Genomic DNA, 456,692 nt, shown 5'->3' with positions numbered 1-456,692 from the left:
AATCTACGGCTATGCGGTCCGCTCCAGTCTCAAGCGGCTGCGCGAAGCCAATGAAATGCGCCGCGTCGTCGAGACGGGAATTGCCCGGCTCGCCGCCGAACGTCGCGATCCGGAAGGTCTGGAGATCATGCGGCAGGGCTTGGCAGGCATGCTGGCTTCCGTGAAGGAGCCTTCCGGCTTTACCGCCGCCGACATCCTGTTTCATCTTGGCCTTGCCGTGACGACGGGTAATTACATGATCCGCGTGCACATGGAGAGCATGCGTTCCGTGCAGCGCGAGGTGTCGGAATTGTTTTCACGTCGCGCCAACCGCAGCGACGCTGACTGGCGGGCAACGATTGACCGGCACCAGGCGATCTACGACGCAATTGCAGTTGGTGACGCCGATCTCGCCGAGCAAAAAATCAGGCAGCATTTCGAAGCTGCCGACATTGCCTCGCTCGAGGTGGCCGACAAGTTGAAAGATGCCGAGCGATGAGCGCCGCGCGCTTCTCATTGAAAGGTCGGCGCGCGCTGGTAACCGGTGCCAGTTCCGGCATCGGTCGGGCTGTTGCGCTTGGCCTTGCGGAGCATGGAGCGGAACTGATCCTGCATCACTTCGGTAATGAGACGGGCGCGCGTGAGGTGGCCCGGGCGACCGGAGGCACAGCGCCGGTACTGGAAGCAGACTTCACCGACGGGCGTGCGACGCAGGCTTTTGCCGATGAAGTGCTCGGGACATGCGGCCCGATCGATATCCTCATTGCCAATGCCGCCATCGAACATCGACGGCCCTGGCAGGAATTGGATGAGGCGCATGTCAACGCCCATGTGGCATCGAATTTTTCGGCGCTGCTGACGCTGACGGCAAAGCTGGTTCCGCCGATGGCCGAGCGGGGCTGGGGTAGGGTCGTCGCCACAGGCAGTATCATGGCGGTGCGACCGCGGGCGGAAACGGTTGTTTATGCGTCGCTCAAGGCGGCGCAGTTGACTGCGATCAGGTCGATTGCGCGCGAAACCGGCCATCGCGGCGTCACGCTGAATGTGGTTTCGCCGGGTGCGATCGAGATCGAGGCCAATGCCGCGCGCTACGGCGACCCGGCGTTCCGCAAAGCGGTAGCCGCCAAGATCCCTGTGGGCAGGCCGGGCCAGCCGCAGGACCTGGTGGGGGCGTTTGTTTTTTTGTGCAGCGATGCTGCCAGCTACATTACGGGTGCAAATATCCCAGTCGACGGAGGATGGTCGATCGGAGATGCGCCCGGGAGCCTTCCGCACGCTGCCGGGTGAGCGGCCTGCGGCAAGGTTTTCGAGATCATGCGGCGGAACCGTCCGCCGCAGCTTGCCGCCAAATTCCAGGCGAATGCCGTTTGCATTCAGTCGGCGAAGGCTGATTTGCCGACGATCAAAAAGGGAGGAAACCATGAAGGCCGCATTAGCAGGTATCGCAGCATCCGCGTTGACATTGTGCATATCGACGTCTGCCGTCTTCGCGACGGATCTCCGCATGACGGTCTGGACCGGGAGCGAGGCTCATCTGAAGATGCTGAATGGCATTGCGGAGAGCTTCAAAGCCACACATCCCGACGTCAACGTGAAGTTCGAGACCGTGCCGGTCAACGACTACACCCAGAAACTGACCTTCCAGATCGCCGGCGGCAATGCTCCCGACATAGCCTGGATGATGGAGGATGCCGCTCCGGCTTTCGAAAACGCCAATCTTCTGAAGGATCTCGGCCCGACGCTCAAGGCGGCGGAAGGCTATGATTTCGACGATTTCTCGAAGCCGGCCATGGGCCTCTGGCAGAAGGACGAAACGGTCTACGGCATTCCGTTCTCCACCTCTCCTTTCATGATCTACTACAACAAGGACATGTTCGACAAAGCCGGGCTCGAAGACCCGCTGACGCTCGCCGCCAAGGGCGAATGGAACATGGAGAAGTTCCAGGAAGTCTCCAAAAAGCTCGCGGAAACCAATCCCGGCAAATGGGGCTTCGAGTTCAAGGATGGCGAAGGCTATGCCTCTCGCATGACCCATGCCCTTCTGCCGCCAATCCGCGCCTATGGTGGCGATATCTGGTCGAACAAGGAATGCGGCTTCGACAAGCCCGAAGCCGTCAAGGCGGTCAAGCAGTTGCATGACATGGTCTTCAAGGACAAGTCCATCGTTCCGCCGGGCGAACAGGGCGATTACTTCTCCGGCAGTTCGGCGATGACGGTCAACCAGATTTCCCGTGCTTCGAAGATGGCGGAAGCCGGCTTCAAGTGGGGCATCGCACCGTTGCCCACCGGCCCAGGTGGTGAGTCACCCGTTATCGGCCAGGCCGGTCTTGTTGTGTTCGCCCAAGGCAAGAATACGGAAATCGCCGCGGAATTCGTAGCGCATATGACCAACAAGGAAAATGTCGCCACCATGGCGCAGTTCTTCCCGCCGGCCCGCAAGAGCGTTCTGCAGGCCGATGCATTCATCAACGGCAACAAGCTCGTGCCGCCCGAGATGATGAAGAATGTGGCTGCCGCTATAGAAAAGGGCCGGGTGGTTTCGGCCAACGAAAAAGCGCCCCAGATCCTTGCCGCTATGGCGCCTCGTGTCGATGCCCTGTGGAAGCCGGATGCCGATGTCGATGCCGCCATCAAGGGCATCTGTGCGGCAATCCAGCCGCTGCTTTGATCAGAACGAAGATGGCCGATACCGTTCATAACTCCATTCGAACCGGCCAAAAGACCTGGCTGACGTTGAAGATGAGAGAGATGATGGAGGCGTGGCTGTTCGTCAGTCCCACCTTCATCGGCTTCCTCATCTTCTTCCTCGGTCCGCTCTGTGCAGTGGTCTATTATTCAATGACCGAATGGAACCTGCTCAGCCAGCAGGCCACCTTCGTAGGCCTTGCAAATTTTCAGAATGCGTTGCTCGAAAACCCTGACTTTTGGCTTGTGGTACGCAATTCGGTTGTTTTCGCGATCGGTCTCGTGCCGCTCAATATGGCGCTCGCGCTCGCCTTGGCACTCGCCCTTTCCCGGCCGTTCTTCGGGGTCGTGTTCTTTCGCACGGTGTTTTTCGCTCCCGTCATCACCTCGGCCATCGCCTGGGCGATCGTCTGGAAGTTTCTGCTGCAGGGAGAAGGCGGTTTCATCAACCAGGTACTGGCGCTGGTCGGGATCACCGGTCCAAACTGGCTGCGTGAACCGAACTGGGCCATGGCGGCGGTCATCGTCACCCGCGTCTTCAAGATGGTCGGCCTCAACATGATCCTCTACATTGCGGCGCTGCAGGCGATCCCGCGGGACTATGAAGAGGCGGCGCGCCTGGAGGGCGCCTCACGCCGGCAGATCTTCAGCATGATTACTTGGCCGTTGCTGGCGCCGACCACGCTCGTCATCATGGTCATCACGACGATCGGCTCTTTCAAGGTCTTCGATCACATATACCAGATGACCGGTGGCGGCCCGGAAAACGGCACACTGGTGCTTGCCTTCTACATCTACCAGCAGGGCTTCAAGTTCTTCAACGTCGGCTATGCCTCGGCGCTCGCGATGATCATGTTCGTGATGATCATGGCGCTGACACTGGTGCAGGTGATGCTGCGGAGAAAGGGATCGGAGTGACCCAGCGCCAAATCCAGATCCTCTACCGCACCTGCTGGACGATCGCACTGCTGATCGCCGCCATTCCTTTTGTTTTCCCATTCGTTTGGATGGTGTCTGCCGGCTTCAAGAGCGTGACCGAGATATTCGGCGCGCCGACGCTTATTCCGCGCGTCTGGCGCTGGCAGAATTTCGTTGAAGTGTTCACATATCAGCCGTTCGCGCGGCAGTATTTCAACTCGCTTTACATCGCGATCGTGGTGACGGCGCTCACCCTCGCCATCTCGTCCCTGGCCGGCTATGCGCTGGCGCGCATGCGGTTTGCCGGTGCCGGGCTGCTGATGCTTTTTCTGATCTCGGCGCTCATGGTGCCGGAGGAAGTGACGATCATTCCGAACTTCTTCCTGATGCGTTGGTTTGGTTTGGTGGATACTCACTGGCCGCTGATCCTGCTGCCCACCTTCGGCCCTCATGGGGTGATGGCAACGTTCCTGATGCGCCAGTACTTCCTGGCCCTGCCCAAGGAACTGGAAGAAGCCGGCAAGATGGACGGCCTCTCACGCTTCGGCGTTTGGTGGAAGATAGCGCTGCCGATGGCGCGTCCGGCCCTGGCTGCGGTTTCCATCATCACCTTTCTGTTCTCGTGGAACCTGTTCCTGGAGCCGCTGATCTTTCTGAGCTCGCTCGACATGTTCACGCTGCCTTTGGCCTTGTCGAACTTCAACGACAGCTACGGCTTACCGTTGTGGAACCTGCAGCTTGCCGCTACCAGCCTTGCCGTGGTGCCGATCCTGATCGTCTATCTGATCGCCCAGCGGCAGATCATCGAAAGTTTTGCGCTATCAGGCGTGAAGGGATGAGGAATTTTCGTTCATGAGCAGTGTATCGCTTAAAGGCATCGAAAAACGCTTCGGCGCCGTCGAGGTCATCCGCGGCGTCGATCTCAGGATCGATCCGGGTGAGTTCGTCGTATTCGTTGGTCCGTCAGGCTGCGGCAAGTCCACCTTGTTGCGGCTGATTTCGGGGCTGGAATATCTCAGCGGCGGTGAACTTGCGATTGGCGGCCGGGTGGTCAACGAAGTGCCGGCTTCGAAACGCGGCGTTGCCATGGTCTTCCAATCCTATGCCCTCTATCCGCATCTGACCGTCCGGGACAATATGGGTTTCGGGCTCAAGGTCCGCAAAGTTCCGGCGCAGGAGCGTCAGAAGCGCGTCGACGAAGCGAGCGCCACGTTGAAGATCGAAGCATTGCTCGATCGCTACCCCGCGAGCTTTCCGGCGGCCAGCGGCAGCGCGTCGCGATCGGCCGGGCCATCGTCGGACATCCCGATGTCTTCCTGTTCGACGAACCGCTGTCGAACCTCGATGCGGAGTTGCGCGTGCACATGCGCTCTGAAATCGCCGCACTGCACAAGCGGCTCTCCACGACGATGATCTATGTAACGCACGATCAGGTCGAAGCGATGACGCTCGCCGACAAGATCGTGGTTCTGCGCGACGGCCGCGTCGAGCAGGTCGGTTCCCCCAGAGAACTATACGAGCGGCCGTCAAATATATTCGTGGCGCAATTCATCGGCAGCCCAAAAATGAATCTGCTCCCGGCAGATATCGCGCCTTTGCTGACAGGCGCAACGGCAGCGGATACCGCCGCCGAGACCATCGGGATAAGGCCGGAGCATCTAAGCGTCGTGGAGCCTCGAGAGGGGACGCTGCGCGGAACCGTCGGGCTTTGCGAATATACCGGGGCGGTAACGCTGCTCCACGTCAAGCTGCCGGCTGGGCATGATTGCCTCGTCCTCCACGACGGTGGCGACATGAAGGCGGGAAACCAAATAGGGCTCACCGCCGATGTCTCGAAGGTGCACTTTTTCAATGGCAACGGGCACTCAACAAAGCGGACTGAACAAGGCCGGACTGCTTGAGCGTACGGCCGCTCCTGGCGCGGGCGCGAGCCGCAGAAATCTCTTAAGAGCCGGGTTCGTCTACTCGCCCTGGCGCAAGTTGCGAAGCCGGTCGAAAAGGACGGCGAGCACGATTGCCCCGCCGATAAAGCACCCTTGCCAGAATGCGTTGATGCCGAGCAGGCCAAGACTGTTGCGGATGATTTCGATGAGTGCGGCGCCGACCAAGGCTCCAAAGGCGGTGCCAACGCCGCCGGCCAGATTGGCGCCGCCGATAACCGCGGCGGCAATGACCTGAAGTTCCATTCCGGCGCCGATGTTTGTGGTGACAGCGCCGAGCCAGCCGGTTTGAATGATGCCGGCGACCCCCGCCGACAGGGCGGAAATCATATAGACGATGACCTTGATCCTCGGCACGGGAACGCCCGTCAGTGTCGCGGCGTGCTCATTGCCGCCAATGGCAAAGACATAGCGGCCGAACTTGGTCCAGCGCAGCACGAAACCGGTAATGAGTGCCAGCACGACCATGTAAAGCACTGGATTGGCGATGCCAAAAACCCAGGCGCCGCCACCCAGAGCCAGTAGTTTGTCGTGATCAGGTCCGAACTCAAAAACCACAGTGTTGTTGGATGCAACCATCGCAAGGCTGCGCGCAATCGACAACATGCCGAGCGTGACGACGAAAGGGGGGAAGCCAAGATAAGCAATCAAGACGCCGTTGAAAGCTCCGACCAATAGAGCCGTACCGATCGAGGCGGCGATGCCGACTTCAATACTGTATCCCGCATGCATGACGACCGCCAGCACCATGCTGCACAGGCAAAGTACGGAGCCAACGGACAAATCGATGCCGCCGGTGATGATGACCAGCGTCATGCCCAGCGCGATAATGGCGACGAAGGTGACGTTGCGGGTGATGTTGTAGATGTTCTTCGCCGTCGCAAAGGAGTCCGTTGCCATCGACAGAAAAATGCAGGCGAGAATGACTGCAATCAGCACCCAGAATGTCTGGCCGCTCATGATCGTTGCAAGCCAGCTCCGTTGCTTCTGTCCGATCGTTTGGTCAAGTGTAATCGCCATCGTCAACCTTCTTCCTTCCTGTTGCAACGGATAGCATCGATCACACTTGTTCGATGGCGCCGGTGATCAGTCCCGTTACTTCCTCCGGCGAACTTGCCGCAATCTGCTTGTCGGCTACTTTTCTGCCTCGCCGCATCACGATCACGCGGTCGGCGACCGAAAAGACGTCGGGCATGCGGTGGCTGATCAGGACAACGATAATGCCCTGGTCCCGCAATTGGCGGATCAGATTCAGAACCTCAGCCACCTGGCGCACGGAAATGGCTGCGGTCGGCTCGTCCATCAATACGATTTTCGCTTCCGACAGCATCGTGCGGCCGATCGCGACCGCTTGGCGCTGACCACCTGACATTTGCTTGACGAGATCGCGCGCCCGCGTCTCGGATTTGAGCTCGCGAAATATCTCGCCGGCGCGCTTGTACATGGCCTTGTGGTCGAGGATGCGAAGAGGCCATACGCCACGGCGCAATTCTCGTCCGAGGAAGACGTTCGCTGCCGCCGTCAGATTGTTGCAGAGCGCCAAATCCTGGTGAACGATCTCAATGCCATGCTGGCGTGCTTCCTTCGGCCGATGAAGCACGAGATCGGCGCCGTCGAGCCGCATGGTTCCATGGCTCGGCCGGAAGTTGCCGGCAATCATCTTCACCAGTGTGGATTTGCCAGCCCCGTTGTCGCCCATGAGGCCGACAACCTGCCCCGCCTCGAGCGATAACGAAACATCGTTGACTGCCTGGATGGCACCGAAATGTTTGGAAACATTGCTGAGCTCAAGAACCGCCACCAGCCTCCTCGCCTCCCAAAACCTGCGGGCTATCCATCGCACCGAACCCTGCTTGTCTTCGAGGCAAGGCTCCGGCGAGTGCGCTTTTCCAGTATCCTCCCAGGAAAAGCGATCGGGAGCATTTACGCAAAACCCTGCGACAGCGTCAACTCATTGTCCCGGCAATTGACCTTATTGTCGCAAAAATCTGTTTTGTCAGACAAATATCATTTGACGAGAGTGGCGCGCAGATATTAGCTATTAATGGGGGAGAAACGGCATGCTGATCCTTGTGACCGGAGCGACGGGCAAGGTCGGGCGGCGCTTCATTGCTGGGCTGCTTGACGATCCGAGATTTTCCAAAGCCCGTATTCGTGCGCTTTGTCATAATCGTTTGTACGAGGCGACCGACCGTGTCGATGTCTTCCAAGGCTCAATCGCCGATCGCGATGTCGTGGCAGCGGCGCTGGTTGACGTTACCCATGTCGTGCATCTCGCCACATGCAAGGAAACGCCTGAAGACATCATGGATGTCACGGTCAAAGGTCTCTTTTGGCTGCTCGAGGAGTTCCGTACGAGCGTGACGGCACGCCAGTTCATCCTGATCGGTGGTGATGCGGGTGTGGGACATTTCCACTATCGCCACGACGGCCCGATCACCGAGAACGCCCGCCATTGTGCCTATCCGGGAAGCTATGCGCTCTCCAAAGTCCTGGAAGAGGTCATGCTGGAGCAGTTTGGCATTCAGTATGGCCTCAATGGCTGTTGTCTGCGCGCGCCCTGGATCATGGAAAAGGACGATTTCAAGTATTCGCTGTCTTTTGGAGACGACGTCTTTGGCGGCCCCGACTGGAAGACGCTCGTTCCGGAAGACGCGGCACGGCGCTATGCGGCGATGGGTACGGTGCCGCTGCTCTTGGATGCCGACGGACGTGCACTGAAGCGCAATTTCGTCCATGTCGACGACCTTGTATCGGCAATATTGGCAGCGATCGACAATCCGCGGGCGGAGCGGCAGCTCTTCAATATCTGCATGGATCGCCCCGTCGACTATGCTGAAGTCGCCGCTTATCTCTTGCGCACGCGCAATCTCGGCTCTGTCGACATACCGAGCCGCTTCCATTCCAATTGGATGGACAACAGCAAGGCGAAATACCTGCTGGATTGGCAGCCAAATTACGATCTCGAAATGCTTATCGACTCGGCCTGGCAATACGAGCGTTCAAAGGAGGAGCCTCGCATCGTCTGGTATCCGGGTTGATTTCGTGTGGCGGGCACGCGGTGTCCGTCTGGTTCAAGGGAGGAAACTATGAGGAAGGCACTACTACTTACAGCCGCAGTTTTAGCACTGACCGCCGGGCAGGCCCTGGCCAAGAAGCAACTCGTCATCGTCGTCAAGGGCCTCGACAATCCGTTCTTCGAAGCAATCAATCAAGGTTGTCAGAAATGGAACAAGGAGAACCCCACTTCGGAATACGAATGCTTCTACACCGGTCCGGCATCGACATCCGATGAAGCCGGCGAAGCGCAGATCGTTCAGGATATGTTGGGCAAGGCGGACACGGCTGCAATCGCAATATCGCCGTCAAATGCAAAGCTCATTGCCCAGACCCTGAAGACGGCCAATCCGACGGTTCCGGTGATGACGCTCGATGCCGATCTTGCCGCCGAGGATGCAGCGTTGCGCAAGACCTATCTCGGCACCGACAACTACCTGATGGGCGCCCGCATCGGCGAATACATCAAGAAGGGCAAGCCGAAGGGCGGCAAGATCTGCACGATCGAAGGCAATCCGGGAGCGGACAATATTCTACGCCGCGCACAAGGGATGCGCGACACGCTTACTGGCCAGAAAGGCTTGACCGAGCTGAAAGGCGAGGGTGGCTGGACCGAGGTCGCCGGCTGCCCGGTGTTCACCAATGACGACGGTGCCAAAGGCGTCCAGGCAATGACCGATATCCTCGCGGCCAATCCCGACTTGGACGCATTCGGTATTATGGGTGGCTGGCCATTGTTCGGCGCGCCGCAACCTTATCGCGACCTGTTCAAGCCGATGGCCGACAAGATCGCCAGCAACGATTTCGTCATTGGTGCCGCCGACACGATCGGCGACGAGGTCGCCATTGCGAAGGAAGGACTGGTCACGGCGCTCGTCGGCCAACGACCGTTCGAGATGGGCTACAAGGCACCGGCGGTGATGATGGATCTGATTGCCGGCAAGCCGGTTGAAGATCCGGTCTTCACCGGGCTCGATGAGTGCACGAAGGATACAGTCGACACCTGCATTCAAAAGTAGCTTCACGGTTTGGCGCACCCGGTTCACGGGTGCGCCGACTGTCCTCACGAGACGGATCGAGAGATCCGCTGGGCTTGACGCGCCCTGAATTCCGCGCTTTGTGCCAGCGTCAATCGCAGGCGACTTCCTCGTTATTACGATTGTTGTGATCATACGTGCAGACAGTCGAAAGAATGCTGAGGCAGTAGAAATAAATGCCTGACAAAAAATCGGGAAAGCCAACGGCTGCGCTCGAGGTGGTGATGGTTGACCGCTCGGCCACCACAAGGCGCCCAAATTCTCCCCGCATGACTGGGGCGAGTGTTCATGTGTCTTTGGCAGGCGAGATCGGTCTGCGAATCGTGCGCGGCGACTATCCGCCGGGCACGATCCTGCCAAATGAAGCAAAATGGTCGGAAGTCTTTGAGGTCAGCCGATCGGCGGTGCGCGAAGCGATCAAGATGTTGATGGCCAAGGGCCTGCTTTCTTCCCGCCCGAAAATCGGCAGCTGGGTCGAACCCAAGGAACGTTGGAACCTGCTGGATCGAGATGTCTTGGGCTGGTATGCGGCATCTCCTGATCGCGAATCCTTTCTGAGGGCCGTGCAAGAACTCAGGCATATGATCGAGCCGGAAGCGACCGCGCTTGCTGCGGAACGCCGAACTGACGAGCAAATGAACGCGATCAACCAGGCCCTGCATGACATGGATCAGGCGACATCGCTCCAGCAGCGAACAGAAGCCGATGCGCGATTTCATATCGCGATCTTACGCGCCTCGGGAAATGATCTGCTGGTGCCGCTCGGCGTATTGATCGAATCGGCGCTGAACCACCTCTTCGCCCATGTGACGCGGGAGGAAGACAATTTGCGATATGCGCTCAAACTTCATGAAAATATTGAGAAAAACATCCGATTGCAGCGACCGAACATGGCGCGCAACGCAGTCCGCAAGGCGCTGGCAAATACCGACGAAATCATCGCACGGTGGTCACGATAGACGTTTGTAGCCTGTCCGACTGGCGCGTTGCCGATAGCTTGATGCAGGGGAATTCAACCTCCTACAGTCCTCGATGCCTACCCAAAACCCGCGGCTTGTGCTACTTTCCTTGGCAACCTTCGGGGGCTGAGCCATGCGTGGGCTGCTTGCATCGGTGGCGTTGATTTTCACAGCGACGGTGGCCGCTGCGGGGAGCCCTTTGTTCGATGCCGTTGCCACTGGAAACACCGCCGTCGTCGAGCAGGTTCTGGCTACCGGTGCCGATGTCGACAGCCGGGCACGCGATCAGGCAACGCCTCTTATCAACGCTGCGCTCGGAGCCCAGCTTGCCATAGCCGAATTGCTGATCGGCAAAGGGGCCGACGTCATGGCTCGGAACTCGGGCGGCTTTACGCCGCTTCATGCCGGAGCCTTTTCCGGCAGCGTGCCGATCAGCAAACTGCTTCTCCACCATGGCGCGACGCTCGACGATGCGGCCAATAAAGCAGGTGTGACACCGCTGATGGTCGCCGGTGAGGAAAACCACGTCGCTCTCGCCACGTTTCTTCTCGCTGAGGGGGCTGACGTCGGTCATGCGGAGGTTCACGGCTACACGCCAATCACGCGAGCAATCTGGAAGGGCAACTCGGACATCGTGCGGCTTTTCAAGCGGCATGGTGCGCCTTGCCCTCCGGCCAGCCGCATCGGCGAAAAAGAATACGCGAAGTGCATGGAAATCCATGATTGAATAGGAGGCACAGATGTATGCGGGGACCAGAAGCGGTGTGCGAGGAATTGCTATGGCGGTGTTCCTTCTGGCTTTGGCAGCTGTCGGTGGATCGCGGGCTTTCGCCGACGACTCGGTAAACACGGGCTACTTCGGCGGCGTGGCGATCATGGGATACGACCCCGTCGCCTATTTCACCGAAGGCAAAGCGGTGAAGGGCTCCGAGGAATTCTCCCACGAATGGCTGGGGACGCCGTGGCTTTTTGCCAATGCCAAACACCGTGAAATGTTCATCAGCGAGCCGATCAAATATGCGCCTCAATATGGCGGCTACTGCGCGGGCGAGGTGGCTCTCGGATCGGTGACGATCAACGTCGATCCGGAAGCATTCAAGATCATCGACGGCAAGCTTTACCTGATCTACGACAAGGGATCGGCAGAAGGGTTCGCCGCTCATGTGGCCGAAGCAGCGCCGAAAGCCGATAGAAACTGGCCGAAGGTCGCAGCCGATCTCGAACGGGATCAGTATCACTGACCGGTGGAGCGCGGCTATTTGACTGGCGAAAAATAGAAGACCTTCGTGGAGTTCACGTAAGCATAGCTGGTTTCAGCGGGCGAGTTTGCAGGTCTGTAGATCGGGCCGCAATCGGCTCGTCCAAATGCGTTTTCACTCTGCTCGCAAAGCATGTCGCCATTGACGAAAACCGTTCCGGTGACCATCTGCGTCGTCGAGCGGAAGGCCGCCTTGCCGTCGCGTTCGATTTGCATGAGTGCAGGGCTTCCTGAGGGCTCGGTCTTGCCCCAGAGGAGTTTGCCCATGACGATACTTGCGATTTCTTCACCGTGCAGGCGTTCGTGCTCGTTGCCCTTGAAACCGAACGGCCACTCCGGCAGGCCGGCCTCGCGCAGAGCATCGAGGATAAACGCCAAATCCTGCTCGTTGCGGAAATGGGCATTGCTGAGACGCCAGTCCGCCAGAGAATCGCGCCCAGCCAGTAAGCGAAGTCCCTCGGCGACAGTCGCACGGGCGTCGTCGAGGCGACCGGCACGGACATAGGCCATAGCGAGTGGGGTAACGAAATCGCCATTTCCCGGAGAACCATCGCGCGCGCGTTCGAAGCTGTCGATGGCCTTCGTGTAGTCGCGCTGCAAATAAAATACCAGGCCAGCAGTATATCGGTTGATGGCGGAGAGGTTCGGATCGTGCCTGAGCGCCGTGTCCACGGCCGCGCCGGCCTCGGCATGATTGCCGGAGAACAATTGAACGTATGCCAACGCCATATGAGCTTCGGCATCGGCAGACCCGAGCGAAACTGCCTGCTGCGCCGAGGTGACCGCCTGCTCGTAGCGGCGGTCCACGACTTGCATGACGGCAAGAACGGCGTATGGCGATGAAAGAGCCGAGTCGAGCGCCAGCGCGCGACTTGCCTTCTCGTAGGCCCTTTTTCGCGCCGGCGCGCTCTGGAGAACGTCGTCGTAAGCGCTTCGCCAGACATAGGCGGTCGCGTGCGCGTCGGCCGCGAAGGCCTCTGCAAAACCGGGGTCGAGCGCCTCCGCCTTGTCAAAGAGCGCCAGTGCCTCGAGCAGCCGGGAACGGCGGCCGGTACGCGTCGCCTGCTCGGCACGAAGGTAGTAGTCGTATGCCTCGAGATTGGCGGTCGGCGGATGGGTAATCCGTTCCGTCTCAGATTGAGTGAGTTTCAGGCCGAGCGCTTCGGCGATCTGCCGACTGAGCTCATCCTGCACAGCCATGACATCCGCCGCGGCGCGGTTAAATCGGTTGGCCCACAAGTGGTCGCCGCTTGCGGCATCGCTCAGTTGCGCATTGACACGGATTTGATCGCCTATCCGTTGCACGCTGCCCTCAACGATAAAGCGCACGCCGAGATCGCGTCCGATATCGGCCAAAACGAGAGGCTTGCCTTTGTATGCAAACACCGAATTATGGCCGATGACGTCAAGATCCGAAAGCATGGTCAGATCGGCAATCAGGCTGTCGGTAATGCCATCCGTGAAATAATCCTGGCCGGCGTCGCCACTCAAATTGGCGAAGGGAAGCACCGCTACCGATGGACGTTGGGGCACAAACGGCCATAGCCAGGCAAAGACAATCGCGGCGGCCGCAATCAACAGCGCCGCAAGTGTGGCCAGGTTGATCGCCCGGCGGTGCGGCCGACGGGAGGCGACGACCTTGCCTGCCTCGGAGGGATCTAACAGAACACGATAGACGCGAACCGGATCGGCTATGTTCTTCAGTTGCTGCTCACCGAGAGAGGAGAAACCGACCTCAGCCTTGTGTACCGTGTGATCGAATGCGGTACCGGATATGCAAATCCCGCCGGGCTGGGCAAGGCTCTCCAGCCGCGCCGCTATGTTGACGCCGTCTCCATGAATGTCCTCTCCTTCGACGATGACATCGCCGAGATTGACGCCGATGCGAAAAAGCATCCGCTGCTCAGGCCGCAGGGCCGCATTGCGTTCCGCCTTCTGTTGCTGGATTTTGACGGCGCAGCGCAAGGCATCCACCACGCTATGGAACTCAACCAGGATCCCGTCGCCCATCGTCTTGATCAGGCGGCCGTGGTGCGTGGCGATCTTCGGTTCGAAGAGTTCGTGGAGGTCGGTGTGGAAGCGGATACGCGTTCCCTCTTCGTCGATCTCGCTCATGCGGCTGTAACCGACCACATCCGCAATCAGGACTGCTGCAAGGCGGCGCTCCATACCAGCTCTTTCCGGGTGTCCGATCACTTACCGTTATCTTACAGCAGGTGGCGTGCCGTTGCTATCAGAGTTGCCCGAACTGGCATCACGTTCGCTGGCCACATGCTCTCGTGGAGAGGGCGTAATCTGAGAGGCTGCTCGCGCGTCCATCCATAGAATGAGCAGCCCGCGATATTGGTTCGACAGCAGTTTCCTTCAGCATTGGCCAAGATTCGGAGCTGTAAGTCCTGCCTTACGGAGTCCTTCTACGCGGCGGTTAAAGTCCTCGGGGTTTCGGAATGGAAGGACGCGGCGGCGGCGTTCTACAGAGAAATTGGGATTGATCTGGAGTGCCTTCTCCCAGGCCTGCCGGCTCTCCTCCGACCGACCGAGGTGGCCGTAACATGAGGCAAGCAGGGCGTAGGCGGTCTCCGATTGGGAGTTTTGTTGGAGCCGCTGCTCGATGGCTGCAATCGCTTGTTCATACTCGCCGAGAGAAAAGTGCGCATCGGCGCGAAACTGGAAGAGAATTTCCGGATGGTGCGGGTCGAGCCGCATCGATGCATCGAGTGTTTCCAGGGCGCCGGCGGGATCGCCGGAGAATATCTGGATATGGGCTAGCAGTAGCAGAAGCTCGGCGGAGTTGGGCTGCAGCGCGAGGCCCTGCTGCACCTCTGCCCGCGCCCGGTCCAGTTCCCGGTTCCACATGCAAGCCATGCCCAATGCAAAGTGGCCGTTGGGCTGTTCCTCGGCAATCTCCACGGCCTGCTGCGCGAGATCCATCCCGATCCGCAGCGAGCCTTCCGGATCGTTGCTCCAGGCGTTGACGTAGTCGAGCACGTGGGTGAAGGAGATGAGTGCCTGGGCGGCCGCATATTGCGGATCGATGGCGAGGGCGTCGGCCGCCAGGCTGCGGGCCGCTCTGTTTCCGGTTCGGGTATGAGCCGACGCCTGCTCGCGGCCACGCAATAACAACTCGTAAGCGTCGACATTGAGTGCGCGCCCTTGGGCTAATCGATCTTGGTCGCCATGCGTGAGGTTCAGCCTGAGCGCGGCCACGATCTCCTGGGTGAGCTCATCCTGAACCGCGAAAATGTCGGTGAGGTCGCGATCAAACCGGCTGGCCCAGATATGTCCGCCATTGCTGGCGTCGATCAATTGGGCGGTGACACGCACGCGGTTGCCGGCCTTGCGCACGCTGCCCTCGAGGACATAGCGGACGCCGAGCGCTTTGGCCATCTCAGGCACGGAGGCTGTTACATTCTTGTAGACGAAGGATGAGTTGCGGGCGATCACGTGCAGCTCGGACAGCTTCGAGAGGTCGGTGATGATGTCCTCGCTGATACCGTCGGAGAAATACTCCTGTTCGGCGTCGCCGCTCATGTTGTTGAACGCCAGTACGGCGATGGACGGCTTGTCGGGAACGGCCGGAACTGACGGCATTTCGATTGCGGGCCGCACCTGTCGTGCCGGGGTCGGCTGCGGAGTTCCGATCTGAAGCGAATAGACCTGCATCGGTTCAGCAATATTCTTGAGTTCAATTTTGCCGAGATCGGTCACGGCAAGATCGAGCCGCGCTTTCACTTGGCGGTAGGCATCTTCGGAAAGACAAATGGCGCCGGGCTTGGCAATTCCTTCCAACCGCGCGGCGATATTGACGCCGTCGCCCATCAAGTCGCCGTCGTTCTCCTCGACCACATCTCCCAGATGGATCCCGACCCGAAACTCGATGCGATGTTCAGGCGACACGCCGATATTGCGCTCAACCATGGCAGTCTGCACTTCGATCGCGCAGCGCACGGCGTCCACGACGCTGCGAAACTCGATGAGGCTTCCGTCACCGGTACGCTTGACGACCCGGCCATTGTGCACGGCAATGGTCGGATCGACCAAGTCGCTGCGCAACGTTCTCAGCCGCGCCAGGATGCGATCCTCGTCCGCACCGGCGAGGCGGCTGTAGCCGACCACATCTGCGACCAGGATCGCCGCCAGTTTTCGCGTCACGCTCGTAAGTCCCAATTCCTCGTCGGATCAAAATAACACAGTGTGACCGGCAACGCCGCCAAATCCGATTGCCTTCGCTAAGAAGCGGCCCGTGGCGGGTTGCTTGGACTTGAAGATGGTCGGTGAAGCCTAATCGATATCCGCGGCTAAGCTCCGTCTTTCAGAGAGAAGGCAAGGACGTAGTCGCCGACATCTTTCGAATAGGGCGCGCCGCCAACCGATATCAGGACATATTGCTTGCCTGTTTTCGGTGAGACGTAGGTCATGGGCGTCGCGCTCGAGCCGACCGGCAGAGGATATTTCCAGAGCTCGGCACCGTTCTCGGCGTCATAGGCACGGATATAATAGTCCTGGAAGCCGGCGAAGAAGACGACGCCACCGGCGGTCGCAGAAGTGCCGGCGTAGCTCGGCAGTCCCATCGGCATAGGCAGCTTGGTTTTGATCTTGAACGGCCCGAGTTCTTCGGCCGTGCCGGCCGGAACCTGCCATGCAATCTTGCGCGTCTTCAGATCGACTGCAGTGACGGTGCCGAAGGGCGGTTGGGTGCAGGGAACGCGGAGCCTCGATGTCCACATCTCGGTGGCCATGGCGTAAGGTGTACCGCGCTGCGGGGCGGAGGGGCCGTGGGCGGTCGTGGTGAGGGCAAAGTCGACGTATTCGGCGCGCGGAATGAGTGCGAAGAGACTGGGGACGCGGATATCATTCATGAAGACCCTGTTGTTGGACAGATCGACCGATACGCTTCCCCAATTGAGGCCACCCAAATTTCCCGGCTGCTGGATTGCATATTGCGTGGCGATCGGGGTGAAATCGCCGTCATAGCGCATCTTGCGGAAGGCGATGCGGCATGCCAGCTGATCGAACATCGTCAGGCCCCAGGCCGTCTGCTCCGTCACGCGCTCCGCACCGATTGTCGGCATGCCGACGGAATAGGGCTGCGTCGGGGAGAGTTTCTCTTCCGGCACGCCGCCTTGCTGCGGCACCGGCTTCTCCTGAACTTCGGCAAGCGGTGTGCCGGTTCGGCGGTCGAGGAGAAAAAGCTGCCCGCGTTTGGTGGTCTGCAGCAGAGCAGGCACGGTGGCGCCATTGCCGTCAGGCAGATCGACCAGGAGCGGTTGAGCCGGCAGATCATAGTCCCAGATATCGTGATGGACGGTCTGGAATTTCCATTTCTCCCGACCCGTCGTCACATCGAGTGCCACCAATGTCGCATTGTATTGATCGGCGAAGGCAGGGCGATTGACGCCGTAATAATCCGGCGTGGTATTGCCGAGCGGTGCATAGATGAGGCCGAGCTTGTCGTCGAATGCGGCCGTCGTCCACATGTTGGGCGTGGCCCGCGTATAAATCTGGCCCTCCGGCGGAAGTTTGGTGATCTCCGGGTTGCCGAGATCCCATGCCCATTCGAGCTCGCCGGTGACGACGTTGAACGCACGGATGACGCCAGAGGGTTCGCCGACCTCCTGATTGTCCGTGACCCAGCCTCCGACGACGATCAGGTTGCGGGCAATCAGCGGCGCCGATGTCTGGAAATAATAGCCCGTCTTGACTTCGCCCATGCCCTGGGAAAGCTGCACAGTGCCATTGTCTCCGAAGTCCTTGCAGGGCGCGCCGGTCTTGCTGTCGATCGCCAGGAGACGGGCATCGATCGTCGTCTGCACCAGGCGCTCATCGCAAAGACCATCGGCAGACTGGGCTTCCGTCGGCATCTTGTAGTAACCGAGGCCGCGGCAGCGTTGCCAATAAGGCGCCGTCGCCTTAGGATCGAAAGTCCAGCGGGGTTTGCCGGTATCTGCATCGAGCGCTGCGATCACATCTGTCGGCGTGCAGGTGTAAACGGTATCGCCGATCTGCAGAGGCGTGTTCTGATCGGCGCCATCGCCTTTTCCGGTGCGATATGTCCAGGCGAGATCGAGCTTGGAAACATTGCCGCGGTTGATCTGATCGAATGGGGAATAACGATCTCCTGCCGTGGTGCGGCCATAGGATGTCCAGTCGGAGGGAGAGTTGTCGCCCTTGACGACCTTATAGGCGGTGATGTCGGCGGAGGGCTGGATGATCCCATGCGGCACGAAGCTGAGACCGAAACCCGCGACAAAGATGAGAGCGGTCACCAAGGCGCCGCCATAAAAGAGCTTCCGGTTGGCGGTCGGGGAAAGCGACGGTGCAAAGAGAAGGGCAAAGCCCGCCAGCGCGATGGGGGACATCAAGCGGGCAAACAGCGCCCAGAAATTGAGACCCGACTCCCATAGCGCCCAGGGAAGGGTGAAAACGGCGACAAGCAGGACGATGAGCCCGCCTGGCGTCTTCCGGCGCCACAGCAGAAGCGCGGCAACCACATAGGCAAGCCCGACGATGGCGTAATAGGGCGAGCCGCCGAGGCGCAGCAACCAGGCGCCGCCTCCGATCAACCCCAATCCGATAAGGGCGAGAACAATACAGAACAGGGTGGCCAGAAATTTCATAGTCTCCTCATCCAATCCGCCGCCCGATCACCTGGATTCCAACTCCGACCGTCGCATGGCCCTCGGGAAGCACAGGGCCATGGGTTGATGGTCAGAGACGCGTCTTCGGGAGAGGGCTGCTCTCTCGTTCAATTTTTACCTGATGTACCTGTGGTCACTGACACGCGGCCCCGACCCGGCAATGATGCCGCTGCCGCTCTGCGGCAACGGCTTGCCATTCCAAATCGAGTCAATACTTCTGAAAGGGGCACAGATGGTTCTCGGCGAAAAGCTTGATCGAGCGAACGGGCGACCGACAGGATTCGACTATATGCGATTACTGTTAGCCTTTTCAGTGCTTTGGATACACACGGCCCGTGTCACCTATGGCGACGACCTGTTTCTTTGGGAGTCGCCCTTCCGCCCTGTCATCAAGTCAGTTCTGCCCATGTTCTTTGTCCTGAGCGGGTTTCTGGTGGCTGGCAGTCTCGAACGATCGAAGACATTGGTCTCTTTTCTCGGCAATCGATTTATCCGGATCTATCCCGCTCTCGCGGTAGAGGTGTTGCTGGCTGCCTTTATACTCGGAGCGATCTATACAGAGTATGACCTGCGTGACTATTTCACCGATCCTCAGTTCTTTACATATCTGATGAATGTCACAGGGCACATTCACTTCAATCTACCCGGGGTATTCCTGGATAATCCTGACGCCGCAATGGTGAACGGGCAGCTCTGGACGGTGCCCTTCGAGCTTGAGTGCTATGCCGTGATCGCCGCACTCTTCCTGCTCGGCGTGGTCAGGCGGCGGGTGATTGCCCTTATCGCCACGCCGGCGTTGATCATAGCCTTCGGTATTGCAAGATATTGGAAACATGGAAGCGATTGGGCAACTATGCCGACGACCGCGTCCGGCAATCTGCTCATTTGTGCTTTTCTTGTGGGGGTGACCTTCTATCTCTACAAGGACAAGGTTCTTTGGGACATCCGAATTTTCCTTGCCTCTGTGGTAATGATTTTGTGGGCCTACTGGTTCACCTCCTTTGGGGACTTCATTGCCATTCCGGCCATGGGATATGTCACGGTCTTCCTTGGTCTCACCTCGCCCCGCAAGCTCGGCGTCCTGCGTGGGGCCGACTACTCCTACGGCGTCTTCCTCTATGGCTATCCGATCCAACAGGCGTTCGTAGCGCTCGGCCCCTGGGCGCATAACTGGTGGTTGAACGGCATCGTCTGCAGCATTGTTGCCGCTTGCTTTGCCGCCTTCTCGTGGAGATTCATCGAAAAGCCGGCGTTGAAATTGAGGAAACAAGTCACCTGGCTGGAAAACCTCAGTCTCCAACGCGGCGTAAAACGGCAACTCGCCGGTGCGGTCTCGAAATAGGTTTGTCGATATCGGCCTCGAGGCTGGCAATTCCATCGCAGGTGCTCAACCGGCAAGAACATCAGCAGGGCTCGCCATAGCGGCGGCCCTGTTTCGTTGGTGCGCCAGGCATGGCGCGTGGTGCGTGAGCACCGTTTGGCCGGGGTGGTATCCGGCCGATGACTTGGAGGTGAGAGTCCTCTGCGGGCCCTGGTGATGGGAACCGCTAGCCGAACAGCAAGGGCGTTGTCGCGAGGCGAGGTCTGAAGGAAGCTGCAGGCAAAGTGCCGGCCTGACGAACAGGAAGCGCATATGAGGCGTCCGCATCCGGGCGAGGGGGCCAACGCACCCGAAGCCCGATATCACCCGGAGGGTGCGGGCGCAGATGTGACAGGTATATGGCACGAAGGTCACGCGTCTTACCCTGGGAGGTCTGCCGACCTGCCTCTGGAAACAGATGTGCTACCGGCGTCGCAAGGCGTCGGGATGGGGCGGCAGAAGTCAGCAGACGCCGTAGTAGCCAGACCAACCGGTGAAGGGCTGAACATGTCGACGGAGGCCGGACCGCTTTTCCGACCGCCTTGAGCAGATGCCTCGCAAGAGGGCCTAGCCGGAGGTAGCGGGCGGAACCCGCGAGACAAGGCTGGGCGCTTGTAGGGCGGCGGGCACTGGGGACCATGAACCGAGCGCGACATGAACCGCCGTGTACGGAACCGTACGCACGGTGGTGTGGGAGGAGGGACGCCGCAAGGCTCCCTCCTACCCGATTTGCCTGACCGATCGCCTCAGATAAATATCCGGGTCCATCGTAGGGGCCGAGTTTTCCGTAGGCTGTTGCGCAACCTTGATGCGCTCGAGTCACGCTTGCCGGACGAGCATAAGCCTGTTCGTTGCCAGGGCGCATATGCGCTCGAGCGTAAGCCTATGGCCAAATTCATCTTTTCAGGGATATCAAATGAGCGTTCAGTTCGGCGAGAGAACGCCGCAGCTGCATTATCGGCTCCTGTATAAGCCTCAGATACCTAAATCTTTCTGACCGCAATATCCAAGGATTTCTTGGGTTTAATCGGTAGAACGGCCCCGCTGGATGAATAGTCGAATATTCTCCGGCGTTGCTCCGTCGATTTGCTGGACTGCTATTAGCAATATTTTAACCACAATAGGTAAAATACTTTGATCGGACTTCGTTTCGACTTTGGGTTTTGTCATGTCATCGAGGGCTGACGGTGGCTTGAAGGAGGTGTGAAGAGAGGATCAGAATAATGCTGAAGAGCACGCTCGTCGTGGTTGCCGTCTCTATCGCCGCCGGAGCGACCATTCGCGCCTCGGCCTTTGCAATCTTTGCATTTCTGGTGGTCACGTCCTTGGGCGGCGTGATTCTGCTGAAAGGTTCCTCCTTGGCGGAGGCTGTCGTTTCTTGCGTCGAAGTGCTTGTTTTGATGGAGATATGCTATCTGGCGGGTCTATTTGCTTTCTCCTTGTGGCATATTCAAAAGCGCCGGAAAAAGAACTCCATTACTGAGCGCTCCCATGTTACGGGCAAGGGTCCTCACGGGTAATGACATGACCGAGCCGGCAGAATGCTCGGCTACGTCAGGGTGCCAAAACGCGGCGTGATCTTTAGATTCGCTTGCCGCGCTTTAGTCTCTGGTTTTGCGCATGTCTCTATCACAGAACCGCACCACAGTTTTGCCCGACATGCTTAGGAATCCACTTTGGGCAACAACGCGTGCCGGAAAAGCAGCGCCGACAGCGTTTTTGCCATGATCGCGAAATCCAGCGTGAGCGTCCATTTGGACAAATATTCGACGTCAAGGGAAATTCCATTCGGATAGCTGACGTCGTTGTGCCCGCTGGTTTGCCAATGGCCAGTCAGGCCGGGACGGACGGCCATGTAGGCATAGGCATGTTCACCGTAACGCGGCAGCTCTTCCTTGGTAATGGCGCGAGGCCCGACGAGGCTCATTTGACCCAGCAACACGTTGATCAATTGCGGAAGCTTGTCGAGGCTCGATCGCCTCAAAATATCGCCGACGACCGTGACGTGCGCGTCGGTCGTTGCGTCGGCTCCTGTCGTCCGAAACTTGAGGCAACCAAACTCCTTTCCCTTATAACCGATCCTGCGATGAGAATTGAAAACAGGGCCCCAATCACTTAGCGTGACGATGACTGCCGCCGACAGAAGGAGCGGCGACAGAAAGAATAAGAAACTTGCCGCAATGATGATGTCCAATGCGCGCTTCAGAATTCTGCTGATCAGACGGGGTCGTGACGAATTGAATGGACGCCTTTCCTGTCGAGCCCTGGCGAAATCCCGCCAAGGTCCGGTTGGGTTGATGCCCTGATTTTTCCCGCCACCCGCGTCTCCGTTAGACGAATTCCAGAAATCACAGCCAAAGCTTTGTTTTAATGCAAGTTTGATGTCTGTGACCGAGGTCATAGTCATGAATAAATTCCTTATAATCTAAAGAAATTCTTACGAATATTAAAAATATTACCTTTGATTTTGACTATATAGCAGAAATGTTATTTAGTTTTATTTTAAAGTTCGTTGTTGTTGTTGTGCTGACTAAATGTATTCTGCAGGTAGGCAATTGTCATAAATTGTATAAAAATCGTCATGCAGCCCCAAAGACTTGTATGCGATAGAATTCAATATGAATTTTATTATATATAAAGATGAGGATTATTCATAATTATGTATAGTTTAAACACGAATTTTTTATTTTATTATTGTTTGACTTTCTAATTTAACCTATTACGAATGTCGCTCAAGACAAATAAGGCAATTATTCTGTGTGGAGTTGTGCGTATGGACGGGGCGATCAGCACTAGAGACAACAGACCTAGAGGAAACGCAGCGCGAATAAGCGAAGCGGTTACTTGCGGGTCTGCAGGTATTGTTTACGACGGCCGGGCGGATTTGGATCACGAGTTCCCGTTTTGCCGCTCGAGTGTTCGAAAGTTTCGCCGCGGTGAGATTATTGCCGGTGCCGGCGTCGTCCTCGACGTGTTCGCCCGCGTACAGCGCGGAATGGTAAGCGCAAGCACCCCGCTTGCCGATGGACGAGAGTTCATCGTGGAAATTGTTCCGAAAGGCGGCTTGATCGGCGAATTGGAGGTGCTCCGCAAGCAGTCTCTCAGCCTGGAATATCGGGCCTCGTCGGATTGCGAACTGCATTACTTCGACGGTCGGTTGCTGCGGGACCTGTGTGCTAACGATCCGCAATTTCAGGTGAAGATCCTGTCGAAGGCGCTGGCGCGTGTTTCCGAACTCGAACTGCGGATCATTTCCAATGCCGGATCGAGTCTAAGGCAGAGACTTGCCCGAACGCTGCTGCGTCTTTCTGCCCTCTACAGAATGGATGCGCAAAATAGCGGCGACGAACTGATCATCTCCCAGCACGAGCTGGCCGCGACACTGCCGGCGTCGCGTGAAAAGGTCAACCAATGCCTGCGGCGCTTGCGCGAGAGCAAAGTGGTCGACGGGACACAGGGCAAAATCCGCATTCTCAATCGGAAGGCGCTGGAGGCTTATGCCGAGGGGGCGGGTCTCGCCTGAGACGTTCCGCGATAAAAAACGGAACGGCAGAAAGCCTCGACAGAACCTGCCGTCGGCGGGTTTTGTGTTTGATGACAGTGCGAGTTGATAGTCAGACGAAGCAGGCTGAAAGATCAGGTTGGCGTGTTAGCACTTGTCTTCATGCACGTCGTCCCAAAATCGCTGCGTATTTGGCGCGGCATACTTAGACTTCGCTCTCGGAAGCATTCCTCCAGTATTTCCAGCCTTCACCCTGTATGAGCCCGTGATCGGACAGGTCCTTCCAGCTTTTGTAGGTGCCCGTATCGTCGTAGACGAAGTCATCCATGTCCTTGCCTGAGGAGTATACGGTATATTCTTCCGTATGTTGGGACCGGTGTGCCGCATCGGCGACCTTGTGCACGAAGGTCGACAGGAACTTGAAATGCAGAAGGGCGCCGGATACGCCGAGAGCTCCGCGCATGTCGCCCAAATTCAGGGAGAGCGGCCAGACCTGGTGCGATGATTTGAGAAACAGACGTTCACCCGCCACATAGACGAGGGGTATCTTGTTGAGCGCTGGGCCGTCCCAGAGCCGGTCGTGGAAATAGACACGCCCGCGAACGCCGCCCTTGATCCATATCGTCCAGTTGCGTTTGTCGAAATGCGCCACATAGCCGGAGCGGTCGAAGAGATTGCAGACCTCGAGCGGGTTGCGACCGGGTTCGCATATGTTTTCGAGAACGGGATGCGGGCTGTACATGTCGATCATGACCGAGCGGAGGGAATGGCCGCCCATGGAAGCGATATAGGAAGTCAATTGATCGATCGGCCGTGTGTCGCAATGCGGATAGACCAGGAACTCGTCTGCATCGACATACAGGACCCACTTCTCCCGGCAGTGGCGGTTGATGACTTCGTTGATCCAGTCGTTTCCGAACCTCGCCGCCTTGTAGGAACCATGAGCCGAAAGAAGGGAGACATCGTCGAAGCCGGACAGCAACTCGGCCGTGCCGTCGGTCGAGCCGTTGTCGATACAGACGAAGTGCTCGAAGCCGAGATCGCGATAATACTGAAGGAAGAAGGCCAGCCGGTGCCCCTCGTCACGGATGACGCAGATGACGACGTGGCGCGCCTGCTTGAGCCCGTTGCGCAGCAGGTCATATCGAACCTGCCGAGCCTTGAGCGAACGGCGCAGGCGGGCTTTCACGTAATGCGAGATACTGGCGGCGGAAGCCCTATAACTCATATTCTGTCCTGAAGATTATCCATTCCTGGAATGAATGGATGAATACTCTGCGCTTCCGTCTGCAAATTCACGGCTCGACCGGCGACACTGAGTTCAGTCCCGCGGACATTCAAGTCGGACCAATAATACATCATCATACGGCGTAGTCGCCAACCAGCAGGCTCTGGACCCTAGGATTGGGTCCTTCTTTTTCAATTGCGTTCTCGATGCGCGCCCGGATAGACCGGTATTTATACAGCATCTTCCGATCGAAGGTTATCCCGCGATACAGCGAATTGTAAATCGGATGTGCTTTGCGCAGGTCGACGTATACCTGGCTTTCTTTATCGGTCCACGGAAAGAAAGTTCCATGCCATGGCTTCGGATGCGCCATGTAGTGGACGATCGACAAGGAGGACATATTCACCAGATGAAGGAATTGTTTGGGAAAGTTCCAGCGGTTCGATACCAGGATGAGCGATGAACCGCAGACATAATTCAATGCACCCTGATCATGTTTGCCCTCGCAGGCCTCGGGATTTCTAGCAAAAAGCTCGAGCGCCTCCTGCCCGATCCAGCCGTTTCGATGGAATTTCAGGACGCCTGCGTTGAAATAGTGGCTGTCCTTTCCGGTATCGAGGAAGTCATGGATCGCCGTGTAGTCGCGCGCCGCGAAAAACTTGCCCTCTGGCACAGTGGCACTTTCGAACGCACCGAGATCGCTGACGATCTGGGTATCGCCATCGAGGTAGATGATCTGGGTATAGTTAGTGGGCAGGATCTCGCAAAGGACCAGCTTGGCCATTGTGCTGACGCTGATGCGTCCCTGGAAATGCGAACTGTCGAGTTTGCCGAGCGAGTCCTGCAGCGCTTCGGTCGCATCGGTCAATATGACCCCACTCCTTGCGAGCAGGGCTTTCAGCTCTTCGAAATTGTCGAGATGTTCCGACATCAGAACGCAGACGTCGGTCGCAGGGCTTGCGAATTTGCGAGCCTGAAGTGCCGAGAGAATGGTCGGAAATGAATACTCGACATCCGTGACGTAGACGACGCACTGGTTGTTCATGTCATCACCTTTCCGATTGTGCGCAATACAAGTGAATCGGTATTGTCTTTGCGAGGCGAGGGACCAGTTGTGAATTGAGCCAACGGGTCTGTCATATGAAGGCCCTGTTCGGTATATATAGGCCAGCATCCAGTGCGCTGGTGCTGAATCGGTGTCTGGCTGTCGGCGGCTTTTGTATGTTTCATTGTTGAGATATTCACCATGAAGAGTGCCTTGCCTGTCATAAGGCTATGTTTCGACATGTTGTTTCGCGGTACGGCGATTGGTGCCGGGACCCTTGTCGGAATGCGGAGGGAAGGGGGATTGTCATGTTGATCACCACACTCGGGGCAGCCGTGATTTCGATCGCTGCCGGGGCTTCCATCCGCGCCTGGGCTTTCGCGATTTTTGCAATCCTGGTGGCAATCGGCTTCGGCGGCGTGGCTTTTGCCGGTGGGTCTTCCGTGATCGCGGCCATGCTCTCCGGTATCGCCATCCTCGCGCTCATGGAAATCGGCTATCTGGCAGGCGTGTTCCTGTCGGGGCTTTTGCGGCGCAGTGCCAAGCTGCGCGAAAACAATTCCGTTGCAGATAGCGTCGCGACCACCAGCGAGCGCCCGCAAGGCTGATGTCGACATAAAACCTACAGCATAACCTTCCGCGACTGACCTCCGACGGCGTTTGTTCGATGGACCGCTTTTACAGGCGATCCTGGAAAGATGCAGTGCGGCCGGCCGGCTTCGGCCCAATGCGGGCACGCCGATGGCTCGACGAGATTGCCATCCCGCGCCCTGGCGGAGTTCCAAAGCGGGCGTCATCGTGTTGAAAACATCGGCGCTCTCATCAGAGATGTCGATGTCTCCAGCGGGGTTCGATTAGCGAGCGATCGGGTCGCGCGCCGGGGAGAGGTATTGGTTGCCAGGCAGCCGGCCGCCAGACCTGCCGTGGTGCTGAACAGCAAGCCGAGATCCGTGCCGCTCCCCGATATCGCCGCGGAGGCGACCTGCGCGATGGATGCCATAACCGCAGCGTTTCCGATCGCGTGCGTCTCCCGATCGCCTGACATGTGCCGGCCGGAGGCCCTTGCAAGGCTGTACAGGAAGGCGGCGAAAAGAAGAGTGCCGGTCAATCCGACATTGGAGAGCAACGCAGCGATAAAACTCGAGGCCCGAACCGTGCCCAGCCCGGCGCCGAAGGTGGCGGTATCGACGAATGCGATCAATGCAAGTGTATTCCAGGCGGTGCGCTCTTCACCGGATTGCGATTGGAGCTTGTCCGACAAGGTGGTGCTCATCAGGCCGGCGATGGAATTCCACGCATCGGGGACAAGGCTGAGTGCGACGATGGCGCAGGGAATCAAAAACAGCGTGATCACCAGGAAAGTCACATGCGGGGTCTTGGCAGGGCCGCTAATCAGTCGTTTCAGGCAAAACAGAACGAACATGCAGACAACGAAAATGCCGGCAATATAGGCGGTTGTCGATGTGCAGAGGACGATCGTCGGGCCGATGAAAAGCGTTGCAAGTCCTGCCATACGGCTTTGGACGCGCTCCAGCCAGAGCAGAAGCGTGAAGGAAAAATAGGCTAATGCGACTGCGCCATAAGTGCTTGCTTCGGGGAACGGGCCGACGATGCGTTTGAAGCCGCTGATCGTCTCGGCCGTATGCATCGTATAGTTCGCGTTTCTGATGACATCGAGCAGGTAGGACTGGTCGGTCAGGAATGTTCCGATATCAATCAATGCCAGGGTAAAACATGCGATCGAGGCGACGATTAACTGCAGTGCGATGAAACGGGCATAGCCGAGCCTGGCAAGCCCCGAGACGACGGCAAAGCAGGCGAGGTCGCCGAGCAGATAGACAGACTGGCTGAGATTGGACGAACCCGGCGACAGGGGAGCGGCCACCGTCGACATCATGCCCGTGGTGTCTCGTGCAGAAGAGTAGACGAGGGTCGCGCCTGCAAAGATGCGCGGCAAAAAGAAAGATGATGCCACGGAAAACAGGATGTAGGCGGCAAACCAGAAACCGGGACCCGGATAGGCCATGCTGGCGAGCGTCGCCTGTGTTTGAGCCGGGCGCAGCAGGGCGGCTACCACGAGAAAAAGCACGAGAAGATGGCTTGGCTGGATGCTGCTGCCGCCGAGCGCGGGCAATTGCAGAGCCGCGGCCGCTCCGAGCAGCGTCGACAGGCAAAGGGTCGTGATCGCAAAACGCGCCCCGTTGACCATGCTGAGCAGGCCAAGCAGCAGAACGATGAAGCCAATCGGTTCTATCGACATGCTTCAGATCCCGATCCGGACGGAGAACGGCGGAGGCATCGGGTTTGCCGAAAAGCGGCATCCGCCTTCCGACGCAATGCCCGAGGCGAAAGCCGCCAGCTGTCGTTCATGGTCACGACCGCCCCCTAATTCGATCCCGTCTGGGATATCCAGCCGGGAGCCGTCTGATTGTCGCCTGCTACATCAGACAGCGGGACTGCCGAGCTTTGCTGCTGCGGCGCGGGCTGCAGCTGCAGCGGCGGCGTCTGGAGATCCGTGTCGATACCGATTTCGACGACATCATGCGGCCGCAAGCTGGTCGTCTCGTCCGCCTCGATGTTGCGATAGGTGCCATCGTCGTTGCGGCGCACGATCCTGTAGTTCTTTTGCGCTCTGCCAAGACCCGGCATGTCCGTATTCATCTGGGCGAGTTGCGCGCTGTAGCCAGCCTGTTCGCCCAGAAGCTGGGCCACCTGGATGTCGATCGCAGCCCTGCCGATCGCGAGATTGACCTGGTTGAGCAGCTCCTGGTTTTCGCTGTTCTGCCGGTTGACGATATTAATCTTCGAGCGATCGGCTTCGCTGAGCCCCTGGCGAGCCGTGGTCAGGGCGACCTCGAGATCGATCAGGGTGCCTTGTGCATCCGCAACGCCGCGGTCGACCGTGACCTGCCGGGAATTGCTGACCAGACCCTTGCTCACCAGGCTGTTGACATTATCCAGTTCCTTTTGCGCAAGGTCGATCTGCCGCTTTTGCGAATTGATCTTGGCCTCGAGCGACTGGACCTGCTGACCGTAGAGACGGGCGAGGTCGCTCGCCGCGTCGATCTGGCTTTCGATATCGACGCGTCGCAGCCGCATCAGGTTCAATTCCTGCGCCTTCAGCTTGTCCACATCGGGTGTTCCGGCGAGTTCTGCAGGGATATCGAAACTCTGTTCGCCGGCGATCTCGGCGCGCAACCGCGCCTGGCGCATCAGAAGATCGCGCCGGTTGAGAATGGCCGTTCGGTAGGCGCCGGCAGCCTGGATCCGGTCGCGCTCGAAGACGGTATTCTCTTCGCGCTCCCGGAGGAAGCCGCCGGCGATGCTGACGGCCTTCATGACCGTCATATCGGCCTCAAAAGCATAGCGCCCGGGGGTCTGCACCGTCCCGGTCACGAAGATCGGCGCATGCTGGGCAATTTCCACGGCGATGAACGGCTTTCCCGGCAGTTCGGCCTTTTCGGAGAGCGCGGTGGCGATCGCATCGGAAACCTGCTCCGTCGTCTTGCCGATCGCCTGCACCTGGCCGGCGATCGGAATCGCCAGATTACCGGCATCGTCGACTGTATATGTTCCGCCGAGGGCTTCCCAGCTGGCATAGCGGGAATCCGACGATCGCCATTCGACGACACGCAGTCTCACCTGATCTTCCGGCACGAGGGTATAGTTTTCCGCATGGGCGACGCTCCAGCCGGTCACGCCGGAAAATACCAGCAAGGCAAGGGCGACGGAGATGAGGCGACCGGACAAGGATGTGCGCTGCATTGTCTGCTATCTCCGTTTCGTTGCGATCGACGGCGAAGGCATTTCGCGCGGCGCGGGATTGCCGAATTCCAGGATGCGGGACGGAGAGGCGCGGCCGACAAGAAGATCGGATAGCGCCAGCAAATTGCCGTTCAATCGTCCCCATCGGTCGATCAGGCGGTCATTGAATAATAGACCCCGCGTATTCGCCAGGATGTTGCGGCCGATCTGTGCGACAGCACGGCCTTTCAACATCGTGCCCTTCCGGACTAGGTAGACAGGATTGGCAACCTGCGAATAGCCGAGTCTTTGGCCGGGCTGGCGCCCGGATCTGACGCCGAGATGCACGCCGCGAGCACCTTCGACACGCACAGACCTGCCGTAGCGGGCGATGGACCGGCTGAAGTCGACATCTTCGAGCCAGCCGTAGAGCGGTAGCTGTTCATCGAAGGCCAGCGCGTGCTGGAGAACGGGTGAAAGACGAACCGCCATGTTGCATCCGTAGGCGTTATAGACCTCCGTCACCTGCTCGGCCCCTTCACCGGCTGTTTCAAGAACCTGCAGGGCCTTTGACATGTTGAGGCCGCCATCGAGGATGCCGTCGGCCAGGACTTCGCCAGTGGCGATCGCCACGTCGGGGTTTGCTGCAAAGACCGACGCCATCCGCGACAGGAAGGTCGCGGCGGGAATGAAGTCGTCATCCAGGAAGATCAGAATATCCGTGTCGGCGGCGGCAGCCTGGATGATCCTGTTGCGTTGGGAAGTCAGACCACGGCTGCCGACGATGACTTCCACATCGAGGCGGTCGGCGAGGCCGGCGGCGTCGTCGATCACGGGCACGCAGACGATCAGCCGCTCGGCCTGGTCCGGCAGGGCGGTGAGATAATCGACGGTCTCCTTGAGTATCGACGGGCGGCCTGCCGAAGCAATCCCCACAGCCAGTCGCAATGGGCGGCGCGCGCGGCCCGCCATGGCCTTAGCGCCGCAAGGAACAGGCACCGGTCCGATCGGGCTGTCCTGCCGGGTTGCTTCTGCCGAAGGTGAGGTCATGACTCTATTCTTTTCGGTGCATGGTTGATGATCGCGCCGAGGATCTCCGCGCCGACATTCCGCAGGGTCTCGATGACGTGCATGGTATCGTCGATCGAAGTGTGCCCGTGCGAGGTGACCACGAGGACACCGTCCAGTTCCGGCGCGATCGCATTGGCATCCGGCGAAGCAGAGAACGCGGAAATGTCGACGAATATGGCGTCGAACTCCTTCTTCAGTTCGGCGAAGCTCAACTGCGTGCGGCGGGAACTGAGGCGAATGGCCGGCGACACCGCTGCGACTTTGCCGAGGGGTAGGAATTTCAGCGTCGGGGTGAGGGGCAGTGCCGCCGTCCGGATCAGTTCGCCATTGTCGAGAACATCGACGAGGCCTGTGGAACTATGGGGCGCGATCGATTTGCTGAGCGATGATTTCTGTGCAGCCGCATCGATCAGCAGCGTCTGCGCTCCTGATATCGACGAGAGCACCGCAAGTTCGCATGCGATGGTCGATGCCCCGCTGCCGGGATTGACAGCGACGATTCCGATGACGACCCGGCGTTTGCGCCGAAGACCAACGACCGTCGCGCTCAGCTCCGCCATGCCTGGGATAACAGGATAGGCGGCTGCGGTGCTGCTGCCGGTACCGGCAGCGAGGAAACGCGCCGAGTGACCATTGCTGGTCCTCGATGTCGCCAGCAAAGTGACAAAGGGCAGCCCACCGGCATCCGCGATCTGATTGGGCCGGACGATCCGGCGATCGCCGGCGTGCCTTATCAGGGCGAGTGCGAAGCCGACGCCAAGACCAACCGCCGCCGCAAAGGCGATGATGAGCGTGCTGCGTGGTCTGGCTTTCGAAAGAGGCAGGGTGGCCCGAGAGACGATCGTGGCATCCGACACCGGGTAGGTGATGCGCTGCTTGGCTTCCGTCAGCTGGTTCAAGGTATTTTCATAAAGGGTGCGGCGGGCGTCAGTCGCGCTCTGCAGCTCCGCAAGCTTGAACTGATCGCGCGGATTGCTCGTGAAGCTGGCCAGGGCACTGGCAGCTTCGGCCAGTCCGCGCTGCTGCTCGCTTACGAATCTGGTCAGCCATTCGCTGTATTGCCGGGACGCGTTGGCCTTCATCGCGATATTCTTCTGAATATACTGCCTGGCCAGTGTGTCGGCGATGTCGACGGCCTTTTGCGGGGTCGATGCTGCAGCCGATATCTCGATGATCGTCGAACTCCCGATTCGGCGTACTCCCATCATGTTCAGCAGCGTGGCGATCGCCCGGTCACGGATCCGCCCGTCCTCGATCTGCTGTTGCGGCGGTGTGTTACGCGGTCCTGCGCCCGCCGCTTCCTGCGATGCCGTATCCGGTTCGGAAGAAGCGCCCATCAACCAGTTCTTTGCCCGATCCTGCAGCGAAGGCGTCTGATCGACAAAGTCAGGATCGGTATCGAGACCAAGTGCCGTTACCGTTCCACCGACGACATCGCTGGATTTGGCGATCTCCAACTGTCCCTCGATGAACGCGTCTTCCGCGAAAGCCCTCTGTGCTTCGGAGCCGCTGACCTGGGGGACGATCACAAGTTGCGTGTTGGCAACGAACGTCGGTTCGGCGGTCAGCACGTAGCTCCCTGCCAATACGAGGAAAGCGAAAGTCGTCGCCGCAATCCACAGCCAGCGCATTCTGATAAAGAAGAGCATATCCCGCAAGGTGAGCGGCGAATTCCCGCCAGTGGCTGCGGCAGGCAGAGATATCGGAGAAACACCGCTGAAGATCGTGCTTGAGGTCATGTCGTCCTAATCCAGAATGGCGAGCTCACGGAGTAACCAGGTAAATGGCAGCTTGGAGGGACGGGGAAATAGCGTGTCTTCCGATTCCAGGCATGATCGGCGGCTCTCCCCATGAATGCTCAATACGAGCCGCGCTGCGAAAACAGAGCGGGAATGGTCTTGGCAATGATGATGAAGTCCCGGCCGAGCGACCAGTTGCTGAGATAGTGAACGTCGAGGGAAACCCGGTACTCGTAACTGACGTCATTGCGCCCGCTGGTCTGCCAGTGACCGGTCAGGCCCGGGCGGACGGCCATGTAGGCCCATATATGCTCGCCGTAGCGCGGCAATTCCTCGGCCGTGATCGGCCGGGGGCCGACGAGGCTCATGTCGCCACGCACGATATTGATCAGTTGGGGAAGCTCGTCGATGCTCGACCGCCTGAGGATATCACCGACGGCCGTGATCCTCGGATCGTCCTTCAGCTTGCGTGTCTCTTCCCATTCGCTTCGCGCAGCCGGGTTGTTTTGCAGCAATTCGGCAAGCTGAGCACTCGCATCGGTCTTCATCGTGCGAAACTTGAGGCATCCGAACGGCGCTCCGCCGGCGCCGATGCGCGTATGGGAATAGAAGACCGGGCCGCGGTCGCTCATCTTCACGATCATTGCGACGATCAACAGAAGCGGGGAAAGCAGGATCAGCGCCGTGACTGCGATGACAAGGTCTAGCGCGCGCTTCGACGATCTGCCTGCCGCACGAGGCCGGGACGAATGGAGATCGCCGCCTTTCGCGGACCGTCCGACACGCGACCAAGCCTCGAAACTATGTGCTTCCCATGTCATCGGTGGTCTCCAAAACATTCCGATTAAGAACCGTTCAAAGTTTGCTGCGCCGCACTCTGGTTGTCTGTTACCAAGGTCATAATCCTTAACAAATTCTTTATGCTACTAACGGGCAATCGAGAATTCGGATTACATCTTTGATGGCCTTCCTTTCATTTAAACAACAATCTAATCTAATTCGTGGTGATTATCCGCTGGCGCTTATTTATCAGTTTTGATGTAATCACTTTGATTGTTGCCGTTTTTTATTCAGTAAGCCATTTTAATAGGCAGTGATCTTCGATCGATTGGCGGTTTTTTGGCTTAGTTGAGATTTTTTGTCCTTTTTGCGGTGTATATTTTGTTTCGAAGTTAAATATATACTTTATCTTTACGTCATACCTCCGTGATGTTATTTGACTCTCATATTAAGGCAATATAAATGATGCAGTGCAGCATTGCCTATGGTTATCGAGTGGAGTTATGCGCATGGATGGGGCGACACACGCATCAGATCGCAGGGCCGGCATCGGCAAGGCGGCGATATCGGCTAACAGCGGCATTCATCTGAACAGCCGCATCGTCATCGACGACGAATTCCTTTCCTGCCGGTCGAGCGTACGGCGTTTCCGGCGCGGCGAGATCATCGCCGGGGCCGGCGTCCTCGTCGATACGTTCGCGCGCGTCCATTCAGGGGTGGTCAGCGCCAGCACGATGCTGCCCGACGGCCGGGAATTCATCGTCGAAATCATTCCGAAATCCGGCCTCATCGGCGAGCTCGAGGTTCTGCGCAGGCAGACGTTGAGCCTCGAATACCGCGCCGGTTCCGCCTGCGAACTGCATTTCTTCGAAGGCCGGCTGCTGCGCGACATGTACGCCAGCGATCCCTGCTTTCGCGAAAAGGTCTTCTCCAGGGCGCTGGCGCGTATTTCAGAGCTCGAACTCCGGATCATTGCGAATGCGGCGTCGAGCCTGCAATCGAGGCTGGCCAGCACGCTGCTGCGGCTCTCCACTGTTTATGGAAAAGATGCGGCAAACAGCGGCGACGAACTGATCATCTCGCAAAATGATCTGGCCGCGACGCTGCCGGCGTCCCGCGAGAAGGTCAATCAATGCCTGCGGCGCCTGCGGGAAGGCAAGATCATCGACGGGGGCCAGGGCAAGATCCGCATCCTCAACCGCAAGGCGCTGGAGGCCTGTGCCAACGGCGCAGTTTCGGTGAAGTGATGCGCCCGTCGCTTCCCGAGGTCCTCCGATCCGCCGCAAACGTCGGCCGGTTTCCCGGCCCCGGCACGACGAAGATCGATCGCGTGGTCATCATCGACGATTATTCGGTGGCCAGAGGCGGTGCGACGGCGCTGGCGGTGCTGTCCGCCAAGCTTTTTCGGGGCCTCGACATCCCTGTGACCTATATTTGCGGGGATGACGCCGCCAATGCGGAGCTCCTCGCACTTGGGGTCTCGATGGTCGGGCTGAACAGCCGCGATCTGCTCAGTGCCGAGCGTGCGAAGGCTTTCGTGACCGGCATTCACAATGGCGCCGCCGTCCGCATGGTCGCGAACTGGATTGCCGCAAACGACACCGCCAACACCGTCTACCATGTGCATGGCTGGCACCAGATCCTGTCTCCGGCGATTTTCAGGGCATTGATGCCGGTCGCCAGACGATGTGTGGTGCACGCGCATGATTTCTTCACGGCCTGCCCCAACGGCGCCTTCTTCGACTATCAGGCGCAGGAAGTCTGCCTTCGACGCCCGCTCGGCGGAAGCTGCATTGCGACGGCCTGCGACAAGAGAAGTTATTCGCACAAATTGTGGCGGGTTGCCCGCGGCTCCAATATCCTCCGGCGGCTGAAGGATCAGGCCGATTTCGGCCGGATCATCCTGCTGCACGAGAAGATGGCAAGCTTCCTCGTCGGCGCCGGATATCGGCCCGAACGACTGACGACAATCCGCAATCCCGTCGCTCCGCTCTCCATCAAACGCATCGAGGCGGAGGCCAATGACGAGTTCGTCTTTATCGGGCGGCTCGATGAGGAGAAGGGCATAGAGGATGCCTTGGCCGCCACCCGCAAAGCGGGCGTCAGGCTCTGCGTGATCGGGGACGGGCCGCTGATGTCGATGGTTGCGGCTTCGGGGGATCACGTCAGGGCCGTCGGCTGGCAGTCGCATGCGGAGATCGGCCCGACCATCCGCAAGGCGCGTGCACTGTTGATGCCGTCTCGCTATCCCGAGCCATTCGGCCTCGTCGCTATCGAAGCGGCCAGGAGCGGTCTGCCGGTCATCATGTCGCGCAGCGCCTTTCTTGCCGAAGAAATGCAAAGAGCCGGCATGGCGATCGCCTGCGATACGGCTGACGAAAGCGCCTTTGCCGATACTTTGACGCGATTTAGCCAAATGCCGAGGCACGAGGTCCGCGCCATGAGCGAGCGGGCTTTCCGGCTGTCGCCGGATCTTGCGTCGACACACGAGGAATGGCGCGACGCGCTTCTTTCCGAATACCACAGCCTGATTTCGACGAATGCGGTTCCCGAGCTGACAGACGGTGTGGCGATACAAGGAGTATTGAGTTGACCCTTAAGGCAACAACCTCTCTTCCCGACGCGAGGGCATTTCTCGGCGATGCGCCTGTCATGGCGAAAAGACGTGTCACTGAGGCCGGAAGCGCGAGCGATACCAAGCAGCTTCGTGTCGCCATCGTCCATTATTGGCTCGTTTCGATGCGTGGTGGCGAGAAGGTCGTCGAAGAGCTGTGCCGCATGTTTCCGCAGGCCGACATCTTCACCCTCGTCTGCAACCGGGATCGCATCAGCGATTTTCTGAAGACGCGGAACATCCGCACATCCTTCCTGCAGAAGATCCCCGGTGCAAAGCGGCATTATACCAAGATGTTGCCGCTGATGCCCTTCGCGCTCGAGCAGTTCGATCTACAGGATTACGATCTCGTGCTGTCGAGCGAATCCGGACCCGCCAAGGGCATCATCACGCGCGCCGATGCCCTGCATGTCTGCTACTGCCATTCGCCGATGCGCTACATCTGGGATCAGTTCCATGTCTACCGCCATGGCCTGCCCTGGGTGGGTCGCGCAATGATGTCGATCACCGCACCCATGCTGCGCGCCTGGGACGTGACGACCTCCTCGCGGGTCGACGTGTTCGTTGCCAATTCCGATTATGTCGCGAGCCGCATCCGCCGCTTCTACGACCGGGAATCGATCGTCATCCATCCGCCGGTTGCGACCGACGATTTTGCAGTGGGGAAGGGGAAGGGCGAGTTCTATCTCTATGCGGGACAGCTGACCACCTACAAGCGGCCGGATATCGCCGTTCGCGCCTGCACCGAGGCCGGCCGAAAGCTGGTCGTGATCGGCGAGGGAGAACAACTGGCCTATCTGAAGTCGATTGCCGGACCGACCGTTGAGTTTCTCGGCCATCAGCCCTTCAACGTTCTGCGCGACCATCTGTCGCGATGCCGCGCCCTCTTGTTTCCGGGCACGGAGGATTTCGGCATCCTGCCGGTGGAAGCCATGGCATCAGGGCGGCCGGTCCTGGCTTTCGACGCCGGCGGCGCCAGGGAAACCGTTTGCTCGCCGCAGGTCGGATTTCGCTTCGCTGAGCAGACCACGGAAGCTCTGTTGGAAACGATGGCGGCGTTCGAAGAGGTGGAGGACGATATCGATCCGCATGCCATCCGCGCGCACTCGCTGAAATTCTCTTCCGCCGTGTTCCGCGACCGTCTGTCCAGCCTGATCGAGCAGAAACTGACCGACCATGGCGACCGATCCGCCGAGGTCTTCAGAAGACGGGTAAGCTGAGAACAGGGAAAGGAACTGCCTGTCTTGCTGCTGCGGCCGAAACCGTCTCAATCCGGCGACGAGGAATAAAAACAGATCATGTCAAGCGTATCTCAGAGGACGGCGACGGCGAGTATCTGGACCATCAGCGGGAAGTTCTTGGCGCGATTGCTCGATTTCGTCAGCCTCCTCATCCTCGCAAGGCTTTTGAGCCCGGAGGATTTCGGCCTTGTCGCCATCGCGACCTCTGTTCTGGTCATCGTCGAGACAATCCTGGACCTGCCGCTGACGCAGGCCCTGATGCGCCAGCCGTCACCTTCGGACGATATGTTTGCCACCGCCCTTACCCTCAGCCTGCTTCGAGGTGTGGCCATCAGCATGCTGATGATGGTCATCTCCTGGCCGATGGCTCTGATTTATGACGATCCCCGGCTTTTCTCTCTTGTCGCCGTGCTCTCGATTGCGCCTGCCATGCGCAGCGTGATCAGCCCGCGCATGGTCCTCTTCATGCAGCGGTTCGATTTCAAACGCGAATTCGCACTCGATCTCATTACCAAGGGGTCGACACTGCTGTTTGGTGTCGGGGTGGCGGTCGCGACCGGCAGCTATTGGGGACTGGCGATCGGCGCGGTTGCAGGCCCGACCGCTGCGGCGATCACCTCCTATGTCTTTGCGCCGATGCGACCGAGGTTCAGCCTTTCCGAGTGGAAGCACTTTCAGGACATGATCAGCTGGAACACCGTCTCGCAGGTGCTGAGTTCGATCAACTGGCAACTGGACCGGCTGCTTTTGCCGCGATTCACGGGCTTGTCGACTTTCGGCGCCTTCAGCGTCGCCGACAATATCGCCGCTATTCCATACCAGACCTTCGTCGGGCCATTGTTGCGTCCGCTGATGGCGGCATTCTCGACCGTCGATGACCGTCGTAATCTGATCGCTGCCTATCTGAAGGCGACGAATGCGATCACCTTCGTGGCAGCGCCCATCCTCATCGCGCTCGCCTTGCTTGCCGAGCCGGCCGTGCGGATCATCGTCGGCGAGAAATGGGCATCCGCCGCGCCGATTCTGCAGTGGTTGTGCATCGGCAGTCTGCTCGGTCTTCCGACGAACATGATGCCGCCATTGGCTATGGTGCTCAACAAAACCCGTTATCTCGCTCTCCGGATGTTTGCCGAGTTCGCCGTCAGAGTTCCGGTCACCATCCTGGGCATTGTCTACTTTCAGGTGGCAGGAGCACTGGGCGCGCGGATCGTGGCGGTGCTTGTCGCCTATGCCGCATCGCTGATCATTACGCGGCGGCTGATCGGTGCGACGCTCGCCGCCCAGTTGCACGCCTTTTTAAGGCCTTTGGCCGCGAGCGTGCCGATGATCGCTTTCCTGCTGTGGATGGAGCCGATGCTCGCCGCCATGCCTGTCGGCCTCAACCTGGTCGTCAGCCTGGCGCTTAGCGGCGGGGCGGCAGTGGCGATCTTCTGGGCCTTCGCGCTACTCGTGTGGCAGGTTGTCGGAAGGCCCGACGGCATCGAGACCATCGTCGTCCACAGGCTCATGCCGCGACGAAACAGGGTTCTCACTTCATGATCGAGACAAGTGCAGTCCAACGATGTTTGGCGTTTTCGGAGGAACAGAATGCGTTACGGAATATCTTCTAAGGCTCTGGGTCTGCTTATCGTTCTTGGTCTGGGCGCGTTGCCCGGCCAACCCAGCGTGGCTCAGGAACCACTTAATATCGATGCGTACCAGCTGACGTTCGAAGAGAGTTTCGACAGTCTCGACGTCTCGGCCTGGGGAGAGAAAACCTCCCGCTGGATCGCCCACACACCCTGGAACGGCGATTTCGGTGACGCCCGTTTCACAGATCCGGCCCCCGGCTTTCCGTTTACCACCGATCAGGGAATTCTGAAGATCGAAGCGCGCAAGGAGGCCGATGGAACCTGGCGCTCAGGCCTGCTGTCGTCGGTGAACCCGAAAGGCGAAGGGTTCTCGCAGCAGTTCGGCTATTTCGAAGCAAGGATGAAGCTGCCGCCTGGCAAGGGCGTTTGGCCGGCATTCTGGCTGATCGGGCTCGACCGGTCGAAATACACCGCCGAGATCGACGTCCTGGAATATTATGGACGCGCGCCCTACGAATTCAGCATGGGCTTTCATATCTGGCGTCAGAGCCAGGGCGGTCAGAACAGCACCGGCGGCTATTGGCAAAAGGTCCAGGACGGAATTTTGAACAGCGACTATCACACCTACGGCGTCGATATCCAAGCTGACAAGACGAGCTTCTACTTCGACCGTAAGTTCATCTGGAGCTTCGATACGCCGAAGGAATTCCACATGCCGTTCTATCCGCTGGTGAACCTGGCACTCGGCTCGGGTTGGCCGATCGATGAAACGCCGAATCCTTCCATTCTGCTCGTCGACTATATTCACGTCTACCAGCGCAAGCCCACCGACGCGGCAAATTGAATAACTGACTGGGATAGCCGTTCCATCGCTAAAGCGCGTCGCGATCTTTCAGATTCGCTCCTCGCGCTTTAGGTCCTTGTTTTTACGCATGTCGTTGTCGCAAAACCCCTGCACAGTTTTCCCGCGACATGCTCTAGAGCATGATGCCGAAAAGTGTGAGCGGTTTTCGGACGACATCATGCTCTAACTATATAATGTAGAACAGGATTCAGATTTTAGGCCGATCCGGCCTAAAATCATCCTGTTCTAGCGGCCGCAGCTGAGACCGGTTTCCGGGTCGAAGAGATGCATTGCTTCCTCGTCGAAAAAGAGGGTGAGCTTTTCGTTGTCGCGGATCGGTGTGCGTGGCGGCAGGCAGGCCATCAGGCGCTGATTTTCGGCAAGGGCGGTGACGACGAGTTCCGGGCCGGTCAGCTCTGCGACCTCAAGGCATGCCTCGATCGACGGGCCGGCACCGTCCGTGCGAAGCGCCTCGGGACGGATCCCGAGGATAAGGTCGCGGCCATCGCCGGCCGTCTGGCGGAAGCGAGCGGGCAGGGGCAGGATCGCATTGGAGCCGGAAAGCGCTAGGCCACCGCCGCGCACCGTCGCCTTCAGCAGGTTCATCGGCGGCGCGCCGACGAAGGTCGCGACATAGAGCGTTGCCGGATGGTTGTAGATCTCCTCCGGCGTGCCCAGCTGCTCGATGCGGCCGTCGCGCATGACGGCGATGCGGCTCGCCAGCGTCATCGCCTCGATCTGGTCATGGGTGACGTAGACGACCGTGGTCTTCAGCATCTGATGCAGCCGCTTGATCTCGGTGCGCATCTCCATGCGCAGCTTGGCGTCAAGGTTGGAGAGCGGTTCGTCGAAGAGGAACACCTCAGGCTTACGCACCAGCGCTCGGCCGATCGCGACCCGCTGGCGCTGACCGCCGGAAAGCTGGCTCGGCTTGCGGTCGAGGAGGTTTTCGATCTGCAGGAGCTTGGCGGCATCGCGCACGGCCTTCTCGCGCTCGGGTGCTGCCACCTTGCGCATTTCCAGGCCGAAGCCGATGTTCCGGTGCACCGTCAGATTGGGATAGAGCGCATAGGATTGAAAGACCATGGCAATGTCGCGGTCCTTCGGATGCACGCCGAGCACCGAGCGGCCGCCGATCCTGACATCGCCGCTCGTCGCCTCGGCAAGGCCGGCGATGATGTTCAGCAGCGTGGACTTGCCGCAGCCGGAGGAGCCGAGCAGCACCAGGAACTCCCCGCTTTCCAACGAGACGTCGATGCCTTTCAGCGTCTCGACGTCGCCATAGGTCTTGCGGATGTTCTGAATTTCGAGCGCGCTCATCGCAAGGGCTCCTGAAGAGATGTCGGGCCGCCATAGTTGCGGGGAAGAGTGGAGATGGCGCGCGAGGCAACCTCGGTTCCCGCCATCAGGCAGGAAACCAGCGGCTCACTGCTTGCGAGCGCGGCGAGAAAGGCGGCGTTGAAGACATCGCCGGCGCCGATCGTATCGACGACTTCGACAACGGGTGCCGCCACCGAAACCAAGCTGCCGCCCGGCCCGATCGCGAGAGCGCCGTCCGGGCCGCGTTTGACGACGACGATCGCACCCGCCGGCATATGCGATTTGATGTGACGCGCGGCCTCGATCGGATCGGCGATGCCGGCAAGCGTCGTTGATTCGACCTCGTTCAGCAGCGCGACACCGCTGCGGGAGAGCCAGGCGCGTGTCGCTGCGCAATTCTCGTCCGTCCAGCCGTCGAGCGGCCAGCCGGTGTCGAGCGCAACGGTGATGCCATGGCTGTCGGCCCAGTCGAAGAACTTGCCGTATTCTCCTGTCAGATCGTCGGTCAGGAACGAGCCGCAGAGAAGCGCGCAGCCGCCCTGCAGTCTTGCGCCCTCGATGACGGTGAAGACGTCTGTCAGGCTGAAACGCGGCAGGTGGCCCTTGGTCGTGAAGAAGGTGCGCTCGCCGTCCGGATGGGTGATGCCGACGGAGAGCGTCGTTTTCTCAGGACGTACGGGCCACTTGTCGGAACGGTGGCCGAAGGCTTCGCTCAGCCAGCGGCCGAACTGATCACTGCCGATATTGGCGGCGATCTCGAATTCGACGCCGAGCGCTTGCCAGGCGAGGGCGCTGTTGCCGGCGGCTCCGCCGACGCGCAACTCGTCATGGTCAACGATGATCTCCGTCCCGGCCTTCGGCCAGGGGGCGGCCGGGCCAAGGATCAGGTCGACATTGACGTTGCCGATCACTGCAAGCGGCCGCATTCATTCGCTCCGGGTGATTTTGGTGGATCGAACCGGCGTTCCGGCATTCTCCACGCGGGCATCGGCAAAGGCGATCATCAGCCGCTGGGCGACCGGCAGCATGGCGAAAATCGCGGCAAGACCGGTGGCCGGGGCAAAGCGGATCGTCACCGCGCCGGCGACGGGCGCTTGCCCGGATGCGTCGAACAGGATGACCGGAGCGCCGGTCTCGACGGCGGATGTCGCCATCGCCGTCACCAGGCCAGCCGTCTCGTCCAAGCCGCGGAACAGCACGACGCCGACCTCCGGCCCCAGCATCTCCATCGGTCCGTGGCGCAGCTGGCCGCCTTCGAGTGAGAAGCAGGGACGGCGCGATAGCTCGGTCAATCCAAGCGCAAGCGCCTCGGCGATGCCCTGCAGCCGGCGGCCCGACGTGACAATGGTCGCGACGTTTTCGAGCGCCGAGAGGGCTGCGGCGATGTCATGATCTTCCGGCGCCCTGAGGGCGGCAAGGGCGGCGTTGGGATCTTCGCCGAGGGCGGATAGGATTGCCAGATGCAGGGCGAAAGTCAACGTTAGGCTGCGGGTTGCGGCGAAGGCGAGCTCGGTGCCGCCGCTGCCCACCAGCGATGGGGCGGTTCTTGCGAGGAAGGAATTGCTTTCGAGTGTCAGGCCGAAAGTCTCCTCCGTGCCGCCGGTCTCGTTGAACCAGCGCACGACTTCGGCGCTTTCGCCGGATTGCGAGGTGACGAAGGTCGTCCTGCCGGCGATCGGCAGCGGCTGGCCGAGCTGTTCGGACAGCGGCAAGGCGACGGCATCGACGCCGAGGCTCCGATAGAGCGGCTCGACGGCGCGGTTGACGGCATGCGAGCCTCCCATCCCGATGAGCAGCAGCCTGCCGGTCTTCTTCAGCGAGGCGGCGGCCCTGACGGCCATCAGCTTGGCCGCTTCATAGGAGGCGATCGCATCGGCATGCTGGCGCGCCATTTCGCGATCGATCGCGGCAAGTCCGGCCGGCCGGGGTCTTTCTGATGTCATGTTCATCCCTTGACGCCGCCGCTGGTGAGCCCCGAAATCAGGGCGCGTTGCATGAGAAGACCGATCAGCACCGGGGGCAGGGCGGCGAGCACGCCTGCCGTGGCGATCAGTCCGTAATCGGAAACGCGGCCGCCGGCGAGATCGGCAATGGCGACGGTCAGCGTCTTTGCGCGCTGGTCCGAGGTGAAGAGCAGCGCATAGAAGAATTCATCCCAGGCAAGCAGGAAGGCAAAGAGGCTTGACGTCGCGACGACGGGGGCGGCCAGCGGCAGCGTGATGATCCTGAGCGTTTGGAACAGGCCGGCGCCGTCGATCATCGCGGCGGATTCGATCTCGCGCGGGATGGAATCAAAACCCGACTTCATCAGCCAGGTGGTGAAGGGCGCAAGGATGGTGAGATAGACGAGGGCGAGGCCGAAGACATTGTTCAGCATGCCGAGATGGGAAAGGCCCATGTAAAGCGGCACGGCGAGCGCCACCGGCGGCAGCATGTAGGTGGCGATCACCATCGACAGCGACCAGCCGACGGACGGCGTGCGCGACACTGCCCAGCCGGCCGGAATGGCGAGCGCAATGGCGGCGATCGTCGCCATGCCCGCCACCTCTATGCTGTTGCGCAGAGACGATGTGAAGGCGGCGCCTGCGCTGTTTTCGAGCGTCGAGAGCAGCACGCCGTAGCGTGAGAAATCCGCCGCCTGCGGCCACCAGCGCAGCGGCTTTGCCGCAAGGTCGGCGGCCGGCGAGATGCTCATGATGAATAGCCAGAGGATCGGCGCCAGGATGACGGCGGCAAGCAGCAGCGCGCAGAGGTGAATGAAGGCGGAAAAAAGTGGGCTCTGGCGTTCCATCAGGCTGCACTCCCCGCGGTCTTGCGCACCAGGGCGGCGTAGCCGGCAGCAAGCAGCGTCACCAGCAGCGTGACGATCAACGCCAGGGAGGCGCCGGAGCCTGCCCGTTGGAAAGAGAAGGCTTCCTGATAGACGAGGATCGACAGCGTGCGGGTGCTGTTGGCCGGGCCGCCGCGGGTCATGACCCAGATGATGTCGAAGACCTTGAAGGCTTCGATCGTGCGCAACACCAGGGCCACCATCAGCGGGCCGGCGAGATAAGGCAGGATGACGAAACGGAAGCGGGCGAAAGCGCCGGCGCCGTCGACCAGCGAGGCGGCGGTGATGTCGCGCGGCACGGCCTGGAGTGCAGCCAGCGCGATCAGCGCCACCAGCGGGAAATTCTTCCAGCAGTCGGCGACGATCAGGGCCGCCAGCGCCGTGCCCGGTTCGCCGAGCCAGGAGCGGTAGGCTTCTAACAGGCCGAGCTGCGTCAAGGCGGCATTCAGCGCGCCATATTCCGGATTGTAGATTAGCCGCCAGAGCGTGGCGTTGACGACGGTCGGCAGCGCCCAGGGCAGGATCATCAGGGCACGAAGCGCGGTCCGGCCGCGGAATTGCTGGTTCAGCAGCAGGGCGGCAAGCACGCCGATTACCATTTCGGCGGCGACCGAGACGATTGCGAACCATGCGGTGGTGACGAGCGTGCGCTGGAAATTCGAACCGGAGATCATCTTCACGTAGTTGTCGATGCCGACGAAGCTGCCTTCCGTGCCGACCAGCTTGGCGTCGGTGAAGGAGAGGCCGACGGTATCGATCAGAGGCCAGCCGATGACTGAAATCATGACCACGAGAAGCGGCAGCATCAAAAGCCACGCGCGCGTTGTCACCCAAGTGCTCGACATCGAGGCGACCCTTTATTCTTCATAGGTTCTGAAGACCGGGCGACGGCAGGCGCCGCCCGGGGTTTCATGCGTCGCTCAGAGGCCGCTATTGTCGGCTGCCGACTTCAGCGCGTCCTCTGGCGAGGACTGGCCAAGCAGCGCTTCCTGGATCGCCTGCTGCAGCGCGGTCGAAAGCTCCTGATATTTCGGCGTCGTCGGGCGCGGATACATGGCGGCAAGGCCGACCTTGGCAGCCGAGATCAGCTCTTCCTGGCCCTTGGTGACCGCTGGGTCCTCATAGGAGGACGCCCAGATCGGCAGGCTGAGCTTGGCATAGGCGTTCTGCGTCGCCTGCGAGGTCATGAAGGTGATGTATTTCCAGGCCTCATCGGGATGCTGGCTGGCCGAGGTGATGCCGAGACCCATCGAGCCGTTGACGGCAGAAACTTCGCTCTTGCCGGCAATACCCGGCGCCGGCACGACGCCGACCTTGCCCGCGACCTTGCTGTCCTTCGGATTGTTGGCCATGTTGTACATGTAGGTCCAGTTCAGCGCGAAGGCGGCATCGCCGTTTTCGAAGACCTTGCGGACGTCCTCTTCGAGGAATTCCTTGGAGTTCGGATTGGTGAGGCCCGAGGAATAGCTGGAAACCATGTATTTCAGCGCATCGAGGCCGCCGCCGGTCTGGAAGGCCGGCTTGCCGTCTTTGAGGAAATCGCCGCCATAGGCGCTGACGAGCGTGGTGTAGTCGCAGATCGCGGCTTCGGCCTGCGACCAGCTCCAGGCGATCGGCGTGGCGAGCAGGCCCTTGTCCTTGATCGTCTTTGCCTGCTCGGTCAGTTCGTCCCAGGTTTTCGGCGGCGCCTTGATGCCGGCCTTTTCGAGGATTTCCTTGTTGTAGAACAGGTATTTGGTGTCGAGGATCCAAGGCATGCCGAAATATTTGCCGTCATATTGCACGGTGGTCCAGGCACCCGGCAGCACGCCCTTCTTCATCTCGTCGGTGAGGCGCGAGGAGACGTCGACCAGCACTTTGTTGGTGGCGTATTCGGCCGGCCAGATGACGTCGAAGAGGACGACGTCATAACCGCCGCCGGAACCCTGCGCCAGCACCGTCTTGTCGTGCAGGCCTTCATAGGGAACGAATTCGAGATTGACCTTGATATCGGGGTTCGCCTTGGCGAAGGCGTCGGTCATGGCGCGCACATCGGCCTCGCTATAGGCGGCCTGCGCCATGAAAAGCGCGTTCAGCGTCGTTTCGGCGAAAGCGTGCGGCGCAAGGGATGCGCCGATCAAGGCCGCACCCAGAAGCGTCTTGTTAAAGGATTTCAGCATTGCAGCCTCCAGTTTTTGACATTTACGCATTGCCGAGGGCGGCCTTCCGCCATCGGTGTTCGAGAAGGCACGCGCGAAAACGTGCCGGTTCGTCATCTCGGAGCGTCGTCGGAGCCTTTGCTAGGCCCCTGCGTTCCCTGGAACTCTCCGGTTCCTTATTAAGTCAAGTGTCTTGACTTATTACTTCTTCAACATTCTATTAGAGTCAAGAGGGAATTGCACATGAATGACAGCCGCCCGATCCGGGCCAAGAGCGGCACCAATCACGAAGGCACCAGCGCGCATAACCGGCGCGTGATGATCGATGCCCTGAGGATCAACGGTGCGCTTTCACGCGCCGATCTGGCACGGGCGACGCGGCTGACCAAACAGACGGTGTCCAATATCATCGAGGAACTCGAGCGCGACGGTCTCGTCAGTTCGCAAGAGGCGGTGAGGAGGGGCAGGGGGCAGCCGTCGACACCCTATCGTCTCGTGCCCGAAGGCGCCTTTGCAATCGGCCTGCAGATCGACCGGCATGTGACGCGGGCGGTCGCCGTCGATCTCGTCGGCAGCGTTCTCGTGCGTGATGAGGCCGGCCTCCCGCCCGGAGGTCCGTCGAACGGGACGAAGGTCATCCTCGACCTCGTCGCCGGCATACGCTCAAAGCTTGCCGGGATCGTCCGGCAGTCGGAAAAGCGGCTGGTCGGCCTCGGGGCCGCCATGCCCGGGCCTTTCGGCGTCGCCGGCAGCGGCGATGATCCTTGGATGATGGAGGCCTGGCAGAAATTTCCGTTGTTGGAAACGCTGACCGCCGGCACCGGGCTCGATGTCGGCCTGCAGAACGATGCGGCGGCGGCAGCGACCGCCGAGCGTATGGTGGGAGCCGCCCACGGCATCGACCATGCCGTCTGCCTCTTCGTCGGTTATGGCATCGGCGCCGGCCTCATTCTGAATGGCGAGCTCTACCGTGGCACCAACGGCAATGCCGGCGAGATCGGCATGGCGCTGCTGTTTGCCGACGGCAAATCGACGCCGCTCGAACATCGCGCCTCGCTCGCCTCGCTCTATCAGCATCTGTCGGTCGATCCCGCCGATCCCGGCCTTTATGCACGGATCAACGACCTTGCCTTGAGGGGCGATCAAAGCATCGGCGCCTGGGTCGAAGCAGCGGCAGTGGACCTGCGCTGGAGCATCCATCTCCTTGAGACGCTGTTCGATCCGCAGACGGTGATCCTCTGCGGCAGCGCGCCGGAGGCGCTGGTGAACAGGTTGATTGCGGCAATCGGCCCGTTGCTGCCCTCGATCGCCGAACGGCGTGGCCGGACGCTACCGCGCCTGCAGCCCGGCATGTCCGATCCCTGGTCGGTGGCGCTCGGGGCTGCCGCCGGACCGATCAGCCGTGCATTCGATCCGCGTTTTGCGGCGATCCTGAAGGATTCCCTTCAATCCTGAGGCCTAAATCCTCAGGTTGCACACCAGTGCAACAGCAAAAATGTCAGTGGTTTTGCAAGTTTCGTTGCAGCGGTGCAGGCGAATAACAGCACTCCGTCGTAATATAAACAAATATTAAATATCCCATAAGAATCCATTGTTTCGAATATAGGTGTAATCTATTGGCGGCATGCTGAAGCAATCGTCGAAGTTTCTATAAATATTTCCCCGAGATTGGCGAATAACAACTGTATGAAGGTTTTATGACAACTGGGTTTCGATCATTTCATGCCATGTAAACTTCATTGGTAGACGCAATTTGAACCAGCTAATAGGGCGTGCGCTGAAAGTGCGCGTCCCTTTTACGTTCGAGGTTCTCATGCAAGCCAAGCTTCTCGGCGCCGTTGGCGCCCTTCTCGCTACAGCGTTTCTTGCTGGTCCCGCTGCCGCCGCCGATAAGACCAAGATTGACTTTTGGTTCGGCAATTCCGGTGACATCGCCAAGCGTGTCCAGGAGCAGTGCGATCGCTTCAACCAGTCGCAGGCCGACTACGAAGTGGTCTGCACCAGCCAGGGCAGCTACGACGCGTCCCTGCAGAACACCATCGCTGCCTTCCGCGCCGGCAAGCAGCCGACCATCGCCCAGGTCTCCGACGCCGGCACGCTCGATATCATGCTCTCCGGCGCCTACTACCCGGCCAACAAGCTGATGAGCGACATGGGCTACACCGTCGACTGGAAGGACTACTTCTCCGGTATCTCCGGCTACTACGCGACATCGAAGGGCGAGATGTACTCCTTCCCCTTCAACTCCTCGACCGCTCTTCTCTATTGGAACAAGGACGCCTTCGCCAAGATCGGCAAGGATCATGCTCCGGCGACCTGGAAGGAAGCAGGCGAGGACCTCAAGGCTCTGAAGGATGCAGGCTATGCTTGCCCGCTCGGCTTTGACATCTCCAACAACGAAGTCTGGCAGTACATCGAGCAGTTCGAAGCCGTAAACGGCGAAGCCATCGCCACGAAGAAGAACGGTTTTGAAGGTCTCGACGCCGAGCTGGTGTTCAACAAGAACCCGCTTCTCGTCAGCTACGTCAAGGACCTCAAGTCCTGGTACGACAACAAGCTTGCCGTCATCAAGAACAAGGCTGTCGGCCAGACCTTCGTCGAAGCCTTTGCCGCTGGCGATTGCCAGGTCATCCTGACCTCGGTCGGCGACCACGGCAACGTCGGCCGCACCGCCAAGCAAGGCATGAACTGGGACGTTGCCATGCTCCCGACCTACGGCGACGCAACCCGGCACAGCTCTTATGTCGGCGGCGCTTCGCTCTGGGTTCTGAAGGGTCATTCCGACGCTGAATACAAGGCTGCCGCTGCCTTCTTCAACTTCATCGCAAAGCCGGAAGAAGCTCTCACCTGGTCGACCGTTACCGGCTACATCCCGGTTCGTAACTCCGGCTTCGAATATCTGAAGAAGCAGGGCTTCTACGACAAGGCTCCTTATGCCGGCCGCGAACTCGCCATTCAGAGCCTGACCGCATCGGCTGCTGACGATGCGGCTCCGCACGGCATCCGCCTCGGTGGCCTGCTGCAGGTCCGCACCGAAATCGCCAATGGTCTCCAGGCAATCTTCGTCAACAATGCCGATGTCCAAGCTTCGCTCGACAGCGCTGCCGAACGCGGCAATACGCTGCTGCGTCGCTTCCAGCAGACCTACAAGAACGTTCAGCTCCCCTGATCGCTTGATATGAGCCGCACCCGGCCGGCATTTCGCGCGCCGGGTGCGTCTTTATCGTTCTTCAGTCGGTCGCGGATGCGAACTCGCCGCCCGCGCCTAACCAAACCAGGCCAAAAACGACCACCCATGGAAAAGCGCGTCACATTCTCCTCAACGACGATCGGGCTGCTCTTCGCATTTCCGATGCTGTTGCTGATCTTCGTCTTCTTCTATTGGCCGAGCGCGCAGGCGCTCTATTGGGCGTTCACGCTCGAGCAGCCATGGGGCGGCGGTAATGCCTGGGTCGGTTTCGACAATTTCAGACAGCTGCTCACCGATCCGATCTATTGGGACTCGATCACCCGCAGCATGATCTTCGGCTTCAGCTCGACTGCCATTGCCATGGGGCTGGCGCTGATCCTGGCGCTTCTGACGGATCGTGAACTGCGCGGCCACAAAGTCTACCGGTCAGTCTTCATCTGGCCCTACGCGATTGCTGCTCCCGCTCTCGGCCTCGCCTTCCGCTTCATCCTGGCGCCGGAGGCCGGCCTTCTGTCGGTCATCAACCACGTCTGGCCCGGCCTCTGGAACCCCGCACTCGACGGCAAGGACGCGATGATCGCGGTCATCGTCGCCTTCTCCTGGAAATATATCGGCTACAACTTCATCTTCTTCCTCTCGGCGCTGCAAGGCATTCCGCGCTCGCTGATCGAGGCCGCCGCGATGGATGGTTCGGGGCCGATGCGCCGGATCTGGGATATCCAGCTGCCCCTGCTGACGCCGACGCTGTTCTTCCTGCTCGTCATCAACATCACCGAGAGTTTCCAGGATTCCTTCGGTATCGTCGACGTCATGACGCAGGGCGGCCCGGCGCGCGCCACCGAGCTCATGGTCTACAAGATATACTTCGACGGCTTCAGAGGTCTCGACTATTCGGGCGCCGCAGCGCAGTCCATCATCCTGATGGTGCTCGTCGTCCTGCTCACCATCTTCCAGTTCCGCTTCATCGAGCGGCGCGTGCACTACAAGTGAGGTCGCGGACATGATCGAACGCACGCCGATATTTAACTTCATCTGTTATAGCCTTCTCGCGCTCGGCATGGTGATCGCGCTTCTGCCTTTCGCCATCGTCATCATCGCCTCGACGCTTGATCTGGAGACGGTCAATCGCGTGCCGCTGCCGCTGGTTCCAGGCTCGCATTTCTGGGAAAACGCGCAGACCGCCTGGGTTCGCGCCGATCTCGGCAACAAGCTGTTCCACAGCATCATCTTCGCCGCAACCGTCGGCGCCGGCAAGGTCATGCTGTCTTCCATGGCAGCCTTCTCGATCGTCTACTTCCGCTTCCGCGGCCGGTATGTGATTTTCTGGATCATCTTCATCACGTTGATGCTGCCGCTGGAAGTCCGCATCGTGCCGACCTATTCGATCGCGGCCAACGCGCTGCAGCCTTTCCAGACGATCCTCGACGTCACCGGCATAAGCTGGCTCGTCGCGCAGATCACCGGCGTCCAGATCAAGCTCGAATGGGGCCTGCTGAATTCCTACCCCGGTCTCGTTCTGCCGCTGGTCGCAACCGCGACCGGCACGTTCCTATACCGACAGTTCTACCTGACGGTTCCCGACGAGCTTGCCGAGGCGTCGAAGATGGACGGATCGGGCCCGGTCCGGTTCTTCTGGGATATTCTGCTGCCGCTCTCGCGGCCAAATATGATCGCGCTCTTCACCATCATGTTCGTCTGGGCCTGGAACCAGTATCTCTGGCCGCTGCTGATCACCACCGATCCGAATTTCGGCATCGCCGTGACGCAGCTCAAGACCCTCATCCCGTCCGAATTCGGCCTGCCCGACTGGAACGTCGCCATGGCCGGAACCCTGATCATCATGTCGCCGCCATTGATCCTCGTCATTTTGATGCAGCGCTGGTTCGTACGCGGCCTTATCTCCACCGAGAAGTGAAGGAGTACTCCCTTGGCACCGATCTCCATTCGTGGCGTGAAGAAAAACTACGGCAAGACCCCCGTCGTTCACGGCGTCGATCTCGACATCCAGTCGGGCGAGTTCATCGTCATCCTCGGCCCATCCGGATGCGGCAAGTCCACGCTGCTGCGCATGATCGCCGGCCTCGAGGAAATCACCGGCGGTGAAATCGCTATTGACGGCCGCGTCGTCAACCAGTTGGAGCCGCGCGAGCGCGGCTGTGCCATGGTCTTCCAGAACTATGCGCTTTATCCGCATATGAGTGTTGCCGAGAATATCGGCTATGCATTGAAGGTGGCCGGCGTTTCGAAGGCGGAGCGTCAGCGGCGCATCGGCGAGGTCGCCAAGGCGCTCAGCCTCGAACCCTTCCTCGAACGCCGGCCCGCCGCTCTTTCCGGCGGTCAGCGCCAGCGCGTCGCCATGGGCCGTGCGATGATCCGCGAACCGAAGGTGTTTCTTTTCGACGAGCCGCTGTCGAACCTCGACGCCAAGCTGCGCATCGCCATGCGCGCCGAAATCCGCCGCCTGCACCGCCGCCTCGGCGCCACTTCGATCTTCGTCACGCATGACCAGACCGAGGCGATGACGCTGGCCGACCGGCTGGTGGTGATGAACGGCGGCAGAGTGGAGCAGGTCGGCACGCCGGAAGAGGTCTATCATCATCCGGTCTCGCGCTTCGTCGCCGGCTTCGTCGGCACGCCGGCGATGAACCTGCTCGAGGGCACGATCAATGACGAGGGCGTCTTCGTCTACGATCAAAGCCGGAAGGTCGCGCTGCCGCGCGAGCGCGCTGCACCGCTCAAAGGCAAACGCGTCGTGCTCGGCATGCGCGCCGAAGCGGCCCGGCTGGTGGTCCCGGATGCGCCCGGCGCCCTCACCGCAACGGCCGATTTCATCGAAGAGCTCGGCGCAAGCCGCATCGTCCACGCCGATTTCGATGGGCTGCCCTTTGCCGTGGCGCTGACTGAGACCGTGAAGGTGAAGTCGGGCGATCCGATCGGCATCGCTATCGATTACGACCAGATCCACCTCTATGCCGCCGATACCGGCCGGATCATCGAGAACTCCGCGATGAGCGGTGCCGGCGCCGTCCACGCCTAAAGCGGTCTGCGACGATCCTTTGCGATGATCTTGGCAGAGCTTTCGGCGGCTGAGGGTGTCAACCGCTTGCTCGAAGGCGAATTGCTCTAACGATGGATCGGGTCGATCCACGCGACGTCTTCCGGCTTTTCGACCGGCTCGATGTCGAGATTGACGACGACCGGTTCCTGGCCTGAGCGGACGAGAACGCATTCCAGCGTCTCGTCCCGGCTGGCGTTGATCTCCTGATGCGGCACATAGGGCGGAACATAGATGAAGTCGCCTGGGCCGGCCTCGGCGGTATATTCCAGATGCTCGCCCCAGCGCATGCGGGCCTTGCCCTTGACCACGTAGATGATGCTTTCGAGGTCGCCGTGATGATGGGCGCCGGTCTTGGCGTTGGCACGGATCGTCACCGTGCCGGCCCAGATCTTTTCGGCGCCGGCGCGCGCATTGTTGATCGCGGTCGCGCGATTCATGCCCGGCGTCTGTGCGGTGTTCGGATCGAGCGCATTGCCGGGAATGACCTTGACGCCATGTTCCCGCCAGTCGACATGATGATGCTCGTGATCGTCGCTCATGCCTTGCCTCCAGCTTCGATTTGGTCAGTCTAGGCGTGAGGCCGGCAGTGGCCAAGCAGATTTGCCGCTGCGCAGCCACAATATCTCGGCGCCCCGACAGCTTCTGCGCAGCAACGAAAGAACGAACCCGATGAGCCACCTCCCGCAGATCGACTACGACACCGCTTCGGAAGAGGTTCGGGCGGCGCATGACGAGGAAGTCAGGCTGCGCGGGCGGATGACCAACATGAAGCGCACGCTGCTGCACTCGCCGGCCGCCCATCGCATCTATGCCGAGTGGTTCACGCTGCGCGCCGAACTCGATCCTGCGATCAACGAGCGGGCGATCTGGATTTTCTCGCATGCGATCTCGAAGGCAGCCAGATCGAAGATTGCCGTCACCTTCTTCCGCAGAGCGCTGATCAACAAGGGTTTCAATCCCGATACGCTGGAGCTTTCCGACGAGGAAGCGCTGCTCGACGCCTTCGGCAAGGCGATGGTCGCCGATTCCAACGCTGTTCCCGCCGAACTCTGGGCGAAGCTGAAACAGCGCTACGAGACCAAGGTGCTCGTCGATCTCGTCGCCTTCGCCGGCATCATGCTGGCCACCGCCGTCTTCAACAATGTCGTCGAGGTCGACTTCGACCCCGAGCTTGAAGCCTTTGCCGAAGGCGCCAGTTCATCCTAGCCGCCAAGCGAAGCAATCGCGGCCTTGACTGCGTCCGCGCCGGGCTTGGTCGGCCGGTATTCCAGACCGACGGCGCCGTCGTAACCGTTGGCGAAGACCCAGCCGAGGCGTCGGGCAAGGTCGATATCGCCGGAGCCCGGTTCGTTGCGGCCGGGGTGATCGGCGACATGGACGTGGATGATACGGTCGAGACGGTCGTTCAGCACCTCCTCGGTGCGCTCGTCCATCACGGCGGAATGGTAGATGTCGTAAACGATGCCGATCTCGGGGCGAGCGACGTCATCGATGATGTCGAGACCTTCGCGGGTCGAATCGAGGAAATAGCCGACATGGTCGATGCGGATGTTGAGCGGCTCGACGCCGAGGCGGACACCGCTGCCTTTGAGGATATCGGCGCCGGCTCTCAGCGTTTCGGTAAGCGCCCGGCGCTGTTCTTGGCGGGTCAAGCCCGGGAGATCGTCGCCCGCCTGGGCAATCAGCACCGGCGCGCCGAGACGCTTGGCGACAGCGACGGATTCGGCAAGGCCTTTCAGCCAGGCCTGCCGGTTGGCGGCGTCGGTCAGCGCGATCATCGGTTCGGCGACGAGACTGGTGACCGCAAGGCCGGTTTCCTTCAGCGCTGCCTCGATCGCATCCAGATCCTTGCCGGTCCAGCGCCAGAATTCGATCGCCGTCAGGCCGGCCGCATGGGCGCAGCGGATGCGATCGGGAAAGCTATCGCCCTCTTCGGCAAACAGCCACTCTATACAGGCTGAATAACGTCGCATGAAAACTCCTCCCATCTGTTGAGGCAGGCATGCGACAGATCGGTGCCTGCCGCAAGAGGTGTTCGGGCGCTTGACGCCCGGGGCTCATTGGCGGAACACTCAGCACATCAGGCCGGGATCTCCGGCCGTTTGGGAGGAAGACATGGATCTCGGATTGAAGGGAAGGACTGCGGTCATAACAGGTGCGTCGGTCGGCATCGGACTGGCGATCGCCGAGGGGCTGGCGGCTGAGGGCGCCGACCTCGTGCTGGCGGCACGCGGCGGCGAACGGCTCGAGGCGGAAGCCGTCCGTATCGCCGAGAAGTACGGCGTCAGCGCCGCCGCTGTCGCGGCCGATGTGGCGACAGTTGCGGGAACCGAGGCGATCATCGCGGCGGCGGCCGAAAAAGGTGGCGCCGATATCCTCATCAACAACGCCGGCACCGGATCGAACGAGACGGTGATGGAGGCGCCCGACGAGAAGTGGCAAGACTATTGGGACCTGCATGTGATGGCCGCCGTGCGGCTGGCGCGCGGCATCGCGCCGCAAATGAAGCAACGCGGCGGCGGGGTGATCCTGCACAATGCCTCGATCTGCGCCGTCCAGCCACTCTGGTACGAGCCGATCTACAATGTCAGCAAGTCGGCGCTGATGATGTTTTCGAAGACGCTTTCGACCGAGCTCATCAAGGACAATATCCGCGTCAACTGCGTCAATGCCGGCCTGATCCTGACGCCCGACTGGATCAAGACCGCCAAGCAATTGACGGCGGAAACCGGCGGCAACTGGGAAGGCTACCTGCAGAGCGTCGCCAACGAGCACGCCGCCTCCAAACGCTTCGGCACGCCGGAGGAGCTGGCAAACGTCTTCGTTTTCCTGAGTTCGGAGCGCGCGAGCTATTGCATCGGCTCGACCTATTTCGTCGATGGCGGCATGCTGAAGACGATCTGACCGAGACTGCAGGCAGAGCGCGCGGCGGCTGGTCTTTCTCGAGGCTGCCGGGCGTTTCTGTGGACGTTGCCGATACAAGCTATAAATAATAGCTATTTTGTTGTATGTTCACGCTTTTGACGCTATTTGCCTGCTATTGACAGGATAAATACTGCGATTTCTACAAGGCGACGACGATGCTGACGAAAAAGGGAAAATACGGGCTGAAGGCGCTGGTCGACCTGGCGCGGCTGGCGCCGGGTGAGACCGCCTTCATCAACGACATCGCGGCCCGCAACAATATCCCGAAGAAGTTTCTCGATACGATCCTGCTCGAACTGCGCAATGTCGGCATCCTGCGCTCGAAGAAGGGACCGGGCGGCGGCTATTCCCTGTCGCGGCCGGCAACCGAAATCCGCATCGGCCATGTCATCCGCACGCTCGACGGGCCCCTAGCGCCGATCCGCTGCGCCAGCCGTACGGCTTACGAGGCTTGCGACGACTGTGCCGATCCGGAAACCTGTCAGGTGCGGCGCTCGATGACCGATGTTCGGGACGCGATCGCCGCCATTCTCGACAATATGACCCTCGAGCAATTCGTCGCCGATGGCGGCCGTATCGACGGCGCCAAGGAAGAATTCCCGATCTCCGCCGCCAGCTGAATTAGGCTCTCCCGGGCTCCGACCTATATTCGCCTGCAGTATGCATCAGCTTATCCCGCGCCAGCGATAGCGCGTGAATGCGGGCATTGCGCCAATGGCGATCGAGATTGAGCCCGATGCCCGCCGATGTTTCCCCTGCAAGTTCGAACAGCGCGTTTGCGGTGTCGAGCGCCGTTTCCCCGGCAAGGATCGCGGCCGCCGAGCAGGAGAAATGCGCGTCCGCCATCGCGGCCTCAACTGGATTGACCTGGGCAATGTCGAGTTTGCGGCCAGCCCGTTCCAAGGCTGCCGCCGTTGCTTCGATGCGAATGGCTCGTTCGCCGATCTGGGGAAGGACGGTCGTGCTGTGATCGCCAATTGCGGTCATCAGGTCGCTCCATGCGGCCCGAGCGATGCCCAGGCTGACGCCCGCCTTGAGCAGCAGGCCGAGCGAGATGCCGGTCGAATGTCCGGCGGAGGGAGCAGGCGCAATCGCATCGGCATTGACATGAAGCGTTCCGACGATCGCCGTCGCCGATCCATTGGTGCGCTGGCCGAAGCCGTCCCAATCATCGACCACCTGCACACCTTCTTCACCGCGTGTGAGGTAGAGTGTCACCGGGCGGCTGGGAGGAGCGGTGGCGACAGCGGCGATCCAGTCGGCGAATAGAATACCGGGCGCCTGCCGCGTGCGCCCGCTCAGACGGTAGCCCGGGCCTTCGGCGGTCAGTTCGGTCCCGTCGGTGAAGGCGGCGCCCGCGAAGCGGTCGCCGAGCAGCACACGGGCAAACAGCGATGCCTTCAAATCCTCGGCAGCCTGAATGCGGAGCGTTTCCAGCGCAGAAAAATGACTTTCCAGCGCCTCGCCGATCGATGCATCGCCCTCAGCGATGATTGCAACGATTTCGGCGAGCAGGGCGTTCGACACGTCGAGCCCTTCATGGTCTGGCGGAACAGTGATTGCCGTCAAGCCCGATACAGACAGCGCATCAAGCTCGGCAAAGGGCAGGATGCGGTTGATATCACGTTCGCTCGCCTGATGCCGGAATGCGGCGGCGAGGTCGCGGGCCGTGGATATTGCCTCCTCTTCGCTTTCGACGCGATGCGCGGGAGGCCTCAGGCTCTCATGAAATTGCGATACCGTTCCCATCGGCCACTCTTTTCTCGACGGATACAGGAGTGAGGGATTGCGCCTCAAATGATAAGGCCGGTTTTTCTACAAAACCCGTGCGCTTTGGATTTTCTTACCAGCTTGATTGCCTTGTCCTTTACTCTACTTAGGGTGAAGTGGGGCTTCCTTGATCGAGAAATATGATGAGCGACTCTCGTGCTCGCAACAGCGAGGTTTCGAAAATGGCACGCCAGCCGAGACCGCGCCTGACGCTGGATATTGCCGCTATCCCAACTTATGCGATCGGCGATATTCACGGTCGGTACGATCTGCTTGTGAAAGCCGAGGAGGCGATCCTGCGTGATGGCGCGCGGCTGCCCGGGCGAAAGCTGATCGTCACGCTCGGCGACTATATCGACCGCGGCCCTGAATCGGCACAGGTCATCACCCATCTGATGGAGCCTCCGCCTGATGGATTCGACCGCATCTGCCTTGCCGGCAATCACGAAATCGCCATGCTCGACTATATCGATGGCTGGATCTCCTATGACGATTGGATGCAGATGGGGTCGGCGGAGTCGCTCAAATCCTATGGCCTCGATCCGGAGCATCTACCGCTGGTCTTTCCCTCCGGCGCGAAGCTCGATGCCTTCATCCGCCAGTCGCTGCCGCATACGCATATCGATTTCATGCGGGCGATGCCTGTCTTGCTGGAGACCCCGAGCGTGATTTTCGTGCATGCCGGCATCAATCCGAAGCTGCGGCTCAGTGAGCAGACGGACGAGGATCTGGTCCTCATTCGCCAACGGTTTCTCGAAAGCCGGGTGCCGTTGCCGAAACTCGTCGTTCACGGTCATACGCCGAACGATGAACCCGACATACGGCCGAGGCGGCTCAATATCGATACGCGCGCCTATCGCAGCGGCAACCTCACCGTCGCCCGCTTGTGGCAGGGCCGAGTGCATCTGTTTTCGACCTGACTTCCGTTTCCTCAGCCGGTGGGATCGTCTCAGACGACCCCTTCCTCGACCGGCTCAGTCTTCGCTGGTTCTACAGTGGCCGGCCGGTTGCGGCGCCAGCCGCGCAGCACGACGTAGAAGACCGGCGTCAGGAACAGACCGAAGATTGTCACGCCGAGCATGCCCGAGAAGACGGCGGTGCCGAGCGACTGGCGCATTTCGGCGCCGGGCCCGGTGGCGATGGCAAGCGGCAGAACACCGAAGATGAAGGCGAATGCCGTCATCAGGATCGGGCGCAGGCGAAGATGGCTGGCCTCGATGGCCGCCTCCACCGGCGACTTGCCCTCATCTTCCGCCTGCCTGGCGAACTCGACGATCAGAATGGCGTTCTTGGCCGCAAGACCGATCAGGACGATCAGGCCGATCTGGGTCAGGACGTTGTTGTCCATTCCCCGCAGCGAGACCCCGATCAGGGCCGCGAGCACCGCAAGCGGGACGATGAGAATGATCGCTAGAGGCAAAATCCAGCTTTCATATTGTGCCGCCAGCGCCAGAAAAACGAAGATGACAGACAGGGCGAAGATGTAGATGGCCGTGTTGCCGGTATGGGTTTCCTGATAGGCGAGTTCGGTCCATTCGAAGGTTGTCCCTTGCGGCAGGATCTTGGTCGCCAGCGCCTCCATCTTGGCGATAGCGTCGCCAGTCGACGTGCCTGGCGTCGGATTGCCCTGAAGCGGCACCGAGACGTACATGTTGTAGCGCTGGACAAGCGCCGGGCCGCTGGCATCCTGGATGTCCATCAAGGTTCCAAGCGGAACCAGAGCGCCGGTCGCCGAGCGGACCTTCAGGGCGAGGATGTCTTCCCTGTCCATGCGGTATTGCCGGTCGGCCTGGGCGCGAACCTGGTAGACGCGGCCGAACGCATTGAAATCGTTGACGTAGGCGACGCCGAGATTGATGGACAGCGCGTTGAAGATGTTGGGAATTGGCACATTCAGGAAGCGCGCCTTGTCGCGGTCGATCGCCAGGAAGTATTGCGGGCTTGCATCCGAAAATGTCGTAAAGACGCCGGTCAGCCCCTCGGTCGTTGCCGCCGCACCCATCATCTGCCGGGCGAGGCCGAGGACGCGCGTCATATCGGCGTTTTCGAGATCGGAAATCTGCATCTTGAAGCCGCCGGAATTGCCGACGCCCCGCACGGATGGTGGCGGGATGGCGATGATGAAGGCTTCCTGGATGCTTTGTAGCTTGCCAAAAAGCTCGCCGATGATCTTGTTGGCGTTCTCGCCGCCTTCTTCACGTTCGGCAAAGGATTTGAAAGGGACGAAGACGACGCCGGCATTCGAGGCATTGGTGAACGTTGCCCCGCTGAAGCCGGCAAATTGCACGGCGTTGCCGACGCCGGGCACCGTGCGGGCGATATCGCCCACCTGCTTGACAACGGCATCGGTACGCGCAAGCGAGGCTCCATCAGGAAGCTGTATGACGATGATCGCGTAACCCTGGTCCATGGTCGGGATAAAGCCCGCGGGAACTTTCGTGCCCATATACCAGGTCGCTCCGAGCAGGCAGACGAAGGTGACCATCGCGGCGGTCAAGCCCACCCAACTGCTGACCAGATGCCGAACGGTCCATGAATAGCCGGAACTCAGCCGATCGAATCCATGATTGAAGCCGTCCGCAAGCCCTCTTCCCAGACGGGATGCGACATTCATGCGTTTGGTTTCGTGGTCATGGGCTTTCAGCAATATGCCTGCGAGCGCGGGCGACAGTGTGAGCGAATTCAATGCGGAAATTGCAGTGGTGACGGAGATCGTGACCGCGAACTGCCTGTAGAATTGGCCAGAGATGCCTGGAATGAAGGCTGTCGGCACGAACACGGCGATCAACACCAGGGAGATGGCGACGACGGCGGTTCCGACTTCGTCCATCGTGACATGGGACGCCTGCTTCGGCGTCATCCCGCGTGCCAGATTGCGCTCGACGTTTTCCACCACCACGATCGCGTCATCGACGACGATACCGATTGCCAGCACGAGACCGAACAGGGTGAGCATGTTGAGCGAGAAGCCGAAGGCCAGCAGGACCGCGAAGGTGCCGATCAGCGATACCGGGATGGCAATGATCGGAATGATCGCGGTTCGCCAGGATTGCAGGAAAACCAGAACGACAATCGCGACCAGGATGGCCGCTTCGGCGATGGTTCGATAGACCTCCGTGATTGAATCCGAAATGAATTCGGTCGTATCGTAGACGATGCGATATTCCAGCCCTTGCGGAAAATTCTGCGAGAGGTCCTTCATGATCGTCTGGACCTGATGAGCGGTGTCCAGGGCGTTGGTCCCCGGCCGGGCGAAGATGCCGAGAGCAACCGCGGGATCGTTGTTGAGATAGCTGTTGGTGACGTAATCCTGCGCGCCGAGTTCGATACGGGCGACGTCCTGCAACTGCACGAGCCGGCCGCTGCCCGTCGATTTCACGATGACATATCGGAACTCGCGCACGTCGGAGAAGCGCCCGTCCGTTCGCACTGTATATTCGAACGCATTCTTGCCCGTAACGGGTGGGGCGCCGATCTTGCCGCCCGACACCTGGACGTTCTGGTCTCTGAGCGCGGCGACGACGTCGTCGGATGTCATCCCGTAGGCGGAGAGCTTTTCCGGATCCAGCCAGATTCGCATCGAATATTGGCGCTCTCCGAAGAGTTGCACGTCGCCGACGCCGTCAAGGCGGACGAGAACGTCGCGGATGCGGTTGCGAGCGTAGTTCGAGACGTAAAGCTGGTCATAGCGGTGCGACGGCGACAGCAGGTGCACCACCATCATCAGATCGGGCGAGCTTTTGTCGGTGGTGACGCCAAGCCTCTGAACTTCCTCGGGAAGACGGGGAAGGGCGATGGAAACGCGGTTCTGGACAAGCACCTGGACCTTGTCGAGATCGGTGCCGAGCTTGAAGGTGATCGTCAGCGACATGGCGCCATCGGCGCTGGAGTAGGACGACATGTAAAGCATGTCTTCGACGCCGTTGATCTGTTGTTCAAGCGGCGTCGAAACGGTATCGGCGATCGTCTGCGGGTCGGCACCCGGATAAGAGGTGCGCACGACGATGGTCGGCGGCGCGATCTCCGGATACTGCGATACCGGCAATTGCGTATAGGCAATGCTGCCGACGACGAGAAAAAGGATCGAGATGACCGCCGCAAAGATCGGCCGGTCTACGAAAAAATGTGCAAATCTCATTGTCCGTTCTCCGCGCTGGCGGTTTCAGGCGCAGTGTCCTGCCGCTCCGGCGGCAGTTCGGTCATCTGAGGCGTGATCTTTGCACCCGGCCGGGCGCGTATCAGGCCGTTGACGATGATCGTCTCTGTGCCGTCGAGGCCCTCGCGTATGACGCGGTAGCCGTAGAGACGCGGTCCGGGTCTTACGGGCTTGGTCGACACCGTGCCGTCTTCGGCGACGACATAGACGACGCGCTCATTCTGGTCCGAGCCGATTGCCTCGTCGGGGACGAGAATGGCCTGGTAGGTGTTGGAGGCTTCGACCTGTATGCGACCGAAGAGGCCGGGCTGAAGGACGAGATCGGGGTTGGGGAAGCGGGCACGCAGACGAATGGTGCCGCTCTCATTGTCGACCCGGTTCTCGGCGAAATCGAGCTTTCCCTTGAATGCTTTGGCAGTGGGATCAGAGATCGTGACGGATACATCCAATCCGCCACCGCCCTGCTGGAGATCCTTGCCCAGTTTGCGCGCCGTGTCGGCGAAATTCAGCAGGCGGCGTTCGTCGACGTCGAAGTAGAAATCGATCGGGTCGAGCGAAACGATCGTCGTCAGCACTGTCTGGTCGGTCTGCACGAGATTACCGGCTGAGATCAGCCGGCGGTCGATGCGGCCACTGAGCGGCGCCTTGATCTCGGTATACTCCATGTCGAGAGACGCGCGATCGGCTGCGGCCTGTGCGCCGCGGACATTGGCTTCGGCCGAATCGAATTCGCGGCGGCGGTCATCCAGCGTCTGCGCCGACTGGCTGCCGCTCGAGGCAAGCGATTGCGTGCGCTTATACTGCGCATCGGCAAAGACCAGGGTGGATTGCGCCGATTCGAGTGTTGCCTTTGCCTGATTGAGCGCGGTTACGAACGGCCGCTGATCGATGACGAAGAGCAGGTCGCCCTGCTTGACCAATGCGCCGTCCTGAAAATGGATTTCCTGCAGGTAACCACCGACGCGGGAACGAACGGAGACTTCGTCGACCGGCTCGAACCGGCCGATGAACTCGTCGCTGTCGACGACATCGCGAACGACCGGCTTGGCGACGGTGACGGGTGGGGGTGGCGGGGCGCTCTGGGCCAGCGCGGGGAGGGGCATGAATGCGGCGATACAGCCAAACACCACCATCTGTCGACGCGCGTAAGTCATACCGGTCCTCCAATCTCGACGGCCGATTCACTGCCGCCAACCTCAAGATGAAGTGATGCTGTTCATGTCTTGCTGCTTTGACCGAGGGTCTCTGCCCCCGTGATTTCCCCGGCGTTCAATCCCTTGGAAAAGGAAGGCCGGCACGCAATGCACATCGGAAAAATCGTAACCCTATGGAATTGGACTATAAACGGCAGCGGCGAAAAATTGCAAATACCAATTGGTAACGATTCCGGAATCCATCAAAACGTCACAGAGGGCATCAGCTCTCGACGATCTCGTCTCTGCCGGGCGGCAGGGCGGCGAGTTCGGCCCAGTCGAGCTCCTGTTCCAGCATGTGAAAGACATCATCGTCGATCTCGTCAGCGCGGCGCATCGCTGCCAATCTGCGGCGTTTCGCGACGATGACGTTGCGGCGCTGCTTGTCGAGCCTGCTGACCTCGCGCGGGTGTTTTCCGTCAGCGGCGATTTCGCGCTCGGAGGTGTAGACGTCGCGCAGGATGCGGGTGGATTTGTCCTCGCCGCCAGCGAGTTCGGCAAGGGCCGCATCGATCAACGTGACTCGGGCTCTGGCGAGGTCGCGGTCCAGGGAGGTGTCCGGGTCGAATTTCAGGTAACGGATCAGCGGCCCGAGCGTCAGGCCCTGGACGATGAGCGTGCCGAGAACGACGGCGAGCGCGCTGAGCAGGATGATATCGCGATCGGGAAAGTCGATCGGCAAAGCGAGCGCAGTTGCCAGCGTGACGAGGCCGCGCATGCCGCACCAGCCGGCAAGCAGGCTGGTGGCGAAGGTCGGAACGGCTTGTGTCGTGCGTCCGCGCGCGGCGAGAAAGTTGATGACGCGATTATAGAAGAGCACCCAGGCCAGGCGGACGACGATGACGGTGACGAAGACCATGGCGGCGAAGGTGATCGCGAAATTCAGGCGGCCGGGATCGAGGTCGAGGACGATCTGGCGGGCCTGCAGGCCCATCAGCAGGAAAGCGAGCACGTTGAGCAGAAAGACCGCGGCTTCCCAGACCGAATAGGAATGAATGCGGTGGCGGGCCGTCTGCCGCTCGGGCATGTAGCGGGCGATCACCATCGCATAGACGACGATCGCCAGAATTGCCGAAAGGTGCAGCCGCTCGGCGATGATCCACGTGCCGAAAGTGGCGACGAATTCGAGTAAGGTGCCGCCAAGCGTGCCGGCGAGCCTCAGACCGACGACCATGTAGAGACGGCCCAGGAGATAACCGAGGATGAGGCCGCCAGGCACGGCGAGCGCCAGCTCCGCCAGGGCGCCGGCGAAGAAGGTGGGGCTTGCGGCGGCTGCCACCGCGGCGCTGAAGATCAGCAGCGCGACGGCGTCGTTCAGGAGGCTTTCACCCTTCAGGATCACATAGGTCTGGCGCGGCAGGGTGAAGCGGTCGAGCATGGCGGTGGCGGCGGCTGCATCCGGCGGCGCGACGATGGCGCCGAGTGCGACGGCTGCGGCAACCGGCAGGCCGGCTATCGTCACGCTGACGGTGGCGACGGCTGCGGCCGTCACGATCACGGCGATGGCGGCGAGCGAGAACAGCGGCAGCCAGTTGCGTCTCAATGTTCGCGGCGGCAGATCATAGGCGGCGTCGAAGAGCACGGGCGCGATCAGCAGCGCCAGCGCAAGCTCGGGATCGATTGAAACCTCGGGCGCCCAGGGCACGGCCGCGACAATGACGCCGGCGATCGCCAGCATTGTCGGATAGGGAATCCGGAATTTCCTGGAGAATTGCAGAAAGACGATCGCCACCAGCAGCAGCGTCAGCATGCTTTCGAAGAACGCCATCGAGCTCCCCAATGCGCGCCTCCGGGCGGAGGCTGTTCCTGTCGCAAAATTAGGGCGGAGCTGTGCTGCGGCTACCGGCTGGCGCTTGCAAACGGCGAAAGGAGAAACTGCAGGATATGCTTGACCCGGTCTGCGGCATTTTAGCCGCCATTGCTGAATCTGCCGTCCATGCGCTTGTGCAGTGCACATGCTCAATATATCTACCGATATTATAAGGATGCTTATAAATAACGGTCACAGGTTTTCATGAACGCCACTCCGACCCTCGGTTTCCTTCTCCACGACGTCGCACGGCTGCTGCGCAAGCGGTTCGAGCAGCGCGCGAAGTGCCTTGGGCTGACACGGTCGCAATGGCAGACGCTTGCCTATCTCTCGAATAACGAAGGTATCCATCAGGGCGGCCTTGCCGAAATCCTCGAAGTCGAGCCGATTACGCTGGTGCGCATTCTCGACAAGCTCGCCGAACGCGGGCTGATCGAGCGCCGCCAGCACCCGACCGACCGGCGTATCTGGTTGCTTTATATGCGCGAGGAGGCGCACCCGCTGCTTGCCGAAATGCGCGAGCTCGGCGACACCACCCGCGCGGAAGCGCTGCAAAGTGTTTCGGCCGAGCAGCGCGAGCAGCTTTTCCACATCCTATCCGTAATGAAGACGAACCTGATTCAGGCATGCCGCAGCCCGGTTGACGAGAATGAGACGAACGATGGCTGATCAATCCCCCTCCGCGTCGTTGCCGACGCCAATGCCAAGACCGAGACTCCTGTCGAAGAAAACGAAGCGAAACAGCAGGAAACGGTAGCCGAAGCGCCTTCATCCAATTCAGCGCCGGCTGCCGCCGTGGCTGCGCCTGGCGGTAACAAGGTCCGCCGCCGGCGCAGTCTCACGCGGCCGATCCTGTTTGCCCTGCTGCCGATGGCACTCATTGTCGGCGGTTATTATTACGTCAATGGCGGCCAGGTGATGTCGACCGACAACGCCTATATCCAGGCCGACATGGTCGGGCTTACCACCGATGTCTCGGGTATCGTCGACCAGATCGATGTGCATGAGAACGAGGCGGTCAGGGCGGGACAGGTGCTCTTCAGCCTGCGGTCGGATTCTTTCAGGATCGCGCTTGATGGCGCCAAGGCGCAGCTCGGCGCGCAGCGCAACCAGATCATGAATCTCAAGGCCAGCTATCAGCAGTCGCTTGCCGAGATCACGCAGGCGCAAGCCGATCTGCCCTATTATCAGGATCAGTTTGACCGGCAGCAGAACCTCGTCAACAACGGCAGCGCGACGCAGTCGGCCTATGACGAAGCCAAGCACAATCTGGAAGCCGCGCAGCAGAAGGTTGCCGTCGCCAAGGCGGAAGCCGCAACGACGCTCGCCCAGCTCGGCGGCAATGCCGACCAGCCGATCGAGGAAAACCCGCTCTACCTGCAGGCCAAGTCGCAGGTCGACAATGCCCAGCGCGAACTCGACCACAGCGTCGTCAAGGCGCCGTTCGACGGCATCGTCACCAATGTCAACGCGCTGCAGGTCGGCTCCTACCTGCAGGCTTCGCAGCAGGCCTTCTCGCTTGTTGCCACCAACCGTCTCTGGATCGCCGCCAGCCCGAAGGAAACCGAGCTAACTTATGTCAAGCCCGGCCAGACGGCCGAGATCTATGTCGACACCTATCCCGGCGTGACATGGAAGGGCAAGGTCGAGAGCATCAGCCCGGCCTCCGGCTCCAGCTTCTCGCTGCTGCCGGCGCAGAACACCACGGGCAACTGGGTGAAGGTCGTGCAGCGCATTCCGATGCGCGTCAGCATCGAGGACGCCGACGGCAAGCCGCCGCTGCGCGTCGGCATGAGCACGGTGGTTGATGTCGAGACCGGTCATGCCCGCGGCCTGCCTGATTTCGTCAACAAGCTTCTGGGCCGGCCTCAGGGCGAGGATCATGAGTAACGCTTCCGCTTCTCCGGCGACGCCGATTGCCAATCGCGGTGCGATCACGGCCTGCGTCATTCTCGCCGTCATCATGCAGGCGCTGGACACGACGATCGCCAACGTGGCGCTGCCCTATATCCAGGGCAGCGTGTCGGCCTCCGCCGACCAGATCAACTGGGTGCTGACCTCCTATATCGTCGCGGCGGCAATCATGACGCCGCCGTCGGGCTTCCTTGCCGCCAAGTTCGGCCGCAAACGCGTGCTGCTCGTCGCCATTGCCGGCTTCGTGGCGGCCTCCGTTCTTTGCGGCCTGGCGCAATCGCTGAACCAGATCGTCGCGTTCCGGCTGCTGCAGGGCCTGTTCGGCGCATCGCTCGTGCCGCTTTCCCAGGGCATCCTGCTGGATATCTATACGGTCGAGGAGCGCGGTTCGGCGATGGCCCTATTCGGCGTCTCGGTCATGGTAGGGCCGGTGCTTGGGCCTGTCATCGGCGGCTGGCTGACCGACAATATCAGCTGGCGCTGGGTGTTTTATATCAACGTGCCGATCGGCGCGCTGGCTTTCATGGGCATCGTCGTCTTCGTCACCGAGACCAAGAGGGATCTGCTGGCCAAACTGGACTGGTTCGGCTTCGGGATGATGAGCCTCGGCATCGCCGCGCTTCAGCTCTTCCTCGACCGCGGCGAGCAGCTCGACTGGTTCTCTTCCGGTGAGATCATGCTCGAGGCGTTGATCTGCGCCTCGGCCTTCTATCTGCTGATCGTGCATACGCTGACGGCGGAGAAATCCTTCGTCAATCCGAAGCTGTTCCTCGACCAGAACTTCTCGATCAGCATGATCTTCATCTTCGTGGTCGGCATCACCTATCTCGCCTCGCTGGCGCTGATGACGCCCTATCTGCAGACGCTGATGGGCTACCCCGTGATCACCGCCGGCATCGTCATGGGGCCGCGCGGGCTCGGCACCATGCTCTGCATGTTCATCGTCGGGCGGCTGGTCGGCAAGGTCGATACGCGCGCGTTGCTGGCGCTCGGCTTGGGGCTCACCGCATGGGCGATGTACGACATGACCGGCTGGACGCCCGACGTCTCGCAATGGACGATCGTCTCCGTCGGCTTCATCCAGGGCGCCGGCCTCGGCTTTCTGTTCGTGCCGCTGACGACGATCGCCTTTTCCACGCTGCCCGCCCATATGCGCGGCGACGGCACCGGTCTCTATAACCTGTCGCGAAACATCGGCTCGGCGGTCGGCATCTCCATCGTCTCGGCACTGATCGTCGAGAACACGCAGAGCAATCATGAATCGATCGCGGCTTATGTGACGCCGTTCAACCACGCCTTCAATGCGGTGGCGGCGCAGGGGCTCAGCCCGGTGACGGCGGCCGGCCGCGCTTCGCTCAACGAGATCATCACGCTGCAAGCGACAATCATCGCCTATATGGACGATTTCAAGCTGCTGATGCTGATGTCGCTTGCGGTCATTCCGCTGGTGCTCTTGCTGCGCAAGCCGAAGGCAGCACCCGCCGTCGACCACAGCGCCGTCATGGAATGAACTCGAGATTCGCGCAATTCCGGACGAAAAACCGCTTCGCACTTTTCCTGGAATTGCTTTAGCGAAACGGCTTGCTGAGAAAACGCGATCCCTGAACGCCGAAGCGCCATGGTGCTTCAGCATTTTTCGTAATGCCGATGCGTTTTCCCGAGACGATCGGCACAGGTGCTGACGGAGCGATCGCATAGGGCGCGCGATCAAGCAGCCTGTCATTGATCGCGATGTCGATGCCGAGCGCCTGGCAGAGCTTGCCGGGACCGCTGCAGAGCGACGTCAGCGTATCGGTGCCGCGCCGCTCCATCATCTGAGGGATTCCCGTTTCCGGCTCCAGGGCGCGGATGAGTGCAGCCGAGCCCGGATGGCAGACAAAATTCAGGCACCAGTACATGCCGTAGATGCGGTAGATATAGACGTTGCCCGGCTTGCCATACATGGCGCCGTTGCGCTTGGTCGGGCCGCGGAAGCTGTGCGAGGCCTCGTCGTCGGGGAAATAGGCTTCGGTCTCGGTGATGCGTCCGCCGACGCCGTTCACGGTCAGATGGCAGCCGAGCAGGTCGCGAGAGACAGCGATCGCATCGCGTTCGAAAAACTTCCTGAGGCTTTCGCCAGTGAGCGTGCCGGTGCCGATCGCACCTGATATCGTTCCACCATCGGTCATGGCCGACGCAGATAACATTCAGCGCGCTCGCCGTCATCCCGAAACCGCGTCATGTTTTTCGGCCACAGACATCAGCGGCCGGCATTCGGATCGCGCATCGGGATCGAGGATGATGTGACCGAAACCGGGTCGCTCGCCGGGAAGGAATCTTCCAGGCCCTCTTCCAGCTCTTCTTCGAGCAAAGCGGGATCCTTGCTGCGCGCGCCGTCGCCATGGGCAGGTTCGATTGCTGCGGCAAGCAGGGCCTTGGCCCGCAAGACGGCATTTTCCGACGTCAGCTCAGGCGTGCTGCGCAGCGTCACGGCAATGCTGTCTTCGCCTTCGCCGCCGAATTCGACGACGAAGCCGTCTTCCGTCTGGTAGACGGTGATATCGTTGAGTGCCATGGCCGTTCTCCGAGGGCGCTCACATTAGCAATATGCATTTTAGTGAGATGCATTTTAGTGAAGCGCGTTTTCGGAATTTTGTCGAGCAAAGACCTTCACCAGCCAGTCGATGAAGACGCGCACGCGTGGCGAAAGCTGGCGGTTGCGGGGGTAGAGCAGGGAAACCGGTGTCGGGGTCAGCGGAAAATCCTGCAGTATCTGGACCAGCGTTCCCGCGGCAAGGTCTTCTTCGGCGTGATAGCGCGGGATCTGGATCATGCCGAGACCCATCCTCGCCGCTGAAATATAGCTTTCGGCGGCGTTGACCGCGACGGTGGCGGGAATGGTGATGTCACGCACCGTGCCGTCGACGATGAATTCGAGCGGCAGCGGGCTGCCGGTGCCGCTGGAGTGGAAGCCGACCATGCGATGGCCGGCAAGCCGGTCGGGATGTTGCGGCAGGCCGTGGCGGGCGATGTAGGCAGGAGAGGCGAGCGTCACCTCATCGAGCAGGGCGACGCGCCGGGCGACCATGTCGCCATCTCCAGGCGTGCCGACGCGCAGCACGCAATCAATGCCCTCACGCACGAGATCGACCAGCCGATCGCCCTCGCTCATGTAGAATTCGATCTCCGGATAGGTCTCCAGGAAGGACGGCAGGCTCGGCAGCACGAAATGGCGGGCGAGCGTGCCGTGCACGTCGACACGCAGCATGCCCTTCGGCTTGGCGCCGGCGAAGGCGCCTTCGGCTTCCTCGATATCGGCAAGGATCGACAGGCAGCGTTGGTAATGGGCCTCGCCATCAAGCGTCGGACTGACGTGGCGCGTCGTGCGCTGGAGCAGGCGCACGCCGAGACGGGCTTCCAGCCCCTTGACCGCATCGGTGACGGTCGAGCGCGGCAGACCGGTGTCCTCGGCGGCAAGCGTGAAGCTGCAGCGTTCCACGACACGGCAAAACACGCGCATGGCGTCAAATCTGTCCATCTGTTTGTTCGTCATTCCCGGATAGCGATGCGGAATAATGCGCGATTATCCGCAAAAGGAAAAGACGCATCCTCTCCTCATCGAAAACGCGCTGCGGCGCAGAATGAAGGAGAAGGACAATGGCTTCCAAAGAAAACGGTAAGGTCGCACTGGTGACCGGCGCTTCCCGCGGCATCGGCGCGGCGGTCGCCGAGCGCCTCGCCAAGGACGGTTTCACCGTCGTCATCAATTATTCTGGCAATGCCGCTCCGGCCGAGGAATTGGCCCAGGAGATCGAGCAGGCCGGCGGCAAGGCGCTGACGGCGAAAGCCGATGTCAGCGATGCCGAAGCCGTCCGCCGCATGTTCGATGCCGCGGAAACCGCTTTCGGCGGCGTCGATGTGCTCGTCAACAATGCCGGCATCATGATGCTCTCTGCGCTTGCCGAGGCCGATGACGCCAATTTCGACCGCCAGATCGACGTCAATCTGAAGGGCACCTTCAATACGTTGCGCGAGGCAGCCAAGCGGCTGCGCGACGGCGGCCGGGTCGTCAACTTCTCGACATCGGTCGTCGGCCTGAAGCTCGAAACCTATGGCGTCTATGCCGCCACCAAGGCTGCCGTGGAAACGCTGACGGCGATCATGGCCAAGGAAATGCGCGGACGCAACATCACGGTCAACGCCATCGCGCCCGGCCCTGTCGCCACCGAGCTTTTTCTCAACGGCAAGTCGGACGAACTCATCGCCCGCATGGCGAAGATGAACCCGCTGGAGCGCCTCGGCACACCGGAAGACATCGCTTCTGCGGTTGCCTTCCTCGCCGGCCCGGACGGCGGCTGGATCAACGGCCAGACGCTACGCGCCAATGGCGGCGTGATCTGACGAAGCCGGCAGCTTTATGGCCGCCGCTCGTTCAGAGCTCTCCATTTGCCAACCAACCCCGATCGGAAGGAATACGATCATGAGCAAGCAAGTCATCGTCATCACAGGCGCTTCCAGCGGTTTCGGCGCTCTTACCGCCCGCGCCCTCGCAAAGGCCGGCCATACCGTCTATGCCGGCATGCGCGCCACCGAACGCCGCAACGCTCCGGCCGTCGCCGATGCTGCTGAATTCGCCAGGGAAAACAACGTCGATCTGCGTTCGGTCGAACTCGACGTCGCTTCCGACGCTTCAGTGGAGGCCGGCGTCGCCCGGATCATCGTCGATGCGGGCCGCCTTGATGTCATCGTGCACAATGCCGGCCATATGTCCTTCGGTCCGGCCGAAGCCTTCACGCCGGAACGGTTCGCCGAACTCTTCGACATCAACGTGCTCTCCACCCAGCGCGTGAACCGAGCAGCACTTCCGCATCTGCGCAGGCAGGGCAGGGGCTTGGTGGTCTGGGTATCGTCGTCGAGCAGCCGCGGCGGCGCGCCTCCCTATCTCTCGCCCTACTTTGCCGCCAAGGCGGCGATGGATTCACTTGCCGTCTCCTATGCCGGCGAGCTTACCCGCTGGGGCATCGAGACCTCGATCATTGTGCCCGGCGCCTTCACCAAGGGCACCAACCATTTCGCTCATTCCGGCTCGCCTGCTGATGCCGCACGCGCCGCCGAATACAATGAAGGACCCTACAAGGGCGTGCCGGAACAGGCGCTGCAAGGCCTGGCAGCGCTCGAACCTGCGGACGCCGATGCCAGCGCGGTTGCCGCGGCCATCGTCAATGTCGTCGGCAAGCCGTTTGGCACCCGGCCATTCCGCGTCCATATTGATCCGTCCGAGGACGGCGCGGAGATCGTCAACGGCGTCGCCGACCGTGTCCGGGCGGAATTGTTCCGCCGCATCGGCCTCGAGGACTCACTGAAGCCGGTCGTTGCGGATTGAAACCCGGTCCGCCACCGCGCGCGGTAACATGGGAGCCAAGCCGTCATCGCAAATATGTGAACGCGATTGCGGTATTTTCCCTTATAATCCTGCAGGGAGTGCGTATATCTGCTCCATCGCGAGAGAGCGGAATTCCCTGCCGTTCTCTTTGCGAACCTCCAGAGCCTGCCGCCCCTGCTACGGTGCGACAGGCTTGATGTTCAAAGTTGCAGATTGCGGCCCGTCGAAGGTTTCCCCCGCCTTCCGGGCCGTATTTGCCTTGGCGCTCAGACGTCGTTCAGTCTCGCCTCGACCAGAAGTTTCACCAGCCAGTCGACGAAGACGCGCACCTTGTTGCTGAGGTGGCGGTTCGGCGGATAGACGACGTAAAGCGGCAGCGGATCGCGGCGCCAATCCGGCAGCACGCGAATGAGTTCGCCCCTTGCCATCGGCTCGCGCGCCATGAAGATCGGCACCTGCGCGATGCCGAGGCCCGTCAGCGCCGCCGTCAGATAGGTGCGGCTATCGTTGACCGAGGCGATGTAACGCGGACTGGTCTCGATCACCTCGTTGTGCCGGCGGAATTCGAAAGGCAGCGTCCGGTTGTTCTGGGCGCGAAAATAGTTGACCGTGTAATGATCCGCCTCCAGATCCTCGGGCCGCTCGGGCATGCCGAATTTCTGGATGTAGTCCGGAGAGGCGCAGGTGATCATCTCGACTTCGGAGACGCGCCGCGCAATCAGCGACTGGTCGGTCGGCGTGCCGGCGCGTAGCGCGCAATCGACATTTTCTGCAAGATAATCGACCGTGCGGTCGCCGACACCGAGGTCGATGCGGATGTCCGGATAACGCTGATAGAAATCGCAAAGTGCCGGAACGACGATCCAATCGGCGAAAGCGCCGGCCATCTCGACACGCAGCCGTCCGCTCGGCAAGCTCTGCGAATTGGAGAGGCTGCCATCAAGCTCCTCCAGTTCCGAAATGATCTGGGCGGCGCGTTCGTAATAAAGCGCGCCGTCCGTGGTCACCATGACCCGGCGCGTGGTCCGATTCAAAAGCTTGGTGCGCAGATGCGCTTCCAGGCCCTGGATGAGATTGGTCACCGTCGCCTTGGGCATGGCGAGCATGTCGGCGGCGCGGGTGAAATTGCCCGTCTCCACGACACGAATGAAGACGCGCATTGCCGAGAGCTGATCCATCGGTTTCAAATCCGCAGTTTGCGTTGCACCATTGTTCGAGATCTGGAACAGTGTTATCGCGTTATAGCTTCTTATTCCTTGGTTGGAATAACAATATCTTTTTTGTGTGAAATGCAAGCGGCGGCCGTTGTCTGCTTGTCGCTGACATAAAGAGACCGGAAGCATGACGGTGGAATGGAAAGATATGATGCTGGATAAGGTGGCCATCGGCCCCGTTTCCGCACGCATCTACCAGGGCGCCGATTACGGCAAGGGTCCGCCGATCGTGCTTTACCTGCATGGCGGCGCCTTTCTGGATAGCGACAAACACGTCGACCGGCCGGTGGCGATGAGCCTTGCCAAGGCCGGTGCCATCGTCGTTGCCGCCGATTACAGCAGCCTTTCCGGCAATCTGTTTCCAAAGGCGCTGGAAGTCTCTTTCTCCGTTTTCACCTATCTCGCCAACAAACGCGCCGGTCTCGGCGACCGCAAGTCGCTGCTCTTCGTCGCCGGCGAGGAGGCGGGCGGCAATGTTGCCGCCGGCGTGGCGCTGAAGGCGCGCGACCAGATGCCGGACGCGCTCGACGGCCAGGTTTTGATTTCGCCGCTGCTCGATCCCTTCATGGGCACGTCCTCGATCCGCAAGGCTGAAGCCATCGGCATGCGCCAGCGCTGGACGGAAGGTTGGAGCCACTATCTGAGCGGCGGCGGTTGCCACCCTTATGCGGCGCCTTGCCTCTGTTCGCGTATTTCAGGCGTCGCGCCGGCGCTGATATTTACCGCCGAGGATGATCCTCTGCACGACGAAACGATTGGTTACGGTGTCCGCCTGAAACAGGCCGGCGTCGGTGTGCGCCAGCATGTCCTTCCCGCCGGGACGGGCTGGCCCTCGATTTATGGTGGGAAATCCGAGGGAGTGCCGGACTGGCAGGAAAACGTCAGCCGCCATTTCGGAAGCTTCCTTCGGGAGGTAAGCGTCCAACCGCAATTGCATTGAAGAAGACCTGATATTTCGGCGGCTTAGAGCCGCAAGGAGAGTACTAATGACGTCCAGAAGTAAGCGCTGGGCCCTGATGGGCGCCGGCATAGCCCTTATTGCGTCCATTTCCGGCGCTGCATTGTTTTTCGAATTGCCGATGAGCACGACCGCTACGGCTGCTTCCGCCCCCGCGCAGGCTCCCGCTGTGCCGGTGACGGTTGCCGTCGTCGCGGCGCGCGACGTGACGGCCTGGGAAAGTTTCTCCGGCCGTCTCGAAGCGGTCGACCGGGTGCAGGTGCGTTCCCGTGTCGCCGGCGCCATCCTTTCGGTGGCGTTCCGCGAAGGGGCGCTGGTCAAGCAGGGCGACCTGCTCTTCACCATCGACCCGGCTCCCTACCAGGCGAGCGTGGCGCAGGCGCAAGGCCAGGTCGCTTCGGCCGAAGCCAAAGTCAGCCTGGCGCAGACCGAACTCGATCGCGGCCGCAGGCTTTCCGACAACCGCACCATCTCCCAGAGCGATCTCGATCAGCGCCAGAGTTCGCTGGCCGAGGCTCAGGCGGGGCTGCGTTCGGCGCAGGCCGCACTGCAGTCTGCCCAGCTCGATCTCGATTACACTCAAGTGCGGGCTCCGGTTTCCGGCCGCATCGGCAAGATCGAGGTGACCGCCGGTAACCTTGTTGCGGCCGGGTCGGCCTCGCCGGCGCTGACGACGCTCGTTTCGGTCGATCCGATCTATGCGAGCTTCAATGCCAGCGAAGAGATGGTGACGCGGGCGCTCGCCCAGCTTCCGCAGACGGACAGCGCCCTGCCTCCCGTCGAGCAGATCCCGGTCGAAGTCGGTACGCTGACCGACAGCGGCACGCCGATCAAGGGCAAGCTGCAACTGATCGACAACGAGGTCGATGCATCAAGCGGCACGATCGGCGTTCGCGCCGTCTTCGATAATCCGGGCGGGCGTCTCATCCCCGGCCAGTTCGTGCGGGTGCGCATGGGCCAGCCGAAGGCCGAGAACAAGATCGTCATCAGTGACCGCGCCGTCGGCACGGACCAGGACAAGAAGTTCGTCTTCGTCGTCGATGGCGAGAACAAGGTCGCCTATCGGCAGGTCCAGCTCGGCACAGTGGCTGACGGTCAGCGGGTGGTCGATGGCGGCCTGAACGTCGGCGAGAAGATCGTCGTCAACGGTCTGCAGCGCATCCGTCCAGGCGCAGTCGTCGTGCCTCAGATGGAAGAGAAGGTCGCGACCGCGCAGTAAAGACTTTCGCCTTCCCCTGAGGGGGAGGGCCAATACTCGAAATGATACGACCCGCCGGCGGCTCCCAAACCGCCGGAGAGGGACTTTGCATCCATGTTCACCCCGGAGAGGGCTTTGATATGAACATCTCCAGATTCTTTGTCGACCGCCCGGTCTTTGCCGGCGTTCTTTCGGTCCTCATCCTGGTTGCCGGCCTGATCGGCCTGCGCGCGCTGCCGATTTCCGAATATCCGGAGGTCGTGCCGCCGTCGATCGTCGTGCGCGCTACCTATCCCGGCGCCAACCCAAGCGTCATCGCCGAAACGGTGGCGACGCCGCTCGAAGAGCAGATCAACGGCGTCGAAGGCATGCTCTATATGGCCAGCCAGGCGACATCGGACGGCGTGCTCAACGTCACCGTTACCTTCAAGCTCGGCACCGACCCCGACAAAGCGCAGCAGCTCGTGCAGAACCGCGTTTCACAGGCCGAGCCCCGCCTGCCGGCGGAAGTCCGTTCGCTCGGCATCACGACAGTCAAGAGCTCACCCAACTTCATCATGGTCGTCAACCTCGTCTCCGACGGGAACAATCACGACATCACCTATCTTCGCAATTACGCGACCCTGAACGTCAAGGATCGACTCGCCCGCATTGCAGGCGTCGGTCAGGTGCAGGTCTTCGGCGCCGGCGACTATTCCATGCGTGTCTGGATCGACCCACAGAAGGCCGCCGAGCACAATCTTGCCGCCAGCGACATCAGCAGCGCGATCAGTTCCCAGAACATCCAGGCCGCCGCCGGTATCATCGGCGCATCGCCGAGCCAGCCCGGTGTGGACCTGCAGCTTAACGTCAACGCCCAGGGCCGCCTGCGCACGCCCGAGGAGTTCGGCAACATCATCGTCAAGACGGGCGCCAATGGCGAGATCACCCGCCTTCGCGATGTCGCCCGCATCGAGCTCGGTGCTGCGGACTACACGCTGCGTTCGCTGCTCGACGGCAAGCCGGCCGTCGCCGTCGCCGTTCTTCAGGCGCCCGGTTCGAACGCGATCGAGATTGCGGACAATGTGAACGCGACCATGGATCAGCTGCAGCTCGCCATGCCTGAGGGCGTCAAATACGAGATCGTCTACGATACGACGAAATTCGTGCGGGCCTCGATCGAGAAGGTCATCGACACGCTGCTCGAAGCCATCGCGCTCGTCGTCCTCGTCGTCATCCTGTTCCTGCAGACGTGGCGCGCCTCGATCATCCCGTTGATCGCCGTTCCTGTCTCGATCATCGGCACTTTCGCGGTCATGTATGTCTTCGGCTTCTCGATCAACGCGCTCAGTCTGTTCGGACTGGTGCTTGCGATCGGTATCGTCGTCGACGACGCGATCGTGGTGGTCGAAAACGTCGAGCGCAATATCGAGGAAGGCCTGTCGCCGCGGGCTGCCACCTACAAGGCGATGAGGGAAGTCTCCGGTCCGATCATCGCGATCGCGCTGGTGCTCGTCGCCGTCTTCGTGCCACTTGCTTTCATCTCCGGTCTGTCGGGTCAGTTCTACCGCCAGTTCGCGCTGACGATCGCGATCTCCACCGTCATCTCGGCCTTCAACTCGCTCACCCTGTCTCCGGCGCTGGCAGCCCTTCTCCTGAAGAGCCATGATCAGCCGAAGGATTGGCTGACGCGGTTCATGGACGCTATCTTCGGCTGGTTTTTCCGGGGCTTCAACCGTGTCTTCGGCGCGGGCTCAAATGCCTACGGCAAGGGCGTTGGCGGGCTGTTGTCGCGCAAGAGCATCGTTATGGTGATCTATCTGGCGCTGGTCGGTGCGACCTACAGCCTGTTCAGCACGGTCCCGGGCGGCTTCGTGCCGTCGCAGGACAAGCAGTATTTGATCGGCTTTGCCCAGTTGCCGGATGCCGCAAGCCTCGACCGCACGGAAGACGTCATCAAGCGCATGACCGACATCGCGCTGGCGCAGCCGGGCGTTGCCAATGCGATTGCCTTCCCGGGTCTGTCGATCAACGGCTTCACCAACTCCTCGAATGCCGGCATCGTCTTCGTGACGCTGAAGGACTTCGAAGAGCGCAAGACGCCTGATCTCTCGGGCGGCGCAATCGCCATGGCGCTGAACCAGAAGTTCGGCGTCATCCAGGATGCCTTCATAGCCATGTTCCCGCCGCCGCCGGTCAATGGTCTCGGCACGACGGGCGGTTTCAAGCTGCAGATCGAGGATCGTGCCGGCCTCGGCAACCAGGCGCTCGACGAAGCGACCAAGGCCGTGCTTGCAAAAGCCTACCAGGCGCCTGAGCTCGCCGGGCTGTTCTCCAGCTTCCAGATCAACGTGCCGCAGCTCTATGCCGATCTCGACCGTGCCAAGGCCGAGCAGCTCGGGGTTTCCGTCACCGACGTCTTCCAGACGCTGCAGATCTATCTCGGTTCGCTCTATGTGAACGACTTCAACGCCTTCGGCCGCACCTACAGCGTCCGCGTGCAGGCCGATGCGAAATTCCGCGCCCAGCCGGAAGATATCGGCCAGTTGAAGGTCCGGTCGGCATCGGGTGAGATGATCCCGCTTTCGGCCCTCTTGAAGGTGGAACCGAGCACCGGTCCGGAACGCGCGAACCGCTACAACGGCTTCCTTGCAGCCGATATCAATGGCGGTCCGGCACCGGGCTTCTCGTCGGGTCAGGCGCAGGCGGCAATCGAGAAGATCCTTCACGAGACCCTGCCTGCGGGCATCGACTTCGAATGGACGGATCTGACCTATCAGCAGATCCTGGCCGGCAATTCGAGCATCGTCGTCTTCCCCCTGGCACTGTTGCTCGTCTTCCTGGTGCTGGCCGCCCAGTATGAAAGCCTGACGCTGCCGCTTGCGATCATCATGATCGTGCCGATGGGCGTGCTGGCGGCGCTGACCGGCGTCTGGCTCACCGGTGGAGACAACAACATCTTCACCCAGATCGGTCTTGTGGTGCTTGTCGGTCTATCGGCGAAGAACGCGATCCTGATCGTGGAATTCGCCCGCGAACTGGAATTCGAGGGAAGGACACCGCGGGAGGCCGCGATCGAGGCCAGCCGCCTTCGCCTTCGCCCGATCCTCATGACCTCGCTCGCCTTCATCATGGGTGTCGTGCCGCTCGTCGTCTCCACAGGCGCCGGCGCGGAAATGCGTGCGGCCATGGGTGTCGCGGTCTTCTCGGGCATGATCGGCGTGACCTTCTTCGGCATCTTCATGACGCCGGTGTTCTATGTGCTGCTGCGGCGGCTGACGGGCAACCGTCCGCTCATCCAGCACAAGCCGGACGAACACAAGGAAGAAGAGGCGGAGGTCATCCGGCTCGCAGCGGAATAAACGGAATTCAACCTTCCTTTGTCGAGTAAATCGGGCGGGAACTTCGGTTCTCGCCCGTATCGTTTTCAGGGAGTGCGCGCGGCCTTCCGACAACGCCCTCCAGGGCATGTGAAAAGTGCGTTACGTCCGTCAAAACGGTTTGCAACGATGGGCGAGGGGACTATCAAAGACGGACAACAGTTGGGAGGACTGAATGACGAGTTCGAGAGAAGGTCATGACGGCAGGCGGATCGCCTTTCTCGGCACCGGCCTGATGGGCGCGCCGATGGCTCGCCGGCTGCTTGGCGCGGGCTTTGCCGTCACCGTCTGGAATCGCGATCCCGGCAAGGCCGAGCTGCTTGCGGGAGACGGCGCGATCTGCGCGAAAACACCGGCGGATGCCGTCTCGGGCGCCGACGTCGTCATCACCATGCTGACCAACGCCGAGGCGGTGAAGGACGTGTTGTTCGACCGCGGAGCGGTCGATGCGATGACGCCTGGCACAACCGTCATCGACATGAGTTCGATCGCCCCGCATTTCGCCCGCGACCATTCGGCGAGGCTTGCCGACCGCGACATCCATCATGTCGATTCGCCGGTATCTGGCGGCGTCGTCGGCGCGGAAGCGGGTACGCTCGCGATCATGGCGGGCGGCGACAAGGACGTGATTGACGGGCTTGCAGATGTCTTTGCGCCCATGGGGCGCGTGACCCGCGTCGGTCCAAGCGGGGCGGGCCAGCTTGCCAAGCTTGCCAACCAGCAGATCGTCGCGGTGACGATCGGCGCCGTCGCCGAAGCGATGATGCTGATCGAAGCGGGCGGCGGCTCGCAGGCGGCCTTTCGGGACGCCATTCGCGGCGGCTTTGCCGAGAGCCGTATCCTTGAGCTGCACGGCAAGCGCATGGTCGAGCGGCAGTTTACGCCAGGCGGTTCGTCCAGCAACCAGCTCAAGGATCTGAACGCCGCCATGGAGACGGCCAAGACCCTGTCGTTGACGCTGCCGCTGACTGCGGCGGTGCATGCCGAATTCAGCGAATTCGTCGCCAATGGCAATGGCGAAAAGGATCACAGCGGCCTTCTCCTCCATCTCGAAGAGAAGAATGCCCGGCCGGGAGGAAAACAGTGACGGACAGCCATTCGCCGAAGCGGCGCCTACGTTCGCAGGACTGGTTCGACAATCCCGATCATATCGACATGGCAGCGCTCTATCTCGAGCGCTTCATGAATTACGGCATCACGCCGGAAGAGCTGCGCTCCGGCAAGCCGATCATTGGGATTGCCCAGAGCGGCAGTGATCTTACGCCCTGCAACAGGGTGCATGTCGAGCTTGCCAAGCGCGTGCGCGACGGCATTCGCGATGCCGGCGGCATTCCGATCGAGTTTCCGACGCATCCGATCTTCGAGAACTGCAAGCGCCCGACGGCCGCACTCGACCGCAATCTCGCCTATCTCGGCCTCGTCGAAATCCTCTACGGCTATCCGCTCGACGGCGTCGTGCTGACCACCGGGTGCGACAAGACCACGCCTTCGGCGATCATGGCGGCTTCGACGGTCGATATTCCGGCGATCGTGCTCTCCGGCGGCCCGATGCTCGACGGCTGGCACGAAGGGGAGCTGGCAGGCTCCGGCACGGTGATCTGGCGGATGCGGCGGAAATATGCCGCAGGCGAGATCGATCGGGAGGAGTTCCTGCAGGCGGCGCTCGATTCTGCGCCTTCCGTCGGCCACTGCAATACGATGGGCACCGCTTCGACGATGAATGCGCTGGCCGAGGCGCTCGGCCTTTCGCTGACCGGCTGTGGCGCCATTCCGGCCGCTTACCGCGAGCGCGGCCAGATGGCTTATCGCACCGGGCGGCGCGCCGTCGAAATCGTGTTCGAGGATCTGAAGCCGTCGGACATCCTGACGCGGGAGGCTTTCCTGAATGCGATCCGCACCAATTCGGCGATCGGCGGCTCGACCAACGCGCAGCCGCATCTGGCCGCGATGGCGAAGCACGCCGGTGTCGAACTCTATCCCGACGACTGGCAGGTGCATGGCTTCGATATCCCGCTGCTGGCCAATGTCCAGCCGGCGGGCGCCTATCTCGGCGAGCGCTTTCATCGCGCTGGCGGTACGCCGGCGATCATGTGGGAACTGCTCCAAGCCGGAAAGCTCGACGGCAACTGTCGCACGGTGACGGGCAGGACGATGGCCGAGAACCTGGAGGGCAAGGAAGCGCGCGACCGCGAGGTCATCACGCCGTTCGCTGAGCCGCTGAAGGAGCGGGCGGGCTTCCTCGTTCTCAAGGGTAATCTCTTCGATTTCGCGATCATGAAGATGAGCGTTGTCTCGGAGGATTTCCGCCGGCGCTATCTTGAGGAGCCCGGGCGCGAAGGCGTGTTCGAGGGCAAGGCGGTGGTCTTCGACGGTTCCGAGGACTATCACAAGCGCATCAACGATCCCGAACTCGGCATCGATGAAAATACCATCCTCGTCATCCGCGGCGCCGGGCCGATCGGCTGGCCGGGTTCGGCTGAGGTCGTCAACATGCAGCCGCCGGATCATCTGCTGAAGCGCGGCATCCGCAGCCTGCCGACGATCGGCGACGGCCGCCAATCGGGCACCGCGGATAGTCCATCGATCCTCAACGCCTCTCCGGAAAGCGCCGCCGGCGGCGGCCTTGCCTGGCTTCGTACCGGCGATATCATCCGCATCGACTTCAATCACGGGCGCTGCGACATGTTGGTCGAGGACGCCGAGATCGAACGGCGCAAGGGCGATGGCATCCCGCCGGTGCCGGCGGATGCGACGCCGTGGCAGCAGATCTACCGCCGCTCGGTTACGCAATTGTCGGACGGCGCGGTGCTGGAGGGAGCGACGGAATTCCGTCAGATTGCGAAAAACCCGCCGCGGCACAACCACTGACCCGAAGGTGCCGCAGACTGCAAGTCCTTTGATCCAAAAGGGGAAGTCGTAACGAACAGTTCACCTAGTCACTAGTTCGGTCATCAGGACAAGGCTTCATTAATGCCGGCTTGAGACCATATTGCCGTTATGCAAGCTTCTAAGGCTGGGTCCGCGTTGCCAGAGAACAAAGCCACACGATCCGAACACGAGTTTCAGGATCTTTTGCGTCGACTCGAACTCGCTCTCGATGCATCCCGGATCGGTGTCTGGGAGCATAGCATCGAGCAGGGCGGGATCTTGTGGGATGCGCAGATGCATCGTCTCTACGAGACCGGTGAGACCTGCCGGCTGGTGCCGGCATCGCTTTGGTCGAATGCCATCCACCCCGATGATCGCGAGCGGGCCGAACGCGACTTCGAGCAGGCGATCGCGATGCGCGGCGCCTATGACTCACAATTCCGGATCGTATTGCCCAGCGGCGAAATCCGCCATCTGCGTTCGCGCGCGCATTTCTATGTCGATGCGGAAGGTCTTCCCTCCTTCATCGGCGCCGAATGGGATGTGACGGCCGACGTCCTGCTCAACGCGGAACTCGCGCGGCAGAAGGTCGTGGCCGAAGCGAGGGCGCTGGCGCTGGAAGAAAGCAATGCGCGCATCGAGCATGTCGCCGATCACGATTATCTCACCGGCTTGCCGAACCGGCGGCTTCTCGACAAACGGCTGGCGGAGCTGCCGGCCGACAAAAGCATCACGACGCTTGGCGTGCTGCATCTCGACCTCGACCAGTTCAAGCAGATCAACGACAGCCACGGTCATGCGGCAGGCGATGCCGTGCTCAGGGCCGCGGCCCTTCGCATCACTGCCGCCATTCCTGCGAGTGGCATGGTCGCCCGTGTCGGCGGCGATGAATTCGTCATCGTGCTGGTCAATTTCACCGATCTCACTGAGCTGAAGCAGATCACCGAGGATGTCCAGCGCCGGCTGCGGAAGAAGATCCGCTTCGGCCAGGAGATGCTGCAATCCGGCGCCTCGATCGGCGTTTCCTGGAGCGGCGATCGGCGGGCGCGCAATCTGCTTGCAGAATCCGACCTGGCGCTCTATCAGGCCAAGAAGCTCGGGCGCAACCGCGTCGAATTCTTCACACGGCAATTGCAGGAGGATCTGCGCTCCAAGCGTCGCCTCGCCGAAGAGCTGAAGCTCGGACTGGAGCGCGGCGAGATCCTTCCCTATTATCAGGTGCAGCTCGACGCCCGGACGCGGGAGGTCATCGGCTTCGAGGCGCTGGCGCGCTGGAAACATCCCGAGAAGGGCGTGCTCGCCCCCGGCATATTCCTGAAGATCGCCGACGAGCACGGACTTGCGGCGGAGATCGACGCGGCGATCCTCAAAAGCGTTCTCGAAGACCGGCTGTTCTGGCTGTTGCGCGGCCTTGCGGTTCCGCGCATCGCCGTCAATATCTCGGCGTCGCGCCTCGCCGATCCGGCGTTGCTCGACAAGCTGAGGAAACTCGATATCCCGCCCGGCGTGATCGTCTTCGAACTGGTCGAGACGATTTTCCTCGACGACAGCGACGAAAAACTGCTCGCTCATATCGGCGATATCAAACAGATGGGCATCGACATCGAGATCGACGACTTCGGATCGGGCCATGCCTCGCTGATCGGTCTCGTCAAGCTGCGGCCGAAGCGGCTGAAGATCGACCGGCAGCTCGTCACCGAGGTCGTCAGCTCCGCCGAGCAGCGGCGCGTAGTGGGTTCGATCGTGGAAATTGCCAAGGCACTCGATGTCGAGGTGATCGCCGAGGGCATCGAGACAGAGGCGCATGCCGTGGTGCTGGCGCAGCTCGGCTGCGACGGCCTGCAGGGTTATGCCTTCGGTTATCCCGCACCGGCGGCCGAGACAGACCGTCTTTTCTCATCGATGATGAGCCGAATCGAAAAGCAGAAGGCCGCGATGGGCAGTTGAACGGCTGGTGATCCTTCCGCGGGCGACTGTCGACGCTCCCGGTTTTTTGCCGCGTCGCGGAAGTGATTTCGGACGAATGCTTCTCTCGTCTTTCAAATTGGCAGGGCCGCATCTTTTCGGTGCGGCTTTTTATTCGCATCGGCTGGAAGATAATTGAGGCCCAAGTAATTTTCTTGAGCTTGCAACGGCATTGTTTCATGGTAATGCGGAAACGAAGCTTTCTGTATTGCATCGAAAAATGATTATACGCGTCGTCAAGTCCATGAGCGCGGCTCTCCATCGTTCGCAGGTGCAATCGGGAGCTGGGGCCTGACAATTGCTTTGCCGTTGCCGGGATGGACTTGCGGGACATTCAATCTGGGAAAGTTGCATGAATTCGGAATTTGCCGTTCGTTCGATGCGGCCCGGCGAACTGGAACTCGTGCTCGAATGGGCGCGTCAGGAAGGCTGGAACCCTGGTCTCGACGATTCGCTTGCATTCAACGAGGCTGATCCGTCGGGATTTTTCGTCGGCTCCATCGGTGAAGTCCCCGTCGGCTCGATCTCGGTCGTCAAATATGGCGATATTTTCGCCTTCCTGGGCCTCTACATCGTCCATCCCGATTTTCGCGGCAAGGGTTACGGCAAGGCGATCTGGGCGGCGGGCATTGCCAGCGCGGGAGATCGCACGATCGGTCTCGACGGCGTCGCCGCACAGCAGGACAACTACCGCAAGGCCGGCTTCGAACCCGCCTATTCCACCATTCGTTACGGCGGTGCCGCTACTTCCTTGCCGGTCTCGACGCTTGTCGCGCAGCCGGTGCTGGATTCACGCCTCGAAGGCCTGCAGCGATATGATGCGGCGATCTTTCCGCAGCCGCGGGATGCCTTTCTCGCTGCCTGGTGTACCGCCCGCAAGGGCCGTCGTTCGGCGGTGGTGCGCAAGAGCCACAAGATCCGCGGTTACGGCACGATCCGCCGCTGCTACGAGGGCTACAAGATCGGCCCGCTCTTTGCCAACGATGCCGACAGCGCCGCGGCGCTGCTTGCCGAATTGATCCCCGAGGCGAAGGGAGCCGCGGTCTTCATCGACATTCCCGCAGGGAACCACGAGGCGGTCGCGCTTGCCGAAGGCATCGGCCTTCAACCGGTATTCGAGTCGACACGCATGTATCGCGGACCGGCGCCGGCCATCCCGCTGAAGCACGTCTTCGGCGTGACGACGCTGGAGCTTGGTTAAAGCCTTTCCTGACCAGGAAAAGGTTTTAATCCACGGGTGAGGCGGGCACGGTCGTCGACGAAGCTTTCGGACGGCCCTTTTCGGCGATCGCGATGCCGCCCAAGGTCAGCACCAGTGCGATCACATGGAAGGACTGCAGCTGCTCGCCGATCAGGGCGACGGAGAGCAGCGTTCCGAACACCGGCACGAGATTGATGAAGAGGCCGGCCCGGTTGGCGCCGATTGCCACAACGCCCTTGATGTAGAGGATTTGCGCCACCAGCGACGGGAAGATCGCCGTGTAGAGAGTGATGACCCAGCCGGCCTGGTCCGGCCACTGCGCGGCCCCCCGGCCTGCTTCCCAGAGGAGCAGTGGCAGCGAGGTCAGCATGGCGCCGAGCGCCGGGACCGCCATCAGCGTGCGCCAGTCGAGCGGCGGCTTCCAGCGCAGGAAGATCGTGTAGACCGAATAGGCGGCAATGGCGATCAGCATCAGGCCGTCGCCACGGTTGAGGCTGAGTTGCAGCAGCGTTGCGAGGTCGCCATGGGCGGCGGTCAGAGCGACGCCGATCAGCGTCATGCCGAAGCCGAGACATTGCGCCAGCGAGATGCCGGTACGGAAGAACATGAAATTCAGCAGGAAGATCAGCATCGGGATGCCGGCCTGCTCGATGGCGACGTTGATCGCCGTCGTATATTGCACGGCCGAATAAAGCATAGCGTTGAAAAGGGTGTAGCCGATGACGCCGTAGAAGAGGAGCAGCGGCAGGTTCTTCCTCACCACCGGCCAGTCCTTCCGAAGTTGCGGTACTGAAATCACGGCGATCATCGCCACGGCGAGGAACCAGCGCAGGAAGGTCAGCATCATCGGGCTGATATGCCCGAGCGCGAGTTTGCCGGCGACGGAGTTGCCGCCCCAGCAGAGGGTGGCGATAACGAGACAGATATAGGCCGTGGCTTGCAAGAGCGTTCTTCCCGTCTTTCCGCGATCGCCGAGCGGCGTTTTGTGACGGGAAATAGCCTGTCGGCTGCTGATTTGTCACGTAAAAAGCCCAATCTACTGTGACAACAGGGTCGCTTTCCAAAAAACAAAGCTTTATAGATGCGCGGGTTTGAGCAGGTGCGCGGTTTCGCGCCGGTAACAGGAAGAGTTGGATGACGAACGTAGTCGTGGTCGGTTCGCAATGGGGTGACGAAGGCAAGGGCAAGATTGTCGACTGGCTTTCGGAGCGCGCGGATATCGTTGTGCGCTATCAGGGCGGACACAATGCCGGCCATACGCTCGTCATCGACGGCACGAGCTATAAGCTCTCGCTGCTGCCGTCCGGCGTCGTGCGCCCGGGCAAGATGGCCGTCATCGGCAACGGTGTCGTCGTCGATCCGCATGCGCTGATCGCCGAGATTGGCCGGCTGGAGGCGCAGGGCGTGACGGTCACGCCTGACAATCTGCGCATTGCAGACAATGCGACGCTCATTCTTTCGCTGCATCGCGAGCTCGACGCGATGCGCGAGGATGCGGCGTCGAACAGCGGCACCAAGATCGGCACGACGCGCCGCGGAATCGGCCCGGCCTATGAAGACAAGGTCGGCCGCCGCGCCATCCGCGTCATGGATCTCGCCGATCTCGATAGTCTTTCCGGCAAGGTTGACCGTATTCTGACGCATCACAATGCGCTTCGCCGCGGCCTCGGCGTTGCCGAAGTCAGCCACCAGGCGATCATGGACGAACTGACCTCGGTCGCCGATCGGGTGCTGCCCTTCCGTGATACGGTCTGGCTCTTCCTCGACAAGGAGCGTCGCAAGGGCTCCCGCATCCTGTTCGAAGGCGCGCAAGGCACTCTGCTCGACATCGATCACGGCACCTATCCTTTCGTGACCTCGTCGAACACGGTGGCCGGTCAGGCCGCTGCCGGTTCAGGCATGGGACCTGGCTCGCTCGGCTATATCCTCGGCATCACCAAGGCCTATACGACGCGCGTCGGCGAAGGCCCGTTCCCGACCGAGCTGAAGGACGCGATCGGTGAGTTCCTTGGCGAAAAAGGTCATGAGTTCGGCGTGGTGACCGGACGCAAGCGGCGCTGCGGCTGGTTCGACGCCGCACTCGTGCGCCAATCGATCGCTACCAATGGCATTACGGGCATCGCGCTCACCAAGCTCGACGTGCTCGACGGCCTTGAGGAATTGAAGATCTGCGTCGGTTATATGCTCGACGGCGAACAGATTGATCATCTTCCCGCAAGCCAGGGAGCGCAAGCTAGAGTCGAACCGATCTACATCACCCTGGAGGGATGGAAGGAATCGACCGTCGGCGCCCGCAGTTGGGCGGATCTGCCGGCGCAGGCGATCAAATATGTTCGCCAGGTCGAAGAGCTGATCGGGGCACCCGTCGCGCTCCTTTCCACCAGCCCGGAGCGGGATGATACGATACTTGTGACCGATCCGTTTGAGGATTAAGCTCACGGGTCACTGTGGAGGATGGTTCGGTAGGGTACCGGACTTCTTGAGAAAGTACTGATGGCGGATTTTATTGCAGTCATTCGGCGGGCCGTTGACGGCTTGGCTGAAAATACCCCCGAGATGCGGGTGAAAGTCTACGAACGTGCCCGCGGCGCAGTGCAGCGGCAGCTCGAGAACATGAAGCCGCGTCCGCCGGAAGCCATGCTGCAACGCCAGCTCGAAAAGCTCGAGGCTGCCATCCGCGAAGTGGAAGGCGAACACTCCGAGGCGATGCCGCTCGATGAGCCGATTGCGGCCGTCGCCGCGGCGGAATCCTTCGAAGAACAAGCGTCTCCCGACGAAAGCGAACCGGCGTCGGCGCCGGAGACGGCTGTCGAGGAACCGGTCTACGAAGCCTATGCGGAACCGCAGGCGGCCGAGGCCGCCGACGAGCCCGATCACGTGGAAACCGCCGCGCCGGAGGAGGCTGAGGAAGAGGTCGCTTCCGAGGAGCCTCTTTCCCAGGAAACACTCGTTTCCCCTGAAACATCCGTTTCCTCGGAAACCCCTGTTTCCGCCGAGACACCGGTTTCCCCTGAAACATCCGGTCCGGCCGAGACATACTGGCATCCCTCTCAGGAGGAGGAAGCGCCGGCCGAGGAATGGCATGCCAGCGAGGCGCGCGACGTCGCTGCCGAAGACGTGCCGGCCGAACATGATGGCTGGGAAGCGCCAGCCTCCGAGCATCGCGACGAGCAAGCCGACGAACTGCATGCCGACGAGCAGCATCCCCTGGAAGCAGACGAGATTGCGGACGAACCTGCGGCGGTGGAAAGCGAGGAGCCGGAGGCCGAGGAGGCTTACGAGCCCGTCGAGCCGTTGCAGCCGATCACCCGCGGCATAGACCACGCATCCAACCGCCTGGTGGAGCCGGTCGCCGATTTCGATCGTCCGCAGGAATTCGTCGAGCACAGCCGCGAGGAGCCGTTGCAGGCCGAAGCTGCGGCGCATTTCGACCCCGTCTGGACCGAGCCCGTTGCCGAAACCCCGGCTCCGGCGCCCAAGGATGCGGAGACCGAATGGGCGGAAGAGGAACTCCGGCAATATTCGGAGACGGCGCCGGCGCCGATTACCGCCGATGCCTCGGCGCGCGCCTTCGAGGAGGTGATATCGAGCCTCGAAAAAGTGGCGCCCGCCGCCGTCATGCCGGCCGCCAAGGAAAGTTTTTCCTGGGAGACGGCCGCCTTCGACGATCTGCCGCCGATCGAGGCCAGTAACAATAAGAAGACGCCAGTTGCCTCTCATTTCGATGATGTCGATATCTTCGCGGAAGTGCACAACGGCAAGCCAGCGCCTGCTAGCGGCGCGCCGAGCGAGGACTGGCGAGAGGCGAAGGCGCTGCGCGGCTACGACCGCCGCGGCTCTGTCGCCGCTGATGACGATGACGCCAATCCGTCGATGGATATCGATCAGATTGTCGCCTCCAAGCTGCAGGGCAAGAGCTTCCGTATGGAGCCGAAGCGCCGCCGCTTCGGCATCGGCACCGTGATCACGCTCATCTTCGCACTCATCCTGATCGGTGGCGGTGCCTATGCCGGCTGGACGAACAGGGAGGCGCTGGTGGCGATGGTCGACGGGCTCGTCAGCTCGGCACCGTCGCAGGCGACCAGGAACGAGGCGGCAACCCCACCGGACGGCTCGACGACGACGCCTGCCCAGCCGAGCGCGGTGACGCCAGCCCAGCCAACCACACCAGGAGCGCAGAATACTCCAGCGGCGCCGGCGCAGCCGAATTCGAACCCGCAAGTAGCGTCAATGAACAATGACGGCGCTGCGGCCAATTCGAAATTCACCCAGCGGCTGCTGACCGATGGAACCGAAGTCGACAGCGGGCCGGCGACCGTGCCGGGAACGCCGACCGCGGAAGGAAAATCGGTCGCCGAACAGAATGTCGCGGCAGCCGATACGCCGCCTGCCAGCGCGCAGGGCGATGCGGCACCCGCCGACACGCGGACGCCGAACGGCCCGGTGGCATCGCCGCCGCAGGCCGCGCCCGTCGGTTCGTCGCAAAAGATGTTCCTCTATGAGGAGCGCATCGGCCAGAGCTCGCCGACGGCGATCGAGGGATCGGTCGTCTGGAGCGTGCAGCACGAGGCCGGCCAGGATGGCCGGCAGGAGGCGACGGTACAGGGCAATGTCACGGTTCCCGAGCGCAATCTCTCGGCTCTCGTGACCTTCAAGCGCAATTCCGATCCGTCGCTGCCAGCAAGCCATCTCGTCGAGATCGTCTTCTCGGTGCCGCCGAATTTTGAAGGCGGCAGCATCGACAGCGTCCAGCGGATCTCGATGAAGCGCACGGAGCAGGACCGCGGTGACGCGCTGATCGCGGTTCCGGCCAAGATCACCGACGATTTCCACATGATCGCGCTCAACGACTACCCTGATGCGCGCAAGGCCAATCTCGACCTGATGTCGACCCGCAGCTGGATCGATATTCCGATCACCTATCGCAACGGCCGCCGCGCGCTGCTGACGATGGAAAAGGGCGGTACGGGAACGGACGCCTTCAATACCGCGATCAAGGAATGGACTGCGCTCGGAGATGTGTCGACGAGCCAGTGACCGGTTCCGCGGCGCCAGCGTTCCCGGATCTTGGCGCGGTGCCGAGGCTGCGGAGAAAGATGAATGAAAAAGAAAAGGCGGGCCGCACGGACCCGCCTTCTTCAATTGTATCACGCGACAAGTTTATGCCGTGGCTTCGACGACCCGGACGGCCTTGGCGCGTTCCAGGGCTTCCTTGCGGACAGCGTCCTGCACCTTTTCGAAGGCGCGGACCTCGATCTGGCGAACGCGTTCGCGGCTGATGTCGAATTCAGTCGAAAGGTCTTCCAGGGTCACTGGATCCTCGGCGAGACGGCGAGCTTCGAAGATGCGGCGTTCGCGCTCGTTCAGCACACTCATCGCTTTCGCCAGCATGCGCCGGCGGGTGTCGAGTTCATCCTGTTCGATCAGCACGTCTTCCTGGCTGTCATGGTCATCCACCAGCCAATCCTGCCATTGGCCGCCGTCACCTTCGGCTGCCTTGATCGGCGCGTTCAGCGAGGCGTCGCCGGAAAGGCGGCGGTTCATCGAAATGACCTCCTCCTCCGAGACGTTCAGCTTGGTGGCGATCTCCGAGACGTGCTCCGGCTTCAGGTCGCCGTCATCGATTGCCTGGATGCGGCCTTTCAGCCGGCGCAGGTTAAAGAACAGGCGCTTCTGGTTGGCGGTCGTGCCCATCTTCACCAGCGACCACGAACGCAGGATATATTCCTGGATCGAGGCCTTGATCCACCACATGGCATAGGTGGCGAGGCGGAAGCCGCGCTCGGCATCGAACTTCTTGACGGCCTGCATCAGGCCGACATTGCCTTCGGAGACGACTTCGCCGATCGGCAGGCCGTAACCGCGATAACCCATCGCGATCTTCGCAACGAGGCGAAGGTGGCTGGTGACGAGCTTGTGGGCGGCATCGCGGTCGCCATGCTCGGCATAACGCTTGGCGAGCATGTATTCCTGCTGCGGCTCCAGCATCGGGAACTTGCGGATTTCGTCGAGGTAACGATTGAGACCGGCTTCACCGGCGGTAATGGACGGCAAGGTATTTCGGGCCATAGTGCACCCTCCTAAAGTGAATTCCGGTTCCCGTTGGAAACGCATCCTCGCGTTAAAAAGGCAAACCGGGACGTGCGGCTCTACTGCGAGCCCGCACTAAGTCAATATACAGATAAGTGTGGCGAAACGGCGGTTCAAGGTGTGCCGCTCACGCAGGTGTGAGTTGGGGCAGGCGCATTCGGGAGCCCGCTTTATCGCCGCAGCGCTTCGACGAGTTCGACCATATCATCCGGTAGCGGCACCTCGAAATGCATGATTTCGCCGGTGCGGGGATGCTCGAACTGCAGCATGAAGGCATGCAGCGCCTGGCGGCCGAAACCATTGACGATCTTGCGGATCTCTTCGGGCAGGAGATTGGCCTTGGTCTTGAAGCCGGCGCCGTAAACCGTGTCACCGAGCAGCGGATGGCCGATATGGGCCATGTGGACGCGGATCTGGTGGGTGCGGCCAGTTTCGAGGCGGCACTCGACCAGCGAGGCGAACGCGGTTGCGTCCGGCTTCTCATGGAAACGCTCGATCACCTGGTAATGCGTGATCGCCTCGTCGGCGTCCTGACTGTCGGGGCGCTTGACGGCGCGGCGCGTGCGGTCGCCGGTGGCGCGGCCAAGCGGGGCGTCGACCATGCCCGACAGTGAGCGGGGCCGGCCCCAGACGACTGCCTGATAGGCCCGCTCCAGCGGCATGGTGCGGCCATGGTCGGCAAATTGCAGCGACAGGTGGCGATGGGCAATGTCGTTCTTAGCGACGACCATGACGCCTGTCGTATCCTTGTCGAGACGATGGACGATGCCGGGGCGGCGGACGCCGCCGATGCCGGAGAGCGTATCGCTGCAATGGTGGATCAGCGCGTTGACCAGCGTCCCGGTCCAGTTGCCGGCGCCGGGATGGACGACGAGACCGGAAGGCTTGGAGATGACGATGACGTCGTCGTCCTCATGGAGGATATCGAGTGGGATGTCCTCGCCCTGCGGCGTCGGGTCTTCCGGCTCGGGCAGCGTGAGTTCGAAACTGTCGCCGGTGCGCACCTTGCGCTGCGGGTCGGTGACGGGTTCGCCGCGCAGAAAAACCTGACCGTCCTTGATCAGCGCCTTGATGCGGCTGCGCGAAAATTCCTCGCCGACCTGCGCCGTCAGCCAGGCGTCCAACCGGCCTTCGGCAGTTTCATCGGCGGTCAGGACTTTTCTATTGCCGGCTGCTTGTTTAAAGGGGTCGCTCAAGACGCTTCTTCTCCGACGTATTTTTTAGAACGGGACGCACAGATGACAGCAATCGAGCCAGACGACCAGGAAGAGAAGCCCCTTGATCCGGCGATGGAAAGTGTCCGGCGCAAGATGGTCCGCCTGCAGATCGTTTCCGGCGCCATCATGTTCGTGAGCCTTATGGCGGTCTTCGGCGCGGTTGTCTACAAGGTGATGCACAGCGAGCCGAAGGAGACGGCGTCCGCTGTTCCCGCCTCCGGCGTGCCCTCGGATGCGCCGCTTGCGGCAACCGTTTCCCTGCCGCTCGGCTTCAAGGTGCAGTCCACTTCGTTTTCGGCAGGGCAGCTTCTGTTCTACGGCGAAACGGTCGAGGGCAGGAACAAGGCGCTGGTCTACGACCTCAGGACCGGCCGCACCGTCGCCGACGTCACTGTTACGGGCAATTGAGGCCGGCATGGCCGCCGTCCCGATCGACATCGACAACGCCGACGATCCGCGCGTCGCTGAATTCCGCGAGATCCGCGAGCGCGACCTGACAGGTCGAGAGAACCGCTTCATCGCCGAAGGTACCGTCGTGCTGCGCATGCTCGCCGAGGCGCATGCGGCGGGCCGCGGATTTTTCGCCGAGAAGATCCTGTTGCTGCGCAACCGCGTCGAGGGCGTGCTGCCCATCCTGGAGCGGTTTCCGGCCGATGTGCCGGTCTATGTCGCCGGGGCGGACGTGCTCGATGGCGTCGTCGGTTTCCATCTGCATCGCGGCGTTCTCGCGCTCGGCCGGCGACAGGACCGCGGGGAGGCGGCACTTCTCGACGCGCTGCCGGAACGGGCGCTGGTGCTCGTCGGCTGCGGTATTTCCAATCACGACAATGCCGGCTCGATGTTCCGCAATGCGACCGCCTTCCGAGCGGATGCGGTGCTGCTCGACGAAACCTCCTGTGATCCACTCTACCGCAAGGCGTTGCGTGTCTCGGTTGGTTCGGTGTTGAGCGTTCCACACCGCCGCGGCGGCAAGGCACTCGATGTGCTCGTGGCGCTTGCCGAACGGGGCTTTGCCATCTGGACGCTTTCACCGCACGGCAAGACCGATATCCGCGCCATTCCGGCCTCGACGCGCATGGCGCTCGTCGTCGGCACCGAGGGCGAGGGGTTGCCGGAGGCGCTGCTTGCGCGGTTCCGGAGCGCGCGCATTCCACAGTCGGAGGAACTCGACAGTCTCAATGCCGCGACGGCGACGGGGATCGCGCTGTTTTCCATGGCCTCGGCGATGGGCCGGGTCTAACGCAGATCCCTCTCAAATCGGATTGACTTTCAGGGTTCTGCGTCAATTCAAACATGATGGTCAAACATGATGGCGCGCCGCGCGTCCTATAGGACGCTCGGGGGATCGGCGAGGATCGCGGCTGCCCTGTCGGCAAGGTTGACGCGATCGTTCTGCTTCTTTTCAGCAGCTTCGACGAGCAGCGTCCGGATCGGTGAGGAGGGACCCTCGTTCAGTGCGGTCAGCGCCACCATATTGGCGGCGATCGAGGCGATCTCCTCGCGGATCGCACCATCGCGTCCGGCTACGGCCTTTGCCTTTTGCAGGCGCTCGGCCAGGGCGGCGCTGCGTTTGCGGACATCTTCGCCGATCTCAGCCGTGACGACAGCGGTGTCGAGCGCGGACGCGGTCGTGTCTTCAGCCGTCATTTCCGCCGGCAGCTCCGCGACCATCCCGGCAAGGCCGGCGTCGCGCAGCACCCGGTTGACCTTGCGGATCTCGGCGTTGGCGGCCTTCAACTGCTCCTTCAACCTGGCGATCTCCTGCTGGCGGCGAGCGACCAGGGTTTCCTTTTCGATGGCGGAAGCGCTCTCGCGCGCGGCCTTGTCCTCCAGGCGGATCACCATATGCTGTTGCTGCGTCAGTTTCTGTTCGGCATCCTTGGCGCGCTTCTGCAGCAGGCTGACGTCCTGGCGCAGCGTGTCGCGTTCGTCGCGCAGCGCGTTGACGCGGAATTTCAGGCTCTCCGCCTCGGTCTCGCGCGCGGCAAGGTCTATTCTCAGCCCATCGGCCTGTTCACCGAGCTTGCTCAGCCGTGTCCGCATCGTCGCCAGTTCGCTCTCCTTGTTGGCAGCGGACTGCTCGGCAATATGCAGATTGGTCTTCAACTGGCTGATATAGTTCTCGTCCTTGCGCAGATGCGAGCGCTGGTCGGCCGCCTCGACATGCATCTCGCCGATCTGGGCCTGCAATTCGCCGATCTCGGCGGCAAGCCTGCCGGCATCGACGGCGAGGGCGTCGTGGCGAAGCTGGAACGACAGGGATTTCTCGCGCTCACGCAGAAGGTCCTGGGTGGTGCGGGCGTTTTCGGCGGCATAGAGCGCGCGCACCATGTCTTTCTGGGCGCGAACCTCCTGCGGGCTCAGCGGCATCGTCGCTTTCAGCCGGTTCTCGGTATACCAGACGATGCGGCGGTGAACGGCGGGCGAGACCAGAAAGACGAGGAAGGCCGCGGTCAGGAAGCCCAATCCGAACAAGAGAGCATATTCGATCACGGCGCGGCCATCGGTAAGAAGGTTGATACGAGGTCAGCCGCGATGATTAAGCACGCGTGACGCGCATGGCAAGGCCGCCGGTGGGGACGGCGGCAGATTCCAGCGGCTTTGCGGCCTCAGAAGGGGTTCCAGGTCGGCGCCTGGGTGATCTTGAGATAGCCGACATTGACGCCGAGGCGAGCACCGACGCCGGTGCGGATCGGCACGACCAGCACGTCGTTGTTCTTGAGCAGCGTCATACCGAAGCCGGCGATCACATAGGCCGAGCCGCTGACGCCACCGAAGCGGGCATAGATGCCGTTGACGGAGGGCAGGTCGTAGACCAGCATCATCACGCGTGAGCCCTGGCCGCCGTAATCGAGGCCGAGCGAGGGGCCTTGCCAGTAGAGATTATGTTCGCCGGCGTTCTTGGTGTTCAGCTGGCCTTCGCCATAGGTAAGGCCGGCGATGAAGGCGCCGCCGCCTTCCTGTCCGAGGATATAGCCGTTCGGCAGGCCGTATTTCTGGAAGGCACTCTCGACCACTTTGGCAAGTCCGCCGCTGGCGGAGCCGAAGAAGGAGTGGCCGGCGTCGACGATTTCCTGCATCGTGTACTGGCCGTTGTCCTGGGCGGCAGCCGGCCCGGCAACCATCAGCGAGGAGAAGATGAGGGCCGAAAGTAACCTGCAGAAGCCGATGAATCGGTGCGGAAATTGAGGGCGCATGGTGTCATCCGTTCGTCGTTTGGCTAAGAGCGGGCAACCGCTCGCGGCGATTGGTGCATTTTGCGCCGATGATCTTAACAATCGGTTTACCAAATATGGTGTCATTATGGCACCGAGTACGATCGCAAACTTCGCGCAATTTTGATGAAGCATATTCCGGGCGCAATGAAATTGCCGCCCATCAGGAGACAATGATGTCCAAGAACCCCAATCTCACCCTGTCCGGCCCGGATCTGGCCGCGCTTCTTTGCAGCCGCGTTTGCCACGATGTCATCTCGCCGGTCGGCGCGATCAATAACGGGCTGGAGCTCCTAGATGAAGGCGGCGCCGATGCCGATGCGATGGACCTGATCCGCACCAGCGCGCTCAACGCTTCCGTCCGCCTGAAATTCGCACGTCTCGCCTTCGGCGCGTCGGGTTCCGTCGGCGCCTCGATCGACACCGGCGAGGCCGAGCGTGCAGCCAAGGATTTCGCCGTCGCCGAGAAGAAGACCGAGGTGATCTGGAACGGACCGCGCGCCATCGTCGCCAAGAACCGTGTCAAGCTGCTGCTCAACCTCTTCCTCGTTGCCTATTCCGCCATTCCGCGCGGCGGCGTGCTCGAGGTAACGCTCGAAAATCCCGAGTTCGATGCGAAGTTCAAGCTCACGTCCAAAGGCAAACTGATGCGCCTGCCGCCGAAGTTCGTCGAGATATCGACCGGCACTATCGAGGAAGCGATCGATGCCCATTCGATCCAGCCCTATTACACCGTGCTTCTGGCGCAGGAGTGCGGAATGACGCTTGATCACAGCGCCAGCGCCGACGAACTGGTGTTCACGGCAGTGGCTGCGGCCGCCTGATTTCGGAGCGCGGACGTGTGTCTGCGTCCCGTCCGGTAACGATTCGTTAGCCTGATGGACCTATTCTCCAGGGTTGTAAGAGGCCTCTTGCTGCGACGAATGCGGGGGCAAAGGAGCGGCCATGCAAAGGTTCATGATCACCGATAATTCGGACATCGTCCGCAAGGTCGGCAAGCGCATTCTCTCCGAACTCGACTTTCTCGTCAGCGAGGCCTCCAACGCCGGCGAGGCGCTGCAGCGCTGCCAGGCGGAGCTGCCGGAATATCTGATCGTCGATTCCGGCATGGAAGGCGCCCTCGACCTCATCGCTGCCATCCGTGCCATGGAGGGCGGCAAAGAGGTCAAGATCTATTACTGCGTCGTCGAGGCGGATCTGAAGAAACTGATGGCGGGCAAACGGGCCGGTGCCACCGACTTCCTGCTGAAGCCGTTCGATCGCAAGATCCTGACTGCCGTTTTCGGAAACCGCGCGATCGCCGCCTGACGGGCAGATCTCTTTCCGCCGATATCGGCACCACCGGAGCATGATGCCGCGTGCAAGCGGTTTCGGCCGCCCCACGCTATTTCCTAGATCGAAAGAACAGGGGATTTCGGGCCGATCCGGCCTGAGGTGAGGGCGGATTCTTATTGCGCAGGCAGAAACGAAAAATCCCGCCGAAAAGGCGGGATCTTCGTTTATCCGATAAGGGGGATCGGAAAAAATATCAGGCGGTTTCGGCGTATTCGGCACCATCCGGCTCGCGAAGAACGTAACCACGGCCCCAGACGGTCTCGATGTAGTTGGCGCCGCCGGCAGCGTTGGCGAGCTTCTTGCGGAGCTTGCAGATGAAGACGTCGATGATCTTCAGTTCCGGCTCGTCCATGCCGCCGTAGAGGTGGTTCAGGAACATTTCCTTGGTGAGGGTGGTGCCCTTGCGGAGCGAAAGCAGCTCCAGCATCTGATATTCCTTGCCCGTCAGGTGGACGCGCTGGCCGCCGACTTCGACAGTCTTGGCATCGAGGTTGACGATCAACTCGCCGGTCATGATGACCGACTGGGCGTGGCCCTTGGAGCGGCGGACGATGGCGTGGATGCGGGCGACGAGCTCGTCCTTGTGGAACGGCTTGGTCATGTAGTCGTCAGCGCCGAAACCGAGGCCGCGAACCTTGTCTTCGATGCCGGCCATGCCCGACAGAATAAGGATGGGCGTCTTGACCTTGGACAGTCGGAGAGTGCGAAGCACTTCATATCCGGACATGTCGGGCAGGTTCAGATCGAGAAGGATGATATCATAATCATACAGCTTGCCCAGATCGACGCCTTCTTCACCGAGATCGGTGGTATAAACATTAAAACTCTCTGATTTAAGCATCAACTCGATGCTCTGCGCCGTCGCGCTGTCATCCTCGATTAGAAGTACCCGCATAATTATCCCCTTTACCGCCGCCGAAAGGTGGTCTGGCCCCCTACACGATACCGAACACGCTACGTGATTTGAAAGCTGCCACGAAATGGTTAACAAATTCTAATTCACTCTGGCAAGGAGTATCGAATTTATTAAACAATTTTTCCATTTCTCTGTTTTCCAATAGGAATCTCAAAAAGGTGCTCCTCAACTTTAACATTAGGAAACAGCGCTAAGTGATTCATCCGACTCGCCAATGAAAAGGTTCGAACTTCATGCCTCGGCATTTACCGACCCTTAAATCATCGGGCCTATCATTAACGATGCCCGTAAACGAAAGGTTACCAGCGGTAGGTATTTGTTAATATCGCGGGAAATTTTTTAGCAAACCGTGTCAAAGCGGCGCGCAGGGCGGTTTCAAGTTGAGCCGGGGTCTCGCATCACGGGAGTAATGCGTATGAAGTCGCGAGAAAGTCTCGTTCGCCTGAAGGAATTTCAGGTGAACGAAAAACGACGTCAGTTGCAGCAGTTGCAGATGATGATGTCCGAATTCGAACGGATGACGAAGGATCTGGAGAGCCAGATCGTCGTCGAGGAAAAGAAGTCCGGTATTTCCGATCCGAATCACTTTGCTTATCCGACCTTCGCCAAGGCCGCGCGTCAGCGGGCCGACAACCTGCAGGTTTCGATCAAGGAACTGAAGATGCAGGAAGAGACGCTGGAAATGGCGCTCGAGGAGATGCAAGCGGAATATGCAAGGGCCACAGCGCTGGAAGAGCGTGACGGCGGCGCCAGAGCAAGGGCGTAACAGAAACGGCTGGGTGCCGGCTTCGGCGCCCTGGGATCGCCACTGAGAAGCCATGTATGATGGGCGCGCTGTCCGTTATACATGGCTTTTGGTGTTTGCCTTACGGCGTCGCTCCCACCGGAAACGAGATTCGTCCCCCGCAGGGACGATTTATTTTATGCGTGTCCTTGTCCCAAGCCCGCTGTGCGCTTTTCGGCGACATGCATTAATTCACGACATCCTTCCATTCCGGATGGCGTTGTGCCTGCGCCTTGAAGAATGGGCAGAGCGGGATGATCTTCCAGCCGCCGGTCCGGGCTGCCTCCACGGCGTGGAGCGCCAGCGCCTGGCCGACACCTTTACCGCGCAGCGAATCGGGAACGGCCGTGTGATCGATGATGACCAGCTTAGGCGATGTGCGTGAATAGGTCATCTCCGCCTCGTGCCCTTCGACCTCGGCCGCATAGCGGCCGCCGGAGACGCCTTCCTCACTTCGAATGTCCATTGTCTTTCCTCATAACCGATATTGTCGTAGCGGACCGTGACATGGCGGCGCGGTCGTGCCAAGCCGTGGAGGCAATACGGGCAGGACAGAGTGTTGATGCAAAATGTCGGATCGATGAGAGGTTCAGGGCAATGAGTGCGCTTTCGATGGCTCGCCCCGTGCTTCTCGTGGCTGCGCCGTTCTTCCTGGCGCTCGGCCTCGTCTTGCCGCTGGTCCGTTTCGAGACGCTGTATTTCTTCGACGACACGCCGTCGCTCATCGAAATCATCGTCTCGCTTTGGCAAGGCGGGGACGGGCTGCTGGCGGCAATCGTCGCCCTGGTTTCGATCCTGCTCCCGTTTCTGAAGATGATCGGCATCACCGTGGAGGCGATGGGGATCACCGCAGAAGCGACGGCCGCCGGGGGTGGGGCCGGCAGCCTGTTCTATCGTCGCGTCGTACCGCATCTGTCCAAGTGGTCGATGATGGATGTGCTGCTCGTCGCGATCGTCATTGCGGCGGCGAAGACGACGGGGCTGGCGGATGCCTTCACGCAGCCCGGCCTCTGGTGCTACGCGGCCTCGTCAATGATTTCGGGCCTTCTTCATTCCCTCATGGGAGATGCGTCCGGCCCGAAATAAATGTCGTCGATGCTGGGGTGTGATCAGTGACGATATTGCTGAATGCGCGTGGTGCGCAGGCCGGCAAGACCGTGGCTGTTGATCGACGACTGCCAGGACAGGAATTCTTCGACCGTGAGCGTGTAACGCTCGCAGGCCTCTTCCAAGCTCAACAAGCCACCGCGGACAGCCGCGACAACCTCTGCCTTCCGGCGAATCACCCAGCGCCGCGTATTGGGCGGCGGAAGATCCGCGATCGTCAGGGGGCTGCCATCGGGGCCGATGACATATTTTACTCGGGGACGTATCATTTCGGTCATTGGACTCTCTACACAACGCAAGACCACGAGCCCCACTCTAGCCTGCCACATTTAAAAATTGCCTAAACCCATCGTAAGACTTTGATAACAAATTTAGACGCCCGCCCTGGCCGATGATGGGGGCCGCTGCCTGCCGCCACGTCAATTTGTAGCGCCCTGCATGGGAGCCATGCGGAATAAATATCAGCTGATTTCCCGGGACGATCTTGTAAGGGCGGCAACATAAGAATGAGCGCAAGACTTCGTCTCCGTTCTTCCCGCTGTATCAGTCCAGTTCGTGTTCTTGATGCTTCGTATCCTCGGGATGCGGGCTGATGCCCCGGCGCGAAGTTTTCGCCGCCGGCAGCAAGGCCGAGCCGAAGCTGGCCATTCGAGGATATGAAGTTGAAAAGACGTGAACGCGCAGTCGGCGACTGCGCTGAGGATGCTGCATTTTCGCCTTCGCAGGCCGATCGCGCCGGGGTTTCGGCCGACGACGGCAAGGAACGGCTCGACGCGATGGCGAAGGTTGCGGGCTTCGATTTCTATCTGGTCTCGGCTTTCCCGCGGGGCGAGCTTGCACCGAAAACCGGTTGATCAGCAATTGGCCGCAAAGCCTTGTCGGTTTTTACGAGGCTGCCGATCTCTTCTATTGCAGCAGACTGGTGACCGCGATGAAGCGGACAATTGTGCCGATCTTCTGCGAGGAGGGGTCGTTTGCGGGCAGCGCCGCCAATCAGGAAAACCGCAAACTCAATGTGCTCTTTCAGATGCATGGGCTGAAGAATAGCTTCGCCTTCACGCTGCACGACGCTGACCTGAAACAATACATCTTCGCCTTCTCAGGCGGCTGTCCTATGCCCACGCGAGAGCAGGCGATGGCGCTGCTCTACCGCTCCATGGAGCTTCTGGACAAGGTTTCGCGTAGCAGCAGCGTGGAGGATGGTCCGTTGGAAATCGAATGCCTGCGACGCTGCCTGATTCCTTAAATCGGAATCGATTTAAGGAATCAGGCAGCAATTCAAAGTGCTACAGCGTCCTTTGCGCGTCTAAAAAGACGCGCGGCGCTGTAGTCGGCGGCCGGCAAGAGCAGCGACGAGATCGCGATCATTCTCAATCTCTCGTCGCATACGGTGGTGGGTTCTCTGAAGAGCGCGATGCGCAAGCTCGATTCGGTCAGCCGCATGCGGCGGTCGCCACAGCATTCCGGTACCGGCTGCTCTGAGGCAGCCGGCCCTTTCTCACAAAGCTAAAGCTGGGAAGCATGTCGCGCAAAGTGGGCATCGCTTTTTGTGCGACATGCGCAAAAACAAAGACTAAAGCGCGAGGAGCGAATCTGAAAGATCGCGACGCGCTTTAGAAGCCTTTTCCGCGGGTCAACTCCGACACGACGGTTCCGAAAATGATGCGCATGTCCATCAAGATCGAAAAATTCCCGACGTAGTAGAGATCGCTGGCGATGCGGGCGCGCGCCTTGGCCGGACGATCGGTCGGACCGCGCAGGCCGCGCATCTGGGCAAGACCCGTCATGCCGGGGCGCATCGCATGGCGCTGATGATATTCCGGTACGAGCTCTTCGTAGAGCACGCCGCCGGCGCGCATGCCGATCGCATGGCAGCGCGGACCGACGACCGACATGTGGCCCAGCAGTACGTTCAGCAGCTGCGGCAACTCATCGACATTCGTGCGGCGCAGAATGGCACCGACGCGAGTGACGCGCGGATCGTTCATCACCGTCTGGGCAACGCCGGAGACGTCGCAGAGGTCGGTGCGCATGGAACGGAACTTGTAGACCTTGATGGCCTTACAGTTCTTGCCCCAGCGGGTCTGCTTGAAGAGCACCGGCCCTGGGCTGTCGATCTTGATCAGCAGGGCGACGAACAGAAGGAAAGGGGCGAGGACGAGGAGGGCGCTCAACGACGATACGATGTCGAACGCCCGCTTCAGGACCAGATCCATCAACGGCGCCTGCGGCGCATCGCTATGGATAACAGGGGTCTGGATCTTCAGGCTCGGCTGCTGACGGCGGCTCGGCCGGAAGGACTCTGTTGAAATGCTGTTGTTTAATTCCGTGATGCTCAAGGATCGTACTCTGTTGTCTTCGAGGGGGCGCGGCGGCAAAAGGCGATCAATGGTTTGCCCTGTTGCCAGGGCAGCACTCAGGTCTTGGTAACCCTACTAAAACGGAAAAATGCGACAATTGTGTAATGGTGTCCAGAGAAATATCGCATCGCAGCAAATCTTTCGCATTTGCGTTAAGTTGAGGCAAGCTCATGATATTTCGTTAATAATTGGAATTTCGTCAAGGTTTTTAGGACTTTGGCGAGGGTTCGCAGGGGCTGGCGACGCGCCGTTTCGGCACGTGACCCAAGTCTCTTAAGCGTATTTCTTAACGGAAGACGAGGCGAAATTTTTCTGATGAAGATATCGATCATTCTGGAAGCCGTGTCAAAATGTGACAGAATCAAGGCAGGATTGGTGGAGGGACAGCATCTTGAAAAGATGCAGACGACGAGTTCACGGCCAGAATCACTTGGTGAGACCCGATCGCGCGAATCACCCCACAGCTTGAAATGGGGTCGTGGACGCGCTTCCAGACACGCAGGGGGAGGATATTTGGCAGGTAGAGGGACGGCCCGCCCAGATGGGGCGCTTATCGGAGATCGCGGATTGTCGCGGCAGGCCTGAACGCGTGGCGGCGAGGCAAAGGATTGCGCCGCCTGCCGGTATTTAGCGATTCCCGCGGGTGATCACGCCGGTTCGAGGACGCGTTTCCTGCCGCCCCAGGAGATGAAGTTCGGGTTGGCGAAGTCGAAATCGGCCGCCGTTCCCGTCTTGCCGTAGGTCAGCGGCGTTCCGTCCAGCGTCACCGTCGAACCGCCAGCGGCGCGCAGCACCGCATCGCCAGCCGCGGTGTCCCATTCCATCGTGCGGGTGAAACGCGGGTAGACGTCGGCCTTGCCTTCGGCGAGCAGGCAGAACTTCAGAGAGGAACCGATATTGGTGCATTTGAAGATCGCGTGGTCGGCGAGGAAGCTCCCGGTCTCCGGGCTGTTGTGGCGAAGGCTTGCAAGCGCCAGCCTGTCGTCCGGCTGTTCGCGCACCGTGATTGCGCTGCGTGCGCCAACCGTGAAATCGTCCATGACGACGAGCCTTTCGGCGTGGCCGCGTTCTCCCGAGAAGGCAAGCCCCAGCGCCGGCGCATAGACGATGCCGGCCACCGGGGCGCCGTTCTCGATATAGGCGATGTTGACGGTGAATTCCTGTCGTCCGTCGACGAATTCACGGGTGCCGTCGAGAGGGTCGACCAGGAAGAAGCCTCGGCCGGCAATGTCGGGCACCTTGCCGGCGGCGACCGATTCTTCCGCCACGACGGGTATTTCAGGATAATCTCTGGCGAGATGAGCGAGGATGATGCGTTCGGCCTCCTCGTCGGCGACCGTGACCGGACTTGCATCCGCCTTCATGGCGACTGGGAAGCCTTCGCGCAAGACCGTGATGATGGCCTTGCCGGCTTCGAGCGCCGCCTTTTCAAATGTCCTCAGCATTGTCCTTTTGCCGTTCGCCACGCGGCGAGCACCCCGCTGTCGCTCGTCCGCAAACCATCCCTGTCACAAACCAGATACGCAAGCTTATATGGTGTTCCCCGTCGTGCTCCGCATCCCTCAATACGCAGCCTGATGATGCTACCATAAGTTTTCAGCCTTGTCAGACGAAGATGCGGCATCGCTGGTGAAATGGCATTCGTCAAAGGGGCTGCCTTCGGGTCGGAATTTGCTCCATCTTCCAATTCTGTGGAATAGCTTACGCAACAAGCAGTGCAGGAAATCGACGGCGATATCTCCGGATGGTTAACCCAGTGGCGGTTTCTGGCTAAAAATAGGCCCCGCTCTGCCGTTTTTCTGTGGATTTTGGTTCAAAATGCGCCAGTTAACCCTGTTTCCGCAAGAATCTGTCGGAGTAACCCCTTTTTGTCTTCACATTTTCGACGAAACCGCTATGCATTCGGCCTATGAGGTTCCCTGAAACGGGGAACCGAAGAACCAAAAAGAGATGCAGCATGTTTCGCTCGCATCCAGGGGAAAACGACATATGGAGTATTTCGTCCAGCAGCTCTTAAACGGGCTGACGCTCGGATCTATCTATGGCCTTGTGGCTATTGGCTATACGATGGTTTACGGCATTATCGGCATGATCAATTTCGCCCATGGCGACATCTTCATGCTCGGTGGTTTCGCCGCTCTTATCGTCTTCCTCGTCCTCACATCCATCTTCGCAGGTCTCCCGGTGGCCGTTCTGCTGCTGGTGATGCTTGTCGTTGCGATGCTGATGACGAGTTTGTGGAATTGGACGATCGAGCGCGTGGCATACCGGCCCCTGCGCGGGTCCTTCCGCCTGGCGCCGCTGATTACTGCGATCGGCATGTCGATCACGCTGTCCAACTTCATCCAGGTGACGCAGGGTCCACGCAACAAGCCGATCCCGCCGATGGTGAGCTCGGTCTACCAGTTCGGCAACATCTCGGTGTCGCTGAAGCAGATCATCATCATCGTGATCACGGCAGTGCTGCTGACGATCTTCTGGTACATCGTCAATCGTACGGCACTCGGCCGTGCCCAGCGCGCCACTGAGCAGGATCGCAAGATGGCCGCGCTGCTCGGCGTCAACGTCGACCAGACGATCTCCATCACTTTCGTTATGGGTGCGGCGCTCGCGGCCGTGGCCGGCACGATGTACCTGATGTATTATGGCGTTGCCTCATTCAACGACGGCTTCACGCCTGGCGTGAAGGCCTTCACGGCAGCCGTTCTCGGCGGTATCGGTTCGTTGCCCGGCGCCGTCTTCGGCGGCCTCCTTATCGGCCTTATCGAGTCGCTGTGGTCGGCATACTTCACCATCGCCTACAAGGACGTCGCGACCTTTGCGATCCTGGCTTTCGTGTTGATCTTCAAGCCGACCGGCATCCTCGGGCGGCCGGAAGTCGAGAAGGTATAACGTCATGGCAAACACCGAAAATTCTGCAGGCAAGCCCGATGCCGGACTTGTCCGCAAAGGCCTTACCGAAGCTCTTTTCGCCGCCGTCCTGTCGTTCGGCATGTTCGTTCTCTATGTCGGCCTCAAGACCGACCAGAACATCAGCAATGAGTTGATCATCGTCCAGCGCTGGGGCCTGCTTGCGATCTTCGTCGCGGTCGCTGCCATCGGCCGCTTCGCCATGGTTGTTTTCATCAGGCCGAATATCGACCGCCGCAAGCTCAGCAAGGCGCGCGAGGGCGAACTCGATATCTCGACAGAGAAGAGCTTCTTCCACCGGCATTTCCTGAAGATCGCGCTGATCGCGCTGCTGCTTTATCCCATGGTGGTGGTGGCGATCAAAGGCCCTCAGGGCTCGCTGACATATGTCGACAATTTCGGCATTCAGATCCTGATCTATGTGATGCTCGCCTGGGGGCTGAACATCGTCGTCGGCCTTGCCGGCCTGCTCGACCTTGGCTATGTCGCCTTCTATGCCGTCGGCGCCTATTCCTACGCACTGCTTTCGAGCTATTTCGGCCTGTCCTTCTGGGTGCTGCTGCCGCTTTCGGGCATCTTCGCCGCACTCTGGGGCGTCATTCTCGGCTTCCCGGTGCTGCGCCTGCGCGGCGATTACCTTGCCATCGTGACGCTCGCCTTCGGTGAAATCATTCGTCTCGTCCTCATCAACTGGACTGAAGTGACGAAGGGCACCTTCGGTATCTCGAGCATCCCGAAGGCAACACTCTTCGGTATTCCCTTCGATGCGACGGCCGGCGGCTTTGCCAAGCTCTTTAACCTGCCGATCTCCTCGGCCTATTATAAGATCTTCCTGTTCTATTTGATCCTGGCGCTCTGCATGCTGACGGCCTATGTCACCATCCGGCTGCGGCGCATGCCGATCGGACGCGCCTGGGAAGCTTTGCGCGAAGATGAGATCGCTTGCCGTTCGCTCGGCATCAACACGGTGACGACCAAGCTCACCGCCTTTGCGACGGGCGCGATGTTTGCCGGTTTCGCCGGCTCGTTCTTCGCCGCCCGCCAGGGCTTCGTCTCGCCGGAATCCTTCGTCTTCCTGGAATCGGCCGTCATTCTCGCCATTGTTGTCCTTGGCGGCATGGGGTCGTTGACCGGCATCGCGATCGCCGCCATCGTCATGGTCGGCGGCACCGAGTTGCTGCGCGAAATGAGCTTCCTAAAACTCATCTTCGGACCCGATTTTACGCCGGAACTATACCGCATGTTGATCTTCGGCCTCGCCATGGTCGTCGTCATGCTGTTCAAGCCGCGCGGCTTCGTCGGCTCGCGTGAGCCGACAGCCTTCCTCAGGGAGCGCAAGGCGATATCCGGAAGCTTCATCAAGGAGGGCCATGGTTGATGAGCCCCGTAACGACGAATACGATGTCTGACGACACTCTTCTCAAGGTCGAACACCTGTCGATGAAGTTCGGCGGCCTGATGGCCATCAACGACTTCTCCTTCGAAGCCAAGCGTGGCGATATCACCGCGCTGATCGGGCCGAACGGCGCCGGCAAGACCACCGTCTTCAACTGCATCACCGGCTTCTACAAGCCGACGATGGGCATGATCACGCTCAACCAGAAGAGCGGCAAGCAATACCTGCTGGAGCGCCTGCCGGACTTTCGCATCACCAGGGAAGCCAAGGTCGCGCGTACCTTCCAGAACATCCGGCTGTTCTCCGGCCTGACCGTTCTCGAAAACCTGCTGGTTGCCCAGCACAACAAGCTGATGAAGGCATCGGGTTATACGATCCTCGGCCTTATCGGTGTCGGCCCCTATAGGCGGGAAGCGGCCGAGGCGATCGAGATTGCCCGTTTCTGGCTTGAGAAGGCCGACCTGATCGACCGCGCCGACGACCCCGCCGGCGATCTGCCCTACGGCGCCCAGCGGCGTCTCGAAATCGCCCGCGCCATGTGCACCGGCCCGGAGCTGCTTTGCCTGGATGAACCGGCTGCCGGCCTCAACCCACGGGAATCGGCAACGCTCAACGCGCTGCTGAAGAGCATTCGCGCCGAAACCGGGACGTCGATCCTGCTGATCGAGCACGACATGTCTGTGGTCATGGAAATCTCCGACCACGTCGTCGTCCTCGAATATGGTCAGAAGATTTCCGATGGCACACCGGATCACGTGAAGAACGATCCGCGGGTCATCGCGGCTTATCTCGGTGTCGAGGATGAAGAAGTGGAAGAGGTGATCGCAGCCGTCGAGCAGCTCGAAGGAGGCGCAAACTGATGGGCGATGAAGTAATGACGGGTCAACCGCTCCTTCAGGTGAATGGCGTCGAAACCTATTACGGCAATATCCGGGCGCTGGCCGGCGTCGATGTCCACGTCAACAAGGGCGAGATCGTCAGCCTGATCGGCGCAAACGGCGCCGGCAAGTCGACATTGATGATGACGATCTGCGGCAGCCCGCAGGCCCGCACCGGTTCGGTGGTCTTTGAGGGCCGCGACATCACCCGCATGCCGACGCATGAAATCGCCCGTCTGCGCATTGCACAGTCGCCGGAAGGCCGCCGCATCTTCCCGCGCATGACGGTTCTGGAAAATCTTCAGATGGGCGCTGGCCTCGACAATCTGAAACACTTCGCCGAAGACGTCGAGAAGATCTTCACGCTCTTCCCGCGTCTCAAGGAACGTCACGCCCAACGGGGTGGAACACTTTCGGGTGGCGAGCAGCAGATGCTGTCGATCGGCCGCGCGCTGATGGCGCGCCCGAAGTTGCTGCTTCTCGACGAACCCTCGCTCGGTCTTGCGCCGCTGATCGTCAAGGGCATCTTCGAAGCGATCAGGAAGCTCAACGAGGCGGAGGGGCTGACCGTTTTCCTCGTCGAGCAGAACGCGTTCGCCGCCCTCAGGCTTTCTCACCGCGCCTACGTGATGGTGAACGGCAAGGTGACGATGAGCGGCTCCGGCAAGGAGCTTCTTGCCAATCCCGAGGTCCGCGCCGCCTATCTCGAAGGCGGAAGACACTAGGTCGAAAGGAGAGTTTGACATGCAGGGACTTTTCTTCGAAGCAGATGCCGGCCCCCTTGTGGCGATCCGTGTCATCGTCTTGCTCTTAGGCTTCTGGACGGCCTGGCGCGCCGGCAGAGCGGTTGCCGAGGGCTGGAGCGACTATCCGCTGGTCGTCGTCTATACATTTCTGCTCGCCTGGGCGATGCAGTTCCTGCATCATGCCCTGTTCAATGGGCCGATGCTCAACGCCTTCTACTATATCCTCGACTTCGTGACGCTGCTGGTGTTCTCGACGGCCGGCTTCCGCTACCGCCGCACCAATCAGATGGTTAACAACTATTACTGGCTGTACGAAAAAACTTCCGCGTTTTCGTGGAAGGACAAACATTGACAGTCCGTTGAAACTAGGCATGAATTGCCTTCCGAGTGGAACAGCTTTCCTGGCGCAGTCAATGGTGGGTAGTGCGCTGGGCCTTGGACCGGAACCCGCCCAAAAATTGGGAGTAATAATATGAAGAAGTCTCTTCTGTCGGCAGTGGCTCTGACGGCGATGGTCGCCTTCAGCGGCAACGCGTGGGCCGACGTTCTCATCGCTGTCGCTGGTCCGCTGACTGGCCCGAACGCCGCGTTCGGCGCTCAGCTCCAGAAGGGTGCCGAACAGGCAGCCGCCGACATCAACGCGGCTGGCGGCATCAACGGCGAGCAGATCAAGATCGAGCTCGGCGACGACGTCTCCGACCCGAAGCAGGGCATTTCGGTCGCCAACAAGTTCGCTGCTGACGGCGTCAAGTTTGTCATCGGCCACTTCAACTCGGGCGTTTCGATCCCGGCTTCGGAAGTCTATGCCGAAAACGGCATCCTCGAAATCACCCCGGCCGCGACGAACCCGACCTTCACGGAGCGGGGCCTCTGGAACACGTTCCGCACCTGCGGCCGTGACGACCAGCAGGGTGCCATCGCCGGCAAATATCTTGCCGATCACTTCAAGGACGCCAAGATCGCTGTCGTTCACGACAAGACCCCTTACGGTCAGGGCCTTGCCGACGAAACCAAGAAGGCTATGAATGCCGCCGGCGTCACGGAAGTCATATACGAAGGCATCAACGTCGGCGACAAGGACTTCTCGGCCCTCATCGCCAAGATGAAGGAAGCCGGCGTCTCGATCATCTATTGGGGTGGTCTGCACACCGAAGCCGGTCTCATCATCCGCCAGGCGGCCGACCAGGGCCTGAAGGCGACGCTGGTTTCGGGCGACGGTATCGTTTCGAACGAACTGGCCTCGATCGCTGGCGACGCCGTCGCCGGTACGCTGAACACCTTCGGCCCCGATCCGACGGCGAACCCTGCGAACAAGGAACTCGTCGAAAAGTTCAAGGCCGCTGGTTTCAATCCGGAAGCCTACACGCTGTATTCCTACGCTGCGATGCAGACGATCGCCGAGGCCGCCAAGGCTGCCGGTTCGCTGGATCCTGAGGCCGTTGCCAAGGCCATGAAGGAAAAGGGGCCGTTCCCGACCGTTCTCGGCGACATCTCGTTCGACGAAAAGGGCGACCCGAAGATTCCTGGCTACATCATGTACGAATGGAAGAAGGGTCCGGACGGCAAGTACAGCTACTTCCCGCAGAGCATGTAAGCCTCGCTTCCCTTTATGGGACATGATTATCGAAGCCCGGTTCCGACCGGGCTTCTTTCTTTTTGCGGGAGTTCCAATTCCGGCCTGGCTACCGTGCCGCAATCGCTCATCGATCGATCCCACGAAGACGCGCGTTACGGCGCCCGGCAGCTCGCTTCGGTGAAGGGGTTGCTGACGGCGAAAAACAGCATGATCCGTGGGGCGGGGCTTGGCGTCTGCGAGGCGGAACCTGATGTGCCGGAGGCGCTGGGGCGGATGGAGACCGTCATGGTGACGCCGCATCTCGGCAGCGCCACGGAACCAGCCTCCATCACCCTCTTACATCTCGTACAGCACGTGCGTGGCTTTCACGGCGGCCGAGGCGCGGTTCTCGACGCCGAGCTTAACGTAAATCTGTTCGAGGTGTTTGTTCACCGTCCGCGCCGACAGTCCCAATATTTCGCCGATGTCGCGGTTGGCCTTGCCCTTGGCGATCCAGAGCAGCACTTCGGATTCGCGCTGGGTGAGCGAGAAGCGCTGGCGCAACACCTCGTCGTCGCTGCGCTGACTGGCGGCGGTGAGGCGGAAGAGATATTCGTCAGGGCCGATTGCGCCGAGGAAGGCGAGCTGCAGCGCTGCCTGGCCGGCATGGGCGATCGAGATGATGCCGTCGCGCACTGCGGCGACGCGGTCGCGCATCCAGCCGGCGATATGGCGGACGACGATTTCCATGCCGTCGTCGCTGCCCATGGCGGCATTGACCAGCCGTGTCGCTTGCGGCGTTGACCAGTGGATGGCGCCGTCGCCCTTGACTGCCAGCAGATGGCGGCCGGCTGCGTCCAGGGCGATGCGGGCGCTTTGGGCCGAGCGAGCGTTGCGCAGATGGACGCGGATGCGGGCGCGCAGTTCATCGATGTTGATCGGTTTGCTGAGATAATCGACGCCGCCGGATTCCAGCGCGTGCACGACATGCTCGGTCTCGGTCAGGCCGGTCATGAAGACGACAGGCACCTGCGCTACCGCGGCATTCGCCTTCAGCCGGCGGCAGGTCTCGAAGCCATCCATACCCGGCATCACCGCGTCGAGCAGGATAAGATCGGGCGTGATGCGCTCGACGATACCAAGTGCCGCCGTGCCCGATGTGGCGATCAGCACGGAGAAGCCGGATTGTTCGAGCGCGTCGGTCATGAAGCCGAGGGCTTCGGCGGAGTCGTCGACGAGCAGAACGATGTCGCGGGGGAGGGCCGGCTCAGCCAATGGATTCCACCTTTTCGTCGAAGTCGTGCAGGAAGGTCATGAAGCCGGCGAGATCGAAGGCGGCGACATAGGCGCGAAGTTCCTCCGTGAATGGCTGATTTGCCTCCACCTTGGCAAGGTCCGAAAGCTTGGCTTCAATGCCTCTGATATAGCCGATCTCGCCGAGCCGCAGCAATTCCTGCACATGGGCAGCACCTGGGCTCAGCATCGGAGCTTCGATCTTGACAGGAACGGCTGGCGTGGCATCGGCATAGATCCATGTCAGGCCGAGATGCAGGGCGAGCTTGTCGCGCAGCTGGCGGATGTCGACCGGCTTGCCGATCGCATCATTGTGGCTGTCGTCACTGTCGCTGAGAACGGCCGCATCACCGATATTGGCCGACAGCATCAGCACCGGCGCCATCTGGCCGGCCTCGCGCAGACGCGAGACGAGCTGCCAGCCGTTCATGCCGGGCATCAGAATATCGACGAGGAAAAGGTCCGGCATGATGCCCTCGATCAGCGTCAGGCATTCGCCGCCGCCTGCCGCCGTCAGCACGATGAAATCGAGCGGCGCCAGGATCTCGCGCATCATCTCGCGGTGGTCCTCGTTATCGTCAACGACGACGACCGTGCGGCGCGGGCCGTTATAACCGACAATGCGCTTCTCCTGCGGCGCGGCGGCCACGGCACGCATGACGGCGGACAGCATCAGCCGGACGCGGAAGGTCGAGCCTTCGTCCTTTACGCTTGCAACCGAGATCTCGCCGCCGAGCGTATTGGTCAAAAGCCGGGTGATGGTGAGGCCGAGGCCGAGTCCCGGCATCGGCCGCACGCTTTCGGCCTCACCGCGCTGGAAGGGTTCGTAGATACGGGGCAGGTCTTTCTCCGTGATGCCTCGGCCGGTATCGGCAACGGTGAAGGTCGCGACCTGGCTGCGATAGCCGACGTCGAAGGTGACGCTGCCCTCATCAGTGAACTTGATGGCATTGGAGAGCAGGTTGACCAGGATCTGGCGCAGGCGCTTTTCGTCGGTGCGGACGAATTGCGGCAAGGCCGGCGCGCGCTCATGGATGAAGGCAAGCCCCTTTGCCTGCGCCTGCGGGCGGAACATATCGACGATCTGGTCGAGGAAATCCTGGATGTTGATCTCGTTGGAATAGACCTGCAGGCGGCCGGCTTCGATCTTGGAAATATCGAGCAGGCCGTCGATCAGCCCGGAGAGGTGTTCGGCGCTGCGGCGGATGACCTTGATCGAGGATTGGCGAGGCGCCGGGATGGTCTCGTCGCGTTCGAGGATCTGGGCGTAGCCGAGCACGGCGTTCAGCGGCGTGCGTAATTCATGGCTGAGCCCGACGACATAGCGGCTCTTGGCGCGGTTGGCGGCCTCGGCGGTTTCCTTGGCGTTCTGCAAGGCGGCGTCGGTCTTCTTGTGGGCGGCGATTTCCTTGAGCAGCAGCGTGTTCTGGCGTGAGGATTCCTCCTCGGCAACGACGCGGCTGTCATGGGCGAGCACATAGAACCAGCAGACGACGCCTGAGATCACCGAGAAGACGAAGAAGACGATGAGGATGGTGCGATTGACGACCTCGCCCGTCTCGGGCGAGGCGGAGGCGACCTGATGGGCAATCATCGCCAGGATTGCGCCGATGGCGGTCAATGCCAGCACGACGGCGATGCCGTAGCGGCCAAGGCGCGTCGTCAGCTTCCCCAGAATGGCTTCCGGTAGCAGCGCCTTGGCGACGGTGCCGACCTGTGCGTTGAAACGGGCGGCCGGCTTGCACATGTCGTGGCAGCGGCTGTCGAGCGAGCAACAAAGCGAGCAGATCGGCGCGGCATAGGCCGGGCACCAGGCCATGTCCTCTGGCTCGAAGGGATGCTCGCAGACCGAGCAGGTGATGTTCGTCAGGTCTTTCCAGCTCTGGCGCGGCTTGCGGACGAGATAGAACTTGCCTTTCGTTGCCCAGGCGATGACAGGCGAGGCGACCAGCGCGATGACGAGGGTAATATAGGGCGCGAGCGAGGCGGCGATCTCGCCAAAGGCGCCGAAATGGGCAATCAGCGACACCGTCGCCGACAGCGTCATGGCGCCGAGGCCGACCGGGTTGATGTCGTAGAGGTGGGCACGCTTGAACTCGATGCCGGGAGGAGCCAGCCCCAGCGGCTTGTTGATGAAGAGATCGGCGGAGATCGTGCAGAGCCAGGCCATGGCGATGATCGAGAAAATGCCGAGCGTCTCCTCCAGCAGCCGGTAGATGCCGAGTTCCATCAAAAGCAGGGCGATTGCGACGTTGAAGACCAGCCAGATGACGCGGCCGGGATGGCTGTGGGTCAGCCGCGAGAAGAAGTTCGACCAGGCGAGCGAACCGGCATAGGCGTTCATCACATTGATCTTCAGCTGCGAGACGACGACGAAGGCGGCCATCAACAGCAGCGCGCCATTGTGCCAGGGGACCATGTAGCCGAAGGCGGTCAGATACATCTGCGCCGGGTCGGCGGCGCGATCGAGGGGGATGCCCGAGGTGAAGGTCAGCACGACCAGAAATGAACCAGCAAGCAACTTCGGCGCGCCGATGATGACCCAGCCGGGCCCGGCGAGAAAGATCGCCAGGCGGTGGCGCCACTTGCGCTGCGGGTCCGGCGGCAGGAAGCGCAGGAAGTCGGCCTGTTCGCCGATCTGCGACATCAGCGCCAGGATGACGGCGGAGGCCGCGCCGAACTCCACCAGATCGAATTCGGCGATGGTGCCGGGCGGGCCGGAGGCATGGCGGATGCCGGCAAAGGCGCGCCAGAGATCGAATTTTTCCCAGTCCAACAAGGCGATGAAGATGAAGGGCAGGATATTCAGCACGATCCAGAAGGGCTGGGTCATCAGCTGGAACTTGCTGATCAGCCGTACGCCATGCGTCACCAGCGGGATCACCATGACGGCGCTGATGATGTAGCCGATCCAGAGCGGGATGCCGAGGGTGAGCTCCAACGCCCCGGACATGATCGAAGCCTCGATCGCAAACAGCATGAAGGTGAAGCTCGCATAGATCAGCGAGGTGATCGTCGAGCCGATATAGCCGAAGCCCGCGCCGCGCGTCAGCAGATCAATGTCGACGCCGTGGCGGATGGCGTAGCGGCTGATCGGCAGGCCGATCGCCAGCATGGCGATCGAGGCAACGATGATGGCGTAAAAGGCGTTGGTGGTGCCGTAGGAGAGGGTGATTGCGCCGCCGATTGCCTCCAGCGCCAGGAAGGAGATTGCGCCGATCGCCGTCTGCGAAATGCGCTGCGAAGAGAAATGGCGGGCGCTCTTTGCGGTGAAGCGCAGAGCGTAATCCTCCAGCGTCTGGTTGGCGACCCAGCGATTATATTCGCGTCTCACCGGAATGATGCGTTGGCGCGCTGCCATGTCTTCCTTTCCGGCATCCCGGTTGGGCTTATCGTCTCTCCGGCAGTTTTGGCGGGATGGATTGGAAAGGCAAGAGGCGGTCACCTGCTGGTTCACAGAATGGCAATATTTTTGCAATTGATCTGTCACATAAGGGCTCTAACTCTCCCGGCGTTCGTCAACCATTTCGGGTATCACCCATGTCTGTTTTAAGCCTTTGCCGCCTGAGCACCGCCCTCGTCTGCCTCCTTTCGATCGTGCCATCGCTTGCCAGCGCCGAGCAGTCCACGGCAGCGAAAGCGCCTTATGCGGAGGCCGGAAACACCAACAAGCGCGGTGACGCCTGCTTCTCGACGGCGGACACCAACGCCGCCGTTCATCTTCTCTCCGGCTTCCTGGAAATCTGGACCCCGCGCACGCCTTTCGTCGATGCGGGCGTCGAAGCCCCGGCCAAGGACAATTGCCCGGCGGTCGCCAAGACGGATTGGGATGGTATTCCCGCGAGCAAGACCGACGGCCATATCGTCAACCAGGCCGTCCATGACGCCAACATCGCCTATGTCGTCAATGCGACGCGGGCGCGGACGGCCGATCAGGCCGTCGCCGCCTATCTCGACGATCGGCGCGGCAAGAATGCCAGCATCGTCGATGGCCTCGGTCCGCTGACGGATGCCTGGAAGGCCGGCTCGAAGCAGACCACCACGATCACCGAGGTGGCGGCCGATGCGACAACGGTCAAATATGACGACAAGGGCAACAATCGCGGCGCCGGCAGCAAGCCGGACACGGAAAACAAGACCGATGCCAACCCCGACATGGGCCTTGCAATCGACTTCATCATTGCCGCAAGCGGTGACGGCTCGACGGAGCCTGCCAAGCGCTATTTCAAATATGGCCGTCCCTACCGCTGGAGCCAGGACGTATCGGTCGTCCCGACGCTGGAGCCCGCCAAGAGCGGCAAGCCGGTCGAAGACGGCGGTTTCCCCAGCGGGCATACGGCGGAAGCCTGGCGGGATGCACTCGCCATGGCCTATCTCGTGCCGCAACGCTTTCAGGAAATGGTCACGCGCGCCAGCGAACTGGGCGAAGACCGCATCCTCGCCGGCATGCATTCTCCTCTCGACGTGATGGGCGGCCGGATGCTCGGCACCGCCACGGTCGTCTATAATCTGAACAAGGCCGACAATGCGGCGCTGAAGAGCGATGCTTACGCCCAAGCGCAGGCATGGCTCGTCGCCAAATCAGGCGTTGCGGATGCGGGCGCGCTCGAGGTTGCCGCCCATGCGGCACCGCTGGCCGCAGACCGTTTTGCCGATCATGACGCCAATCGCGCTTACGTGCTGCAGCGCCTGAGCTATGGCCTGCCGACGATCCATGCGACCGATCAGCCGGCGCGCGTGCCGCAGGGCGCCGAAGCGCTTCTCGAAACGCGTCTGCCCTATCTGGACGGCGAGCAGCGCCGCGACGTGCTGAAGACGACGGAGATCGCCTCCGGCTATCCGCTGCTCGACGATGCGGAAGGTTACGGCCGTCTCAACCTTTTTGCCGCCGCCGACGGTTACGGCGCGTTCGAACAGGACGTGACCGTGACGATGGCCGCGGCAAAGGGCGGTTTCAATGCGATCGATACCTGGCGGAACGACATCACCGGCAAGGGCAGGCTGGTGAAGCGCGGCGAAGGCATCCTCGGGCTTTCGGGCGCCAACAGCTATGCCGGCGGCGCAGTGATCGAGGAGGGCGCACTGGTGGCCCTATCGCCCTCGGCCTTTGGTACCGGTGACCTGACGGTTGGCCGCGGTTCGCTCGTTCTGGCGGTGGACAAGCCCGTGACCGTCGGCGGCGACTATCAGCAGCTTGCCACGGCCGTGATGAAGCAGAGGCTCGGCGCGAACGGCGAGGGTACGCTGATCGTCCATGGCAAGGCGATGCTGGCCGGCGATCTCGATGTGACGCTTGCCGACGGTTTTGTCCCGACGCCTGGAACGAAGATCGAGATCCTGAAGGCGAGTGCCGTGACCGGCACCTTCGGCAAGTTCACCGTCTCCGGCCACAAGGCGAGCCTTTCCTACGGCCCGACATCAGTCACCTTGACGATTGACGGATAATTCCTCCGAGAGAATCGACAGGGCATCTCCCGCCGTGGGGGATGCCACCTCTCTCCCGGCCTACTGCCTGTTTGCCCCCCGCGCATACGTCAATCGACGTATGTGTTTTCGCGCTGCAGCATCCGATAGTTCTTTAAGCAACAGTTAATCTCCGTTTCCGGTCTGTTGCGGAACAAGAAGAGGGGAGTTCAACCAGATGAATCTCAAATCCACTATTACGGGCGCAGCGCTCGGCGCCGTCATGGCGGCGTCGGCCGCCTTTAGCGGTGCAGTTGCCGCCGATGACACGATCAAGGTCGGCATTCTGCACTCGCTCTCCGGCACCATGGCCATCTCCGAGACCACGCTCAAGGACGCTATGCTGATGCTCATCGACGAGCAGAACAAGAAGGGCGGCCTTCTCGGTAAGAAGCTCGAGGCCGTCGTCGTCGACCCGGCTTCCGACTGGCCGTTGTTTGCCGAAAAGGCACGTGAGCTGATCCAGAAGGACAAGGTTGCCGCCGTCTTCGGTTGCTGGACGTCCTCGTCGCGCAAGTCCGTTCTGCCGGTTTTCGAAGAGACCAACTCGATCCTCTTCTACCCGGTCCAGTATGAAGGCGAAGAGTCCTCGCGCAACATCTTCTACACCGGTGCTGCTCCGAACCAGCAGGCCATTCCTGCTGTCGACTACCTGATGGAAAAAGAAGGCGTCAAGCGCTTCGTTCTCGAAGGTACGGACTACGTTTATCCGCGCACGACCAACAAGATTCTCGAGGCATACCTGATTTCGAAGGGTATTCCGAAAGAAGACATCATGACCAACTACACGCCGTTCGGCTTCTCCGACTGGCAGACCGAAGTTTCCAAGATCAAGGAATTCGGTTCGGCTGGCAAGAAGACCGCCGTCGTCTCGACGATCAACGGCGATGCCAATGTTCCGTTCTACAAGGAACTGGGCAACAAGGGCATCAAGGCAACCGACATCCCCGTCGTCGCCTTCTCGGTTGGCGAAGAAGAGCTTGCCGGCCTCGACACCAAGCCGCTCGTCGGCCATCTCGCTGCCTGGAACTACTTCGAATCGGTCGAAAGCTCGGCCAACAAGAAGTTCATCAAGGACTGGCATGCGTTTACCAAGAACGACAAGCGCGTGACGAACGACCCGATGGAAGCCGCTTACATCGGCTTCAACGCATGGGTTAAGGCCGTCCAGGCTGCCGGCACGACCGATACCGACAAGGTTCTCGACACCATCATCGGCGTCAGCGTTCCGAACCTCTCCGGCGGTTATGCGACCGTCATGCCGAACCACCACATCACCAAGCCGGTGCTGATCGGTGAAATCCAGGCCGACGGCCAGTTCGAAATCGTCCAGCAGACACCTGCCGTCGTCGGCGACGAATGGTCAGATTTCCTGCCTGACTCCAAGGATCTGATCTCCGATTGGCGCAAGCCGATGTCCTGCGGCAACTTCAACGTCGCTACGGGCAAGTGCGGTGGCAAGGGCTCCTGAATACGACCCGATCCGATGATTGCCTGAAGGCTTCCGTCCGGGTTTGATCCCGGGCGGAAGCTCCGTCCCAGCGATTGCGCCGCGAGGCCAACACTATCAAGGGCGAGAAAGCCGATGTATCGCGCCATAAAGATTTTCCTCATCACGGTTTGCCTGGCATTTTCGGGCCTGACACTTTCGGGCGTGATAATCTCGAGCGAAGTCCAGGCCCAGGACGATATCCACGTACTCATCGACGCGCTCGGCGTCGGCGATTTCCCGGAACGCGAAGCGGCCATCAAGGCGCTGGTCGCTTCCAAGGATCCAGATGTCAGCCAGATCCTGCAGCAGTTGAGCGACGGTCTTCTCTACGTCAATTCCGATGGCGGCCCGGTTCTCCTCCAGGGCGGTACCGATGACGAACCGACCTATTCCGATCCGATCACCGGCGAAGCCGCTGCCGATGTCGATCCGGACCTGATGACGAAGGTCAAGATCAACAACGCGCTTCGCGGCGTTATCGGCGCCGCCACGAGCCAGCTGACGCTGATGAGCCCGGATCGTTCCGCGCGGCTTGCCGCGGCGCAGGGCCTGCTGAAAGATGCCGATCCCGCCAATCTCGACCTGCTGAACACGGCGCTTGCGGCCGAAAAGGACGCTGAGATCAAGAATACGATGGAAGCGGCGCGCGCAGTGCTGCTGCTCAAGACGGATGCGAGCGTGGAAGACAAGAAGGCTGCGATCGATACGATCGCGGCGCGTGGCAATCGTGATGCTCTGACCATCCTCACCACCACACTCGAAACCGCGCCTGACGACCTGAAGCCGGCGATCCAGGCGGATATCAGCTCCATCAATCGCAGCCTGGCGCTGTGGGATATCGTCCAGAACATCTGGTACGGATTGTCTCTCGGCTCGGTACTGCTGCTTGCCGCGATCGGCCTTGCCATCACCTTCGGCGTCATGGGCGTCATCAACATGGCGCATGGCGAAATGGTGATGATCGGCGCCTATACCACCTATGTGGTGCAGGAGTACATCACCTCCGCCTTTCCTGAACTTGCCGATTATTCGCTGGCCTTTGCCGTGCCTGCGGCCTTCGTCTTTACCGGCTTCGTCGGTCTGGTGATCGAGCGCGCCGTCATCCGCTATCTCTACGGCCGGCCGCTCGAAACGCTGCTCGCCACCTGGGGCGTGTCGCTTATCCTGCAGCAGGCAGTGCGCAGCATCTTCGGCCCGACCAACCGCGAGGTCCGCAATCCGACCTGGATGTCCGGCGTCTTCGATCTCGGCGGGCTCTCCATCACCTGGAACCGACTGTGGATCATCGTCTTTTCGATGGTGGTCTTTGTAGCGCTGCTCCTGCTGCTCAAGCGGTCCGCCTTCGGCCTGCAGATGCGTGCCGTTACGCAGAACCGGCGCATGGCGTCATCGATGGGCATCCGCACCGGTTGGGTCGATGCCTTCACCTTCGCGCTCGGCTCGGGCATTGCCGGCATCGCCGGCGTGGCGCTCAGCCAGATCGACAATGTCTCGCCGAACCTCGGTCAATCCTACATCATCGACAGCTTCATGGTCGTCGTCTTCGGCGGTGTCGGCAATCTCTGGGGTACGCTGGTCGGCGCTCTGTCGCTCGGTGTCGTCAACAAGTTCCTCGAGCCCTTCGCCGGCGCCGTGCTCGGCAAGATCCTGGTGCTCGTCCTCATCATTCTCTTCATCCAGAAGCGTCCCCGTGGGCTCTTCGCACTCAAAGGAAGGGCGGTGGAAGCATGATTACGGCCTTCCTTCTCCGATCACTCGATCGCAAGATCGTCGTTGCCATCGCCCTCCTACTTCTGGTCGCGGTCCTCGTGCCGGTCCTGAACCTGATGACGGGGCCGAGCAATCCGCTGCACGTGCCGACTTATATCATGTCGCTGTTCGGCAAGTATCTGACCTATGCGCTGCTGGCGCTGGCGCTTGATCTCGTCTGGGGCTTTTGCGGCATCCTCTCCCTCGGCCACGGTGCCTTCTTTGCGCTCGGCGGCTATGCCATGGGCATGTATCTGATGCGCCAGATCGGCACGCGTGGCAGCTACGGAGACCCTGTTCTGCCCGACTTCATGGTGTTCCTGAACTGGAAGGATCTGCCCTGGTTCTGGTACGGCTTCAACCATTTCTGGTTTGCGGCGCTGATGGTGCTCATCGTGCCCGGCCTGCTCGCCTTCGTCTTCGGCTGGTTTGCCTTCCGCTCACGCGTCAACGGCGTCTATCTTTCGATCATCACCCAGGCGATGACCTACGCGCTGCTGCTGGCCTTCTTCCGCAACGACATGGGCTTCGGCGGCAATAACGGCCTTACCGATTTCAAGGACATTATCGGTTTCAACGTCCAGGCTGACGGCACGCGTGCAGTCCTCTTTGCGGCAACTGCGTTCTTCCTGGCGCTGTCGCTGCTGCTCGCCTCGGCGATCGTGCGCTCGAAGTTCGGCAAGGTGCTGGTCGGCGTGCGCGATGCCGAAAGCCGCACGCGCTTCCTCGGTTACCGCGTCGAGCACTTCAAGCTCTTCACCTTCGTCGTCTCGGCGATGATGGCTGGTATTGCCGGTGCGCTCTACGTGCCGCAGGTCGGCATTATCAATCCGGGCGAATTCGCCCCTGCCAATTCGATCGAAGTCGTCATCTGGACCGCGGTCGGCGGACGGGCGACGCTGATCGGCCCGATCATCGGCGCGATCCTCGTCAACGGCGGCAAGACGATCTTTACCGGCCTCTTCCCGGAGTTCTGGCTGTTTGCGCTCGGCGGCCTCTTCGTTGCCGTCACGCTGTTCCTGCCCAAGGGTGTCGTTGGCACGATCGCGCAATATCTCGGCAAGCGGAAGGTCGTCTCCAAGGCGGCACCACCGGCGGCTGAGGAAGACGGTATCGAGCCGAAAATCCAGGCAGCGGAGTGAGCGCCATGATCCCCGACGTCAAACCCACCAGCGTGCTTTATCTGAACGGCGTCTCGGTTTCCTTCGATGGCTTCAAGGCGCTGAATTCGCTGTCGATCGTCATCGAACCCGGCGAGCTTCGCGCCATCATCGGCCCGAACGGCGCCGGCAAGACGACGATGATGGATATCATCACCGGCAAGACCAGGCCCGATGAGGGTGAGGTGTTCTTCAACGGCACGATCGATCTTACCAAGAAGGACGAGGCCGATATCGCGCAGCTCGGCATCGGCCGCAAGTTCCAGAAGCCGACAGTCTTCGAAAGCCATACGGTGTGGGACAATCTGGAGCTGGCGCTGAACCGCCGTCGCGGTGTGTTCTCGACGCTGTTCTACCGGCTTTCGGGCGAGGACAAGACGCGCATAGAGGAGATCCTCGAAACCGTGCGGCTGACGCATCGCCGCGACGAATTCGCCGCCAATCTCTCGCACGGGCAGAAGCAATGGCTGGAGATTGGCATGCTGCTGGCGCAGGAGCCGAAGCTCCTGCTGGTCGACGAACCGGTGGCCGGAATGACCGATGCGGAGACGGCGGAAACCGCGATCCTGCTCAAGGATATCGCCAAAACCCGGTCGGTCGTCGTCGTCGAACATGACATGGGCTTCATCCGAGACCTCGGCGTCAAGGTGACCTGCCTTGCTGAGGGATCGGTGCTGGCAGAGGGATCGATCGATTTTGTGAGTTCGGATCCGAAGGTCATCGAGAACTATTTGGGGCGGTGATGAATGCGGTCGATGTTTCTGGATTGGTCTGAAAGGGGAGCGACATATTCCCTCTTCTCCCCAACGGGGAGAAGGTGGCCCGAAGGGTCGGATGAGCATCTGTGTTTGGTGTCAAGGTGGATTTGGTGTCCAGATGCGGTTTTTAGTAATGAGGGTATTTGCGAGCACGATGAGCTTTCGCATGACGGCGACGAGGACGACCTTATTGGGTTTTCCGGCCTTCTTCAGTCTTTCGGCGAAGTGTGCGAGGTCCGGGTTGTGACGGGAGGCGGACAGGGCGGCCATGTAGATGGCGTTCCTGGGTGCGGGGCGTCCGCCCCTGATGGCGCGATGTCCGGCCCGCTCGCCGCTTTCGCAGGCGAGCGGCGCAAGGCCGGTCAGCATGGCGGCCTGCTTGCCGGAGCAGGCGCCAAGTTCGCAAAGGCCGGCGATCAGGCTTGCGGCGGTGACGGCTCCGATGCCGGGAATGGAGATGAGGATGTCGAGGCGGCGGCGCATCTCGGGCTCGGCGCCGATGCTCCGCTGGATTTCGGCATCCAGTCTTGCGATATGGGTGTCGAGCGCGGCAAGCCGGCGCGTCAGTTCCTTGCGCAGGAAGGCGGTCACGGCCGTCTTCATCCGGTTGGACAGGGCGGTGCGTTCACCGTTGGCCGCAGATCGGGCATTGACCAGTTCCTGCAGGGCTTCCAGGGCTTGGTCCTGCGGTGGGGTCTGTGCGGGCTTGAGGGCTTCTCCCATGATGGCCAAAAGCCGCGCATCGAGCCGATCGGTCTTGGCGAGAAAGCCGCAAGCTTTGGCAAACAACCGGGCGCGCAGCGGATCGACGACCGACACGTAAAAGCCATCGGCATGCAGCGAGCGCTGGACGGCGCGATGCCACTTGCCGGTCGCCTCCATGACAATATGCAGCGCCGAGCGCGGCATCTGACCAAGCGCATCGAGCTCCCGCTTGAGGCGGCGCAGGCCGGCCGTGTCGTTGGCCACCCGAAAACTGCGGCCGAGAGGATGCAGATGAATGTCCAGCCACTCTTTACAGACATCGATACCGACATAAACTGTCGCTATCGCGGTGCGTTCGGACGATACCTTGCCTTGCATACGGGACCTGCTCCCCACTATCTGTTCAGGACAAACGCGAAGGACGGGCGGACCAGGCTCATCCCCGGTTCAAGCCAAGGGGGTTACGGTCCCGCCCGTCCGACCTCTGGGGGATGGCCATCCCCCAGAGGTCGCACCCATCATCAATGGATGCAGTTTGAACATGCAAGGGGGCCGCACTGCCCACCGCTGATAACCTTTCGCCTTCGCTCAAGGGGCTCGTCGCTGTTGCTCCTCACCCCCCTCATCGCCTCGCTGCGCTCGGCACCTCTCCCCGCGGGGGAGAAGAGGGTGCTTGCATCGCCGGAACGGCAAACAAGGATGTCGCATCATGCTGACAGTCGAAAACGCAAACCTCCACTACGGCGCCGCTCAGGCGCTGCGCGGCATCTCGATCAAAGCGGAGATGGGCAAGATCACCTGCGTGCTGGGGCGTAACGGCGTGGGGAAGAGTTCTCTTCTGCGCGCCGTTACCGGCCAGCATCCGCTGTCGGCGGGCACCGTCACCTTCAACAATACCAAGCTCAACGGCTTGCCGCCCTTTGCCCGCGCCAAGCAGGGCATCGGCTATGTGCCGCAGGGGCGCGAAATCTTCCCGCTGCTGACAGTCAAGGAAAATCTCGAAACCGGCTTTGCTCCGCTTGGCCGCCGCGACCGCAACATCCCCGATGACATCTTCAGTCTCTTCCCGGTGCTGAAGTCGATGTTGTCACGTCGCGGCGGCGATCTTTCCGGCGGACAGCAGCAGCAATTGGCGATCGGGCGCGCCATGGTGACGCGGCCGAGGATTCTCGTGCTCGACGAGCCGACCGAGGGCATTCAGCCATCGATTATCAAGGATATCGGCCGGGCGATCCGCTACCTGCGCGATTCTACAGGCATGGCGATCCTGCTCGTCGAGCAATATCTCGATTTCTGCCGCGAGCTTGCCGACTATGTCTACATCATGGACCGCGGCGAAATCGTCCATGAAGGGCTTGCCGAGACGCTGGATACGCCGGAGGCCCGCCGCCACCTGACTGTCTGACCGGCAGATGCCGCATTTTGCAGCAGAGCGCGCGGTGCCTGGAAAACCGTCCGCCGCCGCTGTCGGTCTACTCGGGACGGCATAGGAATTGCTTGATTTCCGCTATCCGTGCGCTTGAATGAAAATCAGGGGCGCGACCGAAAGGGACGATATGACGATTGCGGCGGCAGGCACGAGACCGCAAAGAGCGGAAGGGCGTGGGCATCTGGCGGCAAAGCTGTTCGATGGCCGCACGCGCATCCGTGAACTCTATCAGGAGGGGGCAGCGAAGATCCGCCTGCCCGATACCTTCGATGCCTCCATGGAAGCCGTCATCATCAATACTGCTGGCGGTTTGACAGGCGGCGATCGGATGGATTGGAGCGTGGATGCCGGCGCCGGCACACGCATCGACGTCACCACTCAAGCTTGCGAGAAGATCTACAAGGCATCGGCCGGCATCGCCGAGGTGGCAACCAGCGTTAAGGTCGGAGTCCAAGCCCGCGTCGACTGGCTGCCGCAGGAAACGATCCTCTTCGACCGGGCCGCACTTTTCCGCCGGCTGGATGTCGATCTTGACGAGAGCGCCGAATTTCTGGCTGTCGAAGCCGTGCTGCTCGGCCGCAAGGCGATGGGTGAGGCGGTGGTATCAGGGCTCTTCCGTGATCGCTGGCGCATCCGCCGCTCGGGTCAACTTATCCATGCCGAGGAACTCAGACTTTCCGAAGGTGTGGCGGCACTGGCGGCGCGGCAGGCTGTGCTCGGCGGACAGGTGGCCTTTGCGACGTTGCTTTATGCCGGGCCGCTTTCGGAAGCCTATCTCGGCAAGGTCCGGCCGCTCGTCGAAGGATCGATGGGCGGTGCGAGCGCTTGGAATGGCAAGCTCGTCGTTCGCCTTGCCGCAGCCGACGGCTTCTCACTCAGAAAAATCCTGATCCCGGTCATTTCCGCCTTGCGCAATGGTGCGCCTGTGCCGAAAGTCTGGAATCTATGAACGTAAGCATTCGGTCAAGCAGATGGACAAGCGATGAACCTCACTCCGAGAGAAAAAGACAAGCTGTTGATTTCGATGGCGGCGATGGTGGCGCGGCGGCGGCTGGAGCGCGGCGTCAAGCTGAATTACCCCGAAGCGATCGCGCTGATCAGCGACTTCGTCGTCGAAGGCGCCCGCGATGGCCGCCCGGTTGCCGAGCTGATGGAAGCCGGCGCCCATGTGATCGGCCGCGACCAGGTGATGGAGGGGATTGCCGAGATGATCCACGACGTGCAGGTGGAGGCGACGTTCCCGGATGGGACCAAGCTCGTCACCGTGCACGAGCCGATCCGGTGAGGAGATAGGTATGCTCGAGCTCAGGCCCAATTGCGAATGCTGCGACAAGGATCTGCCGCCGGATAGCACTCAGGCACGGATCTGCACCTATGAATGCACCTTCTGCGCCGATTGCGTGGACGGCGTGCTGAAGGGTGTCTGCCCGAACTGCGGCGGCAATCTCGTCGAGAGGCCTATTCGGCCGGCGGCGATGCTTGCCAAAAATCCGGCGTCGACGAAGCGTGTGATGAAAGCCGAGGGCTGCGCGCCCAAGGCGGCTTAAGGAGGACGAGATGATTCCAGGCGAAATCATTGCCGCAAGCGGCGACATCGAACTGAATGCCGGCGCGCCGACGGTGACGCTGGAGGTTTCCAATACTGGCGATCGGCCGGTGCAGGTCGGCAGCCACTATCATTTCGCCGAGACCAATGCCGGGCTTTCCTTCGATCGCGCGGTAGCACACGGCAAGCGGCTCGATATCCCGGCGGGAACGGCCGTGCGCTTCGAGCCGGGACAGACGCGCTCGGTTACGCTGATCCCGCTTTCCGGCAAGCGCGAGGTTTACGGCTTCCGCCAGCTGGTGATGGGCAAGCTTTAAGAACAATGGGCTGGAGGAATGCATGCGCTTGAATATCTGCCTCGTCGGGGCGGCGATGCTGCTGACGACAGGTGCTCCCTCTGCTGAGGGTATCGATTGCAACAGTCCCAAGACACAATCGGACATGACGTCTTGCGAGGCGGCGCGTCATGAGGCCGCCGACAAGGCTTTGAATGCGCAATACAAGAAGACCCGCGCCGTCCTGGCAGCGATCGACAAGGATCTGGATGGCGACATGAAGGGCGCGGAGCAGGCGCTGGTCAAGGCGCAGCGCGCCTGGATCGATTATCGCGATGCCGAATGCGACGCCTTCGGCTTTCAGGCCCGTGGCGGCACGATGGAGCCGATGCTGGTCGCGGGATGTCTCGCCAACATCACGGACAAACGCACGAAAGAGCTGAAAGAGCTCGAAGATACGATGAGCAACTAGGGTGATCAGGAAGATCATGATCGTCGGCAATGGCGAAGTGGGAGAAGGGATAGCAGGCATCATCGATGCCGCCGATTTCGTCATCCGTTTCAATGATTGCCGCTCCTATGGGGCCGGCGGCAGCCGCACGGATGCCGTTGCGGTCTGCAACACCGGCAGGCCGGCAAAGGCGATGCTTGGTTCGCGTGAGTGGCGCGCCCATCCGGGCGTGGTGTCGGCCGGCGAAATCTGGAGCGTGCGCGACCCGGAAAAATTCGCCGCGATGCGGGCGCCGCTTGCCGTCTCGCATCCGGAACTTGATGATTTCTGCGACGACTATACCGCTGAGTTCAGCGCCTTCTGCGCAGACACCGGCAAAACGCACGTCATCATCAGCAAATCGGTTCACGAGGCCGTGGATGCGTCGCTTTCGGCGGTTTCTCCAGCGCCCTATGTCGTGCCGAGCAGCGGGATGATCGTCATTGCCGAGGTGCTGAACACATATGCCGAGGCCGAGGCGACACTTGCCGGCTTTGGCCACGTCGGCTGGGAATGGCACCCGTTTTCGGCCGAACGACAGCTTGTCGATAGCTATATTGCCGCTGGCCGCCTCAAGCGGCTCGGCGGGGAAACACTCGTCTCTTCCTCCCAAGGAGCCTGATAGATGCCCTACAAGATCTCGCGCGCCGCCTATGCCGGCATGTTCGGACCGACCACCGGCGACAAGGTGCGCCTTGCCGATACGGAGCTCTTCATCGAGATCGAGAAGGATTTCACCATCTATGGCGAGGAGGTGAAGTTCGGTGGCGGCAAGGTGATCCGTGACGGTATGGGCCAGAGCCAGGTGACGCGGGCGGATGGCGCGGTCGATACTGTTATCACCAATGCGGTGATCGTTGATCATTCTGGCATCTACAAGGCCGATATCGGCCTCAAGGACGGACGTATCGTCGCGATCGGTAAGGCCGGTAATCCCGACATGCAACCGGGTGTCAACATCATCGTCGGCCCGGGCACGGAGGCGATCGCCGCCGAAGGCAAGATCGTCACCGCTGGCGGTATGGACAGCCATATCCATTTCATTGCGCCGCAGCAGATCGAGGAAGCGCTGATGAGCGGCATGACCTGCATGCTCGGCGGCGGCACAGGACCGGCGCACGGCACGCTCGCCACCACCTGCACACCCGGTCCCTGGCATCTGGCGCGCATGATCGAAGCGGCCGACGCCTTTCCGATGAACCTCGCCTTTGCCGGCAAGGGCAATGCCTCGCTGCCGGGGGCGCTGACCGAAATGGTGCTGGCCGGCGCCACCTCGCTGAAGCTGCACGAGGATTGGGGCACGACGCCAGGCGCCATCGACTGCTGCCTGTCGGTTGCCGACGAATACGACGTGCAGGTGATGATCCACACCGATACGCTGAACGAAAGCGGCTTCGTCGAGGATACGATTGGCGCCATCAAGGGCCGCACCATCCATGCCTTCCACACGGAAGGGGCGGGCGGCGGGCATGCGCCTGATATCATCAAGATCTGCGGCCAGCCGAATGTCATTCCGTCGTCGACCAATCCGACGCGTCCCTATACGGTCAATACCATTGCCGAGCATCTCGACATGCTGATGGTCTGCCATCATCTGTCGCCGTCGATCCCCGAAGATATCGCCTTTGCCGAAAGCCGGATCCGCAAGGAGACAATCGCCGCCGAAGACATCCTGCACGATATCGGCGCCTTCTCGATCATCTCGTCCGACAGCCAGGCCATGGGCCGCGTCGGCGAGGTGGCGATCCGCACCTGGCAGACGGCCGACAAGATGAAGCGTCAGCGCGGCCGGCTGAAGGAGGAAAAGGGCGACAACGACAATTTCCGCGTCCGCCGCTATATCGCCAAATATACGATCAACCCGGCGATCGCCCATGGTCTCAGCCGTGAGATCGGCTCGGTCGAAGTCGGCAAACGTGCCGACCTCGTGCTTTGGAACCCGGCCTTCTTCGGGGTGAAGCCCGATATGGTGCTGCTCGGTGGCTCGATTGCGGCCGCCCCGATGGGCGATCCGAACGCCTCGATCCCGACGCCGCAGCCGGTACACTACCGGCCGATGTTTGCCTCCTATGGCAAGAGCCTCACCAATTCCTCCGTCACCTTCGTCAGCCAGGCCTCGCTCGATGCCGGCCTGAAGGGCCGGCTGGGCGTCGCCAAGGAGCTGGTCGCGGTGAAAAACACGCGCGGCGGCATCTCCAAGGCATCGATGATCCACAACGACCTGACACCCGAGATCGAGGTCGATCCGGAGACCTACGAGGTCAGGGCGAACGGTGAGCTGCTGACTTGCGAGCCGGCGACGGTGCTGCCGATGGCGCAGCGCTATTTCCTGTTCTAGGCCCAGGTCGGATGTGTGATGGACGGCTCCGATGAGGACAGGCATCCGCTGGTTGTTGCGGATCGTATTCCTGCTCGTGTTTTCGGCGGCCTGCGGAATCTTCATTCCCCGGCCGCTGATTGCGCCGGTCAAGGCGTCGTCTACCGCAGTGACGCATCGGATTCTGCTGCTGTCGGGCCCGATCCATACCGATATTGCCATTCCGCTCGACGCGGAAACGCGGGCTGCCTTTTCATTCCTTGACGATACCGGTTTTCCGCTCGGCCATCCGAATGCGGAGTGGCTCATTATCGGCTGGGGCGGTCGTGCCTTCTATCTGGAAACTCCCACATGGGCGGAACTGAAGCCGCTGCCGGTGTTGCGCGCGCTGACGATCGACCGTTCAGTGCTGCATGTAGACCTTGCCGGCCCTATCACCGAGCCGCAGCCCACCGTTACGGCATTCGATGTCAGTGAGGATCAATTAGCGCAGCTGCGCGCTTTTATCTCGGACAGCTTCGTCCGTGACGCGGGCGCGGTGGTGCCGATTGCGGATGCGGGTTACGGTGAGATCGACCGGTTCTTCGAGGCCAGGGGATACTTCAACGCCCTCTTCGGCTGCAACACCTGGACTGCCGCTGCCTTGCGCTCGGCGGGGCTTCGAACCGGCATATGGAACCCGCTTCCACAAGCATTGCGATTGTCTGTTTCTGTCTACAATTGAAGCAGCCGTCGGGCCAGTCCGCTCTTAAAGTGAATTGTGAATAGCGCTCTCCATTTGGTTGTATAAATCAGTGGAAAAACCGGCATTTTCTCCAGCTAAGCCATTCTGGAAAAGCCGCGTCTACAAGGTCATTAAATCCCTTTTATATCAATTGTTTAACTGTCTCTCTGCGTTGTTCGATTCAGGGATTGGAAAGCTGCATCCCCTGCTAGAAAAATTCTGTCCGCCGAAAGGTCCGAAACCGTTCGAATTTTAACGAGTCAATTAAGACACCCGCAGCAATTGGGCTCTTATCAATGCCTGGAAACGCCGAGCAGGAAGGTTGATTCTCATGAGAAACTGGATTTCGCTGCAGGCCGATTTTGGCGATCTTCAATACCGCAGGAACGTCTACGTCTTCGCCCTGAAGATGGCTTTTCTTGCCGTTATTCTCTCAGGAGTCATTATCGCATTGACGATGCCGTCGCTCGATCTTCTTGGGCTTCTACCGGTGACGCTCGCCCATGCAATCGGCTTCGGCGCGATCTTTTCCTGGCTGATCGGCGGTACGGTTTCCGGCATGTTGTCGCTGTTTGCCGGCTTTGCCATGCGCGATCTCGCGCTCTCCCGGGCGGAATTCGAAAAGCTCAGCCGCACGGATACGCTTTCCGGACTGCTGAACCGGCGCGCTTTTACCGAGGCGCTGGAGAATACCGATGGCAACGCCTCCCTGGTGATTTTTGATGTCGACCGTTTCAAGGCGATCAACGACCGCTTCGGCCATGGCTGCGGCGATGCCGTCATCATCGCTGTTTCGGCCATGCTCACATCCGCCTTCGATGAGATGTCCGTCGTCGCACGGCTGGGTGGGGAGGAGTTCGGCGTCATCGTCTCCGGGGAGCCGCTGGAGGCGCGGATGGAGCGCATCGAAAGCGTCCGAGCCCGGATCGCTGGCGGCGCCATCAGGGCCGAGGGGCACGATATCCGCATCACCGTTTCCGGCGGCGTTGCCGATCTCGTCGCCGAGCGCAACAAGCAGGCGGTCTATGCCTCCGCCGACCGGGCGCTTTATCTCGCCAAGGCGCTCGGGCGCAATCGCGTCGTACACGAACGGGAAGGTCTTCATCACGCCTGGCACGGGCTCGTCGAGAACGGTGTTCATGGCGAGAGCAGAGGCCTGGAGAGCGACAACGTGATGCAGGCTTACGGAATATAAAAGCCAGGTCTGGAGCATGATGCCGAAAAGTATTTGCGGTTTTCGGACGACATCATGCTCTATTTTTTGATTTAGATGAAAGGCCATTGGTGCTTGCATCGGGAAGAGCTATTTTGCATGGTCGTCCTCTCAGCAAAACGGACATATCATGCAGCGCGTCACCTCCTATCTTCCCGCCGGAACCCCTTCCTCCCATCCGATCGCCCAGGTCAAGCTGCCGCATGATCTGCGCCATCTGCGCCGCAAGCTGCTGCATCTGGAAAATGGTGAAATGGTCATGCTGGATCTCAAGGATCCGGTGCTTTTCGCCAATGGCGACCTCTTGGTGCGCGACGACGGCGAACTGATCGAGATCCTCGCCGCCGACGAGAAGCTCTTCGAGGTTCGCGGACGCGACCGCACCCATCTGGTCGAGCTCGCCTGGCATCTCGGCAACCGGCATCTTGCCGCCCAGATCGAGGAAGACCGCATCGTCATCCTGCGCGATCACGTCATCCGCACCATGCTGCAGGGCCTCGGCGCCGTTGTCCTCGAGATCGACGAGCCGTTCCAGCCGGCGCGCGGCGCCTACCATTCCCAAGGCGGGCATTCGCATGGGCATGATCACGATCACAATCATGACCACGGGCATGATCATGATCACGAACATGGCTACGAGCATGAGCATGAGCATCGCCACGATCGCGGTCATGATCACGACCACAAGCACGACTGAGCCTTGATGACCAGGGATCGCGAGCTGCAGGCACTGCTGCGCCTGACGGCCTGGCTCTCACCGGCCTTTCCGATCGGCAGCTTTGCCTATTCGGGCGGGCTGGAGCGGGCGGTTGCCGACGGGCTCGTCACAGATGCTACCTCGCTTGCCACCTGGACAGGCACGCTGATCGGCAAAGGTTCGGTCTGGAACGATGCGGTGCTCCTGGCTGAAAGCCACAGGCACCAAGCGGAAGCTGTGCGCCTTGCCGAGATCGCCGCGCTCGCCGCAGCACTTGCCGGATCACGCGAGCGCCATCAGGAAACGATGCTGCTCGGCGAGGCTTTCCTCGCAGCGGCGCGGGCCTGGCCGGACGGGGTGTTCGAGCGGCTGCCCGACAAGGTCGCTTACCCGATTGCGGTCGGGGCGGTAACGGGCGCCCATGGCATAAAGCCCGAGAAGGCACTCGCCGCCTTCCTGCATGCCTATGTCTCACAAGCGGTTTCATCAGGCATCCGCCTCGGCGTCGCCGGACAGAGGGATGGCGTTGCCGTGCTTGCCGGTCTCGAAGATCATATCGCGGAGGTCGCCGGGAGGGCGGCGGCCTCGACGCTCGACGATCTGGGTTCGGCGACGGTGCAGGCCGATATTGCCAGCCTGCGCCACGAGACCCAGGCGACGCGGCTGTTCCGCTCGTGATTGTCCGAAATTATCGCTGCGGCGAGGGCAATTCCAGCAAAAGTGCGCAGCGGTTTTGCGTCCGGAATTGCGTGAAAACAAAGAGATAGAGCGCTTCCGTGATTCGAAGAAAAACAAGCGCTCTAAGTCATTTGACGGTGGCGCGGGCGGGCGGCTTCGCTATCATCGGGGTTCGATTGGAGTAAGGCACATGAAATCAAGAAACGGACCTTTGCGTGTCGGCATTGGCGGGCCGGTCGGCTCGGGCAAGACGGCGCTGACCGAAAAGCTCTGCAAGGCGATGCGCGACGATTATTCCGTCGCCGTCGTCACCAACGACATCTACACGACCGAGGATGCCGAGGCGCTGGTGCGGATGCAGGCATTGACTTCGGACCGCATCGTTGGCGTCGAGACGGGCGGCTGCCCGCATACCGCCATCCGCGAGGATGCGACGATCAATTTGCAGGCGATCGCCGGCCTCAACCAGCGGATCCCCGATCTGGACGTCGTCTTCATCGAATCCGGCGGCGACAATCTGGCGGCGACCTTTTCGCCCGATCTTGCCGATATCACCATCTATGTCATTTCCGTCTGCCAGGGCGAGGAAATCCCGCGCAAGGGAGGGCCCGGCATCACCCGGTCGGACCTGCTCGTCATCAATAAGAAGGATCTGGCGCCCTATGTCGGCGCCGATCTCGAGGTCATGGACCGGGATGCGACGCGCATGCGTGCGAGCCGCCCCTTCGTCTTCTCCGACATGAAGCGCGGTGACGGCGTCAGCTCGATCGTCAGCTTTCTCAGGGAGCAGGGCGGGCTCTAAAGCGCGTCACGAAACCGCTGCACAGTTTTGAGCGACAGAGCCTTTCGGCATCATGCTCTGACGGTCAGATCTGCCGCAGCACGTTGATGTCGCTGATGGCGATCGCCCGGCCGCGGACCGTGACACCTCTCGTCTTCAGCGTCGAGAAGGCGCGCGAAAGCGCCTCCGGCGCGAGACCGAGCTTGCGGGCAAGCAGGTTTTTCGGAAAGGGCAGCCGCAGCGACGCGGCCGCACCGTCCTCGACGCAATGGGTCAGCAGATAGTTTGCCACGCGCTGCGGCGCCGTCTGCATGCGGTCGCTTGCCAGGCATTCCATTGTCGAGATCAGATGCAGCGACAGGCTGCGCATGATCGCCTTGCCGATCCGTGGCCGCTCGTCCAGCAACCGCCGGACCTTGGCGATATGAAAGCACGCCAGTACGGCATGATCCATCGCCTGCGCGCCGGTGCTATAGGTTTCGTCGGCGTGGATCAGGCATTCGGCGAAGCTGTCGCTGGGCTCGCAGATGCGGATATCGGCCTGCCTGCCGTCGCCGTTATGACGATAGAGCCTGATATAACCGCTGAGCACGCAATAGAAATAGGCCGCCTTGTCGCCCTCCTCGAAGAGAACGTCGTGCGGGTCGCAGAGGAGAACGGTGGCGCAGGCGCGCAGGCCTTCGGCCTCGTCGTGGTCGAGCCCGGCCATGAAGGCGGCCTTGGCAAGTACAGCGGCCTCATGGCCGTTGAGTGTCAGCGTTCTGTTCATCTCCCGGTCTCCTGATATGGCCGGTCTTTTCAATTCCTTATGCTGCCGGACAAAATACGGGAAGGAGACGGCGACGGAATTGATTTTGGTCAACCGTCAGAGATGAATGAAAAAAACGAAACGGGCCGGGAGATCGCTCCCGGCCCGTTCAATTCCTCGGCTTTGCTTATTCCGCCGCGAAGGGCGGTAGTCGCAGCACGTTGGTGTCGTTGCCGTTGGCGGTCTTGCGTTTGCTTTCCGGCTTTTCGATCGCGGTCAGGCGCTCCTCCAGCGAGTCGATGTCGTCGCGGTTCTCCCGGGTGACGCGGGTGAGATCCTCGCGCGATAGCGGCAGCTCCTCGTTGTCCTTCCTGCCGACCAGGCGGCCGAAAGCCCAGCCGAGCAGGCGGGAGAGGTCGTCCATGATCAGGAAGAAGGAGGGCACGACGACGAGCGAGAGCACGGTCGAGACGATGATGCCGCCGATCACCGCGATCGCCATCGGCGCGCGGAACGAGCCACCTTCGCCGACGCCGAGCGCAGAAGGCAGCATGCCCGCCGACATGGCGATCGAGGTCATGATGATCGGACGGGCGCGCTTGCGGCCGGCTTCGACCATGGCCTCGACGCGAGGCATGCCCTGGTGGCGCATCTCGATCGCGAAATCGACGAGCAGGATTGCGTTCTTGGTGACGACACCCATCAGCATCAGGATGCCGATCATGACAGGCATCGACAGCGGATTATTGGTGACGAGCAGGCCGGCCGCGACGCCGCCAATGGCGAGCGGCAGCGAGAACAGGATGGTGAAGGGCTGGATCACGTCCTTGAAGAGCAGGATCAGCACCGTCAGCACCAGCAGCAGGCCCATCAGCATGGCGTTGACGAAGCTCTGCTGCATCTCCGTCTGCACCTTGGTGTCGCCGCTTTCGGCAAGGTGCACCGTGGCCGGGATGTTGGCCTCATTGACGATCTCGCGGAAGCGGGCCGAAGCCGTGTCGAGCGCCACGCCCTGCGGCAGGTCGGAGCCGATCGAGACGACGCGGTTGCGGTTGTTGCGCTTGATCGAGCTTACGCCTTCCGAATAGTCGATATTGGCGACGCTTGCGAGCGGAACGGTGCCGCCGCTGGCCGTCTGGACCTTCAGCGCCCGGATGGCCGCGAGATCGCGGCGCATGTCGAGTGAAGTCTGGACACGGATCGGGATCTGGCGATCGTCGAGCGAGATCTTGGCAAGGGCTGCATCGACATCGCCGATGGTGGCGACGCGGATCGTCTCGGAGATCTGCTGCGGCGTGATGCCGAGGCGGGCAGCCTCATCCTTGCGCGGATGAACCTGCAGTTCGGGACGGGGCAGGGCGCCGTCGGCGCTGACATTGGCAAGCAGCGGATCGGCGCGGAGCTTGGATTCCAGAATGCCGACGGCGTCGTTCAGGTCCTTCTCGTTCTTGGAGAGGAAGTTGAAGGAGAGGTCGCGTTCGCCGCGGTCGTTAAGCTTCAGGATATGGACGTCGGGAATGTCGCGCAGCTTGGCGAAGACTTCCTTTTCGATATTCCATTGCGGACGTTCGCGCCCGTGGACTTCCACCTTCGGCAGCATCGGGCCAACGCCCGGGATATGGCCGAGCACGTCGTTGACCATCTTCTTGATCAGCGATTGGTCGAGCTTGTCGAGGGCGAGCGTGATGGTCGCGCGGCGCAGTTCGAGTTCGCCCTTCGGTGATGCGCCGCCGAGAACGAAGACGCTATCGACACCGTTGATGTCCTTGACCCTGTCGTAGATCGCATCCGTCGTCTGCTCGGTGTCGTCAAGCCGTGCATTGGGCGGCAGTTCGACGGAGAGAACGATGCGTGAAGCGTCTTCCGGCGGCAGGAAGCTGCCGGGAACCTGCATCAGCAACATAACAGAGCCGACCAGGAAGCCGAACGCGACAATCAGCGTCGCATAACGCGTGTACCAGCGTCCGGTCGTGCCACGTATGAGACGGGTATAGCCCTTCATCAGCAGGCCGTCATTGTCGTGATGGTCTTCCATCGCGTCTTCGGGGCGCATCAGATAGGCGGCCATCATCGGTGTGATGAGGCGCGCCACCATCAGCGAGAAGAAGACGGAGAAGGCGACGGTCAAGCCGAACTGGATGAAGTATTGGCCCGGAATGCCCGGCATGAAGGAAACCGGCACGAAGACGGCGATGATCGTGAAGGTAGTGGCGATGACAGCGAGGCCGATTTCATCAGCCGCCTCGATCGCCGCTCGATAGGGGGTCTTGCCCATCTTGATGTGGCGGGCGATGTTTTCGATTTCGACGATCGCATCGTCGACGAGGATGCCGGTCGCGAGCGTCAAAGCGAGGAAGCTGACGAGGTTCAGCGAGAAGCCCATCAAGTCCATGATCCAGAAGGTCGGGATCGCGGACAGCGGAAGGGCGATCGCGGAAATCAGCGTCGCGCGCCAGTTCCTCAGGAACAGGAAGACGACGATGACGGCGAGCAGCGCGCCTTCGAGCAGCGTATGAATGGCGGCTTCGTAGTTGCCGTAGGTGAAATAAACCGAATCGTCGATCAGTTCGATCTTCACATTCGGGTTTTCGGTCCGAACCTTGTCGAGGTTCTGCGCCACGGTTTCGGCGACACTGACCTCGCTGGCGCCCTTGGAGCGGAAGACGCCAAAGGTAACGACTGGGGTATCGTTGAAGCGCGAGAAGGATTTCGGCTCCTCATAGGTGTCCTTGATGACGCCGAGATCGGATAGTTTGACGAAGCGGCCGTTCGGCAGGCCGATCGTCGTGTTGGCGAGGTCGGCGACGTTGCGGGCGTCACCGAGAACACGGATCGCCTGTTCGCTGCCGGCCACCTGGCCGCGGCCGGAGCCGAGGTCGATGTTGGTGCCGCGCAGCTGCTCGTTCACGCTTGCGGCGGTGATGCCATAGGCGTTGAGCTTGTCGGGCGTGAGTTCGATGCGCACTTCGCGCTCGGCGCCGCCGTAACGGTCGACACGGCCGATGCCGGCTTGGCCCTGCAGCGAACGCTTGATCGTGTCGTCAACGAACCAGGAAAGTTCCTCCAGCGACATGGCGGGCGAGGAAACGGCGAAGGTCTGGATCGCCTGGCCTTCGACATCGACCTTGGAGACAATAGGTTCTTCGACGTTTGCCGGCAGATCGCTGCGGATGCGGTCGATCGCGTCCTTGGTGTCCTGCACGGCCTGTTCGGTCGGCACTTCCATGCGGAACATGACGTTGGTCTGCGAACTGCCGTCGGTCACGGTCGACTGGATTTCGTCGATGCCGGTGATCGAGGCGACTGCGTCTTCGATCTCCTTCGTCACCTGCATTTCGAGTTCGGCAGGCGAAGCGCCGCTCTGCGTCACGCTGATCGAAACCAGCGGTACGTCGATGTTGGGAAAACGGGTGATCGGCAGCGAGTTGAAGGACTGCATGCCGATGAACACCAGCAGGCAGAAGGCCAGCAGCGGTGCGATGGGGTTTCGAATGGACCAGGCTGAAAAATTCATCGGATGGTCTCTTTAGTTGGAAGCCGGGAGCTGTTCACGCACCGGAGTGATGCGGTCACCGTCGCGGACATAGGCGCCCGCCTTGGCCACGACCTCGTCGCCGGTCTCCAATCCATTGACGATCTCGACATAGGCACCGTCCTGGATGCCGGTCTCGACCTTGGCGTATTTCACCACGCCATCCTCGACCCTGCGAGCAGAGGAGCCCTCGTTGCTGGTCAGCACGGCGGTCAGGGGAAGCGAGACGCCCTCAGTCTCGCGCACGATGATCTCGGCGCTGCCATACATGCCGGAGCGCGCCTTGCTGTCGTCGTCGATGGAGATATGGACGAGACCGAGGCGGGTGACCGGATCGACGGTGGGCGAGACCAGGCGCACGGCGCCGGACAGTTTCTCGCGGCTGCCGGAGAGCGAAATCGCAGCCTTCTGACCGGCCACGACTCTCACGATATCGCTTTCGGCGACTTCGGCGACGAGTTCGATATCGCCGTTACGAATGATGGTGAAGAGCGGGTCGCCGTTGCCGGCGGCGATGGCGCCGACCTTGGCGTTCTTTGCCGAGATCGTGCCGGCGACCGGCGTCTTCACATCGGTGCGCGCCAGCTTCAAATCCGCATCTGCGATCTGGCTGTCGAAGACCTTGAGATCGGCTACGGAAACTTCGATCGCCTGTTCGGCGGAAGATACGCGGGCATTGGCTGCGGCGGCCGTCGCATCGGCCTGTTCGACCTGTGCGGTGGAGACCGTACCCTTCTTGCCCATTTCCTGGGCGCGGGCCTGCTGCTGCCTTGCCTGTTCGGCGTTGGCCTGCGCCTCGATGAGCTGAGCGCGCAACTGGGCAAGGCTTGCCTCACCCTTGGCTCTCGTCGCCAGCATCTGGCTCTTCTCCAGGATCAGCGCGTCCTCGTTCAGCGTGGCGAGCGTGCTTTCCGCCTGCACCTTGTCGCCGACATCTGCTTTTAGCGTGCGGATCGAGAGGCCTTCGACCTGCGGCTGGATATAGACTTCTTCGACGGGTTTGACCGTACCCGTGCCGATTACGCGGTCGACGAGGGTTCGGTTCGTCGCCTGGGTGACAACGATCGCCGGCAGGTTCTGCTGCGGTTTTGCGACCGGCGTCTCCTGCGAAAAAGCGGCGGATGCGGCGAGAGCCGCCGCAAAAAGGGTGGAGGCGCCTAGAATTCCAATCGGCTTGTGTGCCATGCGTCTTCGTCCAATCTTATGATAAGGTTGGCCGAACTCGAGCGTCTGCCACTCAGCGCGCGATCAGGCCACTGCCCTTCCTGCATTCTCAGAGGTATCCGCCGATCCTTTGCCGTCTTCATCCCTCGCCGGCAAATTCGGCTTGTAGGTGGTATCGATTTGCTCGATCTACAAGTCCGGCAGAAAACAATTCCCCATTAGGCGATAATAATTACCATTCCGACGTCAATCAATCACCGCAAGGTTATGTCAACATTACGAAGATTGATCACGCTCATCCCTAAGACGTTTGACGCCCGATAAATGCGACAGTTGCAAGGCATTTTTTCGGTTGCTGGATGCAGATGATTTAAGGCCGACTGACCGGAAATCTGAATCAGCGTCTAAATCAAATAGATAGAGAATGTCGTCCGAATACCGCGGACACTTTTTGGCATCATGCTCTAGAAAAAGACGAAACGCGCGGGAAATCTCCCGCGCGTTTCGCTTAGCATCTTGCCGAAACTACTTGGAAGCAGCGTCGGTAATGTCGTGCGTCCAGGCGCCCGACGGCTCCTTGCTGATGATCTTCTGATCGAGCAGCGCCTTTGCCGTGCGGGCATAGAGCGCCTCGTCCAGCTTGCCGGAGCTGTCGCCGACCAGCTTGGCGACTTCGCCCATCATGCGCTTCTGATGGTTGTCGTCCTGGCCGCCATTGTCCATGACGATCTCGGCGGCTTCGTCGGGATTCTCGGTGGCATATTTCCAGCCCTTCATCGAAGCGCGGACGAACTTGACCATCTTCTCCTTGAAGGCCGGGTCTTTCAGCTTGTCTTCCATCGCATAGAGGCCGTCTTCGAGAAGGTCGTTGCCCATTTCAGTGTAGTTGAAGACCGTCAGTTCTTCCGGCTTGAAGCCGGCATCGATCGCCTGCCAGTATTCGTTATAGGTCATGACGGAGATGCAGTCGGCCTGCTTCTGGACGAGCGGCTGCACGTCGAAGCTCTGCTTCAGCACGGTGACGCCGTTCGGACCGCCTTCGGTGGACAGGCCGAGCTTGTTCATCCAGGCGAAGAAGGGATACTCGTTGCCGAAGAACCAGACGCCGAGCGTGTGGCCCTTGAAGTCGGCTTCGGTCTTGACCGGGCCGTCCTTGCGGCAGATCATTTCCAGGCCCGACTTCTGATAGGGCTGGGCGATGTTGACGAGTGGAACGCCCTTTTCGCGGGCAACCAGGGCACCGCCCATCCAGTCGACGATGACATCGGCGCCGCCGCCGGCAATCACCTGCTCGGGGGCGATATCAGGGCCACCCGGCTTGATCTCGACGTCGAGGCCTTCTTCCTTGTAGAAGCCCTTGTCCTTAGCGACGTAATAACCGCCGAACTGGCTCTGCGTGACCCATTTCAGCTGCAGCACCACCTTGTCGGCGGCCATGGCATGGGCCGATGCAAGCGACATCGCGCTCGCCATCATTGCAACCATCAACTTTCTCATTTTCTTATCCTTACCCTCTGAAGTTATGCCCGGACCCGTTTCTGGAGCCCGCGCGCGCCTAGCCACCACGGATAGACGGATGCCAGAACGTCACCGCCCGTTCGGTCAGGGCGATGATGCCATAGAAGATCGAGCCGGCCAGCGCCGCGACGGCGATTTCCGCCCAGACCATGTCGACATTCATGCGGCCGATCTCGGTGGAGATGCGGAAGCCCATGCCGACGATCGGCGTCCCGAAGAATTCCGCAACGATGGCACCAATCAGCGCCAGCGTCGAGTTGATCTTCAGTGCGTTGAAAATAAAGGGCATTGCCGCCGGAAGCCTGAGCTTCAGCAGCGTCTGCCAATAGCCGGAGGCATAGGTGCGCATCAGGTCGCGCTCCATGCTGCCGGAGGCGGCAAGGCCGGCGACGGTATTCACCAGCATCGGGAAGAAGGTCATGATGATGACGACGGCGGCCTTCGACGGCCAGTCGAAGCCGAACCACATGACCATGACAGGGGCGACGCCGATGATCGGCAGGGCCGAAACCATGTTGCCGATCGGCAGAAGGCCGCGGCGCAGGAAGGCGATGCGGTCGGCGAGCACCGCGACGACGAAGCCACTGAGGCAGCCGACGATATAACCGATCAGCACCGCCTTGAAGATCGTCTGCCTGACGTCCGCGCCGAGGATCGGCAGCGACGCCATGAACCGCGCGCCGATGGCGCTCGGCGGCGGCAGCAGGATGAAAGGGACGCCAGCGCCACGCGTCACCGCTTCCCAGAGAATGAGGATCCAGGCGCCGAAGATTGCCGGGATCAGGAGCTGGAGCGCCGACTTGCCGAAAGTGGTGACGGGCTGCAGTTTCGACAGTTCGCTGACGCATCGCCAGGCAAGCAGCCAGCAGGCGAAGAGCAGCAGGAAGAAAGCCCGCGCCGCCGTGCCCTCGTTGCCGGAAAGAGCCGAAAGCAGCATCCAGGCGGCGCCATGCGCGCCGATAAACAGCACGGTGGCCCGATAGGCCGGCGGCTGTGGTGCGAATGACAGCAGGGCAGCCGCGATGACGATGGTGAAAATGAGGCTTGCCGTGCCGTCGGTGAGGGGGCGCGCCGCGCCCTCGGCCAGGAGCGGCAGGGCCGTCAGCGCCCCGACGCAGAGGAGGAGGGCGACCATGCCTTGCCAGGAGAAGGTCAGATGTCTCATGCCGGTCTCCCGCCCATGGCGCGGTCGACGATCTTCGCCGCAACGCCGACAATCGCAACCAGGATGCCCGCTAGCAGCGATCCGGCGACGAGGGCGGCCCAGATATCGATGGTCTGGCTGTAATAGGAGCCGGCCAGCAGCTTCGAACCGATGCCGGCGACGGCACCCGTGGGCAGCTCGCCGACGATGGCGCCGACGAGGCTGGCGGCGATCGCGACCTTCATCGAGGTGAAGAGGAAAGGGATCGAGGCTGGAACGCGTAGCTTCCAGAAAGTCTGCATCGGGCTGGCATAATAGGTGCGCATCAGGTCGAGATGCATGATCTCAGGCGAACGCAATCCCTTCACCATGCCGACGGCGACCGGAAAGAACGAGAGGTAGGTGGAGATCAGCGCTTTCGAGACGAGGCGGGAGGCGTCGGAATCGAGGTTCAACAGATGCGCAATGGCATTGTCGCCGGTCAGTACGTTGTAGGAGATGATAACGATCATCGGCGCGATGGCGAGGATCGGTATGGTCTGGCTCGCCACCAGCCAGGGCATCAGCGAGCGGTCCATGGCGCGGTTGTGGACGATCAGCACGGCGAGAAGGATGCCGAGCAGCATGCCGAAGCCGAAGCCGAGCAGGGTGGAGGAGAGCGTTACCCAGCTGTGATAGACGAGGCTGCGGTTGCTCGAAAGGCTGCGCAGAAAGGTGTTCTCGTAGACGTTCTGCGCCACCTGATGCGGCGCCGGCAGGATAGGCTTTGGCTGCGCCAGCGTCTTGCCGATGAATTCGAGGGTCGTTGGTGTGGCGCCGGCGCGGCCGTCCATGTCGCGCTGGAACGGCGCGTTCATCAGGATGGCGGCGATATACCAGATGACGACGAGGGCCAGCAGGATTGTGGTGACGGGGATGATCTTGTCCTTGAAGGTGTCGGGTTTCAAAAGATGCGCCCCCATCTATTGGTATGGAGTGTGCCGCCACCCCCCTCTGTCCTGCCGGGCATCTCCCCCACAAGGGGGGAGATCGGCAGGAGGGTAGCGCCTCGCTCCGTGTTAGCTCTGCAGCGAACGGAACGGCGATCCTTCCTTGGGGAAGCCGGTGCGGCATATCGATCTCCCCCCTTGTGGGGGAGATGCCCGGCAGGGCAGAGGGGGGTGCCCCCAGGGTGCAATCGCCTGCTCCTCATGCGTGCCCCGTCCTCAGCCCGCCGCGGACGCGATGGGCGATTTCCAGGAACTCGGGGGTGTCGCGGATGTCGAGCGGGCGTTCGGCCGGCAGGGTCGAGTCGATCACATCGGTCACGCGGCCCGGGCGCGGAGACATGACCACGATCTTGGTCGAGAGGTAGACTGCCTCGGGGATGGAATGGGTGACGAAGCAGATCGTCTTATTGGTGCGGGTCCAGAGTTTCAGCAGCTCTTCGTTCAGATGGTCGCGGACGATCTCGTCCAGGGCGCCGAAGGGCTCATCCATCAGCAGCAGGTCGGCGTCGAAGGCGAGCGCACGGGCGATCGAGGCGCGCTGCTGCATGCCGCCGGAAAGCTGCCAGGGGAATTTCTTCTCGAAGCCCGAAAGACTGACCAGATCGAGCGCTTCGGCGATGCGCCGCGTCCGGTCGGCGCCGGAATAGCCCATGATCTCCAAGGGCAGGGCGATGTTGTTTTCGATGGTGCGCCAGGGATAGAGCGCCGGCGCCTGGAAGACATAGCCGTAGGCGCGGGCCTTGCGAGCCTCTTCCGGTGTCATGCCGTTGATCGAGATCTCGCCCGACGTGCTCTTCTCGAGATCGGCGATGACACGCAGGAACGTGGTCTTGCCGCAGCCCGAGGGACCGATGAAAGAGACGAAATCGCCCTTGCGGACATCGAGATTGACATTGCTCAGTGCGCTCACCGGGCCGTCATTCGCCTGGTAGGTGAGACAGAGATCCTTGGCGGATACGACGGAGGGTGTTTGCATCAATGCGACCAGTCTTGTTTTTGCCGCGGGAGCGCGGTTTGCGTGCTATCATTACCGCCGGTTTTATCGACGACACACTCCATGGAGGATGAGGATGGACGTGACATCAAAGCCCACCTGCCACATCGTTCGCCCCAATCATGCCTATGACGGCAAGCAGGGGCTCAGCTATTTCCAAGGAGTCGCAGCCGAGACGGTCGGCGCCAAGGGCATCTGCATGCACCTCCTGACGATCCCGCCGGGCGTACGCGCCAAGGCGCATCTGCACGAGGCGCACGAGACGGCGATCTACATGCTCTCCGGCGAGGCCCATACCTGGTACGGCGATCGGCTTGAGCATCACGTCATCGTCCATGCCGGCGAACTTTTCTATATCCCGGCAGGCGTGCCGCATCTGCCGGCAAACCTCAGCAGCACGCCGTGCACGGCGATCATCGCCCGCACCGATCCGAACGAGCAGGAAAGCGTCGTGCTTCTGCCGGAGTTGGACGCTTTGGTACCGGCGTGAGGTCATTGGCATAGAGGCAGCGGTCCCCCGTTGATGGCCGTATCGTCATGCGCCATCGTCATACGCCGCTTGCCGGAATGCCGCTACGCGTCACCTTGCGCGGCGCGGTGATGTCCTTCCACTGGGAAAGCGCCTTGCTGACAGCCGTGACCGGCTCGCGCCTGACAAATTCGCCGTGGCCCTCGCGCGTCTTGATCGTGTTTTCCTCGATCGCGACAACGCCGCGCGTCAGCGTATAGCGCGGCAGGCCGGTCACTTCCTTGCCTTCGAAGACGTTGTAGTCGATCGCCGACTGCTGGGCCTTGGACGAGATGGTCTTGGAACGTTGCGGGTCCCAGACGACGATGTCGGCATCGGCGCCGACAAGGATCGCGCCCTTCTTCGGATAGATGTTGAGGATCTTGGCGATGTTGGTCGAGGTGACGGCGACGAATTCGTTCATCGTCAGCCGCCCGGTGTTGACGCCATGGGTCCAAAGCATCGGCATGCGGTCTTCGAGGCCGCCGGTGCCGTTCGGGATCTTGGTGAAATCATTGAGCCCGAAGCGCTTCTGCGCCGTGGTGAAGGCGCAATGGTCGGTGGCAACGACCTGCAGCGAGCCGGAGGCAAGCCCCGCCCAGAGCGAGTCCTGATGCTGCTTGTTGCGGAAGGGCGGCGACATCACCCGGCGGGCGGCATGATCCCAGTCGGGATTGGAATATTCGCTCTCGTCGAGCGTCAGGTGCTGGATCAGCGGTTCGCCATAGACGCGCATGCCCTTGGCGCGGGCGCGGCGGATCGCCTCGTGTGCCTGTTCGCAGGAGGTGTGGACGATATAGACCGGGCAGCCGGCCATGTCGGCGATCATGATGGCGCGGTTGGTGGCTTCTCCTTCCACTTCGGCGGGCCGGGAATAGGCGTGCGCCTCGGGGCCGTTATTGCCCTCGGCCAGCAGCTTTGCCGACATCGAGGCGACGACGTCGCCGTTTTCGGCGTGCACCAGCGGCAGGGCGCCGAGCTCGGCGCAGCGCTGGAAGGAGGCGAACATCTCGTCATCGTCGACCATCAGCGCGCCCTTGTAAGCCATGAAGTGCTTGAAGGTGTTGATGCCCTTGTCGCGGACGATGGTCTCCATCTCCTTGAAGACCTGCTCGCTCCACCAGGTGACCGCCATATGAAAGGAATAATCGCAGTTGGCGCGGGTCGATTTGTTGTCCCACATGGTCAGCGCCTCGAGCAGCGACTGGCCGGGGGCGGGCAGGGCGAAATCGACCACCATGGTCGTGCCGCCGGAAAGGGCGGCGCGCGTGCCGCTCTCGAAATCGTCGGAAGAATAGGTGCCCATGAAGGGCATTTCGAGGTGGGTGTGCGGATCGATGCCGCCCGGCATGACATAACAGCCGGTGGCATCCAGCGTTTCGTCGCCCGAGAGGTTCGGACCAATCTCGATAATCTTGCCGCCGTCGATTTTCACGTCAGCCTTATAGGTCAGGTCGGCGGTGACGATGGTGCCGTTCTTGATGACTGTGGTCATGATCATTCCCCGTTCTTGTCTGCAGATTGGGCCGGCGAATAGAAGCCGAGCAGGTCTGAGCTGACCTCGATCCGGCCCTGCAAGGCGGCTAGAATCGTTTCGAGCACTGAGCGGCGTTCGCGCGAGATTTCCTGATTCCAGAAGCGCAGCACGGAATAGCCATTCACATTGAGCCATTCAGTTCGGCGCTGATCGGAAGCGCTATCGGAATGTTGGAAGCCGTCGACTTCGACGATCAGTCGTTTTTCACGACAGAGGAAATCGACGATGAATGGGCCAAGGGGAACTTGCCTTGCAAACTTATAGCCGTTCAAGCGGCGGGCGCGGAGGTCGCTCCAGAGGTGGTATTCCTCTTCAGTTTCGTTGCGGCGAAGCGTTCTCGCCTGGTCGGTCTTGTTGGTGCGATGTTTGCGGATGTCCTGCTTGGTAATTTTCGTCGCGCCTGGAGCCCCCTCATCCGCCCTTCGGGCACCTTCTCCCCGAGGGGAGAAGGGGGAGACCGCGACGTCCACCGTTCCCTTCTCCCCAGCGGGGAGAAGGTGGCCCGAAGGGTCGGATGAGGGGGCTCCGGGCGCGAAATAAGCCATCACACGACAATCTCCGCCGTTTCGACCACCGCATGGAAGAGCACGTCGGCTCCCGCCATCGCCCATTCCTTGGAGATTTCTTCCGCCTCGTTGTGCGAGAGCCCGCCAACGCAGGGGCACATGACCATCGTTGCGGGCGCGACCTTGGCGGCCCAGCAGGCGTCGTGGCCGGCGCCGGAGATGATGTTCATGTGGCTGTAGCCGAGTCTCTCGGCGGCTTCGCGCACCGACGTGACCAGTTTCGGATCGAAGGTGATCGGCTCGAAGTGGCCGATCGCCTCGATGGAACAGCCGACGCCGAGTGCGTCGGTGATCTCAGGCGCCTTCGCCTCGATCTTTGCCCGCATGCGGTCGAGCTTCTCCTTGTCGGGCGAGCGGATGTCGACGGTGAAGACGACCTTGCCCGGCAGCACGTTGCGGGAGTTTGGCGAGAAGAACACCTGGCCGACGCCGCCGACGGCGCCTGGCTGTTCGCCCATCGCCACGTCCTGGACCATCTCCAGGATGCGGGCCATGGCGAGGCCGGCATTGACGCGCAGGTTCATCGGCGTCGATCCGGTGTGGGCTTCCTTGCCGGTCAGCGTGAATTCCAGCCACCAGAGGCCCTGGCAATGGGTGACGACGCCGATCTGCTTTTCCTCGGCTTCGAGGATCGGTCCCTGCTCGATGTGATATTCGAAATAGGCGTGCATCTTGCGGGCGCCGACTTCTTCGTCGCCGACCCAACCGATGCGCTTCAGTTCGTCGCCGAACAGATTGCCCTCGGGGTCCCTGCGGTTATAGGCAAAGTCCAGGCTGTGCACGCCGGCGAAGACGCCTGACGCCAGCATGGCAGGGGCAAAACGCGCCCCTTCCTCGTTGGTCCAGTTGGTAACGACGATCGGATGTTTGGTCTTGATGCCGAGATCGTTCATCGTGCGCACGACTTCGAGAGCCGCAAGCACGCCGAGCACGCCGTCATATTTGCCGCCGGTCGGTTGGGTGTCGAGATGCGAGCCGACATAGACGGGCAGAGCATCGGGATCGGTGCCGGGGCGGGTGGCGAACATCGTGCCCATGCGGTCGACACCCATGGTCAATCCGGCATCGTCACACCATTTTTTGAAAAGGCTGCGGCCCTGCGCATCGGCATCCGTCAGCGTCTGGCGATTGTTGCCGCCCGCGATGCCGGGGCCGATCTTCGCCATCTCCATGAGACTGTCCCAGAGACGGTCGCCATTGACGCGCATGTTCTCGCCTGGTGCTGCCACCATTTCGTATGCCCTCACCTGTTTGCGGCAGTCATGCAAAGGGCATGCCCGCCTGTTCCCGTGGTCCTTTCCTGCGCCCCCTTATTGGTTTTGTCGAGCGCCGGAAAATCGCCAGTTGCCTTTGTTTTGCATCTGACGGATAATTTGACCGATTGGTAAACATTACAACTTCCACCGCCGGGCTCAAGACGAAAATCACGAAAATTGCCGATAAATATACGGGCAGTTGCTCAAGAAGGCGGCGGGGGATCGCTTTCAGAAAAACTTGAGCGAAGAAGTTGAATTTCAAGGGGAAATAACAGCCTGTGACCATACCGAGAGCAGCGAAAACCCTGAGGCGGACGCGAATCCAGGAGGAGAAGGAAGAGCAGATCCTGGAAGCGGCCCTCGACGTGTTTTCGGCAAGCGGCTTCCGCGGCTCGACCATCGACCAGATTGCCGAAGTGGCCGGCATGTCGAAACCCAACCTGCTCTATTATTTCCGCACCAAGGAAGCCATGCACCGGGCGCTGATCGACCGGGTGCTCTACACCTGGCTGGAGCCGCTGCGGGCCTTTAACGCCGAAGGCAATCCGGAGGCGGAAATCCGCAGCTACATCCGCCGCAAGCTGGAGATGGCCCGCGATTTTCCCCGCGAGAGCCGGCTTTTCGCCAACGAGGTGCTGCAGGGCGCGCCGCATATCGAGGACGAGCTGAAGGGACCGCTGAAGGAATTGGTCGACGAGAAGGCGGAGGTCATCCGCGCCTGGGCGAAATCAGGCAAGATCGTCAAATGCGATCCCTATCACCTGATCTTCTCCATCTGGTCGACAACGCAGCATTACGCGGATTTCGACGTTCAGGTGCGTGCCGTGCTGGGGCAGGAACATTCGGGCGAAGGGCGCTTCGAGGATGCGGCGCGGTTTCTGGAACAGCTCTTCATCGGCGGCCTGCGACCGGATCCCCTGGAGGCGTGAGGGTTTACCCTCTTCTTGGAAGCGGCACCCGGGCAAGAATATCCGTCATGCCTTCCATCGTATAAGGCTTCTGTAGCACGGGCGCGTCCGAGTGGCTGTTCGCCTGGGCGATGCCCTCCCCATAGCCCGTGGCAAAAACGAAGGGTACGCCTTCGGCCGCCAGCCGGTCGGCAATTCCGAAACTCGTCTCATCGCCAAGATTGACATCGAGAAGCGCCAGATCGAAGGACTGCCCTGCCAGAATTTCCATAGCCGCAGTGACACTTGGCGCCGTAGCCACGTCGGCGCCCAGGCGGCGCAGGATGTCCTCGCCATCCATGGCGATGATCAGATTGTTTTCCACCAGCAGCACGTTCAAGCCGGAGAGCGGCTGTTCATCAGAAGTGGTCTTCGGTTCGGTCGTTCCGAGCGGAGCCGGATTTGATCGTTCGCTCGTCGGGCCGACGACATGTCGCGCCGGAATGGAGAAATCCGCCTCGAGCCCATCCTTGACGTAGCGGACCTCGGCCTTGCCGCCGAGGTCATAGGGGATCGAGCGGCGGATGATCGTCGAACCGAAGCCATGGCGTTTGGGTTCGACGACGGGCGGGCCATCCTTTTCGCGCCAGCCAATACGCAGATTGCCCTCGTCGTCGCGATGCCAGCCGAGTTGGACCGTGCCGCTGCTGGTGCCGGAAAGGCTGCCGTATTTGGCGCTGTTGGTCATCAGCTCATGGAAAACAAGGGCGGCGGTGGAAAAGGCCTGCGGTTCCAGCAGCACGTCCTCGCCGCTCATCTGGATGCGTTGCGCATTTTTCCCGAGATAGGCGCCGGTCTCTGCCAGCAGCAATTGCCGAAGCGAAGCGGGCGCCCAGTGATCGCGGGTGATCTGGTCATGGGCACGGGCGAGCGACTGGATGCGGCCCTCGAGCTGGCGGATGTAGTCGCCAAGGCCGACCGACGTTGCCTGCGACTGCCGGATGATGCCGGTGATGAGGCTCAATATGTTGCGGACGCGGTGGTTCAGCTCGGCAATCAGCAGTTCCTGGCGCTCGTTTGCCGTCTGGCGCGCCATGCTGACCTCGTCGGTGAGGCGCAATACCACCTCGATCAGCGTGACGCGGATGGTTTCGGCGACGCGGCGCTCGGCCTCCGTGAAGGGGAGGGAGCGGCCACGCACCAGTTCCGACCAGGCCTCGAAACTCTTGCGCGGCGTCAGCCTCGGGCCATTCGGCCCGTATTCCACCGGCTTGTGCGGGTCGCCGCCCCAGCGGGCGGTGCGCACCAATTCCTGGCGGAAAAGCACGACATAATCGCGCGGCGAACGCGAGATCGGGATGGCAAGCGTGCCTGCCACCGCATCATCGACCTCAAGATCCGGATAGGCTTCCGCGAGCCTGTCCACGGCATAGATGCGGCCGGCGGCGTTGCGGTTGAGGTGGCGGACGAGGGCTGCGAAGCCTCTCTCATCCGGCCCGATGCCGGCAAGGGCCAGGCGGCCGTTGATCCAGACGCCGATCCCATCGGCAGGAATGGCGTCGGCAAGCGCCTCGATCAGCCAGGCCGGATCGTCGAGCAGGCTCGCATTGTCTGCGACGGAGGTGAGAAGCCGGTCTGCAATGCGGCGCGCCTTGGTCTCGTAGTCGAGAGCCAGTCGCCGTTCGCGGCTTTCAAGTCGCGACGCAAACATCTGGCCGAAGAGTTCGGCAGTGGAGCGGCTTTGGGCCGAAGGCAGACGCGGGCCGTAGTGATGGCAGGCAAACAGGCCCCAGAGCCTACCGTCCACGACGATCGATATGGAGAGCGAAGCGCCGACGCCCATGTTTTTCAGATATTCGATGTGGATCGGCGAAACAGAACGCAATACCGACATGGAGAGGTCGAGCGGCTGGCCGTGCTCGTCGCGTTGCGGCAGGATCGGGACCGGGACGGCGTCGACATCGGCAATGATGCGGAACAGGTTGCGCAGATAAAGCGCGCGCGCCTGTACTGGAATGTCGGAAGCCGGATAGTGCAGCCCGAGAAACGAGCCGATGCCGGCCCGGGCGGCTTCCGCCACTACTTCGCCGGAACCGCCTTCGTCGAAACGATAGACCATGACCCGATCGAAGCCGGTCAAGGCGCGCGCCTGTCTTGCACCTTCGCGGAAGAACGCCTCCAGTGTTTCCGTGTGGTCGAGCCGGGACATCATGCTGCGCATGGAGAGCGAAGCGACGTCGCGCCGGTTATCCTGGCAGCGCTCGCCTTCGATGATGACCTCACCTCCGTTCAGGTGCAGGGCAATGTCGAACCTGTTTTGATCGGGCATCAGGGCAATGCCGAAAATGCGCTCGACGACGTCGGGACCGCGCAGCGTGGTAAGCTTGTTGCGGATGGCGTGGAGTGCTTCGGGTGTGATCAGAGAGACAACGGGACGGCCAATCGCGTCGGCCTGCGCAACACCGAGGAACTCTACCAGATTTGCAGAGGCGCGGGTGACAATCCAGTCTGAGGATATCGCCAGGAGAAAGCCGAAAGGTTGAACCGATCCAAGCTGGTGGATCGGTTCACGGTCGCAATTGGTGAGATCGACAGGTTCGTGCGTGCCGCTCATGGCACGGTTTCCAGCGTGAGTTGCCCCGCTTTTAGGAAGAGATCGAAGACATTGCGAGCGGCCGTGACGGCAGCGCCGGGATCGTTCACCTTGCTTGCGTCAAGACGATCCACGAAGAGCCGCATGGCGCCCTTCGGGCCTTGGGGGGTCAGGTAGCTGCTGGGCAAATGATCAGGCACGGCCTTGGCGAGCAGCGCGCCGCCGAGCTTGGAGCCTTCCAGGACATAGGCAGCACCCCAGACCGCTGCTTCGCAATGCAAGGCAGGTTGAGGAAGAGGCGCGGGCAATCGATCGCCGAGCTCCCTTATGTCGGCAGCGAGCCGGTGCACGCGCCTTCGTTCCGGCCAGTCGGGCAGCAGGCGAGCGATCCCGGCTTCCTCAAGCGCATGTTCGACTGATGGTACGACCCGGGCATGCGCTAGCAGGAATGCCTTGTAATCCTGGGTGCGTGAGAGATTGAAACTGCCGAAGAGAGCGTCGACCGCGGCGTGGCAATCTGCAGTTTGTGCGCGGAGGGCGCTGCGAAGTGACATGCTGACCGTGTTCCGAGTGATATGGCGGTCGTCCACAACGGACGGTGAACTATCGGATATACTGCTGCATCGGGTGATTTCCAGGGAAACGTATAGGAATTACATGGGTTTCTCGTCGCTCGCAGACGCGTGGCGAGCGCTTCAGCCCATCATTGCCGGCAGTCCGGCGGCGAGCGTATCGATCGCGAGCCTTACCTTCGGCAGCATGACCGGAGAGCGCAGCCAAACGGCATGGGCATCGAAGACATTGGCCGGTTCCTGCTTCAACACCTGAATGAGCCGGCCTGCCAGCACCTCCTCGCGGACCAGCCAGCAGGGGAGCCAGGCAAGTCCGCGCCCGGCGACGGCCGCATCGGAAATCGAAGCAAGGTCGTCGAGCCGCAGCCGCGCCTTTGGCGGCATCCGCCGCCCGGGATCGGCTGCAGTCGGAAAGATCCAACCCTTGTCATCATCGCCCCGCCTGTAGACGATGCCCTCATGCCGGGGAATATCGAAGACGGTCTGCGGCGAACCATGTTTTTCCAGATAGGCGGGCGATGCGCAGACGGTCATGCGCTGGCGGGCGATCGCCCGGGCCATCAGATCCGGATTGTCCTTCAGCGGCCCGTTGCGGATGACAAGATCGAAGCCGTCTTCGAGCAGGTCGACGATACGGTCGTTGAAGGAAAGGTCGAGTTCGAGGTTCGGATGTTCATCGAGCAGGCGTGCCAGGATCGGCGCGATGCAATGGCGGCCGAAAAGCACCGGCATCGAGATGCGCAATCGGCCGCGCACATCACGCCGGCCGGATTCCAGCATGGCTTCCCCGAGGCGGATTTCCTCGACCGCCCGCAGGCAGCGCTCGTAGAAGAAGCGGCCTTCCTCGGTGAGGCTCTGCATGCGTGTCGTACGGTTGAAAAGCCGCACGCCGAGACGCTGTTCCAGACGTGCGATCGTCTTGCCGACCGCCGAACGCGTGAGGTGAAGCCGCTCGGCGGCGGCCGAAAAGCCACCTGCCTCGACGGCTTCGACAAAGATCGAGATACCCTTCAGCTGTTCCATTTGTTTCCTCTTTGGAACCATTCTGGAGAATTAATATCGCAACTGGTGCGAAATATTCAACGATATGTTTTGCGCTCCCTGCAATGGACAAGGAGCAAGACAATGCAGACAACACGGCAATGGCAGATCGACGCGGTAGGGCCGGAGCGCCAGCTGACGATCGGGGAGCGGAGGCTTGAACCGGTTTCGGGAAACAGGGTTCTGGTCCGGACGGAAGCCGTCTCGCTCAATTTCCGCGATCGGTTGCTGATGGAGAGCGGCATGGGGTTGCCGCTGCAATTTCCCTTCGTGCCAGCTTCCGACATGGCAGGGGTCGTCGAGGCAGTCGGACCCGATGTCAGCCGTTTCAAGCCGGGCGATCGGGTCATCTCGACGTTTTCGCCCGACTGGGTCGACGGACGCGGGTTGGGCGATGCGCGCACGCCACCTTACAAGACGCGCGGCGGCTTCTATCCCGGCGTCCTCTCGCAATACACCGTGCTGTCGGAGGAATGGTATTCACGCGCGCCTGATACGCTCGATGCGGCGCAGGCGAGCACCTTGCCTTGCGCCGGACTGACCGCCTGGTTCGCCCTGATCGAACGCGGCGGCCTGAAGGCTGGCGACAAGGTTCTGGTGCAGGGCACCGGCGGTGTGGCGCTCTTCGGTCTGCAGATCGCCAAGGCGCATGGTGCGGAGATCTTCATCACATCAGGCAGCGCCGAGAAACTCGGCCGCGCCGTTGCCCTTGGCGCCGATCACGCGATCAATCGCCATGAGGGCGACTGGGTTGAGCAACTCTATAAGTTGACCGGCGGCTATGGCGCCGATCACGTGCTTGAGATCGTCGGCGGCCCACATCTCGGCCAGGCGCTGAAGGCAGTGGCGATCAATGGCCGCATTTCCGTCATCGGCGTGTTCGAGGGGGTCGAGGTTTCCGGCCCGGCCGGCCCGTTCCTGCTCAAGGCGCCTGTTGTACAGGGCATTTCCGTCGGCCATCGCCGTGCGCTTGAAGATCTGGTGCGGGCAATCGACCAGACCGGGCTGAAGCCTGTGATCGACAAGCGTTATGCCTTCGACGAATTCCCTGAGGCGCTCGATCACCTCTATCGCGGGCCTTTCGGCAAGGTGGTCGTTGAGTTCTGACGGCCGCGATTTTCCCTTCTCCCCGCTGCAATAATCGTAGGGGGAGACGGGAGGCCATCATGCGGCAGCAGGGACGCCCTGTTCGAAGGCGAAGCCTTCATCGGCCCAGCCGGTCATGCCGCCGATCATCAGCTTGGTCTGAAGGCCGAGATTGGCGAGGCGGAAGGCAGCTTTGTCGGCGCCGTTGCAGTGCGGGCCGGCGCAATAGACGACGAACAGCGTATCGCTTGTCCATGTCGACATGCGATGCGCCGTCATCTTGCCGTGCGGCAGGTTGATGGCTCCGGGAATGTGGGACTCTGCGAAGAGCTGCGGCGAGCGCACGTCGAGGAGAACGAAATCGACTTTGCCGGCCGCAAAGGCGGCATGCACGTCGAAGCAATCGGTTTCGAAGGCAAGCTTGGCGGCAAAGTGAGCGACAGCAGCATCCGGAGCTGCAGCAGGTATCTGGGAAACGGAGCTTGGCATCAGTCTTTCCTTTCTTCTGAAGTTGCCGCCCGGTATCGCCGATGCTAAAGCTTTGCGAAATTGGCCATCATGACTGACAGCGTAAAGATCATGCCAAACTTATCACCACTGCAGACCAAAGGACCGCTGGTCGCCGCGCTTGCCTATGACGGGCTCTGCACCTTCGAATTCGGCATCGCCTACGAAGTCTTCGGCCTGCCACGCCCGGAAATGGGCGAAGGCTGGTATCGTTTCTCGGTCTGCGGCATCGAACCAGGTCCGCTTCGCGCTGCGGGAGGGCTGACGGTCGCAGTCGACAAGGGACTGGAAGTGCTTGACCAAGCGGACTTGATCGTCGTGCCGGGTTGGCGGTCGATCGATGCCGCCGTTCCCGAGCCGCTGGCTTCAGCGCTCAAGGCCGCGCATGAACGCGGCGCAAGGATCATGTCGCTTTGCTCGGGTGTTGCCGTTCTTGCCGGGTCGGGTCTGCTTGCCAACCGCAGGGCGACGACGCATTGGCGCTATGTCGCCTCGATCGCCGCGCGTTATCCCGATATCGCACTCGATGCCGACGTTCTCTACATGGACGAGGGCAGCCTGCTGACGGCGGCAGGCAGTGCAGCCGGCATCGACCTCTGCCTGCATGTGGTGCGCGGCGATTTCGGTTCGGAGGCCGCAAACAGCGTTGCAAGACGCCTCGTCGTGCCGCCGCACCGCGAAGGCGGACAGGCGCAGTTCATTCACGCGCCGGTTCCTGAGGAACGCGAGGGCATCCGCCTCGGGCCGCTGATCGAATGGATGCGCGAAAGCCTTTGCGAGGACCAGCCGATCAGCCTGCTTGCGAAAAGAGCGGGCATGAGCATGCGCACCTTCCAGCGGCGCTTCGAAGCGACGACGGGCCTCAGCGTCGGCGAATGGCTGCTGAAGGAGCGGCTGCGGCATGCCCGCGATCTGCTGGAGAAGGAACTTGCTGTTTCGCTCGACGATATCGCCGCCGCCAGCGGCTTTGGAACACTGGCGACGATGCGGCATCATTTCCGCAGGCGGCTCGGGACGAGCCCGAGTGCCTATCGGAAGTCATTCGGTGATTAGGTTGACTTGGCGCTTCGAACGTTGCCGCCAGAATGCAACGCCGCGGATCAATCTTCTCCGCGGCGTCGCGAATTTTTATTCTGCCGCCTGGCGGGCCATCGGGTTGTTCGGGTGTGTGGTCCAATTGGCATAGTTCGGGTCGACGACTCGGCCGGTGCGTTTGTCGAGAGTGCCGGCGGGAAGCTGCTCCATGGTGATGCAGTTCTCGACCGGACAGACGCTGACGCAGAGATTGCAGCCGACGCATTCCTCGTCCATCACCTCGAAATGACGAGCGCCGTCGACGAAGTTGGTGATCGCCTGGTGCGAGGTGTCCTCGCAGGCGATGAAGCAGCGGCCGCATTTGATGCAGGCGTCCTGGTCGATCTTCGCCTTGGCGATATAGTTGAGGTTCAGATATTGCCAGTCGGTGACGTTGGGCACGGCGCGGCCGGTGATATCTTCGAGGCTGCGATGGCCCTTTTCGTCCATCCAGTCGGAGAGGCCAGTGATCATCTCCTGGACGATCTTGAAGCCGTAGGTCATCGCCGCTGTGCAGACCTGGACGTTGCCGGCGCCGAGAACGAGGAATTCGGCCGCGTCGCGCCAGGTGGTGATGCCGCCGATGCCCGAGATCGGCAGGCCGTAGGTTTCGGGATCGCGGGCGATCTCGGCCACCATGTTGAGTGCGATCGGCTTCACCGCCGGGCCGCAATAACCGCCATGGCTACCCTTGCCGCCGACCGTCGGGTTGGGGGCGAAGTTATCGAGATCGACGGAGACGATCGAATTGATCGTGTTGATCAGCGACACGGCATCGGTGCCGCCGGCCTTGGCGGCGCGGGCCGGGCGGCGGATATCGCTAATGTTGGGCGTCAGCTTGGTGATGACGGGCATGCGGGTGTACTGCTTGCACCAGCGCACGACCATCTCGATATACTCAGGCACCTGGCCGACCGCCGAACCCATGCCGCGCTCGGACATGCCGTGCGGACAGCCGAAGTTGAGCTCGATGCCGTCGGCGCCGGTCTCTTCAACCAAGGGCAGGATCGCCTTCCAGGCCTCTTCCTCGCAGGGAACCATGATCGAGGCGATCAGTGCCCGGTCCGGCCAGTTCATCTTCACCTGCTTCATTTCCCGCAGGTTGGTGTAAAGGTCGCGGTCGGTGATGAGCTCGATATTGTTCAGACCGAGCAGGCGGCGGTCGGCGCCCCAGATCGCGCCGTAGCGCGGGCCGTTGACGTTGACGACGGGCGGGCCTTCCTCGCCCAGCGTCTTCCAGACCACGCCGCCCCAGCCGGCCTTGAAGGCGCGCTCGACATTGTAGGCCTTGTCGGTCGGCGGCGCAGACGCCAGCCAGAACGGGTTCGGGGATTTGATGCCGACGAAATTATTACGGAGATCAGCCATTGTTCATTCTCCCCTTCAAGCGACGGCGACAGCCGGAGCGGCTGCTGCGGTGAGGGCACGATGGATGGATTCAGCCGCGTCGCGACCGTGGGCGACGGCCGAAACCGTGAGATCGTCACCGCCGAAGACGCAGTCGCCGCCTGCCCAGACGCCGTCGAGCGAGGTATGGCCTTCGCCATCGACAGCGATGCGGCCGGATTCCAGGCGCAGCGAACCGAGACCAGAGGCGTCAAAGCTCTGGCCGATCGCCTTGAAGATCTGGTCGGCGGCAATCACACCGGTTTCGCCGGTGCCGACGAGGCGGCCATCGAGGATTTTGGTATATTCCACTTCGATCGCGGCGACTTTGCCGTCCTGCGACAGGATCGATTTCGGCGCCAGCCAGTGGCGGATGATGACGCCCTTGGAGCTTGCCAGATCCTGTTCGAATTCGGAGGCGTTCATGTGCTCCTTGCCACGGCGGTAGCAGATCGTCACCTCCTCGGCGCCGAGCAGCTTTGCCTGCACGGCAGCGTCGATCGCCGTCATGCCACCGCCAAGGACGACGACGCGGCGGCCGATGGCGATGTCGCTTTTGTCTTCGGCCTGGCGGAGTGCGGCGATGAAATCGACGGCGTCGTCGACGCCTGCAAGGTTTTCGCCCTCGATGCGCAGCGCGTTGACGCCGGCAAGGCCGATACCGAGGAAGACGCCGTCATATTGCGCCTGCAGATCGGAAAGCGAGAAATCGCGGCCGAGACGCTGCCCATGCCGAACCTCGATGCCGCCGATCGAAAGGACGTAATCGACTTCCTTCTGGGCGAAGTCGTCGACGGTCTTGTAAGTGGCGATCCCGTATTCGTTGAGACCGCCGGATTTTTCCCTGGCATCATAGATGACGACGGAATGGCCGTTCACTGCCAGGCGATGGGCGGCGGCAAGGCCGGCCGGGCCTGCGCCGACGACGGCGATCGTCTTTCCGCTCGGTTCGGCCCTGGCATAGAACCGCCGGCCCGCCTGCATGGCGGCATCGGTCGCATAACGCTGAAGGCGGCCGATCTCGACCGGCCGCTCTTCAGCCGTGTTGCGCACACAGGCCTGTTCACAGAGTTCTTCGGTGGGACAGACGCGGGCGCACATGCCGCCGAGGATGTTCTGGTCGAAGATCGTCTTTGCCGAGCCGATTGGATTGCCGGTCGAAATCTGACGGATGAACAGCGGAATGTCGATCGAGGTGGGACAGGCCGTCATGCATGGCGCGTCATAACAGAAATAACAGCGGTCAGCGGCGACCAGCGCCTCATGATTATTGAGGCGCGGATGAAGATCGGAAAAATTAGCCTCATACTCGGCGGGCGAAAGCCGGCCGGCATGAATCCCGGTTTCCAGTCGTTCCATTGAAGTTCCCTCATTATTGGTAAACGGCCTGTGAGGGAAAGCGTAACTCAGGTTTAAAAATTTATCAAACGGTAAAATTTTGACGATTTTTGCGTGTAATCCCGCAAGCAATCCACTGTTTTACTGGAAGAATTTAATCGGTCTGCATCGGTGAAATGGCTGAGCGCGCGACGAGGGAAAGGCATCCGAAAAAAGATTCAAAAAAGCCCAATTTTTTTTGGATGGCAGGGAACCAAAGTTTGATGTCGCCGTTATTGCGATATCCGGATGGTGATCGCATCGACCCAACATGCGCGCCCCCAACCCACTATCCGGACGTACTCACGGTCCCCTCCCGGTGAGTGAAGACAGCCGGTGCGCCGCCCTCGCACCGGCTGTTTTTCCGTTTAAGGCTGTAGGGAGGGCTTTCACACTCGCTTGAAGATCTCGAATTCGGTTTCCGGAATGGTCAGACGGTACTCGATGCGGCCGGGAACGAGGTTCAACTCCGCCTTGCCGTTGACCGACGAAGGCACGACACGCTCCAGCACTGTGCGGCCGAAGCTGTTGTCGCTGAATTCGTGGACTTCTGCCTGATCATGCAGAACTTCCGCCCAGGCGACTTCGATCGCCTTCCGGTCGTTGATCATGGCTTCGCGGCAATTCAGCGTGATGGAGGCGGCGCCGCCTGATATCGCGCCAAAAGAGGCGGAGTTGACGATGAGTTCGTGGAGGGCAAGCCCGAGATGCACGGCGGCGTTCGGTGTCAGATGAGCGTTGATGCCATAGATCGGCATGGAGCCGGCCGTCTCCGGCCAATAGGGAGCAAACTGCTTTTCGGCGAGTTCAAAGAGATAGGCGCCGCGCCAGCTCGAATCCGTAATCAGGTCCTGCGAGTTGGAAAGCGATTGCAGCCGTCCACGGAATTTGAGGAGGAAGCTGTCGAGGGAGAGCGTGTTGCGGGCCGTCTGGGTGGCAATGCCCTGGATTATGGCGAGAAGGTTCTTCGAGCGGTGTGAGAGTTCGCGGAGCAGCGATTTCAGAACTTTTTCGCGATGCCGACTTTCGGTGACTTCAGCCATGACGGAAAGAAGTCCATGTTCGCCGCGTCCGCCGGTGCGCTGGATCTTCAGTTCATAAGTGCGCCGTTCGCCGTCGACGTCGATCTCGACCTCGGCATTGTTGGGGATGCCGGTTTCCAGCACCTTGTGCTTCAGGGCCGTCAGATATCGGCCGTGCGCATCGCCAAAGAGGACAGCATCGCTGCTGCCGGGCGCAAAGACTGCTGCAAAATGCGGAGGCAGATTTTCGGCGTAGAAAATCGACAGTCGGGCGTCCTGGCAGAGGATCGAAATCCCGGCGCTGCCGAGCGCGCGTTCCATCATTGCGGCTTTGCCTTCGAAGGTAAAAGGCATGCCGGACAATGGTTCAGTCGTATTCACTCGGCCGCCTTTCCTTGTGACATCTTGAACGTCGCTGAAGGGAGCGCCCTTCCAGACACCGCCTGCCAACTCTAGAACAAAGCGCTGCAAAAACCGTTAAAGCCACCGGTGCGTCCCGGTAGCACCGGAACGCCTGCTTTGGCGATTTGGTTCCGAAGGCCGGAAAATTGCGTCTCAGGCGGCTACTCTGGTCGATTCATTGAAAAAAAGAGCTTGGCTGATCAATGCCTTGACCATGTCGGGATTGAACGGCTTGGTGACAAGGAAAGTCGGTTCCGGGCGCTCACCGGTCAGAAGCCGTTCCGGGAAGGCAGTGATGAAGATCACCGGTACGCTCGACGTCTTGAGGATGTCGTTGACTGCGTCGATACCGGAGCTGCCGTCGGCAAGCTGGATGTCGGCCAGCACCATGCTCGGCTTGGTTTTATTGTAGAGCGCCACGGCCTCGGCATGCGTACGGGCAATGCCGGTGACGCGATGGCCGAGGCTCTCGACCATCTGCTCGATATCCATGGCGATCAGCGGTTCGTCCTCGATGATCATGATATCGGTTGCGACCTGACGGGAAATCTCCTGCGACGCCACGTCGAGCAGCTTCATGACATCCTGTTCTTCAGTTTCCAGGATTTCGGCGATTTCTGCGACACGGAAATTCTCCACGGAGGCGAGCAGGAAGGCCTGCCGGGCGCGCGGCGAAACCTTGGAAAGGTTCAGCGTGGCGCGTTGCTCCCAGGCATAGGGCGAGGTCGGCTCTGGAATCTGGACGGCGGTGGAACCAAACAGTTGCGTGAACAGTTTGTAAAGTGCGACCCGGTCATTCGCCGTATCCGGGAAAATCGACAGATCGGCGATAATGGCTTCGAGAACGGCGGCGACGTAAGCGTCGCCCGAAGTCTGAGTGCCGGTAAGGGCGCGGGAATAGCGACGCAGATAAGGAAGGTGCGGCGCAATCCGAGTAGAAAGTGTCATTAATGGGCTCCTGCATACAGGCCGGCATTGGCTTCAATGAGCGGTTAACGCCGCCTTGATAAAAAAGTTCCGGAACGGCAGGAACTTTTTTCGTTGCGCCGCATTATTCCAGCCGACGAAGAAAGGGCGTAGCGTTTTGACCCATGCAACGGCAAATGCCAACGACATCGACAATCGAACGTTCGATGTCGATGGTTGAAATCGTTTTTGATCCCATCCACGCCCCTCGACACGCCCCTCGAACAGACAACCGGCGAGAAGACGAATTGATGACTACACGCAAGAAAGAAGCAGCCGATCAGCGAAAGCTGGAGCTGCGGGCAAGCGACATCCTGGACCCGAACAACCAGATCGGCGTCAGGCTGCGGTCGCTCTATTCGGCCGCACAGGATGAGGCGATTCCCGATCGTTTTCTCGACCTTCTCGAAAAGCTCGACCATGCTGAAATGATGGCTTCTGCCAAGATGGCCGAATAGGATCGCCGCATGGAAGACAAATCGCAACCCAGCTTCAAGCGGGAACTGCTGGCGGCACTCCCAAGTCTTCGCGCATTCGCGATCTCGCTCATCGGGCGGCACGACCGTGCCGACGATCTCGTCCAGGACACCATCATGAAAGCCTGGGCCAAACAGGATCATTTCGAGATGGGCACCAATATGAAGGCCTGGCTCTTTACGATCCTGCGCAACGAACTCTACAGCCAGATGCGCAAGAGCGGCCGCGAAGTGCAGGACAGCGACGGGCTATTCACTGAATCCATGGCGATGCACCCCTCGCAATATGGCGCGCTCGATTTGCAGGACTTCAAGAAAGCGCTTGACCAGCTGCCGCCTGATCAACGCGAGGCGATCATCCTCGTCGGCGCCTCGGGTTTTTCCTACGAGGAGGCGGCCGAAATTTGCGGCTGCGCCGTGGGCACCATCAAAAGCCGCGTCAACCGGGCCCGCCAGCGGCTGCAGGAGTTGCTGCAGATCTCAGGCGAGGCTGATTTCGGCCCCGACGCCACCTCGGCGCCGCTGACATCGAAGGCTTTCGCGTTCTGACAAGAGTTATATTTGGGAGGAAAGCCGGCCGCCCCTCGGGGCGCCGGCTTTTTTGCGTTGTAAGGGCGGGAGAAGGACGTTTACCCAAAGTAGTGGATAGTTCAATCCGCACCTACTTCTCCTCCCTCATTCCTGTGACGAGCACAGGAATGAGGGAGGGTGAGGTGGGCGTCCTGCCTAATCTTCCGCTGGTAATGTGAGGGGGGAAGTACTTCCCCCCTCCATTCTCATGACGATTACGTGATTGGAGCCGGTGGGTTGCTCAATCAATCCTCGCGCTTCGAGCCCACCAGATTGGCCGCGACGATTGCTGCCAGAACGCCGGCGGTCAGGAGCGGCTGGGCGCGGATAAGACCGAGCCCGACCGTTGCCAGCGATTCGAGCGCCGCACGGCGTTCGCGGGTGCGGCGTGCTTCCCGGGCGTTGATGATCGACATCGCCACCAGGGCGATGATGGCGATTAGCAGCGCGCAGGCGGCCAGGAAGAGGGCAGCGCCGACCGGGCCGTAGATGCCGGCGAGCCAGATGGCGCCGGCGGTGACAGCCAGCGCGTAGGCGGTGAGAAGGAAGAGCACGGCAAGCGCAATGAAGATGCCGTTGCGCTTGGCGCGCGCAACGGTCCGGTGCACGCTTGCGCCCGTCAGCAGGCTGAGGATCGGTAAGAGCATCGCGCTTCCTCAGCGCCGGGCGAGGAAGGCGATGGCAAGGCCGAAAGCGGCCGCGGCGCCGATGGTCGCTAAGGGATGCTTGCGCACGGTCTCGCGCATCTCCGTCGCTCCACGCTCGTAGCCGTGCTGCAATTCGCGCAGCAGATCCTCGCTGCGGCCAAGCAGCTCCTCATAGCCGGCACCGGCCTGGCTGCGGATTTTTTCGCCCTGATGGCGTGAGCTCTTGCCGACGAGGCGCGTCAGTTCCCCGAGCTCGTCGCGCAACGCTACGATCTGCTCCTCGATGCCGGATTCCAAGTTGTGGAAGGTGCCGTTGCGGCGACTGCGGCCGGACTGGAAGATAGAATAGCTCATGGCTGTCTCCATTGGCTGGGGCGCGCGCAAGCCCGCCTAATTCGCACGAGGGTCACCACCGTCCGTCGCATGAATGATATCGCCCGGCATTGACCCAGATCACTGCCGACAACGTGCCGGGCGATCAAAAGTTCCGTTGGCACTGTGCTCAGCGGCGGGAAATGGCGCTGTGGGCGAGCACAAAGGGCGTGCCGTCTGATGGTACCTGGTTGATGCGCAGCGCGCAGCCGAACACCGAGAGCATCGTTTCGTTCGTCAGCACTTCGCCGATGCTGCCGGCGGCGGCGAGGTGGCCGGATTTCATCAGCACGATGCGGTCGGCAAAGAGCGCCGTCAGGTTGAGATCGTGCATGACGGCGATGACACCGCCGCCGCGTTCGCAGAAATTGCGCGCGAGCGTCATGATGGTCAGCTGGTGGCTGATGTCGAGGCTCGAGACCGGCTCGTCGAGCAGCAGCCAGCAGGGCTTGCCGTCAACGACAGGCTCGGCGATCTGGCAGAGCACTCGGGCAAGCTGCACACGCTGCTGCTCGCCTCCGGAGAGTTCCTGATAGAAACGGCCTTCGAAGCCGGTCAAGTCGACGGAGGCAAGCGCTGCCGCCGCCGTCTGCTCTGCCTTGTCGGGATGCAGGTTGAGACCTGATGTCAGACCCATGCGGACGATCTCGCGCACGGTAAAGGGAAAGGAGATGGTGCTTGCCTGCGGCAGCACGCCACGAATGGCGGCAAGCTGCCAGGGTTTCAGCCCCTTCACCTCGCCGCCGCCGATGCGCACCGAGCCGCCATAGGCAAGTTCGCCGGAGATGGCTTTCATCGTCGTCGTCTTGCCGGAGCCGTTCGGCCCGGCAATCGCCGTCAGTTCGCCGGCTCTTGCCGTAAAAGTGACGTCGCTGATGATGGTTTTGCCGGAAAGGCGCACGGAGACGCCGGAAACTTCGATCATCTCAATGTCGCTCACAGGGGTCACTCACAGGGCAAGGCGCGAACGCTGTCTCAGCAGGATCCACAGGAAGAACGGTCCGCCGACCGCCGCGGTGATGATGCCGATCGGCAGCTCGGCCGGGGCCACCAGGGTGCGGGCCAGGACATCCGCAAAGATCAGCAGAGAGCCGCCGAGAAGAGCTGCGGCCGGCAGCAGGAAACGATGGTCGGGGCCGATCGCCATGCGCAGGATATGCGGCACGACGATCCCGACGAAACCGATGCCGCCGCTGACGGCGACGGACGCGCCGGTCGCCGCAGCGACACCGACGATCGCGACATTCTTCAGCCGCTGCACCGGTACGCCCATATGAAAGGCGGCCGCCTCCCCGAGCGTGATGGCATTGAGGCCGCGCGCAATGAATGGCAGAGCGGTGAAGGACAACAGGATGATCGGGCTGGCGCCGGCGATCTTCGTCCATGTGGCGCCGGCAAGCGAGCCCATGCTCCAGAAGGTCAGGTCGCGCAACTGCTGGTCGTTGGCCATGTAGATCAGCAGTCCCGTGATGGCGAGGGCGAGTGCGCCAAGCGCGATGCCGGCAAGCAGCATCGTCGCCACCGAGGTCTGTCCGTGACGGGTGGCGATCCTGTAGAGCAGCAGCGTCGTGACGAGGCCGCCGCCGAAGGCCGCCGTCGGCAGAGCGTAGATACCGAGAAGCGCCTCGAGCGGAGCTGCGAGGCCGCCACCGAGCACGATCATCGCGACCGCACCGAGGCTTGCGCCGGAGGAGACGCCGACGAGGCCGGGATCGGCCAGCGGATTGCGGAACAGGCCCTGCATCACCGTGCCGGAGACGGCCAGCGAGGCGCCGATCAGGAAACCGAGGATCGCCCTGGGCAGGCGGATATCGAAGATGATGATCCGGTTACGCGTGCTGAGCGCCGTCTCGGAGCCGGCCATGTTGCTGATGACGTCGAGGATCGAGGCATCCGAGGCGCCGGTCGTTGCCGAAAACAGCATCGAAAAGACCGAGCCGACGACGAGCAGCGCGATCGCCAGCAAGGCGAGCCGCGTCCTGTCACCCGCCTGCCTGATTTCGCGGATGTCGGCCATCGGGAATCGTCGCCTTCGTTCCATCATGGCTTGCGGCAGGGCCATGATCAGCCCCCGTAGATCGCCGTGTTGAGCTCACGCGCGGCGGCTGCGGTGCGCGGTCCGAAGCCGAGCAGGTAGACGCCATCCATTCGGATGATCGCTTTTTTCTCGCCTGCCGGCGTCAGCGCGATCGCCGGCTGAGCCAGCAGGTCCTCGTTCTTGGTACCGGCGCCGTCGCCGCGATTCATCATCAAGATGATGTCGGGCTTGGCTTCGATGATCGCCTCGTCCGTCAACGGCTTATAGCCCGGGAATGCGCCGACGGCGTTGATGGCGCCGGCGAGCTTGACGATGCCATCGGCGGCCGTGCCGGTGCCCGATGCCATGATCCGGCCGTTCTGGGCGCTGAGGATGAAGAGAACGCGCTTGCGCTCGACCTCCGGGCGCTTTTCGGCATCGGCGATCGCCGCGTCGAGGTCGGCCGCGACCTTTTCTTCAAGCGCCTTCGCCTTGTCGGGCACGCCCAGCAGCGTGCCGACACGGTCGATCTTGGCGATGATGCCGTCGCGGGTAAAGGCGCTCGGCACGGTCTCGAAGGGTACGCTGGCATTCTTCAGCACAGCCAGCGCTTCCTGCGGGCCCGAACCCTCGACGGCGATGATCGCCGTCGGGTTCATGGCGAGGATGCCTTCCGGCGAGAGCGCGCGCATGTAACCGACGTTCGGCAGCTTCAGCGCCGCCTCCGGATACATGCTCGTCGTGTCCCGGGCGATCAGCCGGCTTTCCTCGCCGAGCGCATAGACGATCTCGGTGATGTCGCCGCCGACCGAAACCAGGCGCGACGTGTCGAGCTTCTTTTCCTCGGCGTGGGCGGCGCGGATGAAGGCGAAGCCTTCGACCGTCGGCGCCGTGGGGATCAGCGGTAGCGCCATGATGGCCGCCGTCAGGGCCAGTTCCCAAGGGCGGATCCGGCGCAGATTGTTACGCATCGTCATTGTTGCGATCCTTATGCGGCCACGCTTGCTGCCCGCGGCAGGTTTTCCATGATCTCGCGCCACTCGGCGCGTTCGTCGGAACCTTCCTTCCGCTTGCCGAAGAACTGGATGATCATCTCGCCTTCGGCATTGTAAGCCTCGAGCGAGGTGACGTGGCCGTCCGTGGTCGGCTTGCGTACGGCCCAGGTCTCAGTGATGTGATCCTGGCGCAGATGCAGGTGAAAGGTCGGGTCCATGATATTGATCCACGGACCCATCGGCTGCACGTTGAAGATCGGGCCGGAATGGATCTGGACGATGCCGTTATTGGCGACGAAGCACATGATCGGCAGGCCGGATTTCACCGAGGCATGCATCATGTCTGCCGTCGCGCTGTTGTCGAGCTTCCAGGCATAGTCGTCGCCGACGGTGCGCACGGCCGCCTGGCGGCCGATCTTCAGGCGCTTCAGCATGCCGAAGAACTCATGCGTATCGGTGAGCTTGCTCCAGTTGTCGCGCAGTTCGTCGCGGTTGACGTCGGCGGTCTCATCGACGGCATTTAGGGTCTCAGCCTCGATAAATTCCTGCGACTGGTCTTCCAGCTTCAACTCGGCGACGATCGCGTGATAAGCCTCGACATTCGAGCTCGGGCGCAGGTGCACCTTGTGCACCGCGTTGCCCGCCTTGTCGAAATATTGCAGGCTGAGACGCTCCTGGTCACCATCCTTCTTGGATACGGCGAAACCATGCTCCCAGCGGCTCGGGAAGATGCGCAGATCGATATTCTCGCCGAGAACGATCGCGGCCTGCGCGCCGCTCTTGATGCTTTCGAAGACGCCGATCTTCTCGTGAACGGCACTTTCGTTGCGCGACAGCGCCATTACTTCGCCGAGGCCGGCCACGTGCTCGAGAAGCTTCAGCGCACTGCCATCGATTCGGGTCACGCTGATGCCGGTTTCGGCGGCGACGAGGGCTGCCTCGGAAATCTTCAGCTGGGCGGCGATATCACGCTCGCGCATCTTCGGATTCTCGGCGCGAAACGCACGGATTTCGGCTGGCGCCGGTCTTGTCTGTTCGGTCATGTCCTACCCTACTTATTGAGAATGAGCTTGCCCTGACGGGTGATCTTCAGGCGATAGACCAAGCCGTCATGTCTTATCATGATCTCGTTCGTGCCGCGGAAAAGATCCGCGCTTTCGACGATCCGGTGCTGCGCCGCAGGCTCGCTCTGCAGCGACACGTGCTTAAAGTTATCTGGCTTTTCAACCATCATTTCGGTTGGCAATTCCATGAGGCCGGTGATCAGGGGTCCCCGGTTGTGATGACAATTATCTTGACTTTCATACTCATAGTTTTTTAAAGACGCAATAGAAGACTATTGCAGTCAAGTTTTTGAGATTGCTGATATGAGGCCGCCTGGCGGCGGTTCGCGACAATGGCGGAGAAGATGATGACGGTTAGGTTTGCGGCTGTTGCAGCTGGCATGGTGATGGCGGTTTCAAGCATATGCCAGGCGCAGGACGCGGCAACCGTCAAGCTGGATGTCGAACTCAACGCTCTGGCGCCATCGCAAAAGGGCTGCATGATGACTTTCGTCGCCGAGAACAATCTTCAGACCCCAATCAACAAGATTTCCTTCGAGCTCGCCTTTTTCAACGACAAGAATGCGGTCGACCGCATCACCGTGCTCGACTTCCGCGATCTGCCGCAGGGCAAGAAGCGCGTGCGCCAGTTCGATATGCCGAATGTGAAGTGCGAGACGGTCACCCGCATCATCATCAACGACACGCCGGTCTGCGACGGTCCGGCGGCGGGCGAATGCATGAAGGGTCTCGTCACCTGCTCGCAGATTTCGGTTCCCTTCGAGGGCTAAGAATACGCCGGGAATGAATCCCGGCGGGCATGTCCAGACTGTCCGAGGCATAAGATGGCAATTTCAGCGAAGACCAGATCGAGACAGGTGCTCATCGGGGAGCCGGACGCTGACGGCGGTCTGAACGACAACAACATGCATCCCGGCCACGAGCTTTCCGACCTGCGCAATGTGCAGCGGCAGCCGGCCGGCGAGGCGGTGGTCCACTATGCGCGTTTCGCGCAGATACCCTCCTTTCCCGATCATCCGGAAGCCGCGTCGGATGTTGTCGCCGCCGCGCCGCCGATGGATGCGGCGGTGGAAAAGCAGGAAGACGAGAAGGCACCGGTGCGGCGACGGGTGGCGCTGACTTGTGTCGGGTCTCTTTTTTTTCATACTGCACTAGCCGTCACGCTGCTCCTGGTCATACCTAAGCCTTCAGAAGAAACGCTGATGGAGGCGGGCGAAGCGATCAGCGTCGTTATGCTCGGCAGTTCTGACGCCGATCAGAGCGCCGCTGGCGAGACCGAGGTGACCATCCAGCAAGAAATTGTTCCGGAAGCTGTCGAGCCCGACACGGTCAAGCCAGTAGAAACAGCGGAAATGCAGCCGGAGACCGTCCAACCGGAAACTGTCCAGCCTACTGATGCAGAGCCGGTCGAGGCCGTCCAGCCCACGCAGGAGGTGACGCGCCAGTCAGCGGAGACGGTGACGACTGCGGAACCAGAGGTGCTCGTATCGGAAACTCCTGCGGAAACTTCAGTTGCGCAGCCAATGTCGACAGTGGTGCCGGAGCAATCCCCGGAAATGCCGATAACATCCACCGAACCACCCATCGCAACCGCGATGCAATCCGAACCGGAAGAGATCAAGCCTGTCGAGACGGCCGCGATTTCTCCCGAGCCGGAACCGCCGACAGAGATCGTCACGCCACAGCCGAAACCGAAGTTGGAAAAGCCGGTAGAAAAGAAGCCGATCGAAAGAAAGCAGCCCCCGAAGAAGGCACAAGGTTCAGAGGGAGAGGCCAAACAGGAGTCACGCAGAGGCGCCGCGGACGGGCAGGCAGACGCCAACTCCGACAATACTTCACGCACGTCGGGCGGAAGGAGTGGCTCGGGCGGTGCATCCGAAGCCAATTACAAGGGCAAGATCGTCTCTCGACTGTTCCGTTGCGTTGACCGGATTGAATCGCGATATCGTCGCGATTCTGCATCCTTGAATGTTCGCATCACGATCAACCGAAACGGAGACATTACCGCGTCGGGTCTTGTCCGAGGTTCCGGTTTGGCCGAGGTGGATGGCGCTGTTTTGTCCCGGATCGCTTCCTGTAATCTTCCCGCTATGCCGGATGACTGGGCCGGATCCTCGCGCTCCTACAGTTTTCCTGTCCAAGTCACGGCTCGATAAAATATGATAAAAATAATCAACTTTATACTTTACTCTAAAAATCAAGTTTAATAAGGTCCGCTTGCACACGCAGGAATCGTGTGACGATCAACGAGCGAACGGGTGGTATATGGCTCGCAAGGGCAAGAAGGGTTCGAACCGGGAGGTCCGCGATAGCGCGGGCGAGGACGCCGGTCAGGCATCCTCCGGGCGATCCAAACTGGATGGCCGCAGTTTCCTCTATGTCGGTGGCCGTGACTGCCAGGTGGCGCATCTTCGCCAGATCTGCAGCAATTTCGGCGCCGAGCTCATCCACCATGATGGCGGTCTGCGCGAAGCGGTTTCCCGCATCGATACTCTGCTTCCCTCGGTCGACTGCGTCTTCTGCCCGATCGACTGTATCAGCCACGATGCCTGCCTGCGTGTGAAGACCGGCTGCAAGAAGTTTAGCAAGACCTTCATCCCGCTTCGCAACGGCAGCAAGTCCAGCCTGGAGCGTGCGCTGCAGACGATGAACGAACGAGACAATTCCCGATGAACGACCAGCGCCCCGACGGCTTCACCATGATCGGCCTGCATAAGCTCGCCGCGCAGACAGGCGAGGGCCTCGTGCCCGAGCTCTACGAACTTTTCCAGCAGCATGCCGAACGCCAGCAGATCTACCAGAATGTGACACTGTTTCCGACCTGGGAAGCGCGCATGCCCGGGGAAGCGACAACAAGACCGCTTGGCCCGGCGGCGGCAAACGGCGATAATGTTCTCGCCTTTCCCTTGCTTTCTGCAAGGGCGGGCAAGAGGAAAGCGTAGGGAGATTCCATGTATATTGCAATGAACCGCTTCAAGGTTGCAACCGGGAGCGAAGGCGATTTCGAGACGGTCTGGCGTAATCGCGATTCCAGCCTGCCCGAGGTGCCCGGTTTCGTCGAATTCCGCCTGCTGCGCGGCAAGGTCAATGAGGAGGAGGGCTATACGCTCTATTCCTCGCACACGGTCTGGAAAAGCGAAGCGGATTTTCAGAACTGGACGAAGTCCGAGAGTCTGACTCGAAAAGGTTTCAACGATATCCGTACCTTGCCAAGCGTCGCGTCAGGACCCGGATGTGGGCGATAGTGATCCAGGCCTCGGCTGAGGCGACGGACTTTTCCCAATCCTTCGCCAATCGTCGGCATCTGCCAAGCCATGCGAAGGTGCGCTCCACTACCCAGCGACGCGGCAGAACCTCGAAGCCCTTGGCCTTGTCGGTCCGCTTGACGATCTGGAGAGTGAACGCAGCGATCTTTTGCAGTGCGCCCTTCAGCTTCGGTCCGGCATAACCACCATCGGCGAAGATATGTCTCAGCCACGGCCAGCGCTTGAGAATGGTTTTGAGAACGGCAGATGCACCATCGCGATCCTGAATATCGGCGCTGTGAACCATGAGGCCGACCATCAGTCCGAGCGTGTCGACGACGATATGACGCTTGCGTCCCTTTATCTTCTTGCCCGCGTCATAGCCCGAAATTCCGCCGCTTTCCGTGGTTTTCACGCTTTGACTGTCGATCACGCCCGCAGACGGCGAGGCTTCCCGACCTTCCAAGTCACGCGCCTCCATCACAAGATGATGGTTGATCCGACCCCATAACCCTGTCGCTCGCCATTCATAGAAATAGGACTGCACAGTTGTAAAAGGTGGAAAATCTCTGGGCATCATCCGCCACTGGCACCCCGTCGTGGCGATGTAAAGCAACGCATTCACGACCTCGCGAAGATCGGTACTGCGCGGCCTGCCCAACCGCCTCGGTCCAGGCAGGCAAGACGAGATCAATCCCCACTCCCGGTCCGTCAGATCGCTTGCATACCGCACTGTGCGTCGGGCATATTGCCGACGGGTGAAATCTGTCCAGCCCATTGTGGTCTCCGTTCGTCCTAAGCAAACAAACAGAATCACAACTGGCTGATTTCACTCAACTCTTTTTCGGTCAGGCTCCGAGAGCTTTCGCGCGGCGCACCGCAATGCCGGCGATCACAAGGCGATCTACAAGGGGCCGCCGGTCTTCGAGGGCTTCAACGTGGTTGATGGGATTTGAGTTCTGTTGATGCGTTTTTTGCCCTTCTGTTTGGTGTGAAGGACAGTGAGGCTTGCTCCCTCTTCTCCCCAGCGGGGAGAAGGTGGCCCGAAGGGTCGGATGAGGGGGGCCACACGGCACAACATTCATGTTGCCCTTCGCTTGCGCTCAGTGCATTCGCGGCTTTGCCGCTCACCCCCTCATCGCCTCGCTAACGCCCCGGCACTTCTCCCCGCTGGGTAGAAGAGGTATGCGGCATCGCCTTGGTCTCCTTCTCTTCAGCCGGACAAGTGAGATCGTACGAAATTGCTGTTTGCTCACTGTGACAGACAAAGGAGTGAGGAAGAGAGGTAGGTCTCTCTCAAGGCCGGACGCGGAAAACAGCCCCAGCCGCAACGGTCAGCCAGCCGAACATCATGGCGAAGCCGCCGGTCGGGGCTGCCATCGGGAACAAGCCGGAACCGGCAAAACGCAGAGAGACGAGATCGGCTGAAAAGAGTAGCGTGCCGATGCCGATCAGCAAACCGGCCAGCCAGGCGGTTTTGATCTTGTCAACGCCGAACGCCAATGCCAGTAGGGCAGGCGCATGGGCAAGGCACATGGCCGATGCCGAGGCGAGCAGGTGGGCATCGCCGCCGCCATGCGCGGCGGCGGCCGCGAGCGCCACGCCGGCAAACCCGAACAGGCCTGACAACAGATAAAACAGCGGCACGAAACGGTCGTTGAGGCGCATCGGCTATTCCTTGTTCTGCATGTGATAGGCGAGCCGTTCCACCGGAGCCCAGATGAGATCGCGCAGCGCTTGGCTCGATACCGTCTCGTCCAGGGCGCGGCGAAAGCAGAGCAGCCACTCGTCGCGCTCGACAGGGCCGATCTCGGCAACGAAATGGCGGCTGCGCAGACGCGGATGGCCGCGCTTGTCGGTATAGAGCGGCGGGCCGCCGAGATAACCGGTCATATATTCGTAAAATTTCTCTTCGCTGCCCACAAGGCTCGACGGGTGTACGGCGCGCACGTTTCTCGCCTCCGGCAAGCTGTCCATCAGTTCGTAGAAACGGTGCGTCAGCGCCCGCACGACAGGATCGCCGCCGATCGCCTGATATAAGGTGGTGACCTTCTCCGTCACGAAACCATCCCAATTGCCTCAACCATTCCCCGGCCTCTTCATGCACCGGGCGGAAAATGATCGCAACTGTCATCAAGGTGCCGCGGCATTTCGCCATAATGCCGGGACGGCAGGGTGGCGGCCGATTCTCCTTGACAAAACCGTCCGGACGGTATCTTTTATCTCTATGTCGAACGCTCATCATCGCAAGAAGCAGCCCGTGCTCGTGCGCCAGCAGTTGCTGGAGGTCGCCGCGCGCCTTGCTGCCAGCGACGGCATGGCGGCAGTCACGCTCGATGCGGTTTCGGCCGCGTCCAGCGTCAGCAAGGGCGGGCTGCTGCATCACTTCCCGACGAAAAATGCGCTGCTCGATGCCCTGTTCGAGAGCCTGCTCGAAAAGTTCGACGCCGATATAGAGGAACTGATGCGCGGCGATCCGCTGCCGCAGGGCCGCTTCACCCGCGCCTATCTCAGGGCGGTATCCGGTCTCAAGGAGCGTCCCGACGATTCCAGGAGTTGGACGCAGGTGACGATCGCGCTTCTTGCCGAACCCCGACTGCGTCTTCGCTGGCGCCAATGGGTACAGGCGCGGGCCGAGGAATATATCGGCACCGACTCCTCCCTCGATGCGCAAGTCGTGCGTTTCGCCGCCGACGGTCTTTGGTTCGCAGATACGTTGGAAAGCCATGATATCAACGGCGTTCTGAGGCGGGATCTTATCGATCGCCTTGTCGAACTGACCGGCAAGTAATTCGAAAAGGAATTCGCCATGAGCCAGGCCGCCGTCTACGGGCTGCTGTTTGCAGCCATCGTGCTCGAGGTCATCGGCACGACCGCGCTGCAGCTGTCGCAGCAATTCACCCGCATCGGGCCGACGGCACTCGTCGTCGCCTGTTATGCGGCCGCCTTCTATTGCCTGTCGTTGACTCTGAAAAGCATCCCGGTCGGTATCGCCTATGCGATTTGGAGCGCTTTGGGAATCGTGCTGATTTCCTCGGTCGGCCTGGTGTTCTTCAAGCAGCGCCTCGACCTGCCGGCAATCGTCGGCCTTGGGCTGATCATATCGGGCGTTATGGTCGTCAATCTGTTCTCGAAATCCGTTTCGCATTGATATTGCTATGATATTGGCAGGTGGTTTCTCCGCCTTCGGCCGATAAATTTTCCCCTTTGTCAAAATACTGACAAAGGTCTATGTGTTCCTTGGACGTGGAGGAGACGAGGCGCAGCCAGCGCCGTTTTCCAAAGCGCTTTGAATCCGGCCTTCCCGCCTATCGATATTTCCAGGTTCTACAGGAGCACATCATGGCCATTCGCACCGTCGTCTGGGGAGAGAATATCCACGAGACTACCAATGAGATCGTCCGGGGCATCTATCCCGAGGGCATGCACACGACGATCGCCAATGCGCTGAACACCGATCCAAGTATCTCGGCGACGACAGCGACGCTGCAGGAGCCGGAACACGGCCTCAGCGAAGCCCGCCTTGCTGAGACCGACGTGCTGACCTGGTGGGGCCACAAGGATCACGGCGCGGTCTCCGATGTCGTTGTCGAGCGTGTCGCCAAGCGCGTCTGGGAAGGCATGGGCCTGCTGGTGCTGCATTCCGGCCATTTCTCCAAGATCTTCAAGCGGCTGATGGGCACGCCCTGTGCGCTGAAATGGCGCGAGGCGGGTGAGCGCGAGCGTCTGTGGACGATCAACCAGCGCCATCCGATCGCTGCCGGCATCGGCGAGCATTTCGAGCTTGAGAACGAGGAAATGTACGGCGAGCAGTTTTCGGTGCCGGAACCGCTCGAAACGGTGTTCATCTCCTGGTTCCAGGGCGGCGAAGTGTTCCGCTCGGGCCTGACCTGGCGCCGCGGCGCCGGCAACATCTTCTATTTCCGCCCCGGCCATGAGACCTATCCGACCTATCACGACGTCAATGTCCAGAAGGTGCTGATCAACGGCGTGAAGTGGGCCTATAACCCTGAGGGGGCGTTGACTGGTATAGCCGACGCTCCAAATGTGCCGGTAGAAAAGGCATTGGAGCCGATCGTCGAACGCGGCCCGAAACTGCACCAGGCCGGCGAAGCCGGTTACCGCTGAGGAGCATCCATGCGACTACTCGTTCTTGGCACGGGGGTGATGGCGAAAAACCAGCTCGCCCGCTTCCCCCTCATCGACGGCGTGACGGTGGTCGGCGCCGTCGACACCGATCCCGAGCGGCTTTCGGCCTTCGCCGACAAGTTCAATATCGAAAAGCGGTTTCTTTCGCTGGAGGAGGCGATCGCCTGGGGTGAATTCGATGCGGCGACGAATGTCACGCCCGACCGCATCCATCACCCGACGACGATGGCGCTGATTGCTGCGGGCAAGCACGTCTTCTGCGAAAAGCCGCTGGCGGAGAACTATGCGAAGGCGCTGGAGATGACGGAGGCCGCCGAAAAGGCCGGCGTCATCAACATGGTCAATCTCACCTATCGCAATGTCGCGCCGCTGCAGCGCGCCCGCGAGATGGTGCTCGCCGGCGAGCTCGGCACGATCAGACACGTGGAAGCCTCCTATCTCCAGAGCTGGCTGGTGTCGCGTGCCTGGGGCGACTGGCGCACGGAATCGACCTGGCTGTGGCGGCTTTCCACCGGCCACGGTTCGAACGGCGTGCTCGGCGACGTCGGCATCCATATTCTCGATTTCGCCGCCTATGGCGCGGCGACCGACATCGACCACGTCTTCGCCCGGCTGAAGACCTTCAACAAGGCGCCGGGCGGCCAGATCGGCGAATATCTGCTCGATGCCAATGACAGCTTCACCATGTCTGTCGATTTCGCCAACGGCGCGCTCGGCGTCATCCATGCCAGCCGCTGGGCGACAGGGCATCTGAACGAGTTGAAGCTGCGCATTTATGGCGAGAGGGGCAGCCTCGAGGTCATCCATCGTCCCAGTGGTTCCGAGCTGCATGGCTGCCTCGGCGAGGATGTGGAAACCGCTACCTGGACGAAGATCGAGGTTGAACCGGTGGCGACCAACTACCAGCGTTTTGCCGAAGCCGTGGCAAGCGGCATCCAGCCGGACCCGAACTTCCGCCACGCCGCCAACCTGCAGAAGGTGCTCGACCTTGCAATGGTGACCGAACGCGAGCGGCGCGAGCTGAAGGTTTGATCCGCCCGATCAAGCATCACGACCGCCGTCCTTTCGGGGCGGCGGTTTTCGCTAGAAGAAAGGGTCCGTGGGAGCCGTACCCTTTCTTACTGTTTATTCAATCACCTGCACCACGCGGTGGGTGCGGGGTTCGACGATCACACGGCGATCGTTGATGACCGTATAGGCATATTTCGGATTGTCAGGGACCGGCGTCACGACGACGTCTGCCGGAAGCGGCTTACCGACGACGATCGGTTCCTGGACCACCACAGAAGCGGTCGGGGCCGGCTGCTGCTGGACATAGGTGACGACCTCGCGCGGCGGCGGATCGATCACTGCGCCGGCGACACCGCCGGCCACGCCGCCAACGGCAGCACCCACAGGGCCGCCGACAATTGCGCCGGTGATGGCGCCGCCGGCTGCACCGGTGACGGCTCCGTCAGCGAGCGCATTGGTGGCCAGCGACGACAGCGCAAGGGCGCTGGAGACAACTAGGATCTTGTACATTTTGCTTCTCCTTTGCTGGGGTTGCGCTTGGGTAACGACCGCGCCAATCCGAGGTTCCGGCAGGAGAGAGTCACGCTTTGGAAGCCCGGTTCACATTATGTGAGGCGGCTGAAGGATGGATCGGGAGCGTCATTCCAACCGCCTGCGGAAGAGCCAGGCGGCAGCGCTGAGGGTGACAGTGGCGATCAGCACCAGCGGGATGGTCTGGTTCACCACTTCGCTCAAGGGAATGTCCTTGAGGAAAACGCCTTTGACGATCACCAGGAAATAACGCAGCGGGTTGATCAAGGTCACCGGCTGCAGCCATCCTGGCATGTTTTCGATCGGCGTCGCGAAGCCGGAGAGCAGCATGGCCGGGACCATGAACAGGAAGGCTCCGAGGATCGCCTGCTGCTGTGTCATCGACAGCGCCGAAATGAACAGGCCGAGGCCGGCGACCGAACCGAGATAGAAGATCGCGCTGCCGTACAGCAGGAAGAGCGAGCCGCGCAGCGGCACCTCGAAGAGGAAGACGGCGGCCAGAATATAGACGGTGATATGGAAGAGGCCGATCATCATCGGCGGGATCAGTTTGCCGATCAGGATTTCATGGATGCGTAGCGGCGAGACCATCAGCTGGTCGAAGGTGCCGAGCTCGCGCTCGCGGGCGATCGATAGCGCCGTGACGATCAGGCCGATCAGCAGCGCGATGCTGGCGATCAGGTTCGGCACCATGAACCATTGATAGGTCAGGTTCGGGTTGAACCAGTTGCGCGGCACTGTCGAGACGATATCGGCGCCGGCGCGTTTGCCAGCCGGCGTCTCGGCGGCGAGGGCGGCACCGATCTGCGAGAGATAGCCCGCGACGATCTGCGAGGCGTTGGAGCGGCGGCCGTCGAGCACCACCTGCAGGTCGGCCGGCGCTCCCGCCTCGATATTGCGCGAAAAGTCCGGGCCGATCTGAACAACGGCAATGGCCGTCTGGTTGTCGATCGCCATCCTGACGTCTGCTTGGCTTCCTGCAATCTCGATTTTCCGGAAGGTCGGCGAGCCATCGATGCGCTCGATCAGTTCCTGGCCCCAGTGGCCGCTGTCGCGGTTGAGGATCATCACGTCGACATTGCGGACTTCGAGCGTCGCCGCATAGGAGAAGACGAGAAGCTGGACGATCGGCGGGCCGATCAGGATGGCGCGGCCCTTGGGATCGCGCAGCACGGCGAGAAGTTCCTTGACGATCAGGGCGTAGAGCCTTGTCCACATCTCAACCGATCCTCTTTCTGGTGCTGCGCGCCGCCAGCACGAACATGACGGCGCCGATCGTCAGCATCACCCCGATCGCCTGCAGAAACATCGGCCAGATGTCGCCGGCCAGAAACACCGTCTGCAGGCTGGGGATCAGGTAGCGCGCCGGCACGATGAAGGTGATCCACTGGATCACGGTCGGCATGGAATTGATCTCGAAGAGGAAGCCAGACAGCAGGAAAGCAGGGAGGAAGGCCGAGATCAGCGCCAGCTGCGAGGCGAGGAACTGGTTCTTCGTGGCCGTCGAGATCAACAGGCCCTGGCCAAGCGCCGGGATCAGGAAAGCGGCCGACAGCGCGTAAAGAGCAGCGACAGAGCCGCGGAACGGCACGCCGAAGAGAAAGACCGCAAGCAGCACGCAGAGCGTCATCGAGGTGAGGCCGAGCAGGAAATAGGGCAGGATTTTGCCAGCGAGCAGTTCGACTGCCGTCACCGGCGTCGCCATCATCGCCTCCATCGTGCCCCGCTCCCATTCGCGGGCGACGACGAGCGAGGTCAGAAGCGTGCCGACCAGCGTCATGACGATGGCGATCGAGCCGGGCACGAGGAAATTGCGGCTGGTCAGTTCAGGATTGAACCAGAAGCGCTGCTCGACCGAAATGGCGGGACTGTGGGAGGCGACGTCCGCCTGCCTCTGCCGCTCCCAGTTGGCAACAGTGCCTTGGGCATAATTCTGCACGAAATTCGCCGTGTTCGGTTCGGAGCCATCGACGATCACCTGGATATCCGGCCGGTTGCCGGCGGTGTAGCGCGTGGTGAAATCGGCGGGGATGACGACGATGCCGCGCAGCTTGCCGAACACGAGATCTTCCTCGAACAGACGCCGGTCGCGGCTGATGGCCACATCGAAATAGCGCGAGGCCTGGAAACTGGCCGACAGATCCTGCGTCAGCGGCGTCATCTCCTCGGTCACGAGGCCGATGCGGGTGCGGGTGGTATCGAGCGAGACGCCGTAGCCGAAAAGAAAAAGCAGAATCAGCGGCAGCACGAAAGCGATGAGGATGCTGCTCGGATCGCGGATCGCCTGAAAGCTTTCCTTGCGCACGAGGGCCAAGAGACGCCGCATCCGGCCGGAAGAGGTGCTCATGCTGCATCCTCCTTCTCGGATTGCTGTACCAGGGCGATGAAGGCATCCTCCATTGTCGGGTCGGGCAGCTCCTTGGTCGCGACGCGGGCCTTCAATTCATCGGGCGAGCCGAGCGCGATCGAGCGGCCGCGATAGATCAGCGAGATGCGGTCGCAATATTCGGCCTCGTCCATGAAATGGGTGGTGACGAGCACCGTGACGCCCTTTTCGACCAGGGCGTTGATATGCGTCCAGAATTCGCGCCGGGTGATCGGATCGACGCCGGAGGTCGGTTCGTCGAGGAAGAGGGCGCGCGGCTCGTGCATGACGGCGCAGGCGAGCGCCAGACGCTGCTTCAGGCCAAGCGGCAGGTCCTTGGCCGGCTGGCTGACATGGCGGCCGAAATCGAAGATGCCGGCCATCAGATCGATGCGCTCGCGCCGGTGTCTTCCTCGAAGGCCGTAGACGCCGGAGAAGAATTCGAGGTTCTGCATGACGGTCAGATCGCCGTAGAGCGAGAATTTCTGCGCCATATAGCCAAGCTGGTTGCGGGCCTCGGCGGCATCGCGGCGAAGGTCGAAACCGGCAACGCGGCCTTCTCCGCCGGTCGGCTTCAACAGGCCGCAGAGCATCTTAAAGGTGGTGGATTTGCCGGCGCCGTTCGGGCCGAGCAGGCCGAAGATTTCGCCGCGGCGGATATCGAAGCTGATATTGTCGGCAGCGGTGAAATCGCCGAAGCGCTTGGTCAGCCCCTTGGCCTCGATCACCGGCCGGTCGTCATCGCCCTTCGTCGGCTCTTGCGCCTCGGCCAGCCTCGAACGGCCGCCAGGACCACCGCCCAGCATGTCGATGAAGGCATCCTCGAAGCGCGGCGGGGCAGGGGTGAGCGTTGCGCCATCGCCGGCCGAGCCGATATCCGGTTTCTTGTCCCTGGCGGCAACGAGGCGGATCGCTTCGCCCTGGATCACGCCGTCGATGACGCCATCGGCCTGCAGAAGCCCGGCGAGCACCTGCCGGCGGCGCCCAGTCATGCCCGAGACGCGGAAAACCCGGTCGTTGACGCGACCGGTCATGTCATCAGGTTTTCCCGAAAAGAGCAGCTTTCCCTGGTTCAAGAGCAGCACATGGTCGCAGGCTTCAGCTTCGTCGAGATAGGCGGTCGACCAAAGGACGCCGATGCCTTCCTTCGTCAGGTTTTCGACCATCTTCCAGAGATCGCGGCGCGAGATCGGATCGACGCCGACGCCCGGTTCGTCGAGCAGCAGCAGGCGCGGCTTCTTCAGAAGCGCGCAGGCAAGGCCGAGCTTCTGCTTCATGCCGCCGGAGAGCTTTCCGGCGAGCCTACCGGTGAAACGCTTGAGGTCGGTAAAAGTGAGCAGCTCGTCGAAGGCGCTTGCGCGTTCGCTCTTCGGCAGGCCCCGCAGATCGGCATAGAGATCGAGGTTTTCCTGCACCGAAAGGTCCTCATAGAGACCGAAGCGCTGCGGCATGTAGCCGATCGCCGCCTGGATGCCGGCGGGGTTCTTACGCGTGTCGAAGCCGAGAACCTCCATCGTTCCCGTGTCGGGCAGCATCAGGCCGGTCATCAGGCGGATCAGCGTCGTTTTGCCGGCGCCGTCAGGGCCGACGAGACCGGTGATTGCGCCGCCGCCGATCATGCCGGAGACGGCGTCAAGGGCGGCTGGCGCATCGCCGAAGCGCTTGGTGACACCGTCGATCCGGACGAGCGGCTTGTCGCCCCGGCCGGTCTCGGCGGCGGTCATTGTCCGCCCGCCGTCGGCGTGGGAAAACGCACGGTAACCGGCATGCCTTGGCGCAGATCCGGGCCGGGCTTGTCGATGACAACACGCAGGCGATAGACGAGGTCGGTCCTCAGTTCCGGCGTTTCCACCGATTTCGGAGTGAATTCGGCAACCGGCGAGATGAAGCCGATCGTGCCTTCATAGGGTTTGTCGGGCGCCGTATCGGAGGTGACCGCAACCTTCATGCCCGGATGGATGCGGCCGAGATCGGGCTCGGCGACATAGGTGCGCACCCAGACGGGTTCTGTCAGCGACAACACGAAGACGGTGTCGGCGGGCGAAACAATCGCGCCATTTTCCCGGACGCGGGAGAGCATGACGCCGTCGTTCGGCGCGCGCAGCTCGGTATCATCTAGCGAAGTGCGGGCGGAAGCGAGTGTAGCCTGTGCCGCCTTCAATTGGGCGTCGGCGGCGGCGATATCCTCGACACGGGAGCCTTCCAGCAGCAGTTTCAACGCCTCGTTGGCGGAGTCGGAGCGTGCGGCGGCCATGGCCCTTGCAGCGGTCGCCTGATCAAGGCTTGCTTCGGAGATCGTGCCCTGCGGGCGCAACTGGCGGGCGCGGTCATAGGCGAGGTTGGCATTGCGGAGATCGGCGATACTTTCGTCATAGGCGGCGCGCGCCTGGGCAATCTCTGTCGGCCGCGGACCGGCCTTCAGCTTGTCGAGCGTCGCCTGGAGGGCTGCGACATTGGCTTCGCCCGAGCGGACCGCGAATTCATAGGGTGCTGCATCGAGCTTTGCCAGAACCGTTCCCGTTTTGATGACGTCGCCTTCGTCGGCGTGGAGTTCGGAGAGACGGCCGCTGACACGGAAACCGAGCGAGACCTGACGGATATCGACATTGCCGTAAAGGACGAATTCGCGGCTGGTCTCAGGCAACCAGCCGAGCTTTTGGGGCAGGGCGTACCACCAGGCGGCGGCACCCGCCGCAACGAGAAGAAGGATGGCGATGGGAAGGATGCGTTTCATGCTGCGCCTCCATTCAGCGGTCCGATAGCATCGACCAGCTCTGCAGCCAGGCCGCGCACGGTTTCCACCTGTTCCGGGCCGACGCCGTCCCACTCCATCTGGGCGAGCACGGCTGCATGGGCGACGCGAAAGACGAGGATGCTGCCGAGAAGTGTGAAGGTGCGTAGGCGCACATGTTCCGAGGCGGGATCCTCATGAAGGATGGCGCCGATCAGCCGCCGGCTCATCTCGATCATCGGCCGCATGAGGCCCTGATAGACCCGCGTGAAGGCTTCTGTCGGCTCCATCTGCTCGCGGATCAGGAAGCGCGCCCAGGATTCGGACTCCTTGCCGACGAACAGCGTCACCATGGTCTGCAAAATCTCGGTCAGGAAATGGCGAGCCTCCGCTTCACCAAGCGGTTTGCCGGCAGCGTCGAGCGCCAACAGATGCGCGCCGACGCGCGCCCTCATGTCACCGACATGCGTATTGATCCGCATCATCAGATATTCGGCGGTGGCGATGTAGAGACCTTCCTTGCTGCCGAAATAATAGGGGATTGCCTGCAGGTTGACGCCGGCCGCTTCCGTGAGCTGGCGCGTCGAAGCGCCGTCGAAACCATAACGGCCGAAGACGTCGAGGGCGGCGGATAGCATCTTCTGACGCGCAATCTCGGCACGGGCGGAGGCCGGTGACTGGTTGTCGTGTTCTTGGGTCATGACAGTTTATAACACCGATGGAGAAGTAAGTCAATCGATTGATATATTTTGAAAGCAGACATTATCGGCCGATGCCTTTGCTGAGGCAAAGGCAAGAACGTGGCATCATTCATGGCTGGACGCGTGGTCTGATTGGGGGTCGAGACGTGCCGTTCAGCGGTTCAGCCAATTCGGATCAGGGCGATCTCTGCTGTTCTGGAAAACGTTCGGAAACAAGACAAAGAGACCCGTGGGGACGGGTCTCTCAGGGTTCTCGGGGGTGGGAAGAGGAACCAAGCCTCGGGTCGGCTGCCAACAGGTAGCGATACAATATCGCTAATTTTCACGACACTAATATGTCTGGTCTCGACCGGCCGCAAAACAAAAAAAGCCGCCACTTTTTCGTGATCCCTGCGGCACTGTTTTGACACAAAACTGCCTTGCTCTTTCCGTATCGCCGGTTCGATGCGTATTCAGATTTATATTATCGCGCTGCTGCTCAGCGTCATCATGTGGTCGATCTCGTTCGATGCGGCGCGAGAATCCTATCATGCCGCGCAAAGCGCGGGATTGATGCCGAACCTGCACATCAACAAGAAGCTGGATCGCATTCTATAAACTGCGATGCAGCGTCCAGGTCAGCGGTACAATTGGCCGATGTTGCATTCTCGACATCGGGCCAGCGCATGTTCCTATGCGCTCGCGAGCCTTCCGGACAGAAAGTCAAATTTCGTAAAATTTGACCGATCTGCTTAAAAGCCCTGAAAATACTGATGTGTAGAGTGGTCTCATGAAAGCGACCGAAGCGTGGACAGACGCGTCGATCGTTTGGAGCCGGGCAAACCGAACGCCCGCTGATCCGCAAACGGGGACTTCAACATGCACAGAACTCTTGCCGCCATCGCCTTGACCCTGACCATCACTGCCGCTGCCGAGCCGGCATTCGCCGTCGGCCCCGCCAGCCTTGCCCGCGACCTGATGCACACCTCCGCCATCGGCCATGCGCCCGAAGTTCCGTTGACGACTCGCGCCGGTTTCGTGCGCCCAGGCGTTCCTTTCGTCCTGCGCAGCCCGGCTGCGGTCGAGGGCGAGGGCTATCGGCTCAAGACCTATTCGCAGAGCCTGACCGTTGTCGTCGGTTACGTGTTTTCGACGGCGGTCGAGGCCGTGCAGGCGGTTACGTTTCTTCGCTGATACCTGGCTAGATTCTAGGTCGATCCGGCCTAGGATGATCGTGATCTAGGCATCGAGTTCGCTGCGTACGTCGAGATACCAGTCGACAAAGGCCTTGACGCCGACATCCAAGGTCGTATCCGGCTTGTATCCGGTCAGCGCGACCAGCAGATCGGGGGCTGCGAAGGTGCGCGGCACGTCCCCCTTCTGCATCGCCAGCATCTTGCGAATGGCAGGACGGTCGAGCGCCTTTTCCACCGTTTCGACGAAATCCATCAGGCTGACCGGCTGGCCTCCGCCAATATTGACGACACGGAAGGGCGCCTGGCGCGAGAGCGTTTCGACAGCCGTGTTTTCGAGGCGATTTTCCTCGGACGGGACGACCGCCGATAGCCTGACGATCGCCTCGATGAGATCGTCTATATAGGTGAAGTCACGGCTCATATTGCCTTCGCCGTAGATCTCGATCGGCTGACCTTCAAGCATGTTCTTGGTGAATTTGAACAACGCCATGTCGGGCCGGCCCCATGGGCCATAAACGGTGAAAAAGCGAAAAGCCGTGGTCGGAATCTTGTGAAGATGGGCATAACTGTGCGCCATCAGTTCCATCGATTTCTTCGTCGCCGCATAGATGGTCAGCGGCTCGTCGGCGCGATCGGTCTCGTGAAAGGGGACGGTCGCATTGGCGCCATAGATCGATGATGTCGAGGCCAGCATCAGATGGCGGATTTCGACGCGCCGCGCAATTTCCATGATGTTCCACGAGCCTTCGACATTCGAACGAAGATAGGCCTCTGGATTTTCCAGGCTGTAGCGCACGCCGGCCTGCGCGGCGAGGTGAATCAGGATATCGGGCTTGGCCGCCAGAACAGCCGCTTCCAGCGCTGGCCGATCCTCGAGCATTGATATGACGGGCTTGAAGGTCGGAAACTGGGAGAGTGCAGCATGGCGCATCTCCTTGAGCTTGACGTTGTAATAGGGAGTCAGGCCGTCGAAGCCTGTGACGTCATGCCCCTCTTGCAGCAGGCGCCTGGCCAGATGGAAACCGATAAAGCCGGCAGTCCCTGTAATGAAGTAGCGCATTCCCACCTTTTCTCGACTTCCTGCCGACGGCAAAGAGCCGATTCCGTATCAAGTGACCCCACTTACAAGATAAAAAGAGGCCGAGTCGATAGGCCTTTGAAAGAGAAGGCCACAGCACTGTCCCTACTGTCGGCCGCCTGTCCGCCGCTGCCTTGCCGGATGAGGACGAGACTATCGATATCGTCTGCCGGTCAGCCGCAACTCTCCGCCGTTATGCTGCGTTGCAACATGTTGGCTTGCATGTTATGGCCGGCCGGTCGTCTGCAAGCAGGTCAGGATCGATGAGAGATATAATTTATTGGATTCTCTGCGCCTTTCTGACCGTTGCCATCGCGATCGTGTCGTTACGCTATGTCACGAACTTCTGGCTTCTGTCCTTCGTCTACAGCTTTCAGGTTCACCTCGGCGTCGTGTTCGTCGCCGCCAGCCTCGTCATTCTGGCCATCAAGAGACAGATTTACGGCTTCATCCTTCTGCTTGCCTCGCTTCTTCTCGTCGCCCACGGCGTCATCATGCTGCGCGAGTTCTCGGCGGGCGACAGAGGCACCGACAGGCCGCCGCTTTTTCGTCTGATGTCGTTCAACATCGCGATCGACAACTGGAAAAACTCGACTGAAATCACCGACATGGTGATCGCGTCGAATGCCGACGTCGTCAATCTGCTCGAAGCCAAGCCGCTGACATTTCACCTGCAGCGATTGTTCAAGGCCTATCCCTACCATATCGGCTGCGATACCGGGAAGGATACATGCGATACGCTGGTGCTGTCCAAACGCCCGTTCGTCAGCCGGCAGGTCGCAAGCATGGGCAGCCTGCGAAAAGACAGGCTCGTTATGGCAAGCGTCGACTTCGGCGGCGAAACTATCAATCTGGTTTCGGCGCACCTGACCAAACCATATTTCGACGATTTCCAGATGGCTGAATTGGAAGATCTCGGCAAAGCGCTTGGCTCGATCGACGGCCCCCTGGTGCTGTCAGGTGATTTCAACTCCTCGGCGATCGCCCCGAGCATCCAGGCTTTCCTGCGCGAGCAGAAGCTGAAGACGATCACGCCAGAACCGGCAACATGGCCGATCAGCGCCGGTGCGCTCGGGATCGCCATCGACCACATATTTGCGCGCGCGCCGCTTCATCTGACATCACTGAAACGTCTTGATGACAACCTCGGCTCGAACCATTCGGGCCTGGTCGCCGACTTCGTTCTCAACAAAGGTGGTGAAGCGCCTCCGGCAAAATGATTTTGCCTGGGCAAGGAAATCTTGCCGGGCCACAAATCAGAATCTGGTTCGGCCGCCTTTTTTGTCGATCATCTGAAACCTCTTGCCGTCGGTCTTCACGTTGACGCAATCGGTCTTCTTGCTGGGGAACAGGACGCACACCTGGCCATTGGTTATCTTGTAGCCATTCTTATTGCCGTCGCGATATTCGTAGCCGTTCTTGGCTTCTTTGAGTTCGGACGTACCGGGCAGGTGCTGGCGAATTTCCGACTCGCTTGCGGTTCGCATGCTTGCCGTTTCGGCAAACGCCATTCCCGGCACCATAATTGCAAGAAATCCGGCGAGGACGGGCAAGGTACGCATCAGGGGGATATCTCCGGTCATGTCTGTCGGTACGTCCATTCTACGAGAACCCCAAGAGGAAATTCAACAGCGAGGATGGTCGCGCCGAAAAGGCCCGACCATCGCTCCGGCTGCGATTTTACGTTCTTCCAAACTCATCGACGATACGAATGATGTCGTCCTCGCCGAGGTAGGAGCCCGTCTGAACCTCGATGAGCTCGAGAAGAATCTTGCCGGGGTTGGCGAGGCGGTGGACTTCGCCCAGCGGAATGTAGACGCTTTCGTTCTCGCGCAGCATACGCACGTTCTCGCCGACCGTCACCTCAGCCGTTCCCTTGACGACGATCCAGTGTTCGGAGCGATGGTGGTGTTTTTGTAGCGAAAGCTTCTTGCCTGGCGTGACGAAGATGCGCTTCACCTGGAAGCGATCGCCGTTGAAGATCGAGGTATAGCCGCCCCAGGGGCGATAGGATGTCGGATGGGTTTCGGCGAATTTCGCCGTGGCAGAAGACGAGGCCAGCATCTTAACCAATTGTCCGACATTCTGGCTGTCTTTGAGCGGCCCGACATAGACGGCGTCCTCGCTGGCGATGACGGCGACATCCTCCATGCCCTGGACGGCAAGATGCACGCCATGGGTCATGACGAGCGAGTTGCGGGTATTGACGACGGTGGTGTTTGCAGCGGCGACATTGCCGTTGTCGTCGCGTGCGCCTGATTTCCAGACGGCATCCCAGCTTCCCATGTCCGACCATTTGAACGGCGAGGGGACGACGGCGGCCTTGGAGGTCTTTTCCATGATCGCGTAGTCGATGGAGATATCGGGGCTCTTGGCGAAATGGTCGGCGTCGAGGCGGGTGAAATCAAGGTCGCGGCTTGCCTTCGAAACGGCCTTGCTGGCTGCCTTCAGCACATCGGGTGCATATTCCTGCAATTCGGCGATGAGTTCCGCCACCGGGAACATGAAGATGCCCGAGTTCCAGTAGAAGCCGCCATCGGCGAGCATCTGCTCGGCCTTCTCAAATGCCGGCTTTTCGATAAAGCGCTTGACCTTGTGCGCACCGTTTTTGAGGGCATCGCCGATCTCGATATAGCCGTAACCCGTCGCCGGCTCCGTCGGAGTGATGCCGAAAGTCACGAGCTTGCCGTCGGCTGCGGCATCGCGGGCGATGCGGATGCAATCGAAATAGGTCTCATCGGCCAGGATCTCGTGATCCGAGGCGAGCATCTGGATGATGGTGCTCTTGCCGAAGAGCTCGCCGGCAAGCGTAGCGGCGGCGGCCACCGCTGCCGCGGTGTTGCGGGCAACCGGTTCGAGCAGTACGGCGGCGAGCGGGATGGCGAGCGCGCGGGCCTGCTCGGCGACCAGGAAGCGGAATTCCTCATTGGTGACGACGATCGCGGCTTCATAGAGATCCGGATTGGAAACGCGGTCGAGGGTCTCCTGAAACAGCGTCTTGTCACCGACGAACTGGATGAACTGTTTCGGTGCGGTGGCACGGGAAAGCGGCCAGAGCCGGGTGCCTTTGCCGCCGGCCATGATCACGGGAACGATTTTCTGCGTCATAGGCGGGTTCCTTGAAAAAAGCGTGTTCGTCGCATGTTTAGCGGGCGTCTCTGCCCAGTCTCGTATACGGGTCAGCCCGGCGGTCAGAAGATCCAGGGCTGCGGTCTCGCTCTCGGCTTCCACGTAGCAGCGCATTTCCGGCGCATTTCCGGACGGGCGAAAATGGATGATCCTACCGTCTTTCAGTGTCACGCGAAGTCCGTCGATGTCGGACTTCGTCGCCACTTCGCCGATCGGCTGCAGGAAAGCCGAAAGATTTCCGTCCGAAGCGGGCAGATGCTCCATCAGCGCGGCACTCGTCTCCAGCGGAAAATTCTCCAGGCGGTCGGCGGCGGCAAAGGGCAGGTGATAGGAGGCGGCAACACCCGAAAGCGGCTGCTTGCGGGTGGCGGCGAGCGACAGGATCGCGAGCATCGGGATAAAACAATCGCGTGTCGGCAAGGCACGCACGGCTCTGTCGTTGATATCGAAAGGGGTTGCAGTCAGCAGCCCGCCATTGGCTTCAAAGCCCATGACATGATCCTTGCCAGCCGCCACGGCCTCTTCCATGCCTGAAATGACGAAGGGTGAGCCGACGCGGGTGCGCCGGACGGCGAAAGAGCCCGCGGCCTCGATGCCGGAATTGGAGGTAACCGGTGTCACCACCGTGCCGGCACCGAGGAAATTGGCTGCCACAAGGCCGAGAAGGTCACCGCGCAACGGCGTGCCGGTTTCGTCTGCGACCAGCGGGCGGTCGCCGTCGCCATCGGTAGAGACGATCGCATCGAACTTGTGCTCGGACACCCAGCGCTTCATCAGCGTGATCGTCTCGTCGGAAACGGCTTCGGTGTCGACGGGAATGAAACTCTCCGAACGCCCAAGAGCGGTGATCTCGGCGCCGTAATGGGCGAGAACATCAACCAACAGGTCGCGGGCGACGCTGCTGTGCTGGTAGACACCGATCTTCATGCCGGACAGCGCGCCTTGCGGAAGCAGGGCTGTATTGCGTTCGAAAAAGAGCTGACGGCAGATCGCTTCATGCTCCTCCGTCTCGGCTGGCGTCTGCGTCACGGTTTCACCGGTTCGCTCGATCTCGGCCGCCAATGCGGTGATAGCAGCCTCGTCCGATTTGTCGATCTCACCATCCGGGCGATAGAATTTGATGCCGTTGCGGTCCGCCGGAATATGCGAGCCCGTAACCATCAGGCAGGCGGCGTTGCTCTCGAGGCCATAGAGGGCAAGGGCGGGTGTGGGGACTGTGCCGCAGTCGAATATCCGGAAGCCGAGCGCGGCAAGCGCACCGGCGCAATTCCCCGAGATTTCAGGGCTTGAATCGCGAAAATCGCGGCCGATCAGGATGACGTCGCCGGCCCGCGCCTTGCCGGTCTGCAGCAGATATTTGCCGAACGCGGTGGCGTAGAGGGCGGAGGTGCGTCCCTTGAGGTCGACTGAAAGTCCGCGAAGGCCGCTCGTGCCGAATTTCATGGGAAGACATGGCTCCGATTTCACGATCAAAGTTCTACTCAGGCCGCCTGCCGGCGTAAATACCAAAGCCATCATATAGTTAAATACGGACGACGGTGCCTCGGATAGTCTCTTGCAATCTTCTCTCACCGAATTCTTGAGTTGTAGACCCATTGCCGCGCCGGCAGGCATTGCAGCGTAGATCGATTTTGTTAGAACCGTGTGTCCGTTGTTTCGTCATATGCGAAGGATTTTCCTAGATGAGCGATACATCCGTCAGTCTCGAGGAGAGCTGGAAAGCCGCGCTGGAGGGGGAGTTTTCAAGCCCCTACATGCAACAGCTCAAATCCTTCCTCGTCGCGCAGAAGCAGGTCGGCAAGCGGATTTTCCCCAAGGGCAGCGAATATTTCCGCGCCCTCGATCTGACGCCGATCTCCAACGTCAAGGCCGTCATCCTCGGCCAGGACCCGTATCATGGAATCGGGCAAGCCCATGGGCTGTGTTTCAGTGTCCGTCCGGGCGTGCGCATACCGCCCTCCCTGGTCAATATCTACAAGGAGATGGAGACGGATCTTGGCATTGCGCCGGCACGTCACGGTTTTCTCGAACATTGGGCAAAGCAGGGCGTACTCCTGCTGAACAGCGTGCTGACCGTCGAGGAAGGGCAGGCGGCTGCTCATCAGGGCAAGGGGTGGGAACGCTTCACCGACGCCGTCATCCGCAAGGTCAACGATGAATGCGAATCCGTGGTCTTCATGCTGTGGGGTTCCTATGCCCAACGCAAGGCCGCCTTTGTCGATACGACGCGGCATCTCGTGCTCCGGGCGCCGCATCCCTCGCCGCTTTCGGCCCATAACGGTTTTTTTGGCTGCGGGCATTTTTCGAAGGCGAATGCCTTCCTGCAGTCGCGCGGACGTGCGCCGATCGACTGGCAATTGCCGGCCGATCCCCATGGGGCCTAAATCGCGACGCAATCTTTCAGATTCGCTCCTCGCGCTTTAGATCCTTGTTTTACGCATGTCGTTATCGCAAAACCGCTGCACACTTTTGCGCGACATGCTTTAGTGTGAACAGACTTTGTCGTTCGTTCACTAAAAGAAGACAATGCGTTTTGGTCTACGGGTCTGTTCGACGGGAGTTTCAGCGCGCATCTTAGCCTCATCGAAAGCCCGCAACGGCGGGCATGAAAGGGGTTTGACATGCTCGATCAGATCAAGGGTCTGCACCACGTCACGTCGATGGCGCAGGATGCCCGCACCAACAACCAGTTTTTCACCAATGCGCTCGGCCTGCGACGCGTCAAGAAGACGGTGAATTTCGACGCGCCCGATGTCTATCACCTCTATTATGGTGACGAGACTGGTGCGCCCGGCACGGTCATGACTTATTTCCCGTTCCCGAAGATGGCGCAGGGCCGTCCCGGTACCGGCGAAGTCGGCACGACGGTGTTTTCCGTTCCGCAGGGCTCGCTCGGCTTCTGGAGCGATCGCTTTGCCGCGCTTGGTGTCGGCGGCCTGAAAGCCGAGGAAAGTTTCGGCGAAAAACGGCTGAACTTCTCCGGCCCGGATGGCGATGGCTTCGCGCTCGTCGAGGTCGAGGATGACGCCCGCCAGGCCTGGACACATGGCGGCATCAGCGAAGACCATGCCATTTACGGCTTCCACTCCGTCACCATGCGGCTGAGGGACGAAGGCGCCACGGCCGAGCTCTTGAAGTTCATGGGTTACGAGGTCGCCGAGGAAAGGGACGGCGTCAAGCGGCTGATCAAGCCCTCCGGCAATGGCGCGCATCTCATCGATCTCGAGACCATGCCGAACATTGCCCGTGCCCTTCCGGGTGCCGGCTCCGTCCACCATGTCGCCTTCGCCGTCGAAAACCGCGAGAAGCAACTCGAAGTGCGCAAGGCGCTGATGGACACCGGCTATCAGGTCACGCCGGTGATCGACCGCGATTATTTCTGGGCGATCTATTTCCGCACGCCGGGCGGCGTGCTGTTCGAGGTCGCGACCAGTGAGCCCGGCTTCGACCGCGACGAGGATACGGCCCATCTTGGCGAAGCCCTGAAACTGCCGCAACAGCACGCCCATCTTCGCGCGCTGCTCGAGCAGCATCTGCAGCCGCTCGAAGTGTGAGGAGAGGCGATATGACCGAAACCGGATATGTGCACCGGCTGCATGCCGGTGCACCTGATAAACCCATCCTGCTGGTGCTGCACGGCACCGGCGGCGACGAGAACCAGTTCTTCGACTTCGGCCGGCGCCTGCTGCCTGAAGCGACGATTCTCTCGCCGCGCGGCGATGTTTCCGAACATGGCGCGGCGCGCTTCTTTCGCCGCACCGGGGAGGGGGTCTACGACATGCCCGATCTCTCACGCGCGACGGAGAAGATGGCCGCCTACGTCAAGGCATTCGCTGACGAGTGCCAGGCTTCCCATATTCTCGGCCTGGGTTTTTCGAACGGCGCAAATATTCTTGCCAATGTCCTGATCGAGAAGGGTATCTTCGATGCCGCGGTTCTGATGCACCCGTTCATTCCGTTTCAACCCGAAGCCCAGTCGACGCTCGCGGGAAGAAAGGTGCTGATGACGGCCGGACAGCGAGACCCGATTGCGCCTGTCTCCACGACCGAGGCGCTGTCCGAACATCTGAAAAACCGAGGGGCGGAGGTCAGGACGATCTGGCATCCCGGCGGTCACGAGATTGCGCCGCTCGAGATCAATGCGGTCCGCGATTTTCTCGGCGGTTATTGACGGCGTGCACCGCCGGTCGGCGGGAAACTGGTTTGCGGGACCGGGAATGCCGGTCCCGCATCTTTGCTGGAACAATGATCCTATCGTCGTGATCGATAGGACATTAGGGGCGAGGAGGATATTTGCCCCTGATTGCCTTCATGTAGAAATTTCCCGGTGATTCCGCCATCGTCAACCCGACGACGACGCCCTTGGGAACGCCTTCATATTCTCGCCTCTGACCGTTGGTCAGATAGACCCGTAGATGCCGGCTGTCTTCGTCGTAGGTGATCGCCTCGATAAGTTTCGAATCAACCGCAGTTTCCACTTTGCACCCCGCAGTTTTGGATCTGAGATTCCTGATCAAGAAATGTCTTTCACACTCGCAACGCGCCATCATTATGCTGCGCCGCGGGGGCGTCAAGCATCATCTTCTTTAACGTTCATTTTTTCCTAATGGCTATCGTTATGGTTGATTTTTACAGCTTTTTCGAAGGTGTAGTCTGTGGAAATCCGACATCTTCGGCTCCTCCATTTGGGGTGTATTAGCCGATAACGTCGCGAGAAACGCAATAATCGCCGGTTTAACGCCGGATTAACCAACATATTGCAAACTATTGCGTAATATTAACCGCAGCACCCTCCCAAATATGAATAATTACATCCGCAAGGCGGAGCGTCACCTCGCCGCTGCAACGGCCAAGATCGGCGTTGCCGAGTCGCAGGCGCTGCGCGCTCAGGTGAAGACCACGCAGGAGACTCTTGCGCTTTCAATCGGGAGCTACAAGGATGGACAATCATCCTTGCTTGATGTGCTGGATGCGCAGCGTTCGGCCGCAACCAGTCAGGCAAACCTGGCGCAGGCGGTGCAGCAAATCGCGAAGCACTATCTCGCTCTGAATGTGGCAATTGGTTCGGGTACAACTTCGGTGGGGCCGCGATCAGGCCAAATTCTTATGAACACTGAGCCTCATGCCGTTGCAGCGATGGATAAGAGATGGATTATTTCCGACAACCCGCCATTCGGTCGGACCTCATAAATGGGTTCCATGTTTAACTATCTAGCGCCGTGGCGACAACAGATACCCATACTGGCTGGCAACCGTAAAAGACGCCCTCGGCTGACATTTGCCGAAGGCGAATTCGCTGCGGTCTACGCAATGAGCGATGTTCACGGATGTTATAAAGAGCTCGTCGAGGCACATCGCCGCATCGAGGAGGATGCCGCGCGCATTCCAGGGCCGAAGCTCATCGTCATGCTCGGCGATTATGTCGATCGCGGGCCTGATTCGAGCGCGGTGCTGGAATTCCTGAGCAGGACCCCGCCGCCGGGGTTTCAACGTTTCGTCCTGTGCGGCAATCATGACGCGGAGCTGGTGAAGCTCTATCGCAAACCGGCGGGCATTCTTGAATGGCTCGGCTTTGCCGGGACGGAGACACTGCACTCATATGGTATCGATATCGAGCATCTGCTGCAGTCGGCGGCCGGAAGCGAAACAATCGCCCGCGTCATTCGCAACATGATACCCGAGCGGCATATCCAATTTCTGGAATCGCTGCCGGTCATGCTGCGGATGGGAAGGGTCCTCTTTGTTCATGCGGGTATCAGGCCGGGCATCGACCTCAAGAGGCAGAAAGACAGCGACCTTATGTGGATCCGTCAGCCCTTTCTGGATGAAGGGCCGCAGCTTCCTGTGCTCGTGATCCACGGCCACACCCCGGCGCGAATCCCGACATTCGGTCCGCAACGTATCGGTATCGACACTGCGGTTTCGGCGACGGGCCGACTGACCGTGCTGACGATAAAGGGAACGCGGGTCGGAATCCTGTAAAATTGGCAAGCATGATGTCGTCCGAAACGCTTACGCTTTCGGGGCCATGCTCAAAACCAAACGCCGCGGATTATGCTCCGCGGCGTCAGGACGATCAGATGTTCACGGGGCTATCTCAGGCGCCAGTCGTTTCCTGATAGAGGTTGGTGCCGATGCCGGTATAGGTAAAGCCGTGTTTGCGGACTTCGTCGCTGCGGTAGATATTGCGCAGATCGACCAGGATCGGAGCGCGCATCGACTGCTTGAGGCGACTGAAATCGAGCGCGCGGAACTGGTTCCATTCGGTGACGATGACAAGCGCATCCGCGCCAGCAGCCGCTTCATAGGGACCGCTCGCATATTCGATGTTCTCGATCACCTTGCGGGCGTTCTCCATGCCCTCGGGATCGTAGCCGACCACTTGCGCGCCGTTGTCCTGCAGGGTCTGGATGACTGCGATCGCCGGGCTATCGCGCATATCGTCGGTGTTCGGCTTGAAGGTCAGGCCGAGGATCGCGATCTTCTTGCCGCGAATGTCGCCGCCGACGGCCGAAATGACCTTGCGTCCCATCGCTCGCTTGCGGTTGTCGTTGATCGAGATCGTCGTTTCGATGAGACGCATCGGCGCGTCGTAATCCTGCGCCGTCTTGGCAAGGGCAAGCGTATCCTTGGGGAAGCACGAACCGCCGTAACCCGGGCCGGCATGCAGGAACTTGGAGCCGATACGCCCGTCGAGACCGATTCCGCGCGAAACGTCCTGGACGTTTGCGTCGACCCGTTCGCAGAGGTCGGCGATCTCGTTGATGAAGGTGATCTTCATCGCGAGGAAGGCATTGGCCGCATATTTGATCAGTTCCGAGGTGCGGCGGGTGGTGAAGACCAAGGGGGCCTGGTTGAGATAGAGCGGGCGGTAGACCTCGGTCATGGTTTCGCGCGCCCGGTCGTCGTTCAGGCCGACGACGATACGGTCGGGACGCTTGAAGTCTTCGATCGCCGCACCTTCACGCAGGAATTCCGGATTGGAAACGACGGCGACATCCGCCGCAGGGTTGGTTTCGCGCATGATGCGCTCGACCTCGTCTCCGGTGCCGACCGGCACCGTCGACTTGGTGACGATAACGGTGAAGCCTTCAACATAGGTGGCAATCTCGCGTGCAGCGGCGTAGACATAGGAAAGGTCTGCGTGGCCGTCGCCGCGCCTGGACGGCGTGCCGACTGCGATGAACACGACATCGGCGCTGCGGACGCTTTCGCCGACATCCGTCGAAAACGACAGCCGGCCGGTGCTGGTATTTTCGGCGACCAATTGCTCCAGGCCCGGCTCGTAGATCGGAATGCGGCCTTCGCGAAGGGCTTCGATCTTACTCAGATCCTTGTCGACGCAGATGACGTCGTGGCCGAAATCCGCAAAGCAAACGCCTGAAACGAGGCCGACATAGCCTGATCCAATCATCGTGATGCGCATATTTCCCTCAAATCATTAGAGTAGAACGTCATGCTGCGTCGCAGCATGAGTTCGTCATAGTTAATCTGGACGAAAAGACAATACCGAAGATCGCCTGGTACCCACATCGAAAATCGAACTCCGGGCACCACAGTTTGCCGCGCGCTGCCCCGTCGATAGCCAAAACATAGGTTTGTGTGGGCGATATGACAAGTCGAGCGGCTCGGCAGAGCAGGCTCGACTTCAATCCGAAAACAGGATCAATCAGTCTATGTCGCTGCCTCGGCGGTTATAGCCGGTACCAGACATAGGGGTCTGTTCCCGATTGAATCTTGTCCCAGCGCAGATCGGTATCGCGCCAGTTCTTGATGCTGCTTTTCCTGTTGTCGAGCACGAGATCGCCCTTGTCGGTTCTGACGACCAGGACCGCATGTCCTTCACCGGAGGGCGTATATGCCGTCGCGATCCGCAAAGCGCGCGACGACCAGCCCATCGCGATCAGCCGGCTGCGTTTGGTCAACGCGAAATCTTCGCAGTCGCCGCTGCGCACGTTCACCTTCCAAACGTCTCCATTCAGTTCGTTGCGGGAGTCGTTTCGGCCGATCATCGTACGATTGACGGCGGTGTTGACGTCCTTCAGTTGCAGCATTTGCTTGTCCGTCATCGCAACGACCGCCAAACCATTGTTGTCGCGGCATTCGGTCGGGTTCTGGGCGCAGAACAGCACCTGGGCGAAAGGCGGAATGATCTTGTCTTTTTCAGAGATATAACTGACCGCCGAACTATCGGTCAGGCCGCGGGCAAAACCTGCGGGACCGGCGGCAAATGCCGAGCATGCATTGCCTGCTGTAAAGGCCAGTGCCAGAAGTGTAACGACTGTTTTCTTCATCTCTTAAATCCCCGTTCAGGGCAACCGATTGAGATCAGGCTTGCCTTTTTTCTCGGTCAATGGCATGGCGATCTGATGATCTGCCAAGTATTGGGCGCAGAATATCTGTCCCGTTTCTGCTGCTTGGAAGGAGCATAGCCAGGCCTTGTCTCGATTGGCTTAAACCTTTCGCGACAATTTTAAACGATGTGGAATTCTGTTACACTTTAGCACGCAAGCGCTTGATGTTCAACTTATGTTAGTACGAGTAAATTAATCTCTTCGGTTGCAATGGCTTTGGTCGCCGCCTACTCTGGTAAACGAATTCACATGTTCTCCAATCTCATCAATAAGCGGGTCTTGCGAGAGGTTTTGCTTTTTGCCTTCATCGGCCTCGTTATATTGACTCTCATACCGTTCGGGAGCGTTACACCCTTGGCCTTCGCCTTCTCCGCGATCGGGATGTTTGCCCTTGCCATCATCTCGGGACTGCTGTTCGGAGAGCCGAGACAAAGCAGATGGGTTTTCAGTATCGCTTTGTTTCTACTCGTCGTACTGGCGGGCTGGACGTTCATCCAAACCATCGAACTGCCCTCCAATTGGTTGGCGAATCCTGCCTGGAATGCCGCGCGTGACCTGGCGGGTGCGCAATCCGCGGCGATCTCGGTCGAACCGGCCGACACGCTCGCGTCGATTCTCTGGGTTGCCCTGCCTTTCGTCACATTTCTGACCGGGCTGCTCTTATGCGATACTGACCAGCGCGCGCGGAAAGTGCTCACCGGGCTCGGGCTTACGGCGGGCATCATCGCTGTTTTCGGCCTGATGCAGTTTTTGCTGTTTCCCAACGTCCTGATCGTCGTGGAGAAACGCGCCTACCTCGACAGCCTGACTGCGGTCTTTGTCAACCGCAATACCGCCGCGACCTTCCTCGGGCTTGGAACGCTGCTGATGCTGACCCTGGTCAGGGACGTTACCCGAGCCTATTCGAACTATCCGCCCGGCGAGCCCGGCCGAAACGCGCTTCTCTTGAGATCGTGGATCTATATCCTGCTCTTATGCGCATGCTTCACCTCGCTGATGCTGAGCCGCTCGCGCGCCGGGATATTTGCGACCTTTGTTGCCGCTCTCATCTATTTTCCATGGCTTGTCCTCAATTGGAACGGCTCGAGGCGTCATCTGAGACCGGCGCCAAGATGGCGTTCGATGCTGAAGCTCCTCTCGGCGATTGCTTTCGTCGTGCTGCTGCTGACGGTGTTTGCGGGCCAGGCGATTTTGCGCGCGCAAGAGCGGCGACTCGAGGATGATGATCGGTTTTGCATTCTGCCTGGCATATGGCGTGCCATTTCGGATCATTGGTTGACGGGAACGGGGCTCGGAACCTTCCGGACCGTATTTTCCGCCTATCGCGATCCGGCTTGCGGAATTTTCGGGGTCTTCGACCGCGCGCATAATTTCTATCTTGAAGGATTTCTGGGCCTCGGAATATTGTTCCCGATTGCGGCTGTCCTTGCCTTCTCGGTGCTTGCCAGAGTGTTCCGGCGCGGGTTCGCCCAAAGACGGCGTCTCAGGCACTATGTTCTTCTGGGCCTGGCGGCGACCATTTTGGTCGCCCTTCATGCGGCGGTCGATTTTTCGCTGCAGATACCGGGTTTTGCGGTGTTTTACTCCGCCTTCCTGAGTGCGGTTGTCGCGATATGCCTGGGACGCAGCAACGGAGAGGCGGACATGGCATATGAGCGGCCGTTAACCACGTAAAGTTTAAAAGGATGGATTTTAATAAGATTTTCGGAAAAGATCGATTGTGCAGGTGCGAACGGTTGACTCTGAAACCCTAGAAATTTTATAGCGGGTCCAGCCTTCGGATTGTTGCGACGCAAGAAAAGTCGGACCGAAGTCGTTTTTCGCTTCCCAAAAGGCTGGGCGTTGCCAGCCTGCCACAGTTAGGGGAATGTTAATCGGCTTTCAGTGTTATTGATCGGGGATTGTCTTGTATTTTGTCAGATCGCGGGGCAGTAGCTTCAGGGGCGTAAACGCAGGGTATTCTATGGGTTGTTCTCGTATCGGTAGTACACGCGTCGCCATTGTTGTAGCGCTAACGACTATATTGGCAAGCTGCACCTCGTTGCCAAGATCCGGTCCCGATCACAAAGACGTTGATCGTGATGCGGCAGTGAAAGTGACAACGAAGGAACGTCGCGTCGGTATCGACTACGCCCTGGTTGATCTCAGCAAGAACGTCCTGTCGTATTTTACCGCTCCCCAGCCGACCTCGTTCAAAGGGTTTGGTGGTGGTCGAGGCGGGGCGCCTGAAATTCCGCTCGGTTACGGCGACGTCGTCCAGGTCGCCATCTTCGAAGCCCAGTCGGGCGGCCTCTTCATTCCGTCCGATGCCGGTAGCCGACCCGGCAATTACATCTCGCTGCCAGAGCAGACCATCGATAGAAACGGGACGATCACAATTCCCTACGCGGGCCGGGTTCCGGCTGCCGGTCGCCTGAAGGAGACCGTGGAGCAGGACGTCGAGGATCGCCTGGCGAGCCGCGCGATCGAACCGCAGGTGGTTATCACGACAACGACAAGCCGCTCCAGTCAGGTTGCTGTGCTCGGTGATGTCAACAATCCCCAGCGCGTTGAGATCAGCCCGGCCGGTGAGCGTGTTCTCGATATCATTTCCGCTGCGGGCGGTTTGACGACCAACAATATCGAAACGAATGTGACGCTGCAGCGCCGCGGCAAGACGGCAACCGTCGCCTACACTACGCTGTTGAAGAACCCGGCCGAAAATATCTATGTTGCGCCGGATGATACGATCTCGATCGATCATGAGCGCCGCACCTATCTTGCGCTCGGTGCCGCAGGCGTCAGCGGTCGCTTCGATTTCGAAGAGTCCGATCTGACCCTTGGAGAGGCAATCGCCAAGGCTGGCGGCTTACGCGACGACCGCGCCGACCCGGCTCAGGTCCTGCTCTATCGTCTTGTCCCGAAGAAAACGGTTCAAGCGATGCATGTGGACACGACGAGATTTGCGGGTGAGATGGTTCCGGTGATCATTCGTGCGAATATGCGCGACCCGGCAACCCTGTTTGCTGTTCAGCAATTCAAGATGGAAGACAAGGATATTATCTATATTTCCAATTCGGACTCTGTTGAACTGGTCAAGTTCCTTGACATCGTGAACTCGGTATCATCCACTGTTTCCGGAGTGGCCGACGATGCGAATGATACCCGTAACGCGGTACAGGATCTTGGAAATTGATTGCAATAGGCGGGCCGGCATCGATCGCGGATGATCAATGCCGGCGGCCTATATAACGGATTTGATGAAGGACTATGGTTATGGCAAGGTCAGGTGTTTATCGTAAGCTTGCATATAGCGGAATTGTCGTCGCGATGTTTGCCGGCATGAATTCAAGCGCTTTTGCGGCAGCTTGCTTGGGTCCGGCAAATCTGACTTCCGTCGATGTCAGCGGATTTACGACTAGCCCGGCCGTTCTGCTCGACATGTCCGATCCGTTGGTTTTGTCATCGCGTGTTCGCGCGCTGGTTGGAAGCAGCAATGATGCGCTGTCGCCAGTGATCGAGCAGGCCAAGAAGGCCAGTGCCGCACAGATGGCGGCTATCGGCTCCGGTCTCGGACGGGCCGCAAACAGCTGCCAGGTGACGGATCCGCAATTCAAGCTGGCGATCGAAAAGGCTGTTGCCGAGGCGGCGAGCGCCGATCCGAATCTGGCGCCGCTGCTTGCAGCCTTTGCAAAGGTCCTTGCCGAAGGTGGAACCGCGGCCCTCGGCCCGGGTGCAAGTGCTGCCGCCGCCGCATCCGGCATCGGCAATGACGGGCAAGTTGGACAAACCGGGCCTGGAGCGGACGATGGTACGCCGTTCGACGGCGCTGCGACAACAGCGGGTACGCTGAAGGTTTCGAATGCCGGCGCAGATGATTCATCGTCAACTTCAACGACGACGATCCTCAGCACCGGAGCGGGAGGGCAGTCGTCTACCGATACGACGGAGTCGACGAGTCAGAGTGTCCCGGTCATACAATAGCTGGAATTGCCCTTAGATCTTAGCGCTTGACGCCTTTGTTGGAGATCGAAATTGCTATCGCCAGATAAACTTACACCGCGTATCGACCCCTCCCGCGATACCGGAAATGATGCTGATTTCATCGATTTCGACAAGCTCATCGCAATCGCCCGCCGACAGTGGCGGATGGTTGCGGCGTGCGGTTTCGCCTTTGCCATTCTGGGCATTGTGTATGTCCTGACTTCGGTGCCTGTCTACACCGCCGACACCAGCGTGCTGATCGACCGCAGCGATAGCCAGGTGATCAACCAGCTGGCGGCTTTCGGCCAGATGGACGATGACGAAGGTACTGTCCTCAGTCAGGTCGAGCTGTTGAAGTCCGACACCATCGCCTATGCTGTTGTCGACAAACTGAAACTCGTCGACAATCCGGTGTTCACGGCACCGAAAAGCTCGCTTTTTTCTATCTCAACGCTGAAATCCTTCGTGAATTTTCGGTCGTGGTTTGCCGATGACGCAGCCGTCGCACCCGATCCGGAAAGGAAACGGCGAAGCGCTGCGGAGACCGTCGCGGGCAATATCGACGTCGAACGCGTCGGTCGCTCCTATGTCCTCGATGTCAGCTATACCGCGCAGTCGCCCGATCTGGCGCGTGATATCGCGGCTGCGATCGCCGACGTCTATCTCGTCGACAAGCTCAATTCGAAATACGAGGCGACACGCCGGGCCGGCCAGTGGCTGCAGGAGCGTATCGAAGAGCTCCGGCAGCAGGCGTTGGACACCGACCTTGCTGTTCAGAAGTTCCGCGGCGAGCATGGGCTTGTCGAGGCCGGGTCCGGTACGCTGATCAGCGAGCAGCAGCTTTCCGAGATCAATACCCAATTGATCAATGCGCAGGCCGAGACGGCGAAGGCCGAGGCAAGATATGCGCGCGTCAAGTCGATCATCGACGCCAAGCAGACCGATGCGATCGTCACGGACGTGCTCGATAGCTCCATTTCCAACGACCTGCGCAAGAAGTATCTGGAGGCTTCCAAGCTCGAGACCGAAATCGAGGCGCGGCTCGGTCCCGATCACGTCCAGGCGGTTCGGCTTCGTGCGGAAATGGAAGAATATAAAAGGCTCATGTTCGATGAGTTGAACCGCATCGCCGAGAGCTACCAAAGCGAGCTGCAGGTCGCGAAATCGCGGGAAAACTCTTTGCGCGACAGTGTGACGCAGGCGACGGGCGTTGCCGCAACGGCTGGCGAAACGCAGGTGCAGCTTCGTGAACTCGAGCGCACGCGCGATACCTATAAGAATCTCTATCAGAGCTTCCTGACACGCTACCAGGAAGCAATTCAACAGCAGAGCTTTCCGATTACCGCTGCGCGCATCATCACGACGGCGGAGACGCCGACGAAGCCGAGCGCTCCGAAGAGAGCTCTCGTCGTTGCTTTCGCGATGTTCGTGGGATGTGCATTTGGATGTGGTATAGCTGCATTCCGCGAATTCCGGGATCGGTTCTTCCGCACCGGCGATGATGTCCGGGACGTGCTCGATGTCGAGTCTCTCGGTGTCATGCCGCTGATTGAAAACAACGTCGACGATCCGACGCTTGTTGATCCCAGCAATCCGCGAAGCATCGCCAGGGGCGGGAAGACGACGACCTATGTCGAGGAGCATCCGCTCTCGGCATTTGCCGAGACGCTTCGAAGCGCCAAGATTGCCATCGACCTCAGTGCTGCCGATCAGCGCTGTAAGGTCATCGGCGTCGTGTCGAGCTTGCCCGGCGAGGGCAAGTCGACGACATCCATCAATTTTGCCAAGCTCCTGGCAATGCAGGGTGCGCGTTGCCTGCTTATCGATGGCGATATGCGCAATCCCGGTGCCACCCGGGCGATCGGCCGCCATGCCGAGGCCGGCTTGCTCGAGGCGATCGTCGACAGCCGTCCGCTCAAGGATCTGACCCTTCTCGATCCAAAAACAAAGCTCGCATTTTTGCCGACGGTGGCACGGTATCGTGTTCCGCATTCGTCGGAGCTGCTTGCGTCACGCGGCATGGATCAGCTTCTTGAAACGGCGCGTCAAAGCTTCGATTATATTATTATCGACCTGCCACCCTTGGCGCCGGTTGTGGATGCGCGCGCTATCAATTCGAAGCTTGATGCGGTGGTTTTCGTTATCGAGTGGGGAAAGACATCGCGCAAGGTTGTGCAGTCGACCCTGCTGTCCGAGCCGGAACTCTATGCGAAATGCGTCGGTACTATCTTGACCAAGGTCGACCCGTCGCAGATGAAACTCTACCGGACATTCGGTTCGAGCGAATATTATTATAAGCGTTATTCGCGATACTATACCGAAAGCTGATGTTCCGCAGTCAGTCCGTTTCGATTACCAGGATCGCCTTCGTTATCGTCACCGTCGTCTTGGTGGTGCTGGCCGGTCGAGAACTCTACGCTTCGATAAGAACGGCCAGCATCTCGATCGTCGCCGAAAGGATCGAGCGTGGCGAGACCGTTGCGGATGATGTCGTGACCAAATATGCGTCGCGCAGTGTCGAGGTCGTTGACGGACACTATTGTCGATCCGACATCGTGGCTGCTGGCGTAACCCTCGTTCTGGCGCAACTCGATCGGCAGAATGTCAATGTCAATTACGACGGCTGGGCCGCTGCGGCCTCGAGTGCGCGCCAGTATCTGCGGCATGCGCTTTCGTGTATGCCGACGAACAGCAATTTTTGGCTTCGTCTTGCGGCCGTACAGTCGACAATTGCGGAAGAGCCGGCCTCGATCGCGGGAATGATGAAGCGTTCGGTTGCGCTTGCGCCGTACGACCAGGTGATGATCCTGACGCGATTTTATTTCTGGAACGATTTCACCGATGCAACACTCGCCGCGGCAGAGCGCGCGCTCGATAGCGATCTCATGACCATGCTGAAACGGGGCGATCGTTGCAGGGTCAATGCCACGATAAGAGAGATCAGCCCACAGCTCCGCCCGATCTTCGATCGCAGCTGGACGAGCGTCGGAGAGGCCGCGACGGCGCGGTTCCGACAGCGTTGCAGCAAGTAATCATCGAGGCTGGTTCTTATAGAAAGTTCCAAGCTTTTGGCCGACAGGCTGAGCGGCTACGGCTCTTTCTCTTGGCCGAATTCAACTTGCATAAAACAACGCCCGCAGGCTGCGCGGCGGGCGTTGCTTTTTGATTGGCTATTGATGATCAGACTTCTGCGTCCGCGCCAGTGATGTTGAGTGTCAGAACGCCGGCGTCGGTGTGGCCTTCGCCGTCGGAGATCTTGTAGAACTGGATGGTCTCTGTGACCTGGTCCCCCGGAGCGATATCTGCTGTCAGATCATAGGTGAATGATCCATCCGCTTTTACATGGAACGTACCATACGTGCCTGCGACGTCGGTTGTTGCGCTCGGGTCGCCGTTTACGGTCGTGGTGCCGAATAGGCGGAGGAAGAGGTGGCCATTGTCGCCGGCAATGTCGTTGTCCAGGGCGTTGCCGCTGATGGCGTCGCCTTCGGTGAAGCTGTAGTTGTCGTCGACAGCGATCGGCTTTACCTGGCTTACGCCCTGAATATTCAGGGTGAATAGACCGACATCCGTGTGACCGGCACCATCAGAGATCTTGTACGAGACCTTCTCCTGGAGCAATTCACCATTGGTGAAGCCGACTTTGGCAGCGTCGCTCAGAACATAGGTATAGCTGCCGTCCGGCTTGACGAAGAAGGTGCCGTAATCGCCCTGGATCTCGGTGACCTGGCTGTTGCCTTGCTTGGAGCCAACGCCCTGCTGATCGAAGAAACGAAGGAACAAGTTCCCATCGGATGTATCGTTCGCCAGCAGATTTCCGGAAATAGCGTCGGTTTCCAGGAATGTTGCACTATCATCTGTTGCATGGATAGCCATTACTGTCTCTCCTCGAATTGTTTCTTTGCTAGGTCAATTCTGACCTTTAGCGAGCTGGCCGATTAAGGATATCTTAATACAGAGAGTCAAGGGTGCAATTAACAGCAAGTGAACATTTTCGAGTGTGTTGTACAATAATGACACATCTGTAGCACGCATAAGGCGATGAAACGCATGGTAATTATTACGTTAATAATAAGTGAAAATACGAAATGGTAGATTCGGACCTCTGTTTCTTCAGAGGAGAAGAATGTTTATTCAGGGGCAATTTATAAGAATACGCGGAGGTGCTTATGCGCAGATGAGATGTTGATATAATCACTACGGGCTACAGCTTGAGATCTCAATCTTGCTTCGGTTCCCGCACCGGCGTCTGCTTTTCGACGAAGTAACCGATGTCATGATTTTGTAACATTTGTTTGTCAAGTAATGTTTCTCTCGAAACGCAATTGGCGTAAAATAGTATGCGATGCGTGGAGAATAATCTTATTTACACTAGAGATATTGGGTAACATCGTCATAACTGTGCGACGCAATTTTTGTTGCAATGCAAAATATTCGAGAAACGAAGATGTTTTGTGGGGGAGCGTAAGAATTATCGCGAGATAGAACGCATTTTAGTGTTCCATTTTAGCAGGCAGAGAGAGGTCCGCGGGTAAAAGATTTTCCAGTATCTTTGGGAGATCACGGGCGTGACCGTCTACTATGTAAATTCCGCAACAGGATCCAATCAGAACAGTGGAGTGAGCGAGCAGTCGGCTTTCGCGACACTTTCCGCTGTCGAATCCTTGAGGCTAAAGCCGGGAGACAGCGTGCTGCTTGCCGCCGGAAGCGTGTTTAACGAGCAATTCGACCTGAAATACTCCGGCACCGTCAGCTCTCCGATTACAATTGGCAGTTACGGCGTTGGCGATGCGCCGGTCATTCACAGTAGCAATGACGGCATCCACGGCTCGAAGGCTTCAAACATCATCGTGGAGAACATCAAGATTGCTGATACCGGCGGTGCGGCGATATATGCGGGAAATGTCTCCAACTGGACCGTCCGCAACGTCGAGGTCGAAAATACCGGCCTTGCCGGCAAGCCCGGTTCCGTCAATTTCCAGAGCAGCCAGAACATTACCATCGAGAACAGCAAGATTTCCGGGGTAAATGGAGACGGCATCTGGATGGATAAAGTGATTGGCGTTACCATCGTTAATAATCTGGTCATCAACAGCCAGGGCGCTGCGGCAGACGCCGTTCAGTTGAACGACAGCAGCAATATCCTGATCAAGGGTAACCACCTAGAGCAGACGGAGACCAATAGCGCAAAGGGCGTCCTGGTGCTTGTTCGGGCTGTAAATGCAGCAGTCGAGGACAACACCGTGATCGGCGGCGGTTTCGGGATAGGTGCCAACGCGGGCACGAATATCGCCATCCACGACAACGACATCTCGGGATACGGCGGCTATAGTTGGTCCTACGGTATCGGCCTTGGCGATCAGGGCAATGCGACAAATTACGATATCAGTGGAAACTATATTCATGACGGCGTCTGGGGCGTGTCGATCAGCGCTGCAGGTTACCCAAGTTATGCACGCACCGATATCGATATATATGGTAATGTCTTTGACGACCTGTCGTCCTCGGCGCTGAAGGTGGACAGGCCTGCATCAGGCTCTTTCCATGAAAATATCATCGACAGCGCGGTGTCGACGTTGACGATGCCCGTCGCAATTGCCCTCCAGGGCAGCTTCTTGATCAACGACAATAAGACCCTGGAGCAAGCGCAGGCCGAACTCGACGCTACGAGTGGCGACACCCCGTCCAACAGTGAGACGCCTACCACGCCGGTTGTGGAGCCGCCTGTGGAACCGTCAACACCGACGCAGACAAGCACTCCGGCGCCCGCGGACGAAGTGCAGGTTCCGACCGCACCCACCGTCGCAGTTCCCAGGATTGTCGCAGCCCATGACAGCCTGAAAATCTCCACGGATACGGGCGGTGCCTATCATGGCAACCTCCTCGAAAACGATAGCGCAATCAATGGAACCGTGCTGCTTCGTCGCTTCGGTGACAGTGCAGTGGATAAGCATGGCCTGACGCTGACCGGGAAATACGGCGTCATCCATGTGGAGAGCGATGGTGATTACACCTATACGGTCGATGCGGTGAAAATCGCCGGTCTCAGCGGAAAGGTTAGCGAATCCTTCCAATACAAGATTTCTGATGGCGCTTCTCACATCGATACCGACTCGCTCGGCGTGTATATCAATGTGGACGCGTTCCATAGCAGCCAAGCGTCGCACCTGCTGGTTTAAACACGCCAAATTAGAGAGCGCCGGCCGGCGTTCAACACTTGAAAGCTTGATGATGAAGGGGTGTCGGCGGTCGAAGGCGCGGATAAAAAAATAGTTCCGCCGTTCACAGGAAAAATGAACTATAGATTGAATGTATAGTTAACTTCCCAGTAAACGTCGCTAATATGCGCGCGATACGTTCATCCATCTGCGCCGTTGTTGGGCAATTTGCGATTTTCACTTGCTTAGGTTGGTATATTTAGCGTAGCGTCAAGTCAGAATCCCTGAAGCCACTCGTTATAAATTGGAATTTTTGGTCACTTTTTGGTTGGATTCATGTAATAGGTCGTGGGCTTGCAAGCGGGTCCGCCGCCGGTGTCGGGGTCCAAGGCAGTCGTGTCATTGATCGGGCGTGATGGACCCGGAGCTGGAGTGCGCGCCGGCATATTTGCTTTCGTGCGATGCGGTAAGAGAGGGATTACTTCGTGTTTCAGAGTTCAGCAGCTGATGTCAGCGAGCCATCCAAAGCATTAAAGAAATGCAAGGGGGGGCTTGTTTTCATTGGAATAGCAAGCGCGCTTATCAATATCCTATACCTTACAAGTTCATTTTTTATGCTTGAGGTGTATGATCGAGTCATTCCCAGCAAAAGCATACCTTCGCTGGCTGTTCTGGCAATACTTGCGTTGATGCTTTACACGTTTCAAGGAGCGTTCGAGGTTCTGCGAAGCAGGATGCTGGTGCGTGTTGCCGGAGCGCTTGACGAGATGGTGAACGGGCGCGTGTTCCGGGCGCTGATCAAGGCTCCGTTGAAGGTCAAAATCGGCGGCGACGGGCTTCAGCCGTTGCGCGACTTCGACCAGATCAGAACCTTCCTGTCCGGCCAGGGCCCGACAGCGATGTTCGATCTGCCCTGGTTGCCGTTCTATATCGTGATCTGCTTCCTCTTTCATCCGGCGATCGGATATATCGCGATTGGTGGAGCGCTGGTTCTCGCCATCCTGACGTTCATGACCAATCAGGGAACGCGTACGCTCTCAAAAAAGCAATCTGACTCCGCCAATATGCGAAATGCCTTCGCGCAGACCTCGATCCGCAACTCCGAGGTCATCCACGCCATGGGTATGGCAGGCACGATGGCCGAAATCTGGGATCGCAAGAACAGTGAATACCGGACGATCACCAGGCAGGCATCGGATATCGGCAATGGATATGCGACCTTGTCGAAGATTTTCCGTATTGCTTTGCAATCGGGAACGCTCGCGACCGGCGCAATCCTGGTCATTCAGGGGCAGGCCTCTTCGGGAATTATCATCGCCGGCTCGATATTGACCTCTCGCGCCCTGGCGCCTGTCGAAGCGGCGATCGGGAATTGGCGTGGTTTCGTTTCTGCTCAGCAGAGCTGGGCGCGGCTTTCGAGCCTGCTGAAAACCATTCCTGAGATTCCAGCCCCTCTTGCGCTCGCGGCTCCTACCAAGCAAGTCACTGTCGAAGGACTGGCGAGCGGGCCGCCGGCAGGTCAGCGCCTGGTCATTTCCGATGTCAGCTTTGGCTTACGGGCAGGGAGCGCGCTTGGGGTCATTGGTTACAGTGCTTCGGGTAAGTCGTCGTTGGCACGGGCGATGATGGGTATCTGGCCGACCGTCAGAGGATCTATTCGTCTGGATGGCGCAGCACTCGACCAGTGGGACGGCGACGCACTTGGCCGGCATATCGGTTATCTCCCGCAGGATGTAGAGCTTTTCTCGGGAACCGTTGCGCAGAATATCTGCCGTTTTGCGAAGGAAATGTCGCCTGAGAAGGTGGTTGCCGCGGCGAGGGCAGCGCGTGTTCACGATCTCATCCTGCGTCTGCCGAATGGTTACGAAACCGAAATCGGCGAAGGCGGTGCTGCGCTTTCGGCTGGCCAGAGACAGCGTATCGCGCTGGCAAGAGCGCTTTACGGCGAGCCATTCCTCGTCGTGCTCGACGAGCCAAACTCCAATCTCGATGAAGAAGGCGAGCGGGCGCTGAGTGCCGCGATCATGAGCGTGCGGGCGCGGGGCGGCATTGTGGTCGTCATCGCACATCGATCCGGCGTTCTGGCGGTCTGCGACTTCGTGCTGATGATGCAGGACGGCCGCATGATCGCGTTCGGTCCCAAAGAGGAAGTTCTGGCGAGAGTCAGCCGGCCGGAAGCGGCGCGCACGCCGATTGCCGAGCGCGTGGCTCAGCTTAAAGTCGTGGTCGACGGCATGAATGCGGCCGAATAGGCCAGAGGGAAGATTGTGAGTAAAGATATCAGTGAATCGAAACGTTCCCTCAATCGGCATGTTGCCGTTGTCGGTGTGCTGTCGATAGCCCTCGTTTGCGGCATTGGCGGTTGGGCGGCGACGACAGAGCTTTCGAGCGCCGTCATCGGCGAGGGCGTGATCGTCGTCGACGGCGATGTCAAGAAGGTCCAGCACCTGACAGGTGGTATCGTGTCGGAATTGCTGGTTTCCGAAAACGACCATGTGACGGCAGGGCAGGTGCTGATACGGCTCGATGGGACAACGACGAGAGCGAATCTCTCGATTGTCGAAAGCACGCTTGCTCAGCTTTATGCGCGCCGTGCCCGTCTGAAGGCGGAACGAATCGGGGCCGATTCGTTCGAGGTCGAGGAAAACATCAGGGATCTGACATCCAGCACCTCCGCAGAGAAGCTTCTCGATGGCGAGCAGAAGTTGTTCGACAGTCGCAGGACGGCGCTTATCGGAATGAAGAGCCAGTTGGCATCGCGCAAGGACCAACTGGGCGAGCAGGTAAAGGGGTTGGTCGTTCAGATCAATGCCACCAACGATGCCTTGGGCTTGATCGAACAGGAGCTCGAGGGCATTGATACGCTCTACAAGAAGGGCCTCGTCACGCTTCAGCGTTTGAATACGCTCAAGCGCGCCCGCGCCGATCTCCAGGGCAACAGCGGCCAGGAAATCGCAGCTAAGGCGGAGGCCGAAGGTAAGGCAATCGAGATCGATCGCCAGTCGATCCAGCTGGATGAGGATCGTCGTTCGGAGATTGCAAAGGACCTGACCGACGTCGAGGCGCAGATCGCCGAATATGAAGAGCGCCGCGGAACCGCAGTCGATCAGCTGCACCGTCTCGACATTACCGCACCGTTGACTGGGCGAGTTCACGAACTTTCGGTTCACACCGTCAATGGTGTCATCGATCCCGGTCAGACGTTGATGCTCGTCGTTCCCGAAAATAACGAGCTTACGGTCGAGGCGAAAGTCGCCACCCGCGATATTGATCAGGTTCATGTCGGCCAGTCGGTCGATGTGCGTTTCAGCGCTTTCGATCAACGCACGACGCCTGATGTGGCCGGTGAGATTACCTCGATCGCGCCCGATATCGTCAAGGATGAGCGCACGGGCATCAGCTACTATCCCCTGCGCGTCAAGCCGAAAGCTGAAAGCATTGCCAAATTGAAGACGATAAAGCTCTATCCCGGCATGCCGGCGGAGGTCTTCATCAAGATCGGCGATCGGACCGTGATATCCTATCTGACGAAGCCGCTGACCGATCAGATGCAGCACGTATTTCGCCAGGAGTGATTGGCGGCTGTTTCACGCCGTTAAGAGCTCCGACGTTTCAAAGCTGCCGTTATCATCTTCCAGGATGGGGATTGGATGGTTGCGCATTGCTCGAACAGGCATGCGCGGCCATTTCACGAAATTGTCTCAAGCCTGCTGCAAGGTCTCCTCATGATATGTTTGCAGTTTTGGCGAGCGGAGCCGATTGAGAGGCGACCGGTCTATGGACTGGTTCTGTTTCTGGCGTGTCTGTTGATGCTTTCGGCGGTCAGGAACGGCTATGCCGATAGTCCTGTGCCGCTGAAAATAGTGGCCTTCGGAACATCCTTGACGGCGCGAGGGGGATGGCAGCCTGCCCTTGAGACGGAGCTTGCAGCCTGCTTGCAGAAGCCGGTGAAGGTCGAGAGCGTTGCAAAAAGCGGTGAAACGTCACTGTGGGCTCTGACCCAGATTGATCGCGTCGTTGCCGAGCAGCCGGATATCATCCTGATTGAGCTCTACGCCAATGATGCGACATTGCATCGGTTCGTGTCGCTTGCGCAAAGCCGAAAGAATATTGGCGACATCCTCGACCAACTCCAGCAGCGCCTTCCGCAAGCGCGGATCATCGTCATGGCCATGAATCCGTTTTCGGGATTGCGTGGGCTGATCCGTCCCTTTGTCGACAGTTATGTCTCCGCACATGAGGCGGAGGCGCAAAAACGTGCTCTGGAGTTTGTCGACCACCGGCCCAATTGGGAGCGTCTGACGCCGGATGATCTGGCCACGGCAATTCCTGATGGCGTACATCCTCTGCCCGACATAGCCTCCAAAATCATTGCGCCTGAGCTTGTCAAACATATCGCCGGCAACAATTGCGGAGAATGAAAATTCGTTCGTAAGGGTCAGAGGCTATGACGGCTCTCGGGGTCAGACTGCCGTAATATAGTTTTTCAGGTAGGTGACCAGTGAAGCCCGACCGGCTTCCGACGAATCTTCGTGAGATGGGCTATCCAGCTCTTCGAGCAGATAGTTCCGGAGATCGTCATCGGTGTGTGCGACATAGATGCCCGGCCGGCCCACGAGCTGGCTCACCGTGGCGAGCTGATGATCGTTTCGGTGCTCGCCGAGAGCCGCCTGTCGGGGAACGAGAATGATCGGCTTTCCAAAACGCTTGGCCGTAAGCACTGTGCCAATTCCCGCATGAGAGACGATGACACTTGCATCGCGAAAGACGTTATCAAAGTCTTTGGGCTCGATATTCTTGATCCATTTCATATTCTGTGGCGTGTAGGTGCCTTTGCCGATCTGCGCCAGAACCGGTTTCGACAGTTCGTTTGCGAAGGTGTCTACAGCCTTGACGAGGCGATCAAACGGCAGTTGCGTTCCGACGGTGACAAGGATCAAAGGACAGCTCCTGCGTAATGGGGGCCATCCGGCCTCGACAGATGTTGCCATTGCGTGAGCCAGAGCGTCGCAATATGGCCGGCCAGTTTACCCGATAGAGACAGCTTCTCGACATTGGCGACGCTATCGATCCAGATCGTCCGCTTGCCCGTCAATTTGCCGGCCAGCAGGCAAAAAAGCCCGGGTGCGGCACCGGTCGAGATGATGACGTCGGGCCTGTGCTTGATGACGATGGAGAAGGCGGTGAAAAAGCACCGGATCGACATGGTAATCGAGTCGCGGCTGCAATCGGGAAGGACTAGTCCGCCGCGAATATCGTATTTTGCAAGCAGTCCCGGGATGGTCGTTGCAAAGACGATATCGCAGCCCTCGAATGCGCCGCGCATGGCCATCAGCTGTTCCCAGTGGCCGCCTCCTGACGAGGCAGCGAGAACCTTCAATTTTTTCTCAGTCATAGACAGGCATCTCCTATATTTGACCGATGGATAAGGGCGAAAACCGTTCTGTTCGAACAGCGATTGCGTCACGATAGTTCAGTAGAAGTGTACCATTTCTGGCCCGGTTGGTTGAAGCCATGAAGTTGATAAACCGGCAATTACGCATGATGTTTTCGTCTGAAACAGCATAACGACCAAATCTCATCCGAGCGCGCCCGCGCAAATAATCAGTGAGCGGCATTGGGTTTGTACTCCTGATATGCATGTCCGAGAATCCCGTTAACCATGCCCGCGCCGCGCAGAACATGGGTGAGGGCACGCATGCCCCAATAGGGTGAAATCAGGATCGCCGGCAGCATGGCCAGCCCAAGCATAACTCTCGTGGCGCCATAGGCCGCTCGGTAGATCCGGCGCTTCAGGTTGCCGTGCAGGACCTCGCTGACTGCGAAGGTATTGCCGAGCCGGTATTGTCTCTGCAACACCCATTTCCAGGTCATCCGGCTGGCCGGAACAATATCATGGACAAGCGCCTTGTCAGCCCAGAAGACCTGCATGCCACGGCGGATGGCTTGGTTGAAGAAAAGGTAATCCGTGCCCCCGGTGAAGCGCATCTTCTCTTCAAAACGCAGATTCCATGAACGGATCAGGGGATAGTCGAACATGACGTTGTTCGATGCCGCATAAGAAATGCGTTGACCGTCTTTGTTCTTTTTGCGCTCGAACACTCTTGCCTTGATGAAATATTCCGGCGGGTTTTCCGGATAGACCGGTTGGACGGGGCCATAGACGCAATCGGCGCGGTTTTTCTCCCGTGTCTCCAGCATCGCATCCAGCCAGCCGTCGACGGGCCATTCGTCATCGTCGAGAAAGCAGAAGAGGTCAGTGCCTGGAGGTGCCGAGTCCAGTGCGCGATTGCGTGCAAAGGGTATGCCTTGGTTTTGTTCAATGACGTAGATCAGGTCGTAGGCACCTGTTTGGCCAAAGCTCTCTACCGTGGTCCTCGCGCTGCCGGCCGCGTCATTATCCACGATCACCATGGTGAGATGATAGGGGCGAGCCGGGTGCCTGACCTGGCGCGTCATGACGTCAAGCAGCTTGGCGATCCCGTCGAGGCGCCGATAGGTCAGCACACCGACGGCAATCTTCGGCGGTGCGGCGCCTCCTTCTGTGCCGACGGATGAATGCGGAAAAGTCTCTTGCTGATTCATGACTGTCCTCTCCGCAGCATATTTCCCAAACGCTTGCGCGCCGCCATCAAGGCCACTTCGGTCGCGGCAGCATCGCCGAACGGACCGCCGGCCACTGTGTTGCGAGCTTCGCTCGGGAGCTTCAGAAGCGATGTCGTTTCGGCAATTCCGCCGGCCACGAGGCTCTTGCCGAGTGCCTGGAGGCCGTCATAGCGGCGTGCCAGTTCCAATCCTGTCGCGATCATGATCCGCGGGCGCAGTGTTTTTGCCCTGCTTGTGCCCGTATAGCGGTTCGAGGCATGAATGCGTTGAAAGGTAAGCGGTGTTTCGACGATGGCGCCGCGACCCAGATAGGCGGCTGCAAACTTGATGTAATTGTCGCTGAGGACGACGTCTTTCGCGACAGACATTGGCAGGATCTGGGACAGCAGCTCGCGGCGGAAGCTCAAGCCGGAGGTCGGCACCGGAAGCGAGGGAAAGCCGCCTTTGCGCAGCGTATCCCGCTTGTCGAACAAGGTCACTTGCAACTCTGCAGGAGGCTGGTCGCTTTCCTCGGTCGTCACGCGGTCGAAGCACCAGTCGATCTCGTTGCGATCGTAGATCTCGGCGATGCGCGCGAGTTTGCCAGGCAAAAACGCATCATCGGCATCGAGGAGAAAAAGGATATCGCCGCTTGCGGCCGCAAAACCGGCATTGAAGCTCGAGGCCTGGCCGCCATTTTCCTTCAAGACGGTCAGGATCCGCTCGCCATAGGAAGCAAGAATCTCTTGAGAATCATCGGTGGAGCCATCGTCAACCACGATCACTTCGAAGTCGGGATAGACCTGCGACAGAACACTGTCGATGCATGGGCGCAAATACTGGCCGTAATTGAAATTGTTGATAAGCACCGATAATTTCAATGCACCACCTCCTGCGCTAGTCGACCAGAATGATTTACTGCCGGTGCGTATCGGCGAAGTCCGGCGCGGTAACCACGCATGTAATAGTACTTCCAGATGGCCCAGAACCGCTTCTTTGATCGCGGCAAAGGATAAAGGAGAGCTGCCCGAACCGCCCAGTTGGCGCTTTCGATCCAGGTTCTTAAGGGGATTCCCCCGATCCTTATACCTTTTGGAATGTCCTCGGCGAAGAGCGCTGGCATTCCATAGCCGAGACGTTCCCCACGCTTCTGTACCCAAGCCTCTGTCACGCTGGAGGCTGGAATCCAATGATGAACAATGGCCTCGGCGCACTGATAGGTTTTCACGCCGCTTCGGGATAGGCGGCTGACAATTTCCGTATCCTCTCCCATTGCGAAAAGACCTCCTGGAAGCGGCCCGATATCTTCGCGGAATCGAATATTGCTGCCAAGCAATTCGCGACGCACAGTCGTGTTCGGACCCCAAATTTTCGTCGGGTCGCATGGGCCACTGGATTCCTGGTCGGCTATGGCGAAGGTTGATCCCATGGGAATCCAGTCCAACAGCGGATCCCCATGGGGATAATGCTCCCAATTTGGAAGAATTCGGCCGCCGATAACGCCGAAATCCGGGTTCGCCTCCGCGCATGCAGCGATCGAACTCAACCAGTTCGCATCTGCCTCGACGTCGTCGTCCGTAAAAACGATCAGCGCTCCTCGAGCGATCGCCAGAGCTGCGTTCATAGCTCCTGATTTGCCTGGGCGGGTATGATTAACAACGACAATTGGAAGCTTCTTTGCATATTGATCGAGAAGCTCCTGTGTTTCGTCTTTACTGTTGTTGTTGACGGTAATCAGTTCCCATTGTTCGACTGGAAGGTTTTGCCCCAACATCGAATCCAGCATCTGTTGAAGCCGTCTGCTGGCGCCGTTGAAGGACGAAAAGATGACACTAATTCTCGGATCCGTCATCAAACCCACTCGCCTCCTGACGTGCGAAAATCCTGCCCGCTGCCTCCGCAGTTGGAGCACTTCCTGTCGATGCCGCGGTTTAGTACTTTCGTCATTTGGCACCCACCTGAGAGTAGATCGTTTTATTCATCGTAGATCGCTGCTTGAGAAATTGCCGCAGGATCCCCTGTCTCACCGACTGCGCCCAGAGCAATTTGAAGCGAACGCCGCTTGGCGGAAATCTCTTGACGACAACGCTGGCCGGCACCATCAGAAGCCATCTCAAGGCGCTAGCGATGGGCAGTCCGCCAATTTTCGTTTTGCTGTCGAAGAGGTCCGGCCGAACGATAACCAAGCCCATGCCATAACGCTCGCCGCGCCGCAAAACCCAGCCTTCGTTCACATAGCCCTTCCTGACAATGTGCCGAACCCCGGGACGTCGCGAGTGAAAAGCCTTGGCTCCATTCTTCTCCAACCTGAGAGCGAAAGCAGTATCCTCGCCCATGGGGAACTGAGCGACAGTGGCATCCGGGCCGAGGCCGTCGTGAACGATATAACCGGATCCTAAAATGGAACGACGGAAGGCCGAATTCGGCCCAGATATCAATGCCGCTGAAATCGGCCCCTCGGGTAAACCGTCATTTAGCGCATAAAGAATCCCCAGATGCCCGTATTTGATGAGCCACGATGCCGGCCTTTCCTCCCATTCGGGCGTTATTAGGCCGCCGAATATGGCAAACTGTGGCTGCTGATCCGCTAAGGTGAGAAACTGCTCGATCCAATCCGGCGCGGGAATGACGTCGTCATCGGTTAAAATGACGAGTTCGCCCTCCAGATGGCGGAAGCCCAAAGTCAATGCGTGTTGTTTGCCTTGTTTTAGCTCAAAATAAACTTCCAGTGGAAGCCGCGCCTTAAAGGAATTCAAGACTGATGCAGTGTTGTCGCTGCTGTTGTTGTCGACTGCTACGATTTTCCATTCTTCCTTCGGTAGGGTCGAAGCGCATAGTGCGTCAAGCATCGTTGGCAGGGTTTTCTCGCCGTTATAAGTTGAGAACAGTATTGTGACCTTGACTTTGCTCATTTGATGCTCCGGACCTCATTTTGGTCTGATCGCTCCCCAGTGCGGATTGGGTCACGCCTTACCGATGACTTGGCCTGCCATAGAACGCTGTCGCTGCGTGGCCGCATACTGCCATAAATTGCTGATGGGCACCGTAGATTTTAAATTACTGCCTCCTCGGCAATGAATTACTGTGTCATCGTCTGAGTAACGTATCGGCGAATTCCGGCGCGATAGCCGCGCATGTAGTAATATTTCCAGATCGCCCAAAAACGTTTCTTCGATCGCGGCATGAGATAAAGCATTGCTGCCCGGAAAGCCCATTGTGCGCTTTCGATCCAAGTCGGAAGCGGAACTCCGCTTAACCTCACCCCTCCAGGCACCTCGTCTGGAAAGAGCGCCGGCATGCCGTAGCCAAGCCGCTCGCCTCTTTTCTGTACCCAATCCTCCGTCACGCTTGATGCCGGAATCCAATGATGGACCACGGCCTCGGCGCATCGATAGGACTTGGCGCCATTGGCCGCCAGGCGAATGATGATTTCCGCATCTTCACCCATGGCAAAAATCTTTCCGGGAAGAGGACCGATATCTTCGCGGTAGCGCACGCTTGTTCCGAGCAGCTCTCGCCGGACGATCGTATTCGGGCCCCAGACTTTCGTCGGGTCACACGGTCCGCTTTGGGTGTCATCGACTATCGCAAAGGTGGATCCCATCGGAATCCATTCGATAAACCTGTCTTTTGGTTCTTGCTCCCATTCAGGGACGATTCTGCCGCCGAAGACGCCATAACTCGGATGGGCTGCGGCGCAGTCGACGATCGCTTTCAGCCAGTTCGGTTCGGCACGAACATCGTCGTCCGTAAAGACGACGAGATCCCCCTTCACCCGATCCAAGGCCATATTCAGCGCGCCGGACTTTCCCGGCTTGCGCTGCTGCAGGATGGTGATGGGAAGCTCGTCGCTATAGGTTTGCAAAAGATCAAACGTGCCGTCATTGCTATTGTTGTCGACGGCTATCAGTTCCCACCGATCATGGGGAAGCTCCTGGCGCACCAAGGAATCCAAAGTATGGCGCAGCCGGCGGCTGGCGCCATTGTAGGATGAAAAGAGCACGCTGACCAATAGATCCGACATCAGTTAACAACCCTCTTGGTGAAGTCGAAAGAGAAGAGCTTCATATTTTGACCGCCTGTGCGATGTTCGAATGGGATCGACGCTTACGCGGGGTTCGACCGCGTCTTACCGAAAAACTCGCGCCTGTGACCCTCGCCGACTATCCTCAGCTTGCGAAGATTGCGCAACCACCGTTGCGGTTTGGTGAGTACGCCGCGGTTCAGGAAATACTGTCGCAGCAGGCTCGGTGCCTGACTATGCGATCCCCCGTGGGCGACCCGATAGACCGCCCCGCGAAAGGGAAGCTTCGTGAGCGGCGCTCCGCGTTGCGCAAGAATATCCGCTATGCGGACATGGCTGCCCAGCATCGACTTGATCCAATCGAGCGAAGCATCCTCAAAGCGTTCCGGCAGTTCGTAGAGATCGGCACGAATGATCAATGAGGTACCGCAGAGATGGCTGAAGTCGTCATGGCCAAACAGGAAGTTGCCGCCATCGTCCCAGATATAACCATGGTCGATCGTCCATCCGTTGGCGTCCCGATTTTCGGAGACGTGTTGAACGATTCGTGAACTGACGAAATCGTCGTCATCGACAATCATGAAGAAGCGACTGTCGGTGGCGTTCAACATGCCGCTCAGAACGCGACGGCCTTTGTCTGCCCGGAAGGCATCAAGGAAGTCTTCCTTGCTGCCCTTTCCAAGCTCATGCAGGTCGTTCGGCGGAAAGGTGACACGCACGGCGGAGAATTTTTCCGGCAGGTCAGGCAGATCGGCGCCTTCGTTTGCCACGATAATGCCGCGCCAGTCCCCATTGGTCTGGTTGGAAATGGAAGCCACGGTCTGGGTCAGATTTGCCTTCAACCTGCTCCAGTCGCGGGCATTGTCCTGATGTCGGACCGGGATAATGAAGGTGACAAGTGTCATCGGATTACCTCCTGATCCTGCAAGCGGGCAGCGTCTCTGTCATCCGCGCGCTCCTTGCCCGGCCTGGTGACGCGCCCACTCGATTCCATCTTCAAGCGATGTTGCCTTGTATGAAAGGTCGGTCCCGCCGGAGAAGGCATTCATGAAGCGGCGGATCTTTCCGTAGCTGTTGTCCAATACGGCATGCGGCCGGCCAAGCAGCAGCGAGCAGATATGGACATGCAGGCGATCGGTAACGATGGCGCGAGCGCGTGAAATCTGGCTGATGCCGCGCTCGAAGCGGTTGTGCGCTGCGGCGTCCAGCTTGCGCAATGCCACTTCGCTCGGCTTCAGTGCCAGGAAAGCCGAAGCTGCCCCCAACTTCTTGGCGATATCAACCTTGCGTTTCGACTCGGTGATCCAATCTTCCACGGGAATATCGGAAGGGATCTTGCGATCGGTGCCGCCAACCCGTTCCGCATCCTCTCGCAGCATGGCGAGGACGGAGATTTGCGTTGCCCTGTCCGGCAGCGGCCCGATGGCGAAGGCCATGTCGGGGCAAAGCCGGACGGTGCAATCGAAGTGCTTCTCGGAAAATTCCTTCGATTCTTCATCGCGCACGAGCAGGACAAAATTCTTATGACGCGCGATTGCGCGTGCGGATTGCTCGATGCGCTCAGGTGAACTGTAGTGGATAGACTGCGGGAACTGGACGATCTGCCGATCCGGGAAACGCTCCATGATGGCTTCGCGGAAATCCTGATGGGAAACCCAGATGTCGCCGAAATTGCCGCCGCCATGAATGAAAATCGGACCGGTCGGCACGCGCTTTTTCAGCTCATCTGCGGAGAAGTCCGCCGTTCTCGAAACATAGTCCGGGCGTTTGCCGAAGCGATCCTTCAGATAGGCCATTTCGCCCAGCCAGATTGCGGAGTCGCCGCAATTGCGGATGTCGGGGAAATCAAGGATTGCAAGCGGTTCATCGCGTGAGACATAGTCTTTCAGGCAATCATGGATCATACCATTAAGTTTTGCGATCAGCTCCGTTCTGGATTGGCTGGTCATTCTGCCTCTCTTGTTGATGTTCGTTTTAGCTTTTAGGCCGATTTGGGTAAGGCCATACGTTTGGCTTTTGACAGGAACTTGACAAAGATACGCTGAACTTCGGTTTCCGGGCCATTTGGCTTTTTCATCGCGAGCCAAAGGACAAAGCTGGAACCGACATAGAGAATACCGCCGGTGATCACCAGTATGGCCAGATGGAGAGCCAGGCCCAGCTTATCGGTCGGCATGTTCAGGAGATGTGACAGTCCCCAGACGCCGGCGGCCATCAATGCGACGCTGGCAAGCGCGCGGAAGTTGGCCCCGAGTTGCTGGAAGAACGGCAGGCCGATCAGCCGCTTGACGAGAAGCATATTGACCGCGGTGGAAATCAGACCCGTCAACACACGCGCATAAACGACGCCTGGAAGTCCGGCAATCATCAGGCCGACGATGATGATGGGAACGCGGACCACCAGCATCTGGGCGTCGCGGATGAACAGCAACTTGGTATGACCCTTTGCCATGCCCAACGGCTGGACGAGTGAACCGAGCGTCTGCAGAGCAAAGACCGATGCAAGCGCCTGGACGATAAAGATGGCGGGAATCCATTTCTCTCCCAAGGCGAGCCGCATCAATGGATCAGCCACGACCGCCATGCCGATTCCAGCCGGAAGCGCCACTGCAGCCAAAAGAGCCTGCGCGCGCTGATAGGCTGCGATCAGCCGGACCGGGTCGTTGCGCACTCTGGAAAAGCCCGGATAAATCGTCTGGTTCAATGGTGCCGTGGCCTCACGGGTCGGCAGCGTCGAAAGGGTGTTGCCGACGGTATAGTGGCCTAGCTGCGTGGCTCCCAACATCTTGCCGATCAGCAGATATTCGATCCGCCAGTTCAGCGTGTTGACGATCTGTCCTGCCGTCAGCCAGAGCGAGAACGAAAACAATTCCCGCGCATGCCGGAAGGTTACGCGCGGCCAGAACGGCAAGACGGTATAGGAAACGATGATATTGGTAATCTGATAGGCGAGGGTGCCAAGAACAAGCGCCCAATAGCTCTGGTAGATCGCAGCGATTGCCACCGTCACGACGAAGCCGACCAGCTTTTGCGATACGTTGAGAACGAATTCCTGCCAGAAGATCAGATCACGCTGGAGCATGACGCGACGTGGATTGGCCAGGCCGCTCAGGAGCAAGCTGAAACTCAAAGCCAGCATGACGCTTGTCAGCCGGGGCTCGTTATAAAACTCGGCAATTGGAAAGGCACTGGCGGCAAACAGCAAAGCCAGGATCGCGCTTCTTGTCACGCTCAGCGTCCAAACCGCGCTGAAATGAACCTCGCTCGGGTCCTCGTGGCGGATGAGCGCCTGATTGAGCGAGAGTTCGGTGACGGAACTCAGAATGATCTGGATCGTCGTTGCAATGGCAACGAGACCGAAATCGGACGGGGCGAGGTACCAGGCGAGAACGAAGGTGCTGAGCGCCGAAAGCCCGTTGACGATGGCGCGGGACAGGCTCAGCCACATGCTGCCCTGGATCAGCCGGTCGGTAACACTGCTCATGGTCGAACGGCTCCGCACGTCAAGGACACTGACCGTTGAAGCGGGCCGAGCGCCCATCCAAAGTATTTCTCCCCCTTGCGGGAAGAGAGGGGGTTGATGAAGTTAGAAAGGATCATGCCTTATCGCCTCGTCACGAATCGGGTTTGCAGGGTCACAGGACGCTTGCCGCTTTCTTGGAAAAATCCTGCTTCAGCCGATCCAGTTCCAGCAGCATTCTGTTGTGCGCATTTACCATGGACTCGTCGGAACTCAGTTGTCCCGGCTTCTCTGCTACCCGTTGCAGCGTCTTGACCGTCGACCCGAAGACATAATTGCCGGTGAGCTGCCGGATGCGGCGGTGGCGGAACGTTATGTTCTTCAAAAGATAGGTGTTGTTCCGTACCAGTGATGCGCCTGCTTCGACGACGTTTGACGGGCCGATCGGGTCGAAGTCGATCTCCAGATCAAGCGCACTTGCCCAATCGTACCACTTGGCTCGGTTCCCCGGCGCGATCGGTCGAATCGCCCGCCAGGGAACGCGCAACGCGTCTGAGATAATGCAGCCATGCATCGCCTCGGAGACCACTTTATGCGATGCGCTGATTTCGGTCAGAACCTTTTCCACCGGCCAGCGCGGATCGATATAGTGAATGCCTGCGAGTTCGCAAACCTTATCCCAACTGCCGTACATGGCGCTTTCGTAGTGCGGCATGAAGGAGACCGGGTAACGCTTTTCGATGCTTTTCGCATCCCAGCAGCTGCGCGTGAGGATGCCCGAATCGCCGATGGCGTAGCTCGGATCGATGCCGAGGACCTCGGCGGTCTTCTTTCCGCGCACGAAATAGAACGTCCAGTTGCCGTCGACTTTCGGCGGGTTGGTGTAGCCACCGTAACCCGAGCCGAAGACGATCTTCTGCATGTTCGGGTCGAAATTGTCGTAGAGGATCGAGCCGATGCCGAGAAAGAGCTGGCTTTCGTCCTCATCGAAGAAGCCGGGCAGCAGACGCTCCCAGAGCCAATGGTTCAGTTCGTCGCCAAAATTCTCGTGTTTCCCCCGGTAGGCAAACATCTTCATCGTGCTTCTCCAGTCGGCAAGTGCGTCACGATCTGCGAGACCGTCTCGTCTTCGCGTGCCATGCGTCCGTAACGCGAAATGATCTTGATGTCGCTGCGGATTATCTTTGCCGGATTTCCCGCCACGAGCGAGCGCGGCGGCACGTTCTTGGTTACCACCGAGCCCGAGCCGATGACACATTCGTCGCCGATCTCGACGCCGGGCAGAATGATGCTGCGGGCGCCGATGAAGCAGCGCTTGCCGATCCTCGTGTGGAGGTAGAGCCCGCGTGTGAGATCGTGGGTGAGAATCGCAGCCTCAAAGGCGACGTAAGTTTCCGCGCCGATATGCAATCCCTTCGGGTTGGTCTTGTCGAAACGAACGCTCAAGGAAAAGCTTGCCGTCGGATCGATGTCCATTCCCCAGAACTTCGTATAGTAAAGCCATTTGGCCGTCACAATGCTGTTCCGCAGCGGCCGAAATACATTCAGTCCCCACTTCGGCTTTTTTCCTGTCTGCACCATCAAGTCCGACCCCGGCTGGAAAATTCGTCTAGCACGGAACTGTAATAGTCCTCGAGCATCCCCGTTTGGCGACGTAAGTCGAAACGCTCGGCCACCAGAAGCGGTGCCCGCGCGCTAAAGGCTGTCCACAGAGCCTGGTCGTTGAGCAGCCTTCCGACCGCCTCCGCCATTCCCGCGACATCCCGCTCCTCCACGAGATAACCAGTTTTCCCCTCTTCGATCGCTTCGCCCACGCCTCCCGAGCGAAATGCGACGACCGGAGTACCGACGGCTTCCGCCTCTAGATTGGCGAGGCCGAAAGCTTCGGCGTGACCATTGTCGAGGGTCACGCTTCCATGAAGATAAAGCTCCGCACTGGCGAGCAGATCTCTTATCTCAGTCTGCGACAGATTTTCATGGATCGTGACGCTTGGCAAGGAACGACGCGCCAGTGCTTCGATTTCCTCCTTCAACGGGCCCTGGCCGACCATGACGAATTCGACCGGGGTGCCGGCGGCGGCCACCCGTGAAAGCGCATCGATCATGAAACGATGGCCCTTGTAGTCGACGAAGCGGGCAATTGAAACCACGAGCCCTTTTTTTCGCGGACGAGGCTCCATTTTGAAGAGATCGAGATCGATGCCGATGTGATGGCGATAGACGCGTTCGGCACGAAAGCCGAGCGCCAGCAGCCGGTCGCGGATGAAATCGGACACGGCGATGTTCCAGCTGTTCCAGCCGGCCATCTCGCTCCGGCCCTTGGCGAAGAAACGCACCTGATTGAAGCCGCCCGGCTTTTTCGGATCACCGCGATAGGTGGCATCGAAGCCGTGGAACGTCGTGACCAGCGGCTTGCCGGCGGCGCGCGCCAATGGGCCGATGACATACCCGTTCTTGCCAAAATGGGCATGAACGAGATCGGCTTTTCCGATCGCGGGAAAGAGGAAGGGGAGACCGATCTGCGGGATTTTCAGAAGCAGTTCACCGGCCCGTGCAACGGGCGACCGACGGATGTCATGAACCGGAACAGTGGATTTTTTTGTATGGGCCGAAGAAATTCGCGAGCCAGCAAGAATTTCAGCTTCGAAAGAACGAAACGCTACCGCTTGGTTGAGAACAAATGCCTGGCTGGCAGGCAAAAATTTTTCCACATAAATAACGGCTTTTTTCATGAATCTGTTTGCGTCTCCGTTGTCTTGCGCATCACATCGCCTCTATTGCCCGCCGGATCCCATCAACCGCACTTCGTGGCGCATTGTTTTCGTCGTAAAGATTAACGCGCTTCGTGCAAGCCGCAGCGGGATCGGTCGCTTTCTCATCGGGCTCGCCGTATTTTTCCGACATGCCCCATACCGTCACGCCTTTCAAGTCACCATGTTCGGCGGCAACGGTAATCACGTCACTGAAAATATCGGCGTAGGATGCCGGCGTGAAGGCTTTGTCGCGGTTCAGGAAGTGACAGGACGCATCCAGTTCGGTGATGAAAACGCCGACACCCATGTCCTTCAGCGCCGCGCAGAAGCGTCCCATTCCTTCCGGATCGATCCGGTCGAGGCCGGGGCGGAAATGCGCCTGCAGACCTACTGCATTGATCGGCGTTTTTTTGGCGACGAGATCCTCGACGATTTTCAGGATGCGCGCGCGCTTCTGTTCGAACACGTCGGATTTTTTCTCCAGATGCGTTTCATTGAGGACCAGCGTTGCGCCGGGATTGGCCTGGTGCGCCATGTCGAAACTCATACGAATATAATCGTCGCCAAGAAGGCGTCGGAAAACACAATCCCGCAGATCCGGTGCATCATACTCCAACGGTTCGTTTACCACATCCCAAGCATCGATCGAGTTCTTATAGCGAGTGACAACCTGTTTTATATGACGGTTCATCGTCGCCTGAATGGTCTTTGCGTCGGTGATATCAGACACCCAGCCCGGGACGCGATACCAGATCAGCGTGTGGCCATAAACCCTCATGTTGTTTTTGCGCGCAAATGCAACCATACGGTCGGCGCTGCCGAAGCTGAAAACACCCGGTCTCTTTTCCGTCGCACTCCACTTCAGTTCGTTTCGCGGCGTTATTGAATTGACGTTGTCGATGTAGATCCCGGCAGCGATTGGATCGTTGATGTTTTGCAAATCGATTGCCGATCCGAATCGGAACGACCTCCCGTCGGCAAGGACGCGCAGGCCTGCAGCGGCAGGCACCTGTGCCAGGGCCTGGCCCGTACGGACATACAACAGAGCGAGCGGAACCGAGGCGAGGAAACGTCTTCTATTCATTCTATCTCTCACTGTTAGCTTTTTTCATGTCCGCGGTGGAATTTGAAAGGCCGGGCCTGTCGGCACCGATCCATCACGAGATTCGCGTTCAATTCAGCAGAGTAATACAACCTCTAATATACTTTCCCGGCAGGGGATATTATTGGTGTCTGCTAGACTTTTCAGCATAAACCCAAGATATAAACCGCTCGGGGGAGGGCGCTCGTGATGGAAGATTGGTCCAGCTATCTGATGAGCTATTTTCATATGGCATTTCAAAATGCCGTTTTTTTTATGGCGACCGTTCGAAACGGTCTCTCTGCTCTCGATGACTGGCAGTTCGCGGTCCTTGTTCTCGGCATCATCGGCATCATTTCCCTCCCGTTCGCAGCGCTGGTCAGAATGTCGTGGCGGTTGCGCCGATCGGAAATCGTCATTCGCTCGCTGAACGAAGAGCTTGCGCAAGTCACGCAGGACCTCAATGTCGAGCGTGTCTGGCGTCTGGCGAGTGGAGACAGCACCGAACGGCCGAGTGCGGACAGTCTGAAAGAGCTCTACAAGATAATGGCCAGACATCACGACGATGCGAGTCACATGGCGTGATCAGTCCGTGCATGGGATGAAGCCGAAGACCTAATGCCGATGTTCCTGACCTTCAGCCGGCGCTTCGGTATTGGGGGGCTTGGAGACTGATTCCGGTTGCGCGCTGTCGATCTCGACTGCGGGGTCCGGCAACGGCAGCCATCTTCTGCCGGAAAAATAATTTCTTGTACTTTTCTGAGGTCCTGAAGTTGCATCCAGCGAGAGCGTGAAGTTGTAATTCCCGGGATTGAGCACCTCGCGGGTGAAGCCGATACTGGCTCCGAAGCCGTCTTCCTTGATGTCCTTCAGATTCTTGATCGCGTTCAGGGTCTCGTGAAAATCGAGCCATTGCGGTTGCCGCAGCATGATTTCGAAAATTCGCAGAATGGCGGGATCGAGCTGGCCATTTTCATCGGTCTCGGGATTGATGATTTTCACGCGCATATTGTTGATCGTGCCGGCGGCGTCGCCGCGAACGATGACGAAGATGGAGCTCGGGAGCTGATCCTTCTCCCGCTTGCCGCTCTGCTCGAAAAAGCATTCAAATGTATCGGCGTTGAAACTCGCCGCCGCCCAGTCGCTGGTTTCGATGCCGGCATTGCGCAGCGCCGCACACATTGCGGTGCCGGATATCCGCCATGTTCGCAGGAAAGTCGACGCGGTCTGTGCCATCGGCGGTTCGATGACATGCAATGGAAGCATGAAGGTGGCCGGTGGTGTGGGGCGGGGAAGGGCTTTGGGGGGAGGCGGTCTGACCTCCGGGGGAAAGAGATCGAAGCCAAAATAGTGGCTAACCGTCTTTAAGTGTTTCATGTTGTTGGAAAGCAGGACCGTTCCCATGACCAGCGAGAGGGAAATCGTCAGCAGCAACCAGAAGACCACGGGAACCCGCGGTTTCCCCACCGGCTGTTTTGCATATGCGGACGACGAATTATCGGGCAAGCTTGTCTTCTCCGGCGCGCGAGAAGGTGTTTCGATCGGGCTGTCTAAATCCAGCAGTATACATTTATCCGTTAAATATCTTTGGCTTCTTGTCGGCAATTGGGCACCTTTGTGCCTCGTCATTGGGCATACCAAGTTCTGGTCGAAAAACACGCTGAGCACGCTGCTGCTGGATGCCGGCTTCGACAATGTTCGTTTTTGAGTATGTCGGAAGAATTCCCGCTTTCGCCAAGTCGATGATCGCCGTTGCGCAAAAACCTCTCGCGGCAGTGATTTTGGATAGCATTCGTCCGCTGCGAAGTGCGCGATAGAGCGCGCAGGTGCACCCGCGCCAAATGGTGCTGCTGCGATAATCCACAGGTTGTTTTTACTGTGTGCGCTGCTGAAAAAAATCCTTACGAAATATTTACTTTTAGTTGCATTCTTGCTTAAACTCTCCATTATACAGCCGGGCGTGCTGATAAAGCGGGAGACTTATTCACATGAAGGCTAAATCGCCGAATTCGATTGACGTCTATGTTGGCAACCGCGTGCGCGTTCGGCGAAAGACGCTCGGGATGACCCAGAACGGCTTGGCCGAACTTCTGGGCATTACCTTCCAGCAGATCCAGAAATACGAAAAGGGAACGAATAGAATAGGCGCCAGCCGTCTTCAGCGCATATCCGAGATTCTTCGCGTGCCCGTCGGCTTTTTCTTCGAGAACGGCGGCGCCGGGCCGATCGACGGCGCGACGAATGAATTGAACAGCTTTTTGTCCTCGAAGGAGGGGCTGGCGCTCAACAAGGCATTCATCGCCATCGAGGATCCGAATATCAGGCAAAAGCTGGTGGCGTTGGCCAAAAGCCTGGCAGTCGCGGGATTGCCTGACAGCGACAGTGAGCTGCAGGATTCGGTTGTGAACAGCTGAGGACGGATCGTGCTCCACCTGCAGACATTCGGCGATCTGCGGTTGATCGAGACGAACGGCGACCCGGTTCGCTATCCGATCAAGGGCCTGTTGATGATGGCCCATCTCTATGCCGGCGCGAGCCATGAACTCAGCCGTTATGAATTGGCGCAGTTTCTATGGAATGACGTCGAACCCGAGCTGGCGCGGCTCAATCTGCGCAAACTGCTTTCCCGCATCCGCGAGACAGACGGCGGACGCGCCGAAATGCCCTTCGATTTCACCGCCACCACGGTTCGCCTCAACACGCAGGCGGTTTCCAGCGATCTCGATATTTTTCGCGCCGGCGGTTCGCCGCTGGAGCGGCTGAACGCGATCGCCGAACTGACCCAGCGTGGGTTCATCGGAAATATCAAACCAGCGACAAAGCTGATAGACGCCTGGATCAGGGCGCAACGGGACGCTCAGGCGCTGCATTTGCGGCAGGCATTGCTGGATGCGTTGCCGGATGCGCAAAAGCCCGGCGCTGCGCGCTCCATTTCCGGCGCCGCCCTGCAGATCCTCGAACGGGATCCGAATGACGAGCAGGTGAGAGCCTTGCTGCACCGGCTATCCGGCGGTTCGTCCCTCAGCGAGAGATTGCCGAACGGCGACGGCCATGCCAGGGTGCAGGTGAAGCGTTTCGAGGTCGGCGGTGAGACAACTGCCGACATCGAACGCGTATCGCAGGCGCCGCTGATCCTACCTCGGCTGGTGCTGCTTCCCCCGACATCGAAACATGCCGATGCCGGGCTTGCGCTTGCCAACGCCCTGATCGAGGACGTCACGATCGAACTCTGCGCGCTCAGAAACATTTCCATCGTAGCGCCCCATACGGCCGGCCAGATCCGTCGCGACTCCGAGAAGGCTGCCGTGGTCGCCCGTCACTCGATCGCCTATCTTCTGGATACACGGCTTTCCGAAGAGGGATTGTTTGCCCAGCTGGTTTATTTTCCCACGGACGAGATCATCTGGGCCAATCGCTTTACGATGACGCCCGATATATTGCCGCGTCAGAGACGGCTGATTGCGCAGCAGTTGACCATGTCTGTCGCCCGCGAGCTGGCTGAAAACGAGGAAGAGCGCTTACGCTTCGAAGCCAATCCTGAGGCCTATCACGCCTATCTGGTCGGCTCGAGCCTGATGAGCAAATTGACATTGCCGCATATCCGCCGGGCCCGAAAAGCTTTCAAGCAGTCGCTGTCGCATAAGGCGGATTTCTCTCCGTCATTTACCGGGCTGGCGAGGACCTTCACCAGCGAGTGGCTCGTGACGGCGCAGGGAAACAATGAGCTGCTGCATCTGGCGGAGCAGAACGCGCTTCGGGCCATCGAGCGGGATCCGGCATCGGCGGCGGGCCATCGCGAGCTTGGTGTCACCAAACTCTATCTCGGCGATGTCGATGCCAGTGTCGCCGCACTTGATCTGGCCGAACAACTCAGCCCGCATTTTGCCGATGTCATCTACAGCCATGCCGACACGCTCGTGCATGCATCCCGCCCCGGCGACGCGCTCGCCAAGATCAGAAGAGCGATTTCGCTCAATCCGATCGCGCCTGATGCCTATCTCTGGTGTGCTGCGGGAGCGAGCTTCTTCCTGGAACAGTACGAGGAGGCCATCGCCTATGTCGAGGCGATGAAAGACAAAGCGCCGGCTCACCGCCTCGCGGCGGCCAGTTGCGCAATGATCGGCGATCGAAAACGGGCGCTATTCCATCGGCAGCGCGCCGAAAGCATCAACCCGGTGTTCGACGTCGAGAAGTGGCTCGCCATTGTTCCCATCAAGGAACAGTGGCAAAAAGAGCTTTATCGGGAGGGCCTGTTGAGGGCTGGTTTTTAACAAGAGCTGAGGGGCATTACATGGCAACAGCAGTCATTATAGGAATACCCGGCGAAGCAGGTCTCTGGCTTGCCGATCTCAACGCGGGCACGGTCAAGCCTCTCAATCCGACGGGAGACTTGGCGAACGCGAACGACTTGCGCAAACTCGGCGGCACGTTGGTGAAGGACGTCGATTTCGCCGTCGCCGTTTCGACGGCGCAGGTTGCCCTTTCCGGTCACTTCGACGGCTGAGCCGGCATTCTGACGCACCAGTCCATATATTCCGACAGGATCATGTCGCCGCGGGAAACCCTTTCCCGCGTCGAACCTTTTTTGGCCAGGTTCGGCATCACCAGGGTTGCGCGACATACCGGACTGGACGATGTCGGAATCCCCGTCTGGTGCGCATACGCCCCGAATTCCCGCTCGATCGTGATTGCCCAGGGAAAGGGCCTGACCGATCTCGATGCCAAAGTATCCACTGTCATGGAAGCCCTCGAACGGGCTGTCGCCGGCGAACCCTCCGTCGATCTCGTCCACGGCACCTCTTCCCGTCTGCAGGCAATGGGGCACAAGACCGACGCGCTGAATTGCCTGACCGCTGTCCATAAACCCGATCTCGGACCGGACGAGGAGACGGAATGGGTTGCCGGCGTCAATATCCTCAACGGCGAGGAGGTCTATATCCCCTTTGAAGCGGTGGTGCTCGACCGCACGCGTGACGCGCGATACTGGATGTCGTCGGATGGCCTGGCCTCGGGAAACAATGTCGAGGAGGCGATCTTTCACGGCGTCCTGGAGCGTATCGAGCGTGACGCCCATGTGTTGTGGCAGGTGGGCGCGGAAGCGGATCGTTATGCCGGCTGCACCGATCCCTGCGGCTTTGAGGACGGCGCCCTGGACGGGTTGATCGACAAGATCGAAACCTCGGGATTGGCGCTCAGGCTCTTCGATATCACCAGCGACATCGGGATTCCCTGTTTCACCGCCATGCTGGGTCCTGGGGATTCCCTCCTGGGCCCCCGGGATTTTCACGGCAATAGGGACATTCGCCTCGTCGAGGTGACCGGCGGCACCGGCGCTCATCCGTCTCCCGTGCGCGCCGCCATTCGGGCGGTGACGGAAGCTGTACAATCCCGGCTGACCTATATCAGCGGAGCCAGGGACGATATTTCTCCCGCAACGTTCTCAAGATGGCTGCCGCCGCTGATGCGGCAGGCCTTCGATGCGGTTGCCGCACCGCCCGCCGCTGCCATCGGCCGTGACGAGGCGGCAGGGTATCACCAGCAGGATCTGCCGCAGTTGCTGCAGCATGTGCTCGACGCGCTGAGAAACAGGCGGATTGCTTCGGTGATCGCCGTGCGTCTCAGCGACGACACGCTTCCGTTCAGTGTCGTCAAGATTGTCATTCCCGAGCTCGAAAATCCGGAGGGGGAGCGCGCCCGGCGGTTTGGAACGAGGGCGCTTGCCAGGGCAATAGGGTTTTGAAGCTCATTTTCGCAGGTCCCAGTCTTCCCGATGCGGCATCGCTTGCCGGTGAGGGGATACGCGTCTTGCCGCCTGCCACGCAAGGCGATGTCCTGGCGGCGGTGGAGCAGGGTGCCAATGTCATCGGCCTGATCGACGGCGGCTTCGAATATGCCGCACCGGTCTGGCACAAGGAAATTCTCCATGCTCTGTCGCTCGGCGTCGCGGTTCTCGGGGCGGCAAGCATGGGCGCGTTGCGCGCTGCCGAATGCCATTCATTCGGCATGATCGGGATCGGGCGCATTTTCGAAGACTATCGCACCGGCCGGCTGGTCGACGATGCCGCCGTCGCGCTCACGCACGCGCCGAGCGCTCTCGGCAGCAAGCCGCTGACGGTACCGCTCGTCAATGTCAGCGCAACGCTCGATGCGATGGAGGATCGCGGGCTGCTGGAAAGTCGGTTGCGCCAACGGCTCGAAGAAGCCGCAAGCGCGATATTCTTCAAGAAGCGAACCTGGCGGGCGGTCGTCGAGCAATGTGCTGGGCTGGCCGAGCCGGATCGTGCGGGCCTGCTGGCGGCACTTCTGTCGAACGCCGTCGATCAAAAACGCATCGATGCCCTGGAATTATTGAAAGTGGTGCAGGACGTCCACGACATTCGCTCGACTGCCGATCTGCCCTGGAAACTGAACGACACCTCATTCCCCACGCGCCCTGCATTGTGAACTGAAACCGGCAATAGTCACCGAGGGTTGTGTCACGCTTTTTTCACGGGCTGGATCACCTCCACACGCGTATCATTTCTTCAATTCATTGGAGAAATGGGGCATGGGCGTGACATCGGTTGTCAAGATAGATGCAGACCAAGGGGCGGAAGACGGTCTGGAAGAGCTCGTCGCGTTGGCGCGGATGATCGCCTATGCGCGGCAGGTCGCTCAGGACGTCAAACTGCCGTTCGCGACGAATTGCCTCGACCTTGCGCTCGAGGCCGTGAAGCAGGAGGTTGGGGAGGGCTTGACCAGGGAACTGGCCGAATTGAGCTCCCCGGTTCCGCAAGTGAGTGTGAGAAGTCATTAGTACGGCGCGTCCGACAGGCGCCGAGAACGCTCCATCACTTCAACCCCGCGATCACCCTGAAAATCAGCTTCGATTTTCGGGGTTATTCGTGTGGTCGCGCGCAGCCGAGCAGTCGTCAATCGAACGGGGCCGTTTGTTTCAATCGCGGTGAGATAACGCGCTGAAACGCACGCTTGGTAGGTGCCCATGCTTCGGCGCTTCGGGTCAATTGTTAGGGAAGCCCGGCTCGTTTCCGGCCGCTGGCGCCTTATTCAGAAGTTGTTCGAAATCCGTCTCACGGATGGTTTCAAGCGAGGGGTAAGCAGCTTCGCTGACGTTGCCTCCGGGCAGGGAGGCGGCGCGATTTCGCACTCAATGTCTTCTGCACGACCAGCCGATCAACGACCGACCCTTCATCTCAATGGGTCAGGTTGCGCTTCTGGGCCAGCAACAGAATGTAATCGTCGGCGATGTCTGCGATGGCCATTGCGACTTCCGCCGGATCGCATCCCTCGACCTTCGTATTTGCAATGAACTGATAGACCGCCTTCTCGATCTGCTTCCGGCAGATCATCACGCGCTCATCGTAACCAAATTCCGGAATCTGCGATGCTATATCACTCATCAGGTCGGCTCCCTCACTACTTACAGTGACCATGACACAAATTATAAGTTGAGCAAGCAAATGCTTTATGAAGGGTTAATTCGTTTACGAGGTGCGACCATTTCGACACAGGTCAGCCATCTCACGGGCCTCCGCGTGTTGAATCAGGACAGGTCAACTGCGCCCGGAGCAATCGCTTGTATCGTATCGGGAGGCTCGTCAAAGAGGACAGGCATGTCTTACATCGTTGAGTTTTGTGTCGGTATTTCAATTGGCGAGCCCAGGCTCGTATGCCGACTTTTGAAAAGACAGACCGAATGTTGTTGGCCGACCTGTTCGGTGCATGTCGTAGGTAGATAAGAAATACCCTTTATTTATCAATGTATTACACTTCAGTCCAGCAGTTGTGTTTTGCGTCGGCAACTTTTCTCCTCGCGGCGGTCCCAGAATTGTTGGGCCATCGGCGGTGACCAATCTCACCAATGATGCAGGCATTTGCCGGGTCATTGAGAGCCTGGCGGGAGAAGTAGCTTTCGGTAGATCTTCTGTTCCCAAGTCGAAGGTAATGCTGATGCTCTTGAAAATGTATGCTCAATAAATTTAAATCGATAATTGGGTGCATCAAGATAAAATTTATCAAAAGATAAAATTATTAATTTCAGATAATGGTTGTATTTAAAAATCAATTATAAGACGATTAAATTTATACATGATGGTAATCATTTGATTTGTTATTCTTAATTGCGGCAGTGATACTTATGAAATTCTTTCGGATAGTAATCTTGACTTGATGACGACATTTCTATCTCCGCAACTTCATTGCAGATCGAAAAAGATCGCCGAGGTGAATTGAGGCGATATTCGAATATTGACAAAAGAGAACCCGAAGTTTGATCTTCACTTACCGATGATGGGAGATTTTTGATCAAACCGAACTCAACAGCATAATATCGCCGATCTATCTATGCTGAAGCAGCGATAACGGCTGTCGCATTGGCAACCAACTAAAAGCAAAGTCGAGGACCCGCCGGGGTGGGTGACGGGTCCTCTGCTAAGAATGCTTGCACGTGCATAAGGATGATTACAGTAAAACTCGCTATTGTCACAGATCATTATTGGGGTGATTGCTTTTTTTATAACTTGTTCTCTTTTTTACTAATTACTATTCTGATTAATTATCAAAATTCGTAATAGAAGGTAGCGAGGTAGTCGCCACGCCGATTGAAGTGAAGGGTTGTTAAACCTTTAGATTTTTGAGCAGCCGGGCGAAAAACTGTAGCCGGCGCTGGCGCCACCAACAGATGTGTAGCCGGCAGGCGTCAAGCCTCCTGCGACGAGGTCGCAGCAGAGCATTCGCCGGACCGATCGATCTCCGACAAGCGCCTGAACAATGCCTTCGTCCTAAAGTGTGACCAACCCCCAACCAATGGGACAAGCGGGTCTATCTCCTCGAATTTCCTGAAATTCTTTCTCTTTTGTTCCCTGACCGGCCAGGCTTTGGACAATGTTCTGCGTGCGGCTCTGTCGGCTTTTGAAAGGATCAATTTGAATAGGATGCCGGAAGCAAGCATTGGGCTATGATGATAAATGTGCTTGAGCGAGGTCGCGGCGCGGCGCCAATCTTTCAAAGCGGCAAATTTTGAAAATGCATAAAGATGCGCCGACGTGCGGGCGTAATTGGCGACAAAAGTCGGAAGCTGTGGATTGCGGGCGATACATTGCTCGGTCACAGCCAGAAGCGATAGCGCCATTTGCGACCTGTCGGAAGACATGGCTGCTGTATGAATACGATATCCCACTAGACCCAACGGCACCGTCTCAATCTTGAAATGCTCGGCTGTACGAAGTTCGAAGTCGAAATCCTCGCATCCTCCGATACCCTGCCTGGCATAACTTGAATCGTAGCCACCGATCTTCTCAATGACAGCGCGGCGAATCATGAAGCCGCTGCCATTGCCGACGAAGCGGAATACGAGATGACGGGTGAAAATGGTGTCCCTGGCGTTCAGTGACGAACCGGATCTGGTGCAATATCCCTCGGGATCGATGAGACGGTGAAGAGCATAGACCGCCCCCCAAGTGTCCGGCAGGGGATGGAGAGCCGAAAGCATTCTTTCGATATAGGTCGGATGCCATAGGTCGTCGGCATCGAGGAAGGCGATATAGTCGGATTTCGATGCTTCAATCCCGGTGTTGCGGGCCGCGGCGACGCCACGGTTTTCAGTCGAGACAATCCGGATCCTTGGATCACTTGAGGCAAAATGGCGACAGATCGCGGCTGTCTCGTCCGTCGAGCCGTCGTCGACGATGACGATCTCCAGCGCCTTGTGGGTCTGGCCGCTGACGGACTGGAGCGTCTGGGCAAGGTAGTCTCTGGCGTTATAGGCGGGGATCACGACGGCCACCCGGATCCCGGACATCGTTGACATATCCATCTCCGTCACCCGAGCTTCGACGTGGGAGCGGGGGGGCGGAGATCGATCCGATTCTTCATCAGCCTGGCGACAGCGGGCCGATGGCTAACGACGATGAGCGTTCTGCCGGCGTCTTCTTTCATCGCCGAAAACACCCGCATCTCGGTATCTTCGTCGAGCGCGCTCGTCGCTTCGTCCAACAGCAGGATCTGAGGCCGGCCGGCGAGCGCGCGCGCCAGGCCTATGCGTTGCCTTTGTCCGCCCGAAAGCCGGATCGCCTCGTCGCCCAGCCATTCATCGAAGCCGTACGGCAGATCGTTGATGAACTCCGTTGCGCAGGCCACATCGGCCGCCCAGCGGATATCCTGCTCCGAGATATCGCGGCGAAACCGGATGTTGTCGAGGACCGTGCCCTCCATCAGTTCAACGTCCTGGCCCGACACGGAGAGCAGTTGCAGCCAGCTGGAACGGTCGATGGTTGTCAGATCCCTGCCGTCGACCGTGATCCGGCCTTGGGTCGGCGGGTTGAGATCGAGAATCATGTTGAGGATTGTGGTTTTGCCGGAGCCGCTTGGCCCCGTCACAGCCGTCGTCTCGCCTGCCCTGATCGAGAAGCTGAGATCGTGAACCGCCGGTGCGTTCGCCCGCTCATAGGCGAACGAGACGTTGTGGAAGACAATTGCTTCCGCCAGGCGGCTTACCTTCTCCCCTTGCGCGGCCTGCTTGATGTCATCCTTCTCTGAAAGCAGCGCCAGTACGTTTTGCAGGGACGCTTCCATCTCGTAAAGGCTGAGAATCTGGGAATCAAATCCCTTGATATGCGGCTGAAGCCTGTAAAGAAGGATGGTGGCCGAGAGCGCCGCCTTGAAATCCACCGGCAGGAATTCCGAGGACAGAATGATCGTCAGGATGACCCCGAAGGTCAGGATTTCGCTGAGAAGCGAGGTCGTCGCCCCCATCCAGTCCGACCGGCGCCAGGTCTGGCCGACGTCGTTGGAAAGCGTTTCGAAGAGCTGCTGATGGCGCTTCTCGAGGCCGAAGCTTTTGACGGCCTTCAATGTCTGCAGCGTTGTCCAGCTCAACTGTGTCAAGGCTTCCACCGCAGCCAGGGCAGAGGAGCCGAGGCGACGGTAGGCACCGGCAAAGAAACCCAATGTAAAATTATGGATGAAGCCGAAGGCGAGCGCGAGCAAGGCGATCGGCCAGGCCATGACCAGCATGCCGACGCCGAAAATCACAATCGTACCGAAATTCACGCCCAGGCGTACCAGGCTGGCATGCGCCGACGACACCGCATAGGATTCGGTCGCGATGACGTTGATCAGGTCGCTGCGCTCATAGTCCTGAAAGCGCTGGAAGGGCATGGTCAAGACCTTGGCGTAGAGGCGGTCTCGCATGCGGTCGCTAATCCGGTGGTTCACTGCACTTGCAATGAGCGAATTGGCGCATCCCAAAAAAATCCGGAACAGGATGGAGCCGATGAGAATGCCGATCAGGACAGGCTTCGAAAGACTGAGGTCGATGCCGCCGAAAAACGCCGGAAGCCAGGCGACGGCGGAGCCGGAAACGGGACCTTGCTGCCCGAGAAGGAAGACGAGGCTGACCAGAAAGGTGATGCCGACCATTTCCGAGAAGCCGGTAAGAATTCCCAGGATGATCATCACGGTCATCTTGAGCCGCAGCGCCGGTACGAGTTGCAGAAGCTCGCGAAACCGAGACGCAACGACCAGGTTGTAGGCTCTTGCGGGCATAGCGGAAGGCGGCTTTCGAAACCTATTCATTGTCGACCATCCGCTGAGCGATGGGGCTGGGCGCTTCCCTGGCCGGCATACCGGCGTATCGATCGCGGAAAGCTGTTCCGGCTTGCGGGATGACCGCGGCGAAGCGGATTTTGGGTCGGGCCGGAGGCTTGCCCAGGGCGCGCCTCGCTATCCGCATGCCGTGGCGTTTTACCAGCCGCCATCCCTGCTGCATGCCATGGACGACGAGGCGTGAGGGGTATTTGCTCACCATCATCGGCGCCAGCTTTTTGAGCTGCGCATAATCGTCGTCGAGAAACGCCTTTTTGAAATACCAGGAAGCGGTGTTGAATTCAGCCGTCCGGATATCACGCTCAAAATGTGGATAGCGGGCGATGAACGGCGCCATCACCAAGGCGTGGGACTTCAGCATCCGATAGGCGTTGCTGGACATGTTTCCCTTGGTGAAGCGATAACCAGTCAGAAAATCGGGGACCAGTGCGAAGGGCAGCGTCTCGGCCAAGGCCAGATAAAGTTTCAGATCCTCACATCCCTCGGCCCCGCTGTCACGCAGGCCAGCGTCATAGCCGCCGCAGCGAAGAATGTCCGCCCGCGGCATCAAGGGTGTGCTGCCATTGCCGATGAAATTTTCCCGCAACAGAGGTTCGAAGATAGTCCCCTGATGCAGGACCGGCCGCGAATGACCGAAAATGATGCCGTTTTCGTCGATCGCCGCATACCAATTGTAGGCGACCCCACGTCCGTTCGGAAATTTCCCTAGTGCCTCGAGCTGGAGCTCGATTTTCCGAGGGTGCCATAAATCATCGGCATCGACGGGGGCTATATAAAGGCCGCGTGCGTCCTCGATGCCGTGGTTGCGCGCGCGCGCAACCCCACCATTCTCCTGGCGGAGAACACGGACACGGCGATCGGTCAGGCTGTAGTCGCTCGCAAGATCGAAGGTATTATCCCGCGACCCGTCGTCGACCACAAGAATTTCGAGCTTGTCATAGGACTGGCTGGAGACGCTTTGCAATGTTTCGGCAAGCGTCTTCTCGGCGTTGTAGGCCGGTATGACGACGGTGATGAGAGGGGCCGTTGCGCCGGTCATGATATTGTCATCCGATATAAGCTCCCGGCAGGCCCATCAATTCAGGGAAGGCTTCGAGAGGACGATCGCCGCGGACTTCGAGGCGTGGCAGGCCGAAGAGATTATCGGAAAATGTGGCTTTCTCCGGCCGTGTCGTGAAGCCGACACCGTAACCGGCAAGCGCCAGAATGCCCGGGACCCTGAAGTCTGTCCCGCCATAGGGAAGTGCGATCGATTCCACGGAGGTGCCTAGCTGGCTTTGTAGCGCATTGCGCGATCGCATGGCTTCGGCCAGCAGGGCTTCGTTATCAATCGCACTGGCCGGTGTATGGGATGCAAGATGGGAGCCGAAGCTGATGCCCTTTTGGTGCAGCTCCTGAATATCCGGCCACGACATCAGGGCCGCAGGCTCTCCATGGGCCGAATCCCAGTCCGACCGGCCGCCGACTTTATCGGTCACCACGAACACCTCGGCGCTGAAATCATTTTCGGCAAGGATCGGGAAGGCATCCGTCAGGAAATCCATATAGGCGTCATCGAAGGTCAGCATGACAGGCCGGCCCTGGATCGGCTTGCCGCTGCGCAGAAGCTCCGCCAGGGTCTGCGCCGTCACCGCGTAATAACCCTGGCGCCGAAGGAATTGCATCTGTTTGCGGAAGATTTCAGGCGGCGTGCGAAAGCGCCGGAGTGCCTCGGGTCCTTCGTCTGCGATCCTGTGATACATGAGGATGGGAACCGAGGTCGTGACTTCCGTCGTCCATGCCGCCTCGCGCTCAACGCCGGCCGGTCCCCAGATGATGTGCTTTGCCACATCCGCATCCAATGGGGTCCCATGATCCTCGATCCGCAGGACGGGATTGGCCACGGGGCCTTTCCGGAACCGGTGGATAGCGTAAAGTTCGGTTTCGATCGTGCCTTCCAGGGCCAGCCCAGGCTGTGCGGCCAAAACCTGTTTGATGGTCCCGACACCGAAGGGATTGCCCCAGTCGAAGCCGGTCCGGGCGGGTTCGTCCTGACGGATATGCGCGTGGGCAGTGATCAGGTAGCCGTTCGGCTTCAACGCTGCGGCCATCTTGCGGCAGACGGCCGCAAGCATCTCCTCATCCTTCATGTAGTAAAGGACTTCGGAGCAGATGATGAGGTCCTGTTCAGGCGGAAGATCCTGTCTGACGAAGTCGAGCACGCGAAGCTCGACGTTGCGGTGGTCGTGGCACCGCTCGACGGCCCTGTCGATGGCCCGTTGGGAAATATCCGTCGCCGTCAGCCGCCCGACCTTTCGCGTCAGCTTCTCGGTAAAAATCCCTTCGGCGCAGGCGAGCTCGAGGGCCTTCTCGATCCCTTCCGGGATCAGGCTCAATGTCTGCGCATATTTAACCTGCTCGTAGACCGAGACGTAATTCCATGGATCGGGGCGTTCGAAGATATGTTCCCAATATTCTTCTTCCGACCGAATGGGGGGAGCCGCCTTTCCTTCCTCCGGCTGCGGCCCGGAGGAAACTGAAAAGCGCGGAGCCGGATCGCGCTGGAGATCCCGCATTATGTCGGACAGCCGGGCGTCGTTGTCTTGTTTATCACTCGGCGCGCAGGTAAGGAGGGCCTTGCGTCCGACACGCACCAAAAGCCGTTCGAGACGTCCTCGCCGCCGGCCGTTGCGGATGATGAGACCGCCGAAGGCTCTGTATCCGCGCAGCGCCTCTCTGGTCCAGGAGCTGATATAGGCGAGCGTTTGCGGCATTTGCAGGTGCTCTCCCGCCTCGATCTCATGCATGATCAGCCTGATCTGCGCCCGGATCGACAGATCGCCCCAGAGCGGTCCGACAAAGGTGCCGACATGCTGGCCGCCTGATAAAGCGTGCATGACGAGCGTATCGGCTTTCCCGGCCTTGGGGATCCTGGAAAGCGCACCGAGTTCGACGCTGACCACCTGGATATTGCCGAGCGTGAAGGAACGCAAAGGGTTCGCGGCAGTCAGCCGCCAACTGACGTTCTCCATGATCTTCCGCCCGGTGCCGGGGAAGGAATGCCGGTCGATCAACTGGATGAGCGCAAGAAAAGTCGGCCGCCACTTGTCGAGCGCATCGATGAGATCGTCCGGCCGATCGCTGAACAGTCCCGTCTGCAATCCATGCATGATCACGTCGACAAGAAAGCCCTCGTAGCCTGTGGCGTCAGGCATTTCCGGCAGGAGTGCTGCAAGGGCCGCAACATCCGTCGCCGGATCGAGCTTGGCCGAGACGACCCAGGCGAGCATGCGCAACTGGCTGAGGGCGGGCGTAAACCAGCCTGTCTCCGGCCCTTCCGCCGACAGGCATTGCTGCATCCTGAGCGCCTGCGCCTTCGTCGTTACGCGAACGGCGTCACGCACCATTTTGACAGGATCGCCGGAGAGCGAGCCCGCTTTCATCCGATAGAAAGCCAGGCACTCGTCGACACGGCGAAATTCGGCGCCTGCAAAGGCCATGCGCTGCCAGAGATCCCAATCCTCACCGGTCTGCAAGGTCTCATCCATGCCTCCCAGATGTTCGAAAAGGCTTTTGGGAAAGACGACAGTATGGATGGCAAGCGCACAAAAGGAGGAGAACTCACGCTTGGCGACATTGCCCGCCAGGATGGGAGGCTGCTCTACCCGCATCAGCCGGCCATCCGGGGCAACGCGGCGGTAAGCGCAATAGGCGATATCAGGTGGAGATGCATCGGCCGCCACCGGCAGCATATTTTCGATGAAAGTCGGGTCCAGCCAGTCGTCGGCATCCAGCATGCAGAGCAGGGGTGCGGATGCCAGTCTTGCGGCGTGGTTTCGCGCTGCGGCCGCACCCGCATTCGGCTGACGGGCGGGGAGAATGCGGCTGTCCGTTCTTGCGATGGCCTCGAGAAGCTCCCAGGTGCGGTCGGTCGAACCGTCATCGACCACGACCGCCTGCCAGTTCGATCGCGACTGCTGCTGCAGGCTGGCAAGACATTCGGCAAGCGTATCGGCTGCATTGTAGGCGGGGATGAGGAATGAAATGTCAGGCATCGCGGCGATTACCATGCGGGCCTCTTCCATCGCCGCAGAACGTATAGAGCGCCGTTTACGCTTCCGAGCATTTCCTGCTTCAAGAAGAAGTCATGCGACGTCGCGCCTTTGCGCAGGCGTTTGCGGAGCCGTCCGGCATAATATTTCGGAAAGGAGATGAAGATGCGCCTGAGGTTGCCGCCGTTTCCGGTATTCTGATACTGGACGAGCAGCGCCGCAATATGGCCGCTCATATATTGGTAGATCTGTTTGGCGAGCCCTTTCATATCCTTGCGGTGAAAGTGCCAGGATACGGCTGTCGGCTCGTAGCGGCAGACATGGCCATGATGGAGCAGCCGGTTCCAGTATTCGGAATCGCCCGAGCATCCGGCAGCGCCCATATCCAGGCGGACATCGAAGAGGCCGATCTCCTCGAAGACCTTGCGGCGGAAGGCCTGACTTGCGCCGGCTCCGATCGTCCAGACCGGAGCGCCGTAACGTCTATGCAGTCGATAGAAATCCTGATCGAAATCCTGCCGCAGATAACCCCTGCCAAAACTCCAATGCTTTTCGAAGATAAACTGTGCAGGCGTTGCGAGTTCTCCGGGAAGGACCAACCCGGTTACGCAGGCGATCTCCGGCAGATCGAACCCCTTCATCAGGTTTTCCAGCCACCGCTCGTGGAGAACGACGTCATCATCCGTAAACGCGACGAATTCGGTTCTCGCCGCACGAACCGCAGCGTTGCGTGCATAGTCCAGCCCGACCCGATCTTCACGGACATAGATTGCGCCCGATTCCTCCACCACACGACGTGTCGCATCACCGGAGGAGGCATTATCCACCACGATGATCTCGATGGGGCTGAGCGACTGTTTGGGGATCGAAGCCAGGCACCGACGTAGCTCCTCCGGCCGGTCCTTGGTGCAAATCAGAATGCTGACGTCGCGGTTGCGCACAGGGGTTTGCGCGACATGACGCGCATGCTCGAGGGTCTCGGGCCTCACGACACGCTCGGCGAGTGCGGCAGCCGTTTCTGGCCTTTCGATATAGGTCTGTCCGACGGGAAGGCCATCCGACAGAAAGACCACGAGCCCATCGGCGATCGGGGGCGAAACGGCATCGAGACGAGAGGAGGCGAGATCGAGATAGTGAATCGGTACGGGAAAACTCATATCCTTCAGATCGGACGGAATTGCTTCTCGCATCATCACTCTCTCAATCGCACCGTGAACATACGCCGCGCGCATCCAAGACGCGAGTCTCGAAAGCCGACATGGTTTATTCCGCGGCGTGCCTCATTTGGTCCCTGAACCAGTCGAGAGTCATCGCCACGCCCTGTTCGTAGGTGATTTTGCATGACCATTCGGGCATGACATAGTGCGCATTGGTCAAGTCCGGCCGTCTGTTCGTGGGGTCCTGCGGCGGTGACGGCTCGAAGACGATCGGCACGCCGCCGACAAGTCTGGAGACATATTGCGCGACCTCGAGAACCGAAATCTCGCGATCATTGCCGACGTTCAGAGGTCCCTTATAGTCGGTTTCGTTCATCCAGAAATATCGCGCGAAACCATCGACGATGTCATCGACATAGCCCCAGCTGCGTGACTGAAGGCCGTCGCCGAACACGGTAATCGGGCGACCCGAAAGCGCCTGGGTGATGAAGTTGGAGACCGCGCGACCATCGTCGGACCGTGTCCGCGGGCCATAGATGTTGAAGGGACGAACGATCTTGACGTCGAGCCCTTGGGTGCGCTGCATCTCGAACAGCAGCGACTCCGTGCATCGTTTGCTTTCGTCGTAGGACGCACGCGGTCCGGTACAGTCCACCTGGCCCTTGTAGGATTCCGGCTGCGGCGAGACCAAAGGATCGCCATAGACTTCGGAGGAAGAGGTAAAACAGAAACGCCCGCCCTTTTTCAGCACATCGAGCAGCCGGAACGCACCGAGAAGGTTCGCGGAAATCGTCCTCTTCGGCTCCTTCATGTACCACGGCGGCGATGCGGGGGATGCGAGATGGTAGACTTCATCGAATTTCTCAGAAGTCTGCAGTGTCTCGACGTCGGATTTCACGAAGTGGAAACGGGGGTCCCTGATGTGCGCGATATTTTCGAAAAGCCCGGTCCACAGGTTGTCAACAACGACCAGCTTCTGAATGTCTTTCCTCAGCAAAAGTCGATCACACAAGTGGGATCCGATGAAGCCAGCCCCGCCAGAAATCAATACGCTTTTCATTGCATTGCGCCTCGTGACTTGAGATAAGGTGCCTGTTTATTAGCACCACCTGTAATGCGTGACAATTACTTAGAAGGTTTCTAAGAAATACTCGCTTATTAATGTTAATTCTTAAATTTGCCTACTTTAAGGTGTTGCCGCCGATGCCGCGCTCGATAACGCGTGGCCGCGCCGGGACCGGATGCGACAGATGCTCGGCGCGCGATCATCACGACCTGCCCAATATCGACTATCCATTCCATGAGGCGGCCGCCACCATATGCGGGTTCGATTGAAGGAATTGGCATGGTATCGAGAACCTCTCCGACGCGTTCCGGATCCAGAGCTGAGGTCGCTCATCGAAAAGCACGTCGCTCGGTGGAAACGGGGAGCCTTGATGTGGTGCTATATTTTCGAAAGATCCGGTGCAAAGAATGTCAACAACAACCGGTTTCCGGGCATCGCTTCCTAAGTAGAAGTCGGTCACAGGCGATCCAATGAAGCCGGCTCTGCCAGAAATTGATACGCTTCTCACATCAGTGCGCCTCGTTACTTAAGATATATTATTGTTATTACAGCGACTGAACGTTTAGTATGGGCACGAAGTCCGGGATTGGATCGGACTTTGGTCTGAATTTCCCGCGCGCGGAAACGATCGTCGTCGTCGTTCGAAAATCCAAACTATGGCGCCTGCGCGTTTTTTTCAAGCGCCTGGACAACGCTTTAACACATTGGATCTACCTCATTTTTCCCGAGCATAGATTCCGATTTTCGGGCCGATGCGCGAGCACCGCCCGTAAGGCGTGGCAATTGTTTAGGAGGTGATAAAAAATTCCAGTCGGCCGCACAGGCTTCTGGCACTGGGCGGCGGCGCCCGTTTATCGAGACCGCCAGCCCGGTTCTCACCGTGGTCGTTCTGGCGCTTCTGACCGGCTTCGCGCTGCGCATCAAGCCTTGACGATTGAGGTCAGCCCTCCGGGGACGACGCAAGCCGGTTGGCATCGAACTGGGCGGCGACCGGAATGATAACCTCACCGGATGTCGCGACATTCGCCTCACGATGAACCGTGCGTGGGGAAATGCGAGGCGCGCTCAATCCCATCACTTCACCGGGGGAATGCAGCGCCCATTTCATCAGCGCCGCGTCGGACGTCGATCCAAAGAAATTTGCTTCTTCCCAGGAGGCGGTCATGGGCAGGGAGGCGATCATGTTCGTGCCCTGCTTGGAGGCCGGGTGTGCAACAAGGCGGGGTTCGAAGCGGGCGTAGGCCGGCAATGCAGACGTCGGCCTGTCCGGAAGGACATCAATTGGGCCGATCGACGCAGTCTCCAGTTTGTCATCCACGTCCGCGTCGTGCTCGAGGGCGGGCGGCCGCATCGCTGGTATCGGAATCGGGAAAGACGAAAGATCCGGAGCGGACCGTTTGTCATCCCGCTGGGCGGCGCCGGTCTGCAGCGCGAGTGCATTCAATGCTCGGCTTTTCGGCGTGGGCAGAAGCGCCGTCACGAGTTTATTGTCTGTGGTATCGCCGCTCGACCTGGTCGACGCGCTCACGTCTTCGTCTTCTCCAGCGGTGCTGGCGATCTGGATCGAGGTGGGGCCGCCGCGCTTCTTGTGGTTGGCAACCGCCTGATTGTATCCCGGCAGCGGCCGGCCATCGGCCGGCAGATGCATGGTCTGCCCATTGGGGAATATTCGAGCGAGTTCCTGCCGGGACATGCGGGGCCAGGCCCTGACATTGCCGACATCGAGATGCACGAAGGGCGATCCCGAGGTCGGATAATATCCGACACCGCCGACCTGCATCTGCATCGCCAGCGCACGCAGCGCCGAAAGCTTCACGCCGGGAACGTAGAAATCCATCGCCTTGCCCAGCATGTGCTGGCTCTTCTTGGCGACGCCCGTGCTGCGCGAACGGTTGCGGAGCATGTTGTTGGTGCTCGGGGAACGATAGGCGGAGACGATATGGATGTAGTCCTTGCCGCCGCTGCGTTTGTACACTTCCCAGACCAGGTCGAGCAGCCGGGGATCCATCCGGGTGGGCTCGTTCCTTCGCCAGTCGCGCAGAAACCGATTGATCTGGGCGAGGCCCTTTGGATCGAACTTTCCGTCCCGCTTGTAGGTAATCGTGGCCCTCTCGCCCGTATGGGTAAAGAACAGCTTCAGGGCCCGATCTTCCGCCGAGGCAAATGATGCAGAACCGACAAGTGCCGGCAGCGCAAACAGAGCCGGGAGAATGGTCTGCGCTGCGAAGCGTTTTGCACGCGACAGGAGCGTGGCAATTCCGCCCAAGGCTCCGCCCGATAATCCTTGCACTGGGTACTTCAACACGAACAATCCCGTCCAACACCAAACACTCGACGACGGGGCGGGAATCTCCGCATCCATCAGGCTCAATAAAGCCAGCTTATGGTCAATAAATTGCTAACAAAGCGGATGCGAACCATCCAGGCGCAGTGGCACTCGGGGGCCGGCGCTGTTTTCGTCACGTTTCGGCCGACGGCGATGCCGGCCGCTTGCGTCTGCGGATGAAGTCGCGTGGCGCTCTTCCTCCAAAGACACGGCAATAAAAAGGCAGGCCGCCCTCCTACTCTCGATACCGCAAAGCGTTCAGGAGAAGCACGAACGCCGGAGAGTGTTGCCGCCGGCTGGGGTAGTACAGGTGGTATCCCGCGAAAGGCTCGCACCAGTCCTCCAACACTCGCACCAGGCGTCCGTCGTCGATGTAGGGCTTGGCATAGTCTTCGAGCATGTAGGAAAGTCCGACGCCGGCGAGCGCCGCGTTCATCCGTAGCGAGCCGCTATTGAACACGGCCTGCCCGCCGACCCGGACGTTGACGGTCTTGCCGCCCTTTTCGAACTCCCAGGCGTTGATCCTCTTGGATGTAGGCATCCGGATGTTGGTGCAGTTGTGCCGTGTGAGGTCTTCCGGGATTTCAGGTCGCCCGTGCTTGTCGAAATAAGAAGGCGATCCGACTACCGCCATTCGCAGGTCCGGGCCGATCCTCATCGCGATCATGTCCTTCTCGACCTGCTCGCCGAGGCGAACGCCGGCGTCGAACCGTTCCGCCACGAGGTCGACCAGCGTAGCATCAACGTTCACCTCGATCTTGACATCCGGGTATTCGTCGAGAAAGTTTTCGAGAACCGGCTCGGGCGAAGGGCGCCTTGAGCTTCAAGGGAATTCCGTACGCGGCAAGCACGGCCGGAGCCAACCGGTTCAAAGCTCCGCAGCCGGTAGCGGACTGGCATGGTGAGCGCGACGCCACGAAGTATGGCTCTCTCAGCCCCCAGATCAATACGGGTATGAGCGGCCCTGTGTTCAGCTGGTATAACCAGGACGAACCGCCCGATGCAAACCATGCTCGACGCCCGTATCCGCGCCGTGGCTGCCTCGTTCGAAGGCGCCCGGCCAGTCATCGACGGCAAGCACATTGTGGCCCGTCCAATGACCCCGGAAGGCCTGGCGATGCATGCCCAGGTGCCAATGCTGTTGGGCAGCACCAAAACCGAAGCCAGCCTGTTCTTCCAGGGCGACATGCGCAACTTCACGCTAACGGAGGAGCAGATGCGCGTGCGGTTGCGGACCGCGTTCAAGATCGATTACGCTAAGGTCGACGCCATTATGGCGGCCTACCGGAAGGCGTCTCCCGATATGACGCCGTCGGACATCCTGGTGGCCATCGCCTCCGACGTTCAATTCCGTTTTCCGCTGACCGGTGCGGCGGAAACCAAGTCAGGCGCAACAGAGCAGGCCCCAGTCTACATGTATAATTTCAACTGGACGATCCCGTGGCAGAACGGCGTGCTCGGATCGCCGCATGCAGTCGACATCCCGTTCGCCTTCGGCACCGTCAACGAGGCCGGGGAGATGACCGGTCCGGGTGACGACGCCATGGAGACGTCGATGAACCTCATGTCGGCCTTCGTAAGCTTTGCAAGGACAGGAAACCCAAACAACGCTCGCATGCCGGAATGGAAGCCGTACGACACAACGACCAGAACGACGATGCTGGTCGATGCAACGTGCGAGACGGCCCCGGATTGGAGAGGCGATGCCCTCAGAGAGGTTACGACCTTGAAGATTGATCCGTTCAATCGTGCTGCACTTTATAGATATGAGACCTGAGCAAGGAGGCGGAGAGTGAGCCCCACAATCCCCAAACGCGCCCTTCTGCAAGCAATGTTTCTGACCGCCGCCGGAGTGATCCTTCCCAAGGCGCAGGCGCTCGCGGCACGCCAGCCTCGAGCGTTAGTCGCCTACTTTTCCCGAACCGGGAACACGCGTGTGATCGCCAACCAGATCCGGCGAGCCCGCAATGCGACGCTCTTCGAAATCAACCCAGCCACGCCCTATCCGGAAGACTACCAAGCGACCGTCGCGCAGGCTGCCGCAGAGACGGAATCCGGTTATCGGCCACCGCTCAAGCAAATCGTCGCCGACATTCAGTCCTATGAAGAGGTCTTCCTAGGGTTTCCTATTTGGGGGATGACCGCTCCGCCGGTGATCCGCTCGTTCCTTGTGGCGCACGACCTGACGGGCAAGCCCGTCGTCCCCTTCGTCACCCACGGCGGTTACGGCCTCGGCAATAGCATCGGCGTGGTCGAAGCCCACGCTTCGAAAGATACCGTCCGTCGTGGGTTCTCGCTCGAAGCAGACCAGGAGAAACGAACTCTGGAAACTGTTTCCGCCTGGTTGGACGCCCTGCCGCCAACAGACTGACTGCATGCCGGCGCTCCAGGCAGGTGGAAAAAGCTCGCGATCATCCGCCGCGCTCATGCCGCCCAGCCGTCGCAGCGATACAAAGCGTATTCACTTGTTTCCCGAGATCGCCGCAAGGATCTTGGCATCGGTTCGTGCCATCCGAGCGACATCAGAGTTGTCGCTCACCAGCTCGACTTTAGCCACCAAGTTTTGTCCTCATTCAACACGATTTAACGCTGATAACTCGGCGAGGTACAACCTCAAGGCCTTGGTTCCTGGTTCTCTCTCGCAACAGCGTCTAGTTTTTTCAGGAAGTCACCGAAAACGTCTTCGGAGTCGGCGGGCAATGCGAAGTCTGGTAGGCCACGCAAATGTGGTCCCAAGCGTTTCAAGGTATCGCGCTCGATGATTCCTGCTGTGGTTGTTTTATACGTTTCAGACATGATGGCACAACGACGGCGTCGGTTTTAAGTTCCGCAATATTGTATTACTATTTGATGACTCGCTGGGCGAAGTCCTCAGTGCCGGGCATGAGACCTTCAGGGCGATGGTCTCTCGAAGCAGACGCCAGGCCCGACAGACGCCCCATCAGCCCAGGCGGCACAGCCTGTTACCAAGCATGGTCGGCCAGGCGTGATCCGCGAGGGCGGAGGTCGTTCCCTACCACAACTATGCCAACTAACCCTCCTCCGCCAGCCCCTTGGCCTGCTCCGCCCGGAGCGCCGTCGCGGCCGCCGCTGCGCTGTCCCTGGCATCGCCGCCGACTTGGACCGACGGCGTCGCGAAATCGATGCCGTTCGCCTTGAACGCCTCGCGGATCTTCGCGTATGCCTTGCGCCGGATGTAGGTCTGCATGCCCGGCACAGTGGTCATCGCGAAGCTGAGGACGATGCCGTAGTCGCCGAACTCCTCGACGCCCTTCATCTTCAACGGCTCGATGAACAGCGGCCCGAGTTCCGGATCGGACTTCAGCTCCTCCCCGATCTTCTTCGCGAGCTTGCGCGCCTTCTCGATGTCCGCGTCGTAGCTCACGTTCACCCGAAACTTGTCGATCACCCAGTCGCGGCTCATGTTCTCGACGGCGCCGAGCTCGCCGAACGGAACGGTGAACACCGGGCCGCGGTGATGACGCAGCCGCACCGACCGGAGGCTGAATCCCTCGACGGTCCCCTTGTAGCTCTTCGCCTGGATGTACTCACCCACGCGAAACGCGTCGTCGAGAAGGTAGAAGATTCCGCTGACGACGTCCTTCACCAGCGTCTGCGATCCGAAGCCGAGCGCCACGCCGAAAATACCGGCGCCCGCAATCAGCGGCCCGATCTTGACGCCGAGTTCCGCGAGCACGATCAGGCCGGCGACAACCGCCACTATGACCGCGAGCATGTTCCGGAAGATCGGCAGGAGCGTCCGAAGCCGGCCCTGCCGGGCTGCCTGAGATGCATCGCCTGCGACACCGGACGAAACGGTGAGCCGTCTGTCTATCCACGACCTAGCGAGATGCCACGCGAGGTCGGCGAGCAGCAGAACGACCACGCTCTTCAGAAGTCCGTAGGACACCGCGGCCACGACAGGATTGTTATGGACCAGGGAGTTCGGATCAAACCGCCAGACGAGGGCTAGCCATGCAGCAGCCGCCACCACTACGACGGCACGGCTGCCACGGACAAGCAGGACGCGCTTCATGCTGTCAGGTTCGGAAGGAAACGCTTCGGCCGCCGCCTGACCGGTGAAGCGCAGCACCGTGGGCAGGGCCATCGCGTAGACTCCCAGCCAGAACAGGCCGTGCAGACCGACGCACCAGAGCGCCCAGATGACGACGAAGGCAAGGCATAGCGATATGCGCGTGGGAAGGGTCCTCCCGGACGAGGAGACGGCGCCCTCGACGGCCAAAGCGAGGAGGGCGATCGAAAAGCAGAACGAGATCGCCTCCGTAGCCGCCGGGTCGATCGACAAGGGCAGGCCAAGACTTGCGGCGGCAACCGCGACTACGGCAACTCCCGCAAAGACCTTCGCCCGCCTGCGGACGGAAGACGCCAGCACCGCCGCATCGAGAAGCGCGGAGATCGTTCGGTAGGCGACGAGCGCCAGCAGCGACACGAGGAGGACGATGCGTGGAAGGGCGGGCCAGTCGAATGCGAAGAAGACCGCGCCCATGGCCACCGCGAAGACGCCGATCGCCAGCAGGCGTTCCTGCAGCCCTTCAGCGCGTCGTCTCGACCGCGCGAACATCCGCTCGGCGAAAAATCCGACCGCCGTCAGCCCAAGGAAGACGACGAACACCGGCAGCTTTCCGTGGGACAGGGCGTTCGCCCTCGTGCGAGAAGCTGCCGCCATGAACTCGCCGGGAATCCTTGGGATTACCTGAACGACGCCATCAATCCGGCTGCGCGTAGCCGCCTCCCATGTCGCCAGCCCGGCGTCCACCTCCTCGACGGCTATCGACGACGGGCCGGGCGCTTTCTCCAGCCATGACCGAACTTCCGGATCCTGCAACAGCCGCACCAGATCGTCGACCTTCTGCGGTCGTGAAGCCTCCTGAGCGTGAGCAAAGGCGGACATCGTCAGGGCCAGAAAAAGCCCGGCGATCCATTTCATACTCTTGTCCTTCCGGCTGTTTTTCGAATGTGGAGAGTTGTATCCAGTCCGACTTCACTCGACCAGCCGGTTGCGGCGCTCGACGAGGCGGAGCGCCCTGGCGGGGTCGCCGATTTTCGCTCTTCCGGTCACAGGCGACCTCACGGCGCGGCGCCCTAGAACGCCGACAGCCGCTCGACAAACCAGAACGCCGCGGTCGCTCCGATGAGGTATGTCGCCGTCACGAACGCCCTTCTGCCGACCGACGGCGGATAGCGCACGAGCCTGGCAAGCCAGACGATCGCAATCACCGCCACGATGAACGCCAACTGTCCAGTCTCGACGCCGACGTTGAAGAACAGCAGCGCCAGCGGAATGTCGCTCTGCGGCAGCGCAAGGTCCGCCAGTGCGCCAGCGAAGCCGAGCCCGTGCAGCAAGCCGAAGGCGAACGCGACCAGCCACGGCCGTCGCGCGGTCATGCTGGCCTTTCCGTTCTGCACCCGGATGATTTCACAGGCAAGCAGCAGGATGCTGAACGCGATCGCCGCCTCCACCGGCGGTCCGGGGACATGCACGATCCCGAGGGTCGCCAGCGTCAGGGTGATCGAATGCGCCGCCGTGAAGGCCGTGACCGTCCATAACAGCGCCTTCCAGTCGCGCGCGATGAAGATGAGCGCCAGGACGAAGAGCAGATGGTCGTAGCCGAACAGGATGTGCTCGACGCCCTGGTGCATGAATGTTCTTGCGACTTCCAGACTGCCCGGCCGGGCGGCTACGTCGATCCACGGCTGTGATGGACGAACCATGGTTATCGAGGCGGGGCCGTCCAGCAAGCGCACGCGCACGAGCACGTCGGTGATCGTCGCCTGAAGCCCGATGAACTCGACACGCTGGCCCGCAAGGGCTCCGTTCGTCGTCTCGATCACGCGGGTTTCGACCACCGAGTCCGGAAGATTGCGCTCCGAAGTGGTCACGTTGCGGACGCCTTCCGGAAACCGCAGGGCGACGGGGAGCCTCATTCCCGACAGCATCGGCGTCCGCCAGGTGACAGTGTATCGGTTGGCGGCTTTCTGATCGATCTGCAGGTAGGCTGGTCTTATCTCATGAGCGACGGCGGCCGACGCGAATGCCAGGGCGGCGATGATCACACCAACCAGAGTCCAGAATCCGCGCAACCGGCCGTTCATTGCGCCGAAACCTCGATCGAGGCGCCCGTTCCGGCTAGAACCTGCAGGTTCTGCAAGTCTTCCGGTCCGACGGTCGGCAGGGTCACGATGTAGCGCGACCGCATCTCCCTGAGTGCGTTCTGCTTCACCTCGGCATATCGCTCATCCACCCAGGCCGCCTTGACGGCCGGCGCGACTTCCTCGAAGGCTGGAACGCGTCCGGGTTCGACGGAATCGATCCAGACTAGGTGCCATCCGTATCCCGACGGTACGGGTCCCTGCCACGATCCCGGCGTCAGATCGAATATGGCTTTCGCGAATTCCGGACCGAACTCCTTGGCCATCTGCTCCGGCGTCGCATCGCCATAGTAGTTTCGGAACATGAACGGGTCGGCGATCGAAGCGACTTCAGGGGAATCGACTGGCTTGCCGGAGACGAGGGGGATCGCCGATGCGGCTGCCTCGCGTGACGCGTCGCCGCGCTTGTCGAGGGAGAAATACAGGTGCCGGAAACTGAGATGGGGTGCCAGCGCAAAGCGCTCGGAATGTTTCGCATACCATTCGGCGAGGGTGGCCTTGCTTGGCTCGTCCAGCGCCGCGACGTCTGCGGCCAGAAAATCCATCTTCTGGGCGAGCCGCCGCTTGATGATCTCATCGTCGCGGTCGAGACCGAGCGAGACCGCCTCCCGAAACAGAATCTCCTCTGTGACCTTCTGCTCCATCAGGCTGCCCAACTGTTTCGGAGTGGGAAGTGGCCGCCCCTGCGCAAGCCAGGTGACCGCGAGCTGTCGGACGTCGTCCCTCGTTAGATCGATCCTGTGCGTGTCGACGCTTTCCTCGGTCTTCGGCGTGACGAAGGAATAGGTGCCGAACAGGACGGCGCCCACCACGACGAACTGCAGCAGCGGCTCGCCGGCGAACCGCCGCCAGGTCGTTATAGGTGCAGTCTCAGCCGGCATCGAGGGTTCCGGCGCAATTGGCAGGAGTTTCATTGGGGGTACACCTACTGTTGACGAGTTACGGCCGCGCGGACGGCCGCGTCGGCGGTGGTGCGCGGACTGCGCTGCAGATAGCTGAGGATTGCAAACCGTTCACCGGGGTCCTTGACGGCGTTCGCCCTGATGATGGCGAGGTAGTCGGGCGTCGCCTCCCACGCTTCCCAGTCGGCCAGCTCCATCGCGACGAACCCGGCCATCTGCGGCCGCGCCGTGATGAAGGCGCGGTACGCTTCGACGATGCGGATGCGGGGCAGCGTGTCGGCTGCGCCACCATGGACGCTAAGCGCCAGCAACGCTGCCTGGACCTCTTGCAGCGAGCGCTGGCGGTCGGTCAGGAACGTCGTTTCCAGCCATCCGACACGGCTTTGTCCGCGCAGCTCCAGATCGGCGGCGAGCATGGCCGACAGGTTGGTGGTCTCCCGCTTCTTCATGGCCGCATCGATCTGCCGCTCGATGTCGAGGGCGTCGCCGGGGCCGCCCGTGATGCCGAGCAGCAAGGTGTAGGCAGAGCGCCGGGAAGCGAGGCGCGGATCGGCCAGCCATGCTCGGACCTTCTCGGCGTCGATCTCGGATCGGATCAGCCGCATCGTGGCGTAGGGCGCGCGCGACAACTCCCCATAGGCGATCTCCGCAACGAGCGGGTCGGCGCTTTCGAGCTGGCTTCCAACGAGAGCGATGCGCTCACGCCACTCTGACTCAACCAGATACGACGCCGTCAGACCCATCTGCGGCCAGACTGGTGGAGGAGGACGGAGGCTTCCGCCGTGTTTTGTCTGCACCAGTTGTCGCAGCCAGGTCGCATGATCAACGTGCATCGTTCCCATGGCCGTCCACTTCTCGGAGACCCGGTCGCGAACAATGAGCCATGGGTTCTCGTCCAGCGTGGCGGCAATCTCATCACCGGCGGTCAAGCCGTCGACGGACATGACCGTCTTGGCGAGCGGTGCTGCCAGGCCAGGCTGCGCGATGACGTCGCCCACGGAGTCGCCACCCTTGATAACGTCCACGACGCGGAACTGGCCGCCGCCGGGCAGCGGAGCGGCCAACACCACCTGATCGGCCGCGTCTAGCTTCTGACCGGGCGTCACCGTCAGCCCGGAGAAGCAGATGGCGCAGGCCCGGACCTCGCTCGTGAACGCCACAGTCAGCATTGCGAGGCCCATCAGCAAACCGATCGATGGTCGTCGGATTGGTCGTGTCGTTTCCATCGCGTCTCTCTCCACCAGACATGCACCCGCGCCGGGATGAACCGACGCACCGGTGTTTGCGGATACCGCCTAGAACGGCGATTTCGGCTGGCCGACTGGGTCGAGCATCTTGGGCGTCGGCACGACCTCGTAGTTCGCGTAGCCGAACTCGTTGCTCCGGGCTGCGAAGTATTTGTCGCCAAGCTTGTAGACCGTCGCCTCGTATGGTGCGTTGCCAAGGGTCGTTACGATGGCTCCGTCCTTGATCGCATAACCGGTTCCCGCACCCATCAGACCCCCATGCATGACGTCGCCCACCTCGCTGGGCTGGGGTATCGCACCGTTGCTGTTGGTGATGAGACGCTGACCGGAGGGGGTCCACGCAATGCTGAAGACTTCGTCCGTGACGTTGTTGCGGACCCAGCTCGACTTGCCGACGATGAGGTCGGTGAGCGCGGCATTGTCTAGTACGGTCGCGCCCTTCTGCTTCAGGTCGGCGACGGTCGTGCCCTTGGTCGCGGCGGTCCTCAGCTCCTGGGTGGGCGTATACCAGATCGGCGAACTCCAGGCCCGCTCCTGGACCGTGGCCGGCACGTTGTCCGGAGGCGCGATGCCAAGCTCCTTGGCCTGGATCGTCGTCCAGCGCGGCGTCGGGATTTCCAGCGTTCGGAGATAGTAGAAGGCGTCTAGGCTCGGATCGAATTCCGGGTCCGTCCACTCGCCCTTCAGTTCCACCGCGCCGATGGTGTTGGTATAGGTGGCTTCGGAGATATCGACGGTGCTGCCGATTGGAGGCACCACGCCGCTGAACTTGTCTGGCGTGCGGTTTCCGGCCCAGGCGACGTCGAACACCTTCTCGAAGCTCTGGCCGTGCTTTGTCCAGCCCTTGACGATCTGGATGCGGTCGAGGTTGCCCGAGGTCGGATCCTTCACCGCCCAGACGACGAAGGAGGGCGTCTTGGCCTCGCCGAGCGGCGGCAGGTCGCCGCCCATCGGCACGCCGCCTGCATAGGCCGACTTGACCCAGTCCTGCTTGCCGACGACGCCTGTCTCGTTCGGACCGCCGAAGAACCGAACGCGGATGTGCGGGCCGCTCGTTGCGAAGGTCTCCTTGCGCTGCATGGCGTCGAAGAGCGACTCGCGGGAATTCTCCTCTGCCCAGACTCCCGTCAGGCCGGCAGGGTTCTCGAGCCTGACGTCGAGGCCCGCGAAGACGTAACCCGACATCCGCTGCTTGATGTCGCCGTCGTTGAGGACATGGCCGCCGTAAAAATTGTCCTGACGGTACGGGACGCCCGTGTTGTGTGAGTCCGATCCGCCGACAAAACCCGTCTTGTAGGGGTTGAAGCCGCGCGCCTCCATCATCGAGAGGCCGTCCTTGAGGGCCTGCCGGATGTAGCTTCCGGAAATCGTCGGGAAGCGGCCCGCGGGGTCGCCTAGAAGGTAGGTCAAGATTTCGAAATTGGCGAACTCGTCGTTGGGCGACAGTGTCGGATGGGTTTCGGACGCGCCCTTGATCTGCTTGATCTCGCTCAATCGTTCGTTGCGGTCGCGCGACGCCGCCCATGCCGCGTCGATCGGACGGCCCTTCTCGTCGACGTCGGTGGGAAACATGTGCCCGTCCGAGAGGTTGGCGTTGTGCGAGATCGCCAGCAACTCGTTGCCCGCCTTGCGCTGGCCGTCCATCCAGCCCCAGAGATCCGAAGGATCGCTTGATTCGATGGAGCTGTAGGGCGCGGCCGGCACCTTGGCGCAGTCCCGGAAAAAGACGTTCCGATGCATGTTGCGGTTGTTCGGCGTCGAGGTCCATTCATATGAGCAGAAGGCCGTGAACTTGCCGGGCTGGTTCGCCTGATTGGCGAGGTCGACGTTCTGCTTCCAGACGGAGTTGGCGACTTCCGGCGATATCAGCTCCGCGATCGGCTTCTTGTCGACGATCGTGTTGCCGAGCCAGAGGTAGATGCGGGTGATGTCCGCCGGATTGTGGACGATCAGCTTCTCGGCGATCGGGAGCTTGCTGATCGAGGAGCCGGGGGTGTTCGCCAGCGATACGGTCCCAACGTATTCCGAATGGTCGGTGACGCCCATCCAGTCGAGCGGCGTGCCGATCTTGATGTCGTATCCGAGCGGATGCTTGATCGCCTCTCCCTTGGCATATCGATATGCATCGGCGGGCGTGCTCTTGGTGTTGCCGAAAATGTAAGCGTCGAACGACCAGCCCGTGTGGACATGGGTTTCACCGAAATACGCCTGCCGCTCCTGGGCATCTGCCGAGGCTGCGGCGAGGACGAGCATCGTGGATGAGAGCAAAAGCAGCTTTGTGTTCGTCAGGCGCATCTGAGGCATCCTTTGCACATGGTTGAATTGGACCGGATCGCGCGGGGATCCGGTTCCAGTCGGCGTTCAGCGCCTTTTACGAGACCCGCTTGACGCCGGGTGGCTGCCACGCCCCTTCTCCTGCCGGCAGGATCGAAGGCGCTTCCGTCTTCGGCCAGTACAGGCGCATCACCAGATAGATCTTGTCGTCCGGGGCCGGAAGCCAGTTGGCTTCCTTGTCCGCGCCGGGGCTGTCCTTTTGAAGGTAGAGCGTCAGCGAGCCGTCCGCGTCCTTCTTCATCGCCGACAGCATCGGAGAGTTGATGAGGTAGCGATTGATCGGGTTCTTCACCAGGAACTGGCTCTTGCCGTCGTACATCGTCACGGACCAGAAGGCATTCACTGGCGGCAACTGGCCGGGCGGGAAGGTGAGCGTGTACTTGTGCTTGCTGCCGTCGAGCGGCTCGCCGGTCGCGTCAGTTCGGGTATAGGGATACATCGCCTCTGCGGCGTCGTTGCCAAGGAGACCGCCCTTTGCGGCGCCCGCCCGCATGGTCCAATCGCCGTTGTAGAAGGCTTCGTCGCCAAAGAACGCACCGACGTTCCAGCCGTTGATGTTCTTGTTTCCGCTGGCCAGCCATTTGTCGACCTTGCCGTCGCCCTGCTTCATGGCCACCAGGATTTCCGCCTTGTGTTCGAGCGGCAGATCCTTGAAGTCGAAGGTCTTGCCGGGGCCGATGCCGATTCCGGCAAGTTTCGCGCGGACAGCCTTGTCCCTCGGCGTCTCGGGAATGAATTGAAGGGCCGCGTCGAGATACTGGAAGAAGTTTTCCTTGATTCCGGCAGTGGTGGCGGGAAGGAAGTCGATCTTCGGCGCGGCGGGCGGGGAGGGTTGCTTGAGGAAGGCGGAAAGCGGTTGCGCCTTGTAGCCCGCCTGGATTTTCTCCACGTTCGGCATGTCGGCGGGATTGAAGAGCTGGGTGCGGATAAGCGCGAGCGGGAACGGCGTCGTCGATCGGAAGGCCTTTTTGATCCCGCTTGGCGTCTCCTCTTTCCAGTTCGGGCCGACCACAAGATAGTCGCCCGGTTCGGTGCCCGTGGCGCGGGTCCCGATATAGCCGAAATTGTAGGTGTTCCCGTCGATGAGCTGAACCGCGTAGTAGCGGTCCCTTTCAACCTCGGGCACCGAGATGACCATCGGTTCAGCGCGCAGATCCAGCCAGATGAAGGAGTAGGGCGTGTCGCTGTTCGGCGTGATGACGGCCGTATCCGCCGGGCTGGCGACGTGGTGCTGGTTTTCGATTTCGTTGAACGGCGCCTTGAACTGTCCGGAGTTCTTGTCGACGGCAAATTCCTGCATGACCGCATAAAACATCACGGGTGCCAAGCCGTAGACGAAGCCTTCTTCGGCGATGTCCTTCGCCTCCAGCAGGCCGGGCCATTTGGCCTTGTTCTGCGCAAGCACCGGGGTGGACTTCGCCGTTGCGGCGACGAGTGCGGCCATCGCAGCGGAGCGGAGCAGATCGCGTTTCGTAAGCATTTGAACGTCCTTTCGGTTTGCAGCGTGCAGTGAGGGCACGCGGTGGGCAGAAGAAGTTGTGCGTAGTTCCGTGAGGAGGCGCCGTAGAACCGCGGCTCTTTGCGACTACTTCGGAAACAGGAACGTCAGCCCGACCCGGACGCCGAGCCCTTCGGGGCCGTCGTCCGGAGCCGCCGCCCAGTATCGAAGTCCGGCCGTCAGGCTGATCGGCTGCTCGTTCACCTTGAGCAGCTTCGAGACGGTCAGATTGATCGGCACCGACCAATCGTGCGCCTTCCAGTCGTATGTGGATTCCGTGTTCAGCGCGAACGTCCATGCAGTCGGCGTCGTGTAGGAGAGGAAGGGCTGCATGTAGGTGCTGCTGATGTCGTTGCGGTCCTCGTTGCCGGCGAACGACCAGATATGGTTGGCCAGCACGCCATAGGTCCAGGGGCCGTCCTGCTTCAGCGCGACGATGGTCGGACCTGCGCCCCATTTCTCGCCGCCGAGCAGATCATCGGTCGCGGTCGGGATAAGGAAGACCGGTCCCGCGCCCCAGATGAGGCCGCCATCGGTGGGCTTGGCAGGCGATAGGAAGAAGCTCTGAACGACGTCGCCGAGACCGAACTGCGATCCGGATGGCCCGGCGATGTCGTTCTGGTAGGTCACGGGAAGGATCGTGCGGGAGATCAGGTTCCAGTCGGCGTTCAGCGAGAAGGGGATAACGGGCTGGATGTTCAGCGTCGCCTTGTCGCCATCGAGCGGACCGTAGCCATGGTCATAGTTCAACTGGAAGGGAACGCTGATGAGCGAGGCGATCGGGTTCGAAAGCTTCTTGGCGAGATCGGCGCTGGAATCCTGGCCGTAGGCCGGCGCCCCCACGCCGAGGGCCGCGGCGACGGCGAGCATCAGGGACCTCTTCAGCGGCAGGGTGCGGGTCGATGAGGTCTTGGCCATTGCTATGTCTCCATCCGATGCCCAGGCTGGCGGTGAGGCAGTCTGGGGTCATGCGCCGGAAGAATGGCGGAACGAGCCGGAAGAAGAAACGTATGTTACTGTAGCGTACGGCCTTCACGGGCCGTATGAGGCGTCGGAGACCCTGAACTCGGCTTCGATATCCGTCGCGCTCGGCACTGGCAGTCCGGCCCGTCGTAGCGCTGCGATCATGCGCATGCTGTCCTTCGGCGGTAGGTTTCTCTTCCGGTTCTCGGCCACGATGTTGGGCAGATAATCGGGGCGCATGTTCATGAACACCTCGCCCTCGCGCTTCGCTTCCGCCAGCAGCCCGGCCTCGGAGTAGATGACCGCGGCAACGCCATGGAAGAGCGGAAATTTCTGCAGGTCGGCTTTACGGATCAGCCGCACCGCCATCTCATGATCGTCGAGCATGCAGGCGATCAGCGCGCGCGTCCCGAAGTAATATCCGGCGCCGCCTGGATTGAGCTCGATCGCACGATCCAGCAGTTCCGCGCCGCGCTTCCATTGCCCCGAGAACGCGACGCGCGTTCCGAGCTCTCCGAGGAACTCCGTGTCGTTCGGGTTGGCGGCGAGCGCCGCTTCGCCGACCTCGAAGGCCTCTTTCGTCTCGTTGTTGAAGAATAGAGCCGTCATAAGCGCCTGCAGGGCGCGCGTGTTGTCGGGTTCGAGCGAGACCGCCCGCCGCGCCGAACCCAACGCGCGCTCCATCGCGGGTCCCTTATATCTCTGTGGATTGAACTCGAACCGGCCCTCGTCGAGATGGATGATCGAGAGCATCGACCAAGCGGTCGCGTAGCCGGGGAAGCGCGCGACGGCGTTCTGCAGACAGTTGCGCGCGATCAGGTGCGTTTCCGGGTTCAGCTCCTCACGGTAGGCGTAGAAGCGCAGCGTGCAGTCATGGACGCCGGCATTGTCCGGCGGCGGATTGGCCGCCAAGGATCTCGCGATGATGCCGTAAGGCTGGGCGATGGCCGTCGCCACCTTGCTCGCGACATCCGTCTGAATGACGAAGAGCTCGTGCGTGTCCAGATTTTCGTCGTAATCCTGCGACCACAGGATGGATCCGTCGGAGGTGTCGACGAGGCGCACGGTCACGCGGACCTTGTCGCCCGCGACGCGGACCCCGCCTGCGACCAGGTAACGGGCGCCAAGCCCCTCGCGCACCTGCGACGCCTCGACGCCTGGAGGCAGTGCCTTCGATGTCTCGCGGCCGAAGACCGTGATCTCCTTGAAGCGGGGAAGGGCGGTTAGAAGCTCCTCGGTCAGCCCGGCGGCATAACGTGCCGCCTGCGGGCCGTCGCCCAGGTCCGCGAAGGGTGCGATCACAAGGGTCGGCTCGCCCGGAACCTGCCCGGCGGAACGACCGATGGCCGGCCCCGTCAGAACGCCGGCGTAATAGCCTAGGCCTGCGCAGACGAATGCCACGAGCATGGCCAGCACCGGCCAGGCGAGACGCCGCCACGCGAAAACCCGGCGCTCGGCGACGTCTTCGTTCAGCGCGTCCTCGGCCGTTTCCATCGGCGAGTCATTCCACGTAAAGGTCGGCACGTAGCCGCCCTTAGGGATGTCGATGCGGATCGGATCGCGTTGGCCTGCAACGAGATAGTAGCGTTCGATGACCCGGCGAAGACGTCCGGCCTCGATGCGGACGACCGGATCCTCCTGAGAGAAGCCTGCGCTTCGGTTGAACACTTCGATGGCGATCGAATACGCCTTGAGACGCTGTGCCCGGCCTGCAAGCGTCTCCTCGGTGACATATTTCAGGAAGGCAGCGCCACGTCCGGCGCTGGGAAACTCGCGGCTCGACAGAATCCGTTCAAGCTGCGCCCTGACCTCCTCATGGGTCGGACAGGGGCGCTCGGCCCGATCGTCAGGCAAAGGCACCGAGGTCTGCATTGCATCTTCCCCTCGTCACACAGATGCGCGACAGTTAAAGCTTGTATTAAAATCCCCTTATGCAACCTAACCCCCGAAGAGCCCTTCGTCTACCTGAAAGAAGTTTCAAGGCGGATCACCTATGGGCCGGGCAGCCGGTTGCAGACGACGACGCCGATGAACGAGGCCCCGAACGGGCATATGAAGACGAGCGTGCCAGGCGTGGCGAACTCAAGCGCGCGCCTCCTGCTATCGTTGCTTCCGGCACGCCGGGTCGGTCGGCGTCGCCGCGCAGTTCTTGACCGCAATCTTCTGCGTCCCGCTGTCTTGCCCGGTCAGACCGCCGACATGATTGGCGTAGTTGCTGCGAGTATCGGCGTCGAGCACGGCGACGGGGGCGGCCAGTACGAGGCCCGCGGCGCTTCCGGCCGCCGCCGCCACATGCGTCGTCCCTGCAAGGATCGTGTCGCCGAGGCCGACCCGGCTGTCGGTCAGCGTCTGCCCTTCGGACAGCCGCGCGCCGATGAGCTGGACGACTTCAGGCGATTCCGCGAACTTGCTGTGATTGAGGTCGTCGCTGACCTTGATCTTGGTCAGATCGATCACCGAGATCTTGTAGTCGGCGAGTTCGGCCTTGTACGGCGCGGTTTCCGGATCGATCGAACCGAGCCGCGGGATGTTGCCCCAGACCCGCCGCGAGAAGGCAAGCGCCTTGTCGTCTTGCGAGACGAAGAGCGTGAACTGCGGATGAGGGTCGCCCATGTCCTCGATCTGAGACCGGAAGACGTCCACGTCAACGTCCGGAGCGGCGAGCATGACGTTCTTGAACTTCGCCGGGAGACCGCCGTTGCGGATCGCCATCTGCCGGAGCGCTTCCAGCGCCAGCCAGTTGCCCATCGAGTGGGCCAGCACGTTGACTTCCTTCACGGTGCCGTCTTTGGCGAGATACTGGAACAGCGTCTCGAGCGCGTTGCGCGTGTAGTTGGTGCTCTCGCGGTCATAACCGTAGGCGAGCAGGCTGCCGCGCGATGGCCAGGTCACAAGGACCGGCGTGCTGTGGACATTGGAATCGTGGACGATCTGAGCGAAGCGGTAGACGCTGTCCTCGAAGCGGTTGTTGAAGCCGTGGATGAAGACCAGGACGCTGTGGTCGCGGTTCCTTTTGACCGAGGCGTTCAGCCAGCCTTTCGCCCCCTCGAGACTGAGCTCGTCGGCCTTCAGCGTGGCGAAGTCGGTCTTCGGATTGGAAGGCAGCTTCCTTGGCCAGGCGACGTCGCCCTCCTTGCGGACCTTGGGCAGTGACACTCTCATCTGCGCGAAGGACGGCGTCCGGGCGCGCTCGCCCGTGAACATCTCGCCGGGAACCGTCGATCGGGCGCGGGTGGTCGCGACCAGCATATCGACCCGACTGGTATCCGGCACGGTGTCCGCAACGGGGGACAGCACGCCCTTCGGATGTCCGCCGCAGCCCGTGAGCACGACCAGCGCGAGGCATGGAAGAAGTCGCCGGATGCGACCAGCAGTCAACGAACCAAACAAGCTCAAGTCCCCCATCCGCATTCCGGCTACATCACCGCGGTCCTGTTGAAATCGATCGACGCGCTCGATGCTAACGCCGATCGTTGCGCGCTATCGTGGACAGACATCCCAGAAACCCGTCTTCTTGGTGCTATCCGTATAGTACCAGCACATGCCGGACTTCGGCGGCGTCCCGGCGACCGAGGCCGCCGCGGCGCCCGCGATGAAGCCGATGGCGGCTCCAGCCGCAATCGCACCCCCGGCGGGCCAATAGCGGCGAGGATTCACGACGACGACGCCGCGCCTGACGGGCGCGCGAGGAACCACGACGGCGCCGCGATTGCCGACGGCCGCACATCCTCTCGCTCCGCAGCCGACCACCGCACGGCGGGCTTCGGCCGGGGTCGGAGCGAGCATTGGTGCGGCCACCATCATCAGGAGGGCCGCAGCCGTCGCGGCGTTCTGAAAGTGCTTGATGAGGTTCATGAGTTTGGTCCTGGTTAAGGGCATAATCGAAACTTCGCCTAGCGAATTCCTGACAGGCCGGACCATGCCTCAATCATCGCGATTCCCTTCGTATGTTACTGTACGTTACGGCGTAGTGACGACGACCGGGAAGGGCACGCCGAGACGGATGGCCTTCGAGAAGTCGGGCGACAATCCATCCGCCCGCGCCCGCACGTCGATCTTGGCAATCTCCCGCAGGCGTTCGAGCGGCATCGAGGTGTCGACGGCTCCCCGGTCATAGGCGTAGTCGGGAAGATAACCGTTGACGATCAGCCGCCAGTCGAACGGCACCTTGTCTCCTGCGACCCGCATCAGCTTGGCGACGGTCGTCGTGCAGTTCGTCGTGATCGAGTTGTAGAACTGTGGCGTCCGGGCGAGCGCATTTGCCTCCGCGACGTACTCGAGCAGCAGGTTCCGCGCCTGCTCGGCACTGGCTCTCAGCCGATAGATTTGGACGTCCTCGCCACGCACGTTGGAGCGGACGCCGACGACGTCGCGTTCGTCCGCGGCAACAACCACCAGCGGGTCGTTCTTGAAGAGATCGGCAAGGGGAGAAAATCCGCCCCCAACCTTGTGGCGCACCTCGATCGACCAGGCGAGCTGTTCGCCGCCTTCGAAGCCGAAGCTGAAGATCACATGCGCGATCTTCGGCCCCGCCCAGTATGACATGAACAGGTCGACCGTCCTCACCTTGCTGACATCGTAGGTTCGCGTCGTCCAGCGCTCCGTAAAGTCGGAATTGCTTCGCCACTCGAAGTCCCGGACATCGGTCAAGGTCAGCGAATTTCCCTCGACACGACCCGTGACCTGGCGGGCGACATCCGGCGCCCATGCGGCGTTAGCTTCCGGCTTGATCGAGTTCCACCAGAAGAGAACCAGCGCGAAGACGATCGCGAACGAAAGGAGGGCTCTGATGCGCTGCCGGCTGGCAAGCGCCGCCACAGTGAAGAGACCGTAGACGAGGAAGACGCCAGTGCCGATCGCCCGCCCGCCATCAGGCAGGGGTAGGCGATACCATAGGGCGAGGGAACTCCAGGCTGTCAAAGCCGCCACGATAACGGCGACCGGGAGGATGAGGATGATCGCCATCGGTCGAGGCATGTTGTTCCTTTTCTGTAGCCCCCGTGCCGCCACGACGGCGAGATCGCGACTTTATCGGGCGGCTGGGAATGGAACGACCTTGGCAAAGTCCAGCATGGTGTGGATTTCCGCGGCGAGGCCGTCCATGAGTTCCAGCGCCTCGGCATAACGTGCGTCCCGCTCCGGAGCCGTAGACGACTTCCAGTCCCGCACGAGCTGGTCGGCGATGGAAAAGTCGTTGCACAGTTCCCGGAAGCTTTCACTGCGGGAGGCAAGCGCTTCGATCTCCAGCGTCTGCTCGGGAAACCTGCGCTTGGCGAACTCCGTGTCGTATTCCATTGCATCGGCTCCCGGCCAGGCGACGCGGGGGGCGCATGCGTCGTCGTCGTGAAGATGACACAGAACCGTGCCGGCACCATGTAGGTTACAGTAACACACCATGAGTTTCTTGCGGTCGGCAGCGCATGTGTGGTCCATTCGGTCATCGGCCCGGTGGCGGGCCAGCCATGCGAGGACCTTGCCGTGAAACCCATCCTGATCTCCGTCACAGCGCTGCTGATGTCGACCGGACTGGCGAGCGCAGCCGAGCCGATCGTCGGAAACTGGAAGACCACGCTCGGCGACACCGCCGCGATCGAGCCGTGCGGCGGCGGTTTCTGCATCACGCTAAAGAGCGGCAAGCATACCGGCGAGAAGATCGGCGCGTTCGAAGGCAGCGGCGGCAGCTATTCCGGCAAGATCACCGATCCCGACGCGAAGAAGACCTACAACGGCACCATCAGCGTTTCCGGCGACACGGTCACCCTCAAAGGCTGCGTGATGAAGGTCGTCTGCGAGTCGCAGAAATGGTCACGCCAATAGTCTGCGGGGACAATCGGATACGGTAACATACGGGTGCTTCCGGCGTGATCGGCTATCCCGTTCGCAGGGACTCATTTCCGGCGATCGCCGGAGCCATGAAAGATCGGGGCTGCTGCATGATTGAAATGAAAAGCGTCTATTGCGGGTTGGCTCTGGCCCTGGCGGCGGCACCCGCGGCCGCCGCAGACATGTCGGAACCTCGACCGGTCGTGGTCGGCAGCGGATGGAAGTTCCAGTTCACGTTCGACGGCTGGCTGGCAGGTTTGAATGGCGACATCGGCGTGCGCGGCCTCCCGGCGGCGGCGGTCGACGTCTCGCCTCTGGACGTGATCGAGGATCTGGACGGCGTGTTCGCAGGATCCTTTCAAGCAGCAGGCGATAGCTGGCTTCTCTATACGGATGTCATGTGGGCCAAGATTTCGACCGACGCCGACTTCGGCCCCTTCGGCGGAACGGGCGACTTCGAGCAGACACAGATCGTGGCGACGGCCCTTGTCGGCTACGAGCTGCCGATCAACGTGGCGAACATGCAGCTCTATGCGACTGGCGGACTTCGCTACCAGCACAACAAGGTGGAACTCGGCATCGATCCCGTGTTCTTCCCGGCGATCGACCGCAGTGGTTCGCAAAGCTGGGCCGATCCGATCGTCGGGCTCACCATGCATTATGATGTCAACAGCAAATGGTTCGTGGACGTCATGGCCGACGTCGGCGGCTTCGGCGTCGCCTCGGACATCACGCTGCAGGGCACCGCGACGGTCGGCTATAACTGGACGGACAGCCTCGCTTCGTCTTTCGGCTACAAGGCCCTCTACACCGACTACAAGGACGGTGGCTTCCAATATGACGCCACCCAGCATGGCGTCTTCACGCGACTGGCGGTGAAGTTCTAGCCGGAGTCCGGTTGCGGCCCGCCGCAAGCTACGGTCGTGTAACGGTAACATACTTCCCCGCGCGCCGCCGAATGCACACAGATTGGCGACCTCATGAAAAACGACCGACGGGGCGGTCGACAAGGAGAGAGCAATGAAACGCGCGACGAGACAGGTTTACGCTACTGCCGCGGTGCTACTGATGGGCTGGGGGGCCGCGTACGCCGAAGCACCGAAGACGAAGATGGCGACGCCGATACCGGATTCGATCGTCACGCCGGAGAGCGTCGACACCAGGATTGGCAAGCTGAATTTTTTTGACGGCTTTCCGGACGACGCCACTTCGGAGAAGATTTATGACAATCTCGATTTCATGCGCGGCGTCGATGCTTTTCTCAATGCGATGCCCGGTGCATCCGTCGAAGCTATGCGGGTTGGACTGGCCAGCCAGGGCGCCGACAACAACCAGACGATCCTGATCTTCGAAAACCTCATGGACTCGCATTCGCTGTTCCTCACAGGCAACACCGAAAGCATCTACAATCTCATGTGGCTGGATACCAAAGCCGGTCCGCTGGTCGTCGAGACGCCACCCAACATCCTGGGCATGATTGACAACCACTGGTTCGAATATGTCGGCGATGTCGGCAATGCCGGCCCGGACAAGGGCAAGGGTGGAAAGTACCTGCTCTTGCCGCCGGGCTACGAGGGCGTGGTCCCCGAGGGTTATCACGTATTGCGGTCGTCGACCTACGGGAACCTGTTCTTCTGGCGCGGCTTCCTCGAAAACGGCAGTACGACGACGGCCGTCGAAAACACCAGGAAATTCGCCAAGGTCTATCCGCTTTCGGAAGCCGACAATCCACCGCCGATGAAGATCGTCAACGTCTCGGGCAAGGAGTTCAATACGATCCATGCCAATAATTTCCATTTCTACGAGGAAGTGAACGCCATCGTCCAGTACGAGCCGAACGAAGCCTATCATCCGGAAGTGCTGGGGCAGCTCGCAGCGATCGGCATCGTCAAGGGCAAAGCCTTCGCACCCGATGAACGAATGAAGAAGATCCTCACCGAAGCCGTGGCCGTCGGCAATGCGACGGCGCGCACCATTACTTTCAAGACCCGCATGAAGGACGCCTATTATTATCCGAACAGTGCCTGGTTCACCGGCTTTGTCGGCGGCAGCTACGAGTTTCTGCTGCAGCCCGGCGTTCGCTATCTGGATGCCCGCGTCCTGTTCCACTACTACGCGACGGGCATCACCCCGGCGATGGCGATAAAGCGCGTCGGCATCGGTTCGCAATATGCCGGCGCAACGACCGACAAGGACGGCAAGCCGTTCGACGGCGGCAAGACCTATAAAATTCACATGCCGCCCAACATTCCTGCAAAGGAATTCTGGTCGTTCGTGGCGTATGACAATCAGACGCGTTCGATGCTGCAGACGGACCGGCAATTCCCCAGCATCGGAAGCGACAAGAAAGACATCGTGATCAACGCGGACTCGTCGGTCGACGTCTGGTTCGGTCCGACGGCGCCGAAAGGCCATGAGGCCAACTGGGTCCAGACAGTGCCCGGCAAGGGTTGGAACGTCCTTCTTCGCCTCTATGGGCCCCTTGAGCCATGGTTCGACAAGACCTGGAAGCCAGGCGAGTTCGAACCGGTCGAGTGACGCTACAATATGCGATGAACTCCAATGCTGATCCGACTGGTATGTCGGATCAGCGTCGGCCGGAAGCATGCGTGCGCCGCCGGCACCAGCCACGGCGCCTTGAGCTTGGCTCATGTGCCATAGCAACGATCTGCAGGACTGCAGGGAGGCGGAGCTTGAAGTCAAGATCAGGGCCGTCGGCACCATGGATCTACCTGGGTCTCCTCGCAGCTCAGACCGCTGCGGCCTTGATCCTGTTCTGGATCGTGTTCCCCATCTTTCATGGCTTGGTCACCCACCTCGGGGAGCGGCAGATGCTGGATCTCTCGGACCAGGTCGGGATTGTTGCCAACGCCGCGCTGCTTCATTGCTGTTACTGGACACGGTTGAAATGGGTGCCGGTCACGTCGCCGTTTCACAGTGTCTTTGCGGCGCATCTGCTCTTCTTCGCCAGCAGGGTGAGCTTCTTTTTCGGCGGCGCGCTCTTCTCGGCCATTTTCTTCAGGCATCTGCCGGAACTCGACGCCTTTCCGCCATTCGCCCAGGCGTTCGTGAAGGGCCTGTATGTCGCGGGGACGCTGTTCGGACTCTTCTGCTACTCGCTCGAACTGGATCGCTTCGGGAAGGCGATGGAGGATCGGCCGCCAGAGCGCGGCGAGTAGCTGCCACATCCATCGCTGCGGCGACGCGTTGAACGCCGTCTCCTACGGTCCGTGTAACCGTAACATACTTCCCTTCTCACCCCCGAAAGCGCACCAGATGCGTGCGGAGAGTTTCTCCGACGATCAATCGTTCACGATGGGGGTAACATGTCGACGAGAACCAGACTGTTAGGAGGGGCGCTGGTCGCGTTCCTGGCGCTCAGCGGTGCGGCCCGTGCCGACACCATCAGCTTTGCCGATGCGGTGAGCACGCTCGCCAACGACTGCGGATCCGACATCAAGAAGTTCTGCAAGGGCCTGAATCTCGGGAGCGGCCGCATCCAGAACTGCCTCGAATCCCATGCCCCAAAAGTCTCGCCGACCTGCACCTCGACACTGGCGAGCGTCACCACCTCGATTGAGCAGCGCCTTGCCGCCCAGTCGTCGTTCACCGCGATGTGCAAGCACTATGTCGCGCAGTTCTGCAGTGGCGTGGTGGGCGAGGGAAACATTCTTTCCTGCCTGAACAAGGCGACGCGCGTGAACGAAGGCCAGTGCGGCCAGGCCATCATCGACGCCGGCTGGCGGTGAACCATGTTGAAGGGACACAGGATCATGAAGAGCTTTCGACTTGCGACGATGCTTGCCGCCGGACTGCTGCTGGCACCCGGCCACTCGTTCGCCCAGGAACTGAGCGGTCCGCAGGTGGTGCGCACGCTCGGCAGATTGCAGGGAGGGGCTCCCGGCATCGACATTGCGTTGCTTATGGAAGAAGCGGCGGCGAGCGCAGGCAAGGGCGTCGCCGCGCTTCCCGACTGGCAGAAACTCTCGAAGCTGTCGCAGCTCATCGTCGAGATCGACTTCGAGAACGACTCCATCGCCATCGAACCGAAATCTTATCGCACCGTCGGCATGATCGCCGACGCCCTGCATCATCCGAACCTGCGGCGCTACAAGTTCCTTGTCGTCGGACACACGAGCTCGACGGGCGACGCCAAGCACAATCTGGACCTCAGCCAGAAGCGGGCGAACGCGATCACGGAGGCATTGTCGACGACCTTCGCCATCGCCCCGGACCGCCTATTCGCTATCGGCGTCGGCGAGGAGTGGCTCGTAGATCCGTCGAACCCGCAGGCCGCCGACAATCGGCGCGTCCAGCTCGTGAACCTCGGTCTCGTGAAGTAGCAAAAAGGAGAATTCTCCATGAAACGCCATATACGGATCGGCACTCTCGCCGTAGCCTGCCTCATGTCGTTCGCAGGAGCGGCGCAGGCCGAAGACGCGATCACGGCACCCGCCGCCAAGACCATTGGAGCGACCACGGCCACGAAGATGGTGCCGTCGCTCGCCGTCCTCAATTCCGGCGGGGCGACGCTGGTCGACGGCAAGCTGACGATGACGGGCGTCACCCCGAACTCCATCGTGTTCGCCGACCGTCCCGTACGATCGGCCGGACATGTGCTCACGACCGAGTTCATCAAGGAATGGGACGAGGGCAAGGACAGCTTCGCGGTCGACCCGCCGAACGCGACGATCTCCGTCATGAGCAGCGATGGCACCGCTGTGGAAGACGCGGTCGTGGTCCTGACCAAGCCAAAGCTGGATGGCGGCACGCTGACCTTTGACGTCCAGGTTCTCGAGGGCGAACTCGCAAAGGCCAATGGCCCGGCTTCGCTTTTCATCGACATGTTCGTGGCGCGCGCCGGAATGGGGCGTGTCGGCGTGGTCGGCGTGGGTGCGGTCGGCTTTCATGGGGGCTGGTATGCGCACCCTGCGGCCCGCTACGGCGCCGCGGTCGCGACGGGCGCGGCCATCGGTGCCGCGGCGGCCTCCGCGCCATACTACTATCACCCCCCTTGCGGCTACTACCCGTATCCGCCCTGCTACTGAAGTCGGGAGCGGCACATTGCAATGGAACAGGGGAGAAGCAGTCGAGGCAGATGGAAGTCGGCGGCGGGCGTTCTTGCCGCCGTCCTCCTGGCGTATCTGCTCGTCTGCTACCTGGTGATGCCGGAGCTTTGGATCTTCCGCGACCGGAGCACCGTTGCCGATCTCAGCCGGATGGTCACCACGACCGGCGACGACATTCCGGGCGACCCGATCAACGTCGGGGTCGTCGGCCCGAAGCAGCAGGTGATCAAGGCCTTCGCCGCCGCCGGCTGGGATCCCGCTGACAGGATAACGTTGCTCTCCTCGGTCGAAATCGGCCTGAGCGTGGCGTTTGATCGGCCGGATCTCGATGCACCCGTCAGCCCGCTGTTCTTCGACGGCCGGAAGCAGGATCTGGCTTTCGAAAAGCCTGTCGGACGAAGTGCGGACGAGCGCCACCACATACGCCTCTGGCAAACGGCGACCGTCGGCGCCGACGGCCAGCCTCTGTGGCTGGGCTCCGCCAGCTTCGACCGCGGCGTCGGCGTCAGCCACGACACCGGGCAGATCACCCACCATATCGGACCCGATCTCGACGCCGAGCGCGAACTGGTGATCGGCGACCTCAAGGCCGCCGGGCAGATCTCCATGACCTACGAGCGCGCAGGCGTCGGTGCGACAAAAGATGGTCGCAACGGCGGCGGCGATCCGTACTTCACCGACGGTCGAATCCTTGTAGGGGTGCTGAGATCGGCCGAAAAGCAATAGGATCAGCGGCGGCTGGACAAGGACGAGGGGAGCGACCGCATTGATGAGACTGCGGTCTTCGCAGCCACGCTGCGCGATGCTTTCATCGAGAGGAAGGGACTCGCGGAGGTCAGTTGAGCCGCTCTCGTGATGGCCGGTGGGGCACGCGGCGGCCGGGCTCGAAAACTTCCTCGCCTGCACGCGCGCCGGCAGTCCGACAAAACCTGCCGGCGATGCCAAGTGGGTCTACCTTGTTCGCAACAGGGCGGAATGGGGGCCTGCGTCCAATTTGAGTGCGAATCGCTGGAAACATCCCCGATTTCGGCCTCCGTTTCCGACGGCCTGCCGTACTCCGAAGGATGAAATTGCTGATTCCTGATAGCGCGAGACGGCCCGAGAAATACGCCAAGTAGACTGGAACCACTGCCGAACCCTTTCGGCTCAAAAGTGTTACCTATGTCCGAGGAATAACCACCTATGTGTCCAGAACGGACAATGGAGAACTGGCGCACCGGACGAGATGAAACTGGGCACCGCTATGTCATTGTTGCGCCAGTTGATTTCTAAGAACACTTCTCGGAGCGGAGGGCCCGCTTTGCGGCCAGGAGCGGACCAGCGCTTGAACAAGTAGATTTCGGCCCTATTACATCAGTTTTGACTCATTTCGGTGCCCGAGTCATTGCCCAGAGCGTGGGCGCCCCCGCAAACGGATGCCCCTCCACGGCGATTACGAAGCCAAGCCGACGATAGAAGTCGTGGGTTCGCGGAAAGGGCGTTTCCAAATAGCATGGCGCGCGCGACCGGTCGGCGTTCTCCAATACCGGGGCAAGCAGGCGAGATCCAATGCCGCTACCTTGCATCTCAGGCTCAACCCCGGTGAAGAAAAGGTACCAATGCGGCTCGGCAGGATGCCCGGATTCGAGCCCAGCGAAGCCTTCGAATAGGGCGACCGCAGCTTTTGGGTCGATCGCACGTACCCGGTTTTCAGTCAGCGTTTGGCGCCTGAGGTCCCTGGCGGTCGACTGTCCAGCGTCTGGTGGCCGCCAGACCGCCGCCGCCACAATCTTCTCATCCATCATGGCCGCATAGACGTGCCCAAACCTGATGTGCGTGCGCACCACATCGTTAAAGAAGGCTCGGAACACCTCGGCGCGCCGGTTGGCTTCAGGAAAGTAATACGAGAAGATCGGGTCGGGCATGAATGCCCGCGTCAGCAGGGCAACTGCCTCTTTCACTCTGGTGGGTGGCAGCCGACCAATGACCAGTTCCACAACGTCGCCCCTGCTTGACCGCTGGCTCTTAAAACTCGGTAAAAGAGATTGTATTGACGCAGTTTGAAGGAGTCTATCCGGCCGAACTTCCGCTTGGGGTCAGAACTAGACGTCACGACACGATTTTGGAATGTACTGCCCGACCTGAGAGATAGGTGACGTTTTGTACCGGAGACATGGGTAACACTTTCCGTTTTGGAGCGGGAGGTGTTGATGCCGTGGAGAGAGACTTCGGTCATGGAGGAACGTCTTCGATTTGTCGCCCGGCTGCTTGAGGGCGAGGGTATGAGCGATGTTTGCCGGGAGTTCGGCATCTCGCGCAAGACCGGCTACAAGATCTTCAACCGTTACAAGGACGAAGGGCTTGATGCCCTGACGGACCGGTCGCGCCGACCGGTCCGTTATGCCAACCAGTTGCCCGAGCCAGTCACGGCGATGATCGTGCGACTGAAGAAGGAAAAACCATATTGGGGAGCACGCAAAATCCGGGAGCTTCTGGTCAAGCGGCTTGCAGGCGATGTGCGCATTCCCGCCACAAGCACCGTGCATGCCGTGCTCGACCGACACGGCCTTGTGAGCCAGGCCCGCAAGAGGAACCGGGCGAACAAGGCCGTGGGAACGGTGCTTGGTGAAGCGCTTGCTCCCAATGACCTCTGGTGCGCCGATTTCAAGGGAGAGTTCAAGCTCGGCAACGGACGCTACTGTTACCCCTTGACAGTCACCGACCAGGTATCACGCTACCTTCTCTGCTGCGAGGCCTTCGAATCGACCCGCGAGCAGGGCGTCTTCGAAGCCTTCCGCAGGCTCTTTGCCGAACGCGGGCTGCCCACCGCCATCCGCTCCGACAACGGTCTGCCCTTCGCCAGCCCCAATGGGCTCTACAATCTGTCGAAGCTGTCGGTCTGGTGGCTGAGGCTCGGCATCGGCATCGAGCGCATCAAACCCGGCCACCCGCAGCAGAACGGCCGCCACGAGCGCATGCATCTGATGTTGAAGAAGGAGGCCACCCGCCCGCCCGGCAGGACGATCCTCCAACAGCAGGCACGCTTCGATGACTTCATCCGCGAATTCAATGAGGAACGCCCACATGAGGCGCTGAACATGCGGCATCCGGCAGAGATTTATCGGCCGTCAGACCGCCTCTATACCGGCCTGCCCGAGATCGAATACCCCTTCCATGACCGCGACGTGCTGGTCACCAATTGTGGACGCATCTGTATGCACCGCAAGAAGATCAATATCTCAACCGTCATGGCCGGACAGAAACTCGGCATCAAAGAAGTCGATAACGGCATTTGGCTCATAAGCTTCATGCACTATGATCTGGGATATATCGACCTGGAGCAGAGAACCTTGCAAACCATCGACAACCCGTTCGGCACGAGGTTGTCACCTATGTCTTAGGTACGTTCCGTTACCTATGTGTCGGGAATGGACAAAATCGGAATGGCGCACCCGACAGGATTCGAACCTGTGACCTTTGGAATCGGAATCCAACACTCTATCCAGCTGAGCTACGGGTGCATGCTTGAGGCGGTTTGAATCGCCTGTCCGATGGGTGGTTCTTAGCCTAGCTTGCGGCTGGCTTCAATCGCGAAATTCTCAGAAATACGGGTGCTTGCAGTTTGGTGGGTGTTTTTATCCGTCAGCCCCGAGGATCGTTGCATAAAAACTCCGCCGGCCTTGCGGGCGGCGGAGCGTGATTGTCGCGGCTGTCGCCTTTCGGCGGTCAGATCTGCATGGCGCCGGGGCCGGGGATCGCTTTTGGCGGCACCTTGCCGAGGATGATCATGCCGAGGACTTCGTCCTTGGTCACATCCTCGGTGCGGGCGTGGCCGACGACCTGGCCGTTCTTCATCACCGAGACGCGGTCGGCGAGGTCGAAGACGTCGTGGATGTCGTGGCTGATGAGGAAGATGCCGATGCCTTCCTTCTTCAGCTGCTTGATGAGCTCGCCCACCTGCGCCGTCTCCTGGGGGCCGAGCGCTGCCGTCGGCTCGTCCATGATCAGGATGCGGGCGTTGAAGAGGATCGCACGGGCGATCGCCACCGACTGCCGCTGGCCGCCCGAAAGCGCCTTCACCGGCTCCTTGAAGCGCTTGAAGTTGGGGTTGAGCCGCCCCATCACCTCGCGGGCCGAGGCTTCCATTGCCACGTCGTCGAGCGTGCCCCAGCGGGTCTTCAGCTCGCGGCCGAGATAGAGGTTGGCGGCGGCGTCGACATTGTCGGCGACGGCGAGCGTCTGGTAGATCGTCTCGATGCCGTATTTCTTGGCATCGCGCGGATTGCGGATGTCGGCCGGCTCGCCGTTGATCAGGATCTCGCCGCCATCGCGCTTATAGGCGCCGGAGAGGATCTTGATGAGCGTCGACTTGCCGGCGCCGTTGTGGCCGAGCAATGCCACGACTTCGCCGGGGTAAAGATCGACCGAGGCATTGTCCACGGCGTGAATGCCGCCGAAGGAGATCGAGATGTTTTTCAGTTCCACGAGGGGAGTGCGTTGATCAGCCATGTTTCGGGCTCCTCTCACTTGGCACGGGCGCGATAGACGGTGTCGAGCCAGACCGCCACGACAAGGACGGTGCCGACGACGACGCTCTGCAGCGGCGTGTCGACATGCGCAAGCACCATGCCTGACTGCAGCGACTGCATGACGAGCGCACCGAGCATGGCGCCGGCGATGGTGCCGGTACCGCCTGCCAGCGACGTTCCGCCGATGACGGCGGCGGCGATGGTGTAAAGCTCGTCGAGCGTACCCTGCGAGTTCGTTGCGGCATTGAGGCGGGCGGTGGAGATCGCCGCTGCGACGGCTGCGAGAATGCCCATCAGCGCGAAGATGCGCACGGTGACCCAGCGGGTCTTGATGCCGGCGAGCTCGGCTGCCTCGGGGTTGCCGCCGATCGCGAAGACGTAGCGGCCGAAGCGCAGCCTTGTCGCGATGAAGGTCATGATGATGCCGACGACGATGGCGATCAGGACCGGCACGGCGATGCCGTAGGGAATATCCAGGCCGGTTTCGGGCCAGGGAATATTGTTGGTCTCGGCATATTTCTTGGCGATGTTGATCGGCCAGTAATAGCTGTTGGCGACCCAAACGGCGCCGAGGATCAGCACGCAGCTCAAGGTGGCGAGGAAATATTCAGCCCACATCGGCCGGCGCGGAAAGCCGAAGCGGCGGCGCTGCCGGCGCGAGCCGACGATGCTGGCTACGACGAAGAGGCAGGCGGCGATGCCGACAATCCAGCTCCAGGTAGCGCCGATCGAGCCCTCGGCGCCGCCGCCCATAATGCGGAAGGTCTGGTCCATGGGGGCAACCGTCTGGCCGCTGGTGACGAGCCAGGTGGCGCCACGCCAAACGAGCAGTCCGCCGAGGGTGACGATGAAGGAGGGGACGTTGAGGAAGGCGATGATAATGCCCTGGAAGGCGCCGATCAGGCAGCCTGCCGCCACGCCGACCAGCAGCGTGATCGCCCAGGTGAAGGGACTGTCGAAGCCGATATATTCCGGCAGGATCTTGGCCTGCGTCACGCCCATGATCATGCCGCAGAGGCCGAGCACGGATCCCACGGAAAGGTCGATGTTGCGGGTGACGATGATCAGCACCATGCCCGTCGTCATAATGGCGATGTCGGTCGTCTGAACCGAGAGGTTCCAGAGATTGCGCGGGGTCAGGAAGAGGCCGCCGGTGATGATGTGGAAGCCGATCCAGATGATGATGAGCGCGCCGATCATGCCGAGCAGACGCGTGTCGATCTCGGTAGCGCGGAAGAAGCGGGTTACCGGACTGGCTTCCGCCGTTCGCGGCCCGCTTGATGTCGTTGATTTTACCATTTCGGCCATGGGTTTGCCGTTCCCCAACTTTTGTTTGGACGGATGCGCCGGCGTGCCAGAAACTGCGGCGTCATGCGTCTGTTCTTCAACTGGCCATCGCGGAGCTTCCGGAAACTGGGTCGCGTGGCGTCGCGACGCTTCCGGCAGGGAATGAAAACCCGCGATGGCGCGGCGAGGCGGAGAAATTTCGTCGATCGAATTCTCATCCGCATCCGGCGCCGCAACGGTGTTCCGCTGCGGCGCCGGCAATTTCAGTGCAGAGCTTGCTTACTTGCAGGCAGCGACTGTGTCGGCCTTCACGCCCTGGCAGGCTTCAGCCTTGGAGATCCAGCCGGCGTCGATGACGAGGTTCAGATTCTCCTTGGTGATTGCAAGCGGCTTCAGGAAGACTGACTGCATTTCCACGCCCTTCGGGCCGCCCTTGAATGCCTGGGCGCCATCGATCTTGCTCATGTCCTTGCCGCCGGCGAGGTCGAGAGCGATTTCGGCGGCGCGCTGGCCGAGTTCGCGGCTGTCCTTCCAGACGGAAACCGTCTGGGTGCCAAGAGCGATGCGGTTCAACGCCGCCTTGTCGCCGTCCTGACCGGAGACCGGAACGGAGCCGGCGAGGCCCTGTGCGTCGAGAGCGGCGATGGCGCCACCGGCGGTGCCGTCATTCGAGGCGACGACGGCGTCAACCTTGTTGTTGTTGGCGGTCAGGAACTGCTCCATGTTGCGCTGAGCGTTCTCCGGCAGCCAGCCGTCGGTATATGCTTCGCCGACATTCTTGATCTTGCCGGCGTCGATGGCGGCCTTCAGGACTTCCTGCTGGCCCGAGAACAGGAAGTCGGCATTCGGATCGGAAGACGAGCCCTTGATGAAGACGTAGTTGCCTTCCGGCTTGGCCTTGAAAACGCCTTCAGCCTGGAGGCGGCCGACTTCCTTGTTGTCGAAGGTGATGTAGAAGGCAGCCGGGTTTTCGATCAGGCGGTCGTAGCCGACGACAGGGATGCCTTCGGCGGCGGCCTTTTCGATCGCCGGGGCGATGGCGTCGGAATCCTGGGCGAGAATGATCAGCGCATTGGCGCCCTGCGAAATCAGCGATTCGACGTCGGTCAACTGCTTGGCGGCAGAAGACTGCGCGTCAGCGGAAATATACTTGGCGCCCTTGGCTTCGAGAGCCTTCTTGATGGCGGCTTCGTCCGTCTTCCAGCGTTCTTCCTGGAAATTCGACCAGGAAACACCGACGACGAGATCGGCAGCCATGGCAGCGGTATGCACGGAAACGAGGATGGCAGCACCCGCCATCAATTTCAAAATAGACTTCATAATGTCCTCCCGAGTGGATTGCGACCGGCCCAGCCCATGCTTCCTCCGGCCACCGCGAATAGCTGTCGAGAATGGTTTGGATTTTTTTCTCGACAGTCGAGAAATTTAGTGTCAGAGATTTTTTCAACTGTCAACACTGCACTGCCAGCTTAATTTCCTTGCGAAACAGCGGCTGGAGATGCAGTGGAAACCACGGGAAGAGCAAGCAGGAGGAGAGGGCGGCATTCATGCTGACCAAGTCGAGCACGGAGCTGGTCCGGCAGAGAAACAGCGTGCTCGTGCTGTCCGTGTTGCGTCGCCACGGTGCGCTCGCGCATACCGAAATATCCGATTTCACCCGGCTTTCGTCGGCCACCATTTCGGCGATCACCACTGAGCTGGAAAAAGCCCAGATCATCGAAAAATCGGAACAGCAGCCGGCAAGCGGCCGCGGCCGGCCGCGCGTGCTGCTGCGCCAGCGGCGCGATTGCGGCTACCTCATCGTCGTCATCATCTCCTCGGATGCGGTGCAATATTCGCTGGTCGATTATGCCGGCAAGCTGATCGACCGCTTCAGCGAGGAACGTTCGCATGATCCGGCAGGCGCCGTCCGTTTTGTCGCGGCGGTGCGGGCCGGGCTTTTGCGCATTCTCGATCGCTCGAAGATCAGCCAAGAAAAGGTGCTGCTGATCTCGATCAGCAGCAAGGGGCTGGTCAATTCCACCGAGCCGGTTCTCGTCTGGTCGCCGATCTTCGGCAGCGAGCAGATCGATTTCGAATCAGCACTCCGGCCGGAATGGCAGGCCAAGGTGATCCTCGACAACGAGACGCTGCTGGTTGCAGCCGCGCTCGGCGCGCGTGAAGAGATCGTGAAGGGCGCCGATTTCCGCTCGCTCGCCGCCCTTTCGCTCGGCCATAGCGTCGGGCTCGGCATCGTCAGGCGCGGGAACCAGACGGGCCAGGAGATATCGGCGCCCAATTTCGGGCACATGCTGCACATGGCCAATGGCGGGCTCTGCCGCTGCGGCACGCGCGGCTGCATCGAGGCCTATGCCGGTTTCTACGCGATCCTGCGCAGCGCCTTCGAGGTGCCGCTCGATACGATCCCGGCAAAGTTCGTGCCGGTGGCGGAACTGGACAAGATCGCCGCAAAGGCGCGACAGGGCCACCGCGTCCCCGCCTTCGCGTTTCGCCAGGCGGGGCTGGCGCTCGGCAACGGGCTGTCGCGCATGCTGAGCCTGACGGAGCGCATGCCGATCGCCATCACCGGGCCGGGCACGCGTTATTACGACCTTCTTCGGCAAGGGATCGAAGAGGGTCTCGGGCAGTCGCATATCGTGCGCATGGAAGGCATGCCCGAAATCAGGGTGGTACCCGACGAGCAGATCCTCGTCTTCGAAGGACATCTGAACCGGGCGCTGTCGGTGATCGACGAGGATATCGTTGTCTCGGGCATTCAGAGCGGGGCGGGCGCCCCAGGATCGGCGAGTATTCAAGAGACGGATTGAGGTTTCTTTCAACCGACGTGTGGTGATTGCAGCAGCAATGGGCCGGTCGGTAGTGTGCGGTAGTATGCGACTTTGAGGGGTGTGCCGTGCCAGCCCCCCTCTGGCTTGTGTCCAGCCGATAGATGGGTAACAGATTGAACCGGATAGATGGGTTACAGTTCTCCCCCTTGTAAACCAGTGTCCGCCCCTGCGCCGGCTGGTCGGGGTTGCAGGGCGCTGGGGCGGACAAGCCGCTTGGTCTTCCTGTCGATGATGCCGAGCGGATGGGCATGGAAGCGTAGCGTCCAGATGCCCGCTTCATTCTCCTCGATCGCCACGACCTCGCCGGCCAGCGCTGCTGCGACATAGACGAGGTCGCCGTTCCATTTGATCTCGCCATTGGAGCGCACCCGGCGCACCGCCGCCTCGGCCGGATAGTCCGGTTCAGGCAGGCGGTCGGGCAGGCGCCGCAGTGACGGTCGGTAATGATCAGCAGGCACGTCCATAGCGAGCGCCTCGTGTGGACGCTCGGCGTTGTAATTCTGGCGAAATGCGTCAAAGACCGCCTGCTGCGCGGCATGGTCGACCTCCGGCGCCATGGCCAGCGGCAGCATCGTCAGATGGAAGCGTTCGTGGCGGCCGTTCTGCTGCGGTTTGCCCGGCTGGATGCGCTCCAGGCCGATGCCGAGCTTGATGAACCGCACAGCAAGCGTCGTCAGCCCGGTGACGCCAATCGCCGCGAAGGGCGAACCGTTGTCGCTGCGAAAGCGCTCCGGCAGTCCGTGCTCGGCAAACAGCCGCTCGAACACCGGCCAGGCCTCTGCCTCGGCCGGCGTCGCGCAGGCTTGCAGCGCCAGCAGAAAGCGGCTCGCCGTATCCATCACCGTCAGTGGCTCGCAGCGCCGCCCATCGCGGGTCCGGAACCAGCCCTTGTAATCGGCGCTCCACACCGCATTGGGCCCGTTGGCCGGTGCGAACGGGCCGCAACCAGCCGCCCGCCAGCGATGCCGCCGGCGCCCGACCAGCCCGTGGCGCTTCAGGATCTCGCCTATCGTCGAGGCCGCCGGCCAGCAAAGCTGCGGCGCCGACCGCTTCAGCCGCGCCAGCACCTTCTTCGGCCCCCACTGCGGATTCGCCTCCTTCTCCGCCACGATCCGCGCCACCAGCTCCGCCGCCGTTGCCCGCCCGTGCTCAAGCGGCGCCCGCGGCAGGTCGATAAGCCCCGCAGGCCCGAGCGCCCGATACCGCTCCAACCATTTGTAGCCCGTCTTGCGCGATATCCCGTAGGCAGCACACAGCGCCGTCATCGTCTCCTCGCCCGCAAGACATTCCCCAACAAAGCGCAGCCGCTCGTCCATGATGCCAGTCTCTCTCCAAACCATCGCCGGGTCCTCCCGGCTGTCAGAGAACTGTCACCTATGTAAACGGTCCGTTCTGTTACCTATCTATCCGGGTCGGACACCTGCCGGGCATCTCCCCCACAGGTGGGGAGATCACAAGTGGCTAAACCTTCTTGCCCATCTACCGTTTCGCCGCGCTGGACGCTGATTGTTTGGGGAAGCCAGTGCGCCCAGCCAATCTCCCCACCTGTGGGGGAGATGCCCGGCAGGGCAGAGGGGGGCGACCGCGGCACGCCGTTGGCCAAAAGATCTCTGGAACGCGAAATGGCCGGGCAACCGCCCGGCCATCTCATGCATGGCTTCCGGTCGGGAGAGGGCCGTCAGCCGATCTTGATGAGCTTGCCTTCCTTGACGGACAGGACTGCGGCATCGGCGAGTGCCAGCGCTGCGAGACCATCGGCGCCCGATGGAGAGATCTTGCTGCCCTTCTCGATCGCGGCGATGAAGCCGGCGATCTCGTTGGCATAGGCTTCGGTGTAGCGCGTCATGAAGAAATCGTGCAGCGGCGGGCGGGTGTAGCCTTCGCCGTTTGCGACTTCGATCGAAATAGGACGCTGGTTTTCAGCCGCGACCATGCCCTTTGCGCCATGCACCTCGATGCGCTGGTCATAGCCATAGGTGGCGCGGCGGGAGTTGGAGATGACGGCCTGCTTGCCGGATTTCGTCTGCAGGATCACCGAAACGCTGTCATAGTCGCCGGCTTCGCCGATCGCCTTGTCGACGAGCACGGCGGCGGTCGCCAGCACCGAGACCGGTTCTTCGCCGAGCAGGAAGCGGGCCATGTCGAAATCGTGGATCGTCATGTCGCGGAAGATACCGCCCGAGCGCTTGATGTAATCCACCGGCGGGGCGCCGGGGTCGCGCGAGGTGATCGTCACCATCTCGACATCGCCGATCTTGCCGTCGTCGATGACCTTGCGGACCGCCATGAAATGCGGGTCGAATCGGCGGTTGAAGCCGACCATCAGCTTGCCGCCGGTCTCTTCCACCACCTTGATGCAGGCCTTGACGCGGGCGACGTCGAGATCGATCGGCTTTTCGCAGAAGATCGCCTTGCCGGCGCGGGCGAAGCGCTCGATCAGATCGGCATGGGTATCCGTCGGCGTGCAGATGACGACGGCGTCGATGTCCTTGGCTGCCTCGATCGCCTCGATGGTGCGGACCTCGCAGCCATAGGCGGAGGCGATGGCTTCGGCTGCCTGCGGAAAGGCGTCGGCGACCGCGACGAGCTTTGCATTGGCGTCGCCGCTGACAGCCTTCGCATGAACCTTGCCGATGCGGCCGGTGCCAAGAAGACCAAATCTCACTGTCATTCCAACCTCCCTTGAATTCGGAACAAATAAACCGAATTGTCAAATTTCTGGAATTTTCATTCCACCTTCTCTGCGTCGCGTCAAGGCCTCGGATCTTTCACATTTGCAAGATTCGAACCAGAGCATTTCCCGCTCGAATTGAAGCGTTCTGCCGGAGCCGGCCTTTCGAACATTCGATACCGTTTGAGCCAACAGAATACTTTAATCTGGCCAGGAAAGGCTTTAGAGACAAGCGCGGCACAGGCCGAGGGCAGTGCGACATATCCGACCGCGGGGTAAAGATGCAGCTGATCGATCCGAACCATCCGGCATACCGGCGCCTCTGGGTGCGAGTTGCCATCGTTGCCGTCTGCTTCGGCTGGGCCGTGGTCGAGTTCGTCACTGGCGATCCGTTCTGGGGCGTGCTCGCGGGCGGGGCGGGTGCCTATTCCTTCTATATATTGTTCTGGACCTTCAAGCCGCAGCCGCCGGCCACCGAGCCGGTCGTGCAGCCTGACGCCGAAGAAGAAGAAGGGCCTGCGGCGACCGCCGAAAAGCCTTCCAAGGACGGGCAGGCGGAATAATCAGCGGGCGATTCGCCGCAGCGCTTCGTCGCATTGTCGCGAAGGGCAGGGCAACACCGTCGGGGGTGATTGGCGCGGGCATGCTGGCCGGCGGTGCGGGTGTCTATTCCTTCTATATGCTGATCTGGCTATATGCTGATCTGGGCCTTCGATCCGAAGCCGCCGGAGACGGCGGCAGTCGTCACACCCGATGATGCAGACGGGGGACGAGCCGGCAGTTGATGAAGAGAAGAAGGCCGAACAATCGAAGCGCGCCGCGATCTTCCGATGCGCGCCACGCTTGATGTCTTTGTTTGATACGATCACAAAACCGACGCACGGCTTCACGTGCAGCCAGCCCGATCCCCGGCGCATTCCCGTCCTGTCAGAGTGACAGTTCCTTGGCTTGCGCGTCGATCTTTTCGCAGGCATTCCCGAATGGATCGTGCATCGGTACCAGCGGCGAAACGCCGAGCAGGAGAAGCGCTTTCAAATGTGACCAGCCACCTCCCAGCAACGGCGCGAAGGATGTCATCACGATGCGTTCCTTGCCATAGAGACGCTCGTACTCTGCAAAATTGCAGAAGTTCTCGTGATTGTTGTTCTTCAGATGGAAGGACTCGGTCTCAGCACCTTCGGCAAGGATAACTTCGTGCGTGTCGAGCATGACGGCATAGTACTCGATCGATCCGTCGGCGGCGGGAGTGACCGATGCAATCGTCTTGCCGTTCACGAGGTCCTTCACCTGGATCAGAATGCCGTTCAGGTAGAGCGCATGGCCAGGCGACAGATAGAGATCCGAATGGGGTGTTTGCCCGTCCAGTGCGTGGCGGGAAACCCGGATCGGCACGACGTCGTTGGGCCAGCGCGCGCCGCTCTTCTTGAAGCTTTGGCGGCCGACCCACTTTACCGGACGGGTGCTGCCGTCAGGAAGGGCAACGCGATCGCCGATGCTGAGAGTCTCGACAGGCTTCTCGCCGCAATCCGTGAGGATCGCCGTTCCCCGCAGGAAGCAATTTGGGCCGCTCCCGCTGCCGCCACCACCACCACTTCCGCCTGAGCCACCGCTCCCGCCCGAGCCTCCGCCTCTGCCTCCACCGGAGCCGCCCCGTCCCCAAAGCCGCCCCAGCGCGTTGGCCGGAGAGGTGGAAATTGCTGTGGCCAAGGCTGCCACGCCGGCAAAACGAGCACCGGCGGCTGCGGCTACACCTAGAAAATGTCTGCGCGCAGTGTTGCGTGGCAGCTTCGGATCTTCGGTAGATGACATGTCGGCGGTCTCCTGAAAACATTTGCACCGCCCTATGTTACAAGAGGTTGTATCGCATTCAATTTCGCTAAATAGCTACGGCCTACCAAAAAGGGAGTAGGCATGGTCTACTGGGGTCCCGAAATATGCTATTGCCGGTAGCAAAAAGCGGCAGACTTATCTGCTACCCGAGCGCGAAAGAATCCAACTGCGTGCCATGGGCACCGGGTGAAGCGTGGGAAAAACAGCCGATATAGAGTTCGCGAATCGAGCCGGAAACGGCGGCTCTTCCAAAGCCTCGGAACCTTTGCCTGCGTTTACGAGAAAGCTTCAGCTGTGCGGCAGGCGGCGCATTGCCTCGTCGATCAGTAGATTGGCGATCATCATGCGCCTGTTGGCATTGTCGCGGAAAGGCTCTGCGACTCCATCAGGATGATTGGCCTTGGCAAAGGCGCGCCGCTTCTCGTTCAGCGTCTGTTGGGTATCGGCGGCAGCGATCGCCAGTTCTGCAGCAATCTCTTCCGGAGCGATGCGGGCGAGATGGTCCGGCATGACGGGCTCGGGTGGAGGCGCAGTCGCCGGTTCCTCTGCGATCGCGGCGGCAGCATCAAGATCCAGATTGTCGAAATAGGCCTGGCCGACGCGTTGCGAGGCGGCCGAGACGCCTTCCATGACATCGAGGGCCATGACATCGAGGGCCATGACATCGAACGCAAGCCCGGTGCCGAGGCCGGGCACCCGATGGGCCGCGCGCGCCTCGGCGTCTTCGTCCGTCTCGTCCTCCGCCTTCAGTCGCTCGAGGACTGATTGAAATACCGACTGTCCGAACAGCATGCGCTCCCTTTCGACGCGTGCATTAAAAGAGAGCAAGATGGCGCAGGGCTTGCGGGTGTCCTCAGCCGGCCTGCTTGCGGCTCTCCTCGATGATGATGTCGTAGAGCAGCCTTGCACTCGGCGGCAGCGCCCGTTCCCTGGCCGTGATCATGCTGTAGGGCTTGACGTTGATGTCGAAATCGATCGGCAGCATGCGCACATCAGAGGCATTCGAGCCCTGGCTGGCAAGGAACTGGGCGACGTCGACGGCGACGGGAGCAATCGCATCGGTTTCGCAGATGATGGCGCAGGTCAGAAGCAGCGAGGAGGTGTTGACGATGTTCTCCGGCAACGCCACGCCGCGCGACAGGAAGACGTCCTCGATCGTGCGGCGCAGCAGCGTGCCGGGCGGCTGGAACACCCAGTCGTAATCCCTGACGTCGGCGAGGCCGCTCGTCTTCTGCTTCATAAGCGGATGGCTGCTGCGCACGATCAGGCAGGCCCGCTCGATGCCGATCTCCGTCACCTCGAACAGGCGCGGATTGAGATCATCGGGAATGCGGCCGATGATGAAGTCATGGCGGGCGGCGAGCAGCTCGCGGGCAAGCACGTTGCTTGTCTCCACCTGGATGTTGATCTCGATGCCGGGATAGGCCTTGCGCACCTTGTTGATTGCCGGAACGACGAGGCTCATGGCCGGCGCCGTCACCGCGCCGATGAAGACCGAGCCGCCTTTGCCGCTTTTCAATTCACCGATCTCGCGGCTCGCCTCGCGCAGCTCCAGGAGGATCTTCCGAGCCCTGCGGGCAAGCGCTGCACCGAAGGTCGTCAGCACCACGCCGCGGGCCACCCGCTCATAGAGCGACGTCTTGGTAATCGATTCCATTTCGGACAACATGCGCGATGCGGCGGGCTGCGAAATGTTCAGAACGTCGGCTGCGGCGGAAATCTGTCCGCTATCTTCGATTGCGACGATCATGCGCAGGTGATTCAGCTTAAGTCCTGCACGTAAAAGGCTGTCATCGCCGAAATTATCGCTGTGGATATCGACGTGATCCATTGAAAATGGCTCGGAAACAATCGTCATGGTTGCAACCTCCTCACTGCGCTCCATCAAAAGTAATACTTTTTAACGATATACCAAAATTGTTATGCATATTACCACTTATTCTATTTGACAGTTATAGGAATCCATACCAGTTTGCCGCCGTGTGCTGGTTGGCACTCAACACGTGTGAGATCGTGGAGGAGACCTACTTCGTTTCTCACCATCTGAAGTAACTATCCAATACGGAACCTGCCACAGTTTCGGGGCGGGCGATTTTTCGTCCGCCGTCTATTAACAAGGGAGAGAGAAATGAAATCCATTATCTCATTGATGGCTGCGGCCGCCTTCGGCGTCGCTTCGTTCGTTATGCCTGCCATGGCGCAGGACAAGGGGCTTGTCGGTATCGCAATGCCGACGAAGTCTTCGGCTCGCTGGATCGACGACGGCAACAACATCGTCAAGCAGCTCGAGGCCGCCGGCTACAAGACCGACCTGCAGTATGCTGACGACGATATTCCGAACCAGCTTTCGCAGATCGAAAACATGGTCACCAAGGGTGCCAAGGTTCTCGTCATCGCTTCGATCGACGGCACGACGCTTTCCGACGTTCTCCAGAAGGCTCATGACGCCAACATCAAGGTCATCGCCTATGACCGTCTGATCCGCGACTCGGCCAACGTCGACTACTATGCGACGTTCGACAATTTCCAGGTCGGCGTTCTGCAGGCTGGCTCCATCGTTGACGCCCTCGGCCTCAAGGATGGCAAGGGCCCGTTCAACATCGAACTGTTCGGCGGCTCGCCGGACGACAACAACGCCTTCTTCTTCTATGATGGCGCAATGTCCGTCCTGCAGCCCTACATCGACAGCGGCAAGCTCGTCGTGAAGTCCGGCCAGACCGGCATGGACAAGGTCGGCACGCTGCGTTGGGACGCTGCAACGGCCCAAGCCCGCATGGACAACCTGCTTTCGGCCAACTACACCGACGCCAAGGTCGATGCGGTCCTGTCTCCCTATGACGGTCTGTCGATCGGCATCATCTCGTCGCTGAAGGGCGTCGGCTATGGCACTCCGGACCAGCCGCTCCCGGTTGTTTCCGGTCAGGACGCCGAAGTTCCGTCGGTCAAGTCGATCATTGCTGGCGAACAGCACTCGACGGTCTTCAAGGACACCCGCGAACTCGCCAAGGTCACTGTTGCCATGGTCGATGCGGTCATGTCCGGCAAGGAGCCCGAGGTCAACGATACGAAGACCTACGATAACGGCGTCAAGATCGTTCCGTCCTATCTGCTGAAGCCGGTTGCTGTCGACAAGACCAACTACAAGCAGATCCTCGTCGACGGCGGTTACTACACCGAAGACAAGCTGAAGTAATGAGAGGGACCGGAACCCGTGCTTGCGGGTTCCGGTCTTCGATTTTATGATCGCCCGGCCGCTCGACGGCCGGAGGCGCTGGAACTTTGACTATGGACAATACCATCCTCGAAATGCGGAGCATCACCAAGACGTTCCCGGGCGTCAAGGCGCTGGAGAATGTGAACCTCAAGGTTCGCCAGGGTGAGATCCACGCGTTGGTAGGCGAAAACGGGGCCGGTAAATCGACCCTGATGAAAGTGCTATCGGGCGTCTATCCGACAGGAAGCTATGAAGGCGACATCGTCTATGAAGGCGAGACGCGCAACTTCAAGGTCCTGAAGGATTCCGAAGAAATCGGCATCGTCATCATCCACCAGGAGCTGGCGCTCGTGCCGCTGCTGTCGATCGGCGAAAACATCTTCCTCGGCAACGAGAATGCCAAGAACGGCGTCATCAGCTGGGAAGAGACGTTCAACCGCACGAAGAAGCTGCTCACCAAGGTGGGCCTGCGCGAATCTCCAAACACGCTGGTCACCGATATCGGCGTCGGCAAGCAGCAACTCGTCGAGATCGCCAAGGCGCTGTCGAAGAGCGTCAAGCTGCTCATCCTCGACGAGCCGACCGCTTCGCTCAATGAGAAGGACTCGGACGCACTGCTCAATCTGCTGATCGAGTTCCGCAATCAGGGCATCACTTCGATCATCATTTCCCACAAGCTGAACGAGATCCGTAAGGTCGCCGACCAGATCACTGTCCTGCGCGATGGCATGACCGTCAAGACGCTCGACTGTCACACGGACGAGATCAGCGAAGACATCATCATCAAGAACATGGTGGGCCGAGATCTGGCCGACCGTTATCCGCCGCGCTCCGTGCCGATCGGCGAGACGATCTTCGAAGTGAAGAACTGGAACGCCTATCACCAACAGCACCGCGACCGCCAAGTGCTGCACGACATCAACGTCAACGTCCGCAAGGGCGAGGTCGTCGGCATTGCCGGTCTCATGGGCGCCGGCCGCACCGAATTCGCCATGAGCGTTTTCGGCAAATCCTATGGCCACAAAGTCAGCGGCGAGGTCTTCGTCAATGGCAAGGCTGTCGATGTCAGCACTGTGCGCAAGGCGATCGACGCCGGTCTTGCCTATGTCACCGAGGACCGCAAGCAACTCGGTCTCGTGCTCAGCGACAGCATCCTGCACAATACGACGCTTGCCAACCTCAATGGGATTTCGAGCAATAGCGTCATCGACGACATCAAGGAGATGAGGGTCGCGACCGATTACCGGTCGAAGCTGCGCATCCGCTCCTCTGGCGTCTTCCAGGAAACGGTCAATCTTTCGGGCGGCAACCAGCAGAAGGTCGTGCTCTCGAAGTGGCTGTTTTCCGATCCCGATATTTTGATCCTCGACGAGCCGACCCGCGGCATCGACGTTGGCGCAAAGTACGAAATCTATACTATCATCAACCAGCTTGCCGCCGATGGAAAGGGCGTTCTGATGATCTCATCGGAAATGCCCGAACTGCTTGGCACATGTGACCGCATCTACGTGATGAACGAAGGACGCATCGTCGCGGAATTGCCGAAGGGAGAAGCAAGCCAGGAAACTATCATGCGCGCTATCATGCGCTCAGGGGAGAAGAGACAATGACGCCGGTCAACCCGACAACCGAGCACAGCAACGTCGTTTCCGTTGCCGATTATATCCGCGGCAATATTCGTGAATACGGCATGCTCATCGCACTCGTCGCGATCATGGTGTTCTTCCAGTTCTATACCGGCGGCATTCTCTTCAAGCCGGTCAACCTGACGAACCTTGTTCTGCAGAACTCCTTCATCGTCATCATGGCGCTCGGCATGCTGCTTGTCATCGTCGCCGGCCATATCGACCTGTCGGTGGGCTCGATCGTCGCCTTCGTCGGTGCGCTCGCGGCAATCTTCACCGTGTCATGGGGCATGAACTTCTGGCTTGCCGGCCTGATCTGCCTGATCGTGGGCGGCATCATCGGCGCGGCGCAGGGCTATTTCATTGCCTATCACCGCATCCCGTCGTTCATCGTGACGCTTGCCGGCATGCTTGTTTTCCGCGGCCTGACGCTGACGGTTCTGAACGGCAAGAACATCGGTCCGTTCCCGAAGGAGTTCCAGGTTATCAGCACCGGCTTCCTGCCGGGCGGCATGATCGACATTGCCGGCACACCGGTGCAGTCGACCTCGCTGATCCTCACCGTGATCCTGCCTGTCATCCTCTTCTATCTCGCCTGGCGCCGCCGCAAGGTGAACGAAGACCACGGGATCGATGTCGAGCCGATGGGTTTCTTCATCGTCCAGAATCTGGTCGTTTCGCTCGCCATCCTGTGGATCGGCTATCTGCTCTCTACCTATAAGGGCTTGCCGAACGTTCTCGTCGTCATGCTGGTGCTGATTGCGATCTATGCCTTCATCACCCGCCGGACGACGATCGGCCGTCGCATCTATGCCATGGGCGGCAATTCGAAGGCGACCAAGCTTTCAGGCATCAATACCGAGCGGCTGAGCTTCTACACCTTCGTCAATATGGGTGTGCTTGCAGGTCTTGCCGGCATGATCATCGCCCTTCGTCTGAACTCGGCAACACCGAAGGCCGGCGTCGGTTTCGAACTCGACGTCATTGCGGCCTGCTTCATCGGCGGCGCCTCGGCGTCCGGCGGCGTCGGCAAGATCACCGGTGCGGTCATCGGCGCGTTCATCATGGGCGTCATGAATAACGGTATGTCGATCGTCGGGCTCGGCATCGACTTCCAGCAGATGGTGAAGGGCCTCGTGCTTCTCGCCGCAGTGTTCTTCGACGTTTACAACAAGAACAAGGGCTGAGCGCCTCAAGGCGCCAGTCAGGCATTCGCAGTCCTATGAATGATGGATTTCGGCTCCTGATGGAGCCGGACAGGCGGAGCTTTTTCCTGTCTTCGCCGAAACGAGAAGGATCGAAGACGTGCTTATTTCACAGATCAAGGGTGCAAACGGAGAGATCATCGTCGCCGTGCGTGAGCAGGGCGGCGCTGCAAGGTCGGTCAAGAACGCCGTCAGCGTCTATGCGCTGGCGATGGAAGCCGCAGACGGCGGCAAGTCTCTTGCCTCGACCATCGAAGCGTATGGCTACGGCGATGCCGTCGATCTTGAGAAGGCCTATGCGGAAGGCCGTTTCCTTCCGCCGATCACCCATCCAGATGCCGCGCACCTGCATCTGACCGGCACCGGCCTGACGCATCTGGGGTCGGCGGCAACGCGCGATTCCATGCACAAGAAGACCACCGAAGCCGCCGAGGAAACCCTGACGGACTCGATGAAGATGTTCAAGATGGGCATCGAGAACGGCAAGCCGAAATCAGGCGAAAAGGGCGTCCAGCCCGAATGGTTCTACAAGGGCAACGGCTACGGAGCCGCAGCCCCCGGCGCGCCGCTCATCTCGCCCTCCTTCGCGCTCGACGGCGGCGAGGAGCCGGAGATGGCCGGCATCTACGTGATCGCCAAGGACGGCTCGCCGTTCCGCATCGGCTTTGCGCTGTCGAACGAATTTTCCGATCACGTCACCGAGCGAATCAACTATCTCTATCTCGCCCACTCGAAGCTGCGCCCGGCAAGCTTCGGTCCGGAAATCCGCGTCGGCGCGGCGCCGGAGGATATTCGCGGCACCTCGCGCATCAAGCGCGGCGACAAGGTGATCTTCGAAAAGCCGTTCCTATCAGGCGAGGCGAACATGTCGCACACCTTCGCCAATCTGGAGTATCACCATTTCAAATATGGCCTCTTCCGTGCTCCGGGCGATGTGCATGTCCATATGTTCGGCACGGCGACCCTTTCCTTTGCCGACGGCGTCAAGACCGAAGAGGGCGATGTCTTCGAGATCGAAGTTGCCGAATTCGGCCTGGCGCTCCGCAACCCGCTGAAGGTGGCCGCCGAGGAAGAGATCGCCGTCAGGCAGCTCTGAATTCAAGACCGGCTGCATTCGGCGGCCGGATCTTTGCTCGTAAACGGTAAAGGAGGCTTGTTAAGCCCATGACCATTTATCAAAACCTGATTGCCGGCGAATGGGTCGGCTCGAACGCGACGAAGAACATCAACCCGTCGGATACGAATGAGGTCGTCGGCCTCTATGCCGACGGCAGCGCTGATGACACGAGAAACGCCATTGCCGCCGCCAAGGCCGCCTTCCCAGCCTGGTCGCGCTCCGGCATCTGGGAGCGCCACGTCATCCTGAAGAAGACGGGCGACGAGATCATGGCGCGCAAGGACGAACTGGGCGCGCTGCTTGCCCGCGAAGAAGGCAAGACGCTGCCGGAAGCCACCGGTGAGGTTATCCGCGCTTCGCAGATTTTCGAATTCTTCGCCGGCGAGGCACTGCGGCTGGCCGGTGAGGTCCTTCCGTCGGTTCGCCCGAATATCGGCGTCGAGATCACCCGGGAGGCGCTCGGCGTCATCGGCATCATCACGCCGTGGAACTTCCCGATCGCGATTCCCGCCTGGAAGATCGCGCCGGCGCTCTGCTACGGCAACACCATCGTCTTCAAGCCGGCCGAACTGGTGCCCGCCTGTTCCTGGGCGATCGTCGATATTCTCAACCGCGCCGGCCTGCCGAAGGGCGTGCTGAACCTCGTCATGGGCAAGGGCTCTGTCGTCGGCCAGGCCATGCTCGAAAGCCCCGACGTTCACGGCATCACGTTTACCGGTTCCACCGGCACCGGCAGGCGCGTCGCCGCCGCCTCTATCGAGCATAACCGCAAGTTCCAGCTGGAAATGGGCGGCAAGAACCCGATGGTCGTGCTCGACGATGCCGATCTCAACGTCGCCGTCGAGGCCGCCGCCAATTCCGGCTTCTTCTCGACCGGCCAGCGCTGCACCGCCTCCTCGCGCCTGATCGTCACCGAAGGCATTCACGACAAGTTCGTCGCAGCACTCACCGACAAGCTGAAGACGCTCGTCGTCGACAACGCGCTGAAGGCCGGCACCCATATCGGCCCTGTCGTCGATGAGCGGCAGCTCAAGACCGATACCGACTATATCGAGATCGGCAAGTCGGAAGGCGCCAAGCTCGCCTTCGGCGGCGAGGTGATCTCGCGCGACACGCCCGGCTTCTACCTGCAGCCGACGCTGTTTACCGAAGCGACCAACCAGATGCGCATTTCGCGCGAGGAGATCTTCGGGCCTGTGGTGTCGGTGATCCGGGCGAAGGATTACGATGAGGCGCTTGCCATCGCTAACGACACGCCGTTCGGGCTCTCCGCCGGCATCGCCACGACCAGCCTGAAGCATGCCACGCACTTCAAGCGCAATTCCGAGGCCGGCATGGTGATGGTCAACCTGCCGACGGCAGGCGTCGATTTTCACGTGCCGTTCGGCGGCCGCAAGGGCTCGTCCTACGGCCCGCGCGAGCAGGGCAAGTACGCCGCCGAATTCTACACAACCGTCAAGACCGCCTACACCCTGGCTTGAGACAGTGCGATACCCGGGCCGTACGGGGCGGTCCGGCGATATCCTGAAGGATAGAGACTATGAAAAAGAAAGCGGAATGGCCGCGCAGGCTGAGGTCGCAGGAATGGTACGGCGGTACGAGCCGCGACGTGATCTATCATCGCGGCTGGCTTAAGAACCAGGGTTATCCGCACGACCTGTTCGACGGCCGGCCGGTGATCGGCATCCTCAACACCTGGTCGGATATGACCCCGTGCAACGGGCATCTCAGAGAACTCGCCGAGAAGGTGAAGGCGGGCGTATGGGAGGCCGGCGGCTTCCCGCTTGAGGTGCCGGTGTTCTCGGCATCTGAAAACACGTTCCGCCCGACCGCGATGATGTACCGCAATCTTGCCGCGCTGGCGGTGGAAGAGGCGATCCGCGGCCAGCCGATGGATGGCTGCGTATTGTTGGTCGGCTGCGACAAGACCACGCCATCGCTTATCATGGGGGCGGCCTCCTGCGACCTGCCTTCGATCGTCGTCACAGGCGGACCGATGCTGAACGGCTATTTCCGTGGTGAACGCGTCGGATCGGGCACGCATCTGTGGAAGTTTTCCGAAATGGTGAAGGCCGGCGAGATGACGCAGGCCGAATTCCTCGAGGCGGAAGCCTCGATGAGCCGTTCGTCGGGCACCTGCAACACCATGGGCACCGCTTCCACCATGGCTTCCATGGCCGAGGCGCTCGGCATGGCGCTCTCCGGCAATGCTGCGATCCCGGGCGTCGATTCCCGCCGCAAGGTCATGGCGCAGCTGACCGGCCGGCGTATCGTGCAGATGGTCAAGGACGACCTGAAGCCCTCCGAGATCATGACGAAGCAAGCCTTCGAGAATGCCATCCGCACCAACGCGGCCATCGGCGGATCGACCAATGCCGTCATCCACCTGCTCGCCATCGCCGGCCGTGTCGGCATCGATCTTTCGCTTGATGACTGGGACCGCTGCGGCCGTGATGTCCCGACCATCGTCAACCTGATGCCGTCGGGCAAGTACCTGATGGAGGAGTTCTTCTATGCCGGCGGCCTGCCTGTCGTGCTGAAGCGCCTCGGCGAGGCGGGCCTCCTGCACAAGGATGCGCTGACGGTATCCGGCGAAACCGTCTGGGACGAGGTCAAGGACGTCGTCAACTGGAACGAAGACGTTATCCTGCCGGCCGAAAAGGCGCTGACAGCTTCGGGCGGCATCGTCGTGCTGCGTGGCAACCTCGCGCCGAAGGGCGCGGTGTTGAAGCCTTCGGCGGCGTCGCCGCATCTGCTGGTGCACAAGGGCAGGGCTGTTGTCTTCGAGGACATCGACGACTACAAGGCCAAGATCAACGACGACAGCCTCGACATCGACGAAACCTGCATCATGGTCATGAAGAACTGTGGGCCGAAGGGCTATCCCGGTATGGCCGAGGTCGGCAATATGGGGCTGCCGCCGAAGGTGCTGAAGAAGGGCATCCTCGATATGGTGCGCATTTCCGACGCCCGCATGTCCGGAACGGCCTACGGTACCGTCGTCCTGCACACCTCGCCGGAAGCGGCAGTCGGCGGGCCGCTGGCGGTCGTGAAAAACGGCGACATGATCGAGCTGGATGTGCCGAACCGTCGCCTGCATCTCGACATTTCCGAGGAGGAACTGGCACGGCGGCTCGCCGAATGGCAGCCGAACCATGATCTGCCCACATCCGGCTATGCCTTCCTGCATCAGCAGCATGTCGAAGGGGCAGATACTGGCGCCGACCTCGACTTCCTCAAGGGATGTCGCGGAAATGCGGTCGGCAAGGACAGCCACTAGCGCGGCTCAATCCATAACGAGAAAAAGGCGGGGCATGACCCCGCCTTTTTCTTTGCACTTGTTGAATACGGAAATGGCTCTATATTCCGTATAGATGTACAGGAGATATAGTCATGTCCAAGATGGTCGGTGCGGCGGAGTTCAAGGCGAAATGCCTGAACCTTATCGATCAGATGGGGAAGGACGACGAATCAATCGTCATCACCAAGCGCGGCAGGCCAGTTGCCGTGCTTTCGCCGGTACATGATACCAGCGGACGCAGGAGTGTTATCGGCGCGATGAAGGGCAGCGTATTGCGTTATGACGATCCGCTGTCTCCGGCTGCTGAAGCGGAAGATTGGGACGCCGTTCGTTGATCGTCATCGACACACATATCCTCGTCTGGGCAATGCAGGACGATGCGCGCCTCGGTTCACAAGCCCGGCGCATCATCGACGAGATGACGGAGAAAAGCCAGATTCTGGTTTCGGCGATTACACCTTGGGAAATCGCGTTGCTTGTGCAGAAGGGACGCCTGGCGCTCGGCGACGATGTCGGTCGATGGATCGATAGCGCATTGTCTCTGCCCGGTATCCAGCTCGCACCGATTGAGCCTCCCATCGCAATAGACAGCGTTCGGCTGCCTGGCGAGTTTCATGCCGATCCCGCCGACCGCATCATCGCTGCCACAGCCCGCTTTCATCGCGTCCCGTTACTTACGGCCGACCAGGCGATCCTCAGCTACGGCGCGCGCGGACACCTCCAGGTTCTTGCAGCGGGATAGGCTTTGGGTGGGGCCGAAATACACCAAGCGTCGCCGCAGACAAGCTTGCGCCTGCGGCCTTAAAATTGAGTTAGCTAGTTTCCGTCCATAAACGCTGGTTTTCTTGAGCTTGCAGCGCACTTGGGTTCCGCTTGGTGGCCGCTTTGAAGCCATGCGGTGTGGCTCATGGGTGCTAATTGCGGCGGCCAGGATTTCTGGTGGACATGCGCGCATTGGCAACTGCCGGCGTCACGCCGGTCCGGTTTTGGCTGGCGACATGGGATGTCAGGTCGGCCTGAGGCGGGCGAAGAGGGCGAGATTGTATGCGACCACCGAGGACCAGACATAAGCCTTGAAGTGGTCGAGCCCACGCCAGGTGCAGCGCCCCAAGCCGTAGGCGCGTTTGAGGCAGGAGATGCCGGCCTCGATGCCGGCGCGGAAGTTGCGCAGCTTGCGATAGACCCAGCGGCTCTTGACCATGTCTTCGATCCTGAGGCCGCACTTCTTGTGGAAGGCCATGTCGCAGATGCCCCAGGCTTTGGCTCGGCTCAAATTATCGCGGCTGGCATAGCCGCCGTCGGCCGCCGCCTGACGCGGCGCCTCGCCCCAGATGCCGATGTGGCGTTCCAGCATCGGCAGCAAGCGCTCGCTGTCGGCCGGGTTGCCGGTTTCGACGACGAGGTCGAGGATCAGCCCGCTTGTGCCGGTGGTCAAATTGATCTTATGGCCATACTCGACGTCGCGGCTGCCTTTGACGATGATGTCGGCATGCGGCTCGAACAAACTGACCAGCTTGTCGCCAGCCGGCACCGCCTCGCCGGCCAGGACCCGCCGCTCGGTCTGGGCGATGATCCGTTCGATCAGCGGCTTATAGTGGCGGAGTTGGGCCTGCCAGAGTTCGACCGCCGGGCCCGCCGCCAAGGGCAGTTGCGCCGCCGCCTGTTCGAGATAGCTCAAGGTGGTGCGCGTGATCCTGAGCAGCGCGCGATAGTGCTGAACTCGTTTCGGACGACCGCGGGTAAATTGGATCGCCCGGGATCGCTTCTTCGCCGCGCGGCAGTGATCGTGCCATGAGATGGCGCTGCCCAAGGAAGCCGCCTGCTGCAACAGCCGCACCATCACCCGCACGCAGTCCCACAAAAGACTACTGTCGCTCGGTTCGTGCATCAGCGCCGAAGTGACGGTGCTGTCGATGCGCACGACCTTGCCGCGTTCCACCTTGTCCTGCCGGGCGCTCGTCAACAGCACGCGATTGATCGCTTCAAAGGTCCCGGCCCGGATCGCGCTGATCGTCTTGTGCAAGACCGACTTCTTCGGGTTCCACCCCCACGGCAGCCGGGCAAAGGCCCGGAACGAGGCGGAATCTTCCAGATGAAAGGCCAACTCCTCATAACTCAACTGACGGTGTTGTTTGAGCAGGGCGCAACGCAGCACGGCCTCCGCCGGCAGGCCCTCGCGGCCGGTCTCCTTGACGCCGTGGCGGCGCAGGTCCTGCGCTACCAGCCCGAGCAGATCACGATGCTCATCCAGCCATTGCGACATGGCTTTCAGCTCGCGGCCGATCTCGTGTTCGGCGAAAAGATCGAATATATTGGCTTGGACGGTGCGTTCTTGGCGCATTGTCGGCTCCGGCGGTTGCGGGTTTGTCTTTAGAATCAATGGCTTGATCTAAAGTATACCTGAAACCGCCGGGCTTTGCCCGTCGCAATATCGCTATTCCTCCAATAATTTCAGTGGTTTACCGTTTGTGGACGGGCACTAGCTAGTGACAAACCGCAGTTATGGCGTGCGCCGCGTGCCAGAAGCAGGCGGAATTTCGGCACCGTCGGTCTCTATATTCAAGTCCAACATGTTTGGTTCGCGACGACCTCGGCAGCTAATCTATCGGCCCGACCGCAGGGCGCGGTAAAGCTGTCTTTATGCTCCGCTCAGCTCTGGCTCTGGCTTTGCATCTGTCCGCCGTCCTCGACCTTCACGGTGACCGAGAGCGTTTCGCCCGGCGTACCGATGCGCATACCTGAAATCGGCGCGGCATCGCGATAGCAGAGACCGGAGGCGACTCTGATGTAGCGAGCATCCGGGCAGATCTCATTGGCGGGATCGAAGCCGACCCAGCCGAGGCCGGGAATATGGGCCTCGGCCCAGGCATGGGTCGCAGCCTGTTCGATCTTTTCCTCCATCATCAGATAACCGGAGATGTAACGCGCCGGCACCTGCAGCGCGCGGGCGGCGGCAATGAAGATGTGCGCGTGGTCCTGGCAGACGCCGCTCTTCCTCTCCAGCGCCTGTTCGGCCGTCGTCTCGGTGTTGCTGGTGCCGGGCTTATAATCGACCGTCTCATGGATCGCCGCCATCAGCGCATGCATGCGGGCAAGCTCATTGTCACCGCTGACGCCCTTGATCAGTTCCTTCACCAGCTTGCCGCCCTTGGTCAGCGGCGTGTCGCGCAGGAAGAGCCAAAGCGGGCAGAAGCCGGTATGCGGACCGGTGACGCCGTTATTGTCCTCGGTCTCGACTTCGCCTTCGGCCAGGATGCGCGTTACATCCTGCTCGCCTTCCAGCGAGACCAGATTGACATGATTGCCGTACTGGTCGTCATATTCTACTTCCGGCGTGGCACCTTCGACTTTCAGAGACCAGCCGAGCACTTTCTGAGCTGATGTCGTCGGTGGCGTCAACCGCAGCCGTTGCAGCGAGAATTGCGCCGGTTCGTCATAGCGGTATTCGGTGAGGTGGCTGATCTTCAGTCTCATATTGTTATCCGCTTATACATAGAACCGGTAGCCGTCGGAAATTTCCGCGCCGAGCTTGTTGTTGCGCGCGACGAAATCCTCCAGGAACTCGTGCAGCCCCTGATCCATGATATCCCGGATCGCCCTTGTCTGCAGCGTAGTGCGGATTGAATCCGCGGTATCGTGGGCAGGGAGCCGCGCCTCGTAATCCTGGGCGAGATAGCCGAGATTGCTGACGATCTTCTCGTAGCAATAGGCAAGCGAGCGCGGCATCTGGACATTGAGGGTCAGGAAGTCGGCGATGTTCATGGCCCGGTATTCGCCGTCATAGGCCCAGCTATAGGCGCGGTGCGCGGAGACCGAGCGCAGGATCGATTCCCACTGCACGTTGTCGAGGGAGGAGCCGACGGCCGAGACCGAGGGCAGCAGCACGTAATATTTAACGTCGAGGATGCGGCTGGTATTGTCGGCCCGCTCGATGAAGGTACCGATGCGGGCAAAATTATAGAGCTCGTTGCGCAGTGTCGAGCCATGGAAGGCGCCGCGGATGAGGCCGGCGCGGCGCTTGATGACGTCGATCACCTCTGGCATTTCGGCCGCCTTGACGCGCTTTTCGAGCAGCGACTTCAAGTCGATCCAGCATTCGTTGGTCGCTTCCCAGGTCTCCCGCGTCAGCGCCGTGCGCACCATGCGGGCATTGTTGCGGCCGGAATCGATGCAAGACATGACGCTCGACGGATTGGTGCGATCGCGCAGGAGATAGTCGATCGCGTCGGCGTTGGTCAGCTTGTTGTGGCCTTCGTCATAAGCCTCGCGCACGCCCGCACTTTGCAGCACGCCATCCCAATTGTCATCGCCGGTGCTGCTGCGGGTCAGCGACATGCGCAGCCCGGCATCGATCAGGCGGGCTATATTTTCGGCGCGCTCGATGTAACGAAACATCCAGTAGAGGCCGTTTGCTGTTCTTCCGAGCATCAGTCCTCCAATACCCAAGTGTCTTTGGTGCCGCCGCCCTGGCTGGAATTGACCACCAGCGAGCCCTGCTTCAGCGCTACGCGGGTGAGCCCGCCCGGAATGATCTGTACCTTGTCGGATACAAGCACATAGGGGCGAAGGTCGACATGGCGCGGCGCAATACCCTTGTTGACGAGGATCGGCACGGTGGAGAGCGACAGCGTCGGCTGGGCGATGTAATTGTTCGGCTTGGCCTTCAGCTTTTCGGCGAAATCGGCGCGCTCCTTCTTCGATGCCGTCGGGCCGACCAGCATGCCGTAACCGCCGGAGCCGTGCACCTCCTTGACGACGAGGTCTTCCAGATGCTCCAGCACATATTTCAGGCTGTCAGCTTCCGAACAGCGCCAGGTCGGCACGTTTTCGAGCAGCGCCTTGCGGCCGGTATAGAATTCGACGATCTCGGGCATATAGGAGTAGATCGCCTTGTCGTCGCAAATGCCGGTGCCCGGCGCATTGGCGATGGTGATGTTGCCGGAGCGGTAAACATCCATGATGCCGGGAATGCCGAGCGCGGAATCGGACCGGAAGGTCAGGGGATCGAGGAAGTCGTCGTCGACGCGGCGGTAGAGCACGTCGATCGCTTCGTAACCGCGTGTCGTCCTCATCTTCACCTTGCCGTCGATGACGCGCAGATCCGCGCCCTCGACCAGTTCGACGCCCATCATGTCGGCGAGGAACGAATGCTCGTAATAGGCGGAATTGTAGATGCCCGGCGTCAGCACGGCGACACGCGGTTTGCCCTTGCAGCCGGGAGGGGCGAGTGAGGCGAGGCTTTGACGCAGCAGATAGGGATAATCCTCGACACGCTGCACCTTGTTCTCGTGAAAGAGCTCAGGGAACATCTGCATCATGGTTTCCCGGTTTTCCAGCATGTAGCTGACGCCGGAGGGTGTGCGGGCATTATCCTCCAGTACGTAAAACTGGTCTTCGCCGGTGCGCACGATGTCGGTGCCGACGATGTGGGTATAGACGCCGCCGGGTGGCCGGAAGCCGATCATTTCGGGGATGAAGGTGACGTTGTTCTCGATCAGCTCGCGCGGAACGCGGCCGGCGCGGATGATCTCCTGCTTATGATAGATATCGTCGAGAAAGGCATTAAGCGCGATCACCCGCTGCTCGATGCCTTGGGCGAGCTTGCGCCATTCGCGAGCGGAGATGATGCGGGGAATAATGTCGAAGGGGATGAGTTTTTCGGAACTGTCGGCATGGCCGTAGACCGCGAAGGTGATGCCGGTCTTCCGGAAGATGTTTTCCGCATCGCGGGACTTGGCAATCAGATGCGCCCGGTCTTGGCTGTTGTACCACTCGAAGTATTTGTCGTAAGGCGGGCGAGGGCTTTCGTCCCCGGTAATCATTTCATCAAATGCCAAAAGCGCGGCTCCCCTTTTTGTTCATTTGAATACAACGCAAATGGCAATGCAAGAACCATGCGCAGTTCGGGGAAAAGATTTTGCGCTGCGGGAAACGGGTGAAAATCTGGGCATTTAAAGTGATGCGCTGCGGCATGGCGGATATTCATCCAAGGTGTCTGCGCAAAATCTGAGCATGTGACCGTTTTTCGTTCCGTCAAGGCGATCGAATTTGGTCATGCGTGCGAGGCTCGCCGCCCCCTGCAGAACCGCCATCCGGTCTCTGCATCAGTGAAATTTCAAATAAGCATCAACGCTTCGCTTTTGACTACAGCCGCCGGGTGGGGCTATCAGCACGGCGAACCCTCTTCTGTCGAGCCGCTCGCCCCATGTCCCTCGATCGCCTTGCTCCCGCCGTTTTCGTCCTGCTCTGGTCTACGGGCTGGGTGGTGGCGAAATATGCCTCGCTGCATTCCGAGCCCTTCACCTTTCTTTCGATACGCTACGCGCTGTCGGCGGCGGCCTTCCTGGCGCTCTGCCTTGTGGTGCGGGCGCAATGGCCCAGCCGGGCGACGGCGCTGCGCGCCATCTATTCCGGCTTCTTCCTGCATGGTTTCTATCTCGCCGGTCTCTGGTGGGCGATCGCCAATGGCGTGCCGGCCGGCATATCGGGTATTATCGCGGCGCTGCAGCCACTGTTGACGGCAATGGCAGCTCCCTTCCTCATCGGCGAGCGGCTGCAGCAGACACAGAAACTCGGCCTTGCCCTCGGCTTCATCGGCATTGCCATCGCCATTTCGCCGAAGCTGCTCGATCCGGCGACCGCCGATCTCACGCATGCCGCCCTGCCGCTGGCGATCAACCTCGTCGCCATGGCGTCCGTCACCTACGGCACGCTCTATCAGAAGAAACACCTGCAATCCGGCGACCTCAGAACCATCGCGACTTTGCAATATATCGGCGCGCTGATCCTCACCCTGCCGCTTTCGCTGATCTTCGAGCACCAGCATTTCGACGGCGCCGCGCAGGCCTATGGCGCGCTGGCCTGGTCGGTCTTCGGCCTGTCGATGGGCGGCGTCGGACTGCTGCTCTATCTGATCCGCCGGGGTCAGGTGTCACGCGCCGCCTCGCTGATCTACCTGATGCCGCCGGCGGTTGCTCTCGAAGCCTTCATCGCCTTCGGGGAACCGCTGACCCTGCCGCTGATCGTCGGCACCGTGGTCGTCGTGACAGGCGTCTATCTGACGAACCGCAGGGCGTTCGGCGAGCATAGGCCCGCGGAGGCGTGATAATAAAAAGGCCGGAGATATCCCCGGCCTTTCTGCTTTTCAGTCGTTCAATGATCAGGCGCGTTCGCGGCGCTGGCCGCCGTTGCGGGAGCCGGAGCCACCGCGACGGTTGCCACTGTTGCCGTCGCGGCGCGGTTCGCCGGCCTGGGCTTGCTGCGGGCCGCGGTCCTCGCCGTGCTTGCGGGCCGGGCGGCCGTGGGCATGGCGGCTGTTGCCGCGGTGATGACCGCTCGGCTCACCATTGGCATGGGCGCCGTGATGGGCCGGACGCTGCGGCTTTGCAGAGGCGCGGAAATCGGAGGTCGAGGCCAGATCGTTGTCGGGGCCGAGATCCGGCGTCGTTTCACCGCGGCGCTGACCGCGGAAATCCTCGTTGCGGCTGGTCGGGCGCTCCGGACGCGGACGACGCTCCTCGCCGCCGGCGCGGACTTCGCTGCCTTCACCTTCGCGGCGCGGGCGGCGTTCCTGACGGTTGCCGCGATGCTCGGAGCGATTCTGGTCGCCACGGCCTTCGCCACGACCCTGACCTTCGCGACCCTGGCCGCCATTGCGATTGCGGTTGTTGCCGTTGCCGTTGGCGCGACGGGGTCCGCCGCTGATGTTTGCCGGCGCTTCGCCGCTTGCGACAGTGATGTCGATGCCCATCAGGCGCTCGATATCACGCAGCAGCTTGGCTTCATCAGGAGCGCAGAAAGCGATGGCGATGCCGTCGCGGCCGGCACGCGCCGTGCGGCCGATGCGATGCACATAGGCGTCAGGCACTTCAGGCAGGTCGTAGTTGTAGACGTGGCTGACGGCCGGAATGTCGATGCCGCGGGCGGCGACGTCGGTGGCGATCAGCGTCTTGATGCTGCCGTCGCGGAAGGCCTTCAGCGCCCGCTCGCGCTGACCCTGGCTCTTGTTGCCGTGGATCGAGGCGACGGAATAGCCGATGTTTTCGAGATGCTTCATCAGCTTCTCGGCACCGTGCTTGGTGCGCAGGAAGACCATGGCGCGGCCATCGGGGTTTTCGGTCAGCGACTTGCGGAGCAGCTCCGTCTTGTCGTTCTTGCCGGCGACGAAATGGACGTACTGCTCGACCTTGTCGGCAGCCTTACCTGGAGGCGTGACTTCAACCTTGACGGGATCGACGAGATATTCGCCGGCAAGATCGGCGATCGCCTTCGGCATGGTCGCCGAGAACAGCATGGTCTGGCGCTTTTTCGGCACCATCTTGGCGATCTTGCGCAGATCGTGGACGAAACCAAGGTCGAGCATCTGGTCGGCTTCGTCGAGCACGAGATAGCGAACCGCAGTCAGCGTGATCGCGCGGCGATTGATGAGATCGAGCAAGCGGCCGGGCGTGGCGACGAGAATGTCGGTGCCCTTTTCAAGCTGAAGCTGCTGCTTGTTGATCGAGACGCCGCCGACGACGACATTGATGCGCAGCGACGACTTGCGGATGAACTTCTTCAGGCTCTCGGCGATCTGGTTCACCAGTTCGCGGGTCGGCGCAAGGATCAGCGTGCGCGTCGTGCGGTTGTCGGGGCGCCGTTCGTCGGCAAGCAGTTTTTCGATGAGCGGCAGGCCGAAAGCGGCCGTCTTGCCGGTGCCGGTCTGTGCAAGGCCGATCAGGTCGCGGCCTTCGAGGAGGAGGGGAATGGCATGTTCCTGGATCGGCGTCGGCGTTTCGATGCCGAGCTGGAACAAAGTAGCGACGATCGGCTTGGAGACACCAAGCGATTCAAAATTAGTCAAGGTATAACCTTTCGGGGCGCCACAATGACTATCGCCGGAACGCACCATGCGATCCGGTTTCATTCTGGCGTCAAGAACCCCGCGTGAAGTGGGAACTTGTGAGTTGGAAAAAGCTTTCCAGCGCTTCTGGCCGCTCATGGGAGTGCGGCGCTCTATCGAAATGCGCTTTTGTCCCTTCTTCCTGCATCTGTATTTTTCAGCAGGGGCACGCTCACGCGGCGGCCGGAAGGGTGAAAGCTGACCCGCATTTGGGCTAGTTCGCGTGGAAAGTCAAGTGCGGTGCACAAGAAAGCCTCAGCCTTGGTCAGGTGAGGGCATGACGAGGACGAAGCTTTGCGATGCGGTCTCCGTGCCGTTGACGAGGATGGCGATGCGATGTTCGCCTGGATAATAGCGCCGCGTCGTGATCGGCCGCATGGCGTGGCGACGCTCAACTGTATGGCTTTGCCCCGGAGCGAGCATTATCGCCTTGCACTTGAACACCTTGGGTGAGAGCGAACCGTCGCTCTTCACATGGTGAACGGCGTAGTCGATCATCAGCGACTGCGCTCGCTCGCCTGCATTCGTCACCCGGATTTCGAAATCCAGCCCTTCGCCGAACATCACCTCAGCATTCCGGAGCCGCAGTTCGCATTCGAGCGAAGTGGTGGCGGCGAAGCCGAAATTGGCGAGTGCCTGCGCATGGCCTTTCTTCAGAAGCGTGCGCGAGGCATGTTTCAGCAGCCAACGGCGTTCGGGGGAGGCGCCGTCGATATGGCCGGCGATGAAGGCGGCGACCAGATCCGGGTGATCCTTGGCGACGTCGTTCAGGCTGTTGGCCACGGATCGGCGCACATAATCCTCCGGATCATCCATCAGCTCGATCAAGATGGGCAGGATTGGCGCCGGATCCTTGACGAGCTGCGGCAGGCGCATCGCCCAGGGCAGGCGCGGCCGGGTTCCCTCGCTCGCCAGCCGGCGCACATGCTGGTCGGGATCGTCGAGCCAGCCGGAAATGATCGCCAGCGCGCGCTGCTGGTCGCGGTGGATAAAGGGGCGGATGCCGAATTCGGCGGTGAAATGCGGCGTCAGCGCCTTCAGGAGATCGAGGCCGAGATCGAAATGATCAAGGCCGCGTGCAGCGATGAACTGGTTGACCGGCAGCAGCATCCAGCCGGAGAGCCCTGGTCTGCCGGCAGCGGGCAGGCTTGCCGTCAGAATGGCTGCGGCCTCTCGGAAATCACCAGGGAGCGTGGCAAATAGCGCGTCGCGGATCAGGGTCGAGCGCTCCATCAGCTCCAGCGCGGTGAGGCCCTCGGTCGCCAGCGTCACGAAGCCGTTTTTATCGAAAGTTGGCGCGTTGCCGGCAATGCGATCGGCCATATCGCCGACCAATGCCTCATGCAGCAGGTTCTTGAGCGGTTCCGGCATGCTGGCCCTCCCTTTGTGCGAGGATTGGACCGGCGCCGCCGGGAGGTCAAGCGGCGCCGGATGCGGTTTTCGCTATCGCTGGCAGACTTTGACGCGATAGGGATTGCCCCAATCGTCGTGCAACCATTCGAAGTGGCAATAGTCCGGCCGGTAATAGGTCCGGTAAACGGGGTAGGGGCGGTAAGCGGGATAGGCCGGATAGACCGGGTAGGCGGGACGGGCTGCCTCCGACAGCAGGGCGCCGCCGACGACGCCGGCGGCAAGGCCGCCCCAGAAGGCATCGCGTGGACGGGCATCGGCGGTGGTGGCGGTGGCGAGCGAGGCGCCGGCAAAGGTCAGCGCGATCAGGCCCGTCGCCATGGTCTTATGAAGAACGGACATGGTATTTTCCTTTCATGGGCATGGCTTCCATAAAGCCATGCCGCAGACTCGGCCCGGATCGCGGCAGCGCAATGGCCGTGCAAGCGGTTTCGGCATTAAATTTTCGTCATGATTTCAACGGATCCCCGACGTCGAAAGGATTTTTGGCGGGCGACCTTTCAGTCTCGTGCAAGCCGGCGCTGGTAATCCCGAAATGTTTTCAGCTTGGTGAGCCGGCTCGTAAAATTCCGCTATCGAATTTTATGGTTAAAACCTTGTTAAAAGCCTTGGCGTTATAGTTTTTGTAGTCGATATTTCATTCATTGCGGGAGCGATTTTTTGAAATCAGCCGGGGAACTTCTGGAGTTGGCTTGCCGCCGGATCGCTGATCTGGATACCCCGGCCTATGTCAAGAACAGCGAGCTGCGTTATATCGCCGTCAACGAGGCCTATGCCCGCTTTCTAGGCCGCGAGATCTCCGATTTCATCGGCAGGCGCAGCCGCGAGCTTCTCGACCGTCCCGAGGAAGAGGAGCGCGAGGACAAGGAACGCCGCGCACTGGTGTTCGGCACCGAGGAAAACGCCATCTGCTTCGATGCGGCGGGCCTCAGTCATGAACGCATCCAGATCGAAAGCTTCTCACCGTCGCCGGAGCGGGCCTATGTGCTCGGTATCTTCGAAGTGCGCGAGCCGCCGCGTCGGGCGATTGGCGACGCTGGGATCGCTGGCGACCCTCGGATGACTAGCGACGCCGGTGTCGCCGCCGATTTCGCTCGCGTACGCGAGGCGCTGGAACAGCTCGACCATCCGATCGGCATCTTTGCCGAAGATGGCCGGCCGCTGGTCGTCAACGCCGCCTATCGCAACGACGCAAAGCCTGCGGCTGTCAGCGACGCGGCCTGGCACGAGAGCGTCAATGAGCTCGACCTGCTGCGGACCATCCTGGAGGATCTACCGGTCGCAGCCTTCGTGCGCGACGAGAAGCATCGCCTCGTCTACGCCAATCAATATTACGAGACCTTCAGCGGCCATAGTCGTTCTCGGGTCCTTGGGATGACCGAACACGAAATGTTCGGTCAGGACGGGGGCGAGGCGATCTACCAGGAAAACCTGCTGGCGTTGCAGGGAGGCCAGTCGAAGGAGATCGAAAGCCTGCTGCCGAGCAAGGACGGCCATATCTATTCCGTCCTCTCGCGCGTCAACCGCGTCGTGACAGCGGACGGGCGAGCCTATGTCGTCGGCTCCTTTTCGGACATCTCGCCACTCAAGGAGCGAGAGAAGGCGCTGATCGAGGCGCAGAAACACAAAGAGGTGCTGCACCGGGATATCGAGAATATCCTACGCTCGCTTCCGATCGGCGTGCTGATCCTCGATAACGACCACCGGATCCTCTCCGTCAACGACGAGTTCTACAGCATCTGGGAGTTGCCGCTCGACGATCCCTTCGACGGCCGGCCCTTCATCGACGTCATCCGCCGCAATTATGAGCTCGGTCGCTACGGCGGCACGCAGACGCCCGAGGAAATCTACGCTTTCCGCAAGCACCTGTTCGAAACCGAGGAGCCCGAGCCGATCGAGCTCGGCTGGGCGGGTGGCAAATCCGTCATCTTCGATAGCCGCCGTATCTCCAACGACCGGATCCTGCTCACCTACGCCGACATTACGGCCGTGCGTGAGCGGGAAAATGAAGTCCACGAGGCCCGCGCCGCGCTGGAGCATCTCGGCGAGATGATGCGCGACGCGACCCATGCCATGCCGCAGGGCCTGGCCATCGTTCAGGACGGCATCATCAAGATGTCCAACGAGGCGCTTTCTGACATCCTGCAGATTCCCGCCACCTATCTCGAGCCTGGCGAGGGCTGGATTGGCATGTTCGAATTTTGCGCGGCGCGTGGTGATTTCCATGATGCGGCGGCGGAAATCCTGCAGGGCTGGCGCGACAATATCGCGGCCAGGCTGCCGATTTCCACCGTCTTCCATGTCTGCGGCGAGCGCTGGGTGAACATGGATGCGACGGTCAGCAAGGGTCAGCACTGGGTGGCGCTCTTCACCGACGTCACCGAACTGAAGAGCCGCGAAGAGGAACTGCGCCAGCTGCTGTCGCGCGCCGAAGCCGCCGACCGCGCCAAATCCGAATTCCTCGCCAATATGAGCCATGAGATCCGCACGCCGATGAACGGCGTGCTCGGCATGGCGGAACTGCTTGCCAAGACCAACCTCGATACGCGCCAGAAAACTTTCGTCGACATCATCGTCAAATCGGGTAACGCGCTGCTGACGATCATCAACGATATCCTCGACTTTTCGAAGATCGATGCCGGGCAGATGAAACTGCGTAAAGCCGCGTTCGATATTACCGAAGCGGTGGAGGACGTGGCGACACTCTTGTCCTCGCACGCCGCCGAGAAGAACATCGAGCTCCTGGTGCGGGCCGCGCCCGATTTGCCCGCCGCGGTCATTGGCGACGCTGGGCGCTTCCGCCAGATCGTTACCAATCTTGTCGGTAACGCCGTCAAGTTCACCGAGCGCGGCCATGTCTTCGTCGATGTCGGCTTCCAGCCGGCCGCCGGGGGCGAGATCATGGCGTGCATCCGCATCGAGGATACCGGCATCGGCATCCCGCCGGAGAAGCTCGAATCGGTCTTCGACAAGTTCTCGCAGGTGGACGCCTCGTCGACCCGGCGGCATGAAGGAACCGGCCTCGGCCTTGCGATCACCGCCGGGCTCGTCGACCTTTTCGGCGGTTATCTCAACGTCGAAAGCGAATGGGGCAAGGGCTCCGTCTTCACCATCAACCTGCCGTTTGCGGTGGCGGCTGCCCGCCTTGAGCCGAAGCCGTTGCCGATCAACGTGCAGGGTGCGCGCATCCTCGTCGTCGACGACAATGAGGTGAACCGGCGAATCCTCACCGAGCAGCTGTCTCTCTGGGGTTTCGACGGCGTGGCCGCCGAGGGCGGCGGCACCGGGCTTGCGATTCTGGAGGCGGCGGCCGGTCTCGGCGTTACCGTCGATGCCGTCGTGCTCGACTATCACATGCCCGATATGAACGGCGCCGATGTCGCGCGCAGGCTACGAGCCGATCCCCGCTTCGTCGAACTGCCGATCATCTTCCTGACGTCGATGGATATTTCCGGCACGGAAAAGGAATTCGCGGCGCTGAATGGCCACGCGCATCTGATGAAACCGGCGCGCGCCAACGTGCTGCGCAACACCGTCGTCGAGGTGGTGCGCGCCAGCCGCGTCAAGCAGGCATCCGAGGCCGAGATTGCCCGGCTGCAGACGGAAGTGGCCGCGCCCGCGCCTGCGCCGCAGAAGCGAGCCGCTGAATTCTTCGACGTGCTCGTCGCCGAGGACAACGAGGTCAACCAGATCGTCTTCACCCAGATCCTGCAAGGTACGGGTCTTTCCTTCCTCGTCGTCGACAATGGCGAGGAAGCAGTCGCCGCCTGGGAGCGGCATGCGCCGCGCATTATCATGATGGACGTCTCAATGCCCGTCATGAACGGCCATCAGGCGACCCGGGCGATCCGCGAAAGGGAAAAGGGGCAGGGGCACCGGGTGCCGATCATCGGCGTTACCGCCCATGCGCTCGAAAGCGACCGTGAGCTCTGCCTCGATGCCGGCATGGACGACTACATGTCGAAGCCGATCAGCCCCGAACTGCTCGAGGAAAAAATCCGCCAGTGGCTTGGAACAAGTGAGCAGCAGCCAGGGCGCACCAGCTACTGATCTGTACGCTGATCGGCTGACGCCTTGGCGCCGCAGAGCATTTCGCGCTTGCCGGCAAAGCCCTTGCGGCGCTCGACGGCAAAGCCTGCGGCGATGAGGTTGCGGCGCACGAAGCCAGCCGCCGCATAGGTGGCGAAGGTGCCACCGGCTGCGCTTTTCTCGCAGACGAGCCGCATCAGCTGCTCCGACCACATATCGCTGTTGCGCGACGGGGCGAAGCCGTCGAGATACCAGGCGTCGAAGTCATCTTCGGCCGCGGCGACGCTGTCCAAGGCATGGCCGCATACGACGCTGAGCGTCGTATGGGCATCGAGATCGAGGCGCACGATACCGGCCGGTATTTCCGGCCAGGCCGCCGTCAGCGCTTCGCGTTCGGCATCGATCTCCGGCCAGTGCGACAGCGCCCGGCCGATTTCTTCGCCGCGCATCGGGTGGAGTTCGAAGGAGATGAAATGCAGGTGCTGGCCGTCTGCACGCTGGAGTTTCCATTGCCGCCAGGTTTCAGTGAAGTTCAGTCCGGTGCCGAAGCCGAGTTCTCCGATCAGGAATCTCTGCCGCCCGTTCCAGCGCTCCGGCAGGCCGTTACCGGCGAGAAAAACATGGCCGCATTCCAGCCGCCCATCGGTCTGGCAATAAAAATGATCGCCAAAGGCGGTGGAATAGGGCATATCGCCGTCGCGCCATTCGAGCGGCTGCGGGGCGCCTGCGCCAATCTGATCGGGGTTCAGGTCTGTCATGGAAAAAGCCGATAGTCCTCAGCCGGTCTCAGGTCAATCGTCCTCAGAATTGCTGATCGTCGGCGGCGGCATCATGGGGCTCTGGGCGGCCGTCCATGCCGAGCGCCGAGGCATCCGTGCCGTTATTGCCGACGCCGGCAGGTTGGGCGAAGGTGCAAGCGGCGGCCTGCTCGGCGCGCTGATGCCGCATATGCCGGACCGGTGGTCGGAGAAGAAGCAGTTCCAATTCGATGCGCTGGTCTCGCTCGAAGCCGAGATCGCTGCTCTCGAAGCTGAGACCGGACTCTCTGCCGGTTATCGCAGGTCCGGACGGCTGATCCCGCTGCCAAAGCCGCATCTCAACACAATAGCGCGCGGCCATTTCGAGGACGCCGAACGCCATTGGCGGGCGGGCGAGCGCCGCTTCCACTGGCATGTGCTCGACAGGCCTGATGTAGACGGTTGGATCAAGGCGTCTGCCGGCGAGAGCGGCTTCGTGCACGACACGCTCGCCGCCCGCGTTGCACCCCGCTTGCTGGTCGCAGCGCTCATCGCCTTCCTGCGGCGGGCAAAGCATGTTCGCATTCTGGAGCATGCGACGGTTGCCGGCCTCGATCCCGATCGCGGTACGGCCGAAATCAACGGCGAAACCATCGTTTTCAGTCACTGCATCCTGGCCGCCGGCCATCAGTCCTTTCCGTTGCTGCAAGGCCTGACGCCGGGGCTGAAACAACCGCTCGGCCAGCCGGTCAAGGGGCAGGCGGCATTATTGAAAGCCGATATCGACCCGGCGCTGCCGACGATCTTCCTCGACGGGCTCTATGTCGTAGCGCATGAAGGCGGGCACGCGGCGATCGGCAGCACCAGTGAGAACCGTTTTGACGATCCTACATCCACCGACGTCCAGCTCGACGTGCTGATCGAGGCGGCGCGCGACATCGTACCGATGCTTCGCGACGCCCCTATTGTCGAGCGCTGGGCCGGGCTTCGCCCGAAGGCGATCGATCGGGATCCGATGATCGGTCGCCATCCCGACCACCGGCGCCTGATCGCGCTGACCGGCGGCTTTAAGGTCAGTTTCGGCCTCGCCCACCGGCTGGCGGAGGCGGCGATATGTATCGCAGGCGATACAGACTGCGGATTTTTGCTGCCGGAAAGTTTCGCGATTTCAAACCATATTGCGGTGGCTTCACGTTAAACGTGAATTAGACGCCGCTGCGTTTCGTTATTCTGTCATGCAAATCACCTATCTGCTTGCGCATCGACAGCGCCGGATCTGAACGGCGCTCACTTCCTTGATGGAGGAAATTGCATGCGCTATGCCATTTGCTTCACGCCTCCGGCGAGCGACCCGTTGTCGCTCGTGGCCGCCAATTGGCTTGGCCGAAACGTGTTTTCGGGCGATATGATGGAGCCTCCGGCAGTTCGTGGCCTCGGCATTCACGAGATCGCCTTCCATACCGCCGTGCCGCGGCGCTACGGATTTCACGGCGTTTTGAAGGCACCGTTCCACTTGTCCCGCGACATGCCCGAATCGCAACTCTTGCGCGATCTCATGCGTTTTTCCGGGACCTTCGTTCCCTTCCAGATTCCGCGTATCGAAGTCGCCCGGCTCGGCAATTTCTACAGCCTGCTGCCGAGCACGCCCTGCGAGCAGATCCAGTATCTCGCCTCGGCGATCGTGCAGGAATTCGATCGTTTCCGCGCACCGCTCAGCGAGGCCGAGATCGAACGCAGCGATCCGGATGGGCTGTCGGCGACGCAATTTTCCAATCTGCATCGCTGGGGCAATCCCTATGTGATGGAGGAGTTCCGCTTTCATATGCCGGTGACGGGCCCCGTCAACGCGATCGACATGCCGCGCATCGAGCCGGCGTTGCGGACGATCTTCGAGCCTGTCCTCTGCGAACCTGTCACAGTTTCGAACGTGGCGCTGATGATCGAGGAGGGTACTGGCGGCCCTTTCCGCGTTCATTCGCTGCATCCGATGGGCAAGGTCAGCGCGCGCAAAATCGCTTGAGTCTGCCGATGGGCTAAAGGCTTGTGTCGTAAAGGCAAAATCCGGCGGAGCAGTTTCCGTCTCGACATTCCAGCTGCGGATGCTACCGTTCCCCGTCTTTTCAGAAGGTGATTTGATGGTATCCGAGACTTATCCGCGCAATCTCGTCGGTTACGGGCGTCTGACGCCCGATCCGAAATGGCCGGACGAGGCACGCATCGCCGTGCAGTTCGTCATCAACTACGAGGAGGGCGGCGAAAGCTCGATCCTCGACGGAGATACTGCTTCCGAAAACCTGCTGTCGGAGATCGTCGGTGCGGCCGCCTGGCCAGGGCAGCGCAACCTCAACATGGAATCGATCTATGAGTATGGTTCGCGTGCCGGCTTCTGGCGGCTCTGGCGGATGTTCACCGATCTCAAGGTGCAGGCAACTGTCTACGGCGTGACGCTGGCGATGGCCCGCAACCCCGAGGCCGTCGCCGCGATGAAGGAGGCCGGTTGGGAGATCGCCAGCCACGGTTACCGCTGGCTGGAATACAAGGATTTTCCTGAAGATCTGGAGCGCAAGCATATCCTCGAAGCGGTGCGCCTGCATACCGAACTTACCGGTGAGCGGCCCTATGGCCTGTATCAGGGCAAGCCTTCCGACAATACGCTTCGGCTGGTGCAGGAGGAGGGCGGTTTCCTCTATTCCTCCGATTCCTATGCCGACGACCTGCCCTATTGGGTGAAGGGCGTCGACGGGAAACCCTTCCTGATCATCCCCTATACGCTCGAAACCAACGACATGCGTTTTGCGACGCCGCAGGGCTTCAATGCCGGCGATCAGTTCTTCACCTATCTGAAGGATGCCTTCGACACGCTTTATGAGGAAGGCAAGGCGGGCAGCCCGAAGATGATGTCGGTCGGATTGCATTGCCGCCTCGTCGGACGCCCCGGCCGGGCGGCAGCGCTGAAGCGCTTCATCGAATATGTGCTGAAGCATGACAAGGTCTGGATTCCGCGCCGCATCGAGATCGCCGAGCATTGGCACAAGCACCATCAGCCGGAAGCGCTCTGATGATGTCGCGCGAGGATTTCGTTTCCCGCTTCGGCGGCGTCTTTGAACATTCGCCTTTCATCGCCGAGCGCGCCTATGACGCCGGCCACATGACGGAGCCGCTGACGGCAGCCGGCGTGCATGCGTCGCTAACCGCCGTCTTCCGGGCGGCAAGCCCGCAGGAGCGCCTCGGCGTGCTCAGCGCCCATCCTGACCTTGCCGGGCGCCTCGCGATAACGGGCGAACTCACCGAAGACAGCAGGAAGGAGCAGTCCGCCGCCGGTCTCGACCGCCTGAGCCCGGCCGAACATGCCCGCTTCACCGAACTCAATTCGGCCTATGTCGAAAAATTCGGCTTTCCCTTCATCATCGCCGTCAAGGGGCTCGGCAAGGACGATATCCTGTCGGCCTTCGAAACACGGATCGGCAATGGCAGGGACGCGGAATTTGCGACCGCGACGGCGCAAGTCGAGCGGATCGCGCTGCTGCGCCTTACGACGATGCTGCCGGAGGTTGAATGAACGAGCGGCGCGCGATCGACTATCTCAATGAGATGTATGAGGCGGCATCCGAAGCGCTGTCTTTCGTCGGCGGAATGGATGGGGCGGTGTTCGCCGGGGACAAGCTCACTTTCAAGGCGGTCACCTTTTGCCACTTCACCATCGGTGCCGCGGCATCCCGCTTGCTGGTGACTCATCCGGAATTTGCGAGCGAGCATCCCGATCTGCCGTGGACGAAAATCTGCGGCACGGGCAACCGTATCCTCGACGGCGTCTTCGATCTCGATCCTTCCGACATCTGGGAGGCGACGTATCGCACGCTGCCGGAGCTTCTTTCCGCGATCGATGCCATCCGTCACTGGCATGCCCAAGGTGAGTGAGCGATTGCCCCCACATCTCGACATCCGTCGGCTTTCGAGATCCGCCTTTGCTCCCTTCGGCGAGGTGATCGAAGCCGACCCCGCCTCGATGCGGCTCATCAATGGCGGCACGACGGAGCGTTTCCATGCGCTCGCCGCCACCGAGGCGACGGGCGAGGGTGCGCGCGTCATCATCAACCTCTTTCGCGGCCAGCCGCGCAACTTCCCCTATGAAGTCACCATGATGGAGCGCCATCCTTTCGGCAGCCAGAGTTTCTCGCCGGTCTCGGGCCGTCCTTTTCTCGTCGTCGTCTCCGAGGATGAGAACGGTCGCCCGGGCAGGCCGCAGGTGTTTCTGGCGCGCGGCGACCAGGGCGTGAACTATCGCCGCAACGTCTGGCACCATCCGCTGATGGCGCTCGGCCAAGCCTCAGATTTTCTGGTCGTCGACCGTGACGGGCCGGACAATAATCTGGAAGAATACTTCTTCGAAACCCCTTATATCATCAAAGAGCCAGCCCCATGAACGGACTGACCACACATGTTCTCGACACCGCTCTCGGCAAGCCGGCCGAGGGCTTGAGGATCGATCTTTTCCAGCTTGACGGCGAGATTCGCAGGCATCTGAAGACGGTGGAGACCAATGCCGACGGCCGGGTTGATGGCGGCCCCATCCTCATCGGCGAAAATTTTCGGGCCGGCACCTATGAACTGGTCTTCCACGCCGGCGATTATCTGAGGGCCAGCGGCACGCCGCTGCCGCATCCCGCCTTCCTCGATCTCGTGCCGATCCGCTTCGGCATTGCCGACGTCACGGCGCATTACCATGTGCCGTTGTTGATATCGCCCTACGGCTATTCTACCTACCGAGGGAGCTAGAGCCTTTGCTGGTCAGATTGCAGTATTCTGCCGGAGCAGGTTTTCGTCAGGGCAGAGGCGATTGGCGAAGGGCATACTTCGTGGTACGTCCGAGCCGATCGCCTTTGTCCTGGCGCAAAGATGCCCGGCCCACCGGCCGCACTGCTTCGCTATGCGAAGCAATAGGTGCGCCCGGCGATTCTAAAGTCTTGCAGATTTGCCAGGCAAATCTGGAGGGTTGGCTGAAACGGGCCGGCTGATCGACCGGCCGGCTTGGCCGTAGAGCTTGGCTACGACGCGCGCCGGCCGGTCGACCATCCGACTCCGTTTGAGCCAACAGAATGCTTCAATCTAACCAGGAAAGGCTCTAGAAATGCGGTTTGCGGCAATTGCCGATATCCACGGCAACCATCTGGCGCTTGAGGCCGTGCTTGCTGATATTCGTGCGCAGGAGATCGAGGAGATCGTCAATCTCGGAGATTTCTTCAGCGGCCCGCTCGATGCCGGCAAGACCGCAGACTTGCTGATGCCGCTTAGCCTGACGTCGGTCCGCGGCAATCACGACCGCTATCTGATCGAGCAGGATCCGGCGGCAATGCATGCTTCGGATGAGGTCGCCTACGGTCAATTGTCGTCGTCTCATCTTAGTTGGATCCGAAACCTGCCATTCGATATCGTCTATCGCGGCGAGGTCTATCTCTGCCACGCGACGCCGAAGGATGACAATCTCTACTGGCTGGAAGCGGTCTCGCCGGAGGGCTTCGTTTTTCTGAAGCCGATCGAGGCGATCGAGGCATTGGCCGAAGGCGTCGACCTGCCGCTGATCCTCTGCGGCCACAGCCACATTCCCCGCGCTGTGCGCCTCTCCGATGGCCGCCTGATCGTCAATCCCGGCAGCGTCGGCTGCCCGGCCTATAACGACGAACTGCCTTATTACCACAAGGTGGAGGCCGGCCATCCGCTGGCGAGTTATGCCGTTCTGGAAAAGGCGGCGGGCGGATGGACATGGCAGTTCCGAACCGTCGCCTATGACCATATGGCGATGTCGGCACTGGCCGCCGAAAGGGGCCGTGCCGACTGGGCAGACGCGCTGGCAGCGGGTTGGGTGAGATAGAGCATGATGCCGAAAAGTGAGAGCAGTTGTCAGGCGACATCATGCTCTAACTACTTAATTTAGAACAGGATTCAGATTTTAGGCCGAGCCGGCCTAAAATCATCCTGTTCTAGTCCAGACCCGCTTGCGCGGCGATCAGTCCTTCTTTGGTGCCTGCTTCGGTGCCGGAGGGATGATCGTATGTGTCGGGGTTGCCGGCTTTACCGGGGCTGCGGCGGGCATTGCCGGTCTTGCCGGTTTTGCGCCATCGAGATTTCCAAGAAGGGATGAGATGGCATCGTCGCCTTCGAAGCCGGCTTCCTTCAGCAATTTGTCGAGGATCGGTTTGTTGGCCTGGTAGGAGAGGAGCTGGCCGGCCAGTCCTTCGCCGAGCCCGATGCCGTTTCCGCCGCCCGCTCCGTTTCCACGGCCAAGCATGCCGCCGGTGTCGAATATCCTGATATCCGAGATCTTCTCGATCGGCTTGACCGCTTCGGCGAGCGCCTGCGGAATGATGCGGATCCGTTCGCGGGTGATCTCGAACTCGATGATAGCAGAGCTCAGCTTGTTGCGGGCGTCGTTGAGCAATGCCTCGCTCTCGGCCGCGGCCTTGCCGGTTTCGAGAATGCCCTTGGCCTTGATGATCGCCGCATCCGCCTCGGCGGTCGCCAGCGTCTTGATGGCCTCGGCCTGGTCGCTTGCCGCCTGTTTTTCGGCTTCGGCGCCGACGGTGACGGCAGTCGCTTCCGTCTCGGCTTTCTTGCGCGCATCGATCACGGCAATCTGTTTTTCGCGTTCGGCAATCTCGATCGCCTTGGCGGTGCCGACTTTTTCCTCCGCCGCTATCGCCAGCGCGCGGGCCGTTTCCGCAGCCGCCTTCGCTTCGGATTCTTCGCGGCTCTTGTTGGCAACGGCGATGGCGCTCTCCTGTGCCACGATCTGGAGGTCACGCTTGGCTTCGGTTTCGCGTTGCTGGACGGCGCGGGCGGCGTCGATGTTGGCGCTTTCGCGAGCCTGCTTGGCAGATGCCTCGCGTTCGGCGATCGCCTGTTCGGAAGCGATGCGGGCTTCCTCCTCGGCGCGTTTTGCGGCCTGCTCCTGCTGCGCGGTTTCGGCGCGTGTCGCCGCGGATTTGTTGGCGATGTCTCTTTCCTGGCTGAGTTCGGCCTCTCGCTTCGTCCGCTCGATGGTCAGCGATTGCTGGCGGGCCTCGAGATCCTTCTGGGCGATGGCGACTTCGGTGTCGCGAACGATCTCGTTCCGCTCCTTCTTGCGTCCCTCTGTGATGCGGGTCAATGCCGCCAGGCCTTGCGCGTCGAAGAAGTTGTTGGCGTTGAAATGCTTGATATCGGTCTGGTCGAGGCGTGTCAGCGACACGGATTCGAGTTCGAGGCCGTTCGACTGGAGATCGGCGCCGACAGCTTCCTGCACGGCCTTGACGAAGTCCATGCGCTGTTCCTGCAGTGCGTCGAGATTCATCGTCGCGGCCACCGAGCGAAGGCCGTCGACGAATTTCGCCTCGATCAGGATGCGGAGGGCCTCGGCGTCGTTGGTGCGATTGCCGAGTGTCTGAGCTGCAAGCGCAATCGAGGAGGCATCAGGTTTCACGCGCACATAGAATTCGGCGCCGATATCGACGCGCATGCGGTCCTTGGTGATCAGTGCATCGCCTTCGCCGCGGCGAACCTCGAGGCGCAGCGTCTTCAGGTTCACTCGGGCAGTCGAATGGAAGATCGGCAGGACGACCGAACCGCCGTCGAGCACGACCTTCTGGCCGCCGAGACCGGTGCGCACATAGGCCTCATCGCGGCTGGAGCGCGTGTAAAGAGAGGCGAGGACAAAACCGATGCCGAAGATCAGAATAATCCCAATGCCGGCTGGTAGAATAACGTCGTACATCATTGCTGCTCCCTCAAAGATTGATTGTCCGCATCGGCGGGGTCGACCGGCGCGGGAATGGCGATAAACACATTTGCCTTGTGATCGACGAGAAGAACCGAAGCGCCGATCGCGAGCGGACCTTCGCCCTTGGCGGCTCGGGCTCGAAGCACGTGCCAGTTTCCATGCTGATCCTTGACGCGGACGCGGCCCGGCAGTCCCTGATCGAGCGGGCCGATCGACACCTCGGCTGTCCGGCCGAGCAAGGCGTCGAGATCGACCGCGTAGGTTTCGTCGTGCGGTACGATCCGCGCCACGGTTCTGCTCGATGCCCTGACCATGGGAATGGTTGCGAGCGCGGCAGGTATGACGGCTATCAAGCTTGGCAGCGGTGCCCAGAAGGCGTTGGCGACGGCCTGCAAGGCAAAGCCCGTCATCGCGAAGAAACCGAGCGTCAGCATCATGAGAATCAGCAGCGGAACACCGCCGAGATTGAGCCAGGAAAGGTAAGCCAGGATGCCGTCATGGCCATGAACCTCAGGCTTTCCCAGAAATTCCGTCATCGAAAAACCCATGACCATCGCGAGCATCTCGATCGCGGTCAGGCCGACAAGGATCGCTGCGGCGATGGCAAAGGGCGCACATTCAGGGGAGAAAAGGAGTGCCATCGCGTTATCGGTTATCCGCCTTGAAGCGTGCGAGCCGGGCTTCGATCGCCTGTTCGCGGTGCAGTCGGTCGAGTTCGTCCAATTCGGAACTGTGGCCATGCTCGCCAGCGGGAACTCCGGTCAGCCGCGAGACGGCTGCGGCAGCGCGGGCAGCATCTGCACCCGGTGCGGGCTGAATATGACCGGTCGCTGCTTGTTCGGGATGCCGGGCGATGCTGCGCTTGAAATCGGCAAGGCGAGCATCCGCCTCGCGGCGCGTGGCGAGCACGGCCTGCAAGGCTTTCTGGCCTTCGTCCACCTGTTCCCTGGCATCGGCCAGCGCCTTATCGAGCGCTGCGATCTGGGATTCGAGATCGATCTGACGGGCGACGCCGGCCTTTGCCAGGTCATCCCGCTGATTGGAGACGGCGAGGCGGATCTTCTGGTCGAGCGCGTTCAGGTCTTCGACGATTTCGTCTCGGCGGCTCTGGATGCGGTATTCCTCCGCGCGCGCCTTGCCGAGATCGGTGCGGGCCTCATCAGCCGCCGCATCGATCTCGCGGACCGCCTGTTCGATGACGGCGATCTTGTTTACGCCTTCGGCCTTGTCGATCGCCGCATTCGCGATGCCAGCGATCAGGCGACCCATGCGTGAGAGAATGCCTTCGTTCGTCATGTTTTCCTCCATCCGAGCGGAATTCGGCGTGACGCCGATGTGAATCTCGTAGCGATCCTGGCCCGCAACGAGGTAGGCCGGAAAAATACTCTCCCATCCCCGTGAATAACCCGCGACATCGAAGGGCACGGCAACACGTCCGTGCACCGTAGCGATCGTCAGGTCCGAGGGGCCTTTGATGGCGAAGAGCTTGTCATCGAGCGGCAGATGCGGCGGATCGGCGGTGACGCCGCGATTGGCGGCGAAATCGCGAAGGCCGAGCGTGACCAGCCTTGCCGGCAAGCCCGTCTGCTCGCGGACGGTTTCATAGGCAAGGTCATGCAGCACGACGAGATTGGCGCCCGCCTTGTCGGCGACGAGGCCGGTCAGGATTTCGATCATCCTGAGATAGGCGGCAATGGTGTCGTCCAGCGCCTGCCGGGCGTAATCGTCAGGCGCCAGCGTGTAGCGCAGCAGCGATGGATGCGGTGTCTTGCCTGTGGTAGCCATAGGCAAAACATAAAGCACCGCTTTTGTGCTTTCAAGAGGTCGCGCTAAAAATACAACCTATGCTTAACATGCCGTTAGAAGGAGAGAATCGACACAGTTTCCGGATCACATTTACCGATGGAAGACCCGGCAGCGGATCGGGCGGTCGCTCCTATCGGGCGGCCGTGTGTGCCTCGCGAATACCGGCGCTAATGCGGTTGATGATCGTCCATATGAGAAGTAGAGCCACTACCGCCCAAAGCCACGATGTCCATGCTGCAAACGTACCACCGACCGCGACAAAGATGCCGAGCGCGCCGAAAAGCACCGCACGGTCGCTTTTGCCCAGCGGCCCGTCGTAACGCCGGCTTGCGCCGACCGTTTGACCCAGAACGCCGGTAAATTCCGTCAGCGCCGAGAGGAAGATGACGGCCATCGCCGGCATCAAACCGTTGGGATCGATGAGGGCAAACGGCAAATACAGGGCGACATCCGACACGACGTCACCGATCTCGTTCAGATACGCGCCTAAGATGCTCTTCTGCCCATGTTCGCGCGCGAGCATGCCGTCGATGGCATTGAGGCCCATGCGCAGGAGAAACCACACAGGCACCAGCAGGAACCAATGCGGAGGCGGGGCGAGGCTCAGAAAAAGGCCAAGTGCCACCGAGACGGCGGCAGCAACTGAAGTCACCTGATTGGCGGTGACGCCTCGTGCCGCGAGTGAGCGCACCAGAGGGCGAAGAATGCTCTGAAATCGGGACTTCAATTGATAAACAGACATGCTACCTCAGTGGAATTGCGTGGCATTTGAACAGTCTATCTCGGCTCGGGCAGTGCAGATCATCGTAGCTGTGAGGAAGGCCGCACCTCATATCGGTTCACGCAAAGGACTTACATTTGCAACTAGACTTTTGCAATGAAAGCAAATCACTGTGCTCGGCAATGCATGCAACCTATCCACCCATCAGAATTGGAGAAGACCGTGCTGCAAACTGCCGATAGTGTGCAACCCGCCTCGACGGCCAGGCCAATGCATGAATCCGAATTCGCATCGCATGACGGCACCCGACTGTTTTATCGGACGTGGCATTCGACGGGCGCTGCAGCAAGGGGCGCAATCATTCTTCTCCATCGCGGCCACGAGCATAGCGGCCGCGTCGCCCATCTCGCCACCGAGCTCGGCCTCGATGATTTTGCCTTCTACGCCTGGGACGCCCGCGGCCACGGGCGTTCGCCGGGAGAGCGCGGCTATTCGCCATCCTTTGCAGCCTCTGCGCGTGATCTCGATTGCTTCGTCCGCCATGTCAGCGAGACAAGTGGTATTGCCGTCGAAGACATCGCCGTCATTGCACAGAGCGTCGGCGCAGTGCTGGCCACCACCTGGGTGCACGACTATGCGCCGCCGATCCGCGCGCTGGTGCTGGCCTCACCGGCCTTCAGCGTCAAGCTCTACGTGCCTTTTGCCAAAGAGGGCATTGCGTTCTGGGAAAAGCTCAAGGGAACGTTCTTCGTCAATTCCTATGTCAAGGCGAAGTTCTTGACGCATGACCCCGAGCGCATCGCCTCGTACGAATCCGACCCATTGATCACCCGGCCGATTGCCTCCAACATCCTGTTGCAGCTCTATGAGGCGGCAGCCCGGGTCGTCGCCGACGCCCGCGCCATCACCGTGCCAACCCAGCTGCTGATCTCCGGCAGCGACTGGGTGGTGCGACACGCGCCGCAGCACCGGTTTTACGAAAACCTCGGCAGCCGCATCAAGGAACGGCATGTGCTTGCCGGCTTCTACCATGACACGCTCGGCGAAAAGGACCGCGCGATTGCCCTGGCCGAGGTCCGCCGTTTTATCGACGCGTGTTTCGCCGAGCCCTGGGCACCTGCCGACCTTCGCACCGCCCATATCCAGGGCTATACCAAGGACGAGGCCGACCGGCTCGCGAGCCCGCTTGATGCGACATCCCCACGCGGCATCTACTGGGCGCTCAGCCGCCTCAACATCAAGATCGGCGCTCTGGTGTCAGAAGGCATAAGGACCGGGGTCAAGACCGGCTTTGATTCCGGCTCGACGCTCGATTACGTCTACGAGAACAAGCCGCGCGGGCTCGGCCCCGGTGGGCGTTTGATCGACAAGGTGTTTCTCGAGGCGATCGGCTGGCGCGGCATCAGGCAGCGCAAGCTGCACCTGCAGGAGCTGATCGACCGCGCGCTGCAGCGCCTGAAAGCCGCCGGCCGCAGTACCCACATGCTCGACATAGCGGCCGGGCATGGCCGTTATGTCCTTGATGCGATCGAGACGGCTGCCGTGCGTCCCGATAGTGCGCGGTTGCAGGACTATTCCTCCATCAACGTCGACGCCGGCCGCAAGAGCATTGCCACGCGCGGACTGAGTGATTTCGTGAGCTTCCGCCAGCAGGATGCCTTTGACGGCGAGGGGCTGGCTGCAATCACGCCGGCTCCGGATCTCGCGATCGTCTCCGGCCTATACGAGCTGTTTTCCGACAATGCGCTGATCGCCGCTTCGCTCGATGGGATCGCCCGTGCGATGCAGCCCGATGGTCTGCTCGTCTACACCAACCAGCCATGGCATCCGCAACTGGAGATGATCGCCCGCGCCCTGACGTCGCACCGCGGCGGCGAGGCGTGGGTGATGCGGCGGCGGACGCAAGAGGAAATGGACCAGCTGGTCGCCGCAGCCGGTTTCCGCAAGATCGAGCAGCGCATCGACCAGTGGGGCATTTTCACCGTCTCGCTGGCTGAGAGAGTCTGAGGGCAAAGCGTGGAGAAGGCACGTTCAACTTTTTCCCAGACAGCGCTGGTCCCGAAGCGGGCAGCGCTCTGGCTCGCCTTCCTGGCGCCGTTCTTCTATCTGAGCTATGGCGGCGCCAATTGGCTGGCATCGCAACGCGCTCATGTGCCGAACGTCGCCTTCGTATGGGAAAGCGCCATTCCGTTCCTCGGATGGACCATCATTCCATATTGGTCGATCAATCTGTTCTATGCACTCTGCCTGTTCATCAACACGGCGCCGCGCGATGTGGATAGGCTGGCGAGGCGTTATCTGACGATCCAGATAGTAGCCGTAGCCTGCTTTATCGCGTTTCCGCTCGAAGCGACCTTCGTGCGGCCGGCAACAAGTGGCCTGCCGGGCTTCATGTTCGCCGTCCTCGGTGGTTTTGATAAGCCGTTCAATCAAGCGCCGTCGCTCCATATCGCACTCCTGGTGGTGGTCTGGGATCATCTGCGCGGCCGGCTGCCGCGGAAGGTGCGGCTTCTCTGGCACCTCTGGTGCTTCCTGATCGGTGTCTCCGTGCTGACCACGTGGCAGCATCACATCATCGACATACCGACCGGCATGCTGCTCGGTCTGTTTGCCATCTGGCTTTTTCCGCGCGATGCCGGTTCGCCTCTCGCGAATTTTACGATGAGCGGCGATCCAAAGTCGCGCCGTCTCGGCTTCTATTATCTGTGCGGTGCCATCGCATTTCTCGGCCTTGGAGCGCTCTGCACGCCTTTATCGGTAGCGGCGCTTCTGTTGCTCTGGCCGGCTGTTGCGCTGGCGATCGTTGCGCTCGGATATTTCGGCGCCGGCCCGCAGATATTCCAGAAACGCGTCGATGGCCGGGCCACGCTTGCCAGCCGCTGGCTGCTCGCACCCTACCGGCTTGGCGCTCTCATCAATATTCGGCTCTGGACCCGGCGAATGCCGGCATCGGTGGTGATCACCGACGGCGTCCACCTCGGTCGTTTTCCGCGTCGCCACGAGGCCGACCGTTTTGCCACGGTGATCGATATGACCGGCGAACTTCAGCGCCCGGGCGGGACGCGCGCGCGCTGGTGCAGCTTTCCCACCCTTGATCTTACAGCCCTCGACAAGATCCAGACGCTCGCCGCGGCGAACCTCATCGAGACCTCGCGCCAGCAGGGACCGGTCCTCGTCTGCTGTGCGCTCGGTTTCCAGCGGAGCGCCTGCGTCATCGTGCGTTGGCTGCTCATCACCAGACGTTGCGAAGATCCATCCGAAGCCGTGCGGCGGATCGAACGGGCAGGGCGGCGTGTTCATCTGCCCGTGGAGCCTTCATGCCGTGACGGAGGGCTTGCAATGACGCAGTGGAATGTCACGGCCTCGGCGGCTGCGCGAAGTCTCGGCCGCAATTCGATCTGCTGCGGGCTGGCAGCGCTGCTGCCACTGATTGCCGGCCCGATCGCCGTGGGATATCGCGGTTTCGTTCCATCGCTCGGCTGGCTCTTGATGCTCGTTTTCTGCGTGATAGTCCTTGCGCTGGCGGTCCATCTCCTCTTCGATGCGCTGCTGTTTCGCCTTGCGTCGAGCCACGAGACAGAGGCCGCCGGCCTTGCCGCCGTCGACGACCTGTTGTCCAGGATGCAGCTTCGCAAGCCTGGCAGGACGCCGTCTGGCTTGGAGAGGCGGGTTGCCGGGTCGCGCCGCATCGTCTGGCGGCAGCGTTTTGCCCTCGCCATCTGTCTGGTGATTTTCGCGATCCTTCTTTTCGATGCAAGCAACGGCCTGCCGCTATGCTGAATCGCGTGCGGTCGATTACTGGATGGCTGGCTCGTGACTCTTCTAAGCTGGCTTCTCAGGCAGGAGGTCACTGCCGCCCGTCGATGATCGACGAATTCACGTCGTTGATGTCGCGCTTGCCGCAGAGCGCCATGGTGATGTCCATCTCCTTGCGGATGATGCCGAGCGCCAGCGATACGCCTTCCTTGCCCATGGCGCCGAGGCCGTAGAGGAAGGGGCGGCCAATATAGGTGCCCTTGGCGCCGAGCGCCACGGCCTTCAGCACGTCCTGGCCGGAGCGGATGCCGCCGTCGAGATGGACCTCGATACGGTCGCCGACGGCGTCGACGATCTTCGGTAGCATGCTGATCGATGAGGGGGCGCCGTCAAGCTGACGCCCGCCATGATTGGAGACGACAATCGCATCGGCGCCGGTGTCGGCGGCCGCCTTCGCATCCTCCGGATCGAGTATGCCCTTGATGATCAGCGGGCCGCCCCATTGTTCCTTGATCCAGGCGACATCCGCCCAGGACAGCCGCGGATCGAACTGCTCATGTGTCCACGAGGCCAGCGAGGCGATATTGGTGACATTTTTCGCATGGCCGACGATATTGCCGAAGTTGCGGCGCTTGGTCTGCAGCATGTCCAGGCACCAGAAGGGCCGGGTCGCCATCTGCCAGACATGTTTCGGCGTGAATTTCGGCGGCGCCGACAGGCCGTTGCGCAGGTCTTTATGCCGCTGGCCGAGGATCTGCAGATCGGCGGTCAGCACCAGCGCCGAGCATCCGGCCGCCTTGGCGCGGTTGATGAGGTTGAGGACAAAATCCTTGTCCCTCATCACGTAGAGCTGGAACCAGAAGGGGCGTGTCGTCGCTGACGCGACGTCCTCGATCGAGCAGATGCTCATCGTCGAAAGCGTGAAGGGAACGCCGAATTCCTCGGCGGCGCGTGCCGCCAGCATCTCGCCATCGGCATGCTGCATGCCGGTCAGTCCGGTCGGCGCCAGGGCCACCGGCATCGACACTTTCTGGCCGATCATCGTCGTTTCCAGCGTGCGGTCGGTCATATCGACCATCACCCGCTGGCGCAGCTTGATCTGGCTGAAATCGCTCTCGTTGGCTGCATAGGTCGATTCCGTCCAGGCGCCCGAATCCGCATAGTCGAAAAACATCTTCGGCACACGGCGCTGTGCCAGCTTTTTCAGGTCGGCGATGGTGAGCGGAGTGGCCATGAATTGAACCTTCACATCTGAATGCGACCATCGGCCATAACATGAATTTCGCAGGAGCGTGACGTGAAATTTCGAGTGATTATTCCCGGCGGCATTGCCGGAAAGCAGGTCATTCTTCCCACGGAATATCGTGAAGGTCGCTCGCCCCATCCAGGATGCGCACGATGCGGACGTCATCGTTGTCGACAGAGTAGAGCGCAAGCCGCCTTTCGATCACGAGCACACGGGCATCCGCGGCGATTTCCGGGCGCTTGGGACCCATCTGTGGATGCTGACCCAGAGAAGAAATGCGCTGCTCGATGCGGTCGATGATAGTATCGGCCATGGCCAAGCCGCTGTTGCCGGCAACCCACAACCAAAGGTCCAGCATGTCCGAGCGGGCTCGGCTCGAATAGAAGACATCGGCCATTGATCAAGCTTTAGATGCTGCAAATCGTCGGCGCCCTTCAGCCTTCACCGCTTCAATATCCAGAGGCGAGAAATCGCCGCTTTTCACACCCTCACGCCATGCATCCCGCAAATGTTCAATCTCGCGGGCTTTTGCACTGTCACGCTCTTCCAGAAGTCGCAGGGCTTCGCTCACGACATCGCTCGAAGAGTGGTAATCGCCGGAATCGATCTTTTTCTTGATGTAGCTGGCAAGTTCGTCCGGCACTGAAACGGTCAGGTCCATGGGCTTTCTCCTTAGAGAACCATGGGAAGATCGGCGGGTTTTTGCAAGTTCGCTTAAAGGTTCTTTTTCAAAGAAACACCGGCCACATAGGTCTCGGCGATCGCCCGGTCGTCACCCATCGTCTGCAGCAGGAAGAGTTCCTCGGGCAGCGTCTTCACCACTTCCATCTTCAGCGCCATGGCCGGTGTCGCCGTTGCATCGAGAACGACGAGATCGGCCTCGGTGCCGGGTTCCAGCGTGCCGATCCGGTCCGCCAGCGACAGGGCTTCGGCATTGCCGCGCGTCATCAGGTAGTAGCTTTCCAGCGGGTTCAGCCGTTCGCCGAGCAGCTGCTGGATCTTGTAGGCCTCGTCCATCGTCCGCAGCATCGAATAGCTGGAGCCGCCGCCGATATCGGTCGCCACGCCGATGCGAACCGGCTTTTCCCGCCGCGTCAGCGCCTTCAGCGGAAACAGGCCGGAGCCGAGGAAGAGGTTCGAGGTCGGGCAGTGGACGGCGACGGCCCCCGCCTCGCTCATCGCGTCGGCCTCGCGCTCGGACAGGTGTATGCAATGGCCGAAGAGGCTTTTCGGCCCGAGCAGGCCGTAGCGGGCATAGATGTCGGTATAGTCGATCGCGTCGGGATAGAGTTCGCAGGTGAATCTGATTTCGTCGTGATTTTCCGAAAGATGCGTCTGGATGTGCAGATCGGGAAATTCGCGGGCAAGGGCTGATGTCGCTTCCATCTGCGCCGGTGTCGAGGTGATGGCGAAGCGCGGGGTGATGGCGACGTGGTTGCGGCCCTTGCCGTGCCAGTCCGATATCACCTGGCGGGTCTCGTCATAGCCCATCTCGGGCGTGTCGAGCAGGCCCTGCGGGGCATTGCGGTCCATCATCACCTTGCCGCCGACCATGCGCATATTGCGCCTCATCGCCTCGGCGAAGAAGGCGTCGGCCGAGGTCTTGTGCACGGAGCAATAGGCGACCGCCGTCGTCGTGCCGTGGCGGATCAACTCGTCGTAGAAATGCGTGGCGATCCTTTCTGCATGCGCGCTTTCGACGAAACGGCATTCCTCGGGAAAGGTATAGGTATTCAGCCATTCGAGCAGGTTGGCGGCGTAGGAGGCAATCACCTGCATCTGCGGAAAATGCAGGTGCATATCGATGAAGCCCGGCATGATCAGATGCGGGCGGTGGTCAATCTCGGCCGTGTCCGTGGCTGCTTTTGCCTTGACGTCGGCATAGGGGCCGATAGCCGTGATCAGCCCATCTTCGACCAGCAGGCAGCCATCCTCTTCGTAAAGATAGCTTTGGCTGTCGGCGAGGCTTAGCGGCGCGCGGTGAAAGGAAAGCAGGCGGCCGCGCAGGAGTGTCGTCGTCATTGTTTCTTGCCTTCGACTGCGCTCTCGAACCAGGCGACCAGCAGCTTGCGTTCGTCCGGCGTGATGTCGGTGATGTTGCCGGGCGGCATGGCATGGCTGCGGCCCGCCTGTATATAGATCTCGCGGGCATGGGCGGCGATTTCCGCGTCGTTTTCGAGCATCACGCCATTGGGCGGCCGCACGATACCCTCATAGACCGGCTCGGCCGCGTGGCACATGGAACAGCGCGTCGAGACCAGTTGCTTGACGGCGGGGAAATGCGGATCGCCGGCGAATTGCTGGAAGGCGGGCGCGACCGCCGCCGCATCGGTTTCGCCGGTCAGCAGCTTCGGCACGGTCGAAAGCCACATGATCAGAATGAAGAGAATGATGGTGACGATCCAGGTCCAGGTCGGCCGGCCCTTTCTGGCATGCGTCGTGTTGAACCAGTGGCGGATAGTGACGCCCATCAGGAAGACCAGAGCCGCGATCACCCAGTTGAATTGCGTACCGAAGGACAGCGGATAATGGTTCGACAGCATGAAGAAGATGACGGGCAGCGTCAGGTAGTTATTGTGTAGCGAACGCTGCTTGGCGACCTGCCCGTATTTAGGATCGGGAACCCGTCCGGCGATGAGGTCGGCGACGACGATCTTCTGGTTCGGAATGATGATCATGAAGACGTTGGCCGACATGATCGTCGCGGTGAAGGCGCCGAGATGCAGGAATGCGGCCCGGCCGGTGAAGAGCTGCGTATAGCCCCAGGCCATGAAGACGAGCACGACATAGAGCACCGCCATCAGCCCCCAGGTGTTCCGCCCAAGCGGCGACTTGCAGAGCAGATCGTAGACGAGCCAGCCGAGGGCAAGCGACCCTAGCGAGATCAGGATTGCGACGGTCGGACTGATATCCAGCACGTGGCGATCGATCAGGAAGAGGTCGGCGCCGCCGTAATAGACGATGCATAGCATCAGGAAGCCGGATATCCAGGTGAAATAGCTCTCGTACTTGAACCAGGTCAGGTGCTCCGGCATCTGGGCGGGCGCCACCAGATATTTCTGGATATGATAGAAGCCGCCGCCATGGACCTGCCATTCCTCGCCATAGGCGCCGGGTGGCAGATGCGGGCGTTTCACCAGTCCGAGATCGAGCGCGATGAAATAAAAGGACGATCCGATCCAGGCGATCGCGGTAATGACATGGAACCAGCGCGCCGCAAAGGCGAGCCATTCCCATGCTATGGCATATTCATACATTGAGTTCCCCTATCTTCCTCCGACTCGTGACATTGCGGAAATTTTGGCGGGGAGGGAAGAGGAGATTGAAAGACTGCACATGCGCACTGATTTCTGCAACGGTGGCAAGGCCGAAGGAGCAATGGAATGATTACCGCGCTCTACAGCGATCAGTTCATCGCCGAAAACGCGCGGATGGACCGGCGGCTTGCCGCGCTCATTCTGTCGCGCGGTAACCGCATCGGCTATATCGCCTCCGGTCCGGACCCGCAGCGCGCGGTTTTCGATGAGAAACGGCAGTATTACCTCAACTACGGGCTTTCTCTTGATCCCTTCGTCGATCTAGACGCGCTTTCCGGCGGCGAGGAGATCAGCCGGCTGTTTTCCTGCGACGCCATCCATCTTTCCGGCGGCCATACCGGCGATTTCTTGAGAAGGCGGCGGCACAGCGGCATGCTGGACAAATTGAGCGCATGAGCACTGGATGACGGCATTCTTGTCGGAACCAGTGCCGGGGCGATTTTGATGACGCCGACAATCGCCGTCGACGCGCTCTTTTCCGGCAGTTCCCCCGATGCGGTGCGGGATGGCGCGGCTCTCGGTCTGGTACCCTTCGAGTTCTTTCCGCATCTGAACGATGATCCCGGCTATCTCTCCACGCTGCTTCGCTACAGCGAGACGACGGTAACCCCTATTCTCGCATGCCGGGACGGCGAAGGTCTCATCCTCGGCAACGGGCTCGTCGAGATCTTCGGTGCTCCGCTGACGATTTCCAGCGGTTTTGCCGAAGCTGCCGATCGCGGCCGCATCGCCGATCTGCTGTCGCGTGCCTAAAAGCTGCCGAGAAGACTGTGCATTATCTCTGCCTTATGATTGATCTGCTAATTCAGCAGGCCTTGAACTACGACGACTCGATTACAGTTATTTTGCAGGCCGCCGGAATAAAATAAGAACCGTTAGATCATCGGCGGCGCATTCATCGACGGAGAAGATGCCCATGCGCAGCATTCTGACGTGTGTGATGATTGCGTATGCGTCGTTGGCGATGGCTCACGACGCACCCTCGGGGTGGAGTTATGACCCCTATTGTTGCAACGGCAACAGTCACAATGGCGATTGCCAAATGATCCCTTCGAAAAGCGTGGCGGTGACGCCAGGCGGATATCGTGTGACGCTGATGCCGGGCGACCACCGGCTGGTCACGCACGCTCATGTCTTCCTGCTGCCGATGACGAAGGCGATGCAATCCGGCGATAACGACTATCATCTCTGTCTGTTCCCGAACGAGGATACGCCGCGCTGTTTCTATGCGCCGGAAATGGGATTTTGAAGCCGAGCCAGGACCGGACCCGGCTCACGAACCGGGTCCGGCATGTCGTTGTCCGAGGTGACATGCATCAATTTCCGGCTGCCTTCATCTCCTCGAGAATCCAGTTGCGGAAGGCCTTGATCTTGGGCACGTTACGACGGTTTTCGGGGTAGACGAGCCAGTAGGCCTTGCCGTCGCTGCGGGTCAGTTCGAAGGGCTGGTAGAGCCGGCCGAGCGCGATCTCGGCCGCATAGAAGGCAGGATGAAGGATGGCGACGCCATGGCCGGCGATTGCCGCATCGGCTTCGACCGCCTGAGAGCCGAGCTGGTTGCGCGGGCGCCGATCGAGATCCGTCTCTGTGACGCCGGCTGCCTCGAACCATTGTTTCCACCAGATGTCGCCGGCGTCGAAGAGATCGAAGTCCAGGAGATCGCGCGGCTCTCTGATGCCGCCTGCCGCCTCCGCCAGCTTCGGGCTCAGCATCGGCGTGAACTCCAGGCCCATCAGTCGGTGCAGCGCCAGCCCCGGCCAGTTGCCGTCGCCCCAGCGGATGCCGACATCGATCTGCTCGCGGGCGAAGTCGATGATGTCAGAACTCGCCTGAAAGCGCACCGCGATCGCCGGATGTTTCAAGTGGAAGGAGCCAAGGCGCGGCGCCAGCCACTTCGAGGCGAAGGTATGGGTCGAACTGATGGCGAGTGTGCCTTCGACGCTGTCGCGCGCCGTCGCCATCGCGTCGTGCAGCATGGCGAAAGCTTCGGTCACCTTCGGGGCCAGCCGCTCGCCGGTGTCTGTCAGTGCGATCTGGCGGGGACGGCGCAGGAAGAGCGGCTCGCCGACATTCTCCTCCAGCAGCTTAATCTGGTAGCTGACGGCGGTCTGCGTCATGCCGAGTTCGTCGCCCGCCTTGGTGAAACTTCCGAGCCGGGCAGCGGCCTCGAAGACGCGCAACGCATTCAGCGGGAATTGTTTGGAGAGTTTCATGGATAAGTTCTCTTGATGCAGGCAGACGGTTGTTCGATTGGAATTGCAGCACTTTTGGCCGCAAACTGCAACTCATACCATCAAACCATCGAGGTGATGTCATGGATTGCTATGTTATCGAACAGAGCCCGCCGCAGCCGACCATCGGAATTTTCCGGCGCATCGGCGGCCAGCTGGCGCGGATCTGGCGCATGCCTAGCCTCGATCTCGACACGGCGCCCGATCGCGTCAAGCGCGATCTCGGTTTCCTCGACGGGCGCGATCCCTATTACGAAGACGAGCGCATGCGGTAGGCGCCAAGCGCCGTCAGGATCTCCGCAGCGGTCATGGCGGCGATCACTTCAGGGCGCTTGTCCCTGACCGCCGCGCCGCCGATCGGCAGCGTCAGCCGTTCCATCCAGCCGCGCTCGCCGCCGCCTTCGCGGGAAAGCCAACTGGCGAAGGTGGCGCGCTTGGTCACCGAGCCGATCATGCCGGCGTAGGCGAGATCCGTTCTTTCCAGCGCTTCACGGGCGATGAGGAAATCCAGCGCATGATTGTGCGTCAGGATGACGACCACACCGCCGGCCGGAATATCCTTCACCAATGCTTCCGGCATCGGCATGAGCCGCGTCTTCGTCTCGGCAGGCAGGTTGGCAAGCTCTTCCTGCCGCGTCTCGACGACGGTCACCGACAGCGGCAGCGGCGCAAGAGCCTTTGCCAGCGCCCGGCCGACATGGCCGGCACCAAAGAGATAGACCTCCGGCAGACTCTCGATCTCGCCGGTAAGTCTGGCCTCGATTTCTTCGGCAACCGCCTGCGTCACCCGGCGAAACCGCAATTGCGTGCGCCCACCGCAGCACTGACCGATGTCAGGGCCGAGCGGGATATCCATCTCCGCCATCCCGCCGGTTCCCGCCAACATGTCCCGCGCATTCGCGATCGCTATGAATTCGAACTGCCCGCCGCCGATCGTACCCCACAGGGCCTCAGCCGAGACGAGCATGAATGTGCCGGCCTCACGCGGGGTCGAGCCCTGCGTGCCGGTGATGTCGACGAGGATGCAGTCCGGGTGGGCGGCAAGGAAGCGGCGGATGTCGGTCATCGGTGGGTGGCCGATGGGTTGGTGGGTGTATCACCCCCCTCTGTCCTGCCGGACATCTCCCCCACAAGGGGGGAGATCGGTATGAGGCAGCGGCTTCCCGGAACAGAGAAGTCGCAGCGTAGAGTCGGACTTTGGCGATGTAGCTGCAGGGTAGTAAGGCGCAGAGCATTCGGTCTTGCTGATCTCCCCCCTTGTGGGGGAGATGTCCGGCAGGACAGAGGGGGGTATCGCTCACCCCAAGCTCTCTGCCCGTCCTGCTCAGCCGACAAACCAGCCGGACGCGTTCCCATCTGCTACACCCGCCTCATCCGCTCGACCGCCATCAGCACCCGCTCCGGCGTCGCCGGGGCGTCGAGCCTCGGGCAGACTTTGTAGTTGGCGACGCTTGCCACGGCCATCGACAGCGCTTCCAGCACCGAGATCGCCAGCATCAAGGGTGGTTCGCCGACGGCCTTGGAGCGGCCGATGGTGGCTTCTGTATTCTCTGACCATTCGGCGAGGCGCACGTTGAAGATCTTCGGGCGGTCGGAGGCGAGCGGGATCTTGTAGGTCGAGGGAGCATGGGTGCGCAGCCGGCCCTTGTCGTCCCACCAGAGCTCTTCCGTCGTCAGCCAGCCCAATCCCTGTACGAAAGCGCCTTCGACCTGGCCCATATCGATCGCCGGATTTAGGGAGCGGCCGACATCGTGGAGGATGTCGGTGCGGTCGATCAGATATTCGCCCGTCAGCGTGTCGATCGAAACCTCGGTGCAGGAGGCGCCGTAGGCGAAATAATAGAAGGGCGTGCCGCGGCCGGCTTTGCGGTCCCAGTGGATCTTCGGCGTCTTGTAGAAGCCGGCCGCGGAAAGCTGGACGCGGGCGAAATACGCCTGCTTGATGAAATCGGGGAAGGGGATCTCGATCTCGCCGACGCGCACGCGGTTTGGCAGGAAGACGACGTCGGCAGGCCCAACATCCCATTTCTCGGTGGCAAAGGCGACAAGCCGTTCCTTGATCTGGCGAGCGGCGTCATAGGCGGCCATGCCGTTCAAGTCCGAGCCGGAGGAGGCTGCGGTGGCCGAGGTGTTCGGCACCTTAGCTGTCGTCGTCGCGGTGATCTTGACGCGATCGCTATCGACCTGGAAGCTGTCGGCCAGCACCTGAGCCACCTTCGTGTAGAGGCCCTGGCCCATCTCGGTGCCGCCATGGTTCAGGTGGATCGAGCCGTCCTGGTAGATGTGGACGAGGGCGCCTGCCTGGTTGAAGGCGGTCATGGTGAAGGAGATGCCGAACTTGACCGGTGTCAGCGCGATGCCCTTTCTTATGTAGCGGCTGTCGCGGTTGAAGGCGATGATGGCGTTGCGCCGCGCCCGGTATTCGGCCGTTTTCTCCAACTCCTCGACGATGCGGGCGATGATATTGTCCTCAACCTCCTGATGATAGGGGGTGAGTGTGCGCTCCGAGCCCGGCTGGCCGTAGAAATTCAGTTTGCGGACATCAAGCGGGTCCTTGCCGACGGCATAGGCGATCTCCTCGATGAAGCGTTCGGCGCCGAGCATGCCCTGCGGTCCACCGAAGCCGCGAAAGGCTGTGTTGGAGACGGTGTGCGTCTTCAGCGGCTTCGAGGTCAGATGCACATGCGGATAGAAATAGCTGGAATCGGCATGGAAGAGGGCACGGTCGGTTACCGGTCCTGAGAGGTCGGAGGAGAAACCGCAGCGCGCCGCATAGGTGGCGTCTACCGCATGGATGCGGCCTTCGGCGTCGAAGCCGAGCTCATAATCGACGAGGAAATCGTGGCGCTTGCCGGTGGCGCTCATGTCTTCGTCGCGATCCGGGCGGAATTTGACGGCGCGGCCGAGCTTCTTGGCGGCGATCGCCGCAAGGGCTGCGAACTGATTGCCCTGCGTCTCCTTGCCGCCGAAGCCGCCGCCCATGCGGCGCACATTGACGGTCACGGCATTGGAGGGGATGTCGAGCACGTGGCCGACGATATGCTGGATCTCGCTCGGGTGCTGCGTCGAGGACCAGACGGTGACCTCGTCATCCTCGCCGGGGATTGCCACGGCGATATGGCCTTCGAGGTAGAAATGCTCCTGCCCGCCGATGCGCATCTGACCTTTCAGACGCATGGCGGCATTCGTCATTTCCGTGTCCGGCTCGCCGCGCCGCAGCGTCATCGGAGTGATGACGAGCGGGCCGCCATTGGCGAGCGCGCCGTCGATGTCACTCCAATGTGGCAGGTCGCGATAGTCGATCTTCGCCAGCCGCGCGGCGCGGCGGGCGGCATCACGCGTCTCGGCGATGACGGCAAAGATCGGCTGGCCGTGGAACTGAACTAAAGTTTCAGCCAGCAGCGGCTCGTCATGGCTGCCGTTGGAGCTGACGTCGTTGATGCCGGGCACGTCCTTGCCGGTGAAGACCCAGACGACGCCGGGATGCGCGGCGACCGCGGAAAGATCGATGCCGAGGATTTCGGCATGCGCCCGGCCGGAGAGGCCAAGCGCCCCATGCAGCAGACCTGCGGGTTCGGGAATATCGTCGATATAATCAGCGGTTCCGGTGACATGCTTATGCGCTGAATCATGCCGCAGCGAGCCGTGCATCGGGCCTGCGATGATGGTCTTGCGGTCTTCGAAAGTGGACTTATCCATTAGCGGTGTCCTCCGCGAAGGGAGCGATGGGATGCGGTTACGCCGTACTCCCTCATTCCTGTGCCTGTCACAGGAATCCAGCCACCGCGCGTCTGCGCGGTGAATGACTCATATGAAGCAGAGGAAAGGTCTCCCGCGCCCGAAGACTCGGGCGCACTGGATTCCTGTGACAAGCACAGGAATGAGGGAGGGGCGGAGAACGCGACTGTTCCCATCAAAGCTTGCAATCTGGGAGCGGAGGTCGATCTCTCCATCACGCCACCTCCTCGAACCGCTTCAGTTCCGCCGGCGCGCCCACGGTCTCGAGATAGAACCGCGTCAACAGGTTCTTCGCCGTCAGCTGGCGGTATTCCGCCGTCGCGCGCCAGTCGGTCAGCGGCTGGTAATCGGCGTCGAAGGCGGGTCGGGCTGCCTCGATCGTCGCTTCCGTCAATGGTTTGCCGATCAACTCGGCCTCCACCGTGCGGGCGCGTTTCGGCGTTGCCGCCATGCCGCCGAAGGCGATGCGGACGTCGGAAACGATTTCGGCCTCGTCGAGCGTCAGCAGGAAGGCGCCGAGCACGGCCGTGATGTCCTCGTCGCGGCGCTTGGTGATCTTGTAGGCGGCAAAGCGGCTGGCTGCTGCCGGATAGGGAACGAAGACGCTCTCGACGAATTCGCCGGGTTTCCGATCCTGCTTGCCATAGGCGATGAAGAAATCCTCGAGCGGCATTCTGCGCTGGCCTTCCAGGGACCGCAGCGTGAGCGTCGCGCCGAGCGCGATCAGTGGCGGCGGGCTGTCGCCGATCGGCGAGCCGTTGGCGATGTTGCCGCCAATCGTGCCCATGTTGCGCACCTGCTCGCCGCCGACGCGATCGATCAACCGGCCGAGCGCCGGGATTTTCTGAGAGATTGCTTCGAAGGCCTTGGTGTAACTGACGCCGGCGCCGATGGCGACGCCGTCCTCGCCTTCCGTGACCGACTGCAATTCGCTCAAATGATTGATGAAGACGACCGGGCTCAGCCTGCGCATCTGCTTCGTCACCCAGAGGCCGACATCCGTCGCGCCGGCGACGATAATCGCGTCAGGTTCCTGCGTGAGGACTTCGGCCAGTGCCTGCATCGAAGCCGGCACAATCAGCCGGTCTTCGCCATTCGCGATCCTGATCGTGCCACTCGCCTGCATTGCCCAAAGCCGCGCGACGATTTCAGAGCGCGTCCGTTCCAGCGGATCGAAGAGCGTGCTCGGCCGCATCAGGCTCACCTGCTCGGCGGCCTTGACGATCGGCTCATAGCCCGTGCAGCGACAGAGATTGCCCTGCAGCGCCTTTTCGATTTCCTGGCGGCTCGGCTTTTCCCTGGCGAGCCAGAGACCATAAAGTGACATGACGAAGCCCGGGGTACAGAAGCCGCATTGCGAGCCGTGGCAATCGACCAGTGCCTGCTGCACCGGATGCAGCGCGCCGTCCCTGCCGGCCAGATGCTCGACCGTTACCACATGGGTGGCGTGCAGCGAGCCGATGAAACGGATGCAGGCATTGACGGATTCATAGGCGAGCTTGCCGTCCGCCAGCCGTCCGACGAGTACGGTGCAGGCGCCGCAATCGCCTTCCGCGCATCCTTCCTTGGTGCCCGTCAGCCGTCGCTTCAATCGTAAAAAATCGAGAAGCGTCTCGGTTGGCCCGACATCGGTAAGCGTGATGTCCTCGCCATTCAGGATGAAGCGGATGCTGTCGTTCATGATATTCCCGGTTGTTTTTCCAAATGGTTAAGCCGCTGTCCATCCACCGTCAATCGAGATGTGCGTTCCGGTCACCTGCCGGGCGGCATCGCTGGCAAGGTAGAGCGACAGCGCGCCGATCTCCTCGGCCTTGACGAATTCATGCGTCGGCTGCGCCTTGAGGATGACCTCGCTCTTTACCTGTTCCTCGGTCATGCCGCGGGCCTTGGCGGTATCCGGTATCTGCTTCTCGACGAGCGGCGTCAGCACGTAACCGGGGCAGATGGCGTTCACGGTTACGCCGAACTCGGCAAGTTCGAGTGCTGCCGTCTTGGTCAGGCCCAATATACCATGTTTTGCCGCGACATAGGCGGATTTGAAGGGGGAGGCGACAAGTCCGTGGGCCGAGGCGATGTTGATGATGCGGCCGTATTTTTTCGCCTTCATCAGCGGGATCGCGGCGCGCATCGTATGAAATGAACTCGACAGGTTGATCGCGATGATCTGGTCCCATTTGTCGATCGGGAAATCCTCGATCTTCTCGACGTGCTGGATGCCGGCATTGTTGACCAGGACATCGACGCCGCCGAAGGTCTTCGCTGCCGTTTCGATCAGGTCGGCAATCTCGGCGGGCTTCGTCATGTCGGCCGGATGATAGAGCGTCCGGCGGCCTTTGGACAATGATTCAAGCCGTTCGACGATCGCCTTGATTTCATCGGCCTTTCCGAAACCGTTGATGACGATGTTGTCGCCCGTTTCGGCGAAGGCAGTGGCGATCGCAAGGCCGATGCCGCTGGTGGAACCCGTGACGACGACTGTTCTGCTCATGCTGTTCTCCCTGAAATCGTGATGCTGCGTTGCAGCGTTGGTTGCGAAGTTATGCCCAAAGCCGGCGGGCTGGCAATTCCGCTTTATTCGCTTTTCTCGCCCGCATCCGTGTCCTATTGATTTGCTTCGACAATTGACATGCTGAGGGAGGGTTTTCATGAGCGGATATGTTCTGGCGATCGATCAGGGAACGACGTCGACGCGGGCGATCGTCTTCGATGGCGACATGCATGTCGCCGGCAAGGGCCAGAAGGAATTTACCCAGATCTATCCGCGCTCCGGCTGGGTCGAGCACGATCCCGAGGAAATCTGGGATTCGGTCGTCTCCACCGTCCACATGGCGCTGCGCGATGCCGGGATCGAGGCTAGGGATCTTGCAGCGCTCGGCATCACCAACCAGCGCGAAACCGTCGTCGTCTGGGAGCGCGAAACGGGCCGGCCGATCCAGAATGCCATTGTCTGGCAGGACCGGCGTACGGCAAGCTATTGCGACAATCTGAAACGGCAGGATCTCGAGCGGCTGTTCACGAGGAAGACCGGGCTGATCCTCGATCCTTATTTTTCCGGCACCAAGCTCTCCTGGATGCTGGCTAACGTGAAGGGCGCGCGGGCGCGCGCCGCCAAGGGCGATCTCTGCTTCGGTACGATCGACACCTTCCTGATCTGGCGGCTGACGGGTGGCAAGAGCTTCGTCACCGATGCCACCAACGCCTCGCGCACACTGATGTACAACATTGCCGAAAACATGTGGGACGAGGATCTGCTTGAGATTCTGAGGGTCCCCGCCGCCATGCTGCCGGAGGTCAAGGATTGCGCCGCCGATTTCGGCACGGTCGATCCTGATGTTTTCGGTGCTGCTATCCCGATCCTCGGCGTGGCCGGCGACCAGCAGGCAGCGACCATTGGCCAGGCGTGTTTTGCGCCGGGCATGATGAAATCAACCTACGGCACCGGCTGTTTCGCGCTGCTCAATACCGGCGCGGACATGGTGCGATCCAAAAACCGGCTGTTGACCACCATCGCCTACCGCCTGAACGGCGAGACGACCTATGCGCTGGAAGGTTCGATCTTCATCGCCGGCGCCGCGGTGCAATGGCTGCGGGACGGGCTCGGCATCATCGGCAGCGCCGCCGAGACCAACGCGCTTGCCGAAAAGGCCGATCCGACCCAGGAGGTCTATCTCGTGCCCGCCTTCACCGGCCTCGGCGCACCGCATTGGGATGCTGCGGCGCGCGGCGCGATCTTCGGGCTGACGCGCAATAGCAGGCCGGCGGAACTCTCCCGGGCGGCACTGGAAGCTGTCTGCTACCAGACCCGCGACCTGCTCGACGCCATGCAGAAGGACTGGAAGAACGGCGCCGAGGACACGGTGCTGCGCGTCGATGGCGGCATGGTCGCCTCTAACTGGACGATGCAGCGCCTTGCCGACCTGCTCGATGCCCCGGTCGACCGCCCGGTCATTCTCGAGACGACGGCGCTGGGAGCCGCGTGGCTCGCCGGCAGCCGGGCAGGGGTGTGGCCGGACCGGGACGGTTTTTCGGCGACCTGGAAACGCGATCGGCGGTTCGAGCCCGAGATGGACGAGAAGGTGCGGGCGGCAAAGCTCAAGGGTTGGAAGAATGCGGTCAAGCGGACGCTGAGCGAGGGGTAAGGGGGCGGATGGAGCCGCGATATAACTCCGCTCGTTTCTGCGAGTTACTCGGCTATTTCTGCAGCCACGGCGTTGCCGTGCTCGAGAAGATCACGAATTTCCCATCAATAATTTTTTGATGCGGCCTGTCGGGTAAGCGGTTACTCCTTCGTCATTTGGAAAGAGGAGTGAGCAATGCTTTATGCAATCCTTTGTTACGCCCATGAGGAAACCGTCTTCGCCTGGACCAAGGAGGAGGAGGCTGCCGTCATGGAGAAACTCTACGCCGTGCAGGAGCCGCTTGCCGCATCCGGCAAACTCGGCCCTGTCGGCCGGCTGATGCCGACCACGGCTGCGACCACAGTGCGCAAGGGCAAGGACGAGCCCTTGGTCATCGATGGGCCTTTTGCGGAAACGAAAGAGGCGCTTCTCGGCTTCTATGTGGTCGACTTTGAAACGCTCGACGAGGCGATCGCCTTCTCGAAGCAGCTTTCATCCGTCAATCCAGGTTCCACCTCTTACGAAATTCGGCCTTTCTACGTCTTCAGGCCGGGAGATGCTTCATCATGACAGACATTGCCTGGATCGACCACGCACTTGCCTCGGCCCGGCCAAAGGCCGTCGGCGCACTGCTGCGCTATTTCCGCAATCTCGATACAGCGGAAGAGGCGTTTCAGGAGGCGTGCCTGAGGGCGATCCGGACATGGCCGGAGAAAGGGCCGCCGCGTGATCCGACAGCCTGGCTTATCTTCGTCGGCCGCAACAGCGGCATCGACGCGGTGCGCAAGCGGGCAAAGATCCAGGCTCTGCCGGATGAAGACGTCATTTCCGATACCGAGGATGCCGAAAGCGATATCGCCGGGCGGCTGGATGATTCCAATTATCGCGACGATATTCTGCGGCTGCTGTTCATCTGCTGCCATCCCGATCTGCCGGCAACCCAGCAGATCGCGCTGGCGCTGCGCATCGTCTCCGGCCTTTCGGTGCCGCAGATCGCGCGTGCCTTCCTGGTTTCCGAAAGCGCCATGGAACAGCGCATCACCCGGGCCAAGGCGCGCGTCGCCAAGGCTGGCGTGCCCTTCGAAACGCCGAGCCCGCAGGAAAGAGCCGAACGGCTCTTGATCGTCAGCACGATGATTTACCTGATCTTCAACGAGGGCTACAGCCAGGCCGATCCCAGGCATGAGGCGGCTGCCTTCAGCGACGAAGCGATCCGGCTGGCGCGCTTGATGCTGCATATCTTCCCATCCGAACCGGAGCTGATGGGGCTGCTTGCGCTCATGCTCCTGCAGATCTCGCGCCGGCCGGCGCGCTTCAATGCCGGAGACGAGATCGTGCTGCTCGAAGATCAGGACCGGTCGCTCTGGAACCAACCGCTCATCAATGAGGCGTTGGCGCTGCTCGATAAGGCGCTGCGCCATCGCAAGCCCGCTCCTTATCAGATTCAGGCAGCGATTGCCGCCGTTCACTCCCGCGCAAAACGCGCTGAGGATACCGACTGGGTGGAGATCGATCTGCTCTATCGCGCGTTGGAGCGTCTCCAGCCATCGCCTGTCATAACGCTGAACCGGGCCGTCGTCGTCTCCAAGCTCCAGGGTGCGCAGGATGCGCTCGACCTCATCGATCCGCTTGGCGAAAAACTCGGCGGCTATTTCTACTATCACGGCTTACGGGGCGGACTGCTGAAGCAGCTTGGCTTGACCAGCCAGGCGCGCGAAGCCTTCGACCGCGCCATTGCACTGGCCCATTCGGCGGCTGAGGCAGCCCATATCCGCCGGCAGATCGACAAGATGCAGGAAGAGGCCACGCAGCCGATCGCAAAATAAAATGCGAAAAAGCCGGCGCGTTGTCGGAACGGCGAACTCTGACACGTCCTTGTAACAACCTGACAGGAAACAGGTTTCATTCAAATGGAGAGATGTCGAAATGACCGCCAGCACGCAACATGAACTCGTCCTCGTTCGCGAATTCGACGCGCCGCGCGAGAAGATCTACAAAGCATGGACTGATCCCGATCTGCTGAAGCAGTGGTTCGTGCCGCGTCCCTCAGTATCCGAACCACGGCGTCTATCTCGATGTCGTCGAGAACGAGAAGATCGTCTTCACCGATGCCTATACCAGCGCCTGGGTGCCTTCCGAGAAACTTTTCTTCACGGGCGTGATCCTGCTCGAAGATCTCGGCAACGGTCGCACGAAATATACGGCCAAGGCGCTGCACTGGCGCGCCGAGGACAAGGAAGCACACGAGAAGATGGGTTTCCACGAAGGATGGGGCAAGGCTGCTGACCAACTGGCGGAGCTGCTGGCGAAGATGTGAGCGGTAACGGGGCCGCCCTGCGCGGCCTTTTCGTCATCTGCCGTGTGAAGTTATTCGAGAGATGATTCCGCTCGCCTCTTGAAGTGGTTGATCCGGAATCGAAATTGGTGATCGGTGGTCTCTCCAGGTGCCTTTTGGCACGACGTGTGCCAATCTTCCGCCATGAAGGGCCTATGTCTAATTCTCGCATCGAAGCGCAACGGCACGCTCTATATTGGCGTGACGCGCGATCTGGCAGGGCGTTTGTACGAACACCAGAATGAACTGACGCCGGGCTTTACGTCGAGATATGGCGTCAAGATTTTAGCCTGGTTCGAGGAGTACGACCTCCTGACGACTGCGATCACGCGCGAGAAAACGATCAAGAAATGGCCGCGGCAGTGGAAGCTTAATCTCATCGAGAGGGAGAATCCCGAATGGGAGGATATCTCGTTTCATCTTTTGGGTTTGTGAGAAGATGAGTCTCTTGTCGCGCGGACGCGCGACTGCTGGATTCCTGTGACAAGAACAGGAATGAGGGAGTTCTTGGTGTTTGTGGAATTCAACAACAATCGCTTACCCAATATGACGATAATGCTTTGAATGATAACAGATATTAGTGGCGGAGTGCATACCTCTTGCTCCCTCACCAAGTCCTGTGCTTGTCACAGGAATCCAGCAGCGCCGTGTCCACGGCGCAAAGACTCTTTGCCGTCTCGCGATGGGAGTCCATCAACCGTCAGAAACACAACGCCGCCTATCGAGATTCTCGAACATTCCGTTCCAGAATTTGTATTTGCGCTCTATCCCCGGCATCCTTATCTCAGCCGAGAATTCAACAGGATGCCGATGATGGAACTGGGGCTTTACACATTCGCCGACGTCAATCCCAACCCTTCCCGCAGCAAGGGCGCGGAAGCGGCCGAACGGCTGAAGCATCTTATCGAGGAAATCGAGCTTGCCGATCAGGTGGGGCTCGACGTCTTCGGGCTCGGCGAACATCATCGGCCGGACTATGCAGCGTCTGCTCCGGCGGTCGTCCTGGCAGCGGCCGCCGTCAAGACCAGGAATATCCGGCTGACCAGTGCGGTCACCGTGCTCTCCTCCGATGATCCGGTGCGTGTCTTCCAGCAGTTTTCGACGCTTGATCTGATCTCCAGCGGCCGGGCCGAAATCATGGCGGGGCGTGGCTCCTTCATCGAGTCCTTCCCGCTGTTCGGCTATAATCTCGAAGACTACGACCAGCTTTTCGAGGAGAAGCTCGATCTGCTGCTGGCGCTGCGCGACAGCGAGGTTGTGGAGTGGAAGGGCGAGCTTCGCGCGCCGATCAACGGGCGCGGCGTCTATCCCAGGCCGCTGCAGGATACATTGCCGCTCTGGGTCGCGGTCGGCGGTACGCCGCAGTCGGTGGCGCGCGCCGGCGCGCTGGGCCTGCCGGTGGCGCTGGCGATCATCGGCGGCGAGCCGCGCCGTTTTGCGCCGCTGTTCGATCTCTACCGCGAGGCCGCGCGCCGGGCAGGGCAGGATCAGTCAAAGTTGAAGACCAGCATCAACGTCCACGGCTTCATCGCCGACACGACGGCGGCAGCCGCCGACCAATTCTACGGGCCGCAGGCGGAGGTGATGAACCGCATCGGCCGCGAGCGCGGCTGGGGGCCGACCAACCGGGCGCATTTCGACATGTCGCGCGGGCCGAACGGCGCGCTCTTCGTCGGTGATCCCGAAGTGGTCGCCGAAAAGATCATCGCCCATCATGCGCTCTTCAAGAACGACCGCTTCCTGCTGCAGATGGCGATCGGCCTGATGCCGCATGCCGAGATCATGCGCGGCATCGAGCTTTACGGCACGAAAGTCGCGCCGATCGTCAGAAAGGCGTTGACTGATAGCAGCGAAGAGGCGAAAGCCACGGCTTCGAGCGCATAACGCCGAAAATCGGAATCGATTTTCGAAACGGAGTATGCGCAGATTCGAAGTGACAGAGCGTCCTTAGGGCTTCCTGTTGGAGGCGCGGCGCTCTAAGGCGGCCGCTGCCGCCCTGCGCAAGGCCGGAACAGACGAATGGTTATCGCAAACGACGACGAACTGACAAAGCTCAAGGAGATCGGCCGCATCTGCGCAAACGCCATTCAGGTGATGGCGGCGGCGATGGAGCCCGGCATGACGACGCTGGAGCTCGACCTGATCGGCCGCAAGGTGCTCGAGGATTCGGGCGCGCGTTCGGCGCCGGAGTTCTGCTACCAGTTTCCCGGTGCTACCTGTATCAGTATCAACGAGGAAATCGCCCACGGTATTCCCGGCCCGCGCGTGATCCGCGCCGGCGATCTGATCAATATCGACGTCTCGGCGGAAAAGGATGGCTTCTTCGCCGATACCGGCGCCTCCTTCGCGGTGCCGCCGGTCAAGCCGAAGATCGAACGGCTCTGCCGTGACGGCAAGCGGGCGCTTTGGATCGGGCTCAACCAGGTCAAATCGGGCGAGCCGTTGGCAAAGATCGGCACCGCCGTCGGCGCCTTTGCGCAGAAGAATCGCTATACGCTGGTCGCCAATCTGGCGAGCCACGGCGTCGGCCGCTCGCTGCATGAGGAGCCGGCCGAGCTCTCGACCTGGCCGGACCCTTCGGAAAAACGGATGATGACGGAAGGTCTCGTCTTCACCGTGGAGCCGTTTCTCTCGCTCGGCGCGACATGGGCCGAAGGCGGCGACGATGCCTGGACCCTCTATGCCGATCCGAAGGCGCCGACCGTGCAATACGAACATACGGTGGTCGCGACGCGCAACGGGCCAGTGATTTTGACCTTGCCGGACGAGCGGGCGTAGAGCATTAGGGGCGCCTCGCCCTTCGAGGTTAGCGCACTCGTCAACTCACTGAGCTTGCCGGCCAGCCTTCCTCTTTACCCCCGCGTTCCCGGCCTGCCGCCTTGCAGGATTTCCGTGGCGGCGCGTTCGAGGATGCCGGCAATGCGGGCGGCTTCGGGTTTCGACCAGGGATAGCGCATCCTGAGCGCCGAGCGCAGCAGCATGCGGGCGGCGCGGATATCGCCGCCGTCCTGCATGAAGTCGCCGTCATCGCCATCGTCGGCGCCGTGACGGTCGGTTTCGAAGACACGCTTCACATGGGCCATCTTCTCGCCGATGCGTTCCAGCTTGGCGAACGTATGCAGGATCATGGCGCGATTTTCCTCGACCCGGCCGCGGCCGGCTTCGGTGATGCGATAGAGCTTCTTGGCGCCCTCGGCTTCGACCTCGGCAAGGCCGGTTTCCTCGAGATAAGTGAGCGCGGGATAGATGACGCCGGGGCTCGGTACATAGAAACCGCCGGAACGCTCCTCCAGTATCTTTATCAATTCGTAGCCGTGGCGCGGTTGCTCAGCGAGCAGCGCCAGGATGACGAGCTGCAGGTCGCCCGCCGCGAATTTGCGGCCCATGCGGAAGTCTCCGCCGAACATGCCCCCTTTAAAACCTCTCATGGTTCTTTCTTTCATCGTTAGACGTATCGTTAGCTATGTCGTAAAAAATATATCGTACGATAATAGGTTTCAAGCGCGACCGAAAATTTTTGATATTTCGGGAAATTGATCGATCGATCAGAATTAGTCATTTGTGACGCCGGTGCTGCGGCGCGATAAGCGCTGCATGCTTTCCCGCACCGCTCACTCCCGGCCGAATCTCGTCTCCACCGCCGCTGCCGGCGCCGTTGCCATGGCCGCTGCCATGGGCTTCGGGCGCTTCTCCTATACGCCGATCCTGCCGGGCATGATCAGCGGCGTGCCGCTTTCGGCAACAGATGCAGGCTTCATCGCGTCGGCGAATTTCGTCGGTTATCTCGTCGGCGCCGTGCTCGCCGCCTATGGCTGGGCGGCGGGGCGGGAGCGGCTGGTGGCGCTGCTGTCGCTGCTGGCAACCGCGATCCTGCTTGCCGCCATGGCCGCCACCAATTCCGTCGCCGTCTTTGCCGTCATCCGTTTCCTTGCCGGCATAGCGAGCGCCTTTGTGATGGTGTTCACCTCGTCGATCGTGCTCAGCCACGGGGCCGCTGCCGGCAACGATCATGTGCAGGCGGCGCATTTCGGCGGCCCAGGGGCGGGCATTGCCCTGTCGTCGGTCATGGTGTTTCTGATCGGCCTCGGCTTTCACGACGGGTCGGGCGGCTGGCGCGCTGACTGGATCGGCGGGGCGATCTATTGCGCGGCAAGCCTCGTTATCGTTTTCCTGCTGCTGCCGTCGTCGCCGGCGCAATCGGCGCAGTCGGGCAAGGAGCCTGCACTGGTCTGGAACCGGCCGATGGTGCTGCTGACGCTGTCCTACGGCCTGTTCGGCTTCGGCTACGTCATCACCGCGACCTTCCTCGTCACCATCGCACGTCTTTCTGCAACGGGACCCTTCGTCGAATTCCTTTGCTGGTTCATCGCCGGCCTGACGGCCGCGGTGGCGCTGTTTGCCTGGAAGCCGCTGGTCAAGCCGCTCGGGCTTGGCGGCGTCTATGTCGCGGCGCTTCTGGTCGAAGCCGCCGGCGTGCTAGCGACCGTAGCGCTGCCGGCTTCTGCTGCACCGCTGATCGGCGGCGCGCTGTTCGGGGCAACGTTCTTGGCAATCACCGCCTACGGTCTGCAGATTGGCCGCAAGCTTTCGCCAGAGAGCCCGCGGCGGATCCTGGCGATGATGACGGCCGCTTTTGGCGTCGGCCAGATCGTCGGGCCTGTTGTTGCCGGTTGGATCGCCGAGCGCACGGGCAGCTTCACCGTGCCCACGATGATTGCCGCCGCGGCACTTGTCGCCTGCGCAGCGCTGGTGATGCCGGTGATCAAGAAAATCGCCTAACCGGTTACATCTCCGTAACAATCGGCTGAACCCATTGCTGCTTCCTTCGAACTGCCTTAGTTTCCGGCACAATCAGTGTTCGACGACACTCCCGAGACTCATCGTTCAGGAAAGCAAGATCCCCCGTGTTTCATTCCTTCTTCCCCCAGCCAAAAGCGTTCTTTACTTCGCTCGCAATCTGGACGCTGGCAGCGATTTTTGGCTGGTATTTCTTCGCCGCTGGTCTTGGTGCTTCCCTCGGTTTTGCAGCGGTTCCTGAAGAGCAGCAGCCGATCGATCTCTCCTTCTTCCTGCTACGGGAAAATCTCTGGTTTTATGGGTATTTCTTCCTGACCGCGGGGATCTTCTGCTGCGCTTGGCATCTGAAGGCGCGCAGCCATCCGTGGAAGACGTGGTCCATCTGGGGCTCGGCGCTTATCATTTTCGTGACCTATTTCAGCGTGCAGATTTCGGTTGTTATCAACAACTGGCGCCGGCCGTTCGGCGATTTGCTGCAAAATGCTCTGGCGAAGAAGCCCGGCATTACCGTCGAGAACTTCTACGATCTGTTCCTGGTTTTCGCGCAGATCGCCTTCCTCGCCATGTTCGTGTCGATCCTGACCGACTTTTTCACCAGCCATTACATCTTCCGTTGGCGGACGGCGATGAACAATTTCTACATGGCGAATTGGGAAAAGCTTCGCCATATCGAAGGCGCATCCCAGCGTGTGCAGGAAGACACGATGCGCTTTTCCAGCACCCTGGAAGGCCTCGGCATCAACCTGATCAATTCAGTGATGACGCTGGTCGTCTTCCTGCCGATCATGCTGGCGCTGTCACATTACGTGACCACGCTGCCGGTGCTCGGCGAAGTGCCGAACTCTCTCTTCTGGCTGGCTATCTTCTGGTCGGCTTTCGGCACCGCCCTACTCGCTGTCGCGGGTATCAAATTGCCTGGGCTGAATTTCAAGAACCAGCGCGTGGAGGCGGCTTACCGCAAGGAACTGGTTTATGGCGAAGATCATGCCGACCGAGCGCAGCCGCCGACGGTCCAGGAACTGTTCTCAAGGGTACGGAAAAATTATTTTACGCTGTACTTCCACTATATGTACTTCAATGTTGCCCGCTCGTTTTATCTGCAGGCGGACAATCTCTTCGTCTATTTCTTTATGGCGCCGACCCTTGTCGCCGGCGCCATCACATATGGTATCTTCCAACAGATCGCGACCGCTTTTGGCCAGGTCAGCAGCTCCTTCCAATATCTCGTCACTTCCTGGTCGACGATCATCGAGCTGCTCTCCATCCACAAGCGCCTCAAGGCCTTCGAGGCGGCAATCGACGACGAGCCGCTGCCTGATATTGACCAGCGCTACCTGGAGCGCGAAGCGGCGGGAGTCGTGCACGCCGACGGTTGATGCGCGGGGTATTCTGCGAGCGATCGGAAGGTTTGCGTCTGCTGCACCCCCTAATCCGCCCTGTGGGGCACCGACCGGGGTCGAGCCAGAGGTTTCGACCGGTCCTTCGGAACTCCGGTGGGTAGAATGGGGAATCGCAGCGTCGCAACGAATCTCTTCTCCCCAGCGGGGAGAAGATGCCGGCAGGCAGATGAGGGGGGCGGCACGGCACATCATCCCGTTCAAGGGAACCGGAGACAATTTGCCGGCTCGACAGCGCCCATAGGCGCCATCAAAGACCTGACGTCTGCAATTTCCCGCGGGCTTCGATCATCGGGATCGCTTCCGAATAGCTGACGCAGGCGACGTCAGCCCGGTGGCAGACGTCGCTGGCCAGTCGGTCGAGGGCGCGCCAGTAGGCGCCGCCGTTCATTTCGACGAAGTGGAAGCCGAGCTGTAGCGGGATGCGGGCGCCGGCATATTGCTTGTCGAAAGCCTCCTTGAAGGCGCCATAGGCTCGGTCCTCGAATTCCTCGGAATCGGCCGTATCTTCCTCACCCTTGGAATGGCGGACGAAGAGATTGTAGTCCATGCCGATGATCGGCTTGTCGTTCGGGCCCTCGGGGATCAGCGGCAGGCCGAAGCGGATGATGCCGTCTTCCTCGACAGGCATGGCCGGGCCTTTGGTGACGAGGCTCGCGTCATAGGTGAAGCCCGCCTTCTTTTCGGCGGCGATCATGTCGGCGCCCGCAGTTGCCGAGAGATAGGGGGCGCGAAAGCCCTTGATGCCGTGATCGACCAGATCCTGCCAGCCGGCCGGCTCGTGGAGACCGACGCTCTTCCAGGCATTCTCAAGCGTCGCGTGGAAGGTGGCGTACTCCGCCGACCAGTCGGCCTCGCTCCAGAGGCGGCCGTCGAAATGGCCACAGGCATGGCTCGATATGTCGTGGCCTTCGAGGTGGGCGTGCCAGATATTGCCGAGGCGCTCGCGGATCTCGTCGTCGCTCTGGGCGAAGCCGACATTGGATTTTCCGCGTTTCTGGTGCGGCGCCTGGTAGGCCTTCTTGGCCGCCCCGTTCATCAGGAAAGTGCAGGAAAGGAAATAGGTGAAATGGGCGCCGTTTTTCGCCGCCATCTCGCGGCTCTTCAGCCAGAGCGCGTTGTCGTGGGCGCCGTCGAAGGAAATGATGACGAGCTGTTTCGGCCGGTCGGCCGCCTCCGCAATTGCCGGAAGGAGGAGCGAAACAGAAAGGCAGGCAGAGAGGAGGGAACGAGACATGGGCACCGCGACAATTTGTTCGCGGTTTCCCTCCGACAGAATTGCGGCGAAGCTGCGGTCGCGCTGGCATTTTCTCGCGCCAGCCGGTAAGCCATGACAAACGGCACGGAAGGGATCCGCAATGACATTGCTTATCGTCGGCATCATACTTTTCCTCGGGGTGCATCTGGTGCGGGTGCTGTTGCCGGATTTTCGCCGTTCGATGATCGCAAGCCTCGGCGAGAAGGGCTGGCGGGCGGCCTATTCCATTGCCAGCATCGCCACGCTGATCCTATTGATCTACGGCTTCGGGCAGGCGCGGCAGGTGACTGGCGTGCTTTACAATCCACCGGTCTGGATGGCGCATATAGCAATCACGCTGATGCTGATCGCGATGATCTGTCTCGTCGCCTCGCTGCTGCCGGCGGGGCATATCGCGACCAAGACCAAACATCCGATGGTGCTGTCGGTGAAGATCTGGGCGCTGGCGCACCTGCTCTCCAATGGCGAGACGTCGTCGGTTCTGCTGTTTGCCGCCTTTCTCGCCTGGGGCGTCATCCTGCGCATTGCCTTGAAACGGCGAGAGAGGGCGGGAGAGATCACGCTCCGACCGTTCGTCTCGGCTAAATACGATCTCTATGCGATCGTCATAGGCATCGTCGTCTGGGCGCTGATCATCTGGAAGCTGCACGAATGGTTGATCGGCGTTTCGCCGCTCGTCATCTGACCTGCGCATAACCCCAAAAATCGATTCCGATTTTCGGAAAGGATTATGCGCGGATTCAAAGTGTTAGAGCGTCCTTAGCGCATCCTGTCGGACGCGCGGCGCTCTAATCTTCCACATCCCCCTTACAACGGCTGCAAAATGGAGTAGAAGGCCCGACAATATGCGTTTTGCATGGTGTATGGGTATTTCCGCGGCCGGAGACGAGAATGGCATTCAACGACGACAGCTTCATCCGTGAAGTCAATGAGGAATTGCGGTCTGACCAGATGAAGGGCGTCTGGCGCCGGTTCGGCCGCTATATCGTCGTCGTCGCCATCCTGATCGTCGTCGGCACCGCCGGCAAGGTTCTCTACGACTATTGGGACGACAACCGCTCCTCCGGCACCGGTGACCAGTTTCTGGCGGCAATGAAGCTAGCCGACGAGAACAAGAACGACGAGGCGCTGGCCGCGCTCGACAAGCTTGAGAAGGAAGGCCATGGCGCCTACCCGGTGCTGGCGCGGATGCGGGCTGCGACTGTTCAGGTGCAGAAGGGCGATGCCGCCGCGGCAATCGCCGCCTTCAACGAGATCGGCAAGGACAATGCCGTTCCGGCCGCCGTGCGCGATGCCGCCAAGATGCGTGCCGGCTGGTTGCTCATCGAGAACGGCACTTACGAACAGGTTTCGGCGGCGATCGAGGAAATGGCCGTTCCGGGCAACGCCTTCCGTCATTCGGCGCGCGAGGCACTCGGCCTTGCCGCTTACAAAGCCGGCAACATGGCGCAGGCGCGGCAGTGGTTCCAGTCGATCGTCGAGGATACTGACAGCCCACGCAATGTTGCCAATCGCGCCCATATGATGCTTGATCTGATTACCGCATCCGGCAAGGCGCCCGCCGCTCAGGGCTGATCGCGTTAAGGACAAGATATGAGTTTCACGGTCGCCATCGTCGGTCGTCCGAATGTCGGCAAGTCGACACTTTTCAACCGGCTGGTAGGCAAGAAGCTGGCGCTTGTCGATGACACGCCGGGTGTTACCCGCGACCGCCGGCCGGGCGATGCGCGGCTGATGGGCCTGACCTTCACGATCATCGACACGGCTGGTCTGGAAGAGGCCGACGCGGAAAGCCTGCAGGGCCGGATGCGGGCGCAGACGGAAGCGGCGATCGACGAGGCGGATATTTCGCTTTTCGTCGTCGACGCCAAGAGCGGATTGACGCCCGTCGATACCGACCTTGCCGAAATGCTGCGCCGGCGCGGCAAGCCTGTGGTGCTCGTCGCCAACAAATCCGAAGCGCGCGGCTCCGACAGCGGCTTCTATGACGCTTATACGCTCGGCCTCGGCGAGCCGACGCCGATTTCGGCAGAGCATGGGCAGGGCATGCTCGACCTGCGCGATGCGATCGTCGCGGCAATCGGCGAGGACCGGGCCTATCCCGAGAAAGAGGATGTGGCGGTTACCGACGTCGACATTCCGCAGACCGAAGGCGAGAGCAGCGACGAGGACGAAGAGCCGACCTATGACGAGACGAAGCCGCTCAGAGTGGCGATCGTCGGCCGGCCGAATGCCGGCAAGTCAACACTGATCAATCGCTTCCTCGGCGAGGACCGGCTTTTGACCGGGCCGGAGGCAGGCATCACTCGCGATTCCATCTCGGTCGAATGGGATTGGCGCGGCCGCACCATCAAGATGTTCGATACGGCAGGCATGCGCCGCAAGGCGCGGGTGATCGAGAAGCTGGAGAAGCTTTCGGTCGCCGACGCATTGCGCGCCATCCGCTTCGCCGAGACCGTCGTCATCGTCTTCGATGCGACGATCCCCTTCGAGAAGCAGGACCTGCAGATCGTTGACCTCGTGCTGCGCGAGGGACGCGCCGCCGTGCTCGCCTTCAACAAGTGGGACATGATCGAGGACCGGCAGGCGGTGCTTGCGGATCTGCGCGAAAAGACCGACCGGCTGCTGCCGCAGGCACGCGGCATTCGCGCCGTGCCGATCTCCGGCCAGACCGGCTGGGGGCTCGACAAGCTGATGCAGTCGATCATCGATACCGACAAGGTCTGGAACAAACGCATCTCGACGGCGCGGCTCAACCGCTGGCTGGAGACGCAGCAGATCCAGCATCCGCCACCGGCCGTTTCCGGCCGCCGCATCAAGCTGAAATATATGACGCAGGTCAAGGCCCGCCCGCCGGCCTTCATGATCTCCTGCACCCGGTCGGATGCGCTGCCGGAATCCTATACGCGCTATCTGATCAACGGGTTGCGCGCGGATTTCGACATGCCGAGCGTGCCGATCCGCATCCATTTCCGCTCGCCTGATAATCCGTTCGAAGGCAAGAAGAGACGAACGTAGGGTTCGGGGGCCTTTCGTAGTGGGAACACCCCCCTCTTCCCGGCAGGGCAGAGGGGGTACCACAAGCACTGTGATACCCAGTCCGGTTAGCAACTAAACCACGCTTCGATTCAGCGCCTCACGCAGCGCCACGATCTCGGCCTGGAGGCGGGTGAGGTCGACTGCATCGCGGCCGCTGGCAGCGGCGATGCAACCCGGGATGCCGATCGCCCTTTCCTTCAGGCGAATGCCTTCGTCGCTCAAGCGGATGACGACGACGCGTTCGTCGTCCTTGCTGCGTTCGCGGCTGACATAACCGGCGGTTTCCAGGCGTTTGAGCAAAGGGGTCAGCGTGCTCGATTCCAGGAAGAGCTTTTCGCCGAGGCCACCGACGGTCTGGCCATCCCGTTCCCACAGCGCGACCATGGCCAGATATTGCGGATAGGTGAGGCCGAGCGTGTCGAGAACCGGCTTGTAGACCCGATTTAGCGCGTGGCTTGCCGTATAGACGGCGAAGCAGATGAAATTGTCGAGCTTAAGCTGATCCTGCATAGGTTATCTCCAAACCAACTCAACTTATATCGCGCGATAAATAATCGTAGGCGTCTTTTACGCATGGCTGCTATGCAGAAATTTAAGTTGTCCAATATATAATCGTGCGCGATATGAAATCGGTGTTCAGAACGAACATCGAAACCCAGAGGACAAGACAATGTCGACCATCAAGACCGCATTTTCCGCAGCAGCACTGCTAGCAGCTTCCGCCGTCGGAGCGCTTGCTGATCCGGTACTCGAACCGACAACGCAGAAGTTTATCGACGGGCTTGCCGGCGGCAAGCCGATCTACACGCTGTCGCCGGCCGATGCCCGCGATGTCCTGGCCGGCGCGCAGAAGGGCGACGTGAAGAAGCGTGCCGCCCAGGAAGAAGACAGGGTCATCAAGGCCGGTCCGACAGGCAGCATCAAGCTGCGCATCGTCCGTCCGGAACATGCCAGGGGCACGCTGCCGGTCATTCTCTATTTCCATGGCGGCGGCTGGGTGCTGGGCGATGCCGATACGCATGACCGGCTAGTGCGCGAGATCGCCAACGGCGCCGATGCCGCCGTCGTCTTCGTCGATTATGAGCGCTCGCCCGAAGCCCGTTATCCCGTCGCCATCGAGCAGGCCTATGCCGCGACCAAATATGTCGCCGAACATGCCAAGGAGTTCAAGGTCGATGCCTCCAGGCTCGCTGTCGCAGGCGATAGCGTCGGCGGCAACATGGCGGCGGTGGTGACGCTGCTTGCCAAGGAGCGTGGCGGCCCTGCGATCGACCAGCAGGTGCTGTTCTACCCCGTCACCGACGCCAATTTCGACAATGTGTCCTACAACCAGTTCGCCGATGGGCCGTGGCTGACCAAGGAAGCGATGAAGTGGTTCTGGAACGCCTATCTGCCCGATGAGGCCAAGCGCAAGGAGCCGACGGCCTCACCGCTGCAGGCGTCGCTGGAGCAGTTGAACGGCCTGCCGCCGGCGCTCGTCATCGTTGACGAGAACGACGTGCTGCGCGATGAGGGTGAGGCCTATGCCCGCAAGCTCAGCCAGGCCGGTGTCCGCGTCACGTCGATGCGATACAACGGCACGATCCACGACTTCGTGCTGCTGAACGCGATTGCCGAAACGCCTGCGGCGCGCAGCGCGATTGCGGTCGCCAACGACACGCTTCGCAGCGCGCTTCACAAGTAAAACCAATCAGTCTGCGGATGGGACAGGCCCGGCGGTTTCGCCGGGCTTTCTGCTTCTTGGAAGCGATTTGGCAAACTGCCAGGCTTTCTTCCATTTCGGCGTGATCACGCCGTTGGCAGCGCGGATATTGTTGATGAACTGCAGCGTCGCCGCTTCCCAGGAATATCGCATGGCGAGCTCGCGTGCTTTGCCGCGCGAGGCGGAGAGGGCGGCTAGGCAGGCGGCCTGCAGGTTCTGGTCGAGCGCCCCGACCTCGCTATCCTCGCCGATGATGTCGACCGGGCCGGTGACCGGATAGGCTGCGACCGGCACGCCCGATGCCAGCGCCTCGAGGATAGTGTTGCCGAAGGTGTCGGTGAGCGAGGGAAAGACGAAGACATCGGCCTGGGCGTAGGTTTTCGCCAGATCCTCGCCGAACTGCACGCCGGCGAAGAAGACGTCGGGATATTGCTTTTCAAGCTCGGCGCGCGCCGGGCCGTCGCCGACGACGACCTTGGAACCCGGCAGATCGAGATCGAGGAAGGCCGGCAGGTTCTTTTCCAGCGCCACGCGGCCGACGGTCATGAAGATCGGGCGCGCCAAGCCGAACGGGTTTTCCTCGAGCGCCATCGGACGGAACTGCGTGGCGTCAATGCCGCGGCTCCAGGGCATGAGGTTGCGGATGCCCTTTTCCGACAGTTCGCGGGCGAGGCTCGGCGTCGCCACCATGCAGCCGGCGCCGCCATTGTGGAACCAGCGGACGAAGGAATAGAGCCAGCTCTTCGGTATCGGCAGGCGCGCGGAAACGTATTCCGGGAAGCGGGTGTGGTAGCTCGTCGAAAACGGCATACGGTTCTTCAGGCACCAGCGGCGGGCGGTCAGCCCCAGCGGACCTTCGGTGGCGATATGCACGTAGGAGGGATTGTGCTTTTCGATCTCGCGGGCGATGCGGCGGTAATTGGCGATCGACAGGCGGATCTCGGGATAGGTCGGGCAGGGGATGCTGTTGAAGCGCTCCGGCGTCACCATCGAAACCTCGACGCCCATCTTCGCCAGTTCGCGGTTGGTGTTCTCGATCGAGCGCACAACGCCATTGACCTGCGGGTGCCAGGCATCGGTGACGATCACCAGCCTCTCAGGCAGGTTTCCGGCGGCTGCGGCATTGGCCCAGCTCTCGCCGCTATAAGTGTTTGCCGGACGTTGCAGCATGTCACGATTTCCATCCGCGTCGCAGTGATATGCCAACGCTCAACCCCTCAGCGGGGTTCCGGAACGGCGATTCCCGCTTCTCTATTTTGAGGCATGACCATGATGGAAATATTACAGCCCATATTGCGAGGATTGCAGGGCTTTCGCCGGCCTGATCGCCCCGATTATGTCAGTGGCTGGCGGCAGTTTCTCATTTGAAAGAAGAAGGTCACGGCGCCGGTCGTGGACCGGCGCCGCCTGGGAGGTCAAGCTGCAGCGGAAGCCGAGCTTGCGGTCGGAACTTCCGAGATCGTCTTCAGAACCTGCGAAGCGATCTGGTAGGGGCAGCCCTGCGAGTTCGGGCGGCGATCTTCCAGATAGCCCTTGTAGTCGTTCTTGACGAAGGAGTGCGGCACGCGGATCGAGGCACCACGGTCGGCAACGCCGTAGGAGAACTTGTTCCACGGAGCCGTCTCGTGCTTGCCGGTCAGGCGCTTGTCGTTGTCAGGACCGTAGACGTCGATGTGGTCCATCAGGTTCTTTTCGAACTGCGCCATCAGCGCCTCGAAATAGGCCTTGCCGCCGACTTCGCGCATGTACTTGGTCGAGAAGTTGCAATGCATGCCCGAGCCGTTCCAGTCGGTGTCGCCGAGCGGCTTGCAGTGATACTCGATGTCGATGCCGTACTTTTCGGTCAGGCGCTGCAGGAGGTAGCGTGCCATCCAGATCTGGTCGGCGGCCTTCTTGGAGCCCTTGCCGAAAATCTGGAATTCCCACTGGCCCTTGGCCACTTCGGCATTGATGCCTTCGTGGTTGATGCCGGCAGCGAGGCAGAGGTCGAGATGCTCTTCGACGATTTCGCGGGCGACGTCGCCGACGTTCGAATAGCCGACGCCGGTGTAATAAGGGCCCTGCGGAGCGGGGTAGCCCTGCTCAGGGAAGCCGAGCGGACGGCCGTTCTGGTAGAAGAAATATTCCTGCTCGAAGCCGAACCAAGCGTCTTCGTCGTCGAGGATGGTGGCGCGGGCATTCGATGCGTGCGGCGTGACGCCATCCGGCATCATGACTTCGCACATGACGAGAGCGCCGTTGGTGCGGGCCGGGTCGGGATAGATAGCGACCGGCTTCAGCACGCAATCGGAGCTGCGGCCTTCAGCCTGCTGCGTCGAGGAGCCGTCAAAGCCCCAGAGCGGAAGCTGTTCCAGCGTCGGGAATGCGTCGAATTCCTTGATCTGCGTCTTGCCACGCAGGTTCGGTACCGGAGTGTACCCATCGAGCCAAATATACTCGAGCTTATATTTTGTCATCGTGACTCTCTCAATGCTACGAAGGTGAGCAAATCCGGAGGTGATCTCGGCGCGCAAGCGCATCCGACCGCCAGGGATGACGCTTTAAAAGCACGTAGTGTGCCAGTTTTGGCGCCACGCGAAAGAAAAATCGCGACTCAGCGTGTCGGCCGATTTTTTCCCTTTTGGAAAATCGGGCTGTTTTTAACGCTCAGTGGCGGTATCGCCCATCAAATCGCACTTTTTCCCTCTGGAACCGGATGAAAATTGCGGCGTTAGGCTGAAATGATGAAGTGTTAAACAAATTATCGGAAGCTTTTAGTCGAGACAGCATGCCGACCGATTACAATTGCAACATTGCCCTTATTTTATGCAATTTGCATAAACTATGTGCATTGTGCTATGTAGATGGTCCTGAAATGTTGATGCGCCGAACTGAATGGAGGCGATCTCATGCCCACCGGTTTCCATCGCGAATCCGCAACGATCTACCAGTTTCCCGTTAAGGCGATACGAAACGCCAACCGGTTCGAACGCGCCAGGCTGATGGAGCGCGAGGCCGCAGACGTCTGCGATGCTGCGCTCGACAGCTGCTGGTACCATGACGAGGCAGTTCGCGAGACCGATCGGCCGACGAAGTCCTGATTGCCCCAAGATCAGGATGATTTTAGGCCCGATCGGCCTGAATCCTGATCTAGATCAAAGAAATAGAGCATGATGTCGTCCGAAAACCGCGCACACTTTTCGGCATCATGCTCTAGCAGCGGGCAAACGATGCCGACAGGGCGGGGAGCGCCCGGACATGGTGTTCAACCTGCGTCAGCATGTGCGGCCCAAAAGCATGTTTCGCTAAGCGAATCTGAAAGATCGCGCCGCTTTAGCCGCCATCCAATCCAAGCTTTTCCCTTACGACCAATGCGCCATGTTCGCTGACGACGCGGGCAGCGACCTTTGCTGCGAAGCGGGCGGCGGCAAGTGCATCGCCTGCTTCGAGATATCGTGCGAGAAAAGCGCCGTTGAAGCTGTCGCCGGCGCTGGTCGTGTCGACCACCTTCTCCACCTTTTCGGCCGGAACGAAGGTCTGCTCGCCGGCAAAATTCAGCGTAACACCCTCCGCGCCGTTCTTGACGACGATATGGATGGCACCCAGCGCGCGATAGCGGTGGATCGTTGCTTCGATGGAATCGTCGCCGAAATGGGCGGCCTCGTCGTCGAAGCTCGGCATGACGAGCACGGAGGAGCGGGCGCCTTCGCTGATCGTCGTATGCATCACGTCGTAGCTCGACCAGAGGCGCGGACGGATGTTCGGATCGAAGACGACGAGCTTGCCGGCGGCCTTGGCGCGGCGGATTTCGGCGAGCAGCGTCTCGGCATCCTCATGCGGCAGGATGGCAAGCGTGATGCCGGAGAAATAGACGACTTCAGCGCTCTCCACCGCCTCGCGCAGGCGGTCGGGATCGGCAGCCAGGCTGCGGGCGGCGGCGCTGTCGCGCCAGTAGCTGAAGGAGCGCTCGCCGTTCTTCAGGTTGATCATGTAGAGGCCGGGCGTCCTGCCTTTGATGCGGCGGATGAGGCTCGTGCCGATGCCAGCCTTGTCGATGAAGGCGACCATCTCATCCGACATGGCGTCGTCGCCGACTGCGGTGAAATAATCGACCGACCAGTCGGGGCCGAGGCAGGCGCGGGCATACCAGGCGGTGTTGAAGGTATCGCCGGCAAAGCCCTTGCGCAGCAATCCGTCGCCTGCCTGCGAGAGTTCCACCATGCATTCACCGATCGATAGAAACCGTCCGCTCACCTTGTCCTCCCGGCATTAGAGCGCCGCGCGTCCAAAAGGACGCGCTAAGGACGCTCTATCACTTTGAATGGGCGCATAATCCTTTCCGAAAATCGATTCCGATTTTCGGGGTTATGCGCGGGTCTCCATTCGCTGATACGCGGAGAGTATGGGGGTGGCAAGCGCGGATATTGCGGGATATGAAGAGCCCGCTTTGCAGACAGGACGAAGGCCGCTTGCGCGGCCTTCGTATCACTCATGGTCTGTCCATATGATAACAGGCGGCCTTCTGGCCGGGGCGGACCTCCTCGGTCGGCGGCATTTCGGTGCGACAGATGTCGGTCGCCTTCCAGCAGCGCGGTGAGAAGACGCAGCCTTTCGGCGGGTTGAGCGGCGAAGGCGGGTCACCCTGCAGACGGATGCGGGTGCGCAGGCGCGCAAGCTTCGGATCCGGGATCGGCGCGGCGGAAAAGAGCGCCTGCGTATAGGGATGGGCGGGATGATCGAAGACGGTGGCGCAGTCGCCCGCTTCCACCACCCTGCCGAGATAGAGCACCAGCACATCGTCGGAGATCAGGCGCACCACGGAGAGGTCGTGGCTGATGAAGATCAGCGTCAGGCCGAATTCCTTGCGCAGCCTGCGCAGAAGCGTGATGACCTGGCCCTGGATCGAGACGTCGAGGGCCGAAACCGGCTCGTCGCAGATGATGAGCTTCGGTTTGGTGACCACCGCGCGGGCGATGCCGATGCGTTGCGCCTGGCCACCGGAGAATTCGTGCGGATAGCGGTTGATCATCTCCGGCACCAGGCCGACGGCGGTCATGATCTCGCGGACGCGTTCGGTGCGCTCGGCCCTCGATAGCTTCGGCTCGAAGACGGTGAGCGGCTCGGCGATGATGTCGCCGACTGTCATGCGCGGGTCGAGCGAGGCGATCGGATCCTGGAAGATGATCTGCATGTCGCGCCGCGCCGCGCGCATTTCCTCGTCTGACAGGTCGAGCAGGTTGCGGCCCTGCCAGAGGATACGGCCCTTCTGCGATTTCAACAGCCGCAAGATGGAGCGGCCGAGCGTGGATTTGCCGCAGCCGGATTCGCCGACGATGCCGAGCGTGCGGCCTTCGCTGAGGTCGAAGCTGACATTGTTGACGGCGGTGAGAAAAATCGGCGGCTTGAAGAGGCCTTTCGCCGGCAGTTCGAATTGGGTCGTCAGGTTCTCGACCCTCAGAAGCGATCGGTCAGCCATGGTTCAGCAACTCCTCACGACGCGGGAACGGATGGTAGCAGGCGGCGCAGTGGTGCGGCGCCAGCGTTTCGAGCAGCGGCGGGCGGTCGATGCAATCGTCCTGGACCTGCGAACAGCGCGGCGAGAAATTGCAGCCCTTCGGCAGGTGCTGCAGGTTCGGCGGACGCCCGGGGATGACGACGAGGTCGTCGACATCCTGGTCCGGCCGCGGGATCGAGGCATGCAGTGCTGCGGTATAGGGATGGGCCGGATTGTCGAAGAGCTCATCGACCGGCGCTTCCTCGACGATGCGGCCGGCATACATGACGGCGACGCGGTCGGCGAGGCCGGCGACGACGCCGAGATCGTGGGTGATCATGATCAGCGCCGTGTTCATCTCCGCCGTCAGATCGTTGAAGAGATCGAGGATCTGCGCCTGGATGGTGACGTCGAGCGCGGTCGTCGGCTCGTCGGCGATCAACAGTTTCGGCCGGGTGAGCAGCGCCATGGCGATGACGATGCGCTGGCGCATGCCGCCGGAGAGCTCGTGCGGATAGAGATGAAAGCGCCGTGTCGGGTCGGGGATGCCGACGCGTTTGAGCATGTCGAGTGCGGCGGCGGATGCGGCGCGCGCCGTCAGCCCGCCGTGCACCTCGAGCTGTTCCGTCAGCTGCCGGGAAATCTTCAGCGATGGATTGAGGGCGGTCATCGGATCCTGGAAGACCATGGCCATGTCCTTGCCGCGGATCTGGTCGAGTTCGCGCGGTTTCAGCGCCAGCACGTCCTTGCCTTCGAGCAGCGCCTGTCCCGTCGTTTTGCCGTTCTTGGCGAGCAGCCCCATGATGCCGAGGAAGGTCTGGCTCTTGCCGGAACCGGATTCGCCGACGATGGCAATGCGCTCGCCGCGCTTGACCGTCAGGTTCATGTTCGAGACCGCCTTCACCTCTCCATCCGGTGTCTTGAAGGTGATCGAGTAGTCTTTGAGTTCGAGAAGGGTATCTTTTTGTGTTTCCTGGGACATTCTTAGCGATCCTTCGGGTCGAACGCGTCGCGCAGGCCGTCGCCGATGAAGAGCAGGCTGAGCAGCAGGGCGACGAGGAAGCTTGCCGGGAAGACCAGCAGCCACGGCATGCTTTCCATGGCATCGGATCCCTCGGCGATCAGTGTGCCGAGCGAGGTCAGCGGTTCCTGCACGCCGAAGCCGAGATAGGAAAGGAAGCTTTCGGTGGCGATGATTTCAGGCACCGTCAAGGCTGCGAAGATGACCACCGGTCCGACGAGGTTCGGGATGATGTGTTTGATGATGATCTTGAACGGCCGCTGCCCGGATGCGCGGGCCGCTTCGATGAATTCGCGATGCTTGATCGACAGCGTCTGGCCGCGCACGATGCGGGCCATGGTCAGCCATTCCAGCGCGCCGATGGCGGCAAAGAGCAGATAGACGTTGCGGCCGAAGATCACCATCAGCAGGATGACGAAGAGGATATAGGGAAGCGCATACATGATATCGACGAAGCGCATCATGATCGCATCCAGCCTGCCGCCAATATAGCCCGATACCGCGCCGTAGAGCACGCCGATGAAGACGGAGACGACGGTCGCCGTCAGCGCCACGGCGAGCGAGACGCGGGTGCCGTAAAGGACGCGAGCGAGGAGGTCGCGGCCGTTCGGGTCGGTGCCGAAATAGTGGCCGGTTTCGATCGAGGGCGGTATGCGGAAGGCCGCCCAATCGGGATCCTCATAGTTGAACGGAATGAACCAGGGGCCGATAAAGGCCGCGAGGATCAGCAGCGTCAGGACGACGATCGACAGGACGGCGGCCTTGTTGCGCCCGAGGCGGCGCAAGGCATCCTTGGTGAGCGAGCGGCTTTCGGGTGCAAGGCCTTCCGCCTCCAGCAATTCCTGGGCAAGCAGTTCGCGCTTTGCGGGGTTGAGGATCATCTGTTTCTCACTTTCGGATCGAGCCACGCATAAGCGATGTCGACGAGAAGGTTCAGAACGACGATCAGCACCATATAGAAGATGACCGTGCCGAGAACCATGCCGTAGTCGCGGTTGAGCGCCGCGTTGATGAAGTAGCGGCCGATGCCGGGCAATCCGAAGATGCTCTCGACAACAAGCGAGCCGGTGAGAAGGTAGCTAGCTGCCGGTCCGAGATAGGAGACGACAGGCATCAACGCAGGTTTCAGCGCGTGGCGCATCACGGTCAGCCGCGGGCCAATGCCCTTGGCCTTGGCGGTGCGGATGAAGTTCTGGTTCATCACCTCGATCATCGAGCCGCGGGTGATGCGCGAAATGCGCCCTGCATGCGGCAGAGCCAGAACGACGATCGGCAGGATCAGGAACTTGATCGATCCGTCACCCCAGCCGCCGACCGGAAGCCAGGCGAGATGGATGCCGAAGACGAGCTGCAGTATGGGGGCGATCAGGAAGTTCGGCAGCACGACGCCGATCAGTATGAGCGCGCCCAGAATATAATCCGGCGCCTTGTTCTGGTAGAGCGCCCCAAGACAGCCGACGGCCACGCCGACAATGATAGCAATCAGGAAGGCAGCCGTACCGATGGTGAAGGTGTAGGGCAGACCGATCATGATCTGCTGGGCGACGGTGAAGTCTTCGCTGGCGAAGGACGGGCCGAGATCGCCCCGGAGCAGGTCACCGACATAGATCAGGTATTGCTGGATGAGCGGCTTGTCGAGGTTGTAGTGAGCCGCAAGGTTTTTCAGGATCACCGGCGGCAATGGCCTTTCGCCATCGAAAGGGCCGCCGGGGGCAAGGCGCAAAACAAAAAAGCAGGCTGTGACGGCGATCCACAGAACGGGGATCGTCGACAGGAGGCGACGGAGTGCGTATTTGATCATGATCGTGGGCCGGTCCTTCCCGCGAGGCGCGGGAAGGACCGTTTTCCCTTACTCTTTCATCGACAGCCAACGGGTGCGGTGGATGTCCTGGATGTTGTCGACGAAGCCCTCGATCTTCGGCGAAACGACATTCTTCGACACGTAGTAGTAGATCGGCAGGGCGGCGGATTCATCCAGAGCCAGCTGTTCGGCCTTCTTGAAAATCGCGGCACGCTTGGCGAGATCGGTCTCGGCGTTGCCTTCCTTGATCATCTTGTCGTATTCGGGATTGGACCAGCGGCCGTAGTTCATCTGCACGCCCGTCACCAGAAGGTTCAGGAAGTTGTCCGGATCGTTGTAGTCGGCAAGCCATCCGGCGCGGCCGATTTCGACCTGGCCACGCTGCATCTGGTCGTAATGCACCTTGGTTTCGGCGTTGACGAGCTCGACATTGACGCCGAGCGGCTTCCACATGGAAGCGATGGCGACGGCGATGCGCTTGTGATTGTCGTTGGTGTTGTAGCTGAGGACGGCGTGAAGCGGCTTGTCCGGGCCGAAACCGGCTTCGGTCAGAAGCTTCTTGGCTTCGGCGACCTTCTCGCTGTAGGGCAGGTCCTTCCAGCTGACATAGGCTGGCTCGCCGTAATTCGCCGTGCCGGGCGGAACCCATGAATAGGCCGGCAGTTCGCCGGTGCCGAGGATCTGCGGGCCGATCACTTCACGGTTGATCGCCATGGAGAGCGCCTGACGGACGCGCTTGTCGCTGAAGGGCGGCTTCTGCGAGTTGACGACGTAATAATAGAGGCCGGAGAAGGGAGCGACATGTGCCTGGCCCGGCAGGTTCTTCTTCATCCACTCGTACTGGTCGGTCGGGAAGTCGGTGAGGATGTCGAATTCGCCGGCACGGTAGCGTTTGAGCGCGGCTTCCTGGTCTTCGAGCACGAAGAACTTCGCACCGTCGATCTTCAGGTCCTTGGTGTCGTACCACTGATCGTTCTTGACCGTCGTGACATGCGAGCCGGGAACCCATTCGACCGGCTTGTAGGGGCCGTTGGTGACGATGTTGCCGATCTTGACCCAATCCTGCCCCTTCGCCTCGACGACATGCTTCGGCAGCGGATAGGCAGTGTAATGCATCAGAGCATTGATGAAATAGGGAGTGGAGTTTTCAAGTGTGATCTCCAGCGTCTTGCCGTCGATCGCCTTGACGCCGAGCTGGTTGAGATCGGTGATCTCACCCTTGTTGATCTTTTCCGCATTCTTGATGGTGAATTGCAGATAGGCATAATCGGCGGCATTCTTCGGGTCAACGAGGCGCTGGAAGGCGAAGACGAAGTCTCCTGCCGTGACCGGCTGGCCATCGGACCACTTGATGCCGTCGCGAAGCTTGAAGGTGTAGACCTTGCCATCAGGCGAAATCGTCCAGCTTTCAGCCTGGCCGGGGATCGGATTATCCTTGGCGTCCTCGGTGACGAGGCCTTCGAAAATGTCGCCGGCGATACGGTTCTCCCAGTCGCCGGAAAGCTTCTGCGGATCGAGCGACTGCGGGTCGCCACCATTGTGAATGTTGAGCGTGGCCGCATGGGCCGAAAACGCCAGCAATGTGCCAAGCATTGCAGAGGCGAGAAATTTTTTCGCGAAATGGTTCATGGTGGGTCCACCTTTCTAGGCTTTTCGCCTTTATTAGACATTTGTTCCCGGTGTTTGACCTCTTACGTGCAGGTCAGCGCGCACATTATCGCAAAGGCTTTGCGTTGCAACCCCAAATCCAGAGGGTGGAAACGGGTTGTGGACACGCCTATATACGTCTCCCCCTTGTCATATCGCGACGATGCGTCGCGGCGTTGCGCAACGCCTTCATAACTGCTTCACATGGTTGTCTTTTGTTTCGTCCGCTTTAGTGTGGCGAGCGCAAACGAGGCAGGAGATGTAGCCGATGGCATTGCAGGCAGGCGGGAGTGCGGACTGGTGGCGCGGCGCGGTGATCTATCAGGTCTATCCGCGCTCGTTTCAGGACACCAACAGCGACGGTCTCGGCGATCTCAGGGGCATCACCCGCCGGCTGCCGCATATTGCCAGCCTCGGCGTCGACGCGATCTGGCTCTCGCCTTTCTTCAAGTCGCCGATGGCCGACATGGGCTATGACGTTTCCGATTATTGCGACGTCGATCCGATCTTCGGCACGCTCGCCGATTTCGACGAGATGATGGCCGAAGCGCATAGCCTCGGCATCAAGGTCGTCATCGACCAGGTGATCTCGCATACCTCCGACCGGCATCCCTGGTTCGTCGAGAGCCGGTCGAGCCGGACCAATCCGAAGGCGGACTGGTATGTCTGGGCCGATCCGAAGCCTGACGGTACGGCGCCGAATAACTGGCTGTCGATTTTCGGTGGCCCGGGCTGGGAGTGGGATGGCGTGCGCCGGCAATATTACCAGCACAATTTCCTGACCTCGCAGCCGGACCTCAACTTCCACAGCAAGGCGGTGCAGGATGCGGTGCTGGAGACGGTGAAGTTCTGGCTCGATCGCGGCGTCGACGGCTTCCGCCTGGACACGGTCAACTATTATTTCTGCGACAAGCTGCTCAGGAGCAATCCGCCGCACGAGCCCGACGAGGATGATGCAGGCCTCGATGCGCCCGATACCAATCCCTACGGCATGCAGAACCATCTTTATGACAAGACGCAGCCGGAAAATGTCGATTTCCTCAAGCGCTTCCGGGCGCTGCTCGATCAGTACGAAGATCGCACGACCGTCGGCGAAGTCGGCGACGGTGCGCGTTCGCTGAAGACGGTTGGCGCCTATACGAGTGGCGGCGACAAGCTGCACATGTGCTACACATTCGATCTGCTCGGGCCGGATTTCACCGCCGAGCATATTCGCGGTTGCGTCGAGGCCTTCCAGAAGGCAGTCACGGACGGCTGGGTCTGCTGGGCTTTTTCCAACCACGACGTCATGCGCCATGTCAGCCGTTTCGCGCGGACGGAGGAAGAGCGGCCTGTTATCGCCAAGCTGGCGATCTCGGTGCTTGCGGCGCTGCGTGGTTCGATCTGCCTCTATCAAGGCGAGGAACTCGGCTTGCCCGAGGCGGAACTCGCCTTCGAGGATCTGCGCGACCCCTACGGCATCCGCTTCTGGCCGGCCTTCAAGGGCCGCGATGGATGTCGCACACCGATGCCCTGGGAAGCCGGCAAGGCGCATGCGGGCTTCACCTCGGCGGAAAAGAGCTGGCTGCCGGTGCCTTACGAGCAGGCAGCGCTTTCCGTGGATACGCAGGAGGCGGGCGACAACTCGGTGCTGCATCACTACCGCAGGACGCTCGCATTCCGGAAGAGCCACCCGGCGCTGATCGACGGCGACATGACCTTCATCGGCACCAACCAGGATCTGCTCGCCTTTACGCGAGACAAGAACGGCGAAAAACTGCTCTTCGTTTTCAACCTGACGCGCAAACCGGCGGAATTCCGCCTGCCTGAAGGCATGGTGCTCGGGGAGCCGCTTGAGATGCCGGGCTTCGAGGCAGTGGCAGGCACGGGGTTCGTGAAGCTTGCAGCGCTGGACGGGTTTTGTGCGCGGGTTTGATACCTCGCGAGACCGGTTTCCGGTTGTGGAAATGGCGAATTTGACAGGGCTGTATTTTTTAACTTACAATTGATGTGTTCATCTTGAAGCAGACAGCTACTTTTCGAAAGTGGCACAAAAAACTGAAAGATGGAAAGGCCAAGGCGACGATTGCCTTGCGTCTTCAGCGTCTCGCGACCGGGCATGCCGGCGACGCCTCACCGATCGGCGAGGGGTTGAGCGAACTGAGCATTCACTATGGGCCTGGCTATCGGATCTATTATTGCAAACGCGGAGAAACTATCATCGTGCTTCTCTGCGGCGGTGACAAAAGCACGCAGGAACCGACATACGAACGGCAAAAAGGAACCGCCTCGGAATGGAGTGACGATAATGGCTGAAGAGATTTTCGACTTTGATCCGGCTGAGATGCTTGATTCCGACGAGGCCATCGAAGCCTTCATCACCGAGGCATTGCAGACGGGAGACGCGAAATTCATCGCGTCCGCTCTTGGTGTCGTCGCGCGTGCCAAGGGCATGAGTAAGATCGCCAGGAAAACAGGCCTTGCTCGCGAGCATCTTTATAAGGCACTGAGCGAAAACGGAAATCCCACCCTGGAGACCACGCTGGCGGTCATGAAGGCGATCGGGCTTGAGCTGACGACCAAGCATCACGCGGTCTGAGAGCGTCTGTCGCCGGCGATTGATCACATCACCCAATCAGCGCGAACTTGTCCACATCCACCATGCCGCGGTCGGATATCTTCAGGTGCGGGATGACCGGCAGCGGCAGGAAGGCGAGTTGGAGAAAGGGTTCCTCCAGCGTGGCGCCCAGCGCCAAGGCGGCTTTGCGCAGTTGGTGGAGCGTATCGCGGACCGTCTCGTAGGGCTCGAGGCTCATCAAGCCGGCGATGGGCAGGGCGATTTCACCGGTGACCTTGCCGCCTTCGACGACGACGAAGCCGCCCTTGATCTCGCCGAGGCGGTTTGCGGCGCGTGCCATGTCGTCCTCGCTGACACCGACCACGCAGATATTGTGGCTGTCATGGCCGACGGTCGAGGCGATCGCACCCTTCTTCAGGCCAAAACCCTGGACGAAGCCGTTGGCGTGGTTGCCGTTCTTGCCATGGCGCTCGATGACGGCGACCTTGATGATATCGTTGGCAAGATCGACCGTCGTCTCGTTGCCCCTGACGGGCAGGCGATAGCGGCGATGCTCGGTGATGATCTTGCCCGGTATGACGCCGATGACAGGCGTTTCGCCTTCGGCGACCGGGACGCCGAAATGGGCGGCGTTGACGGGCCGGGCCTTGACGCTGTCGAGGCCGATTGGGGCAACCGGTCTGCGCGAGGAAAAGAGCGCATCGGTGACGCGGCGGCCGGCCGAGAAAACCATGTCGGCGCGGCAGTTTTCCAGACTGTCGAGCACCACCAGATCGGCGCGCCAGCCCGGCGCGACCAAGCCACGGTCTTTGAGGCCGAAGGCGCGGGCGGCCGAAATCGAGGCGGCGCGGTAGATCGCCAGGGGCTCGACGCCGCTTGCGATCGCCGTGCGGATCATGTGATCGAGATGACCCTGTTCGGCGATATCGAGCGGATTGCGGTCGTCAGTACAAAGCGCGAGGAAGGGTGAAAGCCGCTCGGTGATAATGGGTATCAGCGCCGCGAGATCCTTGGAGACCGAACCCTCGCGCACGAGGATATGCATGCCCTTGCGGATCTTTTCCAAGGCTTCGCCGGCGGTCGTGCATTCATGCTCGGTGCGGATGCCGGCTGCGAGATAGCCGTTGAGGTCATTGCCGGACAGCAACGGCGCGTGGCCGTCGATATGGCCGCCCTGGAAGGCGTCGAGCTTGGCCATGCAGACAGGATCCTTGTGGATCACGCCCGGGAAATTCATGAATTCGGCAAGTCCGATGACCTTAGGATGATGGCGATAGGGCAGGAGGCGCTCGACCGGCAGGTCGGCGCCCGAGGTTTCGAGATGGGTCGCGGGCACGCAAGAGGAGAGCTGGACGCGGATGTCCATGATCGTCTCCAGCGACGATTGGAGAAAGAACTCGATGCCTTCGGCGCCAAGCACATTGGCGATCTCATGGGGATCGCAGATCGCGGTGGTGACGCCGTAGGGCAGCACGCAGCGATCGAATTCATGCGGTGTGACGAGCGAGGATTCGATGTGCAGATGCGTGTCGATGAAGCCTGGAACGACGATCCTGCCCGATATATCGATCTCGGTCTCGCCCTCATAATCGCCTGAGGTGCCGACGATGCGATCGGCGCCGATGGCAATGTCGGATCGGACGAGGTCACCGGTGACGAGGTCGAAGAAGCGGCCGCCCTTCAGCACGATATCAGCCGGCACGCGGCCGACACCCTGGTCGATCAGACGTTCGAGCTTGGTGGTCATGAATTGCTACCTCTTCGACTGTTTTCTGCCGGTGATCAAGAACGAATGCTGGAAAACATTTGGGTTGTATTTCCGGCTGCTTTTGCCTCGCTGGCAGCAGTGCTAGTGAAGCGAGAATATAGATGTCCGTTTCCAACTCAAGGTCATGATATGAAAGCGATTATTTCGGCAGCTTGCGCGGCTGCCTTTTTGTTGAGCGGCTGTGTGAACAACTCAGCTGTACTCACGACCGACAAAGATGGAAAGGTCAGTCGGATCATTCTCGGAAAGTCGACTGGAAGTGTTGCTTCCGATGAAGACCTTAAGCGCGTTGTGGTCGCCAGTTTTTACGCGCGAATTTCAAACCCAAAACCCAGTTGGACTTATCGTCAACCGATGGTGCTCATCAAACATCCAACACTGGAAAGTTACCTGCCTAAGGACAATGAGAAGCCCGACTGATCGGCAACCATTCCCAAAATGCAAATCGAGCGCCGTGGGGCGCCCGATCCTCGTTTATAAAAGCTATCGATTACTCTGCGGCGACGATCTTGCCGGCTTCCCATTTGTAGAGCGAGAAGCTCTGCGAGGTGAGATCGCCGGTCTCGCCATAGGTGACCTTGCCGATGGCGGTGGGGATCTCTTCGCCGCCTTTCAGCGCAGTTGCGACGGCTTCCGCATCCTCGGCGCTGCCGGCCTTCTCGATGCCGGCCTTCAGCACTTCGACGGCGGCATAAGCGTTTAGCGTGAAGGCCTCGGCCGGGATGTTCTTGGCGGCGAGCGCATCGGCTGCGGCTTTGGAATCCGGGCTCTTGGTGGCGTCCGAAGCGTTGGTGAAGATCGTGCCTCCTGCCGCATCCGTGCCGATTGCCCAGAATTCGGTGTTGGAGAGTCCGTCGCCGCCGATGATCGTCGCGTTGGCGGCAAGGTCATGCAGCTGGCGGGCCAGCAGGCCGCCTTCCGGGTGGTAGCCGCCGAAATAGACCACGTCGACCTTCTCGGACTTGATGCGGGTGGTGAGCGCGCTGAAATCCTTGTCACCAGGCGTGATCGCGTCGTTGATGACTTCGGTGATGCCGCCGGCGTTCAGCGTCGCCTTGAAGGCGTCGGCGAGACCCTTGCCGTAGGCGCCCTTGTCGTTGACGATGGCGACGCGCTTGTCCTTGAAATTCTTCAGCACATATTTGGCGGCGACTTCGGCCTGCTGATCGTCGCGGCCGCAGGTGCGCAGCACGTTGGTCAGACCGCGCTTGGTCAAGTCGGGGGCCGTCGCGGTCGGAGTGACCATCAGCACGCCGTTTTCAGCAAGCACGTCCGAAACGGGAATGGCGACGCCCGATGTCACCGGGCCGACGACGAAGCGGATGCCGTCGCCGACGACCTTGTTGGCGGCGGAAACGCCCTGTTTCGGTTCGCCGGCATCGTCGGCCAGTTCGAGGACGACCTTCTCGCCAAGAATTCCGCCCTTCTTGTTGATCTCGTCGACGGCTGTCTGAGCGCCGTTCTTCACTTGGTCGCCGTAGGCGGCGACAGGACCGGTCAGCGGCGCGATCAGGCCGATGGTGATATCGGCATGGGCAAGCGGGGCAAAGGCGAGCGACGCGACGAGGGTCACCGTCAATGTCTTGAGGGTCATTGTCTGTCTCCTTGGATGGGGTCATTCGACCCGCGATGAGGTGCCGCGCCGGATTTTCCGGATCGTTCAACGGCCCCCAGGCCGTGCCAAGGACGATCGATATCGGCGCGATCGATGCGCCCTCCGGCCATATTTGGCTCGAATGGGTGCAACGGCAAGATTTTTAAGAATTTTGGTGAGATTCCGCAAGTTGATAACAAAATGAAACGAAAATCGAGCCGATCCGGCGCGAAATAATCCAAAATCGTCGATCGTGGCGCCGTCTGCAGATTTCCGGAGGGTGCTTTACCCGCATCTGCGCGGTGCCGATGAACCTCCCGAATTTCGCGAAACTCTTCGTCTTTCTGAATAGTCGAATTCGGTTTCGAGGTTAACACTTGATTCTACCAATTAGAGTAGAATCATTGTTCGTGCATATATTGCTGCGATGCAAAAGAACGGTCGATAATAAACAGAGAGATATTTCAGGAACAGAGATCTGGATGCTCAAGCGTATCGAAGCCAGACAGGTGCGCCACGGAATGTTTGTGGAGGCGATCGAGGGTGCATGGCAGGACCCTCTTCTGTCCAAGCGAAGATTTCTGCTGCGCCGTGAAGTCGATGCCCTGAAGCTTCGCAAGAGCGGCATTGAAGGTGTTATCATCAACACCAGCAGAGGCCTCGACATCGACGGTCTGCCAGGCGGCAATATCGAGATCGACACCAAGGTGGCACGCGAGTCCATCCAGAAATCCGTGCAGGTCCTGGAAAGCGTTTTCGGCCGGCTCCAGCATGGTGATGGCATCAGCTTCGATCAGGTGGCGCCGGTGATTTCCTCGGTCTCCAAGTCGATGGATGACAATCCCACTGTCTTTCTGAGCGTTACGCGTCTGAAATCCAAGGACGAAGTGACGTTTCTGCATTCGCTTTCGGTGAGTGCGCTGATGATCCTTTTCGGCCGTCATCTCGGACTTGACGAGACGACCGTGCAGATGCTCGGCACGGCAGGATTGCTGCACGACGTCGGCAAGCTGGAAATTCCGCTCGAGATACTCAACAAGGAAGGGCGCCTGGACGAGAACGAGATCAAGATGATCCGCGATCATCCGGAAAAGGGGCACGCAATCCTGTCACGCCAGGAAGGCATGCCGGAGATCGTTCTCGACGTCTGCCTCAACCATCATGAGCGTATCGACGGCAAGGGCTACCCCCGCAGGCTTTCCGAAGCGCAGGTCAGCTTCCATGCGCGTCTTGCTGCGATTTGCGACGTCTATGACGCCATGACCTCCGTGCGGCCGTACAAGGCGCCATGGAGTGCGAGCCAAGCACTGAAATGGATGCTTGGCAATGAAGGGCAATTCGATCGCCGGCTGCTGAAGAAATTCGCCCTCTGCCTTTCGGTCGCCGCCGTGACTTGAGGCCTATCGGTCTTCCCAACAAAGGGCCTGCGTGGATTTACAGCGCCGCGCGTCTATTCAGATGCGCGGCGCTGTAACACTTTGAATTGCTGCATAATTTTGTGCCTTAAATCGAATCCGATTTAAGGAATTATCCGCCGTAGGCCCTGATGCCGGAAGTCTTCAGAGCTTTCTCAAATGTTGTTCTGGAGGATCGTCCGCAGCTTGCCGAAGAGCTCGTCGATGTGGTGCTTCTCGATGATCAGCGGCGGGGAGAGCGCGATGATATCGCCGGTGGTGCGGATTAGCAGGCCGCTTTCATAGGCTTTCAGGAAAGCGGTGAAGGCGCGCTTGGTGGGCTCGCCGGCGATCGGGTCGAGCTCGATGGCGCCGATCAGGCCGGTGTTCCTGATGTCGATGACATTGGGGCAGTCCTTCAGCGAATGCAACGCGTCGGCCCAGTAGTCGGAAAGCTCGGCGGCGCGTGTCAGCAGGCCCTCTTCCTTGTAGGTGTCGAGCGTGGCGAGTGCGGCGGCGGAGGCAATCGGGTTGCCGGAATAGGTATAGCCGTGGAAGAACTCGATCATGTGCTCCGGGCCGTTCATGAAGGCATCATGGATCTCGGAGGTGACGAAGACGGCGCCCATCGGAATGACGCCGTTGGTCAGTCCCTTGGCGGCGGTGATCATGTCGGGCTTGACGTCGTAATATTGCGCGGCAAAGGGGGCGCCGAGGCGGCCGAAGCCGGTGATGACTTCGTCGAAGATCAGAAGGATACCGTGTTTGGTGCAAATCTCGCGCAGCTTCTGCAGGTAGCCCTTCGGTGGGATCAAGACGCCGGTGGAGCCCGCCACCGGCTCGACGATGACGGCGGCGACGGTCGAGGCGTCATGCAGGGTGACGATACGCTCGAGCTCGGTGGCGATGTCGCCGCCATGCTCGGGCTCGCCGCGGGTAAAGTTGTTCTTGCCGGGCTGGTGGGTGTGCGGCATGTGATCGACGCCGGTCAGAAGCGTGCCGAACATCTTGCGGTTGGTGACGATGCCGCCGACGGATATGCCGCCGAAGTTGACGCCGTGATAGCCGCGCTCGCGGCCGATCAGGCGGAAGCGTGATCCATTGCCCTTCACACGGTGATAGGCGAGCGCCACCTTGAGCGCGGTCTCGACGGATTCTGAGCCGGAGTTGGTGTAGAGGACGTGGTTCAGGCCTTCAGGGGCAATGTCGACCAGGCGGTTCGCCAGTTCGAAGGCCTTGGGATGGCCGAGCTGGAAGGCCGGCGCGTAATCGAGTTCGCCGGCCTGCTCGCGGATCGCCTCGGTGATCTTCGGGCGGCAGTGGCCGGCATTGACGCACCAGAGGCCAGCCGTGCCGTCCAGCACCTGACGACCGTCATGGGTCGTATAGTACATGTCCTTGGCGCCGACGAACAAACGCGGCTCCTTCTTGAACTGGCGATTTGCCGTAAACGGCATCCAGAAGGCGCGAAGATCGTTCGGTGCATTGAGGCGATTGGACATGCTGTTCTCCTGGCCGCTGACGGCCCTTTCCCGGGCTTCACGCCCATATTTTTACTGCCCGGTCAAATTATCAGGGCTTCCCAAGGCGTCAACGGGAAAAGTCCCCAGAGCCCCTCCTGACGGGAGGCTCAACTTGCTTGGTTCGATCCGGAAATATCCGGGGTCAGGCACTGCAGGCCGCCCGTCATCAATCCTTCGCCTCGGCTTGTTACAAAAACCGATGGCTCGCAAGGCGCAATTGCATTTCATCAATTCACTGAAATAAAACGATATTTCGATCGGAGATACTGATGTCTGACCGCCAGAAGACAAGGGCGCGCCCCACGCGGCGCCATGCATTCGCGCCAAGTTACGGCCGCCATTCTCGAAGAGGGCGTTCGCCGCCGCAGCGTGCTCAAGGGCTTTCTCGCGGCGATGGGCGCTGCGGCACTTTCGCCGGCGCTCGGAACCGCGCATGCCGAGGCTGCCGGCTCCAGCCTGACGTTTCCGGAACTCAAGCGCGTGCGCGATACCGCCGACCACTGGCCGGAGGGCTACGAGCGCCAGATCCTGGCGCGCTGGGGCGATGCACTTTTCCCCGACAGCCCGGAATTTGACATTGCGGCGCTTGACGGTAAGGCTGCCGAGCGTCAGTTCGGCTACAATAACGACTTCACGCAGTTTCTGCCGCTGCCCTGGGGCGAGAAGAGCTCCGACCACGGGTTGATGGTGGTCAGCCATGAATATGCAACGCCTTTCCTGATGTTTCCCGGCCTGACGAGCGAGGATTACCGCGAGAAGCTTACCGATCATCAGATTCGCGCCATCATGGCCGCGCTCGGCGTCTCGATCTTCGAAGTGAGGAAGACGGACGGCAGGTGGGCGATCGTCAAGGACGGGAAATACAATCGCCGCATCCATATGAGCACCGAGATTGGCATCTCCGGTCCGGCTGCCGGCGACGATCGTCTTAAGACCAAAGCCGATCCGACCGGCACGATCGTCTTCGGGACGATCTCGAACTGCAATGGCGGCATCACTCCCTGGGGCACGATGCTTTCGGGCGAGGAAGGCGCCATGGACGTCTTCGCCGGCGATTACAAAAAACTTCCGAACCAGGAGTTGGTCGAGCGTCAGGGCTGGGATGAAGACGAGAACGACATCTATTCCGTCAGCCGCGTCGAGCCGCGCTTCAAATTCGAGGAAGAGCCGAACGAATGGATGCGTTTCGATTGGGTCGTCGAGATCGATCCGTTCGATCCGACGGCAAAGCCGGTCAAGCGCACCTCGCTCGGCCGTATGACGCATGAGGGGGCCCACTGTTGCGTCGCCCCTGACGGCCGTGTGGTGGTCTTCATGGGCGATGACGACGACTTCGAATATATTTACCGCTTCGTCACCCGCGATCCCTGGAACCCGAACGATCGCGCCGCCAACAAGGATCTGCTCGACCACGGCACGCTTGATGTCGCAAAGTTCGAAAGCAACGGCACGATGGCCTGGATCCCGCTCATTGCGGGCGAGGGGCCGCTGACGGCGGAAGCTGGCTTCAAGAGCCAGGCCGACGTCGTGCTGGCGACGCGCGCCGCAGCCGATCTCGTCGGCGCCACGCCGATGGACGGACCGGAGGGCTTCATCGCGCATCTCGGCACCGGCAAGCTTTATGTCGCCATGACCGAGAACGAAGATCGGCTGCCCAAGGTTGAGGGCGGCGACGAGAAGGAGATGGTCAACATTGCCAATCCGCGCAGCCCCAATCCGCACGGTCACCTGCTGGAACTCGCAGCACCTGGCGGTCCCGAAAAGCCGGATTATGCCGCCGACAGCTTCAAATGGGACGTCTTGATCCTCTGCGGCGATCCCGCCAAGGCAGGGGATCAGGCGATGTTTCATCCTGCGACGACCTCGGCCGGCTGGTTCACAGACCCCGACAATCTCGCGGTCGATCCGGCCGGACGCCTCTGGGTCACCACCGACGGCCCGCCGCCGGAAGGCATAACCGATTCCGTCTATGTGATGGATACCGAAGGCCCGGGCCGGGCACTTCCGAAGCTGTTCTATATTGCGCCCGTCGGCTCGGAAGCCTGTTCGCCGACTTTCACCCCTGACGGCAGCAGCGTCTTTCTTTCCATCCAGCATCCGGGCGAACTGCGGATGGCCGACAACGAGGATGCGACCTCGATGGAGGATGCCGGCACCGACTGGCCGGATTTCAAACCCGGCATGCCCGCCCGTCCGTCGCTGGTGGTGCTGAGCCGCGTCAACAACGATGTGGTCGGCAGTTAAAGCAACTCCGGCAAAGTGCGCGGCAGTTTTACGTCTAGAATTGCACCAAGACAAAAAACCGATAGCGAGACGGGCGTTCCTGCGCGACCGGCTGTCATTATAAAAGCACGACCGGCAAATCGCAAATTTGCCGGTCGTGCCATAAGGTTCAGGTGCTGAAATATCGTTGCCAAGCCTCCGGGAACATCCCCTTGCAGCACGACATCGGCCGACATCATGTCAGCGCTATCATCAGGCGGCGGACCTATTCCTGTTCTGCACGAGGTAGATATCTTCGAGCGTTGCCAGGATTTTCATGACCGGCTCGGAGGTGCTCGAATAGTAGATGGTTTGTGCGTCCCGGCGGGTCTTGACCAGCTTTTGAGCGCGCAGTTTCGAGAGGTGCTGAGAAAGAGCCGACTGGCTGAGCCCGACCTGCGTCGCAAGCACGCCGACGGCCACTTCGCCCTTCACGAGGCTGCACAGGATCAGCAATCTTTTAGGGTTGGCCATGGCCGACAATAAAGCTGCCGCCACATTCGTGTGATCGGCCAAATCAGAGGTTTCCATATGTTATCTTCCTAATGCGAAACGTACATCAAGCGAGTTGGCGCAGAGCGCCAGCCGGATTTGACTGACACCAAAAGCTACCAACTAGGCTCGAAGATTGTATATACCTAAATTTAAGGTATCGAGTATGCTACTTTAGACATGTTTGAACAAATGTGATCGGCATCCACAGCGAGGGTTTCGAACTCGTATCGCAGAAGGATGTCGCCGGAAATCATGTCGAAACCTGAGGAATCGATACCACAAATGCGCCAAGGACCCGATTCTGGCGCCTTTAGCCTGGTAGCGAGGGCATCGGCGATATCGGGATGGCGTTCTACTAAATCTCGCACTGTCTCTGCCGCCTCGGCGGCGATCGCCTCATTCGCGGCCGACTGGATTACGAGATCATTCCCATCAAGCAGGTAGGCGCGGCCGAATCCGCCATTGAGGCTGGCCTGCTCCGGCTTGAGACGGAAGAACAGGAAATCAGGAAAGTCGATATAAAGCGCCGCCTTGCTGTGGCGATCGAGAAAACGCGTGCGGATACGCTCATGGATTGCATTGCCACGCTCGACGGGTTCTGCCAGGCATTGGGTCGTCAAACGGGGATAGGCGAGGGGGTCGCCCTTGCCGGGTTCACCGGTGAGGAGCGAAGCGCGCGGGTCCTTGGCGAGCGCTTTGGTGTGGGCCGACAGCTTCGAAACGAGGATCACGGGCGTTCCGTCGATGTCGGTAGCGACCAGCACGCGGCTGGCGAAGGGAAAGCCGGTCTCGGGGTCGAGAACGGCGATCGCAGCATAGCGGGCGGAGCGCAACAACACGCGGGCGAGCTTGCGGGCTTCGTCGTCGGTTTCGCGTAGAGGGGAGGGCTGATCTTTCATATCCGCTTTGTGACAAAGCGGATGGAAAACATCAAGCTTCCTCCTTGCGGCGATGGCGGGTGAGGCCGGCAACGATATCCTGAGCCGAGATGGTGCCGACGATCGCGCCGTTCTCGACGATCCCGATACTGCCCGGCTGGCGGGCAAGGGCATCGAGAATATCGATGAGCGGGGTCGCGGCGCGGGCCGTGGCGCTGACGCTCATGCCGGCGGCAGTCTGGCCGAGGCCTGGCTGCATGACGTCGGCGGCCGTCAGCATGTTGATCGGATTGAGGTTCTGCACGAAATCGGCGACATACTGGTCTGCGGGGTTCTTGACGATATCGTGCGGCGTCCCGCACTGGATGATGCGGCCGCTCTCCATGATGGCAATGCGATTGCCGATGCGGAAGGCCTCGTCGAGATCGTGGCTGACGAAGAGGATGGTCTTTTTCAGCCGCCGCTGGAATTCCAGGAGCTCATCCTGCAGGCGGGTGCGGATCAGTGGGTCGAGAGCCGAGAAAGGCTCGTCCATGAGCAGGATCGGGGCGCCGGTGGCAAAGGCGCGGGCAAGGCCGACACGCTGCTGCATGCCGCCGGAAAGCTCGTTGACCTTGCGATCGGCCCATTTCGTCAGGTTGACGAGTTCAAGCTGCTCGCCGACCCGAAGCTTGCGTTCGGCTTCCGGCATGCCGGCGAGCTCGAGACCGAAGCCGACATTGTCGGCGACGGTGCGCCAGGGCAGGAGGGCGAATTGCTGGAACACCATGGAGACGGTGTGGGAGCGCAGGTCGCGCAAGGCCTTGGCATTGCATCTATAGGGGTTGACGGGGCCGGTGGCCGCCGAGACCGCGACATCGCCACGCACCACGGGAGCGAGCCCGTTGACGGCGCGCAGCAGCGTCGACTTGCCGGAGCCGGAAAGACCCATCAGCACCAGGATCTCGCCTTCCTCGATCGTCAGAGAGGCGTTGGCCACGCCGAGCACAAGACCGGTGGCGGCGCCGATCTCGTCGCGCGTTTTGCCCTGGTCGACCATGGCAAGGGCGGTTTCCGGCCGATCGCCGAAGACGATGCTGACATTGTTAAAGCTTACCGCGGTCATGCAGCGCCTCCTTCACCCGCGGTGCGGAACATCCGGTCCAGAATGATTGCCAGGATGACGATGCAGAAGCCCGCCTCGAAGCCCTTGGCGATATTGACGGTGTTCAGCGCACGGACGACGGGCACGCCAAGCCCGGGAGCGCCGACGAGGGCGGCGATGACGACCATCGACAACGACAGCATGATGGTCTGGGTGAGACCCGCCATGATCTGCGGCGTGGCGAAGGGAAGCTCGATCTTGCGCAGCACCTGTATCGGCGTCGCGCCGAAAGCCACGGCGGCTTCGACGAGGGACGGTGGCGTCGAGATGATGCCGAGACGCGTCAGCCGGATCGGGGCGGGGATTGCGAAGATGACGGTCGCAATCAGGCCCGGCACCATGCCGAGCCCGAACAGGATGAGCGCCGGGATCAGATAGACGAATGTCGGTATGGTCTGCATGAGATCGAGCACCGGGCGCATGGCAGCATAGACCCAAGGGCGGCGGGCGGCGGCAATGCCGAGCGGAATACCGATCACCATACAGACGAAGGTGGCGGCGAGCACGAGAGCGAGCGTCTCCGTCGTTTCCTTCCAATAGTCCTGGTTCACGATCAGCAGCAGCCCGAGACAGGTGAAGACGGCAACCGCGATCGACCGGCGCAGCCAAAAGGCGATGGCGGTGATGGCAGCGATGACGATCAGCGGATGAGGCTTCTGCAGCACGAAGAGCAGGCCGTCTATCGCGCTCGACAGCAGGAAGGCGATCTGGTTGAAGAACCATTCGCCGTTCGAGGTCAGCCAATCCACGAAGGACTTGGCCCAGGGGCCAACGGGAATCTTAAATTCGGTGATCCAATTCAAGGGCGCGCCTATCCAAAAAAACAACAATCGGACAAAAATGAAACGGGGCGGCGAGCCGCCCCGTTCATATCATTAGAGGCCGAGGCCGGTCTTGGCCGCCGCGAGGGCCTCGCCGCTGCCGTCGCGGGTCTTGACGCCCGCAAGCCAGGGCTCGAGCGCTGCGGGGTTCGCCTTCAGCCATTCGGAAGCCGCAGCTTCCGGCTCCTTGCCGTCGTTAAGGATCTTGCCCATGATCTGGTTCTCCATGTCGAGGGAGAACTTCAAGTTCTTCAACATCATGCCGACATTCGGGCATTCGTCGAGATAACCGGCACGCACGTTGGTGAAGACCTTGGCACCGCCGAAGTCAGGGCCGAAGACGTTGTCGCCGCCTGTGAGGTAGGTCAGCTTGAAGTTGGTGTTCATCGGATGGGGTTCCCAGCCGAGGAAGACAACGGGCTTGCCCGCTTTGTCTGCACGAGCGACCTGGGCGAGCATGCCCTGTTCGGAGGACTCGACGACTTCCAGATCCTTCAGGCCGAACTCGTTCTTCTCGATCATGTCCATGACGAGGCGGTTGCCGTCATTGCCGGGCTCGATGCCATAGATCTTGCCGTCGAGATCGTCCTTATGGGCGGCGATGTCCTTGAAGTCCTTGATGCCGAGTTCGGCTCCCTTGGCGTTGGTGGCAAGCGTATACTTGGCGCCGACGAGGTTGGGGCCGAAGGATTCAACCGACTTGTCGTCGATATAGGGCCGGACGTCCTTTTCCTGTGTCGGCATCCAGTTGCCGAGGAAGATATCGATGTCCTTGTTCTTCAGCGAGGTATAGGTGACCGGCACCGAGAGAACCTTGATGTCGGTCTGATAGCCGATGCTCTTCAAGACGACGGATGCGGTGGCGGTGGTGGCGGTGATATCCGTCCAGCCGACGTCCGAGAAACGAACGGTGGAGCAGCTGTCGGGTTCGGCAGCGAAGGCGGCGGTAGCAACGGAGAGGGCGGCGACGGCAGTTGCAGTAACGAGTTTGAACGTGCTTGTTGTTTTCATTTTAGACTCCCAGTCTTTAAGCTCCCAAGCCAATCATCAATAACCGAGTTTGACAAGCGACCTCAGTGCGTTTGCGCCGTATCGACCCATGCGATTGCGACGTCGGCGGACTTTTGGCAATGCCTTGTTTTCGGGGCTTTCAGCGGTTTCGAGCCGGATTCCTGTGATTATCGCTCACTCAGGGCTTTTCTTTGCCATTCCGAGCTTTCAATAAGCCGATCAAGGAGAAATCGGATGGCAAAACTCTATTTCAACTACTCGACGATGAACGCCGGCAAGTCGACGATGCTGCTGCAGGCCTCCTATAATTACCAGGAGCGCGGCATGCGCACGGTGCAGCTGATCGCGGCCTTCGACGAGCGCGCGGGCCGAGGCGTCATCGGCTCGCGGATCGGCCTGGAGGCCAGCGCCATTCCCTTCGAGCCGCATGAGGATCTGTTCCGGTTGGTTGCGACGCTGAGTGGCGAAGGAGCACCGATTTCCTGCATCTTCGTCGACGAGGCGCATTTCATGACGCCTGTCCATGTCTGGCAGCTTGCCCGTGTCGTCGACAGGCTCGGCATCCCTGTGATGGTCTACGGGCTGAGAACCGATTTCCAGGGCAAGCTGTTTCCGGCCTCGCAGGAGCTCTTGGCGATCGCCGACGAAATGCGCGAGGTGCGCACGATCTGCCATTGCGGGCGCAAGGCAACGATGGTGGTGCGGCTCGACGCGGAAGGAAAGGTGCTGCACGAAGGCGCGCAGATCGACGTCGGCGGCAATGAGAAATATGTTTCGCTCTGCCGCAGGCACTGGGACGACGCGATGAACGGTGCCTGGATCGCCGAGCCGGTCTGAAGCCGGCGACGCTGCCTGTTTTCTTTGGCGCCGCAAGCGACCAGAGCCTTTCCTGGTCAGCTTGGAGCATTCTGGCGGATGCCCGGCCCACCGGCCGCACTGCTTCGCTATGCGAAGCAATAGGTGCGCCGGCGATTCTAAAGTCTTGCAGATTTGCCAGGCAAATCTGCGGGAGGGTTGGCTGAAACGGGCCGGCTGATCGACCGGCCGGCTTGGCCGTAGAGCTTGGCTACGACACGCGCCGGCCGATCGACCATCCGACTCCGTTTGAGCCAACAGAATGCTTCAATCTGACCAGGAAAGGCTCTAGCTTGGGGGCAGGAGATTCCTTGGAGAAGCTTGGTGCGCAAACCCCCGCCATTCGACAGCCAGTATGAAGCCGCAGGTAGCCTTGCCGAAAGGATTGCGGCCGAGGGTGCCTATTGCGTGGCGGCGATCGGCGCCTTCAGCGGTGACGAAACACGATCGGCCGACGAGGTCTTCCTCGAGCAGAATGCCCGCTTCCAGGCCCATATCGCCGATGCTGCGGCGCTCGACGCCCAACTGGCCGAGCTGGTCTTTTGCCTCGATCGGTTGACGGCCGAGGTTTCAGCCGATCTCGACAGTTTCCGGGGGTTGACGCTGCGCGAGAAGATGGCCGGCTGGGTGTCGCGCCAACGGATGTGGCGCATGTATACCGAACGTGTGCGCGAAGCGCCCGTCATCGAGCGGCTGCTCGACCTTTTGACGAAATCGGACGCGCTCGCGGGGCTGATTGCCGGCCAGCGCGCCGCACTCACCGAACGGCACAAGGCCGCCGAACTCAGCCTTGTCGATATCGTCGAGCAGAGGCGTCGGCTGGTCGTTTCCATCGATATCGCCCGCCTCAAGATGAAGGAGCTCAATGCCAAGGCGCTGACGACGCAGGGCCGGATCGGCGTCTATGGCAACAGGGCGCATTGGGAGCAGATGGAGGCGGAGCGGCGGGCGCTGAAGGCGGAGGCCGAGCGGATTTCCGCCGGGGAGCACGAGATGCGCGACGACAGCCAAAGGCGTGAGCGCTTCATCGGCCTGTTCCAGGCCTTTGTCGATTCGCTGAACGGTCGGATCGCCGCCGGCAACGTGCTGCTGCGCAAGCTGTTGATCGACGTGGAAGAACGGCTGATCATCTACCAGGCGCAGGTCGATACCGACCGACCGGGCATGAAGGTCAGGATCAAGCCGGAACTCTTTCCGGATATCGCCGCGCCGATCAGACTGTTCGAGAAGGGCATGCTGGTTGCCCAGGATCTGGAGCGGCGCAAGAGCCGCGCCAATCTCGAATTCGCCAGAAGGTTTCCGACCTATGCCGAACCGCCGCCGGAAACATCGGGAGCGCCTCTGATCGACACGGCGCGCAGGTCCTTCCGTTTCAGCCTACCTTTCCTGCGCTCCTGACCAGCAGGGCTGCAATACCGCTCTTGCGCAATGCTTTCAGTCCGAAAAATCGAAGGGCTTGTGTTGTGCTCGGCTCATTGAGCGCATATGTGGGATGCAGCGGGGCGGCAATGTCCCGATGTTCGCCTCGCCTGACAGGAGACGACGATGCTTGACCGGATAGCCGGTTTTTTCAGGCTGATCGGCCAGACGATCGGCCGTTGGGCCCGCCTGTTTTCCGCCTGGGCCTTTTGGCCCTTTCTTGCCGCGCACGGCTGGTATCAGCGCCGGAGCTGGATGATCCGGCTGCCGGTCATCGCTTTCGTGGCGCTGCTGGTCGTGCTCTACGGTTATTTCTTCTGGCAGACGCAGGTCTGGTCGAATTTCAACACCGCATTCGTCGACCAGTACCGGCTTTCCGAACGCAAGGCTGCCGCCGGGCAGGAAGTGCCGGTCGCCGAGGGCGCCAGTACGACGGCGCCAAAGGCCTGCCAGCGCTCGGCGATCGTCGACGTCGCGGCCGATCTGACCGATTTCAATGTCAACCAGAACGCATGGATCTCCTCCATGCTGCTCTACAAGATGGGCTTCTTCGGCATCGACTGGGATCATACGCCCTTCCTCGACAACAAGGCCTCTTTCCAGCGCGGTATCAACCAGGCGGTCCGGCGGACTTCGGCGGAGCTGGTCGATACGCTCGGGCGTGTGCGCGGCACCTCGGGCATTAACAACGACCTGCAGAGCGCGCGCGGCAATCTGCAGTTCGACGAAAACAGCTGGTATTTCGGCCTCAACCCCTTCGGGCCAAAGACGCCGACGCCCTCCTATTACCGCTCGGCGATAGGCAGCCTGCGCAAGTTCAACACAGATCTCGCCCTCTGCAACGTCGTTTTCGACGGCCGCGCCGACAATCTGATGCAGTTCATCGACCGCATCGCCAACGATCTCGGCGGCACCTCCGACATGCTCGCCGAGCGCTCGGAAAACCACAATCGCGGCTGGTTCGATACCCGTGCCGACGACCGGTTCTGGTTCGCCTATGGCCAGCTCTATGCCTACTACGCCATCCTTGCCGCCGCCCAGGCGGATTTCTCGCAGGTGGTGCAGGAACGTAATCTCGGCGCGATCTGGGGCAGCACGACGCGGCAGTTCCAGGCCGCACTGCGCATCCAGCCCGCGATCATCTCGAACGGCCGCGAGGACGGCTGGATCATGCCGAGCCATCTCGCCACTATGGGCTTCTATATTCTGAGGGTGCGCTCGAACCTCGTCGAGATCCGCTCGGTGCTTGACCGCTAAAACGTCTGGGGTCAGCGGGGTATCGTGTTGTCCTCGAAGCCGACGACGCGCAGTTTCTCGACGAATTCATAGGTGATGCCGACGATGCCGCCGCCGCTTTCATCGTTTCGGAAGCGGCCGACGCTACGCACCAGCTTGTAGCCGCCAAGCCGGTTGTCGACGCGATAAACGAAATGGAAGCCGACGCCGTGACGGCTCGCCTCTTCGAAGGTTTGGGCGATCAGGCTGCGGTCCTCCTCGTGGATGCGCGACATGAGCTCTGTCAGGTTGACAGGGCCGTCGCTGTAGGAGAGGCCGAAGATCGCATGGACATCCTCGCTTGCAAAGAAATGTCCTGTCTCGATGTCGATGCGCCAGAAGCCGAAAAGACGATAGGCAGCAAGCATCTGGACGACTTCCGCATCGGTGATGCCGATGTGGGCGCGGGATTGTTCTGTCTTGTCAATAACGGGCTGTTCGAAGTGAAGAGGCACGATTCCCCCAGATCACCGGACGACGTGCCGACTCTCTTCTGATGCCTCAGCTGATCAGCTTCAATCGAATTGCCTTAGCTACCAACTGGGTCCGGTTGACGCAATCGAGTTTTTTGATCGCGTTCGTCATATAGGCGTTCACAGTATGGTCCGAGAGCGTCAGGATCTGACCGATTTCGATCGAGGTCTTGCCTTGGGCAGTCCAGCGCACAACTTCTAGTTCTCGAGTTGACAGCGCGTTATGCGCGCATTCCTCGTTACGTTTGACTGCATTGTATGCATTCAGTGCATGGAGAATGATCATTGCCAGCTCGTTGATTTCGCTCTGGCCCAGTGCGGCGCGCTCGCCGCAGAACCAGAAGACCAGGCGCTGGCCGTCGGCTGCAATGGTCGGCATGGCAATGCCTGCCGGTATGACATGGCGCAGCATCAGGACACGCAGTTCGGCGGAGAAAGCCTGACCATTGGAGGCGTCGTTGAGGTGCCATGCCGGCGGCACGGCAGACTCCCTCAGCCTTACGCCGAAAGGGCAGTCGCGCATCATGTGGGCACGGTCGAAATCCCTGACATAGGCGCCCGGAAGCGAGCTCTCGATCAGCAGGGGTTTCAAGAGAAGGTCTTCCGGGGAGGGGGCGTGCATCAGTGTTGCATGCGACAATCCGAAGGATGTGGAGACCCTGCCAAGCGCCTGCGCAAACAGGCTCCGCGTTCGTGCGGTCGAAAGTTCTGCCGAAAGCAATGACTGTCTTTCAGAGGTAGTCATGTAAGACATTTGTACGCCCCCGGCAGCCCAATGTTAACGCTATCAAATACAGAAAATCGGCGGGATGCTAGCTGTTTAGTCCCGGCATTTGATGGATAGGATCGATGATGAATCGATCTGGCTCGGAAGTCCACCTTTTGCAGATGAACTCGTAGGGGGTGAGGCCCTTTAGTGTCTTGAGCCTGCGCCCAAAATTGTAGGCGTCGATGAAGTCGGCGAGATGCTTTTTCAGTTGTGCGTGATCGTCGTAGTGGAAGCGCTTGACAGTCGCTTCCTTGATCGTCCGGTTCATCCGCTCGACCTGCCCATTGGTCCATGGGTGCTTAACCTTTGTCAGGCGATGCTCGATCTCGTATTCCTCACAGACTCGGTCGAAGATGTGCTGGAAGGCATTTTGGTCACAGGCCCGGTTGGTGAACTGGATGCCATTATCGGTCAGGATAGTATGGATGGTGTAGGGCACCGCCGCGATCAGGTTGCGCAGGAACTGGGCGGCATTCATCTTGCCAGCTTTGGCATAGAGCTCAGCGAAGGCGAACTTGGACGTGCGATCAATCGCCACGAAGAGATAGAGCTTGCCCTCAGCCGTCTGCACCTCGGCAATATCGACGTGGAAGTAGCCGATCGGGTAGCTTTTGAACTTTTTCTTCGGTTCTTTGTCGCCTTTCACTTCCGGCAGGCGTGAAATGCCGTGGCGCTGCAGACACCTGTGCAGGGACGAACGTGTCAGATGCGGGATCGTCGGTTGAAGGGCATAGAGGCAGTCATCAAGAGGCAGCAATGTATGCCTGCGAAAGGCGACGATGACGGCTTCTTCTTCAAGGGAGAGGATTGTCGAATGCGGGTCCTTCGGGCCTGTCGGAAGATCGGCCAATGATGTCCGTCTCTTCCATTTGGCTATTGTCTTCTGATTGACCCCATACCGCTTTGAAAGCGCTCTCAGGCTCTCTTCACTATTTTGTATTGCTCGACGGATTGCCTCTGTCGTTGTGGCGCTCCCGTGTAGAACCTGGCCCATAGTGCCTCCCTCCATTCTAAGGAAAATAATGCACCATCAAATGCCGGGACTAAACAGCTAGCCCCAATTGACGTAACGCAAGCCGATTCATTCGAATTGTGAATAATTAGCCACGGCAGTGCGCGCGCCGGTTGAGTTTCGACTTGCAAAAATAGCGTTGCGGTATCTCTGAGTTCTTTCACTGCGGCATAGGGATGGTCTCGCGCAGCCGGGCAAGGAGAGAATCACTTGGGAGAGTTTTGCGGAAGAACTCGGCTCTCTCCGGCACGGGCGCAAAGGTGGTGGACCGGTCTGCCTGCAGCGCTTTGCGCTGGAGCGGGTGAACTGCGTGAACGCGGCCGCAGCGGGTCAGAGCAGAGATAAGAAGGATGGCGGCAGGTGGCGAAATCCGACTTGCTGGCAGTCAATCCAATTGCTAAGCGTATGCTCAGTACAGTTGAGGCAATTTAATCGTGCGCTTTGCAGTTTCCTTTTTGGTGAAGTGTCTGTTTTCCAGATTATTACTTGTTTTTCTCCTTTTGACCTTGCCGATCGGAGCGGCAACCTCGCAGGCTGCCGGGGAGAAGAAGGCGGCACAGCCGCCGATGAGCTTCATCCTCGTGCGCAGTCTTCTCTGCCAGGAAAACTGTCCGGAATGGATATCGGCGGAGGGGCGCATAACGTCCGATACGCCCGCGCGGCTGAGAAAAATGCTCAAGAAGATCGGCGGCCGTAAATTGCCTGTCGTTTTCCGTTCTGAGGGTGGCGACGTCGATGCCGCCTACGCGATGGGCCGGATGATCCGCAAGGCCGGGCTGGAAACGGCGGTCGGCGGCACGCGGCTGAAGGGATGCCCCGTTGGGGACACGCGCTGCGAAGCCGCTATTGCCAAGGACGGTAGCGCGGTCGGTTACACTTATTCGGCTGGTGCATACTGTTTTTCCGCGTGTCCACTGGCGTTGGCGGGCGGTGTGTCGCGTGTCTCGTCGCAATGGGCCTTTATCGGCGTCCACCAGATCACGACCGTCTACAACAAGGTGCGAGTTTCCTATCGCATTGAATACAAGATCGTGAATGGCAAGAAGAAGGAAATCTCCCGCAAGGAGGTTGGACGCAAGGTGGCGGGGCAGAGCAGTTCCACCAAACTTGGAAAGAAGGCTACCGCTGCTTTGACGGCCTATTTGAAGGAAATGGGCGTCAGCGAAGATGTGATCGGTCTGATGATGAGCGCCACGCCTGACAACATCAATATCGTACCGGCTACGGAGGCACTTCGAACAGGTCTCATCACGGACATGTTGTCCTACAATGAGTGGCCCGGCATGCCGCTCTGCGCCCCAGATGCAGCGGCCGAGGCTGTCTGTCACAGCCATCCGGTAGCCGAAGCCCCTGTGGTGGCCAAGGCGCCTTTATCTCAGGCGCCCGTGCAGGATGCGGCCACAGAGACAACCGAGAAACTACCGAAAACCCAGCCGATGGACTTCCTCCTGATGTCCAATGGCAACTGCCGGGAAGAGTGCACGCAGTGGATTTCTGCGGATGGAGACATCACGCCGGATACGCCGGCTCGGCTGAAGGCGATGTTGACGACGCTCGGCGAAAGAAAGCTGCCTATCGTCCTTCAGTCTAATGGCGGGGACATGGATGCGGCATTCGGGATGGGGCGTATGATCCGTGCTGCAGGTCTGGAGACCTCGATTGGCAGAACGCAGTTGCCGAATTGTCCAAAGCTGGATCCGCGTTGCAAAGCCAGCATCGCCAAAAGCGGACCGACCGAGGGAGAAGTCTTTGCCGGCCGTGCGTATTGCCTTTCAAGCTGTACTCTTGTCCTGATGAGCGGAACGCCGCGGATTGTCGGATATTCCTCGATCGGCCTCGTCAGGCCCACGACGGCTGAATATACGAGATTCTTCGCTTATTTCGACGAGATGGGCGTGAGCGCCGAGACATACGAGACGATGATGTTCGCGACATCAATTGAGCGAGGGACTATACTTCGTTCCCAGGCGCTCAAGTTTGGCATCGTCAATGGTATCATCCCTTATGATGAAAAGCCCGGCTTGCATGTCTGTGGGCCGGAGGCGAAGGAAAGCCTTCGATGCCCGAGAAAAGCTGAGGCAGAGACCGTTCCTGTTGCGGCTTCGGTCAATTGATCTCAGGACGCCAAAGAGCGTAGCGCGGCGTTTTTGCGCTGGGCTGCTGCTTGTTTAAGCTCCGAAGGCGCCTCGTGTTGCCCGTTTAGCGGCCGCAAGGCGTGGCGCTATTCACACCCCGCCGATATTTCGCTATCTCGATGAAGAGGAAAGCAACGACTCCGCTCCCGCGGAGGTCGGACGGGGAACATCCATGCCATCAATCAAATCCGATATCGAAATCGCGCGCGCTGCGGCCAAAAAGCCGATCTTCGAAATCGGGGCGAAACTGGGCATTCCGGTCGAGCAGCTCGTTCCTTATGGTCACGACAAGGCGAAGGTCAGCGCCGAGTTCATCGCCGCGCAAGCGGGCAAGACGGACGGCAAGCTGATTCTCGTCACCGCGATCAATCCGACACCGGCCGGCGAGGGCAAGACGACCACCACCGTCGGGCTCGGCGACGGGTTGAACCGGATCGGCAAGAAGGCCATTGTCTGCATCCGCGAGGCCTCGCTCGGTCCGTGCTTCGGTGTCAAGGGCGGGGCGGCCGGCGGCGGTTATGCGCAGGTCGTGCCGATGGAAGACATCAACCTGCATTTCACCGGCGATTTCCATGCAATCACATCGGCGCACAATCTGCTGGCGGCTATGGTCGACAACCACATCTACTGGGGCAACGAAGAGAATATCGACATCCGCCGCATCACCTGGCGGCGGGTCATGGACATGAACGACCGGGCGCTCAGAAGCATGGTCGCATCGCTCGGCGGCGTCGCCAACGGTTTCCCGCGCCAGGGCGGGTTCGACATCACCGTCGCCTCCGAGGTGATGGCGATCCTCTGCCTCGCCACCGACCTCAAGGATCTGGAGCAGCGGCTCGGCGACATCATCATCGGCTATCGTTTCGACAGGACGCCGGTGCATGCGCGCGACCTGAAGGCCGACGGCGCCATGGCGGTGCTGTTGAAAGATGCGATGCAGCCGAACCTGGTGCAGACGCTCGAGAACAATCCGGCCTTCGTGCATGGCGGGCCTTTCGCCAATATCGCCCATGGCTGCAACTCGGTGACGGCGACGAAGACGGCGCTGAAGCTCGGCGACTATGTGGTGACGGAAGCAGGGTTCGGCGCCGATCTCGGAGCGGAAAAATTCTTCGACATCAAGTGCCGCAAGGCGGGGCTGAAGCCGGATGCGGCGGTGATCGTCGCGACCGTCCGGGCGCTGAAGATGAATGGCGGGGTGAAGAAGGAAGATCTCGGCACGGAGGATGTCGCGGCCCTGAAGAAGGGCTGCGCCAATCTTGGCCGGCACGTCGCCAATGTGCGCCGTTTCGGCGTGCCCGTCGTCGTGGCGATCAACCATTTCGTCTCGGATACCGACGCCGAGATCGCGGCAGTCAAGGAATTCGTCTCGAGGCTTGGCGCCGAGGCGATCCTCTGCCGCCATTGGGCGCTGGGTTCGGCCGGCATCGAGGAACTGGCGCACAAGGTGGTGGAACTGGCCGAATCTGGGCAGGCGAAATTCCAGCCGCTTTACGGCGACGATCTTTCGCTGTTCGAGAAGATCGAGATCGTCGCCTCGAAGATCTACCATGCCGGCGAGGTGACGGCCGACAAGGCGGTGCGCGACCAGTTGCAGACATGGGAGGAGCAGGGTTACGGCAAGCTGCCGATCTGCATGGCGAAGACGCAATATTCCTTCTCCACCGATCCGAACCTGCGCGGCGCGCCGGAAGGCCACATCGTCACCGTGCGAGAGGTGCGGCTTTCGGCGGGAGCGGGCTTCGTCGTCGCCATCACCGGCGAGATCATGACGATGCCGGGCCTGCCGAAATCTCCGTCGGCGGAACGGATTTTCCTGAACGACCAGGGTTATATCGAGGGGTTGTTTTAGAGCCGGCTTCAGAAGCTCTTCGGCCACCGCAGAGATGTATGCAAGATGGTTAGAATTTCAATTTCGTTTTCTTTAGCGCGATATGCGACAATATAGGGAATGTCGCTTAGCACCATTTCCCTTGTCCCTGCGACACGACCGACTTTTCCCATCAACGGATAATCTGGCAGTGTCTCCACGATGGATTGGATACGGGCGATGACCCTCCCTGCGGCGCCTTGATCGTGACGGGCGATGTAAGCGCCGATATGATCAAGGCGGGCAAGCGCTCTGCGGCTCCATTTGATACGCAGGCTCATTTTCCAGAAGGGCTGCCGATATATTTTGACAGGATTGCGGCGACCTCCTCATCGGAGGCGAAGTCACTTTGCTCGGCTTCGCGAACGGCAGCCTCGATCTCGGAGAGTTGCCATTCCTCCCGTTCGATGAATTCTTCGATCGCGACGGCTGCGATTTCGGCCGACGAAAGCTTTCGCCTTTCGGCTAGGCGATCCAGACGGGAAACTGTGGAATCTTTCATCTGGAAGCTCAACAAGGTCATGGTAGGCACTCCGCCGGTTCCTTCGTGCCGAAGTTTAGTGGTTGGATATCCCGATTCAAGCGGGAATCGCAATTCTTGGAAATAACTAATGGCAATAACGATAGCCACCCTTCCTCTCGATGATGTCGAGATGGAAATGGGTTTCGTGGGCGGCGTCGCTTTCGGGGTCGAGGACGGTGGTGAAGTAGAGGCAGCCGGCGGCGCTGACGGTGCGCTGGAAGGCGGCGGTGAGGGTCGAATCCTCGCGGCGGGAGCGGACGGCGACATCCTCGCCCTTTTCGAAGTGGAAGCTCGCAATATCGATGGCGTTGCCGCGGGCATGTTCGGAGACCTTGCCGGTTCCGGCGCCGTTGCGCAGGCGGCACATATAGGACGTCGCCTGGTTGACGGTGGTGATGCGGCCCTGCTCCGGCAGGGCGGCGGAGGCAGCGGGGATGACGCTGTCCTTCATCCAGCGGGCAAGGGCGAGTGCCGCCGGGCAGCGGATCGTCGCCTCCGGCTTCAGCTTGATGCCGGGCAGGGCTTCAGAGACGATGATCGGCTTGTCGATGCCGCAACCGTTGCCGTCGTCGATGCGCGGCGTGTCCTTGAAGACGACGCCCAGGGACTGAAGGGCGGCCGTGCATTCGGCATGCTCGGCATCGCTTTCGGGTTCGATCGTCAGGTTTTGCTCTTCAAGTGTCTGCTCGCCGGGTGGCTTAGCTTCTTCCGGCGGCTGCGAGCTTTCGGGGCTGCCCGGCGGCAGCGGCGGACCTTGCATCGGCTCTGCCGGCCCGGGCTTTGAAGGTGCGGCCTGCGGCGCTGGCGGCCGGCTTGATGCCGGTTCCTCCGGATTCTTTACATCGGGTTTCGGCTGCGGGGCCGGGACCTCTTCAGGCGCGGGCGGTTGCGCCTTTTCCGAAGAGGGGGAGGTGGGGCTGGTCGCCTGTCCGGCATCTGGCCGAGGTTCGGGCATCGGGCCTCGCGGGGGCAGGCGGGCGCCGGCAAGAAAGGCGGTTGCGGCGAGAAGGATCGCCAATGTCGAAAGTTTTCTCAACGCGTCCGATTCCTCATATCCGTGGCTAAAGACAACGCATGAGGGCGTTTTTCGTTGCAATTGTGCAACGTCACTGAAGTTCGCTAAACTTGACGAATATTCAACATAAACCGGCGACTTATGTTGACAACGCTCGTCATGTTTTTTATGCGGCAAAAAGAAGGCGGAGTTCTACTTCGTCTTCATCCGCAAAAGCCCAGCCAGCCCCTCGAGCGTGCGACACGCCACGACCAGCCAGCCCGGTAATCATCATGAGAGGGTAGGTTATGATCGTCCGGCATTGGCGTTCGGTTCTATTGGTCTGCACGGCAGCCACAGTTGTTCTTCCCGTTTCGCAGTCTTTCGCGCAAAGCGCTCCGGCCACCACGCCGCAAGCCACCGCGGAGGACAGCACTGTCCTGCAGAAGATCGTCGTCAAGGGCAAACGCGTGGCGCCGGGCAGCGTCGCCGACACGCCGCTTGCGACCGAGATCACCGCGAAGCAGCTCGAAGAAAAGCAGGTCACCAATTTTGACGATATCGGGCGCAGCGTCGATGCAGGCGTGAATTATTCGCGTGGTGACGCAGGCTTCAACCTGCGTGGCCTTTCCGGTGCTCGCATCCTGACCACCATCGACGGCATTCCGATACCTTACATTTCGAACAGCTCGCGCCAGGGCGCCTTTGCGCCGGCCAACGCCAACGGCGGCGGCGACACCTTCGATTTCGATTCACTGTCTTCGCTCGATATCGTGCGCGGCGCGGATTCGAGCAAGGGCGGTTCCGGCATGCTCGGCGGCGCCATCGTTCTCAATACGCTGGAGCCGGAGGATCTTATTCCCGAAGGCCGGGATTGGGGTGCGATCGTCAAGTCGACCTATGACAGCGAAGACCGCAGCATTTCCGGCTCGGCCGCCGCTGCCAAGAAGATCGGCAACACGTCGATCCTGTTTCAGGGTGGCTACCGCAAGGGCCATGAACGCGACAATATGGGCGACAACGACAGCCACGGTGCTCTTCGCACCGAGGCGAATCCGGCTGATTTCGATCAGAACAGCCTGCTCTTCAAACTGCGCCAGGAGCTGGAAGGTGGCCATCGCATCGGCTTGACAGCGGAACGATTCCGCCGCGATCTCAAGACCGACCTGCGCCAACTCCAGGGAGGCACCAGTCCTCGCAACTTCATGATCGACAATTATGACGGTCGCGAGCTGCGTGATCGCGATCGTGTATCGCTCGATTATGATTATGAAGCGCAGTCCTCCGACGCGTTCTTCAGCAGTGCGCGTGCCACGCTCTATTGGCTGGATTTGAAGAAGGAAGCCGGCAGCAGGGGCCGTACGACCGCCAATGTGGCCTATGGACGTAACAACGAGATTGAAAACGAAACCTGGGGCTTCAGTGGCACGGCAACGAAGGACTTCGAATATTCCGGTCTCAGCCACTCCGTTCGGGTGGGCCTTGACTTCGGCGTTTCGAGCTGGAGCCAGTATAGCTGGGCCCTTTGCCCGACATCGACGACCTGCCCGTCGCTGAACAATCAGGCGGAAGTGCCCAATGTCGACAGCCAGAATTTTGGGCTTGTTGTCGAAGATAAGATCGAAATCGGCAATACCGGCTTCGCGCTGACACCCGGCTTCCGCTTTGACTGGTTCAACTACAATCCCTCGACCGGCGGGAGTTTCGCAAGCAATACCGGGCTTACCCGTTTCGGGGACCTGAACGACCGAACGGAAGCCGGCCTGTCACCGAAGATTCTTGCGACATACGACGTGACACCGGACGTGCAGCTCTACATGCAGCTGGCAGTCGGCTTCCGCGCACCCACCGTGGACGAACTCTATAGCCGCTTCTACAACCCGACGGGCCGCTACGCCCAGCTCGGTAATCCCGATCTGGACCCGGAAATCGGCCGCGGCATCGAGGTCGGTGCCAATTTCGATACGGGCGATTTCACCGGTCGGATTGCAGCTTTCCACACCCGCTACCAGAACTTTATCGAGACAGTGGCGACAAGGGATGTGACCGGCTTCACGGAGTTCAATTACACGAACGTAGCAGCTGCTACGATCTCGGGTATCGAAGCCAGCGCCGTCAAAACGTTCAACAACGGCATCAACCTGCACGCTTCACTTGCCTATGCTTACGGTAGGAATGAAGAAACCACACAGCGCCTGCGCTCAGTAGCGCCGTTCAAGGCAATCGTCGGCGGCGGCTGGAGCAACGAGACTTTCGGCTTCGACCTTTCCTCGACGCTGTCGGCCGGCATGCTCACCGACCATCTCGATACGCCCGTCAGCAACACCAGCGACACGACCTTCGATGCGCCCGGCTACGCAATCGTCGACCTGACTGGCTGGTGGACGCCGGAACAGGTGCCGGGCCTGCGCGTGCAGGCAGGCGTCTACAACATTTTTGATCAGGAACATTACAACGCGCTCGCTGTGCGCGAGGTCAATCTGAGCTCGGCGACGGCGTCCCAGCCGCGGGAGTGGTATTCGGAGCCGGGCCGTACGTTTAAGGTCTCGATCACCAAGACTTTCTGATCGCGATCACGCCTTCAAGGCTGGGGAGGGGGCGGCTTTCGGGCCGCCCTTTTCATTCCGCATTCGCCTCTTGCGCAATCGCTGATCTCAAGCTAACAATTTTCCCATGATCAAGTCCTTGAACATTGCTGTTTGGTGGTGGGTTCGCTAAGGCGGCCTCGACCAATCGTGTCCAAAGACGACGAGTGAGCCGCCCGAAACTTCGAGGCGGCTTTTTTTGTTTATGGCCGCCTGTCGTCCAGGCCCCGATAACGGAGTGGAACAATGGTAACGATCCTGCGGGATGATGGTGCGGAAATCTACGAGACCAAGGGCGGCATATCCGTCACGCGGCAGCGGCGGGCGATCCCCTACGGCGATGCGGTCTCTTCCTATATCGACAAGCTCGATGAGCGCCGCGGCGCGGTGTTTTCGTCGAACTACGAATATCCGGGCCGCTATACGCGCTGGGATACCGCCGTCGTCGATCCGCCGCTCGGCATCTCTTCCTTCGGGCGCGACGTCTGGATCGAGGCCTATAATGAACGCGGCGAGGTGATCCTCGGCTTCGTGACCGAGCGGCTGAAGACCGTGTCCGACATCGTGCTCGGCGCTTCCTCGGCCCGCCGACTCGACCTCACCGTCAAGACGCCGGACCGGGTGTTCACCGAGGAAGAACGTTCGAAGATGCCGACGGTCTTCACCGTGCTGCGCGCCGTCACCGACCTGTTTTATTCGCAGGCGGATGCGAGCCTCGGGTTCTACGGCGCCTTCGGATACGACATCGCCTTCCAGTTCGACGCGATCGAACTGAAGCTGACGCGACCCTCCGACCAGCGCGACATGGTGCTCTACCTGCCGGACGAGATCCTCGTTGTCGACAACTACGCCGCCAAGGCCTGGATCGACCGTTACGACTTCGAAAAAGACGGCGTGACGACCGAGGGCAAGGCCCAAGATATCGCAGCGGAGCCCTTCAATCACACGGATGCCATTCCGCCGAAGAGCGATCACCGGCCGGGCGAATATGCCGAGCTCGTCACCAAGGCGAAGGAAAGTTTCCGCAAGGGCGACCTTTTCGAAGTCGTGCCCGGGCAGAAATTCATGGAGCGCTGCGACAGCAAGCCGTCCGACATTTCAAAGCGGCTGAAGGCGATCAATCCGTCGCCTTATTCCTTCTTCATCAATCTCGGCCATCAGGAATATCTGGTCGGCGCCTCGCCCGAAATGTTCGTGCGCGTTTCCGGCCGTCGCATCGAGACCTGCCCGATTTCGGGCACGATCAAGCGTGGCGACGACCCGATCGCCGACAGCGAGCAGATCCTGAAGCTCCTGAATTCCAAGAAGGACGAGTCCGAGCTCACCATGTGCTCGGATGTCGACCGCAACGACAAAAGCCGGGTCTGCGAGCCGGGTTCGGTCAAGGTGATCGGCCGCCGGCAGATCGAGATGTATTCGCGCCTTATCCACACGGTCGACCATATCGAAGGGCGGCTGCGCGACGACATGGACGCTTTCGACGGTTTCCTCAGCCACGCCTGGGCCGTCACCGTCACCGGCGCCCCGAAGCTCTGGGCGATGCGCTTCATCGAGAGCCATGAAAAGAGCCCACGCGCATGGTATGGTGGAGCAATCGGCATGGTCGGCTTCAACGGCGACATGAACACCGGCCTGACGCTGCGCACCGTGCGCATCAAGGATGGTATCGCCGAGGTGCGCGCCGGTGCGACGCTGCTCAACGATTCCATTCCTGACGAAGAAGAAGCCGAAACAGAACTGAAGGCCTCTGCCATGCTTTCCGCCATCCGAGACGCCAAGACGGGCAATTCCGGCAGGATCCAGCGCGACGTTGCGAGCGTCGGCAAGGGCGTCAGCATCCTGCTCGTCGATCACGAAGACAGCTTCGTCCACACGCTCGCCAATTACTTCCGCCAGACGGGGGCGACGGTTTCGACCGTGCGTACGCCGGTGCCGGAGGAAATCTTCGACCGGCTGAACCCGGACCTCGTCGTGCTGTCGCCGGGACCCGGAACGCCCAAGGATTTCGACTGCAAGGCGACGATCAAGAAGGCGCGGGCGCGCAACCTGCCGATCTTCGGCGTTTGCCTCGGTCTGCAGGCGCTCGCCGAAGCCTATGGCGGGGAACTGCGCCATTTGGCGCTGCCGATGCACGGCAAGCCCTCGCGCATCCGCGTGCTGGAGCCGGGCATCGTCTTCTCCGGCCTTGCCAAGGAGGTGACGGTCGGCCGCTACCACTCGATCTTCGCCGATCCCTCGACGCTGCCGCGTGAGTTCATCATCACGGCGGAAAGCGACGACGGCACGATCATGGGCATCGAACACGCCAAGGAACCGATCGCCGCAGTGCAGTTCCATCCGGAGTCGATCATGACGCTCGGTGGCGATGCCGGGATGCGGATGATCGAAAATGTCGTGGCGCATCTGGCGCGCAAGGTGAAGACGAAAGCTGCCTGAGGATTTCGACGGTTATTCGGCCTGCCCTTTCCCCGACTGCGGGGAGCGGCAGGTCGTTTTCGAAAGGCCGGTTGACTTCTTCAGGCAAATCAGAACATTTCAGGAACGATCAATCGGGATATTCGACGTGGCCAATGCTGAAAAGTTCATCGTTCTCCCTTACCGCAAGAACCGCGGCAATCTCGTCCCCGGCGAAATGCGCCAGGCATCGAACTCCGTCAGCGCGGAGAAAATCGCATCGGCGATGTCGGAACGTTTCGTCGGCGTGGCGGCTTATGCCGTGATCGTCGATGAGGAAACCGGGGATATGTCGTCGCCGCGATTGCTTGCAAAATACGGTGAGATTGCCGATCTCAACGCCGCCTGAGGCGCGGTTTTCAATATGGAGACATCGCTCTACCTGCCGGTCAAAGCTTTCCTGGAGGCGGCGGGTTATGTCGTGAAGGGTGAGGTCGGCGGGTGCGATCTCGTGGGCCTCAGCGATGCCGAGCCGCCGGTCGTGGTGGTCTGCGAACTCAAGCTCTCCTTCAATCTCGAGCTTGTTCTCCAAGCGGTCGACCGCGCGGCAATGAGCGATGAGGTCTGGATCGCGGCCCGCGTCTCCGCCAAGGGTCGGGGGCGGGAGACCGACAAACGCTATCGCGATCTCTGCCGCAGGCTCGGCATCGGCATGCTCGGCGTCTCCGATGCCGGCGAGGTCAGCATCATCGTCAGCTCCGTCTCGCCGATGCCGCGAACCAATCCCAAGCGGCGCACGCGCCTCGTCAAGGAGCATCAGCGCCGCCACGGCGATCCCGCCGTCGGCGGCAGCACGCGGGCGCCAATCATGACCGCCTATCGTCAGCAGGTGCTGCTCTGTGCCGCCGCAATCGAGCGTGGGGTCGGGCGGCCGCGGGATATGAAGGCGCAGGTGCCCAATGCCGGCCGAATCCTGCTCGACAACGTCTACGGATGGTTCGAACGCAAGGAGAAGGGTGTCTACGCCCTGACGCCTGCAGGGCAGGCGGCACTCTTGCGCTGGCCGCAGACTATTCTCTCCGAGCCTGCTCCTTGAGCCACGCGGAAGGCGAACCTCATTGCCCTTTGACAAATCCGCCGTCTTCCCCCATATCACCATCTACTGAACCGCCTGCGCGACATTCGCGTGGGCGGTTTTGCGTTTCAACGGCTTGAATTCTGCAATTCATTCGCAACCGCAGGGGAACGATATGAGTGACAACGGCGATCTTACGGTTCGCAAGCTGGCGATGTGGGGGATTCCGCTGTCGCTCGGCGTCATGGGGCTGAAGATGGTGGCCTGGTGGGTGACCGGGTCGGTGGCGCTGCTGTCGGACGGGCTCGAATCGTCAGTCAACGTCGTTGCCGCCTTCATCGCCTTCTTCGTCATCCGCTATGCGCAGAAGCCGGCCGATCACGACCATCCCTTCGGTCATCACAAGGCGGAATATCTGTCTGCCGTCACCGAGGGCGTGCTGATCGTCGTCGCCGCGCTGCTGATCGTCAACGAGGCGGTCGGTTACCTCTCCGAGCCGCGCATGCTAGATGCACCGGTGCTCGGTCTTGCGATCAATTTCGCGGCCGGCGTCATCAATGCGATCTGGGCGCGGCTGCTGATCCGGACCGGGCGCAAGCACCGCTCGGCGGCGCTTTCGGCGGACGGGCAGCATATCATGTCGGATGTGGTGACCTCCGTCGGCGTGCTTGTCGGCCTGCTGCTGGCGCTGGCAACGGGTTATGCGATCTTCGATCCGGTGCTTGCCATTCTCGTTGCCGTCAACATCCTCTATCAGGGTTGGAAGGTGATCTCGCAATCGATCGGCGGGCTGATGGACCAGGCGGTCGAACCGCAGGAGGAGGAGGCGATCAAGCAGGCGATTGCCACCCACGCGGAGGGCTCGATCGGCGTGCATGACCTGAAAACCAGGCGGGCAGGCACCGTCACCTTCATCGATTTCCACATGGTGGTGCCTGGGGGCATGTCCGTACGGCAGGCACATGATATATGCGACCGCCTTGAGGATGCCATCAGGGCGGTGCACGAGGGCGCCACTATCGCAATTCATGTGGAGCCGGAGGGCGAAAAGGCTCACGGCATCCGCGTCAAAGTCGTCAAGGAGGCATAATGCCGAGTACCGATGTTTCCAGCTTGTCGATGCTGGGTCAGCAGACCGAAACCGCGCAATCGCCGGAGGAGGCAGTGCTTGAGAAAGTGCCGTCCAACCATGCCGGCACCGATTACGTCGTGCGCTTCACCGCGCCGGAATTCACCTCGCTCTGCCCAATGACCGGGCAACCGGATTTCGCCCATATCGTCATCGACTACATTCCGGGCGAATGGCTGGTGGAATCGAAGTCGCTGAAGCTCTTCCTGCATTCCTTCCGCAATCACGGCGCTTTCCACGAGGATTGCTCGATCTACATCGCCAAGCGCATCGTCGAGCTGCTCGATCCCAGATGGCTCAGGATCGGCGCCTACTGGTATCCGCGCGGCGGCATTCCGATCGACGTCTTCTGGCAAACGGGCAAGCCGCCGGAGGGCGTGTGGCTGCCGGAACAAGGCGTTGCCACCTACCGCGGCCGTGGGTGAGCCGCGGTCGGGCGCAGCCCGAGCAATCGATCCAGTGAATCGATTGCAGCGGCGAACGCCCTGAGCTTAGAGCGAAGGGCCGGGCGACGGTGCGGCAATATCAACCGCTGCCCATTCTCCGGCCGCTAGATCTCACACATCCGTAACATCGTCGCCGGACGAGTCGTCGGTGGAATCGCTGCCGCCGTCGTAATCGGCTTGCTGCAAGTTGGCGTCGTTGTCATCGGCTGTGTTGTCGGAGGCCTGACGGGCGTCGTCATTGCCGTAATAATTGTTGATGACGGTTTCCTCGGTCGGTGCGCTGGCATTGCCGAGGGGATTGGCGCCGAAGGGCGAACCCAAGCCGAGCGAGGACATGTGGTTGCCGAAGATGCCGCTCAGCGAATTGGCAAGCAGCATGCCGCCGGCGACACCCGCCGCCGTGCCGAGGGCGCCATGCAGGAAGCTGCCGCCGGCAGACGGCGCAGAGGCCTGCTGGGTCCAGGGGCCGGACGGCTGTTGCGGCGGCTGGCGGGCATTGCCGTCGCCGCGGGGATCATCATAGCCACGGGACTGCTGGCCCCAGGGACCTGGATTGGAGGGGCCAGGATTCGAGGGAACTGGGGCTGGCTGCTGCGTCTGGGTATTGCCGAAAATCGAGCTCAGGAAACCGCCGCCCTGTTCGGCCTGGCGGTGTTCGCTCTCGCCGGCTTCCAGCTGGCGGACATGCTCTTCGAGTTGCTTGATGTGGTTGGCAGCCGCCTCCAGCCCCTTTTCCTGAACGATGACGGCCTGGGCCAGATAATAGGTGGCGGAGGGCTGTTCGCGCGTCGCCTGGTCGATCAGGGCTTCGGCGTCGCGGTCGCGCGGTGTGGCTGCAGCGGTGCGTACGCGGTCGAAGAGGGCGGTCAGCAATTGGCGTTCTTCGGGTGACATTGTCCTGCCTCCTAGTGATCTGATACGGCGTTTGCCGCGTGAGGCTGAGGTAGGAACCGATTTGGGCTTTTCAAAGCCTTTCGCCGTTACAATTCAGTAAGGCTTGCAGAACGGCGCGCGGCTTCTTAAGGATATCTCCATCGCTTCGGTGCCTTGTGTTTTTCCCGCATTGTTTTAGGCATTGAGTCGCACTATGTGCGAGGAACCCGAATTCATCTCCAAGAGGTTCGAATGAACGACGAAGACCAGGACGACAAGACGAAGGAACTGCCGCTCGGCAAGGAAACGGAGGCGAATCTTTTCAAGTCGCGTTCGATCTTCATCTACGGACCGATCAATCAGGAATTGGCGCAGAAAGTCTGCTCGCAGCTCGTGGCGCTTGCCGCGGCCAGCGACGAGGACATTCGTATCTATGTCAATTCGCCCGGCGGCCATGTCGAATCCGGCGATTCCATCCATGACATGATCAAGTTCATCAAGCCGAAGGTCTGGATGATCGGTACCGGCTGGGTCGCTTCGGCCGGCGCACTGATCTATGTCGCCACTCCGAAGGAGCGGCGCCTGTGCCTGCCGAACACGCGCTTCCTGCTGCATCAGCCCTCCGGCGGCACGCGCGGCATGGCATCCGACATCGAAATCCAGGCGCGCGAGATCATCAAGATGAACGAGCGCCTGAACAGGATCATGGCAGCGGCCACCGGCCAGCCGCTCGACAAGATCGATAAGGATACGGATCGCGACTACTGGCTTTCGGCCGAAGAGGCGAAGGAGTATGGCCTCGTTTCACGGATCGTGACGTCGCAGGCCGATATCTAAGTTTTCGCATCCAGCACCATTGAAACGCCCTTGCCTGCAGACCGCAGGCGAGGGCGTTTCATTTCATTGCGGGCCACGAAAGGCTCTAAAGCGCGTCGCGATCTTTCAGATTCGCTCCTCGCGCTTTAGGTCTTTGTTTTTACGCATGTCGTTGTCGCAAAACCGCGGCACACTTTTGCGCGACATGCTCTAGTATGAGCGCGTGAACCCGCCATCATGCATGATGTTCAGCCCGGTCATGTGATCGGAGAAGTGCGACAGGAGCCCTTCGACAGCGACGGCAACCTCTGCCGGTTCTCCGTATTTACCCAGAGGTACGTTTGCCGTTTCCTCGGCAAGGCGTTGGTCAAACGTGATACCGGCGGCATCGGCGCGCTTTTCGATCCCCTCTCGATACCAGGGAGAGAGCGTGCCTCCGAGCGAAAGCGTGTTGACGTGAATGCCGCGGGCGCCGAGCGCGAAGGCCAATGTCTTTGCCTCGCCGATCCAGGCGCAGCGCAGCACGTTCGAGGTGGCGTAGTGCCCAAGTACTTGCGCAGACGATATTCCCGATATGATGACGATCTTTGCCCGGCGACCGTTGACCGGTTCTGGGTTCATCCGGTCGATCGCTGCCTTCAGGACGTCCAGAGGTCCGATGAAGCAATTCTGAAACAGCGCCCGCCAGGCGTCTGCGCCCGGCATCGGGTCATTGGTGCTGTGGGCTTGCGGCGGCATCAGCACGACGCCGTCCAGAGTGATGCGTCTTGCCGCGAGCTCTTCCCCGAATTGACGGATTGACTGATCGTTCGTCATGTCCAGCTGCATCCAGACATGACCGTCGCCGGTCAACTCATTGGAAAGCGTTTTCAGTTTCGTCTCGTCGCGGGCGGCCAGAACAAGCGAATACCCGCTTGCAGCGAGCTGATGGCAGACTGCCGTACCAATGCCTCCGGTCGCCCCGGTAACGAGAATCGTTCGTGCTTCGTCGGTCATCGTGCATCCCTCGGCTCACGGAATGGAGATTAATCTATGCGCGTACCGGCCGAGCGCAAAGGCGTTTGTTGTGGCACTTTCTCCGCGCGGGTGACGCTCGAATCCAGATGACGCTCTATCGGTGAGCAGCGAACCGAATGCCGTCAATCCGGGCTTGCGCCTGCGGCAACCATCATGCTCCATGCGCCATTCGCGCAGCTCGAGTCCCGCCATGCTCAAAGATTTTTCCGTCCAGGCCCTGTTCATGGGGCTGCTGACCGCCTTCGTCGGTTCCGCGTCCTCCTTTGCCGTCGTGCTGCACGGGCTGCAGGCGGTCGGCGCGACGGAGGTACAGGCGGCTTCGGGGTTGATGGCATTGTCAATTTCCATGGGCATCTGCGCGATCGTGCTGAGTGCGGTGACCCGATTGCCGGTCAGCATCGCCTGGTCGACACCGGGTGCGGCACTGCTGGCAAGCACCGGGACGATCGAGGGCGGCTTCAATGCGGCGGTCGGAGCATTCCTGATCTGTGCTGCGCTGATCATCGTCGCCGGGCTGTTCAAGCCGCTCGGCCGGGCGGTTGCTGCCATTCCGGCGCCGCTCGCCAATGCGATGCTTGCTGGCGTGCTGCTCGGCCTCTGCTTCGCGCCGGTGAAGGCAATCGGCTTCAATCCGCTGCTCGGTCTGCCGATCGTTCTCGCCTGGATCGTCGTCGGCGCCTTCAAGCGGCTCTGGGCGGTGCCGGCAGCACTTGCGGCTTTCGTGCTGGTGCTCGCCTTCGGCGTCGATATCCATGACGGTGCGCTGGGTTCGTTGGAACAATCACTGGTGCCGACGGCGGAGATCGTCCGGCCGGTGTTCAATCTTGCCGGCCTCGTCTCGATCGCGTTGCCGCTCTTCATCGTCACCATGGCCTCGCAGAACATTCCGGGTATCGCGGTGCTGAAGGTCAATCACTACGATCCGAAGCCCGGTCCGCTCTTTGCCGTCACCGGCTTTTTCTCGCTGCTCTCGGCGCCGTTCGGCGGCCACGCCGTCAATCTGGCGGCAATCACCGCGGCGATGTGCGCTGGACAGGATGCCCATGCCGATCCGAAGCGGCGCTATTGGGCGTCCCTGATCGCCGGCGTCGGTTATATCATCCTCGGGTTGCTCGCCGGCGCGGTGACGGCCTTCGTCGCGCTCGCGCCTCCGATCCTGATCGAGGCGGTGGCGGGGTTGGCGCTGGTCGGCGCCTTCTCGTCCTCGGCAATGTCGGCTTTCCAGGCGCCTGACTCGCGCGAGGCGGCGGCAATCACCTTCCTCGTCACCGCCTCCGGCGTTTCCTTCGGCGGTATTTCCGGCGCCTTCTGGGGCCTGATCGCCGGTGGGCTGATGCTGGCGCTGTCGCGGCTGGTGAAGATTTGGAAAGCCCGGGCTCAGTCGAGGTAACGGAGGGTCGTTGTACTCTCCAAATGCCGGATCCTGGCGCTTTCAGGCACCTCCGCCGGCAATAGGCTGGCAGTTCGTCGACCGTTGGCGACGACCAAAAGCGGGCAAGGACTTGCCAGCTTTACCGTCCGAGGCTATAAGCGCGGTCATGAAGACCACTGGCGCCAGAATTTCTGACACGATTGCACGCGGCCGCATCGCCCTGCGTGACGTCTCGCGCGCCCTGACCTCGCTTCTTCTCCTCGGCCTTACGCGCGGTTGCCGGGTCCTTTGAGGAGCGCCCGGCGGCCGAAAGCCCGCCCGGCCATCGCTCCTCGCGACTCACTTTCAAAATTGACCTAACGACCGACAAGGTCCGCATTTGTTTATCGCCAAGCCCGACGTGATCGGCTAAGAGCGGGCAAATGCCGGGACGAGGAGACGACACGATGGACGCGAAGACGCAATCCCCCCGAGATAAGATGGCCTCCAAGAGCGAGATGAGCCCCGCAAAAGGCATGCCCGACGCCGCAGTGAAATACCGGGCCTATCCGCAGGTGAACATTCCCGACCGCACATGGCCGACGAAGACCATTACCAAGGCACCGGTCTGGTGCTCGGTCGACCTGCGCGACGGCAACCAGGCGCTCGTCGACCCGATGGGCCATGATCGCAAGGCGCGCATGTTCCACCTGCTGATCGAGATGGGCTTCAAGGAAATCGAGATCGGTTTCCCCTCGGCTTCGCAGACCGATTTCGACTTCGCCCGCTGGTGCGTGGAGGAGCGCAATGTGCCCGACGACGTCTCCCTGCAGGTGCTGGTGCAGTGCCGCCCGGAACTCATCACCCGCACCTTCGAAGCGCTGGAAGGCGCAAACCGGCCGATCGTGCACTTCTACAACTCGACCAGCGAGTTGCAGCGCCGCGTCGTCTTCGCCAAGGATGTGCAAGGCATCAAGCAGATCGCCGTCGATGCCGCCAAGATGATCACCGATATGGCCACGAAGGCCGGCGGCGGTTACCGTTTCGAATATTCCCCGGAGAGCTTTACCGGCACGGAACTCGATGTGGCGCTGGAGATCTGCAATGCCGTCATCGAGGTCGTCAAGCCGACGCCCGACAACAAGCTGATCATCAACCTGCCGTCCACCGTCGAGATGGCGACGCCGAACGTCTATGCCGACCAGATTGAATGGATGTGCCGCAACCTCGACAATCGCGAGAACCTGATCGTTTCGCTGCATCCGCATAACGACCGCGGCACCGGCATTGCTGCTGCCGAACTGGCACTGCTGGCAGGCGCCGACCGCGTCGAAGGCACGTTGTTCGGCAATGGCGAGCGTACCGGCAATGTCGACATGGTGACGATGGCGCTGAACATGTTCACGCAAGGCGTCGATCCCGAGATCGACTGCTCGAATATCGAACGCATCAAGGAAGTGTTCGAATATTCGAACCAGATGGCGATCGGCGAGCGTCATCCCTATGTCGGTGAGCTGGTCTATACGGCCTTCTCCGGCTCGCATCAGGATGCGATCAACAAGGGCATGAAGGCAGCACAGGTCGCTAACCATCCCGTGTGGGAGGTCCCGTACCTGCCGATCGATCCGCGCGATGTCGGTCGTTCCTACGAGGCGATCATCCGCATCAACTCTCAGTCCGGCAAGGGCGGCATCGCCTATATCCTGCAGCAGGATTACGGGCTGAACCTGCCGCGCAACCTGCAGGTGGAATTCCGCGAGGATATCCAGCGCATCACCGACGTAGAGGGCAAGGAGCTTCCGTCCCGGCGCATCTACGACCGCTTCATCGAGCGCTACGTGACGCAGCCGGAGGGCCGCCTGCGCTTCATCGACCATCACACCTATCCCGACACCGAGCACAAGGGCCAGCGGATCGTCGCAGCCGAGATCACCGACAATGGGGAGATCAAGCGCATCGAAGGGCGCGGCAACGGTCCGATCGACGGCTTCATCAATGCGCTGTCGCAGTATCTCGGCATCGAGATGTCGGTCGAGGACTATTCCGAGCATTCGCTCCAGCATGGCTCGAACGCGGCGGCGATCTCCTATGTCGAGACCTCCTATCCCGGCGGCAAACTCTTCGGCGCCGGCATCAATACCAACATCGTCGCGGCATCGCTGGAAGCGATCGTCTCGGCCGCTAACCGCGTGCTCGACGTGAAGGCCGGCAAGGCCTGATTTCGGAAGGCCTCAGGCCGCGACCGCACTACTGCATAATTCCTTAAATCGGAATCGATTTAGGGATAAAATTATGCAGCATTTCAAAGTGCAGCGTCCTGTGCGCATCTGAAAAGACGCGCGGCGCTGTAGCGCGGCGCGGCCTGACGATGCAGTCGGCAAATCTCGCCGGCTTCATTTCGCGCCTCTGCGTGGCGCTGGCCCCATTGGCAGAGCGCCAGCAGCACCGGTTCGAGGCCGAGGCCGAGGTCAGTCGCGCTGTATTCGACACGGGCGGGGACCTCGGCAAAGACTTGGCGAGCGACCAGCCCGTGGTCCTCCATCTCGCGCAGCTGCTGGATCAGCACCTTCTGGGTAATGGCGGGCATCATCCGCTTCAACTCCGAAAGACGCTTCGGGCCGGAGAAGACGTAATAGAGGATGATGGGCTTCCAGCGTCCTGAGATCACCTTCAGCGCACGCTCAACCGGCAGCTCGGGGAGTCTTTTCATCGGCTCAGCCATGGTCACCTCCTGGTGGGTATGGCACGAAAGAGTGTGTATTTTTATCTGATAGTCTATTGCTAAACCGGCCCCACGCCAATCAGACGTGAGGTGCATCTGCCATGAAAGCCGTCCAATTCACTCGCTTCGGTCCGCCCGATGTCCTCAAGGTCTTGGAACTGCCGGTCCCCGAGCCGGGGCCGGGGGAGGTTCTCCTCCGCGTCCATGCGGCGGGTGTCAACTTCTTCGAGGTGTTGATGCGGACCGACCGTTATGCCGTAACGCCCAATCTGCCGATGTTTCCCGGTGTCGAGGTCGCAGGTACGATCGAGCGAGCAGGACCTGGTGCCGACCGCTCGCTCATTGGCATGCGGGTTGCAGTTCCTCTCTTCGCGATCGGGCGCGGTTCGGGCGGCTATGCCGAATTCGTCGCGGTCGACGGCGGGGCGGTGGTGCAACTGCCTGATGCGGTTTCGTTCGAGGCGGCTGCGGCGCTGATGGTGCAGGGACTGACGGCGCTGCATCTGCTGCGCCGCAGTCCCGCGAAAGGCAAGAATGTTCTCGTGAGTGCTGCAGCGGGCGGTGTCGGGTCGCTGCTTGTACAGCTCGCGAGACGTGACGGGGCGAAGATGGTGATCGCGGCGGCGAGCAGTGACGAGAAGAGGGCGCTTTCCCTGTCTCTCGGCGCCGATCACGCGGCCGATTATACGGCGCCCGGCTGGCAGGAGGACGTCAAGAAGCTGACCGGAGGGCTCGGCGCGGATATCATCTATGAAACCGTCGGCGGCGTGTTTTCAAGTGCGGCACTCGATGCGCTGGCGCCTTGCGGCGAGCTTGTGCTGGCGGCGATGGGGCGGTTCGGGCTTGAGGCGGCCGATGTCGAGCACATGCTTGATGACAATCAGTCAATCAAGGGATTTTCGTTATTGCCGCTGCTGACGCCTCAGGGGGTGCGTGAGGATCTTGCCGAGCTCTTCGAGCTTGCCGCGGCGGGCGTCGTGACGGTTATCGACGGCGGTCGTTTCCCACTGCATCAAGCGGCGGAAGCGCATCGCGCCATCGAAGGGCGGCGTGCGGTCGGCAAGGTGGTGCTGGTGCCTTAAATCAAAGAAGGCGACGCACGATGTCGTGCGATACCGCTCGGCATCATGCTCCGGCAATCAGATCGCGGTGGCGATCTCCATGGCGAGCTGGCCGAGCGTTGCTTCGGCGGAGGGGCCGGCGAGTACGTAGGAGGTGCCGGCATTGTGCCAGGTCACGAGGCCGATCTCGTCCTTGATCGTTTCCTTGAAGTCGTCGGTCTCCGGCGGCTGCGCGTCCTTGCGGAAGCAAATGGAGATGATGTCGCCATCGGAATTAGAATAGACGAGCTGTCCGACTGGGCGGCTGTCGCCAAGGATGACGCGCGCGCCCTGGAAGGTCCAGGCTTCGGCGCTCAGATCCGGCACGCGGAAGGGCACGCCGATCGCCGTCGTCAGCCAGCTGGAGATTTCCTCGGCCTGCGAGGCGGGCACTTCGACGAGATGACGGGGCTGGCGGATCAGCAGGCGCTGATAGGCGGTGACGTCGCCCAGCCAGTCGCTGGTATTGGCCGGTGCCGCATTGGTGGTAGCCGTGCTGGCAATCTCGTCGGCATCCGGCGCGGTGCCGACGAAATAGCCGATACCGCAACCGACGACAAAGAGGATGAGGGCAGCGGCCAGCGCCTGCGGGCCGCTCGGCGCCAGTTTCACTTGCGGGCGCGTGGCGCGCTGGGCGATCGGCGTTTTCGGCGGCTGCGTGCTCTTGATCGAGCGGACGAGGGCGAGCGGTACAGGCTCCTTCAGGATATCGTCGAGGCGGCGGCGGCCGAAATCAGCCCCGTGACGCAGCTTCTCATGCAGTCGGCGTGCATTCTCGTCGCCTGCCAGACGCTGCTCCAGTTCTTGCCGCTGTTCGGGCGAGACTTCGCCGTCGAGAAGAGCGGTGAGCTGGGCTTCGAGCGGCAATTTCCTAAGATCGAGCAAATTCAGAACCTGTGGATCGGGTGGGTGCCGGCAAGCCCGGCGAAATGCAGCCTCGCGGTCGCGAGCTGCGAGACGACGTTTGCCACCGGAATGCCCATGATGTCGGCTGCCTGCTGGTAGCTGTGGCCTTCGACGTCGACCAGCAGGAACATGCTGGAAACGCCATCCGGCATATCGGAAATCATGTGATGGATGGTGTCGGGATCGACCGCGGCCGAGCGTTCGCGTGCGGCCTCGCGAATATCGGTGACGTTGCCGCGGACGGAAGCCTTCGGCTTGCGCTTGCGGTTGTCGTCGGTCCATTGCTGGCGGGCAAGCGTGTAGATCCAGCTTTCCAGCCGGCCTTCGCCGCTCCATTGATGACCTTTGGAGACGGCGCGCTGACAGACAGCCTGAACGAGTTCATCGGCCACGGCAACCTCGCCCGCGAGCGTGATCGCGAAGCGGCGAAGGCGGGGCAGGAGGCCGACGAGATCACGCCGGAGATCGATGGTCGTTGCGGGCTGACGCATTGTCTATCCAAGAAGCATTCACAATGGTTTCGCGGACGAAGGGTTCGCCGTCGGGCGCGAAACCGACTTTATCGACGCCGTCGATGCATGCGCTTTATGAAACAAGTCTCCTGCACTTCGCAAGCATCCGGTCGTCTTCATCCCTCTTTCCCAAGGGATTTTCGTATTGTGGCGTGCAAAGCTTGCGTCAATATGTCTTGTAGCCGTTCAAGCTTTGCAGCAGGGAGCGATAGGCCCAGGTGCCTTCGCCGCCGCGATCACGGATTTCGACAAGCTGGACGCGAGCACCCTGGATGTCTCCCTGTTCCACCAGCGCCATGCCCATATAGGAGCGGGCGAGGATATAATTCTCATCCGCCTGCAGCGCCTTGCGGTAGTAGGACATGCCAAGCTCCATGCGGCCGGCCTTGCGGTTGGCGTAGCCGAGATAGTTCAGGACGCGCGGGTCGTTCTGGTTGCGAGCGAGATTGAGCACGGTGATGGCGTTGTCATACTGGCCGGCATAGGCAAATTCGCGGGCGAACTGATAGAGATCGTCGTCGTTGAAGCTGCTCTTCTTGGGGTTGACACATTCCTTCTTGGCCTTGTCCCAGACCTTGCCGCCGGTGCAGGTCTTGGTAGTCTGGGTCTTCGGCGGCGGATTGGTATCATCGTTGCTGTCGCCGGCCGCGAAAGCGGCCGTGGCGATGCCGAAGGCAAAGCCGGCGGCGAGCGAAAGTCTGGACAGGTGACGGAAAGAAGAAGTCATCAGCGCGCTCCGTTCTCAGGCAATGCATTTGCTCGGATTGTACGCTTACCACTAAAAATACCAAGAGGGTAAGCAACCTCTGTGGCAATTGTTGCGGCGGCGGCAGGACGTCCTCGCAGATCGATTCAAGTGCTGCACAAAAAGAGTCTGGAACTGGAGCTAAGACGCGAAAATATCGGCGCTTTCCGGCATCACCGCGTCGCCAGCCCTGTTGAGGCTGAAGCGCTCGCCGCTGAGTTCCCAGGCACCGGGAGAGCCATCGATGGAGAAGAGGTTGTAGGCGGCGGGCGGCTTGATGCTGCCCGGTCCCTGCGAGGCAGAGGCGATACCGACGACCGGCACCGGCTGCATCTGGCCGCGCAGCCAATTTAGCGTGTTCAGGTGCGTATGTCCGTGCAGCACGAGTTCGGCGCCGCCCGTCGAAATCACGGCGGCGAAGCGGCGGATGCCGATCATCCGTTTATAGAAGGCCGTGGCGCCGCGGATCGGCGGGTGATGGATCATGACGACGCGGAAGAGACCGGCTTCGCCAGCCGCACGCAGTATGTTGACAGTATCGCGGGCCTGTCGCGCGCCGAAAAAGCCAGAGGCGGCGAAGGGAGGGGTGGCGACCGCCGTCGAACAGCCGACAATCGCGACTTTGCCGCGAACGCGCAGATAAGGAAAGATATGGCGGTCGTCCTGCCACTGCGGTGGAGCGAGATCGCCGCGGACATAATCGTACCAGGCGCGCATCGACTTCTCGTAGGAGCCGGGTACATAGGCATCGTGATTGCCGGGAACGACCGACGTGTCTGCGGGATCGCCGAGCGCGCGCAGCCAGGCGGCGGCCGAGCGGATCTCGATGCCGCTCGCCAGATTGACGAGGTCCCCGGTGACGGCCAGGTGATCGGCCTGATGGGCGCGGATGTCGTCGAGCAGCAGATCCAACGTGCTGCCGAAAAGGTGCTTGCGTCGATTTCGATGCCAGTTCACAAAGCCTGTTATGCGTTTTGAAAACAGCTCTTGAATGGAAAGACTGGGCAACGGCCCGAGGTGGACGTCGGAGATATGCGCGAGCTTGAACATGCTACGAGACATAGACCAGCTTATTGACAAATCAAACACATCCGGCGCGATGAAGAGCTGAAACGGAGCGATGGTGGATCAAGAGAACCGGCCCCTTCTCATAAGGGTGGCGTTGCGCCTGCTGCATGTCTATTTCAGCTTCGTCCGCAGCATGACCGTGGGCGTGCGGGCCGCCTGTTTCGATGCAGACGGGCGCATCTTTCTCGTGCGCCACAGCTATATCGGCGGCTGGCACATGCCGGGCGGCGGGCTGGAGCGCAACGAGACGGTCGAGGAAGCGCTCGTCAAGGAATTGCGCGAGGAGGGCAACCTCAGGATCATCGGCAAGCCGCAGCTGTTCCAAGTCTATTTCAATACCACGACCACAAGGCGCGACCATGTCGTCTTCTACCGCGCGACCGTCGAGCAGACGGCGCCGCGGCCGCCGGACTGGGAGATATCCGACAGCGGCTTCTTTTCCCTCGACAGCCTGCCCGAGGGCACGACCAAGGCGACGCATCGCCGTCTCGCCGAGCTTCGCGGCGAGCAGGAGCCTGCCGACCGCTGGTAAGCTTCAGGCAGCCATTCAAACTGCTACAGCGTCCTTTGCGCGTCTGAAAAGACGCGCGGCGCTGTAGCACGGCCGTGCGGACTGTCGAGATCGAGCGCCGGACCGACGGGAACGATACCGGTCGGATTGATCGTCCTGTGGCTGCGGTAATAGTGCTGCTTGATGTGGTTGAGGTTCACCGTCTCGGCAACGCCCGCCGTCTGGTAGAGGTCGCGCAGATAGTCAGGCAGGTTGCGGTAGTCGGCGATGCGGCGGATGTTGCACTTGAAATGGCCGACATAGACGGCGTCGAAGCGCACCAGCGTGGTGAACAGGCGCCAGTCGGCCTCGGTCTGATGGTTGCCGAAGAGGTAGCGACCCTTGCCGAGGCGTTCGTCGAGCATGTCGAGTGTTTCGAACAGCGTGCCGACGTTTTCCGCATAGGCCTCCTGGGTGGTGGCAAAGCCCGCCTTGTAGACGCCGTTATTGACGGTGTCGTAGATGGTGGCGTTCAGCGCATCGATTTCGGAGCGAAGGTCCTCGGGATAGAAATCGGCTGTCGAGCCGGTCAGCCCGTCGAAGGCGCCGTTGAACATGCGGATGATCTCGGCGGATTCGTTGTTGACGATCGTGCCGGTCTTCTTGTCCCAGAGCACGGGAACGGTGACGCGGCCGGAATAGTGCGGATCGGCCCTGACATAGATCTGCCAAAGCGCTGCGACGCCGAAGAGGTGGTCGCCGGTGGCACCGTCGCCGACCTTGAATTCCCAGCCGTTCTCGAGCATCAGCGGATCGACGACCGAGACCGAGATCAGTTCTTCGAGCTTCTTCAGCTTGCGGAAGATCAGCGTGCGATGCGCCCAGGGGCAGGCGAGCGAGACATAGAGATGGTAACGCCCGGCCTCGGCCTTGAAGCCGCCGCTGCCGGAAGGGCCGGCCCCACCGTCCGATGTCACCCAGTTGCGGAACTGCGAGGGCTGCCGCTTGAAATGGCCCTTGCTCTCGTTCGTGTCGTACCAGGCATCATGCCAGACGCCGTCCACCAGCATTCCCATGATCTTCATTCCCTTGATTGCGTGTTGGAACGAAAGATATCGCAGATGGCAGGGCTTTACAGGCGGCAAAGATTGAACAGTGTGTCACATCGTCCGGGGACCGCATAATTCAGTGTTGCAGCGACCTTTGTGGGTCTCGAAAAGATGCGCGGCGCTGCGGTCGTGCATTTTGGGTTGGACGGCGGAAATTTTTCCTGCTATCGGCCTTTTCACGATTTTCGGACCCCTGCTTGATGTTCATTTCCAGAAACCCGCGACGACGCTGATGCTCCCGAACGCCCAAGGCGTGTTCGAGACCCATCAATCTGTCCATCCGGTTTCTGTCATCATGTACAAGCACGATCTCGTCTACCTCACTGAAGACGCGTCTCATGACGCCGCCATCGAACACATCAACGAAGAAGCCTTCGGTCCGGGCCGCTTCACGCGCGCTGCCGCGCGCATCCGTGAGCAGGGGCCGCATGATCTGTCGCTTTCCTTCATCTGCACCGATAATGGTGAGACGATCGCCTCCGTGCGCATGACGCCGGTGCTGGCTGGAACGGTGAAGGGACATCTGCTCGGCCCGCTCGCCGTCCGCCCCTCCCACAAGAACAAGGGCATCGGCCGGGAACTGGTGCGGATCGCGGTGGAGGCGGCAAGACGCAAGGGCTCAGAAGCCGTCATCCTCGTCGGCGATCCACCCTATTACGGCCCGCTCGGCTTCGAGAAGGTCGCCTATAACGCGCTGTCTTTTCCAGGCCCCGTCGATCCCGGCCGCGTGCTCGTCGTTCCGATCGCCGAGGGCGTGCACGCGCGGCTGAAGGGCACGATCGCCTGGCGCGAATGATCTTGCAACAGCCCGCTAGAACAGGATGATTTTAGGCCGGGTCGGCCTAAAATATCATGCTCTATAGGCTTTTCCGGAGGAAGCTGCGCGTGCGGCCTTCCGGGAAGTCCTCAAGCTCTCCGAAAACCTCATAACCCTGACGCAGATAGGCGCGCAGAGCCTGCGGGTTGAAGGTGTCGATCCAGGCGCCGCGGCACCCCCTGGCTCTCGCCTCTTCTTCCGCCTTTGCGAGGATATTGCCTGATATACCGGTGCCGCGCAGGGTATCGGGAATGTAGAGCATCTGGGTGAAGAGCCAGCCCCAGGCGGTGAAGCCTGAAAGACCGCCCGTCACCTTGCCGTCGGTATCGCGGATGAGGACCGCGAGCGGCCGGCGATCGGATGGGCCGATATCGGCGTTGTTGAAGGCCGAGAGCGCATCGGTGATCACCGCCTGGTCCTCCGGCGAGGGAGAGGCGGTGAGCTCGAATTCCGGCATGAGATTAGCGCCCTTCACGCCACCACATGGCGCCGAAGGCGAGCAGCAGGATGCCGACGCCGGCGAAACCGGCAAAGAGCGGCAGCGTGTTGATGCCCTTCAAAACAGTTTCGTTGGTCATGCGGATCATCATGCGATCGTTGTCGGAGACGCGGACCTGGCCGCGCACCGGCAGGATCGGCGGCACGGAGATCGCGCCATTTGCGTTGGAGACGCGGGCGACGAGACCCTTGCTTCTGTCGGCGACCGGCTGGAGTACATCGGTCGTCGAGATCATCGCCTTGAATTCCGGTGCGTCGACGGCGCCGATATGGACAAGCGTCGACAGCCTGCCGTTGCGGACTTCGAAGAGGCCGATTTCGTCCATCCTCTTCTCGGCCTTGTAGAGCCCGGGTTCGGACTGGGTGAGCGGCAGGGTTTCGGTCTTGCCGGAGGGATAACGCACGGTGGCATTGCCGGGATTGTCGCCGATCGTCTGGCGGGTGACTTCAAGCGTTCGGCCGGAGGCGCGCGCCGTTAGCGCTTCTTCCTCGAGTGCGGGCTCCTTCATCAGCCAATGGGCGATACGGCGATAGAGCGAAACGTTCGGACCGCCGCCTTCGAAGCCGCGCGCCCAGAGCCAGCCCTGATCGGAAAGCAGCATGGCGACGCGGCCCTGGCCGGCGCGGTTCAGCACCAGCAGCGGGTGGTTGTCGGCGCCGAGCATGATCGTCTCGCCCTGTGGCCGGTCGACATCGACACTGCGGAACCAGCGGCCCCAATGCGGCGGGTCCTCGCCCGAACCATCAAGGCCGCGCGTGACCGGATGTTTACGGCCTTCCTCGGAGAGGCGGGGATAGAAGGCCTTCTCGATCATCTCTCCGGTGGGCGTTGCGGGCAGAACCGAGGAAAGCGGCGTCAGTGCAATGGAATCGGGGCCAGCATGCTCGGGACCGGCGGCGATCAGCAGCGCGCCGCCATTGTCGACATATTGCGCGATGTAATCGTAATAGAGCAGCGGCAGCACGCCGCGGTGCTGGTAGCGATCGAAGATGATCAGGTCGAAATCCTTAATCTTGTCGACGAAGAGCTCGCGCGTCGGGAAGGCAATCAGCGACAGCTCGTTGATCGGCGTGCCGTCCTGCTTTTCCGGCGGACGCAGGATGGTGAAGTGGACGAGATCGACCGAGGCATCGGATTTCAGCAGGTTGCGCCAGGCGCGCTCGCCGGCATGCGGCTCACCGGAGACAAGCAGGACGCGGAGATTCTGGCGGATGCCGTCGATGACATGGACGGCGCGGTTGTTGGCGGTGGTGACTTCGCCGGGAAGTGCTGCGACCGAGAATTCGAGCACATTGCTGCCGCCACCCGGCACCTTGAAGGAGAACGGCGTATCCTGCCCGGGTGTCGCCTGCAGGGTGGCGATCTCGTCACCATTCAGCTTGACCGTGACATCGGCCGTGCCGCCGGGGCTCGGGCCGTCGTCGAAGACGCGCAAGATCACCTGCTGCTCTTCGTTGACGATGCCGAAGCGCGGTCCCTTGATGACTTCGATGCGACGATCGAATTCGTTGGCCTTGCCGGTTACGAGGCCATGGATCGGCGCGTCGAAGCCGAGCGCCTGATTGGCGCCAGGAACATCATGGACTTCACCGTCGGTCAGCATGATGGCGCCGCCGATACGGGCGGGCGGGACATCGGCAATGTTGGCCGACAGTGCGTCGAACAAGCGCGTGGACGGCACGTCGGAATTGACGTCGCCTTCGACATCGACGAAGCGGGGCTCTATCTGGGGGAAACGGGCGAGCTGTCCCTTCAAGGCCGCAAGCGCATCGTCGGTCATCTTGACGCGATCGGGCGTCTGCTGGCTCTGGCTTCGATCGACAAGAACGGGAACGATCGTCGACAACTGATCCCGATCTTCCTGCAGCAGCACAGGATTAGCAAGCGCGGTCAGCATGGCGAGTGCTGCCAGCGTTCTGACCCAGGCGCCGCGAATGCCGCGCCAGATCGCGAAGGCGGCGATAACAGCGCTGACGACAGCCAATGCAGCCAGAACCGACCAGGGCAGGAAGGGCGAAAAGTCGAATGTCATCTCATTGTCCTAACCGTTCGAGGAGGTCGGGAACATGGACCTGGTCGGTCTTGTAGTTGCCGGTCAGCATGTACATCATGATGTTGACGCCGGAACGGTAGGCATATTCGCGCTGCGTTTCATCCGACGGCACGGTCGGCAGTATCGGTACGCCGTTCTCGTCGATCGCCCAGGCGCCGGCGAAATCATTGCCGGTGATCAGGATCGGCGAAACGCCGTCGGCCGTCGCCGCCGATTTTTCGCTCGGCCCCTGACCGCCTTGCCGGGCCTCGATCCAGAGAGGGCTGCCGGCATAGCGACCGGGAAAGCTCGACAGGAGATAGAAGGATTTCGTCAGCACGTGATCTGATGGTACCGGCTCGAGCGCCGGAATGTCGAGATTGGCGAGAATTGCCTGCAGCCTCTCACCGTTGGCGCTGACATTGCCGCCATTGTCCAATGCGCTGATCTGATCGCGCGTATCGAAAAGCACGGTGCCGCCATTGCGCATATAGGCATCGATACGGCTGATCGCCGCCGACGATGGCATCGGCGCCGTTGCCGAAACCGGCCAGTAGATGATCGGATAAAAGGAGAGCTCGTCTTTCGTGAGGTCGATGCCGACGGGCGGCGCCGGCTCCAGCGTCGTGCGAAAAGTCAGGAACTGGGTCAGTCCCTCAAGACCGCGCTCGGATATATTGTCCACGTCCTGTTCGCCGGTGACGACATAGGCGAGGTGGGTGTTATCAAGTCTTTGCAGGATGAGGTCGTCGCCGGGTTGGGAGTCGTCAGCGTGAAGCGTGCCGGGTTGGATGAGAAAGCCGGCGCAGACCGCGACCGCGATCATCGCGGCGGTGCGGACAGCCGGGCGCATTCGCGAGAATGCGCCATTCATGAAGAGGACGATCAGGCTATCGGCCAAGAGCAGCAGGAAAGCTGCGAGAAAGAGTGCGGGTTTTGCAGACCAGCTTTCGCCGCCGATCAGGCCTTCGCGCACGGCATTGGTCCCTGTTGTGTCGATCGGCTTCAGTTCGGCGTTCTCGGGCAGCACGTTCAGGGAGGTGAAACCATCCTCCGAACCGTAGAGCCCGGGCGGGTTGTCGAAATTTGCCGTCGGTTCGACACCGGCCTGTGGAATGAGCGGCCGCGCCGATCCTGTCTCGGAGACGAGCGTGCCCTTGGCCGTCAGCATGCGGAATGGCGGCAGGGTTTCGGAGACCCGCGTATTGCCGCGCGCCTCCGATGTCACGCCGCCCGAGCGCGATATCTGCAGGAGGTGGCGCAGCATGTCGACGAAAGTGCCTGAGATCGGCAGATCGGACCAGGTCGCTTCCGCGGTGACGTGAAACAGGACGATCTGGCCGGAGGCGAGCTGCTTCATCGTCACGAGCGGCGTGCCGTCAGCCAGGCTCGCCCAGGTTCGTTCGGCAAGATCGGGTGTCGGTTCGGCAAGCACCTGCCGCTTGACGACGACATCGGAGGGACGCGCTATGCCGGCGAAAGGCCCGAAACTCGGAAATTCGGCAAGCGACTGCGGCTCGCTCCAGGACAAGGTGCCGCCCAGCGCCCGTTCTCCCTGACGCAGGATGACAGGGATCAGCGGATCGTCCGCAGGGGCTGCCGCCATGCGCGGGCCGGCAAAACGCAGGAGCATGCCGCCATTCGATATCCAGCGCGTCAAAGGCTCGTAGGTCTCCTCCGGAAGCCGGCCGATATCGGCCATGATAATGATCGAGGGATTGCTGGCGAGAAGTTTTGGTATTGCGACCGAAAGATCGGAATCGGCAGGTTGGATCAGATCCGCATAGGGTTGCAGCGCCCGCTGGATGTAATAGAGCGGCGAGAGCAGCGGCTGGAACTCGTCCCCTCCTCCACCTGACAGCAAGACGACGCGGCGGCGCTTGAATGCGTCGTCGAGAAGGTGGACGGCGCCTGCCGTCGCGCCATTATCGACGCTGACGCGCGCGAAATCGTTGCGCATCTCGAAGGGGGCGGTGATCGAACTGGTCGCAACGCTCTGGCCGGGGCGGAAATCCGCCCTGCCATTGGCGATCGAGCGGCCCTGGGTATCGACGGCGTTCAGCGCTACTGATGCGGCCTGCGCACTGTTGAGCCGCGTGACCTTGACGGTCATGGCATCCGCCGCATTGTTGGCCGCCGTGATCGCGACTGTCCGCGCGGCATCGCCCTCGATCAGGCGGAGATCGGCGGATTGGAGTTCGGCGAGCCTGCGCACCGTCGCGTCGTCGGGCTTGGCGGCGGCGCCGTCGGTCAGGAAGGCGAGGGTACCGGGCTTGATGCCGTTCAGCGCGGCGCGCAGCGCCTGGAAGGCGCGTTCGCGGTCCGGCACAAGCGGTCGTGGCTCGGCGGCGCGCAGCTTGTCGCGGGCGGCAGCGGCGGTGCCGGGCACGGCGTCGTTGGTCGGATCGGCGGTGAAGGCGATCGACACTGGCGTGCCGGCGGATTCGGCATCGTCTATCAATGCGTCGGCGGTCTGGATGCGGCGCTCCCAGTCGGGTGCCGCCGCCCAACTGTTGTCGACGAAGAGGACGAGTGGGCCACCTGATGCGAGTGAACTGGTGCGTGGATTGAAAACCGGATCGGCGATCGCAAGGATGATGGCGGCAGCGAGCAGCATGCGCAGCAGCGTCAGCCACCACGGGCTTTGCGCCGGCGTCTCCTCGCGCTTTAGCACCGAGGCGAGAATTTTCAGCGGCGGAAAGACCTCGGTCTTCGGACGTGGCGGCGTCAGCCGCAGCAGCCACCAGATGACGGGCAAGGCAAGGAGCGCGCCGAGAATGGCGGGATAGGCGAAAGCGAAGGGAAGGGCGTTCATAGCTGCCCTCCATGCGTTGCCTTGGCCGGCATGCCGGACAAATACATGTGCACCGCGACCAGCGCCTCCGACGCAAGGTGATCGGTACGGTGGCTCGCGAAGGTCCAGCCAAGATGGCGCAGCGACTGGCCGAGGCTGTCCCTGCGGGCGAGATAGGCGGTGCGATAGGCCTCGCGGATATGTTCGGCGCGGCCGGAGATAAGCTTGGCGCCGCTCTCCGGATCGGTGAATTCGGTGCGGCCGCTATAGGGGAATATCTCCTCGGCGGGATCTGATATCTCGACCACGTGGCCGCGCAGGCCACGGCGGGCAAGCGGGCCGAGCCGTTCCATGATTGCCGGCGCATCGTCGAGGAAATCGCCGATAAGGACGAGGTCGCTCCAGCCGCGGATCATCGCCGTTTCCGGCAGGCCGCCGGTCAGCGGCGTGTGCATGAGAGCGGCTGCGAGGCGTTCGGCGGCGTTACGGGCGGAGGCAGGTTCCATGATGCCGGGGCAGCCGATGCGCTCGCCGGAGCGGGCGAGGATTTCGGCAAGCGCCAGCATGATGACCAGCGCGCGGCTTTCCTTGGAGACGCTGCCATAGCTCGACTTGTACATCATCGAGGGCGACATGTCGCACCAGAGCCAGATCGTATGCGCTGCCTCCCATTCGCGCTCGCGCACATAGGTATGATCGTCGCGGGCGGAGCGACGCCAATCGATGCGCGACAGGCTCTCGCCCTCGGCATAGGGACGGAACTGCCAGAAATTCTCGCCGATGCCGCGCTTGCGGCGGCCATGCCAGCCGGCGATCACCGTGTTGGCGATGCGCTTGGCTTCCACCAGGCAGTCCGGCACCAGGGCGGCCCGCTGCCTGGCGCGGGAAAGGGCATCGCTGCCTGACGTCGGGTTGACGATCTGTCCGATAGATGCCACGCGTCCGGCTTCCTTATCCCTTTGCCTGCTTGACCAGTCCGGCGATGACATCACGCACAGACATGCCTTCGGCGCGGGCGGCGAAAGTCAGCGCCATGCGGTGCTGAAGAATGGGTTCGGCGAGCGCGAAGATATCGTCCAGAGACGGGGCGAGACGGCCTTCGTAGAGCGCGCGGGCACGCGCGCAGAGCATCATCGCTTGGCCGGCGCGCGGGCCGGGGCCCCAGGCGACATTCTTGTCGGTCGAGGCATTGCCCTGTCCTGGGCGGGCGGAACGCACCAGCGCCAGGATGGCATCGACGACCGTGTCGCTCACCGGCATCTGGCGCACCAGGGTCTGGATCTCGAGCAGCCGCTGTGCATCGATGATGGCTTCCGGCCGGGTTTCGCCCAGGCCCGTCGTCTCAAGCAGGATCTGGCGCTCGGCGGCGAGTTCAGGGTAATTGACGTCGACCTGCAGCAGGAAGCGGTCGAGCTGGGCTTCGGGCAGGGGATAGGTGCCTTCCTGCTCGAGCGGGTTCTGGGTGGCAAGCACATGGAAGGGCGCCGGCAGGTCATAACGCTGGCCGGCGATCGTGATATGGTATTCCTGCATGGATTGCAGGAGGGCCGACTGGGTACGCGGCGAGGCACGGTTGATCTCGTCGGCCATCAGGAGCTGGGCGAAGACCGGGCCCTTGACGAAACGGAAGGAGCGGCGTCCACTGTCGTCCTGGTCCATCACCTCGGAGCCGAGAATATCCGAGGGCATCAGATCAGGCGTGAACTGGATGCGGTTGGCGGCAAGGCCGAGCACCTCGCCGAGCGTCGTCACCAGTCTGGTCTTGGCAAGGCCGGGAACGCCGACGAGCAGGGCATGGCCGCCTGACAGCACGGCGAGAATGGTGTTCTCGACGACGCTTTCCTGGCCGAAGATTACTTTCGAGACTTCACCGCGGATGGCGGCGATATCGGAGAGCGCCTTTTCGGCGGCGGCGACGATCGCCTTTTCATCGAGGCTGGCTTCTGTCTTCATCATACCCATGCGTATCTCCAACGGCTGAAATCATTCGGCAGCGAATCGGCGGACTTAAACATGTGCCTCATGCCCGATAGAGTTATGGAGATGTGACGGGCTGACAAGTTCGTTGCGAATGACTATCTCGTGACTTTACTTCGTTAAGGACAAACCGGGACGGAAGAATGGCAGCCGAGGAAATCAGCGGACAGGCGGATGCGGCGGGACTTGCCGCACTGATTTCGCGCGCGTCTCAGGAAAATGCCGGCAAAAAACGAGGATTACCGCCGGTCGAGCGGTGGAATCCGCCTTTCTGCGGCGATATCGACATGGAAATCCGGGCTGATGGTACCTGGTTCTACATGGGCACGCCGATCGGCCGACCGGCGTTGGTGCGGCTGTTCTCGACGGTTTTAAGAAAAGATGACGACCAGAAGACCTATCTCGTAACTCCTGTGGAAAAGGTCGGTATAAGGGTCGTTGACGCTCCTTTCATCGCCGTGGAGATGAGCGTGACGGAGGGGCAAGGCCAGCAGGTGCTGACCTTCCGCACCAATGTCGGTGATGTGGTGGAGGCGGGAGGAGAGCATCGGCTGCGCTTTGCCATTGCGGGCGCGAATGCCGAATTGAAACCCTATCTGCATGTGCGCGGGCGGCTGGAGGCGCTGGTGTCGCGTGCGGTGATGTATGAACTGGTGGCGCTCGGGGAGACGCTCGAGGTCGAGGGACAGGCGATGTTCGCCGTCCGCTCCGCCGGAGAGGTCTTTGCGATGATGCCGGCCGACGAACTGGATGCGCTTTGCCGATGAATGATGCGATCACCCACCGTTATCCGCTGTTTTCCGCAGCTGAATTCCGCCGCCGCGCGCTTAACCAGAATGGCGGGCCGGTCGACCATGCCTGGCGCGATCATGGAGACCACATCCTCAATCCCGATATCGTGGCCGAGGTCGAGACCTTCAAGCTGCGCGACGCCGCCGTGCTCGTGCCCGTCGTCGACGACGGCGAGGAGGCGCATGTGATCTTCACCAAGCGCACGGCGACGCTGCGCAAACATTCCGGGCAGATCGCCTTTCCCGGCGGCTCGATCGATCCCGCCGATATCTCGCCCGAAATGGCGGCGATCCGAGAAACGGAAGAGGAGATCGGCCTGGCCGGTTCCTTCGTCGAAACCGTCGGGCGGCTGCCGAATTACCTTGCCTCGACGGGCTTCCGCATTACGCCGGTGCTCGGCGTCGTCACGCCGGGCTTTGCGCTGACGCTGAACCCGACCGAGGTGGACGACGTGTTCGAGGTGCCGCTTTCCTTCCTGATGGATCCTGCCAATCACACCCGCGACAGACGTGTCATCGACGGCATCGACCGGCATTTCTACCGCGTGCCCTATGAAACCAGAATGATCTGGGGCATCACCGCCGGCATCGTCCGCACGCTTTACGAAAGGCTTTATGCATGACCGGCATCGCCGACCAAGCATGGTTCCGCGACCCAGCCCTCGGCCGGATTTTAGTGCTTCTCAACGCCGATGGCGGGGAAGGGCGGGTGGTTGGCGGAGCGGTGCGCAACAGCCTGATGGGCCTGCCGGTCAATGATGTCGACATAGCCACGACACTCAGACCGGAGGCGGTGATGGAGCGGGCGGCGGCGGCCGGCATCAAGGCAGTCCCAACCGGCCTGGAGCACGGCACGGTGACGCTCGTCATCGACGGCAAGCCCTTCGAGGTGACGACCCTTCGCACCGACGTCGAGACCGACGGACGCCATGCCAAGGTTGCCTTCAGCACCGACTGGAAGGCAGACGCCGAACGACGGGATCTGACGATCAACGCGCTTTATGCCGATGCGGGGGGCGAGGTGGTGGATCTCGTCGGCGGGCTTGCCGACATCGAGACGCGCAACATCCGCTTCATCGGCGATGCCGCAAGGCGTATTGCCGAGGATCATTTGCGTATCCTGCGCTTCTTCCGCTTCTTTGCCTATTACGGTTCCGGGCGGCCGGATGCCGAGGGGCTGAAGGCGTGTTCCGTCGCGCGTTCGAAACTGACGACGCTTTCGGCAGAACGCGTCTGGTCTGAACTGCGAAAGTTGCTTGGCGCCGACGATCCTGGCCGCGCGCTGCTCTGGATGCGGCAGGTGGCGGTTCTGACGGAAATCCTGCCGGAGTCGGAGCGATGGGGGATCGATGCGATCCCTTCGCTGATCGCCACCGAAAAGGCGCTCGTCTGGACGCCCGATCCGCTGCTGCGTCTTGCGGCGATCGTGCCGCCCGATGCGGCGCGCATGGAGGCGCTTGCCGCCCGGCTCAAGCTCTCGAATGCGGAAGCGGCCACTCTCAAGGCGTGGTCAACGGCAGCGCCGGTTAATGACGAGATGTCGTCGGCGGCCTTCGAACGGTTGCTTTACCGCAACGGCGCCGACGGCATCACGACACGGCTGAAGCTGGCGCTTGCGGTTGCGCGCGGCAAGGCTGAAGTCGATTTCGACGAGATGGCACGGTCGGCGCGGCTCATCAAGCTGCTGGACAGGGCAGTGCAGTGGCAGAAGCCTCGGTTTCCGCTGAATGGCGGCGACGTGATTTCGGCAGGAATCGCCTCCGGCCCGCGCGTCGGCGAGCTGCTGGCCGGTCTGGAAAACCAATGGGTGGAGGAAAACTTCGTTTCCGACCGGGCGGCGCTGCTCGCCCGGTTGCAGGACCGCGTGCAATAATCAGGCTGCGTTCACTTCGTCGCGAATACGAGCTTTGATATTATCCACCATGTTCTCGCGGACCGTGGTTTCGCCGTGAGCATTTTTCAGGTGCTCGACGGCACGGCGGACGACCTCGGCGTCGCTATCTGCCCTTGTATGCCAGGCGCAGCCCGGAACGAGAGTGCCGCATTCGAAAAGTCGCATGGTCTTCTCCTCTGTTCGAAACACAACGACGATCGCGATCTTACGCGATTTATGAATGTGCGGGGGGAGGGAAGGTTCCGGCCGGCATCGACATGCCGGCCAGTAAAGGCCGTGTCAGTCGGGCATTGCCCAGGCTTTGTAGGTATCCAAGAGATGGCGGGGCATGTTGCTGTTGGCGGCCGCTGCTTCGTTCTGCAGCTGTTCCGGCGACTTTCCGCCGGCCAGTTGCAGCTTGACCTGCTCGATGAAGCAGGAAAGCGGCAGATCCGAGCCGCTCTTCGTCCTGAGTTGCTCGGCGATGCGCGTTAGAAACTCCGGGGTGTCGATCGTGCGGGATGTTTCCTGGACATCCGCGGACGCAGGCGAGCCACTTTGTATCGTCATGACAATCCTCCTCCGATTGTTACGCACATACATACAAAGTTAGGACGCACTGAGTTTTCGTGAAGGTCTATCACCTCGAATTTATCGATGAGATATCACAGTTTCATGGCCAGCGGACGACGGGGGGCAACGACGAGAGAATGGATTCAACGTTGCCGCCGGTCTTCAGGCCGAAGATCGTGCCGCGATCATACAGCAGATTAAATTCGACGTAGCGGCCTCGGCGGATCAATTGTTCGTCGCGATCGGCCTCTGTCCACAATTTATTGAAGTTGGAGCGGACGATTTTTGGATAGACCATGGCGAAAGCCCGGCCGACATCACGCGTGAAGGCGAAATCGGCGTCCCAGCCGCCGGCTTCCTCGCTCGAATGCAGCCAGTCATAGAAGATGCCGCCGATGCCGCGGGCCTCGTTGCGGTGTTTCAGAAAGAAATAGTCGTCGCACCAGGCCTTGTAGGCGTCGTAATCGGCAACGGCATGGTTGCGGCAGGCGATTTCCATGGCCTTGTGAAAGAGCTGGCTGTCCTCGTCTTCCTGGGTGCGGCGGCGCGACAGCACCGGCGTCAGGTCGGCGCCGCCGCCGAACCAGCGGCTGGTGGTGACGACCATGCGGGTGTTCATATGTACGGCCGGAACGTTGGGGTTGACGGGATGGGCGATCAGCGAGATGCCCGAGGCCCAGAAACGCGGATCGTCCTTGGCGCCGGGTATCTGGGCGCGGAAATCCGGGGCGAATTCGCCGTAGACGGTGGAGGTATGGACGCCGACCTTTTCGAAGACGCGGCCTTCCATCATCGACATCCGGCCACCGCCGCCGGCGCCGTTTTCGCGTGACCAGTCCTTGGCGACGAAGCGGCCGGGCTCCTGGTCGGACAGCGGCCCTTCCAGCTCATCCTCGATGGCTTCGAAGGAGGCGCAGATCGTATCGCGCAATCCCTCGAACCAATTGCGGGCGGCAGCCTTCTTCTCTTCGATATCGTCAGGCAAGCCGATCGGCAGTTCCGGTCTTTCCATTTACGCCTCCGACGGTCGACATCTCCTTCGGAGGCGACTCGCTCATTCTTGATTGCCCGCCATGATTAGCAGTTGGTGCTGCATCTCGCCAAGCCAAGGCAGGCACTGGGCGCTTCCAAGATTCGACTCGCAAATCGAGAATTTCGATATTACCTTTTCCGAGGAGGTAGGTGTGATGAAAAAAGTTCCAGGGCCTCCGTCTTTCGACGGCCTGAAGCGCAGGATAGCGAGACATCGGGCGGAAAATCCCCCGAGCAAGAAGGACCATTTCGTGCGTGAGACATATTGCCTCGGCCTCATGGACGCACGCGCCAAGGCGCGCGAATGGTTCGACGAATATCCGAAAGCCGCCTACTGGACCGAGGTGGAAAGCTGGCGCCAGCTCGACGGCGACCAGATCGAATTCACCATGCGCCGCCTGCCTTCGGCCGATTGACCGTCACTTCGCAGCGGTGCGCACGCGGCTTTCGATCAGCAGGCCGCTTTCATCCATGATCGGATGCGCCACGGACACGATGTGGGCGTTGAGGCGCTTCAGGTCGCGCAACATGTCGAGATGCAGCGAACTCGTCTGAAGGCTGTCGGCGCGGCCGTCACGAAGGCGTTCGAGGTGGCGCTCGGCAGACTGTTTCTCCATCCGGCGCACCTCGACCTTTACCTCCATCATCTGGCGCGCCAGATTGAAATCGCGGGTGACGAAGATCGTCTGGGCGACGCGCAGATTGTCGATCGTCAGATCGAACAGCTTGCGCAGTTCCTGATGACCGTCCTCGGAAAATTTTAAACCGAGAGAGATTTTCTTCGCCACCTGCTCCGCCAGGCCCTTCTCGATGATATCGCCCATATGTTCGAGATTGATCGCGTAATCGATGACGACGATCGAGCGGCGGGCGTTCTCGTCGCTGAGACCCTCGCGGCCGAGCTTCGAGAGATAGACCTTCACCGCCTGCTGCAGCCGGTCGACGCGCTCTTCGAGGGCGGATATCTCGGCAAGCTTCGATGCGTCGTTACGCTCGAAGGCTTCGGAGACACGGATCAGCATGCGCTCGATCAGGTCACCGACGCCGAGCACCTCGCGGGTGGCGCTGGCAAGGGCAACGACTGGAGTTGAAAGCTCCTGCGCATCCAGATATTTCGGGGCGCTGTCAGGCTCGGCCTGATCCGGCACCAGCCTGGCCATCAGGGCGGCGAGCGGCCGGGAGAATGGCCAGGCCAGCGCCGCCAGCAGAAGGTTGAAGGCAAGATGCGCGTCGACCGGCAGCTTGGCAGGACCAAAGGGCAGCATTTGGATGAGTTCCGCGCCATATCCGGCCAGCGGCAGGGCGACGAGGCAGCCAAGCGTGCGGACGGCGAGATTGCCGAGAGTGACGCGCCGAGCCGAAACCGGGCCGGACAATGTCGCGACGACAGGCGGTATTGCGCCGCCGAGATTGGCGCCGAGCACGAGCACGATGACGAGTTCGGCGGAGACCACGCCGGCCGAGGCGAGCGACAGGATGAGCACCACCACCGCAAGGCTCGACGAGGACGCGAAGGCAAGTGCTGCCGAGACGATCATGGCCACGGGCAGGGCGCCGTCCAGCAGGCCGATGAAGGCGGCAAGGGCGGGAGAGGCGCGCATCGGTTCCGTCGCAAGGCCAAGGAGGTGCAGCGACAACAGCATCAGCCCGATGCCGATCAGCGCCGTGCCGCCCCCCTGGCTGGTGCTGGAACGGCCGCGGCAAAGCACGATCCCGGCAAGGATCAGAAGCGGAGAGAGCCATTCGATGCCCGTTGCCACGATCCAGGCGGTGATCGCGGTGCCGACATTGGCGCCGAGCAGGACAATCTGCGCCATGCGCGGCTTGATCAGGTCACGCTCGACGAAGGAGGCCGTCATCAATGCCGTTGCCGTGGAGCTCTGCAGCGCGATGGTTGCGACGAGGCCTGACAGGAAAGAACGAAGGCTGCCGCGTGTGCCGGTCGCCAGACCTGTTCTCAGGCGGGCGCCGAAGGCCCTGGACACGCCATCCTTTACCTGGGCGAGGCCGAACAGCAGCAGAGCCACGGCGCCGAACAGGTTGATCATGATGATTGTAGAGTCCATTTTGTTGTTTTTATTCTTCTTTCACGGATCTGGAGAAATGCGGTTTTCCTCACATGGCCATTCCAACTTGTTGGAATCATGGAGGCCAATACTGAATTTTTGATTGCCCGGCTAATAAATATACGCCGGTTTGACGGATAGACAACGTTATTTTGCGACATATTCAGGAGCGGATCGGCAATTCCGCGAACTTTTCTCCGCCAGCGCCGGTGTCCGTCAGGCCCAGACGGTTTGGCGCATCGCCTCGCCGACGATCATGGCGGCCGAGACGGCGACGTTGATCGACCGCTGGCCTTCGATCATCGGGATCAGGATGCGGGCGTCGGCGCTCTCATGCACCTGGTCCGGCACGCCGGCGCTTTCGCGACCGAAGAGCAGGACATCGTCCGGGCGGAAAGCAAGATCGGTGTAGCGCTCCGCAGCCTTTGTCGAGGCGAGGATCAGGCGGCGGCCGGTGCTCAGACGCCACGCCTCGAAGCGGTCCCAGTTGACATGGCGGGTGAGGGCGGCGGCGGCGATATAGTCCATGCCGGCTCGTTTCAGGTTGCGGTCGGAGATGTCGAAGCCGGCGGGTTCGATCAGATCGACCGCGAAGCCAAGGCAGGCGGCAAGACGCAGGATGGTGCCCGTATTGCCTGCTATATCCGGCTGATAGAGTGCCAGTCTGAGTGAAGTCATGATGCGCCGTTTTCCTGCTTTCGCCGCTCAAGGCCTAATGCAACTGTGATTTCGGCGCAACAGGGCGCGTTTTGACCCGAAGAGATGAAATTTTTGGCACAACAGGGCTGGAAAATTCCTCGTTTTCGCGTTATCGGTGCATATCTTCAATCGCCAGCAAGGAGCGCCAGAATGAATATTTTGCTGTATGTGCGCCTCCCGGCCGTGATGCCAAGCGGTGCGATTTTCCGCCGATAGTGCGGGTTTCTTCCCTGAATTTCCTTTTTTGATCCATTGTGCGGCTGTCTCAGCCTCGCCCCTTGAACGTTCGGTTCCCATATGTGCTTGCATGGCGCTGGGATGGCGCGAAGCCGGGAGCCGGAACGCTGACGTTTCGGAGCAATTTCATGTTTGGCTGGTTCGAACAGCGACTCAATCCCTTTCCCAGCGAGGACCCTGTCGCCCCGCCGAAAGGTCTCTTTGCCTTTTGCTGGCATTACAGCAAGCCGGCTGCGCCCTGGCTCGGCCTGATGGCCGTGCTGACCGCGCTGATCGCTATCGGCGAAGTGGCGCTCTTCCAGTTCCTCGGCGACATCGTCGATTGGCTGACCAATGCCGACCGCGCCACATTCCTGGAGAGAGAAGGCCACAAGCTTTTCTGGATGGCGGCGCTGGTGCTGGTCGGCCTGCCGCTGACGGCTGGGCTCGAGTCTTTCATCATGCACCAGATGATGCTCGGCAATTATCCGATGATCGCACGCTGGCAGATGCACCGCTTTCTGCTGCGCCACAGCATGTCGTTCTTTGCCAACGAGTTTGCCGGGCGTGTCGCCACCAAGGTGATGCAGACCTCGCTTGCCGTACGTGAAACGGTGATGAAGATCCTCGACGTCTTCGTCTATGTCGTCACCTACTTCCTGACGATGATCATCGTGATTGCGGCGGCGGACTGGCGGCTGATGATCCCGATCCTCGTCTGGCTCGCGGTCTATATCAGCATCGTCGCCTATTTCGTGCCGCGGCTTCGCAAGATCGCGGCGGCGCAGGCGGATGCGCGTTCGATGATGACGGGCCGCGTGGTCGACAGCTATACGAATATCGCGACGGTCAAGCTGTTTTCGCATGCGGGCCGCGAGGAGGTCTATGCCAAGGAGGGCATGGACGAGTTCCTGCAGACCGTGCACAAGCAGATGCGCAAGGTGACGCTCTTCCACATCTTCGTCTATGTGAACAACTGCGTTGCGCTCTTCGTCATCTCGGGCCTGTCGATCTGGTTCTGGCTGAACGGGGCGATCTCGGTCGGCGCCATCGCCATCGCTATCGGTCTTGCCATGCGCGTCAACGGCATGTCGCAATGGATCATGTGGGAAGTCTCGGCGCTGTTCGAGAATATCGGGACGGTCTATGACGGCATGGAGATGATGAGCAAACAGCACGACATCGTCGACAAGCCGGGCGCACCCACCCTGACGGCGAAGAAGGGCGCGATCCACTACGACCGCATCCGCTTCCACTACGGCAAGAGCAAGGGCGTCATCGACAACCTGTCTCTCGACATCAAGGCAGGCGAGAAGGTCGGTCTGGTCGGCCGTTCCGGTGCCGGCAAGACGACGCTGATGAACCTGCTGCTGCGCTTTTACGATCTGGAGACCGGCCGCATCACCATCGACGGGCAGGATATCGCCGGCGTCTCGCAGGAAAGCCTGCGTTCGCTGATCGGCGTGGTGACGCAGGACACCTCGCTGTTGCATCGCTCGATCCGCGACAACATCGCCTATGGCCGTCCCGAAGCAACGGACGACGAGGTGATCGAGGCCGCCAAACGCGCCAATGCCTGGGAGTTCATCGAAGGCCTCGTCGACATGCAGGGCCGCGCGGGGCTCGACGCGCAGGTCGGCGAACGCGGCGTCAAACTGTCAGGCGGCCAGCGGCAGCGCGTCGCGATCGCCCGCGTCTTCCTGAAGGACGCGCCGATCCTGGTGCTCGACGAGGCGACCTCGGCGCTCGATTCGGAAGTCGAGGCGGCGATCCAGGAAAACCTCTTCGCCTTGATGGAGGGCAAGACGGTGATCGCCATCGCCCACCGGCTTTCGACGCTGACGGAGATGGACCGGCTGATCGTGCTCGACAAGGGCCGGATCATCGAGGCCGGCTCGCACAGCGAACTGATCGAAGCAGGCGGTATCTATGCCGACCTCTGGAACCGCCAGTCCGGCGGCTTCCTCTCCGATCACGCCGACGAAGCGGAAGTGGCGGCGGAATAAAGCTCGGCCCTCCCTGCGGGCCTGCTTAACTGTTGAGAACAATTAAGAAGCTGTGCTACATTTCCTGGTCTCAACAAGGATATCGCCTATGGCGACCGTGACGATTTCACTGCCAGACAGCCTCAAGGCTTTTGTCGAAAGTCAGATGGCCAGCAAGGGCTATGGCAATGTCAGCGAATATTTCCGCGGCCTCGTTCGTGATGCGCAGGCGCGCGAAAACGAGGCGCGGCTCGAGGCTTTGCTGCTCGAGGGCCTGGCATCGGGTGATGCCATGGAGGCAACGCCGGCATTCTGGAGCGATCTGAGAAAAGATGCCGCGCAGTTGCTAGCCGCGCAGAGTAAAAAGAAGTCGCCGTGAGGCTTACAGTCAAGCCGGTAGCTCGCAACGATATACTGTTACAGCTTGCCTATCTTGCGGAGCATGGTGGAGAGGAGCTCGGTCTGCGGTTCCTGCATGCGACCGAGCAGTCTTTCACACGCCTTCTCGACTATCCTCATTCCGGCACGCCTAAAACATTTGTCAATTCGCATTTGGCGGGCGTTAGATCATGGCCTGTTTCAGGTTTCGAGGATATTCGCGCTTATTATATCGTTGAGAGTGAAGCAGTTACGATCTTGCGCGTTCTGCACGGCCGCCGGGATGTTATCGGTATTCTTGGCGAGGATTGACGCCCGCGACGACCATGCGGAGCTTGTTTTTCCGCTCACAAACTGTCGGCCCAATCGATCACGCGGTGAGTTTCGACGACCACCATGGTGTTGGCGGCGGCGATCGTGCGCAGCGCGACGAGGCGGCGGTGTTCCTCCTGATCGATCCAGGTGGCAATGGCCTCGGCGACGATCTCGTCGCGCGGCAACCCCAGGGCGAATGCCAAGGCATCCAGCCTTTCTGCAAGCGGAAGCGGAATATGCACATCGAGCATTTTCGTTTCCATGGAAGTGGTCTCCGGTAAAGCGCGATCGTAACGTGAGATTGTGACCGGTTCGGGGGCATTCAATGGGTATGCCGCCGATGTTACCATTAATTACCAAAATATAAGGTTTCGGTCGCTTTTCATTCCCTTTGCCGGTCCGGTTATTCCGCCTATATCGCTTCCATGTTCTTAAGCCCCATCCTCCGCCGGTTCGAAACCTGGATCGATCCGTTCCGCCCACGCGCCAATCTCCAGCCGCCGCGCTCGACGCTCGGTTTCATCTGGTTCTATATCGGCCAGGCGAGGACGCCGTTCATCGCCATGCTTGTTCTCGGCGGCGCGTCGGCGGCGATCGAGGCAGCGCTCTTCTGGTTCGTCGGGCGGCTCGTCGATATCCTCGGCAGCATCACGCCGGGGGCCGGCTGGAGCGGCCTTCTCGCTGCCCATGGCGGCGAGCTGTTCGGCATGCTCGCCCTCATCGGGCTCGTGCGCTTCGTCATCGCCTTCCTTATCGCGCTCGTCGACCAGCAGGTGATCACGCCGGGTTTTTACAATCTCGCACGCTGGCAATCCTATCTCCACGTCTCCAGGCAATCCTTGTCGTTCTTCCAGACCGATTTTTCCGGACGCATCGTCACCAAGGTCTGGTCGGCGGGACAGGCCACCGGCGATCTCGTCACCTCGCTGATGGAAAGCGTCTGGTTCGTCGGCATCTATGCCGTAACGACGCTCGTGCTCGTCGCCCGGCTGGACTTTTCCCTTGCCGCTGTCGTGCTGTTCTGGCTTGGCGCCTTCAGCCTGCTTGCCCGCCACTTCGTCCCGCGGATCCGCCATCATTCCCGCGAAACGGCGGAAGCCGGATCGATGCTGAACGGCAGGATGGTCGATTCCTACAGCAACATGCAGACGCTGAAGCTGTTTGCACGCGACGAGGAGACCGACCGCTACATGCGGCAAGGCTTCGATATTTATCAGGATACGGTGTTGCGATTCACGCGGTTCATCACCGGCGTCAGGGCCTCGATGGCGCTGCTTTCCGGCCTGATGATCGTGACGATGGCGGGCCTGAGCGTCGATCTCTGGCTGCGCGGCCTCATCAGCTCGGGTGCGGTGGCGTTTTCGCTGGCGCTGGTGCTCAGGCTGAATTTCCTGCTCGGACGGTTGATGACGCAATTCAACGGCATCATGCGCAACCTCGGCACCATCCAGAACGCCGCCGAGCTGATCTCCCAGCCTCTGGGGCTCGTCGACCGGACCGATGCGAGGAGCTTGGTGATCCGGCAGCCCGGCATCCGTTTCGACAATGTTTCCTTCCGCTACGGCAAGGGCCACCAGCCGGTCGTCGAGAATTTCTCGCTGACCATCCGCCCGGGCGAAAAGGTCGGGATCGTCGGCCGTTCGGGCGCCGGGAAATCGACGCTGATGAACCTGCTATTGCGCCTCTACGATATTCAGGACGGCCGTATTCTGATCGACGGCCAGGATATATCAGCCGTGACGCAGGAATCTCTCAGGATGCAGATCGGCGTCGTCAGCCAGGACACCTCGCTGCTGCATCGTTCGGTGCGCGACAACATCCTGTTCGGGCGGCCCGATGCCGGCGAGGAGGGGCTGGTCGAGGCGGCCAGGCGCGCCGAAGCCATCGACTTCATCGAACGCCTGCAGGATCAGCAGGGCCGCAGAGGTTTCGATGCGCATGTCGGCGAACGCGGCGTCAAACTGTCCGGCGGGCAGCGGCAGCGTATCGCCATTGCCCGCGTCATGCTGAAGGACGCGCCGATCCTCGTTCTCGACGAGGCGACGTCGGCGCTCGATTCGGAAGTGGAAGAAGCGATCCAGTCCAATCTCCACCGGATCATGGAAGGCAAGACGGTGCTTGCGATCGCCCATCGGCTGTCGACGATCGCCGCGCTCGATCGGCTGATCGTCGTCGATCTCGGACGGATCATCGAGGAAGGCAGCCATGATGCACTGCTTCGCCACGGCGGGCTCTATGCCGAACTTTGGGCGCGCCAGTCCGGCGGCTTCCTTGCTACGGATGAGGATGCAGGCTCAAGGGTCGACGACGAATTCCGCCATGAGGCCAAAATGATTTGATCCGAAGCCGTTCTCGATGCGGCGGACCGATTTCAGCCGCAGCGGCGCGCGGGTAAAGATATGATCGATCGGAATACCGAAGGCGCCGGCGCGGATCGGCCATGTCGCGGGCTCCAGCGATGCCGTGCCCAAGCCTTGAGTGCGCATGAGATACTGCATGTCGGGCGCGAGAATCGACGTATTGAAATCACCGGCCAGAACGAGCGGTCCCGAAAGGGTAGGGATGACCTCCGCGAGATCCCAGACCTCCAGGCCGTGGAACTCGTCGTAATAAGGTTTGGTCAGGTGCGCGGCGAGGAAATTGACCTTCTGGCCATCGAAATTGATCGTCGAGATCGTCAACCGGTTGCGCCAGAGCAGGCCGAGATTGCGGATTCGGGGTTCGATCAGCGGACGCTTCGACAGCACCAACGTATCGCATTGCTCCATGCCGACGCCGCAGCCGATATAATAGGGATAGGTCTTCAACAACCGCGGCAGTTCCGACAGCAGCGGTTCGGCCTCCAGGATGTTGACGACGTCGGCGCCTGAGGCGATGACCATGTCGGCGATGTGAGGGCCGTTTGCGAAATTATCGTTCTCGATGTTGAAGGACATCAGCCTGAAGAGGGCCGGGCGGCTCTCTTCGACTGATGGTTCGACGAATTCGCGCATCATCGCAATGCCATGGACTGCAAGGACCGCCGATACCGCGAGCGTCAGCAGGCCATACCAGTGCCGCTTGACGAGAAGCGCTGCGAAGGAAGCCGCCGCGCCGGCCACCGCCAGATGGACCTGGAAGCTGTAAAAGAAGGATAGCAGATAGAAATCGGTGACGTATCGCAGGGAGACAATGGCGAGAACGAGCGTCGTAAGAACGCTGAATACGCAAAAAATCGTGTCTCTCATCCGCTCCGGTCCGGCTCGCTGGCATGGCTTGGACTGCGCCTATCACGAGGGCTTTTTTGTTGCAATGCAACATAACGGCAAGCGTGTGTTTGCCTTAAAAAATTCATCCGAAATTTCCCGCGACATTGTGCCCTCATCCCCTTGCCAAGGCTGGACATAATTTGCGATCAAGCATAGAACGCGCCGGATTGCTGGGGAATCTATGGCCGAATTGTGTCTAGAGAGATTCGCCGGTAGAGGGGTAGGGCGGAATTCCGCGAAAATTGCGCAGAGGATGTTAGCCGTGAGCGAACACGAAACGACAAGCGAGGGCACGGGCGAACCCACTCGCCGTGATTTCCTTTATCTCACCACTGGTATGGCGGGCGCCGTCGGCGCCGTCGCGGTCGCTTGGCCGTTCATCGATCAGATGCGTCCTGACGCTTCGACGCTCGCTCTCGCCTCAATCGAAGTCGACGTTGCCAGCCTGGAACCCGGCATGTCGCTGACGGTCAAATGGCGCGGCAAACCGATCTTCATCCGCAATCGCACCCCGGAAGAAGTGACGGCCGCAGCCGATGTTCCGCTGTCGGATCTCAAGGACCCGATCGCGCGCAATGCAAACCTTCCCGCCGACGCTCAGGCAACGGGTGTTGACCGTTCGGGCGGCAAGGACAAGGAAAACTGGATCGTCATGATCGGCACCTGCACGCATCTCGGCTGCGTACCGCTCGGCCAGGCCGGCGAATACAATGGTTGGTTCTGTCCCTGCCATGGCTCGGTCTACGACACGGCTGGCCGCATTCGCAAAGGTCCTGCGCCGGAGAACCTGGCAATCCCGACCTTTTCATTTGTGTCCGATACCAAAATCAAGATCGGTTGAGGGGAGACTGATATATGAGTGGCCATTCCAGCTACGAGCCATCAACCGGCCTCGAGAAATGGGTCGATGCGCGCCTTCCGCTGCCGCGCATGGTCTATGATAGTTTCGTCGCCTATCCGGTTCCGCGTAACCTGAACTATGCCTATACTTTTGGCGCAATGCTCTCCGTCATGCTGATCCTGCAGATATTGACGGGTGTGGTTCTCGCCATGCACTATGCCGCCGAGACGACGATTGCCTTCAACTCCGTTGAAAAGATCATGCGCGACGTCAATCATGGCTGGCTGCTGCGCTATATGCATGCCAATGGCGCGTCTTTCTTCTTCGTCGCGGTCTACCTGCATATTGCCCGCGGCCTCTACTACGGCTCCTACAAGGCGCCGCGAGAAATTCTCTGGATTCTCGGTGTGGTCATTTATCTCCTGATGATGGCGACCGGCTTCATGGGGTACGTTCTGCCCTGGGGCCAGATGTCCTTCTGGGGTGCGACCGTCATCACCGGCTTCTTCTCGGCCTTTCCCCTGATTGGCGAATGGTTGCAGCAGTTCCTACTCGGCGGCTTTGCCGTCGAACAGCCGACGCTGAACCGCTTTTTCTCGCTGCATTACCTGCTGCCCTTCATGATTGCCGGCGTCGTCATCCTGCACATCTGGGCGCTGCATGTCGTCGGCCAGACGAACCCGACGGGCGTCGAGGTTAAGACGAAGACGGACACGGTGCGCTTCACGCCCTATGCGACCATGAAGGATGCTCTCGGTGTATCGGTCTTCCTGCTGGTCTATGCCTATTTCGTCTTCTACATGCCGAACTTCCTCGGCCATGCCGACAACTACATCCCGGCCGACCCGTTGAAGACGCCAGCCCACATCGTTCCGGAATGGTACTTCCTGCCGTTCTACGCGATGCTGCGTTCGATCACCTTCAACGTCGGCCCGATCGATTCCAAGCTCGGGGGCGTGCTGGTGATGTTCGGTGCGATCATCGTGCTGTTCTTCCTGCCCTGGCTCGACACTTCCAAGGTTCGCTCCGCGGTCTATCGTCCCTGGTACAAGGTGTTCTACTGGCTGTTCGTGATCAACGCGATCATCCTCGGCTGGCTCGGATCGCAGCCGGCGGAAGGTGACTTCGTCTGGATCTCTCAGGTCTGCACGCTCCTCTACTTCGCATTCTTCCTGGTTGCCATGCCGGTGCTCGGCCTCCTCGAGACGCCGCGCCGCATCCCGAACTCGATCACCGAAGCGGTGCTCGAGAAGCGCAACAAGACAGCTGCCGCCAGTGCAGCGGCCAATGCGTAAGCGCGCGACGGAAGGGAATAGAAACATGAAAACGCTTGTTGCAAGCATTCTCTCGCTCGCTGTCGTTGCCGGTCTCAGCGGCGCGGCTCTGGCCGAGGAGGCGCCCGCCAATGGTGCGGCTCCGGCCCATCACGCGGAAGGTGAGACGCCGCATTATCCGCTGAAGCATCCGAAGGAGGAGGAATGGTCTTTCGCCGGTCCGTTCGGCCATTACGACAAGGGCCAGCTCCAGCGCGGCCTCAAGGTCTACACGGAAGTCTGTGCAGCCTGTCATTCGATGAAGCTCGTGCCTTTCCGCACGCTCCACGAGCTCGGCTATTCCGAGGCGCAGGTGAAGGCCTTCGCCGCGAACTACGAGGTCCAGGATGGTCCCGACGCCAGCGGCGAGATGTTTACCCGCAAGGCGGTTCCTTCCGATTACTTCCCGTCGCCTTTCCCCAATGCTGAAGCCGCGGCTGCTTCCAACAATGGCGCGGCTCCGCCCGATTTTTCGCTGATTGCCAAGGCCCGCTCAGTCGAGCGCGGCTTTCCGCAGTTCGTTTTCGACATTTTCACGCAATATCAGGAAAGCGGCCCGGACTATATCCACGCACTGCTGACCGGCTATGAAGAGCCGCCGGCCGGTTTCCAGGTGCCGCAGGGGGGACATTATAACCCTTATTTCAATGCTGCCGCCGTCCTTGCCATGCCAAAGCCGCTCGCTGACGGCCAGGTGACCTATGATGACGGCGCGCCGGCGACGGTCGACCAGTATTCGAAGGATGTCACCGCCTTCCTGATGTGGGCAGCGGAGCCGCATCTCGAGGAGCGCAAGCGCACGGGCTTCATGGTGATGATCTTCCTGGCGATCTTCACGGTGCTGATCTACCTGACGAAGCGCTCGATCTACGCCAATAAGGAACATTGAGCGGTTCCCCGCCGGATTTCGAAAGGCGGCCTACGGGCCGCCTTTTTTGTTGGTTCCGCCCCTGGCAATTGGTAGGGTGCGGCCAGTTTCATGCGTTCGCAGATATGGATTTTCCATGAACAATACGACTTCGGAGCTCGCAGCCAGCATCCGCTCCATTCCTGACTATCCCAAGCCCGGCATCATCTTCCGCGACATCACCACGCTGCTCGGCAACCCTCGGGCTTTCCGCCGGGCGGTTGACGAACTCGTGCAGCCCTATGCCGGCATGAAGATCGACAAGATCGCCGGCATGGAGGCGCGCGGCTTCATCCTCGGCGGCGCGGTGGCGCACCAGCTTTCCTCAGGCTTCGTACCGATCCGCAAGAAGGGCAAGCTGCCGCACGAGACCGTGCGCATCGCCTACAGCCTGGAATATGGCGTCGACGAGATGGAGATGCATCGCGATGCTGTCCAGCCCGGCGAGAAGGTGATCCTGGTCGACGACCTGATCGCCACCGGCGGCACGGCGGTCGGCGCGACGAAGCTGCTGCGCCAGATCGGCGCGGAAGTGGTTGGCGCCTGTTTCGTCATCGACCTGCCGGATCTTGGCGGCCGCAGGAAGCTGGAAGAGCTCGGCGTCGTCGTGCATACGCTGGTCGAATTCTCCGGCCACTGAACCCTCGTACTCCTGCCTGCGGCGTCAGTCGAATTCGAGCACACCGCTTTCGAAGCGGATGACGGCATCGCCGTTTTGATTGACACCCTCGCAGAGGATGGTGTTGAGGTGCCATCCCGGCCGCGACGCAAGCGCCCGGCTGGAGAGTAAGGCGACGGAATAGCTGACGACGTCGCCTGCGAAGACCGGCCGCAGCCATTGCAGTTTCTGGAAACCGGGCGAAGGGCCGAGGTTCGGCGACGTCAGGCCGTTTTGCGCGAGTGCGGCGCTCTGCCTTTCCCAAAAAGCGAGGAAGGTCCGCATCCAGGCGGCGGTGGTGTGCCAGCCTGAGGCGCAGAGATCGCCGAAGAGGGTGTCTTTCGCGGCTTCTTTGTCGACGTGGAAACGCTGCGGATCGTAGCGCGCCGCGAAACGGATGATGTTTTCCTCGGTAAAAATGTAGCTGCCGATCTCGGCCTTCTCGCCAACCGCGTAAAGCTCGGACATTCTCATGCTGACGCCTCCGGGCTCATGCTGATGTCTCCGGGTTTATGGCGATATCGGCTGGCCGGGCGCGCATGCCGAACATGACCGAATTCTCCGATACGCAGACGAGTTCGCCGCGCTGGTTTTCCACCTCGTGGCGAAACTTGACGATGCCGATGCCGGGGCGCGATCGCATCGGCCGGGCTTCAAGCACGGTCGAGTGGCCGGACAGCGTGTCGCCGGCAAGCACCGGCTTTCGCCATTCCATCAGATCGACGCCGGGCGCACCTTCGCAGAGCGAGTTCAGCACGTAGCTGTCGGCCATCATGCGCATGAACATCGAAGAAGTGTGCCAGCCGGAGGCGGCAAGGCCGCCGAGAATGCTGGCGCGGCCGGCAGCCTCATCGAGATGCATCGGTTGCGGGTCGAATTCGCTTGCGAACTCAACGATTTCATCGGTGGTCACCGGCTTCGGGCCAAGCGCGAAGCGGCGACCGGGCTGGAAATCCTCGAAGGAAAGCTTTTCTGCCGACATTCGCTTCTCCCGCCATATGCAGAGCACAATGCTTACAATAGCATCCGCGCGGGCTCAATGATTCCGGGGAGATAAACCGGCATGACTGAACTAAGGTCGATACTCGACGAGGCCGTGCGCCAGGAGCTGATTTCGCCGGAGGCGGGCGGGCGTCTTCTGCCGTTCCTGACGGAGCGCGGGGTCGCCGTCATCGGGGGTGGGGTCGCTGAGGCACAGCCGGCAATGGAAGCGGAGGGGCAGGCCTCCTGGTCGGATACCGAGACGCCACGCTTCGTGCGCGGCTTCCACGACGTGCTGATCACCATCGGCGTCGTGGTGGCGCTCGGCGGCCTCTGGGGGCTTGCCGCACTCTATGCCGTGCTGCCTGCGATCATCGTGCTTTCGGAAATCCTGGTGCGCCGCCAGCGGCTCGCTTTGCCGGCCGTCAGCCTGACGATTGCGCTGCTCTGCTGGACATTCCTGCTGATGTCCTTCTTCTTTAAGCCGGGAACATCAGTCTTCAATGATATCGGGGCGGAGGCGACGCAGTTCGTCGCCGGCTTCCCGATCATTCTCGGCCTCTATTATGCCCGGTACCGCGTGCCGCTGTCGCTGGCGCTCTGCATCACTTCGGCCCTTGCGCTGGTGCTCACCCTGCTATTGCGCCTCATGCAATGGGCGAGCGGCGATCCGCAATTCTTCTCCAACCATCCCCTCCTGCTCGCGGTGGTCTTCCTCGTTTGCGCGCTCGGGCTGTTTGCAACGGCGCTGTATTTCGACCTCGGCGACCGGTTGCGCCGGACGACACGCTCCGATATCGCCTTCTGGCTTCACCTCGGCGCGGCACCGGCTCTGCTCTTCAGCGTAAGGCTGCTGATGTCGTTCGACGGCAATTTGCTCGATGTTGCCCAGGCGGTGTCGATCAAGACGCCCATCATTGTTATCAGCGTGGTGGTGTTGATGCTGATCGGCCTTGTCATCGATCGGCGCGCCTTCGTCACGTCAGGCCTGCTGTCGCTTGGTTTTGCGATCTACGGCATTTTCCGGCAGGGGAATGCGACGGTTGACACCTATATCTTCACGACGCTGATCGTCGTCGGAGCGATCGTGCTCATCATCGGAACAGGCTGGATGCCGCTGCGCCGCATCGTGCTGCGGGCGCTGCCGGCCGCCATTTCGCAAAGACTGCCGCCTGCCGTCTTGGCGGCGACGCCGTAAAGCTAGGTCGCCCAATCTGCTGAGCAGTTGGGCGACAACATTGGTCGGGACAGCAGCGGTTTTCGGTTAGAGCGGTTCAGCTTTGCATGGAAGCGCAGAACCGTTCTAACCTTTTATTTTCATGCAATTCCCGGCGAAAATCGCTTCGCGCTTTGCCTGGAATTGCTTTAGGTGTTGAAGCGGAAATGGATGACGTCGCCGTCCTGGACGACGTATTCCTTGCCTTCGTCGCGCGCCTTGCCGGCATCCTTGGCGCCGACTTCGCCGTTGTATTTGATGTAGTCATCATAGGCGATGGTGTTGGCGCGGATGAAGCCGCGCTCGAAATCCGAATGGATGACGCCGGCGGCCTGCGGCGCCTTGGTGCCGCGTTCGATCGTCCAGGCGCGCGTTTCCTTCGGGCCGACGGTAAAATAGGTAATGAGGTGGAGCAGCTTGTAGCCGGCGCGGATCAACCGGTCGAGGCCGGCCTCGTCAAGGTCGAGGGCGGAGAGGAATTCCTTGGCTTCCTCCTCGGGAAGCTGGGCGACCTCAGACTCGATCGCCGCCGAGATGACGACGGTTTCGGCACCCTGTTCCTTCGCCATGACGGCAACGGTTTCGGTGAATTCGTTGCCGGTCGAAGCATCGCCTTCGGCGACGTTGCAGACGTAGAGCACCGGATGCGAGGTCAGAAGATTGAGGCTCTTGAGGATGACGATTTCTTCCGCATCGAGCGTCGACAGCAGCGTGCGAACCGGTTTGCCTTCGTTGAGCAGCTTCAGCGAGGCTTCCATGATCGGCAGCATCGCCACCGAATCCTTGTCCTTGCCGGTGGCGCGCTTGCGTGTCTGCTCGGTGCGGCGCTCCAGGCTTTCGAGGTCCGCAAGCATCAGCTCGGTCTCGATCGTCTCGGCATCGGCGACCGGGTTGATGCGGCCCTCGACATGAGTGATGTCGCTGTCTTCGAAGCAGCGGAGTACATGGACGATGGCATCGACCTCGCGGATATTGGCGAGGAACTGGTTGCCGAGGCCTTCACCCTTCGAGGCGCCGCGCACCAGGCCGGCGATATCGACGAAGGAGATGCGGGTCGGGATCAGTTCTTTCGACTTGGCGATGTCGGCAAGCTTGCGCATGCGCGGATCGGGAACGGCGACTTCGCCGGTGTTCGGCTCGATGGTGCAGAAGGGGTAGTTCGCCGCCTGTGCCGCCGCCGTCTTGGTGAGCGCGTTGAAGAGGGTCGATTTGCCGACATTCGGCAGCCCGACGATACCGCATTTGAAGCCCATGGCTTGATCCATATCTCTTGGTAACTTTGCCCTGCCTATGCGGGAATGGCCGCCCTGGGTCAAGGGTTCGCAACATGAATTGAAAAAGCTGAGGCGCTCGGCTTGAAGGTAAGGCGGTTTAGCCTTACTTTTTGAGCAAAGGATACCATCAGCATGGCAACTCTGACTGTGACGGCAAAGGGGCAGGTCACCCTGAAAAAGGAGGTGCTTCAGCATCTCGGGGTCAGGCCTGGCGACAAGATCGATGTCGATCTCCTGCCTGGCGGCAAACTGGAGGTCGTTGCTGTTGGGAGGCGGCCGGTCGCCGGCTCGGTGGAAAGCTTCTTCGGGAGTTTGGAGAATAAGGTGAATATTCATGCGACGCTCGAAGAGATCGATGAGGCCATAAAGGCGGGCTGGGCAGGCGAGGTCGGCGTCGACAATGATCGTTGATTCGAATGTGCTCGTACGTTCGGCCGTGCACGACGATCCGAAGCAAACTGAGCGTGCAAGGACGTTCATGCGCGAGGCCGAACGCCTGTTCATTTCCAATCTGACGTTTTGCGAATTCGTCTGGGTCGCCAGCCGGGTCTATCGCAAGAGCGCTTCAGAGATATCAGCGGCCATCCGGCTGCTGATATCGGACAGGAAGGTTGTCTATGACAGAGTTGCCGTCGAAGCCGGATTATCCTTTCTCGATGCTGGCGGGGACTTCGCCGATGGCATCATCGTCTTCGAAGGTCGCAGGCTTGGCGGCGAAACATTCGTGACATTCGACAAGAAGGCTGCCGCAATCCTGGAAAAAGCCGGCCAGAATTGCCTCCTGCTCTCCGCGGAATAACACTCCGTCATTGAACTGCCGTGCTTACGGTGCAATATATTGATGGCGGATGTTTTTCTCCGCCTTTTCCATGTCATCAACGGGTGGGTTTTTCCGATGAGTGACAATGACATTGCCCTGAAACCGAAGACCAAAGTGAAGCTCAAGCTGGACAAGCCAAAGCTCTACAAGGTCATTCTCGTCAATGACGATTATACGCCGCGCGAACTGGTGATCACGATCCTGAAGGCCGTCTTCCGCATGAGCGAGGAGACCGGCTACCGGGTGATGATGACGGCGCACAAGCTTGGTTCCTGCGTGGTCGTGGTCTGCGTCAGGGATATCGCCGAGACCAAAGCCAAGGAAGGCATCGACCTTGCCAAAGGCATGGGCTTTCCGCTGATGTTCACCACCGAACCGGAGGAATAGGCGCTTTCCGAGGGCCGCCCCGAATATGGAGTCAGGGCCGGCGGATCTGATAGCCGGTCTTTTCCTGCACGAAACCGCAATTCTCATAGAAGCGCAACGTTGCCGGATTCTTCGAGCCGGTAAGCAGCATCACCTTGTAGCATCCGGCGTTCCAGGCCTCGGCGACCGCGTGGCCGATGACGGTGCGGGCATAACTGCGCTTGCGATGATCGGCATGGGTGACGACGTTTTCGATGAGCGCATAGGGCGCGCCGTTCCGTGTCAGGTTCGGCACGACGACGCTTGTGACGGTGGCGACGGCGACCTCACCCGCGAAACCGATGAAGACGGTCATGCCGGGCTGGGCCAGGATGGCGGAAAAGCGTTCTTCGGCAATGGCCTCGTCAAGAACCGGATCGGCGGGGTTCAGGTGACGGTAAAGTGTCATGAGACCGGCGAGATCGCCGCGGGCAGCCGGGCGGATGATGACGTCTTGATCCGGCATCGGTCTCAATCGCCCTTTTTGCCGAACATCTTTTTCAGCATGTCGGCCATCGGGCCGGTGGCCGGCAACTTCGGCTGATTGTGGTTGCGGGCCTGATGGATATGCGACTGGCCGGCCGGCTTCTTCTCGGCGTCCTTCTTTTCTTTCGCCGGTTTCTCCTCCTCGGCCTTTCCGCCGAGCGCCAGCGCAATCTTGTTCATCAGCTGCGAATCTTCGTTTCGCACCAGCATGTCGGCATTGTCGGCGAGCGTGTCGAGAAGCGGCTCCAGCCAGGCCTTGTCGGCCTTGGCGAAATCGCCGAGCACATGGTTCTGCACCATTTCCTTGATGCCGGGATGGCCGATACCGAGGCGTAGCCGTCGGTATTCCCTGCCGCAATGGGCATCGAGCGACTTGATGCCGTTGTGGCCGTTGTGGCCGCCGCCGGTCTTCAGCCGCGCCTTGCCCTGGGGAAGGTCGAGCTCGTCGTAGATGGCCACGAGATCGGCCGGCTGGAGCTTGTAGAAACGCATCGCCTCGCCGACGGACTCGCCGGAAAGGTTCATGAAGGTCTGCGGCTTCATCAGCAGCACTTTCTCGCCACCGACCTCGCCCTCGGCGATCTCGGCCCTGAACTTCTTCGACCAGGGCGAAAAGCTGTGGCGCCGATGGATGGCGTCGACGGCCATGAAGCCGATATTGTGGCGGTTGCCGACGTATTTGCCGCCGGGATTGCCGAGACCCGCGATGATCAGCATGGCCTGTTTTTCCTCACTAAAGCATGTCGCGCAAAGTGTGCAGCGGTTCTGCGACAACCACATGCATAAAAACAAAGACCTAAAGCGCGACAAGCGAATCTGAAAGATCGCGACGCGCTCTAGAACTTCCCGCCGTTCACCACCGCGAAATGAAAGCAAAGTCAAGCGGAAAGGGCAGATATCTTCGGAGTCAGTCCGACAGGTTCATGCCGTATTTCAAGAAGATCTGCTTCTGGTCTCCATCGGCGATCAGCTTGTCGAGGGCAGCCTGCATCCTGGCGAGCAGATCGTCCGGAAAGTTCTTCTCGCAGGCGATGCCCATTGGCTGGGCGGAGAGCACGGTCACCAATTCCACCGGCTGGTCTGCCTTCAGCTTTTCGAAATAGAGTTCGGAGATCGGCATCATGTCGATGCGCCCGCCAAGCAGCTTGCGCAGCGTCGCGTTGAAGTCGCTGGCGACATCGAGCTTGGTGAAGCCCTTTTCCTTCAGGATCGTCTCGGTGTAATCCTCGCGCTGAGTACCGATCGTATATTTCTTCGCTTCGTCCAGATTGCCGGCGGTGACGCCCGAGCCCTTTCGCGTGATCAGGATATTGCGATCGATGAGCAGCGGTTCGACCCATTTGAACAATGGATCGCGCGTGCTGTTGTGGGCAGTCGCGAAGACGCAGGTCATCGGCGCCGTGCGAGCAAGGCCGTAGGCGCGCGCCCAGGGCATGACCTCGATTGTGTAGTCGACGCCGATCGCGGCCATCACCTTTTCGACCTGCTCGACGGTGGCGCCCTTGATCTCCTTGCCTTCGCGATAGTTGAAGGGTGCATAGTCCTCGGTCGTGAACGTCACCGTTTGCGCATGGGCGGTGCAGGGCAGCGCCAGGCATGCGAGAAGCAGGAGTTTTTTCATCCGTTCATCTCCTTGGTTCTTCGTTCACGAGGCGCGTGCGACGGCCGATTGCGAGGCCGTCAGTTCCTCGATCAGCGTGGCGGCGTGCTGTGGACGATGGAAGAGATAGCCCTGGCCATAGTCAAGCCCCATCTGATGGAGCGTGCGGCATTCCTCTTCGGTCTCGATACCCTCGGCAATGACGGTGCAGTTCATCTTGTGGGAAAGTGTGGTGATGCCTTCGATCAGCATGCGGCTCTTCTGGCGCACGTCGTCGTCGCCGTCGTTGATCGCGCGGGTGAAGGACTGGTCGATCTTGATGATGTCGACAGGGAAGCGGTTGAGGTAGCTCAGCGACGAATAGCCCGTGCCGAAATCGTCAAGCGCGATGCGGCAGCCGAAGCGACGAAGTTCCGTGACGATCAAGCGAATCTGTGGGTTGTCGTGCATCAGCACGGCTTCGGTGATCTCGACGACGATGCGCTCGGGACGGATGCCGTGGCGACCGACGATGGCGGCAAGACGGGCCGGCAGCGCCGGCTCGAACTGCAGCGGCGAGAAGTTGATGGCGAGATAGGTATCCTGCATGCCTGATATGCGGGAAATCTTGGCGAGGTTGGCGATCGCCTTTTCCATGATGACGTTGCCGACGCGGACGATCTTTGCCGTTTCCTCGGCGACGCTGATGATCTCGGCCGGCGGCATCAAGCCTTTCTGCGGATGGTTGAGGCGCATCAGCGCCTCGAAACCGGCAATGCCGCGGCCGTTCAGGGTGACGATCGGTTGCAGGAAGGCTTCGAACCAGTTGTCGACGAGGCCGGCTTCGATATTGGCCTCGATTTCGGCCCGGCTGCGGGCACGGTCGAGCATGGCATTGTCGAAGAGCTGCGCACCGTTCTTGCCATCGCGTTTCTTGGCATACATCGCCATGTCGGATTTTTGCAGCAGCTCGGCCGCGGTTGCAGCATGATGCGGATAGATGGCGATGCCGACGGAAGCGCTCAGATGCATGTCGGGCGCGAATGGCGTTTCGAAGATCGAGGCGATCTGCTCGCACATCACCTTGGCGCGGTTTTCGGCGTCCTTGGCTGGCAGCAGGATGGCAAATTCGTCGCCGCCGAGACGGGCCGCCTCGTCGGAGGGGGCAAGATGGATCTTCAGGCGCTCGACGAGCTCGACCAGCGCAGTGTCACCGGCGGCATGGCCCATATTGTCGTTGATCCACTTGAAGCGGTCGAGATCGACGAAGAGACAGGCGAGTTCCTGGCCGGCGGCATCGGCGGCGGCGATCTTGTTGTCGAGGACGGCTTCGAAGCCCTGGCGGTTGAGAAGCCCGGTCAGGTGATCGGTGATTGCCTGGCGGTGGTTGCGGTCCTCGGACGCCTTGAGTTCGGTCACATCGGTCATGACCGATAGCGAGAGGCGGTCCTGAGCGCCAGCTCCCGCCTCCGATTCCATGATGAGGACGTCCATGGTGCGGCCATCCAGGCAAACGAACTTGACGGTGACGGTCATGCCGCTTTCGGCTTGGCGGCGCTTGACGAATTTGTCGCGGGTCGGGGGGGTGACGAGATTGGCGAAGTTGCGGCCGATGACGGCGGCACGGTTATAACCGGTGGCAAGCAGCCAATAATCGCTGACGGCGGTGATGCGGTCTTCCTCGTCGAGCGAGAAGAGCATGGCGGGCGTCAGATTGTAGATATCGGTGGCGCGGCGGTGGGCGAGCTTCAGCTCCTTTTCCTCGCTTTCGAGCTTGGTCTGCATCTCGTTGAAGCTATGGGCGAGCCGTCCCATCTCGTCGTTCGACTGCCAGTCGACATGATGGCGGGAACCCAGCTGGCGGGTGGCCTCGATAGCCGCCGTCAGCCGCATCAGCGGCTGGATGACGAAGAAGCGGTTGCCGATCAGCGCCGTGCCGAAAACGGTCAGCACCGCGAAGATGAAGATCGAGATGAAGACGACTTCTTCCTGCTTCAGGCCGGAAAACAGGCTGAGGGCGGGATAATAGACGCTGATGCTGCCGAGGTTCTTCGGACCGTCGACGGTGTTGTAGATGATGGCGCGCGACACCTGCACGAGCTTGCCGTCGAAGGAGCGCGGAATGGTGGACTGGCTGACGTCGAGCTGGCCTGACTGGTCACGCACTTCGACCTTGACGATGGCGCCCTGGGAAACGACCGTCGCGCTGATCTGGGTGACGCTATCCTCATCGAGGTCCCACAAGGGTTTGGCCAGCGCCTGGGCATTGGCGACAAGAAGAACGGAGATATGGTCGCGTATTTCCTTGTCGGCCCGTTCCGAGGAAAGAAAAAGGAAGAGAACAAAGAGGGGAGCGACAAAAACAAGCAGCGCTCCGCAAACTATCGCAAAAAATCTGTTCTCAACGGAATTGTTCATGGTTCCGTCTACTCCCCGGGCCGGCCGTATTTGCTGTCGCGCGTTGAGGCGGGCTTCTTCGCAGCTGACGGAGCATGCTTTCACGAATTTGTTAAATGTTGCTGAAACGGGGCGTTTCCGAGCAATGAAAAGCCCGCTTTCCAGGGGAAAGCGGGCCATATGCTTTACAAATTGGTCGAAGCGATCAGGCTTCGGCTTCGCCTTCCGCGGCGCTCTCGTCGATGCCGGCAGCCGGAGCGATAATCGTCGCGATCGTGAAGTCGCGGTCGATGACCGGGGTGACGCCCTTCGGCAAGGTGACTTCCGCGATATGGATGCTGTCGCCGATCTTCTTGCCGCTGAGGTCAATGTTGAAGAACTCAGGGATCGCATCGGCCGGGCAATGAACTTCGACTTCATGGCGAACGATGTTCAGAACGCCACCGACCTTGAGGCCCGGGGACTTCTCTTCGTTGATGAAGTGAACGGGGATTTCAACGGTCACCTGGGTGTTGCCGGAGACGCGCAGGAAATCGACATGCATCGTGAAGTCACGGACCGGATCGAGCTGGTAGTCCTTCGGCAGAACCTTGTGCTTCTTGCCGTCGACGTCGATCGTCGCCACGGTAGTCATGAAACTACCGGCGTGAATGCGCTTCGTCACCTCATTGGTGTTGAGAGCGATGGCGATGGGGGCCTGCTTGTCACCATAGATGACAGCGGGAATCAAACCGTTGCGGCGAAGTTCACGGGCGGACCCCTTACCAACCCGTTCGCGCGCCTCGGCCTTGAGCTCGTAAGTTTCCTGGCTCATGGCTATTCCTTTCGAGGTTATTTGGAGAGTTCGGCGGCGGGCAAAAGCCTTGTTCCGACGAACCGGAGGCGGTATGACCCGACCTCATCCGCGTTGCCTCCAAGGGTGTCTACACGGACCGGTGGCCTATATTATAAGTCGATCGGAAACGCAAGTTGCGGATTTGGGTTGTTTTTTGCCCATATACACGCTTTCGCCAAGGTTTAACCATCGAAAACGAAATCGGCGGCGATTAATAAATCCTGCGTTTACCCGCCAATATAAGCAGGGCCGTCTCAATTTGCCGGTTGCCTCTCATGTTGCGCGTCCTTTCCTGTATCACCGTCGAACACAGCCTTCCGCATCTGATCTTCGCCACCGTTATTTGCGTTCTCGGATCGATGCTGTCGATGCGCCTCTTCACCCGGGTGCGCCGATCGCAGGGGCTGCAGAAAACCAACTGGCTGTTTCTCTCCGGTTTCGTTGGCGGCTCGACCATCTGGACGACGCATTTCATCGCCATGCTCGGTTACCAGACGCCGGTGGCGAACGGCTATGAGCCGACACTGACGCTGCTGTCGCTGTTTGCCGCCGTCGCGACGACGATGATCGGCTTTGCCATCGCGTCAATCGCGCAGAAGAGCGCGCTCATCGAGGCAGGCGGCGTGATCGTCGGCCTCGGCATCGCGGTCATGCACTATGTCGGGATCGCCGGTTACGAGATCGAGGGTCGTCTCGAATGGCAGACTTCCTATGTCGCCGCCTCGCTGGTCTTGGCCGGCTTGTTCGGCGCAGTCGCCACCAATCGCGTCTGCCGGCCGATCACGCGTTTCTGCCGCCACGGGGCTGCCCTTTCACTGATCCTTGCGATCGTGCTCACGCATTTCACTGGCATGGCGGGGCTGACGATCCTGCCGGATGCCACTGTCGCCGCACCCACCGAGATCATCTCGGACGGCATCATGACCGGTCTCGTCAGCGCCGTCATGATCATCATCCTGACGCTGGGCGCCTCCACCTATATCATCGACATGCAGTCGACCCAGGCAGCCGTCGAGCGTTATCGCCATCTGTCGCTGCATGACCCGCTGACCAATCTTGCCAATCGCGCCGCCTTCAACGAGCATCTGTCGGCGCTGGTCAACAAGCCGAAGGACATGACGGCCAATATCGCCGTGCTTTCCTTCGACCTCGACCGTTTCAAGGAAATCAACGACGTTCATGGCCACGCCGCCGGCGATGCCGTGCTGCGCGCCGTCGCCGAGCGGCTGTCCAGGATCATGCAGAACGGCCAGTTCGTGGCGCGGGTCGGCGGCGACGAGTTCGTGGCGGTCATGTGCGATTATTTCGTCCGTTCGGACGCCAAGGGACTGGCACAACGCATGCTTGACGAGATCGCCCGGCCGATCGAATGGAACGGCCATGCGCTGACCGTCGGCTCCAGTATCGGTATCTCCACCTATCCCGGACAGGCGGATACTTTGGATGACCTGCTGTCGCAGGCCGATATCGCTATGTATCGGGCAAAATCGACAGCGACCAACAGCATATGCTTCTACGAGCCCTCGATGGACCAGGTAGCGCGCGAACGCAACGCGCTGGCGAGCGAGATGCGGGAGGGATTGGCGCGCGGCGAATTCGAGCTGTTCTACCAGCAGCAGAATGACACGGTGACGCGCGACATCGTTGGCCTGGAAGTGCTCCTGCGCTGGAGACATCCTGCGCGCGGCTACATCTCACCCGTCGAATTCATTCCGATCGCGGAGAAGACCGGCTTTATCATTGAGCTTGGTGAATGGGTGCTGCGGGCCGCTTGCGCGGAAGCGGCGACCTGGAAGAACCCGTTACGCATCGCCGTCAACGTCGCGCCGCAGCAGCTCGGCGACAACCGCCTACCGCACATCGTGCATCAGATCCTGCTTGAGACCGGCCTGCCGGCGGCGCGACTAGAGATCGAGATCACCGAATCCGGCATCATCGCCGATCATCAACATGCGCTTCAGGCCATCCGCCGGCTGAAAGCGCTCGGCGTAAAGGTGGCGATGGACGATTACGGCACGGGTTATTCGTCACTGTCGACACTGCAGAGCTTCCCGTTCGACAAGATCAAGATCGACCGCGCCTTCGTCGACGGCGTCGTCACCAATAAGCAGTCTGCGGCAATCGTGCGTTCGACGCTAATTCTTGCATCAAGCCTCGACATACCGGTGCTTGCTGAAGGCGTCGAAAACGAAGACCATATCGATTTCCTGCGACGGGAAGGCTGCCTGCAGGTGCAGGGCTTCCTCTTCGGTAAGCCGGGACCGCGCTCGGGCATCGAGGCGATCGTCAACGGCGAGGTGCCGGCCGTACAGCTGGAAACGGTTCTTGCGCCGGTCGTGAAGAAATCCGCGGCCGCGTGAGCGGCAAATTGCCATTCTCTGCAACAGCTGAGGTTGACATCGGCGCGCTTCGCATCTTTGGATGGCCCGCATTCAAAAAAGCGGCTGAGGAGAAATCGGACTATGCGTCTCAAACTTGTCACGGCAACGAGCTTGCTGGCACTTTGCCTTGTCACCACGGCCCAGGGTGTCGAGATCAATCAGGATGGCGCCAATGCGGTCAAGGACACGCTGACGAAGCTGCTTCCCGAGGATCTGGCAAAGAGCGGCCTGATCACCGTCAATCCGGCGGGCGCGCGATACGAGATCATTTACGATCTGGCGAAGCTGCTCGCCAAGGCCGATCCGGCGACATTCGCGATCAGCGGGTTGACGCCGTTCTCGATGTTCGCCACGCCGCTCGACAGCGGGCTCTGGAACATCGAGGGTGACAACAACCTCAACGTCTCCGGTCATTTCAAAGGCCCCGACCAGAAGCCGACGGATTTCTCCTATTCCATTGCTTCGCTTGTCTACACCGGCGTCTTCGATCCGGCGATCAGCTATCTGCGCTCCGGCACCTTCGCCGCCAAGGATATCAAGGTCACCAGCAAGTCCGAGACCGAGGAAGTCCATGCCAGCATCGCCGCGATCGACCAAAAGCTGAGTTCGACGGACAGCGCAGGCGGCAACGGGCGTATCGATTTTGCGGGCAGCGGCTCGATGTCCACTTTCGTCGAGCAGGTTTCCGGCCTGCAAATGCCGCCCGTTGAAATCCGTGCCGATTCGATCGATTTCGATGCCAAGGTGAACGGCCTGCCGGCCAAGCAGATCCGCGAGATCGTCCTTTTCGTTCTCGACCATCTCGAGGAGAAGGAACTAAGCCCGGAGAATAGCGACAAGATAAAGGGAATGCTCAAGCAAGCCTTCCCGATTCTTGCCTCGTTCAGCGAGACGATCGGGGTCAATAATCTGACCATCAGCAGCCAGATGGGCAATGGCGGCGTCAAGGCATTCGGTTACAATGTGGCCGTCGACGGGCCGAGCGACGCCATGCGTTTCGGCTTCGGCATCAATGCGAAGGATATCAGCCTCGACAGCCCGCTGATGCCGGCAAGCTATTCTACTTTCGTGCCGACCAGCTTCGAGCTGCAGCTCGCCATGCCGAATCTGGATTTCGCAACCTTCGGCGACGCCTTCATGGCGGTGGATTTCAGCAGCGCCGAGGCGTCGGAGACGAGCGGCGAGGAGATGGCGAAGAAGCTCTTCCGCGACGGCCGGCTCGCCGTCGAGTTTCCCAAGGTCAGCGCCAAATCCGATGTCTACGACCTCGATATGACCGGCAAGATCGAGGGGCGGGTCGACACCGAAAAGGACTATTCGATGGAGGCGACGATCCTTGCCCGTGATCTCGACAAGACGATTGCCGCGGTTCAGGAGCTTGCCAAGACGGATCCCGATCTCAACCAGGTCTCCTTCGGCATCATGATGGTGAAGGGTTTCGCCAAGACCGATGCAGATGGCCGCTCGCGCTGGGACATCAGTGTCAGCCGCGATGGTGCAGTCGCCGTCAACGGCCAGCAGATCAAGGGGCCGGATGGTCCGGATCAGGATCAGGGGCTGGAGACTGAGCAGGAACCGGATCAGGGGCAGGATGCGGTACCTGCGCCACCGCAGCAGCCTTGAGTATTATCAATTGGTATCCGCAATGAAAGGAAGCCGGCCTTGTGCCGGCTTTTTTGCGCCTTACGTCACAAGCTTCGCCGAAACCAACGATCGGGGCGGCCGCTTGCGAAACGCGTCTCCGCCACAATCAACGGCCAGCAAATCCTGCGGCTCGGAGGGCATGCCCGGTAATAGCTTGGTCCATCTAATGCAGAAATTGAAAGAGCCGGTCGAATGCCGGCTCTCTTTAATCGAACAGGCTGGAGACGGACTCTTCCTGAGCCGTTCGGCTGATGGCTTCGCCGATCAGAGGAGCCGTGGTCACGATGCGGATATTGTGCGCCGAGAGAACCGCCGTGGTCGGCTGGATCGAATCCGTGATGACGAGTTCGCGAAGCTTCGAGGAAGTGACGCGGGTGACTGCGCCGCCCGAGAGAACGCCGTGGGTGATATAGGCGGTGACGCTGGATGCGCCCTTGGCCAGCATCGCGTCGGCCGCGTTGCAGAGCGTGCCGCCGGAATCAACGATGTCGTCGATCAGCAGGCAGTCCTTGCCGGTGATGTCGCCGATGATGTTCATGACTTCGGATTCACCCGGCCGCTCGCGACGCTTGTCGACGATGGCCAGAAGACAGTCCAGCCGCTTGGCAAGCGCGCGGGCGCGAACCACACCACCGACGTCAGGCGAGACGACCACGACGTTGCTGAGGTCATAATGGCTCTTGATGTCGCGCGTCAGCACGGGCATGGCGAAGAGATTGTCGGTCGGAATATCGAAGAAGCCCTGGATCTGCCCGGCATGGAGATCGAGCGTCATGACACGGTCGGCGCCGGCTTCGGTAATGAGGTTTGCGACCAGCTTGGCGGAGATCGGCGTGCGGCCGGAGGCTCGGCGGTCCTGGCGGGCATAGCCGAAATAGGGAAGGACGGCGGTGATGCGGCGGGCTGACGAACGACGCATGGCGTCGATCATGATCAGCAGTTCCATCAGGTGGTCGTTTGCGGGAAAAGCGGTGGGCTGTACAAGGAAAACGTCCTCGCCGCGCACATTTTCCTGGATTTCCACGAAGATTTCCTGATCGGCAAACCTTCGAACACTGGCTTTCCCCAAGGGAACATTGAGATAGTTGCAGATCGCTTCGGCGAGTTGCCGGTTCGAATTGCCCGCGAAAACCTTCATTTTGGTCCGCCTGTTACGCGCTGATAGCCGCGCTTTTTAGTCAGCTTCCCCGTGAATGCAAGGGCAAAGGCGCCACAGGCTTCCATATTTGCAAAAAGTTTGTGACTAACCGCCCTGAGCCTGCCGCCAGGAAGAGAATTCCGCGATGGTTTTCGAGGCGATCTGCTGCATCACCGAGGCCGGAACGCCCGCCCATGGATCGGCCGCGGCCGTCGGCACGCTTTCCTGTCCCTGGATGCGATGCAGGCGGCCCCCGCCGCTGTCGAGAATGTCCCAGACATAGACCACGGTGACCTTGCCGTCGTCGCTGAAGGCGGAGAGGTAGCCCTTGAGGATGTAGTCGCTGCTCGCGTCGTTCGAACTCTTGATGGAAAGGCCGTGCGCGCGCGCCTCGGCGCCGAGCTGGCGCGAGAGCGGTGTCACGGCCTGCACCGGCGCGCCGATGATCGGTAGGAAGCGCACGGTATTGCCGCGGGCGGAGGAGGAACTGGGAGGAAGGGCGGCGGTCTGCTGCGGCTGTTGCGCCTCGGCCGGCGGAGCCGGCTGTGCGGCAAGCTCACCACTGGCCGCCGGCGGGGGCAGCGATTGTCCGTCGATCGGGGCCGAGGCGGCCGGTGAGGAGCCGCTTCTCGACAGGGCGTCTGCCTGTTCCTGCATCGTCGTCGGCGGCGCGCCGGTGCCGGGTCGAAAGGCCCGCTGCGACTGATCATAGGCTGGATGGTAGCCGCCCTGCTGCGAGCTTCCCGAGAAACTCGGCTGGCGGGTGCCTGCCAAGCGCTCGGCTTCGCTCTGCGTCACCGGGCTCGACGGGGCGCCCCCGGAGGAATTGCCGATGTCGACCTGCGGCGTCAGCGCATCGGTCGTGTTGCAGGCTGTCAGTAGAGCCATGACGAACAGGAGCGTGGGCACAATCGCAGCTCGCGTCATCCCTTGGTCCGTCCTTCCCGCAATCGCAATCAGCCCCACCCGAATTTATGCGGGTGGGGACGGTCGTCTGTCAATTCCGGATTCTCACCGGTCAGAGCCCGATGAAATCGAGTGGATGGCGGGATAGCGCGCGCGGCACATCCGCAGTCGTCAGATAGGTCTGGCCGAGCGTCATCGCCGTGCCCGTATCGGAATCGGCGATGATCATGTGCACGAAGAGCGACATGTTCGGCTCGATCGGCTGCGGATTGCCGACATGGAACATCTGATGCTCCATCCAGGAGGGCGAGAAGCGGGCGCCGAGCGAATAGCCACAGGCATTCAGCCGGTGGCGGGCCAGGCCGCGCTCGTCGATGATCCTGGCATGCATGTCGAAGACATCGCCGAAGGTCTGGCCGGGCTTGAGCACGGTCTCGATCGCTTCGATTGTTTCGCGGCAGGCGTTGTAAAGCTCGCGGTGGCGATGCGTCGGCTCGCCGATGACGATCGTGCGCATCATGGCGGCATGGTAATGCGCATAGGCGCCGGCCCATTCGAGCGTCAGTTGGTCGCTGGCGTCGAGCTTGCGGCGGCCGGCCTTGTAGCGGCAAAGCAGGGCGTCGGCGCCGGAGCCGATGATGAACTCGTTGGCGGGGTAGTCGCCGCCGCCGGAAAAGATCGCGCCCTGCATGGCGGCGAGGATATCGGCCTCGTCGGCGCCGGGTTTTGTCAGCCGGATCGCGGCATCGAGCGCATCGTCGGCGAGAACGGCGGCACGCTCGACATAGGCGACCTCCGTCGGGCTCTTGATCAGGCGCAGGCGGCTGACGAGGTAGGAGGCGTCGACGATCTGGCCGAAGGTGGTCAATTGCGCGTCGAGCAGCCGGGCGACGCGGCCGGTCATGCCGTGCGTATCATATTCGATGCCGATGCGGGCGCCGAGCAGGTCCATCTCGACCAGCAGGTTCTTCAGGTCGAGCGTCGGGTCGGCATTGACCCGGTCGACCCAGATATGGATGTCCTCGAGGATCGAGGTATGCCTGGCCTGGCGAAGATCGGCCGAGCGGGTGATCAGCGCCATGGTGCCGTCGCTCTTGACGACCAGCGTCTGGAAGAAGCAGTAGCCGAAGGTGTCGTAGCCCGTCAGCCAGTACATGCTTTCCTGGGCGAAGAGCAGCAAGGCGTCGAGCTTTTCTTCCTTCATCTTCTCGGTGAGGCGCGCAAGCCGGCTTGCGAATTCGGCCTTTTCGAAGTGCAGTGCCATTCTGCTCAAGTCTCCCTGATTGATATCGCGGAAATCTGGCGGCCGTAATCCGGCTCCTTGCGATGTGTCGTCCTGCGGTAGGAAAAGAAGCGCTCGTTGTCCGGATAGGTGCAGAGGCCGAGGCTTTCCGCACGCACGCCGGCTTTCGTCAACCGGTCGACGGTCAGCGCCGGCAGGTCGAACATGGCGTGGCCGGGCGTTGCGGAAGGCACGAAAAAGCGCTCGTCCTCCGGGTTTTCGGCGACGAAACGCTCGACGAACTCAGGGCCGACCTCATAGCTCGCCTGGCTGATTGAGGGGCCGAGGCAAGCGACGATGCGAGCGCGGTCCGCACCCAGTGCCTCCATGGCGGCGATGGTGTTTTCGAGCACGCCCGTCAGCGCGCCCTTCCAGCCGGCGTGGGCAGCACCGATGACGCGATTGCCGGGGTCGGCAAACAGGATGGGTCCGCAATCGGCGGCGAGCACACCAAGCGCAATGCCAGGGGTGCGCGTTACCATCGCATCCGCATCGGGACGGGCGCCGTCGTAATCGGCGCCGATCGTCACGACATCGGGGGAATGGACCTGATGCACGGTTGCCAGCCGCTCGACCGGCAAGCCGAACCAGGCGGCGACGCGACAGCGGTTTTCCAGGACCTTGTCGCGTTCGTCGCTGGAGCCGAGGCCGACGTTAAGGCCACGATACAGCCCCTCCGAAACGCCGCCGGCCCGAGTGAAATATCCGTGCCGGATCGTGGCGCCCGTCGCTTCGTTCAGCAGCACGCTTTCGATCGGTGCGGGAGAGGCCGCGTCCTGCATCTGTGATTCCGGGGTTTTCGAGGGGTTTGTTATTATCCCAAGCGCATCGCATATGCGGCGCGCTTCAAGTTCTTGTTTCGGGCGGATGTTGAACCAGCCGCGTGCGCCCTGTCAATCCACCGGACGAAAGGGCATGAGATCGAGGGCGGGATAGGAGACCGCCATCACCTTGAAGAGTTCGCCCATCCGGCCTTCACCGGCGCCGGCGAGCCTTTCGACCGCCGCCTGGATGACCTGCTGGGTCTGCGGCTCGCGATCGCGGCCGAGGGCGGTTGCGCGATCGAGGATGCCGAGACCGGTCAGGAAATCACCCTGATGCAGGGCGCCGTTCAGATGGAGGCCGGCCGCAAGCGCCGTTTCGGCGAGCTGCTGGAAGTCGACATGGCTCGTCAGATCGGCTTCGCCGGGATGGGCGAGCGGCGGGTCGAATTCATGCATGCGCACGGCCTGCAGCGTATCGCCGAAGCCGGTGACGAGATGGCCGTAGTCGATCGTAAGCGCCGTGCCGCCGAAGGCGCGCAGCCGCTCGCAGATCGCCATCATCACCGCCTGGCGGGCAGGCGAGATCTCAAAGAGGGTGCCGACCGGCACGTTCTGCACCGGTTCGGGCAGCAAGGTAGGATCGAGGCCGGCGACGCCGGCGGCGAAAGTCAGCTCGCCATCGGCGTCGATACCGACCATGCGCTCACGGAACCCCGTCGGCATGCGGACGAACTGGCGGATCGGGATGGCGTCGAAGAGTTCGTTGGCGGCAATCAGCGTGAAGCCTGATGGTACTTCGTCGAAGCCATCGTGCCAGGTGATCTTCTCGCCGTGGGGTTCGAGCGTCTGGCTCTGGACATCGCGCAGGCGCTCGCTGGTTTCGACGAGATGCACGGTCATGGCGTCGAAAAGCGGTGGAGCGATGCGGGAGATGACGCGCAGCATGTCGGCCATCATGGTGCCGCGGCCGGGGCCGATCTCGACGAGGCGGACGTCTGTCGGTGTGCCATGGCGCTGCCACGCATGGACGATGAACACGCCGATCATCTCGCCGAAGATCTGGCTGACCTCCGGCGCGGTGACGAAATCACCGGAACGGCCGAAGGGCTCGCGGGTGCGGTAATAGCCGTGTTCGGGGTCTGCGAGGCAGAGCGAGAAATAATCGGTGACGCTGATCGGGCCGTTGGCCTGGATAATCGCCTTGATCTTTTCGCCTAGAGCGGTGGTCATGTCGCGCGTCCTGCCGTTTCAGAGCTGCAGCGCAGCCTGGCGGCGGGCCCGCAGCATCGCCCAGAGGCCAAGCAGGATCATCGGGAAGGAGAGCACCATGCCCATGGTCAGCCAGTTCGTGCCGACGAGGTAACCGAGCTGGGCATCAGGCTCGCGGAAGAATTCGACGAAGATGCGCGACAGTGCATAACCGCAAACGAAGACGCCTGTAATGAAGCCGGGGCTTTTCAGCGCTCGCATGCCATAGACGAAGGCGGCCAGCACCAGGAGCAGAACGATGCCTTCGAGGCCGGCTTCGTAAAGCTGGCTCGGATGGCGGGCGAAGGGACCACCGGTCGGGAAGACCACGGCCCAGGGCACGTCGGTCAACCGGCCCCACAGCTCGCCATTGATGAAATTGGCGATGCGGCCGAAGAACAGACCGAAGGGAACGACGGCGGCGACGATGTCGAACAGGCTCCAGACCGGGATGGCGTTGCGGCGGGCAAAGAGGATCATGGCGATCGTCGTACCGGTCAGGCCGCCGTGGAAGGACATGCCGCCGTTCCAGATCTCGAGCGCACGGACGGGAGTGCGCAGGACGGCGGGGAGGTCATAGAAGAAAATATAGCCGAGACGACCGCCGAGGACGACGCCAAGCGCTGCCCAGACGATGAAATCGTCGAGATGCGTCTTTGATATCGGCGAGACGTTGCCGGGCCAGAGACTGTCATTGGCGACGATGCGGCACGCATACGCCCAGCCGAGCAGGATGCCGGCGACATAGGCGAGACCGTACCAGTGAATCGCCAGCGGACCGATCGAAAAGGCGATCGGATCGATATCCGGGAAAGGCATGATGGCAAGGAGATCGGCTGCTGTCGGCAAGGTTTTCCACCTGTTGAGTTGCGCGGAACATGCCGCTGCGATCCCGGACGGTCAAGTCCATTGTTCGTGATGGCCCATTCCCGGGCTGGTTCCGGCAAGCTTATCCCGTGTAAAGCGCTTGCATCGTCGATGGCGAAGCCCTACCTCAATCCCCGAGGCCCTGAAGGGCTGAATTCACCTCATGCGAAGGGAGAAAAACGCCATGACGACCGGAACGAACCGCATCATGGACGAATTCGCCAAGCTGATGACCGATGCGGCCGGTGCCGCCCAGGGCGTCCGCAAGGAGATCGAAACCGCCTTCAACGCCCAGGCGGAGCGTTGGCTGAACAGCATGGACATCGTCAAGCGCGAGGAGTTCGAGGCCGTGCGCGAGATGGCGATCAAGGCACGCGACGAGAACGAGGCGCTTGCCGCCCGCATCGCAGCACTCGAGGCGAAGCTTGCCGGCGAGGGCGCTTAAGTCCCGATACGACACAGATGCGGCGTTGCCTTCATGCCACACGCCGCATCTTCCGTAAAAAAACCAGGTGAGTTTTCCACCTGTGGACACTGCCAAAAAAGCCAATTCGCAGAGTCGCTTATTCTCCCTTCTGAATTGAATTTCGAAGAGCCTTTCCACAGTGGCCGGTCCTATTTTCCGTTCAGGGGGCTGGCAGGGGACCAGGGGCGCTATACACTGATTTTAAATGATGATTCGAAGCGACGTGGTAAGCTCCGGGCAGGTTATCTGCGTTAAGTCTGGCAGCGGTTCAACGATCATCCGAGTGGTGGTTCCGGTATTTTGCGTGTGTCTTTCTTGTGTTCGTACACCAAGTTAGGTCGCATTCGTTCCGGTCAAGAAGGTGCTGCATGAACCTGATGGAATTGGAAGTCGAGCGTCAGTCGAACCCGGTCGATATGATCGAGTACGTTGCCTCCAACAACGACTGGTCGTTCGAGCGGTCCGGCGAGGACGAGATCGCGATGACGGTCGAGGGCCGCTGGACGGACTACCACGTCTCCTTCTCCTGGATGGAGGAATTCGAGGCGCTGCACCTCGGCTGCGCCTTCGATATCAAAGTTCCCGACATCAGGGTCAACGAGGTGGTCAAGCTGCTCTCGGCGATCAACGGGCAGGTGCTGATGGGTCATTTCGACCTCTGGCGCCAGGAAGATGTCGTGATTTTCCGCCAATCGCTGCTGCTTGCCGGCGGTGCGGAGCCTACTAATCGCCAGGTGGAGGTGCTGCTTTCCAGCGCGCTTGACACCTGCGAGGCCTATTTCCAGGCATTCCAGTTCGTCGTCTGGTCCGGCATGGAAGCGACGAAGGCGATGGAAGCCGTGCTGTTTGAAACGGTCGGCGAGGCTTAAGATGCCGACGAAGGCTTTCTCCTCGACACATCCCGTCGTTCTGATCGGTGCCGGAAACATGGGCGGGGCGATGCTCTCCGGCTGGCTGAAAAGCGGCGTTCCGGGCTCGGCCGTCATCGTTGTCGATCCAGGCCCATCGCCGGCGATGCTTTCGACGATCAGCGAGGCTGGCGCGACCCATCTGACCGCGCTTCCCACGGATTTGAAGGCAAGCGTGCTGTTCCTGGCGGTCAAGCCGCAGGTGATGGAGGCGGTGCTGCCGGCGGTGAAGAGTGCCGTCGGGCCAGACACGGTCGTCGTCTCGGTCGCGGCCGGCAAGACGCTCGGTTTCCTCGAGAAACATCTCGGCAAGGCCGCCATGGTGCGGGCCATGCCGAACACACCAGCCATGGTCGGGCGCGGCGTTACCGGCGCTTTTGCGAATTCAAGGGTTAGCGATCCGCAGCGCGAACGCGTCCATTCCCTTCTGCGCGTCTCGGGGCCTGTCGAATGGGTGCCGGCGGAAGCCGATATCGATGCCGTGACGGCGCTTTCGGGCAGCGGTCCGGCTTATGTATTCTATCTCGTCGAATGTATGGCGGAGGCAGGCCGTAAACTCGGTCTGCAGGCGGACCTCGCCATGCGTCTTGCGCGGGAAACAGTCGCGGGGGCTGGTGAACTCATGCACCAGTCCCCCGACGACGCTTCGCGGCTGCGGGAGAATGTGACCTCTCCCGGCGGCACCACGGCGGCGGCGCTCGCCGTGCTGATGGCCGAAGACGGCATGCAGCCCTTGTTCGACGCAGCCCTTGCGGCGGCGCGCAAGCGGGCCGAGGAACTGGCTGGCTGACGGAGACCATATGGCAGAAGATATCACCTACGCCGATTTCGAGCGTGTCGATATCCGCGTCGGCACGATCATCGAAGCCAGTCCCTTTCCGGAGGCGCGCAAGCCGGCGTTCAAACTCCTGATCGATTTCGGTCCTGACATCGGCAATAAGAAATCCTCAGCGCAGATCACCGTTCATTATACGCCGGAAAGCCTGATCGGCCGGCAGGTGCTCGGCGTCGTCAATTTCCCGCCGCGCCAGATCGGGCCGTTCCGCTCGGAAGTGCTGACGCTGGGATTCGAGAACGAGAACGGCGCGATAGTGCTTGCTGCGGTCGAACAGCCGGTGCCGAACGGCCGAAAGATGATGTGAGCGCGAGCTCGCATCAGATACTCCGAGGTCTGATCTCCTGCAGGAATGGATTGCTTCGCCGCTCGTCGCCGATGCGGCTGCCGGGGCCGTGGCCGCAGATGAAGCCGACGTCGTCGCCGAGCGGCAATACCTTGTCGCGGATCGAATCGAGAAGCTGCTGATGATTGCCGCCGGGCAGGTCGGTGCGGCCGATCGAGCCGTTGAAAAGCACGTCGCCGAGATGGGCGAAATTCTGCGCACGGTTGAAATAGATGACGTGGCCGGGGGCATGGCCGGGCGTGTGATAGACTTCGAATTCATGGGCGCCGAAAGAGATCTTGTCGCCATCCTTCAGCCAGCGGTCGGGCACGACGTCGCGCAATCCTGATATGCCGTATTTTTCAGCCTGCGTTTCGATCCGTTGCAGCAGCGGCAGATCGTCCTGATGCGGGCCGACCACGTCGATGCCGAGGGCCTCCTTCAATTCACTGGCGCCGCCCGCATGGTCGAGATGGCCGTGTGTCAGCCAGATTTCCTTGATGGTCAGGCCGTTCTGGGCAATCGCCTGCAGGATGAGCGGCACGTCGCCGCCGGGATCGACGACGACGCCTTCCTTGGTATCGGGATCGAAGAAGATCGTGCAGTTCTGCTGGAAGGGTGTCACCGGAATGATGCCGGCCTGGAGCATGCCCATATGTGCCTCGCTTCGTGTCTCTGTTGCTTCGGGTATAGTCCGAAACCACGGCAAGGACAGCCGGAATCTTCCGCCATTGCGGCCTGCCTCACGGCAAAAAGACGGACTGAAACAAGAGTTTATGCCTCTCTTCGCCATTGTCGTAGAGCGGAAAAATCGATTTTTCTTCAATTCTTCAAGGCACTTGGATGAAATCTCCCACAAGCGGCGTTTCGCTGGGCGGAGTGCCGGGGAACATCGTGGAACCCCGCGCGTTGTCAGCCCATCGAAACCAAGGAGACGCTCATATGACCTTGAAGAGAAACATTCTGTTGGCTGGAGCCGTGCTCCTGGCGAGCGGCGGTCTTGCGCAGGCGGAGATGATGGCGACAACGGTCAATGATCTCAACGTTCGCGCCGGCCCGGGCCCGCAATATCCCTCGGTCGGCCTTGCCACCCGCGGCTCGACCGCGGTGCTCGACGGCTGCATCGAAGGCAGCCGCTGGTGCCGCGTCGACGTCAACGGCATGCGCGGCTGGGTCTATGCCGATTATCTGCAGGTCGATCATGGCGGCAGCTCTGTTATCGTCGAACAACACCGCGCCGAGATCGGCGTTCCCAGCGTGACTTACGAGTCGACCGCGAGTGTCGTCCCGGCCGATCCGCAGCCGGCACCGGGCGATGAGTTGCTCGGCCCCGTCGGTGCGGTCGAGACCATCACCCCACCGGAGACAGTCCGCACCTACATCGAGACCAATCCAGGCCAGACGGTGCAACTCGGCGGTGACGTCGTCGTCGGCGCGGAAGTGCCTGCCGATGTCACCTTCCAGTCGATCCCGGATTACGAGTATCGCTATACCAGGATCAACGACCGGCCGGTGCTGGTCGATCCCGGTACACGCCGGATCGTCTACGTCTATCAGTGACGTGATCGACAGAAACTGAGGCGAGGCGGACGTCGGACCGCCTCGTTCCGGGGCGCTTCTCCCTGCCTTAATCCCGCATCGGTTGATTTTTCTTAACGTTTTCCTCCGAAATATGATAATATACTAATGTGCTGAAGGTTCGGCATAGATCGGCGGTCGGGGAGATCGCCAGAGGAGGAAATCATGGAAGCGCTACTTCCGCTCATCACACAATTGATTGCCGGTGCAATTGGCGGCAACGCCGCGAGCGCCGCTTTGAAGCAGCAGGCGATCAATGTCGTCGCCCGTACGATCGCGGGTGCGATCGGCGGCGTTGCCGGCGGTATGCTGCTCAGCATGGTCGGTGGGGAAGCGGCTATGACCGGCCTGATCGCCGACGGCATCGGCGGCTTGATCGGCGGCGGCATTCTCTCGACGCTCGCCGGACTGGTCATGGCACGGGCGCATAGATAAAAGGCCCGACGGGTCTGTATCTTTAGCACTTTGAACTGCTGCCTCCTTAAATCGATTCCGATTTAAAGAATTATGCGGTAGCCCGACCGATTGCGTGAGGGTCTTATTCGGCGGCGACCACCGCCGGATAGACTTCCTTCATGTGATCGTTCATCCGTGTTTCGAGATCGTCGACGGCGTGAAGCGATACGGGCCGATTTCGGAAACCGGGTTGATGACGTCTGGCGGGTGATACCGTTCAGAAAGCAATCCGGGGTCGGCGTGTGAATGACGCCATCCTTGATGAAGAAGATGTTGGCGCCGGTCGCCTCAGTGACCTGACCGAGATAATCGAGCATCATCTCCCCAGACTCCTCCGGCGCTTCACGCGCCATGCCTGTTGATTGTTGTCCCAATTACGTTTTATCCACAGACGCAAGGGGAAAACGCGTATTGCGTGGGAGTGCCAGACGGACCTTGGTTTCCAGGGAAATGCCAGGGAAATGAGAGGCCGTACGGGGCTCCCGCAGAGTTCGCGGAAGCTAATAGCGACGCAAATTTATGTCTATGAGGCTGACATATCTTCGCGAAAACTTCCGGCAGCGCGCGGAAAAAGAAAGGAAATGCCGAGTGTCACGACAGACCGGCCCGAAAGCAGGCAAGCCGGAGCCGCTAGCCACGCCGATGGAAGATACTGATATCATCGATTTCGAGATCATCGAGCTGTTCTTCTTCGCCTATCGCGACTTCGTTTCCGATCCTGACGCTATCCTCGAAAAGAGCGGCTTCGGTCGGGCGCATCACCGCGTCGTGCATTTCGTCAACCGCAATCCCGGCATGACGGTAGCCGATCTTCTCGAAACGCTGAAGATCACCAAGCAGAGCCTTGCAAGGGTGCTGAAACAGCTGATCGACTCAGGCTATATTCGCCAGGTGGCAGGTCCTGAAGACCGGCGGCAGCGCAAGCTCTATCCGACGAAATCGGGACGAGAGCTGGCGCTTGCCCTTGCCGAGCCGCAATCGCGCCGCATTGAGCGGGCATTCGAAGGGGCTTCTGCGGAGGTGCGGGAGAGCGTAAAAGCTTTCCTCAGCGGCATGCGGGACAGACAGAAGGCGGATTGAATGGCGGTCAAGACAGATATTTCCGATGATGCGGCGCACTTGCTGGTGGTCGATGACGACTCCCGCATCCGTGCGCTGCTCAATCGTTATCTCGCCGAGAACGGCTTCCGCGTCACCGTCGCCGCCGACGGCGCCGAGGCGCAGCGCAAGCTTGCGGGTCTCGACTTCGACCTGATCATCATGGATGTGATGATGCCCGGCGAATCCGGCATCGAGGTTACCCGCGGGCTTCGCGCCATCAAGAACGTCCCGATCATCATGCTGACGGCGCTGGCAGAATCGGGCAACCGCATCGAAGGCCTTGAGGCGGGCGCCGACGACTATCTTTCCAAGCCCTTCGACCCGCGCGAACTGGTGCTGCGCATCAACAACATCCTGCGCCGCAACGCCGGGGGCGAGGGACCGAAGATCGAACAGGTGATGTTCGGCCCCTACACTTTCTCGCTGACCCGCAAGGAGCTGAAGAAAGCCAGTGAGGTGATCCGGCTCACCGACCGCGAGCAGGAGATCATGCTGCTCTTTGCGCGGCGCGCCGGCGACACGATCCCCCGCCATGAACTGATCGGCAACGATACCGAAGTCGGCGAGCGGACGATCGACGTGCAGATCAACCGGCTGAGGCGTAAGATCGAGGACGATCCCGCCAATCCCGTCTGGCTGCAGACCGTGCGCGGCATCGGATACAGGCTGAGCATCGACTAAACTCAAGGTTCGGGACCGGCGCTGATGGTGACGATCGACAGCTTGCGGCGGGAAGACCGCACTTCTGCGCCGGGCTGGCGCTCGATCGTCCGCTGGCTGCGCCGGCGGCTGCCGACCGGACTTTACGCGCGCTCGCTGCTGATCATCATCATTCCGATGGTGCTCCTGCAATCCGTCGTCGCCGCCGTTTTCATGGAGCGCCACTGGCAAATGGTAACGGAGCGGCTGTCGCTTGCGGTTACCCGTGACATCGCCGCGATCATCGAGATCATCGAGACCTATCCGCAGAATTCGGACTATAGCGAGATCATCCGCATCGCCCGCGACCAGCTCAGCCTGCAGATCTCGATCGAGCCGGACGGCGACCTGCCGCCACCGCGCGTCAAGCCGTTCTTCTCGATCCTCGACGGCATCCTCAGCGACGAGATCACTGACGAGATCCATCGGCCTTTCTGGATCGACACGGTCGGCAACTCGAACCTCGTCGAGATCCGCATCAAACTCGACAACAAGATCCTGCGGGTGCTGACGAAACGCAGCCAGACCTATGCCTCGAACACGCATATCTTCATCGTCTGGATGGTCGGCACCTCGCTGGTGTTGATCGGCATCTCGATCCTCTTCCTGCGCGGGCAGATCCGGCCGATCCTCACCTTGGCGCGCGCGGCCGAAAGCTTCGGCAAGGGGCAGAAGCCCGATAATTTCTATCCGCGCGGCGCCGACGAGGTCAGGCGCGCCGGCCTTGCCTTCATTTTGATGCGCGAGCGAATCGAACGGCAGATCGAGCAGCGCACCGCGATGCTCTCCGGCGTCAGCCATGATCTGCGCACCATCCTCACCCGCTTCAAGCTGCAGCTGGCGCTGGCCGGCGACAATCCCGACCTGCATGGCCTCAACGATGACGTCAACGACATGCAGACCATGCTGGAGGCCTATATGGCCTTTGCACGCGGCGAGGTCGAAGAGGATGTCGGCGAGCTGAGACTCAGTGAGATCTTCGCCAAGCTGGAATCCGATTTCGCCCTGCACGGCAAAAAATTCAGCTACTCCATCGAAGGCGATGACGATATCTCCGTCAGGCCGAACGCCTTCATGCGTCTCGTCACCAACCTTGCCTCGAATGCTCGGCGGTATGCCGATAGGCTCGACATCGAGGCCAAGCACAATGCCAAATGGCTGACCGTCATCTTCGACGATGACGGTCCGGGCATTCCCGAAAAGAATCGCGAGGACGTGTTCAAGCCGTTCTTCCGGCTGGATACGGCGCGCAACCTCGATGCATCAGGCACCGGGCTCGGCCTGGCGATCGCCCGCGACATCGCCCGCAGCCACGGCGGCAACGTCACGCTCAGTGACAGCCCGCTCGGCGGGCTGAGGGCCACGATCCGCATCCCGGCTTAGGCACGGGCGACCGTCAGCTTGACGGCTTTGCGTGCATCGAAATCGTCCATGTGTTCGACGATCCAGCGCCAGAGCGCGGCGACCTGCATGAGGAGGTCGCGTCCGAGCGGCGTCAACTCATATTCGACGCGCGGCGGCACTTCGGGATAGAGTGAGCGGATGATGAGGCCATCTCTTTCGAGG

At 60.7% G+C, this 456,692-nt stretch carries 420 protein-coding genes, 1 tRNA gene and 14 pseudogenes (2 of these 435 cut by a window edge); 217 read left to right on the top strand and 218 right to left on the bottom strand.

Annotated features, from left to right (window positions below):
• From BA011_RS15345 to BA011_RS15320, 6 genes and pseudogenes are all read left to right on the top strand, one after another.
• Positions 1–478 carry the 3' portion of a FadR/GntR family transcriptional regulator gene (locus BA011_RS15345; protein ID WP_017961848.1) on the top strand. 281 nt of this gene lie to the left of the window's left edge, so 478 of the gene's 759 nt are visible here — the last part of the coding sequence; its start codon lies beyond the left edge, outside the window; it ends in the stop codon at positions 476–478.
• Positions 475–1,266, top strand: a complete 792-nt coding sequence (locus tag BA011_RS15340; protein ID WP_065281093.1) for an SDR family NAD(P)-dependent oxidoreductase — start codon at positions 475–477, stop codon at positions 1,264–1,266. Before BA011_RS15345 ends, BA011_RS15340 begins: the two co-directional genes overlap by 4 nt.
• A 133-nt stretch (positions 1,267–1,399) precedes the next feature.
• Positions 1,400–2,647 carry an ABC transporter substrate-binding protein gene (locus tag BA011_RS15335; protein WP_065281092.1) on the top strand — a complete coding sequence of 416 codons (1,248 nt, stop codon included), beginning with the start codon at positions 1,400–1,402 and terminating at the stop codon, positions 2,645–2,647.
• 11 nt (positions 2,648–2,658) lie between these two features.
• The gene (locus BA011_RS15330; RefSeq protein WP_065281091.1) at positions 2,659–3,582 is read left to right on the top strand and encodes a carbohydrate ABC transporter permease; all 924 of its coding nucleotides are present in this window, start codon (positions 2,659–2,661) and stop codon (positions 3,580–3,582) included.
• Complete coding sequence (locus tag BA011_RS15325; RefSeq protein ID WP_065281090.1) at positions 3,579–4,421, top strand: carbohydrate ABC transporter permease; 843 nt, start codon at positions 3,579–3,581, stop codon at positions 4,419–4,421. Before BA011_RS15330 ends, BA011_RS15325 begins: the two co-directional genes overlap by 4 nt.
• Before the next feature lie 13 nt (positions 4,422–4,434).
• Positions 4,435–5,483: pseudogene (locus BA011_RS15320) on the top strand (ABC transporter ATP-binding protein).
• A gap of 60 nt (positions 5,484–5,543) precedes the next feature.
• Here BA011_RS15320 and BA011_RS15315 read toward each other — a convergent pair.
• Complete coding sequence (locus BA011_RS15315) at positions 5,544–6,542, bottom strand: ABC transporter permease (RefSeq protein WP_017961842.1); 999 nt, start codon at positions 6,540–6,542, stop codon at positions 5,544–5,546.
• Between the two features lie 40 nt (positions 6,543–6,582).
• Positions 6,583–7,323 (bottom strand): ATP-binding cassette domain-containing protein, encoded by a 741-nt coding sequence (locus tag BA011_RS15310; protein ID WP_065281089.1) that lies wholly within the window; start codon positions 7,321–7,323, stop codon positions 6,583–6,585.
• 259 nt (positions 7,324–7,582) lie between these two features.
• Here BA011_RS15310 and BA011_RS15305 point away from each other — a divergent pair, with 259 nt between their 5' ends.
• From BA011_RS15305 to BA011_RS15285, 5 genes are all read left to right on the top strand, one after another.
• On the top strand, positions 7,583–8,563 hold the full coding sequence (locus BA011_RS15305) for an NAD-dependent epimerase/dehydratase family protein (protein ID WP_065281088.1): 981 nt from the start codon (positions 7,583–7,585) through the stop codon (positions 8,561–8,563).
• Between the two features lie 48 nt (positions 8,564–8,611).
• Positions 8,612–9,598, top strand: coding sequence for a substrate-binding domain-containing protein (locus BA011_RS15300; RefSeq protein WP_065281087.1), 987 nt, complete (start codon positions 8,612–8,614; stop codon positions 9,596–9,598).
• 194 nt (positions 9,599–9,792) lie between these two features.
• Positions 9,793–10,575 (top strand): FadR/GntR family transcriptional regulator, encoded by a 783-nt coding sequence (locus BA011_RS15295; RefSeq protein ID WP_065281086.1) that lies wholly within the window; start codon positions 9,793–9,795, stop codon positions 10,573–10,575.
• Positions 10,576–10,708: 133 nt separating this feature from the next.
• The gene (locus BA011_RS15290) at positions 10,709–11,302 is read left to right on the top strand and encodes an ankyrin repeat domain-containing protein (protein ID WP_065281085.1); all 594 of its coding nucleotides are present in this window, start codon (positions 10,709–10,711) and stop codon (positions 11,300–11,302) included.
• A 13-nt stretch (positions 11,303–11,315) separates the two neighbouring features.
• Positions 11,316–11,816, top strand: coding sequence for a YHS domain-containing (seleno)protein (locus BA011_RS15285; RefSeq protein WP_151343480.1), 501 nt, complete (start codon positions 11,316–11,318; stop codon positions 11,814–11,816).
• Between the two features lie 14 nt (positions 11,817–11,830).
• Here the strand turns inward: BA011_RS15285 and BA011_RS15280 are convergent, their stop codons facing one another.
• The 3 genes from BA011_RS15280 to BA011_RS15270 all read right to left on the bottom strand — a co-directional run bounded on the left by BA011_RS15280 (position 11,831) and on the right by BA011_RS15270 (position 18,450).
• Positions 11,831–14,002, bottom strand: coding sequence for an adenylate/guanylate cyclase domain-containing protein (locus BA011_RS15280; RefSeq protein ID WP_065281083.1), 2,172 nt, complete (start codon positions 14,000–14,002; stop codon positions 11,831–11,833).
• A 195-nt stretch (positions 14,003–14,197) separates the two neighbouring features.
• Complete coding sequence (locus tag BA011_RS15275; protein ID WP_065281082.1) at positions 14,198–15,985, bottom strand: adenylate/guanylate cyclase domain-containing protein; 1,788 nt, start codon at positions 15,983–15,985, stop codon at positions 14,198–14,200.
• A gap of 146 nt (positions 15,986–16,131) precedes the next feature.
• Positions 16,132–18,450, bottom strand: a complete 2,319-nt coding sequence (locus BA011_RS15270) for a membrane-bound PQQ-dependent dehydrogenase, glucose/quinate/shikimate family (RefSeq protein ID WP_065281081.1) — start codon at positions 18,448–18,450, stop codon at positions 16,132–16,134.
• Between the two features lie 142 nt (positions 18,451–18,592).
• Here BA011_RS15270 and BA011_RS15265 point away from each other — a divergent pair, with 142 nt between their 5' ends.
• Positions 18,593–19,813 (top strand): acyltransferase family protein, encoded by a 1,221-nt coding sequence (locus BA011_RS15265; RefSeq protein WP_186806442.1) that lies wholly within the window; start codon positions 18,593–18,595, stop codon positions 19,811–19,813.
• A 1,241-nt stretch (positions 19,814–21,054) separates the two neighbouring features.
• Positions 21,055–21,351, top strand: a complete 297-nt coding sequence (locus BA011_RS15260; protein WP_065281080.1) for a hypothetical protein — start codon at positions 21,055–21,057, stop codon at positions 21,349–21,351.
• 143 nt (positions 21,352–21,494) lie between these two features.
• On the opposite strand, the gene BA011_RS15255 is transcribed toward BA011_RS15260, so the two are convergent.
• Positions 21,495–22,238, bottom strand: coding sequence for a sugar transferase (locus tag BA011_RS15255; protein WP_237352483.1), 744 nt, complete (start codon positions 22,236–22,238; stop codon positions 21,495–21,497).
• A gap of 366 nt (positions 22,239–22,604) precedes the next feature.
• Here BA011_RS15255 and BA011_RS15250 point away from each other — a divergent pair, with 366 nt between their 5' ends.
• Positions 22,605–23,354, top strand: a complete 750-nt coding sequence (locus tag BA011_RS15250) for a Crp/Fnr family transcriptional regulator (RefSeq protein WP_026158838.1) — start codon at positions 22,605–22,607, stop codon at positions 23,352–23,354.
• Positions 23,355–23,538: 184 nt separating this feature from the next.
• On the opposite strand, the gene BA011_RS15245 is transcribed toward BA011_RS15250, so the two are convergent.
• Together BA011_RS15245 and BA011_RS15240 are read right to left on the bottom strand one after the other, a co-directional pair.
• Entirely contained in the window at positions 23,539–24,561 is a 1,023-nt protein-coding gene (locus BA011_RS15245; RefSeq protein ID WP_065281079.1) for a glycosyltransferase family 2 protein, read from the bottom strand.
• A 133-nt stretch (positions 24,562–24,694) separates the two neighbouring features.
• Positions 24,695–25,606 (bottom strand): glycosyltransferase family 8 protein, encoded by a 912-nt coding sequence (locus BA011_RS15240; RefSeq protein WP_065281078.1) that lies wholly within the window; start codon positions 25,604–25,606, stop codon positions 24,695–24,697.
• Positions 25,607–25,914: 308 nt separating this feature from the next.
• Between BA011_RS15240 and BA011_RS15235 the strand changes: the two genes are divergently transcribed.
• Entirely contained in the window at positions 25,915–26,214 is a 300-nt protein-coding gene (locus BA011_RS15235; RefSeq protein WP_065281077.1) for a hypothetical protein, read from the top strand.
• 185 nt (positions 26,215–26,399) lie between these two features.
• Here the strand turns inward: BA011_RS15235 and BA011_RS15230 are convergent, their stop codons facing one another.
• The 5 genes from BA011_RS15230 to BA011_RS15210 all read right to left on the bottom strand — a co-directional run bounded on the left by BA011_RS15230 (position 26,400) and on the right by BA011_RS15210 (position 32,981).
• Positions 26,400–27,866, bottom strand: coding sequence for a hypothetical protein (locus BA011_RS15230; RefSeq protein WP_017989291.1), 1,467 nt, complete (start codon positions 27,864–27,866; stop codon positions 26,400–26,402).
• Between the two features lie 125 nt (positions 27,867–27,991).
• Positions 27,992–29,371, bottom strand: coding sequence for a polysaccharide biosynthesis/export family protein (locus tag BA011_RS15225; RefSeq protein ID WP_065281076.1), 1,380 nt, complete (start codon positions 29,369–29,371; stop codon positions 27,992–27,994).
• Positions 29,372–29,377: 6 nt separating this feature from the next.
• The gene (locus tag BA011_RS15220) at positions 29,378–30,400 is read right to left on the bottom strand and encodes a glycosyltransferase family 2 protein (protein WP_186806440.1); all 1,023 of its coding nucleotides are present in this window, start codon (positions 30,398–30,400) and stop codon (positions 29,378–29,380) included.
• Positions 30,397–32,160, bottom strand: coding sequence for a polysaccharide biosynthesis tyrosine autokinase (locus BA011_RS15215; protein ID WP_065281075.1), 1,764 nt, complete (start codon positions 32,158–32,160; stop codon positions 30,397–30,399). The genes BA011_RS15220 and BA011_RS15215 overlap by 4 nt, the downstream gene beginning before the upstream one ends.
• A 119-nt stretch (positions 32,161–32,279) precedes the next feature.
• On the bottom strand, positions 32,280–32,981 hold the full coding sequence (locus BA011_RS15210) for a sugar transferase (RefSeq protein ID WP_065281074.1): 702 nt from the start codon (positions 32,979–32,981) through the stop codon (positions 32,280–32,282).
• A gap of 468 nt (positions 32,982–33,449) precedes the next feature.
• Here BA011_RS15210 and BA011_RS15205 point away from each other — a divergent pair, with 468 nt between their 5' ends.
• The 5 genes from BA011_RS15205 (at position 33,450) to BA011_RS15185 (ending at position 39,210) form a co-directional block, all read left to right on the top strand.
• Entirely contained in the window at positions 33,450–34,187 is a 738-nt protein-coding gene (locus tag BA011_RS15205; protein ID WP_065281073.1) for a Crp/Fnr family transcriptional regulator, read from the top strand.
• Positions 34,184–35,533 carry a glycosyltransferase family 4 protein gene (locus BA011_RS15200; protein WP_186806439.1) on the top strand — a complete coding sequence of 450 codons (1,350 nt, stop codon included), beginning with the start codon at positions 34,184–34,186 and terminating at the stop codon, positions 35,531–35,533. The genes BA011_RS15205 and BA011_RS15200 overlap by 4 nt, the downstream gene beginning before the upstream one ends.
• Positions 35,530–36,774, top strand: coding sequence for a glycosyltransferase family 4 protein (locus tag BA011_RS15195; RefSeq protein ID WP_065281071.1), 1,245 nt, complete (start codon positions 35,530–35,532; stop codon positions 36,772–36,774). The genes BA011_RS15200 and BA011_RS15195 overlap by 4 nt, the downstream gene beginning before the upstream one ends.
• A gap of 78 nt (positions 36,775–36,852) precedes the next feature.
• Positions 36,853–38,334 carry a lipopolysaccharide biosynthesis protein gene (locus tag BA011_RS15190; protein WP_065281070.1) on the top strand — a complete coding sequence of 494 codons (1,482 nt, stop codon included), beginning with the start codon at positions 36,853–36,855 and terminating at the stop codon, positions 38,332–38,334.
• 48 nt (positions 38,335–38,382) lie between these two features.
• Positions 38,383–39,210, top strand: a complete 828-nt coding sequence (locus tag BA011_RS15185) for a glycoside hydrolase family 16 protein (RefSeq protein ID WP_020051409.1) — start codon at positions 38,383–38,385, stop codon at positions 39,208–39,210.
• Positions 39,211–39,456: 246 nt separating this feature from the next.
• On the opposite strand, the gene BA011_RS15180 is transcribed toward BA011_RS15185, so the two are convergent.
• The 6 genes from BA011_RS15180 to BA011_RS15155 all read right to left on the bottom strand — a co-directional run bounded on the left by BA011_RS15180 (position 39,457) and on the right by BA011_RS15155 (position 45,519).
• Complete coding sequence (locus tag BA011_RS15180; protein ID WP_065281069.1) at positions 39,457–40,530, bottom strand: ABC transporter ATP-binding protein; 1,074 nt, start codon at positions 40,528–40,530, stop codon at positions 39,457–39,459.
• Positions 40,527–41,456: a PfkB family carbohydrate kinase gene (locus tag BA011_RS15175; RefSeq protein WP_065281068.1), complete on the bottom strand. Its 930-nt coding sequence runs from the start codon at positions 41,454–41,456 to the stop codon at positions 40,527–40,529. The genes BA011_RS15180 and BA011_RS15175 overlap by 4 nt, the downstream gene beginning before the upstream one ends.
• Complete coding sequence (locus tag BA011_RS15170; protein ID WP_065281067.1) at positions 41,457–42,479, bottom strand: SIS domain-containing protein; 1,023 nt, start codon at positions 42,477–42,479, stop codon at positions 41,457–41,459. It abuts the gene before it with no gap.
• Positions 42,476–43,321 carry a carbohydrate ABC transporter permease gene (locus tag BA011_RS15165; protein ID WP_065281066.1) on the bottom strand — a complete coding sequence of 282 codons (846 nt, stop codon included), beginning with the start codon at positions 43,319–43,321 and terminating at the stop codon, positions 42,476–42,478. Before BA011_RS15165 ends, BA011_RS15170 begins: the two co-directional genes overlap by 4 nt.
• Positions 43,321–44,205, bottom strand: a complete 885-nt coding sequence (locus BA011_RS15160; protein WP_065281065.1) for a carbohydrate ABC transporter permease — start codon at positions 44,203–44,205, stop codon at positions 43,321–43,323. The genes BA011_RS15165 and BA011_RS15160 overlap by 1 nt, the downstream gene beginning before the upstream one ends.
• 75 nt (positions 44,206–44,280) lie before the next feature.
• On the bottom strand, positions 44,281–45,519 hold the full coding sequence (locus BA011_RS15155) for an extracellular solute-binding protein (protein ID WP_065281064.1): 1,239 nt from the start codon (positions 45,517–45,519) through the stop codon (positions 44,281–44,283).
• 222 nt (positions 45,520–45,741) lie between these two features.
• Between BA011_RS15155 and BA011_RS15150 the strand changes: the two genes are divergently transcribed.
• From BA011_RS15150 to BA011_RS15130, 5 genes are all read left to right on the top strand, one after another.
• Positions 45,742–46,953 (top strand): ROK family transcriptional regulator, encoded by a 1,212-nt coding sequence (locus BA011_RS15150; protein ID WP_065281063.1) that lies wholly within the window; start codon positions 45,742–45,744, stop codon positions 46,951–46,953.
• Positions 46,954–47,311: 358 nt separating this feature from the next.
• Positions 47,312–48,667: an extracellular solute-binding protein gene (locus BA011_RS15145; protein ID WP_065281062.1), complete on the top strand. Its 1,356-nt coding sequence runs from the start codon at positions 47,312–47,314 to the stop codon at positions 48,665–48,667.
• Between the two features lie 126 nt (positions 48,668–48,793).
• Positions 48,794–49,678: a carbohydrate ABC transporter permease gene (locus tag BA011_RS15140; RefSeq protein WP_018446921.1), complete on the top strand. Its 885-nt coding sequence runs from the start codon at positions 48,794–48,796 to the stop codon at positions 49,676–49,678.
• 10 nt (positions 49,679–49,688) lie between these two features.
• Positions 49,689–50,603 carry an ABC transporter permease subunit gene (locus BA011_RS15135; RefSeq protein WP_065281061.1) on the top strand — a complete coding sequence of 305 codons (915 nt, stop codon included), beginning with the start codon at positions 49,689–49,691 and terminating at the stop codon, positions 50,601–50,603.
• A 12-nt stretch (positions 50,604–50,615) separates the two neighbouring features.
• A complete protein-coding gene (locus tag BA011_RS15130) occupies positions 50,616–51,725 on the top strand; it encodes a sn-glycerol-3-phosphate import ATP-binding protein UgpC (protein ID WP_065281060.1) in 1,110 nt (369 codons plus the stop codon).
• Between the two features lie 86 nt (positions 51,726–51,811).
• On the opposite strand, the gene BA011_RS15125 is transcribed toward BA011_RS15130, so the two are convergent.
• The gene (locus tag BA011_RS15125) at positions 51,812–52,285 is read right to left on the bottom strand and encodes a cupin domain-containing protein (protein ID WP_065281059.1); all 474 of its coding nucleotides are present in this window, start codon (positions 52,283–52,285) and stop codon (positions 51,812–51,814) included.
• Between the two features lie 130 nt (positions 52,286–52,415).
• On the opposite strand from BA011_RS15125, the gene BA011_RS15120 reads away from it, so the two are divergent.
• Positions 52,416–52,952, top strand: coding sequence for a hypothetical protein (locus BA011_RS15120; RefSeq protein ID WP_065282552.1), 537 nt, complete (start codon positions 52,416–52,418; stop codon positions 52,950–52,952).
• Here BA011_RS15120 and BA011_RS15115 read toward each other — a convergent pair.
• The gene (locus BA011_RS15115) at positions 52,949–53,719 is read right to left on the bottom strand and encodes a TIM barrel protein (RefSeq protein ID WP_065281058.1); all 771 of its coding nucleotides are present in this window, start codon (positions 53,717–53,719) and stop codon (positions 52,949–52,951) included. The two genes, BA011_RS15120 and BA011_RS15115, sit on opposite strands and share 4 nt — an antisense overlap.
• Positions 53,720–53,861: 142 nt before the next feature.
• Between BA011_RS15115 and BA011_RS15110 the strand changes: the two genes are divergently transcribed.
• On the top strand, positions 53,862–54,650 hold the full coding sequence (locus BA011_RS15110) for an SDR family NAD(P)-dependent oxidoreductase (protein ID WP_065281057.1): 789 nt from the start codon (positions 53,862–53,864) through the stop codon (positions 54,648–54,650).
• A gap of 176 nt (positions 54,651–54,826) precedes the next feature.
• The gene (locus BA011_RS15105; RefSeq protein ID WP_011653231.1) at positions 54,827–55,291 is read left to right on the top strand and encodes an RrF2 family transcriptional regulator; all 465 of its coding nucleotides are present in this window, start codon (positions 54,827–54,829) and stop codon (positions 55,289–55,291) included.
• Position 55,292: 1 nt separating this feature from the next.
• Here BA011_RS15105 and BA011_RS15100 read toward each other — a convergent pair whose 3' ends face one another.
• Entirely contained in the window at positions 55,293–56,420 is a 1,128-nt protein-coding gene (locus BA011_RS15100; RefSeq protein WP_065281056.1) for a monooxygenase, read from the bottom strand.
• 164 nt (positions 56,421–56,584) lie between these two features.
• Here BA011_RS15100 and BA011_RS15095 point away from each other — a divergent pair, with 164 nt between their 5' ends.
• The gene (locus tag BA011_RS15095; RefSeq protein WP_186806438.1) at positions 56,585–57,361 is read left to right on the top strand and encodes a metallophosphoesterase family protein; all 777 of its coding nucleotides are present in this window, start codon (positions 56,585–56,587) and stop codon (positions 57,359–57,361) included.
• A gap of 29 nt (positions 57,362–57,390) precedes the next feature.
• Here the strand turns inward: BA011_RS15095 and BA011_RS15090 are convergent, their stop codons facing one another.
• From BA011_RS15090 to BA011_RS15080, 3 genes are all read right to left on the bottom strand, one after another.
• The gene (locus BA011_RS15090) at positions 57,391–60,579 is read right to left on the bottom strand and encodes an efflux RND transporter permease subunit (protein WP_065281055.1); all 3,189 of its coding nucleotides are present in this window, start codon (positions 60,577–60,579) and stop codon (positions 57,391–57,393) included.
• Positions 60,576–61,751 carry an efflux RND transporter periplasmic adaptor subunit gene (locus BA011_RS15085; protein ID WP_065281054.1) on the bottom strand — a complete coding sequence of 392 codons (1,176 nt, stop codon included), beginning with the start codon at positions 61,749–61,751 and terminating at the stop codon, positions 60,576–60,578. The genes BA011_RS15090 and BA011_RS15085 overlap by 4 nt, the downstream gene beginning before the upstream one ends.
• Positions 61,752–62,013: 262 nt before the next feature.
• Positions 62,014–63,558 carry a cation:proton antiporter gene (locus BA011_RS15080; RefSeq protein ID WP_065281053.1) on the bottom strand — a complete coding sequence of 515 codons (1,545 nt, stop codon included), beginning with the start codon at positions 63,556–63,558 and terminating at the stop codon, positions 62,014–62,016.
• A 246-nt stretch (positions 63,559–63,804) separates the two neighbouring features.
• On the opposite strand from BA011_RS15080, the gene BA011_RS15075 reads away from it, so the two are divergent.
• The 3 genes and pseudogenes from BA011_RS15075 to BA011_RS15065 all read left to right on the top strand — a co-directional run bounded on the left by BA011_RS15075 (position 63,805) and on the right by BA011_RS15065 (position 67,024).
• Positions 63,805–64,269 carry a MarR family winged helix-turn-helix transcriptional regulator gene (locus BA011_RS15075; protein WP_065281052.1) on the top strand — a complete coding sequence of 155 codons (465 nt, stop codon included), beginning with the start codon at positions 63,805–63,807 and terminating at the stop codon, positions 64,267–64,269.
• A pseudogene (locus tag BA011_RS15070) lies at positions 64,262–65,490 on the top strand (HlyD family secretion protein). The gene BA011_RS15075 and the pseudogene BA011_RS15070 overlap by 8 nt, the downstream one beginning before the upstream one ends.
• A complete protein-coding gene (locus BA011_RS15065; protein ID WP_065281050.1) occupies positions 65,483–67,024 on the top strand; it encodes a DHA2 family efflux MFS transporter permease subunit in 1,542 nt (513 codons plus the stop codon). Before BA011_RS15070 ends, BA011_RS15065 begins: the two are co-directional and overlap by 8 nt.
• A 58-nt stretch (positions 67,025–67,082) precedes the next feature.
• On the opposite strand, the gene BA011_RS15060 is transcribed toward BA011_RS15065, so the two are convergent.
• From BA011_RS15060 to BA011_RS15050, 3 genes are read right to left on the bottom strand one after another with little or no spacing between them, the layout of a single operon-like run.
• Positions 67,083–67,700 (bottom strand): DNA-3-methyladenine glycosylase, encoded by a 618-nt coding sequence (locus BA011_RS15060; protein WP_065281049.1) that lies wholly within the window; start codon positions 67,698–67,700, stop codon positions 67,083–67,085.
• A 53-nt stretch (positions 67,701–67,753) separates the two neighbouring features.
• Complete coding sequence (locus BA011_RS15055) at positions 67,754–68,068, bottom strand: hypothetical protein (RefSeq protein ID WP_012758722.1); 315 nt, start codon at positions 68,066–68,068, stop codon at positions 67,754–67,756.
• A gap of 54 nt (positions 68,069–68,122) precedes the next feature.
• The gene (locus tag BA011_RS15050; protein WP_065282550.1) at positions 68,123–69,031 is read right to left on the bottom strand and encodes a LysR family transcriptional regulator; all 909 of its coding nucleotides are present in this window, start codon (positions 69,029–69,031) and stop codon (positions 68,123–68,125) included.
• A 119-nt stretch (positions 69,032–69,150) separates the two neighbouring features.
• On the opposite strand from BA011_RS15050, the gene BA011_RS15045 reads away from it, so the two are divergent.
• Complete coding sequence (locus tag BA011_RS15045) at positions 69,151–69,894, top strand: SDR family oxidoreductase (protein WP_065281048.1); 744 nt, start codon at positions 69,151–69,153, stop codon at positions 69,892–69,894.
• Between the two features lie 79 nt (positions 69,895–69,973).
• Positions 69,974–70,876 (top strand): SDR family oxidoreductase, encoded by a 903-nt coding sequence (locus tag BA011_RS15040; protein WP_065281047.1) that lies wholly within the window; start codon positions 69,974–69,976, stop codon positions 70,874–70,876.
• Positions 70,877–71,142: 266 nt separating this feature from the next.
• Here BA011_RS15040 and BA011_RS15035 read toward each other — a convergent pair whose 3' ends face one another.
• A complete protein-coding gene (locus BA011_RS15035) occupies positions 71,143–72,054 on the bottom strand; it encodes a LysR family transcriptional regulator (protein WP_065281046.1) in 912 nt (303 codons plus the stop codon).
• 163 nt (positions 72,055–72,217) lie between these two features.
• On the opposite strand from BA011_RS15035, the gene BA011_RS15030 reads away from it, so the two are divergent.
• The 7 genes from BA011_RS15030 to BA011_RS15000 all read left to right on the top strand — a co-directional run bounded on the left by BA011_RS15030 (position 72,218) and on the right by BA011_RS15000 (position 83,639).
• Positions 72,218–73,030 carry an alpha/beta hydrolase fold domain-containing protein gene (locus BA011_RS15030; RefSeq protein ID WP_026158832.1) on the top strand — a complete coding sequence of 271 codons (813 nt, stop codon included), beginning with the start codon at positions 72,218–72,220 and terminating at the stop codon, positions 73,028–73,030.
• A gap of 46 nt (positions 73,031–73,076) precedes the next feature.
• Positions 73,077–74,267, top strand: coding sequence for an efflux RND transporter periplasmic adaptor subunit (locus BA011_RS15025; protein WP_065281045.1), 1,191 nt, complete (start codon positions 73,077–73,079; stop codon positions 74,265–74,267).
• Between the two features lie 119 nt (positions 74,268–74,386).
• Positions 74,387–77,587: an efflux RND transporter permease subunit gene (locus BA011_RS15020; RefSeq protein WP_025395715.1), complete on the top strand. Its 3,201-nt coding sequence runs from the start codon at positions 74,387–74,389 to the stop codon at positions 77,585–77,587.
• 193 nt (positions 77,588–77,780) lie between these two features.
• Entirely contained in the window at positions 77,781–78,692 is a 912-nt protein-coding gene (locus BA011_RS15015; RefSeq protein WP_065281044.1) for an NAD(P)-dependent oxidoreductase, read from the top strand.
• Positions 78,689–80,473 carry an IlvD/Edd family dehydratase gene (locus BA011_RS15010; RefSeq protein ID WP_065281043.1) on the top strand — a complete coding sequence of 595 codons (1,785 nt, stop codon included), beginning with the start codon at positions 78,689–78,691 and terminating at the stop codon, positions 80,471–80,473. Before BA011_RS15015 ends, BA011_RS15010 begins: the two co-directional genes overlap by 4 nt.
• Before the next feature lie 129 nt (positions 80,474–80,602).
• The gene (locus BA011_RS15005; RefSeq protein ID WP_065281042.1) at positions 80,603–82,420 is read left to right on the top strand and encodes a putative bifunctional diguanylate cyclase/phosphodiesterase; all 1,818 of its coding nucleotides are present in this window, start codon (positions 80,603–80,605) and stop codon (positions 82,418–82,420) included.
• A 370-nt stretch (positions 82,421–82,790) separates the two neighbouring features.
• Positions 82,791–83,639 carry a GNAT family N-acetyltransferase gene (locus BA011_RS15000; RefSeq protein ID WP_065281041.1) on the top strand — a complete coding sequence of 283 codons (849 nt, stop codon included), beginning with the start codon at positions 82,791–82,793 and terminating at the stop codon, positions 83,637–83,639.
• A 25-nt stretch (positions 83,640–83,664) separates the two neighbouring features.
• On the opposite strand, the gene BA011_RS14995 is transcribed toward BA011_RS15000, so the two are convergent.
• Positions 83,665–84,582: a DMT family transporter gene (locus BA011_RS14995; protein ID WP_065281040.1), complete on the bottom strand. Its 918-nt coding sequence runs from the start codon at positions 84,580–84,582 to the stop codon at positions 83,665–83,667.
• 191 nt (positions 84,583–84,773) lie between these two features.
• Here BA011_RS14995 and BA011_RS14990 point away from each other — a divergent pair, with 191 nt between their 5' ends.
• On the top strand, positions 84,774–86,072 hold the full coding sequence (locus tag BA011_RS14990; protein ID WP_011653210.1) for an adenylosuccinate synthase: 1,299 nt from the start codon (positions 84,774–84,776) through the stop codon (positions 86,070–86,072).
• 60 nt (positions 86,073–86,132) lie between these two features.
• Positions 86,133–88,676 (top strand): hypothetical protein, encoded by a 2,544-nt coding sequence (locus tag BA011_RS14985; protein ID WP_065281039.1) that lies wholly within the window; start codon positions 86,133–86,135, stop codon positions 88,674–88,676.
• 123 nt (positions 88,677–88,799) lie between these two features.
• Here BA011_RS14985 and rpoH read toward each other — a convergent pair whose 3' ends face one another.
• Complete coding sequence (gene rpoH, locus BA011_RS14980) at positions 88,800–89,708, bottom strand: RNA polymerase sigma factor RpoH (RefSeq protein WP_003542378.1); 909 nt, start codon at positions 89,706–89,708, stop codon at positions 88,800–88,802.
• Between the two features lie 191 nt (positions 89,709–89,899).
• The gene (locus BA011_RS14975; protein ID WP_065281038.1) at positions 89,900–90,925 is read right to left on the bottom strand and encodes an RluA family pseudouridine synthase; all 1,026 of its coding nucleotides are present in this window, start codon (positions 90,923–90,925) and stop codon (positions 89,900–89,902) included.
• Between the two features lie 42 nt (positions 90,926–90,967).
• Between BA011_RS14975 and BA011_RS14970 the strand changes: the two genes are divergently transcribed.
• Together BA011_RS14970 and BA011_RS14965 are read left to right on the top strand one after the other, a co-directional pair.
• The gene (locus tag BA011_RS14970; protein WP_065281037.1) at positions 90,968–91,354 is read left to right on the top strand and encodes a hypothetical protein; all 387 of its coding nucleotides are present in this window, start codon (positions 90,968–90,970) and stop codon (positions 91,352–91,354) included.
• A 7-nt stretch (positions 91,355–91,361) separates the two neighbouring features.
• A complete protein-coding gene (locus tag BA011_RS14965; RefSeq protein WP_065281036.1) occupies positions 91,362–92,186 on the top strand; it encodes a TrmH family RNA methyltransferase in 825 nt (274 codons plus the stop codon).
• Positions 92,187–92,272: 86 nt separating this feature from the next.
• Here the strand turns inward: BA011_RS14965 and BA011_RS14960 are convergent, their stop codons facing one another.
• Both BA011_RS14960 and BA011_RS14955 read right to left on the bottom strand, forming a co-directional pair.
• On the bottom strand, positions 92,273–93,439 hold the full coding sequence (locus BA011_RS14960) for a hypothetical protein (RefSeq protein ID WP_065281035.1): 1,167 nt from the start codon (positions 93,437–93,439) through the stop codon (positions 92,273–92,275).
• A 116-nt stretch (positions 93,440–93,555) separates the two neighbouring features.
• Complete coding sequence (locus BA011_RS14955) at positions 93,556–94,143, bottom strand: DUF1134 domain-containing protein (RefSeq protein WP_003542368.1); 588 nt, start codon at positions 94,141–94,143, stop codon at positions 93,556–93,558.
• Between the two features lie 194 nt (positions 94,144–94,337).
• Between BA011_RS14955 and chpT the strand changes: the two genes are divergently transcribed.
• Together chpT and BA011_RS14945 are read left to right on the top strand one after the other, a co-directional pair.
• Complete coding sequence (chpT, locus tag BA011_RS14950; protein WP_003542366.1) at positions 94,338–94,985, top strand: histidine phosphotransferase ChpT; 648 nt, start codon at positions 94,338–94,340, stop codon at positions 94,983–94,985.
• 121 nt (positions 94,986–95,106) lie between these two features.
• Positions 95,107–95,469, top strand: a complete 363-nt coding sequence (locus tag BA011_RS14945) for a response regulator (protein WP_003542364.1) — start codon at positions 95,107–95,109, stop codon at positions 95,467–95,469.
• A 220-nt stretch (positions 95,470–95,689) separates the two neighbouring features.
• Here the strand turns inward: BA011_RS14945 and ctrA are convergent, their stop codons facing one another.
• Complete coding sequence (gene ctrA, locus BA011_RS14940; RefSeq protein WP_003542362.1) at positions 95,690–96,391, bottom strand: response regulator transcription factor CtrA; 702 nt, start codon at positions 96,389–96,391, stop codon at positions 95,690–95,692.
• Positions 96,392–96,827: 436 nt separating this feature from the next.
• Between ctrA and BA011_RS14935 the strand changes: the two genes are divergently transcribed.
• Positions 96,828–97,178, top strand: coding sequence for a hypothetical protein (locus BA011_RS14935; protein WP_003542353.1), 351 nt, complete (start codon positions 96,828–96,830; stop codon positions 97,176–97,178).
• Positions 97,179–97,383: 205 nt separating this feature from the next.
• Here BA011_RS14935 and BA011_RS14930 read toward each other — a convergent pair whose 3' ends face one another.
• Positions 97,384–97,662 (bottom strand): GNAT family N-acetyltransferase, encoded by a 279-nt coding sequence (locus BA011_RS14930; protein ID WP_020051356.1) that lies wholly within the window; start codon positions 97,660–97,662, stop codon positions 97,384–97,386.
• A 131-nt stretch (positions 97,663–97,793) separates the two neighbouring features.
• On the opposite strand from BA011_RS14930, the gene BA011_RS14925 reads away from it, so the two are divergent.
• Positions 97,794–98,282, top strand: a complete 489-nt coding sequence (locus BA011_RS14925) for a paraquat-inducible protein A (protein ID WP_065281034.1) — start codon at positions 97,794–97,796, stop codon at positions 98,280–98,282.
• 23 nt (positions 98,283–98,305) lie between these two features.
• On the opposite strand, the gene BA011_RS14920 is transcribed toward BA011_RS14925, so the two are convergent.
• Positions 98,306–98,581, bottom strand: coding sequence for a DUF1153 domain-containing protein (locus BA011_RS14920; protein ID WP_007533628.1), 276 nt, complete (start codon positions 98,579–98,581; stop codon positions 98,306–98,308).
• Positions 98,582–98,965: 384 nt separating this feature from the next.
• Here BA011_RS14920 and BA011_RS14915 point away from each other — a divergent pair.
• Positions 98,966–99,785 (top strand): annotated as a pseudogene (locus BA011_RS14915) (autoinducer binding domain-containing protein).
• Positions 99,786–99,916: 131 nt separating this feature from the next.
• Here BA011_RS14915 and BA011_RS14910 read toward each other — a convergent pair.
• Positions 99,917–100,642: a sugar transferase gene (locus BA011_RS14910; RefSeq protein WP_065281033.1), complete on the bottom strand. Its 726-nt coding sequence runs from the start codon at positions 100,640–100,642 to the stop codon at positions 99,917–99,919.
• A gap of 668 nt (positions 100,643–101,310) precedes the next feature.
• On the bottom strand, positions 101,311–102,108 hold the full coding sequence (cysQ, locus tag BA011_RS14905) for a 3'(2'),5'-bisphosphate nucleotidase CysQ (protein ID WP_017961757.1): 798 nt from the start codon (positions 102,106–102,108) through the stop codon (positions 101,311–101,313).
• A 544-nt stretch (positions 102,109–102,652) separates the two neighbouring features.
• Here cysQ and BA011_RS14900 point away from each other — a divergent pair.
• The 6 genes from BA011_RS14900 (at position 102,653) to BA011_RS14875 (ending at position 108,187) form a co-directional block, all read left to right on the top strand.
• Complete coding sequence (locus BA011_RS14900; RefSeq protein WP_003542342.1) at positions 102,653–103,555, top strand: branched-chain amino acid ABC transporter permease; 903 nt, start codon at positions 102,653–102,655, stop codon at positions 103,553–103,555.
• A 4-nt stretch (positions 103,556–103,559) separates the two neighbouring features.
• Positions 103,560–104,951, top strand: coding sequence for a high-affinity branched-chain amino acid ABC transporter permease LivM (gene livM / locus BA011_RS14895; protein WP_025395697.1), 1,392 nt, complete (start codon positions 103,560–103,562; stop codon positions 104,949–104,951).
• Complete coding sequence (locus tag BA011_RS14890) at positions 104,951–105,829, top strand: ABC transporter ATP-binding protein (RefSeq protein ID WP_065281032.1); 879 nt, start codon at positions 104,951–104,953, stop codon at positions 105,827–105,829. Before livM ends, BA011_RS14890 begins: the two co-directional genes overlap by 1 nt.
• Complete coding sequence (locus BA011_RS14885) at positions 105,829–106,572, top strand: ABC transporter ATP-binding protein (RefSeq protein ID WP_003542336.1); 744 nt, start codon at positions 105,829–105,831, stop codon at positions 106,570–106,572. The genes BA011_RS14890 and BA011_RS14885 overlap by 1 nt, the downstream gene beginning before the upstream one ends.
• A gap of 19 nt (positions 106,573–106,591) precedes the next feature.
• Positions 106,592–106,945 (top strand): DUF6867 family protein, encoded by a 354-nt coding sequence (locus BA011_RS14880; protein WP_065281031.1) that lies wholly within the window; start codon positions 106,592–106,594, stop codon positions 106,943–106,945.
• 120 nt (positions 106,946–107,065) lie between these two features.
• Positions 107,066–108,187 (top strand): branched-chain amino acid ABC transporter substrate-binding protein, encoded by a 1,122-nt coding sequence (locus BA011_RS14875; protein WP_065281030.1) that lies wholly within the window; start codon positions 107,066–107,068, stop codon positions 108,185–108,187.
• A gap of 134 nt (positions 108,188–108,321) precedes the next feature.
• Here BA011_RS14875 and BA011_RS46545 read toward each other — a convergent pair whose 3' ends face one another.
• The 3 genes from BA011_RS46545 to BA011_RS14865 are packed head-to-tail and all read right to left on the bottom strand — an operon-like array spanning position 108,322 to position 112,802.
• The gene (locus tag BA011_RS46545; protein ID WP_186806437.1) at positions 108,322–108,483 is read right to left on the bottom strand and encodes a hypothetical protein; all 162 of its coding nucleotides are present in this window, start codon (positions 108,481–108,483) and stop codon (positions 108,322–108,324) included.
• 22 nt (positions 108,484–108,505) lie between these two features.
• A complete protein-coding gene (locus BA011_RS14870; RefSeq protein ID WP_017961753.1) occupies positions 108,506–109,423 on the bottom strand; it encodes a DNA-binding response regulator in 918 nt (305 codons plus the stop codon).
• A complete protein-coding gene (locus BA011_RS14865; protein ID WP_065281029.1) occupies positions 109,416–112,802 on the bottom strand; it encodes an ATP-binding protein in 3,387 nt (1,128 codons plus the stop codon). The genes BA011_RS14870 and BA011_RS14865 overlap by 8 nt, the downstream gene beginning before the upstream one ends.
• A gap of 179 nt (positions 112,803–112,981) precedes the next feature.
• Between BA011_RS14865 and BA011_RS14860 the strand changes: the two genes are divergently transcribed.
• The 5 genes from BA011_RS14860 (at position 112,982) to urtD (ending at position 120,048) form a co-directional block, all read left to right on the top strand.
• Positions 112,982–114,886 (top strand): acid phosphatase, encoded by a 1,905-nt coding sequence (locus tag BA011_RS14860; protein ID WP_065281028.1) that lies wholly within the window; start codon positions 112,982–112,984, stop codon positions 114,884–114,886.
• Between the two features lie 196 nt (positions 114,887–115,082).
• Entirely contained in the window at positions 115,083–116,375 is a 1,293-nt protein-coding gene (gene urtA, locus BA011_RS14855; RefSeq protein WP_065281027.1) for an urea ABC transporter substrate-binding protein, read from the top strand.
• Between the two features lie 114 nt (positions 116,376–116,489).
• On the top strand, positions 116,490–118,127 hold the full coding sequence (urtB, locus tag BA011_RS14850; protein ID WP_065281026.1) for an urea ABC transporter permease subunit UrtB: 1,638 nt from the start codon (positions 116,490–116,492) through the stop codon (positions 118,125–118,127).
• Positions 118,124–119,287, top strand: coding sequence for an urea ABC transporter permease subunit UrtC (urtC, locus tag BA011_RS14845; RefSeq protein WP_065281025.1), 1,164 nt, complete (start codon positions 118,124–118,126; stop codon positions 119,285–119,287). The genes urtB and urtC overlap by 4 nt, the downstream gene beginning before the upstream one ends.
• Before the next feature lie 5 nt (positions 119,288–119,292).
• Positions 119,293–120,048: an urea ABC transporter ATP-binding protein UrtD gene (gene urtD / locus BA011_RS14840; protein ID WP_020486145.1), complete on the top strand. Its 756-nt coding sequence runs from the start codon at positions 119,293–119,295 to the stop codon at positions 120,046–120,048.
• Positions 120,049–120,159: 111 nt separating this feature from the next.
• Here urtD and BA011_RS14835 read toward each other — a convergent pair whose 3' ends face one another.
• Entirely contained in the window at positions 120,160–121,146 is a 987-nt protein-coding gene (locus tag BA011_RS14835; RefSeq protein WP_065281024.1) for an IS110 family transposase, read from the bottom strand.
• Between the two features lie 331 nt (positions 121,147–121,477).
• Here BA011_RS14835 and urtE point away from each other — a divergent pair, with 331 nt between their 5' ends.
• From urtE to ureG, 13 genes are all read left to right on the top strand, one after another.
• Positions 121,478–122,173: an urea ABC transporter ATP-binding subunit UrtE gene (gene urtE, locus BA011_RS14830; protein ID WP_065282549.1), complete on the top strand. Its 696-nt coding sequence runs from the start codon at positions 121,478–121,480 to the stop codon at positions 122,171–122,173.
• A 151-nt stretch (positions 122,174–122,324) separates the two neighbouring features.
• Complete coding sequence (locus tag BA011_RS14825) at positions 122,325–123,146, top strand: urease accessory protein UreD (RefSeq protein ID WP_065282548.1); 822 nt, start codon at positions 122,325–122,327, stop codon at positions 123,144–123,146.
• Between the two features lie 33 nt (positions 123,147–123,179).
• Positions 123,180–123,482 carry an urease subunit gamma gene (locus BA011_RS14820; protein WP_003561955.1) on the top strand — a complete coding sequence of 101 codons (303 nt, stop codon included), beginning with the start codon at positions 123,180–123,182 and terminating at the stop codon, positions 123,480–123,482.
• 10 nt (positions 123,483–123,492) lie between these two features.
• A complete protein-coding gene (locus BA011_RS14815) occupies positions 123,493–123,744 on the top strand; it encodes a DUF1272 domain-containing protein (protein WP_065281023.1) in 252 nt (83 codons plus the stop codon).
• 10 nt (positions 123,745–123,754) lie between these two features.
• Entirely contained in the window at positions 123,755–124,060 is a 306-nt protein-coding gene (locus BA011_RS14810; RefSeq protein WP_003561953.1) for an urease subunit beta, read from the top strand.
• Positions 124,061–124,082: 22 nt separating this feature from the next.
• The gene (locus BA011_RS14805) at positions 124,083–124,490 is read left to right on the top strand and encodes a lysozyme inhibitor LprI family protein (RefSeq protein ID WP_065281022.1); all 408 of its coding nucleotides are present in this window, start codon (positions 124,083–124,085) and stop codon (positions 124,488–124,490) included.
• Positions 124,491–124,506: 16 nt separating this feature from the next.
• The gene (locus BA011_RS14800; RefSeq protein WP_065282547.1) at positions 124,507–125,130 is read left to right on the top strand and encodes a Urease operon accessory protein; all 624 of its coding nucleotides are present in this window, start codon (positions 124,507–124,509) and stop codon (positions 125,128–125,130) included.
• Between the two features lie 3 nt (positions 125,131–125,133).
• Positions 125,134–126,846, top strand: a complete 1,713-nt coding sequence (gene ureC / locus BA011_RS14795) for an urease subunit alpha (protein WP_065281021.1) — start codon at positions 125,134–125,136, stop codon at positions 126,844–126,846.
• Positions 126,847–126,877: 31 nt separating this feature from the next.
• The gene (locus BA011_RS14790) at positions 126,878–127,549 is read left to right on the top strand and encodes a TIGR02117 family protein (protein ID WP_065281020.1); all 672 of its coding nucleotides are present in this window, start codon (positions 126,878–126,880) and stop codon (positions 127,547–127,549) included.
• 331 nt (positions 127,550–127,880) lie between these two features.
• A complete protein-coding gene (locus BA011_RS14785; protein WP_065281019.1) occupies positions 127,881–128,744 on the top strand; it encodes a GGDEF domain-containing protein in 864 nt (287 codons plus the stop codon).
• Between the two features lie 148 nt (positions 128,745–128,892).
• Positions 128,893–129,459: an urease accessory protein UreE gene (gene ureE, locus BA011_RS14780; RefSeq protein WP_065281018.1), complete on the top strand. Its 567-nt coding sequence runs from the start codon at positions 128,893–128,895 to the stop codon at positions 129,457–129,459.
• 6 nt (positions 129,460–129,465) lie between these two features.
• On the top strand, positions 129,466–130,137 hold the full coding sequence (locus tag BA011_RS14775) for an urease accessory protein UreF (RefSeq protein WP_065281017.1): 672 nt from the start codon (positions 129,466–129,468) through the stop codon (positions 130,135–130,137).
• Between the two features lie 190 nt (positions 130,138–130,327).
• On the top strand, positions 130,328–130,939 hold the full coding sequence (ureG, locus tag BA011_RS14770; RefSeq protein ID WP_003542294.1) for an urease accessory protein UreG: 612 nt from the start codon (positions 130,328–130,330) through the stop codon (positions 130,937–130,939).
• A 64-nt stretch (positions 130,940–131,003) separates the two neighbouring features.
• On the opposite strand, the gene BA011_RS14765 is transcribed toward ureG, so the two are convergent.
• The 7 genes from BA011_RS14765 to BA011_RS14735 all read right to left on the bottom strand — a co-directional run bounded on the left by BA011_RS14765 (position 131,004) and on the right by BA011_RS14735 (position 140,989).
• Positions 131,004–131,687, bottom strand: a complete 684-nt coding sequence (locus BA011_RS14765) for a Crp/Fnr family transcriptional regulator (RefSeq protein ID WP_065281016.1) — start codon at positions 131,685–131,687, stop codon at positions 131,004–131,006.
• Between the two features lie 166 nt (positions 131,688–131,853).
• Positions 131,854–135,180: an efflux RND transporter permease subunit gene (locus BA011_RS14760; RefSeq protein WP_065281015.1), complete on the bottom strand. Its 3,327-nt coding sequence runs from the start codon at positions 135,178–135,180 to the stop codon at positions 131,854–131,856.
• A gap of 12 nt (positions 135,181–135,192) precedes the next feature.
• Positions 135,193–136,383: an efflux RND transporter periplasmic adaptor subunit gene (locus BA011_RS14755; RefSeq protein WP_065281014.1), complete on the bottom strand. Its 1,191-nt coding sequence runs from the start codon at positions 136,381–136,383 to the stop codon at positions 135,193–135,195.
• A 504-nt stretch (positions 136,384–136,887) separates the two neighbouring features.
• A complete protein-coding gene (locus tag BA011_RS14750; RefSeq protein WP_065281013.1) occupies positions 136,888–137,859 on the bottom strand; it encodes an ABC transporter substrate-binding protein in 972 nt (323 codons plus the stop codon).
• A 58-nt stretch (positions 137,860–137,917) separates the two neighbouring features.
• Positions 137,918–139,045 carry an ABC transporter permease gene (locus tag BA011_RS14745; protein ID WP_065281012.1) on the bottom strand — a complete coding sequence of 376 codons (1,128 nt, stop codon included), beginning with the start codon at positions 139,043–139,045 and terminating at the stop codon, positions 137,918–137,920.
• Positions 139,042–139,971, bottom strand: a complete 930-nt coding sequence (locus BA011_RS14740) for an ABC transporter permease (protein ID WP_065282546.1) — start codon at positions 139,969–139,971, stop codon at positions 139,042–139,044. The genes BA011_RS14745 and BA011_RS14740 overlap by 4 nt, the downstream gene beginning before the upstream one ends.
• A gap of 241 nt (positions 139,972–140,212) precedes the next feature.
• Entirely contained in the window at positions 140,213–140,989 is a 777-nt protein-coding gene (locus BA011_RS14735) for an ABC transporter ATP-binding protein (RefSeq protein ID WP_065281011.1), read from the bottom strand.
• Between the two features lie 94 nt (positions 140,990–141,083).
• Between BA011_RS14735 and BA011_RS14730 the strand changes: the two genes are divergently transcribed.
• On the top strand, positions 141,084–141,497 hold the full coding sequence (locus tag BA011_RS14730) for a cupin domain-containing protein (RefSeq protein ID WP_003542280.1): 414 nt from the start codon (positions 141,084–141,086) through the stop codon (positions 141,495–141,497).
• Between the two features lie 58 nt (positions 141,498–141,555).
• On the opposite strand, the gene hydA is transcribed toward BA011_RS14730, so the two are convergent.
• Genes hydA through BA011_RS41630 form a run of 4 tightly spaced genes read right to left on the bottom strand, consistent with a single transcriptional unit; the run spans position 141,556 to position 145,136 of the window.
• Positions 141,556–143,010 carry a dihydropyrimidinase gene (gene hydA, locus BA011_RS14725; protein ID WP_065282545.1) on the bottom strand — a complete coding sequence of 485 codons (1,455 nt, stop codon included), beginning with the start codon at positions 143,008–143,010 and terminating at the stop codon, positions 141,556–141,558.
• Between the two features lie 2 nt (positions 143,011–143,012).
• The gene (locus tag BA011_RS14720; RefSeq protein ID WP_065281010.1) at positions 143,013–143,597 is read right to left on the bottom strand and encodes an endonuclease domain-containing protein; all 585 of its coding nucleotides are present in this window, start codon (positions 143,595–143,597) and stop codon (positions 143,013–143,015) included.
• Positions 143,597–144,850, bottom strand: coding sequence for a Zn-dependent hydrolase (locus BA011_RS14715; RefSeq protein WP_027663881.1), 1,254 nt, complete (start codon positions 144,848–144,850; stop codon positions 143,597–143,599). Before BA011_RS14715 ends, BA011_RS14720 begins: the two co-directional genes overlap by 1 nt.
• Before the next feature lie 28 nt (positions 144,851–144,878).
• Positions 144,879–145,136 carry a hypothetical protein gene (locus BA011_RS41630; RefSeq protein WP_151343476.1) on the bottom strand — a complete coding sequence of 86 codons (258 nt, stop codon included), beginning with the start codon at positions 145,134–145,136 and terminating at the stop codon, positions 144,879–144,881.
• A gap of 16 nt (positions 145,137–145,152) precedes the next feature.
• Here BA011_RS41630 and BA011_RS14710 point away from each other — a divergent pair, with 16 nt between their 5' ends.
• Positions 145,153–145,803 carry a TetR family transcriptional regulator C-terminal domain-containing protein gene (locus BA011_RS14710; protein ID WP_029872411.1) on the top strand — a complete coding sequence of 217 codons (651 nt, stop codon included), beginning with the start codon at positions 145,153–145,155 and terminating at the stop codon, positions 145,801–145,803.
• Between the two features lie 4 nt (positions 145,804–145,807).
• Here the strand turns inward: BA011_RS14710 and BA011_RS14705 are convergent, their stop codons facing one another.
• From BA011_RS14705 to BA011_RS14695, 3 genes are all read right to left on the bottom strand, one after another.
• Complete coding sequence (locus BA011_RS14705; RefSeq protein ID WP_065281009.1) at positions 145,808–148,375, bottom strand: HWE histidine kinase domain-containing protein; 2,568 nt, start codon at positions 148,373–148,375, stop codon at positions 145,808–145,810.
• A complete protein-coding gene (locus tag BA011_RS14700; RefSeq protein ID WP_065281008.1) occupies positions 148,372–148,908 on the bottom strand; it encodes a biliverdin-producing heme oxygenase in 537 nt (178 codons plus the stop codon). Before BA011_RS14700 ends, BA011_RS14705 begins: the two co-directional genes overlap by 4 nt.
• A 141-nt stretch (positions 148,909–149,049) precedes the next feature.
• Positions 149,050–149,949 (bottom strand): LysR family transcriptional regulator, encoded by a 900-nt coding sequence (locus tag BA011_RS14695; RefSeq protein ID WP_065281007.1) that lies wholly within the window; start codon positions 149,947–149,949, stop codon positions 149,050–149,052.
• 102 nt (positions 149,950–150,051) lie between these two features.
• Between BA011_RS14695 and BA011_RS14690 the strand changes: the two genes are divergently transcribed.
• A complete protein-coding gene (locus BA011_RS14690) occupies positions 150,052–151,074 on the top strand; it encodes a zinc-dependent alcohol dehydrogenase family protein (RefSeq protein WP_065281006.1) in 1,023 nt (340 codons plus the stop codon).
• Between the two features lie 57 nt (positions 151,075–151,131).
• On the opposite strand, the gene BA011_RS14685 is transcribed toward BA011_RS14690, so the two are convergent.
• Positions 151,132–151,542: a rhodanese-like domain-containing protein gene (locus tag BA011_RS14685; protein ID WP_065281005.1), complete on the bottom strand. Its 411-nt coding sequence runs from the start codon at positions 151,540–151,542 to the stop codon at positions 151,132–151,134.
• Between the two features lie 69 nt (positions 151,543–151,611).
• On the opposite strand from BA011_RS14685, the gene ftrA reads away from it, so the two are divergent.
• On the top strand, positions 151,612–152,613 hold the full coding sequence (ftrA, locus tag BA011_RS14680; RefSeq protein ID WP_065281004.1) for a transcriptional regulator FtrA: 1,002 nt from the start codon (positions 151,612–151,614) through the stop codon (positions 152,611–152,613).
• Between the two features lie 75 nt (positions 152,614–152,688).
• Here the strand turns inward: ftrA and preA are convergent, their stop codons facing one another.
• The 4 genes from preA to BA011_RS14660 all read right to left on the bottom strand — a co-directional run bounded on the left by preA (position 152,689) and on the right by BA011_RS14660 (position 157,769).
• Positions 152,689–154,002: an NAD-dependent dihydropyrimidine dehydrogenase subunit PreA gene (gene preA / locus BA011_RS14675; RefSeq protein ID WP_065281003.1), complete on the bottom strand. Its 1,314-nt coding sequence runs from the start codon at positions 154,000–154,002 to the stop codon at positions 152,689–152,691.
• A gap of 15 nt (positions 154,003–154,017) precedes the next feature.
• Entirely contained in the window at positions 154,018–155,379 is a 1,362-nt protein-coding gene (locus BA011_RS14670) for an NAD(P)-dependent oxidoreductase (RefSeq protein WP_065281002.1), read from the bottom strand.
• A 407-nt stretch (positions 155,380–155,786) separates the two neighbouring features.
• Positions 155,787–156,782 (bottom strand): sensor histidine kinase, encoded by a 996-nt coding sequence (locus tag BA011_RS14665; protein ID WP_186806558.1) that lies wholly within the window; start codon positions 156,780–156,782, stop codon positions 155,787–155,789.
• Positions 156,783–156,974: 192 nt separating this feature from the next.
• Positions 156,975–157,769, bottom strand: coding sequence for a response regulator (locus tag BA011_RS14660; protein WP_017961711.1), 795 nt, complete (start codon positions 157,767–157,769; stop codon positions 156,975–156,977).
• A gap of 269 nt (positions 157,770–158,038) precedes the next feature.
• On the opposite strand from BA011_RS14660, the gene BA011_RS14655 reads away from it, so the two are divergent.
• On the top strand, positions 158,039–158,245 hold the full coding sequence (locus BA011_RS14655) for a NepR family anti-sigma factor (RefSeq protein WP_003542250.1): 207 nt from the start codon (positions 158,039–158,041) through the stop codon (positions 158,243–158,245).
• Positions 158,246–158,254: 9 nt separating this feature from the next.
• Positions 158,255–158,812 (top strand): RNA polymerase sigma factor, encoded by a 558-nt coding sequence (locus BA011_RS14650; protein WP_003542247.1) that lies wholly within the window; start codon positions 158,255–158,257, stop codon positions 158,810–158,812.
• Between the two features lie 266 nt (positions 158,813–159,078).
• Here the strand turns inward: BA011_RS14650 and BA011_RS14645 are convergent, their stop codons facing one another.
• From BA011_RS14645 to hemP, 7 genes are all read right to left on the bottom strand, one after another.
• Positions 159,079–159,480, bottom strand: coding sequence for a hypothetical protein (locus tag BA011_RS14645; RefSeq protein ID WP_027663891.1), 402 nt, complete (start codon positions 159,478–159,480; stop codon positions 159,079–159,081).
• Between the two features lie 9 nt (positions 159,481–159,489).
• Positions 159,490–159,834, bottom strand: coding sequence for a DUF883 family protein (locus BA011_RS14640; protein ID WP_065281001.1), 345 nt, complete (start codon positions 159,832–159,834; stop codon positions 159,490–159,492).
• Between the two features lie 148 nt (positions 159,835–159,982).
• On the bottom strand, positions 159,983–160,777 hold the full coding sequence (locus tag BA011_RS14635) for a heme ABC transporter ATP-binding protein (RefSeq protein WP_065282543.1): 795 nt from the start codon (positions 160,775–160,777) through the stop codon (positions 159,983–159,985).
• 24 nt (positions 160,778–160,801) lie between these two features.
• Positions 160,802–161,914 carry a FecCD family ABC transporter permease gene (locus tag BA011_RS14630; protein WP_065281000.1) on the bottom strand — a complete coding sequence of 371 codons (1,113 nt, stop codon included), beginning with the start codon at positions 161,912–161,914 and terminating at the stop codon, positions 160,802–160,804.
• A gap of 2 nt (positions 161,915–161,916) precedes the next feature.
• On the bottom strand, positions 161,917–162,846 hold the full coding sequence (locus BA011_RS14625) for a heme/hemin ABC transporter substrate-binding protein (protein WP_062943527.1): 930 nt from the start codon (positions 162,844–162,846) through the stop codon (positions 161,917–161,919).
• Positions 162,847–162,857: 11 nt separating this feature from the next.
• Positions 162,858–163,907, bottom strand: coding sequence for a hemin-degrading factor (locus BA011_RS14620; protein ID WP_065280999.1), 1,050 nt, complete (start codon positions 163,905–163,907; stop codon positions 162,858–162,860).
• An 8-nt stretch (positions 163,908–163,915) separates the two neighbouring features.
• On the bottom strand, positions 163,916–164,098 hold the full coding sequence (hemP, locus tag BA011_RS14615; protein ID WP_065282542.1) for a hemin uptake protein HemP: 183 nt from the start codon (positions 164,096–164,098) through the stop codon (positions 163,916–163,918).
• A 177-nt stretch (positions 164,099–164,275) separates the two neighbouring features.
• On the opposite strand from hemP, the gene BA011_RS14610 reads away from it, so the two are divergent.
• The 5 genes from BA011_RS14610 (at position 164,276) to BA011_RS14590 (ending at position 167,173) form a co-directional block, all read left to right on the top strand.
• The gene (locus BA011_RS14610) at positions 164,276–164,698 is read left to right on the top strand and encodes a hypothetical protein (RefSeq protein WP_065280998.1); all 423 of its coding nucleotides are present in this window, start codon (positions 164,276–164,278) and stop codon (positions 164,696–164,698) included.
• 54 nt (positions 164,699–164,752) lie between these two features.
• Positions 164,753–166,084: a TonB C-terminal domain-containing protein gene (locus tag BA011_RS14605; RefSeq protein ID WP_065280997.1), complete on the top strand. Its 1,332-nt coding sequence runs from the start codon at positions 164,753–164,755 to the stop codon at positions 166,082–166,084.
• Positions 166,085–166,193: 109 nt separating this feature from the next.
• Positions 166,194–166,601, top strand: a complete 408-nt coding sequence (locus BA011_RS14600) for a DUF2325 domain-containing protein (RefSeq protein WP_003542208.1) — start codon at positions 166,194–166,196, stop codon at positions 166,599–166,601.
• Entirely contained in the window at positions 166,598–166,870 is a 273-nt protein-coding gene (locus tag BA011_RS14595; RefSeq protein ID WP_065280996.1) for a hypothetical protein, read from the top strand. The genes BA011_RS14600 and BA011_RS14595 overlap by 4 nt, the downstream gene beginning before the upstream one ends.
• A 9-nt stretch (positions 166,871–166,879) precedes the next feature.
• The gene (locus BA011_RS14590; RefSeq protein WP_335727201.1) at positions 166,880–167,173 is read left to right on the top strand and encodes an antibiotic biosynthesis monooxygenase; all 294 of its coding nucleotides are present in this window, start codon (positions 166,880–166,882) and stop codon (positions 167,171–167,173) included.
• On the opposite strand, the gene BA011_RS14585 is transcribed toward BA011_RS14590, so the two are convergent.
• Positions 167,118–167,951 carry an IS5-like element ISRl2 family transposase gene (locus tag BA011_RS14585; protein WP_065280995.1) on the bottom strand — a complete coding sequence of 278 codons (834 nt, stop codon included), beginning with the start codon at positions 167,949–167,951 and terminating at the stop codon, positions 167,118–167,120. The genes BA011_RS14590 and BA011_RS14585 overlap by 56 nt on opposite strands.
• 76 nt (positions 167,952–168,027) lie before the next feature.
• On the opposite strand from BA011_RS14585, the pseudogene BA011_RS41625 reads away from it, so the two are divergent.
• Positions 168,028–168,129: pseudogene (locus BA011_RS41625) on the top strand (antibiotic biosynthesis monooxygenase); the annotation flags it as partial.
• 340 nt (positions 168,130–168,469) lie between these two features.
• Here the strand turns inward: BA011_RS41625 and BA011_RS14580 are convergent.
• On the bottom strand, positions 168,470–168,841 hold the full coding sequence (locus BA011_RS14580; RefSeq protein WP_065280994.1) for a DUF423 domain-containing protein: 372 nt from the start codon (positions 168,839–168,841) through the stop codon (positions 168,470–168,472).
• Positions 168,842–168,844: 3 nt separating this feature from the next.
• On the bottom strand, positions 168,845–169,234 hold the full coding sequence (locus BA011_RS14575) for a group II truncated hemoglobin (protein ID WP_065280993.1): 390 nt from the start codon (positions 169,232–169,234) through the stop codon (positions 168,845–168,847).
• Between the two features lie 166 nt (positions 169,235–169,400).
• Between BA011_RS14575 and BA011_RS14570 the strand changes: the two genes are divergently transcribed.
• The 4 genes from BA011_RS14570 (at position 169,401) to BA011_RS14555 (ending at position 172,354) form a co-directional block, all read left to right on the top strand.
• Entirely contained in the window at positions 169,401–169,964 is a 564-nt protein-coding gene (locus BA011_RS14570; protein WP_062943536.1) for a TetR/AcrR family transcriptional regulator, read from the top strand.
• Between the two features lie 18 nt (positions 169,965–169,982).
• Positions 169,983–170,324 carry an SMR family transporter gene (locus tag BA011_RS14565; protein WP_003542195.1) on the top strand — a complete coding sequence of 114 codons (342 nt, stop codon included), beginning with the start codon at positions 169,983–169,985 and terminating at the stop codon, positions 170,322–170,324.
• A 191-nt stretch (positions 170,325–170,515) separates the two neighbouring features.
• Complete coding sequence (locus BA011_RS14560; protein WP_065282541.1) at positions 170,516–171,301, top strand: ThuA domain-containing protein; 786 nt, start codon at positions 170,516–170,518, stop codon at positions 171,299–171,301.
• 9 nt (positions 171,302–171,310) lie between these two features.
• Positions 171,311–172,354, top strand: a complete 1,044-nt coding sequence (locus BA011_RS14555; protein WP_003542190.1) for a Gfo/Idh/MocA family protein — start codon at positions 171,311–171,313, stop codon at positions 172,352–172,354.
• 93 nt (positions 172,355–172,447) lie between these two features.
• Here BA011_RS14555 and BA011_RS14550 read toward each other — a convergent pair whose 3' ends face one another.
• The 6 genes from BA011_RS14550 to BA011_RS14525 form a co-directional block, all read right to left on the bottom strand.
• Positions 172,448–172,843 (bottom strand): DUF1236 domain-containing protein, encoded by a 396-nt coding sequence (locus BA011_RS14550; protein WP_065280992.1) that lies wholly within the window; start codon positions 172,841–172,843, stop codon positions 172,448–172,450.
• A gap of 129 nt (positions 172,844–172,972) precedes the next feature.
• The gene (locus tag BA011_RS14545) at positions 172,973–174,082 is read right to left on the bottom strand and encodes an ABC transporter permease (protein WP_065280991.1); all 1,110 of its coding nucleotides are present in this window, start codon (positions 174,080–174,082) and stop codon (positions 172,973–172,975) included.
• A 1-nt stretch (position 174,083) separates the two neighbouring features.
• Positions 174,084–175,211, bottom strand: a complete 1,128-nt coding sequence (locus BA011_RS14540) for an ABC transporter permease (protein ID WP_065280990.1) — start codon at positions 175,209–175,211, stop codon at positions 174,084–174,086.
• Positions 175,208–176,953, bottom strand: a complete 1,746-nt coding sequence (locus BA011_RS14535; protein ID WP_065280989.1) for an ATP-binding cassette domain-containing protein — start codon at positions 176,951–176,953, stop codon at positions 175,208–175,210. The genes BA011_RS14540 and BA011_RS14535 overlap by 4 nt, the downstream gene beginning before the upstream one ends.
• Positions 176,950–177,963 carry a secretion protein HlyD gene (hlyD, locus tag BA011_RS14530; RefSeq protein ID WP_065280988.1) on the bottom strand — a complete coding sequence of 338 codons (1,014 nt, stop codon included), beginning with the start codon at positions 177,961–177,963 and terminating at the stop codon, positions 176,950–176,952. Before hlyD ends, BA011_RS14535 begins: the two co-directional genes overlap by 4 nt.
• Complete coding sequence (locus BA011_RS14525) at positions 177,960–178,661, bottom strand: CerR family C-terminal domain-containing protein (RefSeq protein ID WP_065280987.1); 702 nt, start codon at positions 178,659–178,661, stop codon at positions 177,960–177,962. Before BA011_RS14525 ends, hlyD begins: the two co-directional genes overlap by 4 nt.
• Positions 178,662–179,105: 444 nt before the next feature.
• On the opposite strand from BA011_RS14525, the gene BA011_RS44315 reads away from it, so the two are divergent.
• Positions 179,106–179,258, top strand: a complete 153-nt coding sequence (locus tag BA011_RS44315) for a hypothetical protein (protein ID WP_186806436.1) — start codon at positions 179,106–179,108, stop codon at positions 179,256–179,258.
• A gap of 261 nt (positions 179,259–179,519) precedes the next feature.
• The gene (locus tag BA011_RS14520; RefSeq protein ID WP_065280986.1) at positions 179,520–179,834 is read left to right on the top strand and encodes a hypothetical protein; all 315 of its coding nucleotides are present in this window, start codon (positions 179,520–179,522) and stop codon (positions 179,832–179,834) included.
• Positions 179,835–179,879: 45 nt separating this feature from the next.
• Here the strand turns inward: BA011_RS14520 and BA011_RS14515 are convergent, their stop codons facing one another.
• Positions 179,880–180,896: an NAD-dependent epimerase/dehydratase family protein gene (locus BA011_RS14515; protein WP_065280985.1), complete on the bottom strand. Its 1,017-nt coding sequence runs from the start codon at positions 180,894–180,896 to the stop codon at positions 179,880–179,882.
• Between the two features lie 281 nt (positions 180,897–181,177).
• On the opposite strand from BA011_RS14515, the gene BA011_RS14510 reads away from it, so the two are divergent.
• On the top strand, positions 181,178–182,134 hold the full coding sequence (locus BA011_RS14510) for an endonuclease/exonuclease/phosphatase family protein (protein WP_065280984.1): 957 nt from the start codon (positions 181,178–181,180) through the stop codon (positions 182,132–182,134).
• 36 nt (positions 182,135–182,170) lie between these two features.
• On the opposite strand, the gene BA011_RS14505 is transcribed toward BA011_RS14510, so the two are convergent.
• The 3 genes and pseudogenes from BA011_RS14505 to BA011_RS44305 form a co-directional block, all read right to left on the bottom strand.
• Positions 182,171–182,476: a hypothetical protein gene (locus tag BA011_RS14505; protein WP_065280983.1), complete on the bottom strand. Its 306-nt coding sequence runs from the start codon at positions 182,474–182,476 to the stop codon at positions 182,171–182,173.
• Positions 182,477–182,594: 118 nt separating this feature from the next.
• A complete protein-coding gene (locus BA011_RS44310) occupies positions 182,595–184,022 on the bottom strand; it encodes a mannose-1-phosphate guanylyltransferase/mannose-6-phosphate isomerase (RefSeq protein WP_065282540.1) in 1,428 nt (475 codons plus the stop codon).
• A 51-nt stretch (positions 184,023–184,073) separates the two neighbouring features.
• Positions 184,074–185,486 (bottom strand): annotated as a pseudogene (locus BA011_RS44305) (phosphomannomutase); the annotation flags it as partial.
• Between the two features lie 239 nt (positions 185,487–185,725).
• On the opposite strand from BA011_RS44305, the gene ung reads away from it, so the two are divergent.
• The 3 genes from ung (at position 185,726) to BA011_RS14480 (ending at position 188,214) form a co-directional block, all read left to right on the top strand.
• Positions 185,726–186,427 (top strand): uracil-DNA glycosylase, encoded by a 702-nt coding sequence (ung, locus tag BA011_RS14490; RefSeq protein WP_027663916.1) that lies wholly within the window; start codon positions 185,726–185,728, stop codon positions 186,425–186,427.
• 237 nt (positions 186,428–186,664) lie between these two features.
• Positions 186,665–187,597 (top strand): VOC family protein, encoded by a 933-nt coding sequence (locus BA011_RS14485; protein ID WP_065280982.1) that lies wholly within the window; start codon positions 186,665–186,667, stop codon positions 187,595–187,597.
• Between the two features lie 11 nt (positions 187,598–187,608).
• Positions 187,609–188,214 (top strand): alpha/beta hydrolase, encoded by a 606-nt coding sequence (locus tag BA011_RS14480; RefSeq protein ID WP_065280981.1) that lies wholly within the window; start codon positions 187,609–187,611, stop codon positions 188,212–188,214.
• 103 nt (positions 188,215–188,317) lie between these two features.
• On the opposite strand, the gene BA011_RS14475 is transcribed toward BA011_RS14480, so the two are convergent.
• Positions 188,318–188,560, bottom strand: coding sequence for a KTSC domain-containing protein (locus tag BA011_RS14475; RefSeq protein WP_012758625.1), 243 nt, complete (start codon positions 188,558–188,560; stop codon positions 188,318–188,320).
• A 358-nt stretch (positions 188,561–188,918) separates the two neighbouring features.
• Between BA011_RS14475 and BA011_RS14470 the strand changes: the two are divergent.
• Together BA011_RS14470 and BA011_RS14465 are read left to right on the top strand one after the other, a co-directional pair.
• Positions 188,919–189,233, top strand: a pseudogene (locus BA011_RS14470) (TolC family protein); the annotation flags it as partial.
• Entirely contained in the window at positions 189,234–190,025 is a 792-nt protein-coding gene (locus BA011_RS14465; protein WP_065280979.1) for a metallophosphoesterase, read from the top strand.
• A 115-nt stretch (positions 190,026–190,140) separates the two neighbouring features.
• Here BA011_RS14465 and BA011_RS14460 read toward each other — a convergent pair whose 3' ends face one another.
• A complete protein-coding gene (locus tag BA011_RS14460) occupies positions 190,141–191,469 on the bottom strand; it encodes a UDP-glucose dehydrogenase family protein (protein ID WP_017961674.1) in 1,329 nt (442 codons plus the stop codon).
• A 268-nt stretch (positions 191,470–191,737) separates the two neighbouring features.
• Positions 191,738–192,337: a transglutaminase-like cysteine peptidase gene (locus BA011_RS14455; RefSeq protein ID WP_065280978.1), complete on the bottom strand. Its 600-nt coding sequence runs from the start codon at positions 192,335–192,337 to the stop codon at positions 191,738–191,740.
• Positions 192,338–192,646: 309 nt separating this feature from the next.
• Between BA011_RS14455 and BA011_RS14450 the strand changes: the two genes are divergently transcribed.
• The 5 genes from BA011_RS14450 (at position 192,647) to BA011_RS14430 (ending at position 199,392) form a co-directional block, all read left to right on the top strand.
• Positions 192,647–194,071, top strand: coding sequence for an O-antigen ligase family protein (locus BA011_RS14450; RefSeq protein ID WP_065280977.1), 1,425 nt, complete (start codon positions 192,647–192,649; stop codon positions 194,069–194,071).
• A gap of 289 nt (positions 194,072–194,360) precedes the next feature.
• On the top strand, positions 194,361–195,572 hold the full coding sequence (locus tag BA011_RS14445) for a polysaccharide biosynthesis/export family protein (RefSeq protein ID WP_065280976.1): 1,212 nt from the start codon (positions 194,361–194,363) through the stop codon (positions 195,570–195,572).
• Between the two features lie 74 nt (positions 195,573–195,646).
• The gene (locus BA011_RS14440) at positions 195,647–196,360 is read left to right on the top strand and encodes a sugar transporter (protein ID WP_186806435.1); all 714 of its coding nucleotides are present in this window, start codon (positions 195,647–195,649) and stop codon (positions 196,358–196,360) included.
• 51 nt (positions 196,361–196,411) lie between these two features.
• A complete protein-coding gene (locus tag BA011_RS14435; protein ID WP_065280974.1) occupies positions 196,412–198,688 on the top strand; it encodes a polysaccharide biosynthesis tyrosine autokinase in 2,277 nt (758 codons plus the stop codon).
• Positions 198,688–199,392 (top strand): hypothetical protein, encoded by a 705-nt coding sequence (locus tag BA011_RS14430; protein WP_065280973.1) that lies wholly within the window; start codon positions 198,688–198,690, stop codon positions 199,390–199,392. Before BA011_RS14435 ends, BA011_RS14430 begins: the two co-directional genes overlap by 1 nt.
• A 148-nt stretch (positions 199,393–199,540) precedes the next feature.
• Here the strand turns inward: BA011_RS14430 and BA011_RS14425 are convergent, their stop codons facing one another.
• Complete coding sequence (locus BA011_RS14425; protein ID WP_025395616.1) at positions 199,541–200,236, bottom strand: Ig-like domain-containing protein; 696 nt, start codon at positions 200,234–200,236, stop codon at positions 199,541–199,543.
• 692 nt (positions 200,237–200,928) lie between these two features.
• Here BA011_RS14425 and BA011_RS14420 point away from each other — a divergent pair.
• The 4 genes from BA011_RS14420 (at position 200,929) to BA011_RS14405 (ending at position 206,939) form a co-directional block, all read left to right on the top strand.
• Positions 200,929–202,539 (top strand): right-handed parallel beta-helix repeat-containing protein, encoded by a 1,611-nt coding sequence (locus BA011_RS14420; protein ID WP_065280972.1) that lies wholly within the window; start codon positions 200,929–200,931, stop codon positions 202,537–202,539.
• Positions 202,540–203,003: 464 nt separating this feature from the next.
• Complete coding sequence (locus BA011_RS14415) at positions 203,004–204,770, top strand: type I secretion system permease/ATPase (protein WP_065280971.1); 1,767 nt, start codon at positions 203,004–203,006, stop codon at positions 204,768–204,770.
• 15 nt (positions 204,771–204,785) lie between these two features.
• Complete coding sequence (locus tag BA011_RS14410) at positions 204,786–206,093, top strand: HlyD family type I secretion periplasmic adaptor subunit (RefSeq protein ID WP_017989170.1); 1,308 nt, start codon at positions 204,786–204,788, stop codon at positions 206,091–206,093.
• A 150-nt stretch (positions 206,094–206,243) separates the two neighbouring features.
• Positions 206,244–206,939, top strand: coding sequence for an SGNH/GDSL hydrolase family protein (locus BA011_RS14405; RefSeq protein WP_065282539.1), 696 nt, complete (start codon positions 206,244–206,246; stop codon positions 206,937–206,939).
• A gap of 42 nt (positions 206,940–206,981) precedes the next feature.
• Here the strand turns inward: BA011_RS14405 and BA011_RS14400 are convergent, their stop codons facing one another.
• From BA011_RS14400 to BA011_RS14335, 14 genes are all read right to left on the bottom strand, one after another.
• On the bottom strand, positions 206,982–207,458 hold the full coding sequence (locus BA011_RS14400; protein WP_017961662.1) for a glycosyltransferase: 477 nt from the start codon (positions 207,456–207,458) through the stop codon (positions 206,982–206,984).
• Positions 207,455–207,913, bottom strand: coding sequence for a glucuronosyltransferase (locus BA011_RS14395; protein ID WP_011653119.1), 459 nt, complete (start codon positions 207,911–207,913; stop codon positions 207,455–207,457). The genes BA011_RS14400 and BA011_RS14395 overlap by 4 nt, the downstream gene beginning before the upstream one ends.
• Positions 207,914–208,122: 209 nt before the next feature.
• The gene (locus tag BA011_RS14390) at positions 208,123–209,103 is read right to left on the bottom strand and encodes a glycosyltransferase family A protein (RefSeq protein WP_065280970.1); all 981 of its coding nucleotides are present in this window, start codon (positions 209,101–209,103) and stop codon (positions 208,123–208,125) included.
• Positions 209,100–209,984 carry a glycosyltransferase family 2 protein gene (locus BA011_RS14385; RefSeq protein ID WP_065280969.1) on the bottom strand — a complete coding sequence of 295 codons (885 nt, stop codon included), beginning with the start codon at positions 209,982–209,984 and terminating at the stop codon, positions 209,100–209,102. Before BA011_RS14385 ends, BA011_RS14390 begins: the two co-directional genes overlap by 4 nt.
• Entirely contained in the window at positions 209,981–210,955 is a 975-nt protein-coding gene (locus tag BA011_RS14380; RefSeq protein WP_065280968.1) for a glycosyltransferase, read from the bottom strand. The genes BA011_RS14385 and BA011_RS14380 overlap by 4 nt, the downstream gene beginning before the upstream one ends.
• Positions 210,956–211,046: 91 nt before the next feature.
• Positions 211,047–212,015: a glycosyltransferase gene (locus BA011_RS14375; protein WP_065280967.1), complete on the bottom strand. Its 969-nt coding sequence runs from the start codon at positions 212,013–212,015 to the stop codon at positions 211,047–211,049.
• A gap of 167 nt (positions 212,016–212,182) precedes the next feature.
• Entirely contained in the window at positions 212,183–213,127 is a 945-nt protein-coding gene (locus BA011_RS14370; RefSeq protein WP_065280966.1) for a glycosyltransferase, read from the bottom strand.
• 83 nt (positions 213,128–213,210) lie between these two features.
• The gene (locus BA011_RS14365) at positions 213,211–214,032 is read right to left on the bottom strand and encodes a galactosyl transferase (protein WP_065280965.1); all 822 of its coding nucleotides are present in this window, start codon (positions 214,030–214,032) and stop codon (positions 213,211–213,213) included.
• 39 nt (positions 214,033–214,071) lie between these two features.
• Positions 214,072–215,076 carry a polysaccharide pyruvyl transferase family protein gene (locus BA011_RS14360; RefSeq protein ID WP_003561855.1) on the bottom strand — a complete coding sequence of 335 codons (1,005 nt, stop codon included), beginning with the start codon at positions 215,074–215,076 and terminating at the stop codon, positions 214,072–214,074.
• 32 nt (positions 215,077–215,108) lie between these two features.
• Positions 215,109–216,611 carry a lipopolysaccharide biosynthesis protein gene (locus BA011_RS14355; RefSeq protein WP_065282538.1) on the bottom strand — a complete coding sequence of 501 codons (1,503 nt, stop codon included), beginning with the start codon at positions 216,609–216,611 and terminating at the stop codon, positions 215,109–215,111.
• Positions 216,612–216,762: 151 nt separating this feature from the next.
• A complete protein-coding gene (pssM, locus tag BA011_RS14350; protein WP_065280964.1) occupies positions 216,763–217,665 on the bottom strand; it encodes an exopolysaccharide glucosyl ketal-pyruvate-transferase in 903 nt (300 codons plus the stop codon).
• Positions 217,662–218,168 (bottom strand): acyltransferase, encoded by a 507-nt coding sequence (locus BA011_RS14345; RefSeq protein WP_003542119.1) that lies wholly within the window; start codon positions 218,166–218,168, stop codon positions 217,662–217,664. Before BA011_RS14345 ends, pssM begins: the two co-directional genes overlap by 4 nt.
• Positions 218,168–219,319, bottom strand: a complete 1,152-nt coding sequence (locus tag BA011_RS14340) for a glycosyltransferase (protein WP_003542111.1) — start codon at positions 219,317–219,319, stop codon at positions 218,168–218,170. Before BA011_RS14340 ends, BA011_RS14345 begins: the two co-directional genes overlap by 1 nt.
• Positions 219,320–219,350: 31 nt before the next feature.
• Positions 219,351–220,424: an endo-1,4-beta-xylanase gene (locus tag BA011_RS14335; RefSeq protein WP_065280963.1), complete on the bottom strand. Its 1,074-nt coding sequence runs from the start codon at positions 220,422–220,424 to the stop codon at positions 219,351–219,353.
• A 207-nt stretch (positions 220,425–220,631) separates the two neighbouring features.
• On the opposite strand from BA011_RS14335, the gene BA011_RS14330 reads away from it, so the two are divergent.
• Entirely contained in the window at positions 220,632–221,006 is a 375-nt protein-coding gene (locus tag BA011_RS14330) for a hypothetical protein (protein WP_065280962.1), read from the top strand.
• Between the two features lie 30 nt (positions 221,007–221,036).
• Here BA011_RS14330 and BA011_RS14325 read toward each other — a convergent pair whose 3' ends face one another.
• Positions 221,037–221,927, bottom strand: a complete 891-nt coding sequence (locus BA011_RS14325) for a DUF6030 family protein (protein WP_065280961.1) — start codon at positions 221,925–221,927, stop codon at positions 221,037–221,039.
• Positions 221,928–222,051: 124 nt separating this feature from the next.
• Between BA011_RS14325 and BA011_RS14320 the strand changes: the two are divergent.
• The 7 genes and pseudogenes from BA011_RS14320 to BA011_RS14290 form a co-directional block, all read left to right on the top strand.
• Positions 222,052–222,238, top strand: a pseudogene (locus BA011_RS14320) (hypothetical protein); the annotation flags it as partial.
• A 171-nt stretch (positions 222,239–222,409) separates the two neighbouring features.
• On the top strand, positions 222,410–222,835 hold the full coding sequence (locus tag BA011_RS14315; RefSeq protein ID WP_003542102.1) for a helix-turn-helix domain-containing protein: 426 nt from the start codon (positions 222,410–222,412) through the stop codon (positions 222,833–222,835).
• A 9-nt stretch (positions 222,836–222,844) separates the two neighbouring features.
• On the top strand, positions 222,845–224,692 hold the full coding sequence (locus BA011_RS14310; protein WP_065280960.1) for a peptide antibiotic resistance protein: 1,848 nt from the start codon (positions 222,845–222,847) through the stop codon (positions 224,690–224,692).
• A gap of 20 nt (positions 224,693–224,712) precedes the next feature.
• Complete coding sequence (locus tag BA011_RS14305) at positions 224,713–224,925, top strand: hypothetical protein (protein WP_065280959.1); 213 nt, start codon at positions 224,713–224,715, stop codon at positions 224,923–224,925.
• Positions 224,926–224,967: 42 nt separating this feature from the next.
• Complete coding sequence (locus tag BA011_RS14300) at positions 224,968–226,161, top strand: YcaO-like family protein (protein ID WP_065280958.1); 1,194 nt, start codon at positions 224,968–224,970, stop codon at positions 226,159–226,161.
• Positions 226,158–226,865 (top strand): TfuA-like protein, encoded by a 708-nt coding sequence (locus tag BA011_RS14295; RefSeq protein WP_065280957.1) that lies wholly within the window; start codon positions 226,158–226,160, stop codon positions 226,863–226,865. Before BA011_RS14300 ends, BA011_RS14295 begins: the two co-directional genes overlap by 4 nt.
• Positions 226,866–226,968: 103 nt before the next feature.
• Complete coding sequence (locus BA011_RS14290) at positions 226,969–227,217, top strand: hypothetical protein (protein WP_003542090.1); 249 nt, start codon at positions 226,969–226,971, stop codon at positions 227,215–227,217.
• Positions 227,218–227,614: 397 nt separating this feature from the next.
• Here BA011_RS14290 and BA011_RS14285 read toward each other — a convergent pair whose 3' ends face one another.
• The 9 genes and pseudogenes from BA011_RS14285 to BA011_RS14245 form a co-directional block, all read right to left on the bottom strand.
• Positions 227,615–227,821, bottom strand: coding sequence for a hypothetical protein (locus BA011_RS14285; RefSeq protein WP_003542083.1), 207 nt, complete (start codon positions 227,819–227,821; stop codon positions 227,615–227,617).
• 1,298 nt (positions 227,822–229,119) lie between these two features.
• A complete protein-coding gene (locus BA011_RS14280) occupies positions 229,120–230,244 on the bottom strand; it encodes a glycosyltransferase family 2 protein (protein WP_065280956.1) in 1,125 nt (374 codons plus the stop codon).
• Positions 230,241–231,995 (bottom strand): ABC transporter ATP-binding protein, encoded by a 1,755-nt coding sequence (locus BA011_RS14275; protein WP_065280955.1) that lies wholly within the window; start codon positions 231,993–231,995, stop codon positions 230,241–230,243. The genes BA011_RS14280 and BA011_RS14275 overlap by 4 nt, the downstream gene beginning before the upstream one ends.
• Complete coding sequence (locus BA011_RS14270) at positions 231,988–233,064, bottom strand: glycosyltransferase family 2 protein (RefSeq protein WP_065280954.1); 1,077 nt, start codon at positions 233,062–233,064, stop codon at positions 231,988–231,990. The genes BA011_RS14275 and BA011_RS14270 overlap by 8 nt, the downstream gene beginning before the upstream one ends.
• 7 nt (positions 233,065–233,071) lie before the next feature.
• Positions 233,072–236,074, bottom strand: a complete 3,003-nt coding sequence (locus BA011_RS14265) for a trifunctional glycosyltransferase/class I SAM-dependent methyltransferase/polysaccharide deacetylase (protein WP_065280953.1) — start codon at positions 236,072–236,074, stop codon at positions 233,072–233,074.
• Positions 236,068–237,288 carry a glycosyltransferase family 2 protein gene (locus BA011_RS14260; RefSeq protein WP_065280952.1) on the bottom strand — a complete coding sequence of 407 codons (1,221 nt, stop codon included), beginning with the start codon at positions 237,286–237,288 and terminating at the stop codon, positions 236,068–236,070. Before BA011_RS14260 ends, BA011_RS14265 begins: the two co-directional genes overlap by 7 nt.
• A 31-nt stretch (positions 237,289–237,319) precedes the next feature.
• A complete protein-coding gene (locus BA011_RS14255) occupies positions 237,320–238,273 on the bottom strand; it encodes an NAD-dependent epimerase/dehydratase family protein (protein ID WP_065280951.1) in 954 nt (317 codons plus the stop codon).
• Between the two features lie 946 nt (positions 238,274–239,219).
• Entirely contained in the window at positions 239,220–240,641 is a 1,422-nt protein-coding gene (locus tag BA011_RS14250) for a DUF882 domain-containing protein (protein ID WP_065280950.1), read from the bottom strand.
• A 199-nt stretch (positions 240,642–240,840) separates the two neighbouring features.
• Positions 240,841–241,404 (bottom strand): annotated as a pseudogene (locus BA011_RS14245) (LysR substrate-binding domain-containing protein); the annotation flags it as partial.
• A 17-nt stretch (positions 241,405–241,421) separates the two neighbouring features.
• Between BA011_RS14245 and BA011_RS46540 the strand changes: the two are divergent.
• The 3 genes and pseudogenes from BA011_RS46540 to BA011_RS14235 form a co-directional block, all read left to right on the top strand.
• Positions 241,422–241,505: pseudogene (locus BA011_RS46540) on the top strand (carboxylesterase family protein); the annotation flags it as partial.
• 100 nt (positions 241,506–241,605) lie between these two features.
• Complete coding sequence (locus BA011_RS14240) at positions 241,606–242,382, top strand: carboxylesterase family protein (protein ID WP_065280949.1); 777 nt, start codon at positions 241,606–241,608, stop codon at positions 242,380–242,382.
• A gap of 15 nt (positions 242,383–242,397) precedes the next feature.
• On the top strand, positions 242,398–242,976 hold the full coding sequence (locus BA011_RS14235; protein ID WP_237352481.1) for a flavodoxin: 579 nt from the start codon (positions 242,398–242,400) through the stop codon (positions 242,974–242,976).
• 660 nt (positions 242,977–243,636) lie between these two features.
• Here BA011_RS14235 and BA011_RS14230 read toward each other — a convergent pair.
• From BA011_RS14230 to BA011_RS14175, 12 genes are all read right to left on the bottom strand, one after another.
• Positions 243,637–245,553, bottom strand: a complete 1,917-nt coding sequence (locus tag BA011_RS14230) for a mechanosensitive ion channel family protein (protein ID WP_065280947.1) — start codon at positions 245,551–245,553, stop codon at positions 243,637–243,639.
• Positions 245,554–245,708: 155 nt separating this feature from the next.
• Positions 245,709–246,719, bottom strand: coding sequence for a HupE/UreJ family protein (locus tag BA011_RS14225; RefSeq protein WP_062940533.1), 1,011 nt, complete (start codon positions 246,717–246,719; stop codon positions 245,709–245,711).
• A complete protein-coding gene (locus BA011_RS14220) occupies positions 246,716–247,690 on the bottom strand; it encodes a peptidyl-prolyl cis-trans isomerase (protein WP_062940534.1) in 975 nt (324 codons plus the stop codon). The genes BA011_RS14225 and BA011_RS14220 overlap by 4 nt, the downstream gene beginning before the upstream one ends.
• Positions 247,691–247,701: 11 nt before the next feature.
• On the bottom strand, positions 247,702–248,904 hold the full coding sequence (locus BA011_RS14215) for a hypothetical protein (protein WP_065280946.1): 1,203 nt from the start codon (positions 248,902–248,904) through the stop codon (positions 247,702–247,704).
• A gap of 69 nt (positions 248,905–248,973) precedes the next feature.
• Positions 248,974–251,220: a DUF3604 domain-containing protein gene (locus tag BA011_RS14210; protein ID WP_065280945.1), complete on the bottom strand. Its 2,247-nt coding sequence runs from the start codon at positions 251,218–251,220 to the stop codon at positions 248,974–248,976.
• A gap of 76 nt (positions 251,221–251,296) precedes the next feature.
• Positions 251,297–252,739, bottom strand: coding sequence for a DUF1254 domain-containing protein (locus BA011_RS14205; protein ID WP_065280944.1), 1,443 nt, complete (start codon positions 252,737–252,739; stop codon positions 251,297–251,299).
• A 105-nt stretch (positions 252,740–252,844) separates the two neighbouring features.
• The gene (locus BA011_RS14200) at positions 252,845–253,627 is read right to left on the bottom strand and encodes a transporter (RefSeq protein ID WP_237352672.1); all 783 of its coding nucleotides are present in this window, start codon (positions 253,625–253,627) and stop codon (positions 252,845–252,847) included.
• Positions 253,628–253,789: 162 nt separating this feature from the next.
• Complete coding sequence (locus tag BA011_RS14195) at positions 253,790–255,592, bottom strand: adenylate cyclase (protein WP_065280942.1); 1,803 nt, start codon at positions 255,590–255,592, stop codon at positions 253,790–253,792.
• 228 nt (positions 255,593–255,820) lie between these two features.
• Complete coding sequence (locus BA011_RS14190; protein ID WP_186806557.1) at positions 255,821–257,125, bottom strand: alpha/beta hydrolase; 1,305 nt, start codon at positions 257,123–257,125, stop codon at positions 255,821–255,823.
• A gap of 75 nt (positions 257,126–257,200) precedes the next feature.
• Positions 257,201–257,575, bottom strand: coding sequence for a hypothetical protein (locus BA011_RS14185; RefSeq protein ID WP_020050388.1), 375 nt, complete (start codon positions 257,573–257,575; stop codon positions 257,201–257,203).
• Positions 257,576–257,680: 105 nt separating this feature from the next.
• The gene (locus tag BA011_RS14180) at positions 257,681–258,697 is read right to left on the bottom strand and encodes a DUF4105 domain-containing protein (protein ID WP_065280940.1); all 1,017 of its coding nucleotides are present in this window, start codon (positions 258,695–258,697) and stop codon (positions 257,681–257,683) included.
• Positions 258,698–258,748: 51 nt separating this feature from the next.
• Entirely contained in the window at positions 258,749–259,015 is a 267-nt protein-coding gene (locus tag BA011_RS14175) for a hypothetical protein (RefSeq protein WP_026158814.1), read from the bottom strand.
• Between the two features lie 219 nt (positions 259,016–259,234).
• Between BA011_RS14175 and BA011_RS14170 the strand changes: the two genes are divergently transcribed.
• The 8 genes from BA011_RS14170 to BA011_RS14135 all read left to right on the top strand — a co-directional run bounded on the left by BA011_RS14170 (position 259,235) and on the right by BA011_RS14135 (position 265,338).
• Positions 259,235–259,537, top strand: a complete 303-nt coding sequence (locus BA011_RS14170) for a DUF2147 domain-containing protein (RefSeq protein WP_051077434.1) — start codon at positions 259,235–259,237, stop codon at positions 259,535–259,537.
• Positions 259,538–259,653: 116 nt separating this feature from the next.
• Positions 259,654–260,430, top strand: a complete 777-nt coding sequence (locus BA011_RS14165) for a hypothetical protein (RefSeq protein ID WP_151343474.1) — start codon at positions 259,654–259,656, stop codon at positions 260,428–260,430.
• 133 nt (positions 260,431–260,563) lie between these two features.
• Entirely contained in the window at positions 260,564–262,081 is a 1,518-nt protein-coding gene (locus BA011_RS14160; RefSeq protein WP_065280939.1) for a DUF1254 domain-containing protein, read from the top strand.
• Between the two features lie 293 nt (positions 262,082–262,374).
• Positions 262,375–262,722, top strand: coding sequence for a hypothetical protein (locus BA011_RS14155; RefSeq protein ID WP_237352480.1), 348 nt, complete (start codon positions 262,375–262,377; stop codon positions 262,720–262,722).
• 147 nt (positions 262,723–262,869) lie between these two features.
• Entirely contained in the window at positions 262,870–263,292 is a 423-nt protein-coding gene (locus BA011_RS14150; RefSeq protein ID WP_065280937.1) for a cysteine rich repeat-containing protein, read from the top strand.
• A 24-nt stretch (positions 263,293–263,316) separates the two neighbouring features.
• Positions 263,317–263,886, top strand: coding sequence for an OmpA family protein (locus BA011_RS14145; RefSeq protein ID WP_065280936.1), 570 nt, complete (start codon positions 263,317–263,319; stop codon positions 263,884–263,886).
• A gap of 18 nt (positions 263,887–263,904) precedes the next feature.
• A complete protein-coding gene (locus BA011_RS14140) occupies positions 263,905–264,591 on the top strand; it encodes a hypothetical protein (RefSeq protein WP_065280935.1) in 687 nt (228 codons plus the stop codon).
• A gap of 21 nt (positions 264,592–264,612) precedes the next feature.
• The gene (locus BA011_RS14135; protein WP_065280934.1) at positions 264,613–265,338 is read left to right on the top strand and encodes an LssY C-terminal domain-containing protein; all 726 of its coding nucleotides are present in this window, start codon (positions 264,613–264,615) and stop codon (positions 265,336–265,338) included.
• 638 nt (positions 265,339–265,976) lie between these two features.
• Here the strand turns inward: BA011_RS14135 and BA011_RS14130 are convergent.
• A complete protein-coding gene (locus BA011_RS14130) occupies positions 265,977–266,588 on the bottom strand; it encodes a GNAT family N-acetyltransferase (RefSeq protein ID WP_151343473.1) in 612 nt (203 codons plus the stop codon).
• 213 nt (positions 266,589–266,801) lie between these two features.
• Between BA011_RS14130 and BA011_RS14125 the strand changes: the two genes are divergently transcribed.
• Positions 266,802–267,992: an IS481 family transposase gene (locus BA011_RS14125; protein ID WP_065280932.1), complete on the top strand. Its 1,191-nt coding sequence runs from the start codon at positions 266,802–266,804 to the stop codon at positions 267,990–267,992.
• Between the two features lie 43 nt (positions 267,993–268,035).
• Here BA011_RS14125 and BA011_RS14120 read toward each other — a convergent pair.
• From BA011_RS14120 to xylF, 4 genes are all read right to left on the bottom strand, one after another.
• Positions 268,036–268,112: transfer RNA gene (locus tag BA011_RS14120), tRNA-Arg, on the bottom strand.
• Positions 268,113–268,317: 205 nt separating this feature from the next.
• Entirely contained in the window at positions 268,318–269,100 is a 783-nt protein-coding gene (locus BA011_RS14115) for an ATP-binding cassette domain-containing protein (protein ID WP_003542059.1), read from the bottom strand.
• 14 nt (positions 269,101–269,114) lie between these two features.
• Positions 269,115–270,428 (bottom strand): sugar ABC transporter permease, encoded by a 1,314-nt coding sequence (locus BA011_RS14110; protein WP_027664003.1) that lies wholly within the window; start codon positions 270,426–270,428, stop codon positions 269,115–269,117.
• 258 nt (positions 270,429–270,686) lie between these two features.
• The gene (gene xylF, locus BA011_RS14105; protein ID WP_065280931.1) at positions 270,687–271,727 is read right to left on the bottom strand and encodes a D-xylose ABC transporter substrate-binding protein; all 1,041 of its coding nucleotides are present in this window, start codon (positions 271,725–271,727) and stop codon (positions 270,687–270,689) included.
• A gap of 227 nt (positions 271,728–271,954) precedes the next feature.
• Here xylF and BA011_RS14100 point away from each other — a divergent pair, with 227 nt between their 5' ends.
• On the top strand, positions 271,955–273,214 hold the full coding sequence (locus tag BA011_RS14100) for an ROK family transcriptional regulator (RefSeq protein WP_065280930.1): 1,260 nt from the start codon (positions 271,955–271,957) through the stop codon (positions 273,212–273,214).
• A 152-nt stretch (positions 273,215–273,366) separates the two neighbouring features.
• On the opposite strand, the gene BA011_RS14095 is transcribed toward BA011_RS14100, so the two are convergent.
• Positions 273,367–274,575: a helix-turn-helix domain-containing protein gene (locus BA011_RS14095; RefSeq protein ID WP_065278963.1), complete on the bottom strand. Its 1,209-nt coding sequence runs from the start codon at positions 274,573–274,575 to the stop codon at positions 273,367–273,369.
• A 338-nt stretch (positions 274,576–274,913) separates the two neighbouring features.
• A complete protein-coding gene (gene iolG, locus BA011_RS14090; RefSeq protein ID WP_065280929.1) occupies positions 274,914–275,906 on the bottom strand; it encodes an inositol 2-dehydrogenase in 993 nt (330 codons plus the stop codon).
• A 281-nt stretch (positions 275,907–276,187) separates the two neighbouring features.
• Here iolG and BA011_RS14085 point away from each other — a divergent pair, with 281 nt between their 5' ends.
• Complete coding sequence (locus BA011_RS14085; RefSeq protein WP_065280928.1) at positions 276,188–276,469, top strand: hypothetical protein; 282 nt, start codon at positions 276,188–276,190, stop codon at positions 276,467–276,469.
• Positions 276,470–276,833: 364 nt separating this feature from the next.
• Here BA011_RS14085 and BA011_RS14075 read toward each other — a convergent pair whose 3' ends face one another.
• From BA011_RS14075 to BA011_RS14065, 3 genes are all read right to left on the bottom strand, one after another.
• Positions 276,834–277,715, bottom strand: coding sequence for a Hint domain-containing protein (locus BA011_RS14075; protein ID WP_065280926.1), 882 nt, complete (start codon positions 277,713–277,715; stop codon positions 276,834–276,836).
• A gap of 309 nt (positions 277,716–278,024) precedes the next feature.
• Positions 278,025–278,528, bottom strand: coding sequence for a hypothetical protein (locus BA011_RS14070; RefSeq protein WP_065280925.1), 504 nt, complete (start codon positions 278,526–278,528; stop codon positions 278,025–278,027).
• A gap of 61 nt (positions 278,529–278,589) precedes the next feature.
• Positions 278,590–279,594, bottom strand: coding sequence for a LysR family transcriptional regulator (locus tag BA011_RS14065; RefSeq protein ID WP_065280924.1), 1,005 nt, complete (start codon positions 279,592–279,594; stop codon positions 278,590–278,592).
• A 270-nt stretch (positions 279,595–279,864) separates the two neighbouring features.
• On the opposite strand from BA011_RS14065, the gene chvE reads away from it, so the two are divergent.
• The 8 genes from chvE to BA011_RS14025 all read left to right on the top strand — a co-directional run bounded on the left by chvE (position 279,865) and on the right by BA011_RS14025 (position 288,940).
• Positions 279,865–280,929 carry a multiple monosaccharide ABC transporter substrate-binding protein gene (gene chvE / locus BA011_RS14060; protein ID WP_020051228.1) on the top strand — a complete coding sequence of 355 codons (1,065 nt, stop codon included), beginning with the start codon at positions 279,865–279,867 and terminating at the stop codon, positions 280,927–280,929.
• A 92-nt stretch (positions 280,930–281,021) separates the two neighbouring features.
• Complete coding sequence (gene mmsA, locus BA011_RS14055) at positions 281,022–282,560, top strand: multiple monosaccharide ABC transporter ATP-binding protein (RefSeq protein ID WP_029872334.1); 1,539 nt, start codon at positions 281,022–281,024, stop codon at positions 282,558–282,560.
• The gene (mmsB, locus tag BA011_RS14050) at positions 282,557–283,762 is read left to right on the top strand and encodes a multiple monosaccharide ABC transporter permease (RefSeq protein WP_020051226.1); all 1,206 of its coding nucleotides are present in this window, start codon (positions 282,557–282,559) and stop codon (positions 283,760–283,762) included. Before mmsA ends, mmsB begins: the two co-directional genes overlap by 4 nt.
• Positions 283,763–283,880: 118 nt before the next feature.
• On the top strand, positions 283,881–284,876 hold the full coding sequence (araD1, locus tag BA011_RS14045; protein ID WP_065280923.1) for an AraD1 family protein: 996 nt from the start codon (positions 283,881–283,883) through the stop codon (positions 284,874–284,876).
• Between the two features lie 68 nt (positions 284,877–284,944).
• A complete protein-coding gene (locus BA011_RS14040; RefSeq protein WP_047614342.1) occupies positions 284,945–286,378 on the top strand; it encodes an aldehyde dehydrogenase family protein in 1,434 nt (477 codons plus the stop codon).
• Positions 286,379–286,437: 59 nt separating this feature from the next.
• Positions 286,438–288,177 carry an L-arabinonate dehydratase gene (gene araD / locus BA011_RS14035; RefSeq protein WP_062943599.1) on the top strand — a complete coding sequence of 580 codons (1,740 nt, stop codon included), beginning with the start codon at positions 286,438–286,440 and terminating at the stop codon, positions 288,175–288,177.
• 113 nt (positions 288,178–288,290) lie between these two features.
• Positions 288,291–288,533 (top strand): type II toxin-antitoxin system Phd/YefM family antitoxin, encoded by a 243-nt coding sequence (locus tag BA011_RS14030; RefSeq protein WP_065280922.1) that lies wholly within the window; start codon positions 288,291–288,293, stop codon positions 288,531–288,533.
• The gene (locus tag BA011_RS14025) at positions 288,530–288,940 is read left to right on the top strand and encodes a type II toxin-antitoxin system VapC family toxin (protein WP_017961599.1); all 411 of its coding nucleotides are present in this window, start codon (positions 288,530–288,532) and stop codon (positions 288,938–288,940) included. Before BA011_RS14030 ends, BA011_RS14025 begins: the two co-directional genes overlap by 4 nt.
• Positions 288,941–289,204: 264 nt before the next feature.
• Here the strand turns inward: BA011_RS14025 and BA011_RS14020 are convergent, their stop codons facing one another.
• The 5 genes from BA011_RS14020 to BA011_RS44300 all read right to left on the bottom strand — a co-directional run bounded on the left by BA011_RS14020 (position 289,205) and on the right by BA011_RS44300 (position 294,184).
• The gene (locus BA011_RS14020; RefSeq protein WP_065279157.1) at positions 289,205–290,539 is read right to left on the bottom strand and encodes an ISNCY family transposase; all 1,335 of its coding nucleotides are present in this window, start codon (positions 290,537–290,539) and stop codon (positions 289,205–289,207) included.
• Between the two features lie 308 nt (positions 290,540–290,847).
• The gene (locus tag BA011_RS14015) at positions 290,848–291,672 is read right to left on the bottom strand and encodes a transglutaminase family protein (protein ID WP_065280921.1); all 825 of its coding nucleotides are present in this window, start codon (positions 291,670–291,672) and stop codon (positions 290,848–290,850) included.
• Between the two features lie 12 nt (positions 291,673–291,684).
• Positions 291,685–292,626 (bottom strand): alpha-E domain-containing protein, encoded by a 942-nt coding sequence (locus BA011_RS14010; protein ID WP_065280920.1) that lies wholly within the window; start codon positions 292,624–292,626, stop codon positions 291,685–291,687.
• The gene (locus tag BA011_RS14005; protein ID WP_017961596.1) at positions 292,626–294,035 is read right to left on the bottom strand and encodes a circularly permuted type 2 ATP-grasp protein; all 1,410 of its coding nucleotides are present in this window, start codon (positions 294,033–294,035) and stop codon (positions 292,626–292,628) included. The genes BA011_RS14010 and BA011_RS14005 overlap by 1 nt, the downstream gene beginning before the upstream one ends.
• A complete protein-coding gene (locus tag BA011_RS44300; protein WP_155248925.1) occupies positions 294,017–294,184 on the bottom strand; it encodes a hypothetical protein in 168 nt (55 codons plus the stop codon). Before BA011_RS44300 ends, BA011_RS14005 begins: the two co-directional genes overlap by 19 nt.
• Before the next feature lie 219 nt (positions 294,185–294,403).
• Here BA011_RS44300 and BA011_RS14000 point away from each other — a divergent pair, with 219 nt between their 5' ends.
• Positions 294,404–295,303 (top strand): DMT family transporter, encoded by a 900-nt coding sequence (locus tag BA011_RS14000; RefSeq protein WP_065280919.1) that lies wholly within the window; start codon positions 294,404–294,406, stop codon positions 295,301–295,303.
• A 54-nt stretch (positions 295,304–295,357) separates the two neighbouring features.
• Here BA011_RS14000 and BA011_RS13995 read toward each other — a convergent pair whose 3' ends face one another.
• The 3 genes from BA011_RS13995 to BA011_RS13985 form a co-directional block, all read right to left on the bottom strand.
• Entirely contained in the window at positions 295,358–297,088 is a 1,731-nt protein-coding gene (locus BA011_RS13995) for a DEAD/DEAH box helicase (RefSeq protein ID WP_065280918.1), read from the bottom strand.
• 246 nt (positions 297,089–297,334) lie between these two features.
• Complete coding sequence (locus BA011_RS13990; RefSeq protein ID WP_065280917.1) at positions 297,335–298,450, bottom strand: DNA alkylation repair protein; 1,116 nt, start codon at positions 298,448–298,450, stop codon at positions 297,335–297,337.
• A 72-nt stretch (positions 298,451–298,522) separates the two neighbouring features.
• Positions 298,523–298,831 carry a hypothetical protein gene (locus BA011_RS13985; protein WP_003561784.1) on the bottom strand — a complete coding sequence of 103 codons (309 nt, stop codon included), beginning with the start codon at positions 298,829–298,831 and terminating at the stop codon, positions 298,523–298,525.
• A 318-nt stretch (positions 298,832–299,149) separates the two neighbouring features.
• Here BA011_RS13985 and BA011_RS13980 point away from each other — a divergent pair, with 318 nt between their 5' ends.
• Positions 299,150–302,539, top strand: coding sequence for a PAS domain-containing hybrid sensor histidine kinase/response regulator (locus BA011_RS13980; RefSeq protein WP_065280916.1), 3,390 nt, complete (start codon positions 299,150–299,152; stop codon positions 302,537–302,539).
• On the opposite strand, the gene mnmD is transcribed toward BA011_RS13980, so the two are convergent.
• The gene (mnmD, locus tag BA011_RS13975) at positions 302,533–303,276 is read right to left on the bottom strand and encodes a tRNA (5-methylaminomethyl-2-thiouridine)(34)-methyltransferase MnmD (protein ID WP_065280915.1); all 744 of its coding nucleotides are present in this window, start codon (positions 303,274–303,276) and stop codon (positions 302,533–302,535) included. The two genes, BA011_RS13980 and mnmD, sit on opposite strands and share 7 nt — an antisense overlap.
• On the opposite strand from mnmD, the gene BA011_RS13970 reads away from it, so the two are divergent.
• The 8 genes from BA011_RS13970 (at position 303,275) to BA011_RS13935 (ending at position 309,124) form a co-directional block, all read left to right on the top strand.
• A complete protein-coding gene (locus BA011_RS13970) occupies positions 303,275–304,453 on the top strand; it encodes an NAD(P)/FAD-dependent oxidoreductase (protein ID WP_065280914.1) in 1,179 nt (392 codons plus the stop codon). The two genes, mnmD and BA011_RS13970, sit on opposite strands and share 2 nt — an antisense overlap.
• A 114-nt stretch (positions 304,454–304,567) precedes the next feature.
• Positions 304,568–305,275, top strand: coding sequence for a DUF1045 domain-containing protein (locus BA011_RS13965; RefSeq protein WP_027664029.1), 708 nt, complete (start codon positions 304,568–304,570; stop codon positions 305,273–305,275).
• A 115-nt stretch (positions 305,276–305,390) separates the two neighbouring features.
• The gene (puuE, locus tag BA011_RS13960; protein ID WP_065280913.1) at positions 305,391–306,314 is read left to right on the top strand and encodes an allantoinase PuuE; all 924 of its coding nucleotides are present in this window, start codon (positions 305,391–305,393) and stop codon (positions 306,312–306,314) included.
• A complete protein-coding gene (uraD, locus tag BA011_RS13955) occupies positions 306,314–306,814 on the top strand; it encodes a 2-oxo-4-hydroxy-4-carboxy-5-ureidoimidazoline decarboxylase (protein ID WP_065280912.1) in 501 nt (166 codons plus the stop codon). Before puuE ends, uraD begins: the two co-directional genes overlap by 1 nt.
• Positions 306,811–307,173 carry a DUF86 domain-containing protein gene (locus BA011_RS13950; protein ID WP_065280911.1) on the top strand — a complete coding sequence of 121 codons (363 nt, stop codon included), beginning with the start codon at positions 306,811–306,813 and terminating at the stop codon, positions 307,171–307,173. The genes uraD and BA011_RS13950 overlap by 4 nt, the downstream gene beginning before the upstream one ends.
• Entirely contained in the window at positions 307,157–307,678 is a 522-nt protein-coding gene (locus BA011_RS13945; RefSeq protein ID WP_065280910.1) for an ureidoglycolate lyase, read from the top strand. Before BA011_RS13950 ends, BA011_RS13945 begins: the two co-directional genes overlap by 17 nt.
• Positions 307,675–308,031, top strand: a complete 357-nt coding sequence (uraH, locus tag BA011_RS13940; RefSeq protein ID WP_065280909.1) for a hydroxyisourate hydrolase — start codon at positions 307,675–307,677, stop codon at positions 308,029–308,031. Before BA011_RS13945 ends, uraH begins: the two co-directional genes overlap by 4 nt.
• Before the next feature lie 352 nt (positions 308,032–308,383).
• Positions 308,384–309,124 (top strand): metallophosphoesterase family protein, encoded by a 741-nt coding sequence (locus BA011_RS13935; protein ID WP_065280908.1) that lies wholly within the window; start codon positions 308,384–308,386, stop codon positions 309,122–309,124.
• A gap of 135 nt (positions 309,125–309,259) precedes the next feature.
• Here the strand turns inward: BA011_RS13935 and BA011_RS13930 are convergent, their stop codons facing one another.
• The 4 genes from BA011_RS13930 to BA011_RS13915 all read right to left on the bottom strand — a co-directional run bounded on the left by BA011_RS13930 (position 309,260) and on the right by BA011_RS13915 (position 313,556).
• Positions 309,260–311,005, bottom strand: coding sequence for a flotillin family protein (locus BA011_RS13930; protein WP_065280907.1), 1,746 nt, complete (start codon positions 311,003–311,005; stop codon positions 309,260–309,262).
• A complete protein-coding gene (locus BA011_RS13925) occupies positions 311,002–311,649 on the bottom strand; it encodes an OB-fold-containig protein (protein ID WP_003541958.1) in 648 nt (215 codons plus the stop codon). The genes BA011_RS13930 and BA011_RS13925 overlap by 4 nt, the downstream gene beginning before the upstream one ends.
• A gap of 4 nt (positions 311,650–311,653) precedes the next feature.
• Entirely contained in the window at positions 311,654–312,811 is a 1,158-nt protein-coding gene (locus BA011_RS13920; RefSeq protein WP_065280906.1) for a PspA/IM30 family protein, read from the bottom strand.
• Positions 312,812–312,944: 133 nt separating this feature from the next.
• The gene (locus BA011_RS13915) at positions 312,945–313,556 is read right to left on the bottom strand and encodes a CDP-alcohol phosphatidyltransferase family protein (RefSeq protein WP_065280905.1); all 612 of its coding nucleotides are present in this window, start codon (positions 313,554–313,556) and stop codon (positions 312,945–312,947) included.
• 201 nt (positions 313,557–313,757) lie between these two features.
• Here BA011_RS13915 and BA011_RS13910 point away from each other — a divergent pair, with 201 nt between their 5' ends.
• The 3 genes and pseudogenes from BA011_RS13910 to BA011_RS13900 all read left to right on the top strand — a co-directional run bounded on the left by BA011_RS13910 (position 313,758) and on the right by BA011_RS13900 (position 317,315).
• Positions 313,758–315,542 (top strand): bifunctional alpha/beta hydrolase/class I SAM-dependent methyltransferase, encoded by a 1,785-nt coding sequence (locus tag BA011_RS13910; RefSeq protein WP_065280904.1) that lies wholly within the window; start codon positions 313,758–313,760, stop codon positions 315,540–315,542.
• Positions 315,543–315,551: 9 nt separating this feature from the next.
• Positions 315,552–316,878, top strand: a pseudogene (locus BA011_RS13905) (phosphatase PAP2/dual specificity phosphatase family protein).
• Entirely contained in the window at positions 316,875–317,315 is a 441-nt protein-coding gene (locus BA011_RS13900) for a hypothetical protein (RefSeq protein ID WP_065280903.1), read from the top strand. The pseudogene BA011_RS13905 and the gene BA011_RS13900 overlap by 4 nt, the downstream one beginning before the upstream one ends.
• A gap of 67 nt (positions 317,316–317,382) precedes the next feature.
• Here the strand turns inward: BA011_RS13900 and BA011_RS13895 are convergent, their stop codons facing one another.
• The 5 genes from BA011_RS13895 to puuD form a co-directional block, all read right to left on the bottom strand.
• Complete coding sequence (locus BA011_RS13895; RefSeq protein WP_065280902.1) at positions 317,383–318,525, bottom strand: alpha-hydroxy acid oxidase; 1,143 nt, start codon at positions 318,523–318,525, stop codon at positions 317,383–317,385.
• A 109-nt stretch (positions 318,526–318,634) separates the two neighbouring features.
• Positions 318,635–318,934: a type II toxin-antitoxin system RelE/ParE family toxin gene (locus BA011_RS13890; protein ID WP_065280901.1), complete on the bottom strand. Its 300-nt coding sequence runs from the start codon at positions 318,932–318,934 to the stop codon at positions 318,635–318,637.
• Positions 318,935–318,937: 3 nt separating this feature from the next.
• The gene (locus BA011_RS13885; RefSeq protein ID WP_065280900.1) at positions 318,938–319,198 is read right to left on the bottom strand and encodes a type II toxin-antitoxin system ParD family antitoxin; all 261 of its coding nucleotides are present in this window, start codon (positions 319,196–319,198) and stop codon (positions 318,938–318,940) included.
• A 53-nt stretch (positions 319,199–319,251) separates the two neighbouring features.
• Entirely contained in the window at positions 319,252–320,559 is a 1,308-nt protein-coding gene (gene guaD / locus BA011_RS13880) for a guanine deaminase (protein ID WP_065280899.1), read from the bottom strand.
• Complete coding sequence (puuD, locus tag BA011_RS13875; RefSeq protein WP_065280898.1) at positions 320,556–321,794, bottom strand: urate hydroxylase PuuD; 1,239 nt, start codon at positions 321,792–321,794, stop codon at positions 320,556–320,558. The genes guaD and puuD overlap by 4 nt, the downstream gene beginning before the upstream one ends.
• Before the next feature lie 126 nt (positions 321,795–321,920).
• On the opposite strand from puuD, the pseudogene BA011_RS13870 reads away from it, so the two are divergent.
• Positions 321,921–322,607, top strand: a pseudogene (locus BA011_RS13870) (Type 1 glutamine amidotransferase-like domain-containing protein).
• 163 nt (positions 322,608–322,770) lie between these two features.
• Positions 322,771–323,103, top strand: a complete 333-nt coding sequence (locus BA011_RS13865; protein WP_003541942.1) for a hypothetical protein — start codon at positions 322,771–322,773, stop codon at positions 323,101–323,103.
• Between the two features lie 67 nt (positions 323,104–323,170).
• Here BA011_RS13865 and BA011_RS13860 read toward each other — a convergent pair whose 3' ends face one another.
• Positions 323,171–324,067, bottom strand: a complete 897-nt coding sequence (locus BA011_RS13860) for a LysR substrate-binding domain-containing protein (protein WP_065280897.1) — start codon at positions 324,065–324,067, stop codon at positions 323,171–323,173.
• A gap of 101 nt (positions 324,068–324,168) precedes the next feature.
• Between BA011_RS13860 and BA011_RS13855 the strand changes: the two genes are divergently transcribed.
• Positions 324,169–324,360 (top strand): hypothetical protein, encoded by a 192-nt coding sequence (locus BA011_RS13855; protein ID WP_065280896.1) that lies wholly within the window; start codon positions 324,169–324,171, stop codon positions 324,358–324,360.
• Here the strand turns inward: BA011_RS13855 and xdhC are convergent.
• The 4 genes from xdhC to BA011_RS13835 all read right to left on the bottom strand — a co-directional run bounded on the left by xdhC (position 324,336) and on the right by BA011_RS13835 (position 330,311).
• Positions 324,336–325,151 carry a xanthine dehydrogenase accessory protein XdhC gene (gene xdhC, locus BA011_RS13850; protein WP_065280895.1) on the bottom strand — a complete coding sequence of 272 codons (816 nt, stop codon included), beginning with the start codon at positions 325,149–325,151 and terminating at the stop codon, positions 324,336–324,338. The two genes, BA011_RS13855 and xdhC, sit on opposite strands and share 25 nt — an antisense overlap.
• A 293-nt stretch (positions 325,152–325,444) precedes the next feature.
• Positions 325,445–327,784 (bottom strand): xanthine dehydrogenase molybdopterin binding subunit, encoded by a 2,340-nt coding sequence (xdhB, locus tag BA011_RS13845; RefSeq protein ID WP_065280894.1) that lies wholly within the window; start codon positions 327,782–327,784, stop codon positions 325,445–325,447.
• 253 nt (positions 327,785–328,037) lie between these two features.
• Positions 328,038–329,504, bottom strand: coding sequence for a xanthine dehydrogenase small subunit (xdhA, locus tag BA011_RS13840; protein WP_065280893.1), 1,467 nt, complete (start codon positions 329,502–329,504; stop codon positions 328,038–328,040).
• 27 nt (positions 329,505–329,531) lie between these two features.
• On the bottom strand, positions 329,532–330,311 hold the full coding sequence (locus BA011_RS13835) for a 3-hydroxybutyrate dehydrogenase (protein ID WP_065280892.1): 780 nt from the start codon (positions 330,309–330,311) through the stop codon (positions 329,532–329,534).
• A gap of 157 nt (positions 330,312–330,468) precedes the next feature.
• On the opposite strand from BA011_RS13835, the gene glpK reads away from it, so the two are divergent.
• The 7 genes and pseudogenes from glpK to map all read left to right on the top strand — a co-directional run bounded on the left by glpK (position 330,469) and on the right by map (position 337,054).
• Entirely contained in the window at positions 330,469–331,962 is a 1,494-nt protein-coding gene (glpK, locus tag BA011_RS13830; protein ID WP_065280891.1) for a glycerol kinase GlpK, read from the top strand.
• 174 nt (positions 331,963–332,136) lie between these two features.
• Positions 332,137–332,511, top strand: a complete 375-nt coding sequence (locus BA011_RS13825; protein WP_003561490.1) for a YciI family protein — start codon at positions 332,137–332,139, stop codon at positions 332,509–332,511.
• Positions 332,508–333,767: an RNA polymerase sigma factor gene (locus tag BA011_RS13820; RefSeq protein ID WP_065280890.1), complete on the top strand. Its 1,260-nt coding sequence runs from the start codon at positions 332,508–332,510 to the stop codon at positions 333,765–333,767. Before BA011_RS13825 ends, BA011_RS13820 begins: the two co-directional genes overlap by 4 nt.
• A gap of 100 nt (positions 333,768–333,867) precedes the next feature.
• Positions 333,868–334,258: pseudogene (locus BA011_RS13815) on the top strand (SRPBCC domain-containing protein).
• A 162-nt stretch (positions 334,259–334,420) separates the two neighbouring features.
• Positions 334,421–334,711 carry a GIY-YIG nuclease family protein gene (locus BA011_RS13810; RefSeq protein ID WP_065280889.1) on the top strand — a complete coding sequence of 97 codons (291 nt, stop codon included), beginning with the start codon at positions 334,421–334,423 and terminating at the stop codon, positions 334,709–334,711.
• A gap of 378 nt (positions 334,712–335,089) precedes the next feature.
• A complete protein-coding gene (locus BA011_RS13805) occupies positions 335,090–336,160 on the top strand; it encodes an LLM class flavin-dependent oxidoreductase (protein WP_065282536.1) in 1,071 nt (356 codons plus the stop codon).
• 135 nt (positions 336,161–336,295) lie between these two features.
• Positions 336,296–337,054, top strand: a complete 759-nt coding sequence (gene map, locus BA011_RS13800; RefSeq protein WP_065280888.1) for a type I methionyl aminopeptidase — start codon at positions 336,296–336,298, stop codon at positions 337,052–337,054.
• A 74-nt stretch (positions 337,055–337,128) separates the two neighbouring features.
• Here the strand turns inward: map and BA011_RS13795 are convergent, their stop codons facing one another.
• Entirely contained in the window at positions 337,129–337,704 is a 576-nt protein-coding gene (locus BA011_RS13795) for a PadR family transcriptional regulator (RefSeq protein ID WP_065280887.1), read from the bottom strand.
• 166 nt (positions 337,705–337,870) lie between these two features.
• Between BA011_RS13795 and BA011_RS13790 the strand changes: the two genes are divergently transcribed.
• Positions 337,871–339,055, top strand: a complete 1,185-nt coding sequence (locus BA011_RS13790) for a YbfB/YjiJ family MFS transporter (protein WP_065282535.1) — start codon at positions 337,871–337,873, stop codon at positions 339,053–339,055.
• A gap of 125 nt (positions 339,056–339,180) precedes the next feature.
• Positions 339,181–340,449 carry a peptide antibiotic transporter SbmA gene (sbmA, locus tag BA011_RS13785; RefSeq protein ID WP_065280886.1) on the top strand — a complete coding sequence of 423 codons (1,269 nt, stop codon included), beginning with the start codon at positions 339,181–339,183 and terminating at the stop codon, positions 340,447–340,449.
• Between the two features lie 271 nt (positions 340,450–340,720).
• Here the strand turns inward: sbmA and BA011_RS13780 are convergent, their stop codons facing one another.
• Positions 340,721–341,707 carry a polysaccharide deacetylase gene (locus BA011_RS13780; protein ID WP_065282534.1) on the bottom strand — a complete coding sequence of 329 codons (987 nt, stop codon included), beginning with the start codon at positions 341,705–341,707 and terminating at the stop codon, positions 340,721–340,723.
• Positions 341,708–341,828: 121 nt separating this feature from the next.
• Here BA011_RS13780 and BA011_RS13775 point away from each other — a divergent pair, with 121 nt between their 5' ends.
• The 3 genes from BA011_RS13775 (at position 341,829) to der (ending at position 344,746) form a co-directional block, all read left to right on the top strand.
• Positions 341,829–342,413, top strand: a complete 585-nt coding sequence (locus BA011_RS13775; protein WP_065280885.1) for an NnrU family protein — start codon at positions 341,829–341,831, stop codon at positions 342,411–342,413.
• Positions 342,414–342,619: 206 nt separating this feature from the next.
• Positions 342,620–343,303, top strand: coding sequence for a tetratricopeptide repeat protein (locus tag BA011_RS13770; protein ID WP_065280884.1), 684 nt, complete (start codon positions 342,620–342,622; stop codon positions 343,301–343,303).
• An 18-nt stretch (positions 343,304–343,321) separates the two neighbouring features.
• Complete coding sequence (der, locus tag BA011_RS13765) at positions 343,322–344,746, top strand: ribosome biogenesis GTPase Der (protein WP_065280883.1); 1,425 nt, start codon at positions 343,322–343,324, stop codon at positions 344,744–344,746.
• Between the two features lie 93 nt (positions 344,747–344,839).
• Here the strand turns inward: der and BA011_RS13760 are convergent, their stop codons facing one another.
• Positions 344,840–345,277: a MarR family winged helix-turn-helix transcriptional regulator gene (locus BA011_RS13760; protein WP_065280882.1), complete on the bottom strand. Its 438-nt coding sequence runs from the start codon at positions 345,275–345,277 to the stop codon at positions 344,840–344,842.
• A gap of 160 nt (positions 345,278–345,437) precedes the next feature.
• Here BA011_RS13760 and BA011_RS13755 point away from each other — a divergent pair, with 160 nt between their 5' ends.
• On the top strand, positions 345,438–346,451 hold the full coding sequence (locus tag BA011_RS13755; RefSeq protein WP_065280881.1) for an alpha/beta hydrolase: 1,014 nt from the start codon (positions 345,438–345,440) through the stop codon (positions 346,449–346,451).
• 6 nt (positions 346,452–346,457) lie between these two features.
• Here the strand turns inward: BA011_RS13755 and BA011_RS13750 are convergent, their stop codons facing one another.
• Both BA011_RS13750 and BA011_RS13745 read right to left on the bottom strand, forming a co-directional pair.
• A complete protein-coding gene (locus BA011_RS13750) occupies positions 346,458–347,639 on the bottom strand; it encodes a glycosyltransferase family 4 protein (protein ID WP_065280880.1) in 1,182 nt (393 codons plus the stop codon).
• Positions 347,640–347,884: 245 nt separating this feature from the next.
• The gene (locus BA011_RS13745; RefSeq protein ID WP_065280879.1) at positions 347,885–348,925 is read right to left on the bottom strand and encodes a glutamine synthetase beta-grasp domain-containing protein; all 1,041 of its coding nucleotides are present in this window, start codon (positions 348,923–348,925) and stop codon (positions 347,885–347,887) included.
• Positions 348,926–349,357: 432 nt separating this feature from the next.
• On the opposite strand from BA011_RS13745, the gene gstI reads away from it, so the two are divergent.
• Positions 349,358–349,549 (top strand): glutamine synthetase translation inhibitor GstI, encoded by a 192-nt coding sequence (gstI, locus tag BA011_RS13740; RefSeq protein WP_065280878.1) that lies wholly within the window; start codon positions 349,358–349,360, stop codon positions 349,547–349,549.
• Between the two features lie 232 nt (positions 349,550–349,781).
• On the opposite strand, the gene BA011_RS13735 is transcribed toward gstI, so the two are convergent.
• From BA011_RS13735 to BA011_RS13710, 6 genes are all read right to left on the bottom strand, one after another.
• Positions 349,782–350,702, bottom strand: coding sequence for a sugar kinase (locus BA011_RS13735; protein ID WP_065280877.1), 921 nt, complete (start codon positions 350,700–350,702; stop codon positions 349,782–349,784).
• A 235-nt stretch (positions 350,703–350,937) separates the two neighbouring features.
• On the bottom strand, positions 350,938–351,924 hold the full coding sequence (locus tag BA011_RS13730) for an ABC transporter ATP-binding protein (protein WP_065280876.1): 987 nt from the start codon (positions 351,922–351,924) through the stop codon (positions 350,938–350,940).
• Positions 351,917–352,924 (bottom strand): ABC transporter ATP-binding protein, encoded by a 1,008-nt coding sequence (locus BA011_RS13725; RefSeq protein ID WP_065280875.1) that lies wholly within the window; start codon positions 352,922–352,924, stop codon positions 351,917–351,919. Before BA011_RS13725 ends, BA011_RS13730 begins: the two co-directional genes overlap by 8 nt.
• Before the next feature lie 2 nt (positions 352,925–352,926).
• On the bottom strand, positions 352,927–353,844 hold the full coding sequence (locus BA011_RS13720) for an ABC transporter permease (protein ID WP_065280874.1): 918 nt from the start codon (positions 353,842–353,844) through the stop codon (positions 352,927–352,929).
• Positions 353,841–354,764, bottom strand: a complete 924-nt coding sequence (locus BA011_RS13715) for an ABC transporter permease subunit (RefSeq protein WP_065280873.1) — start codon at positions 354,762–354,764, stop codon at positions 353,841–353,843. The genes BA011_RS13720 and BA011_RS13715 overlap by 4 nt, the downstream gene beginning before the upstream one ends.
• A 48-nt stretch (positions 354,765–354,812) precedes the next feature.
• Positions 354,813–356,393, bottom strand: a complete 1,581-nt coding sequence (locus BA011_RS13710) for a peptide ABC transporter substrate-binding protein (RefSeq protein ID WP_065280872.1) — start codon at positions 356,391–356,393, stop codon at positions 354,813–354,815.
• 286 nt (positions 356,394–356,679) lie between these two features.
• Here BA011_RS13710 and BA011_RS13705 point away from each other — a divergent pair, with 286 nt between their 5' ends.
• The 3 genes from BA011_RS13705 to BA011_RS13695 all read left to right on the top strand — a co-directional run bounded on the left by BA011_RS13705 (position 356,680) and on the right by BA011_RS13695 (position 358,989).
• Positions 356,680–358,326: an alpha-glucosidase family protein gene (locus BA011_RS13705; protein ID WP_065280871.1), complete on the top strand. Its 1,647-nt coding sequence runs from the start codon at positions 356,680–356,682 to the stop codon at positions 358,324–358,326.
• A gap of 74 nt (positions 358,327–358,400) precedes the next feature.
• Positions 358,401–358,706, top strand: a complete 306-nt coding sequence (locus tag BA011_RS13700) for a type II toxin-antitoxin system RelE/ParE family toxin (RefSeq protein WP_065280870.1) — start codon at positions 358,401–358,403, stop codon at positions 358,704–358,706.
• Entirely contained in the window at positions 358,699–358,989 is a 291-nt protein-coding gene (locus tag BA011_RS13695; RefSeq protein WP_065280869.1) for an addiction module antidote protein, read from the top strand. The genes BA011_RS13700 and BA011_RS13695 overlap by 8 nt, the downstream gene beginning before the upstream one ends.
• A gap of 28 nt (positions 358,990–359,017) precedes the next feature.
• On the opposite strand, the gene ade is transcribed toward BA011_RS13695, so the two are convergent.
• Positions 359,018–360,715, bottom strand: a complete 1,698-nt coding sequence (gene ade / locus BA011_RS13690; RefSeq protein ID WP_065280868.1) for an adenine deaminase — start codon at positions 360,713–360,715, stop codon at positions 359,018–359,020.
• A 45-nt stretch (positions 360,716–360,760) separates the two neighbouring features.
• Here ade and BA011_RS41590 point away from each other — a divergent pair, with 45 nt between their 5' ends.
• Entirely contained in the window at positions 360,761–361,156 is a 396-nt protein-coding gene (locus BA011_RS41590; RefSeq protein ID WP_151343470.1) for a hypothetical protein, read from the top strand.
• A gap of 70 nt (positions 361,157–361,226) precedes the next feature.
• Here the strand turns inward: BA011_RS41590 and BA011_RS13685 are convergent, their stop codons facing one another.
• Positions 361,227–362,330: a branched-chain amino acid ABC transporter substrate-binding protein gene (locus BA011_RS13685; RefSeq protein WP_065280867.1), complete on the bottom strand. Its 1,104-nt coding sequence runs from the start codon at positions 362,328–362,330 to the stop codon at positions 361,227–361,229.
• The gene (locus tag BA011_RS44295; protein WP_186806434.1) at positions 362,327–362,707 is read right to left on the bottom strand and encodes a hypothetical protein; all 381 of its coding nucleotides are present in this window, start codon (positions 362,705–362,707) and stop codon (positions 362,327–362,329) included. Before BA011_RS44295 ends, BA011_RS13685 begins: the two co-directional genes overlap by 4 nt.
• Positions 362,708–362,812: 105 nt before the next feature.
• Here BA011_RS44295 and BA011_RS13680 point away from each other — a divergent pair, with 105 nt between their 5' ends.
• The gene (locus BA011_RS13680) at positions 362,813–363,727 is read left to right on the top strand and encodes an HD-GYP domain-containing protein (protein WP_065280866.1); all 915 of its coding nucleotides are present in this window, start codon (positions 362,813–362,815) and stop codon (positions 363,725–363,727) included.
• A 173-nt stretch (positions 363,728–363,900) separates the two neighbouring features.
• On the opposite strand, the gene BA011_RS13675 is transcribed toward BA011_RS13680, so the two are convergent.
• On the bottom strand, positions 363,901–365,226 hold the full coding sequence (locus BA011_RS13675; RefSeq protein WP_018243099.1) for an aspartate aminotransferase family protein: 1,326 nt from the start codon (positions 365,224–365,226) through the stop codon (positions 363,901–363,903).
• A gap of 333 nt (positions 365,227–365,559) precedes the next feature.
• Here BA011_RS13675 and BA011_RS13670 point away from each other — a divergent pair, with 333 nt between their 5' ends.
• Entirely contained in the window at positions 365,560–367,491 is a 1,932-nt protein-coding gene (locus BA011_RS13670) for a PhoX family protein (protein ID WP_065280865.1), read from the top strand.
• Between the two features lie 231 nt (positions 367,492–367,722).
• On the opposite strand, the gene BA011_RS13665 is transcribed toward BA011_RS13670, so the two are convergent.
• The 5 genes from BA011_RS13665 to BA011_RS13645 form a co-directional block, all read right to left on the bottom strand.
• Positions 367,723–368,040 (bottom strand): ArsR/SmtB family transcription factor, encoded by a 318-nt coding sequence (locus BA011_RS13665; protein WP_003561417.1) that lies wholly within the window; start codon positions 368,038–368,040, stop codon positions 367,723–367,725.
• 113 nt (positions 368,041–368,153) lie between these two features.
• Positions 368,154–368,903 carry a HugZ family protein gene (locus tag BA011_RS13660; protein WP_065280864.1) on the bottom strand — a complete coding sequence of 250 codons (750 nt, stop codon included), beginning with the start codon at positions 368,901–368,903 and terminating at the stop codon, positions 368,154–368,156.
• Between the two features lie 31 nt (positions 368,904–368,934).
• Positions 368,935–369,987, bottom strand: a complete 1,053-nt coding sequence (gene choV / locus BA011_RS13655) for a choline ABC transporter ATP-binding protein (protein WP_027664071.1) — start codon at positions 369,985–369,987, stop codon at positions 368,935–368,937.
• A complete protein-coding gene (gene choW, locus BA011_RS13650) occupies positions 369,984–370,829 on the bottom strand; it encodes a choline ABC transporter permease subunit (protein WP_017961531.1) in 846 nt (281 codons plus the stop codon). Before choW ends, choV begins: the two co-directional genes overlap by 4 nt.
• A gap of 72 nt (positions 370,830–370,901) precedes the next feature.
• Positions 370,902–371,858, bottom strand: a complete 957-nt coding sequence (locus BA011_RS13645; RefSeq protein ID WP_065280863.1) for a choline ABC transporter substrate-binding protein — start codon at positions 371,856–371,858, stop codon at positions 370,902–370,904.
• 234 nt (positions 371,859–372,092) lie between these two features.
• On the opposite strand from BA011_RS13645, the gene BA011_RS13640 reads away from it, so the two are divergent.
• From BA011_RS13640 to BA011_RS13630, 3 genes are all read left to right on the top strand, one after another.
• A complete protein-coding gene (locus tag BA011_RS13640) occupies positions 372,093–372,695 on the top strand; it encodes a thymidine kinase (RefSeq protein WP_065280862.1) in 603 nt (200 codons plus the stop codon).
• Between the two features lie 342 nt (positions 372,696–373,037).
• Positions 373,038–374,111: a hypothetical protein gene (locus tag BA011_RS13635; protein WP_065280861.1), complete on the top strand. Its 1,074-nt coding sequence runs from the start codon at positions 373,038–373,040 to the stop codon at positions 374,109–374,111.
• A 147-nt stretch (positions 374,112–374,258) separates the two neighbouring features.
• Positions 374,259–375,389 (top strand): DUF2333 family protein, encoded by a 1,131-nt coding sequence (locus BA011_RS13630; protein WP_065280860.1) that lies wholly within the window; start codon positions 374,259–374,261, stop codon positions 375,387–375,389.
• Positions 375,390–375,400: 11 nt separating this feature from the next.
• Here BA011_RS13630 and BA011_RS13625 read toward each other — a convergent pair whose 3' ends face one another.
• The 3 genes from BA011_RS13625 to BA011_RS13615 are packed head-to-tail and all read right to left on the bottom strand — an operon-like array spanning position 375,401 to position 377,643.
• Entirely contained in the window at positions 375,401–375,862 is a 462-nt protein-coding gene (locus tag BA011_RS13625; protein ID WP_017961526.1) for a PAS domain-containing protein, read from the bottom strand.
• Positions 375,863–375,908: 46 nt separating this feature from the next.
• The gene (locus BA011_RS13620; RefSeq protein WP_065280859.1) at positions 375,909–376,634 is read right to left on the bottom strand and encodes a helix-turn-helix transcriptional regulator; all 726 of its coding nucleotides are present in this window, start codon (positions 376,632–376,634) and stop codon (positions 375,909–375,911) included.
• Between the two features lie 58 nt (positions 376,635–376,692).
• Positions 376,693–377,643, bottom strand: coding sequence for an IS481 family transposase (locus tag BA011_RS13615; RefSeq protein ID WP_072638036.1), 951 nt, complete (start codon positions 377,641–377,643; stop codon positions 376,693–376,695).
• A gap of 452 nt (positions 377,644–378,095) precedes the next feature.
• On the opposite strand from BA011_RS13615, the gene BA011_RS13610 reads away from it, so the two are divergent.
• On the top strand, positions 378,096–379,775 hold the full coding sequence (locus BA011_RS13610; protein ID WP_065280857.1) for a hypothetical protein: 1,680 nt from the start codon (positions 378,096–378,098) through the stop codon (positions 379,773–379,775).
• Positions 379,776–379,968: 193 nt separating this feature from the next.
• Entirely contained in the window at positions 379,969–381,648 is a 1,680-nt protein-coding gene (locus BA011_RS13605; protein WP_065280856.1) for a formate--tetrahydrofolate ligase, read from the top strand.
• 8 nt (positions 381,649–381,656) lie between these two features.
• Here the strand turns inward: BA011_RS13605 and BA011_RS13600 are convergent, their stop codons facing one another.
• Genes BA011_RS13600 through BA011_RS13590 form a run of 3 tightly spaced genes read right to left on the bottom strand, consistent with a single transcriptional unit; the run spans position 381,657 to position 383,285 of the window.
• Positions 381,657–381,947, bottom strand: coding sequence for a type II toxin-antitoxin system RelE/ParE family toxin (locus BA011_RS13600; RefSeq protein WP_065280855.1), 291 nt, complete (start codon positions 381,945–381,947; stop codon positions 381,657–381,659).
• Positions 381,944–382,297, bottom strand: coding sequence for a CopG family ribbon-helix-helix protein (locus BA011_RS13595; protein ID WP_237352479.1), 354 nt, complete (start codon positions 382,295–382,297; stop codon positions 381,944–381,946). The genes BA011_RS13600 and BA011_RS13595 overlap by 4 nt, the downstream gene beginning before the upstream one ends.
• A complete protein-coding gene (locus tag BA011_RS13590; RefSeq protein ID WP_065280853.1) occupies positions 382,275–383,285 on the bottom strand; it encodes an extensin family protein in 1,011 nt (336 codons plus the stop codon). Before BA011_RS13590 ends, BA011_RS13595 begins: the two co-directional genes overlap by 23 nt.
• A gap of 206 nt (positions 383,286–383,491) precedes the next feature.
• Between BA011_RS13590 and BA011_RS13585 the strand changes: the two genes are divergently transcribed.
• The 6 genes from BA011_RS13585 (at position 383,492) to queF (ending at position 390,791) form a co-directional block, all read left to right on the top strand.
• A complete protein-coding gene (locus BA011_RS13585; RefSeq protein WP_065280852.1) occupies positions 383,492–385,750 on the top strand; it encodes a TonB-dependent hemoglobin/transferrin/lactoferrin family receptor in 2,259 nt (752 codons plus the stop codon).
• Positions 385,751–386,014: 264 nt separating this feature from the next.
• Positions 386,015–388,204, top strand: coding sequence for an anthranilate synthase (locus BA011_RS13580; protein ID WP_065280851.1), 2,190 nt, complete (start codon positions 386,015–386,017; stop codon positions 388,202–388,204).
• A gap of 127 nt (positions 388,205–388,331) precedes the next feature.
• A complete protein-coding gene (locus tag BA011_RS13575) occupies positions 388,332–388,571 on the top strand; it encodes a hypothetical protein (RefSeq protein ID WP_017961519.1) in 240 nt (79 codons plus the stop codon).
• A 15-nt stretch (positions 388,572–388,586) separates the two neighbouring features.
• Positions 388,587–389,258, top strand: coding sequence for a DUF2161 domain-containing phosphodiesterase (locus BA011_RS13570; protein ID WP_027664085.1), 672 nt, complete (start codon positions 388,587–388,589; stop codon positions 389,256–389,258).
• 154 nt (positions 389,259–389,412) lie between these two features.
• A complete protein-coding gene (gene emfA / locus BA011_RS13565) occupies positions 389,413–390,327 on the top strand; it encodes a CDF family cation efflux transporter EmfA (RefSeq protein WP_065280850.1) in 915 nt (304 codons plus the stop codon).
• Complete coding sequence (gene queF / locus BA011_RS13560; RefSeq protein WP_029873256.1) at positions 390,327–390,791, top strand: preQ(1) synthase; 465 nt, start codon at positions 390,327–390,329, stop codon at positions 390,789–390,791. The genes emfA and queF overlap by 1 nt, the downstream gene beginning before the upstream one ends.
• 132 nt (positions 390,792–390,923) lie before the next feature.
• Here the strand turns inward: queF and BA011_RS13555 are convergent, their stop codons facing one another.
• A complete protein-coding gene (locus BA011_RS13555) occupies positions 390,924–391,706 on the bottom strand; it encodes a DUF2076 domain-containing protein (RefSeq protein WP_065280849.1) in 783 nt (260 codons plus the stop codon).
• Positions 391,707–391,937: 231 nt separating this feature from the next.
• On the opposite strand from BA011_RS13555, the gene BA011_RS13550 reads away from it, so the two are divergent.
• Positions 391,938–392,522, top strand: coding sequence for an ATP-dependent Clp protease proteolytic subunit (locus BA011_RS13550; RefSeq protein WP_003561390.1), 585 nt, complete (start codon positions 391,938–391,940; stop codon positions 392,520–392,522).
• Between the two features lie 189 nt (positions 392,523–392,711).
• Here the strand turns inward: BA011_RS13550 and BA011_RS13545 are convergent, their stop codons facing one another.
• Complete coding sequence (locus BA011_RS13545; RefSeq protein WP_065280848.1) at positions 392,712–393,497, bottom strand: SDR family oxidoreductase; 786 nt, start codon at positions 393,495–393,497, stop codon at positions 392,712–392,714.
• A gap of 181 nt (positions 393,498–393,678) precedes the next feature.
• On the opposite strand from BA011_RS13545, the gene BA011_RS13540 reads away from it, so the two are divergent.
• Both BA011_RS13540 and leuA read left to right on the top strand, forming a co-directional pair.
• Positions 393,679–394,908, top strand: a complete 1,230-nt coding sequence (locus BA011_RS13540; RefSeq protein WP_065280847.1) for a benzoate/H(+) symporter BenE family transporter — start codon at positions 393,679–393,681, stop codon at positions 394,906–394,908.
• A gap of 428 nt (positions 394,909–395,336) precedes the next feature.
• Positions 395,337–397,088: a 2-isopropylmalate synthase gene (gene leuA, locus BA011_RS13535; RefSeq protein WP_065280846.1), complete on the top strand. Its 1,752-nt coding sequence runs from the start codon at positions 395,337–395,339 to the stop codon at positions 397,086–397,088.
• A 43-nt stretch (positions 397,089–397,131) separates the two neighbouring features.
• Here leuA and BA011_RS13530 read toward each other — a convergent pair.
• Positions 397,132–397,687, bottom strand: a pseudogene (locus tag BA011_RS13530) (winged helix-turn-helix transcriptional regulator).
• A 5-nt stretch (positions 397,688–397,692) separates the two neighbouring features.
• Between BA011_RS13530 and BA011_RS13525 the strand changes: the two are divergent.
• Positions 397,693–398,673, top strand: a complete 981-nt coding sequence (locus BA011_RS13525) for a quinone oxidoreductase family protein (protein WP_065280844.1) — start codon at positions 397,693–397,695, stop codon at positions 398,671–398,673.
• 57 nt (positions 398,674–398,730) lie between these two features.
• Here the strand turns inward: BA011_RS13525 and BA011_RS13520 are convergent, their stop codons facing one another.
• From BA011_RS13520 to BA011_RS13505, 4 genes are all read right to left on the bottom strand, one after another.
• Positions 398,731–399,576 carry an anti-sigma factor family protein gene (locus BA011_RS13520; protein WP_065280843.1) on the bottom strand — a complete coding sequence of 282 codons (846 nt, stop codon included), beginning with the start codon at positions 399,574–399,576 and terminating at the stop codon, positions 398,731–398,733.
• A gap of 2 nt (positions 399,577–399,578) precedes the next feature.
• The gene (locus BA011_RS13515; RefSeq protein ID WP_065280842.1) at positions 399,579–400,088 is read right to left on the bottom strand and encodes an RNA polymerase sigma factor; all 510 of its coding nucleotides are present in this window, start codon (positions 400,086–400,088) and stop codon (positions 399,579–399,581) included.
• A gap of 187 nt (positions 400,089–400,275) precedes the next feature.
• The gene (locus BA011_RS13510; RefSeq protein WP_011652984.1) at positions 400,276–400,836 is read right to left on the bottom strand and encodes a tetratricopeptide repeat protein; all 561 of its coding nucleotides are present in this window, start codon (positions 400,834–400,836) and stop codon (positions 400,276–400,278) included.
• Between the two features lie 159 nt (positions 400,837–400,995).
• Complete coding sequence (locus tag BA011_RS13505) at positions 400,996–401,904, bottom strand: metallophosphoesterase family protein (protein ID WP_017961502.1); 909 nt, start codon at positions 401,902–401,904, stop codon at positions 400,996–400,998.
• Between the two features lie 70 nt (positions 401,905–401,974).
• Between BA011_RS13505 and BA011_RS13500 the strand changes: the two genes are divergently transcribed.
• Entirely contained in the window at positions 401,975–402,454 is a 480-nt protein-coding gene (locus tag BA011_RS13500) for an NUDIX domain-containing protein (protein WP_065280841.1), read from the top strand.
• A gap of 23 nt (positions 402,455–402,477) precedes the next feature.
• Here the strand turns inward: BA011_RS13500 and BA011_RS13495 are convergent, their stop codons facing one another.
• Positions 402,478–403,488, bottom strand: a complete 1,011-nt coding sequence (locus BA011_RS13495; RefSeq protein ID WP_065282533.1) for a glutathione S-transferase family protein — start codon at positions 403,486–403,488, stop codon at positions 402,478–402,480.
• A 265-nt stretch (positions 403,489–403,753) separates the two neighbouring features.
• On the opposite strand from BA011_RS13495, the gene BA011_RS13490 reads away from it, so the two are divergent.
• Positions 403,754–404,317, top strand: coding sequence for a GNAT family N-acetyltransferase (locus BA011_RS13490; RefSeq protein ID WP_003541792.1), 564 nt, complete (start codon positions 403,754–403,756; stop codon positions 404,315–404,317).
• A 61-nt stretch (positions 404,318–404,378) separates the two neighbouring features.
• On the opposite strand, the gene BA011_RS13485 is transcribed toward BA011_RS13490, so the two are convergent.
• From BA011_RS13485 to BA011_RS13465, 5 genes are read right to left on the bottom strand one after another with little or no spacing between them, the layout of a single operon-like run.
• Positions 404,379–404,795, bottom strand: a complete 417-nt coding sequence (locus BA011_RS13485; protein ID WP_065280840.1) for a GNAT family N-acetyltransferase — start codon at positions 404,793–404,795, stop codon at positions 404,379–404,381.
• Positions 404,796–404,799: 4 nt separating this feature from the next.
• Positions 404,800–406,869 carry a hypothetical protein gene (locus tag BA011_RS13480; protein WP_065280839.1) on the bottom strand — a complete coding sequence of 690 codons (2,070 nt, stop codon included), beginning with the start codon at positions 406,867–406,869 and terminating at the stop codon, positions 404,800–404,802.
• A 1-nt stretch (position 406,870) separates the two neighbouring features.
• The gene (locus BA011_RS13475; RefSeq protein ID WP_065280838.1) at positions 406,871–409,684 is read right to left on the bottom strand and encodes a DUF4159 domain-containing protein; all 2,814 of its coding nucleotides are present in this window, start codon (positions 409,682–409,684) and stop codon (positions 406,871–406,873) included.
• On the bottom strand, positions 409,681–410,601 hold the full coding sequence (locus tag BA011_RS13470; RefSeq protein WP_065280837.1) for a DUF58 domain-containing protein: 921 nt from the start codon (positions 410,599–410,601) through the stop codon (positions 409,681–409,683). The genes BA011_RS13475 and BA011_RS13470 overlap by 4 nt, the downstream gene beginning before the upstream one ends.
• Before the next feature lie 13 nt (positions 410,602–410,614).
• Positions 410,615–411,625, bottom strand: coding sequence for an AAA family ATPase (locus tag BA011_RS13465; RefSeq protein ID WP_017961495.1), 1,011 nt, complete (start codon positions 411,623–411,625; stop codon positions 410,615–410,617).
• Between the two features lie 158 nt (positions 411,626–411,783).
• On the opposite strand from BA011_RS13465, the gene BA011_RS13460 reads away from it, so the two are divergent.
• Genes BA011_RS13460 through BA011_RS13450 form a run of 3 tightly spaced genes read left to right on the top strand, consistent with a single transcriptional unit; the run spans position 411,784 to position 414,304 of the window.
• A complete protein-coding gene (locus BA011_RS13460; protein WP_065280836.1) occupies positions 411,784–412,407 on the top strand; it encodes a DUF1285 domain-containing protein in 624 nt (207 codons plus the stop codon).
• Complete coding sequence (locus BA011_RS13455) at positions 412,404–413,054, top strand: CoA pyrophosphatase (RefSeq protein WP_065280835.1); 651 nt, start codon at positions 412,404–412,406, stop codon at positions 413,052–413,054. Before BA011_RS13460 ends, BA011_RS13455 begins: the two co-directional genes overlap by 4 nt.
• The gene (locus BA011_RS13450; protein WP_065280834.1) at positions 413,051–414,304 is read left to right on the top strand and encodes a CCA tRNA nucleotidyltransferase; all 1,254 of its coding nucleotides are present in this window, start codon (positions 413,051–413,053) and stop codon (positions 414,302–414,304) included. The genes BA011_RS13455 and BA011_RS13450 overlap by 4 nt, the downstream gene beginning before the upstream one ends.
• On the opposite strand, the gene BA011_RS13445 is transcribed toward BA011_RS13450, so the two are convergent.
• From BA011_RS13445 to hemF, 3 genes are all read right to left on the bottom strand, one after another.
• Positions 414,305–414,490, bottom strand: a complete 186-nt coding sequence (locus BA011_RS13445) for a DUF1059 domain-containing protein (RefSeq protein WP_065280833.1) — start codon at positions 414,488–414,490, stop codon at positions 414,305–414,307.
• A 114-nt stretch (positions 414,491–414,604) separates the two neighbouring features.
• Positions 414,605–414,874 (bottom strand): hypothetical protein, encoded by a 270-nt coding sequence (locus BA011_RS13440; RefSeq protein WP_065280832.1) that lies wholly within the window; start codon positions 414,872–414,874, stop codon positions 414,605–414,607.
• Between the two features lie 103 nt (positions 414,875–414,977).
• Complete coding sequence (gene hemF, locus BA011_RS13435) at positions 414,978–415,889, bottom strand: oxygen-dependent coproporphyrinogen oxidase (RefSeq protein ID WP_029873276.1); 912 nt, start codon at positions 415,887–415,889, stop codon at positions 414,978–414,980.
• 175 nt (positions 415,890–416,064) lie between these two features.
• Between hemF and BA011_RS13430 the strand changes: the two genes are divergently transcribed.
• Complete coding sequence (locus BA011_RS13430) at positions 416,065–416,325, top strand: hypothetical protein (protein WP_003541775.1); 261 nt, start codon at positions 416,065–416,067, stop codon at positions 416,323–416,325.
• A gap of 3 nt (positions 416,326–416,328) precedes the next feature.
• Here BA011_RS13430 and BA011_RS13425 read toward each other — a convergent pair whose 3' ends face one another.
• Together BA011_RS13425 and BA011_RS13420 are read right to left on the bottom strand one after the other, a co-directional pair.
• Positions 416,329–417,975, bottom strand: a complete 1,647-nt coding sequence (locus BA011_RS13425; protein ID WP_065280831.1) for a Na/Pi cotransporter family protein — start codon at positions 417,973–417,975, stop codon at positions 416,329–416,331.
• A gap of 216 nt (positions 417,976–418,191) precedes the next feature.
• Entirely contained in the window at positions 418,192–418,653 is a 462-nt protein-coding gene (locus BA011_RS13420) for a tRNA (cytidine(34)-2'-O)-methyltransferase (protein ID WP_065280830.1), read from the bottom strand.
• A 386-nt stretch (positions 418,654–419,039) separates the two neighbouring features.
• Here BA011_RS13420 and BA011_RS13415 point away from each other — a divergent pair, with 386 nt between their 5' ends.
• The 3 genes from BA011_RS13415 (at position 419,040) to BA011_RS41580 (ending at position 421,565) form a co-directional block, all read left to right on the top strand.
• The gene (locus tag BA011_RS13415) at positions 419,040–420,896 is read left to right on the top strand and encodes an ABC transporter ATP-binding protein (RefSeq protein WP_065280829.1); all 1,857 of its coding nucleotides are present in this window, start codon (positions 419,040–419,042) and stop codon (positions 420,894–420,896) included.
• A gap of 88 nt (positions 420,897–420,984) precedes the next feature.
• Positions 420,985–421,254: a ribbon-helix-helix domain-containing protein gene (locus BA011_RS13410; protein WP_065280828.1), complete on the top strand. Its 270-nt coding sequence runs from the start codon at positions 420,985–420,987 to the stop codon at positions 421,252–421,254.
• Entirely contained in the window at positions 421,251–421,565 is a 315-nt protein-coding gene (locus BA011_RS41580) for a type II toxin-antitoxin system RelE/ParE family toxin (protein ID WP_151343469.1), read from the top strand. The genes BA011_RS13410 and BA011_RS41580 overlap by 4 nt, the downstream gene beginning before the upstream one ends.
• A 35-nt stretch (positions 421,566–421,600) precedes the next feature.
• Here BA011_RS41580 and BA011_RS13405 read toward each other — a convergent pair whose 3' ends face one another.
• Entirely contained in the window at positions 421,601–421,831 is a 231-nt protein-coding gene (locus BA011_RS13405; protein ID WP_065280827.1) for a CopG family ribbon-helix-helix protein, read from the bottom strand.
• A gap of 162 nt (positions 421,832–421,993) precedes the next feature.
• On the opposite strand from BA011_RS13405, the gene BA011_RS13400 reads away from it, so the two are divergent.
• Positions 421,994–423,907 carry an ABC transporter ATP-binding protein gene (locus tag BA011_RS13400; RefSeq protein WP_065280826.1) on the top strand — a complete coding sequence of 638 codons (1,914 nt, stop codon included), beginning with the start codon at positions 421,994–421,996 and terminating at the stop codon, positions 423,905–423,907.
• Here the strand turns inward: BA011_RS13400 and BA011_RS13395 are convergent.
• Complete coding sequence (locus tag BA011_RS13395; RefSeq protein ID WP_065280825.1) at positions 423,863–424,795, bottom strand: endonuclease/exonuclease/phosphatase family protein; 933 nt, start codon at positions 424,793–424,795, stop codon at positions 423,863–423,865. The two genes, BA011_RS13400 and BA011_RS13395, sit on opposite strands and share 45 nt — an antisense overlap.
• Before the next feature lie 283 nt (positions 424,796–425,078).
• Between BA011_RS13395 and petA the strand changes: the two genes are divergently transcribed.
• The 4 genes from petA to BA011_RS13375 all read left to right on the top strand — a co-directional run bounded on the left by petA (position 425,079) and on the right by BA011_RS13375 (position 428,517).
• Positions 425,079–425,657: a ubiquinol-cytochrome c reductase iron-sulfur subunit gene (petA, locus tag BA011_RS13390; protein ID WP_065282532.1), complete on the top strand. Its 579-nt coding sequence runs from the start codon at positions 425,079–425,081 to the stop codon at positions 425,655–425,657.
• A 14-nt stretch (positions 425,658–425,671) separates the two neighbouring features.
• Positions 425,672–426,952, top strand: coding sequence for a cytochrome b (locus tag BA011_RS13385; RefSeq protein WP_065280824.1), 1,281 nt, complete (start codon positions 425,672–425,674; stop codon positions 426,950–426,952).
• A gap of 25 nt (positions 426,953–426,977) precedes the next feature.
• Positions 426,978–427,859 (top strand): cytochrome c1, encoded by an 882-nt coding sequence (locus BA011_RS13380; protein ID WP_065280823.1) that lies wholly within the window; start codon positions 426,978–426,980, stop codon positions 427,857–427,859.
• 115 nt (positions 427,860–427,974) lie between these two features.
• Positions 427,975–428,517, top strand: coding sequence for an adenine phosphoribosyltransferase (locus BA011_RS13375; RefSeq protein WP_065280822.1), 543 nt, complete (start codon positions 427,975–427,977; stop codon positions 428,515–428,517).
• Positions 428,518–428,541: 24 nt separating this feature from the next.
• Here the strand turns inward: BA011_RS13375 and BA011_RS13370 are convergent, their stop codons facing one another.
• Together BA011_RS13370 and BA011_RS13365 are read right to left on the bottom strand one after the other, a co-directional pair.
• Positions 428,542–429,009 (bottom strand): MaoC family dehydratase, encoded by a 468-nt coding sequence (locus BA011_RS13370; RefSeq protein ID WP_065280821.1) that lies wholly within the window; start codon positions 429,007–429,009, stop codon positions 428,542–428,544.
• Positions 429,010–429,025: 16 nt separating this feature from the next.
• Positions 429,026–429,517 carry a MaoC family dehydratase gene (locus BA011_RS13365; RefSeq protein ID WP_065280820.1) on the bottom strand — a complete coding sequence of 164 codons (492 nt, stop codon included), beginning with the start codon at positions 429,515–429,517 and terminating at the stop codon, positions 429,026–429,028.
• Between the two features lie 81 nt (positions 429,518–429,598).
• Between BA011_RS13365 and BA011_RS13360 the strand changes: the two genes are divergently transcribed.
• Positions 429,599–430,714 (top strand): hypothetical protein, encoded by a 1,116-nt coding sequence (locus tag BA011_RS13360; protein ID WP_065280819.1) that lies wholly within the window; start codon positions 429,599–429,601, stop codon positions 430,712–430,714.
• A 167-nt stretch (positions 430,715–430,881) separates the two neighbouring features.
• Here BA011_RS13360 and ychF read toward each other — a convergent pair whose 3' ends face one another.
• Positions 430,882–431,985 (bottom strand): redox-regulated ATPase YchF, encoded by a 1,104-nt coding sequence (ychF, locus tag BA011_RS13355; RefSeq protein ID WP_062944450.1) that lies wholly within the window; start codon positions 431,983–431,985, stop codon positions 430,882–430,884.
• A gap of 153 nt (positions 431,986–432,138) precedes the next feature.
• Here ychF and BA011_RS13350 point away from each other — a divergent pair, with 153 nt between their 5' ends.
• The 3 genes from BA011_RS13350 (at position 432,139) to clpS (ending at position 433,213) form a co-directional block, all read left to right on the top strand.
• Positions 432,139–432,417, top strand: coding sequence for an AbrB/MazE/SpoVT family DNA-binding domain-containing protein (locus tag BA011_RS13350; protein ID WP_065280818.1), 279 nt, complete (start codon positions 432,139–432,141; stop codon positions 432,415–432,417).
• Positions 432,407–432,805, top strand: coding sequence for a type II toxin-antitoxin system VapC family toxin (locus tag BA011_RS13345; RefSeq protein WP_065280817.1), 399 nt, complete (start codon positions 432,407–432,409; stop codon positions 432,803–432,805). The genes BA011_RS13350 and BA011_RS13345 overlap by 11 nt, the downstream gene beginning before the upstream one ends.
• Positions 432,806–432,901: 96 nt before the next feature.
• Complete coding sequence (gene clpS, locus BA011_RS13340; protein WP_065282531.1) at positions 432,902–433,213, top strand: ATP-dependent Clp protease adapter ClpS; 312 nt, start codon at positions 432,902–432,904, stop codon at positions 433,211–433,213.
• Positions 433,214–433,244: 31 nt separating this feature from the next.
• On the opposite strand, the gene BA011_RS13335 is transcribed toward clpS, so the two are convergent.
• From BA011_RS13335 to BA011_RS13315, 5 genes are all read right to left on the bottom strand, one after another.
• Complete coding sequence (locus BA011_RS13335; protein WP_065280816.1) at positions 433,245–433,706, bottom strand: GNAT family N-acetyltransferase; 462 nt, start codon at positions 433,704–433,706, stop codon at positions 433,245–433,247.
• Positions 433,703–434,434, bottom strand: coding sequence for an aminoacyl-tRNA hydrolase (pth, locus tag BA011_RS13330; protein ID WP_062944451.1), 732 nt, complete (start codon positions 434,432–434,434; stop codon positions 433,703–433,705). The genes BA011_RS13335 and pth overlap by 4 nt, the downstream gene beginning before the upstream one ends.
• A gap of 190 nt (positions 434,435–434,624) precedes the next feature.
• The gene (locus BA011_RS13325) at positions 434,625–435,338 is read right to left on the bottom strand and encodes a substrate-binding periplasmic protein (protein ID WP_065280815.1); all 714 of its coding nucleotides are present in this window, start codon (positions 435,336–435,338) and stop codon (positions 434,625–434,627) included.
• A gap of 24 nt (positions 435,339–435,362) precedes the next feature.
• A complete protein-coding gene (locus BA011_RS13320; protein WP_065280814.1) occupies positions 435,363–437,714 on the bottom strand; it encodes an EAL domain-containing protein in 2,352 nt (783 codons plus the stop codon).
• Between the two features lie 184 nt (positions 437,715–437,898).
• Positions 437,899–438,507 (bottom strand): 50S ribosomal protein L25/general stress protein Ctc, encoded by a 609-nt coding sequence (locus BA011_RS13315; protein ID WP_065280813.1) that lies wholly within the window; start codon positions 438,505–438,507, stop codon positions 437,899–437,901.
• A gap of 296 nt (positions 438,508–438,803) precedes the next feature.
• On the opposite strand from BA011_RS13315, the gene BA011_RS13310 reads away from it, so the two are divergent.
• Both BA011_RS13310 and BA011_RS13305 read left to right on the top strand, forming a co-directional pair.
• Positions 438,804–440,888, top strand: coding sequence for a putative bifunctional diguanylate cyclase/phosphodiesterase (locus BA011_RS13310; protein ID WP_065280812.1), 2,085 nt, complete (start codon positions 438,804–438,806; stop codon positions 440,886–440,888).
• A 102-nt stretch (positions 440,889–440,990) separates the two neighbouring features.
• Positions 440,991–442,532: a hypothetical protein gene (locus tag BA011_RS13305; protein ID WP_065280811.1), complete on the top strand. Its 1,542-nt coding sequence runs from the start codon at positions 440,991–440,993 to the stop codon at positions 442,530–442,532.
• A 226-nt stretch (positions 442,533–442,758) separates the two neighbouring features.
• Here BA011_RS13305 and BA011_RS13300 read toward each other — a convergent pair whose 3' ends face one another.
• From BA011_RS13300 to lgt, 6 genes are all read right to left on the bottom strand, one after another.
• Positions 442,759–443,691, bottom strand: coding sequence for a ribose-phosphate pyrophosphokinase (locus BA011_RS13300; protein ID WP_011652946.1), 933 nt, complete (start codon positions 443,689–443,691; stop codon positions 442,759–442,761).
• A gap of 105 nt (positions 443,692–443,796) precedes the next feature.
• Positions 443,797–444,618, bottom strand: coding sequence for a hypothetical protein (locus BA011_RS13295; protein ID WP_065280810.1), 822 nt, complete (start codon positions 444,616–444,618; stop codon positions 443,797–443,799).
• 91 nt (positions 444,619–444,709) lie between these two features.
• Positions 444,710–445,861, bottom strand: coding sequence for a M24 family metallopeptidase (locus BA011_RS13290; protein ID WP_065280809.1), 1,152 nt, complete (start codon positions 445,859–445,861; stop codon positions 444,710–444,712).
• A 5-nt stretch (positions 445,862–445,866) separates the two neighbouring features.
• Positions 445,867–446,661 carry a peptidoglycan editing factor PgeF gene (pgeF, locus tag BA011_RS13285; RefSeq protein WP_065280808.1) on the bottom strand — a complete coding sequence of 265 codons (795 nt, stop codon included), beginning with the start codon at positions 446,659–446,661 and terminating at the stop codon, positions 445,867–445,869.
• A 111-nt stretch (positions 446,662–446,772) separates the two neighbouring features.
• A complete protein-coding gene (locus BA011_RS13280; RefSeq protein WP_065280807.1) occupies positions 446,773–447,873 on the bottom strand; it encodes a class I SAM-dependent methyltransferase in 1,101 nt (366 codons plus the stop codon).
• 18 nt (positions 447,874–447,891) lie between these two features.
• The gene (gene lgt, locus BA011_RS13275; protein WP_065280806.1) at positions 447,892–448,740 is read right to left on the bottom strand and encodes a prolipoprotein diacylglyceryl transferase; all 849 of its coding nucleotides are present in this window, start codon (positions 448,738–448,740) and stop codon (positions 447,892–447,894) included.
• Positions 448,741–448,942: 202 nt separating this feature from the next.
• Between lgt and BA011_RS13270 the strand changes: the two genes are divergently transcribed.
• The 4 genes from BA011_RS13270 to BA011_RS13255 all read left to right on the top strand — a co-directional run bounded on the left by BA011_RS13270 (position 448,943) and on the right by BA011_RS13255 (position 451,274).
• Complete coding sequence (locus tag BA011_RS13270; RefSeq protein ID WP_003541711.1) at positions 448,943–449,203, top strand: accessory factor UbiK family protein; 261 nt, start codon at positions 448,943–448,945, stop codon at positions 449,201–449,203.
• 389 nt (positions 449,204–449,592) lie between these two features.
• Complete coding sequence (locus tag BA011_RS13265; protein WP_003541709.1) at positions 449,593–450,093, top strand: YbjN domain-containing protein; 501 nt, start codon at positions 449,593–449,595, stop codon at positions 450,091–450,093.
• A gap of 1 nt (position 450,094) precedes the next feature.
• Positions 450,095–450,922: a pyrroline-5-carboxylate reductase gene (proC, locus tag BA011_RS13260; RefSeq protein WP_065280805.1), complete on the top strand. Its 828-nt coding sequence runs from the start codon at positions 450,095–450,097 to the stop codon at positions 450,920–450,922.
• Between the two features lie 10 nt (positions 450,923–450,932).
• Entirely contained in the window at positions 450,933–451,274 is a 342-nt protein-coding gene (locus BA011_RS13255) for a tRNA-binding protein (protein WP_065280804.1), read from the top strand.
• A gap of 13 nt (positions 451,275–451,287) precedes the next feature.
• On the opposite strand, the gene BA011_RS13250 is transcribed toward BA011_RS13255, so the two are convergent.
• Positions 451,288–451,947: an MBL fold metallo-hydrolase gene (locus BA011_RS13250; protein WP_027664129.1), complete on the bottom strand. Its 660-nt coding sequence runs from the start codon at positions 451,945–451,947 to the stop codon at positions 451,288–451,290.
• 287 nt (positions 451,948–452,234) lie between these two features.
• On the opposite strand from BA011_RS13250, the gene BA011_RS13245 reads away from it, so the two are divergent.
• Both BA011_RS13245 and BA011_RS13240 read left to right on the top strand, forming a co-directional pair.
• Entirely contained in the window at positions 452,235–452,852 is a 618-nt protein-coding gene (locus BA011_RS13245; RefSeq protein ID WP_065280803.1) for a DUF1236 domain-containing protein, read from the top strand.
• A gap of 183 nt (positions 452,853–453,035) precedes the next feature.
• Positions 453,036–453,305, top strand: a complete 270-nt coding sequence (locus BA011_RS13240; protein ID WP_003541697.1) for a hypothetical protein — start codon at positions 453,036–453,038, stop codon at positions 453,303–453,305.
• Between the two features lie 103 nt (positions 453,306–453,408).
• On the opposite strand, the pseudogene BA011_RS41575 reads toward BA011_RS13240, so the two are convergent.
• Positions 453,409–453,676: pseudogene (locus BA011_RS41575) on the bottom strand (aminotransferase class IV); the annotation flags it as partial.
• Between the two features lie 238 nt (positions 453,677–453,914).
• Here BA011_RS41575 and BA011_RS13235 point away from each other — a divergent pair.
• The 3 genes from BA011_RS13235 to BA011_RS13225 are packed head-to-tail and all read left to right on the top strand — an operon-like array spanning position 453,915 to position 456,509.
• Positions 453,915–454,406, top strand: coding sequence for a MarR family winged helix-turn-helix transcriptional regulator (locus BA011_RS13235; protein ID WP_065282530.1), 492 nt, complete (start codon positions 453,915–453,917; stop codon positions 454,404–454,406).
• Complete coding sequence (locus BA011_RS13230) at positions 454,407–455,108, top strand: response regulator (protein ID WP_011652933.1); 702 nt, start codon at positions 454,407–454,409, stop codon at positions 455,106–455,108.
• 24 nt (positions 455,109–455,132) lie between these two features.
• Complete coding sequence (locus BA011_RS13225; protein ID WP_011652932.1) at positions 455,133–456,509, top strand: ATP-binding protein; 1,377 nt, start codon at positions 455,133–455,135, stop codon at positions 456,507–456,509.
• Here BA011_RS13225 and BA011_RS13220 read toward each other — a convergent pair.
• A protein-coding gene (locus tag BA011_RS13220) for a winged helix-turn-helix transcriptional regulator (RefSeq protein WP_186806433.1) crosses the window boundary here: on the bottom strand, positions 456,506–456,692 show its final stretch. The gene runs 269 nt beyond the window's last position; only the last 187 of its 456 coding nucleotides appear in the window; the start codon falls outside the window, past its right edge; it ends in the stop codon at positions 456,506–456,508. The genes BA011_RS13225 and BA011_RS13220 overlap by 4 nt on opposite strands.

It is taken from the genome of Rhizobium leguminosarum (assembly GCF_001679785.1).
In the GTDB taxonomy this organism is placed as follows: domain Bacteria; phylum Pseudomonadota; class Alphaproteobacteria; order Rhizobiales; family Rhizobiaceae; genus Rhizobium; species Rhizobium leguminosarum_R.
This window is presented reverse-complemented; position numbering and strand designations above follow the sequence as displayed.

Coding starts and splice junctions, on each gene's coding strand:
- BA011_RS15340 (WP_065281093.1), top strand. CDS start 475: ATGAGCGCCGCGCGCTTCTCATTGAAAGGTCGGCGCGCGCTGGTAACC.
- BA011_RS15335 (WP_065281092.1), top strand. CDS start 1,400: ATGAAGGCCGCATTAGCAGGTATCGCAGCATCCGCGTTGACATTGTGC.
- BA011_RS15330 (WP_065281091.1), top strand. CDS start 2,659: ATGGCCGATACCGTTCATAACTCCATTCGAACCGGCCAAAAGACCTGG.
- BA011_RS15315 (WP_017961842.1), bottom strand. CDS start 6,542: ATGGCGATTACACTTGACCAAACGATCGGACAGAAGCAACGGAGCTGG.
- BA011_RS15305 (WP_065281088.1), top strand. CDS start 7,583: ATGCTGATCCTTGTGACCGGAGCGACGGGCAAGGTCGGGCGGCGCTTC.
- BA011_RS15300 (WP_065281087.1), top strand. CDS start 8,612: ATGAGGAAGGCACTACTACTTACAGCCGCAGTTTTAGCACTGACCGCC.
- BA011_RS15295 (WP_065281086.1), top strand. CDS start 9,793: ATGCCTGACAAAAAATCGGGAAAGCCAACGGCTGCGCTCGAGGTGGTG.
- BA011_RS15290 (WP_065281085.1), top strand. CDS start 10,709: ATGCGTGGGCTGCTTGCATCGGTGGCGTTGATTTTCACAGCGACGGTG.
- BA011_RS15285 (WP_151343480.1), top strand. CDS start 11,316: ATGTATGCGGGGACCAGAAGCGGTGTGCGAGGAATTGCTATGGCGGTG.
- BA011_RS15280 (WP_065281083.1), bottom strand. CDS start 14,002: ATGGAGCGCCGCCTTGCAGCAGTCCTGATTGCGGATGTGGTCGGTTAC.
- BA011_RS15270 (WP_065281081.1), bottom strand. CDS start 18,450: ATGAAATTTCTGGCCACCCTGTTCTGTATTGTTCTCGCCCTTATCGGA.
- BA011_RS15265 (WP_186806442.1), top strand. CDS start 18,593: ATGTACCTGTGGTCACTGACACGCGGCCCCGACCCGGCAATGATGCCG.
- BA011_RS15260 (WP_065281080.1), top strand. CDS start 21,055: ATGCTGAAGAGCACGCTCGTCGTGGTTGCCGTCTCTATCGCCGCCGGA.
- BA011_RS15255 (WP_237352483.1), bottom strand. CDS start 22,238: ATGACTATGACCTCGGTCACAGACATCAAACTTGCATTAAAACAAAGC.
- BA011_RS15250 (WP_026158838.1), top strand. CDS start 22,605: ATGGACGGGGCGATCAGCACTAGAGACAACAGACCTAGAGGAAACGCA.
- BA011_RS15245 (WP_065281079.1), bottom strand. CDS start 24,561: ATGAGTTATAGGGCTTCCGCCGCCAGTATCTCGCATTACGTGAAAGCC.
- BA011_RS15240 (WP_065281078.1), bottom strand. CDS start 25,606: ATGAACAACCAGTGCGTCGTCTACGTCACGGATGTCGAGTATTCATTT.
- BA011_RS15235 (WP_065281077.1), top strand. CDS start 25,915: ATGTTGATCACCACACTCGGGGCAGCCGTGATTTCGATCGCTGCCGGG.
- BA011_RS15230 (WP_017989291.1), bottom strand. CDS start 27,866: ATGTCGATAGAACCGATTGGCTTCATCGTTCTGCTGCTTGGCCTGCTC.
- BA011_RS15225 (WP_065281076.1), bottom strand. CDS start 29,371: ATGCAGCGCACATCCTTGTCCGGTCGCCTCATCTCCGTCGCCCTTGCC.
- BA011_RS15220 (WP_186806440.1), bottom strand. CDS start 30,400: ATGACCTCACCTTCGGCAGAAGCAACCCGGCAGGACAGCCCGATCGGA.
- BA011_RS15215 (WP_065281075.1), bottom strand. CDS start 32,160: ATGACCTCAAGCACGATCTTCAGCGGTGTTTCTCCGATATCTCTGCCT.
- BA011_RS15210 (WP_065281074.1), bottom strand. CDS start 32,981: ATGACATGGGAAGCACATAGTTTCGAGGCTTGGTCGCGTGTCGGACGG.
- BA011_RS15205 (WP_065281073.1), top strand. CDS start 33,450: ATGGATGGGGCGACACACGCATCAGATCGCAGGGCCGGCATCGGCAAG.
- BA011_RS15190 (WP_065281070.1), top strand. CDS start 36,853: ATGTCAAGCGTATCTCAGAGGACGGCGACGGCGAGTATCTGGACCATC.
- BA011_RS15185 (WP_020051409.1), top strand. CDS start 38,383: ATGCGTTACGGAATATCTTCTAAGGCTCTGGGTCTGCTTATCGTTCTT.
- BA011_RS15180 (WP_065281069.1), bottom strand. CDS start 40,530: ATGAGCGCGCTCGAAATTCAGAACATCCGCAAGACCTATGGCGACGTC.
- BA011_RS15175 (WP_065281068.1), bottom strand. CDS start 41,456: ATGCGGCCGCTTGCAGTGATCGGCAACGTCAATGTCGACCTGATCCTT.
- BA011_RS15170 (WP_065281067.1), bottom strand. CDS start 42,479: ATGAACATGACATCAGAAAGACCCCGGCCGGCCGGACTTGCCGCGATC.
- BA011_RS15165 (WP_065281066.1), bottom strand. CDS start 43,321: ATGGAACGCCAGAGCCCACTTTTTTCCGCCTTCATTCACCTCTGCGCG.
- BA011_RS15160 (WP_065281065.1), bottom strand. CDS start 44,205: ATGTCGAGCACTTGGGTGACAACGCGCGCGTGGCTTTTGATGCTGCCG.
- BA011_RS15155 (WP_065281064.1), bottom strand. CDS start 45,519: ATGCTGAAATCCTTTAACAAGACGCTTCTGGGTGCGGCCTTGATCGGC.
- BA011_RS15150 (WP_065281063.1), top strand. CDS start 45,742: ATGAATGACAGCCGCCCGATCCGGGCCAAGAGCGGCACCAATCACGAA.
- BA011_RS15145 (WP_065281062.1), top strand. CDS start 47,312: ATGCAAGCCAAGCTTCTCGGCGCCGTTGGCGCCCTTCTCGCTACAGCG.
- BA011_RS15140 (WP_018446921.1), top strand. CDS start 48,794: ATGGAAAAGCGCGTCACATTCTCCTCAACGACGATCGGGCTGCTCTTC.
- BA011_RS15135 (WP_065281061.1), top strand. CDS start 49,689: ATGATCGAACGCACGCCGATATTTAACTTCATCTGTTATAGCCTTCTC.
- BA011_RS15125 (WP_065281059.1), bottom strand. CDS start 52,285: ATGAGCGACGATCACGAGCATCATCATGTCGACTGGCGGGAACATGGC.
- BA011_RS15120 (WP_065282552.1), top strand. CDS start 52,416: ATGAGCCACCTCCCGCAGATCGACTACGACACCGCTTCGGAAGAGGTT.
- BA011_RS15115 (WP_065281058.1), bottom strand. CDS start 53,719: ATGCGACGTTATTCAGCCTGTATAGAGTGGCTGTTTGCCGAAGAGGGC.
- BA011_RS15110 (WP_065281057.1), top strand. CDS start 53,862: ATGGATCTCGGATTGAAGGGAAGGACTGCGGTCATAACAGGTGCGTCG.
- BA011_RS15105 (WP_011653231.1), top strand. CDS start 54,827: ATGCTGACGAAAAAGGGAAAATACGGGCTGAAGGCGCTGGTCGACCTG.
- BA011_RS15100 (WP_065281056.1), bottom strand. CDS start 56,420: ATGGGAACGGTATCGCAATTTCATGAGAGCCTGAGGCCTCCCGCGCAT.
- BA011_RS15095 (WP_186806438.1), top strand. CDS start 56,585: ATGAGCGACTCTCGTGCTCGCAACAGCGAGGTTTCGAAAATGGCACGC.
- BA011_RS15090 (WP_065281055.1), bottom strand. CDS start 60,579: ATGAGATTTGCACATTTTTTCGTAGACCGGCCGATCTTTGCGGCGGTC.
- BA011_RS15085 (WP_065281054.1), bottom strand. CDS start 61,751: ATGACTTACGCGCGTCGACAGATGGTGGTGTTTGGCTGTATCGCCGCA.
- BA011_RS15080 (WP_065281053.1), bottom strand. CDS start 63,558: ATGGCGTTCTTCGAAAGCATGCTGACGCTGCTGCTGGTGGCGATCGTC.
- BA011_RS15075 (WP_065281052.1), top strand. CDS start 63,805: ATGAACGCCACTCCGACCCTCGGTTTCCTTCTCCACGACGTCGCACGG.
- BA011_RS15065 (WP_065281050.1), top strand. CDS start 65,483: ATGAGTAACGCTTCCGCTTCTCCGGCGACGCCGATTGCCAATCGCGGT.
- BA011_RS15060 (WP_065281049.1), bottom strand. CDS start 67,700: ATGTTATCTGCGTCGGCCATGACCGATGGTGGAACGATATCAGGTGCG.
- BA011_RS15055 (WP_012758722.1), bottom strand. CDS start 68,068: ATGGCACTCAACGATATCACCGTCTACCAGACGGAAGACGGCTTCGTC.
- BA011_RS15050 (WP_065282550.1), bottom strand. CDS start 69,031: ATGGACAGATTTGACGCCATGCGCGTGTTTTGCCGTGTCGTGGAACGC.
- BA011_RS15045 (WP_065281048.1), top strand. CDS start 69,151: ATGGCTTCCAAAGAAAACGGTAAGGTCGCACTGGTGACCGGCGCTTCC.
- BA011_RS15040 (WP_065281047.1), top strand. CDS start 69,974: ATGAGCAAGCAAGTCATCGTCATCACAGGCGCTTCCAGCGGTTTCGGC.
- BA011_RS15035 (WP_065281046.1), bottom strand. CDS start 72,054: ATGGATCAGCTCTCGGCAATGCGCGTCTTCATTCGTGTCGTGGAGACG.
- BA011_RS15030 (WP_026158832.1), top strand. CDS start 72,218: ATGACGGTGGAATGGAAAGATATGATGCTGGATAAGGTGGCCATCGGC.
- BA011_RS15025 (WP_065281045.1), top strand. CDS start 73,077: ATGACGTCCAGAAGTAAGCGCTGGGCCCTGATGGGCGCCGGCATAGCC.
- BA011_RS15020 (WP_025395715.1), top strand. CDS start 74,387: ATGAACATCTCCAGATTCTTTGTCGACCGCCCGGTCTTTGCCGGCGTT.
- BA011_RS15015 (WP_065281044.1), top strand. CDS start 77,781: ATGACGAGTTCGAGAGAAGGTCATGACGGCAGGCGGATCGCCTTTCTC.
- BA011_RS15005 (WP_065281042.1), top strand. CDS start 80,603: ATGCAAGCTTCTAAGGCTGGGTCCGCGTTGCCAGAGAACAAAGCCACA.
- BA011_RS15000 (WP_065281041.1), top strand. CDS start 82,791: ATGAATTCGGAATTTGCCGTTCGTTCGATGCGGCCCGGCGAACTGGAA.
- BA011_RS14990 (WP_011653210.1), top strand. CDS start 84,774: ATGACGAACGTAGTCGTGGTCGGTTCGCAATGGGGTGACGAAGGCAAG.
- BA011_RS14985 (WP_065281039.1), top strand. CDS start 86,133: ATGGCGGATTTTATTGCAGTCATTCGGCGGGCCGTTGACGGCTTGGCT.
- rpoH (WP_003542378.1), bottom strand. CDS start 89,708: ATGGCCCGAAATACCTTGCCGTCCATTACCGCCGGTGAAGCCGGTCTC.
- BA011_RS14970 (WP_065281037.1), top strand. CDS start 90,968: ATGACAGCAATCGAGCCAGACGACCAGGAAGAGAAGCCCCTTGATCCG.
- BA011_RS14965 (WP_065281036.1), top strand. CDS start 91,362: ATGGCCGCCGTCCCGATCGACATCGACAACGCCGACGATCCGCGCGTC.
- BA011_RS14955 (WP_003542368.1), bottom strand. CDS start 94,143: ATGCGCCCTCAATTTCCGCACCGATTCATCGGCTTCTGCAGGTTACTT.
- chpT (WP_003542366.1), top strand. CDS start 94,338: ATGTCCAAGAACCCCAATCTCACCCTGTCCGGCCCGGATCTGGCCGCG.
- BA011_RS14945 (WP_003542364.1), top strand. CDS start 95,107: ATGCAAAGGTTCATGATCACCGATAATTCGGACATCGTCCGCAAGGTC.
- ctrA (WP_003542362.1), bottom strand. CDS start 96,391: ATGCGGGTACTTCTAATCGAGGATGACAGCGCGACGGCGCAGAGCATC.
- BA011_RS14935 (WP_003542353.1), top strand. CDS start 96,828: ATGAAGTCGCGAGAAAGTCTCGTTCGCCTGAAGGAATTTCAGGTGAAC.
- BA011_RS14930 (WP_020051356.1), bottom strand. CDS start 97,662: ATGGACATTCGAAGTGAGGAAGGCGTCTCCGGCGGCCGCTATGCGGCC.
- BA011_RS14925 (WP_065281034.1), top strand. CDS start 97,794: ATGAGTGCGCTTTCGATGGCTCGCCCCGTGCTTCTCGTGGCTGCGCCG.
- BA011_RS14920 (WP_007533628.1), bottom strand. CDS start 98,581: ATGACCGAAATGATACGTCCCCGAGTAAAATATGTCATCGGCCCCGAT.
- cysQ (WP_017961757.1), bottom strand. CDS start 102,108: ATGCTGAGGACATTTGAAAAGGCGGCGCTCGAAGCCGGCAAGGCCATC.
- BA011_RS14900 (WP_003542342.1), top strand. CDS start 102,653: ATGGAGTATTTCGTCCAGCAGCTCTTAAACGGGCTGACGCTCGGATCT.
- livM (WP_025395697.1), top strand. CDS start 103,560: ATGGCAAACACCGAAAATTCTGCAGGCAAGCCCGATGCCGGACTTGTC.
- BA011_RS14890 (WP_065281032.1), top strand. CDS start 104,951: ATGAGCCCCGTAACGACGAATACGATGTCTGACGACACTCTTCTCAAG.
- BA011_RS14885 (WP_003542336.1), top strand. CDS start 105,829: ATGGGCGATGAAGTAATGACGGGTCAACCGCTCCTTCAGGTGAATGGC.
- BA011_RS14880 (WP_065281031.1), top strand. CDS start 106,592: ATGCAGGGACTTTTCTTCGAAGCAGATGCCGGCCCCCTTGTGGCGATC.
- BA011_RS14875 (WP_065281030.1), top strand. CDS start 107,066: ATGAAGAAGTCTCTTCTGTCGGCAGTGGCTCTGACGGCGATGGTCGCC.
- BA011_RS14865 (WP_065281029.1), bottom strand. CDS start 112,802: ATGGCAGCGCGCCAACGCATCATTCCGGTGAGACGCGAATATAATCGC.
- BA011_RS14860 (WP_065281028.1), top strand. CDS start 112,982: ATGTCTGTTTTAAGCCTTTGCCGCCTGAGCACCGCCCTCGTCTGCCTC.
- urtA (WP_065281027.1), top strand. CDS start 115,083: ATGAATCTCAAATCCACTATTACGGGCGCAGCGCTCGGCGCCGTCATG.
- urtB (WP_065281026.1), top strand. CDS start 116,490: ATGTATCGCGCCATAAAGATTTTCCTCATCACGGTTTGCCTGGCATTT.
- urtC (WP_065281025.1), top strand. CDS start 118,124: ATGATTACGGCCTTCCTTCTCCGATCACTCGATCGCAAGATCGTCGTT.
- urtD (WP_020486145.1), top strand. CDS start 119,293: ATGATCCCCGACGTCAAACCCACCAGCGTGCTTTATCTGAACGGCGTC.
- BA011_RS14835 (WP_065281024.1), bottom strand. CDS start 121,146: ATGCAAGGCAAGGTATCGTCCGAACGCACCGCGATAGCGACAGTTTAT.
- urtE (WP_065282549.1), top strand. CDS start 121,478: ATGCTGACAGTCGAAAACGCAAACCTCCACTACGGCGCCGCTCAGGCG.
- BA011_RS14825 (WP_065282548.1), top strand. CDS start 122,325: ATGACGATTGCGGCGGCAGGCACGAGACCGCAAAGAGCGGAAGGGCGT.
- BA011_RS14820 (WP_003561955.1), top strand. CDS start 123,180: ATGAACCTCACTCCGAGAGAAAAAGACAAGCTGTTGATTTCGATGGCG.
- BA011_RS14815 (WP_065281023.1), top strand. CDS start 123,493: ATGCTCGAGCTCAGGCCCAATTGCGAATGCTGCGACAAGGATCTGCCG.
- BA011_RS14810 (WP_003561953.1), top strand. CDS start 123,755: ATGATTCCAGGCGAAATCATTGCCGCAAGCGGCGACATCGAACTGAAT.
- BA011_RS14805 (WP_065281022.1), top strand. CDS start 124,083: ATGCGCTTGAATATCTGCCTCGTCGGGGCGGCGATGCTGCTGACGACA.
- BA011_RS14800 (WP_065282547.1), top strand. CDS start 124,507: ATGATCGTCGGCAATGGCGAAGTGGGAGAAGGGATAGCAGGCATCATC.
- ureC (WP_065281021.1), top strand. CDS start 125,134: ATGCCCTACAAGATCTCGCGCGCCGCCTATGCCGGCATGTTCGGACCG.
- BA011_RS14790 (WP_065281020.1), top strand. CDS start 126,878: ATGAGGACAGGCATCCGCTGGTTGTTGCGGATCGTATTCCTGCTCGTG.
- BA011_RS14785 (WP_065281019.1), top strand. CDS start 127,881: ATGAGAAACTGGATTTCGCTGCAGGCCGATTTTGGCGATCTTCAATAC.
- ureE (WP_065281018.1), top strand. CDS start 128,893: ATGCAGCGCGTCACCTCCTATCTTCCCGCCGGAACCCCTTCCTCCCAT.
- BA011_RS14775 (WP_065281017.1), top strand. CDS start 129,466: ATGACCAGGGATCGCGAGCTGCAGGCACTGCTGCGCCTGACGGCCTGG.
- ureG (WP_003542294.1), top strand. CDS start 130,328: ATGAAATCAAGAAACGGACCTTTGCGTGTCGGCATTGGCGGGCCGGTC.
- BA011_RS14765 (WP_065281016.1), bottom strand. CDS start 131,687: ATGAACAGAACGCTGACACTCAACGGCCATGAGGCCGCTGTACTTGCC.
- BA011_RS14760 (WP_065281015.1), bottom strand. CDS start 135,180: ATGAATTTTTCAGCCTGGTCCATTCGAAACCCCATCGCACCGCTGCTG.
- BA011_RS14755 (WP_065281014.1), bottom strand. CDS start 136,383: ATGGCACACAAGCCGATTGGAATTCTAGGCGCCTCCACCCTTTTTGCG.
- BA011_RS14750 (WP_065281013.1), bottom strand. CDS start 137,859: ATGAGAAAGTTGATGGTTGCAATGATGGCGAGCGCGATGTCGCTTGCA.
- BA011_RS14745 (WP_065281012.1), bottom strand. CDS start 139,045: ATGAGACATCTGACCTTCTCCTGGCAAGGCATGGTCGCCCTCCTCCTC.
- BA011_RS14735 (WP_065281011.1), bottom strand. CDS start 140,989: ATGCAAACACCCTCCGTCGTATCCGCCAAGGATCTCTGTCTCACCTAC.
- BA011_RS14730 (WP_003542280.1), top strand. CDS start 141,084: ATGGACGTGACATCAAAGCCCACCTGCCACATCGTTCGCCCCAATCAT.
- hydA (WP_065282545.1), bottom strand. CDS start 143,010: ATGACCACAGTCATCAAGAACGGCACCATCGTCACCGCCGACCTGACC.
- BA011_RS14720 (WP_065281010.1), bottom strand. CDS start 143,597: ATGGCTTATTTCGCGCCCGGAGCCCCCTCATCCGACCCTTCGGGCCAC.
- BA011_RS14715 (WP_027663881.1), bottom strand. CDS start 144,850: ATGGTGGCAGCACCAGGCGAGAACATGCGCGTCAATGGCGACCGTCTC.
- BA011_RS14705 (WP_065281009.1), bottom strand. CDS start 148,375: ATGAGCGGCACGCACGAACCTGTCGATCTCACCAATTGCGACCGTGAA.
- BA011_RS14700 (WP_065281008.1), bottom strand. CDS start 148,908: ATGTCACTTCGCAGCGCCCTCCGCGCACAAACTGCAGATTGCCACGCC.
- BA011_RS14695 (WP_065281007.1), bottom strand. CDS start 149,949: ATGGAACAGCTGAAGGGTATCTCGATCTTTGTCGAAGCCGTCGAGGCA.
- BA011_RS14690 (WP_065281006.1), top strand. CDS start 150,052: ATGCAGACAACACGGCAATGGCAGATCGACGCGGTAGGGCCGGAGCGC.
- BA011_RS14685 (WP_065281005.1), bottom strand. CDS start 151,542: ATGCCAAGCTCCGTTTCCCAGATACCTGCTGCAGCTCCGGATGCTGCT.
- ftrA (WP_065281004.1), top strand. CDS start 151,612: ATGACTGACAGCGTAAAGATCATGCCAAACTTATCACCACTGCAGACC.
- preA (WP_065281003.1), bottom strand. CDS start 154,002: ATGGCTGATCTCCGTAATAATTTCGTCGGCATCAAATCCCCGAACCCG.
- BA011_RS14670 (WP_065281002.1), bottom strand. CDS start 155,379: ATGGAACGACTGGAAACCGGGATTCATGCCGGCCGGCTTTCGCCCGCC.
- BA011_RS14660 (WP_017961711.1), bottom strand. CDS start 157,769: ATGACACTTTCTACTCGGATTGCGCCGCACCTTCCTTATCTGCGTCGC.
- BA011_RS14655 (WP_003542250.1), top strand. CDS start 158,039: ATGACTACACGCAAGAAAGAAGCAGCCGATCAGCGAAAGCTGGAGCTG.
- BA011_RS14650 (WP_003542247.1), top strand. CDS start 158,255: ATGGAAGACAAATCGCAACCCAGCTTCAAGCGGGAACTGCTGGCGGCA.
- BA011_RS14645 (WP_027663891.1), bottom strand. CDS start 159,480: ATGCTCTTACCGATCCTCAGCCTGCTGACGGGCGCAAGCGTGCACCGG.
- BA011_RS14640 (WP_065281001.1), bottom strand. CDS start 159,834: ATGAGCTATTCTATCTTCCAGTCCGGCCGCAGTCGCCGCAACGGCACC.
- BA011_RS14635 (WP_065282543.1), bottom strand. CDS start 160,777: ATGATCGAAGTTTCCGGCGTCTCCGTGCGCCTTTCCGGCAAAACCATC.
- BA011_RS14630 (WP_065281000.1), bottom strand. CDS start 161,914: ATGGCCCTGCCGCAAGCCATGATGGAACGAAGGCGACGATTCCCGATG.
- BA011_RS14625 (WP_062943527.1), bottom strand. CDS start 162,846: ATGACGATGCGTAACAATCTGCGCCGGATCCGCCCTTGGGAACTGGCC.
- BA011_RS14620 (WP_065280999.1), bottom strand. CDS start 163,907: ATGACCGAACAGACAAGACCGGCGCCAGCCGAAATCCGTGCGTTTCGC.
- hemP (WP_065282542.1), bottom strand. CDS start 164,098: ATGATGGTTGAAAAGCCAGATAACTTTAAGCACGTGTCGCTGCAGAGC.
- BA011_RS14610 (WP_065280998.1), top strand. CDS start 164,276: ATGACGGTTAGGTTTGCGGCTGTTGCAGCTGGCATGGTGATGGCGGTT.
- BA011_RS14605 (WP_065280997.1), top strand. CDS start 164,753: ATGGCAATTTCAGCGAAGACCAGATCGAGACAGGTGCTCATCGGGGAG.
- BA011_RS14600 (WP_003542208.1), top strand. CDS start 166,194: ATGGCTCGCAAGGGCAAGAAGGGTTCGAACCGGGAGGTCCGCGATAGC.
- BA011_RS14595 (WP_065280996.1), top strand. CDS start 166,598: ATGAACGACCAGCGCCCCGACGGCTTCACCATGATCGGCCTGCATAAG.
- BA011_RS14590 (WP_335727201.1), top strand. CDS start 166,880: ATGTATATTGCAATGAACCGCTTCAAGGTTGCAACCGGGAGCGAAGGC.
- BA011_RS14585 (WP_065280995.1), bottom strand. CDS start 167,951: ATGGGCTGGACAGATTTCACCCGTCGGCAATATGCCCGACGCACAGTG.
- BA011_RS14580 (WP_065280994.1), bottom strand. CDS start 168,841: ATGCGCCTCAACGACCGTTTCGTGCCGCTGTTTTATCTGTTGTCAGGC.
- BA011_RS14570 (WP_062943536.1), top strand. CDS start 169,401: ATGTCGAACGCTCATCATCGCAAGAAGCAGCCCGTGCTCGTGCGCCAG.
- BA011_RS14565 (WP_003542195.1), top strand. CDS start 169,983: ATGAGCCAGGCCGCCGTCTACGGGCTGCTGTTTGCAGCCATCGTGCTC.
- BA011_RS14560 (WP_065282541.1), top strand. CDS start 170,516: ATGGCCATTCGCACCGTCGTCTGGGGAGAGAATATCCACGAGACTACC.
- BA011_RS14555 (WP_003542190.1), top strand. CDS start 171,311: ATGCGACTACTCGTTCTTGGCACGGGGGTGATGGCGAAAAACCAGCTC.
- BA011_RS14550 (WP_065280992.1), bottom strand. CDS start 172,843: ATGTACAAGATCCTAGTTGTCTCCAGCGCCCTTGCGCTGTCGTCGCTG.
- BA011_RS14545 (WP_065280991.1), bottom strand. CDS start 174,082: ATGTGGACAAGGCTCTACGCCCTGATCGTCAAGGAACTTCTCGCCGTG.
- BA011_RS14540 (WP_065280990.1), bottom strand. CDS start 175,211: ATGAGCACCTCTTCCGGCCGGATGCGGCGTCTCTTGGCCCTCGTGCGC.
- BA011_RS14535 (WP_065280989.1), bottom strand. CDS start 176,953: ATGACCGCCGCCGAGACCGGCCGGGGCGACAAGCCGCTCGTCCGGATC.
- hlyD (WP_065280988.1), bottom strand. CDS start 177,963: ATGAAACGCATCCTTCCCATCGCCATCCTTCTTCTCGTTGCGGCGGGT.
- BA011_RS14525 (WP_065280987.1), bottom strand. CDS start 178,661: ATGACCCAAGAACACGACAACCAGTCACCGGCCTCCGCCCGTGCCGAG.
- BA011_RS44315 (WP_186806436.1), top strand. CDS start 179,106: ATGCGTATTCAGATTTATATTATCGCGCTGCTGCTCAGCGTCATCATG.
- BA011_RS14520 (WP_065280986.1), top strand. CDS start 179,520: ATGCACAGAACTCTTGCCGCCATCGCCTTGACCCTGACCATCACTGCC.
- BA011_RS14515 (WP_065280985.1), bottom strand. CDS start 180,896: ATGCGCTACTTCATTACAGGGACTGCCGGCTTTATCGGTTTCCATCTG.
- BA011_RS14510 (WP_065280984.1), top strand. CDS start 181,178: ATGAGAGATATAATTTATTGGATTCTCTGCGCCTTTCTGACCGTTGCC.
- BA011_RS14505 (WP_065280983.1), bottom strand. CDS start 182,476: ATGCGTACCTTGCCCGTCCTCGCCGGATTTCTTGCAATTATGGTGCCG.
- BA011_RS44310 (WP_065282540.1), bottom strand. CDS start 184,022: ATGACGCAGAAAATCGTTCCCGTGATCATGGCCGGCGGCAAAGGCACC.
- ung (WP_027663916.1), top strand. CDS start 185,726: ATGAGCGATACATCCGTCAGTCTCGAGGAGAGCTGGAAAGCCGCGCTG.
- BA011_RS14485 (WP_065280982.1), top strand. CDS start 186,665: ATGCTCGATCAGATCAAGGGTCTGCACCACGTCACGTCGATGGCGCAG.
- BA011_RS14480 (WP_065280981.1), top strand. CDS start 187,609: ATGACCGAAACCGGATATGTGCACCGGCTGCATGCCGGTGCACCTGAT.
- BA011_RS14465 (WP_065280979.1), top strand. CDS start 189,234: ATGGGTTCCATGTTTAACTATCTAGCGCCGTGGCGACAACAGATACCC.
- BA011_RS14460 (WP_017961674.1), bottom strand. CDS start 191,469: ATGCGCATCACGATGATTGGATCAGGCTATGTCGGCCTCGTTTCAGGC.
- BA011_RS14455 (WP_065280978.1), bottom strand. CDS start 192,337: ATGAAGAAAACAGTCGTTACACTTCTGGCACTGGCCTTTACAGCAGGC.
- BA011_RS14450 (WP_065280977.1), top strand. CDS start 192,647: ATGTTCTCCAATCTCATCAATAAGCGGGTCTTGCGAGAGGTTTTGCTT.
- BA011_RS14445 (WP_065280976.1), top strand. CDS start 194,361: ATGGGTTGTTCTCGTATCGGTAGTACACGCGTCGCCATTGTTGTAGCG.
- BA011_RS14440 (WP_186806435.1), top strand. CDS start 195,647: ATGGTTATGGCAAGGTCAGGTGTTTATCGTAAGCTTGCATATAGCGGA.
- BA011_RS14430 (WP_065280973.1), top strand. CDS start 198,688: ATGTTCCGCAGTCAGTCCGTTTCGATTACCAGGATCGCCTTCGTTATC.
- BA011_RS14425 (WP_025395616.1), bottom strand. CDS start 200,236: ATGGCTATCCATGCAACAGATGATAGTGCAACATTCCTGGAAACCGAC.
- BA011_RS14405 (WP_065282539.1), top strand. CDS start 206,244: ATGATATGTTTGCAGTTTTGGCGAGCGGAGCCGATTGAGAGGCGACCG.
- BA011_RS14395 (WP_011653119.1), bottom strand. CDS start 207,913: ATGACTGAGAAAAAATTGAAGGTTCTCGCTGCCTCGTCAGGAGGCGGC.
- BA011_RS14390 (WP_065280970.1), bottom strand. CDS start 209,103: ATGAATCAGCAAGAGACTTTTCCGCATTCATCCGTCGGCACAGAAGGA.
- BA011_RS14380 (WP_065280968.1), bottom strand. CDS start 210,955: ATGACGGATCCGAGAATTAGTGTCATCTTTTCGTCCTTCAACGGCGCC.
- BA011_RS14375 (WP_065280967.1), bottom strand. CDS start 212,015: ATGAGCAAAGTCAAGGTCACAATACTGTTCTCAACTTATAACGGCGAG.
- BA011_RS14370 (WP_065280966.1), bottom strand. CDS start 213,127: ATGTCGGATCTATTGGTCAGCGTGCTCTTTTCATCCTACAATGGCGCC.
- BA011_RS14365 (WP_065280965.1), bottom strand. CDS start 214,032: ATGACACTTGTCACCTTCATTATCCCGGTCCGACATCAGGACAATGCC.
- BA011_RS14360 (WP_003561855.1), bottom strand. CDS start 215,076: ATGACCAGCCAATCCAGAACGGAGCTGATCGCAAAACTTAATGGTATG.
- BA011_RS14355 (WP_065282538.1), bottom strand. CDS start 216,611: ATGAGCAGTGTTACCGACCGGCTGATCCAGGGCAGCATGTGGCTGAGC.
- pssM (WP_065280964.1), bottom strand. CDS start 217,665: ATGAAGATGTTTGCCTACCGGGGGAAACACGAGAATTTTGGCGACGAA.
- BA011_RS14345 (WP_003542119.1), bottom strand. CDS start 218,168: ATGGTGCAGACAGGAAAAAAGCCGAAGTGGGGACTGAATGTATTTCGG.
- BA011_RS14340 (WP_003542111.1), bottom strand. CDS start 219,319: ATGAAAAAAGCCGTTATTTATGTGGAAAAATTTTTGCCTGCCAGCCAG.
- BA011_RS14335 (WP_065280963.1), bottom strand. CDS start 220,424: ATGAATAGAAGACGTTTCCTCGCCTCGGTTCCGCTCGCTCTGTTGTAT.
- BA011_RS14330 (WP_065280962.1), top strand. CDS start 220,632: ATGGAAGATTGGTCCAGCTATCTGATGAGCTATTTTCATATGGCATTT.
- BA011_RS14315 (WP_003542102.1), top strand. CDS start 222,410: ATGAAGGCTAAATCGCCGAATTCGATTGACGTCTATGTTGGCAACCGC.
- BA011_RS14305 (WP_065280959.1), top strand. CDS start 224,713: ATGGCAACAGCAGTCATTATAGGAATACCCGGCGAAGCAGGTCTCTGG.
- BA011_RS14300 (WP_065280958.1), top strand. CDS start 224,968: ATGTCGCCGCGGGAAACCCTTTCCCGCGTCGAACCTTTTTTGGCCAGG.
- BA011_RS14290 (WP_003542090.1), top strand. CDS start 226,969: ATGGGCGTGACATCGGTTGTCAAGATAGATGCAGACCAAGGGGCGGAA.
- BA011_RS14285 (WP_003542083.1), bottom strand. CDS start 227,821: ATGAGTGATATAGCATCGCAGATTCCGGAATTTGGTTACGATGAGCGC.
- BA011_RS14275 (WP_065280955.1), bottom strand. CDS start 231,995: ATGAATAGGTTTCGAAAGCCGCCTTCCGCTATGCCCGCAAGAGCCTAC.
- BA011_RS14270 (WP_065280954.1), bottom strand. CDS start 233,064: ATGACCGGCGCAACGGCCCCTCTCATCACCGTCGTCATACCGGCCTAC.
- BA011_RS14265 (WP_065280953.1), bottom strand. CDS start 236,074: ATGGTAATCGCCGCGATGCCTGACATTTCATTCCTCATCCCCGCCTAC.
- BA011_RS14260 (WP_065280952.1), bottom strand. CDS start 237,288: ATGCGCGCGGCGTATGTTCACGGTGCGATTGAGAGAGTGATGATGCGA.
- BA011_RS14255 (WP_065280951.1), bottom strand. CDS start 238,273: ATGAAAAGCGTATTGATTTCTGGCGGGGCTGGCTTCATCGGATCCCAC.
- BA011_RS14250 (WP_065280950.1), bottom strand. CDS start 240,641: ATGGATGCGGAGATTCCCGCCCCGTCGTCGAGTGTTTGGTGTTGGACG.
- BA011_RS14240 (WP_065280949.1), top strand. CDS start 241,606: ATGCAAACCATGCTCGACGCCCGTATCCGCGCCGTGGCTGCCTCGTTC.
- BA011_RS14230 (WP_065280947.1), bottom strand. CDS start 245,553: ATGAAATGGATCGCCGGGCTTTTTCTGGCCCTGACGATGTCCGCCTTT.
- BA011_RS14225 (WP_062940533.1), bottom strand. CDS start 246,719: ATGAACGGCCGGTTGCGCGGATTCTGGACTCTGGTTGGTGTGATCATC.
- BA011_RS14220 (WP_062940534.1), bottom strand. CDS start 247,690: ATGAAACTCCTGCCAATTGCGCCGGAACCCTCGATGCCGGCTGAGACT.
- BA011_RS14215 (WP_065280946.1), bottom strand. CDS start 248,904: ATGGAAACGACACGACCAATCCGACGACCATCGATCGGTTTGCTGATG.
- BA011_RS14210 (WP_065280945.1), bottom strand. CDS start 251,220: ATGCGCCTGACGAACACAAAGCTGCTTTTGCTCTCATCCACGATGCTC.
- BA011_RS14205 (WP_065280944.1), bottom strand. CDS start 252,739: ATGCTTACGAAACGCGATCTGCTCCGCTCCGCTGCGATGGCCGCACTC.
- BA011_RS14200 (WP_237352672.1), bottom strand. CDS start 253,627: ATGCTCGCCGTCGCCGCGGCCCTCGGCGTGGGGGCGCCGGCCTACGGC.
- BA011_RS14195 (WP_065280942.1), bottom strand. CDS start 255,592: ATGCAGACCTCGGTGCCTTTGCCTGACGATCGGGCCGAGCGCCCCTGT.
- BA011_RS14190 (WP_186806557.1), bottom strand. CDS start 257,125: ATGGGGGACTTGAGCTTGTTTGGTTCGTTGACTGCTGGTCGCATCCGG.
- BA011_RS14185 (WP_020050388.1), bottom strand. CDS start 257,575: ATGAACCTCATCAAGCACTTTCAGAACGCCGCGACGGCTGCGGCCCTC.
- BA011_RS14180 (WP_065280940.1), bottom strand. CDS start 258,697: ATGCCTCGACCGATGGCGATCATCCTCATCCTCCCGGTCGCCGTTATC.
- BA011_RS14175 (WP_026158814.1), bottom strand. CDS start 259,015: ATGGAATACGACACGGAGTTCGCCAAGCGCAGGTTTCCCGAGCAGACG.
- BA011_RS14170 (WP_051077434.1), top strand. CDS start 259,235: ATGTCGACCGGACTGGCGAGCGCAGCCGAGCCGATCGTCGGAAACTGG.
- BA011_RS14165 (WP_151343474.1), top strand. CDS start 259,654: ATGATTGAAATGAAAAGCGTCTATTGCGGGTTGGCTCTGGCCCTGGCG.
- BA011_RS14160 (WP_065280939.1), top strand. CDS start 260,564: ATGAAACGCGCGACGAGACAGGTTTACGCTACTGCCGCGGTGCTACTG.
- BA011_RS14155 (WP_237352480.1), top strand. CDS start 262,375: ATGCTGGATCTCTCGGACCAGGTCGGGATTGTTGCCAACGCCGCGCTG.
- BA011_RS14150 (WP_065280937.1), top strand. CDS start 262,870: ATGTCGACGAGAACCAGACTGTTAGGAGGGGCGCTGGTCGCGTTCCTG.
- BA011_RS14145 (WP_065280936.1), top strand. CDS start 263,317: ATGAAGAGCTTTCGACTTGCGACGATGCTTGCCGCCGGACTGCTGCTG.
- BA011_RS14140 (WP_065280935.1), top strand. CDS start 263,905: ATGAAACGCCATATACGGATCGGCACTCTCGCCGTAGCCTGCCTCATG.
- BA011_RS14135 (WP_065280934.1), top strand. CDS start 264,613: ATGGAACAGGGGAGAAGCAGTCGAGGCAGATGGAAGTCGGCGGCGGGC.
- BA011_RS14125 (WP_065280932.1), top strand. CDS start 266,802: ATGCCGTGGAGAGAGACTTCGGTCATGGAGGAACGTCTTCGATTTGTC.
- BA011_RS14115 (WP_003542059.1), bottom strand. CDS start 269,100: ATGGCTGATCAACGCACTCCCCTCGTGGAACTGAAAAACATCTCGATC.
- BA011_RS14110 (WP_027664003.1), bottom strand. CDS start 270,428: ATGGCCGAAATGGTAAAATCAACGACATCAAGCGGGCCGCGAACGGCG.
- xylF (WP_065280931.1), bottom strand. CDS start 271,727: ATGAAGTCTATTTTGAAATTGATGGCGGGTGCTGCCATCCTCGTTTCC.
- BA011_RS14100 (WP_065280930.1), top strand. CDS start 271,955: ATGCTGACCAAGTCGAGCACGGAGCTGGTCCGGCAGAGAAACAGCGTG.
- BA011_RS14095 (WP_065278963.1), bottom strand. CDS start 274,575: ATGGTTTGGAGAGAGACTGGCATCATGGACGAGCGGCTGCGCTTTGTT.
- iolG (WP_065280929.1), bottom strand. CDS start 275,906: ATGACAGTGAGATTTGGTCTTCTTGGCACCGGCCGCATCGGCAAGGTT.
- BA011_RS14085 (WP_065280928.1), top strand. CDS start 276,188: ATGCAGCTGATCGATCCGAACCATCCGGCATACCGGCGCCTCTGGGTG.
- BA011_RS14075 (WP_065280926.1), bottom strand. CDS start 277,715: ATGTCATCTACCGAAGATCCGAAGCTGCCACGCAACACTGCGCGCAGA.
- BA011_RS14070 (WP_065280925.1), bottom strand. CDS start 278,528: ATGCTGTTCGGACAGTCGGTATTTCAATCAGTCCTCGAGCGACTGAAG.
- BA011_RS14065 (WP_065280924.1), bottom strand. CDS start 279,594: ATGACGATTGTTTCCGAGCCATTTTCAATGGATCACGTCGATATCCAC.
- chvE (WP_020051228.1), top strand. CDS start 279,865: ATGAAATCCATTATCTCATTGATGGCTGCGGCCGCCTTCGGCGTCGCT.
- mmsA (WP_029872334.1), top strand. CDS start 281,022: ATGGACAATACCATCCTCGAAATGCGGAGCATCACCAAGACGTTCCCG.
- mmsB (WP_020051226.1), top strand. CDS start 282,557: ATGACGCCGGTCAACCCGACAACCGAGCACAGCAACGTCGTTTCCGTT.
- BA011_RS14040 (WP_047614342.1), top strand. CDS start 284,945: ATGACCATTTATCAAAACCTGATTGCCGGCGAATGGGTCGGCTCGAAC.
- araD (WP_062943599.1), top strand. CDS start 286,438: ATGAAAAAGAAAGCGGAATGGCCGCGCAGGCTGAGGTCGCAGGAATGG.
- BA011_RS14030 (WP_065280922.1), top strand. CDS start 288,291: ATGTCCAAGATGGTCGGTGCGGCGGAGTTCAAGGCGAAATGCCTGAAC.
- BA011_RS14020 (WP_065279157.1), bottom strand. CDS start 290,539: ATGCGCCAAGAACGCACCGTCCAAGCCAATATATTCGATCTTTTCGCC.
- BA011_RS14015 (WP_065280921.1), bottom strand. CDS start 291,672: ATGAGACTGAAGATCAGCCACCTCACCGAATACCGCTATGACGAACCG.
- BA011_RS14010 (WP_065280920.1), bottom strand. CDS start 292,626: ATGCTCGGAAGAACAGCAAACGGCCTCTACTGGATGTTTCGTTACATC.
- BA011_RS44300 (WP_155248925.1), bottom strand. CDS start 294,184: ATGAATATCCGCCATGCCGCAGCGCATCACTTTAAATGCCCAGATTTT.
- BA011_RS14000 (WP_065280919.1), top strand. CDS start 294,404: ATGTCCCTCGATCGCCTTGCTCCCGCCGTTTTCGTCCTGCTCTGGTCT.
- BA011_RS13995 (WP_065280918.1), bottom strand. CDS start 297,088: ATGGTGCGTTCCGGCGATAGTCATTGTGGCGCCCCGAAAGGTTATACC.
- BA011_RS13990 (WP_065280917.1), bottom strand. CDS start 298,450: ATGCCGGAACCGCTCAAGAACCTGCTGCATGAGGCATTGGTCGGCGAT.
- BA011_RS13985 (WP_003561784.1), bottom strand. CDS start 298,831: ATGTCCGTTCTTCATAAGACCATGGCGACGGGCCTGATCGCGCTGACC.
- BA011_RS13970 (WP_065280914.1), top strand. CDS start 303,275: ATGGAAAAAGCCGATAGTCCTCAGCCGGTCTCAGGTCAATCGTCCTCA.
- mnmD (WP_065280915.1), bottom strand. CDS start 303,276: ATGACAGACCTGAACCCCGATCAGATTGGCGCAGGCGCCCCGCAGCCG.
- BA011_RS13965 (WP_027664029.1), top strand. CDS start 304,568: ATGCGCTATGCCATTTGCTTCACGCCTCCGGCGAGCGACCCGTTGTCG.
- puuE (WP_065280913.1), top strand. CDS start 305,391: ATGGTATCCGAGACTTATCCGCGCAATCTCGTCGGTTACGGGCGTCTG.
- uraD (WP_065280912.1), top strand. CDS start 306,314: ATGATGTCGCGCGAGGATTTCGTTTCCCGCTTCGGCGGCGTCTTTGAA.
- BA011_RS13950 (WP_065280911.1), top strand. CDS start 306,811: ATGAACGAGCGGCGCGCGATCGACTATCTCAATGAGATGTATGAGGCG.
- BA011_RS13945 (WP_065280910.1), top strand. CDS start 307,157: ATGCCCAAGGTGAGTGAGCGATTGCCCCCACATCTCGACATCCGTCGG.
- uraH (WP_065280909.1), top strand. CDS start 307,675: ATGAACGGACTGACCACACATGTTCTCGACACCGCTCTCGGCAAGCCG.
- BA011_RS13935 (WP_065280908.1), top strand. CDS start 308,384: ATGCGGTTTGCGGCAATTGCCGATATCCACGGCAACCATCTGGCGCTT.
- BA011_RS13930 (WP_065280907.1), bottom strand. CDS start 311,005: ATGATGTACGACGTTATTCTACCAGCCGGCATTGGGATTATTCTGATC.
- BA011_RS13925 (WP_003541958.1), bottom strand. CDS start 311,649: ATGGCACTCCTTTTCTCCCCTGAATGTGCGCCCTTTGCCATCGCCGCA.
- BA011_RS13915 (WP_065280905.1), bottom strand. CDS start 313,556: ATGTCTGTTTATCAATTGAAGTCCCGATTTCAGAGCATTCTTCGCCCT.
- BA011_RS13900 (WP_065280903.1), top strand. CDS start 316,875: ATGACGCAGTGGAATGTCACGGCCTCGGCGGCTGCGCGAAGTCTCGGC.
- BA011_RS13895 (WP_065280902.1), bottom strand. CDS start 318,525: ATGGCCACTCCGCTCACCATCGCCGACCTGAAAAAGCTGGCACAGCGC.
- BA011_RS13890 (WP_065280901.1), bottom strand. CDS start 318,934: ATGGCCGATGTCTTCTATTCGAGCCGAGCCCGCTCGGACATGCTGGAC.
- BA011_RS13885 (WP_065280900.1), bottom strand. CDS start 319,198: ATGGACCTGACCGTTTCAGTGCCGGACGAACTTGCCAGCTACATCAAG.
- guaD (WP_065280899.1), bottom strand. CDS start 320,559: ATGACGACGACACTCCTGCGCGGCCGCCTGCTTTCCTTTCACCGCGCG.
- puuD (WP_065280898.1), bottom strand. CDS start 321,794: ATGTATGAATATGCCATAGCATGGGAATGGCTCGCCTTTGCGGCGCGC.
- BA011_RS13865 (WP_003541942.1), top strand. CDS start 322,771: ATGCGCAGCATTCTGACGTGTGTGATGATTGCGTATGCGTCGTTGGCG.
- BA011_RS13860 (WP_065280897.1), bottom strand. CDS start 324,067: ATGAAACTCTCCAAACAATTCCCGCTGAATGCGTTGCGCGTCTTCGAG.
- BA011_RS13855 (WP_065280896.1), top strand. CDS start 324,169: ATGGATTGCTATGTTATCGAACAGAGCCCGCCGCAGCCGACCATCGGA.
- xdhC (WP_065280895.1), bottom strand. CDS start 325,151: ATGACCGACATCCGCCGCTTCCTTGCCGCCCACCCGGACTGCATCCTC.
- xdhB (WP_065280894.1), bottom strand. CDS start 327,784: ATGGATAAGTCCACTTTCGAAGACCGCAAGACCATCATCGCAGGCCCG.
- xdhA (WP_065280893.1), bottom strand. CDS start 329,504: ATGAACGACAGCATCCGCTTCATCCTGAATGGCGAGGACATCACGCTT.
- BA011_RS13835 (WP_065280892.1), bottom strand. CDS start 330,311: ATGAGCAGAACAGTCGTCGTCACGGGTTCCACCAGCGGCATCGGCCTT.
- glpK (WP_065280891.1), top strand. CDS start 330,469: ATGAGCGGATATGTTCTGGCGATCGATCAGGGAACGACGTCGACGCGG.
- BA011_RS13825 (WP_003561490.1), top strand. CDS start 332,137: ATGCTTTATGCAATCCTTTGTTACGCCCATGAGGAAACCGTCTTCGCC.
- BA011_RS13820 (WP_065280890.1), top strand. CDS start 332,508: ATGACAGACATTGCCTGGATCGACCACGCACTTGCCTCGGCCCGGCCA.
- BA011_RS13810 (WP_065280889.1), top strand. CDS start 334,421: ATGAAGGGCCTATGTCTAATTCTCGCATCGAAGCGCAACGGCACGCTC.
- BA011_RS13805 (WP_065282536.1), top strand. CDS start 335,090: ATGGAACTGGGGCTTTACACATTCGCCGACGTCAATCCCAACCCTTCC.
- map (WP_065280888.1), top strand. CDS start 336,296: ATGGTTATCGCAAACGACGACGAACTGACAAAGCTCAAGGAGATCGGC.
- BA011_RS13795 (WP_065280887.1), bottom strand. CDS start 337,704: ATGAGAGGTTTTAAAGGGGGCATGTTCGGCGGAGACTTCCGCATGGGC.
- BA011_RS13790 (WP_065282535.1), top strand. CDS start 337,871: ATGCTTTCCCGCACCGCTCACTCCCGGCCGAATCTCGTCTCCACCGCC.
- BA011_RS13780 (WP_065282534.1), bottom strand. CDS start 341,707: ATGTCTCGTTCCCTCCTCTCTGCCTGCCTTTCTGTTTCGCTCCTCCTT.
- BA011_RS13775 (WP_065280885.1), top strand. CDS start 341,829: ATGACATTGCTTATCGTCGGCATCATACTTTTCCTCGGGGTGCATCTG.
- BA011_RS13770 (WP_065280884.1), top strand. CDS start 342,620: ATGGCATTCAACGACGACAGCTTCATCCGTGAAGTCAATGAGGAATTG.
- der (WP_065280883.1), top strand. CDS start 343,322: ATGAGTTTCACGGTCGCCATCGTCGGTCGTCCGAATGTCGGCAAGTCG.
- BA011_RS13760 (WP_065280882.1), bottom strand. CDS start 345,277: ATGCAGGATCAGCTTAAGCTCGACAATTTCATCTGCTTCGCCGTCTAT.
- BA011_RS13755 (WP_065280881.1), top strand. CDS start 345,438: ATGTCGACCATCAAGACCGCATTTTCCGCAGCAGCACTGCTAGCAGCT.
- BA011_RS13750 (WP_065280880.1), bottom strand. CDS start 347,639: ATGCTGCAACGTCCGGCAAACACTTATAGCGGCGAGAGCTGGGCCAAT.
- BA011_RS13745 (WP_065280879.1), bottom strand. CDS start 348,925: ATGACAAAATATAAGCTCGAGTATATTTGGCTCGATGGGTACACTCCG.
- gstI (WP_065280878.1), top strand. CDS start 349,358: ATGCCCACCGGTTTCCATCGCGAATCCGCAACGATCTACCAGTTTCCC.
- BA011_RS13730 (WP_065280876.1), bottom strand. CDS start 351,924: ATGGCTGACCGATCGCTTCTGAGGGTCGAGAACCTGACGACCCAATTC.
- BA011_RS13725 (WP_065280875.1), bottom strand. CDS start 352,924: ATGTCCCAGGAAACACAAAAAGATACCCTTCTCGAACTCAAAGACTAC.
- BA011_RS13720 (WP_065280874.1), bottom strand. CDS start 353,844: ATGATCCTCAACCCCGCAAAGCGCGAACTGCTTGCCCAGGAATTGCTG.
- BA011_RS13715 (WP_065280873.1), bottom strand. CDS start 354,764: ATGATCAAATACGCACTCCGTCGCCTCCTGTCGACGATCCCCGTTCTG.
- BA011_RS13710 (WP_065280872.1), bottom strand. CDS start 356,393: ATGAACCATTTCGCGAAAAAATTTCTCGCCTCTGCAATGCTTGGCACA.
- BA011_RS13705 (WP_065280871.1), top strand. CDS start 356,680: ATGGCATTGCAGGCAGGCGGGAGTGCGGACTGGTGGCGCGGCGCGGTG.
- BA011_RS13695 (WP_065280869.1), top strand. CDS start 358,699: ATGGCTGAAGAGATTTTCGACTTTGATCCGGCTGAGATGCTTGATTCC.
- ade (WP_065280868.1), bottom strand. CDS start 360,715: ATGACCACCAAGCTCGAACGTCTGATCGACCAGGGTGTCGGCCGCGTG.
- BA011_RS41590 (WP_151343470.1), top strand. CDS start 360,761: ATGCTGGAAAACATTTGGGTTGTATTTCCGGCTGCTTTTGCCTCGCTG.
- BA011_RS13685 (WP_065280867.1), bottom strand. CDS start 362,330: ATGACCCTCAAGACATTGACGGTGACCCTCGTCGCGTCGCTCGCCTTT.
- BA011_RS13680 (WP_065280866.1), top strand. CDS start 362,813: ATGCTCAAGCGTATCGAAGCCAGACAGGTGCGCCACGGAATGTTTGTG.
- BA011_RS13675 (WP_018243099.1), bottom strand. CDS start 365,226: ATGTCCAATCGCCTCAATGCACCGAACGATCTTCGCGCCTTCTGGATG.
- BA011_RS13670 (WP_065280865.1), top strand. CDS start 365,560: ATGCATTCGCGCCAAGTTACGGCCGCCATTCTCGAAGAGGGCGTTCGC.
- BA011_RS13665 (WP_003561417.1), bottom strand. CDS start 368,040: ATGGAAACCTCTGATTTGGCCGATCACACGAATGTGGCGGCAGCTTTA.
- BA011_RS13660 (WP_065280864.1), bottom strand. CDS start 368,903: ATGAAAGATCAGCCCTCCCCTCTACGCGAAACCGACGACGAAGCCCGC.
- choV (WP_027664071.1), bottom strand. CDS start 369,987: ATGACCGCGGTAAGCTTTAACAATGTCAGCATCGTCTTCGGCGATCGG.
- BA011_RS13645 (WP_065280863.1), bottom strand. CDS start 371,858: ATGAAAACAACAAGCACGTTCAAACTCGTTACTGCAACTGCCGTCGCC.
- BA011_RS13640 (WP_065280862.1), top strand. CDS start 372,093: ATGGCAAAACTCTATTTCAACTACTCGACGATGAACGCCGGCAAGTCG.
- BA011_RS13630 (WP_065280860.1), top strand. CDS start 374,259: ATGCTTGACCGGATAGCCGGTTTTTTCAGGCTGATCGGCCAGACGATC.
- BA011_RS13620 (WP_065280859.1), bottom strand. CDS start 376,634: ATGTCTTACATGACTACCTCTGAAAGACAGTCATTGCTTTCGGCAGAA.
- BA011_RS13615 (WP_072638036.1), bottom strand. CDS start 377,643: ATGGGCCAGGTTCTACACGGGAGCGCCACAACGACAGAGGCAATCCGT.
- BA011_RS13605 (WP_065280856.1), top strand. CDS start 379,969: ATGCCATCAATCAAATCCGATATCGAAATCGCGCGCGCTGCGGCCAAA.
- BA011_RS13600 (WP_065280855.1), bottom strand. CDS start 381,947: ATGAGCCTGCGTATCAAATGGAGCCGCAGAGCGCTTGCCCGCCTTGAT.
- BA011_RS13585 (WP_065280852.1), top strand. CDS start 383,492: ATGATCGTCCGGCATTGGCGTTCGGTTCTATTGGTCTGCACGGCAGCC.
- BA011_RS13580 (WP_065280851.1), top strand. CDS start 386,015: ATGGTAACGATCCTGCGGGATGATGGTGCGGAAATCTACGAGACCAAG.
- BA011_RS13570 (WP_027664085.1), top strand. CDS start 388,587: ATGGAGACATCGCTCTACCTGCCGGTCAAAGCTTTCCTGGAGGCGGCG.
- emfA (WP_065280850.1), top strand. CDS start 389,413: ATGAGTGACAACGGCGATCTTACGGTTCGCAAGCTGGCGATGTGGGGG.
- queF (WP_029873256.1), top strand. CDS start 390,327: ATGCCGAGTACCGATGTTTCCAGCTTGTCGATGCTGGGTCAGCAGACC.
- BA011_RS13555 (WP_065280849.1), bottom strand. CDS start 391,706: ATGTCACCCGAAGAACGCCAATTGCTGACCGCCCTCTTCGACCGCGTA.
- BA011_RS13550 (WP_003561390.1), top strand. CDS start 391,938: ATGAACGACGAAGACCAGGACGACAAGACGAAGGAACTGCCGCTCGGC.
- BA011_RS13545 (WP_065280848.1), bottom strand. CDS start 393,497: ATGACCGACGAAGCACGAACGATTCTCGTTACCGGGGCGACCGGAGGC.
- BA011_RS13540 (WP_065280847.1), top strand. CDS start 393,679: ATGCGCCATTCGCGCAGCTCGAGTCCCGCCATGCTCAAAGATTTTTCC.
- leuA (WP_065280846.1), top strand. CDS start 395,337: ATGGACGCGAAGACGCAATCCCCCCGAGATAAGATGGCCTCCAAGAGC.
- BA011_RS13525 (WP_065280844.1), top strand. CDS start 397,693: ATGAAAGCCGTCCAATTCACTCGCTTCGGTCCGCCCGATGTCCTCAAG.
- BA011_RS13515 (WP_065280842.1), bottom strand. CDS start 400,088: ATGCGTCAGCCCGCAACGACCATCGATCTCCGGCGTGATCTCGTCGGC.
- BA011_RS13510 (WP_011652984.1), bottom strand. CDS start 400,836: ATGACTTCTTCTTTCCGTCACCTGTCCAGACTTTCGCTCGCCGCCGGC.
- BA011_RS13505 (WP_017961502.1), bottom strand. CDS start 401,904: ATGTTCAAGCTCGCGCATATCTCCGACGTCCACCTCGGGCCGTTGCCC.
- BA011_RS13500 (WP_065280841.1), top strand. CDS start 401,975: ATGGTGGATCAAGAGAACCGGCCCCTTCTCATAAGGGTGGCGTTGCGC.
- BA011_RS13495 (WP_065282533.1), bottom strand. CDS start 403,488: ATGGGAATGCTGGTGGACGGCGTCTGGCATGATGCCTGGTACGACACG.
- BA011_RS13490 (WP_003541792.1), top strand. CDS start 403,754: ATGCTCCCGAACGCCCAAGGCGTGTTCGAGACCCATCAATCTGTCCAT.
- BA011_RS13485 (WP_065280840.1), bottom strand. CDS start 404,795: ATGCCGGAATTCGAGCTCACCGCCTCTCCCTCGCCGGAGGACCAGGCG.
- BA011_RS13480 (WP_065280839.1), bottom strand. CDS start 406,869: ATGACATTCGACTTTTCGCCCTTCCTGCCCTGGTCGGTTCTGGCTGCA.
- BA011_RS13475 (WP_065280838.1), bottom strand. CDS start 409,684: ATGAACGCCCTTCCCTTCGCTTTCGCCTATCCCGCCATTCTCGGCGCG.
- BA011_RS13465 (WP_017961495.1), bottom strand. CDS start 411,625: ATGGGTATGATGAAGACAGAAGCCAGCCTCGATGAAAAGGCGATCGTC.
- BA011_RS13460 (WP_065280836.1), top strand. CDS start 411,784: ATGGCAGCCGAGGAAATCAGCGGACAGGCGGATGCGGCGGGACTTGCC.
- BA011_RS13455 (WP_065280835.1), top strand. CDS start 412,404: ATGAATGATGCGATCACCCACCGTTATCCGCTGTTTTCCGCAGCTGAA.
- BA011_RS13450 (WP_065280834.1), top strand. CDS start 413,051: ATGACCGGCATCGCCGACCAAGCATGGTTCCGCGACCCAGCCCTCGGC.
- BA011_RS13445 (WP_065280833.1), bottom strand. CDS start 414,490: ATGCGACTTTTCGAATGCGGCACTCTCGTTCCGGGCTGCGCCTGGCAT.
- BA011_RS13440 (WP_065280832.1), bottom strand. CDS start 414,874: ATGACGATACAAAGTGGCTCGCCTGCGTCCGCGGATGTCCAGGAAACA.
- hemF (WP_029873276.1), bottom strand. CDS start 415,889: ATGGAAAGACCGGAACTGCCGATCGGCTTGCCTGACGATATCGAAGAG.
- BA011_RS13430 (WP_003541775.1), top strand. CDS start 416,065: ATGAAAAAAGTTCCAGGGCCTCCGTCTTTCGACGGCCTGAAGCGCAGG.
- BA011_RS13425 (WP_065280831.1), bottom strand. CDS start 417,975: ATGGACTCTACAATCATCATGATCAACCTGTTCGGCGCCGTGGCTCTG.
- BA011_RS13420 (WP_065280830.1), bottom strand. CDS start 418,653: ATGACTTCACTCAGACTGGCACTCTATCAGCCGGATATAGCAGGCAAT.
- BA011_RS13415 (WP_065280829.1), top strand. CDS start 419,040: ATGTTTGGCTGGTTCGAACAGCGACTCAATCCCTTTCCCAGCGAGGAC.
- BA011_RS13410 (WP_065280828.1), top strand. CDS start 420,985: ATGGCGACCGTGACGATTTCACTGCCAGACAGCCTCAAGGCTTTTGTC.
- BA011_RS13405 (WP_065280827.1), bottom strand. CDS start 421,831: ATGGAAACGAAAATGCTCGATGTGCATATTCCGCTTCCGCTTGCAGAA.
- BA011_RS13400 (WP_065280826.1), top strand. CDS start 421,994: ATGTTCTTAAGCCCCATCCTCCGCCGGTTCGAAACCTGGATCGATCCG.
- BA011_RS13395 (WP_065280825.1), bottom strand. CDS start 424,795: ATGAGAGACACGATTTTTTGCGTATTCAGCGTTCTTACGACGCTCGTT.
- BA011_RS13385 (WP_065280824.1), top strand. CDS start 425,672: ATGAGTGGCCATTCCAGCTACGAGCCATCAACCGGCCTCGAGAAATGG.
- BA011_RS13380 (WP_065280823.1), top strand. CDS start 426,978: ATGAAAACGCTTGTTGCAAGCATTCTCTCGCTCGCTGTCGTTGCCGGT.
- BA011_RS13375 (WP_065280822.1), top strand. CDS start 427,975: ATGAACAATACGACTTCGGAGCTCGCAGCCAGCATCCGCTCCATTCCT.
- BA011_RS13370 (WP_065280821.1), bottom strand. CDS start 429,009: ATGAGAATGTCCGAGCTTTACGCGGTTGGCGAGAAGGCCGAGATCGGC.
- BA011_RS13365 (WP_065280820.1), bottom strand. CDS start 429,517: ATGTCGGCAGAAAAGCTTTCCTTCGAGGATTTCCAGCCCGGTCGCCGC.
- BA011_RS13360 (WP_065280819.1), top strand. CDS start 429,599: ATGACTGAACTAAGGTCGATACTCGACGAGGCCGTGCGCCAGGAGCTG.
- ychF (WP_062944450.1), bottom strand. CDS start 431,985: ATGGGCTTCAAATGCGGTATCGTCGGGCTGCCGAATGTCGGCAAATCG.
- BA011_RS13350 (WP_065280818.1), top strand. CDS start 432,139: ATGGCAACTCTGACTGTGACGGCAAAGGGGCAGGTCACCCTGAAAAAG.
- BA011_RS13345 (WP_065280817.1), top strand. CDS start 432,407: ATGATCGTTGATTCGAATGTGCTCGTACGTTCGGCCGTGCACGACGAT.
- clpS (WP_065282531.1), top strand. CDS start 432,902: ATGAGTGACAATGACATTGCCCTGAAACCGAAGACCAAAGTGAAGCTC.
- pth (WP_062944451.1), bottom strand. CDS start 434,434: ATGCTGATCATCGCGGGTCTCGGCAATCCCGGCGGCAAATACGTCGGC.
- BA011_RS13325 (WP_065280815.1), bottom strand. CDS start 435,338: ATGAAAAAACTCCTGCTTCTCGCATGCCTGGCGCTGCCCTGCACCGCC.
- BA011_RS13320 (WP_065280814.1), bottom strand. CDS start 437,714: ATGAACAATTCCGTTGAGAACAGATTTTTTGCGATAGTTTGCGGAGCG.
- BA011_RS13315 (WP_065280813.1), bottom strand. CDS start 438,507: ATGAGCCAGGAAACTTACGAGCTCAAGGCCGAGGCGCGCGAACGGGTT.
- BA011_RS13310 (WP_065280812.1), top strand. CDS start 438,804: ATGTTGCGCGTCCTTTCCTGTATCACCGTCGAACACAGCCTTCCGCAT.
- BA011_RS13305 (WP_065280811.1), top strand. CDS start 440,991: ATGCGTCTCAAACTTGTCACGGCAACGAGCTTGCTGGCACTTTGCCTT.
- BA011_RS13300 (WP_011652946.1), bottom strand. CDS start 443,691: ATGAAGGTTTTCGCGGGCAATTCGAACCGGCAACTCGCCGAAGCGATC.
- BA011_RS13295 (WP_065280810.1), bottom strand. CDS start 444,618: ATGACGCGAGCTGCGATTGTGCCCACGCTCCTGTTCGTCATGGCTCTA.
- BA011_RS13290 (WP_065280809.1), bottom strand. CDS start 445,861: ATGGCACTGCACTTCGAAAAGGCCGAATTCGCAAGCCGGCTTGCGCGC.
- pgeF (WP_065280808.1), bottom strand. CDS start 446,661: ATGCAGGACGCGGCCTCTCCCGCACCGATCGAAAGCGTGCTGCTGAAC.
- BA011_RS13280 (WP_065280807.1), bottom strand. CDS start 447,873: ATGACCACCGCTCTAGGCGAAAAGATCAAGGCGATTATCCAGGCCAAC.
- BA011_RS13270 (WP_003541711.1), top strand. CDS start 448,943: ATGACGACCGGAACGAACCGCATCATGGACGAATTCGCCAAGCTGATG.
- BA011_RS13265 (WP_003541709.1), top strand. CDS start 449,593: ATGAACCTGATGGAATTGGAAGTCGAGCGTCAGTCGAACCCGGTCGAT.
- proC (WP_065280805.1), top strand. CDS start 450,095: ATGCCGACGAAGGCTTTCTCCTCGACACATCCCGTCGTTCTGATCGGT.
- BA011_RS13255 (WP_065280804.1), top strand. CDS start 450,933: ATGGCAGAAGATATCACCTACGCCGATTTCGAGCGTGTCGATATCCGC.
- BA011_RS13250 (WP_027664129.1), bottom strand. CDS start 451,947: ATGGGCATGCTCCAGGCCGGCATCATTCCGGTGACACCCTTCCAGCAG.
- BA011_RS13245 (WP_065280803.1), top strand. CDS start 452,235: ATGACCTTGAAGAGAAACATTCTGTTGGCTGGAGCCGTGCTCCTGGCG.
- BA011_RS13240 (WP_003541697.1), top strand. CDS start 453,036: ATGGAAGCGCTACTTCCGCTCATCACACAATTGATTGCCGGTGCAATT.
- BA011_RS13230 (WP_011652933.1), top strand. CDS start 454,407: ATGGCGGTCAAGACAGATATTTCCGATGATGCGGCGCACTTGCTGGTG.
- BA011_RS13225 (WP_011652932.1), top strand. CDS start 455,133: ATGGTGACGATCGACAGCTTGCGGCGGGAAGACCGCACTTCTGCGCCG.